Source organism: Curtobacterium sp. Curtsp57, from assembly GCF_047324335.1.
Taxonomy (GTDB): domain Bacteria; phylum Actinomycetota; class Actinomycetes; order Actinomycetales; family Microbacteriaceae; genus Curtobacterium.
This window is the reverse complement of the sequence record NZ_CP168511.1, coordinates 3,678,760-4,034,330: the sequence shown is the minus strand read 5'-3', so window position 1 is coordinate 4,034,330 and position 355,571 is coordinate 3,678,760. Positions and strand designations below refer to the sequence as shown.

The 355,571-nt window shown below is 71.0% G+C and carries 317 protein-coding genes, 8 tRNA genes, 1 other RNA gene, 3 pseudogenes and 1 riboswitch (1 of these 330 running past the window's edge); of the genes and pseudogenes, 119 read left to right on the top strand and 210 right to left on the bottom strand.

From position 1 onward, the window contains the following. Nucleotides 1-131 precede the first annotated feature (131 nt). The 13 genes from ACEN9V_RS19315 to otsA all read right to left on the bottom strand — a co-directional run bounded on the left by ACEN9V_RS19315 (nt 132) and on the right by otsA (nt 14,776). A complete protein-coding gene (locus ACEN9V_RS19315) occupies nt 132-902 on the bottom strand; it encodes a fumarylacetoacetate hydrolase family protein (protein WP_281264919.1) in 771 nt (256 codons plus the stop codon). A 29-nt stretch (nt 903-931) separates the two neighbouring features. Then, entirely contained in the window at nt 932-2,041 is a 1,110-nt protein-coding gene (locus ACEN9V_RS19310) for a branched-chain amino acid aminotransferase (RefSeq protein WP_413601640.1), read from the bottom strand. Nucleotides 2,042-2,056: 15 nt separating this feature from the next. Next, a complete protein-coding gene (locus ACEN9V_RS19305; RefSeq protein ID WP_413601639.1) occupies nt 2,057-3,124 on the bottom strand; it encodes a 3-isopropylmalate dehydrogenase in 1,068 nt (355 codons plus the stop codon). 10 nt (nt 3,125-3,134) lie between these two features. Then, on the bottom strand, nt 3,135-4,724 hold the full coding sequence (gene serA, locus ACEN9V_RS19300; protein WP_281264922.1) for a phosphoglycerate dehydrogenase: 1,590 nt from the start codon (nt 4,722-4,724) through the stop codon (nt 3,135-3,137). Nucleotides 4,725-4,871: 147 nt separating this feature from the next. After that, entirely contained in the window at nt 4,872-5,249 is a 378-nt protein-coding gene (locus tag ACEN9V_RS19295) for a hypothetical protein (RefSeq protein ID WP_281264923.1), read from the bottom strand. Then, the gene (locus ACEN9V_RS19290; RefSeq protein ID WP_281264924.1) at nt 5,246-5,710 is read right to left on the bottom strand and encodes a hypothetical protein; all 465 of its coding nucleotides are present in this window, start codon (nt 5,708-5,710) and stop codon (nt 5,246-5,248) included. Before ACEN9V_RS19290 ends, ACEN9V_RS19295 begins: the two co-directional genes overlap by 4 nt. Before the next feature lie 61 nt (nt 5,711-5,771). Continuing rightward, on the bottom strand, nt 5,772-6,962 hold the full coding sequence (locus tag ACEN9V_RS19285; protein WP_402730056.1) for a mannitol-1-phosphate 5-dehydrogenase: 1,191 nt from the start codon (nt 6,960-6,962) through the stop codon (nt 5,772-5,774). A gap of 213 nt (nt 6,963-7,175) precedes the next feature. Further along, nucleotides 7,176-8,201: a ketol-acid reductoisomerase gene (gene ilvC, locus ACEN9V_RS19280; protein WP_402730055.1), complete on the bottom strand. Its 1,026-nt coding sequence runs from the start codon at nt 8,199-8,201 to the stop codon at nt 7,176-7,178. A gap of 46 nt (nt 8,202-8,247) precedes the next feature. Further along, nucleotides 8,248-8,748: an acetolactate synthase small subunit gene (ilvN, locus tag ACEN9V_RS19275; protein WP_144763790.1), complete on the bottom strand. Its 501-nt coding sequence runs from the start codon at nt 8,746-8,748 to the stop codon at nt 8,248-8,250. Next, complete coding sequence (locus ACEN9V_RS19270; RefSeq protein WP_402730054.1) at nt 8,745-10,568, bottom strand: acetolactate synthase large subunit; 1,824 nt, start codon at nt 10,566-10,568, stop codon at nt 8,745-8,747. Before ACEN9V_RS19270 ends, ilvN begins: the two co-directional genes overlap by 4 nt. A gap of 47 nt (nt 10,569-10,615) precedes the next feature. Further along, a complete protein-coding gene (ilvD, locus tag ACEN9V_RS19265) occupies nt 10,616-12,310 on the bottom strand; it encodes a dihydroxy-acid dehydratase (RefSeq protein ID WP_413601638.1) in 1,695 nt (564 codons plus the stop codon). 92 nt (nt 12,311-12,402) lie between these two features. Beyond that, entirely contained in the window at nt 12,403-13,200 is a 798-nt protein-coding gene (gene otsB / locus ACEN9V_RS19260) for a trehalose-phosphatase (protein ID WP_413601637.1), read from the bottom strand. After that, a complete protein-coding gene (gene otsA / locus ACEN9V_RS19255) occupies nt 13,193-14,776 on the bottom strand; it encodes an alpha,alpha-trehalose-phosphate synthase (UDP-forming) (protein ID WP_413601636.1) in 1,584 nt (527 codons plus the stop codon). Before otsA ends, otsB begins: the two co-directional genes overlap by 8 nt. 136 nt (nt 14,777-14,912) lie before the next feature. Between otsA and ACEN9V_RS19250 the strand changes: the two genes are divergently transcribed. Next, entirely contained in the window at nt 14,913-17,390 is a 2,478-nt protein-coding gene (locus ACEN9V_RS19250; RefSeq protein WP_413601635.1) for a hypothetical protein, read from the top strand. A 78-nt stretch (nt 17,391-17,468) separates the two neighbouring features. Further along, nucleotides 17,469-18,440: a magnesium transporter CorA family protein gene (locus ACEN9V_RS19245; protein WP_413601634.1), complete on the top strand. Its 972-nt coding sequence runs from the start codon at nt 17,469-17,471 to the stop codon at nt 18,438-18,440. Nucleotides 18,441-18,467: 27 nt separating this feature from the next. Here ACEN9V_RS19245 and ACEN9V_RS19240 read toward each other — a convergent pair whose 3' ends face one another. Further along, nucleotides 18,468-19,619, bottom strand: coding sequence for an SLC13 family permease (locus tag ACEN9V_RS19240; RefSeq protein WP_281264933.1), 1,152 nt, complete (start codon nt 19,617-19,619; stop codon nt 18,468-18,470). Between the two features lie 86 nt (nt 19,620-19,705). Between ACEN9V_RS19240 and ACEN9V_RS19235 the strand changes: the two genes are divergently transcribed. Then, the gene (locus ACEN9V_RS19235; protein WP_281264934.1) at nt 19,706-19,897 is read left to right on the top strand and encodes a hypothetical protein; all 192 of its coding nucleotides are present in this window, start codon (nt 19,706-19,708) and stop codon (nt 19,895-19,897) included. A 99-nt stretch (nt 19,898-19,996) separates the two neighbouring features. Here ACEN9V_RS19235 and ACEN9V_RS19230 read toward each other — a convergent pair whose 3' ends face one another. From ACEN9V_RS19230 to ACEN9V_RS19215, 4 genes are all read right to left on the bottom strand, one after another. Next, nucleotides 19,997-21,157 carry a mechanosensitive ion channel family protein gene (locus tag ACEN9V_RS19230; protein ID WP_413601633.1) on the bottom strand — a complete coding sequence of 387 codons (1,161 nt, stop codon included), beginning with the start codon at nt 21,155-21,157 and terminating at the stop codon, nt 19,997-19,999. Between the two features lie 103 nt (nt 21,158-21,260). Further along, nucleotides 21,261-22,175 (bottom strand): glycine betaine ABC transporter substrate-binding protein, encoded by a 915-nt coding sequence (locus ACEN9V_RS19225; protein ID WP_413601632.1) that lies wholly within the window; start codon nt 22,173-22,175, stop codon nt 21,261-21,263. 14 nt (nt 22,176-22,189) lie between these two features. Further along, nucleotides 22,190-23,167 (bottom strand): ABC transporter permease, encoded by a 978-nt coding sequence (locus tag ACEN9V_RS19220; protein ID WP_413601631.1) that lies wholly within the window; start codon nt 23,165-23,167, stop codon nt 22,190-22,192. Then, the gene (locus ACEN9V_RS19215; RefSeq protein WP_413603090.1) at nt 23,164-24,489 is read right to left on the bottom strand and encodes a quaternary amine ABC transporter ATP-binding protein; all 1,326 of its coding nucleotides are present in this window, start codon (nt 24,487-24,489) and stop codon (nt 23,164-23,166) included. The genes ACEN9V_RS19220 and ACEN9V_RS19215 overlap by 4 nt, the downstream gene beginning before the upstream one ends. 429 nt (nt 24,490-24,918) lie before the next feature. Here ACEN9V_RS19215 and ACEN9V_RS19210 point away from each other — a divergent pair, with 429 nt between their 5' ends. Together ACEN9V_RS19210 and ACEN9V_RS19205 are read left to right on the top strand one after the other, a co-directional pair. Further along, nucleotides 24,919-26,466, top strand: coding sequence for an amino acid permease (locus tag ACEN9V_RS19210; RefSeq protein ID WP_413601630.1), 1,548 nt, complete (start codon nt 24,919-24,921; stop codon nt 26,464-26,466). Next, complete coding sequence (locus ACEN9V_RS19205) at nt 26,435-26,842, top strand: hypothetical protein (RefSeq protein WP_413601629.1); 408 nt, start codon at nt 26,435-26,437, stop codon at nt 26,840-26,842. The genes ACEN9V_RS19210 and ACEN9V_RS19205 overlap by 32 nt, the downstream gene beginning before the upstream one ends. 18 nt (nt 26,843-26,860) lie before the next feature. On the opposite strand, the gene ACEN9V_RS19200 is transcribed toward ACEN9V_RS19205, so the two are convergent. Beyond that, nucleotides 26,861-27,772, bottom strand: a complete 912-nt coding sequence (locus ACEN9V_RS19200; RefSeq protein ID WP_413601628.1) for an aldo/keto reductase — start codon at nt 27,770-27,772, stop codon at nt 26,861-26,863. A 78-nt stretch (nt 27,773-27,850) separates the two neighbouring features. Between ACEN9V_RS19200 and ACEN9V_RS19195 the strand changes: the two genes are divergently transcribed. Beyond that, entirely contained in the window at nt 27,851-28,435 is a 585-nt protein-coding gene (locus ACEN9V_RS19195) for a TetR/AcrR family transcriptional regulator (protein WP_413601627.1), read from the top strand. A gap of 45 nt (nt 28,436-28,480) precedes the next feature. Here the strand turns inward: ACEN9V_RS19195 and ACEN9V_RS19190 are convergent, their stop codons facing one another. From ACEN9V_RS19190 to ACEN9V_RS19150, 9 genes are all read right to left on the bottom strand, one after another. Next, entirely contained in the window at nt 28,481-29,098 is a 618-nt protein-coding gene (locus ACEN9V_RS19190) for a PepSY domain-containing protein (protein WP_413601626.1), read from the bottom strand. Nucleotides 29,099-29,146: 48 nt separating this feature from the next. Further along, entirely contained in the window at nt 29,147-30,469 is a 1,323-nt protein-coding gene (locus ACEN9V_RS19185; RefSeq protein ID WP_413601625.1) for a sensor histidine kinase, read from the bottom strand. Then, nucleotides 30,462-31,139 carry a response regulator transcription factor gene (locus ACEN9V_RS19180; RefSeq protein ID WP_413601624.1) on the bottom strand — a complete coding sequence of 226 codons (678 nt, stop codon included), beginning with the start codon at nt 31,137-31,139 and terminating at the stop codon, nt 30,462-30,464. The genes ACEN9V_RS19185 and ACEN9V_RS19180 overlap by 8 nt, the downstream gene beginning before the upstream one ends. Nucleotides 31,140-31,335: 196 nt before the next feature. Next, nucleotides 31,336-31,548 (bottom strand): SCO4848 family membrane protein, encoded by a 213-nt coding sequence (locus tag ACEN9V_RS19175; protein ID WP_281264946.1) that lies wholly within the window; start codon nt 31,546-31,548, stop codon nt 31,336-31,338. 110 nt (nt 31,549-31,658) lie between these two features. Beyond that, nucleotides 31,659-32,504, bottom strand: a complete 846-nt coding sequence (locus ACEN9V_RS19170; protein ID WP_413601623.1) for an alpha/beta hydrolase — start codon at nt 32,502-32,504, stop codon at nt 31,659-31,661. Next, complete coding sequence (locus ACEN9V_RS19165; protein ID WP_281264948.1) at nt 32,494-33,420, bottom strand: hypothetical protein; 927 nt, start codon at nt 33,418-33,420, stop codon at nt 32,494-32,496. The genes ACEN9V_RS19170 and ACEN9V_RS19165 overlap by 11 nt, the downstream gene beginning before the upstream one ends. Next, on the bottom strand, nt 33,417-33,878 hold the full coding sequence (locus ACEN9V_RS19160; RefSeq protein ID WP_413601622.1) for a hypothetical protein: 462 nt from the start codon (nt 33,876-33,878) through the stop codon (nt 33,417-33,419). Before ACEN9V_RS19160 ends, ACEN9V_RS19165 begins: the two co-directional genes overlap by 4 nt. Next, nucleotides 33,875-34,315 carry a hypothetical protein gene (locus ACEN9V_RS19155; protein WP_281264950.1) on the bottom strand — a complete coding sequence of 147 codons (441 nt, stop codon included), beginning with the start codon at nt 34,313-34,315 and terminating at the stop codon, nt 33,875-33,877. Before ACEN9V_RS19155 ends, ACEN9V_RS19160 begins: the two co-directional genes overlap by 4 nt. Nucleotides 34,316-34,373: 58 nt before the next feature. Then, nucleotides 34,374-34,446: transfer RNA gene (locus ACEN9V_RS19150), tRNA-Lys, on the bottom strand. Nucleotides 34,447-34,560: 114 nt separating this feature from the next. Here ACEN9V_RS19150 and bcp point away from each other — a divergent pair. Then, nucleotides 34,561-35,031, top strand: a complete 471-nt coding sequence (gene bcp, locus ACEN9V_RS19145; RefSeq protein ID WP_413601621.1) for a thioredoxin-dependent thiol peroxidase — start codon at nt 34,561-34,563, stop codon at nt 35,029-35,031. A gap of 127 nt (nt 35,032-35,158) precedes the next feature. Here the strand turns inward: bcp and ACEN9V_RS19140 are convergent, their stop codons facing one another. Continuing rightward, nucleotides 35,159-35,581, bottom strand: a complete 423-nt coding sequence (locus ACEN9V_RS19140; protein WP_281264952.1) for a hypothetical protein — start codon at nt 35,579-35,581, stop codon at nt 35,159-35,161. 267 nt (nt 35,582-35,848) lie between these two features. Here ACEN9V_RS19140 and ACEN9V_RS19135 point away from each other — a divergent pair, with 267 nt between their 5' ends. Next, the gene (locus tag ACEN9V_RS19135) at nt 35,849-36,097 is read left to right on the top strand and encodes a WhiB family transcriptional regulator (RefSeq protein WP_017888820.1); all 249 of its coding nucleotides are present in this window, start codon (nt 35,849-35,851) and stop codon (nt 36,095-36,097) included. Nucleotides 36,098-36,830: 733 nt separating this feature from the next. On the opposite strand, the gene ACEN9V_RS19130 is transcribed toward ACEN9V_RS19135, so the two are convergent. Further along, on the bottom strand, nt 36,831-38,330 hold the full coding sequence (locus tag ACEN9V_RS19130; RefSeq protein ID WP_402730029.1) for a sensor histidine kinase: 1,500 nt from the start codon (nt 38,328-38,330) through the stop codon (nt 36,831-36,833). A 118-nt stretch (nt 38,331-38,448) separates the two neighbouring features. Here ACEN9V_RS19130 and ACEN9V_RS19125 point away from each other — a divergent pair, with 118 nt between their 5' ends. Then, nucleotides 38,449-38,889: an Rv3235 family protein gene (locus ACEN9V_RS19125; RefSeq protein ID WP_402730028.1), complete on the top strand. Its 441-nt coding sequence runs from the start codon at nt 38,449-38,451 to the stop codon at nt 38,887-38,889. A 71-nt stretch (nt 38,890-38,960) separates the two neighbouring features. Here the strand turns inward: ACEN9V_RS19125 and secA are convergent, their stop codons facing one another. The 6 genes from secA to mtrA form a co-directional block, all read right to left on the bottom strand. Beyond that, nucleotides 38,961-41,738 carry a preprotein translocase subunit SecA gene (secA, locus tag ACEN9V_RS19120; protein ID WP_413601620.1) on the bottom strand — a complete coding sequence of 926 codons (2,778 nt, stop codon included), beginning with the start codon at nt 41,736-41,738 and terminating at the stop codon, nt 38,961-38,963. 146 nt (nt 41,739-41,884) lie between these two features. Continuing rightward, nucleotides 41,885-42,580 (bottom strand): ribosome hibernation-promoting factor, HPF/YfiA family, encoded by a 696-nt coding sequence (hpf, locus tag ACEN9V_RS19115; RefSeq protein ID WP_413601619.1) that lies wholly within the window; start codon nt 42,578-42,580, stop codon nt 41,885-41,887. A 192-nt stretch (nt 42,581-42,772) separates the two neighbouring features. Further along, the gene (locus ACEN9V_RS19110) at nt 42,773-43,423 is read right to left on the bottom strand and encodes a phosphoribosyltransferase family protein (protein WP_413601618.1); all 651 of its coding nucleotides are present in this window, start codon (nt 43,421-43,423) and stop codon (nt 42,773-42,775) included. Nucleotides 43,424-43,532: 109 nt separating this feature from the next. Beyond that, the gene (locus ACEN9V_RS19105; protein WP_413601617.1) at nt 43,533-45,257 is read right to left on the bottom strand and encodes a GerMN domain-containing protein; all 1,725 of its coding nucleotides are present in this window, start codon (nt 45,255-45,257) and stop codon (nt 43,533-43,535) included. Continuing rightward, nucleotides 45,254-46,918 carry an MtrAB system histidine kinase MtrB gene (gene mtrB, locus ACEN9V_RS19100; protein WP_413601616.1) on the bottom strand — a complete coding sequence of 555 codons (1,665 nt, stop codon included), beginning with the start codon at nt 46,916-46,918 and terminating at the stop codon, nt 45,254-45,256. The genes ACEN9V_RS19105 and mtrB overlap by 4 nt, the downstream gene beginning before the upstream one ends. Nucleotides 46,919-46,923: 5 nt before the next feature. After that, nucleotides 46,924-47,598, bottom strand: a complete 675-nt coding sequence (gene mtrA / locus ACEN9V_RS19095; RefSeq protein WP_281264960.1) for an MtrAB system response regulator MtrA — start codon at nt 47,596-47,598, stop codon at nt 46,924-46,926. Nucleotides 47,599-47,878: 280 nt separating this feature from the next. Here mtrA and ACEN9V_RS19090 point away from each other — a divergent pair, with 280 nt between their 5' ends. The 5 genes from ACEN9V_RS19090 to ACEN9V_RS19070 are packed head-to-tail and all read left to right on the top strand — an operon-like array spanning nt 47,879 to nt 53,250. After that, nucleotides 47,879-49,021, top strand: coding sequence for a glycerophosphoryl diester phosphodiesterase membrane domain-containing protein (locus ACEN9V_RS19090; RefSeq protein WP_413601615.1), 1,143 nt, complete (start codon nt 47,879-47,881; stop codon nt 49,019-49,021). Beyond that, entirely contained in the window at nt 48,991-49,662 is a 672-nt protein-coding gene (locus tag ACEN9V_RS19085; protein WP_413601614.1) for a DUF4129 domain-containing protein, read from the top strand. The genes ACEN9V_RS19090 and ACEN9V_RS19085 overlap by 31 nt, the downstream gene beginning before the upstream one ends. Beyond that, nucleotides 49,659-50,927: a DUF4350 domain-containing protein gene (locus ACEN9V_RS19080; RefSeq protein WP_413601613.1), complete on the top strand. Its 1,269-nt coding sequence runs from the start codon at nt 49,659-49,661 to the stop codon at nt 50,925-50,927. The genes ACEN9V_RS19085 and ACEN9V_RS19080 overlap by 4 nt, the downstream gene beginning before the upstream one ends. Beyond that, nucleotides 50,924-51,919 (top strand): AAA family ATPase, encoded by a 996-nt coding sequence (locus ACEN9V_RS19075; protein WP_402730020.1) that lies wholly within the window; start codon nt 50,924-50,926, stop codon nt 51,917-51,919. The genes ACEN9V_RS19080 and ACEN9V_RS19075 overlap by 4 nt, the downstream gene beginning before the upstream one ends. Continuing rightward, on the top strand, nt 51,919-53,250 hold the full coding sequence (locus tag ACEN9V_RS19070) for a DUF58 domain-containing protein (RefSeq protein WP_413601612.1): 1,332 nt from the start codon (nt 51,919-51,921) through the stop codon (nt 53,248-53,250). Before ACEN9V_RS19075 ends, ACEN9V_RS19070 begins: the two co-directional genes overlap by 1 nt. A gap of 71 nt (nt 53,251-53,321) precedes the next feature. Here ACEN9V_RS19070 and ACEN9V_RS19065 read toward each other — a convergent pair whose 3' ends face one another. Beyond that, nucleotides 53,322-54,317 carry a stage II sporulation protein M gene (locus tag ACEN9V_RS19065; RefSeq protein ID WP_413601611.1) on the bottom strand — a complete coding sequence of 332 codons (996 nt, stop codon included), beginning with the start codon at nt 54,315-54,317 and terminating at the stop codon, nt 53,322-53,324. A gap of 48 nt (nt 54,318-54,365) precedes the next feature. Between ACEN9V_RS19065 and ACEN9V_RS19060 the strand changes: the two genes are divergently transcribed. Next, the gene (locus tag ACEN9V_RS19060) at nt 54,366-55,235 is read left to right on the top strand and encodes an RDD family protein (protein WP_413601610.1); all 870 of its coding nucleotides are present in this window, start codon (nt 54,366-54,368) and stop codon (nt 55,233-55,235) included. A 163-nt stretch (nt 55,236-55,398) separates the two neighbouring features. Here ACEN9V_RS19060 and ahcY read toward each other — a convergent pair whose 3' ends face one another. Beyond that, nucleotides 55,399-56,877, bottom strand: coding sequence for an adenosylhomocysteinase (ahcY, locus tag ACEN9V_RS19055; protein WP_413601609.1), 1,479 nt, complete (start codon nt 56,875-56,877; stop codon nt 55,399-55,401). 76 nt (nt 56,878-56,953) lie between these two features. Further along, nucleotides 56,954-57,175 carry a DUF3499 family protein gene (locus tag ACEN9V_RS19050; RefSeq protein WP_281264968.1) on the bottom strand — a complete coding sequence of 74 codons (222 nt, stop codon included), beginning with the start codon at nt 57,173-57,175 and terminating at the stop codon, nt 56,954-56,956. 57 nt (nt 57,176-57,232) lie between these two features. Between ACEN9V_RS19050 and ACEN9V_RS19045 the strand changes: the two genes are divergently transcribed. Then, a complete protein-coding gene (locus ACEN9V_RS19045) occupies nt 57,233-57,673 on the top strand; it encodes a metallopeptidase family protein (RefSeq protein WP_281264969.1) in 441 nt (146 codons plus the stop codon). A 31-nt stretch (nt 57,674-57,704) separates the two neighbouring features. On the opposite strand, the gene ACEN9V_RS19040 is transcribed toward ACEN9V_RS19045, so the two are convergent. The 5 genes from ACEN9V_RS19040 to manA form a co-directional block, all read right to left on the bottom strand. Further along, nucleotides 57,705-59,102, bottom strand: coding sequence for a DUF5719 family protein (locus ACEN9V_RS19040; protein ID WP_413601608.1), 1,398 nt, complete (start codon nt 59,100-59,102; stop codon nt 57,705-57,707). Then, the gene (locus ACEN9V_RS19035) at nt 59,099-61,948 is read right to left on the bottom strand and encodes a glycosyltransferase (RefSeq protein ID WP_413601607.1); all 2,850 of its coding nucleotides are present in this window, start codon (nt 61,946-61,948) and stop codon (nt 59,099-59,101) included. The genes ACEN9V_RS19040 and ACEN9V_RS19035 overlap by 4 nt, the downstream gene beginning before the upstream one ends. A gap of 127 nt (nt 61,949-62,075) precedes the next feature. After that, entirely contained in the window at nt 62,076-62,408 is a 333-nt protein-coding gene (locus ACEN9V_RS19030; protein WP_413601606.1) for a WhiB family transcriptional regulator, read from the bottom strand. Between the two features lie 272 nt (nt 62,409-62,680). After that, nucleotides 62,681-63,643, bottom strand: coding sequence for a UDP-glucose 4-epimerase GalE (galE, locus tag ACEN9V_RS19025; RefSeq protein WP_413601605.1), 963 nt, complete (start codon nt 63,641-63,643; stop codon nt 62,681-62,683). 83 nt (nt 63,644-63,726) lie between these two features. Continuing rightward, nucleotides 63,727-64,944, bottom strand: a complete 1,218-nt coding sequence (gene manA, locus ACEN9V_RS19020; RefSeq protein WP_413601604.1) for a mannose-6-phosphate isomerase, class I — start codon at nt 64,942-64,944, stop codon at nt 63,727-63,729. A 78-nt stretch (nt 64,945-65,022) separates the two neighbouring features. On the opposite strand from manA, the gene ACEN9V_RS19015 reads away from it, so the two are divergent. Further along, nucleotides 65,023-67,149 (top strand): acyltransferase family protein, encoded by a 2,127-nt coding sequence (locus ACEN9V_RS19015; RefSeq protein WP_413601603.1) that lies wholly within the window; start codon nt 65,023-65,025, stop codon nt 67,147-67,149. 19 nt (nt 67,150-67,168) lie between these two features. Next, nucleotides 67,169-68,548 (top strand): O-antigen ligase family protein, encoded by a 1,380-nt coding sequence (locus tag ACEN9V_RS19010; RefSeq protein WP_413601602.1) that lies wholly within the window; start codon nt 67,169-67,171, stop codon nt 68,546-68,548. Nucleotides 68,549-68,575: 27 nt separating this feature from the next. Here ACEN9V_RS19010 and ACEN9V_RS19005 read toward each other — a convergent pair whose 3' ends face one another. Further along, nucleotides 68,576-69,898, bottom strand: a complete 1,323-nt coding sequence (locus ACEN9V_RS19005; protein WP_413601601.1) for a hypothetical protein — start codon at nt 69,896-69,898, stop codon at nt 68,576-68,578. Between the two features lie 111 nt (nt 69,899-70,009). Here ACEN9V_RS19005 and ACEN9V_RS19000 point away from each other — a divergent pair, with 111 nt between their 5' ends. From ACEN9V_RS19000 to ACEN9V_RS18980, 5 genes are all read left to right on the top strand, one after another. After that, nucleotides 70,010-71,323 (top strand): exopolysaccharide production protein, encoded by a 1,314-nt coding sequence (locus tag ACEN9V_RS19000; RefSeq protein ID WP_413601600.1) that lies wholly within the window; start codon nt 70,010-70,012, stop codon nt 71,321-71,323. Nucleotides 71,324-71,445: 122 nt separating this feature from the next. Then, a complete protein-coding gene (locus tag ACEN9V_RS18995; protein ID WP_413601599.1) occupies nt 71,446-73,446 on the top strand; it encodes a hypothetical protein in 2,001 nt (666 codons plus the stop codon). A gap of 38 nt (nt 73,447-73,484) precedes the next feature. Then, nucleotides 73,485-75,431, top strand: a complete 1,947-nt coding sequence (locus ACEN9V_RS18990) for a hypothetical protein (protein ID WP_413601598.1) — start codon at nt 73,485-73,487, stop codon at nt 75,429-75,431. Between the two features lie 125 nt (nt 75,432-75,556). After that, nucleotides 75,557-76,888, top strand: coding sequence for a hypothetical protein (locus ACEN9V_RS18985; protein WP_413601597.1), 1,332 nt, complete (start codon nt 75,557-75,559; stop codon nt 76,886-76,888). A 72-nt stretch (nt 76,889-76,960) separates the two neighbouring features. Further along, nucleotides 76,961-78,853: a hypothetical protein gene (locus ACEN9V_RS18980; RefSeq protein WP_413601596.1), complete on the top strand. Its 1,893-nt coding sequence runs from the start codon at nt 76,961-76,963 to the stop codon at nt 78,851-78,853. Nucleotides 78,854-78,862: 9 nt separating this feature from the next. On the opposite strand, the gene ACEN9V_RS18975 is transcribed toward ACEN9V_RS18980, so the two are convergent. Together ACEN9V_RS18975 and ACEN9V_RS18970 are read right to left on the bottom strand one after the other, a co-directional pair. Beyond that, nucleotides 78,863-79,597: a polyprenol monophosphomannose synthase gene (locus ACEN9V_RS18975; protein ID WP_413601595.1), complete on the bottom strand. Its 735-nt coding sequence runs from the start codon at nt 79,595-79,597 to the stop codon at nt 78,863-78,865. Continuing rightward, on the bottom strand, nt 79,594-80,637 hold the full coding sequence (locus ACEN9V_RS18970; RefSeq protein ID WP_413601594.1) for a glycosyltransferase family 2 protein: 1,044 nt from the start codon (nt 80,635-80,637) through the stop codon (nt 79,594-79,596). Before ACEN9V_RS18970 ends, ACEN9V_RS18975 begins: the two co-directional genes overlap by 4 nt. A 123-nt stretch (nt 80,638-80,760) precedes the next feature. On the opposite strand from ACEN9V_RS18970, the gene ACEN9V_RS18965 reads away from it, so the two are divergent. After that, nucleotides 80,761-81,237 carry a GtrA family protein gene (locus tag ACEN9V_RS18965; protein ID WP_281264985.1) on the top strand — a complete coding sequence of 159 codons (477 nt, stop codon included), beginning with the start codon at nt 80,761-80,763 and terminating at the stop codon, nt 81,235-81,237. Nucleotides 81,238-81,244: 7 nt separating this feature from the next. Here ACEN9V_RS18965 and ACEN9V_RS18960 read toward each other — a convergent pair whose 3' ends face one another. The 3 genes from ACEN9V_RS18960 to ACEN9V_RS18950 all read right to left on the bottom strand — a co-directional run bounded on the left by ACEN9V_RS18960 (nt 81,245) and on the right by ACEN9V_RS18950 (nt 86,678). Next, nucleotides 81,245-83,311 (bottom strand): hypothetical protein, encoded by a 2,067-nt coding sequence (locus ACEN9V_RS18960; protein WP_413601593.1) that lies wholly within the window; start codon nt 83,309-83,311, stop codon nt 81,245-81,247. 26 nt (nt 83,312-83,337) lie between these two features. Then, nucleotides 83,338-85,431, bottom strand: coding sequence for a hypothetical protein (locus ACEN9V_RS18955; RefSeq protein WP_413601592.1), 2,094 nt, complete (start codon nt 85,429-85,431; stop codon nt 83,338-83,340). A gap of 218 nt (nt 85,432-85,649) precedes the next feature. Continuing rightward, nucleotides 85,650-86,678 carry a glycosyltransferase family 2 protein gene (locus tag ACEN9V_RS18950; protein WP_413601591.1) on the bottom strand — a complete coding sequence of 343 codons (1,029 nt, stop codon included), beginning with the start codon at nt 86,676-86,678 and terminating at the stop codon, nt 85,650-85,652. A 123-nt stretch (nt 86,679-86,801) separates the two neighbouring features. Here ACEN9V_RS18950 and ACEN9V_RS18945 point away from each other — a divergent pair, with 123 nt between their 5' ends. The 6 genes from ACEN9V_RS18945 (at nt 86,802) to ACEN9V_RS18920 (ending at nt 94,754) form a co-directional block, all read left to right on the top strand. After that, on the top strand, nt 86,802-89,369 hold the full coding sequence (locus ACEN9V_RS18945) for a glycosyltransferase (RefSeq protein WP_281264989.1): 2,568 nt from the start codon (nt 86,802-86,804) through the stop codon (nt 89,367-89,369). Nucleotides 89,370-89,438: 69 nt separating this feature from the next. Continuing rightward, nucleotides 89,439-90,335 carry an ABC transporter permease gene (locus ACEN9V_RS18940; protein WP_281264990.1) on the top strand — a complete coding sequence of 299 codons (897 nt, stop codon included), beginning with the start codon at nt 89,439-89,441 and terminating at the stop codon, nt 90,333-90,335. Between the two features lie 4 nt (nt 90,336-90,339). Further along, entirely contained in the window at nt 90,340-91,581 is a 1,242-nt protein-coding gene (locus ACEN9V_RS18935; RefSeq protein ID WP_281264991.1) for an ABC transporter ATP-binding protein, read from the top strand. Nucleotides 91,582-91,597: 16 nt separating this feature from the next. Further along, complete coding sequence (locus ACEN9V_RS18930) at nt 91,598-92,713, top strand: glycosyltransferase family 4 protein (protein ID WP_413601590.1); 1,116 nt, start codon at nt 91,598-91,600, stop codon at nt 92,711-92,713. Next, a complete protein-coding gene (locus tag ACEN9V_RS18925; protein WP_413601589.1) occupies nt 92,710-93,555 on the top strand; it encodes a glycosyltransferase family 2 protein in 846 nt (281 codons plus the stop codon). The genes ACEN9V_RS18930 and ACEN9V_RS18925 overlap by 4 nt, the downstream gene beginning before the upstream one ends. Nucleotides 93,556-93,608: 53 nt before the next feature. Further along, entirely contained in the window at nt 93,609-94,754 is a 1,146-nt protein-coding gene (locus ACEN9V_RS18920; RefSeq protein WP_413601588.1) for a glycosyltransferase family 2 protein, read from the top strand. Here the strand turns inward: ACEN9V_RS18920 and ACEN9V_RS18915 are convergent. Genes ACEN9V_RS18915 through ACEN9V_RS18905 form a run of 3 tightly spaced genes read right to left on the bottom strand, consistent with a single transcriptional unit; the run spans nt 94,751 to nt 98,162 of the window. Beyond that, the gene (locus ACEN9V_RS18915; RefSeq protein WP_413601587.1) at nt 94,751-96,679 is read right to left on the bottom strand and encodes a glycosyltransferase; all 1,929 of its coding nucleotides are present in this window, start codon (nt 96,677-96,679) and stop codon (nt 94,751-94,753) included. The two genes, ACEN9V_RS18920 and ACEN9V_RS18915, sit on opposite strands and share 4 nt — an antisense overlap. A gap of 2 nt (nt 96,680-96,681) precedes the next feature. Next, nucleotides 96,682-97,545: a glucose-1-phosphate thymidylyltransferase RfbA gene (rfbA, locus tag ACEN9V_RS18910; RefSeq protein WP_281264996.1), complete on the bottom strand. Its 864-nt coding sequence runs from the start codon at nt 97,543-97,545 to the stop codon at nt 96,682-96,684. An 8-nt stretch (nt 97,546-97,553) separates the two neighbouring features. Further along, entirely contained in the window at nt 97,554-98,162 is a 609-nt protein-coding gene (locus ACEN9V_RS18905) for a dTDP-4-dehydrorhamnose 3,5-epimerase family protein (RefSeq protein ID WP_413601586.1), read from the bottom strand. A gap of 211 nt (nt 98,163-98,373) precedes the next feature. On the opposite strand from ACEN9V_RS18905, the gene ACEN9V_RS18900 reads away from it, so the two are divergent. Then, on the top strand, nt 98,374-99,837 hold the full coding sequence (locus tag ACEN9V_RS18900; protein WP_413601585.1) for a DUF2142 domain-containing protein: 1,464 nt from the start codon (nt 98,374-98,376) through the stop codon (nt 99,835-99,837). A 27-nt stretch (nt 99,838-99,864) separates the two neighbouring features. Here the strand turns inward: ACEN9V_RS18900 and ACEN9V_RS18895 are convergent, their stop codons facing one another. Next, nucleotides 99,865-100,962: a hypothetical protein gene (locus ACEN9V_RS18895; protein WP_413601584.1), complete on the bottom strand. Its 1,098-nt coding sequence runs from the start codon at nt 100,960-100,962 to the stop codon at nt 99,865-99,867. A gap of 171 nt (nt 100,963-101,133) precedes the next feature. Here ACEN9V_RS18895 and ACEN9V_RS18890 point away from each other — a divergent pair, with 171 nt between their 5' ends. Genes ACEN9V_RS18890 through ACEN9V_RS18860 form a run of 7 tightly spaced genes read left to right on the top strand, consistent with a single transcriptional unit; the run spans nt 101,134 to nt 109,530 of the window. Further along, on the top strand, nt 101,134-102,075 hold the full coding sequence (locus tag ACEN9V_RS18890) for a glycosyltransferase family 2 protein (RefSeq protein ID WP_281265000.1): 942 nt from the start codon (nt 101,134-101,136) through the stop codon (nt 102,073-102,075). Further along, complete coding sequence (locus ACEN9V_RS18885) at nt 102,068-103,624, top strand: glycosyltransferase family 39 protein (protein ID WP_413601583.1); 1,557 nt, start codon at nt 102,068-102,070, stop codon at nt 103,622-103,624. Before ACEN9V_RS18890 ends, ACEN9V_RS18885 begins: the two co-directional genes overlap by 8 nt. Then, a complete protein-coding gene (locus ACEN9V_RS18880) occupies nt 103,621-105,168 on the top strand; it encodes a hypothetical protein (RefSeq protein WP_413601582.1) in 1,548 nt (515 codons plus the stop codon). The genes ACEN9V_RS18885 and ACEN9V_RS18880 overlap by 4 nt, the downstream gene beginning before the upstream one ends. Further along, the gene (gene rfbB, locus ACEN9V_RS18875; protein WP_281265003.1) at nt 105,165-106,151 is read left to right on the top strand and encodes a dTDP-glucose 4,6-dehydratase; all 987 of its coding nucleotides are present in this window, start codon (nt 105,165-105,167) and stop codon (nt 106,149-106,151) included. Before ACEN9V_RS18880 ends, rfbB begins: the two co-directional genes overlap by 4 nt. 27 nt (nt 106,152-106,178) lie before the next feature. Beyond that, on the top strand, nt 106,179-107,030 hold the full coding sequence (gene rfbD / locus ACEN9V_RS18870; RefSeq protein ID WP_413601581.1) for a dTDP-4-dehydrorhamnose reductase: 852 nt from the start codon (nt 106,179-106,181) through the stop codon (nt 107,028-107,030). After that, complete coding sequence (locus tag ACEN9V_RS18865) at nt 107,027-108,034, top strand: NAD-dependent epimerase/dehydratase family protein (RefSeq protein WP_413601580.1); 1,008 nt, start codon at nt 107,027-107,029, stop codon at nt 108,032-108,034. Before rfbD ends, ACEN9V_RS18865 begins: the two co-directional genes overlap by 4 nt. After that, the gene (locus tag ACEN9V_RS18860; protein WP_413601579.1) at nt 108,031-109,530 is read left to right on the top strand and encodes a hypothetical protein; all 1,500 of its coding nucleotides are present in this window, start codon (nt 108,031-108,033) and stop codon (nt 109,528-109,530) included. The genes ACEN9V_RS18865 and ACEN9V_RS18860 overlap by 4 nt, the downstream gene beginning before the upstream one ends. A gap of 35 nt (nt 109,531-109,565) precedes the next feature. Here the strand turns inward: ACEN9V_RS18860 and ACEN9V_RS18855 are convergent, their stop codons facing one another. Continuing rightward, nucleotides 109,566-110,747, bottom strand: coding sequence for a glycosyltransferase (locus tag ACEN9V_RS18855; RefSeq protein WP_413601578.1), 1,182 nt, complete (start codon nt 110,745-110,747; stop codon nt 109,566-109,568). A 29-nt stretch (nt 110,748-110,776) separates the two neighbouring features. On the opposite strand from ACEN9V_RS18855, the gene ACEN9V_RS18850 reads away from it, so the two are divergent. The 4 genes from ACEN9V_RS18850 to ACEN9V_RS18835 all read left to right on the top strand — a co-directional run bounded on the left by ACEN9V_RS18850 (nt 110,777) and on the right by ACEN9V_RS18835 (nt 114,839). Continuing rightward, complete coding sequence (locus ACEN9V_RS18850; RefSeq protein ID WP_413601577.1) at nt 110,777-111,832, top strand: lysylphosphatidylglycerol synthase transmembrane domain-containing protein; 1,056 nt, start codon at nt 110,777-110,779, stop codon at nt 111,830-111,832. An 82-nt stretch (nt 111,833-111,914) separates the two neighbouring features. Next, nucleotides 111,915-113,057: a glycosyltransferase family 4 protein gene (locus tag ACEN9V_RS18845; protein ID WP_413601576.1), complete on the top strand. Its 1,143-nt coding sequence runs from the start codon at nt 111,915-111,917 to the stop codon at nt 113,055-113,057. Between the two features lie 100 nt (nt 113,058-113,157). After that, on the top strand, nt 113,158-113,811 hold the full coding sequence (locus tag ACEN9V_RS18840; RefSeq protein ID WP_413601575.1) for a hypothetical protein: 654 nt from the start codon (nt 113,158-113,160) through the stop codon (nt 113,809-113,811). A 98-nt stretch (nt 113,812-113,909) separates the two neighbouring features. Continuing rightward, the gene (locus ACEN9V_RS18835) at nt 113,910-114,839 is read left to right on the top strand and encodes a GH25 family lysozyme (protein ID WP_413601574.1); all 930 of its coding nucleotides are present in this window, start codon (nt 113,910-113,912) and stop codon (nt 114,837-114,839) included. Nucleotides 114,840-114,863: 24 nt separating this feature from the next. On the opposite strand, the gene purE is transcribed toward ACEN9V_RS18835, so the two are convergent. The 3 genes from purE to ACEN9V_RS18820 form a co-directional block, all read right to left on the bottom strand. Continuing rightward, the gene (gene purE / locus ACEN9V_RS18830) at nt 114,864-115,373 is read right to left on the bottom strand and encodes a 5-(carboxyamino)imidazole ribonucleotide mutase (protein ID WP_413601573.1); all 510 of its coding nucleotides are present in this window, start codon (nt 115,371-115,373) and stop codon (nt 114,864-114,866) included. A 42-nt stretch (nt 115,374-115,415) separates the two neighbouring features. After that, nucleotides 115,416-117,395, bottom strand: a complete 1,980-nt coding sequence (locus tag ACEN9V_RS18825; RefSeq protein WP_413601572.1) for a glycoside hydrolase family 6 protein — start codon at nt 117,393-117,395, stop codon at nt 115,416-115,418. A 120-nt stretch (nt 117,396-117,515) separates the two neighbouring features. Beyond that, nucleotides 117,516-118,679: a 5-(carboxyamino)imidazole ribonucleotide synthase gene (locus tag ACEN9V_RS18820; protein WP_413601571.1), complete on the bottom strand. Its 1,164-nt coding sequence runs from the start codon at nt 118,677-118,679 to the stop codon at nt 117,516-117,518. Nucleotides 118,680-118,782: 103 nt separating this feature from the next. On the opposite strand from ACEN9V_RS18820, the gene ACEN9V_RS18815 reads away from it, so the two are divergent. Continuing rightward, on the top strand, nt 118,783-119,316 hold the full coding sequence (locus ACEN9V_RS18815) for a GtrA family protein (RefSeq protein WP_413601570.1): 534 nt from the start codon (nt 118,783-118,785) through the stop codon (nt 119,314-119,316). Between the two features lie 64 nt (nt 119,317-119,380). Here ACEN9V_RS18815 and ACEN9V_RS18810 read toward each other — a convergent pair whose 3' ends face one another. Genes ACEN9V_RS18810 through ACEN9V_RS18800 form a run of 3 tightly spaced genes read right to left on the bottom strand, consistent with a single transcriptional unit; the run spans nt 119,381 to nt 122,081 of the window. Further along, nucleotides 119,381-120,688, bottom strand: coding sequence for a UDP-glucose dehydrogenase family protein (locus tag ACEN9V_RS18810; RefSeq protein WP_413601569.1), 1,308 nt, complete (start codon nt 120,686-120,688; stop codon nt 119,381-119,383). A 54-nt stretch (nt 120,689-120,742) separates the two neighbouring features. Continuing rightward, entirely contained in the window at nt 120,743-121,270 is a 528-nt protein-coding gene (locus tag ACEN9V_RS18805; protein WP_413601568.1) for a PH domain-containing protein, read from the bottom strand. Between the two features lie 4 nt (nt 121,271-121,274). Further along, on the bottom strand, nt 121,275-122,081 hold the full coding sequence (locus ACEN9V_RS18800) for a biotin--[acetyl-CoA-carboxylase] ligase (RefSeq protein ID WP_413601567.1): 807 nt from the start codon (nt 122,079-122,081) through the stop codon (nt 121,275-121,277). 74 nt (nt 122,082-122,155) lie between these two features. Here ACEN9V_RS18800 and ACEN9V_RS18795 point away from each other — a divergent pair, with 74 nt between their 5' ends. Beyond that, entirely contained in the window at nt 122,156-123,751 is a 1,596-nt protein-coding gene (locus ACEN9V_RS18795; RefSeq protein ID WP_413601566.1) for an acyl-CoA carboxylase subunit beta, read from the top strand. After that, nucleotides 123,748-124,005: an acyl-CoA carboxylase subunit epsilon gene (locus ACEN9V_RS18790; protein ID WP_413601565.1), complete on the top strand. Its 258-nt coding sequence runs from the start codon at nt 123,748-123,750 to the stop codon at nt 124,003-124,005. The genes ACEN9V_RS18795 and ACEN9V_RS18790 overlap by 4 nt, the downstream gene beginning before the upstream one ends. Nucleotides 124,006-124,642: 637 nt before the next feature. Here the strand turns inward: ACEN9V_RS18790 and ACEN9V_RS18785 are convergent. The 4 genes from ACEN9V_RS18785 to ACEN9V_RS18770 are packed head-to-tail and all read right to left on the bottom strand — an operon-like array spanning nt 124,643 to nt 129,009. After that, complete coding sequence (locus ACEN9V_RS18785; protein WP_413601564.1) at nt 124,643-125,695, bottom strand: hypothetical protein; 1,053 nt, start codon at nt 125,693-125,695, stop codon at nt 124,643-124,645. After that, nucleotides 125,692-126,918 carry a sensor histidine kinase gene (locus ACEN9V_RS18780; RefSeq protein WP_413601563.1) on the bottom strand — a complete coding sequence of 409 codons (1,227 nt, stop codon included), beginning with the start codon at nt 126,916-126,918 and terminating at the stop codon, nt 125,692-125,694. Before ACEN9V_RS18780 ends, ACEN9V_RS18785 begins: the two co-directional genes overlap by 4 nt. Nucleotides 126,919-126,925: 7 nt before the next feature. After that, nucleotides 126,926-127,690: a response regulator gene (locus tag ACEN9V_RS18775; protein WP_413601562.1), complete on the bottom strand. Its 765-nt coding sequence runs from the start codon at nt 127,688-127,690 to the stop codon at nt 126,926-126,928. A gap of 59 nt (nt 127,691-127,749) precedes the next feature. Further along, complete coding sequence (locus ACEN9V_RS18770; RefSeq protein WP_413601561.1) at nt 127,750-129,009, bottom strand: class I SAM-dependent RNA methyltransferase; 1,260 nt, start codon at nt 129,007-129,009, stop codon at nt 127,750-127,752. Nucleotides 129,010-129,023: 14 nt separating this feature from the next. Between ACEN9V_RS18770 and ACEN9V_RS18765 the strand changes: the two genes are divergently transcribed. Together ACEN9V_RS18765 and ACEN9V_RS18760 are read left to right on the top strand one after the other, a co-directional pair. After that, a complete protein-coding gene (locus ACEN9V_RS18765) occupies nt 129,024-129,803 on the top strand; it encodes a Maf family protein (protein WP_413601560.1) in 780 nt (259 codons plus the stop codon). A 79-nt stretch (nt 129,804-129,882) separates the two neighbouring features. Continuing rightward, on the top strand, nt 129,883-131,661 hold the full coding sequence (locus tag ACEN9V_RS18760) for an acetyl/propionyl/methylcrotonyl-CoA carboxylase subunit alpha (RefSeq protein ID WP_413601559.1): 1,779 nt from the start codon (nt 129,883-129,885) through the stop codon (nt 131,659-131,661). Nucleotides 131,662-131,722: 61 nt separating this feature from the next. Here ACEN9V_RS18760 and ACEN9V_RS18755 read toward each other — a convergent pair whose 3' ends face one another. The 13 genes from ACEN9V_RS18755 to ACEN9V_RS18695 form a co-directional block, all read right to left on the bottom strand. Next, entirely contained in the window at nt 131,723-132,826 is a 1,104-nt protein-coding gene (locus ACEN9V_RS18755) for a hypothetical protein (protein WP_413601558.1), read from the bottom strand. A 61-nt stretch (nt 132,827-132,887) separates the two neighbouring features. Then, nucleotides 132,888-134,558, bottom strand: a complete 1,671-nt coding sequence (locus ACEN9V_RS18750; protein WP_413603089.1) for a phospho-sugar mutase — start codon at nt 134,556-134,558, stop codon at nt 132,888-132,890. Between the two features lie 29 nt (nt 134,559-134,587). Continuing rightward, the gene (locus ACEN9V_RS18745) at nt 134,588-135,415 is read right to left on the bottom strand and encodes a purine-nucleoside phosphorylase (RefSeq protein WP_413601557.1); all 828 of its coding nucleotides are present in this window, start codon (nt 135,413-135,415) and stop codon (nt 134,588-134,590) included. Nucleotides 135,416-135,490: 75 nt separating this feature from the next. After that, nucleotides 135,491-135,778, bottom strand: coding sequence for a PTS sugar transporter subunit IIB (locus ACEN9V_RS18740; protein WP_413601556.1), 288 nt, complete (start codon nt 135,776-135,778; stop codon nt 135,491-135,493). Then, nucleotides 135,775-136,221, bottom strand: coding sequence for a PTS sugar transporter subunit IIA (locus ACEN9V_RS18735; RefSeq protein WP_402729701.1), 447 nt, complete (start codon nt 136,219-136,221; stop codon nt 135,775-135,777). Before ACEN9V_RS18735 ends, ACEN9V_RS18740 begins: the two co-directional genes overlap by 4 nt. A gap of 4 nt (nt 136,222-136,225) precedes the next feature. Then, nucleotides 136,226-137,341, bottom strand: a complete 1,116-nt coding sequence (locus ACEN9V_RS18730; protein ID WP_413601555.1) for an adenosine deaminase — start codon at nt 137,339-137,341, stop codon at nt 136,226-136,228. Between the two features lie 120 nt (nt 137,342-137,461). After that, a complete protein-coding gene (locus tag ACEN9V_RS18725; protein WP_413601554.1) occupies nt 137,462-138,748 on the bottom strand; it encodes a thymidine phosphorylase in 1,287 nt (428 codons plus the stop codon). A gap of 1 nt (nt 138,749) precedes the next feature. Further along, on the bottom strand, nt 138,750-139,229 hold the full coding sequence (locus ACEN9V_RS18720; protein WP_413601553.1) for a cytidine deaminase: 480 nt from the start codon (nt 139,227-139,229) through the stop codon (nt 138,750-138,752). A gap of 16 nt (nt 139,230-139,245) precedes the next feature. Further along, nucleotides 139,246-140,538, bottom strand: coding sequence for an ABC transporter permease (locus ACEN9V_RS18715; protein WP_413601552.1), 1,293 nt, complete (start codon nt 140,536-140,538; stop codon nt 139,246-139,248). Next, entirely contained in the window at nt 140,535-141,863 is a 1,329-nt protein-coding gene (locus tag ACEN9V_RS18710; protein ID WP_413601551.1) for an ABC transporter permease, read from the bottom strand. Before ACEN9V_RS18710 ends, ACEN9V_RS18715 begins: the two co-directional genes overlap by 4 nt. Next, complete coding sequence (locus tag ACEN9V_RS18705; RefSeq protein WP_281265034.1) at nt 141,860-143,380, bottom strand: ABC transporter ATP-binding protein; 1,521 nt, start codon at nt 143,378-143,380, stop codon at nt 141,860-141,862. Before ACEN9V_RS18705 ends, ACEN9V_RS18710 begins: the two co-directional genes overlap by 4 nt. A gap of 79 nt (nt 143,381-143,459) precedes the next feature. Further along, nucleotides 143,460-144,533 (bottom strand): BMP family lipoprotein, encoded by a 1,074-nt coding sequence (locus tag ACEN9V_RS18700; RefSeq protein ID WP_413601550.1) that lies wholly within the window; start codon nt 144,531-144,533, stop codon nt 143,460-143,462. A 197-nt stretch (nt 144,534-144,730) separates the two neighbouring features. Further along, nucleotides 144,731-145,843, bottom strand: coding sequence for a mannose-1-phosphate guanylyltransferase (locus ACEN9V_RS18695; RefSeq protein WP_281265036.1), 1,113 nt, complete (start codon nt 145,841-145,843; stop codon nt 144,731-144,733). Nucleotides 145,844-145,994: 151 nt separating this feature from the next. Between ACEN9V_RS18695 and ACEN9V_RS18690 the strand changes: the two genes are divergently transcribed. The 6 genes from ACEN9V_RS18690 to ACEN9V_RS18665 all read left to right on the top strand — a co-directional run bounded on the left by ACEN9V_RS18690 (nt 145,995) and on the right by ACEN9V_RS18665 (nt 151,540). Then, complete coding sequence (locus tag ACEN9V_RS18690) at nt 145,995-147,233, top strand: glycosyltransferase family 4 protein (RefSeq protein WP_413601549.1); 1,239 nt, start codon at nt 145,995-145,997, stop codon at nt 147,231-147,233. A 75-nt stretch (nt 147,234-147,308) separates the two neighbouring features. Beyond that, nucleotides 147,309-147,758: a succinate dehydrogenase, cytochrome b556 subunit gene (gene sdhC / locus ACEN9V_RS18685; RefSeq protein WP_281265038.1), complete on the top strand. Its 450-nt coding sequence runs from the start codon at nt 147,309-147,311 to the stop codon at nt 147,756-147,758. Between the two features lie 14 nt (nt 147,759-147,772). Next, the gene (gene sdhD / locus ACEN9V_RS18680; RefSeq protein WP_413601548.1) at nt 147,773-148,219 is read left to right on the top strand and encodes a succinate dehydrogenase, hydrophobic membrane anchor protein; all 447 of its coding nucleotides are present in this window, start codon (nt 147,773-147,775) and stop codon (nt 148,217-148,219) included. A 61-nt stretch (nt 148,220-148,280) separates the two neighbouring features. Further along, the gene (sdhA, locus tag ACEN9V_RS18675; protein ID WP_413601547.1) at nt 148,281-150,074 is read left to right on the top strand and encodes a succinate dehydrogenase flavoprotein subunit; all 1,794 of its coding nucleotides are present in this window, start codon (nt 148,281-148,283) and stop codon (nt 150,072-150,074) included. Then, nucleotides 150,074-150,844 (top strand): succinate dehydrogenase iron-sulfur subunit, encoded by a 771-nt coding sequence (locus tag ACEN9V_RS18670; protein ID WP_402729691.1) that lies wholly within the window; start codon nt 150,074-150,076, stop codon nt 150,842-150,844. Before sdhA ends, ACEN9V_RS18670 begins: the two co-directional genes overlap by 1 nt. 51 nt (nt 150,845-150,895) lie before the next feature. Then, nucleotides 150,896-151,540: a TNT domain-containing protein gene (locus ACEN9V_RS18665; protein WP_413601546.1), complete on the top strand. Its 645-nt coding sequence runs from the start codon at nt 150,896-150,898 to the stop codon at nt 151,538-151,540. A gap of 63 nt (nt 151,541-151,603) precedes the next feature. Here ACEN9V_RS18665 and ACEN9V_RS18660 read toward each other — a convergent pair whose 3' ends face one another. The 7 genes from ACEN9V_RS18660 to ptsP form a co-directional block, all read right to left on the bottom strand. Beyond that, complete coding sequence (locus ACEN9V_RS18660; protein ID WP_413601545.1) at nt 151,604-152,173, bottom strand: DUF805 domain-containing protein; 570 nt, start codon at nt 152,171-152,173, stop codon at nt 151,604-151,606. A 97-nt stretch (nt 152,174-152,270) separates the two neighbouring features. Next, nucleotides 152,271-152,759, bottom strand: coding sequence for a DUF805 domain-containing protein (locus ACEN9V_RS18655; RefSeq protein WP_413601544.1), 489 nt, complete (start codon nt 152,757-152,759; stop codon nt 152,271-152,273). 20 nt (nt 152,760-152,779) lie between these two features. Further along, nucleotides 152,780-153,697: an NADP-dependent oxidoreductase gene (locus tag ACEN9V_RS18650; protein WP_413601543.1), complete on the bottom strand. Its 918-nt coding sequence runs from the start codon at nt 153,695-153,697 to the stop codon at nt 152,780-152,782. Nucleotides 153,698-153,788: 91 nt separating this feature from the next. After that, nucleotides 153,789-154,949, bottom strand: a complete 1,161-nt coding sequence (locus ACEN9V_RS18645; protein WP_413601542.1) for a mannitol-1-phosphate 5-dehydrogenase — start codon at nt 154,947-154,949, stop codon at nt 153,789-153,791. Beyond that, nucleotides 154,946-155,383: a PTS sugar transporter subunit IIA gene (locus tag ACEN9V_RS18640; RefSeq protein ID WP_281265048.1), complete on the bottom strand. Its 438-nt coding sequence runs from the start codon at nt 155,381-155,383 to the stop codon at nt 154,946-154,948. Before ACEN9V_RS18640 ends, ACEN9V_RS18645 begins: the two co-directional genes overlap by 4 nt. Before the next feature lie 73 nt (nt 155,384-155,456). Next, a complete protein-coding gene (locus tag ACEN9V_RS18635) occupies nt 155,457-156,995 on the bottom strand; it encodes a PTS mannitol transporter subunit IICB (RefSeq protein WP_413601541.1) in 1,539 nt (512 codons plus the stop codon). 65 nt (nt 156,996-157,060) lie between these two features. After that, the gene (gene ptsP, locus ACEN9V_RS18630; RefSeq protein WP_413601540.1) at nt 157,061-158,716 is read right to left on the bottom strand and encodes a phosphoenolpyruvate--protein phosphotransferase; all 1,656 of its coding nucleotides are present in this window, start codon (nt 158,714-158,716) and stop codon (nt 157,061-157,063) included. A 299-nt stretch (nt 158,717-159,015) separates the two neighbouring features. Between ptsP and ACEN9V_RS18625 the strand changes: the two genes are divergently transcribed. From ACEN9V_RS18625 to ACEN9V_RS18580, 10 genes and pseudogenes are all read left to right on the top strand, one after another. Further along, the gene (locus ACEN9V_RS18625) at nt 159,016-159,786 is read left to right on the top strand and encodes a DeoR/GlpR family DNA-binding transcription regulator (protein ID WP_281265051.1); all 771 of its coding nucleotides are present in this window, start codon (nt 159,016-159,018) and stop codon (nt 159,784-159,786) included. Nucleotides 159,787-159,857: 71 nt separating this feature from the next. Continuing rightward, the gene (locus tag ACEN9V_RS18620) at nt 159,858-160,130 is read left to right on the top strand and encodes an HPr family phosphocarrier protein (protein ID WP_111106577.1); all 273 of its coding nucleotides are present in this window, start codon (nt 159,858-159,860) and stop codon (nt 160,128-160,130) included. Nucleotides 160,131-160,244: 114 nt separating this feature from the next. Next, nucleotides 160,245-161,087: an exodeoxyribonuclease III gene (locus tag ACEN9V_RS18615; protein WP_413601539.1), complete on the top strand. Its 843-nt coding sequence runs from the start codon at nt 160,245-160,247 to the stop codon at nt 161,085-161,087. A gap of 36 nt (nt 161,088-161,123) precedes the next feature. Further along, complete coding sequence (gene trpS / locus ACEN9V_RS18610; protein ID WP_281265053.1) at nt 161,124-162,134, top strand: tryptophan--tRNA ligase; 1,011 nt, start codon at nt 161,124-161,126, stop codon at nt 162,132-162,134. Between the two features lie 2 nt (nt 162,135-162,136). Continuing rightward, the gene (locus ACEN9V_RS18605) at nt 162,137-162,709 is read left to right on the top strand and encodes a GNAT family N-acetyltransferase (RefSeq protein WP_413601538.1); all 573 of its coding nucleotides are present in this window, start codon (nt 162,137-162,139) and stop codon (nt 162,707-162,709) included. Nucleotides 162,710-162,784: 75 nt separating this feature from the next. Continuing rightward, the gene (gene ribD / locus ACEN9V_RS18600) at nt 162,785-163,843 is read left to right on the top strand and encodes a bifunctional diaminohydroxyphosphoribosylaminopyrimidine deaminase/5-amino-6-(5-phosphoribosylamino)uracil reductase RibD (RefSeq protein ID WP_413603088.1); all 1,059 of its coding nucleotides are present in this window, start codon (nt 162,785-162,787) and stop codon (nt 163,841-163,843) included. A 29-nt stretch (nt 163,844-163,872) separates the two neighbouring features. Then, nucleotides 163,873-164,496, top strand: a pseudogene (gene ribA, locus ACEN9V_RS18595) (GTP cyclohydrolase II); the annotation flags it as partial. Nucleotides 164,497-164,695: 199 nt separating this feature from the next. Then, a complete protein-coding gene (locus ACEN9V_RS18590; protein ID WP_413601537.1) occupies nt 164,696-166,135 on the top strand; it encodes an MFS transporter in 1,440 nt (479 codons plus the stop codon). 490 nt (nt 166,136-166,625) lie between these two features. Beyond that, nucleotides 166,626-166,841, top strand: a complete 216-nt coding sequence (locus ACEN9V_RS18585) for a hypothetical protein (protein WP_123656074.1) — start codon at nt 166,626-166,628, stop codon at nt 166,839-166,841. Nucleotides 166,842-166,847: 6 nt separating this feature from the next. After that, the gene (locus tag ACEN9V_RS18580) at nt 166,848-168,695 is read left to right on the top strand and encodes an ABC transporter ATP-binding protein (RefSeq protein ID WP_413601536.1); all 1,848 of its coding nucleotides are present in this window, start codon (nt 166,848-166,850) and stop codon (nt 168,693-168,695) included. Between the two features lie 10 nt (nt 168,696-168,705). On the opposite strand, the gene ACEN9V_RS18575 is transcribed toward ACEN9V_RS18580, so the two are convergent. The 3 genes from ACEN9V_RS18575 to ACEN9V_RS18565 are packed head-to-tail and all read right to left on the bottom strand — an operon-like array spanning nt 168,706 to nt 171,889. Continuing rightward, nucleotides 168,706-169,326, bottom strand: a complete 621-nt coding sequence (locus ACEN9V_RS18575; protein ID WP_413601535.1) for an isochorismatase family protein — start codon at nt 169,324-169,326, stop codon at nt 168,706-168,708. Between the two features lie 23 nt (nt 169,327-169,349). Beyond that, nucleotides 169,350-170,828 (bottom strand): D-alanyl-D-alanine carboxypeptidase/D-alanyl-D-alanine-endopeptidase, encoded by a 1,479-nt coding sequence (gene dacB / locus ACEN9V_RS18570; protein ID WP_413601534.1) that lies wholly within the window; start codon nt 170,826-170,828, stop codon nt 169,350-169,352. A gap of 11 nt (nt 170,829-170,839) precedes the next feature. Then, nucleotides 170,840-171,889 carry a Gfo/Idh/MocA family protein gene (locus ACEN9V_RS18565; protein WP_413601533.1) on the bottom strand — a complete coding sequence of 350 codons (1,050 nt, stop codon included), beginning with the start codon at nt 171,887-171,889 and terminating at the stop codon, nt 170,840-170,842. A 129-nt stretch (nt 171,890-172,018) separates the two neighbouring features. Here ACEN9V_RS18565 and ACEN9V_RS18560 point away from each other — a divergent pair, with 129 nt between their 5' ends. Together ACEN9V_RS18560 and ACEN9V_RS18555 are read left to right on the top strand one after the other, a co-directional pair. Continuing rightward, on the top strand, nt 172,019-173,698 hold the full coding sequence (locus ACEN9V_RS18560) for an HAD family acid phosphatase (RefSeq protein ID WP_413601532.1): 1,680 nt from the start codon (nt 172,019-172,021) through the stop codon (nt 173,696-173,698). Nucleotides 173,699-173,749: 51 nt separating this feature from the next. After that, the gene (locus ACEN9V_RS18555) at nt 173,750-175,453 is read left to right on the top strand and encodes a glycoside hydrolase family 13 protein (protein ID WP_413601531.1); all 1,704 of its coding nucleotides are present in this window, start codon (nt 173,750-173,752) and stop codon (nt 175,451-175,453) included. 87 nt (nt 175,454-175,540) lie between these two features. Here ACEN9V_RS18555 and ACEN9V_RS18550 read toward each other — a convergent pair whose 3' ends face one another. The 12 genes from ACEN9V_RS18550 to ACEN9V_RS18495 all read right to left on the bottom strand — a co-directional run bounded on the left by ACEN9V_RS18550 (nt 175,541) and on the right by ACEN9V_RS18495 (nt 185,885). Beyond that, a complete protein-coding gene (locus ACEN9V_RS18550; RefSeq protein ID WP_413601530.1) occupies nt 175,541-176,395 on the bottom strand; it encodes an ABC transporter permease in 855 nt (284 codons plus the stop codon). Further along, nucleotides 176,392-177,324 carry an ABC transporter ATP-binding protein gene (locus tag ACEN9V_RS18545; RefSeq protein WP_281265064.1) on the bottom strand — a complete coding sequence of 311 codons (933 nt, stop codon included), beginning with the start codon at nt 177,322-177,324 and terminating at the stop codon, nt 176,392-176,394. Before ACEN9V_RS18545 ends, ACEN9V_RS18550 begins: the two co-directional genes overlap by 4 nt. Nucleotides 177,325-177,467: 143 nt before the next feature. After that, a tRNA-Thr gene (locus ACEN9V_RS18540) sits at nt 177,468-177,540 on the bottom strand. Nucleotides 177,541-177,584: 44 nt separating this feature from the next. Beyond that, nucleotides 177,585-178,220, bottom strand: a complete 636-nt coding sequence (locus ACEN9V_RS18535; RefSeq protein WP_413601529.1) for a TetR/AcrR family transcriptional regulator — start codon at nt 178,218-178,220, stop codon at nt 177,585-177,587. Between the two features lie 78 nt (nt 178,221-178,298). Continuing rightward, nucleotides 178,299-179,441: a DNA polymerase III subunit delta' gene (locus ACEN9V_RS18530; protein WP_281265066.1), complete on the bottom strand. Its 1,143-nt coding sequence runs from the start codon at nt 179,439-179,441 to the stop codon at nt 178,299-178,301. Nucleotides 179,442-179,493: 52 nt separating this feature from the next. Further along, nucleotides 179,494-180,126 carry a dTMP kinase gene (gene tmk / locus ACEN9V_RS18525; RefSeq protein WP_413601528.1) on the bottom strand — a complete coding sequence of 211 codons (633 nt, stop codon included), beginning with the start codon at nt 180,124-180,126 and terminating at the stop codon, nt 179,494-179,496. Then, the gene (gene topA / locus ACEN9V_RS18520) at nt 180,123-182,888 is read right to left on the bottom strand and encodes a type I DNA topoisomerase (protein ID WP_413601527.1); all 2,766 of its coding nucleotides are present in this window, start codon (nt 182,886-182,888) and stop codon (nt 180,123-180,125) included. The genes tmk and topA overlap by 4 nt, the downstream gene beginning before the upstream one ends. Then, nucleotides 182,864-183,367, bottom strand: a complete 504-nt coding sequence (locus tag ACEN9V_RS18515; protein ID WP_413601526.1) for an Rv3654c family TadE-like protein — start codon at nt 183,365-183,367, stop codon at nt 182,864-182,866. The genes topA and ACEN9V_RS18515 overlap by 25 nt, the downstream gene beginning before the upstream one ends. Then, the gene (locus ACEN9V_RS18510; protein ID WP_413601525.1) at nt 183,364-183,714 is read right to left on the bottom strand and encodes a TadE family type IV pilus minor pilin; all 351 of its coding nucleotides are present in this window, start codon (nt 183,712-183,714) and stop codon (nt 183,364-183,366) included. Before ACEN9V_RS18510 ends, ACEN9V_RS18515 begins: the two co-directional genes overlap by 4 nt. Then, on the bottom strand, nt 183,698-183,910 hold the full coding sequence (locus ACEN9V_RS18505) for a DUF4244 domain-containing protein (RefSeq protein WP_413601524.1): 213 nt from the start codon (nt 183,908-183,910) through the stop codon (nt 183,698-183,700). The genes ACEN9V_RS18510 and ACEN9V_RS18505 overlap by 17 nt, the downstream gene beginning before the upstream one ends. 83 nt (nt 183,911-183,993) lie before the next feature. Next, the gene (locus ACEN9V_RS18500) at nt 183,994-184,839 is read right to left on the bottom strand and encodes a hypothetical protein (RefSeq protein WP_413601523.1); all 846 of its coding nucleotides are present in this window, start codon (nt 184,837-184,839) and stop codon (nt 183,994-183,996) included. 20 nt (nt 184,840-184,859) lie between these two features. Continuing rightward, a complete protein-coding gene (locus ACEN9V_RS18495) occupies nt 184,860-185,885 on the bottom strand; it encodes a TadA family conjugal transfer-associated ATPase (protein ID WP_413601522.1) in 1,026 nt (341 codons plus the stop codon). Between the two features lie 626 nt (nt 185,886-186,511). Between ACEN9V_RS18495 and acs the strand changes: the two genes are divergently transcribed. Next, nucleotides 186,512-188,479, top strand: coding sequence for an acetate--CoA ligase (gene acs, locus ACEN9V_RS18490; protein WP_413601521.1), 1,968 nt, complete (start codon nt 186,512-186,514; stop codon nt 188,477-188,479). 77 nt (nt 188,480-188,556) lie between these two features. Here acs and ACEN9V_RS18485 read toward each other — a convergent pair whose 3' ends face one another. Next, a complete protein-coding gene (locus ACEN9V_RS18485) occupies nt 188,557-189,018 on the bottom strand; it encodes a RidA family protein (RefSeq protein WP_413601520.1) in 462 nt (153 codons plus the stop codon). After that, nucleotides 189,015-189,173, bottom strand: a complete 159-nt coding sequence (locus ACEN9V_RS18480; protein WP_022907077.1) for a hypothetical protein — start codon at nt 189,171-189,173, stop codon at nt 189,015-189,017. Before ACEN9V_RS18480 ends, ACEN9V_RS18485 begins: the two co-directional genes overlap by 4 nt. 50 nt (nt 189,174-189,223) lie before the next feature. Here ACEN9V_RS18480 and ACEN9V_RS18475 point away from each other — a divergent pair, with 50 nt between their 5' ends. Together ACEN9V_RS18475 and ACEN9V_RS18470 are read left to right on the top strand one after the other, a co-directional pair. Next, entirely contained in the window at nt 189,224-191,863 is a 2,640-nt protein-coding gene (locus ACEN9V_RS18475; RefSeq protein WP_413601519.1) for a transglycosylase domain-containing protein, read from the top strand. After that, nucleotides 191,860-192,813 (top strand): metallophosphoesterase, encoded by a 954-nt coding sequence (locus tag ACEN9V_RS18470; protein ID WP_413601518.1) that lies wholly within the window; start codon nt 191,860-191,862, stop codon nt 192,811-192,813. Before ACEN9V_RS18475 ends, ACEN9V_RS18470 begins: the two co-directional genes overlap by 4 nt. A gap of 18 nt (nt 192,814-192,831) precedes the next feature. On the opposite strand, the gene ACEN9V_RS18465 is transcribed toward ACEN9V_RS18470, so the two are convergent. Further along, on the bottom strand, nt 192,832-193,221 hold the full coding sequence (locus ACEN9V_RS18465; protein WP_413601517.1) for a peptidoglycan-binding domain-containing protein: 390 nt from the start codon (nt 193,219-193,221) through the stop codon (nt 192,832-192,834). Nucleotides 193,222-193,350: 129 nt separating this feature from the next. On the opposite strand from ACEN9V_RS18465, the gene ACEN9V_RS18460 reads away from it, so the two are divergent. The 3 genes from ACEN9V_RS18460 (at nt 193,351) to ACEN9V_RS18450 (ending at nt 195,182) form a co-directional block, all read left to right on the top strand. Further along, nucleotides 193,351-193,424: transfer RNA gene (locus ACEN9V_RS18460), tRNA-Pro, on the top strand. Nucleotides 193,425-193,536: 112 nt separating this feature from the next. Next, complete coding sequence (locus ACEN9V_RS18455; RefSeq protein ID WP_413601516.1) at nt 193,537-194,562, top strand: sensor histidine kinase; 1,026 nt, start codon at nt 193,537-193,539, stop codon at nt 194,560-194,562. Further along, a complete protein-coding gene (locus tag ACEN9V_RS18450; protein ID WP_413601515.1) occupies nt 194,559-195,182 on the top strand; it encodes a response regulator transcription factor in 624 nt (207 codons plus the stop codon). The genes ACEN9V_RS18455 and ACEN9V_RS18450 overlap by 4 nt, the downstream gene beginning before the upstream one ends. Before the next feature lie 42 nt (nt 195,183-195,224). On the opposite strand, the gene ACEN9V_RS18445 is transcribed toward ACEN9V_RS18450, so the two are convergent. The 13 genes from ACEN9V_RS18445 to ffs form a co-directional block, all read right to left on the bottom strand. After that, the gene (locus ACEN9V_RS18445) at nt 195,225-196,265 is read right to left on the bottom strand and encodes an LLM class flavin-dependent oxidoreductase (RefSeq protein ID WP_413601514.1); all 1,041 of its coding nucleotides are present in this window, start codon (nt 196,263-196,265) and stop codon (nt 195,225-195,227) included. A 258-nt stretch (nt 196,266-196,523) separates the two neighbouring features. Further along, nucleotides 196,524-197,156, bottom strand: a complete 633-nt coding sequence (locus tag ACEN9V_RS18440) for a thymidine kinase (protein WP_413601513.1) — start codon at nt 197,154-197,156, stop codon at nt 196,524-196,526. After that, entirely contained in the window at nt 197,156-197,857 is a 702-nt protein-coding gene (locus ACEN9V_RS18435) for a DNA-binding response regulator (RefSeq protein ID WP_281265086.1), read from the bottom strand. The genes ACEN9V_RS18440 and ACEN9V_RS18435 overlap by 1 nt, the downstream gene beginning before the upstream one ends. Further along, on the bottom strand, nt 197,844-199,004 hold the full coding sequence (locus ACEN9V_RS18430) for a hypothetical protein (protein ID WP_413601512.1): 1,161 nt from the start codon (nt 199,002-199,004) through the stop codon (nt 197,844-197,846). The genes ACEN9V_RS18435 and ACEN9V_RS18430 overlap by 14 nt, the downstream gene beginning before the upstream one ends. 29 nt (nt 199,005-199,033) lie before the next feature. Next, nucleotides 199,034-200,263 carry a sensor histidine kinase gene (locus tag ACEN9V_RS18425; protein WP_413601511.1) on the bottom strand — a complete coding sequence of 410 codons (1,230 nt, stop codon included), beginning with the start codon at nt 200,261-200,263 and terminating at the stop codon, nt 199,034-199,036. A gap of 157 nt (nt 200,264-200,420) precedes the next feature. After that, a complete protein-coding gene (locus ACEN9V_RS18420) occupies nt 200,421-201,557 on the bottom strand; it encodes an Rv2578c family radical SAM protein (protein ID WP_413601510.1) in 1,137 nt (378 codons plus the stop codon). Between the two features lie 37 nt (nt 201,558-201,594). Beyond that, nucleotides 201,595-203,082 (bottom strand): malate:quinone oxidoreductase, encoded by a 1,488-nt coding sequence (locus ACEN9V_RS18415; RefSeq protein WP_413601509.1) that lies wholly within the window; start codon nt 203,080-203,082, stop codon nt 201,595-201,597. Nucleotides 203,083-203,177: 95 nt separating this feature from the next. After that, a complete protein-coding gene (locus tag ACEN9V_RS18410; RefSeq protein WP_413601508.1) occupies nt 203,178-204,233 on the bottom strand; it encodes an aspartate-semialdehyde dehydrogenase in 1,056 nt (351 codons plus the stop codon). 11 nt (nt 204,234-204,244) lie between these two features. Next, complete coding sequence (locus ACEN9V_RS18405; protein ID WP_281265092.1) at nt 204,245-205,507, bottom strand: aspartate kinase; 1,263 nt, start codon at nt 205,505-205,507, stop codon at nt 204,245-204,247. 134 nt (nt 205,508-205,641) lie between these two features. After that, the gene (gene recR, locus ACEN9V_RS18400) at nt 205,642-206,241 is read right to left on the bottom strand and encodes a recombination mediator RecR (RefSeq protein WP_144763514.1); all 600 of its coding nucleotides are present in this window, start codon (nt 206,239-206,241) and stop codon (nt 205,642-205,644) included. Then, a complete protein-coding gene (locus ACEN9V_RS18395) occupies nt 206,241-208,901 on the bottom strand; it encodes a DNA polymerase III subunit gamma and tau (protein ID WP_413601507.1) in 2,661 nt (886 codons plus the stop codon). Before ACEN9V_RS18395 ends, recR begins: the two co-directional genes overlap by 1 nt. 162 nt (nt 208,902-209,063) lie before the next feature. After that, nucleotides 209,064-216,638 (bottom strand): choice-of-anchor G family protein, encoded by a 7,575-nt coding sequence (locus ACEN9V_RS18390; protein ID WP_413601506.1) that lies wholly within the window; start codon nt 216,636-216,638, stop codon nt 209,064-209,066. 174 nt (nt 216,639-216,812) lie between these two features. Then, nucleotides 216,813-216,909: signal recognition particle sRNA small type (ffs, locus tag ACEN9V_RS18385), an RNA gene on the bottom strand. Nucleotides 216,910-216,945: 36 nt separating this feature from the next. Between ffs and ACEN9V_RS18380 the strand changes: the two genes are divergently transcribed. Further along, the gene (locus ACEN9V_RS18380) at nt 216,946-217,620 is read left to right on the top strand and encodes an NAD(P)H-binding protein (protein ID WP_413601505.1); all 675 of its coding nucleotides are present in this window, start codon (nt 216,946-216,948) and stop codon (nt 217,618-217,620) included. Nucleotides 217,621-217,732: 112 nt separating this feature from the next. Here the strand turns inward: ACEN9V_RS18380 and ACEN9V_RS18375 are convergent, their stop codons facing one another. Both ACEN9V_RS18375 and pta read right to left on the bottom strand, forming a co-directional pair. Continuing rightward, nucleotides 217,733-218,929, bottom strand: coding sequence for an acetate/propionate family kinase (locus tag ACEN9V_RS18375; RefSeq protein WP_413601504.1), 1,197 nt, complete (start codon nt 218,927-218,929; stop codon nt 217,733-217,735). 64 nt (nt 218,930-218,993) lie between these two features. Next, nucleotides 218,994-221,120 carry a phosphate acetyltransferase gene (gene pta, locus ACEN9V_RS18370; RefSeq protein WP_413601503.1) on the bottom strand — a complete coding sequence of 709 codons (2,127 nt, stop codon included), beginning with the start codon at nt 221,118-221,120 and terminating at the stop codon, nt 218,994-218,996. A 123-nt stretch (nt 221,121-221,243) separates the two neighbouring features. On the opposite strand from pta, the gene ACEN9V_RS18365 reads away from it, so the two are divergent. Together ACEN9V_RS18365 and ACEN9V_RS18360 are read left to right on the top strand one after the other, a co-directional pair. Further along, a tRNA-Ser gene (locus tag ACEN9V_RS18365) sits at nt 221,244-221,331 on the top strand. Between the two features lie 233 nt (nt 221,332-221,564). Next, a complete protein-coding gene (locus tag ACEN9V_RS18360) occupies nt 221,565-222,119 on the top strand; it encodes a hypothetical protein (protein WP_413601502.1) in 555 nt (184 codons plus the stop codon). Between the two features lie 13 nt (nt 222,120-222,132). Here ACEN9V_RS18360 and ACEN9V_RS18355 read toward each other — a convergent pair whose 3' ends face one another. Then, entirely contained in the window at nt 222,133-224,136 is a 2,004-nt protein-coding gene (locus ACEN9V_RS18355; RefSeq protein ID WP_413601501.1) for a helicase HerA-like domain-containing protein, read from the bottom strand. Between the two features lie 59 nt (nt 224,137-224,195). Further along, nucleotides 224,196-225,452 carry a multidrug effflux MFS transporter gene (locus ACEN9V_RS18350; protein ID WP_281265101.1) on the bottom strand — a complete coding sequence of 419 codons (1,257 nt, stop codon included), beginning with the start codon at nt 225,450-225,452 and terminating at the stop codon, nt 224,196-224,198. A gap of 229 nt (nt 225,453-225,681) precedes the next feature. Between ACEN9V_RS18350 and ACEN9V_RS18345 the strand changes: the two genes are divergently transcribed. Then, nucleotides 225,682-226,263: a TetR/AcrR family transcriptional regulator gene (locus ACEN9V_RS18345; RefSeq protein ID WP_413601500.1), complete on the top strand. Its 582-nt coding sequence runs from the start codon at nt 225,682-225,684 to the stop codon at nt 226,261-226,263. 221 nt (nt 226,264-226,484) lie between these two features. On the opposite strand, the gene ACEN9V_RS18340 is transcribed toward ACEN9V_RS18345, so the two are convergent. The 7 genes from ACEN9V_RS18340 to ACEN9V_RS18310 form a co-directional block, all read right to left on the bottom strand. Beyond that, complete coding sequence (locus ACEN9V_RS18340; protein WP_413601499.1) at nt 226,485-227,048, bottom strand: substrate-binding domain-containing protein; 564 nt, start codon at nt 227,046-227,048, stop codon at nt 226,485-226,487. Nucleotides 227,049-227,076: 28 nt separating this feature from the next. Then, nucleotides 227,077-228,465, bottom strand: a complete 1,389-nt coding sequence (locus ACEN9V_RS18335) for an MFS transporter (RefSeq protein ID WP_413601498.1) — start codon at nt 228,463-228,465, stop codon at nt 227,077-227,079. 57 nt (nt 228,466-228,522) lie between these two features. Further along, nucleotides 228,523-229,668, bottom strand: coding sequence for a cystathionine gamma-synthase (locus ACEN9V_RS18330; RefSeq protein WP_402729590.1), 1,146 nt, complete (start codon nt 229,666-229,668; stop codon nt 228,523-228,525). Nucleotides 229,669-229,742: 74 nt separating this feature from the next. Then, a complete protein-coding gene (locus tag ACEN9V_RS18325; protein ID WP_413601497.1) occupies nt 229,743-231,107 on the bottom strand; it encodes a cystathionine beta-synthase in 1,365 nt (454 codons plus the stop codon). A gap of 187 nt (nt 231,108-231,294) precedes the next feature. After that, nucleotides 231,295-232,722, bottom strand: a complete 1,428-nt coding sequence (locus ACEN9V_RS18320; protein ID WP_413601496.1) for a mechanosensitive ion channel domain-containing protein — start codon at nt 232,720-232,722, stop codon at nt 231,295-231,297. Next, nucleotides 232,719-234,950 (bottom strand): adenylate/guanylate cyclase domain-containing protein, encoded by a 2,232-nt coding sequence (locus tag ACEN9V_RS18315; RefSeq protein WP_413601495.1) that lies wholly within the window; start codon nt 234,948-234,950, stop codon nt 232,719-232,721. The genes ACEN9V_RS18320 and ACEN9V_RS18315 overlap by 4 nt, the downstream gene beginning before the upstream one ends. A gap of 133 nt (nt 234,951-235,083) precedes the next feature. Continuing rightward, nucleotides 235,084-236,970, bottom strand: a complete 1,887-nt coding sequence (locus ACEN9V_RS18310) for an ABC transporter ATP-binding protein (RefSeq protein ID WP_413603087.1) — start codon at nt 236,968-236,970, stop codon at nt 235,084-235,086. A 170-nt stretch (nt 236,971-237,140) separates the two neighbouring features. Here ACEN9V_RS18310 and ACEN9V_RS18305 point away from each other — a divergent pair, with 170 nt between their 5' ends. Next, the gene (locus ACEN9V_RS18305) at nt 237,141-238,568 is read left to right on the top strand and encodes an amino acid permease (RefSeq protein ID WP_413601494.1); all 1,428 of its coding nucleotides are present in this window, start codon (nt 237,141-237,143) and stop codon (nt 238,566-238,568) included. 177 nt (nt 238,569-238,745) lie between these two features. On the opposite strand, the gene ACEN9V_RS18300 is transcribed toward ACEN9V_RS18305, so the two are convergent. The 5 genes from ACEN9V_RS18300 to ACEN9V_RS18280 all read right to left on the bottom strand — a co-directional run bounded on the left by ACEN9V_RS18300 (nt 238,746) and on the right by ACEN9V_RS18280 (nt 243,485). Next, nucleotides 238,746-239,663 carry a hypothetical protein gene (locus tag ACEN9V_RS18300; protein ID WP_413601493.1) on the bottom strand — a complete coding sequence of 306 codons (918 nt, stop codon included), beginning with the start codon at nt 239,661-239,663 and terminating at the stop codon, nt 238,746-238,748. A gap of 311 nt (nt 239,664-239,974) precedes the next feature. Beyond that, nucleotides 239,975-240,358 (bottom strand): 50S ribosomal protein L7/L12, encoded by a 384-nt coding sequence (gene rplL / locus ACEN9V_RS18295; RefSeq protein WP_413601492.1) that lies wholly within the window; start codon nt 240,356-240,358, stop codon nt 239,975-239,977. 54 nt (nt 240,359-240,412) lie between these two features. Then, nucleotides 240,413-240,928, bottom strand: coding sequence for a 50S ribosomal protein L10 (gene rplJ, locus ACEN9V_RS18290; protein WP_123655473.1), 516 nt, complete (start codon nt 240,926-240,928; stop codon nt 240,413-240,415). A gap of 327 nt (nt 240,929-241,255) precedes the next feature. Next, complete coding sequence (locus ACEN9V_RS18285) at nt 241,256-242,737, bottom strand: sensor histidine kinase (RefSeq protein WP_413601491.1); 1,482 nt, start codon at nt 242,735-242,737, stop codon at nt 241,256-241,258. A 7-nt stretch (nt 242,738-242,744) separates the two neighbouring features. Further along, on the bottom strand, nt 242,745-243,485 hold the full coding sequence (locus ACEN9V_RS18280) for a response regulator transcription factor (RefSeq protein WP_413601490.1): 741 nt from the start codon (nt 243,483-243,485) through the stop codon (nt 242,745-242,747). 105 nt (nt 243,486-243,590) lie between these two features. Here ACEN9V_RS18280 and ACEN9V_RS18275 point away from each other — a divergent pair, with 105 nt between their 5' ends. From ACEN9V_RS18275 to ACEN9V_RS18255, 5 genes are all read left to right on the top strand, one after another. Further along, a complete protein-coding gene (locus ACEN9V_RS18275) occupies nt 243,591-244,598 on the top strand; it encodes an acyl-CoA dehydrogenase (RefSeq protein ID WP_413601489.1) in 1,008 nt (335 codons plus the stop codon). Further along, nucleotides 244,592-245,944, top strand: coding sequence for a PIG-L family deacetylase (locus tag ACEN9V_RS18270; protein ID WP_413601488.1), 1,353 nt, complete (start codon nt 244,592-244,594; stop codon nt 245,942-245,944). The genes ACEN9V_RS18275 and ACEN9V_RS18270 overlap by 7 nt, the downstream gene beginning before the upstream one ends. Then, entirely contained in the window at nt 245,941-246,639 is a 699-nt protein-coding gene (locus ACEN9V_RS18265) for a glycosyltransferase (protein WP_413601487.1), read from the top strand. Before ACEN9V_RS18270 ends, ACEN9V_RS18265 begins: the two co-directional genes overlap by 4 nt. A gap of 108 nt (nt 246,640-246,747) precedes the next feature. Then, nucleotides 246,748-248,277 (top strand): ABC transporter permease, encoded by a 1,530-nt coding sequence (locus ACEN9V_RS18260; protein ID WP_413601486.1) that lies wholly within the window; start codon nt 246,748-246,750, stop codon nt 248,275-248,277. 125 nt (nt 248,278-248,402) lie between these two features. After that, nucleotides 248,403-249,077 (top strand): ABC transporter ATP-binding protein, encoded by a 675-nt coding sequence (locus ACEN9V_RS18255; RefSeq protein ID WP_413603086.1) that lies wholly within the window; start codon nt 248,403-248,405, stop codon nt 249,075-249,077. A gap of 96 nt (nt 249,078-249,173) precedes the next feature. Here ACEN9V_RS18255 and ACEN9V_RS18250 read toward each other — a convergent pair whose 3' ends face one another. The 6 genes from ACEN9V_RS18250 to ACEN9V_RS18225 all read right to left on the bottom strand — a co-directional run bounded on the left by ACEN9V_RS18250 (nt 249,174) and on the right by ACEN9V_RS18225 (nt 255,529). Further along, nucleotides 249,174-250,118 (bottom strand): TolB family protein, encoded by a 945-nt coding sequence (locus tag ACEN9V_RS18250; RefSeq protein WP_413601485.1) that lies wholly within the window; start codon nt 250,116-250,118, stop codon nt 249,174-249,176. A gap of 132 nt (nt 250,119-250,250) precedes the next feature. Beyond that, nucleotides 250,251-251,090 (bottom strand): carbohydrate ABC transporter permease, encoded by an 840-nt coding sequence (locus tag ACEN9V_RS18245; protein WP_281265119.1) that lies wholly within the window; start codon nt 251,088-251,090, stop codon nt 250,251-250,253. Next, nucleotides 251,083-252,081 (bottom strand): carbohydrate ABC transporter permease, encoded by a 999-nt coding sequence (locus ACEN9V_RS18240; protein ID WP_413601484.1) that lies wholly within the window; start codon nt 252,079-252,081, stop codon nt 251,083-251,085. Before ACEN9V_RS18240 ends, ACEN9V_RS18245 begins: the two co-directional genes overlap by 8 nt. 121 nt (nt 252,082-252,202) lie before the next feature. Further along, nucleotides 252,203-253,504 (bottom strand): ABC transporter substrate-binding protein, encoded by a 1,302-nt coding sequence (locus tag ACEN9V_RS18235; RefSeq protein WP_281265121.1) that lies wholly within the window; start codon nt 253,502-253,504, stop codon nt 252,203-252,205. Nucleotides 253,505-253,640: 136 nt separating this feature from the next. Further along, entirely contained in the window at nt 253,641-254,786 is a 1,146-nt protein-coding gene (locus ACEN9V_RS18230; RefSeq protein WP_413601483.1) for a Gfo/Idh/MocA family protein, read from the bottom strand. After that, complete coding sequence (locus tag ACEN9V_RS18225; protein ID WP_413601482.1) at nt 254,783-255,529, bottom strand: sugar phosphate isomerase/epimerase family protein; 747 nt, start codon at nt 255,527-255,529, stop codon at nt 254,783-254,785. The genes ACEN9V_RS18230 and ACEN9V_RS18225 overlap by 4 nt, the downstream gene beginning before the upstream one ends. 141 nt (nt 255,530-255,670) lie before the next feature. Between ACEN9V_RS18225 and ACEN9V_RS18220 the strand changes: the two genes are divergently transcribed. Then, nucleotides 255,671-256,882: an ROK family protein gene (locus ACEN9V_RS18220; protein ID WP_413601481.1), complete on the top strand. Its 1,212-nt coding sequence runs from the start codon at nt 255,671-255,673 to the stop codon at nt 256,880-256,882. 144 nt (nt 256,883-257,026) lie between these two features. After that, a complete protein-coding gene (locus ACEN9V_RS18215; RefSeq protein WP_413603085.1) occupies nt 257,027-257,632 on the top strand; it encodes a YqaJ viral recombinase family protein in 606 nt (201 codons plus the stop codon). Between the two features lie 8 nt (nt 257,633-257,640). Here the strand turns inward: ACEN9V_RS18215 and ACEN9V_RS18210 are convergent, their stop codons facing one another. The 6 genes from ACEN9V_RS18210 to ACEN9V_RS18185 all read right to left on the bottom strand — a co-directional run bounded on the left by ACEN9V_RS18210 (nt 257,641) and on the right by ACEN9V_RS18185 (nt 261,225). Beyond that, nucleotides 257,641-258,255 (bottom strand): Pr6Pr family membrane protein, encoded by a 615-nt coding sequence (locus tag ACEN9V_RS18210; RefSeq protein WP_402729573.1) that lies wholly within the window; start codon nt 258,253-258,255, stop codon nt 257,641-257,643. A 78-nt stretch (nt 258,256-258,333) separates the two neighbouring features. Further along, on the bottom strand, nt 258,334-259,023 hold the full coding sequence (gene rplA, locus ACEN9V_RS18205; protein WP_281265126.1) for a 50S ribosomal protein L1: 690 nt from the start codon (nt 259,021-259,023) through the stop codon (nt 258,334-258,336). 89 nt (nt 259,024-259,112) lie between these two features. Further along, on the bottom strand, nt 259,113-259,544 hold the full coding sequence (rplK, locus tag ACEN9V_RS18200) for a 50S ribosomal protein L11 (RefSeq protein ID WP_281265127.1): 432 nt from the start codon (nt 259,542-259,544) through the stop codon (nt 259,113-259,115). Nucleotides 259,545-259,672: 128 nt separating this feature from the next. After that, nucleotides 259,673-260,680: a transcription termination/antitermination protein NusG gene (nusG, locus tag ACEN9V_RS18195; RefSeq protein ID WP_402729572.1), complete on the bottom strand. Its 1,008-nt coding sequence runs from the start codon at nt 260,678-260,680 to the stop codon at nt 259,673-259,675. Between the two features lie 173 nt (nt 260,681-260,853). Further along, nucleotides 260,854-261,117, bottom strand: coding sequence for a preprotein translocase subunit SecE (gene secE, locus ACEN9V_RS18190; protein WP_402729718.1), 264 nt, complete (start codon nt 261,115-261,117; stop codon nt 260,854-260,856). Nucleotides 261,118-261,152: 35 nt separating this feature from the next. Beyond that, nucleotides 261,153-261,225, bottom strand: a tRNA-Trp gene (locus tag ACEN9V_RS18185). A 189-nt stretch (nt 261,226-261,414) separates the two neighbouring features. On the opposite strand from ACEN9V_RS18185, the gene ACEN9V_RS18180 reads away from it, so the two are divergent. Then, entirely contained in the window at nt 261,415-262,596 is a 1,182-nt protein-coding gene (locus tag ACEN9V_RS18180) for a pyridoxal phosphate-dependent aminotransferase (RefSeq protein ID WP_413603084.1), read from the top strand. A 99-nt stretch (nt 262,597-262,695) separates the two neighbouring features. On the opposite strand, the gene ACEN9V_RS18175 is transcribed toward ACEN9V_RS18180, so the two are convergent. From ACEN9V_RS18175 to ACEN9V_RS18165, 3 genes are read right to left on the bottom strand one after another with little or no spacing between them, the layout of a single operon-like run. Beyond that, a complete protein-coding gene (locus ACEN9V_RS18175; RefSeq protein ID WP_413603083.1) occupies nt 262,696-263,730 on the bottom strand; it encodes a UDP-N-acetylmuramate dehydrogenase in 1,035 nt (344 codons plus the stop codon). Beyond that, nucleotides 263,727-264,149 (bottom strand): MaoC/PaaZ C-terminal domain-containing protein, encoded by a 423-nt coding sequence (locus ACEN9V_RS18170; protein ID WP_413601480.1) that lies wholly within the window; start codon nt 264,147-264,149, stop codon nt 263,727-263,729. Before ACEN9V_RS18170 ends, ACEN9V_RS18175 begins: the two co-directional genes overlap by 4 nt. Further along, on the bottom strand, nt 264,146-264,595 hold the full coding sequence (locus ACEN9V_RS18165) for a MaoC family dehydratase N-terminal domain-containing protein (protein WP_413601479.1): 450 nt from the start codon (nt 264,593-264,595) through the stop codon (nt 264,146-264,148). Before ACEN9V_RS18165 ends, ACEN9V_RS18170 begins: the two co-directional genes overlap by 4 nt. A 107-nt stretch (nt 264,596-264,702) precedes the next feature. Here ACEN9V_RS18165 and ACEN9V_RS18160 point away from each other — a divergent pair, with 107 nt between their 5' ends. Then, entirely contained in the window at nt 264,703-265,092 is a 390-nt protein-coding gene (locus ACEN9V_RS18160; RefSeq protein ID WP_413601478.1) for a hypothetical protein, read from the top strand. Nucleotides 265,093-265,273: 181 nt separating this feature from the next. Here the strand turns inward: ACEN9V_RS18160 and ACEN9V_RS18155 are convergent. From ACEN9V_RS18155 to ACEN9V_RS18135, 5 genes are all read right to left on the bottom strand, one after another. Further along, nucleotides 265,274-265,347 (bottom strand) — tRNA-Met (locus ACEN9V_RS18155). A gap of 32 nt (nt 265,348-265,379) precedes the next feature. Next, a tRNA-Thr gene (locus ACEN9V_RS18150) sits at nt 265,380-265,451 on the bottom strand. A gap of 90 nt (nt 265,452-265,541) precedes the next feature. Beyond that, the gene (locus tag ACEN9V_RS18145; protein WP_413601477.1) at nt 265,542-266,621 is read right to left on the bottom strand and encodes a peptidoglycan DD-metalloendopeptidase family protein; all 1,080 of its coding nucleotides are present in this window, start codon (nt 266,619-266,621) and stop codon (nt 265,542-265,544) included. A 226-nt stretch (nt 266,622-266,847) separates the two neighbouring features. Further along, nucleotides 266,848-267,669 (bottom strand): inositol monophosphatase family protein, encoded by an 822-nt coding sequence (locus ACEN9V_RS18140; RefSeq protein ID WP_413601476.1) that lies wholly within the window; start codon nt 267,667-267,669, stop codon nt 266,848-266,850. Between the two features lie 74 nt (nt 267,670-267,743). Beyond that, nucleotides 267,744-267,825: transfer RNA gene (locus ACEN9V_RS18135), tRNA-Tyr, on the bottom strand. 124 nt (nt 267,826-267,949) lie between these two features. Between ACEN9V_RS18135 and ACEN9V_RS18130 the strand changes: the two genes are divergently transcribed. Both ACEN9V_RS18130 and cls read left to right on the top strand, forming a co-directional pair. Then, complete coding sequence (locus ACEN9V_RS18130) at nt 267,950-268,438, top strand: YajQ family cyclic di-GMP-binding protein (protein WP_413601475.1); 489 nt, start codon at nt 267,950-267,952, stop codon at nt 268,436-268,438. A gap of 37 nt (nt 268,439-268,475) precedes the next feature. Continuing rightward, nucleotides 268,476-269,936: a cardiolipin synthase gene (cls, locus tag ACEN9V_RS18125; RefSeq protein ID WP_413601474.1), complete on the top strand. Its 1,461-nt coding sequence runs from the start codon at nt 268,476-268,478 to the stop codon at nt 269,934-269,936. A 55-nt stretch (nt 269,937-269,991) separates the two neighbouring features. Here cls and ACEN9V_RS18120 read toward each other — a convergent pair whose 3' ends face one another. The 4 genes from ACEN9V_RS18120 to ACEN9V_RS18105 are packed head-to-tail and all read right to left on the bottom strand — an operon-like array spanning nt 269,992 to nt 274,446. After that, entirely contained in the window at nt 269,992-271,089 is a 1,098-nt protein-coding gene (locus ACEN9V_RS18120; protein WP_413601473.1) for a heparan-alpha-glucosaminide N-acetyltransferase domain-containing protein, read from the bottom strand. Between the two features lie 4 nt (nt 271,090-271,093). After that, a complete protein-coding gene (locus ACEN9V_RS18115; protein ID WP_413601472.1) occupies nt 271,094-272,476 on the bottom strand; it encodes an FAD-dependent oxidoreductase in 1,383 nt (460 codons plus the stop codon). 57 nt (nt 272,477-272,533) lie between these two features. Beyond that, nucleotides 272,534-273,610 carry a polyprenyl synthetase family protein gene (locus ACEN9V_RS18110; protein ID WP_413601471.1) on the bottom strand — a complete coding sequence of 359 codons (1,077 nt, stop codon included), beginning with the start codon at nt 273,608-273,610 and terminating at the stop codon, nt 272,534-272,536. 44 nt (nt 273,611-273,654) lie between these two features. Beyond that, a complete protein-coding gene (locus tag ACEN9V_RS18105) occupies nt 273,655-274,446 on the bottom strand; it encodes a demethylmenaquinone methyltransferase (RefSeq protein WP_281265142.1) in 792 nt (263 codons plus the stop codon). 86 nt (nt 274,447-274,532) lie between these two features. Between ACEN9V_RS18105 and ACEN9V_RS18100 the strand changes: the two genes are divergently transcribed. After that, nucleotides 274,533-275,792 (top strand): isochorismate synthase, encoded by a 1,260-nt coding sequence (locus ACEN9V_RS18100; RefSeq protein ID WP_413601470.1) that lies wholly within the window; start codon nt 274,533-274,535, stop codon nt 275,790-275,792. A gap of 274 nt (nt 275,793-276,066) precedes the next feature. Here ACEN9V_RS18100 and menD read toward each other — a convergent pair whose 3' ends face one another. Together menD and ACEN9V_RS18090 are read right to left on the bottom strand one after the other, a co-directional pair. Beyond that, a complete protein-coding gene (gene menD, locus ACEN9V_RS18095; protein WP_413601469.1) occupies nt 276,067-277,782 on the bottom strand; it encodes a 2-succinyl-5-enolpyruvyl-6-hydroxy-3-cyclohexene-1-carboxylic-acid synthase in 1,716 nt (571 codons plus the stop codon). Nucleotides 277,783-277,786: 4 nt separating this feature from the next. Next, on the bottom strand, nt 277,787-278,140 hold the full coding sequence (locus ACEN9V_RS18090) for a PLD nuclease N-terminal domain-containing protein (RefSeq protein WP_402729561.1): 354 nt from the start codon (nt 278,138-278,140) through the stop codon (nt 277,787-277,789). Nucleotides 278,141-278,205: 65 nt separating this feature from the next. Between ACEN9V_RS18090 and ACEN9V_RS18085 the strand changes: the two genes are divergently transcribed. Then, nucleotides 278,206-278,523 carry a DUF4229 domain-containing protein gene (locus tag ACEN9V_RS18085; RefSeq protein ID WP_402729560.1) on the top strand — a complete coding sequence of 106 codons (318 nt, stop codon included), beginning with the start codon at nt 278,206-278,208 and terminating at the stop codon, nt 278,521-278,523. A gap of 22 nt (nt 278,524-278,545) precedes the next feature. On the opposite strand, the gene ACEN9V_RS18080 is transcribed toward ACEN9V_RS18085, so the two are convergent. The 4 genes from ACEN9V_RS18080 to ACEN9V_RS18065 are packed head-to-tail and all read right to left on the bottom strand — an operon-like array spanning nt 278,546 to nt 282,112. After that, nucleotides 278,546-279,541, bottom strand: coding sequence for a 1,4-dihydroxy-2-naphthoate polyprenyltransferase (locus ACEN9V_RS18080; protein ID WP_413601468.1), 996 nt, complete (start codon nt 279,539-279,541; stop codon nt 278,546-278,548). Nucleotides 279,542-279,565: 24 nt separating this feature from the next. After that, a complete protein-coding gene (locus ACEN9V_RS18075; protein WP_413601467.1) occupies nt 279,566-280,699 on the bottom strand; it encodes an AMP-binding protein in 1,134 nt (377 codons plus the stop codon). 13 nt (nt 280,700-280,712) lie between these two features. Further along, the gene (locus ACEN9V_RS18070) at nt 280,713-281,642 is read right to left on the bottom strand and encodes a 1,4-dihydroxy-2-naphthoyl-CoA synthase (RefSeq protein WP_281265148.1); all 930 of its coding nucleotides are present in this window, start codon (nt 281,640-281,642) and stop codon (nt 280,713-280,715) included. 50 nt (nt 281,643-281,692) lie between these two features. Next, nucleotides 281,693-282,112: a hypothetical protein gene (locus tag ACEN9V_RS18065; RefSeq protein ID WP_281265149.1), complete on the bottom strand. Its 420-nt coding sequence runs from the start codon at nt 282,110-282,112 to the stop codon at nt 281,693-281,695. A 119-nt stretch (nt 282,113-282,231) separates the two neighbouring features. On the opposite strand from ACEN9V_RS18065, the gene ACEN9V_RS18060 reads away from it, so the two are divergent. Beyond that, nucleotides 282,232-283,224 (top strand): o-succinylbenzoate synthase, encoded by a 993-nt coding sequence (locus ACEN9V_RS18060; RefSeq protein WP_413601466.1) that lies wholly within the window; start codon nt 282,232-282,234, stop codon nt 283,222-283,224. 293 nt (nt 283,225-283,517) lie between these two features. Here ACEN9V_RS18060 and ccsB read toward each other — a convergent pair whose 3' ends face one another. The 6 genes from ccsB to ACEN9V_RS18030 all read right to left on the bottom strand — a co-directional run bounded on the left by ccsB (nt 283,518) and on the right by ACEN9V_RS18030 (nt 289,820). Continuing rightward, a complete protein-coding gene (gene ccsB, locus ACEN9V_RS18055; protein ID WP_281267611.1) occupies nt 283,518-284,516 on the bottom strand; it encodes a c-type cytochrome biogenesis protein CcsB in 999 nt (332 codons plus the stop codon). Nucleotides 284,517-284,518: 2 nt separating this feature from the next. Then, entirely contained in the window at nt 284,519-286,258 is a 1,740-nt protein-coding gene (locus ACEN9V_RS18050) for a cytochrome c biogenesis protein ResB (RefSeq protein ID WP_413601465.1), read from the bottom strand. Next, complete coding sequence (locus ACEN9V_RS18045; protein ID WP_281267612.1) at nt 286,242-286,940, bottom strand: cytochrome c biogenesis CcdA family protein; 699 nt, start codon at nt 286,938-286,940, stop codon at nt 286,242-286,244. Before ACEN9V_RS18045 ends, ACEN9V_RS18050 begins: the two co-directional genes overlap by 17 nt. A gap of 45 nt (nt 286,941-286,985) precedes the next feature. Further along, on the bottom strand, nt 286,986-287,609 hold the full coding sequence (locus tag ACEN9V_RS18040; protein WP_413601464.1) for a TlpA family protein disulfide reductase: 624 nt from the start codon (nt 287,607-287,609) through the stop codon (nt 286,986-286,988). Next, nucleotides 287,606-288,262: a histidine phosphatase family protein gene (locus tag ACEN9V_RS18035; protein WP_413601463.1), complete on the bottom strand. Its 657-nt coding sequence runs from the start codon at nt 288,260-288,262 to the stop codon at nt 287,606-287,608. Before ACEN9V_RS18035 ends, ACEN9V_RS18040 begins: the two co-directional genes overlap by 4 nt. A gap of 67 nt (nt 288,263-288,329) precedes the next feature. Further along, nucleotides 288,330-289,820, bottom strand: coding sequence for a SulP family inorganic anion transporter (locus ACEN9V_RS18030; protein ID WP_413601462.1), 1,491 nt, complete (start codon nt 289,818-289,820; stop codon nt 288,330-288,332). Between the two features lie 42 nt (nt 289,821-289,862). Here ACEN9V_RS18030 and ACEN9V_RS18025 point away from each other — a divergent pair, with 42 nt between their 5' ends. Continuing rightward, nucleotides 289,863-290,273 carry a MerR family transcriptional regulator gene (locus ACEN9V_RS18025; RefSeq protein WP_413601461.1) on the top strand — a complete coding sequence of 137 codons (411 nt, stop codon included), beginning with the start codon at nt 289,863-289,865 and terminating at the stop codon, nt 290,271-290,273. A 68-nt stretch (nt 290,274-290,341) separates the two neighbouring features. Here the strand turns inward: ACEN9V_RS18025 and ACEN9V_RS18020 are convergent, their stop codons facing one another. After that, complete coding sequence (locus tag ACEN9V_RS18020; protein ID WP_413601460.1) at nt 290,342-290,812, bottom strand: hypothetical protein; 471 nt, start codon at nt 290,810-290,812, stop codon at nt 290,342-290,344. Between the two features lie 147 nt (nt 290,813-290,959). On the opposite strand from ACEN9V_RS18020, the gene aspS reads away from it, so the two are divergent. Continuing rightward, on the top strand, nt 290,960-292,300 hold the full coding sequence (gene aspS, locus ACEN9V_RS18015) for an aspartate--tRNA(Asn) ligase (RefSeq protein ID WP_413601459.1): 1,341 nt from the start codon (nt 290,960-290,962) through the stop codon (nt 292,298-292,300). A gap of 146 nt (nt 292,301-292,446) precedes the next feature. Here the strand turns inward: aspS and ACEN9V_RS18010 are convergent, their stop codons facing one another. From ACEN9V_RS18010 to ACEN9V_RS17990, 5 genes are all read right to left on the bottom strand, one after another. After that, nucleotides 292,447-292,740, bottom strand: coding sequence for a Dabb family protein (locus ACEN9V_RS18010; RefSeq protein ID WP_281265158.1), 294 nt, complete (start codon nt 292,738-292,740; stop codon nt 292,447-292,449). Next, nucleotides 292,737-292,991, bottom strand: a complete 255-nt coding sequence (locus ACEN9V_RS18005; protein WP_281265159.1) for a glutaredoxin family protein — start codon at nt 292,989-292,991, stop codon at nt 292,737-292,739. Before ACEN9V_RS18005 ends, ACEN9V_RS18010 begins: the two co-directional genes overlap by 4 nt. A 98-nt stretch (nt 292,992-293,089) precedes the next feature. After that, on the bottom strand, nt 293,090-293,188 hold the full coding sequence (locus ACEN9V_RS18000) for a 30S ribosomal protein bS22 (RefSeq protein ID WP_003792170.1): 99 nt from the start codon (nt 293,186-293,188) through the stop codon (nt 293,090-293,092). Between the two features lie 129 nt (nt 293,189-293,317). Then, entirely contained in the window at nt 293,318-293,512 is a 195-nt protein-coding gene (locus ACEN9V_RS17995; RefSeq protein WP_281265160.1) for a helix-turn-helix domain-containing protein, read from the bottom strand. Nucleotides 293,513-293,692: 180 nt separating this feature from the next. Beyond that, entirely contained in the window at nt 293,693-294,208 is a 516-nt protein-coding gene (locus ACEN9V_RS17990; protein ID WP_402729546.1) for an ArsR/SmtB family transcription factor, read from the bottom strand. 71 nt (nt 294,209-294,279) lie between these two features. Here ACEN9V_RS17990 and ACEN9V_RS17985 point away from each other — a divergent pair, with 71 nt between their 5' ends. After that, nucleotides 294,280-295,713 carry a TrkH family potassium uptake protein gene (locus ACEN9V_RS17985; protein ID WP_413601458.1) on the top strand — a complete coding sequence of 478 codons (1,434 nt, stop codon included), beginning with the start codon at nt 294,280-294,282 and terminating at the stop codon, nt 295,711-295,713. Beyond that, complete coding sequence (locus ACEN9V_RS17980) at nt 295,706-296,401, top strand: potassium channel family protein (RefSeq protein WP_413601457.1); 696 nt, start codon at nt 295,706-295,708, stop codon at nt 296,399-296,401. Before ACEN9V_RS17985 ends, ACEN9V_RS17980 begins: the two co-directional genes overlap by 8 nt. A gap of 66 nt (nt 296,402-296,467) precedes the next feature. Here ACEN9V_RS17980 and proC read toward each other — a convergent pair whose 3' ends face one another. Further along, entirely contained in the window at nt 296,468-297,298 is an 831-nt protein-coding gene (gene proC, locus ACEN9V_RS17975; RefSeq protein WP_413601456.1) for a pyrroline-5-carboxylate reductase, read from the bottom strand. 65 nt (nt 297,299-297,363) lie between these two features. Between proC and ACEN9V_RS17970 the strand changes: the two genes are divergently transcribed. Then, nucleotides 297,364-298,320 carry a cation diffusion facilitator family transporter gene (locus ACEN9V_RS17970; RefSeq protein ID WP_402729543.1) on the top strand — a complete coding sequence of 319 codons (957 nt, stop codon included), beginning with the start codon at nt 297,364-297,366 and terminating at the stop codon, nt 298,318-298,320. A gap of 48 nt (nt 298,321-298,368) precedes the next feature. Next, nucleotides 298,369-298,746, top strand: coding sequence for a hypothetical protein (locus ACEN9V_RS17965; RefSeq protein WP_413601455.1), 378 nt, complete (start codon nt 298,369-298,371; stop codon nt 298,744-298,746). A gap of 4 nt (nt 298,747-298,750) precedes the next feature. On the opposite strand, the gene ACEN9V_RS17960 is transcribed toward ACEN9V_RS17965, so the two are convergent. After that, nucleotides 298,751-299,182 (bottom strand): nucleoside deaminase, encoded by a 432-nt coding sequence (locus tag ACEN9V_RS17960; RefSeq protein WP_402729715.1) that lies wholly within the window; start codon nt 299,180-299,182, stop codon nt 298,751-298,753. A 76-nt stretch (nt 299,183-299,258) separates the two neighbouring features. On the opposite strand from ACEN9V_RS17960, the gene upp reads away from it, so the two are divergent. The 5 genes from upp (at nt 299,259) to ACEN9V_RS17935 (ending at nt 304,698) form a co-directional block, all read left to right on the top strand. After that, nucleotides 299,259-299,894, top strand: coding sequence for a uracil phosphoribosyltransferase (upp, locus tag ACEN9V_RS17955; RefSeq protein ID WP_402729541.1), 636 nt, complete (start codon nt 299,259-299,261; stop codon nt 299,892-299,894). A gap of 417 nt (nt 299,895-300,311) precedes the next feature. Beyond that, nucleotides 300,312-301,079 (top strand): winged helix-turn-helix domain-containing protein, encoded by a 768-nt coding sequence (locus tag ACEN9V_RS17950; protein ID WP_413601454.1) that lies wholly within the window; start codon nt 300,312-300,314, stop codon nt 301,077-301,079. Nucleotides 301,080-301,397: 318 nt separating this feature from the next. After that, nucleotides 301,398-301,913, top strand: a complete 516-nt coding sequence (locus ACEN9V_RS17945) for a MarR family winged helix-turn-helix transcriptional regulator (RefSeq protein ID WP_413601453.1) — start codon at nt 301,398-301,400, stop codon at nt 301,911-301,913. After that, on the top strand, nt 301,910-303,259 hold the full coding sequence (locus tag ACEN9V_RS17940; protein ID WP_413601452.1) for a cryptochrome/photolyase family protein: 1,350 nt from the start codon (nt 301,910-301,912) through the stop codon (nt 303,257-303,259). The genes ACEN9V_RS17945 and ACEN9V_RS17940 overlap by 4 nt, the downstream gene beginning before the upstream one ends. Then, the gene (locus ACEN9V_RS17935; protein ID WP_413601451.1) at nt 303,256-304,698 is read left to right on the top strand and encodes a serine hydrolase domain-containing protein; all 1,443 of its coding nucleotides are present in this window, start codon (nt 303,256-303,258) and stop codon (nt 304,696-304,698) included. Before ACEN9V_RS17940 ends, ACEN9V_RS17935 begins: the two co-directional genes overlap by 4 nt. A gap of 73 nt (nt 304,699-304,771) precedes the next feature. Here ACEN9V_RS17935 and ACEN9V_RS17930 read toward each other — a convergent pair whose 3' ends face one another. Then, on the bottom strand, nt 304,772-305,746 hold the full coding sequence (locus ACEN9V_RS17930) for a carbohydrate kinase family protein (protein ID WP_413601450.1): 975 nt from the start codon (nt 305,744-305,746) through the stop codon (nt 304,772-304,774). A 154-nt stretch (nt 305,747-305,900) separates the two neighbouring features. On the opposite strand from ACEN9V_RS17930, the gene ACEN9V_RS17925 reads away from it, so the two are divergent. Beyond that, a complete protein-coding gene (locus ACEN9V_RS17925; RefSeq protein WP_413601449.1) occupies nt 305,901-306,476 on the top strand; it encodes a hypothetical protein in 576 nt (191 codons plus the stop codon). 93 nt (nt 306,477-306,569) lie between these two features. On the opposite strand, the gene ACEN9V_RS17920 is transcribed toward ACEN9V_RS17925, so the two are convergent. The 5 genes from ACEN9V_RS17920 to ACEN9V_RS17900 all read right to left on the bottom strand — a co-directional run bounded on the left by ACEN9V_RS17920 (nt 306,570) and on the right by ACEN9V_RS17900 (nt 312,665). Beyond that, nucleotides 306,570-307,184, bottom strand: a complete 615-nt coding sequence (locus ACEN9V_RS17920) for a superoxide dismutase (protein WP_281265174.1) — start codon at nt 307,182-307,184, stop codon at nt 306,570-306,572. Between the two features lie 45 nt (nt 307,185-307,229). Beyond that, complete coding sequence (locus ACEN9V_RS17915; RefSeq protein WP_413601448.1) at nt 307,230-307,769, bottom strand: flavin reductase family protein; 540 nt, start codon at nt 307,767-307,769, stop codon at nt 307,230-307,232. 183 nt (nt 307,770-307,952) lie between these two features. Further along, the gene (locus tag ACEN9V_RS17910; protein ID WP_413601447.1) at nt 307,953-309,476 is read right to left on the bottom strand and encodes an MFS transporter; all 1,524 of its coding nucleotides are present in this window, start codon (nt 309,474-309,476) and stop codon (nt 307,953-307,955) included. A gap of 136 nt (nt 309,477-309,612) precedes the next feature. After that, the gene (locus ACEN9V_RS17905) at nt 309,613-310,644 is read right to left on the bottom strand and encodes a LacI family DNA-binding transcriptional regulator (protein ID WP_413601446.1); all 1,032 of its coding nucleotides are present in this window, start codon (nt 310,642-310,644) and stop codon (nt 309,613-309,615) included. Further along, a complete protein-coding gene (locus tag ACEN9V_RS17900) occupies nt 310,623-312,665 on the bottom strand; it encodes an aldo/keto reductase (protein WP_413601445.1) in 2,043 nt (680 codons plus the stop codon). The genes ACEN9V_RS17905 and ACEN9V_RS17900 overlap by 22 nt, the downstream gene beginning before the upstream one ends. A gap of 186 nt (nt 312,666-312,851) precedes the next feature. Here ACEN9V_RS17900 and ACEN9V_RS17895 point away from each other — a divergent pair, with 186 nt between their 5' ends. From ACEN9V_RS17895 to ACEN9V_RS17875, 5 genes are all read left to right on the top strand, one after another. Further along, nucleotides 312,852-314,153: an extracellular solute-binding protein gene (locus ACEN9V_RS17895; RefSeq protein ID WP_413601444.1), complete on the top strand. Its 1,302-nt coding sequence runs from the start codon at nt 312,852-312,854 to the stop codon at nt 314,151-314,153. After that, on the top strand, nt 314,150-315,190 hold the full coding sequence (locus tag ACEN9V_RS17890; RefSeq protein ID WP_413601443.1) for a carbohydrate ABC transporter permease: 1,041 nt from the start codon (nt 314,150-314,152) through the stop codon (nt 315,188-315,190). The genes ACEN9V_RS17895 and ACEN9V_RS17890 overlap by 4 nt, the downstream gene beginning before the upstream one ends. After that, on the top strand, nt 315,187-316,098 hold the full coding sequence (locus ACEN9V_RS17885) for a carbohydrate ABC transporter permease (protein WP_402729529.1): 912 nt from the start codon (nt 315,187-315,189) through the stop codon (nt 316,096-316,098). The genes ACEN9V_RS17890 and ACEN9V_RS17885 overlap by 4 nt, the downstream gene beginning before the upstream one ends. A 58-nt stretch (nt 316,099-316,156) precedes the next feature. After that, the gene (locus ACEN9V_RS17880; RefSeq protein WP_281265182.1) at nt 316,157-316,705 is read left to right on the top strand and encodes a TetR/AcrR family transcriptional regulator; all 549 of its coding nucleotides are present in this window, start codon (nt 316,157-316,159) and stop codon (nt 316,703-316,705) included. A gap of 66 nt (nt 316,706-316,771) precedes the next feature. After that, nucleotides 316,772-316,942 (top strand): hypothetical protein, encoded by a 171-nt coding sequence (locus ACEN9V_RS17875; protein ID WP_281265183.1) that lies wholly within the window; start codon nt 316,772-316,774, stop codon nt 316,940-316,942. A gap of 85 nt (nt 316,943-317,027) precedes the next feature. Here ACEN9V_RS17875 and ribH read toward each other — a convergent pair whose 3' ends face one another. The 7 genes and pseudogenes from ribH to ACEN9V_RS17840 form a co-directional block, all read right to left on the bottom strand. Beyond that, nucleotides 317,028-317,516 (bottom strand): 6,7-dimethyl-8-ribityllumazine synthase, encoded by a 489-nt coding sequence (ribH, locus tag ACEN9V_RS17870; RefSeq protein ID WP_413601442.1) that lies wholly within the window; start codon nt 317,514-317,516, stop codon nt 317,028-317,030. Between the two features lie 17 nt (nt 317,517-317,533). Beyond that, a pseudogene (gene ribB / locus ACEN9V_RS17865) lies at nt 317,534-318,217 on the bottom strand (3,4-dihydroxy-2-butanone-4-phosphate synthase); the annotation flags it as partial. Beyond that, nucleotides 318,217-318,861, bottom strand: a complete 645-nt coding sequence (locus tag ACEN9V_RS17860) for a riboflavin synthase (protein WP_413601441.1) — start codon at nt 318,859-318,861, stop codon at nt 318,217-318,219. The gene ACEN9V_RS17860 and the pseudogene ribB, both read right to left, overlap by 1 nt. 90 nt (nt 318,862-318,951) lie before the next feature. Continuing rightward, a riboswitch (FMN riboswitch) is annotated at nt 318,952-319,086 on the bottom strand. Nucleotides 319,087-319,171: 85 nt separating this feature from the next. Then, entirely contained in the window at nt 319,172-321,640 is a 2,469-nt protein-coding gene (locus tag ACEN9V_RS17855; protein ID WP_413601440.1) for a bifunctional lysylphosphatidylglycerol flippase/synthetase MprF, read from the bottom strand. Continuing rightward, the gene (locus ACEN9V_RS17850) at nt 321,637-322,980 is read right to left on the bottom strand and encodes an alpha/beta hydrolase (protein WP_413601439.1); all 1,344 of its coding nucleotides are present in this window, start codon (nt 322,978-322,980) and stop codon (nt 321,637-321,639) included. The genes ACEN9V_RS17855 and ACEN9V_RS17850 overlap by 4 nt, the downstream gene beginning before the upstream one ends. 175 nt (nt 322,981-323,155) lie before the next feature. Further along, a complete protein-coding gene (locus ACEN9V_RS17845; protein ID WP_413601438.1) occupies nt 323,156-325,078 on the bottom strand; it encodes a hypothetical protein in 1,923 nt (640 codons plus the stop codon). 83 nt (nt 325,079-325,161) lie between these two features. Continuing rightward, a complete protein-coding gene (locus ACEN9V_RS17840) occupies nt 325,162-326,490 on the bottom strand; it encodes a hypothetical protein (protein WP_413601437.1) in 1,329 nt (442 codons plus the stop codon). Between the two features lie 110 nt (nt 326,491-326,600). Between ACEN9V_RS17840 and ACEN9V_RS17835 the strand changes: the two genes are divergently transcribed. Next, complete coding sequence (locus ACEN9V_RS17835; RefSeq protein ID WP_281265190.1) at nt 326,601-327,032, top strand: GNAT family N-acetyltransferase; 432 nt, start codon at nt 326,601-326,603, stop codon at nt 327,030-327,032. A 26-nt stretch (nt 327,033-327,058) separates the two neighbouring features. On the opposite strand, the gene ACEN9V_RS17830 is transcribed toward ACEN9V_RS17835, so the two are convergent. From ACEN9V_RS17830 to ACEN9V_RS17820, 3 genes are all read right to left on the bottom strand, one after another. After that, nucleotides 327,059-327,586: an Lrp/AsnC family transcriptional regulator gene (locus ACEN9V_RS17830; RefSeq protein WP_281265191.1), complete on the bottom strand. Its 528-nt coding sequence runs from the start codon at nt 327,584-327,586 to the stop codon at nt 327,059-327,061. Between the two features lie 75 nt (nt 327,587-327,661). Continuing rightward, nucleotides 327,662-328,168, bottom strand: a complete 507-nt coding sequence (locus ACEN9V_RS17825; RefSeq protein ID WP_413601436.1) for a hypothetical protein — start codon at nt 328,166-328,168, stop codon at nt 327,662-327,664. Nucleotides 328,169-328,187: 19 nt separating this feature from the next. Then, nucleotides 328,188-328,574 carry a DUF5997 family protein gene (locus tag ACEN9V_RS17820; RefSeq protein WP_281265193.1) on the bottom strand — a complete coding sequence of 129 codons (387 nt, stop codon included), beginning with the start codon at nt 328,572-328,574 and terminating at the stop codon, nt 328,188-328,190. Between the two features lie 33 nt (nt 328,575-328,607). On the opposite strand from ACEN9V_RS17820, the gene ACEN9V_RS17815 reads away from it, so the two are divergent. Beyond that, nucleotides 328,608-329,384 carry a LysR family transcriptional regulator substrate-binding protein gene (locus tag ACEN9V_RS17815; RefSeq protein ID WP_413601435.1) on the top strand — a complete coding sequence of 259 codons (777 nt, stop codon included), beginning with the start codon at nt 328,608-328,610 and terminating at the stop codon, nt 329,382-329,384. Next, on the top strand, nt 329,381-329,851 hold the full coding sequence (locus tag ACEN9V_RS17810; RefSeq protein ID WP_413601434.1) for an N-acetyltransferase family protein: 471 nt from the start codon (nt 329,381-329,383) through the stop codon (nt 329,849-329,851). Before ACEN9V_RS17815 ends, ACEN9V_RS17810 begins: the two co-directional genes overlap by 4 nt. Before the next feature lie 16 nt (nt 329,852-329,867). On the opposite strand, the gene ACEN9V_RS17805 is transcribed toward ACEN9V_RS17810, so the two are convergent. The 3 genes from ACEN9V_RS17805 to ACEN9V_RS17795 all read right to left on the bottom strand — a co-directional run bounded on the left by ACEN9V_RS17805 (nt 329,868) and on the right by ACEN9V_RS17795 (nt 333,771). Beyond that, the gene (locus ACEN9V_RS17805) at nt 329,868-330,680 is read right to left on the bottom strand and encodes a DJ-1/PfpI family protein (protein WP_413601433.1); all 813 of its coding nucleotides are present in this window, start codon (nt 330,678-330,680) and stop codon (nt 329,868-329,870) included. Between the two features lie 44 nt (nt 330,681-330,724). Next, entirely contained in the window at nt 330,725-331,315 is a 591-nt protein-coding gene (locus tag ACEN9V_RS17800) for a DNA-3-methyladenine glycosylase I (protein ID WP_413601432.1), read from the bottom strand. 329 nt (nt 331,316-331,644) lie between these two features. Then, entirely contained in the window at nt 331,645-333,771 is a 2,127-nt protein-coding gene (locus ACEN9V_RS17795) for a heavy metal translocating P-type ATPase (RefSeq protein WP_413601431.1), read from the bottom strand. 66 nt (nt 333,772-333,837) lie between these two features. Here ACEN9V_RS17795 and ACEN9V_RS17790 point away from each other — a divergent pair, with 66 nt between their 5' ends. Further along, complete coding sequence (locus ACEN9V_RS17790) at nt 333,838-334,929, top strand: glycoside hydrolase family 5 protein (RefSeq protein WP_413601430.1); 1,092 nt, start codon at nt 333,838-333,840, stop codon at nt 334,927-334,929. Here the strand turns inward: ACEN9V_RS17790 and ACEN9V_RS17785 are convergent, their stop codons facing one another. From ACEN9V_RS17785 to ACEN9V_RS17770, 4 genes are all read right to left on the bottom strand, one after another. Further along, complete coding sequence (locus tag ACEN9V_RS17785) at nt 334,930-335,910, bottom strand: CPBP family intramembrane glutamic endopeptidase (protein ID WP_413601429.1); 981 nt, start codon at nt 335,908-335,910, stop codon at nt 334,930-334,932. A 25-nt stretch (nt 335,911-335,935) separates the two neighbouring features. After that, complete coding sequence (locus ACEN9V_RS17780; RefSeq protein ID WP_413601428.1) at nt 335,936-336,352, bottom strand: VOC family protein; 417 nt, start codon at nt 336,350-336,352, stop codon at nt 335,936-335,938. 259 nt (nt 336,353-336,611) lie between these two features. Beyond that, nucleotides 336,612-336,941, bottom strand: coding sequence for a hypothetical protein (locus tag ACEN9V_RS17775; protein ID WP_281265201.1), 330 nt, complete (start codon nt 336,939-336,941; stop codon nt 336,612-336,614). Nucleotides 336,942-336,961: 20 nt separating this feature from the next. Next, a complete protein-coding gene (locus ACEN9V_RS17770; protein ID WP_281265202.1) occupies nt 336,962-338,632 on the bottom strand; it encodes a sodium:solute symporter family protein in 1,671 nt (556 codons plus the stop codon). A 188-nt stretch (nt 338,633-338,820) separates the two neighbouring features. Here ACEN9V_RS17770 and aroQ point away from each other — a divergent pair, with 188 nt between their 5' ends. Beyond that, nucleotides 338,821-339,264 carry a type II 3-dehydroquinate dehydratase gene (gene aroQ, locus ACEN9V_RS17765; RefSeq protein WP_413601427.1) on the top strand — a complete coding sequence of 148 codons (444 nt, stop codon included), beginning with the start codon at nt 338,821-338,823 and terminating at the stop codon, nt 339,262-339,264. A 31-nt stretch (nt 339,265-339,295) separates the two neighbouring features. Here aroQ and ACEN9V_RS17760 read toward each other — a convergent pair whose 3' ends face one another. Further along, nucleotides 339,296-339,892, bottom strand: coding sequence for an NAD(P)H-dependent oxidoreductase (locus ACEN9V_RS17760; RefSeq protein ID WP_413601426.1), 597 nt, complete (start codon nt 339,890-339,892; stop codon nt 339,296-339,298). Nucleotides 339,893-339,977: 85 nt separating this feature from the next. Between ACEN9V_RS17760 and ACEN9V_RS17755 the strand changes: the two genes are divergently transcribed. Continuing rightward, nucleotides 339,978-340,499, top strand: a complete 522-nt coding sequence (locus ACEN9V_RS17755) for an MSMEG_6728 family protein (RefSeq protein ID WP_413601425.1) — start codon at nt 339,978-339,980, stop codon at nt 340,497-340,499. Here the strand turns inward: ACEN9V_RS17755 and ACEN9V_RS17750 are convergent. The 7 genes and pseudogenes from ACEN9V_RS17750 to ACEN9V_RS17720 all read right to left on the bottom strand — a co-directional run bounded on the left by ACEN9V_RS17750 (nt 340,459) and on the right by ACEN9V_RS17720 (nt 347,096). Next, nucleotides 340,459-340,749, bottom strand: a complete 291-nt coding sequence (locus tag ACEN9V_RS17750; protein WP_413601424.1) for a hypothetical protein — start codon at nt 340,747-340,749, stop codon at nt 340,459-340,461. The genes ACEN9V_RS17755 and ACEN9V_RS17750 overlap by 41 nt on opposite strands. 239 nt (nt 340,750-340,988) lie before the next feature. Beyond that, nucleotides 340,989-341,243 carry a hypothetical protein gene (locus ACEN9V_RS17745; RefSeq protein WP_413601423.1) on the bottom strand — a complete coding sequence of 85 codons (255 nt, stop codon included), beginning with the start codon at nt 341,241-341,243 and terminating at the stop codon, nt 340,989-340,991. 113 nt (nt 341,244-341,356) lie between these two features. Further along, nucleotides 341,357-342,508 (bottom strand): cysteine desulfurase family protein, encoded by a 1,152-nt coding sequence (locus ACEN9V_RS17740; RefSeq protein WP_413601422.1) that lies wholly within the window; start codon nt 342,506-342,508, stop codon nt 341,357-341,359. A 1-nt stretch (nt 342,509) separates the two neighbouring features. Further along, nucleotides 342,510-343,468, bottom strand: a pseudogene (nadC, locus tag ACEN9V_RS17735) (carboxylating nicotinate-nucleotide diphosphorylase). Beyond that, nucleotides 343,465-345,090: an L-aspartate oxidase gene (gene nadB, locus ACEN9V_RS17730; RefSeq protein ID WP_413601421.1), complete on the bottom strand. Its 1,626-nt coding sequence runs from the start codon at nt 345,088-345,090 to the stop codon at nt 343,465-343,467. Before nadB ends, nadC begins: the two are co-directional and overlap by 4 nt. Nucleotides 345,091-345,099: 9 nt before the next feature. Further along, the gene (nadA, locus tag ACEN9V_RS17725) at nt 345,100-346,371 is read right to left on the bottom strand and encodes a quinolinate synthase NadA (protein ID WP_413601420.1); all 1,272 of its coding nucleotides are present in this window, start codon (nt 346,369-346,371) and stop codon (nt 345,100-345,102) included. 8 nt (nt 346,372-346,379) lie between these two features. After that, nucleotides 346,380-347,096, bottom strand: a complete 717-nt coding sequence (locus tag ACEN9V_RS17720; RefSeq protein WP_402729504.1) for an NrtR DNA-binding winged helix domain-containing protein — start codon at nt 347,094-347,096, stop codon at nt 346,380-346,382. A gap of 157 nt (nt 347,097-347,253) precedes the next feature. Here ACEN9V_RS17720 and ACEN9V_RS17715 point away from each other — a divergent pair, with 157 nt between their 5' ends. The 3 genes from ACEN9V_RS17715 (at nt 347,254) to ACEN9V_RS17705 (ending at nt 350,578) form a co-directional block, all read left to right on the top strand. Continuing rightward, nucleotides 347,254-347,535, top strand: a complete 282-nt coding sequence (locus tag ACEN9V_RS17715) for an acylphosphatase (protein ID WP_281265213.1) — start codon at nt 347,254-347,256, stop codon at nt 347,533-347,535. Between the two features lie 135 nt (nt 347,536-347,670). Continuing rightward, complete coding sequence (locus ACEN9V_RS17710; RefSeq protein WP_413601419.1) at nt 347,671-349,155, top strand: MDR family MFS transporter; 1,485 nt, start codon at nt 347,671-347,673, stop codon at nt 349,153-349,155. 184 nt (nt 349,156-349,339) lie between these two features. Further along, nucleotides 349,340-350,578 (top strand): D-arabinono-1,4-lactone oxidase, encoded by a 1,239-nt coding sequence (locus ACEN9V_RS17705; RefSeq protein ID WP_413601418.1) that lies wholly within the window; start codon nt 349,340-349,342, stop codon nt 350,576-350,578. A 52-nt stretch (nt 350,579-350,630) separates the two neighbouring features. Here ACEN9V_RS17705 and ACEN9V_RS17700 read toward each other — a convergent pair whose 3' ends face one another. After that, nucleotides 350,631-351,125 (bottom strand): 2'-5' RNA ligase family protein, encoded by a 495-nt coding sequence (locus ACEN9V_RS17700; protein ID WP_413601417.1) that lies wholly within the window; start codon nt 351,123-351,125, stop codon nt 350,631-350,633. A gap of 154 nt (nt 351,126-351,279) precedes the next feature. Between ACEN9V_RS17700 and ACEN9V_RS17695 the strand changes: the two genes are divergently transcribed. The 3 genes from ACEN9V_RS17695 to ACEN9V_RS17685 are packed head-to-tail and all read left to right on the top strand — an operon-like array spanning nt 351,280 to nt 353,926. Beyond that, nucleotides 351,280-352,227 (top strand): MetQ/NlpA family ABC transporter substrate-binding protein, encoded by a 948-nt coding sequence (locus ACEN9V_RS17695; protein WP_281265217.1) that lies wholly within the window; start codon nt 351,280-351,282, stop codon nt 352,225-352,227. Then, a complete protein-coding gene (locus tag ACEN9V_RS17690) occupies nt 352,227-353,258 on the top strand; it encodes a methionine ABC transporter ATP-binding protein (protein ID WP_413601416.1) in 1,032 nt (343 codons plus the stop codon). The genes ACEN9V_RS17695 and ACEN9V_RS17690 overlap by 1 nt, the downstream gene beginning before the upstream one ends. Then, a complete protein-coding gene (locus ACEN9V_RS17685; protein ID WP_413601415.1) occupies nt 353,255-353,926 on the top strand; it encodes a methionine ABC transporter permease in 672 nt (223 codons plus the stop codon). Before ACEN9V_RS17690 ends, ACEN9V_RS17685 begins: the two co-directional genes overlap by 4 nt. Nucleotides 353,927-354,100: 174 nt before the next feature. On the opposite strand, the gene ACEN9V_RS17680 is transcribed toward ACEN9V_RS17685, so the two are convergent. Continuing rightward, nucleotides 354,101-354,877 carry an endonuclease/exonuclease/phosphatase family protein gene (locus ACEN9V_RS17680; RefSeq protein WP_413601414.1) on the bottom strand — a complete coding sequence of 259 codons (777 nt, stop codon included), beginning with the start codon at nt 354,875-354,877 and terminating at the stop codon, nt 354,101-354,103. 150 nt (nt 354,878-355,027) lie between these two features. Beyond that, nucleotides 355,028-355,571: the final stretch of an MFS transporter gene (locus ACEN9V_RS17675; protein WP_413601413.1), read on the bottom strand. 875 nt of this gene lie beyond the right edge of the window; 544 of the gene's 1,419 nt are visible here — the last part of the coding sequence; its start codon lies off the right edge, out of view; the stop codon is at nt 355,028-355,030.

Here is a 355,571-nt window from a genome sequence, read left to right as displayed (position 1 = left end):
CTACGCACGATCCGCGGATCGGGCAAACCGGGGCTGCACGACGGCGTGTCGCCCGGAACGACGGGGAACAGGTGTCGTCGAACGACGAAGGGCCCCACATCCGGGTGGATGCGGGGCCCTCGGTCTGGTCGTCACTTGCGGGCGATGACCGGGTTCTTCAACGTGCCGATGCCGGAGATCGTCACCTCGACGACCTCGCCGTCGCGGATCTCCCCCACGCCGGCGGGGGTCCCGGTGAGGATGACGTCCCCGGGCAGGAGCGTCCAGATCGACGACACGAACTCGATGAGCGACGGGATGTCGTGCACCATCTCGCTCGTGGACGCCACCTGGCGCAGGTCGCCGTCGACGCGGGTCTCGAGACGGATGTCCGACGGGTCGATCTCGGTCTCGATCACCGGGCCGAGCGGGCAGAACGTGTCGAACCCCTTCGCCCGGGTCCACTGGCCGTCGCGGGCCTGGAGGTCACGGGCGGTCACGTCGTTCGCGATCGTGTACCCGAGGATGACACTCGCGAAGTCCTCGCGCGTGACGTTCTTCGCGAGCGAACCGATCACGATGGCGAGTTCGCCCTCGTGGTCGACGCGGCCGACACCCTCCGGCAGACGGATGGGGTCGTCCGGGCCGATGACCGAGGTGTTCGGCTTGAGGAACACCACGGGGTCGTCACCCGACACGTCGTCCATCTCGTCGGCGTGCTCGGCGTAGTTGAGTCCGACGCCGATGACCTTGGAGCGCGGGATCACCGGTGCGAGGAGCTTCGCTTCCGACAGGGGCACCCGCTCCCCCGTGGTCTCGAAGCCCTGGTACATCGGGTCTCCCGCGAGCACCACCAGAGCGCGCTCGTCGAGGATGCCGTACCGGGGGTCTTCACCCTTGCTGCTGAACCGTGCGATCTTCACCGTTCGACCCTACCGACGCCGAGCCGGGATCAGGACGCGTCGGTCAGCTTGGTCATCCACCCGTGCGGGTCGGGACGACGGCCGGACTGGATGTCGGTGAGCTCTTCTCGGAGGGACATCGTCAGTTCGCCGGCACCGACGGTGGGCGAGCCGATCGTGAAGCCGTCGCCACGGAGTTCGGCGATCGGGGTCACCACGGCGGCGGTGCCGCACGCGAAGGCCTCGGTGATGGAACCGTCCGCGACGCCGTCACGCCACTCGTCGAGGGTCACCCGACGCCGCTCGACCCGCAGGCCGCGGTCTTCCGCGAGCTGCAGGATCGAGTCGCGCGTGATCCCTTCGAGGATGGAGTCCGAGTCGGGCGTCACGAGCGTGCCGTCCGCCTTCACGAGCACGACGTTCATGCCGCCGAGCTCTTCGAGGTACTTGCCCTCTTCGGAGTCGAGGAACATCACCTGCTGGCAGCCGTGCTCGTACGCCTCTTGCTGGGGCAGCAGCGAGGCGGCGTAGTTGCCGCCGGTCTTGGCAGCACCGGTGCCGCCCCGACCCGCACGGGCGTAGTTCGACGACAGCCAGATGGACACCGGCTTCGGCCCGGACGTGAAGTACGCGCCGGCCGGACTCGCGATGCAGTGGTAGGACACCGCCTGCGCCGCACGGACCCCGAGGAACGACTCGGTGGCGATCATGAACGGCCGCAGGTACAGGCTCGTCTCCGGGGCACCCGGTACCCAGTCGACGTCGGTCCGGACCAGCTGCCGGATGGACTCGACGAACACCTCGACCGGCAGCTCCGGCAGCGCGAGCCGGCGGGCGGAGCGCTGGAACCGCTTCGCGTTCGCTTCCGGACGGAACGTCCACACCGAGCCGTCGGCGTGGCGGTACGCCTTCAAGCCCTCGAAGATCTCCTGCGCGTAGTGCAGCACGCTGGCGCTGGGGTCGAGCGAGAGCGGCCCGTACGGGTGGATCGAGGCGTCGTGCCAGCCGGCGTCGAGCGTCCACTCGACGGTGGCCATGTGGTCGGTGAAGTGCTTGCCGAACCCCGGGTCCGCCAGGATCGTCTCGCGCTCCGCCTCGGCACGGCGTTCGGCGGACGGGGTGGTGGAGAACTCGAGTCCGAAGACTGTCTCGGTGCTCATCGGTGTGGCTCCCTTTCAGGCGGTGGTGGTGCGCGCTGTGGCCGCGGCGGCGATGGCGTCGCCGATCTCGGACGTGCGACGCTGCGTGGTGCCCCGGTCAGCCAGGTCCGCTTCCACCGCCCGTGTCACCGCCGTCGCCAGGTCACCCCGACCGATGTGGTCGAGGAGGAGTGCGACGGAGAGGATGGCGGCCGTGGGATCGGCCTTCTGCTGACCCGCGATGTCCGGCGCGGATCCGTGCACCGGCTCGAACATGCTGGGGAAGGTGCCGTCCGGGTTGATGTTGCCCGAGGCCGCCAGACCGATGCCGCCGCTGATCGCGCCGGCCAGGTCGGTGATGATGTCGCCGAAGAGGTTGTCGGTGACGATGACGTCGAACCTAGCAGGCTCCCGCACCATGTGGATGGTGACGGCGTCGACGTGCTGGTAGTCCACGGTGACGTCCGGGTACTCCGCCCCGACCGCGGCCACCGTGCGCTGCCAGAGCGCCCCGGCGTTCACGAGCACGTTGCTCTTGTGCACGAGCGTCAGGTGCTTGCGGGGACGACGGTCCGCCAGGTCGAACGCGTACCGCACGGTGCGCTCGACGCCGTACGCCGTGTTCACCGAGACCTCGGTCGCGATCTCGTGCGGCGTGCCGACGCGGATCGCTCCCCCGTTGCCGACGTAGGGCCCCTCGGTGCCTTCCCGCACGACGACGAAGTCCACGTCCCCCGGGGAGGCCAGCGGTGTGACGACGGAGTCGTAGACCTTCGTCGGACGCAGGTTGACGTAGTGGTCGAAGGCGAACCGCAGCTTCAGCAGCAGCCCACGCTCGATGATGCCGCCGGCCAGGCGGGGATCACGGGGATCCCCGCCGACCGCGCCGAGCAGGATCGCATCGTGCGTCGCGACAGCAGCCATGTCCTCGTCCGTCAGGATGTCGCCGGTCTCGAGGAACCGGGTGGCTCCGAGCGAGAACGGGGTCTCCTCGATGACGAGGTCGTCCGGGGTGACGGCGTGCAGGACCTTGAGGGCCTCGTCCACGACCTCTGGTCCGATGCCGTCACCACGGATGACGGCGAGCTTGAGCGTCTGCGTCATGAGTGCTCCCCTAGAGCGTGATGTCGATCTCGCGGAGCGAGGAGGCGTCGATCGTCGAACGGACGTGCTCGAGGATGTCCGCCGGCACCGGCGAGTCGACGGTCAGGACGCTGAGCGCCTGACCACCGGCCGAGTGCCGCGCGATCTGCATGGCGGCGATGTTGATGCCCGCCTCGCCGAACTCCTTGCCGTAGACCGCGACGATGCCGGGCCGGTCGGTGTAGTCCATGACCACGTGGTGCTTGTCGAGTGCCACCTCGACGTCGTAGCCGTTGATCTCCACGAGCTTCTCGACCTGCTTCGGGCCGGTGAGCGTGCCGGAGACGCTGATCGCCGGGCCTTCGGACTGGGCGCCACGGATCGTCAGCACGTTGCGGTACTCCGGGCTGTCCGAGTCGGTGATGAGCCGCACGCTGACCCCGCGCTGCTCCGCGATGAGCGGGGCGTTGACGTAGGACACCTGGTCGCTCACGACGTCGGTGAAGACGCCCTTGAGCGCCGCCAGCTTGAGGACGCTGACGTCGAACTCCGCGAGCTCGCCGTGGACCTCGACGTCGATGCTGGTCACCGGCGAGGTGGCGAGGGCCGTGAAGACCTGGCCGAGCTTCTCGACGAGCGGGATGCCGGGGCGCACGTACGGGTCGATGACGCCGCCGGCGACGTTCACCGCGTCGGGCACGAGCTCCCCGCCGAGGGCGAGCCGCACCGACTTGGCGACCGAGACGCCCGCTTTCTCCTGTGCTTCGTCAGTGGACGCTCCGAGGTGCGGCGTGACGACGACGTTCGGCAGCGAGACGAGCGGCGAGTCCGTCGGGGGCTCCGACACGAAGACGTCGAGGCCGGCACCGGCGATCTGGTTCGACGTGAGCGCACGGTGCAGCGCGTCTTCGTCGATGAGGCCACCGCGGGCGACGTTCACGACGAAGGCCGTCGGCTTCATGATCGCGAACTGGTCGTCCGAGATCATGCCGAGCGTCTCCGGCGTCTTCGGCATGTGGATCGTGACGAAGTCGGCGCGCCGCAGCAGGTCGTCGAGGGAGACGAGCTCCACCCCGAGCTGCTGCGCACGGGCGGTGGTGACGTAGGGGTCGTACGCGATGACCGAGACGCCGAAGGCCTGCAGGCGCTGGGTGATCAGCGCGCCGATGCGGCCGAGGCCGATGATGCCGACGGTCTTCTCGTAGAGCTCGACGCCGGTGTACGCGGAACGCTTCCACGCGCCGGCCGCGAGCGATGCGTGCGCCGCCGGGATGTGACGCGCGAGCGACAGGATGTGCCCGACCGTCAGCTCGGCCGCCGAGATGATGTTCGACGTCGGGGCGTTGACGACCATCACGCCGGCCGTGGTGGCCGCCTTGATGTCGACGTTGTCGAGGCCGACACCCGCACGGGCGACGACCTTGAGGTTCGGGGCTGCGGCGATCGCTTCGGCGTCGACCTTGGTGGCGGAGCGCACCAGGATGGCGTGCGCGTCGGCGAGGGAGGCCAGGAGTGCGGATCGGTCGGTGCCGTCCACGTTCCGGATCTCGAAGTCGGGCCCGAGGGCGTCGACTGTGGCGGGCGAGAGTTCTTCGGCGATCAGGACGACCGGCTTCGGCACAGCTGCTGTTTCCTCACACGAGACGGGCGGTATCCCACCATCGTATCGACGCGAGCAGGCCGTTACGACCGCGGCAGGAGCCCTGTGGAGAACCGAAAGACGGACTGGAGGCTCGTGGCGGCGTCGCCACGGGCCTCCAGTCCGGTGTCAGGAACCGATGCGGAGCGTCGAGGACACGTACTGCAGGAGCGTGAACCAGAGCGCGGAGACCGCGCAGAGCGCGGCGACGAAGACGACGACCGTGCGGACCAGGTCCATCCGGCGCGACACCAGCCAGGCGGCGACGAAGGCGGCCGGCGCGATCAGCACGTCGAGGACGAGCGCCACCCACGGCGTCGACGTCTCGAGGCCGGTGCCGCCGTTCTTCCGGACGAACTCGTTGAAGTCCGACACGGACTTCGAGACGCCGACGAGGTTGCCGACGGCCTGCCAGGTCACGTACGCCAGGCACACGGCCGCGACACCCCAGACGACCGCCTTGCCGACGGTGACCGTGCGCGGCCGCTCGGAGACGGCGGCGCTCACCCGAAGCTCCTGGTCATGATGAACGGCCACGGGATCAGCACGACCGCCCCGATGAGGAGCCAGACGAACTTGGTGCGGTTCCTGCTCCCCTGCCCGAGCCAGAGCGTGGCCGCGAACCAGAAGGCAGGAGCCATGATCGCGAGGACGCGCATCACCTCGGACACGATGCCAGCGACACCGGAGCCCGTGACGGTGAGGAGGCTCGCGCTGACGAGCCACGCCACCGTGTAGAGCAGGTAGATGCCACCGAACACGCCCATGCCGACGAGTGCGCTCGAACCGAGCGGTTCCTCGGGGTCGTGCTCGCGGCGTGCCTTGACGCGGACCGGGTTGTGCGCGGCGTCGACGTGGGTGGCGTCGTCCGCGTCGCCCCACTGCAGGGCTGCGTCGTCGTCGTGGTCGAGCGCGCCGTCCGGCGGGGACGCCGCGGCGTCGTCGTGTGCGGGAGGTGCCGGGGTCATGCCCACGATTCTACGAGAGACGTGGCGACCTCGGGACCGGACGCCCGGCCGACGACGCCGGTCAGGCGTCGGCAGCCTGGGACTCGAGCACCTCGGCGACGACGTCCCGGACGGACGGGAACAGCGGGTGGCTCTCCATGAGACCGGTGAGGATCTCGGTGAGCGCGTGTGCCGTGGCCCCCGACCGGAGCAACGCGTGCAGCTCGATCGACTCGGGGTCGTTCTCGTCGTCGAACTCGAGCGCGACGCGGACGGCGCCGAGCAGGTGCTCCACGGGGAGGCCGCGCTCGGCGAGTTGCGCTGCCGGCCCGACGAAGCGTTCGCGGCGCCCGAGCTTGCGGAGCGGGTTCCGACCGACGCGGACGGTGGTGTCCGGCAGGTGCGGGTTCGCGATCCGGGAGAGGTTCGCGGCCACGTAGCGCGCGTGTTCCTCGGGGTCGAAGCCGTGCTTCGCGATGAGGAGCGCCGTGGTCTCCGCGAGGACGCCGTCGACCTCGGCCTTCACTGCGGTGTCCTCGAGCGCTTCGCGGATGAGCCGGATCCCGCGGACGTAGCCGTGGTAGGCAGCCGTCGCGTGGGCCGTGTTCACCGTGTAGAGCTTGCGCTCGACGAACGGCTGGAGGTCGTCGACCCAGGTCACGCCCTCGATCTCCGGGGGCTCGGCGTCCGAGCTCGCGAAGGGGGTGCGCTCGATGACCCACTCGTAGAACGGCTCGAGCACGACGTCGAGTCCGCCGGACTGCCCGAGCACGCCGGACTGGTCGGGGACGATGCGGTCGATCGCGCAGTTCGCGAAGACGGCGGCGATGTCGCGGTCTTCGAGGATCGGGGCACGACGGATGCTGGCGTGCAGGGAGTCCGTCGCGTTGAAGGCGTTCTCGCACGCGACGATCGTGACGTCACCGCGCTCGAGCGGCCGCGCCGCGAGCCCTTCGGCGATGACCGGCGCGACGAGCGGCAGCGTGCGGGCACCGACGGCCGTGGTGACGACGTCCGCCTCGGCGATCGCCCGGACGACGGCGTCGCGGTCGGTCTTGCTGCTGAGCGCGCGGAACCCGTAGACGAGGTGCTCGACCGGCATCTCGCCGACCTCGTGCACCACGAAGCGACCGGCTTCGTTGAGGGCCTGGACGACCCGCTCGTCGACGTCGACGAAGGTCAACTCGTAACCGCTGGCCACGAGGAACTGGCCCACGAATCCGCGCCCGATCTTGCCGGCGCCGATGTGGACCGCTCGCTTCGTCACCGCCATCCGTCGATCATCCCATGCCGATCGGTACGGTTCTGCCACCGTGCGGGCGCCATGGACGACGCATGTCGCGCAACGCGCTGCGCGTCGCCTGAGGGACGCCGGTCGACGGCGTCGGAGGTGTTGGAGTGCTGCTGCATAACGTTCGGGTCACATCGAGAGGCGGCGGTGCACGGGTGCACACCGCCGCCTCGTCGTCGAGTGGTCTGGGGAAGACTACCGCGCTGCGGAACCGTCGACGTAGTCGGAGTCCGACTGCTTCCACGCGAACAGCTTGCGCAGCTCGCGACCGGTCGCCTCGATCGGGTGGCCCTCGCCCTTCTCGCGGAGCGCCTTGAACTCCGGGGCGCCGGCGTCCTGGTCGTCGATGAAGCGCTTGGCGAAGGTGCCGTCCTGGATGTCGGCGAGCACCGCCTTCATGTTCTCCTTGACCTCGGGCGAGATCACGCGGGGGCCGGAGACGTAGTCACCGAACTCGGCGGTGTCGGAGATCGACCAGCGCTGCTTGGTGAGGCCGCCCTCCCAGATGAGGTCGACGATGAGCTTGAGCTCGTGGAGCACCTCGAAGTAGGCGATCTGCGGCTGGTAGCCCGCCTCGACGAGGGTCTCGAAGCCGTACTGGATGAGCTGCGACGTGCCACCGCAGAGGACGGCCTGCTCACCGAACAGGTCGGTCTCGGTCTCCTCGGTGAAGGTGGTCTTGATGCCGCCGGAGCGGAGGCCGCCGATCGCCTTGGAGTACGACCACGCGAGGTCCCAGGCGGAGCCGGAGGCGTCGACCTCGACGGCGACGATCACGGGGACGCCTCGGCCGGCCTCGTACTCGCGGCGCACGGTGTGGCCGGGGCCCTTCGGCGCGACGAGCGACACGTCAACGCCCTCCGGTGCCTCGATGTAGCCGTAGCGGATGTTGAAGCCGTGGCCGAAGACGAGGGTCGCGCCCTGCTTGAGGTTCGGCTCGATGTCGTCCTTGTAGACGATGCGCTGGACCTGGTCCGGCGCGAGGATCACGACGACGTCGGCCCACTTGGTGGCCTCGGCAGGAGTGAGGACCTCGAAGCCCGCCTCTTCGGCCTTCTGGCGGCTCTTCGAGCCCTCCTGCAGACCGATCTTCACCTCGACGCCGGAGTCGCGGAGGTTGAGGGCGTGGGCGTGGCCCTGCGATCCGTAGCCGATGACCGCGACCTTCTTGCCCTGGATGAGGGTCAGGTCGGCGTCGGCGTCGTACACGATGTCAGTCACGGTGCGTGATCTCCTTGGTTGTGGTTCGTTCGGGGCCGGATGGCGCTCAGCGCACCCGGTCGGTGATGCTCTTCGGTCCGCGGCCCATGCCGAGGAGGCCCGCTCGGGCGAGCTCCTTGATGCCGTAGGGCTCGAGCACGCGGAGGATCGCCTGGATCTTGCCGGGGTCACCGGTCACCTCGACGATGAGCGAGTCGTTCGCGACGTCGACGACCTGGGCGCGGAACAGGTTCACTGCTTCGAGCACGGCCGAGCGCGTCTGGTTGTCGACACGGACCTTCACGAGCATGTGCTCGCGCTGGACCGACTGCGAGAAGTCGAGTTCGACGATCTTGATGACGTTGACGAGCTTGTTGAGCTGCTTGGTCACCTGTTCGAGCGGCAGGTCCTCGACGTCGACGACGACCGTGATGCGGGACAGGCCAGCGACCTCGGTGTTGCCCACGGCGAGGGACTCGATGTTGAAGCCGCGGCGGGCGAAGAGCCCGGCGACGCGGGTCAGCAGACCCGGCTTGTCCTCGACCAGGAGGGACAGGACGTGGCTCATGCGGTCTCCCCCGTCATGTCGGCGTCTTCCTCGTCCCAGGTGGGAGCGAGGGCCTGGGCGTACTCGATGGACGAGTTGCTGACCCCCTGCGGGACCATCGGCCAGACCATCGAGTCACGGCTCACGACGAAGTCGATCACCACGGGCCGGTCGTTCGTCTCGAGGGCGAGCTTGATCGCCGCGTCGACCTCGTCGGCCTTCTCGACCCGGATGCCGAGCGCACCGTAGGCGTCGGCGAGCTTGACGAAGTCCGGGACACGACGCGTCGAGTGGCCGGTCTCCAGGTCCGTGAAGGAGTGGCGGCCGTCGTAGAACAGCGTCTGCCACTGCCGGACCATGCCGAGCGACGAGTTGTTGATGATCGCGACCTTGATCGGGATGTCGTTGATGACACAGGTCGCGAGTTCCTGGTTCGTCATCTGGAAGCAGCCGTCGCCGTCGATCGCCCAGACCACCCGGTCGGGCTCGGCGACCTTCGCCCCCATGGCGGCGGGGACCGAGTAGCCCATAGTCCCGGCGCCGCCGGAGTTCAGCCACGCGTTCGGGCGCTCGTACTGGATGAACTGCGCCGACCACATCTGGTGCTGGCCGACCCCGGAGGCGTAGATGCCCTCTGGTCCGGTGAGCTCGCCGATGCGCCGGATGATCGCCTGCGGGGCGAGCAGTCCGTCGGTGGGCTCCGCGTACCCGAGCGGGAAGTCGACCTTGAGCTGGCGGAGCTTCGTCCACCAGTCGGCCGTCGACGCGCGGTCCTCGACGGGGATGCCGCCCCACGCGTCGAGCAGGTCGATGAGCACCTCGCGCGCGTCGCCCACGATCGGGACGTCGGCGAAGCGGATCTTCGAGATCTCGGCGGGGTCGATGTCGACGTGCACGACCTTGGCGTCCGGCGCGAACTCGTCGGCCTTTCCGGTCACCCGGTCGTCGAACCGGGCGCCGAGCGCGACGATCAGGTCGCTGTCCTGCAGGCCGAGCACCGCGGGGACGGTGCCGTGCATGCCGGGCATGCCGAGGTGCTGCGGGTGCGAGTCCGGGAAGGCCCCGCGAGCCATCAGCGTCGTGACGACGGGCGCACCAGTGGCCTCGGCGAACGCGAGCAGTTCGGCCGTCGCGCGGGAGCGGACGACACCGCCGCCGACGTAGAGCACCGGACGCTCGGCACCGGCGAGGAGCTGCGCGGCCGCGGTGATCTGCTTGCCGTGCGCCTTGGTGACCGGCCGGTAGCCGGGCAGGTCGATCTTGGGCGGCCAGACGTACGGCGCCGACTTCTGCTGGGCGTCCTTCGTGATGTCCACCAGCACGGGACCCGGGCGGCCGGTCGTCGCGATCTGGTACGCGGCGGCCAAGGTCGCCGGCACGTCGGCCGGGTCGGTCACGAGGAACGAGTGCTTCGTGATGGGCATGGTGATGCCGACGATGTCCGCTTCCTGGAAGGCGTCGGTGCCCATCAGCGTCGAGAACACCTGGCCGGTGATCGCGATGAACGGCACCGAGTCCATGTAGGCGTCGGCGATCGCGGTGACGAGGTTCGTCGCGCCGGGGCCGGACGTCGCGATGGCGACGCCGACCTTGCCGGACGCGGACGCGTAGCCCTCGGCCGCGTGACCGGCGCCCTGCTCGTGGCGGACCAGGATGTGGCGGATCGTCTTCGACGCCATGAGTTCGTCGTAGAACGGGATGATCGCGCCGCCGGGCAGCCCGAAGACGTCGGTGATCCCGAGGTGCTCGAGGGTCCGGAGGACGGCTCCCGAGCCGGTCAGGACCTCGGGAGTGCGACGCGCTCCGGTGGCCGCGGACAGCGGTGTGGCTTCCGTGGGCATGAAGGGTTCCTTGCCTGGAGAGATGGCGGTGGTGCGGGTGTCGAACGCTAGCCCGTGACCGCGCCCTTGGCGGCGGACTGCACGAGCTTGGCGTACTTCGCGAGGACTCCGCGGGTGTAGCGCGGGGGCAGCGGAGCCCAGCCGTCACGGCGGGCTTCCAGCTCGGCAGGCTCGACCAGTAGGTCGAGCGAGCGAGCCGCGATGTCGACACGGATGCGGTCGCCATCGCGCACGAATGCAACTGGACCTGCGTCCACTGCTTCCGGTGCGATGTGGCCGATGCACAGGCCGGTTGTGCCGCCTGAGAATCGTCCGTCGGTCAAGAGTAGTACATCCTTGCCGAGGCCAGCGCCCTTGATGGCAGCGGTGATGGCGAGCATCTCACGCATGCCGGGACCGCCCTTGGGGCCCTCGTACCGGATGACGACGACGTCGCCCTTCTGGATCCTGCCCTCGGTGAGGGCGTCCATCGCGGAGCGCTCGCGGTCGAACACGCGCGCAGGGCCCTCGAACACCGATGCGTCGAAGCCCGCGGTCTTCACCACGGCGCCCTCCGGCGCGAAGGAGCCCTGCAGGATCGTCAGGCCACCGGTCTCGTGGATCGGGTTGTCCAGCTTGCGGAACACCTCGCCGTCGAGCTCCGGCGGGTCGATCTCGGCGAGGTTCTCGGCGACGGTCTTGCCCGTCACGGTCATGCAGTCACCGTGCAGCAGGCCGGCGTCGAGCAGTGCCTTCATGATCACGGGGATACCGCCGTTGCGGTCGACGTCGACCATGACGTACTTGCCGAAGGGCTTCATGTCCGCCAGGTGCGGGACCTTGGAGCCGATGCGGTTGAAGTCGTCGAGGCTGAGTTCGACCTCGGCCTCGTGGGCGATCGCCAGCAGGTGCAGCACGACGTTGGTCGAGCCTCCGAGTGCCATGGCGACGGCGATCGCGTTCTCGAACGCCTCGCGCGTCAGGATCTGACGAGCGGTGATGCCGTGCTTGAGCATGTTCACGACGGCCTCGCCGGAGCGGTGCGCGTAGTAGTCGCGGCGGCGGTCGGCGCTGGGCGGCGCGGCGGAGCCCGGGAGCGACATCCCGAGTGCTTCCGCGACCGACGCCATCGTGTTCGCCGTGTACATGCCGCCACAGGCACCTTCACCGGGGACGATCGCGCACTCGATCTTCTTGAGCTCTTCTTCGCTCATGGTGCCGGCCTTGCAGGCGCCGACACCCTCGAAGGAGTCGATGATCGTGACTTCCTTCATCGAGCCGTCGGCCTGCTTCACGTAGCCGGGCATGACCGACCCCGCGTAGAGGAAGACGCTCGCGAGGTCGAGCCGCGCGGCGGCCATGAGCATCCCCGGGAGCGACTTGTCGCAGCCGGCGAGCAGGACCGTGCCGTCCAGGCGCTCGGCGTTCACGACGGTCTCGACGCTGTCGGCGATGACCTCACGGGAGACGAGGGAGAAGTGCATCCCCTCGTGGCCCATCGAGATGCCGTCCGAGACGGAGATGGTGCCGAACTGCAGGGGGTACCCGCCGCCGCCGTGGACGCCTTCCTTGGCGCCCTGGGCGAGCCGGTCGAGGCTCAGGTTGCACGGGGTGATCTCGTTCCAGGACGAGGCGATGCCGATCTGCGGCTTCTCCCAGTCCTCGTCCCCCATCCCGACGGCACGCAGCATCCCACGCGAGGTGGTTGCTTCGATCCCGTCGGTGACGACCCGGCTCCGCGGCTTGACGTCGATATCAGGCATGGAGTGAGTCTAGGACCGATTGGGATACCAGTGGCGCACTTCGATGCGTTCGCATGGTTGCAACGGCCGGACGGGAGGCTCGGATCACCTCGTCAGCGCACCGCACGCAGCCTCGCGAGCTGCTTCAGGACGTCGGTCAGGGCCGCCGGATCGGCGACCCGGTGGCCGGCGAGCGTGTCGCCCTCCCCCACCTTCACACCGACGTCGCCGTCGCGGAGCACACGGAAGGCGTCCTCGTCGGTGACGTCGTCCCCGGCGAAGAACACCGCGTCGGCGCCGCGGAGCTCGCGGAGCCGGTCGATGGCGTCGCCCTTCGTGACGTGTCGCACCGCGAACTCGAGGATGTCCTTGCCGCCGCGTTCGAGGACGTCGGCGTCGGCCTCGTGCGCCGCCGCACTCGCTGCGGCGTTCGCCTCGGCCGCGACCTCGGCGCTCACCCGGCGCGTGTGCACGCCGTGCCCTGCCGGCTTGTGCTCGATGACGACCCCGGGGAAGCGCTCCCCGACGGCGTCGAGCGCAGCACCGATCCGCGCGACGCGGTCGTGCTCCTCGGCGGTCAGGGCCTCTTGGTCATGGCCGTCGACGCGCCACTCCACGCCGTGCGAGCCGACGAGCGACATGTCCGACGGGGCCCCGGTGACCCGGGCGAGCGAGTCGAGCGGGCGGCCGGAGACGAGCACCACCTCGGTGCCCTTCGCGCGCTGCAGCGTCAGGACCGCCGCCCAGCTCCCCGGCAGGGCACCGACCTGACCGGGGTCGTCGGCGAATGGCGCCAACGTGCCGTCGAAGTCCAGCGCGACCAGCAGCGTGTCGGACGCCGCCAGGTCCGCGAGGGCCGTGTCGAGCTCCGGAGCCGCCGTCTCGTCGACGTTCGTGGACTGGTCACGCATCACGGGCCTCCCGGGTGTCCTCCGCTGCACGCGCGGTCTGCGCGTCCTGGTCGAAGATCGACATGTTGTCGGTCTGGGCCTCGCGGTGCTGTTCCGCACCGGTCGGGTCGATCCGCGCGTTGCGCGGAGCGTGCCGGTCGAGGGCCTCGAGGAACGACCGCGACCAGCGGGCGACGTCGTTGTCGCGGACCCGCTTCCGGAGGGCGCGCATCCGCGTCGAGCGCTCGCGCTTCGGCATCTCGATCGCACGCTGGATCGAGTCCTTCAGAGCGCCGATGTCGTGCGGGTTGATGATCACCGCCTGCTTCAGCTCGTCGGCGGCGCCGGCGAACTCGGAGAGGATCAGCACGCCGTCGTTGTCGAAGCGGGTGGCGACGTACTCCTTCGCGACGAGGTTCATGCCGTCGCGGAGCGCGGTCACGAGCATGATGTCGGCGGCCAGGTAGAGCGCCACCATCTCCTCCCGCGGGTAGCCGTGGTGGAGGTACGAAATGGGCTGGTGCGTGATCGTGCCGAGGTCGCCGTTCAGCCGCCCGACGCTCAGTTCGATCTCGTCGCGGAGCATCCGGTACGTGTCGACACGCTCCCGGCTCGGGCTCGCGACCTGCACGAGCGTGGCGTCCTCGACCTTGACCCTGCCGTCCTGGATGAGCTCGCCGAAGGCCTTGATGCGGTGCCGGATGCCCTTGGTGTAGTCGAGCCGGTCGACGCCGAGCAGCACGGTCTTCGGGTTGCCCAGCCCCTGTCGGATCTCGCGGGCGCGCTCCTGCACCTCGGGGCGCCTGGCGATCTCCTCGAAGCTCTCGGCGTCGATCGAGATCGGGAAGTGTCGTGCCTCGACGTGGCGGACCGTGACGCCCTTGCGGCTCCGCGGGGCGTTCGGGTCGTCGACGGGGACGTCGATCGTCGAGCCCTTCGTCGTGAAGCCCTTGATGTGCCGCACCGCGCGGAGGAAGTCGCTGGCGTCGTCGTGCCGCTGGAATCCGATCACGTCCGCCCCGAGCAGGCCGTCGAGGATCTGCGCACGCCACGGCAGCTGCGCGTAGATGCCGACCGGCGGGAACGGGATGTGGTTGAAGAAGCCGATCGTCAGGTCCGGGCGGAGCTCGCGGAGGAGCGCCGGGACGAGCTGCAGTTGGTAGTCCTGCACCCAGACGATGCCGTCCTGCTCGACGATCTCGGCGATCTGCTCGGCGAAGCGCTTGTTGACGCCCTTGTAGGAGTTCCACCAGTCGCGGTGGTAGCTCGGGTGCTCGATGACGTCGTGGTAGAGCGGCCAGAGCGTGTCGTTGCTGAAGCCCTCGTAGTACTCCTCGACCTCGCTCGTGCTGAGCGGGACCGGGACGATGTGGATGCCCTCGTTGTCGAAGGGGTCCACTTCGACGTCCGGCTGCCCCACCCAGCCGACCCATGCGCCGTCGTTCGCGCGCATCACCGGTTCGAGCGCCGTCACGAGCCCGCCGGGCGAGTGCCGCCAGCCCTCGTTGCCCTCGTCGTCCACGACGCGGTCGACGGGCAGGCGGTTGGAGGCGACGACGAAGGAGTACTTGGCGGAAGAGCTGCGGGGTGCTGACACGGGTTCGAAGTTACCAGCGTGCCGACAGCTGATTCCCGGAGGATCCGCGGCTTCCGATATGCTGCATCCGTGTCGGGGGGACACGGCGTGCCGGAGGGGCTGGTGCGCGGCCGCCCGGCCGGAGAGGACTCCCGCCGTGAGCGACACCCCACCCGTCCCCCCTCGAGAGCCCGACGCACCTCGAGAGCCCGATGCGCTCGGCCGACTCCTCCGCTCGATCGGCGGTCGGGATTGGCTGGCCGCAGCGATCGCCGGCGCCGGCGCCTGGGTCGCGGCCTACGTCGTCGCGGGGATCTCGCTGCTGCTGACCGTGGCGATCGTCGCCGTCGGGTCCGGGTCGTCCGGAGGCGCGTCGATCGACGGCGGGTTCGTGCCCGACTCGGGCGCGGCGACCTCTGCTCCCGACCTGCAGAGCCTGCTGTCCGGCATCAGCGTGCTGCTCGGGGCTCCTGCGCAGCTCGTCGCCCTCGCCGACTTCGGACGACTGCACGTGTCGGGGTCCGTGCCGCTGTTCGGCCTCGCGGGCTCCGCGTCGCTCGGCGTCGCGCCGGCGCTCGTGCTCGCGGCGCAGGTCGTCATCGCCGTCGTGCTCACCCGCCGGATCCGCAGCCGCTCGCTGGGCGTGCCGCAGCTCCTCGTCACCTCGGCGGTGACCGGGCTGGTGCTCACCGCGTTCACGACGCTGGCCGGGCTCGTGCTCGCCATCCGGTTCCCGGCGTCGTCCGGGGTGTCGATCAGCGCCGTGCACGCGATCGGCATCGGCAGCGTCCTCGGCGCGTTCGTCGTCGGCGCGGCGTCCGCGCTCCTGGCCCGCCCGTCCGTGCTCGCACGAGGCCGGGTGCTCGCCGTCCGGACGCTCGGCACCGCTCGCGTCGCCGTCGGGCAGGTCGGGTTCCTGGTGGTGCTCGTCACGGTCGTCCTGGTGGTCGTCGCGCTCGTCGTCCAGCCGTCGTGGGGGTCGGCACTGCCGCTCGTCGTCGGGAACCTGGCGTCGGCGATCGTGTCGCTCGGGTTCCTCGGGGGCGTCGGGGTGTCCGGCTTCGGCAGCGGCGCACAGACCGCCTCCGCGTTCGGCGGCGCGTCCGGCTGGCTCTGGCTGCTCGTGCTGTTCGTCGCCCTCACCGCCGTCGCCGCCGGCCTCGCACTCGCCGTCCGACGGAACGACCGCATCAGGACCACCCTCGACTGGGTCGTGTCACCAGTGGTCTGGCTCGTCGTCGGCGTGGTCGTGTTCGTGCTCGGTACCGGGGTGTTCTCGTACTCGGCGACCGGGTCCAGCGTCGTCGGCGGCTCCGGGTCGATGGGCGTCGCGCCGTGGACCCCGGTCGTGTTCGCCGCGTGGGGTGCGGCGATCGAGGTCGTCGCGCGGTACCTGGCGCCGCTGCTCGTCCCCCGCCTGGGATCGCGCATCGTCCTGTTCACGTCGCGCCTGGTCGGTGCCGACCCGCGCCAGGTGACACCCGCCTGGGCAGCGCCGGCGGCCGGCGCGGCGCCGACGGGCGCGGCGCCGACGGGCGCGGCGCGGACGGGCGCGGCGGGTCCCGCTTCCGCCCAGGCCGCTGGGTGGTCGGGTGTCCCGGCCGCCGGGGACCAGCCGACCGCCGATGCCTCGCAGCCGTTCGTCGGGCCGGATGCGGCGAGCGCCGCTGCGCCCATGTCGCCGCGTGCCAAGAAGGTCCTGGTCCGGTCGCTCGTCGCCGGTGGCGCCGTCGTGGTGGTGGTCGTCGCCGGCGCGGTGACCGCCGGGATCCTCCGCTCGAACGTGTGGGGCCCTGCGCCGACGGTGCGGAGCTACGTCGACGCGATCGCCCGGGGGGACGCCGCGACCGCCGAACGGATGAGCGAGGTCCCCGAGGACGCCGCGATGCTCGACGCCGCCGTGCTGAAGAGCGCGGAGAACCGCCCGAGCGACGTCCGTGTGGGGCGGGTCGCGACGAGCGGCGACCGTGCCGTGGCCACCGTGAGCTACACGCAGGGCGGCAAGAACCGCTCCGGTCAGGTGGAGCTCCGTCGGACCGGCACGAGCTGGCTCGTGAAGGACGAGTGGCGTGTCACCGCTCCTCTGGCGGAGTCCGTGTCGATCACCGCCGCGTCCGCGCTCGAGGGCGCCCCGGTCACGGTCGGCGGGAAGCGGGTCGGGACGATCTCGGACGGGACCTTCCGGTCGCTCGCCTACCCGGGCACCTACCGGGTCCAGGTCGGCGGGACGAAGTACTTCACCGGGGGCACGAAGACGCTGTCGATCGGCGGCTCGTCGAGCCCGTACGTCGACTTCACCCCGAAGCCGACGAAGCAGCTCACGACCGACGCGGAGAAGTTCGTCACGGACGAGATCACGGCGTGCGCCGCGAAGACCGACGTCGACGCACTGAGCGGCTGCCCCTGGTACGGCCCGTACGACGCGGACGGTGCGGTCAAGTACGAGGTGAAGACGATGCCGGAGCTCAAGGTGGAGACCTCGGGTTCTGGCAGCATCCAGGTGACGAGCACCTCGGACGGTGTGATCGGGTACGACTACACGTCGTACTTCGGGGACAGCGGGCACCAGGAGGACACCTTCGACGTCTACGAGTTCCTGAAGGTCGAGGACGGCAAGCTGGTCTCGGCGTACTGAGCCGGACCTGTACGGACTGCGCGCTCTGCGGGGCTTCCCCGCCGGGCGCGCAGTCGTCCCGTCACTAGGCTGGCGCGCATGGTCAGCACTCGCTCGTGGCGGAACGGATCGGCAGCCGAGCGGGACTTCCCCGTCGAACGCGTCTCGGACCTGGTCGCCGAGGACGACACGTTCGTCTGGATCGACTACACGGACCCGACCGCGGCGGACCTCGAACACGTCGAGGTCGAACTCGGCATCCACGCGCTCGCCGTCGAGGACGCGGTCGAACGCGGGCAGCGCCCGAAGCTCGACCGGTACCGCGACAGCCTGTTCCTGGTCGTCTACGACATCGCCGGGCGGAACGCGGACGGCTCGGTCGTCGTGCACGAGGTCAAGGCGTTCGTCACCCCCCGCGCACTCGTCACGATCCACGGTGCCGACTTCGACATCGGCGAGGTCTCGAGTCGCCTCGACGCGAACGCCGACCAGGCGGACCACGGGGTGCCGTGGCTGGTGTGGGGGCTGCTCGACGCGGTGGTGGACCACGCGTCCGCGGTGGTCGAGGACATCGAGCAGGACATCGACGAGCTCGAGGACGACCTGTTCGAACGCGGCAACCCCCGCGAGCAGCAGATCCAGCGCCGGTCGTTCGCGCTCCGGAAGGGACTCGGGGTGATCCGTCGGCTGGTCGTCCCGACGAAGGACAGCGTCGCGTCCCTGCTCCACGGGGACGCCGAGACGATCGCCGACGGCATCCGTCCGTACTTCCGCGACGTCGAGGACCACCTGGTGTCGATCGCCGACTCAGCCGACCAGCTGCGGGACGCGGTGTCGAGCGTGCTGGACACGAACCTCAACCTGGCGTCGAACCGGCAGAACACCGTGATGAAGAAGGTGACGAGCTGGGCGGCGATCATCGCGATCCCGACCGCCATCACGGGGTTCTTCGGGCAGAACGTGACGTTCCCCGGCGAGGGGCAGTGGGGCGGCCTGTTCGTCTCCGTGGCGCTCATCGTCGTGTCGAGCCTGGTGCTCTACCGCGTGTTCAAGCACCGCGACTGGCTGTAGCGCCGGACGCGGACGCCGAGCGGCGCGCTACACCCCCAAGGCGAGCACGCCGGCGACCACCGTCAGTGGCGCGACGACGCAGCCGAGCGCCATGTACTTGCCCCACGACAACCGGATGCCCTCGGCGGACAGCCGGGCGTGCCAGAGGAGCGTGGCGAGGGATGCCCACGGCGTGATGAGGCACCCGGCGTTCACGCCGATGAGCAGCGCCGCGTAGCGGAGGGCCTCGTGGCCGGCGGCCGGCTCGAGCACCAGGTACGCGGGCAGGTTGTCCATCACGTTCGCGGCGACCCCGCCGGCACCGGCGAGGAGCAGCAGCGACCCGGTGTCGGTGCCGCCGGAGAGCGCGCGCACGATCGGGTCGGTCACCCCGGTGGCGTGCAGTGTCTCGACCACGACGAACAGCCCGGCGGCGAACACCAGCGTCGACCACGGCACCCGCGACGGCCGCAGCTCGCCCGGTGCGCGGAACGCGGCCACGACCACGAGCACCACAGCGGCCGCGAGTGCCGCGATCCAGACCGTCACCCCGGCGGTGAGCGCGACGACGAGCGCGACGAGCACCACCGACGCGGCGGTGAAGAAGACCGGGTCGGCCGGACGACGGACGTCGACGGGCGTGTACCGACCGAACAGCCGCCCGCGGAAGACGACCAGCAGCACGGCACACGGCACGACGACCCCGGCGAGCGCCGCCCACACCATGAGCCCGGCGAACGGGATCGGCCCGTCGAGCCCGATGCGGTCGACGGCGAGCAGGTTCGTCAGGTTCGAGACGGGCAGCAGCAGTGACGCGGTGTTCGCGAGCCACACGGTGGTCAGCGCGAAGGGCATCGGCGGGAGCCCGACCCGACGGGCCAGGGCGATCACGATCGGGGTGAGCAGCACCGCGGTGGTGTCGATCGACAGGAACACCGTGCACAGGACGGCGAGGACGACGACCGCTCCCCACAGCCCGATGGTCCGCCCGCCGCCGATGCGTGCGGCGACGTCGGCGAGGCGGTCGAACACGCCGGCGTCGGCGGCGAGCTCGGACACGATCGTGAGCCCGAGCACGAACCCGAGCACGGGCACGACCCGGTCGGCGAGCTCGGCGAGTTCGGGCAACGGGAGCAGCCCGAGTGCGACGCACACGGCGCCGACGACCAACAGACCTGCCCCGATGACGGCTTGACGCACGATGACTCCTCCATGAGCGGCCGCGATCGGCGGCGCTCCAATGTACAGACCAGTAGCGTGGACGCCGACGACGACAGGAGGAATCCGTGCGCAAGTTCTTGTTCAACGGTGCGGTGTGGAGTTCGATCATCAGCGGCTACAGCGTGCTGCAGACCACCAGGCAGGGGCCGCGTGATTGGCGTCTCGCCCTGACGTGGGTTGCCTGGTTGGCCACCACGATCGTGGCGATCGGCACGGTCGTCGAGGACGACCGCGCCGTCCGGGCGCGTCAGCCGTGAGCTGAACGCACCATCAGCCGGACGGCCCGACCGGGCCGTCTGACGGACGGGAGGCCCGGTGCCAGCTGGCACCGGGCCTCCCGTCTGCGCGGAACGCGTCTACTGCTCCGACCGCGGGATGTGCGCGGTCTGGATCGGACCGGTGAAGAGCGCTGCGCGGTCGTCCTGGTCGGGTGTGAAGAGCGCGGAGTCGGACGCCGTCGACGCGGTCCGCCGGCGCGGCGCGACCTCGTCGACCATCTGCACGCGCTGGATGGGGAGCGCGTCCGGGTGGGTGCGCTGGATCCAGTCGACGAGTTCCTCGCGGATGTAGCAGCGCAGGTCGAACAGGGACGGGGCGTCGTGCGACGTCGCGAGCACCCGGACCCGCACGTACCCCTGCACCGCGTCGGTGACCTGCAGCACCTTCACGCGCTGGTCCCAGAGCTCGGTGCGGGACAGGATCCGGTCGAGCTCGACGCGCATCTCCCCCGGTCGCACCCGCCAGTCCAGGTCGAACTCCACGGCGCCGAGCAGTTCGCTGTTCGTCCTGGTCCAGTTCTCGAACGGCGTCGACGTGAAGTAGGTCGAGGGCAGCACGAACCGGCGGTCGTCCCACAGGTGCACGACGACGTACGTCAGGGTGATCTCCTCGATGCGCCCCCACTGCTGCTCGACCACGACGACGTCGTCGACCCGGATCGAGCCGGAGAACGCCAGCTGCATGCCGGCGAACACGTTGCCGAGCGTCGACTGCGCCGCGAGTCCGGCGATCACCGAGATGAGCCCGGCGGAGGCGAGGACGCTGGCTCCGGCGGCCTCGACCCCGGGGAACGTCAGGAGGATCGCGCCGACGCCGATGATCACGAGGACGGCGACGGTGAGGCGGCGGAGGATGAGGACCTGCGTGCGGATCCGCCTGGCGACGCGGTTGTCCGGCACGTCGACGCGGTACTTGTGGAGCCCGAGGCTCTCGAGGAAGATCGCGAGGCCGCAGGCGAACCACGTGCCGACGCCGATCGTGGCGACCAGGAACACGTGGGACACGGTGTCCCGCCAACCGGACGAGGCCGTCGCGGGGATCGACGACGTGAAGGCGGCCCACAGCAGCGTGACGAGCAGCAGTGTCCTCGTCGGGTGCTTCGTCCGTCTGGACAGCGAGGCGGCCCAGCGTTCCCGCCGGCCGAGCGAGCGGAAGACGACACGCAGGACCAGGGCGGCGACCGCGGTCAGGAGCAGGGCGAACCCGATCGAGACGAGGAGTCGGAGGAGGATGTCCATCCCTCCATGCAACCAACTGGACGACGCCCGTCGCCCAGCCGGCCACAAGACGACGGGAGGCACCGTGCCGACCGGCACCGTGCCTCCCGTCAGTGTCGAGCCGTTACTTCGACGACGTGAGCGAGTCCACGTAGTCCTGGTGCTCCGACGCCCACTTCTTCGTGATCGCCGGGTACTCGCTCGCCTTCGCACCGCTGTTGACCAGCGCGTTCTCGAGCGAGTAGAGCGTGTCGGAGTCCATCGTGAAGTCCTGCATCCACTTCGCCGCCTGCGGGAAGTCGCTGGCGAAGTCCTTCTTGGCGATGGTGTGGATCTCCTCGTTCTTGCCGAGCGCGCCCTTCGGGTCCTCCAGGTCCTTGATCGGGAACGCATCGTACGCCCAGTGCGGACGCCACAGCGTCACGACGACGTCCTCCTTCTTGGCGATCGAGGCCTTGAGGTCGGCGAGCATCGCCGGCGTCGAGCTCGTGATGAAGTCCATCGAGCCGAGGCCGTACTGCGGGATGACCTCGTCCTGCACGACGGCGGTCTCACCGGCGGCCGGCTCGATGCCGATGATCTTGTTCCCGAAGTCCGAGGCGTTCGCCTTGAGGTCCTCGATGGAGTCGATCTTCGAGTACTCCGGCACGGCGAGCTCGAGGGACGCCTGCTCGTTCCAGGCACCGAGGTCGGTGAGCTGGTCGCCGTACTTGTCCATGTACTGCTTGTGCGTGTTCGGCAGCCAGGTGTCGAGCACGACGTCGTAGTCACCGGACGACAGCCCCTGGTAGGCGGGTGCGACGTCGGCGTTCGTGAGCTGGACGTCGTAGCCCTTCTGGTCGAGGACGTACTTCCAGAGCTGGCTGGCGGCGGTGTCCTCGTCCCAGCCGTTGAAGACGACGATCGACATGGACTTCTGGTCGCCGTTCGCGACGTTGCCGGTCGCGCCGTAGTACCCGGGGGGCATGCAGGCGCTCAGGCCGACGGCGGTCGCGGCGGCCAGGGCCAGCGTCGCGACGATTCGCTTGGTGCGCTTCATGGTGGGGTCCTTCCTCACACGTCGACGGTCTGACGATCGGAGGCGGTCGCCTCCGAGGTGGCGGTGGTCGGCGCGGCCGCCGCGTCCGGCGTCGCGGTCGCGGCCGTCCTGCGGTCGCGCCGCCACAGCCGGGAGGCTCCACTCGCCCCGCCGCCGAGCGCTGCGGTCAGGCGGTCCAACAGGATCGCCAGGACCACGACCGACAGACCGGCCTCCGCTCCGAGCCCCACGTCGATGCGGTTCAGCGACGCGACGATCTGCTCCCCGAGGCCGCCGGCGCCGACCATGCCGGCGATGACGACCATCGAGAGCGACAGCATGATGACCTGGTTGACGCCGGCCATGATGCTGGCCTTGGCGAGGGGCAGCTGGATCTGGCGGAGGATGCGCCACGGGCTGGAGCCGAACGCGGCGCCGGCCTCGACGATCTCGCTCGGGACGCCACGGATGCCGAGCTCGGTGAGCCGGACCCCCGGAGCCATCGCGAAGACGATCGTCGCGACGATGCCCGGGACGACACCGACGCGGAAGAGCAGCAGCGCCGGGATCAGGTAGACGAACGCCGGGGTCGTCTGCATGAAGTCGAGCACGGGGCGGATCACCCGGCTGGCGGCGTCGGAGCGCGCGGCCCAGACCCCGAGCGGGATGCTGAAGACGACCGCGAGCCCGGCGGCGACGATGACGAGCGCCAGGGTGTCCATGGCGTTCGTCCACTGTCCGACACTGACGATGAACAGCAGGCCGATCGCGGAACCGAGGGCGAGCTTCCAGCCCTTCAGGGCGAAGGCGAGCGCGACCAGGACCAGGGTGACGACCCAGAACGGCGGGGTGGAGAGGAAGTACTCCATCCACGCGTCCATCCAGGTGAAGACGTAGCGGACCACGTCGAAGAACCCGGAGAGGTACGTCGTGATCCAGGTGACGACGGCGGACACCCAGCTGCCGAGGGGCAGGTGGAAGTCTCCGAAGGAGTTCGTACCGGGGGTGATCACGCGTGATCTCCTTCCGTGGTCGCGGCGAGGGTCTCGTCGAGGTCGTCGTTCGAGATCCGGGTGACGGGCTCGAGCGTCTGGATCGGGCTCGTCGTCGTCGGGACGTTGCCGAGGGCGGCGAGGAGCGTCACGCGCGGCACGACGCCGAGCAGCCGCTGCTCGTCGTCGATGACCGCGATGGGCAGCGGCGACTCGACGGCGAGCTCGAACAGGTCGGTGAGGGCCGTGTCCGGTGCGACCTGGGCGAACTCGGTGTTCACGATCGCGTCGAGGTTCGTGTCGCCGGCCTTGACCTGGCGCATCACGTGCCGGTCGCGGACCCAGCCCTCGAGCTTCCGCCCGCGGCCGGTGACGAAGACGGCAGCGGTCTGCAGGTCGCGCATGACGCGGAGCGCGCCACGCGGACCCGCGGTGAGCGGGACGACGGCGCGCGCGGGCTCCATGACGCTCGAGGCGGTGAGCACGCGGGCGCGGTCGACGTCCTGCACGAACTGCGCGACGTAGTCGTTCGCCGGGTCCGTGAGGATGTCCTCCGGGGACCCGATCTGCACGATGCGTCCGTCGCGCATCACGGCGATCCGGTCGCCGAGGAACATCGCCTCGTTGAGGTCGTGCGTGATGAACACGATCGTCTTGCCGAGACGCTGCTGCAGGTCGACGAGCTGTTCCTGCATCTCACGACGGATGAGGGGGTCGAGGGCGCTGAACGCCTCGTCCATCAGCAGCACGTCGGTCTCGGCGGCGAGTGCACGGGCGATGCCGACGCGCTGCTGCATGCCGCCGGAGAGCTCGTCCGGCTTGGCGTCGGCCCAGACGTCGAGCCCGACGAGGTCGATGACCTCGCGGGCCTTGCGGAGTCGCTCGGACTTCTCGACGCCGTTGACCTCGAGGCCGTACGCGACGTTCTCGATCACCGTGCGGTGCGGCAGCAGGGCGAAGTGCTGGAAGACCATCGACACGCTCGACCGGCGGATGTCACGGATCTCCTTCGGCGCGGCCTTGGTGACGGTGCGGCCGCCGATCTCCACGGTGCCGGCGGTCGGCTCGAGCAGCCCGTTCAGCATCCGGATGAGGGTCGACTTGCCGGAGCCGGACAGGCCCATGACGACGAAGATCTCGCCCGGCTGGACGTCGAACGACGCGTCGATGACGGCCGCGGAGCCGAACTCGCGGACGTCGTCGCGGGAGGCGCCTGCAGCGAGACGGCGAACGGCCTCGGTGGGGCGTCGCCCGAAGACCTTGGTGATGTCACGGACCCGGACAGCGGGTGCCGTCGCAGGGGTGTCCGGCGCGGATGCGTGCCGGCTCTCGGATGGGGCGATGGTCAACGGTGCTCCTCGCACGACCGTGGCGCGTGGCGCACGACGGACGTGTTGTGGTTGCGAACGGGTCGTCCGGCACCCTGTTCGTCGCGACCGCTGCAAGCCGTGCGCGACGGGCGCAGGGCGAGCGATCACGCACGCGGGGGTCGTACTCGGGACGACCCCGGTCCGGCCGACCGTACGGCCCCCGCTGTGTTGCCCGGAGGACGCGTCCTGATCGTCGGTGTCCCCTGAGGGGACGTTCAACGCTATCGACCGTTGTCCCCCATCGCGAATCGACGTCCGCCGGAGGACCGGCACCCGTGTACCCCGGACACGGCGTGTCGCGGGCACCCATGCGGGTCGCGATCGTAACCGTCTCGTTATATTTCAGGCTGCTCGGAGATTTGTGTGCCGCCCCTGTTGCACCGCGCATGTAGCGTGGCGCGCATGACAGCGCAGAACGACACCGGGGTGGACCGCGCGCCCGCGAACGACTTCTCGCACGAGCAGGAGGGCTACCAGCACGGTCTGAAGCCCCGCCAGCTGCAGATGATCGCGATCGGCGGTGCGATCGGGACCGGCCTCTTCCTCGGTGCCGGCGGGCGACTCCACACGGCGGGACCGGCACTGGCGGTCGTGTACCTGATCGCGGGGGTGTTCGGGTTCTTCATCCTGCGTGCGCTCGGCGAGCTCGTGCTCCACCGCCCGTCCTCCGGTTCCTTCATCTCGTACGCCCGCGAGTTCTACGGCGAGAAGTTCGCGTACGCCGCCGGCTGGATGTACTTCCTCAACTGGGCGATGACGTCGATCGTCGACACGACCGCCGTCGCCGTCTACCTGAAGTACTGGTCGGCGTTCACCGCCGCTCCGCAGTGGCTCCTCGCGCTCATCGCGCTCATCGTCGTCCTCGCCGCGAACATGGTCGCGGTCAAGGTCTTCGGCGAGCTCGAGTTCTGGTTTGCGATCATCAAGGTCGCCGCGCTCGTCGCCTTCCTCGTGATCGCGCTCATCTGGCTCATCTGGGCGTTCCCGGTCGAGGCCGGTGGCCAGCAGGTGCAGACCGGCTTCTCGATCTGGGCGGACAACGGGGGGCTCCTGCCGAACGGCCTGCTCCCGACCGTGCTCGTCGTGCAGGGCGTCGTCTTCGCGTACGCGGCCATCGAACTCGTCGGCACCGCGTCCGGCGAGACGCAGAACACCGAGAAGGTCATCCCCCGCGCGATCAACTCCGTGGTCTTCCGCATCGCGGTCTTCTACGTCGGCTCGGTCGTGCTGCTGTCGCTCCTCTTGCCGTACACGGCGTACAAGGAGGGCGAGAGCCCGTTCGTCACGTTCTTCTCGTCGATCGGCAACCCGCAGGTCGGTGCGGTCGTCGGGTCGATCATGAACTTCGTCGTGCTCACCGCAGCGCTGTCCTCGCTGAACGCCGGCCTCTACTCGACAGGCCGTGCGCTGCACTCGATGGGCATGAACGGCTCGGCGCCGAAGTGGACCACGAAGATGACCCGCGGCGGTGTGCCGTACGCCGGCATCCTGCTCACCGCGGCGTTCACCGTCGCCGGTGTCGTCCTCAACTACTTCATCCCGAGCCAGGCGTTCGAGATCGCCCTGAACATCGCGAGCCTCGGCATCATCACCGCGTGGGGCACGATCATCCTCTGCCAGATGCGCCTGCGGTCCTGGGCGAAGCAGGGCCTGGCGAAGGAACCGTCGTTCAAGCTCCCCGGCGCTCCGGTGACCTCGTGGTTGACACTCGCGTTCCTGGCGTCCGTCATCGTGCTGATGGCGATCGACTACCCCGTCGGCACGTACACGATCGCGTCGCTCGTGATCGTGATCCCGCTGCTCATCGTCGGGTGGTTCCTGCAGCGCGACCGGATCCTGCGCATCGCGTCCCTCCGCGAGGGCGTCACCGGCCCGTACCCGATCACCGGCCGCGACCCCGCGAACCAGGTGCGTCGCGGTGACGACCGCGACGGGGACGATCGGGCCTGATCGTGTCCGCATCGCGCAACGCGGCGTCTCGGTGATGTCGAGAGGTCCGGCACCCGTCGGTACGATCAGCGGGTGGCGGACCTCTCCTTCTCCCGAACTCGACCTGCAGCTCACGTGGCGGGGCGCCTTCGGACGCGTCCGAGTGTTCCGCGACCGGGTGCACGCCGAGACGAGCTACGAACGCGACGCGCTGACGACGGTCCCCATGGACGCCGTGTACGGATGGCGCATCGAGCCGTGCGACTTCGACGCGGTGTGCGTCGAGTTCCTCACGCCCGACGACACCTACCGCGTGCTGCTCGACACCTCGGACGAGGGGGTCGCTGCCCTGGCACTCCGCCGGACCCTCGGCACGCCGGCACCGGCGGCGAACTGACCCGGTGACCCAGCCGCGTCACGGCCAGCTCGGCGCGTCGGTGCCCGCGGCGACCCGGTCGCCCCAGACGGCGTCGAGTGCGGCTGCCTGACCCGCGTCGAGCACCACACCGCCGACGGCGACGTTCTCCTCGAGGTGCTGGACGCTCGACGTCCCGGGGATGAGCAGCACGTTCGACGCGTGCCCGAGCAGCCAGGACAGCCCCACCTGCGACGGTGTCGCCCCCACCTCGGCCGCGACCCGCACCACGGCGGGCTCCTCCCCCACCTTGGGCAGTCCTGGGAAGGCGCCACCGAGCGGGAAGAACGGCACCCACGCGATGCCCTCGGCGACGCAGAGGTCCAGCAGGTCCTCGAACTCGCGGGCGACGAGCGAGTAGGCGTTCTGCACGCAGACGATGCCAGCAGGCACCGCGCGGCGGACGACGTCGGTCGTCACCGCGCTGAGCCCGATGCCGCCGATGAGCCCCTCGTCCCGCATCGCCACCATCTCCGCGAGCTGATCGTCGAGGTCGACGAGCTGCTCCCCCTCGGCTCGGAGCCCAGGGCCCGCGTCCGCCCGACGCAGGTTGACGACGTCGATGCGTTCGCGTCCGAGCGTGCGGAGGTTCGCCTCGACCTGCGCGCGCAGCTCCGCCGGGCGCTGGGCGAGGGCGAGCGGCACCGGCGCGTCGACTCGCACGGCCCCGACCTTGCTGACGACCGTGATCGCGTCGGAGTCACCGAACGCCCGGCGGATGACGTCGTTCGCGACGCCGTCGCCGTAGAAGTCGGCCGTGTCGACGTGGTCGACCCCGAGCTCCGCGGCGCGGTGGAGCAGCGCGACGCCGGCCGCGCGGTCGTCCTCGAACCGCTCGAGCGCCATCGCGCCGTAGCCGATGCGTGCGACGGTGCGGCCGCCGAGCGAGCCGGTGTCCAGGGGTGCTGTCATGGGGAGCCTCCGGTAGTCTGGTCAGCAAGCGGAGGTTCCTCCGTTTGTGATCCCATAGTAAACGGAGGCACCTCCACTTTGTCCAGTCCCGACGCGCACGTGTCCCGTCGCCCCCGCGCCGACGCCGCGCGCAACCGCGAGAAGCTCGTCGATGCGGCACGATCGGCGTTCACGACCGCCGGCGAGGACGCCTCCCTCGAAGCCGTCGCCCGCTCCGCCGGCGTCGGGATCGGGACGCTCTACCGGAACTTCCCGACGCGCGAGGACCTCGTCGCCGCCGTCTACGCCGTCGAGCTCGATGCCGTCCTCGGCACCGTCGACGGATTCCTCGCCGAGCTCCCCGCCGACCGGGCACTCCGCGCCTTCGCCGACCGGTACGCCGGGTTCGTCCAGACCAAGCGGGGCATGGCGGAGACCGTGCGGGTGGGGGCGATCCGCGGCGCGGCCGAGACCGTGCACACCCGTGAGCGCGTGAACGCCGCCGTGCAGCGGTTCCTGGACGCGGGGGTGGCCGACCGGACCCTCCGCACCGACGTCGTCGCAGATGACGTCACCGCGGCCCTGATCGGCGTGCTGCTGTCCACACGGGACACCATCGATCCGGCGCAGACCGGCCGGCTGCTCGAAATCGTGGTGGACGGACTCCGCCGGCACGACCGGTAGGCGTCCCCACGCGCCTGCGGCCGCTGCACGTCGGGCGCTGCCGGGTCAGTCGTCCGTGTCGACGACGTTCGTGACGACGTCGCCGGAGCCCGCGTCGACGCGGATGCTGTGCTTCGTCCCGGAGTCGTCGCGGACGTCACCTTCCCAGACGACCGTGCCGGCGTGGTCGTCGAGGCCGAGTTCCGTGACCGCCCCTGCCACCTCGTCCGTCAGACGCGCTGCAGCATCCCGGACGTCGATCTTCGCGGCGTCGACGAAGCGCTGGTTCTCGGCACGGTCGTCGGCGTCGGAGTCGTCGATCACCGGGTCGCCCGTGGTCGCGGTGCCGTCGGCGTTCGTGTGGACCTCGTGCTCGGCCTGGTCGGAGGTCACGACGAGGACCTCCCACGCGGAGCCGTTCTGCTCCTGTTCGACCGAGATGACGGTCCCGGAGCCGACGGCGTCGCGAGCGGTCGCGACCGCGGCGAGCAGGGCGTCGTTCGACGCGGCGGCCGTGGTGGCCGGTCCGGACGCCGCCGCGCTGGACGATCCCGACCCGGACGAACCGGATCCGGACGGGTCGCCCGAGCCGCTCGCGCACCCGGTCACGGCGAGGGCGCCGGCGACCAGGACGGTGGCGGACAGGGCGAGTCGGCGGGTGCGGGGCATGTCGGTGAGGTTCATGCGGCGAGCCTGACGGGAGGGTGCTGAAGCAGTCCTGAAGCCCGCTGGTCATCCACCGAGTGCGATGCGCACGACGAAGCGGGCACCGCCGAGCGGCGCGTCCTCGATCACCACGGATCCACCGTGCGCGCGCACCGCGTCCCGCACGATCGCGAGTCCGAGCCCCGATCCCCCGTCGTCGCGGCTGCGGGCCTCGTCGAGGCGCACGAACCGCTCGAACACGCGGTCGCGTTCCGGTCCCGGCACCCCGACGCCGTCGTCGTCCACGATGAGGACCGCCCACGCGCCCTCCGCGCGCACGCCCAGCGCGATCCGTCCCGACGTGTGCCGGACGGCGTTGTCGACGAGGTTCCGCACGACGCGCGACAGCACGCCGGCATCACCGAGCACCCTGGCCGGCCCGACCCCGGATCCGTCGACCGTCACGAGCCCGGCGGAACGCACCCGGGAGGCCTCGGCCAGCACCAGGTCGTCCAGGTCGACCGCGCGGCCGTCGGTGACCCCGCGTTCGTCGAGCTTCGAGAGCACGAGGAGTCCGTCGACCAACCGCGCGAGGCGGTCGTTCTCGGCCGTGACGACCTCGGCGAGCTCGCCGACCCCGATCCGGTCCGGGTGCGCAGCCGCCACCGACGCGTGCTGCCGGACGGATGCGATCGGCGACCGCAGCTCGTGCGACGCATCCGCGACGAACTGCCGTTGCGCCGATGCCGACCGGTCGAGCCGCTCGAGCATCGCGTTCATGGTGTCCGCGAGCCGGGCGACCTCGTCACCGGTGTCCGGTACGGCGATCCGGGCGCCGCGCGCGTCGCCGCGGACCGCGTCGACCTCGCGCCGGATCCGGTCGACGGGGCGGAGCGAACGCCCGACGACGATCCAGGTCCCGACGCCCATCAGCGCGACGAGGACGGGGACGCCGATCGCGAGCAGGGTGGTGACGGCCGTCGTCGCCGTGTCGGCGGACCGCAGCGACGAGCCGAACACGATCGTCGCCTCGGTGCCGTCCGGCAGGTCCACGTCGTCGGACACGAGCAGCCACCGCTCACCGTCGTGCGTCCAGCGGCTCTCGTCGCCGGTCGGGAGCGCGGGCGGGTCGGCGTCGTCACCGTGGGCGAGGACTTCTCCGTCGTCGCTGACGACCTGCACGAGGACGTCGTCGTAACCGTCCACCGCGCCGGCACCGTCCGCCTCGACCCTGGCGGACGCCTGTTCGAGCCCGCTCTCCGCACTCGACCTGACCCCCTCGACGAGCACCAGCCGGAGGACCACCACGAACGCGGCCGATCCGACCACGAGCGCCGCGAGGACCAGCGCGACCGCCGCGAACGTCGTCCGCGCACGGAGACTGCGGAGCCGCCGGCGTCGTTCAGGCACCGTCGGCCGCCAGTCGGTAGCCAGCACCACGCACCGTCTCGATCGAGTTCCGCCCGAAGGGCCGGTCGACCTTCCGCCGCAGGTGTCCGACGTAGACCTCGACGATGTTCGGGTCGCCGTCGAAGTCGACGTCCCAGACGTTCTCGATGACCTCGCGCTTCGAACAGACCTGGCCGGCACGGCGGGCGAGGAACTCGAGCACCGCGAACTCGCGGCTCGTCAGGTCGAGTCGCTGCGCGCCCCGCGCGACGGTCCTGGCCGCCGGATCGACCACCAGGTCCCCCACCGTGAGCACGCTCGGTCGCTCACGCGCGCCCCGGCGGACGAGGGCGCGGATCCGCGCGACGAGGACGGGGTGCGAGAACGGCTTCGTGACGTAGTCGTCCGCGCCGGCATCGAGGGCCTCGACCTGGTCCCACTCGCCGTCCTTCGCGGTGAGCATGAGCACCGGGGTCCAGTTCTCCTCGGCGCGGAGCTGGCCGCAGACCGCCCACCCGCTCATCCCGGGCATCATCAGGTCGAGCACGATCGCGTCGTAGCCGAACTCCCGCGCGTGCCACAGTCCGTCGACACCGTCGTGGGCGACGTCGACCGCCCACCCCTCGGCCTCGAGCCCGCGGCGGACGCCGTCGGCGAGCCGTACCTCGTCGTCGACCACCAGCACACGCATGTCGTGCATTCTGGCGGCCGGCGCTGAAGCGCGCCTGAAGCGGTGGTCCCGACCAGAGCCGGACGGGAGGCTCCCCACCGGCACGGCCGACCCGCCGCTGACGCGTCGGTCCGGAACCGGCGGCGTGGGCCCAGGTGCGGGCCCGCCGCGCGCCTCCCGTCCGACCGACGGTCCGGACACGGCGGCCCGTGAGCCGTCAGACCAGCAGCAGGATGCCCGCGACGATCGACGCTGCGGTGATCGCCAGCGCGACCAGCAGGAGCACGAGGTGGACCGTGTAGAACGTGGTCGGGCGCCCCGATGCGTCGCGCGCCCTGGTGTCCTTCGCCACGCGCTGGAAGAAGCGCGGCCAAGCGATCAGGTTGAACAGGGCACCGACGAACAGGACGACTGCGGCGAAGACGAGCACCCGACGAGTCTACGCAGCAGGTGTCGGAGTTCGGTGGTGCTCGGCCGCCCCCAACGCGGCCGAGTCCCACCGGCTGATCGCCACACGCTGTGTAGCAATTGCTACAGACCTTACACGGTGGGGGTGACCACGTCGAGCCATCCCGTGGGATCGACGTCCCGCTCCGCTCCGTGCCGGGCACCAGGGACGACGTGCAGGCGCGCCGGCGCCGGCCACGCGGCGACGAGTCGTTCGCTCGTCCCGAGCGGCACGGTGGTGTCGGCGTCGCCGTGGACGACGACGAGCGGTGGGGTGACCAGCGGGCGTCGCGCCGGTCGGAGCGACACGGGCGCTGGCTGCCCCGCGAACCGGCAGAGGACGGGCGTGGCGAGGACGGCCCGCGCCGCGGTCGCGAGGATCCTGCCGAACACGCCCCCACCGGCACCGTGTGCGATCGTCTCGGACCAGTCGACGAGCGGGCCGGTGAGCACGACGGCACGGATCGCCACCGGGAGCGGCTCAGCCAGCGCCCTGAGCCACAGGGACGCACCGAACGACCAGCCGAGGAGGGTGACCTCCTCGGCGCCACGATCCGCTGCGAAACGGATCCACGCGAGGGCCTCTGCTGCCTCTCGGGCACCGAACGCGTGCCGCCGTGCCGGTCGCCGAGCGGAGTGCGACGCGAACAGGCAGGCGTAGCCGAGCTCCCGGAACGCCGGGGCCACCTCCTGGTGTCGGAGCGGGTGCGACCCGAGCCCGGGCAGGAACAGCGCCCACCGGCCGCCGTCGTCGGGTCCGGGCGCGACCCACCCGGGCAGGTCGTCGATCGACACGCTCGTCAGTGTCGGGTCCGGGAGGATCTCGGAGGTGTCGTACAGCGCGGCCGCGCGCCTGCCCACGAAGGACGCTGCCGCGACGCCGAGGCCATCGAGCGCCGTGACCGCGACCGCCCCGCGCGTGACCGCCCTAGGCCACATCGAGCGCGGCCTCCGCACGCGCGAGCACCGCGCGCTCCCGGTCGGTCAGGGCTGCCCGGGAGCTCCGGACACCGTCGTTGATCTCGACGATCAGCCGACTGAGTCGCGTGGCGGGGTCGGCCGACACCGGGTACTCGTTGTCCGTGCCCACCCGGGCGTGCAGTGACTCCAGCGCACGGATCGCCGTCGTCACCGCACGGGACCGACGCGCCTGTGCGACACGGTGTCCGATCACCAGGAGCAGCATGCCGGACGCGACGCAGATCACCGCGCCGGGCGTGGTGACGTCGTACGGCGGCGAGAGCGTGCGGGTCAGGGCGACGTCACCGAAGACGTGCGCCAGGTCCATCACCACGACGACGACCATCCGGACCACGCCGAACACACCGCCGACGACGAGCACCCACAGCCCGACGAGGTCGGTGCGGGTCCTGGCCTCGCGCACGTGCAGCACGCAGATGATGCCGGTCGCCCCGAGCGCGACCCCGAGGTAGAGCGTCTGGGCGATCGAGTACACGGCCGCTGCGGGGTGCGTCCCCGCGACGAGCATGAACGTCGTCGTGGTCGCCGGTTTGTCGAGCACGACGAACGCGGTCACGATGACGACGCCGACGACGATGCACGACACGACGATCGCGTTCCGGAGCCACGGCCCCGCGGCGCCGACGGCCTTCGCAACACCCCAGAGCAGCGTGCTGGTACCGGCGATCATCAGGCAGTCACTGACGACCGTGACGACGTTGACCCCGCCGAACAGCGGGTCGAGCCAGAGGTAGAGCGGGTCGACGTTCGTGACGATGGTCGCGCAGAAGAGCAGGAACGTCACCGCGAGCGTGCGGTCCTGGCCGCGCTGCAGCACGAAGAGCGCCACGGCCCCGGCGACGAGCAGGACGGCCTGGACGACCGACAGGATCACCCGAAGACCCCGCGGAAGGCGCTCGGGCGGCTCCGGTGGTCCCGGATCAGCTGTGCGAGCCGGTCCGCGAAGAGCTCGGCCTCTCGCTCGAACTCGTTCTCGAACAGGCCGCGGGCCATGGCACGCTCGACCTTGTACTCGGGCAGGTCCGGGATGACGTCGCGGATGTACGCCGACTGCGCGGAGACCTCGTGGTGCGCGTGCAGGACGTGCCCGAGCTCGTGTCCGATCACGAACGAACGGAAGGTCTGCGACGGCGTCGGCGAGATCATGATGAGGTGCTCGTGCTCGAGCGTCGCGACGAACCCGCAGACCGGCTCGGCCGCGAGGAACGCCTCTTCGCGCACGACGACCGGCTTGCCGACGAGCTCCGACGCGGCGGCGACGGCCTGGTCCACGCCGGACCAGCCCTCGTCGCGCCCGCGCGCCCAGAACGCGTCGATGCGGGACGCGGTCACGGCTCGATCCCGCGTTGCGACTCCTCTTCGATCACCGCAGCGATCCGTCGGAGCGCTTCCGGCGAGAGCTCGCCGGGGAACGTCCGTGCCGCGAAGCCGCTGACGCGCGCCGAACGGAGCGACCGGACGAGGGCGAGCTGGGCACCGATCCGCTCGGGGACCTCGCTGTCCTCGAGCAGGAAGCGTTCGTCCACCTCGAAGAAGCCGGCGAGGAGCTGCAGCAGCTCGGTGTCCCGGTTGCGACGGCCGTCGCCCGAGATCATGTAGGTCCACTTCGCACGGGAGAGCGATCCGCCGCGGGCGTCGACGTAGTCCTCGATCGCGGAGAACGGCACCGGAGCACCGCGCTGCGACTCCTCGAAGTCGAGCAGGAGGTTGAGACGGCGAGCAAGCTCGGCGGCGTCGAGGGCCCCGCCCTTCGGCTCCCTGGTGATCATCGGTCCCGACCCCCTCGGATACACGGAAACCCCCGCCGAAGCGAGGGTCCCAGTCGTGTGCACCCCCTCGGACTTGAACCGAGAACCCACTGATTAAGAGTCAGTTGCTCTGCCAATTGAGCTAGAGGTGCATGTCCAGATCACTCTGGACTCCGTCGCAGCTTGTGTGCCGCAACGGGAATCAACAATAGCATGGGTTTTGCGCGCCCGTGACCACCTCCGGGTGCCGACCGAACAGGAGCACCATGACCGACCGTCTCGCCGCCGGCGACACCGCCCCCGACTTCACCCTGCAGGACCAGGACGGCACCGAGCACACCCTCGGATCCCTGCGTGGACGCAAGGTCATCGTGTACTTCTACCCCGCTGCGTCGACCCCCGGGTGCACGACCGAGGCCTGCGACTTCCGCGACAACATGTCGTCGCTCCAGGCGGCCGGGTACGAGGTCCTCGGCGTGTCGAAGGACGAACTCCCTGCGCTCAAGAAGTTCCAGCACGAGCAGGCGCTCACCTTCCCGCTCCTCAGCGACCCCGACCTCGCCGTGCACAAGGCGTACGGCGCATGGGGCGAGAAGAACAACTACGGCAAGGTCGTCACCGGCACGATCCGCTCGACGATCATCGTCGACGAGGACGGCACCGTGCAGCTCCCGCTCTACAACGTGAAGGCGACCGGGCACGTGGCGAGCCTCCGGAAGAAGCTCGGCCTGGTCTGACACCAGGACGGACGGGCGCGCCCCGCTCAGCGGTGACGCGCCAGCGGCACGCGGGGCGCGCCGACGGAGCCTGCGAGGGAGGGATGCCAGCTGGCACCGCGCCTCCCGTCCGTCCTGCAGTGGCCGTCTACTCGACGCGACGCGCGAGTGCGGACGTCACCGACTTCGACAGCACCAGCGTGATCGCGAGCAGCGCCGGGATGAGCAACGCCCACCCGACGGCCGGCACCCGGAAGACGCCCTGGAACGCGCCGATCGCGAGCGCGCCCTGCATGACCTGCCAGACGATGATCCCGCTGCGGACCCAGGCGCGCCGGTGCCAGAGGCCGACGAGCATCGACCCGAGCCAGAGCGCGGCGATCGCGGTGAGGACGGTCAGCGCGATGCCGGAGGCGAGGCTCGTGGCCGGCGAGACGAGCACCTCGACGAGCAGCACGACAGTGACGACGACGAGTGCGGCGAACTCGAGCGCGAGCACGACGAGGAGCACGATCATCGCCCTGGACCTCGGCTCGTGGACGTCCGGGGTGGTCGGGGTGGTGTCAGACACAGTGTTCCTCCAGCAATGCAACCCTTGATTTGGCCATACCAGTATGGAACGATGTTCGAGGTCGTTTGGACGGCACGATGTGGTGTGCGTCTCCCGTGGTTCGACGCTCTTCTTCCGAGCGTTCTGCGGGCGTCAGACTCTCCCCGCGCGGAATCACCTCCCCACAGGTTCCCCCCGCACGTCACATGACCATGTGCAGAGTTCTCCAGCCCCGAACCACGGCCCCGGCCTGCCGTTCGAGCATCGATTTTCAAGGAGCACCACCACATGGATTGGCGTGACAAGGCTGCCTGCCTCACTGCGGACCCCGAGCTCTTCTTCCCCGTCGGGAACACCGGGCCGGCCGTGGACCAGATCGAGAAGGCCAAGTCGGTGTGCGCCCGTTGCACCGTGACCGAGATGTGCCTGCAGTACGCACTCGAGAACAACCAGGACTCGGGCGTCTGGGGCGGGCTCAGCGAGGACGAGCGTCGCGCGCTCAAGCGCCGCGCCGCCCGCGCCCGTCGCGCTTCCTGACGCGCTGACCTGACGCCCGCCGCACCCCTCGGGGTGCGGCGGGCGTCGTCGTGCCCGCTGGTGCGTTGCGGGCGCCGCGTCCGTTCCGCGGGAGGACCGGTGCCGGTCCGACGGACACGGCCCGGGCCTCCCGACTATCGCGTCGCGCCCCGGTGCGGACACCGCGCCCCGCACGACGGGGCGCGACGTTCACAGCCGGGCGCGACCGCACAAGCGAAAGCAGTCCGCACCACGCGATGACGTGGCGCGGACTGCTTCGCGTTGTGCAGACGGTCGCCCGACCGCCCGGAAGACCGGTGCCGGTTCGACAGACACGGCCCGAGCCTCCCGGCTATCGCTTCGCACCCCGCTGCGTACACCGCGCCCCGTCACGACGGGGCGCGACGTTCGCGGCCGGGCGCGACCGCACAACCGAAAGCAGTCCGCACCACGCGATGACGTGGCGCGGACTGCTTTGCGTTGTGCAGACGGTCGCCCGACCGCCCGGAGGACCGGTGCCGGTCCGACGGACTCGCCCCGAGCCTCCCGGCTATCGCGTCGCGCCCCGCTGCGGACACCGCGCCCCCGCACGACGGGGCGCGACGTTCCCAGCCGGGCGCGACCGCACAAGCGAAAGCAGTCCGCACCACGCGATGACGTGGCGCGGACTGCTTCGCGTTGTGCAGACGGTCGCCCGACCGCCCGGAAGACCGGTGCCGGTCAGGCGGCCCGACCCGAGCCTCCCGCCGCCGCGCTACGCGGCCGCGGTCTCCCAGCGGAACGGGATCGAGATGGTGACCTCGGTGCCGCTGCCGGTCAGCGTGTGCCAGTCGATCGTGCCGCCGAGCTCGCCCTGGATGAGCGTGCGGACGATCTGCGTGCCGAGGCCCGAGCCGACCTTGCCCTCCGGCAGGCCGACGCCGTTGTCGCGCACCTGGATCGACAGGTGGTCGTCGCTGCGGTTCGCCACGATCTCGACCTCGCCGTCGCGGCCGTCCAGCCCGTGCTCCACGGCGTTCGTCACGAGCTCGGTGAGGCCGAGCGCCAGCGGGGTGGCGGCCTCGGACGGCAGGACCCCGAACTCCCCCGTCTTCTTCGGGTGGACCGTCGTGTTGTGGGACGCCGCGACCTCGGTGACGAGCTTCAGCACGGAGTCGAAGACCTCGTCGAAGTCGACGTTCTGGCTGAGGCCGGTCGACAGGGTGTCGTGCACGACGGCGATCGCCGCGACCCGGCGCATCGCGTTCTGCAGCGACGTCCTGGCCTCGTCCGAGTGGGTGCGGCGCGCCTGGATCCGCAGCAGCGACGCCACGGTCTGCAGGTTGTTCTTCACCCGGTGGTGGATCTCCCGGATGGTGGCGTCCTTGGTGATGAGCTCCCGCTCCTGGTGCCGCATCTCGGTGACGTCGCGGCAGAGGACGACCGCGCCGATCCGCTCACCGTGGTCGCGGAGCGGGATCGAGCGGAGCGACACGGTGACGCCCTTCGACTCGATGTCCGCACGCCACGGGGCCCTGCCGGTGACGACGAGCGGCAGGGACTCGTCGACGTCGAGCTGCTGGCCGAGGAGCTCCGTGGTGACCTCGGCGAGGGACTTCCGCTCGAGCTCCCCCTCGAAGCCCATGCGGTTGAACGCGCTGAGGCCGTTCGGGCTCGCGAACGTCACGATCCCGTTGGTGTCGAGGCGGAGCAGCCCGTCGCTGGCGCGAGGAGCACCACGACGGGGTCCGGCAGGGGCGCCGAGGTCCGGGAAGTCGCCGGTGGCGATCATGCCGAACAGGTCGTTCGCGCTGGCGGTGAAGTTGAGCTCCTGCCGGCTCGGCGTGCGCATCTCGTCCTGGTTCGAGTGGCGCGTGACGACCGCGATGGGACGCTCGGTGGTCTGCTTGCTCTTCGGGCTCAGGCGCCGCAGCACCGGGATGGCACGCACGCGGGTCGGGGTGTCCTCGTACCAGTCCGGCTCGGCGGAGTCGACGACCCTCGCGCTCACGAAGCTCTCGGTGACCTGCTCGCGCCACTCCTCGCGGATCTCCTGGCCGACGATGTCGCGGTAGAAGAGCGTCGCGGCTGACGACGGACGGGCGTGCGCGACGGCCACGAAGGAGCCGTCCTCGGCAGTCGGGACCCACAGCACCATGTCCGCGAAGGACAGGTCGGAGAGGAGCTGCCAGTCCCCGACGAGCAGGTGGAGCCACTCCACGTCCGCTTCGGAGGATCGGCCTTGTGCGAGGACGAGATCACTGAGGGTCGACACCGGCCCAGTCTAGGTGCGGCGGCCTGTGGACAGTTTGCCGCCGTCCACAGGTGAAACATGCGTGAATTTCTCATCGCACATGCACAATACGCTCGCCCCACCAACGAAAGGGGCCGGGGTGGCGCGGGAAGCACAGCGGATCGACGACGATGCGCGGAAGGTCGAGGCACAGGCGGTCGTCCCGGTCGCGCCGCCGGATCCGGGGGCCGACGACACCGCACTCGCCGACCCGGCCGACACGGCTCGAGCGCTGGCTCTGTGCGTCGCGGAGATCCTGACCGGAGCGCGGGAGGTCGACAGCATCGCGCGGTGGATCACCGACGACGTGCACCGGCACCTGCAGCAGCGGGCCGCGTACGCCGCACGCGCACGGTCAGCGACCAGGCGGACACACGCACGCGCGACGATCCGGGCCGGCAGCGTCGTCGTGAGCCGGCCTCGGGACGGGGTCGCCGAGGCGAGCGTCGTGGTCCACACCCGGAGCCACGCGCGCGCCGTCGCGATCCGGCTCGAGGAGCGGGCCGGGAGATGGCGGGCGACCGCCGTCGGCATGCTCTGAACCAGCCCGCAGACGGACGGGAGGCCCGGTGCCAGCTGGCACCGGGCCTCCCGTTTCGTCAGTGTGTCGCGTCAGCCCTTCTTGGCAGCCTGACGACGCTCGGCTCGGTTGGTCGACGCCTGGCCGGAGGCCGTCGCCGCGGACCCGAACGCGGAACCCTTCTCCGGGCCGGCTGCGGCCTCTTCCTCCGCCTGCGCACGCTGCGCGAGGGCCGTTGCGGCCTGCTCGAGGCGACCACGCTCGTCACGGACCTCGACCTCGCCGTCGATCGACGGAGCGGAGTACTCGAGGCCGGAGACCTCGTCCTCACTGAGGCCCTTCGCCTCGATCACCGCGTTCTCGCCGTCCGACTGGACCTGCACCTCGAGGTTGAACAGGAAGCCGACCGACTCCTCGCGGATCTGGCCCATCATGCTCTGGAAGAGCGCGTAGCCCTCGCGCTGGTACTCGACCAGCGGGTCGCGCTGGGCCATCGCACGGAGGCCGATGCCGTCCTTGAGGTAGTCCATCTCGTAGAGGTGGTCACGCCAGCGGCGGTCGACGACCGAGAGCACGACGCGACGCTCGAGTTCGCGCATCGCTTCCTCGCCGAGGGTCTCCTCGCGCTTGGCGTAGGCGAGCTTGGCGTCGGAGAGGATCTCGCGACCGAGGAACTCCCGCGTCGCCTTGCCCTTCGAGCCGGCCTCGGTGATGACCTCGTCGATGGTGATCGAGATCGGGTACAGCGTGCCGAGCTCGGTCCACATCGCGTCGAGGTCCCAGTCGTCCGGGCTGCCTTCCCCGGTGTGGGTGTCGATCACGTCGTCGATGACGTCCTTGAGGAACGTCTGCGTGCGCTCGTGGAGGTCGTCGCCCTCGAGGATCTGCCGACGGTCGCCGTAGATCGCCTCGCGCTGGCGGTTCAGGACGTCGTCGTACTTCAGGACGTTCTTGCGGATCTCGGCGTTGCGGCCCTCGACCTGCGACTGCGCCGAACGGATCGCACGGCCGACGAGCTTGTTCTCGATCGCGAGGTCGTCGGGGACGTTCGAGCGGCCCATCAGGCTCTCGGCAGCGCCGGAGTTGAACAGGCGCATCAGATCGTCGGTCAGCGACAGGTAGAACCGGCTCTCACCGGGATCGCCCTGACGGCCGGAACGACCACGCAGCTGGTTGTCGATGCGGCGGGACTCGTGACGCTCGGTACCGAGGACGTACAGGCCGCCGGCTTCGCGGACCTTGTCGGCCTCTTCCTTGATCTCGGCCTTGACACGGTCGAAGACCTCGTCCCATGCGGCCTCGTACTCGTCCGGGGTCTCCGTCGGCGAGAGGCCCTTGGCGTGCATCTCCTGCACGGCGAGGAACTCCGCGTTGCCGCCGAGCATGATGTCGGTCCCACGACCGGCCATGTTCGTCGCGACGGTCACGGCGCCGAGGCGACCGGCCTGGGCGACGATCGCGGCTTCACGCGCGTGGTTCTTCGCGTTGAGGACCTCGTGCTTGACGCCCTTCTTCGCGAGGAGCTTCGAGAGGTACTCCGACTTCTCGACGCTGGTGGTGCCGACGAGGACGGGCTGGCCCTTCTCGTGGCGCTCCGCGATGTCCTCCGCGACCTGCTCGAACTTCGACTTCTCGTTCTTGTAGACGAGGTCGGTCTGGTCGATGCGCTGCATCGGGCGGTTCGTCGGGATCGGGACCACGCCGAGCTTGTAGGTCGACATGAACTCGGCCGCTTCGGTCTCCGCGGTACCGGTCATGCCCGAGAGCTTCTGGTACAGACGGAAGTAGTTCTGCAGCGTCACCGTGGCGAGCGTCTGGTTCTCGGCCTTGACCTCGACGCCCTCCTTCGCCTCGATGGCCTGGTGGATGCCCTCGTTGTAGCGACGGCCCATCAGGATGCGGCCGGTGTGCTCGTCGACGATGAGCACCTCGCCGTTCATCACGACGTAGTCCTTGTCGCGCTTGAACAGCGCGTCCGCCTTGATGGCGTTGTTCAGGAACGAGATCAGCGGGGTGTTCGCCGACTCGTAGAGGTTGTCGATGCCGAGGTAGTCCTCGACCTTCTCGATGCCGGGCTCGAGGACACCGACCGTGCGCTTCTTCTCGTCGACCTCGTAGTCCTCGCCGGGGACGAGGCGCGTGGCGATCGACGCGAACTCGGTGAACCAGCGGTTCGCCTCGCCGGAGGACGGGCCGGAGATGATGAGCGGCGTGCGCGCTTCGTCGATGAGGATCGAGTCGACCTCGTCGACGATCGCGAAGAAGTGGCCGCGCTGGACCATGTCCGATGCCTGCCACGCCATGTTGTCGCGGAGGTAGTCGAAGCCGAACTCGTTGTTCGTGCCGTAGGTGATGTCGGCGGCGTACTGCTCGCGACGCTCGGCCGGGGACTGGTTCGCGACGATGCAGCCCGTGGACATGCCGAGGGCGCGGAACACGCGGCCCATGAGCTCGGACTGGTACGACGCGAGGAAGTCGTTGACGGTGATGACGTGCACGCCGCGGGACGGGATCGCGTTGAGGTACGCGGCCGTCGTGGCGACGAGGGTCTTGCCCTCACCGGTCTTCATCTCGGCGATGTTGCCGAGGTGGAGCGCCGCACCGCCCATGAGCTGGACGTCGAAGTGCCGCATGCCGAGGGTCCGCTTCGACGCTTCCCGCACGGCGGCGAACGCCTCCGGCAGGAGGTCGTCGAGGGTCTCCCCGTTCGCGTAGCGCTCGCGGAGCTCCTTCGTCTCGTCCTGGAGTTCCTCGTCGGTGAGGCTCGCGAAGTCGTCCTCGAGGTCGTTGATGGCCGAGGCGTACGCCTTCAGCCGGCGGAGGGTGCGCCCTTCACCGACGCGGAGGACCTTCTCCAGCACGTTTGCCACGTGAACTCCTTACGAGTGGACGCACCCGGTCGGCGCGTCCGATTCAGCCAGTCATGCTAGCAACCCGCTCGATCCCTCCGCTGGGAGCCGCACACGTGTGCGCGGCCCGCGAACGGACCGCGCACACGTCGAACCGGCGGTGGGGATCAGGCGATCGCCGCTGCCGGCGTCCGTTCGGCGGGGGCGTCTGCGCCGTCGCCGTCGATGCCGATCACGCCGTAGTCCCATCCCTTGCGGCGGTAGACCACGCTCGGGCGGCCGCTCTCCGCGTCCACGAAGAGGTAGAAGTCGTGCCCGACGAGCTCCATGTAGTAGAGCGCGTCGTCGACGCTCATCGGCGCGGCCTGGAAGACCTTCTCGCGGATGACCACGGGGCAGTAGACGTCGTCTTCTTCCTCGTGGTGGTCCTCGTCGACCACCGTGATCGCTCCGGTCGCGACGTCGTCGATGAGCTTGCCGTCCGCCGGCGTGACGCCCATCCCGTCGAAGGCCGCCCCGGAGGCCTCGGCGACGGATGTCGGGCGGTGACGCCCACGGTGCACCTTCCTGCGGTCACGCGCTCGGCGCAACCGCTCCATGATCCGCGCGAATGCCAGATCGAACGCCGCGTACTTGTCCGATGCCGCCGACTCCGCCCGGACGAGCGGACCGGGGCCGATCAACGTCAGCTCGACACGGTCCTCGCCCTGGCTGCCACCACTCTTCTCGTGGTGACGACTGATGCGCACCTCGAAGGCGAGGGCGCGGTCGGCGAGCACGTCGATCTTGTCGGACTTCTGTTCGACGTAGGTGCGGAATCGGTCGGTGATCCCGACGTTCCGGCCCGTGATCGTCACGTCCATGCGCGGCTCCCATCCGTACTTCGGCGCGTCGCCTCCATCCGGCGAACCCGAACGCCTTGTCCCGGAGGCTAGACCCGCCGGGACCCCCGCGTCACCCGTTGCTGGCGAGTCGTGCCGGACACCCACCGGATGCCCAGACACCGACCGGATGCTCGGTGGACACCGGGTGTTCACCGATCCCGCCGACGCGCGTCAGCTGTCCACGCTGGCGGTCGCGACGCATCGCGCGACCCGTCCACCGGCAGCCCGGACGGCGCGGATGGCCTCTGCCATGGTGACGCCGGTGGTCACGACGTCGTCGACCACCACGACGTCGCGTCCGGCGAACCGCGCTGCGGACAGGGTGCCGACGGTGACGGCGACGCGTTCGACGGCGGTGCGTTCCTTCTGCCCGTCCGCATCGCCACGCCCACGTCGGAGCGGCCGTGTCCCGCGGACACCACCGCGCGCCAGCAGGAGCACGACGGTGTCGAACCCGCGCCGACGTCTGCCCCGTGGGGACGGCGGGATCCGGACCACGACGGTCCCCGGCGGGGACGCGGCCAGTGCCCGGCGCACGAGCTCAGCGGTCGGGCGTCCGAGCAGGCCTGCGACGTCGACCCGGCCGCGGAGCTTCAGTTCGAGGAGGAGCGTGCGGACGAGTCCCTCGTACTCGAACGCGGCGTCGAGACGGACGCCTGCGACCAGCCGGACCCGCCGGGGCCGACGTGCGAGGTCGGCTCGACAGGCCGGGCACACGGCACGATCCGGGGCGCCGCACCCCAGGCACGACACGGGCAGGAACAGCCCGACGACGGCGAGGGCCGCATCGCGCCAGATGGCGGGACAAGTTGTGGCGGGCATGCCACGATCCTCACCGCCCCCGCCGCCGGACGGGACGTGGTCCGCCGGACGGTGGACGAGCCTCCAGGACGACCGCCTGTGGAGGACGACCGCCTGTGGAGGAGGCGGGCTAGCGCTGCGTCCCCAGGACGTCCGCGGTGACCCCGGTGCGGTCCCACCCGCCGCCGGTGGACTGCAGCACCTGCCCGCCCATCGTCCGCAGCAGCAGGGATCCCCCGCTGCCCCCGGTGATCGCGGTGGCCGTGCCGTCCGGACGCTGGAGCGTCATGGACTGCCCGCCGATCGTCGAGCGGACCACGGTCTGCCCGGTCGAGGTCTGCCCGAGCGACGCGACGTCCAGGTCGCTGGCCCACGTGGCACCGATCGCGGTCCCCGACGCCGCCTGCAGCCGCACCGGGGCACCGAGCGCCGTCGGCGTCCGGTCCGAGTCGCGGATGATCGCCATCACGTACAGTCCCGGCCCGTCGTCGGTGTCGATGAGCGCGAGGGCCCTGGCCGAGTCGCGGGACACCTGGAACGACACCAGCTTCCCGTCCGGCAGCGTCGACGACACCTGGTGCGGGTCGCCGCCGAGACCGTACGCGGTGATGCTCCTGGTGTCGGACCGTTCACCGACCCAGACGAACCCGGCGTCGTCGATGGACGGCGCGATCGTGGAGCTCCTGGTGTCGATCCGGAGCTCCGGCTTCCCGCTGCGCACCACGAAGATCCCGTCGGCGTTGCCCACGGCGGCCTCCGAACCGGCGGCGCTGAGCGAGATGGAGGTCGGCCGGAGCTTCGCGATCGTGCTCCCCATGCCGCCCCCGAGCGCCGTGACGTCCCCGGTGCCCGGCGCCGCGTACCCGACCGTGTCGCCGTCGTCGACGAGCGGTCGGGGGTCGACGTCGGGGTTCAGCACCGCCGAGGTGCCGCTGGAGTCCGGGACCGAGAAGCTCGCGCCCTCGGCCGTCAGGTCGACGGACGAGATGGTCGCCACGGACGACAGCGACCGAGCGAGCTGCTCGCGCATCCGGACCTTGTCCACCGTCGTCGCCCGCAGGGCGTCACGCGACAGGTCGACCTGGGCGTTGCCGTTGTCGACCGTGACCGCGTTCAGCGAGAGCTGCGTGCCCTCGGGGAACGACGTCACGACGGCGCCCTTCATCCACCCGGCCGGGCCGGCGAGCAACGCGCTCACGATCCGGGTGCTCGTCGACGACCGGGCGAGGAACCAGCGCTCGTCGGGGATCAGGTACCGGTACGTCGGGTCGTAGAAGTACAGCGCGTGCGCCTGGAACACCTGCTCGAAGCTCACCGGCGACAGGATGATGCCGTCGGGCGCGTAGCTGATCCGCCACTCGCCCCCTTCCTTCACGAACTGGAAGGTGAGCGTCGACGAGGTGGGACGGACCGCGGGCGTGTACTCGCCGTCGCCGTCGACGGTCGCACTGGCGGTGAGCGTGTAGGTGAGCTCGCGGGTGCCGACCCGTTCGATGTCGCCGTCGCCCTGGCGGACCGTGACGCTCTGCCGCGGGTTCCACTTCTGCGAGAACGAGTCGCTGAGGAACTCCCTCGCGATCGCGTAGTTGTCCTGCGCGCCGGTCGCGGCGTCGATGAACTTCTCGAGGACGGTGTCCTGGTCCTGCCCGTCCTGCGGACCGCTCGGCCGGAAGTCCACCCCGGAGACGGAGTCGCCCTTGAGGCTCTGGCCGTCGCGGACCGGGCCACCGGTGGGGATCGCGGCGCACGCGGTGAGGGCGACGAGCGCGACCGCGGCGAGCGCGACGCCGACGGTGCGGCGGACACGCGTGCGCGCGCCCGCGCCGGTACGCGTGACGGTGCGGCGCGGCATCATCTGGAGCCTCCTTCTCGGGGACCGTCGTAGGACTCGTCGAGCTCCGGCAGCGGGATCGCCGACGTCGCCGTGACCTCCTGCCCCTTGCGCGGGACCGTGAGCACGAACGCGGACCCCTCGCCCGGCCGGCTCCACACGTCGATGCGGCCACCGTGCAGGTTCGCGTCGCCGAGGCTGATCGCGAGTCCGAGCCCGGTCCCGCCGATGGTGCGCTTGCGGCTCGGATCCGCTCGCCAGAAGCGGTCGAACACACGAGCGGTGTCCTCTGCCGGCATGCCGACCCCGTGGTCGCGGACGGCGATCGCGACGGTCTTCGCGTCACTGTCGACGACGACGTGCACCGGCTTGCCGTCCCCGTGCTCGATGGCGTTGCCGACGAGGTTGCGGAGGATGCGCCGGATCCGCCGGGCGTCGAGCTGCATCGTGGTGTGCCCGCCCGGGGTCGCGAGCCGGAGGTCCACCCCGACGCGCTCGGCGAGCGGACGGAACTCGTCGACGATGTCGGTCGTGAGCGATGCCGGCACGACGGGCTCCGTCTCGAGCTCGACGGCCTGCGCGTCGTACCGGGAGATCTCGAGGAGGTCGGCGAGCAGGAGCTCGAACCGCTCGATCTGGTCGTGGAGGAGCTCGGCCGACCGTCCGACCGCCGGTTCGAACGCGTGCCGGGCGTCGTAGAGCACGTCGCCGGCGAGCCGGATCGTCGTGAGCGGGGTGCGGAGCTCGTGTGAGACGTCGGACACGAAGCGCTGCTGCACGCGGGAGAGTTCGGCCAGCTGGGTGATCTGGCGGCTCACGGCATCGGCCATGCCGTTGAAGCTCCGCGCCAGGACCGCGACGTCGTCCTCGCCCTTCACCGGGATGCGTTCGTCGAGACGGCCGGCGGCGATCTTCCGGCTGGTCTCGGCCGCGCCCCGGATCGGCACGACGACGAGCCGGACGACGAGCGACGTCACCAGGGCGATGAGCACGATGAGCGCGACACCGCCGATGGACAGCGTCTGCGACACGAAGTCGAGGGTCTGCTGCGCGTCGGAGAGGTCGTAGACCAGGTAGAGCTCGTACTGCCCGGCACTCGGGATCTGCAGCGTCGACCCGACCGCCAGCCCGGGTTCGCTCCGGCCGGCGTCGTCGAGCCGGACCGGCTGCAGGCTGAGGTTGCCGGTGTTCTTCCCCACTTCCTTCCGCAGGGCGTCGGTGATGACGGCGTCCGGGAAGTCGGGGCTGGCGAGGTTCTGCAGCGTCTGTGACGTGGACTGCTTCGGCGAGCGCTCGATCGCGATCCTGGTGCCGCCGGGGCTCGTCGTGTTCGACAGGATCGCCTGCTGCGCCTCGTTCTGCAGGGTCTCCAGCTCGGACTGGTTGTTGTCCTCGGCCGCGGTGGCCGCGTCGAAGATGCCCTGCGCGACGTTCGTCGCACGGGCGGACTCCGCCTCGATCTGGTCCCGGCGCTGCGAGTAGACGTTCGTCGAGATGCTCACCATCACGGCGGTGCCGATGATCGCGACCGCGAGACCGGTGGTGGTCACCGTGATCGCGACGGACCGGACCATCAGGGAGCGGCGCCACAGGAACGCGACGCCGCGCCAGAGTCGCCTCGCCCACGACCGCATCCGTCGGCGCGCGCGCCCGAGGGACGTCAGGCCGGCGGAGGACGGCGGCACGGTGGTCAGGCTCCCCCGGCGCGGTAGCCGACGCCACGGACGGTGGACACGATGCGCGGGTTGTCCGGGTCGTGCTCGATCTTCGCGCGGAGGCGCTGGACGTGCACGTTCACCAGGCGGGTGTCCGCCTTGTAGTGGTAGCCCCAGACCTGCTCGAGCAGCATCTCGCGGGTGAAGACCTGGTTCGGCTTCTCGGCGAGCGCGCGGAGCAGGTCGAACTCGAGCGGTGTGAGCGCGATGACGGCGTCGCCGCGACGGACCTCGTGCCCCGGGACGTCGACGGTGAGGTCCCCCACGTGCAGCACGGCGGCGTCGGACGCCGTCGGGCGCAGACGGGTGCGGATGCGGGCGACGAGTTCCTTCGGGTTGAACGGCTTCACGACGTAGTCGTCCGCACCGTTCTCGAGCCCGGCGACGACGTCGGAGGTGTCGCCCTTCGCGGTGAGCATGATGATCGGCGTGCCGCTCTCGGCGCGGATGCGACGGCAGACCTCGATGCCGTCGATACCGGGGAGCATGACGTCGAGGAGGACCAGGTCGGGCTTCGTCGAGTGGAAGGCGTCGACGGCGTCGTTGCCGTCGGCGCTGAACTCTGGCTCGTAGCCCTCCGAGCGGAGGACGATGCCGATCATCTCGGCGAGGGCCTGGTCGTCGTCGACGACGAGGATGCGCGGTGTCATGTGATGTGGACTCCGGGTGCGGTGCGGGGGTGCCCGGGCAGGCACCTCCCGTTCACGATAGCCGAGCCCCCATCAGGCTGCGTTTTCCGACAGGATGGGAGGGACCGCGTGTTGCCTCGCGCGGCCGACGTGAGGGGGCGGTTCGATGGCCGGCGACGAATGGCGCGTTCCGGGGACGGGTGCACAGCCGGGAGGCCCCGGTCCGGTCCCGACGCCACCCCCGTTCCCGGGTGGGTCGGCTCCACTGCCCCCACCGCCACGTCCGGCCGCGTCGCGTCCGGTGATCCCGCTGCGGCCGCTCGGCCTCGGCGACGTCCTGGCCGGTGCGTTCACGGTGTTCCGGCGCAACGCCCGCGTGCTCCTGCTCTGGAGCCTGCTGCTCTCCGGCGTGCTCGGGCTGGTGTCCACGCTCGTGTCGACGCTCGGCCGACAGTCGTTGCAGTCCAGGATGTTCTCCGCGGTGGACGGCTCCGGATCCCGTGACGCCGACACGATCTTCGCCGGGTCCGTGCTGCTGTACCTCGTGCTCTCCGTCGCGGTGCCGTTCCTCGCGTGGCTCGCCCGCGGGTTCCTCGTCGCACCGGTCGCCGTCGACACCGGGCAGCGCGTGCTCGGACGGCGAGGCACCTTCCGCGGGCTCTGGTCGCTGCTCGCCGGGCGTCGGCTGTCGGTCGTCTGGTGGATGCTCCTGCAGCTCGCCGCCGGGCTCGTCGTCGGGGTACTCTTCGGCGTGGTGGTCGTCGGGTTCGTCGGTGCCCTGACCGCGAGCAACAGCGGCGTCGGCGGTTTCGTGCTCGGGATCATCGGGATGGTCCTCGGCTTCATCGTGCTCATCGCGTTCCTCGACACGCGGTTCGCGTTCACCGTCGCGACGATCGCACTGGAGGGCCGCGGGGTGTTCGCCGCGGCGGCGCAGTCGTGGCGGCTCACCCGCGGGGCGTTCTGGCGCACGTTCGGGATCCGGCTGCTCGTGACGGTGGTGTTCTCGTTCGCGGCCGGGATCGCGAGCACGCCGCTGACGATCGGAGCCGCGCTGTTCTCGGGCGTGTTCGACCCGCTCGGGCAGACCGACAGGGGCTCCGGCGTCTCGGCGGGTGCCGTCGTCGCGCTCGTGGTCGGCAGCCTCCTGGTGATCGCCGTGCAGTGCATCACCGACGTGCTGAGCGCATCGGTCACGACGTTCCTCGCGATCGACCGACGGATCCGGACCGAGGCGCTCGACCAGCGGATCGCGTCGCACCTGGAGACCGGGCAGCCCGTCGACCCATTCGCGCCGGCACCGCCCGTTTCCCGGCCGCCGTGGCCAGGGGCCGGCCCGTGGCAGCAGGGCTCGCCAGGGCAACAGGACCCGCGACAGCCGCAGCAGTACGGCTGGCCGCAGGCGCCGCAGCAGTGGGGTCCGCCACGACCCGGCGGGCAGTGATGGCGGCGGTCGACCCCGACGAGGCCCGTCGACTCCTCGAACGCGAACTCGGTCGTGCCGAGTACGACGGCGCGCACGTCACGTGGTGGGACCGGCTCTCGCGGGGGTTCTTCGAGTGGCTCGGCACCCTCCGTCCCGACGGCATCGGCTCACCCGCGTTCGGCCGGACCCTGCTCGTCATCGCGATCGTGGTCATCGTCGCGGTGGTCGTCCTCGTGGTGGTCGCCCGCGGTCTCCCCCGGCGACGGGCCCGTCTGCGCGCCGAGCGCCTCGGTGGGGTGCTCGACGACGACGACCTGCGCTCGGCGGCCTCGATCGCCGAAGCCGCTCGCGCCGCACTGCGGGCGGGTGACTGGTCGACCGCGGTCCTCGAGGGCTACCGTGCCCTGGCCCGCGGACTCGGCGAGCGCGACCTCGTCCCCGACGTCCCCGGTGCGACCGCGCGGGCGATCGCGGTGCGAGCCGCGGTCGTGTTCCCCGCGTCCGAGGCAGCCCTGCACGACGCCGCGAGCACCTTCGACGCCGTCCGGTACCTCGGGGCAGAGGCCGACGAACGCGCGGCCCGGCAGGTCGTCGAGACGGAGCGCACCATCAGGGGCGCCCGACCGGCACGCACGGCGACACCGGCGGTGCCCGCGTGAGCGCGACGACAAACGCGCCCCCGGTCGACACGGCGCCCGCAGCAGCCACCCCTGATCGCCGCGGTCCACGGTTCCTGTTCTGGATCGTGGTCGTGCTCGTCGGGGTGCTGCTCGCGGCACTGACCGCGATGATCGGCACCGACGACGGCCCGTCGAACGCCCCGCTCGACCCGTCCTCGGCGACCGCGAGCGGCTCGAAGGCGCTCGTGCGGGTGCTCGAGCAGCAGGGCACGGACGTGGACGTGGTGCACGACGCCGACCGGCTCGGCAGCGAGACGGTGTTCGTCGACGACTCCGCCGGGGTCCTCGCCCCGTCGGTCGCTCGGCGCATCGCCCGCACCGTTCCCGACGTGGTCCTCGTGACGAGCGACCCGGCCGTGCTCGAGGCCTTCGGGGTCGACGCCGAACCCGCCGCGTCGATCGACACGACCGACACGGTGTCGACCACGTCGTGCGACATCGCCGCCGCCCGCTCCGCCGGGCGGGTGACCACGACGGGCATCGGCTACTCGGTGTCCGCGTCCGCTGGGATCCGCTGCGCCCCGACCGGGACGGGCGCCGACCGCACGTGGGGCCTCGTCGAATCCCGGACCGCCGCCGGGAGCGTCACCCTCGTCGGCACGACCGCCGCGTTCCGGAACGACACGATCACCACGGCCGGCAACGCGGCGCTCGCGCTCGGGCTGCTCGGCAGCGACGACCACCTCGCCTGGTACGTGCCGACCGCCGGGACCGCCGACGCAGCACCCACCCTCGGCGAACTCGCGCCGCCGTGGGTACCGAGTGCGATCGCGATCCTGGCGCTCGTCGCGGTGGCGGCCGGTGTCTGGCGCGGTCGCCGACTCGGCCCGCTCGTCGTGGAGCAGCTCCCCGTCGTCGTCCGCGCCTCCGAGACCACCGAGGGCCGCGCACGCCTGTACGCCAGGACCCGTGACCGCACGCACACCCTGGACACGCTCCGGCTCGCCGCGATCCGCCGCATCGGCCGGACGCTCGGGCTCCCCCGATCGGCGCACGTCGACGACGTCGTCCACCGCGCGGCGACCGCAACGGGCCTGCCCGCGCGGCACGTCGGCGCGGTGCTCGTCGGTGGACCGAAGACCGACGACCGCGCGCTGGTCGACGGAGCCGATGCGCTCGACCAGCTCGAGCGCGCCGTGAGCCGAGCCGTCTCCGGGGACGCACCACCGGCCTCCCGTCCGGCTGCCCCGGCCCCGTCAGCACCCGCACCTGCCACCGATCCCCGACCAGGAGGACGACCGTGACCGACCACCCCACCAGCGCACCCGGCGCACCCACCGTGACGGCGGATCCGCTCCGCGACGCCTTCGGCCGGGTCCGCGCCGAGGTCGGCAAGGCCGTCGTCGGACAGGAGGGCGCGGTCTCCGGCATGATCGTCGGCCTGCTCGCCCAGGGGCACGTCCTGCTCGAGGGCGTCCCCGGCGTCGCGAAGACCCTGCTCGTGCGGAGCCTCGCCGCGGCGATGTCGCTCGACACGAAGCGGATCCAGTTCACCCCGGACCTGATGCCCGGTGACGTCACCGGCTCGCTCGTCTACGACGCCTCGACGGGGACCTTCCCGTTCCGCGAGGGTCCGGTGTTCACGAACGTGCTGCTCGCCGACGAGGTCAACCGCACCCCGCCGAAGACGCAGTCGGCGCTCCTCGAGGCCATGGAGGAACGCCAGGTCAGCGTCGACGGCACGGCCAAGCCCCTCCCGGACCCGTTCTTCGTCGCCGCGACGATGAACCCGATCGAGTTCGAGGGCACCTACACGCTGCCGGAGGCGCAGCTCGACCGCTTCCTGATGAAGCTCACGCTCGACGTGCCACCCCGTGACGTCGAGTGGCAGGTGCTCCGCCGGCACGCCGACGGGTTCGTGCCGCGCGACGTCCGGTCCGCCGGCATCGTCCCCGTGGTGGGCGCTGCCGAGGTCACCGCCGCACAGCGTGCCGTCCGCGGCGTCGGCGCCCGGGACGACGTCCTGGCGTACATCGTCGACCTCGCCCGTGCGACCCGGCAGGCGCCGTCCGTCCGGGTCGGCGTGAGCCCACGTGGAGCCACGGCACTGCTCGCCGCCGCGAAGGCCTGGGCGTGGATCACCGGCTACGACGCGATCACCCCCGACCACGTGCAGGCGATGCTGCTGCCGGTGTGGCGGCACCGGCTCCGGGTGGCCGCCGACGCCGAGCTCGAGGGCGTGGGCGCCGACGGGGTCCTGCAGCAGGTGCTCGAACAGGTGCGGGTGCCGATCTAGTGGCAATCTCCGGCCGGTTCGTCGCGCTCCTCGCCGTCGCGATCGTCCCCACCGTGCTGTTCGGCAGCGGATGGGGCGGTCTGGCGTGGGTGCTCGTCGTCGTGCTCGCGGCCGGGCTCGACCTGCTGCTCGCCGCCGACCTGCGCGCCGTGCGCGTCGATCGGCGGATGCCGCGGCTCGCCAGACGGGACACCACCGCGGACGGCACCCTCGTGCTCGCGAACGACGGCGCGAGGACGCTCCGAGCACTCGTGCGCGACATGTGGGAGCCGTCTGCCGGGCAGGCACCCCGGCGCATCACCATGACGGTGCCCGGCGGTGAGCGTCGGACCGCGCGGATGCGGTTCGCGCCGTTCCGTCGTGGCCGTCGGAGGAGTTCCGGCGTGGCGGTGCGGGCGTTCGGACCCCTCGGGCTCGCCGCCAGGCAGCGTGTGCTCACGGCACCGGCCGAGCTCGTCGTCACGCCGCCGTTCCGCTCCCGCCGACACCTGCCGTCGCGCCTCGCCCGGCTCCGGGAGCTCGACGGCGAGACCACCCTGCAGCTCCGCGGGCACGGCACCGAGTTCGACTCGCTCCGTGACTACGTCCGCGGCGACGACGTCCGGTCGATCGACTGGCGGGCGACGGCCAGGCGGCAGGACCTCGTCGTGCGGACCTGGCGCCCCGAGCGGGACCGGCGGGTGATCGTCGTCGTCGACGCCGGGCGGGCAGGAGCCGGTCGGGTCGGCGACGAACCGCGCCTGGACACCTTCATCGAGGCCGCGCTCCTCGTCGGCGCCCTCGCTGCTGCGGCCGGCGACCGGGTGGACCTCGCCGTCGTCGACGACGGTGTCCGAGGGCGCGTGCACGGCGCGACGCGAGCGGACGTGGTGCAGCGCTTCGGGGAGACGCTCGCGCTCGCGGAGCCGGGCCTGGCCGCGACCGACTGGGCAGCGGTGCCGGCGCTGGTGGCCTCCGTCACGACGCAGCGGTCGCTGGTGGTCCTCGCGACCAGCCTCGACTCCGTCGGTGCATCAGGGGACCTGCTCACGGTGCTGCCGGCGCTGGCACGGCGGCACGCGGTGGTCGTGACGGCCGTCGACGACCCGGCGGTGGCCATGATGGCTCGCGGTCCAGGAGGCGACGAACGGGACGGACGTGCACCGGGCCTCCCGTCCGCCGGTCGGGACGTCTACCGCCGTGCTGCGGCGGAACGCTCGCTGCTCGATGCCGAGGGCGTGGCGGACGTCGCGCGCCGGGCGGGCGTCGAGGTCGTCCGTGGCACGCCGGAACAGGTGCCGCCGCTGGTCGCGGACGCCTACCTGCGCGCCAAGGCGGCCGGGAGGCTCTGAGCACCCCCGCCGTCCGGGTCCCGGCCAGGGGCGGCTGGTCCGGGTCGTGGCCGGGTCTCGGTGCGGACCGGTCAGCCGGCGACGATGGCGGAGGCGCCTCGGTCGAACTCCTCGACGTCGCCCCGTTCGCCCGCCAGAGCCGCGCGCCGACCGATCACCCACTGGTAGGAGAGGACGACCGCCAGTGCCACGGTCCCGATCCCGATCTTCACGGGCCACGGCCAGTCCTGGCGCGTCACCGTCCCCTCGACGATCCCGGACAGCAGCAGGGTCAGCACGAGTCCGATCGCGACGGCGATGAGGGCGCGTCCGTCCTCGGCCAGGGCCTGCGCACGCGTGCGCTGTCCCGGTGCCACCCATGACCAGAAGATCATCAGGCCGGCACCGCCCGCGAGGAAGATCGAGTAGAGCTCGAGCTGCCCGTGCGGGGCGATGTAGAGGAAGAAGTCGCCGAGACGCCCCTGCGAGTGCATGATCGCGCCCGAGACACCGAGGTTCAACGCGTTCTGGCCGATCGAGTACGGCACGAAGAGCCCGGTGATGCCGAACGCCACCATGCTCGCGGCGATGTACGCGTTGTTCGTCCACACCTGCGCCGTGAACGCGCCGAGGCCGTGGTCGGAGTAGTAGTCCACGAAGTCCTGCGTGGCGTACTGCCGCAGGGACTCCTGGGTGCCGAACGTGGCGACCGCGCCCGGCGTCGTCGTGGTCCACACGCCGGAGACGAGCGCGATCACCGCCGTCGCGACGGCCACCCAGATCGTCACCCATCGGATCCGGTACAGCGCCGCCGGGAGCTGCAGGACGAAGAACGACGTGAGCATCGTCAGCGGGTCGGTCGGCGCGCCGGTGAAGCGGAGCCGTGCGCGGAAGAGCGTCAGGGAGAGCCGGTCGCCGGTGGCGGAGCGCGGAGCGACACCACGGATCCGGGCGAGGTCCGTCGCAGCGGACTGGTAGCCGGTCACCAGGCGGTCGACGTCCTCGCCGCTCGACGGCCGACGGCGCGCCAGCCGGTCGAGCTCCTGCCACTGCTGCCGGTGGACGTCGGCGTACGCGTCCAGGTCCATGCGGTGTCCCCCTCGTGCCGCTTGCGGTGTGTCCGACAGAATGTTCCCATGCCGACGCGCGCCACACCCAGGGACCTCGCCGACCGCCGCTTCGTGCGGGCGCTCGACGAGACCACCGACGAGCTGGTCGTGGGCGAGGCCGTCGCGCTCGACGTCGCGCCGGCCGGCATCGTCGCGCGGCTCGCGGCAGCGCTCCTCGACGGGCTCTGCCTCGTCGCGCTGTACGTGATGCTGCTGGTCGGGATCGCCAGGGTGTGGCCGTCTGGAGTCGACGAGGCGTGGCTGGCCGCCGCGCAGATCGCCGTGCTGGTCGTCGTGCTCGTGCTCGTGCCCGCCGCGGTCGAGACGGTCACGCGCGGGAAGAGCGTCGGCCGCTACGCCCTCGGAACCCGTGTGGTGCGCCTCGACGGCGGCGCCGTGACGTTCCGGCACGCGTTCGCCAGGGCGCTCGTCGGGCTGCTCGAACTCTGGTCGACGCTCGGGTCCCTGGCGCTGCTCGTCGCGCTCTTCGGCTCGCGGCCCCGGCGTCTCGGTGACCTGCTCGCCGGCACGGTCGTGCAGCACGAGCGCCTCGCACGGTCCACCGACCCGGTCGTGCTGCTGCCCCCGTCGCTGCAGGCTTGGGCCGCGGTCGCCGACGTCCGGGCGCTCCCCCAGCGGCTCGAGAACCGGCTCGGCGCGTTCTTCCGGGGTGCGGCCTCGGTGCAGCCCTCCCTGCGGCTCGCGACGGCGACGGCGTTGGCGGCCGAGGTCGCCGAGTACGCGCACCCCGTGCCGCCCGTGCCGGCCGAGGAGTTCCTCGCCGGGGTCGTCGCGCTCCGTCGTGCGCGGGACCGGCGGGCGTTCGGGTCCCGCGCGGCGACGCTCGACGCGGCAGCCGCGACCGCTGGTGCGCGCCCGCCGGGATTCCCGCGCTGACGCGGCGCGGTTGCTCGGCGTCTGCCCGCCGTTCGCACAACGAAAAGCCGTCCGCGCCACGACATTCCGTGGTGCGGACGGCTTTTGGTTGTGCGGCCGGCCATCACTGCGGCCGGCCATCACTGCGGCCGGCCATCACTGCGGCCGGGCGACGCCGACCGCGTCAGTAGCGGTAGTGGTCCGGCTTGTAGGGACCCTCGACCGGGACGCCGATGTACGACGCCTGCTCCGGGCGGAGCGTCGTCAGCTGCACGCCGAGCGCGTCGAGGTGCAGGCGTGCCACCTTCTCGTCGAGGTGCTTCGGCAGGACGTACACGCCGGTCGGGTACTCCGAGCGCCGCGTGTGGAGCTCGATCTGGGCGAGCACCTGGTTCGTGAACGAGTTGCTCATCACGAACGACGGGTGTCCGGTGGCGTTGCCGAGGTTCATCAGACGGCCCTCGCTGAGCACCAGGATCGATCGTCCGGTCGGCAGGCGCCACTCGTGCACCTGCGGCTTGATCTCGATCTTCTCGGCGCCGGGCAGTGCCTCGAGGCCGGCCATGTCGATCTCGTTGTCGAAGTGTCCGACGTTCGCGACGATCGCCAGGTGCTTGAGGCCGAGCATGTCGTCGACGCCCACGACGCCGAGGTTGCCCGTGCACGTCACGACGATGTCCACCTGGTCGATGACGTCCGACAGGCGAGCCACCTGGTAGCCGTCCATCGAGGCCTGCAGCGCACAGATCGGGTCGACCTCGGACACGATGACGCGCGCGCCCTGGCCGCGGAGCGCTTCCGCCGCCCCCTTGCCGACGTCGCCGTAGCCCACGACGAACACGACCTTGCCGCCGATCAGCACGTCGGTCGCGCGGTTCAGACCGTCGGGCAGCGAGTGCCGGATGCCGTACTTGTTGTCGAACTTCGACTTGGTGACCGAGTCGTTGACGTTGATCGCCGGGAACTTCAGCTCACCGGTGCGTGCCAGCTCGTACAGCCGGTGGACGCCGGTGGTGGTCTCCTCGGTCACGCCCTGGATGTCCGCGGCGATGCGGGTCCAGCGGTCCGAGGACTCGGCGAGCGAGGCAGCGACCGTGTCGAGCACGATGCGGTACTCGGCGCTGGCGTCGTCGCCCGCTGCGGGAACGGCACCGGCGGCCTCGGCGTCGGCACCGGTGTGCACGAGCATCGTCGCGTCGCCACCGTCGTCGAGGATCAGGTTCGGGCCAGCCCAGTCGGCTCCGGCGGCAGCGGCTTCGGCGCTCCAGTCGAAGATCCGGTTGGTGCACCACCAGTACTCCTCGAGCGTCTCGCCCTTCCACGCGAACACCGGGACGCCGGCTGGTGCGTCCGGTGTGCCGGTCGGGCCGACGGCGATCGCGGCGGCGGCTTCGTCCTGGGTGGAGAAGATGTTGCAGCTCGCCCAGCGGACCTGGGCGCCGAGCGCGGTCAGGGTCTCGATGAGCACGGCGGTCTGCACGGTCATGTGCAGCGACCCGGCGATGCGCGCGCCGGCGAGCGGCTGCGACGCGCCGAACTCCTCGCGGAGCGCCATGAGCCCCGGCATCTCGTTCTCGGCGAGGCGGATCTGGTGACGACCGGCCTCGGCGAGGCCGAGGTCGGCGACGCGGAACGGAGCTGCGGCCTGGGTTTCGGTGGGCATGTGGTCCAGTCTCCCACGCACGGCCTGGAGGCTCGTGGCGGGGCCGCACCGAGCCTCCTGTCCGGTGGTGGCCGGGTCAGTCCGCGGCGCGCTCCTCGCGGAGCGGCTCGCGCCGGATGACGTGCCAGCCCTGCGGCACCCGCAGGCGCGCGGCGTGCCGCGCGCAGAGGTCGTAGCCGTGCGGCTCGACGCGGGTGGACAGCGGGCCGACGACGACCATCGAGTCGCCGTAGTCGTACGTCAGGGTCGACGATGCGCTCGCGCCACAGGCGACCTTGCTGCAGATCCGTACGTCCATACCGTCGACGACCCTACCGAACCAGGCGGTGGACGGCCCGCCGCGTACGATGTGGGGATGCGCCGCAAGCCCCGTCTCGTCACCCCGGTCGACCGTGGCCGAGGGCGCTCACGCCACGGTCGTGGGTACCGGTCGAGCGTCACCGGTCCTGACCTCGCTCCGATCATCACGAGGGCAGAGGCGTTCGACCGCATCGTCGGCGACACCGCGCACTACCTGCTCGGGCTGTGGCCGGACGAGCTGCACGGCGTCGTCTTCCAGGTGGCGGACATGCCGACCGACCCGACGCTCCCCGACAGCATGCCGCGGTGGCGGGTGGACCACGCCGAGCGCCGGGTGACCGTCTTCCGGATCCCCGTCGAACGGGTGACCCGCTCCCCCGAGAAGGACGACGTCGACCGACGGATCATCGTGGAGACCGCGGTCTTCCGTGCGGTCGCCGAACTCATCGACAAGGACCCGTGGGACCTGGCTCCCGACCGCTACCGCCACTGGTGAGGTCGCGCCCGCGCGAGACGCGAGCCGCGCGTCAGGGGTAGACGCGCACCGGGGTCGAGACCTCGGTCTCGGGGCGGATCGGGAAGCCGGCCACACCGTCGTCGCCCTGGTACGTGACCCCGGCGACGAGGCCCTTCGCACCGGTGATCGTCAGTTGCTTGGCGGTGTCCACGCCGACCGTCTCGGTGGAACCGGACGGCACGCGGACGGACTTCCGGTCGTCGCCGGACCGGATGACGACGGTCGCGTCCTCCGTGGTCGGGTTGACGACGTTCAGCCGGGCGCCGTCGCCAGGGGCGACCGACGTGATCGCCTTCGCGCCGAGCGGCTCGGCCGAGGCGAACCAACCGAGGTCCGTCCAGTCGTGGTCGGTCGGGGTCGTCGTCCTGGCACCCGCCACGACGGGCTCCGTCGAGCTCACCGAGAACGAGTACCGGCCGTCCGGGAAGTCGTCGAGCGAGACGTCCGTGACCACGCCGGGTTCCGCGGTGGTGTTCACCGTCGTGCCGCCGCCGTCCGCGGTGGTGATCCCGAGCGTGACGCGAGCGGCCTTGTCCCCTGGGACGAACAGCCGGACGATCGGGGCCGCATCAGCGGTGTCGTCGCCACGCTGGGCTTCCTGGGCTCCGCGGAGGACGACGGCGGGGATGACCTGGCTGCGCGACGGGGCCGCACCGCCGGAGACGATGTCGAACCCACCGGGGGTCAGTGTGCGGACGACGGTCTCCTGCATGTGCGCGACGATCTGCCCGCCGGAGGAGGTGACGTGCACGACGGTCGAGCCCTGGTCCGAGACGAACCCGGACAGCGGCACGACCTTCTGCGAGTTCGGCGCGACGACGATGCCCGTGGTGCCGGGAGCACTGACGGTGCCCGTGCCGTCGTAGATCGACAGGTCGACGGTGGCGTTCACGTCGGTCGGGTTCGACAGGGTGATGAGGCTGGTGCGGCCGGTCTCGGTCGAGCCGCCGACGAGCCACGTCGACTGCGACGGGTCGTCGCACGACGCGGCTGCCACGCCGACGAGGTCGCCGTTCGACACGTTCTGGTAGCTCGAGCCGGCGACCTGCGGGGTGGTGTCGCCCGCCGGCGCGGTGAGCAGGGTCGGGTCGCTGCTGCCGTTCGTGCTCGACGCCAGGTCGGATCGCTCGACGGACTCCCCCGTCGTGGCCGTCGCCACCGTGGCCGTCCCGACCGTGGTCGCCTTCGTCGCGTCGTTCCCGGCGTCGTCGGAGAGCCGGAGGGCGCTGCCGGCGCACACGCGCTCGGCGTCGGCCGGCACCGGGGTCACCGTGCGTCCGGCCGGTCTGCCGGGGGCCTCGGTGGTCCCGAACGCGTGGGCGGCTCCGATCGTGCCGACCGCGACGACCACCGCGATGGCGGTCGCCGTGCCGCGGACGATCCAGCGGCGCGCGGGGGTGGTGCTCATTCGTCGCGCTCCTCGTCGAAGGTGGTGGCGGGTTCCTCGGCCTCGATGACGTTCGAGGTGGCACGGCGCCGGCGCGGAGCGGTCGGGACGGCGAGGAGTGCTGCCGCGCCGAACACCACCCCGAGGACCACGAGGTACAGCACGTGGGTGGTCTTCGCAGCGGCCGACCCGGTCCCGGTGCGGTCGACGTCGCCCTCGTAGTGGAACAGCTGACCGCTCGTGGTCTCACCGATGCTGGTGAAGAGCGCGTTCTGCCCGATCGCACCGGCAGCGCGGTCGTGTACGGCCTTCGCCTGGTCGTCCGCCGGGGCGTCGTCGAGCAGCACGAAGCTCACGCCGAGCTCCTTGAGCGCGGGACGCGGGTCGTAGCCGCTCCGGCTGGCGAGGTTCCCCGCGAGGGTGGCCAGGCGTGAGCCGGCCGGCGACAGCGACAGCGCCGTGGCGTCGAGCGTGGACTGGTCGTCGAGCGTGGAGCCCTGTCCGCGCTCGAGCGAGACCGCGAGCGAGCCGTCGGTCTGCGGGTCGACGACGAGGGTGCCGACGTCGGGGTTCGCCTGCGCCTCGGCGTTCACGTAGGCACTCAACACCCGGCCGGTGGTCGGCTGGATCACCGCGTTGCCGAGGTAGAACGCCGCGAACGCCGGCGCGACGGCGACCCCGGCGAAGACCGTCGCGACGAGCCCGATGACCGGAGCCTGCCGCGGCACGGTGTCGATGCCGATGCAGGCCGCGAGGACGATCGCCAGCCAGTACACGGTCAGCCCGCTGCCCGGCCACACGATGGTGGTGGTCGAGCCGACGCCGGTCACGGTGACGTGGGTGGCGGCGAACGCGGTGGCGAAGCCGAGGAGCGCGGCGATGAGCGCGGCACCCGCCACGGACCAGCGGTGGCCGAGCATCGAGCCGAGCGCGGTCACCGCGATCGGCAGCGCCAGGATCGCCAACGCGATCGGCAGCGCCGCGAGGACGAGGGACAGCGGCTCGCTGACCGGCAGCCACCCGTTCCAGTCCGGCAGCGGCTGCCCGATCGCGAGCTGCAGCGCGGAGGGGGCCCTGGTCGCGGATGGCACGCCGGGGTCGGCGAAGATCCCGAGCACGTTGCCGCGGGCGAGCTGGGTCAGCACGAGCGGCAGGAAGAGCACCGCGGCGGGGACCGCGATGAACACCCGGCGGTGCGCGTGGCGCCAGCCGATGCCGAGCGCCACGAGCCACCCGACGAGCAGCACGGGCAGGAGCGACGGCGCGGACGCGGCGACGCCGGCGAAGAGCAGGGCCGCACCGGACGCCGACGCCCACGAGCGGTGGGCCTCGAGCACGGTGGGGAAGAGCCACGGCAGGAGCACGTGGGCGATCACGGCACCGAGGTGGCCGGTCGTGACGGCCCCGACGAGCGACGGCGCGATCGTGTACAGCGCCGCGCCGATGACGGGCACCCACGTCCGGGTCGTGACCTTGCGGACCACGAACCACGCACCGAGCGCCGACACCGGGAAGGCGAGCAGCATCACGACGACGACCGCGGTGGACGGCGACCAGAAGACGATCGACCCGAGCACGGCGAGCACCGCGGCGAAGGGGTCGCTCGGCCCGGTGAACCCGGTGCCGAGGGTGTGCCAGCCGTAGCCGACGTTCTGCCAGAGCTGTCCGACCGTCGTCGAGAGCGGCAGCAGGCCACCACCGGTCAGCGCCGGGGAGCCGAGCAGCGGGAAGAGCGTGACGACGCTGAGGACGGCAGCGGCGAGGACGACCCAGATGCCGCCGTCGCCGAGGAACGACGCCCGGGCGATCGGTGCGTCCTCCACCCGCGCGAGCTCGACGTCGCGCGAGGTCGTGCGCCGTTCGTGCACGCGGCGCCAACTGACGCGCAGCGGCTCGACCGCCGCCCATCCGAGCTTCTTCGTGCGTGCGAGTGCCGTCCTGGACCGACCGGCGCCGCCGAAGGCCACGGCGAACGCTGCGGCCAGTTCACCGGACACCGCTGCCGGGTGCTTCGCGACGAGGTGCCCGATCGCACGGCCGAGTGCGAACGGCACGAGCGTGAGCCAGTGGATCCAGAGCACCCCGGCCGATGCGTACGTCATGCGGCGGTGCAGCTGCGCCTGCCGGTGCAGGCGCACGCGACGACCTTCGGAGACGCGCTTGCGTCCGAACTCCTCGATCGGGCCGGCGCTCGTCATCCGCGCATCGGGGACGACCGCGACGCGGTGGCCCGCGAGGCGCACGCGCACACAGAAGTCGAGTGCGGCGTCGACGTCGGGCAGCGCCTGGTCGAAGCCGCCGAGCGCGACCCACACGGAGCGGCGCACGAGCATGCCGCCGGCGGCGACCGCCAGGACGTCGGTGTTCCGGTCGTGCTGCCCCTGGTCGAGCTCGTCCTGCACGAGCACCAGCGAGCGGCCGAACCGGGTCATGCTCTCACCGAACGCGCGGATGCGGGAGGGGTCCTCGTCGTCCACGAGCTTCGGGCCGGCGACCGCCACGGATGGGGCGATCTCGACGGCCGCGAGCATCTCGGCCAGTGCCGTCGGCGCCGGCGCGTTGTCGTGACCGACCAGCCAGAGCCACTCGTCGACCGCTTCGTCGGACTCGGGGCGCGGAGCAGCCTGCTCGCCCGCGGCGACCGCGTCACCGAACGAGCGTCCTGCGGGGATCCTGGTGAGCTGGGCGGATCCGCCGAACTCGAGCTCGGCGGTCGACCCGTCGGTGGAACCGACGTCGACGACGACCAGGTTCTCGGGGTGGCGGGTCTGGTTCGCGAGGGCGGCCAGCGTCCGGTCGAGGTGGTCGGCACCGTTCGCGCAGACGAGGATCGCGGTGACACGGGGCTGAGCGGAACTGGGCTGCATGACGGGCGTCACTCTACGGTCTGGAGGCCCGGCCACAGCCCGACGGGACGGCGTGCCGTGAACCTGTGGACAGGATCAAGGCGCGGTGTGCGCCTGGCGCACGCCGCGCCTCCAGGACGGGATCGGGCTACGCGCGCTTGCGCAGCTTGCGACGCTCGCGCTCGGAGAGGCCGCCCCAGATGCCGAAGCGCTCGTCGTTCTCGAGCGCGTACTCGAGGCACTGGGCCCGGACCTCGCACGAGGTGCAGATCTTCTTCGCCTCACGCGTCGAGCCGCCCTTCTCGGGGAAGAACGCCTCCGGGTCGGTCTGCGCGCAGAGGGAGTCGACCTGCCAGGCGAGCGGGTTCTCCTCGTCGTCGCCAGTGGCTCGGCGGACACCCGGGACGCCGAGCGCCACGGGGTCGACGTGCCAGTCCTCTGGAACTCCGGCGTGGAAGTCGGAACCGCTCACCCTGATCACCCCTTGGTTCGTCTCGCTGTCGCCGCCTGTCGCAGCGTGTCGTTGCCTGTAATTACAGCGGTGTGATTCGTCGGAGTCAAGTCGCGGATCATAGAAGGCACTGACCGTTCCGGCGTGTCATGTCCCCCATTCGGGCGTGTCGCGCCGGTTCTGTCGGCGTCTCGGGGGACAGCGGGGTGCGGTAGCTGCCGGCACGGCGCACAACCAAAAGCAGCTCGCACCACGCAAGGACGCGGCGCGAGCTGCTTTCGGTTGTGCGAGCGGCGGGAGCCCTACGCCACGCGGCGGCGGGCCTCCCAGGCGCTCGTGACCATCTCGTCGAGGGTGTGGCGCATCGCCCACTCGAGGTCGCGGGATGCGGCATCGCCGGTCGCGACGATGCGTGCCGGGTCGCCGGGGCGGCGCGGGGCGACCTCCGGCTCGAAGGCGATGCCGGTTCCCCTGGCCATGGCGTCCATGATCTGCCGGACGCTGACGCCGTCGCCGCTGCCGAGGTTGTACGCACGGTCGAGCGGCTCCCCCGCCTCGAGCTTCCGTGCCGCCACGGCGTGCGAGTGCGCCAGGTCGGCGACGTGCACGTAGTCCCGCACACAGGTGCCGTCGGGGGTGGCGTAGTCGTCGCCGTTGATCCGGGGGGTCCTGCCGGCGAGGAGCGCGTCGAACACCAGCGGGAAGAGGTTGTGGGGGCTCGCGTCGTAGAGGTCCGGCTCCCCAGACCCGACGACGTTGAAGTAGCGGAGCGACGTGGTGGTGAACCCGCGGGCGACCTCCATGTCCCGGAGCAGCCACTCGCCGATGAGCTTCGACTCACCGTAGGGCGACTCCGGGTTCTTCGCGGTGGACTCCACGACCGTCTCGACGTCCGGCGTGCCGTACACCGCGGCGCTCGAGGAGAACACGACCTTGTCGACGTCCGCGTCGGCCATCGCCCGCAGGAGGGTCGCCATCCCGGTGACGTTCTGCTCGTAGGTGTGCAGCGGACGCTCGACCGACACGCCCGCGTACTTGAACCCGGCGACGTGCACGACGCCCGTGACGTCGTGCTCCCGGATCGTCCGCGCGAGCAGGTCGGCGTCGAGGATCGTGCCCTCGACGAACGGCACGTCCGACGGCACGAACGCGCGGAAGCCGCTCGAGAGGTCGTCCAGCGCGACGGTGTCGATGCCGTCTGCGCGCAGCGCGCGGACGACGTGGGATCCGATGTACCCGGCACCGCCGGTGACCAGCCAACTCATGCCAGCCACGCTAGCGGACCGCGCGACGCGGACTCCCGCGCACCCGGTGCGCGAACCCGCTCGTCGCTACTCGCTGGTGTCCGTCACTCGCTGGTTCCCGTCGCGATGAAGACGGTGGACGTGAGCCCGGTGGTCGAGTCGGCCTCGACGGTCACGTCGCCTTCGTCGGGCGTGATGAAGCACGACTCCCCCTGCCGCAGCAGGGTCGCGGACCGGGCGCCCACGAGTGTCACGACGCCCTCGGTGCAGATCGCGATCGACGGGCCGGACAGCGGCGCGACGCCACCGGTGCCGAGCCCCACGGGCTTGCCGTCGCCGGTCACCCGGACGAGCGCGAAGCCGACGCCGTCCGGCGCGAACCGGTCGACGCCAGAGGCGAGCGGCTCCGGCACGAGCACCGGCGCCGGGTAGGCGGTGAAGTCGAGCACGTGCAGCAGCTCCTGCACGTCGACGTGCTTCGGCGTGAGTCCCCCGCGCAGGACGTTGTCGGACGGCGCCATGAGCTCGATCCCGAGGCCGTCGAGGTACGCGTGGATGTTGCCGGCCGGCAGGTACATCGCTTCGCCGTGCGCGAGCGTCACGCGGTGCATGAGCAGCGAGACCACGACACCGGGGTCGCCCGGGTAGCGCTCGGCGAGCGCCGCGGCGGTGGCCAGGTTCGGGCTGACGTCCCCCGCTGCGACCGCGTCGGTGGCGAGGTGGCCCACGGCGTCGACGATCGCCAGGGCGGACGGGTCGGCGGTCTCGAGCCAGCGCACGGTGTCCTCGAGCCCCTGCTGCAGGTGTGCGACGAGCGGGCCGAGGCGTCCGCTGTCCGCGTCGAGCACCTCGACGTCGGCGAGCGTCGACTCGATCGGCCGGAACCCGCTCAGGGCCTCGAACCGCTCGCTCAGCGCGACCACGAGCTCCGGCTTCGGGAACGGGTCCTTGTAGTTCCTGGCGGGGTCGTCGAGCGGGACGCCAGCCGCGTTCTCGCGCTCGTACCCCGCTCGTGCCTGCTCCGGGGTGGGGTGCGCCTGCAGGGACAGCGGGGCGGCGGCGGCGAGGAGCTTCAGCAGGAACGGCAGCCCGGTGCGCCCGGCGCCGAGCGCGGTCTCCGGTTCCGCGGCGATCCAGTCGAGCACGGTGTCCGCCCCACCGACCATCGCCGGGTTCACGACGACGCTCGGGCTGCCGGGGTGCGCGCCCAGCCAGAGTTCGGCCTGCGGGGCGCCGGTGACGGTCCGGCCGAGGAGTTCTGGGATCGCGGTGACCGACCCCCACGCGTAGTCGCGCGCCGTGTTGGTGATGCCGAGGAACATGCCCAGAAGCGTATCGGGCACGACCGTCAGGCCGCCTCCTGCGCACTGGCACGATCCGCGATACATAGACTTTCCGCGATGTCCGACCAGCCAGCCGCCACTCGCCGCCGTCCCGACGCCACGCGGCCCGACGCCACGCGGCCCGACACCACTCGGTGGGACATCCAGGGGCTCCGCGCCTTCGCCGTGCTCGCCGTGGTGCTCTACCACCTCTGGCCGAACCGGCTCCCCGGCGGGTTCGTCGGCGTCGACGTGTTCTTCGTCATCTCCGGCTTCCTCATCACCGGGCACCTGCTCCGCGAGCAGACCGCGACCGGGCGGATCGCACTCGGCCGGTTCTGGTCGCGGCGGGCGAAGCGCCTGCTCCCCGGGGCGTTCCTGACCTTGCTCGCGACGGGTGCTGCCGTCCTCGTGCTGGTCCCGAGCACACTCTGGGGGCAGTACGGTCGCGAGCTCATCGCGTCGACGATCTACGTCCAGAACTGGCAGCTCGCGTCCGACTCGGTGGACTACCTGGCGTCGGACAACCAGCCGTCGCCGTTCCAGCACTTCTGGTCCCTGTCGGTCGAGGAGCAGTTCTACATCGCGCTGCCGATCCTGCTCGTGCTGCTCGCTCTGGCGCTGCGGCGCACGAGGTGGCACGCCCCGGTCCGCACCGCACGGGTGCTGCTCGGCGCGGTGGTCGTCGTGTCGCTCGTCTGGTGCGTCGTCGAGACCCGCACGGCCCCCGGCATCGCGTACTTCTCCACGGCGACGCGTGCGTGGGAGTTCGCGCTCGGCGGGCTCGCGTCCACCGTCACGCTCGCGGCTCCCCGCACGCAGGTGGCCAGGCTGGTCCGGACAGGAGGCTCGTGGCTGGGTGTCGCACTGCTGCTCACGTCGCTCGTCGTGATCACCCCGGCGACGGCGTTCCCCGGCATCGCCGCGCTCCTCCCGGTCGCGGGGGCCACGCTGGTCGTCCTGCTCGGCGCCCGCTCGGGACTCGACGTCCTCGGCCGCTTCGCGCCCGTCGCGTTCCTCGGCCGGATCTCCTACGCCGTGTACCTCTGGCACTGGCCGGCCGTCGTCCTGCTGCCGATCGCCACCGGGCACCCGCTCGGCACGCGGAGCAAGGTCGCGATCCTCGTGGCCTCGCTCGTCATCGCCGCCGTGACGACGCTCTTCGTCGAGGAACCGCTCCGGTTCTCGACCTGGGTCCGTGCGCTCCGCCCGCGTCGTGTCGCGCTGTACGGAGCGCTGAGCACCGTGCTCGTCGTCGCGCTCGGCGCCTCGACCCTCGGCGCGCTCCAGGTCCAGCAGGTGCAGGCGGCGGCGTTCCAGAAGTCGCTCGAGACCGGCGACGTGGACTGCTTCGGCGCCGCTGCCCGGATCGGGAGCGCCCACCCCTGCGTGAACCCGAAGCTCGCGGACGTGCGGGTGCCGACTCCCGCCGCTGCCGGCAAGGACGACGTCAACAGCTACGCGTGCTGGTCGAACACCACAGCGGACTTCAACGTCTGCTCGCTCGGGCCGAAGACCGGGTACACGAAGCACATCGCGGCGATCGGCGACTCGCACAACAACGCCCTGCTCAGCGCCTACGCCGCGATCGCGAAGCAGCGGAACTGGCGGATCGACGTCGCCGGGCACGTGGGCTGCTACCTCACCACCGCGGAGCAGCAGGCGCCGTCCCAGGCGTACACGGACTCGTGTGACGGCTGGAAGCGGTCGGCACTCACCTGGATCCGGCAGCACCCCGGGCTCGACGCCCTCGTGGTCACCCACGCGACGACGAAGTCGCCCGTGATCGTCCCGGAGGGCTCCACGAACGAGGACACCGTCGTCCGGGGACTCGTCGGGGCGTGGAGCGCCGCCACCGAGGCCGGTGTGCCGGTCATCGCCATCCGGGACAACCCGGTCGCGCGGGACGACGTGCTGACCTGCCTCGGGAAGATGTCCGGACCGACCACCGACGCGTGCGACTCCCCCAGGGCCGACGCGCTGTCGTCGTTCGACGGATCCGCAGAGGCCGCCGCGACGCTCGGTGACCGCGCACGCACCATCGACCTCACCGACTCGTACTGCACCGCGACCACCTGTCCCGCGGTGATCGGCGGCGTCGTCGTGCACCGCGATCCCACGCACCTGACCGCGACGTTCGCGACGACCCTCGCGCCGTACCTCGGCGCCGACATCGCGAAGGCACTCGGATCGTTCGGGGCGTGACCGGCGCTAGCCTGTCCCGGTGACGAACACCTGGCCCCTGGCACGCGGCACCGTGCCCGAGCGTGAGGCCTTCGCCTTCGCCACCACGATCCTGTTCACGATGTTCGCCGGCGACGCCGTGCCGAACATGCTGACCTGGTACGGCGCAGCCGTCGTCTGGGCGCTCGAGGCAGCGTGGGGCATCACGGTCGTCGTCCGGGCGAAGCCCACCGTCGCGCGGACCCCGAGGGCGCTGTGGCTGTTCCTCGCCTGGTGCCTGGTCTCGGTCGCCTGGTCGCACTGGCGTGCCGCGACGCTCGCGAGCATGGCCGCTCAGCTCCTCTGCGTGCTCGTCGCCTTCGCGATCGCCTCCACGCTGACGTGGCGGCGCATCCTCGACGCCGTCAGCGCCGCGCTGCGCTGGGTCCTCGGCCTGTCGCTCCTCTTCGAGGCCGTGGTCGCCGTCATCGTGCGGCACCCCATCGCGCCGATCTGGACCCACTACGGCGACCGCAAGATCCCCGACGCGTTCTACTTCTCCCGCGCCGAGCTCTTCACGGGCGGACGCATCCAGGGCTTCCCCGGCAACGCCAACCTGCTCGCGATGGTCGCCCTCTTCGCGGCGATCGCCGTCGCCGTGCAGTTCGCCGAGGGTCGGATGGGCAGGAACCGCGCGATCGGGTGGCTCGTGGTCGCCGCAGCGGTGTTCGTCCTCACGCGATCGTCGACCGTGATCGTCGCAGCCGCGGTCGTGGCGGTGGCGTTCGCGCTCGCCGTCCTCGTCCGACGGGTCCCGACCGAGCGCCGGACACCGCGGTACCTGCTCATCGCCGCCGTCGCCGTCGTCGTGGTCGTCGTCGGTGTCCTGGCCAGGGGCGCGATCGCGGGCCTGCTCGGCAAGAGCTCGGACTTCACCGGCCGGAGCGACATCTGGTCGGCCGTGCTCGGCATGATCGACCAGCACCCCGTCGTCGGCTGGGGCTGGATCGGGTACTGGTGGCCGAGCATCCACCAGCTCGCCGACCTGGCACCGCGCAAGGGCGTGACCTACTTGCAGGCGCACGACGCGTTCCTCGACGTGTGGATGCAGACCGGTCTGATCGGGCTGATCCTGTTCGGCATCTACGTCCTCACGACGCTGAACCGCTCGTGGTCCTGCGCGACGCGGATCGGGTACGGCGCCGACCAGCTCGCCCGCCCCTTCGACCCGGTGTCGCTCTTCCCGTTGCTCGTCGTCGTGGCGCTCCTCGTGCAGTCCCTCGCCGAGTCGCGGCTGCTCTACCAGGGCAACTGGGTCCTCTTCGCCCTCATCGCGATCAAGACGCGCATCGTGCTCGTCGGCGAGGAACCGGTGTCGATCGGCGACGGCCCGCGCACCCCGCACGGCAAGCGCGAGTTCCGCTGGGCAGCACGGTCCTGACCGGCCGCCGAGGCCACCCGCCTCGTCTCAGCGGTCCCGCAGCACCAACGAGCACGGAACCTCGGCCGCCCACGGCGCCGTCCTGATCACCAGGATGCGTCCGGGGTCGGCGCGGCAGGCAGCGATCGACTCCGTCACCTGCGGCGCCCACACGGGGCCGGCGCTGCGCTGCGCCGGACCAGGTGCGACGTTCAGGACCGACACCGCGACGACCAGCGCGACCACGCACCAACCGACGGCCGCCCCGATCACGCGCCCCGTGCCTCCCGTCCGCTGCTGCTCGACCAGGACGGCCGCAGTGAGCACGACCGCGGAGAGCAGCAGCATGCCGGCGGCGGCCGCGTAGCGGGTCGCACCGAGCGTCGCGAGGTGCGCGTCGTCGAGCGATCCCCAGCGTCCGTCCGCCGAGCTGTTCGCGACGAGTGCCGCCACCCAGACGGCGACCGACCCGCCCGCGAGGCCGACGAGCAGGAACCTCGCACGCCAGGTGCCGACGACCATCGCGGCGAGGACGAGCAGCACCAGGACGACGACGGGGACGGCCACGACCCACCAGCCGTGCGCGGCGACCGCCCGGCCGACCGCGGCCACGTCCCGGTCCCACGTCGCTGCGACCGGCTGCACCAGGTACCCGGCGACGACGTCGACGACCGACGGGTCGCCGCGGACGGACGACCGGTGCGTCGTCAGCGCGACGACGGCCTGCGCCGCACCGGCACCGAGTGCGACGACGGTGACGGGCAGCGCCCGCAGCCGCGGCGCCGACCTCGGGAACCACGCCAGGAGCAGCAGCGGCAGGAACAGCACCGTCTGCAACTCGGTGAGGACCGCCACCAGCGCGAGCACGGCGACGACCGAGGCGCCCCACCACGTCCTGGCGCGGTACGAGAACAGCCACGGGACCGCGACGAGCATGTACCAGTGCAGGTTCGCCGCCGTGCCGCTGATCTCGTACGGCGCCAGCGGCAACACGACGGGCACGGCGGCGAGCACCAGGCGGAGCGGCCACGCCCTGACGACGTCTCGGGACAGCAGGAACACGGCGGCGCAGACCGCTCCGGCGATCGCGCACGACGCCGCCGAGACGGTCAGTGCGTACTGCTCGATCGGGCGGGCGACGCCGAGGTCGACGACCAGCCGGGGCAGGAGGTGCAGGTACCCGGCGTACGGGTGCAGCAGCGACCCGTCGACGCCGAGCGCCAGACGTTCGCGGAGGAACAGCCCGCCGTCCTCGGCCCACGCCGTCCCGCGGGTGACCGGGCCGAGTCGGTACCACGCGAGCGCTGCCGCCCCGATGCCGATCACCACCGCGGCGAGCGCCGTCAGCAGGGTCCTCCTCGTGCGTTCCATCGACGGCTGACGCTACCGGTTCATCGCGCACAGCGATATCAACCCAGTGCGATGTCGACGCACCGGGCGGACCGGGAGCCGGGACACGGGGCGGTGCGAGAGGATGGTGCGGTGACGGACGGCAGGGTGACCAGGCGAGCGCTCGCACGCCGGTACCTGTCGGCGTGGATCGGGTTCTCGGCCGGTGGCCGCTTCAGCCAGGCCCTCGCGACCGTGATGCTGCTCTTCGCGTTCGGGCAGCCCACCGTGCACGCACTCGTCGGCACCGCGGGGACGTGGGCGGTCCTCGTGACGCTCGTGGTCCTCGCCGGGCTCAGTCTGCTCGGCCAGCGCTACCGGATCGAGTGGCACGGTGTGCTGCCGCTGTCGCTCCTCGCCTTCGTCGGCTACTGCGCGCTCAGCGTCCTGTGGAGCGAGTACTCCTGGGTGGCGCTCCGTGGGTTCGTCGGCACCGTGTGCTTCGTCGGGCTGGGGCTCTACCTGGCGCTCGGCCGCGACCTCGTGCAGGTGATCCGCGCGTCGGGTGACGCCTTCCGCATCCTGCTCGTCGTGGGTCTCGGCCTCGAGGTCCTGTCCGGGCTGGTGCTGGACGTGCCGATCCCGGCGTTCGGGATCCACGGCGACATCGCGTACGGCGGACCGATCCAGGGCATCGGCGGGACCCGCAACTTCATGGGGTTCGTCGCGGCCACGGCACTCGTCACCTTCGTCGTCGAGTTCCTCACCCGCTCCGTGACGATGTGGCGCGCCGTCGGGTCCACCGCGCTCGCCGTGATCGCGCTCATGCTCGTGCAGTCCCCCATCACCGGCCTCGCGATGATCGCGCTCGCGGTGACCGCCCTCGCGCTCTGGTCGCTGCGGCACGCGCAGGCACGGACCCGGCCGGTCGTGAACGGGGTGCTCGCCGCCTTCGTGGTGGGGGTCGGGATCGTCGGGGTGCTCGCGCGGCACCGCATCCTGGCCGAGATCGGTGCGGCGGGCGGCAGCGCCATCCGGATCGACCTCTGGTCGCAGATCCGCGTCTTCATCGGGCAGTTCCCGATCCAGGGCTGGGGGTGGGTCGGCACGTGGCCGAGCGAGCCGGTCGTGCCGTTCGCCGTCTTCGTCGACCCGTCCGGCGCCCGGTTCACGTCAGGGCTCAACGCCTTCGTGGACGCGTGGCTGCAGATCGGGCTCGCCGGCATGCTGATCCTGCTGCTCACGGCGCTGCTCGCGTTCGCCCGAGCCTGGGTCACCGCCACCACGTTCCCCGGTGTCGCCTACGTCTGGCCGGCGGCGATCCTGGTGCTCCTCGGGGTGACGAGCACCGCGGAGAGCTACCTGCTGCACGGCGCGGGCTTGATGGTCTTCACGACGGTGCTCGTGGTCGCGGCCAGGCGGCGGTCGTGGCGGCGGTTGCTGCCGCGGAACGACCACGCGGGCTGACACCAGAAGAGGGGTCGTCGGCCTGTACGGATCGACAGCCGCCTGGCCCCCGCGCGCCCGTACGATCCCAAGGTGCCCGTGCGGGCCACCGTCGCGGGAGCGACGTGTTCCGAGGGGGAACCATGCTGTCGTCTCGTCGACTCGCCGTCGTCGCCGTCGTCCTCGCGGCCATCGTGACGACGGCCATCGCCGGTCCGGCGTTCGCAGCGCCCTCGACGGACGCAGCCGCGCCGTCCGCAGCCGCGACCGCGCCGGCCGCTACGACCGCGTCGGCCGCCGCGTCGTCCGCCTCCGGTGCGCAGCCCCCGGCGCGCTCCCTCCCCGACGGCGGCCGCTACACGCCGCTGGACACCACCCGCGCATGGCACGGGACGGTCAGGGCCCCTGGGACCTCCGTCGAACTCCAGACGCTCGCGCACCTGCCGGCGGACGCGACGGCGGTCGTGGTCAACGTCGAGGTCGAACACCCGACCCAGGACGGGTGGATCCGGGTCGCTCCGTACGAGTCCCCGGCCCAGGGGGCGACGCAGGTGTTCCGCGCGGGCCAGACCGTCTCCGGACTCACGACGGTGGCACTCCGGGTGAACGTCGGTGGCATGGTCGACGTCACCCTCTCCGGCGGGTCGGCGACGGTGTACCTCGACGTCGCCGGTTCGTACGGGCCGACCGGGTCGACCTACGACCCGCTCCCGCCCGCCCGCATCGCGGCGCCGAGCGTCGGCACCGCTCCCGTGCGCGTGCCCGTCGCGGGTCGGGGCGGCGTCCCGACGGACGCGACCGCCGTCGCGCTGAACGTCGAGGTCGGCTCCCCGACCGCCGCCGGCTACGTCCGGGTGACGCCGGCCGGCCGTGACGCGGCCGTCGCGTCGCAGGAGTTCGAACGGGGGCGGACCATCTCGAACCTGGTCATCGTCCGGCTCCGGGACGGCGCCGCGCAGGTGAAGCTCTCCGCGGGACGCGCGACGGTGTACGTCGACGTCGTCGGAGCGTACCGACCGGGCGACGACGGCTCGGTGTTCGTGCCGGAGGATCCCGTCCGCGTCGGGACGACCACGGTCGGACCCACGGCGACCCCGGTCCAGGTGACCGGCATCGGTGACATCCCGGGGGCTGCGAGCGCGGTGGCGGCGACCGTCGAGGTCGAGCGCACCACGGCGGCCGGGTACGTGCGGGTCACGACGCCCGGGACCGACGCGCAGGTCGCGACCCAGGTGTTCTCCGCCGGCGGGGCGCAGTCCAACACCGTCATGCCCGCCGTCACGGGCACGGACACGGCCAGGTCGATCGACGTCCGCGTCTCCGCGGGCACCGCACGGGTCGACGTCGACGTCGTCGGGTACTTCCTCGACGGTTCCGTGGGCATCGGCTTCGGCGAGTCCGTCTCGAGCCTCGGGTGCGTCGGATCGACGCTGCCCGCGAGCGCCGCGACCCGGCACGCCGCGTTCGTCGTCGTGTCCGCCGACCACGGCCCCGGCGAGCCGAACCCCTGCCTCGGCGCCGCCCTCGACGTCGCCTCCACCGCGGTCGGCGCCCTCGGACAGCCGGCCGTGCAGTTCTCCCTGCAGGCCGGACACTGGTTCACGAGCTCGGCGCCGGACCCCGCGCACCCCTGGCCGACCAGCGACACGATCCCGGGCGGTCCGACGGTGACCGGGAGTCCGTACGGATCGTGTCACGCGATCGTCGACCAGGCGTGCTCGTACGTGCTCGGGTACTGGCACGCCGTCATCGCCGCGCGGCAGCCCGGGATCACCGACCCCGGCGCGCACCGCTGGTGGCTGAAGGTCGACACCGACGGCGGGTGGGTCGTCCCGTGGCTCGGGTCCACGCGCGAGCTCGGCAGGAACCGGGCGTACCTCGAGGGCGAGACCGCGTACCTGGAGTCGATCGGCGCGTCCGTCGGCGTGATCGGTCACACCCCGGGGACCGTCGCGCAGCTGATCGGGACCGTTCCCCCCGAGAGCGACCTGGCCCAGCTGCCCACCTCGACGATCTGGCAGAACGCACTCGACCTGGCCGCGGCCCGGCGAGCGTGCACGACGGTCCCCCCGATCCTCGGCGGCCCGGTCGAGATGCTCAGCTTCCAGGGGTACGACCGCTCGGCGCTGGTGAGCTGCCGATGACCCGCGCACACCGGACCCGCGAGAGGAACTCCCCGCCCGTGACCACACTCCGCCGTCTCGCGATCGTCCTCCTGGCGTCCGCCCTCGCCGTCGCGGGCATCGGCACCGCACAGGCCGGAGCAGCCGCGGCGGCACAGGCCGATCCGACCGCGTCCGCCGCGGTGGCCCCGGCCGGCCAGACCGCCAGGACCCTGCCGGCGGGCGGCCGGTTCACACCGGTGGACACGACGAGGATCTGGCGTGGCACGGTCGGCACGAAGCCCGTGCGCGTCGAGGTCCCGCAGCTCGTCGGTCTCCCCGGCCTCGGGAACGCAGCGGTGCTGAACGTCGAGGTGGAGCACCCGACCGCTGCCGGATGGGTGCGGATCACCCCGGACGGCGCGACCGCAGCCGTCGCGGACCAGGTGTTCGCCCGAGACCAGACGATCTCCGCGCTGACCACCGTCGGCGTGGTCGACGGCGCCGTCCTGGTGTCGATCAAGACCGGCACGGCGACGGTCTCCCTCGACCTGTCGGGGTACTACGCGGACACCGTCGGCTCGACGTTCACCCCGGTGAGCGCGGTCCGGACGTTCACCGGCACGGTCGGCACCGCTCCGGTGCGCGTCCCGCTGGCCGGCCGGGCCGGGATCCCGACGGACGCCACCGCCGTCGCCGTGAACACCGGCATCGGCTCCCCCACGACGTCCGGCTACGTCCGTGTCACACCGGCCGGCCGCGACGCGCAGGTCGCCACCCAGGAGTTCACGGCGGGCCGTCCGGTGTCGAACCTGGCGATCGTGCGCCTGGTCGACGGCGCCGCCCAGGTGAAGGTGTCGGCAGGACGCGCCCAGGTCGTCATGGACGTCGCCGGGTACTACACCGCGGACGACCGCGGCTCCGCGTTCGTGTCCGTCGCCCCCACGAGGACCGCGACCGTGCACCCCACCACGACAGCGAGCCTGGTCCCCGTCACCGGGACGGGCCCGGTCCCGGCGACCGCGTCGGCGGTCGTCGCCACGGTCGGGGTCAGCGGACCCAGCGCGGCCGGGTACGTCCGGGTCACCGCTCCCGGTCAGGACGCGCAGGTCGCGGTCCAGTCGTTCCGCGCTGGTGAGGCGGTCTCCAACCTCGTCATGACGCCGGTGAGCGGGACGGACCGGACGAGGAACCTCCAGGTGAAGGTCTCGGCGGGGTCGGCGACGGTGTTCTTCGACGTCGCCGGGTACTTCGTCGACGGGTCCACCGGATCGGCCGTCGGCGTCGACTACGGGCAGGGCGCGTGCTCGAGCCCCGCGAACACGGTCGACACCAGGCGCGCACCGTCCGACGCCGCATTCGGCGTCGTCGACGTCGGGAGCCGCACGAGCGCCGCCTACCGGTCGGGCTGCGTGCCCCCGCTCCTCACGGCCGCGCAGACGGCGGTGGGCATCACCGGCGAGGACCGCGTGCAGTACCTGATGCACGCCGGCAACCACGGCGACCGGTACGCGGCACGGTTCCCCGACGTCCTCCCCTGGCCGACCAGTGACACCGCTCCCACCGGCGGCCCGGTCGTCACGGGCAACCGGTACGGCTCGTGTGCCGGCGCGCTCGACGAGGCGTGCTCCTACGTGCTCGGTGTCTGGGCGGCGTGGGACGCGACCTCCGTCGCCGGTGTCCCCGATCCGGCCGACCAGATGTGGTGGCTCGACGTCCACAACGCCAGGTGGGCGGTGCAGGACGACCCGGCGTTCGGCCAGGCGTACCTGGAGGGCGCGACGACCTACCTGGAGTCCCGCGGTGCCCGCGTGGGCATCAGGGGGACGGCCGACGAGCTGTGGCAGCACCTCGGACCGGTGCCGGCGACCAGCGTCATCGCCGACCTGCCGTCCGCGGCGGTCGTCGCCGGGGACCTCACCGACGCGCACCGGATGTGCGTCACCGGGGCGCCGCTGCTCGGCGGCCCGCTCGAACAGGTGGTGTACTCCGGCGGCGGCGGCAGCCGCGTCGTGTCCTGCCGCTGAACCACGGCTCCGGACGCTGGAAGCACCGGACGGGAGGCACGGTGCGGGACCGCCCCGTGCCTCCAGGACGGCCGTGGCTGGCCGGGCGGCCGTGGTCGCGTGCCGCGACCGGCTACCGTGATCACGTGCCGCTCCGCCTCCCCGAACGCATCGCGATGTGCGTCGTCGCCGCCGCGTTCTCCGTGCTGAACCTGCTCAACAAGCTCCTCTGCACGGTTCCCCAGCCCGCCGACGTGTCCCGCGGCGAGTACGTCAACCGCTACGGCTGCTGGTCGGACGTGGTGTCGCTGTGGAACCAGCGCGACCTCGGCGCGCATGTGTTCCCGTACGTGTTCGGGACCTACCGCGGCGATCCGCCCGTCCTCGGCGGCGGCACGGTCGAGTACCCGACCCTCACCGGCGTCTGGGTGTGGTTCACCGCGCTGTTCGCGCACTCGGCGGCGTCGTTCCTCGTCGTCACGGGTGTGGTCGCTGCGCTCCTCGCCGTCGTCGTCACCCTCGCGCTCGCCCGCATCGCCGGGCGGCGGGCGTGGGTGTTCGCCGCGACGCCCCCGCTCGCGCTGTACGCGGCCTACAACTGGGACCTCCTGCCGGTCGCCTGCACCGTCGCCGGTCTGCTCGTGATGACCGCGGCGCCCCGGTCCTGGCCGCCGCTCGTCCGCTGGGCCGTCACCGGCTTCGCCTTCGGTGTCGGCGGGGCGTTCAAGCTCTACCCGCTGATGTTCCTCGCCGCACTCGTGCTCGCCGCGTTCCTCGACCGTGACCTCGACCTGCCCGGCCGCCTCCGCAGGTCCCTCGTCGCGCTCGGCACGGGTGTCGGTGCGGTGCTCGTCGCGAACGTGCCGTTCATGGTCGTGAACTTCGAGGGCTGGCTCTCCGTCTTCCAGTTCCAGGCGGGGCGACCGATCGGCGCCTCGACGCTGTCGGTCTGGTACTACGGACTGCTCCCGTGGTCGGCGGACCTCGACGGCCCGTTCCAGGACACGATGTCGATGCTCGCGACCGTGTCGACCGGCCTCGGCATCCTGGTCGTCCTCGGCGTCACCGTCGTGATCGGCGTCCGCACGGGACGCACCCCCTGGATCCAGTCCTCGGCCGCGATGCTCTGCGTGTACATGGTCTGCAACAAGGTCGACTCGCCGCAGTACGTGCTCTGGCTGCTGCCGTTCTTCGTGGTGCTCCGCCTCGGGGGGTGGTGGATCGCCGCGTACCTGGTGACGGACGTCGCGCTCACGACGGGCTTCTTCCGGAACGGGTACTACGCGGCGATCGGCCAGACCGGGGACACCTGGGCATCGCAGATGATGACCGCGGGGATATGGGTGCGTGCCGCGCTGCTCGTCGTCTTCGTGGTGGTGTTCCTCCGGACGCCGGTGGTCAGCCGGCCGCTCGCCGACCGGACGACCACCGGGAGGCGTCGCGCCGATGTGTCCGTGGACGCAGCACCCGCGCGGTGACGACGGCCGGACACCTCGTGCCCGTACACTTCCGGTGACCGTCAGGGGGACGGTCCTGATCGAAGGAACGCCATGACGCGCCCGCTCCACCGGTTCGCCCTCGTCGTCACCACCGCACTCGTCGCGATCGGCCTGGTCAGCGCCGGCGTCGTCGCGGTCACACCGTCACCGGCAGCGGCAGCCGCGCCCACCACCGGGCGGTACGTGCCGGTGGACACCGCCCGCGTCTGGTCCGGAACCGTCGGCACCTCCCCCACCGTGGTGACGATCGCCGGCAAGGTCGGCGTCCCGTCGAACGCCACCGCCGTCGTCGTCAACGTCGAGGTGGGCACCCCGACCGCGAACGGGTACGTCCGCGTCACGCCGCGCGGGTCGGACCCGCAGGTGGCGACCCAGGAGTTCTCCGCCGGGCAGACGATCTCGAACCTCTCGACCGTGAAGCTCGCCCGAGGCGGTGTGCAGGTCAAGCTGTCGGCAGGGACCGGCACCGTGTTCATGGACGTCTCCGGGTACTACGTGGACGGCTCCGGTGCGACGTACACCCCCCTCGACGCGACGCGCGTCTTCCAGGGCACGGTCGGCACGACGCCCGTCCGGGTCCCGCTGACCGGAGTCGGCGGGGTCCCGTCGACGGCCACCGCGGTCGCCGTCAACACGCAGGTGCAGGACACGACCGCGAACGGGTACGTGCGCGTCACCCCGTCCGGCCAGGACCCCCAGGTGGCAGCGCAGGTGTTCACCCGCGGGACCGCGATCTCCAACCTCGTCATCGTGAAGCTCGTCGGGGGCGCGGCCCAGGTGAAGGTGTCGAGCGGCACCGCGACGGTGTTCATGGACGTCTCCGGGTACTACGAGAACTCGGACAGCGGTTCGGTGTTCGTGCCCCTCGACACCACGCGCGCCTACGCGGGCCCGGTCACGACCACCGCACGCGTCGTCCGACTCTCCGGCACGGCCGGTGTCCCGGGGACCGCCACCGCCGTCGTCGCGAACGCCGAGACCGAGAAGACCACGGCGGCCGGGTACCTCCGGGTCACCCCGGCCGGCAAGGACGCCCAGGTCGCGACCCAGGTCTTCGGGGCGAACCGCGCGGTGTCGAACCTCGTGATGGCGAAGGTGACCGGCAGCACCGTGAACCGCGGCGTCCAGGCGAAGGTGTCGGCCGGGTCGGCCACGCTCGACCTCGACGTCGCCGGGTACTTCATGGACGGGTCGTCCGGATCGGGCATCGGTGCGGACATCTCGTGGCCGCAGTGCGGCTCGGCGTCGACGTGGCCAGACGACATGGCGTTCGGCCTGATCGGCGTCAACAACGGCCTCGCGAACAACGACAACCCGTGCTTCGGCCAGCAGCTCGTCTGGGCGCTGGGATCGGCCGGTGGGACGACACAGCCGAAGGTCCAGCTCTACGTGAACACCGCGAACCCGGGTGAGTACTTCAAGAACAACCCCGGCGCGAGCCGGGCCTCCTGGCCGACGAGCAACGCGGGGAGCGACTCGACGCGTCCGACGAACCCGTACGGCACGTGCACGAACGACACCGCGGGGCTCACGTCGACCGCGTGCTCGTGGATGTACGGCTGGAACCGCGCGGTCGAGGACGCGAACGACCGCAGCGTCTCGAACCCGGGCAGCTACCGGTGGTGGCTCGACGCCGAGACGAACGGCACGTGGCAGAGCGGGGTCGGTCAGAACCGCGCGACCCTCGAGGGGATGACCGCGTACTTCACGTCGATCGGGGCGTCCGTCGGGCTGTACTCCTCGCCGTCGGAGTGGAGCACGCTGTTCGGCTCGGTCCCGTCGTCGAGCACGCTGTACCGCCTGCCGAGCTGGCGCGCGGTCGGCACCGCCACGCTCGCTACGGCGCAGCAGTCGTGTGCGGCCACCCCGTTCACCGCAGGCGGGCGCATCGAGATGGTCCAGTACGTCGCCGACGGGTTCGACCGGAACGCCACCTGCGTGTAGGGCTGGGACTCAGCGCCGGGCGAACCGGCGCTGCAGTCCCCACTGTGTGACGCGGAGCATGGCCTCGAGCACGATGGCCTGACTCATCTTGGAGACACCACGGAGCCGGTCACGGAACCGGATCGGCACCTCGACGATGGTGCCGCCGAGGTCGTGCACGCGGAGCGTCATGTCGACCTGGAAGCAGTAGCCCTTGGAATCGATCGAATCGAGGTCCATCCGGGCGATCACGTCGGCGCGGTAGACGCGGAACCCCGCGGTGATGTCCCGGACGTCGATGCGCAGCATCCACCGGGCGTAGGCGTTCCCGCCGCGGCTCAGTGCCTCGCGGTACTTCGGCCAGTCGACCACGGAGCCGCCGGGGACCCACCGAGACCCGATCGCCAGTGAGACCCCCTCGTCGCCGACGACGGCCTCGATGAGGGCGGGCAGCCGGTCTGCCGGGTGCGACCCGTCCGCGTCCATCTCGACGAGCAGGTCGTAGCCCCGCTCGAGCCCCCACCGGAACCCGGCGACGTACGCGCTCCCGAGACCGAGCTTGCCGGCCCGCCGCATCAGGTGGACGCGATCGTCGTGGGCCGCGATCCCCGCGACGACGTCGCCGGTGCCGTCCGGGCTGCCGTCGTCGACGACGAGCACGTGCGCGGTCGGCACGGCACCGAGGACGAGCGACAGGATGTCACCGACGTTCTCGGCCTCGTCGTACGTCGGGACGATGACGAGGGGAACCGGACTGGTGGTCATCGGGCGGGGGTGCTCCCCGGCTCGTCACGGCCCATCGTCCTGCTGGCGATCTCGGACGGCGTCGCGGACTCCGGGGCGGAGTGCTCGGTCGGCAGCCGGCGCTGCGCGGCACCCGGCGCCGAGTAGGTCAGGTAGTTGAGCCGGCTCGTCTCGCGTCGGAGCCGCGTCACGCCCTCCAGCACGAAGCCCAGTATCCACGTCAGGAACGCGATCACCATGAGCGATGCGGCGAGGAACGCGGTCGGGAACCGCGGGACGAGTCCGGTGCGTCCGAACTCGATGAAGAGCGGGATCGCGAGGACGATGCCGACGACCGCGAACAGGGCGCCGATGATCCCGTGGAAGAGCACCGGGCGCTCGAACCGGATCAGGTGCGCGATGAGGGAGAGGATCTTGAAGCCGTCGCTGTAGGTGTTGAGCTTCGACTCGGTGCCGGCGGCGCGGTCGCGGAACCCGACCGGGACCTCGGTGTGCGGGACGCGGAGGTTCATCACGTGCACGGTGAGCTCGGTCTCCGTCTCGAACTCGCGGGAGAGCGCGGGAAACGACTTCACGAAGCGACGCGACATGACGCGGTACCCGCTCAGCATGTCCGAGACGGGCGTGCCGAAGAGCCGGCCGACCACGCGGTTGAACATCCGGTTGCCGGCTTCGTGACCGGGACGGTAGGCGGTCGACGTCGGGTCGTCCTGCCGGACGCCGAGGATGTGGTCGTACGGTCCCTCGAGCAGGGTCCTGATCATCTCGGGGGCGGCTGCGGCGTCGTAGGTGTCGTCGCCGTCGATCATCAGGTAGACGTCGGCGTCGATGTCGCCGAACGCGCGACGGATGACGTTGCCCTTGCCCTTGGTGTGTTCGTACCGGACCTCGGCACCGGCACGACGGGCTTCGTCGTCGGTGCCGTCGGTGCTGTTGTTGTCGTAGACGTACACGTGGATGCCCGGGACCGCCTGCTTCAGGTCGGTCACCACCTTGTGGATCGCGGGTGCCTCGTTGTAGCAGGGGACGATCGCGGCGATGACGAGGTCGTCGAGAGTCACGGGTAGGGTCCTTCAGTGTCACGGATCCGTCGAGCGGCGGGGTCGTGGTCACGAAACCCCTGCGAGAGGCTAACAGTTCCCGTGCTCGACGGCGGACGCGCCCCGCGGAACAGGAAGGACACCGTGTCGAGAGCATCCGAGTGGTTCGTCGGGCACCTGCGCCGAGGGGGCTCGTTCCTCGTCGTCGGGGGCATCGGCTTCGTCGTCGACGCAGTCGTCTACAACGTGCTGGTCTTCTGGGGCGGCCACGGCCCCCTCTTCGCGCTCCCCCTGCTCGGCAAGGTCATCGCGATCGCCGTCGCCAGCGTCGCCACCTACTTCGGCAGCCGGCTGTGGACCTACCGGGACCGGAGCGGCGAGCAGACGCTCAAGAGCTTCGGCGTCTTCGCGCTGCTCAACGTCATCGCGATCCTGCTGCAGCTCGGGTGCCTGGGGTTCTCGCGCTACGTGCTGCACCTCGACTCCCCGCTCGCCGACAACGTGTCCGGCACGCTCGTCGGGCAGGCCGTCGCGACCGTCTTCCGCTACTTCGCGTACGGCAAGTGGGTGTTCCCGGACCGCAAGGACGGCGCCGAGGAAGCGGTCCGCCAGGCGGTCTGAGCCACGCTCAGCGCTTGTCGACCTCGTAGATCCAGAGCGTCTCGGCACCCTCGGTGATCTTCCGCACCGGCGAGATGCAGTCGTCGGTGACGGGCTGGTCGGACAGCACGTACTGCACGTTCTCCTGCGCGAAGCGGCTGCACCCGTCGAAGCTCACCTGGATCTGGTCACGGACCGGCAGGAAGAGCTGCGGCGCCCCGACACCGTCGAGCCAGTTGACGTTCGCGAGACGGTTCCAGACGTCCGAGGACTTCCCGGACGGGTCGATCTCGTCCCACATCTCCTCGGGCGGGTAGGTCTGCACACCGTTGTAGGAGTGCGCGCCGCTCTCGAGGAGCATCGCCGTCGGGACGTACCCGCCGATGCCGACCCAGCGCGCGTCCGGGTCGTCCCGGACGATGGCCGAGACCGCACGGCCTGCCGTCGTCTCGGTGCCGAGGTCGTACACGCCGCGGTACAGCGGGTTGACCTGTCCGCCGACCGCGACCGAGACGGCGAGCACGAGGAGCGCGCCGACGGCGATCCACCGACGCGCGATGCAGACGACCGCGACGACGAGCAGGACGGCGGCGTACCGCCAGGCGTGGGAGGCGAGCACGATCGACTGGTTCGCGTGCAGGTGGGTGTACACGACGGCGATCGATCCGGCCACGAGGACGACCGAGTACCCGGCGACGAGCCACGGGGTGCGCGCCGCGCCGGTCCCGGCTTCGACGCGCCGGCGGTCGAGCCGTGCCGCGATGAGGGCGACGGAGGCCAACCCGAGCAGGTCGAACGCGAGCCGGAGCCGCGCGTCCGTGCTGCGGTCGAGCAGGAGCAGGTGTGCCACGGCGTCCCAGTGCGGGACGAAGACGAACGCGAGCAGGACGAGCAGCACGACGACGGTCGCGAGCACCGGCCAGTCCATCCGCCGGCGTCGGAGCGAGGTGACGAGCAGCCAGAGCAGGACCGGCAGCACGAAGACGACGACCATGATCGGCGCGGCGCCCTCCGACTGGTTCACCGCGAGTCCGCCGATGTGTCCGCTCTGGAACGACCGCTGGAACGGGCCGCTGAACAGCGACATCAGCGCGTTGTAGTTCGATGCACCGGCCGCCTCGAGGCGCTGGCCCGGGTACACGGTGCCGAGGACGGCCTTGATGGTGTCGATGCGGGTGAGCGCCCACACGCCGATCACCACGACGGCCCCCACCGCGGCCGACGCGAGCGGGACGAGCCGCAGGAGCGTGCCGCGCCACGGGACGCCGGGGGTGCGGAGCCGTTCGACCAGGAACCCGACCGCGAGCGCCACGAGCACCACGCCGGCCGGGACCATGTACGGCACGTAGATGCTCATCACCATCGTGACGGTGAGGTACCCGGTGATCACGGCGGCCACGATCGACGGCCAGCGCCGGGTGGAGCGGAACGCCCACAGCACGGCGGTGAGGCCGGCGAAGGCCCATGCCACCGGCCAGATCGTCGTCGGCAGGAACCACCACTGGATCATCGGCGACAGGCAGAGCGCGACGGCCAGGAACGCCGCGGTCGCCGGGCGGCGCGGCATCACGGTGACCGCGAACACGTACGCGGCGACCAGGGCGCCGAGGACCGGGATCCACCACCGCACGGCCATGCCCTGGTCGAGCGGCAGGAAGAGGAAGCCCACGACGTGCGGGCGGAAGACGCTCGACCAGTCCCATGACGGCAGGTCGTTCTGGATGGTCGCGTCCATGCCGCCGGGGAACGACTGGTTGACGACCGGGAATCCCTCGCGCACCTGCGACACGATCCAGCTCGACTGCACGAGCCACTCGTCGCTCCTGATGCCCTGGGGGTGGCCGGCGAGGAGGTTCGGGTCGGTTCCCGTGCCGAAGCTCTGCCAGTACACGCCGGTGGAGCTCCCGGAGATGCCGAGCGCCACGAGCACGACCACGATGAGCGCCGCGACGACCGGGAAGCCGAGCAGCACGACGAGGTTCGGGAGTCCGGACGCCTGGGGCTCGACGACCCGTTGCCAGCCGGCCTCGAGGCGGACCCACGCCGTCAGGAGCGGGTTCCGTGTGCGGGCTCGGTCGGTGGTGGGTGCGCTCACGCGGTGATCTTTCGGGTTGGTTCGCCTCACCCGACGGTGACGGCCTGGCAGCCGAGGAGGACGTTCTTCCCGGCCCCGACATTTATCGCATACGAGCAGACGGTGTGCGAACCGGCTCGCGCGGCGAAGGACTGGTTGATGCCGTGCGCGGAGCCCGCCGCCGGGTAGATCCGACCCACGTCGGCGCGCGCCGCGTTCGCCGGCCCGGACGCGACGCCGACCCCGTCGAGGTACGTGTCGACGCGGATGGCCGTCTTCTGCTGGTCGGGGTCGATCGTCCACCCGTTCACCTGCACGCGGCCGGCTGCGGGCGACGCGGCGTCCATGCCGCCGAACGGCGAGGAGTTCGCAGCGATCGTGGCCGTGTCGCAGCCGAGCGCGGTGTCACTGCCGCCACCGACGTTCTTCGCGGTCACGCAGATCGTGTGTGCACCCTGCCGGAGGTCGTAGGACACGTTGATCCCGTGCTTCGCTCCGTACTTCGGGTACACCCGACCGATGTCGCCGCGCGTGGCGTTCGCGGTGGAGGTGCCCATGGCGACACCGTCGACGGTCAGGGCGATCTGCACCGGTGCCGTGGTGTCCGGGTCGATCGTCCAACCGTTCACGGTCGCGGTCGACCCGCTCGTCGTGACGTCCATGCCACCGAAGGGCGACGCGTCGGCGACGGTCACGCTGCGGCAGCCGAGGTTCGTGCTGCCGCCGGGCCCGGTCGCGTTCAGCCCGTAGACGCAGACCTGGTGCGTGCCGGCCGACGCCGAGACGGTCGTGGCGATGCCGTGTGCGTTGCCGTAGTTGGCGTAGACACGCCCCACGTCGGGTCGTGACGCGTTCGCGACCGAGCGGCCGCGGTTGCGCCCGTCGACGTAGACGTCCACGGAGATCGACGCGGCGGTGTCCGGGTCGATCGTCCAGCCGCCGACGGCGATCGTGCCGGCCGACGGGGACGACACGTCCATGCCACCGATCGGGGACCCTGTGGACACCGCGACGGTGACGCACTGGCCGATCTGGGCGTTGGACCCGGAGCCGATGTTCACGCCGACGGCGCAGATCGAGTGCGTGCCGCCGCCGACCGTCAGGGTGTTCAGGATGCCGTGGTTGTTCCCGGCACCCGGGTAGGCGCGGCCGACGTCCGGTCGGGATGCGTTGGCGGGCAGGGTGCCGAGGAGCTTGCCGTCGGAGTACCACTGCACCTGCACGGTGGCTGCCTTGTCGTTCGGGTCGATCGCCCAGCCGCCGACCTGCACGTAGCCGGGGCCGTACTGCTTGGCGTCGATGCCGCCGAAGGGGTTGTCGGCGGTGGAGACGCCGAACCAGTCGTTGTAGAGCCGCCAGAAGTTGCGGTTGCCGTAGGCCGAGCAGCCGTCGCCCGTGCCGTACAGGTTGTTCAGCGCCGCCTGGTTCGGCGTGTACGGCGTGTAGTAGTACAGCGCCGCCGTCGCCTTGTTCTGGATGTAGACGCTCTTCGTGCCGCACGCCGCGTTCGGGTTGTACTGCACGTTGCGGTTCGCGCCGGGACCGAACCAGGTGAAGTAGTTGCTCGTCCCGGCGGGGTTGCCGTAGCGCTTCCACTGCCACGACGCCCAGAAGACCTGGTTGCCGACACCCGAGTACGCCGGGTCACAGCCGCCGTTGGCGCTGTCCGGGCATGCGTACCCCATCGCTCGCGAGAGCACCGCAGCCGAGGGGTTGCGGGCCGTGCCGCCGTTGATCAGCGCCTGCTCCTTCTGGAGCGTGACGAGGATGACCTTGGGGTTGATGCCGCACGCGGCACCGACGCGGGCGATGATCTGCGCCGCGGAGAGCGAGGTCCCGCCGGCGACGGCGTTGCACATCGCGTCGGCACCGTGGCTGTTGAGCGAGTAGCGCCCGACGTTGAGGCACGAGCTCGACGCGCAGGTGCCGATCTGGGCGTTGAGGAAGGTCTGGATGGCCGTCTCGGACATCCCTCCCCCGTTGTAGAACTCGGAGTCCGGGATGATGTTGCCCGGGTCGAACTGCGAGCCGCTCAGTGCGGATGCGGAGTCCTGCGACGCGGTCGGTCCGGTGATCTGGAAGCCGACCAGGACGCTCGCGACGGCGAGCACGCTCGCGGCGACGGCGATGAGCTTTTTCACGTCGGGGGCCTCCCTGGGGCGGCGACGGGGGTGGTTGGCACGCGCTTCGCGGTGGCGGCCGAGGCCGGATCCCTGGAACCGGCCAAGTCACACGTGCCACAGCAGGCTACCCCGATCACAGTGATCACACAGCCCCCAAACCCTCCCCCGAACGGGAGGCGCGGCGCGGCTCCGCGCCGTCAGTGCGTTCCCGAGATGGTCGCCACCTGAGCGCGTGTTCAGTCTGCGGTGTCGACGAGCGTCTCGACGCGCACCCGCGCGGCGCGGTCGAAACCGTCCGCCCGGCGGGCGCGACGCGCGTGGCGGAGCACGGCAGGGGCCTCCAGGACGAGCCGGCGCCACGCGGACGGCGTGAGCTGCGCGCCGGACGGACGCGCCAGGTCGCGCAGCATGCGCACGACGGTGCGCGCACCGACCCGGAGCGCGAAGGCCGGTGAGCCGTTGCGCACCACGACCGCGAGGCGGTTCCGCATGCTCTGGTACCGGACGAGCGGCGAGTCGCTGCCGGAGCTGGCGGCGTGCCGGTGGACGACGACCGCATCGGGGGCGTAGCGGACGTCGAACCCGGCGAGCCGGAGCCGCCACGCGACGTCGAGGTCCTCGTAGTACATGAAGAGGGACTCGTCGAAGCCGCCGACCTGCTCGAGCGGTCCGCGACGCAGGAACACCGCTCCCCCGGAGAACCCGAACAACGGCGCCGACTCCGGCGCGTCGTCGATCGGGCGCAGCCAGTCCCGGTCACGACCGTTGCCGGCGCGGTCGACGACGACGCCGGTGCCGTTGACGAGCGTCTGACCGGTGCCGGACCGACGCCAGCGCGTCCCGTCCCCGGCGACCAGGTCGTCGTCGCCGCGGTCGGCGCCGGTGACCCGGGTGAACGCGCCCTCCAGCACCGCGGTGGCGGCCACAGCGGCGACGACGTCACCGCCGGCGGCCAGCACCGCGAGCCCGCGGTCGAGGAACCCGTGGTCCGCGACCGCGTCGTTGTTGAGGAGCACGACGACGTCACCGGAGGACGCGCGGATCCCGCGGGTGACCCCGCCGGCGAACCCGGAGTTGGTCGGCTCGGCGACGACGACCGCCTCCGGGTGGTCGGCGCGGTAGGCGGCGACGGTCGCGTCGTCGGCCTCGTTCACCACGACCACGAGCTCGATCGTCGCGTCGACGCGCTGCGAGCGCACGGAGTCGATCGCCCGACGGGTGAGTTCGGGCTGGTGCCAATCGACGATGACCACGGAGACGTCCACGCCGCCAGTCTCCCAGGCTCCCGGGCGGTCAGAGCCCCGGGCCACCCGCACCGTGGATACGGCGTCGGTATAGTGGTGCCGCCTTCCGGGGCACCACCGCCAGCCGACGTATGGAGTTCGTCCGTGTCCACTTTCGCGCCTCGCGTGTCCGTCGTCGTCATCAACTTCCGCGGAACCGACGACACGCTCGAGTGCATCGCCCGCCTCAGCGAGGTCGACTGGCCGGCGGACCGTCTCGAGATCGTCGTCGTCGAGAACGGGTCGGGTGACGACAGCGAAGCGCGCCTGCGTGCCGCGCTCGGCGAGCAGAAGAACGTCAGGATCATCGTCTCCGAGGAGAACCTCGGGTTCACCGGCGGCAGCAACCTCGGTGCCCGTGAGGCGAGCGGCGACGTCGTCGCGTTCCTCAACAACGACGCCAAGCCCGACGTCAACTGGGTCAAGGAGGGCATCGCCGGGTTCGCACCGAGCCCCCGCGTCGCCGCCGTGGCCAGCAAGGTCCTCGACTGGGAGGGCAAGACGATCGACTTCGTCGAATCGGGGCTCAGCTGGTTCGGCATGGGCTACAAGAACCACATCGCCGAGCTCGACGACGGCCGCTTCGACGAGCCGCGGGACCTGCTCTTCGGCACCGGCTCGGCACTCTTCGTCCGCCGCGACGTCTTCCTCGAGGTCGGCGGCTTCGATGAGGGCCTGTTCATGTTCTACGACGACGTGGACCTCGGCTGGCGCCTCAACCTGCTCGGCTACCGCGTCCGGTTCGCGCCGCGCTCGGTGGTCTACCACAAGCACCACGGCTCGATGAAGTCGTTCGGCGACCACCGCGAGATGTACCTGCTCGAGCGGAACGCCCTGCACCTGCTCTACAAGAACCTCTCCGACGAGAACCTCGGCACCTTCCTGCCGGCAGCGCTGGCGCTCCTGGCCCGCCGTGCGGTGGCGAAGAGCGGCCGCGACTCCGGCGAGTTCGACATCCGCCGCTTCACCGGCGCACCGGACGAGTTCGACCCGACGACGCCGATGTCCAAGGAAGCCGTCGCCGGCCTCTACGCGCTCGACCAGTTCGTCGCCGACCTGCCGCGTCTGTCCGAGGACCGCCGCCGCATCCAGGGCCAGCGGGTGAAGACCGACAAGGAGGTCTTCCGGCTCTTCGGCGACGCGTTCAAGCCGCTGTTCGAGGACGGCTACTTCCTCGAGGGCTACCAGGCCATCATCGAGGCCTTCGACGTCGAGCAGCCGATGCACCGCAACCGCGTGCTCGTCATCACCGGCGACGCCCTCGGCGAGAAGATGGCCGGCCCCGGGATGCGCGCGTGGAAGATCGCGGAGGCCCTCAGCGAGCACAACGACGTCCGGCTCGTGACCTGGAACGTCGCGAACCGCAAGTCCGACACGTTCGAGGTCTCCCGGGTGCCGCTCCAGCACGAGCGCACCATGAAGGACCACGAAGAGTGGGCCGACGTCATCTTCTTCCAGGGTTACGCGCTCCACCACTTCCAGACGCTGCAGCGCTCGAACAAGATCATGGTCGTCGACCTGTACGACCCGATGCACCTCGAGCAGCTCGAGCAGGCTCGCGACAACGGCGACGTCGGCTGGCGCAACCAGGTGACCTCGACGACCGAGGTCATCAACGCCCAGCTCGAGCGCGGCGACTTCTTCCTGTGCGCCTCGGAGCGCCAGCGCCTGTTCTGGCTCGGCCAGCTCGCCGGCGTCGGTCGTGTCAACCCGGACAACTACCTGGCGGACGACAACCTCAACAAGCTCATCGCCATCGCGCCGTTCGGAATGGACTCCACCCCGCCGAAGCACGAGCGCAAGGCGATCCGCGGCGTGACGCCCGGCATCGGCGAGGACGACAAGGTCGTCATCTGGGGCGGCGGCATCTACAACTGGTTCGACACCCCGTCGCTGGTCCGCGCCGTCGCGAAGGTCGCCGAGACGCACGACGACATCCGGCTGTTCTTCCTCGGCGTCGCGCACCCGAACCCGGACGTGCCCGAGATGGCGATCGTCTCCGAGACCCGCCGCATCAGCGACCAGCTCGGCCTGACGAACAAGCACGTGTTCTTCAACGAGCAGTGGGTCGCACTCGACGACCGACAGAACTACCTGCTCGAGGCCGACGCCGGCGTGTCGACGCACTTCGCGCACATCGAGACGACGTTCTCGTTCCGCACGCGCATCCTCGACTACATGTGGGCGAACCTGCCCATCGTCACGACGGACGGCGACAGCTTCGGCGACCTCGTCGCAGCGGAGGGCATGGGCGTCGCGGTCAAGGAGCGCGACGTCGACGGCCTCGCCGCCGCACTCGAGTCGATGCTCTACGACGAGCAGGCGGCGCAGGCCGCTCGTGACGCCGTCAGCCGCGTCCGCTCGGACTTCACGTGGGACCGCGCCCTCGCGCCGCTCGTCGAGTTCTGCAAGGACCCGCACGTGGCCGCGGACCGCGCCCACGAAGCCGCGGTGCCCGCGGGATCCGTCGCGGCCGGCGGACGTCCGCGCGTCGCCCTCAGCCCGGCTCGCCAGCGCGAGCTGCAGTTCCACCAGATCGCGAACAGCCGCCACGGCATCTCCCGTGACGTCCGTCTGGCGACCTGGTACCTCCGCGAGAACGGCGTGTCCGGGCTCCGCGACAAGGTGCAGAACCGGGTGCGCATCATGCGGGAGAGCAAGAACGGCCGCTGACCTCAGGCGGCCCCCAACGGCCGCCGATGTACAGTTGTCCGTCGCCCGCGTCGAATGTAAGGACCCCTTTTGAGCAACATCGTCACCGAGCGGTTCGATCGCCTCCGGCAGGAACACATGGTTCCCGCCGGTCGACCGGCCACGGCCGTCATCGGGTCGCTGCGCGAGATCTTCGCGCACCGGCAGCTGCTCGACCTGCTGATCCGCCGCGACCTGAAGTCGCGGTACAAGGACAGTGCCCTCGGGTTCGCCTGGACCCTGATCCGTCCGCTCGTCCAGCTGGCGATCTACTACTTCGTGCTCGGCGAGATCCTCGGCGCGTCCCGGAACATCCCCGAGTTCGCGATCTACGTGTTCTCCGGGCTGACCCTGTACGGGCTCTTCAGCGAGATCGTCGCGGCTGGTACCGCGTCGATCGTCGGGAACGCCGGCCTGATCAAGAAGATCTACCTGCCCCGTGAGATCTACCCGCTGGCGAGCGTCGGCGCCGCGCTGTTCAACTTCGGCGTCCAGCTCGTCGTCCTGCTCGCGGCCGCGATCCTGCAGAGCGGCTTCGCCTGGATCCGTCCCGACCTGCTGTACTTCTTCCCGGCGACCCTGGTGATCCTGATCTGGGCCACCGCGTTCGCGCTGCTGCTCGCCGCGGCGAACGTCTACCTCCGTGACATGCAGTACCTCGTCGAGGTCCTCGTGCTCCTGCTCATGTGGGGCTCCCCCATCGTCTACAGCTGGCAGATGGTCGCGACCCGTGCACCAGAGTGGCTGCTGAGCATCTACACGTCCAACCCGATCACCCTCGCCGTCCTCGGCATCCACCGTGCGTTCTGGACCGCCGGTGCCGACTCCGAGTACCCGTCGCACCTGCTGCTCCGCCTGGTCGTCGCCGGCGTCGTCGGCCTCGTCGCGCTGCTGGTCTGCCAGCGGGTGTTCGCCAAGCTGCAGGGCAACTTCGCCCAGGAGATCTGACCCGATGAGCATCGACAACGACATCGCCCAGGAGACCCGGTCCCCGTTCACCGACGCACCGGCCGTCGTCACGGTCAAGAACGTCTCGAAGCGCTTCACGATCCGCAAGGACAACTCCCTCAAGGAGCGCATCGTCACCCTCGGCCGCGCCGGACGTCGGCACAGCGAGGACTTCTGGGCGCTCAAGGACATCAGCCTGGACATCCCCGCCGGCACCACGATCGGGCTGCTCGGCCCGAACGGCTCCGGCAAGTCGACGCTGCTGAAGACCATCGGCGGCATCCTCGAACCGACGACGGGTTCGGTCGAGCGCCGTGGTCGTCTCGCCGCACTCATCGAGCTCGGCGCCGGGTTCCACCCCGACCTGACCGGCCGCGAGAACGTCTACCTCAACGCCGCGATCCTCGGCCAGACGCAGGAGGAGACCGAGGCCCGCTTCGAGGACATCCTGCAGTTCTCCGGCATCGGCGACTTCATCGACACCCAGGTGAAGTTCTACTCGTCCGGCATGTACGTCCGGCTCGCCTTCGCGGTCGCGATCAACACCGACCCGGACGTCCTGCTCGTCGACGAGGTCCTGGCGGTCGGTGACGAGCAGTTCCAGAAGAAGTGCCTCGACAAGATCCGCGAGTTCCAGGAGCAGGGCCGCACGATCATCCTCGTGTCGCACTCCCTCGGACAGGTCCAGGAACTCTGCGACTCCGCCGTCGTCCTGCACCACGGCGAAGTCAAGTTCCAGGGCTCGGCGCGTCTCGCGGTGAAGAACTTCCGCGAGATCCTCGAGGGCCGTCGTGTCGCCGAGGCCGAGGCCGCGAACCCCGAGGCGGACGCGAACCCCGGCAAGGTCGAGCACGTCGAGCTCGAGATCCCCGGCCGCGCCCCCGGGGCCGAACACCGCCACGGCGACGACCTGGTGATCCGTGCGACCTTCTCGCACAAGGACGTCCTGCCCGAGTGGCGTGCCGGCATCAAGATCGAGACGCACCTCGGCCACCCCGCGTTCGGCATCGACAGCCGCCAGACGCAGGTGCGGCACGATCCGCTGCGCGGCACGGCCACCGTCGAGTGGCACCTCACCGACCTGCGGCTCGGTGGCGGCCAGTACTTCGTGCACGTCTTCCTCGCGAAGCCGAACGGCGAACACATCGTCATCGAGCGCGAGGCCGCGCGGTTCGTGGTCGTCGACGAGGACACGCAGTCCGGCATCGCCTGGACGAAGACCACCGAGCGCCAGGTCAAGGGCTGACGTGCAGGAACGGCCGGTGCTGATCGACGCCACGTCGGTCCCGCCGAACCGTGGCGGGGTGGCTCGGTACATCTCCGGGCTCCTCACCGGCCTGGCCGACCTCGACGTCCGCGTCGACGTGATCGCGAAGCCCGGTGACCTCGACTGGCTCCGCGGGCTCGCGCCGGTGCACCGCTACCACGCGGCGCCGAACTGGACCGCCTCGCGGCCGGCGCGGTTCGTCTGGGAGCAGGTGGGCCTGCCCCGGGCGGTGCGCCGTGTCGGGGCGACCATCCTGCACAGCCCGCACTACACGTTCCCGGTGACCCGTGCCTCCAGGACGGTCGTCACCCTGCACGACGCGACCTTCTTCAGCGACCCGGCCGCGCACTCGCGCCTGAAGGTGCTGTTCTTCCGCACCTGGACGCGCCTGGCGCGCCGGTTCGCCCGTGCCACGGTGGCACCGAGTGCCGCAACGGTCAGCGAGCTCGACCGGTTCGCCGGTCCCGCGCGGACGGCGACGGTGGTCGCCCACCTCGGGGTGGACGCCGCCCTGTTCCACGCACCGAGCGCCGACGAGGTCGCGGCCTTCCGCAGCACCCACCGCATCGACGACGGCACGGAGTGGATCGCGTTCCTCGGCACCGTCGAACCGCGGAAGCGCGTGCCGGAGCTCATCGCAGCGCACCGCACCCTCGCCGACCGCACCGGCACCGACGTCCCGACGCTGCTCGTCGCCGGTGGCCTCGGCTGGGACGAGACCGCCCGCGGACAGCTCGAAGCGGCCGGTGACCGACCGGGGGCACCACTGCGCTACCTCGGGTACCTGCCGATCGATGAACTACGCGCCTTCCTCGGAGGCTCCCGCGTGGTCGCCTACCCGAGCATCGCCGAGGGCTTCGGCCTCCCCGTGCTCGAGGCGATGGCGTCGCGTGCCGACGTCCTGACCACCGACCGTCTGGCGATCCCGGAGGTCGGCGGCGACACCGTCACCTACACCGAGCCGGACGCCGACCCCATCGCGGACGCACTCGAGCAGCTGCTCGCGCAGGACCCCGCGGTCAGGGCGGACCGCGTGGAGCGCGCCGGTGCTCGTGCCGACGGCTTCACCTGGGCCGCGTGTGCCCGCGCCCACCTCGGGGTGTTCGCATGAGCGGGCGGGCCGCGATCGTCACGGTGTCCTACAACTCCCTCGACGTGCTGCCGCCGTTCCTCGCGTCCACGGCGGACGCCAGCGCCGACGACGTCGAGGTCGTCGTCGCGGACAACGACTCCACCGACGCCGACGAGCTCCGCCGCATCACCGAGGCGGCCGGCGCACGTTTCCTCGAGCTCGGCGAGAACCGCGGGTACGGGGCTGCGGCGAACAGCGCGGTCGCCACGCTCGACCAGGACGTCCGATGGGTCCTCGTCTCGAACCCCGACGTCGTGCTCGAACCGCTCGCACTCGACCGGATGATCGCCACGGCGTCCGCCGACACCACCATCGGCGCCGTCGGGCCCCGGCTCCTCGAACCCACCGGCGAGGTCTACCCCTCAGCGCGGCTGGTGCCGTCGCTCCGGACCGGACTCGGGCACGCCGCGTTCGCGAACGTCTGGCCGGGGAACCCGTGGACCAAGCGCTACCGCCAGGACGGCGACCACTCCGCCCGGCGCGACGCCGGGTGGCTGTCCGGCGCGTGCGTGCTCGTCCGCCGGGACGTCTTCGACCGGCTCGGCGGCTTCGACGAGGGCTACTTCATGTACTTCGAGGACGTGGACCTCGGCTGGCGGATCGGCAAGGCCGGCTTCCGCAACGTGTTCGACCCGTCGGCCACCGCCGTCCACGTCGGCGGGACCGCCACCAAGGGGTCGTCGGAGCGCATGCGGAAGGCCCACCACGAGAGCGCCTACCGGTTCCTCGCACAGAAGTACTCCGCGTGGTGGCTCTGGCCACTCCGCGTCGCGCTGAAGGTCGCACTGTCCGTGCGTGCCCGCGCCACCCACACCCGCTGACCCACTAGCGTCGTACCGCAGCCCGACCCGTTCCCGAACCGGAGTTCTCCCCGATGATCCTCGCCGTCACCCTGATGGTCCGCGACGAAGCGGACGTCATCCCCGCCTGGCTCGACTACCACGTCGCGCAGGGGTTCGACGTCTTCGTCATCACCGACAACGGATCAGTCGACGGCACGACCGAGCTCCTGACGGCCTTCGCCGAACGCGACGACGTGACCGTGGACCTGCGACACGACCCCGTGCACCGGAAGCAGCAGGGCACCGTCGTCACGGGTATGGCACGTGACGCGGCGACCCTCCACCACGCCGACTGGGTCGTCAACGCCGACGCCGACGAGTTCATCGTCCCGGTGGACCGGTCCCTGACGGTGCGACAGGTCTTCGAACGGCTCGACCCCGCCATCGGCGCGTTCACCGTGCCGGTCGTGAACCTGACCGGTCGTCTCGCGAAGTCCGGCGGGGGCATCGAACGACTGCACTGGCGTGACGAGCGCTCCGTCGACGAGCTCCGTGCAGCCGGTCTCGTCGCGCCGCCGACCACCAACGCGATCCACGTGGGCTCCCCCGACGTCACCGTCGTGCAGGGCAACCACCAGGTGAGCGTCGCCAACGGGGCCCCGGTGCCCGATGCGCTCCGGCTCGAGGTCCTGCACCTGCCGTGGCGCTCCTGGAAGCAGTACGAGCACCGCGTCGACGTGAGCGGCAAGGCCTACGAGGCGAACCCGGACCTCACCCCGAGCCCGCGCCACCACGGTATGCGCGACTACCGGCGGCTGCACGAGGGCGTGCTGCAGTCGACCTTCGCGCTCCGGTTCGTCACCGACGAGGACGCCGTCGACGGCCCGTTCACCCGCGACGACGGCGTGGCCGACGTGCTGCGGCGCGCCGGCTCCCCCGCCGTGGACGCCGGAAGCGACCCGCTCGTCCCCGCGGCAGAGTTCCTCCGCCTGCAGACCCTCGGGCGCGCGATCACCGAGCGGGACCTGCGGATCGAGGAACTCGAGGACCGGGTCCGCGCCGGCGAGGAGACGGCGAACACGCTCCGCTCGGCCGTGCAGTTCGAACGGGAGCGTGCCGAGGCCGCGATCCGCGAGACCGCCGCCCGCGACGCCGAGCTCGCCGCGATGCACGCCAGGCGGGTCGTCCGGCTCGCCGACAAGGCCGGGGACCTCGCACGCCGGGTCCGCCGCCGCTAGCGAGCCGACGCGGCGCGCGCGCTCCTGACGGCGTCGAGCAGCACCGATGCCCGGCGCGCGAACGAGTGCTCCGCGCCGATCCGTTCCCCGCGGACGCGGCGCTGCTCGGCCGTCGCCGCTTCCCCGTCCCCGACGAACCCGACACCGACGAGCGCGCGCAGCGCCTCCACCGAGTCGTACGTCCGGACCGCGCCGTGGAACAGCTCGTCGACGCCGGGTACCGGGTCCGTGACGACGAGCGCGCCTGATGCCGCGGCGTCGAAGAGCCGGTTCGACAGGAACCCGTCCCGCGCCATGTCGTCCCAGTGGTCGTTCAGCACGACGCGAGCGCTGCGGTAGAGCGCCGGCAGCTCGTCGTTCGGCACGAAGACACCGCGGTGCACGCCCTCCGGCAGGAGCCCTTCCCAGCCCTCGCCCCACACCGCCAGGTCGGCACCGGCCGCCACGGCGTCGCGGACCACCGGCCGGAACACCGCCCGGGTCTTGCCGACGAACGCCGTGTCGAGCCCCGTGTACGCCGGGTCCTGGCTGCCCGGGTGGAACCGCGCCGGGTCGGTGGCCTGCAGGAGTGGGGCGACGGGCAACCCGGTCGACGACGCCGTGCGGGACGCCCACGCCGGTCCGGCAGCGAACCGCAGGTCGTAGCGGGCGAGTTCGGCCGGTGTCAGCAGGTCGGGGTGCGAGATCACCCAGAGCACGTTCGTCGCCGAGGGGTGCACCGGGGTGTCGTCGAGCCCGCGCAGCGTCAGCGCGACGTCGTCCAGGTGCTCGGAGAACGGCCGGACGTGGGACTCGCGGTGGTCGACCACGACCTCTTGCCCGAGGGAGCGGAGTGCGGCGGCGAGGTCGCGCGCGAAGAACGTGTCGCCCCAGTCGTCCCCGCGGGGTCCCGGGTGTGCGGCGATCCGGATCGACCAGCGGAGCCGCTCGCCGCGGTCGAGGAGCCTCAGCCGCCCCGGACCGCGTTCGGCCCGGACGATCGGCTCCCGCAGCGCGACCGGCGCGCCCACCTGGTCGGCCGACGGCACGCCCGGCACGAAGCCGAGTCGGCCGAGCGCGGCGGTGGCGGTGTCGTCCGTCCGCCCACCCCAGGCGAGCAGGGCGTCCGCGGCATCGGTGTCGTAGCGACGCTCACGCAGCGCGGTCGTCCGGTAGACCCGGCCGAGCGGCACGACGACGCAGTCGCCGTCAGCACCGTCCGCGGTGTCCCGGGTGAGCCGGGCGACCGCCGTGCGGGTGTCGACGGTGCGGACGGGTACCGCCAGGTCCGCCGTGCGCGTGGCGAAGCACGGCTCGTCGGCGGCGAAGACGGCGACGCCGTCGAGGGCCTCGGCGTCCTCGGCAGGGTGACCTCGGAGCAGCGACGCGACGGGAGCCGTCGCACGCGGCAGCACCGCACCGGCGCTCGCGACCACGTCGTCCCCGGTGCGGACGACGGCCAGGGCGACCCGTGCCTCCTGGCCGAGCGCGCGGAGCAGGCGGCCGTACCCGTCGAGCGGCACCGCGACGGACGCGTCCTGGACGACGACCGATGCGCTCGTGAGGAGCGGGCGTGCCGCGGCGACCGCGCCGCCCCAGGTGGCCGCCACGGTCGCGCGGGCGGCGACGTGGCCGTCGCCGTCGACGACGGCCGGGTAGACGCTCGTCGGGCCGGCGTGCACGTCGTACGCGCTCACGACGACCGACGCCGCGCCGGCCGCGCGCGCGGCCACGACCGCCGCCAGGTGTGCGCCGTCGCGGTACGCGGACTCCGCGACGGTGACGACGACGTCGAAGCCGTCGTCACCGGGTCGCGGCGCGTCCGTCACGAGGGACGTGTCGACCGGGAGGCCCGGCTCGGCCCCGTCGGCCGGGTCCGGTTCCGGCGTGGCCGGCTCGGACGTGCCGGGCCGTCCGAGCAACCGGCGCAGCCCCGCTCGGGCCATCGTCAGCCGCGCAGCAGGTTCTGCAGGTAGACGCCGTAGCCGCCCTTGACGAGCGGTGCGGCGAGGTCGGCGAGCTGTGCGTCGTCGATCCAGCCGTTGCGCCAGGCGATCTCCTCGATGCAGCCGACCTTGAATCCCTGACGGTCCTCGATGACCTTCACGTACTCGGAGGCCTGCATCATCGACTCGAACGTGCCGGTGTCGAGCCAGGCGGTGCCGCGGTCGAGGACCTGCACGCCGAGCTCGCCCGCCTCGAGGTAGCGCTCGTTGACGGTCGAGATCTCGAGCTCCCCACGGGCGCTCGGCTCGATGGTCTTCGCGATCTCGATGACCTTGTTGTCGTAGAAGTACAGGCCGGGAACGGCGTAGTTGGACTTCGGTTCCGCCGGCTTCTCCTCGATGGAGACCGCGGTGAAGTCGTCGTCGAACTCCACGACGCCGTACGCCTTCGGGTCGGCCACGTGGTACGCGAAGATCGTCGCGCCCTGGACCTCGGTGTTCTTCTTCAGGCTGGTGCCGAGACCGGTGCCGTGGAAGATGTTGTCGCCGAGGACGAGCGCGACGCTGTCGTCGCCGATGAAGTCCTCGCCGATGACGAAGGCCTGCGCGAGGCCGTCGGGGGACGGCTGCACGGCGTACTGGATCTCCATGCCGAGGGCTGAGCCGTCGCCGAGGAGCGCCTTGAACTGCTCGTTGTACTCCGGCGTCGTGATCACGAGGACCTCGCGGATGCCGGCCATCATGAGCGTCGACAGCGGGTAGTAGACCATCGGCTTGTCGTAGATCGGCATGAGCTGCTTGCTGATGCCCTTGGTGATCGGCCAGAGGCGCGTGCCGGAACCGCCGGCGAGGATGATGCCCTTCACGGGTCTCCTTAGTTCGTGGTCCGGAGGGACTCGGTGTAGGCGACGCACTCGTCGTACGTCGGCAGCAGACCGAGCTCTGCGGCCTGCTCGAGCGTCGGTGCGCTGGTGTCCTTCTCGGAGAGCACCGGCTCGCCGATGCCGTCCGGCAGCTCGAGCCCGACGGTCGGGTCGAGGATCGTGATGCCCTTCTCGCGCTCCGGGTTGTAGTGCGCGCTGACGAGGTAGTTCACGGTGGAGGAGTCCTCGAGCGCCACGATCGCGTGGCCGAGCCCCTCGGAGAGGTAGACGGCCTTGCGGTCGACGTCGTCGATGCGGACCGAGTCCCACTGCCCGAACGTCGGCGACCCGACGCGGATGTCGACGATGTAGTCGATGAACGCGCCACGGACGGCCGTCACGTACTTGGCCTGGCTCGGCGCGACGAGGGCGTAGTGGATCCCGCGCGCGACACCGCGCGACGAGATCGACATGTTCACCTGGCGGAGGTCGAGCGGGTGCCCGACGGTCTCCTCGAGGACGTCGGCGCGGTAGGCCTCGAGGAATGCTCCTCGTGCGTCGCCGTGCTGGACGGGGGTGAACTCCCACGCGCCGGGGATCTTCAGTTCGCGGATCTGCACCGGAGCAGCCTAGCAAGGACCCCGATCGCCGCCCTGCGAGCACCTTCACCAAACCGAGACGCGCCGTTGCCCGATTGCCAGTCGTTGGTCCGCTACTTTTCCGGATGTCACATCCTTGGGGGAACCAGAGAACATGCTCGCGAACGTCGATGAACCGTCCGGCACCACGGTGCGGGAGCTGCCACCTCGACCGCGGCGTGTCCTCGATACGGTGCTCGCACCGATCGGCCGATTGCTCCGCCGACTCGGTGCCGCACCGGTGCTCTACGCGATCGTCGCGGCCGTCACGGTGGGGTACTTCATCGCGGCGGTGCCGGCCGGTTGGGGGCTCGACGAGCAGTCGCACGTCAACCGGGCGTACCAGGTGCAGCAGGGACAGCTGCTCCCCCAGCTCCGGGACGACGGCCGGACCTTCGGCGGGGAGATCCCGACCGACCTGCAGCGCTTCGACATGCTCGGGTGGGACTGGGCGAACCACGTCGACTACCGGGCGCCGTACTTCCAGCGCCACGACTTCCGCGACCGCGCCCAGTACGACACGCTGGGCTCCGTCGTCCTGGGCCCGGATTCCCCCACCGAGTCCGTCGACTTCACCAACGCGGGCGCGTCGAGCTTCGTGCCGTACCTGCCGAGTGCCGTGGGGATGCGGATCGGCCTCGCACTGCACCAGGACGTCGCGACGGTGATGGTGCTCGGCCGGGTCGTGAACGCCCTCGTCGCGATCGGGTTGACGACACTCGCCATCGGTCTGCTCCGACGCAGCCGGTCCCGCTGGTTGTTCATGGCGGTGGGGCTCCTGCCGAGCGTGCTGTTCCTGGACTCGTACACGACCGCCGACTCCTTCACGACCGCGATCTGCATGCTCTTCGTCGCCGGCATCGTGCGGCTCTGCACGGACCAGCACCCCCGGCTCGCGATCGTCATCGGGACGGCCGCAGCCGGCCTCGGCGTCGTGGCCGCGAAGCCCACGTACGTGCTGCTCCTCGCGCTCGCGCTCCTCGTCCCGCTCGCCAGGTGGACCACCGCTCGTCGGTCGGACGCCGCCGGGCGACCCAGGACGCTCCGCGAGTTCGGTGCGGCCGCAGCGTTCCTGGTCGTCGCCGCGGTGCCGACGCTCGTGCTGCTGTCAGTGACCAGCCCGATCGCGAAGGCCATCCGACTCCAGCGGGTGGGCGTCTGGCAGGGCATCGACTCCGGCCGGCAGGTGCACTTCCTGCTCGAGCACCCGACGGCGCTGGCCGGCATCCTCGGCCGGTCGGTCGCATCGTTCGGCGAGTGGTGGGTGCACGGCCTCGTCGGGGCGTTCGGGTACAACGCCGTCGACCTCATGCAGCCGTTCAGCACGATCGCCGTCATCGGCGTCGTCCTCGCGGCGGTCGTCGCGGACCGGCTGCCGCGGCTCGTCGCGCTCGGGATGGCCGTCGTCGGAGCCGTGACGGCGCTCGCCGTGATCGTCGCGCTCTACCTGACCTTCAACGTGGTGGGGTCCCCCGACGTCGTCGGCGTGCAGGGTCGGTACTTCGCTCCGCTCGTGGCGCTGCTCGGGGTCGGCATCGCCGGACTCGTCCCGATCCGCGCACGGGTGAGCGACCGCGGCGGCGCGGCGTTGTTCACGACGCTCGCGGTCGTGCCGCTGGTCGCGTCCGTGCTGCAGTGGCACGTGACCCTCTACTGACGCGCGGCGCTGACCGCCCAGGGCCCGTCAGACGCCGAGGGCCGCTCGCCACGCCGTCTCGGCTCCGATCGACCGCTCGGCCCTGACGTACTCCTGTGCCAGCGCGACCCGTTCGTCCGACTCGGCGAACGCCGTGAGCAGGGCGCGGCGCCACGGGTCGACGCCGTCCCCGGCGAGGAGACCGCCGTGGGCGTCCACCCCGGCGTAGGAGGGACGATCCGACCCGACGAACGGCAGGCCCAGCATCGCGTACTCCAGGAACTTCAGGTCGCTCTTTGCGTCGTTGAACGGATCGGCGGTGAGCGGCGCGACACCGGCCGACCACCGCGAGGCGTTCGCGCGCAGGAACGACACGAACTCCGGGTAGTGGGTCCCGCCCTCCGGCAGTGGCAGGCGGTCGAACCACTGGTCGTCGGCGTCGGTCACACCGATCACCTCGAGGCGCACCGGCCGGCCCGTGGCGTCGACGAACCCGTCGAACACCGGCCGGAGCAGGTCGAGGTCGCCCCCGTGCGTCGCGGATCCCATGTACAGGACCCGCCGGGGACCGTCCGGGTCGGGACGCACCGGCCCGTCGCCCCACATGCCCGGCTGCACCGCGTTCGGGACGACCACCACGTCGAGCCCCTCGGCACGGAGCACCGCGCCGAGGGGCTCGGTCGAGGTGACCACGACGTCCGCCGCTCGGACGATCCGCTGGACGGACTCGAGCCGATCGGGCGCGTACTCGGCACGGGCGAGCCGCGCCCGGGCGTCGTCGCTGAAGAAGTCGTCGTCGATCTCGGCCACGATCCGGGTGCCCTCCCGGGCTGCCCGCTCGAGCGCGGCGTCCACGGAGGCCAGGGGGAAGGCGTCGCGCTGGACCAGCAGCACGTCGATGTGCGCCGTGTCGGAGCCGTCCGCCCACCGCACCGGGTCGACCTGCGCGACGATCGCGGCACCCGTCGCGGCCAGGGCCGACATCCGACCGGTGACGCGGATGTGCGCGGATGCGGGGTGCACGCCGCCTGCACCGTGCACGACGAACCCGACCAGCGGCGGCGGTGTGGACACGGTGGCATCGGGTGCCGGTGCGGAGCCTGGACGGCGGAGGAGTCGGGCGACGGACGACCGGAAGGGTGCCATCCGACCATCGTGGCACGGCGGCGCCCAGCCAGGCGCGCGCCCACGGCCCGGCTCCGGTCTGCATAGACTGAGTCGTCTGTGCGCCCACGCGATCAGTGCATCCGCATAGAATGTCCGGCGACTTCCGGGCCGGAACCCGCCGGCCGACGACCCCACAGGACCCACTCCCCCGTGAAACTGTTCGTGCAGATCCCCTGCCTCAACGAGGAGCAGACGCTCCCCTCGGTGCTCGAGACCATCCCCACGTCGATCCCCGGGGTCGACGAGATCGAGATCCTCGTCATCGACGACGGCTCGACCGACCGCACCGTCGAGGTCGCGAAGGCGCACGGCGTTCGGCACTTCGTGCGGCACACGACGAACATGGGGCTCGCCCGGTCGTTCCGCGACGGGGTCGACTACGCCCTGCTGCACGGTGCGGACATCGTCGTGAACACCGACGGGGACAACCAGTACCCGCAGTCCCAGATCGCCGACCTCGTGCAGCCGATCCTCCGACGCGAGGCGGAGATCGTGATCGGCGACCGGCAGACGCGCACGATCGAGCACTTCTCCGGCTTCAAGAAGCTCATGCAGCGATTCGGTTCGTGGGTCGCGAGCCGCGCAGCCGGGCTCGACCTCCCCGACGCCGCGAGCGGGTTCCGCGCGTACTCGAAGTACTCGCTCATCCGGCTGAACATCGTCACGCGCTTCAGCTACTGCATGGAGACGATCGTCCAGGCCGGGTACAAGCGCCTGGCGATCGCGAGCATCCCGATCACGACGAACGCCAAGACCCGGGAATCGCGCCTCTTCAAGAACATCTGGCAGCACATGTTCCAATCGGGCTCGGCGATCGCCCGTGTCTACCTGATGTACCGGCCGATGGCGCTGTTCCTCTGGGTCGCGCTCGTCCTCGGCGGACTCGGCGCGTGGCCGCTGGTTCGCTACCTGGTGCTGCTGGCGATGCACACCGGCGGGAACCACCTCCAGTCGATCATCCTCGGTGTGGTGCTGCTCATCACCGCGGTCCTCGCGATCGTGATCGGTGTCGTCGCCGACCTCACCAGGCTGAACCGGACCCTCGCGGAAGAGCAGCTCGACCTGCAGAAGCTCGCACGGTACGGTGACTGACCGCGGCACCGTGGCGGACGAACGCGGGCTCGGCGCGCCCCGTCCGACCCGGTCCGAGGGCATCACCGTCACGGTCGTCACCGCCCTCTTCGTGCTCGTGCTCTGCGCGTTCGCCGTCATCACCCACCCGTACGACGCCGCCGACGAGATGGCACACGTCGACGCGGTGCTGCAGCTCGCGACCGGGCACGCCTGGGCGGCCCCGGGGACGATGCACGTCCTCGACGCCGTGCACGCCTCGGTGTCGTCGGCGTCGGCCGCGACGGCCACGTGGGGTGAGCTGCTCGCCGGGCACCCCGGGTACTACGAGCGCATCACCGACCAGATGACGCAGCACCCGCCGACCTACTACCTGATCGGTGCCGGGTTCCTCCACCTCATCGGCTTCGAGGACCTGCACTGGTCCGACGGCGTGCTGGCGCTGCGCCTGCTCGACGTCGCGTTCGTCGCCCCGCTCCCGGTGATCGCCTGGGCCACCGTCCGACGGCTCACCCGGTCCGGGCGCGCCGGGGTCGTCGGTGCTGCAGCCGTGCTGGCGGTCCCGCAGGTCGCGGTGGTCGGATCGGCCGTGACGAACGACGCCCCCGTCCTCCTGTTCTCCGGACTGGTCACGCTCGTGGCGGTCCGGGCGCTCACGGGTGACCGACGGCTCCTGGTCGCGATCCTCCTCGCGCTGCTCACCGGCGCCCTGGTCTGGTTCAAGGGCACCGGCCTGCCGGCGGTGCCCTTCGTCCTCGTCGCCGTCCTGTTGCCGGCGGTGCGCTGGTGGGGCTGGCCACGCGCCCTCCTGCGGACCGTCGTCGTCGGCGCGGTCACCGCGGCCGTCGGCTCGTGGTGGTGGCTGCACAACCTGCTCGCCTACGGCACCGTGCAGCCGGACGGGTTCGTCGCACGCAAGGCACAGTCGTTCCCGGACGGACAGGGACCTGATCTCGCACAGTTCGTCCAGGTCACCTGGGACACGATCGTCCGGACGTTCTGGGGCAGCTCGGGGGTCGGTGCCTCGAACGCGGTGACCCCGTACCTGTCGGTCGTCGGCACCGTGCTCGGGATCGTCGTCATCGCGGTGTTCGCGTTCCGTCGGGGACGCACGCTCGTGCCGGCCATCACCCTCGCGGTCCTGCCCGTCGTGATCCTGCTGCTGCAGACGCAGACCACCTGGTCGGCGTACCTCCGGTCGACCGAGATCGCCGGAACCCAGGGCCGGTACTACTTCCCCGCCCTGGTCGCACTCATCGCCCTCAGCGCGCTCGCCTGGCGACGGCTCCCCCGCACCGAGGCCGGTCGTCGCCGACTCGCCGCCGGCATCGGCATCGTCGCGATCGCGATCGCCGTCTACGGTGTCTGGCTGCAGTGGCGTGCGGGTTGGGAGGGACGGTCGTTCCTCGTGACCACCGGCGGCATCGACGACTACGCCGCGAACGGCCCGGTGCCGCTCGCCGCACTGGCGGTCGTCGTGGTGGCGCTCCTGGTGGGTGCCGTCGTCGCCGTGGTGCTCGTGGTGCGCGCGACCCGGTCCGTGGTCCCGTCGACGGAAGGCACAGCGTGAGGCGCTTCACCCGTCCGACCGTCCTGCTCCTCGCGCTCACGACCATCGCGTGGATCGCGTTGCTGACGCTCTGGGCCCTCGTCACCCCGGCGTTCGGCACGCACGGCGAGGTCGACGGCGTCGACGCGGTCTTCCGGACCGCACTCGAGGCCGGCTGGCCCGCCCCGGGGCAGATGCACGCGCTGGCCTCGACACGATGGCTGTTCGAGAACCCCGCCGATCGGTCCACGGTCGCCGCCGTGCTCGCGGCGCACCCGGGCGAGACGACGATCGTCAACCCGTTGTCGCAGCATCCCCAGACCTTCTTCCTCGCCGCGGGCGCCGTCCTGCGGATCGCGCACTGGGAGTCGCTCCGCTGGGACCACGCCATCCTGCTGATCCGCCTGGTCGACGTCGTCCTGCTCGCACCGCTCCCGCTGCTCGTCGCCGGGACCGCCCGTCGACTCGTCGGATCGCCGCGTGTCGCCGTCGTCGCACCCCTGCTGCTCTTCGCCGTCCCGAAGGCCGCGCAGTTCGGCGCATCGGTCACGCTCTGGGCACCGCTCGTCCTCATCGCAGCGATCGTGACCTGGCTCGCGGCACGCGTCCTCACCGGCGACCGGTCGTGGTGGACGTCCGTCGGACTCGCCGTGGCGGCGGCGTGCGGCGCGACGATCAACGCGATGGGGCTGCTGCTCGTGGTCTTCGCGCTCACGATCGTGCTCGTCGCCCGCCACGACCTGCGGTGGTCCGAGACCCTCGTCCGCCGCGCGATCGACGTCGTGGTCGTCATCGTCCCGGCGGCGATCGTCGGAGCCGTGTTCTGGCGGAGCCTCCGGACCGGATGGGTCCCGGACGCCGCCCCACAGCCGGACCCGATCCCCCCGGCATCCCCGACCGGGATGAACCCCGGCGACTTCCTCAACGGGCAGTGGAACGGCGGCACGGCCACGTTCTGGGGCGGACTCGGCGACGACGCGTTCGGATTCACGCCACCGCTCGTCGCCGGACTCACCGTGGTCGGCCTCGGCGTGCTCTTCTGGGCGGCCGTCCGCGCCGACCGTGCCCTGCGTCCGACGTGGGGTGTGCTGCTGTGGCCGGCGCTCGTCGTCGCGACCGTGCTCGGCTACGAGTGGCGCAACGCCCTCGCCGACAACCAGATCGCCACGTCGAGCGGCCGCTTCCTGCTCGTCGCCGTCCCCGCCCTGGTCGCGGGGTTCGTCGCCGCCGCCGCGTCGCTCCTCCCGAGCACCCGAGCCCGTCGCACCACGGCGCTCGTCGGCGGGGTCGGAGCGCTCCTCATCGCGGCGTACGGGCTCCTCATCGGCTTCTCCGGCGCGTACCAGGCCGGCCGTGTCGGCCTGACCGGCGCCGGGATCGCCGCCCTCGCCGGGTCGACCCCGCTCGGGTGGCAGGTCCTGGCCGCAGTGGCCGCGCTCCTCGGCGCGGCGTCGGTCGCAGCCGTGGTCGCGCTCGTGGTGGTCGTGGCCGCCAGGAGTACGCCGCCGCCGCTCCCGCTAGACTCTCCGCCGACCGTCGAACCGACACAAAGGAACAATCCGTGAAGATCCTCGTCACCGGAGGAGCCGGCTTCATCGGCTCGAACTTCGTCCGCCGGACCCTCCAGGACGCCTACCCGGGCCTCGAGGGCGCCGAGGTCGTCGTCTACGACGCACTGACCTACTCGGGGAACCTGGCGAACCTCGCTCCCGTCGCCGACTCCCCCCGGTACAGCTTCGTGCAGGGCGACATCCGCGACGCCGCGAAGCTCGACGAGGTCGTGCCGACCGTGGACGCGATCGTGCACTTCGCCGCCGAGTCCCACGTCGACCGCTCGGTCCGCGACTCGGGCATCTTCGTGGAGACCAACGTCGTCGGCACCCAGCGTCTGCTCGACGCCGCGCTCCGCCACGGCACCGAGCGCTTCGTGCACGTCTCCACCGACGAGGTGTACGGGTCGATCAGCGAGGGCTCGTGGGACGAGGAGCGCCCGCTCGAGCCGAACTCGCCGTACTCGGCGTCGAAGGCCGGCAGCGACCTCCTCGCCCGCAGCTACCACCGCACCCACGGACTCAACCTCTCGATCACGCGCTGCTCGAACAACTACGGGCCGTACCACTTCCCCGAGAAGGTCATCCCGCTCTTCGTCACGAACCTCATCGACGACGTGCACGTCCCCCTCTACGGCGAGGGCAACAACATCCGCGACTGGCTGCACGTCGACGACCACACCCGCGGCATCGCGATGGTCCTGACCCGCGGTCGCGCCGGCGAGATCTACAACATCGGTGGTGGCACGGAACTCACGAACAAGGAGCTCACCGAGCTCCTCCTCGAGGCCACCGGCAAGGACTGGTCGTACGTCGACCGTGTCGCCGACCGGCTCGGCCACGACCTCCGCTACTCGGTCGACATCTCGAAGATCCAGGCGGAGCTCGGCTACGAGCCGCAGGTCCCCTTCGCCCAGGGCCTCGCCGACGTCGTCCAGTGGTACCGCGACAACCGTTCGTGGTGGGAGCCCCTCAAGGAGCGCGCCGCGCTCGCCTGAGCACGGCCAGGAACGACGGACGCACGCATGACCCGCTACCTCATCACCGGCGCCGCCGGCATGCTCGGTCAGGACCTCCAGCAGGCCCTGGCCGGGCGTGACGTGACCGCACTGTCCCGAGCCGACCTCGACATCACCGACCAGGCTGCCGTCACCGCAGCGGTGGCCGGGCACGACGTGGTCATCAACGCGGCCGCGTACACGAAGGTCGACGACGCCGAGTCGCACGAGGACGACGCCCACGCCGTGAACGCGCAGGGCCCGGCCGTCCTCGCCACGGCCGCGGTCGCGGCCGGCGCGAAGCTCGTGCAGGTCTCGACGGACTACGTCTTCGACGGCAACGGCACGTCCCCCTACGCCGAGGACGAGCCCACCGACCCGATCGGTGCGTACGGCCGGACGAAGGCCGCTGGTGAGGCAGCCGTGCTCGCGATCGCGCCGGACTCGTCGTACATCGTCCGGGCCGCGTGGCTCTACGGTGCGCACGGTCCGAACTTCGCGAAGACGATGATCCGGCTGTCCGCGTCCCACGACACCGTGAGCGTCGTCACCGACCAGATCGGGCAGCCCACCTGGACCGGCGACCTCGCCCGGCAGATCGTGGCGATGCTCGACGCCGACGCGCCGGCCGGGATCTACCACGGCACCAACGGCGGCCAGGGGTCCTGGTTCGACTTCACCAAGGCGATCTTCACCGAGGCCGGCCTCGACCCTGCACGGGTCCTCCCGACGGACAGCGCCGCGTTCGTCCGCCCGGCCCCACGCCCCGCGTACTCCGTGCTCGGGCACGGCGCATGGTCGCGCGCCGGCATCCCGCCGATGCGCGACTGGCGCGAGGCGCTCCACGCCGCGGCCGTGGACGGGGTCCTCGCCGCGTGACGGTCACCACTTCGCTCGTCGTCGGGGGCGGCGGGTTCCTCGGCCGTGCGGTCGTCGCCGCGCTCGAGGACGCCGGCGACCGGGTGCTCGTGCCCCGCGTGCCGTGGGGCGACCAGGACGCAGCAGCGGCGGTCCTGGTCGACGCCGTCCGTGCGCTCCGTGCAGGCGACGGCCCCTGGCGGCTGGTCTGGTGCGCCGGGACGGGCTTCGTGGCGACCGGGGCGGACGCCTTCGCCACCGAGGCCGCGCTGCTGGCCCGCGTGCTCGACCCCGCTGCGACCGCCCCCGACGGGGCCGCCGTGGCGAACACCCCGGCCGTCGCAGGAGCGGCGGGCACCCCCGGCGTCGTGTTCTTCGCGTCGTCCGCGGGTGCCACGTACGCCGGGTCGACCGGGGTCCCGTTCGACGAGTCCACCGATCCCCGCCCGCTCGCACCGTACGGCTCGAGCCGACTGGCGGCCGAAGCGCAGTTCCGCAACTGGGCGGCGGCGACCGGCACCCGCGCGCTCGTCGGCCGGATCGCGAACCTCTACGGCCCGGGTGCCAACCTGACGAAGCCGCAGGGTCTGGTGTCGCAGCTCGCGCTCGCGCACGTCGAGGGTCGCCCGTCGTCGATCTACGTGCCGTTCGAGACCACGCGGGACTACCTGTACATCGACGACGCCGCCGCGATGATCGTGGACGCGCTGGACGCGGTCGCCGCCGACCCGGTCGGATCGGCGCGGACCAAGATCTTCGCCTCGCAGGAGGGCCGGTCCATCGCCGAGGTGATCACGGCCGTCGAGCAGGCACTCGGCTCGTCGCTCGACGTGATCGCCGGGCAGGACCCGTCGGCGTCCTTCCAGGGCACCGACCTCCGCTTCCGCTCGACGGTGCTCCCGAGCGTCGACGACCGGCAGCTCGTGCCCTTCGCGGACGGGGTGGCGCGCACCGTCGACGCGATCCGATCCGCGGCGAGCTCGACGACACACCCGCAGGACGAACGAGGAGAACGACGAGGATGACCCGCACCGGAACCCGCCGCGAACGGCTCGTCGCGTGGACCGCGGCGCACCCATGGGCCGGGTTCACCGTGCTCTGTGCCCTGGTCTTCGTCCTCGCCGCGTCCACGGCCCGCGCCTTCACGTACCCGCCGCTGAACGGCGGCGACGAGCCAGCGCACCTCGACTACGTCATCACCGTCTGGCACCTGCACCTGCCGGTGTTCGAGAACGGGATCACCTACCACGCCCCGTTCGGCGCCACGACGCCGGTGCAGTGGGTGTCGCAGCACCCGCCGCTGTACTACCTCGTGCTCGCGCCGGTCGTCGGACCGCTGTTCGACGGCGGACACCCCCTGATGGCCCTCATCGCCGGACGGCTGATCAGCGCGCTGATGGCCGGTGCCGTGGTCGTGGCCTCGGCGTGGGCTGCGTGGCGGTGCTTCCCCACCGCGCGTCGGCTCCCCGGCGGCGTCGCGATCGTCACCGCCCTCGCGGGCATGCTCATCCAGCAGGGCGGCTCGATCTACAACGACGTCCTGTTCGTGCTGTTCTGCGTGCTCGCGTGCGGCATCGCCGGTGCCGCGCTGCGCTCCGGCGTCGGTCCTGGCCTGTTCGTCGGCGCCGCCCTGGTCGGCGCGGCCGGGATGACCACCCGGTTGTCGTTCGCGCTCTGGCTCGTCGCGATCGTCGTCGCCGTCGTCCTCGCCCGCCGCGTGCAGTTCTGGGGCCTGTCCGGGATCTGGGCGCGGATCGTCGCCGGTGCCGCACCGGTCGTCGCCGCGGTCGCAGCCTCCGGGTGGTTCTACCTGCACAACAAGCGCACGGCCGGCAACTTCAGCGGCCGGCACGCCGACTGGGGCATCCAGAACATGGGCCGTGTCGAGCGCCCCATCCCGGAGGTCGCGTTCGACGGCAAGTTCTGGACCGACCTGTACGGGATCTACCGAGGCGTGCTGCCCCAGTCCGACCCGATCCAGTGGGTGCTGATGATCCTGCCGATGGCCCTCGCGGTCGTGGTCGGCGTCACCCTCCTGGTCCGACGCCGCCGGAGCACACCCGCCGGCCTCGACGCCCGCGCCGCCGTCACCGCACAGCGCCGCGACCGCCTGTCGACGCTGCTCATCGTCCTGATGTTCGTGGCCGTGTCGGCACTGCTCAGCGTGACCGAGATCGACTACGTGCACGGCGGCGGCGCGCCGAACACGCGGTACGCCCTGACGATCCTGCCGGTCATCACGATCGCGATGGCGGCTGGACTGACGGGGTGGCGTCGCGCCTCCGGGATCCTCGTCACCGTGTGGATCGCCGTGTCGTTCGTGCCGTACCTGTCGCTGGTCGACCTCCACGTCGCCGGCATCGTGCCCCACGCCGCGCGCGTCGTCCAGCTCATGTTCGCGATCTCGGTGGTCGCCGCGGTCGGGTGCGCGGTCGGTGCCTTCCTCGACGCTCGGCGCGCCGGACCTGCCGCCGTGTCGGAGCCCCGCGAGACCGAAGAACCGGTCGACGTCGAACGCTGACCCGCGCGGCGCTCCCGGTCCGGAGCGCCGAGTGGTCAGCCGCGCAGCGCCGAGGCGAGCAGGCCGCGGTACCGGTCCGCGACGGCGTCGACGGTGTGCGCGGCCGCGGTCACCGCTGCCGCGCGTCCGAGGCGCTCTGCGAGGGCCGGATCGGCGAGCAGTCGATCCACAGCGGCGGCGAGTGCGGCGGCGTCCCCTGGTGGGACCAGGAGCCCGTTCTCGCCGTCCCGGATCACGTCGACGATGCCGGGCACCGCCGAGGCGACGATCGCGCAGCCGGCGGACATGGCCTCGAGCAGCGCGACGGGCAGACCGTCGCGGTCGCCGTTCGCCGCGGGGACCGACGGGTAGAGCGCGATCGACGCCCGCGCGTACTCCGAGGCCAGGTCGTCCTTGCCCCTGGCGCCGAGGAACGTGACGCCGTCGCCCGCACGACGCTCGAGCACCCCGCGGAGCGGTCCGTCCCCGACGACGACGACCTCGGCCGGTCGCTCCGCCATGCGATCGAGCGCGTCGAGCAGGACCACGGCACCCTTCTTCTCGACGAGTCGGCCGACGAACAGCACCCGACCGGGCACGCGGGACTCGCGGGCGACCGCCGCGGTGATCGGCGCCAGGTCGACGCCCATCGGGACGACGTGGACCTGGTCGGGTCGTGCGCCGAGCTTGCCGAGTTCGCTCGCCATGTCCGTGCTCATGCAGGTCACGGAGGCGGCGGTCCGGATGACGGCACGCTTGACCGCCTGGAGGACCGGGTTGCGCAGGGCGTAGAGGTCGCCGCCCAGCGTGGTCACCACGCGCGGCAGGTCGCCGAGCACGAGCCGGCCGACGGCCCCCTGGGGGATGATCCAGTGCAGGAGGGCGACGTCGGGTCGCGACCGCCGGCGCTCACGACCGAGCGCGGTCGCCATCGCACCGAAGAAGAACGGCACCTGCACCCAGCGGGAGCGCTTCGCACGCAGGTTGTCGACGATCGCGCCGTCGGCGAGGTCCTGCCAGCGGCTCGGGAAGTAGGTGTACCGCCGGACCTCGACGTCGCCGATCCGCTGGTGCTTCCGTGCGCCCTTCGTCATCGGTGCGACGACCACGATCCGGTACTCGTCGGACAGCGCCGTCGCGAGGTCGAGGACGAACCCAGGCGTCCCGTCGCCCGGTTCGGCCGGGAACGTCGACGCGGCGACGAGCAGTGTCGGTCGGACAGCGGGGTCGGGTTGCATGCAGCGCACTCGCTTAGAGTTGTCGGTCGATGGACGCACGACAGCCTACGGGGTCGACCCCGACCTCCCCGGAACCCCTCGACACGACGGCGGGGCCCGTTCCGGACCCACCCGCCAGGCGGGGCCGTCGAGAGCGCGTCCTGACCGTCGTGAAGTGGGTGGCGGCCGTCGTCGCCGTCGGGCTGCTCGTGCGGGGCGTCGTCGAGCAGTGGGACGACATCGCCCGCGACTTCGCCCGTCTCGACGCCACCACGATCACCCTCGGGCTCCTCCTCACCTTCGCTGCACTCGTCGCGAACATGCTGTCGTGGCGGTCGATGATGGCGTCGACCGGGCACCGGGTGCGCCTCGCCCCGTCCTCGTCGATCTTCTTCGTCGGGCAGCTCGGCAAGTACATCCCAGGTGGCGTGTGGTCGATCGCCGCGCAGGCCGAGCTCGGTCGCGCCCACGGACTCGCGAGGACCGGCAGCGCCGTCGCGTCGCTCGCGTCGATGCTCGTCAGCATGGTCACCGCGGCGCTCGTCGGCATCGTCGCCCTCCTCCTCTCCGCCACGGACGGCCTCGCACACTTCTGGTGGCTCGCCATCGTCGTCGTGATCGGGCTCGTGGCGCTCACCCCGCCGGTGCTCGGACGACTCATCGCGCTCGCGTTCCGGCTGCTCCGGCGCCCGCCGCAGGAGATCTCGCTCACGTGGTCGGGCACCACGATGTCGATGGTGTGGTCCGTCGTGATGTGGATCGCGTACGGCGTCCAGGCCTCCTTCGTGCTCCGCGTGTTCGGAGCCGACGACCCGACGCTGTTCCCGGTGGCGACCGGTGCCTACGCCGTCGCGTGGCTGGTCGGGTTCCTGGTCGTCATCGCACCAGCCGGTGTCGGTCCTCGGGAAGCGGTGCTCGTCCTGCTCCTCGGCTCGATCGCCAGCCCGTCCGCCGCACTCGCGCTCGCGGTGATCAGCCGTGCGTTCATGACCGTCGGGGACGTCGTGCTCGCCGGCTTCGGTGCCGCGCTGGCGGTGCGCCACCGTCGGCGGACAGCCGTTCCCGGTGCCCGGGTGGGCGGCCCGGTTCCTCCCGGCGGCCACTGATAGTGTCTGCCATCGGAGCGGCCGGACCGCTCCGATCGACGGCCGAGCCGTTCCGACCGACGGCCAGCAGGAGGCGCACCAGATGACCACACTCCGCGTGATCGTGGACCAGGTGATCGCACCGGTCCCCGGCGGCATCGGTCGCTACGCGGAGGAACTCACCCGGCAGCTGATCGCCACCGCCCCGAGCGGATGCGACGTCGAGGCCGTGGTCTCCGCGGCATCGCCGGCGGAGATCGAGCACCTCACCACGCTCCTCCCCGGGCTGTCCGGGATGGACCGGCTGGCACTCCCCCGTCGCGAGCTCGCGCTCGCCTGGCAGGGCGGGATGGCGCGCGGGGCCTCGCAGGGCATGGTGCACGCACCGAGTGTCCTCGCGCCCCTCGTGAAGCACGATCGCACGCAGGAGCCCGGTCGTCAGACGGTCGTCACGGTGCACGACACCGTGCCGTGGACGCACCCGGAGACCCTCACGCCGCGCGGCGTGCACTTCCACAAGGCCATGGTGAAGCGCGCGTACAAGTACGCCGACGCCGTGGTGGTCCCCACGCACGCGGTCGCCTCGGCGCTCAACGAGATCCACCGCTTCGACGAACGGCTCCGGGTCATCGGCGGCGCTCCGAGCGGTCGCCTCAGGGTGCCCGTGGACGCGGACCTCCGCGCCGAACGCCTCGGCCTCCCGGAGCGCTACGTGCTCGCGGTCGGCACCCTCGAACCGCGGAAGGGCCTCACCGCCCTGATCGAGGCGATGGCCCACCCGGATGCCCCGCAGGACGTCCCGCTCGTCATCTCCGGCCCCGACGGCTGGGGCGACGTGGACGTCGTCGGCACCGCCGAGCGTGCCGGACTCGCGCCCGACCGGGTGAAGGTGCTCGGCCGTGTGGACGACGCCGACCTCGCCGTGGCCTACGACCGCGCGACGGTGTTCGTGTTCCCGAGCCTCGCCGAGGGGTTCGGCCTCCCCGTCATCGAGGCCATGAGCCTGGGGACGCCCGTCGTGCACTCCGACGACCCGGCCGTCCGCGAAGTCGCCTCGGACGCCGGCGTGTGCGTCGAGCGCTCCCCGAGCGATCGCTACCCGGAGCGTCTGGCGCAGGCCGTGTTCCAGGTCGTGAACGACCCGCTCCTCCGGTCGCAGCTCGCGATCGCGGGGCCGGACCGTGCCCGGATGTTCGACTGGCGCGACTCGGCGCTCGAGACCTGGCAGCTGCACGCCGACCTCTGACGCGACGGGCATCCGGCGCTGAATCACGGCTCCGCATCGATCGCCTCCGGCCACCGTGTCGTCCAGCTCCGTCGGCGCGGGCACCTGCCATCATCGGCTCATGGCACGCCGCAACCGCATCACGGTCCTCACCGCTTCCCTCGTCATCGGCATCGGCATGACCGCCGTGCTCGCGGCCTGCTCGACCGGGGACGACGCGGCGCCCAGCGGATCGGCGTCGCCGTCGGCGTCGCGGAGCGCGTCGACCTCCCCGAGCGCGACCCCGACCGACGACCAGACCGGTTCCGCCGACGACGGCACCGGTCCCGGCACGGGCAACGGCAGCGGCGTCGACAACCCGACCTCGGTCGACTGGGCGACCGTGACGAAGCAGGGGCTCGCGGCAGCCGGTGGTGGCACGGTCGTCTCGCTCACCGGAGCCGGCGACAACTGGACCGTGGTCGTCGCCGACGCCAGCGGTGCCCGGACGCAGTCGGTCGTGTCCGCGACGCTCGCACGGGTGACCTCCGGACCGTTCCCGAAGGAATCGGACAGCCAGACGATGGCCGACGACGTCGCGCGCGCGGCGGCGCTGAAGGTCGACGCCGCCGCGGCCGCCGCCGACGCCGAGAAGTCCACCGCTGGGGCGAAGCTCTCGTCGCTCGTGCTCGGCGGGACCGGGGCCGCACCGGTGTGGACGGCGACGCTGACCGTGTCCGGCGCGACCACGACGGTGACGGTCGACGGCACGACGGGGGCGACCACGGCCTCCTGAGCGACGGCACGCGCCGTCTGCGCACGGCGCGTATGCTCTCCCGAACGTGACCGAGGTGGGTCCGCCACGGTCACCGTCGACAGGGAGGACGAGACCGGATGCGAACGACGAGATGGCGCACGATCGCCGTGGGGACGATCCTCGGGGTGGGGGCGGTGACCGCCGTGGCGAGCGGGCCGGCCGCCGCCGTGACCGGTGTGGATCCCACACCGACCGCGACCAGCAGCACGTCGACGGCCGAGGACCCGTCGATCGCCACGATGGACCAGACCGGCAACCACGCCATGGGTGCGAGCATCGCGGCGCACGCCGCCTCGGCGGGGTCGGCTGCCGGCGCCAGGGCCCAGGCGACCACGCAGGCCGCGACCGGTGGTCCGCCGCCTGGACGGGTGCAGGGCATGGACGTCAGCGCGTGGCAGCACGACGTCGACTTCCGCAGCGCGTACGCGAAGGGTGCCCGCTTCGCGTACATCAAGGTGTCCGAGGGCGTCAGCTACACGAGTCCGTACTACCCACGGCAGTACAACGCCTCGAAGAACGCTGGCGTGATCCGCGGGGGGTACGCGTACGCGCAACCGTCCCAGGCGAGCGGCACCGCGACGGCCGCGTACTTCTTCTCGCACGGCGGCGGGTGGAGCAACGACGGCAAGACCCTGCCGCCGCTCCTCGACATCGAGTACGGCAGCGCCGCGCAGGGCACCTGCTACGGGCTGAGCCAGACGGCGATGGTCAACTGGATCCTGGAGTACTCGACGGCCGTGTACGACAAGGTCCACCGCTGGCCGGCGATCTACACGACGACCGACTGGTGGAAGCGCTGCACCGGCAACTCCGCGAAGTTCCCGGGCAACCCGCTGTTCGTCGCGCTCTACCCGGTCAACGACTTCACCACGCCAGGCACCGTCGGCGCGAGCTGGGGACGGTGGACCTTCTGGCAGTGGGCGTCGACCGGTACGTTCCCGGGTGACCAGGACGTGACCGTGCACTCCGTCGCGTCGCTCCGCGTGTTCGCCAGCCGCACCGACTGACGACGGCTCGACCGGCGGCCGGGCTCAGAGTGCGTCGCGGAGGGCCTGCGCCTTCCGCTCGACGACGTCCTCGAGCCCGGCCGCGTACTCGGCGAGCCTGGCCGCGACGTCCGGGTCGGATGCCCCGATGATCCGGGCGGCGAAGAGTCCGGCGTTGGCGGCTCCGTTGATCGCCATCGTGGCGACCGGGATGCCCGCCGGCATCTGGACGATCGAGAGCAGGGAGTCGATGCCGTCGAGCCGCGCGAGCTGCACGGGGACGCCGATGACCGGCAGCGTCGTCACCGATGCGACCATCCCGGGGAGGTGTGCTGCGCCACCGGCCCCGGCGATCACCGCCCGGATGCCACGTCCTGCCGCCGAGCGGCCGAAGCGCATCATCTTGTCCGGGGTGCGGTGCGCCGAGACGACGTCCGCTTCGAACGGGATGCCCAGCTCGGTCAGGATGTCGGCTGCCGCACGCATCGTGGGCCAGTCCGAGTCGGACCCCATGATGATCGAGACGAGCGGTGCGGGCTGGGCGGTGTCGGTCACACGTCGAGCCTACCGGCGGCCGGTCACCGCGACGGCGGCCCGTCAGCGGACGGCGACGGTCCGGCACCCGAGGTCAGCGTCGCCGCCGCTGCCGAGGCCGATCGCCCGGACGCAGATCCGGTGCGTCCCTGACGGGCTCACCACCCGTCCGCCGTAGCCGTGCGCCGGCCCGGCACCGTAGGTCGTGCCGACGTCGGCGCGTGCCTGGTTCGCCGTGAGGCGTCCGGTGGTGTTGCCGTCGACGGTGACCACGACGCGCACAGCGGTGTTGACGGCATCGCGGTCGAACACCCAGCCGGACACGTCGACGCGCCGCGTGGACGGTGACGAGGCGGATCCGAACGTCCCGAACGGTGCACTCGCCGCGACGGTGACCGTTCGGCACGCCGATGTCGTGTCGGAGCCGACACCGCGGTTCCGCGCGACGACGCACACGCTGTGCTTGCCGGAACCCCCTGGCACGGTGAGGTCCCAGCCGTGCCCCGTCCCGGCCCCGTCCGGCACGGCACCGAGGTCCGCGCGCTGCAGGTTCGCCGTCGCGGCCGCGACACCCCGCCCGTCGACGGTCACCGCGATCCTGACCGGGGACGCCGCCTCGTCGGGGTCGACGGCCCACCCGGTCACCACGATGCCCGCACGAGCGACACCGACCCGTTCGAGCTGCACCACGGGGTCGTGTCCGTACACGGTCACCGCGACGCAGCCGAGCTGTCGATCGGCCCCTGCGCCGACGTTGACCGCCGTCACGCAGACGTTCCTCGTGCCGGGGCCGGCGGCGACGGTCGTGTCGAAGCCGTGGTCCGCCCCGACCCCTGCCGCCCGGTCGACGTCGGGACGGGTCGTGTCGGCGAGTGCGGTGCCGACGACCGTGCCGTCCACGGACACCCGTACCGTGACCGGGGACTCCGGGTCGTCCGCGTCGAACGTCCACCCGCGGACCCGGACGGTGCCCGCCCCACCCGCTGCTGCGTCCACCGTGCCCTGCGGCGACGTCACCGTGGCCGGGACGCCGAGCGAGGCGTTGGCGACCAACTGCTGCGCGTACGCCGAGTACCACTTGCCTGCGGCCGGGCCCCCGTTGCAGGTCCCGTCGCTCGCACCGGGGGTCTTCACCCAGAGCAGCGCGTCGAGGGCCGTCCCGTCCGTCGCCACCCGCGGCGAGGTCCCGAGTCCGGCGCCGGGGCCGTTGCACCACGTCCCCCGCCACCCACGACCGTTCCGGGAGGTGTCGATCACGTAGTGCGAGCCGCCGGTGAGCGCGGAGACCTTCTGCGCGTACGACTGCTCCTGTGCGGTCGGGTAGTAGTTCGCGACGTTGGTGAAGAACCCGCGGGCCTGCCGCACGCCGGCGGCGTCGAGCCGGGCGGCGATCGTCGCGGGCTGCACCCAGTTCGAGTTGCCGGCGTCGAGGTACGCGGGGATGCCGGCCGCGGTGAGGGCGGCGACCTCCCTCGAGAGGATCCGGTACCGCTGCTGGTCGAGCGCCGGCGTGCACCTGCTGTCGCTCAGCATGGCGAGGGAGTCCGGCTCCACGATGACCGCAGCACGCTTCCCGGCGAGCCCGGCGACGATCTGGTCCACCCAGGCGTCGTACCCGGCTTCGTCGAACCCGCCTGCCGAGTAGCCGCCGCAGTCACGCTCCGGGATCGCGTAGGTGACGAAGACCGCCGTGGTGCCGTTCGCCTCGGCCCCCGCAGTCGCGCTCTGGAGCGTCTTCGTCAGGCCGGTGCCGGTCGACCACTCGCCGAGCCACGTGGCGACCGGGTACTTCGCGATCGTCGATGCGGCCGCAGCGCCCGCCGGGTCGCTCGAGGCGAGGGCCGCGGCGTTCTTCGCGGCCTCGCTCGTCGGCGAGTTGTACTGCCCGTTGCCGAACAGCTGCGCCGCCGTCCGCGAGCGCAGGTCCGTCGCCGTCGTCGCGGCGGTCGCGCGGTCGGCCCCGATCGGCGCGACGGGCGCGATCACACCACCGAGCACCCCGGCGAGCGCGATGCAGACGGTGAGGGCGGTACTGGTGCGCATGCGCGATCCCCTGGCTGGTCGGTCGTCCCCTGACCGATCCATGGCACCACGCGTTGCCTCGTGCAACCAGCCGCCAGAACGGGTGCCACCACGACGGGTGGCACCCGCACCGGGCGCTCGTCAGTCGTCGAAGTGCGACGCTGCCGACCGTGCCCGGTACACGACGTCGTCCGGGTCCGCTCCGGTGACCGTGACGTGCCCGATCTTCCGGCCGGGCCGGGGTGCCTTGCCGTAGAAGTGGTACTTCGCCTCGGGGAACGCCCCGAGCGCGGCGGGGTAGCGTCCGGCGAGGTCGCCGTCCGACGGACCACCGAGGACGTTGATCATGACCGCGACGGGGGCGTTCATCCCGGTGGCGCCCAGCGGCAGGTCGAGGACGGCACGCAGGTGTTGTTCGAACTGGCTCGTGGTCGCGCCGTCGATGGTCCAGTGCCCGGTGTTGTGCGGCCGCATCGCGAGCTCGTTGATCAGGATCCGCTCGTCGTCGGTCTGGAACAGCTCGACGGCGAGGACTCCCGTCACCCCGAGTTCCTCCGCGACCCGCACGGCGATCGACTCCGTCAGGTCCGCGATCCGGCCGGCGCTGTCCGGGGCCGGCGCGAGCACCTCGGCGCACACGCCGTCGCGCTGCACCGTCTCGACGAGGGGCCACGCGACGATCTCGCCGGACGGGCGACGTGCCACCGACTGCGCGAGCTCCCGGGTGAACGAGATGAGTTCCTCGACGAGGAGCGCCTGCCCGCCACCGGCCTCGGCGACGGCGATGAACCAGTCCTCGACCTCGGCGGGGTCGGACACGACCCGGACGCCCTTGCCGTCGTAGCCGCCGCGCGGGGTCTTCACGACCGCACGACCGCCGTGCTCGTCGATGAAGGCACGGAGCTCGTCGGGGTCGTGCACCGCTGCCCAGTCGGGCACCGGGAGCCCGAGCTCGGTCAGGCGGGTCCGCATCGTGATCTTGTCCTGCGCGACCGCGAGGGGCTCCGGCCCTGGTCGGACGGCCACACCGGCATCGACGAGTGCCCGGAGGACGCTCTGCGGCACGTGCTCGTGGTCGAAGGTGACCACGTCGACGTCGCGGGCGAAGGCGAGCACCGTCTCGGCGTCGTGGTAGTCGCCCTCGGCGGTCGCGGCGATGGCAGCCGACATCCCGGGCCCCTCCGCGAGCACGCGGATGTCGATGCCGAGTTCGACGGCCGCCGGGACCATCATCCTGGCGAGCTGTCCTCCGCCGATCACACCGACCCGCAACGCCATGCTGTGTGTTCCTTCCGCCGCTCTCACCGCACGGTGAGTGCGCGCTGTCTACAATCGCTGTTCGGCCGGGTGTTCACCGGCCGGGGCCGCCGGAGCGGTCAGCGACAACTCTACGGACACTGGAGAACACGTGCGGCGACTCATTGCGCAGCTGGCCCGGTTCGGCGTCGTCGGGGCCGTGGGCTTCGTCGTCGACACGGTCATCTTCAACGTGCTGCGCGCGACGGTGCTCGCGCCGGAGGACGTCCACGCCGGCCCGTTCATCGCGAAGGTCATCTCGACGGTCGTCGCGATCTTCGTGAACTGGATGGGCAACCGCTACTGGACGTTCCGCGACCAGCGCCGCGCCGTGGCTGCACGAGAGGGCTTCGAGTTCGTGGTCGTCTCGCTCGGCGGCATGGTGATCTCGCTCGGCTGCCTGGGTCTCTCGCACTACGTGTTCGGGTTCACGTCCGCGCTCGCCGACAACATCTCCGGCAACGTCATCGGGCTCCTGCTCGGGACCGCGTTCCGCTTCTGGCTCTACCGCGTCTGGGTGTACCACCCCGACCGCCAGGCCGCCGTCCGCCCGGTCGCGGGCGGCGCCGGCACGACCGGCACCGCCACGAACGGCGCCGGCACCATCGGTACCGACGCCGTCACGGACGAACCGGTCGCACGCTGACGCGAAGCGCGGTCAGCGAGCAGCGAGCAGCGCGCAGCGAGCAGCGCGCAGCGCGCAGCGCTGACTAGCGCCCCATCCCGCGGTAGGTGAAGCCCGCCGCGGTCCAGGCGTCCCGATCCAGGCAGTTCCGTCCGTCGATCACGACGGGGCTCGCCACCTGCGCGACCACCGCTGCCGGGTCGAGCGTGCGGAACTCGTTCCACTCGGTGAGCACGAGAACGAGGTCCGCGTCCTGCAGCGCGGCGGACGCACTGTCGACGTAGGACAGCGACGGGTGGATGCGTGCCGCGGTGTGGTTCGCCTCCGGGTCGTACGCGGACACGGTGGCGCCGAGCTCGAGCAGGCGCGCGGCGATGTCGAGCGCCGGGGAGTCGCGGACGTCGTCGGAGTTCGGTTTGAACGCGAGCCCGAGCACCGCGACCCGCTTGCCGGCGACCGCGCCGCCCAGCAGCTCCGAAGCGAGCGTCACGACGTGGGCGCGGCGACGCAGGTTGATCGCGTCGACGTCGGCCAGGAAGTCGAGCGACTCCCCCACCCCGAGCTCGGTGGCACGGGCCTGGAACGCGCGGATGTCCTTCGGCAGGCAGCCGCCGCCGAACCCGAGTCCGGCGTTCAGGAACTTGCGGCCGATCCGGTCGTCGTGCCCGATCGCGTCGGCGAGCGCCGTCACGTCCGCCCCGGCGACCTCGGCGATCTCGGCCATCGCGTTGATGAAGGAGATCTTCGTCGCCAGGAACGCGTTCGCGCTGACCTTGACGAGCTCGGCCGTCGGCAGGTTCACGACGAGACGCGGGGTCCCCTCGGCCAGCGTCGTCGCGTACACCTCGTCGAGGGCCTCGACCGCCGACGATCCCGCTGGACCGGACGGCACGCCGTAGACCAGCCGGTCGGGCGAGATGGTGTCCTGCACGGCGAAGCCCTCGCGGAGGAACTCCGGGTTCCACACGAGCGTCGCGCCGGGCACCGCGTCCTGCAGGCCGGCGGCGAGCCGCGCCGCGGTCCCGACGGGCACGGTCGACTTGCCGACGACGAACTCCCCGGCGGCGACGTGCGGCGTCAGCGACGCGATCGCGGAGTCGATGTAGGTCATGTCCGCAGCGCCGGTCGGCCCCTGGGGAGTCCCCACGGCGAGGAAGTGCACGCGGGACCCGGCGACCTCGGCGTAGTCCGTGGTGAAGCGGATGCGGCCGGAGGCGATCGCCTCGGCGAGGATCTCGGGGAGTCCTGGTTCGAAGAAGGGGGCGTCGCCAGCGGCGAGCCGCTCGATCTTCACCGGGTCGACGTCGACCGCGACGACCTCGTGTCCGAGTTTGGCCATGGATGCGGCGTGCACGGCACCGAGGTACCCGCAGCCGATGACAGAGATACGCACGGGACGACGGTACCGGACCCCGCGCGAACTTCCGCCGAGAGCGATGACGACGTCTCAGGAGCGGTCAGGGCCCCGCACGATCTCGTCCCAGTCCGGCTCGCGGTGCCGACGGCGGGCCTCGTACGCCTCGACCATGTCGTGCAGCACCGCGACGACGAGGTCGGCGTGCGGCACGTCGGCGAGCACCACGGCGGGGTCGTCGCCGGGGAACACGATGACGTCTCCGGACCGGAACAGCCCCTGCAGCCCACGCCGCCGGACGGTCACGTCGTACCCGCGCGAGTGCAGGAGCTCCTGCCGGGTCCTGGTGCCGAAGCCGTGCACGACGACGAGTCGCCTCGTGGTGACCACGTACCGCTCGGTCATCCAGCGCACCAGCGGCACGACGCCGCCGAACAGCACCAGCACGAGCACGAGTCCGGCGACCACGGCGTTGATCCACGCGAGCTGCGCCTGGAAGACCCCGAACCCGAACCCACCGGCGACCGCGACCAGGACGACGAACACCGCCGGACGCACCAGACGACGCGCGTGGGGCCGGAGCCGGGCCACGACGCGTTCGGGCGGTGGCTCGGCGGTCATGCCGTCATGCATACCGCAGGTGGGTGACGTCACCCACGGCGACGCCCCTCTCCGCGCCGTCTCGATCCCGGATCGTGATCCGGCCGTCGTCGTCGATGCCGGTCGCGTCGGCTTCCTCGGTGCTGCCGTCCGGCAGCTCGAGGCGCACCCGCGCGCCGATCGTGCCACAGCCCGCGCGGACGTGCGACCGCACCGTCTCGGCCGCCGCGCCACCGGCGACCAGGGCGACCACGGCCTCCCGGACGCCCGACCAAAAGGCGGACAGGACCGCGTCCGCCAGGTCGACCGCCTCGCCGGTCGCGCCAGCCACGGCGAGCGAGGTGGACGTCGGGGTCGGGAGCCGGTCGGCCGGGATGGTCAGGTTGACGCCGGCGCCGACGACGACGGAGCCGTCGGCGGCGACCTGGCAGAGGATCCCGCAGAGCTTCCTGCCGTCCACCAGCACGTCGTTCGGCCACTTCACCAGCACCCGTTCCGACGGGGAGGGTCGGCTCGGCTCGAGCGCTCCGCTCACCGCGTCGCGCATCGCAGCGCCCGCCACCAGGGGCAGCCAGCCGCGGTCGCGATCGGACAGCGCGGCACGGACGAGCACGCTCGCCGCGAGGGTCTCCCCGGCCGGTGCCGACCACGAACGGTCGAGGCGTCCGCGGCCGGCGGTCTGGTCCAGCGTCACGATCGCGCTGCCGTCCGGCAGATCGGACGCGGCAGCGAGCAGGTCCGCGTTGGTCGAACCGGTCGTGTCGCGGACGTCGAGGACGGCACCCGCCCGGTCGAGTGCGGCGCGCGAGAGCGGGAGGACCGGTGTGGACATGCACGCAAATCTACGGGCAGGAACCGTGGAGGTCCTCCAACCGACGCCCGCCCCGCCGCCGGTAGGGTGAGCGGGTGACTTCAGGAGACACCCCCGATCTCTCGACGACGGCAGGCCGGCTGGCCGACCTCCGCGAGCGGTACCACGAGGCCGTGACCGCTGCGGGCGAGGCAGCCATCGCGAAGCAGCACGCCAAGGGCAAGATGACGGCGCGCGAGCGCATCGAGCTGCTCCTCGACGAGAACTCGTTCGTCGAGCTCGACGAGTTCGTCCGGCACCGCACGCACGCCTTCGGCATGGAGTCGAAGCGGCCGTACGGCGACGCGGTCGTCACCGGGCTCGGCACGATCCACGGCCGACAGGTCGCGGTCTACGCGCAGGACTTCACCGTCTTCGGCGGCTCCCTCGGCGAGGTCGCCGGCGAGAAGATCGTCAAGGTCATGGAGCACGCGCTGAAGACCGGCGTGCCGATCATCGGCATCCTCGACTCCGGCGGCGCCCGCATCCAGGAAGGCGTCGTCGCGCTCGGCAAGTACGGCGAGATCTTCCGCCTCAACACGCAGGCGTCCGGCGTCATCCCCCAGATCTCGATCGTCATGGGCCCTGCGGCCGGCGGCGCGGTGTACTCCCCCGCACTCACCGACTTCGTGATCATGGTCGACAAGACCAGCCACATGTTCGTCACCGGCCCCGACGTCATCAAGACCGTCACCGGTGAGGACGTCGGCTTCGAGGAGCTCGGCGGCGCACAGACCCACAACGCGGTCTCCGGTGTCGCGCACTACCTCGCCGACGACGAGAACGACGCGCTCGACTACGCGCGCTCGCTCATCGGGTTCCTGCCGGACAACAACCTCTCCGACGCACCCGCCTACGACCTGGCGCCCGAGCTCGAGACGACCGACGCCGACCGCGAACTCGACGTCGTCATCCCGGACTCCGCGAACCAGCCGTACGACGTCACGCAGATCATCGAGCACATCGTCGACGACGCCGACTTCCTCGAGGTGCAGCCGCTCTTCGCACCGAACATCCTCATCGGCTTCGGCCGGGTCGAGGGACGTACCGTCGGCATCATCGCGAACCAGCCGCAGGCCATGGCCGGCACGCTGAACATCGACGCCGGCGAGAAGGCGGCGCGCTTCGTGCGGTTCTGCGACGCGTTCGGGATCCCGATCCTGACGCTCGTCGACGTCCCCGGGTACCTGCCAGGCACCGACCAGGAGTGGACCGGCGTCATCCGACGCGGCGCGAAGCTGCTCTACGCGTACGCCGAGGCCACCGTCCCGCTCGTCACCGTCATCACGCGCAAGGCCTACGGCGGCGCGTACATCGTGATGGGGTCGAAGCAGCTCGGCGCCGACATCAACCTGGCGTGGCCGACCGCCGAGATCGCCGTGATGGGCGGCCAGGGCGCCGTGAACATCCTCTACCGGAGCGAGATCAAGCGCGCGGAGGAGGCGGGCGAGGACGTCGCAGCCGTCCGCTCCCGCCTGGCGAACGAGTACACCTACAACGTGGCGTCGCCGTACCTCGCCGCCGAGCGCGGGGAGCTCGACGGCATCATCCAGCCGCACGCCACGCGCGTCTCGGTCATCAAGGCGCTGCGGGCGCTGCGCGGCAAGCGGGCGACACTGCCGCCGAAGAAGCACGGGAACATCCCGCTGTGACGCCGCGCCACGCAGCAGCCGTCCCCGCGGACGAACCGACCCCGGTCGCGGACGTCCACGTCGTCTCCGGCGAGCCGACGCCCGAGGAGCTCGCGGCGGTCATCGCCGTCCTGCAGCACCAGGCCGACGAAGCGGCGGCCGCTGGCCGTGCGCAGATCGAGGTGTCTCCGCGCGTGGGCTGGGAGACCTCCGCTCGGGGGCTCCGCCGCCCACTGCCCCATGGTCCTGGTGCCTGGGTCCGTTCGCTGCGCTGACGACCGGGCTGGGATGTACCCCTGGGATACCAGGCGGTATGCGCGTTGCAGGGTGCACTTCCCGGTCGGTCTCCCCTCGTGCGGGGGACACGTGTCGCTCGAGGGGGACCGGAAAGGGCGTGTTTGTCCCCCATAATGATGACTGACACGATGCGTACTTCCGGGCATAGTTACTGGTGTTCGGTGTACGAAGTACATCGCCGGACGGTGGCCGACTAGGGTACGACGCCACTGTCCGCTGCGAGCCAGGGCGATATTCGGGTTGTCGCTCTGCCTCGGGTCGTGAACGGGCCGGTCGGGTTTCCTGACCGGCCCGTTCCCCGTTTCCGGCGAGCTGTGTCTCGTGCGCCGCCGCGTCTCGTGCGCCGCCGCGTCTCGGGCACTGCCGACTCGGAACGACAGACTCGCTGTCGTACGACGACGACGCTGTCGTCAGCACGCGCGCGCAACTGTTGCACGCGCGCACCAGCGACAGGACCGCTGTCGTACGACAACGACGCTGTCGCTCGTTGCGGACGCAACGAGCGCTGACACCGCACCACGTGCGGTGGTCGCGACCACCCGTCGGACGGGAGGGCCGTGGCGGCGCCGGCACGGGCCTCCCGTCCGGCGCGGAGCGCGTCCAGGGCCGCGCCGGCTACGCGCGCTCGTGCCGCGGGATCTCGAGCCAGAGCGCGACCGAGTCGTCCTCGTCGCCGTCATCGTCGTCATCGTGGGCGGTGCCCAGCGCCGCCGACTCGCTCGCGGCGACGTCGAGCCGCAGGCCGACCACCGTCACCGCGGCGCCCGACCCCTCCGGCACCGTCCGGACGATCACGTTGTCCGCGTCCCACGCCTGCCGGAGCGCGTCTGCGAGCTGTGCGTGGATGCGCCGGACGTCGTCGGCCTCGAGCTCGTCGAGACCACCGTCGTCGTGCAGCTGGACCACCGCACCACGGCGACGGAGGCGCATGACCTCCGCGCGGACGTCGTCGGAGAGCAGGGACCTGCCGCGGATCTCGTCGCGGATGGCCTGTTCGAGGTGCAGGCACTCGGTGCGCTCGGCGTCGGTGAGGTCCCCGCACGAGTCGATGATGCGCTGCAGCATCGGCAGCGCCATCCGCGTCGTCTGGCTGAGTCGGAACTGCCGCTCGAACACGTGGGCGTCCTGCGCCGCCTGCCAGTCGGCGGTCTCCCGCTCGGCTCGGACGAAGTCCCTGGTGATGCGGGTCGCGCGGTTCGTCGCAGCGGCGAAGGCCGTCGCGACCGCCACCCACGTCACGCTGCCGAGCACCCCGAGGGAGCCGAGCGCTCCGAGGCCGGCCCAGAGCACGGTGTGCACGGCGAGGAACAGCACTCCGGCCCACGCGAACGGGCCCCGTTGCCGCACGACCAGGATCACCATGAGCGTGCCGACGGCGGCGATCCACCACGTCGTGTACCCGGGTGCCACCCCCGGCTCGACGACCGGCGCCGCGACGACGGGCATCATGACCGCGGTGGCGAGGGCGAAACAGGTGGCCCACACCGGCAGCGCAGTGCCCTTGACGAACAGGGCCACCCCGGTCGCGGCTGCGTAGAGGACCATGCAGGCCACGACCGGCCCGACGTCGGACACCCTCGGGAGGGTCGTGGCGGCGAGCACCAGGTGGTAGACCGAGAACAGCGCGGCGAGGCTCGTCGCGATGCCGGCCGGGATCGAGACCCTCACTCGCTGGTCTCCTTCGCAGCCGACCAGGTCAGGACGACCGTGGTGCCTGCGCCCGGTGCGGTCCGGACATCCGCGACACCACCGGCCGCTGCGACGCGCTCGACGATGGAACGGCGGACCCCGAGGCGCTCCGCGGGGATCGACGACATGTCGAATCCGGTTCCGTCGTCTCCGATCTCGACGGTCACGACGTCGCGCTCCTGCCGAACGACCACCCACCTGGAGACGTCGGCGCCCGCGTGCTGGACGCTGTTGACGGCGGCCTGCAACGCGGCGGAGGCCATGGCGTCCGCCACCGCCGCCGGCACGGTCCGCGACCCGAGCGGGCCGCCGTGGACGTCGACGGGCGCCGCGAGTGCGGACACCGCGGCGGTGATGCGCTGCCGGAGCTCCACGAGCGGCACCGGCGGGACCGTGCTCCCCGGTCCGTCGGACGCCGCCGCATCGAGGTGGTCGATCGCGTTCCTGGCCATCCGTGCCGAGAGCGTCTTCGCCTCGATGGTGTCGGCACGGGCAGCGGAGAGCAGCGTCGTCAGGACGCTGTCGTGCACGATCGCGTCCACCTGCACGCGTTCGACCTCGGTGGCGTGCTCCCGGATCGCCCGCGAGTACCGGCGGACGGCGGTCGCCTGCGCGGCATCGACGTCCGCTGCCGCTCGCCGGAGCACGACGATGAGCACGAGCGCCGCACCGCCGAGGATGGCCGTGTAGACGCCGTCGAGGAGGGCACGCGAGATCCCCACCCCACCGCCGGCCGGGGTCAACCGGATCAGCACGTACACCGCCGGCACGAGGGCGTTGTACACGCTCGCACGCCACGTTGCGAACCCCATCGCTGCGGCGATCGTGGCGACGTTGCAGAGCCACCACGGCCACGGCAGCTGTGTCGACGGCAGCACGTCCCTGACCGTGATCGGCCAGGTGACGAGCGCGACGAGGAACAGCAGCGCGCAGATGATCTGCGCCGGCTGGGCGAGGCGCTGCACGAACGCCGACACCCCGACCAGCACGAAGGACGCCCCCACCGCGAGCGCCGAGGCGGGCCCCCACACCGGGTCGAGGTACGGCAGCTGCGTGACCACCGACGGGGCGAAGGCCGCGCCGAAGCCGATCGCGGCCACGGCGAGGAGGATCGCGAACGCCCGCTCGGTGGACGCCTGCGTGATGGTCGCCCGGACGCTCCGCGCCGGGTCCACGCCGAAGGGCGCGGCCTCCGTCGTCATGGTCGGATCAGCGTCCGTCGCTGTCCGGATCGATCCCGGAGTCGAGCCCCGGCAGGATGCCGTCCTCGACCGCACGGCGGAGCAGGTCCACCTTCGTCGGGGCCGGACGGCCGACCTCCACGTACTTCACACGGATCCGGTCGAGGTACTCGCGCGCGGTCGAGTACCCGATGCCGAGCTGCTGCGCCGCGAGCTTGAGGGGCAGGCCGGATGCGTAGAGGTGGAGGATCTCGCGCTCACGACGGCCGAGCTGCGCCTTCGCGAAGTCGCGGTCGGCGTCGATCGCGCTCGCCCACTCGAGGTTGTTGAGGACGTCGCCGCGCGCGACCGTGGCGACGGCCGCCATCACGGTCTTCGTCGCCGACGACTTCGGGATGACCCCGGCGGCCCCTGCCGCCAGTGCCTCACGGACGTTCGCGACGCGGTCGGCGATGCTGTGCACGAGGACGGCCGAACCGGTCCCCTGCACGCCCTTGACGTTCTCCGTCACCGTCGAACCGTCGCCGAGCGACAGGTCGAGGACGACGACGTCCACCTCTCGCCCCTCGAGGTTCGCGATGTACTCGGGCACGCTCGCTGCGGTGAGGACGACCTCGAACCCCTCGTTCTGGCATGCGGCCTGGATGCCGAGCCGGACGGATTCGTGGTCGTCGACGATCGCGACGCGGACCGGCCTCGTGGTGAGTCCGGTCGTCCCTGTGGTGGTGGTCGATTCTGCTGGCACGGTGACCTCTCGTTCCGACGGGCCCGGCCCCTGAAACCGGGTTGCCATCAGCAACCAAGGATACCCAGGTCCGTCTCAGGTTCAGGTCTCGCCACACACAGTGTGCGCTATGCGGTCGGCACCAGGCGTGCGACGGCCTCCATGTGGTGCGTGTGGGGGAACAGGTCGAACGCACGCAGCGCCTCGAGGCGGTACCCGAGGTCGGCGAACGTGGCGACGTCCCGCGCGAGCGCGACCGGGTCGCAGGCGACGTAGACGACCTGCGCGGGCTGCAGCGCGGCGATCTGCACGACGACCTCGCGCCCGGCACCGGCACGCGGCGGGTCGAGCACGACGGTCCCGGCCCGGAAGCGCTGCTTCTCGGCCGCTGACGCCGTCGACGTGGTGCGCGACAGCCAGCGGTCGACCCGACCGGTCTCCGCGCGGGCCCCGATCCACTCGGCGAGGTTCTCCTGCGCGTGCTCGGTCGCGCGCGGTGCGCTCTCGACGCTCGTGATGCGCGCCTTGGGTCCGACGAGGTCGCCGAGTGCCGCGGCGAGCAGGCCGACACCGCCGTAGAGGTCGAGGTGGGTGCCCTCCGGGTCGAGCCGGTCACGGTCGACGAGGTCCTGCACGGCAGCCGTCAGCACCTCGGCGGCTCGGTGGTGCACCTGCCAGAAGCCGTTGTCGTCGACCTGGAACGTCCGCTCCCCCACGACCTCGGTCACGATCGTCGGCTTCTGCTCGTCGATGACGAGGCGCGCACCGTCGGAGCTGCTCGGTGCGAGGACGTCGACGACCGATGCCCCGGGCATCGCCGCCCGGCCGATCGGCGCGCTCTCCTGCACGGCAGCGGTGGCCAGGGGCAGCGAGGACACCTGCACGACGTCGTGCGAACGCGCGGCGAACGGCCCGGCCGTGCCCTCCTCGTCGACGTGCAACCGGACGCGGGTGCGCCACCCGAGACCGTTCGCCTCGTCGTCACCGGGAGCCGGCTCGACGACCACGTCGTGTCCGAGCACCTCGGCCAGGTCCATGTGTGCGAAGCGGGAGAAGGAGTCGACGAGCACGTCGTGCTTCAGGGTGCGCTGGTGGGCGAGGGCGATGTGCCCGAACTCCGCGCCGCCCGGGCGGACGGCGGGGTCGCGGTCGAGGCCGGCTTCGGGCCAGACGTGGTCGACGCGGTGCTCGCTCGGGGTGACGACGCTGACGGTGTCCGCACGCCAGAACGACTTCTTCCGGTCCTCGGTCACCCGCGCGACGACACGCTCGCCCGGGATCGCGTCCGAGACGAACACCACGCGCCCCTCGTGCCGTGCCACCGAGATGCCGCCGTGGGCGATCCCGGTGACGTCGAGTTCGAGCAGCGTTCCGACGGATTCACCCATGGTTCGATGTTCCCATGCGTCTGTACCTCGCGAGTACCTCCCCCGCCCGTCGAGCACTCCTCGCCCAGTCCGGCATCGAGCCGGTGCTCGTCGCCCCCGGGGTCGACGAGGACGCCGCGGCAGCAGCCGCCTCGGCCTCGCTCGGGCGCGACCTCACCGGCCCGGAGCTCGTCGCGCTCCTCGCCGTCGCCAAGGCGTCGGCGGTCGCGGACGCCGAGGTGGCGGGCTCCCCGGTCGACGGGTTCGTCTTCGGTGGCGACTCCGCGTTCGAGGTCGACGGGCACCTGTACGGCAAGCCGCACGACCCGGCCGTCGCGAAGGAACGCTGGCGGCAGATGCTGGCCGCCGGCGGCGGCACGCTGTGGAGCGGCCACTGCGTGGTCGACCGGCGCCGGGACCTGGACGCCACCGCCCACCGGACGGGAGGACCGGGTGCGGCCCGCACCGAGCCTCCCGTCCGCCCCGGTTCCGGTCTCGGGCCGTGGGCCGGTCCGCTCAGCGAGGTCGCGCCCGGCGGCTCCGCACTCGTCGCCGACGGCGACCGCGTCGTCGCGGTCGACAGCGCGGTCCTGACCTTCGCGGACGACGTGTCCGCGGACGAGATCGACGCGTACGTGGCGACCGGTGAACCGCTCGAGGTCGCCGGGGCGTTCACGATCGACGGCCGAGCCGCTGCGTACATCACCCGGATCGACGGCGCGCCGTCCGCCGTGGTCGGGCTGTCGCTGCCCGTGCTCCGGTCGATGCTGCTGCGGGGCTTCGGCGTGGCGTGGCACGACCTCTGGGCACTGTAGACATCCACACTCCAACCCGGTCGTTCTTTGTGGATGCCGGTCAATTCGCACTCCCGCAGCACGAATACGCTGACTTACCATGCCCCGTATCAGCAAGGTCCTCATCGCGAACCGCGGCGAGATCGCCGTCCGCATCATCCGCGCGGCCCGCGATGCTGGAAAGGCCTCGGTCGCGGTCTACGCCGACCAGGACCGTGACGCTCTGCACGCACGCCTCGCCGACGAGGCCTACGCGCTGAACGGCACCACCAGCGCGGACACGTACCTGGTCATCGACAAGATCATGTCCGTCGCCCGCCGTTCCGGCGCCGATGCCGTGCACCCCGGCTACGGCTTCCTCGCCGAGAACGCCGACTTCGCCCGCGCCGTCATCGACGCCGGGCTGATCTGGATCGGCCCGTCGCCCGAGTCCATCGAGCAGCTCGGCGACAAGGTCTCCGCGCGGCACGTCGCCGAGAAGGTCGGCGCGCCGCTCGCCCCGGGCACCATCGAGCCCGTGCAGGACGTGTCCGAGGTCTTCGACTTCGTCGACCAGGTCGGGCTGCCCGTCGCGATCAAGGCGGCGTTCGGCGGCGGTGGCCGAGGGCTGAAGGTCGTTCGCTCGCGCGAGTCGGTCGAGGAGCTCTTCGAATCAGCAACCCGCGAGGCCATCGCCGCGTTCGGTCGTGGCGAGTGCTTCGTCGAGAAGTACCTGGACAAGCCGCGCCACGTCGAGACCCAGTGCCTGGCCGACGAGCACGGCAACGTCGTCATCGTCTCCACCCGCGACTGCTCGCTGCAGCGCCGCCACCAGAAGCTCGTCGAAGAGGCACCGGCGCCGTACATCACGCCCGAGCAGCACGACCGGCTGTACGAGTCGTCCAAGGCGATCCTCCGCGAGGTCGGCTACGTCGGTGCCGGCACGTGCGAGTTCCTCATCGGGGCCGACGGCACCGTGTCCTTCCTCGAGGTGAACACCCGTCTGCAGGTCGAACACTGCGTGTCCGAGGAGGTCACCGGCATCGACCTGGTCCGCGAGCAGTTCCGCATCGCCGAGGGCGGTGTGCTCGACTACGAGGACCCCGCGCCCCGCGGCCACTCCTTCGAGTTCCGCATCAACGGCGAGGACCCCGGTCGCAACTTCTTCCCGGCACCAGGCCCGGTGCACGTGTTCCACGCGCCGTCCGGCCCCGGCGTCCGCGTCGACTCGGGCGTCGTGTCCGGTGACGTCGTCTCCGGCGCGTTCGACTCGATGCTCGCGAAGCTCGTCGTCACCGGTGCCACGCGTGCCGAGGCGCTGGAGCGGGCGCGTCGTGCGCTTGCCGAGTTCGAGGTCGCCGGGCTCCCCACCGTGATCCCGTTCCACCGTGCGGTCGTGTCGGACCCGGCGTTCGCGACGGACGACTCCACCCCGTTCAGCGTCTACACGCAGTGGATCGAGACCGACTTCGTGAACGAGATCCCGGCATGGAGCGGTTCCCCCGAGGAGCTCCCGGCACCGGCCGCACGCGACTCGGTCGTCGTCGAGGTGCAGGGCAAGCGCATCGAGGTCACCATGCCGTCGATCGTCGGTGGTGGTGCCGGTGGCGCCGCCCGTCGCCCTGCTGGTCCGTCCGCTCCCCCGCGTCGTCGTTCGTCGGCGGTGAAGGGTGGCCGTGCCGCATCGGGTTCCACGGTCGCGTCGCCGATGCAGGCCACCGTGGTGAAGCTGGCCGTGGCCGAGGGCGACACCGTCGTCAAGGGCGACCTGCTCGTCGTGCTCGAGGCCATGAAGATGGAACAGCCCGTGCAGGCCCACAAGGACGGCGTCGTCACCGGCTTGAACGCCCCCGTCGGCCAGACGATCTCGTCCGGCCACGTGCTGCTCGAGCTCGCGTAGCGCTTCGCGTTCGCACCCCTGTGCGAACATCGCGCCCGGTCACGCCCGGGCGCGATGTTCGTCAGAGAGTGCGATTCGCAGCTGCTCGCCACGCAGCGCCCCAGTTCGGTGCCAGCGGGACCCGTGCTTCGATCAGGCGCCTGGGTAGCTGACCGGCGGGCATCGCATCCGCCCAGGTCACCCGCGCGAAACCGTTCACCTCGTGTCGCGCTCGGAGTCGGTCTTCACGGCGTTTCTCTGCGACGACTACTTCTTCTGCAGTCCGCCCGTTCCGCATCTCGGGCCTCGTGTACTTGGTTGCGCCGTCGAACTCGACGATCGTGCCGCTCGCGGGGAACCACAAGTCGACCCGCTCGGCACCGCCCCACTCGTTCGGGAACGCGTGTTGGATTTCTGCAGGTGGAGCGCCGAGAACGATCGACCCCCATCGCGTGATGCTCTCGCCGGGTGAGTCGGCAGCGGCATCTGCCGCATCGATCAACCGGAGTGCCCGGACCCGCGATCGTGCTGCGGTGCGATGGGCGAGTTCGTCGCGGATCACCGACTTGGACACCCCGCGACGGAGGACCGCATCCAACACGACGATGGCGCGCCACGGATGCTCTCGCAGGGCGACGTCCACAGCGGTGACGGCGAGCGACGTCACGACGACGCCGTCGACCACCTCGACCGGTGGAATTCGGCCCGCGGAGCCGACACGCTGGATGCGGTGCTTCGTCTGCCCACGGTCGCGAGCTGGATCGGTCACGACCACCCGGTCGCCGAATGAGCCGATCCAGGGAAGGCGGTGCTGCGCAACGGCCGACACGTGCGACACGATCAGCGCTGCGCGACCCGAGGCCACGACGGCCCGGATGAGCGACACGTGTCGCTCGTGCGCCGAGGCAGCCTTCCATTCGCTCGCGTCCGCGTAGGCGCCGCGACGGACACGCACGAGTTCGCCGCGTTCAGCAGCCCGACGTATCGCGACACCGTCGGCTGCATCGACTCCCGCCGCGGTCGACACCAGTTCGATTCCCATCATCCGACGGTCGCATGATCCGGGTGGCGTGCGGGCACGGGGCGGCGCTCGGTGGAGAAACTCCATCGTCCGCCGTCCGTTGAGGCATCCCGTGCTGGATTGCACCCTCTCACGGACATTGCGCCCCGTCGGGACGGGGCGCAATGTTCGTGAGAGGGCGCAACCTCGCGGCGGGCCAGCGGCGGACGGCGCGGCTGGCCCGCCGCTACGAGACCCGGGGGCGGATCGCGTCGGCGAGGGCGTCGACGAGCGACTGGGCCTCGGCGGGGGTCGACGCCACCGTGTCGATGTAGACCTTCACCTTGGGCTCGGTGCCGCTCGGGCGGACGATGACACGCGCGTCGCCCTCGAGGTCGTAGCGCAGGATGTCCGACGGCGGGAAGCCGTCCACGCCCGACGCGTAGTCCGTCGTCGACAGGACCGTCAGCGGACCGAGCGTGGCAGGCGGGGAGGTCCGCAGCGCCGCCATGATGTGGCCGATGCGGGCGAGGTCGTCCACGCGGGTCGCGACCTGCCCGGACGCGAACGCGCCGAACTCCGCGGCGAACGCCTCCAGCTGCCCGGCGATGGACGAGCCGGCCGCAGCGAGCGACGTCGCGAGGTCCAGCAGGACGAGGGCTGCGGAGATGCCGTCCTTGTCACGGACGACCTCGGGGTCGACCAGGTAGCCGAGCGCCTCCTCGTACCCGAAGAGCAGATCGGGCACGCGGGAGACCCACTTGAAGCCGGTGAGGGTGTCGCGGTACCCGAGCCCGTACCGTGCGGCGACGCGGGACAGCGCCGGGGACGACACGATCGAGGCGGCGAGCACGCCCGACGCACCGGCGTCGACGGCGCGGGACGCCGCACGCCAGCCGAGCAGCCACCCGACCTCGTTGCCGGACAGTCGGCGGAACGAACCGGAACCGTCCGGGATCGCCAGCGCGAGTCGGTCGGCGTCCGGGTCGTTCGCGATGACCAGGTCGGCGCCGACCTCCGTGCCCCTGGCCGTGGCGAGGTCCATCGCGCCGGGTTCCTCCGGGTTCGGGAACGACACCGTCGGGAACGCACCGTCCGGCTCGATCTGCTCCGGGACGACCGCAGGCTCGGCGAACCCGGCCGCGGCGAACACGGCCCGCGCGGTCTCCCACCCGACGCCGTGCATGGCCGTGTAGACGACCGAGGGCTGCGCATCGACCGGCAGCGCCGGGGCGGGCACGATCGCGGCCGTGGCGGCCACGTAGGCGTCGACGAGCTCCGAACCGGCGACGGTGTAGTCCGTCGACCGGTCGAGCCCGCTGACGGGGCCGACCGACGCGATGGCGTCAGCGATCGCCCCGTCGACGGGCGGGACGATCTGGGAGCCGTCGTCGTCCCCGCCGAGGTACACCTTGTAGCCGTTGTCCCGTGGCGGGTTGTGGCTCGCGGTCACCATCACCCCCGCGCCGACGCCGAGGTGCCGGACGGCGAACGCCAGCACGGGAGTCGGGAGCGCCGACGGCAGCAGCGTGACGTCGAGGCCGAGGCCCCGCATGACCTCTGCCGAATCACGGGCGAACACGTCCGAGTTGACGCGTCCGTCGTAGCCGATCACCACACTGCGGTCGCGCCCGGTGTCGATGAGGAAGCGGGCGAGCCCGGCGGCCGCTCGGGAGACCACCACGCGGTTCATCCGCAACGGCCCCCAACCGAGCTCGGCTCGGAGACCAGCGGTGCCGAACTGCAGGCGCCCGGCGAACCGCTCGTCGAGCGTCGCGAGCGCGGTCGGATCGCCGGAGGTCGCCGAGGTCAGCACCTCGGACAGCTCGTCCCGCGTCGTGTCGTCCGGGTCCTGCGCGAGCCAGGCCCGCGCGACGTCGAGGACCGACACGTCCTCGCCGAGGTCCCCGTCCCCGATCGCCCCGTCGGACGCCCCCGTGTACGGGCTCACAGCGCCGCCACCACCCGCGCGAGCAGGTCGGCGATCACCGGCTCCGCCGACTTGCCGGCCTCGAGCACCTCGGCGTGCGAGAGCGGCGTCTTCTGGATGCCGGCAGCCAGGTTCGTGATGAGCGAGAACCCGAGGATCTCCATCCCCGCCTGTCGCGCCGCGATCGCCTCGAGCGCCGTGGACATGCCGACGATGTGCCCGCCGATCGTCTTGGCCATCTGGACCTCGGCCGGCGTCTCGTAGTGCGGCCCGCGGAACTGCGTGTACACGCCCTCGTCGAGCGACGGGTCGATCGACCGGGCGACGGCACGCAGCCGCGCCGAGTACAGGTCGGTCAGGTCGACGAACGTCGCGCCCTCGAGCGGGCTGTCGGCGGTCAGGTTGATGTGGTCGCTGATGAGCACCGGGGTGCCGGGCGTCCAGTGCTCCTTGATGCCACCGGCACCGTTCGTGAGCACCATGGTGGCCGCACCGGTCGCCGCCGCGGTCCGGACGCTGTGCACGACACGACGGACCCCGTGCCCCTCGTAGTAGTGCGTCCGCGCACCGATGACGAGCGCGTGCCGTCCGTCAGCCAGCCGGATGGACCGGACGGTGCCGGAGTGTCCGGGGACCGCGGACGCGCTGAAGCCGGGGACGTCGGCGGCGTCGATCGACGACACCGTCTCGCCGATGAGGTCGGCGGCCTTGCCCCATCCGGACCCGAGGGTCAGGGCGATGTCGTGACGCTCGATGCCCGACCGCTCCGCGATGACGGCTGCGGCGTCGCGTGCGACGTCGAACGGGTCGACGGAGGGGTCGTTGAGCGGGTTCGTACTTGCCATGTGGCAATGCTACGGGGCGGGCACCCGACCCAGGGACCGCCCGCCGACCCCAACCCAGAGACCGCCCGCCGACTCCTACGGGGCGGTCGGATCCCCCAGGGACTTCTCGACCGCCGCGGTGATCTCGGTCTGGTCGAAGTGGTTCCGGATGACGATGACCTCGGCGTAGGTGCTGCCGATCGCCTCGACGAACTCCTGCGAGGTGAGGATCACGTTCGCGTCCTCGGAGACTTCTCGCACGGATGCCACGTCGGCCGCCACCACCTCGGCGGAGAGCCCGAGCGCCGCGAGGGCCTTCTCGGCGTTCACCTTGAGGATGCCGCTCGACCCGATGCCTGCGCCGCAGATGGTCACGATCTTCACGCGGACACCCCCATGATCGTCCTGACCTCGGCAGCGGAGGACGCCGCCGCGAGCCGCGACGTCACCGACGCGTCGTTGAACAGGTTCGCGATCTCGCCGATCGACTCCAGGTGCGTGCCGACCTCGGCGACGGCGAGCCCGAGCACGACCGACACGGGGTCGTTGTGCGGGTGGCCGAACGCGACCGGCGATGCCAGGGTCACCACGGACAGTCCGTCCCGCAGCACCGCGGACCCCGGCCGGGCGTGCGCGAACGCCAGCCCTGGTGAGATCACGATGTACGGCCCGTGCTCGTCCACCATGGCGATCATGGCGTCCGTGTAGGCGTCCGTCGCCGCACCCGACGACACGAGCGCACCACCGGCGAGCCGGAGCGCGTCACGCCACGACGGCGCGGACGCGCCGAGCACGACGGCGTCGTCGGAGAGCGGCGGGAGACCCATGCGATCAGGCCTCCGCGTACCCGGTCGTGATGATCGAGATGATCTCCTCGCGGTCTTCGAGCGGCAGGAACGAACCGAGCGCCGCGTTGATCTGGAACGCGGCCAGGTCGTCGAGGTCGTAGCCGAAGGTGCCGGCCAGGAGCGCGAGCTCCTTGCTGAGCGAGGTGTTGCTCATCAGGCGGTTGTCGGTGTTCACCGTGACCCGGAAGCCGAGCTGGTACAGCACGTCGAACGGGTGGTCGGCGAGGTCGTCGCCCCACGCCGCGATCGCACCGGTCTGGAGGTTCGACTGCGGCGAGAGCTCGAGCGGGATCTCCCGGTCGCGGACCCACGAGGCGACCTCGCCGAGGGAGGCGAGCGTCGAACCGTCACCGGCGTCCGAGAGCTGGATGTCCTCGAACAGGCGGACGCCGTGCCCGAGCCGCAGGGCCCGGCCGTCGACGAGCGCCGAACGGATCGAGGCGATGCCGTCCGCCTCTCCGGCGTGCACGGTGACCGGGAAGAGCTCGGAAGCGAGGTGGTCGAACGCCGCGCGGTGGTTCGACGGGGGGAACCCGGCTTCGGCCCCGGCGATGTCGAACCCGACCACGCCGTGGTCACGGTGGCGGACGGCGAGCTCGGCGATCTCGAGCGCACGGTCCGCGTGGCGCATGGCCGTCACGAGCTGCCCGACGCGGATCGCGCCGTCCGCTGTGACGACCGCTTCCTCGATGCCGGCCTGCACGGCTTCCACCGTCTGGTCGAGCGTCAGGCCGCCCTGCAGGTGCTGCTCGGGCGCCCAACGGATCTCGCCGTAGACGACGCCGTCGGCGACGAGGTCCTCCACGAACTCGCGGGCGACGCGGGTCAGGCCGTGCGCGGTCTGCATCACGCTGGTGGTGACGTCGAAGGTCTTGAGGTACTCGACGAGCGAACCGGAGTTCGACTGGTCGGCGAACCACTGGCCGAGTTCTGCCGGGTCGGTGGTCGGCAGCTCGATGCCGCCGTCCGAGGCGAGCTCGACGATCGTCTCGGGGCGGAGTCCGCCGTCGAGGTGGTCGTGCAGCGAGACCTTCGGCAGGTCGTTGATCACGGCACCCGCGTCGGGCAGTCGGTACGTGGGGGCGTCGTGGGCGCTCATGACGACCAGGCTATCGGTGGTCGCGTCCGCCCCGCCCGTGACGTCCCACAGGTTTGTGGAGAACTGACTGGAGGCTCGCTACATGTGAGCCGACCGGCTCACGCCGCGGAACCGAGCAGGTCAGGTCAGACGCTCACGGACGATCGGTCCACGCTCCGGAGCGGACGTCCCGATCGACCATGCCCCCTCGAGCACCTCGAGCGCGCGCGGGATCCGGGACTCCTCGTCCGTGTGCAGCGTCCAGAGCGGCTGCCCCTCGACGACCGCGTCGCCGGGCTTCACGTGCAGCTCGATGCCGGCACCCGCCTGGACCGGGTCCTGCGCACGGGCTCGGCCAGCGCCGAGACGCCAGGCGGAGACGCCGAACGGCAGGGCCTCCTGCGTCACGAGCACGCCGGAGGACGGCGCGGTGACGACGTGCTGCTCGCGGGCCACCGGGAGCGCGGCGGACGGGTCGCCGCCCTGCGCCGAGATCATCCGCCGCCACGTGTCCATCGCGCGGCCGTCGGCGAGCGCCGCGGCCGGGTCCGCGTCCGGCAGACCAGCGAGCCGGAGCATCTCGGAAGCCAGCGAGAGCGTCAGCGACACGACGTCCGCCGGTCCACCGCCCGCCAGCACCTCGATCGACTCCCGCACCTCGAGCGCGTTGCCGATCGTCAGGCCGAGCGGGACCTCCATGTCGGTCAGGAGCGCCGAGGTGGCGACCCCTGCGTCCTTCCCGAGGTCGACCATCGTCTGCGCGAGTTCCCTGGACGCCTCGTACGTCGGCATGAACGCCCCGGATCCGAACTTCACGTCCAGCACGAGCGCACCGGTACCCTCGGCGATCTTCTTCGACATGATGCTCGACGCGATGAGCGGGATGCACTCGACGGTGCCGGTGATGTCCCGGAGCGCGTAGAGCTTCTTGTCGGCGGGGGCGAGGCCCGACCCCGCCGCGCAGATGACCGCTCCGACGTCGGAGAGGATCGACATCATGCGGTCGTTCGACAGCGACGCCTGCCACCCCGGGATCGACTCGAGCTTGTCGAGCGTGCCCCCGGTGTGCCCGAGCCCACGGCCGGACAGCTGCGGCACCGCCACCCCGAACGACGCCACGAGCGGTGCGAGCGGCAGCGTGATCTTGTCGCCGACACCACCGGTGGAGTGCTTGTCCACGGTCGTCTTGCCGAGCGAGGAGAACGACATCCGCTCCCCCGACGCGATCATCGCGAGCGTCAGGTCCTTGATCTCCCGACGCTCCATGCCGTTCAGGAAGATCGCCATCGCGAGCGCCGCCATCTGCGGGTCCTCGACGTAGCCGCGCGTGTAGGCGTCGACGAGCCAGTCGATCTCGGGGGTGCTCAATGCGGAACCCGAACGCTTCGTGCGGATGAGGTCGACGGTGTCGAAGGGCTCGACGGCCATGTCAGTGCTCCTGTTGGTACGTGACGAGGGTGCGCGGCCCGAAGGCGTCCGGGAGCACCTCGTCGATGGTGCGGATCCCGGAGACGGTCTCGAGCAGCATGCCCTCGGCCGAGTGCTCGAACAACAGCTGCCGGCACCGACCGCACGGCATGAGCGTCGCGCCGTCGCCGTCCACGCAGGTGAACGCGACGAGCTTGCCGCCGCCGGTCATGTGCAGCTGCGAGACGAGCGAGCACTCCGCACAGAGGGTCACCCCGTACGAGGCGTTCTCGACGTTGCAGCCGGACACGATCCGGCCGTCGTCGGTGAGCGCAGCGGCACCCACCGGGAACGACGAGTACGGCGCGTAGGCGTGCCGCATCGCGGCCGTGGCCGCGTCACGCAGTGACGCCCAGTCCAGATCGGACGGGAGGCTCCTGGCCGGGTCCGCAGCGGCGGTGTCGGTGACCGCCCGGTCACCTGATGCGTTCGTGTCGGTCATGTGCCGAGCCTCCCGGCTAGCTCTTGATGTACGGCTTGCCGGACGCGGCGGGACCGCGCGACTGCCCGACCAGGCCGGCCACCGCGAAGATCGTCACCACGTAGGGCAGCATGAGCAGGAACTCGCTCGGGACGGGCGAGTTGATCGACCCGAGGACGTTCTGCAGGTTCGACGCGAAGCCGAACAGCAGCGCCGCGAGCGTCGCGCGGATCGGGTCCCAGCGGCCGAAGATGACCGCGGCGAGGGCGATGTAGCCGGCCCCCGCGGTCATGTCCTTGGCGAACGGCCCGACGGAGCCGAGCGTGAAGTACGCGCCACCGAGCCCCGCGATGGCACCGGCGAGCGAGACGTTCCAGAACCGCGTGCTGAGCACGTTGATGCCGACGGTGTCCGCTGCCTGCGGGTGCTCGCCGACCGCGCGGAGCCGGAGGCCCCATCGCGTCTTGAACAGGGCGAACGTGACGACCGCGACCGCGATGTAGGCCAGGTACACGATGACGTTCTGCTCGAAGAACACCGGGCCGATGACCGGGATCTGGTGCAGGACCGGGATCGGCAGGACCGGGAACCGGATGCCGACGTTGAGCGTCTGCTCGGCCGGGGAGAGCACCTGCGAGTAGAGGAAGCCGGTCAGTCCGGAGATGAACGCGTTGATGACGACACCGACGATGACCTGGTCGACGAGGTACTTGATGCTGAACGTCGCGAGGACGAACGACACCAGGACACCGGCGACGAGCGCACCGACGAGACCGACCCACGCGGAACCGGTGAGCGAGCCGATCATCGCGGAGACGAACGCCCCGGCGAGGAACTGGCCCTCGATCGCGATGTTCACGACGCCCACGCGCTCCGAGATCACACCGCCGAGGGCACCGAAGACCAGCGGGACGCTCAGGCCGAGCGCCCCGACGAGCAGCCCGGGCAGCGGGATCGTCGCACCGGCCGCCGCCCAGGTGAGGAACCCGACGACGAACAGGACGGCGAAGACCGAGGTGACCCAGAGCGGGATCCTCCGGTACCCGTTCGCCTGGACGAACGCGTACACGGTCGCCAGGGCGAGCAGGACGGTGACGGTGATGCCGGTCCCCGTGGCGGGGAGCTGCACGTCCGGCAGCTGGACGAAGTCGCCGGCGTTCGCGAGGCGGAACGTCGCAGAACCGTCACGGCCGAGCAGGACGAAGAACACCAACGCGACGACCGTGAAGACGGCGAAGGCGACCGGCGCCTTCCAGCTGCGGGTGGACTCGACGGCGCGGTCGGCCAGCGTCTCCGCTCCGGAGGGCATGGAGGGGCTGATGGTGCTCACGCGGCGACTGCCTTCCGCTGGGACTTCTTGGAGACCTTGCGGCGGGCGCCCGGCTGCGGGATCCGGAAGATCGCGCGGACGAGCGGCGGTGCCGCGATGAACAGGACGATGAGGGCCTGGATGACGCCGACGATGTCGATCGGGATGCCGTTGGCGGCCTGCATCGCGTAGCCACCGTTCTTCAGGACACCGAACAGGATCGCCGCCCAGAACGTGCCCCACGGCTTCGAGCGGCCGAGGAGCGCCACGGTGATGGCGTCGAAGCCGATGCCCGCGTCGATGTTCGACGTGAAGCCACTCGTCACGGCGCCCTGCACCTGGTACGCCCCGGCGATGCCGACGAGGGCTCCGGAGATGACGAGCACCCAGATGGTCAGCGACGGGACGCTCATGCCGGCGACGCGCGCCGCACGCGGGTTCTCACCGATCGTGCGGAACCGGAAGCCGAGCGACGACTTGTTGACGAGCCACCACACGACGACGACGGCGATGATCGCGACGATGAACCCGAGGTCGACGCCGTAGCGCGGGCCGAACAGCGCCGGCAGCACCGCGGAGTCCTTCATCGGGGGCGAGATCGGGTTCGGGCTCCCCGGTGCCTGCAGCAGCCCTGGTGTGCGGAGCAGGTAGCTGACCAGGTACAGCGCGACGTAGTTGAGCATGATCGTCAGGACGACCTCGTTCGCACCGGTCCGCGCCTTCAGCACACCGACGATGCCGCCCCACACCGCGCCGCCGACGATGCCGGCGACGATCGTCAGGGGGATGTGGATGATCGCGGGCATGTCGAACGCAAATCCGACCCACCCGGCGGCCGCAGCGCCCATCAGGATCTGCCCCTGGCCACCGATGTTGAAGAGGCCGGCACGGAACGACAGCGCGATGCCGAGACCCGCGGCGATGAGCGGGACGGCGTAGTCGATCGAGCGGGTGATCGGGGCGATCGCCTGCGCGAACGAGCTCGCGCCGAAGTTGACGACCGAGCCCTGGAACAGCGAGGCGTACGAGCCGCCGACGGCGGTCCAGATCGCCCGGAAGGTGTCGGCGGGACGGGCGAAGAAGTACCCGGCGGCCTGCTGCACGGCGGGGTCGGTGACCGCGATGAGGATGCCGCACGCCACGAGCGCGAGCACGATCGCGAGGACCGTGACGAGGACGGAGCCGTTCAGGATGCTCTGCAGCGCGGTGTTCCAGCGGTCGCCGCCCGAGTCACCGGCGCGACGCTCGGTGTCGTCGGCGGAGTCGGTCATCAGGTGCGGCGTGCCCTCGACGTCCTGGATGCGGTCGTCGGTCTGCGGGGTCTCGTCTGGCGTGGGGGTGCTCACGCTGCCAGCTCCGTTCCTTCGGGGAGCTCCCCGGCCATCATGAGGCCGAGGACGTCACGCGGGGTGTCCGCGGGGACGATGCCGATGATCGCGCCGCGGTACATGACGGCGATGCGGTCGGCGAGCGCCACGACCTCGTCGAGCTCCGTGGAGACGACGATGACCGGGACACCGGTGTCGCGGGTGGCGACGATGCGCTTGTGCACGAACTCGATCGACCCGACGTCGATGCCGCGCGTGGGCTGCGCGGCCACGAAGAGCCGCAGTTCGCGGCTGAGTTCGCGTGCCAGCACGATCTTCTGCTGGTTGCCGCCGGACAGCCGACCGGCGGCGGTGGTGCGCGAGGGCGTGCGGATGTCGAACTCGGCGATCTTCTCGTCGGCGAACGCGTCGCGCTCGGCCGACCGGATGGTGCCGGCGCGGACGAACTCGGCGTGGTCGGCGCGGTCGAGCATCAGGTTCTCGGCGATCGTGAACTCGCCGACGAGCCCGTCCTCCTTCCGGTCCTCGGGGACGAACCCGACGCCGGCGTCGAGGATCTGCTTGACGCTGCGGCCGCTGATCTCGCGGCCGTCGAGGGTGATCCGGCCGGAGCGCATGTGCTCGAGGCCGATGATCGCCTCGGTGAGCTCGGTCTGGCCGTTGCCCTGCACGCCGGCGATCGCGAGGACCTCGCCGCGACGCACGGTGAACGAGACGTCGTCGACGAGCACGATGCCGGACGGGTCGGTGACGGTGACGTGCTCGACGACGAGGGCGTCCTCGCCGCCGGTCGCGGGCTCCTTCTCGACGACGAGCGACACTGCTCGGCCGACCATGAGCGCTGCGAGCTCGTTGTTCGTCGCGGTGGGCGATGCCTCGCCCACGACCTTGCCGAGCCGGATCACGGTGATGCGGTCCGCCACCTCCCGCACCTCACGGAGCTTGTGGGTGATGAAGACGATCGCGGTGCCGGCTTCACGGAGCTGGCGCATGATGCCCATCAGCTCGTCGGTCTCCTGCGGCGTGAGGACGGCCGTCGGCTCGTCGAACACCAGCACGGACGCGTCGCGGGAGAGCGCCTTGATGATCTCGACGCGCTGTTGCACGCCGACGGGCAGGTCCTCGACCTTCGCGTCCGGGTCGACGTCGAAGCCGAACCGCTCGGAGATCTCGCGGACGCGCTTCCGGGCGCCGGCGAGGTCGAGACGGCCACCGAAGGACGTCTCCTCTTGTCCGAGCATGACGTTCTCGGCCACGGTGAAGACCGGGACGAGCATGAAGTGCTGGTGGACCATGCCGATGCCGGCACGCATGGCGTCGCCGGGGCCGTCGAAGTCCTGGACGACGTCGTCCAGGAGGATCTCGCCTTCTTCGGCCTGGTACATGCCGTAGAGCACGTTCATCAGGGTGGACTTGCCGGCACCGTTCTCGCCGAGGAGGCAGTGCACCTCGCCCGGTTCGACGGTGAGGGAGATGTGGTCGTTCGCGACCAGGGGGCCGAACCGCTTGGTGATGCCGCGGAGCTCGAGCTTCATGTCGGATGTACGTTTCTGTCGCTGCGGAGCGCACGGGAATGCGGGCGGAGGACTGCTCCCCCGCCCGCATCACATCGTGCTACTTGACGGTCGCCTTCGTCTCGACCTTGATCGAGCCGTCGATGATGCCGGACTTGATGGTGTCCAGCTCCTTCTGCAGACCCGAGTCGACCTTCGACTCGTAGTCGTGGAACGGCGCGATGCCCACGCCGTCGTTCTTCAGCGTGCCGACGTACGGGGTCTTCGAGAAGTCGCCCTTGGCGGCCTGCTCGACGACGTCCTTGGTCGCCGGGCGCATGCCCTTCTCGACCGAGGTCAGCGCGATGTCCTTGTAGCGGGGGTCGGCCTCGTAGAGGTCGCTGTCCGCACCGATCAGCACGGAACCGTTGTCCGCGTCCTTGATCGCCTCTGCCGCCGACTGGTAGATCGGGCCACCGACGGGCAGGATCACGTCGGCGTTCTGGTCGAGCAGCGTCTGCGCGACCGACTTGGCCTGCGTGCCGGCCTCGAAGCCACCGGTGAAGGAGCCCTTCTGGCTGTCGACGTCCCAGCCGACGACCTTGACGTCCTTCTTCTTCTGCTCGTTGTAGTACTTCACGCCGTCCGCGAAGCCGTCCATGAAGATCGTGACGGTCGGGATCTGCATGCCGCCGAAGGTGCCGACGACGCCGCTCTTCGAGTACGACGCGGCCGCGTAGCCGGCGAGGAACGCCGCCTGGGAGGTGTCGAACGTGATCGGCTTGACGTTCTTGGCGTCGATCGAGTTGTCGTCGATGATCGCGAAGTCCGTGTCGGGGTTCGCCGCCGCCTGCTTCTTCGTGGCGTCGGCGAGGTTGAAGCCGACCGTCACGATGAGCTTGCAGTTCTGGTTGATGAGCTGCTCGATGTTGGAGTCGTAGACCGTGGAGTCCTTCGACTCGGCCTTGTTGTACTTCGCACCGAGTTCCTTCGCGGCGTCCTGCAGGCCCTCGTAGCCGAGCTGGTTGAAGGACTTGTCGTCGAAGCCGCCGGAGTCCGAGACCATGCACGGGCGGAAGTCGGTGGACTTCGCCGACGAGGAGTCGGACGGAGCGGCGGAGCAGCCGGCCAGGACGGCGACGGTGCCGAGGAGCGCGAGGCCGCTGAGTGCGATCTGACGGGTACGAGATGACACGGGATGTTCCTCCGGGAGCAAGGGCCCGGGTCACTGCGCACCGGGCGATCGTGGCGACAGTACACGACCGCCTGGCCGGTACAGAGCCCCTTCCGGCTGCCCGGATGATCGGTTACGGGATCGCGACCGCGCCGTAACAGGCCCGTAACGCGGCGCAACGCCGGCGCCCCCAGTTCGGGGGATTTCGTGGTGGAGCGCTACAGGACGTCGTCCCGGCCGCTGATCTTCAGTGCATCCACCACACCCTTGACCCGCTGGGCGTTCGCGCTCGTCGTGACGAGGAGCGCATCGGGGGTGTCCACGACGACGATGTCCTCGACGCCGATGAGCGAGATCAGCCGCTGGCTGTGCGCGACGACGATCCCGCTCGACGAGTCGGCCAGGATGCGGGCGTTGTCGCCGAGCACCGCGAGGTTGTTCGTCCGTCCACCGGACTGCAGCTTCGCGAGGGACGCGAAGTCGCCGACGTCGTCCCAGTCGAAGTCGCCGGGGACCACGGCGAGCCGACCGGCGGCGGCGGCCGGCTCGGCGACGGAGTAGTCGATCGCGATCTTCTTCAGGCCCGGCCAGATCGCGTCGACGACGGCGCCTCGGGACGAGGTGTCCCACGCGGCGGCGAGTTCCTCGATGCCGGCGAGCAGGTCGGGCTCGTTCCGACCGATCTCGGCCAGGAGCACGTCGGCGCGGGCGATGAACATGCCGGCGTTCCAGAGGTAGCTGCCGTCGGCGAGGTACCCCGTCGCGGTGTCGAGGTCGGGCTTCTCGACGAAATCCAGCACGGCGTGCGCACGCGGTGCGGTGTCGATGCCGAGCGAGTCGCCCGCGTGGATGTACCCGAACCCGATCGCCGGCTCGGACGGCGTGATGCCGATGGTCGTCACGTAGCCGGCGCGGGCCGCGAGCACCGCTTCGCGCACCGACCGTCGGAACCCGCGGGCGTCGCCGATGACGTGGTCGGCGGCGAACGACCCGATGACCACGTCGGGCTCGCGCCGGCGGAGGATCGCTGCGGCCAGACCGATGGCGGCCGTCGAGTCCTTCGGCTCGCTCTCGAGCACGACGTTGTGGTCGTGGATGCCCGGCAGCTGCGACTCGACCGCGACCCGGTGGGCACGTCCGGTCACGACCATGATCCGCTGGTCCCCGGACAGCGGCGCGAGGCGGTCCCACGTCTGCCGGAGGAGCGAGGTGCCCGAGCCGGTCAGGTCGTGGAGGAACTTCGGGGCGTCGGCGCGCGACAGCGGCCAGAGGCGCGAACCGATCCCACCGGCGGGGATGATCGCGTAGAAGTCGTCGAGAGGGTCAGCCACCCGCTCACCGTACCGTCCGGTCGCCGCCGTTCCTGGGTACCGACCGCTCGGATGTGCGGGAAGCCGCACGACCTGTTCACCCCGGCCGAACGCGCCGTTCACCGTGCGGCCCCCGTCCGCGTCACGTGCGCCGCGGAGCATGGCGAGTGCCATGAACGCACGCAGCGTGGAGCGCGGCCAGGTCCAGCGGACCGTCGCCGTCGTGACCGAGAGCTTCCTGCCCACCCTCAACGGCGTGACCACCAGCGTCCTGGCGGTCCTCGACCACCTGGAGCGCCGTGGCCACCGCGCGGTCGTCATCGCGCCGGACGCCCCTGGTCTCGCAGCCTGGCGATCCCGCACCGAGCTCGAGCGGTACCGCGGGTTCGACGTGCACCGTGTACCGGCGGTCGCCTACCGCCAGTTCCCGGTCGCCCTCCCCCACCCGGTCCTCGACACGATCCTCGCCGCCTCCGGCGCCGACGTACTGCACGCAGCCAGTCCGCTCCTGCTGGGTGGGCGCGCGATCACGGCGGCCGGGAGGCTCGGCATCCCGTCCGTCGCCGTGTTCCAGACCGACGTGGCCGGGTTCGCCCGCCGCAACGGCCTGGCAGCGGCCGCCCCGTTGGCGAGACGGGTGCTCGCCAGGATCCACCAGGGCGCGTCGCTGACGCTCGCGCCGTCGTCCGCGACCGCGGCCATGCTGGCCGCGGACGGCGTCCCGCGCGTCACGCGATGGGGTCGCGGCGTGGACACCGACCTGTTCCACCCGTCGCGACGGCAGTCCGCGCACGTCCGCGCGTTCCGGAGGCGACTCGCTCCGCGCGGCGAGACCGTCGTGGGGTACGTGGGTCGGCTCGCACCGGAGAAGGAGGTCGAACGACTCGCCGAACTCGGCGGTATCCCGGGCATCAGGATCGTGGTCGCGGGAGGGGGGCCCTCCAGGCAGGTACTCGAGCGACGGCTCCGCCACCTGGACGTGACCTTCACCGGTCCGCTGCGCGGCGACGCCCTCGCGGATGCCTACGCGGCACTCGACGTGTTCGTGCACACCGGACCGGCGGAGACCTTCGGACAGACACTGCAGGAGGCGCACGCCACCGGCCTGCCGGTGGTGGCGCCGGCATCCGGTGGGCCGCTCGACCTCGTCGCGCCGGGGCTCGACGGCGAGCTCTACGACCCGGAGGTGCCGCAGGCGCTCCGGCAGGCGGTCGTCGGGTTGCACCTCGACCGGGACCGCGCCGCGCGCATGGGGTCGGCCGGGCGGCTGCGGGTGGAGGGCACCACGTGGGAGGCGGTCGGCGACCAGCTGCTGGCGCACCACGACACGGCGAGGAACATCGGCGCGCCGCCCGCCGCCGCACGGGGTGTCCGTGCCGAGTGGAACGAGAAGGTCAGCTCCCGGTCATAGGATGGTCGTGTTCCACACGAACACGACGGCAACGGTGCGCCGATCGGCGCCCCGGTCTCAACGGAGGGCGAGCTCATGGCCGAGCAGACCGCAGGGAGTACGGCGACAGCCGTGCCACAGGTGACCATCGAGGCGCCCCGCGCGTCTCGGACCCCCAAGGGGACGCTGTACCGCGGTAGCACCGGGATGTGGTCGTGGGTCCTGCACCGCATCACCGGCGTCGCGATCTACTTCTTCCTGCTCGTGCACATCCTCGACACCGCGCTCGTGCGCCTGTCGCCAGAGGCATACAACGCGGTCATCGGCACGTACAAGACCCCGATCATGAACCTCGGCGAGATCGCCCTCGTGATGGCGATCGTCTTCCACGCGTTCAACGGGCTGCGCATCATCCTGGTCGACTTCTGGTCCAAGGGGCCGAAGTACCAGCGGGCCATGTTCTGGATCGTCATCGTCCTGTGGGCGATCGCGATCGCGGGCTTCCTGCCGCGCCAGCTCATGAACCTCGTCGCCGACTTCCACTGACCAGGGGGCACCACATGACCACCGACACCATCGCACCCCCTCGCAGCTCCGAGGCCGCCCGCCGCTCCACCAACTGGGAGAAGTGGGGCTGGATCTACATGCGCGGATCCGGCGTCCTGCTCGTCGTCCTGATCTTCGGCCACCTGTTCGTGAACATGGTCGCGGGCGAAGGGGTCAAGCAGATCGACTTCGCCTTCGTCGCCGGCAAGTGGGCCAACCCGTTCTGGCAGGTGTGGGACACCCTCATGCTCTGGCTCGCGCTGATCCACGGCTCGAACGGCATGCGCACGATCGTCAACGACTACGTGTCGAAGCCCGGCATCCGCAAGACGCTGCTCGTCGCCATCCTGGTCGCGTGCGTCCTGCTCATCGTCCTCGGCACGCTGGTCTGCTGGACCTTCGACCCGTGCCCCGCCGGCGCTGCCGCCGCCGACCTGCCGTCGTTCTGCCCGGCGCAGTAGACGGTCCGGTAGCCGCGGCACACCACTTCTTCCTTCTGCACCCCTGACTCGAGAGATTTACGTGACCGACATCACCGTCCATCACCACCAGTTCGACATCGTCATCATCGGCGCGGGCGGCGCGGGCATGCGTGCCGCGATCGAGGCCGGCCCGAAGGCGAACACCGCGGTCATCTCGAAGCTGTACCCGACTCGCTCGCACACCGGTGCGGCGCAGGGCGGCATGGCGGCCGCGCTCGCGAACGTCGAAGAGGACTCGTGGGAGTGGCACACGTTCGACACGATCAAGGGCGGCGACTACCTGGTCGACCAGGACGCCGCCGAGATCCTGGCGAAGGAAGCCATCGACGCGGTCATCGACCTCGAGAACATGGGCCTGCCGTTCAACCGCACGCCAGAGGGCAAGATCGACCAGCGTCGATTCGGCGGCCACACCCGCGACCACGGCAAGTCCCCCGTCCGACGGGCCTGCTACGCCGCGGACCGCACCGGCCACATGATCCTGCAGACGCTGTTCCAGAACTGCGTGAAGCTCGGCGTGAACTTCTTCAACGAGTTCTACGCGCTCGACCTCATCATGGTGGACGTCGTCGGCGAGGACGGCGTCACCCGCAAGCAGCCCGCCGGCGTCGTGGCGTTCGAGCTCGCGACCGGCGAGCTGCACGTCTTCCATGCCAAGGCGATGATCTTCGCCACCGGCGGCTTCGGCAAGATGTACAAGACGACCTCCAACGCGCACACCCTCACCGGTGACGGCGTCGGCATCGTGTGGCGGACGGGCCTGCCGCTCGAGGACATGGAGTTCTTCCAGTTCCACCCGACCGGGCTCGCCGGACTCGGCATCCTGCTGACCGAGGGCGCTCGCGGCGAGGGCGCGATCCTCCGCAACGCCTCTGGTGAGCGCTTCATGGAGCGCTACGCCCCCACCATCAAGGACCTCGCCCCACGCGACATCGTGGCCAGGTGCATGGTGCAGGAAGTGGCGGAGGGCCGGGGCGCCGGCCCGAACAAGGACTACGTGTTGCTCGACTGCACGCACCTCGGTGCCGAGGTCCTCGAGACCAAGCTCCCGGACATCACCGAGTTCGCCCGCACCTACCTCGGCGTCGACCCCGTGACCGAGCCGGTGCCCGTGATGCCGACCGCGCACTACGCGATGGGCGGCATCCCGACGAACACCAACGCCGAGGTCCTGTCCGACAACGACCACGTCGTGCCGGGCATGTACGCCGCCGGCGAGTGCGCCTGCGTCTCCGTGCACGGGTCGAACCGTCTCGGCACCAACTCGCTCCTCGACATCAACGTCTTCGGCAAGCGGTCCGGCAACAACGCCGCCGAGTGGGTCAAGACGGCGGAGTTCCTGCCCCTGCCCGAGGACCCGGCCGCGAACGTCCGCGGCATGCTCGAACAGCTCCGCGCCTCCACCGGCACCGAACGCGTCGCCGCGCTCCGCAAGGAGCTGCAGGAGGAGATGGACAAGAACGCGCAGGTGTTCCGCACCGACGAGTCGCTCGCACGCGTCACCGAGACCATCCACACGCTGCGCAACCGGTACATGAACGTCGCCGTGCAGGACAAGGGCAAGCGGTTCAACACGGACCTGCTCGAGGCCGTCGAACTCGGGTTCCTGCTCGACCTCGCCGAGGTCGTCGTCTACTCGGCACGCAACCGCAAGGAGTCCCGCGGCGGCCACATGCGCGACGACTACCCGAAGCGCGACGACGAGAACTACATGAAGCACACCATGGCGTACCTGACGGGCGACCCGCACTCGTCACTCGCCGACGACCACATCACGCTCGACTGGAAGCCCGTCGTCGTGACGCGGTACGAGCCGATGGAGAGGAAGTACTGATGACCGACACCCTGGTCTCCGACGCCCCCCGCACCGACGCGGCGACAGCACCTCCCGGGTCGTTCCCCGTCACGATCATCGTCCGGCGCTTCGACCCGGACGTCGACGACGAGCCGCGGTGGCAGGACTTCGACGTCATGATGCTGCCGACCGACCGCATCCTCGACGCGCTGCACCAGATCAAGTGGGAGCAGGACGGGTCGCTGACCTTCCGCCGCTCCTGCGCGCACGGCGTGTGCGGCTCCGACGCGATGCGCATCAACGGGCGCAACCGTCTGGCGTGCAAGACCCTCATCAAGGACCTCGACGTGTCGAAGCCGATCTACGTCGAGGCGATCAAGGGCCTGCCGCTCGAGAAGGACCTCGTCGTCGACATGGAGCCGTTCTTCAAGTCCTTCCGAGAGGTCCAGCCGTTCCTGCAGGCGAACTCCACGCCGGAGAAGGGCAAGGAGCGCGTGCAGTCCGTCGCCGACCGCGCCCGCTTCGACGACACCACGAAGTGCATCCTCTGCGCAGCGTGCACGTCGTCCTGCCCGGTGTTCTGGACCGACGGCCAGTACTTCGGTCCCGCCGCGATCGTCAACGCGCACCGCTTCATCTTCGACTCGCGCGACGACGCGGCCGACGTGCGCCTCGACATCCTCAACGACAAGGAAGGCGTGTGGCGCTGCCGCACGACCTTCAACTGCACCGACGCCTGCCCCCGCGGCATCCAGGTCACCAAGGCGATCTCGGAGGTCAAGCAGGCGGTCATGCGTGGTCGGGCGTAGGTCCGTCGCGGCACCAGGATCGGCAGAGGTCAGACCACTAGGCTCCCGCTCATGACGTTCGCGGACACCCGCCCCATCCTCGACCAGCTCGGCTACACGATCCGCTACGTGCAGCTCCCCGGAGAGACACTGCACGAGCCTCCCGTCGAGGGTGCGCTGCGCCTCGTGCCGGCCGACGGCGCGGACACCTTCTCGCTCGAGGTCGTCGACTACGGCACCGCGCGTCGTCTGGCGACAGCTCGTGGCGAGTCGGACGCGGTCGAGATGCTCCGCCGGTTCCTGAACCGTCCCTTCCCCGCGCCGCGCGACATCCAGCGGCACGAGCTCGACGGGCTCCGCGACCGCGCAGCGTCGACGTACCCGCAGCTCGCGCAGCAGGTGTCACAGGCGGGCCCCGACGGCCTCACCATCCAGATCCCGGCCGGTGTCCCGGTCGACCGCATCGGCGGTCCGGACGGGTACCTGCTGCACCCGCTCGACACCCCGATGCCGTCGCGGTCACTCCCCCCGCACGTCGCCGCGGCACCCGAGGTGCACCGCTACGTCGTCGACCGTCCGTTCCTGGTGTCGGTCCGGTTCGTGCAGCCGTGGTTCGAGCAGCCGGGTGGCGCGCTCCGCTTCCAGATCGCCGACCCGACCACGACCATCCGCGACCTCGTCGTCGACGGGTCCCTGGTCCGCGTCCGGGCGGTCTGACTCCTCCCCACGACGAAGCAGGGCCCCGGCGTGTGCGGGGGCCCTGCTTCGTGGTCTGATCGGTCAGCCGCGACCGGGCTGGTCGAACCGCTGCCCCTCGGGCTTCGACGGCAGGATCGCCAGGATGATGAGGATGATCCCGCCGACGAACGGGATGAACCCGAGGAACCAGAACGGCCCGGCGAGGTTCGCGTCGTGCAGGCGGCGCCAGAACAGGGCGATCGACGGGACGATGATCGCGAGCGACCAGATGCCGATGACGATCGCCATGATGATGAAGAGCGCCGAGGGATCGGTGATCATGGTCTGGTAGCTGGCCGACGTCGACGTCGTGGACGTCATCGTCGATCGCCCGGAGGTGGCGACGCCGATGCCGTAGAGGATGCCGAGCACGATGCCGATGATGGTGTTCGCGAGGTACCACCACCAGAACTCGCTGCGGCTCGCACGACCGTCGAACCGGGCGTACTTCTTGAAGAACCGGCGGACGGCTCCCCCGAAGGAGATCCCGTACCACGGTGCCCACAGTGGCGGCTCGCCATCAGGCCCCGTCGGTGCGGGCGCACCGTACTGCGGCGTGTGGCCGGCGGGCTGCTGCCCGTACGGATTGTCGGACGAGTACTGATCGGTCATGGTGGACCCCCTGGGTGTCGGCTGATACTCCTGTCAGAGTCAATCAGAACGGCACCCGTCCGTCCGAAGAAGTCTCGACTCCCGCCGATGCTCGATGTCAGCCGCGGTCCGGCCGGTCGTACTGCTGTCCCTGCGGGTTCGTCCCCAGGCACCCGACGATCAGGGAGAACAGGACACCGATCGGCGGGATGATGAAGAGCAGCGCGAACAGGCCGCTGAGGTTCACGTCGTGCAGGCGACGGACGGTCAACGCGATGAACCCGAGCGCGCATGCCAGTGCCCACAGGCTGCTCAGCCCGTCGTCTGCGTTGTCGATGAACGGCAGCGCATTGAAGATGCCCCCGACGATCCCGGTCGCCACGTTGCCGAGGACGTACCAGAGCGCCCAGAACCAGAACTCGCTGCGGCTGGCGCGTCCGTCGAAACGGACGTACTTCTTCCAGAACCGCAGGAAGGCCTGCGGGAACGGGATCCCGTACCAGGGCGCCCAGAGCGGCGGCTGGCCCGAGGTCGGCTGCTGACCGGAGGGGTTCTGCCCGTACGGGTTGTGGTTCGGCTGGCCGTACGGTGGATACTGATCGCTCACACCGTGATCTTGGCACATCCTCAGGGAACGAGTGCGAGCTTCCCGCCCGGGTGCCCGGACTCCAGCAGTTCGGCGGCTTCGGGCGCCGACGCCAACGGGAACGTCCGCGCGACCAGCACGTCGAGCTGCCCGGCTCCGGCGAGGTCGACCAGCCGCTGCCGGACGGAGTCCCGGAACGCCTTGCTCTCCGGCTGGGCACCGCCGACCGCCGGGAACCCGTCCGCCGCCGCCCTGGCCTGCGCGGCGATCGTGACGATGCGGCTCCGGTCGGCGACGAGGGTCAGTGAGACGTCGACGGCCTCGTCGGTCCCGACACAGTCGATCGCGACGTCGACCCCGTTCGGGGCGGCCTCGCGCACCCGGTCCTCGAGCCCGTCACCGTAGGGCACCCACTCGCCGCCGTACCGCCGCACGGTTGCTGCTCCACGCTCCGACGCGGTGCCGAGCACCCGGGCTCCGAGCGGACGGAGCAGCTGCAGGACACTGAGCCCGACGGCACCCGAGGCGCCGTGCACGAGCACCATGTCGTTGCCGGAGGCCCTGGTGACCCGGATCACGTCGGCCGCCGTGGCCCCGGCGAGCAGCAGGTTCGCAGCCTCCGGGAACCCGAGCGATGCCGGCTTCCGGAAGACGTCGACCGCTGGCACCGTGAGCGATGCCGTCCACCCGCCGGCGATGCGGAAGGCCAGGACCTCGTCGCCGACCACGAACGACACGTCGGGTCCCACGGCGGAGACGACCCCGGCGACCTCGTAGCCGATCGGCATCGGGTACGCGGAGGGTTCGCCTCCGCGGGTGTGCTTCGTGTCGGCGGGGTTCATGCCAGCGGCGCGCACCTCGATCGTGACCTCGCCGGGTCCCGGCGCCGGGACCTCCACGTCGATCGCTTCCAGGACCTCGCTGCCGCCGGGACGCGGCGCCACCCACTGTGTCGTCATGTCCCGGACGGTACCCGCCGCCCTGAACAGGAGTCCGAGACAGACAGGAGGCCCGGTGCCAGCTGGCACCGGGCATCCCGTCCGCGCGTGGCTAGGAGCGCGCGAGGCGCACGCGGTCCGCGAACGCCGCGTGCAGCGGGTGTTCCGCACCCAGACCCGTGATCTCGGTCACGACGTCGGCATCCGACTTGTCGGATCCGAGCAGCGCCTGCAGCTCGACGCTCTGCTCGTCGTCGGGGACGTCGAAGCGGAGCGCAGCGCCCATCGCGTCGAGGAGCGCGACCGGCTCGGTGCCGTCCTCCGCGAGTGCCGCTGCCGGCGAGACGAATCGCTCGTCGCGGGAGAGCTTGCGGAGCGGCTGCCGACCGACGCGGGTGACCGTGTCCGGCAGGTGCGGGTTCTCGAACCGGCCGATGATCGCCTGGACGTAGGCGCGGTGCACCTCCGGGTCGAGCTCGTGGCGACGGACGAGGAGGTCGCTCGTCTCGGCGAGCACCGACTCGAGCTCGGACCGGACCGCGGGGATCGCGATGGCGTCGGAGATCTTGTCCGCTCCCGCGAGGAACCCGTGGTAAGCGACCGTGGCGTGCCCGGTGTTCACCGTGAAGAGCTTGCGCTCGATCGACGCCGCGAGGCCGTCGACGTAGTGCACGCCGGGGATCTCCGGCTCGGAGCCCCCGAACGGCGTGCGGTCGATGGCCCACTCGAAGTACGTCTCGACGGTGACGTCGAGGCCGGCGCCCTCCGGCTGGGCCGGGACGATGCGGTCGACCGCGGTGTTCGCGAAGACGGCCTTCGCGAGCGCCTGGTCGCGGGCGTCCGACGGCAGCGCGTCGACGATGAACTCGCGGAGCCGGTCGGTCGCGTTGATGGCGTTCTCGCACGCCATCACGGCGATCGGTGCGGCGTCGGCCGGTCGTGCCTGCAGGGCCGCGGCGATCACGGGGGCGATGAACTTCAGGACGTTCGGACCGACGGCGCAGGTGACGATGTCGGCCGCCGCGATCTCGGCGACCACGGCGGCTTCGTCCTGGGCGCTGTTGAGTGCACGGAAGTCCGTGACCTCGTGGTCACGGGCACCGGCACCGACCTCGTGCACGGTGTACGAGTCGGCGGCGGCCAGGGCGTCGATCAGCGGCGCGGCGACGTCGGCGAAGACGACCTCGTAGCCCGCCTCGTGCAGGAGCAGCCCGACGAAGCCGCGACCGATGTTCCCCGCGCCGAAGTGGACGGCGGTGCGCTGGTCGGTCACTCGTTGACCTCGCCGAGGATGGCCAGGATCGCGGCGACGTCGGGGGCGTCCGTGAGCGCCTGGACCTGGTCCTCGTCGGAGAACACGATCGCGATCTTGGACAGGATGTCGAGGTGCTCGTTGTTCACCCCGGCGATGCCGACGACGAAGCGGACCTCGTTGCCGTCCCAGTCGATCGGGGCCGCGTAGCGGATGAACGACAGCGCGGACGACTTGATGGCGTCCTTCGCGTCGTTGGTGCCGTGCGGGATGGCGAGGAAGTTGCCCATGTACGTCGAGACGCTCTTCTCGCGCTCGAGCATCGCCGGGTAGTACTCACCGGTGACCGCGCCTGCAGCCTCGAGGATCTCGGCCGCCTCCTTCATCGCTTCCGACTTGGTCGGAGCGGTGTCCTCGGCGTGGATGCGGATCTGGCTCTCCTGCAGGACGGGCATGGGTGTTCTCCTTGCTTCGTGGACGTGGTGGAGGGGGCAGGCCGTGGCCCACCCCCTCCGATACTGCACTGCGTTACTGGTTCTTGAGCTGTTCGACGACCTGGTCGTACTGCGGCGCGTTCATGAAGTTGCCGACCGACACGTGCTGTGCGTTCGGCGTCTTCTGCTTGGCGCGGTCCGTCAGCTCTTCCTGCGTGATGACGAGGTCCTCGTCGCCGGACAGGTTCGCGATGGCCTTGTTGACGACGGTGACGCCCTCGATACCGGCCTTCTTGATCTTGTTGCGGAGGACGCTCGCACCCATGGCACTCGAGCCCATGCCGGCGTCGCAGGCGAACACCACGTTCTCGACCCGGGTCGCGGTCGCGGTGCCGCCGACGGCAGCTGCCTCGTCGGCGTTCGCCGGGGCGTTGCCGCCGAAGAGACCGGCGGTCGCCGCGTTGGCGTCACGGCCCTTGGTGGCCTGCATCTTGTCGAACGCCGCCGCCATGTCGCCGCCGCCGGACGCGAGGTCGCGCTTGCGGGTGGCGATGAGGAAGAACGACGCCACGGCGAAGGACACCGCTGCGGAGAAGAGCACGGACAGGATGACGCCGACGAAGCTGTCCTTCGCGGTCGCACCGAGCACGGCGAAGATCGATCCGGGCGATGCCGGGGCGACGAGGCCGGAGTGGAACGCCACGTTCGTCGCGACACCGGTCGCACCGCCGAGGATCACGGCGATGAAGAGGACCGGCTTCTGCAGCACGTACGGGAAGTAGATCTCGTGGATGCCACCGAGGAACTGGATGATGATCGCGCCGGGAGCGGTCGAGCGGGCGATGCCGACACCGAAGAACGTGAAGGCGAGCAGGATGCCGAGACCGGGGCCGGGGTTCGCCTCGAGGAGGAACAGGATCGACTTGCCCGACTCCTGGACCTGCTGCGCACCGAGCTGGTCGAGCACACCGTGGTTGATCGCGTTGTTGAGGAAGAACACCTTCGCCGGCTCGATGATGACGCTGGCGAGCGGCAGCAGCGAGTGCTGGACGAGGAAGTTCACCACGTCCCCGAGGCCCTCGGCGATGAGCTTGAACAGCGGCGCGAGCCAGAAGAACCCGATCATCGCGAGCACGAAGCCGAGGATGCCGGCGGCGTAGTTGTTCACCAGCATCTCGAAGCCCGGCTTGATCTTGCCGTCCCAGATGCGGTCGATCTGCTTGATGAGGTACGCGCCGAGCGGCCCGCAGATCATCGCGCCGAGGATCATCGTCGTGCCGGAGGCACCGATGATGACACCCATCGTCATGATCGAGCCGACGACGGCGCCGCGGGTCTCGTAGACCATCCGGCCACCCTGGATCGCGATCGCGAGCGGGATGAGGTAGGTCAGGATCGGACCGACGAGGCCGATGTTGGCCACGCCGTTCGTCTCGCCGAACCCGCCGAGGATGCCCACGGGGGTCCAGCCGGTCTCGATGAAGAAGGCCGTGATGATGCCCCACGCGATGAAGATCGCGATGTTGGGCATGACCATGCCGGAGAGGAACGTGCCGAACTTCTGAACGGCGACGCGTGCGCCGCCCCGCGACTTCGCGGGGGCGTCGGGCGCTGCAACGGACGACGTTGTCATGTGCGGTGACTTTCTGTGTGGTGGTGCTGCTGCTGTGTCAGGGAAGGGGGTGGTGCTGGGTGGGCTCAGACGGCGTGCGCGGCCGCGGCGGCGGACTTGGCTGCTGCCGCCGTGGACGCGGCGAGTGCCGCCTGGGCCATCTCGCGGGCCTCGTCGAGGGTGTGCTTGCCGAGTTCGGCACGCACGTCGGCGAGGGCCGCGGGGGTCATGGAGAGGGTGGTGGCGCCGAGTCCGACGAGGACGACGGCGAGGAGCGGGTCGGCGGCGGCCTCGCCGCAGATGCCGACGGGCTTCGACGCGCCGACACCGGCGGTGCCGAGCTGCGCGACGAGACGGAGGACGGCGGGGTGCCAGGGGTCCTGGTAGCTCGCGACGGTGCCGAGCATGCGGTCGGCCGCCATCGTGTACTGGGTCAGGTCGTTCGTGCCGATCGACACGAAGTCGGCCGACTGGAACACCTGCTCGGCCATCAGCGCGAGCGAGGGCACCTCGGCCATCACGCCGGCGGTCCTGATCCCGAGTTCACGGGCCAGGTCGACGAAGTACTCGGTCTCCTCGGCGTCGGCGACCATCGGGGCCATCACCCAGAGGTCGGCCTCGGTCTCGGCGTCGGCCTGCGCGAGCGCGGTGAGCTGGTCGCGGAGCACCTCGGGGTGGTTCCGGAGCGCACGGAGCCCGCGGCGTCCGAGCGCCGGGTTCTCCTCGTCCTTGTCGGTGAGGAACGGCAGCGGCTTGTCGGCGCCGGCGTCGAGCGCGCGGACGACGACCTTCTTGCCGGGGAACGCGGCGAGGAGCTGCTTGTACGACTCCTTCTGCTCGTCGACCGTCGGGGCCTTCGGGGAGTCGAGGAAGAGGAACTCGGTGCGGAAGAGCCCCACGCCCTCCGCACCGAGAGCGACGGCGCCGGCGGCGTCTGCAGGGCTCCCGAGGTTGGCCAGGAGCGGCACGACGTGGCCGTCGGCGAGAGCACCAGCGGTGAGCGGTGCTGCGGCGGCGGCGAGGCGGTCGGCGATGCGCTGCTCGACGTCGGCGACGAGTTCGGCGGACGGCTCGGTGACGACGGTGCCGGCAGCGGCGTCGACGACGACCGTCTGGCCGTCGGCGAGGTCGTCGGCGCCGGTCACGCCGACGATCGCGGTGATGCCCTTGGCGCGGGCGAGGATCGCGGTGTGCGAGGTCGGGCCGCCGTCACGCGTGACGAGGGCGAGGACCTTGTCGAGGTCGAGGAGTGCGGTGTCGGCGGGGGCGAGGTCGCGGGCGACGAGCACGAAGGGGGTGTCCGACTCGGGGACGCCGGGTGCGTGCACGCCGCGGAGCTTGGCGATGATGCGTTGGGCGACGTCGTCGAGGTCCGTCGCGCGCTCCCCCATGTAGCCGCCCATCGAGACGAGCAGGTCGCGGAACTGGCCGAACGCCTCGAACACCGCACGCTCGGCGTTGGTGCCGCCGTCGATGCGGGTGTGCACGTCGTCGAGGAGCGTCGGGTCCTGCGCCATGAGCGCCTGCGCCTCGAGCACGGCCTGGGCGTCGCCACCGGCGAGCTGCCCGCGCTTCGTGAGGTCCTCCGCCACCGCGGCGAGCGCTTCGTGCACCGCCTGCTTCGCGTCGTCCGCCGAGCCCTCGAGCGCGGTGGTCGACGGTTCGCCGAGCGGGTCCGCCATCCGGAGCACGGGGCCGTGGGCAACGCCGCGGCCGACGCCGGTTCCGAGCAGTTCGGACATTCGAGACTCCTTCATCTCACGCGCGCTTGCGGTGGGGGCCGGTGGTTCAGGTCGTTCTGGTGGTTCGGTGCGCAGCGGCACGAACGGACCACGCCCGTGCGGCTTGGCAGCACACTACATCGATCCGCGTTGACAAACAAACACATCCGGGGATAAAAATGCACAAACAGATGCCCGTTTCGGTCTGAGCCGCCCCCAGTTCGGGCGTCGATCCCGACGAACACCGCCGTCCGTGCCCGTTCCGATCCGTTCGGGGCCGGGCCGTTCCACCCGACACCCTCCCGAGACACCGAGGTCCGATGTACGCACCAGAGCGCCACCAGCGCATCGTCGAGCAGGCGCGTGCCAACGGCCGGGTCGACGTCAAGGACCTCGCCGAGCTGCTCGAGGTCACCCCGGAGACGATCCGGCGTGACCTGACGTCGCTCGAGCGTCGCGGCCTCGTCCGCCGCGCCCACGGTGGTGCGATCCCCGTCGAGCGGATCACGCTGCACCCCGGTGTCGGCGATCGCGGCGGCATCAACCAGGCGGAGAAGATGGTCATCGCCGAGGCCGCGCTCGAGGAACTGCCGGAGAACGGCTCGATCATGATCGACGCCGGCACGTCCACGATCTGCCTCGCCGAGATGCTCCCCACCGACCGCGGCCTGACCGTCGTCACACACTCGCTCCCCGTCGCGATGGCCGTCGCCAACCGTCCTGGGATCGACCTGCACCTGCTCGGCGGCAACATCCGCAGCGACTCCCTGGCCGGGGTCGGCACCTGGACACACCAGCTCATCGGCATGGTGAGCGTCGACGTCGCCTTCATCAGCATCAACGGCATCACCCCGGAGCGTGGCCTCACGACGCACAACATGGCGGAGGCCGCCGTGAAGAGCGCCATGATCAAGTCGGCCCGCCGGAGCATCCTGCTCGCCGACCACACGAAGTTCGGCCGGGAGGAGTTCGGTCGCGTCGCCCCACTGGCAGCGATCGACACGATCATCACCGACCCCGCCGTCAACCTGGACCTCGTCCGCGAGGTCGAGGCAGCAGGCACCGAGGTCTTCTGGCCCGGCCGTCCCTGACCGCCCGCCCGGTTCCGTCCACCCCCTGCTCGCTACCATGAGCGCACCACCCATCGACTAGGAGTTCATCGATGTCCGAAGCCACCCGCACCGTCACCGTCGCCAGCGGATCCGGTCTGCACGCCCGTCCCGCGTCGCTCTTCGTCCAGACCGTCACCGCGTCGGGTCACCAGGTCACGATCGCCAAGGGTGACAAGTCCGCGAACGCCGGCAGCATCCTCGGGCTCCTCGGGCTCGGCGTCGAGAACGGCGACGAGGTCACGCTCACCGTGTCCGGCGACGACGCCGAGACGACTGCAGACAGCCTGGTCGAGTTCCTGAAGACGGACCACGACGCGGCCTGATCGCGCGCGTCGCGACCACGTCCTGACGGGAGGCACGGTGCCGGCTGGCACCGTGCCTCCCGTCGTTCCTGGTCGCGTCCAGGGCTGTCGGCGGCCGCCGATAAGGTGTTCTGCATGACACGCCTGCGCCTCGCATCCGTCAACGTGAACGGCGTCCGCGCCGCGTTCCGCAAGGGCATGGGCGACTGGCTCGACGGGCGGGGCGTCGACGTCCTCGCCCTGCAGGAAGTCCGCGCATCGACCGACGACCTCACCGGGCTCCTCGGCGACGGGTGGGACATCGTGCACGACCCCGCCTCGGCGAAGGGCCGCGCGGGCGTCGCGATCGCGTCACGGCACCGAGCGCACATCCACCGCGTCGAGCTCGGACCGTCGGAGTTCGACTCCGCCGGTCGCTGGCTCGAAGCCGACTACGAGATCGACGGCACCCTCGTGACCGTCGTGTCGACGTACGTGCACTCGGGTGAGGTCGGCACCGAGAAGCAGGACGAGAAGTGGAAGTTCCTCGACGCGATGACGGAGCGGCTGCCGGAACTCCGCGAGCACAACCCGCTCGCGGTCGTCGTCGGTGACCTCAACGTCGGTCACGACGAGCGCGACATCAAGAACTGGAAGGGCAACGTCAAGCGAGCCGGCTTCCTGCCCAGGGAGCGCGCGTACTTCAGCCGCTTCTTCGGCGCCGACGGCGAGCAGGTCGAGGGCGCCGACGGGTCGACGGGCACCGGCCTCGGCTGGGTCGACGTGGGTCGTGACCAGGCCGGCGACGTCGACGGGCCGTACACGTGGTGGTCCTGGCGCGGTCAGGCCTTCGACAACGACACCGGGTGGCGCATCGACTACCAGATGGCCACGCCCGACCTCGCCGCGAAGGTGAGCTCCTACACGGTCGACCGCGCCGCGGCGTACGACCAGCGATGGTCCGACCACGCCCCCGTGGTCGTCGACTACGAGCTCTGACTCCCCACCCTCTCCCAGCAGTACAGGAACACCACCATGACCACGACCCGCATCTTCTCGGGCATCCAGCCGTCAGCCGGCTCGCTCCACCTCGGCAACTACATCGGCGCCCTCATGCAGTGGAGGGACCTGCAGGACGACCACGACGCGATCTACTGCGTCGTCGACATGCACGCCATCACGAGCCCGCAGGACCCCGCCGAGCTCCGCGCGAGCACCCGTGCCACCGCTGCGCAGTACATCGCGTCGGGCATCGACCCGTCGAAGTCGACCCTCTTCGTGCAGTCCCACGTGCCCGCGCACGCCGAGCTCGCGTGGGTGCTGAACACCCTGACGGGCTTCGGTGAGGCGAGCCGCATGACCCAGTTCAAGGACAAGTCGGCGCGCCAGGGGACCGAGGCAGCGTCGGTGGGGCTCTTCACCTACCCCGTCCTGATGGCCGCGGACATCCTGCTCTACGACACCGCCGTGGTGCCGGTCGGCGACGACCAGCGGCAGCACGTCGAACTGACCCGCGACCTGGCGAACCGGTTCAACTCGCGGTTCGGCGACACCTTCGTCGTCCCGAAGGCGCAGATCGGCACCGAGTCCGCCCGCATCTACGACCTGCAGGACCCGACGAGCAAGATGAGCAAGTCGGCCGCGTCGGACAACGGGCTCATCCGCCTGCTCGACGACCCGAAGCGCACGGCGAAGAAGATCAAGTCCGCGGTGACCGACACCGAGCGCGAGATCCGGGCCGACCGTGCCGCCAAGCCCGGTGTCACGAACCTGCTCGCGATCCTGTCGGCGTTCACGCGCACCCCGGTCGCCGAACTCGAGTCGTCGTTCGCCGGACGGGGCTACGGCGACCTGAAGGGCGAGGTCGCGGATGCGGTGGTCGCCGAGCTCGAGCCGGTGCGCGCCCGCACGCTCGAGCTCCTCGACGACCCGGCGGAGCTCGACCGCCTGCTCGCCGTCGGCGCCGAGCGTGCCGAGTCCATCGCCGATGCGACCCTGGCGCGCGTGTACGACCGCATCGGGTTCGTCCCGCGCGTCCGGCGCTGACCGTGCTCCCCGTCACGCTGGCGTCCGAGCGGGTCCGGCTCGACCTCCCCACCCGGGCGGACACCGTCGCGATCACCGAGGCGTGCCAGGACCCGGACGTCATCCGCTGGACGACGATCCCCACGCCGTACCGGCCGCAGGACGCGAACGCGTTCGTCGACGCGCTCGTGGGGCCGGGGTGGGCGTCCGACCGTGAGTACACGTGGGCGATCCGGCAGCCTGGCTCCACCTGGCTCGTCGGCGTCATCTCGTACCGCACCCAGCGCCGCGACCTCGGGTTCTGGCTCGCGCCGTCCGCGCGCGGCCACGGACTCGTGCACGAAGCGGTCACACTCGTCGTGGACTGGGCGTTCGACCGAGGCGCCCCCGACGTGTACTGGGAGTGCTACGAGGGCAACGTGGCATCGGCGAGCGTCGCACGACGTGCCGGGTTCTCGTACACGGGTACCGGCGACGCCGTGATCCCGAACCGGGACGGCACGCCCGCCTCGGCCTGGAAGGGGCTCCGTCGCGCGGACGGCACGCCCGCGTCCGACCTCGCCTGGCCCGCCGAGTCGTTCGCGGCCGCCCGGTAGTCTCGGACCGTGGACGGCAGCGCACCGACGACTCCCGACCCGGCCCCGTCGGCATCGCCGTCCGAGGTCCGGGCGATGCGCCGCGGGCTCGAACTGGCAGCGCTCGGCCCCGTGCTCGGCGACCACGCCCGGGTGGGCGCCGTCGTGCTCTCCCCCACCGGCGAGGTGCTCGCGGAGGGCTGGCACAAGGGTGCCGGGACGCCGCACGCCGAGGTCGACGCGATGGCGAAGCTCCGACCCGAGCAGCTCCGCGGGGCGACCGTCGTCGTGACGCTCGAGCCGTGCGACCACACCGGACGGACCGGCCCGTGCTCCGTGGCGCTGATCGAGGCCGGCGTGGGGCGTGTCGTGTACGCGATCGACGATCCAGGTGCGGACGTGCACGGCGGTGCCGACCGACTGCGAGCCGCCGGTGTCGACGTCGTGTCGGGCGTCCTGGCGGACGAGGCCTCCGCGTTCCTCGAACGCTGGCTCGCATCGGTCCGCCGGGGACGCCCGTGGGTGACCGTGAAGTGGGCGTCGAGTCTGGACGGCCGGGCAGCAGCCGCCGACGGCACGAGCAAGTGGATCACGGGAGCGGCCGCCCGCCAGCACGTGCACGAGCAGCGCGCCTCGCACGACGCGATCGTCGTCGGGACGGGCACCGTGCTCGCCGACGACGCGTCGCTGACGGCACGCGGCGACGCCGGCGAACTCCTCGCCGACCAACCCCTCGCGGTCGTCCTCGGCGACCGCCCCGTCCCCGCCGACGCCGCCGTCCGACGCCACCCCCGCGGCTTCGTGCAGTTGCCGGGACACGACCTCGACGCGGCGCTCCGTGCGCTCGGCGACCGTGGTGTCCGCACGGTCTTCGTCGAGGGCGGCCCGACCGTCGCGTCGGCGTTCATCGCCGCCGGACTCGTCGACGAGTACCTCGTCTACGTCGCGCCGGTCCTGCTCGGCGGCCCCCGTGTCGCGCTCGGTGACGTCGGTGTGGGAAGCATGAACGAACGTCTGCGGTTGGACGTACTATCGACAACCAGCCTCGGCCCTGACCTGCTGGTGCGTGCACGTCCGTCCGGTCGCGACCCTGAGCGACGCCGCCACGACGACCACACGAACGACGGGGCCCGTAACGACCGGAGTACCCCATGACCGACGCGCTGACCTCCCCCACCCCCGGGAGTCCGGTCCAGTTCGAGGTGTCCACGAACGTCCCGACCAGCCACGGCACCTTCGAGATGCGCGCGTACCGCGACCTGGTGACCGGTGCCGAGCACGTGGCGATCATCGGTGCGCTGCCCGACGGCTCCGCACCGACCGACGGCGCGCTCGTGCGGGTGCACTCGGAGTGCCTGACCGGAGAGGCATTCGGTTCGCTGAAGTGCGAGTGCGGTCCGCAGCTCGACGCCGCCCTCGACACGATCGCCGCGGAAGGCGGCGTCGTGGTCTACCTGCGCGGCCACGAAGGGCGCGGGATCGGACTCGTCAACAAGCTGAAGGCCTACCGGCTGCAGGAAGACGGCCTCGACACGCTCGACGCCAACCTGGCGCTCGGTCTCCCCGCGGACTCCCGCGAGTACGGCGGTGCCGCAGGCATCCTCACCGACCTCGGCATCGGCCGGGTGCGGCTGCTCTCGAACAACCCGGAGAAGCGTCGTCAGCTCGAAGAGCACGGCATCACGGTCGACACGCTGGTCCCCCTGGTCGTCGGTGTCTCGGCGCAGAACGCCGGGTACCTGGACACCAAGCGCGACCGCATGGGCCACGAACTCCCCGGACACCTGCAGGTCGGCGCGCACAACTGACGCTGGGATACCAGCTCCTCGGCGGATTCGCAGGTTGCCGACATCCGTCGTACACTGAGGTCTCCCGTCACAAGCGGTACACCACCAACCGAACGCACCCGGTCGAACACCAGCGCCATCTGCGCGATCCGATCGGTGTCCGCAGTCCGGTACCGCTGCGTCGCCTGCACGACGCTCTGCTCGGAGTCCACACCGCCCCATGTCCGCCACATCGGCCGCACCAGCACCCGCACCCGCCACGAACCCGCGCTCCCGCGTCGTCGTCGCGAGCCTCATCGGCACGTCCATCGAGTTCTACGACTTCTACGTCTACGCGACCGCCGCGGTCCTCGTCTTCCCGACCCTGTTCTTCCCGAACGAGGACCCCACCGCGTCGCAGCTGTCGTCGTTCGTGACGTTCGCGCTCGCGTTCTTCGCGCGTCCCGTCGGCTCGATCATCTTCGGCCACTTCGGTGACCGCATCGGCCGGAAGACCACCCTCGTCGCATCGCTGCTCGTGATGGGCACGGCGACGTTCCTGATCGGCTGCCTGCCGACGTTCGACTCGATCGGCATCTGGGCCCCGGTCCTCCTCGCCGTGATGCGCTTCGCACAGGGCGTCGGCCTCGGTGGCGAGTGGTCCGGTGCGGCCCTGCTCGCGACCGAGAACGCCCCGAAGGGCAAGCGCGGCGTCTTCGGCTCGATGCCGCAGCTCGGCGCCCCGATCGGCTTCCTGCTCGCGAACGGCCTGTTCATCGCGATCAACGCCGCGATGCCCGCCGGCGCCGACGGCACCCCGAACGCCGACTTCCAGGCATGGGGCTGGCGGCTGCCGTTCCTGCTGTCGGCCGTGCTCGTGCTCGTCGGGCTGTACGTCCGCTTCCGGCTGGTCGAGTCGACGGTGTTCCGCGGCGTGCAGGAGTCCGGCACGGTCGCGAAGGTCCCGCTGGGCCGGGTGTTCCGCACCTCGTGGCGCGCACTCATCGTCGGCACGCTCGGCATGGTCGCCACCTACGTGCTCTTCTACTTCATGACGACCTTCACGCTGTCCTACGGCACCACCGGATCGACCGCCTCGGCACTCGTCCCGAAGGTCGGCCTCGGCTACTCGCGCGGCGAGTTCCTGACCCTGCTGATGATCGGCGTGGTGTTCTTCGGCATCTTCACGCCGATCGCCGGGCTCCTCGCCGACAGGTTCGGCCGTCGGAAGACCCTCATCCCGACCACCATCGGCATCGCGCTCTTCGGCCTGACGTTCCAGTTCTGGTTCGCCGCCTCGACCGGCCCGATCACCGTCGTCACCTTCCTCATCGTCGGCCTGTCGCTGATGGGGCTGACGTTCGGCCCGATGGGCGCACTGCTCCCCGAGCTGTTCCCGACGAACGTCCGCTACACGGGTTCGGCGATCGCGTACAACGTCGCGTCGATCCTCGGGGCGTCGCTCGCACCGACGATCGCGCTCGCGCTGTGGAAGCCCGACGGCAACATCTTCCTCGTCGGGCTGTACCTGACCATCGCCGCGGTCGTCACCCTCGTCGCGCTGCTCTTCATCCGCGAGACGAAGGGCGGGGACTTCGGCGACGGGGACGCACCGCGCGTCCACGCCGACCCGACCGCCTCGGACGGGCACGTGCACACGTCCGGCAGCCTCGCGCCGTAGACGCGACCATCGTCCGAGACGGGAGGCCCGGTACCAGCTGGCACCGGGCCTCCCGTCCGTCTGCGCGCACGTTCCCATCCACAACGCGCGCGATGGGAGGCCGAATCGCGCGTCGGTGCGCGGAACAACGGGCCACCTAAGCGCGATTCCACCTGTTCCGCGCGATTCGACCGCCCCGCCGCGCTCCACTCGCCCCGCTCCGCCGCACCGCTCGCCCCGCTCCGCCCCGACGCGACCCGGCCCGCTCCCGAACGACAGCATCGCTGTCGTACGACAGCGGTGCTGTCGTTCCTTGCGCGCGCGGGATGTTGCAGACGCGTCGCAGCGACAAGATCGATGTCGTACGACAGCGATCGTGTCGTTCCGAGTCGATCCCGTCAGTCCGCCGAAGCCAACAGCGCACCCAGCGCACCCACCCCACCCCCCACCCCACCCCCTGCGCGTCAACTCAGGTTGACAAATGTCGGGGCGTCAATGTAGGTTGACACGCATGGACCGGCCGACGATCACGAACCTCGCGGCGGGGGCAGCGGGAGACGATCCGTTCTCCGCCCTCGCCAGCGTGCGCGAGCTCCGCCGAGAGCTCGACCGCACCGAGGAACTCGCTGCTCGCCGTGCGCGGAACGCCGGAGCCTCGTGGCAGGAGATCGCGACGCTCCTCGGCGTGAGCCGTCAGGCAGTGCACAAGAAGTACGGCAGAAACTAGGAATCGATGAGCTCCCCCTTCGCCCGCCCGAAGCAGACCGACGGACCCCGCGCCACCTTCGGCCGCCTGCTGTCCTACCTGTTCGAGAACAAGCCCGCGATGGTCGTGATCATCGTGCTGAGCATCCTCGGCGCCGGAGCGTCACTCGCCCAGCCGTTGCTCGTGAACCAGGTCGTCACCGCGGTCCAGCACGGCAACACGCTGAGCATGCTCGTGTGGGCGCTCGTCGTGCTCGTGATCGTCGCTGGTGTGCTCAACGGCGTCCAGCACTTCCTGCTGCAGCGCGCGGGTGAAGGCGTCGTCCTCTCCACGCGTCGCAAGCTGATCGCCCGCATCCTCAACCTGCCGATCTCCGAGTTCGACACCCGGCGCACCGGCGACCTCGTGTCCCGCGTCGGCAGCGACACGACCCTGCTCCGAGCCGTCCTCACACAGGGCCTCATCGAGTCCATCGGCGGCATGCTGACCTTCATCGGGGCGATCATCGCGATGGCGATCATCGACCCGCTGCTGCTCGGCATCACCGTCGCGATCGTCATCGTCGCGATCGTCGTGGTCGGTGGGCTCAGCCGCCGCATCCGCATCGCGTCGAAGCGCGCGCAGGAGAAGGTCGGCGACCTCACCGCCGCGGTCGAACGCGGCATCGGCGCCGTCCGGACCATCCGCGCCGCCGGCGCCACCGAGCGCGAGGTCCGCGAGGTCGACGGCCACGCGACCGAGGCGTACAAGCGCGGCCTCGACATCGCGAAGATGTCCGCGTTCGTCGTGCCCGTCGCGAGCATCGTGATGCAGGTCGCGTTCATCGCCGTGCTCGGCGTCGGTGGCGCACAGGTCGCCGCGGGGACGATCACGATCGCCACGCTGATCACGTTCATCCTGCTGCTCTTCATGATGATCATGCCGCTCGGCCAGGCGATGGGTGCGGCGGTCGCCGTCGCGCAGGCACTCGGCGCGCTCGGCCGGATCGAGGAGATCCTGCACCTGCCGACGGAGGACCAGGACGACGCCGCCGTGCACCCCGCCGCCGCCATCGCGACCGACGACGCCATCACGTTCGAGCACGTGTCGTTCCGGTACGCCCGCTCCGCGGACGCGTCCGGTCCCGACGGCGCAGAAGCCGCCAGCAGCCAGCCGGGAGGCCCGGATCGCCGCCGCGACGTCGCCGACGACGAGCAGGCGGTGCTGCACGACGTGTCGTTCCGTGTGCCACGAGGCGCACGTGTCGCCCTCGTGGGCCCGTCCGGCGCCGGGAAGTCGACGACCCTGGCGCTGATCGAGCGCTTCTACGACCCGACCGACGGCGTCATCCGTCTCGGCGGGATCGACGTCCGCGGGCTCGACCGCGACGAACTCCGCGCACAGATCGGGTACGTCGAACAGGACGCTCCCGTGCTCGCCGGCACCATCCGGGCGAACCTGCTGCTCGGGTCGCCGAACGCCAGCGAGGACGACTGCGTCCGTGTCCTCGAGGCCGTCAACCTCGGCGACGTGCTGCACCGCGACCCCCGCGGGCTCGACGCGCAGGTCGGCGAGGACGGCGTGATGCTCTCCGGTGGTGAGCGCCAGCGTCTGGCGATCGCCCGTGCGCTGCTCGCCGCTCCCCCGATCCTGTTGCTCGACGAGTCCACGTCGTCGCTCGACGGCGTGAACGAGCAGAAGATGCGCCTGGCGATCGACGCCGTCGCCGAGGACCGCACGCTGCTCGTCATCGCGCACCGACTGTCCACCGTGGTCGACTCGGACGTCATCGTCGTGCTCGAGCACGGACGGGTCGTCGGCGTCGGGACGCACTCGGAGCTGGTCGAGTCCACGCCGCTGTACCGCGACCTGGCGAAGCACCAGCTCCTGGTCTGACCCGCTCGGCTCAGAGCTGCGCGCCGCCGGGGTTCGCGAGCCCCTCGTCCATGTCGCTGCGTTCGACATGGCCGCCGGCGGCAGCGATCTCGGCCAGCGCCGCCTCGCTGCGCGCCGGGTCCACGCCGACGACGAGGTCGGTGTAGACGCCGACGTCGAGGCCCGCGTGGACACCGTCGAGCGCGGTGGCCCGGACGCAGTGGTCGGTCGCGATGCCGACGATGTCGATGGCGTGCACCTTGCGGTCGAAGAGCAGGTCGGCGAGGTCCTCGCCGGACTCGGTCGTGCCCTCGAACGCCGAGTACGCGGGCGCCCCCTGCCCCTTCACGACGTGGACGTCGATGGGTGCGGTGTCGAGTCCCGAGTGGTAGTCGGCACCGGGGGTCCCGGCGACGCAGTGCACCGGCCAGGTCGTCTCGAAGTCGGGCTCGCCGCCCACCGCGAAGTGGCCGCCGTTGTCGTCGTCGCCGTGGTGCCAGTCGCGCGACCCGACGATGAGGTCGTACTCGTCGGCGTGCCGGCCGAGGAACGCCGTGATGCGTGTGGCGACCTCCGCACCGCCGACGACGCCGAGCGCGCCGCCCTCGGTGAAGTCGTTCTGCACGTCCACCACGAGGAGAGCCCTGGTCATGGGCCCATCCAACACCACGTCGATCAGGAGTTGGTGAGCTTGTTCCCGCAGGAGTAGGCGGCAGCGGTGACCGCGTCGAGGGCGGGCAGCGCGGCCGCGCGGGAGGACCCGATGGCGTAGAACGCGAACGTCAGCTTCGTGCCGTCGGCCGCGTCGATGTACCCGCCGAGCGTGTTCGCGCTGTCGATCCACCCGGTCTTGGCGTGCACCTTGCCGCGCGCGACGGCGTTCGCCCCCGTGAAGCGGCTGGACAACGTGCCCGACTGCCCGGACACCGGCAGCGCCTGGGCGAGCGTCCCGAGGCCCTTCGCCCCGGCCGCGACCTGGACCATCAGGTGCGCCACGAAGTTCGGCGAGACGGCGTTCGAGGCGCTCTCGCCGGAGCCGTCCTTGATGACGATGCCGGCCGGGTCGACACCGTACGACGCGAGGGCCTTCTGGTAGACGCCGGTCAGTGACGCCGCAGACCCGTCTGAACCGGACTCCTTCGACGAGATCCGCGCGAGCATCTCGGCGAGGGTGTTGTCCGAGTTCGGGATCATCTGGCCGATGAGGGTCGACACCGGTTGCGACGACACCTGCGCGATGGTGCTCTGGCTGGTGGTCGCGCGCTTCACGATCTGGGCGTTCGCGGCACCGACGACGCCGGCGTTCGCCAGGGCCGTCCGGAACGCCGCACCTGCACGCCCGACCGGGTCCTCGGAGCGGGGCGAGGTCGCGGCGGCGGGGTTCGCGCGGTCGCCGTCGACCATCAGCGCGGTGACCTCCGGCTGGTACCCGATCGTCCGCTCGCTGACGGGCCACGTCGGGTCCCAGGCGTCGGCGTCGTTCCAGTAGGTGTCGTCGGTGACGATCGTCGAGACCGCGGTGTCGCCGAGCTTCGTCTTCACCTGCTGCGCGAGCTGGGCCAGGGTCGGGGCGCCCGGGTACACCGTCGCGCCGCCCGCCGAGAGCGTCGCGTCGCCGTGTCCGACGAGTGCGATCGTGCCGCTGCCCTCGTCGGTGACCGTCGTCGGGATCGTGTGGTCGCCGCCGAGCACCGCCAGCGCGGTCGCGGTCGTGAGCGTCTTCATGACGCTGCCGGTCTGCGCGGCGGTGTCGCCGTTCTTCGAGAAGAGCATCTCCCCGGTGGAGGCGTTCATCACGTAGCCCTCGAAGTTCCCGAGACCGGCCGCGGACGCCGGGCCGGCGATGGAGCAGGTCCGGAGCGCTGACGGCCCGGGGGCGTCGGACGGCACCGTGCGGGGCGCCACCGTCGGGGTCGGCGTCGTGCTCGCCGTCGGCGTCGCGGAGCTGCTCGTCGTCCCCGCTGCGGACGGCGCCCTGGACGCCGATCCGGTCGGGGCGGTCGCCGCGGCGACCGCGACGGCACCGCCGGAGCCGAGCACCAGGACGGCGGCGAGGCCACCGATCGCCCACGGCAGGGGCTTCTGCGCGATCGACCCGCGGATCGCGGTGAACACGCCGCGGAGGCGGTCGGGGACGGACTCGTGCTCGGACATCGGGACCGATCCTACGGAACTGCGGGTGGAGCCTCCAGGCCTGCTGCCGACTCGGCGTCTGCCGACTCGCCATCTGCCGACCCGCCGTCCGCCGCGTACCGGACCCCGACCTGCCTGCGTGCCTCGTCCATCACCGCCATGATCGCGACCGTCTGCTCCGGGTCCATCGCGCCACCCTCGTGGTCGCCGGAGGCGATCATCGCCTCGAACGCGCGGACCTCGTGCGCGTAGCCGGTGAGTTCCTCACGCGAGTCGTACTCCTCCACGACCGCTCCGTCGCGGTCGCGCACCCGCCAGGTCGTCGGCGTGTACCAGGTGGCGTCGATGTCGATCCGTCCGTCGTCGCCGATGATCGACGCGGTGTTCGGGCTCCTGACGTCCAGCGAGAAGTGCACCATCGACTGCGCTCCCCCGTCGTGGGTCGTCACGATCCCCATCTGTGTGTCCACTCCCTGGGCGCTGAGCGTGCCGGCCGCAACGACGTCGGTCGGGACGCCGAGGACGTCCACGACGAACGAGATCGGGTACACGCCGAGGTCGAGGATCGCGCCACCCCCGAGGTCCGGGTCACGCAGACGGTGGTGCGGATCCGTCGGGAGGGCCTGGTGGTGCGTGGCCTCCACGAACCGCGGGCGACCGATCCGTCCTTCCGCGATGAGCTCTCGGATCATGGTCATCTGCGGCAGGAAGCGCGTCCACATGGCCTCCATGACCGCGACGTCCTCCCGGCGAGCGGCATCGACCACGCGACGCGCCTGCTCGGCGGTGATCGTGAAGGCCTTCTCGACGAGGACGTGCTTGCCCGCCTCGATCGCGAGCAGGGCGTCCTCCGCGTGGCGGGAGTGCGGTGTCGCGACGTACACGGCGTCGACGTCGGGATCGTCCACCAGGTCCGCGTAGCTGCCGTGGGCCCGCGGGATGTCGAACTCCGCCGCGAACGCGTCGGCGCTCGCCCGGGTGCGGCTGCCGACCGCGACGAACTCCACCCCCGCAGCGGTGCAGTCGCCCACGAATGACCGGGCGATGCCGCCCGTGCCGATGACTCCCCAGCGAACCGTCATGTGCCCTGTCTACCAGCGTCGACGAGTTGTCCACATCCAGCGCCCGGGTATGGACTCCACTGCCGATTGCCAGCTAGCGTGCTGGAACGTCCCCCGACCGGGGGCCACTCCCCGACGATCAGGAACGCCATGCGTCGACCCGTGTCTCCTTCCCGGCTCCTCTCCGCCACCGCCGTCGGCGCGGCCATCGTCGTCGCGGCGACCGTCGTCGGCGGCGCGCCCGCATCGGCGCACGGCTGGGGATCCCCGGGGCACGGACACGATCCGGACGCCGGGTTGACGCCGCGGACCTCGTTCACGATGGCGGCGGACGGGTCCTCCGGTGCGACGCAGGGCGGTGAGGGCATCCCGAACATCGACTCCGTGAAGAAGACGATCGCGACGTACTACGGCGACCCCGGCACCGGGATCGCGAACCGCACCGACTCGCCCTACATCCGCGAGATGCGGTCGATCGTCGCGCGGCAGACCGCGCAGCTGCGGCAGATCCACGACCGGGCGGTCCGGAAGGGCGAGAAGCCCGCGATCGTGCTCGACGCGGACGACACCACGCTGTGGACCTACGACATGGAGGTCGCGGACATGCACTTCGTCTTCGACCCCGCCGAGCAGGACGTCTGGGTCCAGGACCAGCGCTTCCCCGCCACCCCGTCGATGGTCGGCCTCGTCAACACCGCATCGGCGATGGGGTTCACGGTCTTCGGGCTGACGGGCCGGAACGACGACCAGAAGGCAGCGACGGTGGCCAACCTGACGAAGGTCGGCTACCAGGGGTTCTCCTCGGACCACTTCTTCACGAAGTGGACCGGCGTCGGCACCAGCCAGCAGCCGTCGTACATCACGTGCGCGACGGCGTCGTGCACCACGGTCGAGTACAAGGCGCAGACCCGCAAGCACATCGAGCAGGACCTCGGGTACGACATCGCGCTGAACATCGGCGACCAGTGGAGCGACCTGCAGGGCGGGTACGCCGACCGGAACCTCAAGCTGCCGAACCCCACGTACTACCTCCCCTCGGCCGACCTCCCCGGGGTCTCCGAGCCGTCGCTGGCGCCTCGCACGCACTTCACGATGGCCGCGGACGGGTCGTCCGGTGCGACGCAGGGCGGTGAGGGCATCCCGAACATCGACTCCGTCAAGAAGACGATCGCGACGTACTACGGCGACCCCGGCACCGGGATCGCGAACCGCACCGACTCGCCCTACATCCGCGAGATGCGGTCGATCGTGGCGCGCCAGGCCCCGGTGATCGCTGCACAGTGCGCCGTCGGCCGGGCGAAGCACAGCAACCCGGCGATCGTGCTCGACGCCGACGACACCACGCTGTGGACCTACGACATGGAGGTCGCGGACATGCACTTCGTCTTCGACCCCACCGAGCAGGACGTCTGGGTCCAGGACCAGCGCTTCCCCGCCACCCCGTCGATGACGTCCCTGGTGTCGATCGCCCAGCGTTCCGGCTGCACCGTGATCGGGCTGACCGGTCGGAACGACGACCAGAAGACGGCGACCATCGCGAACCTGCAGAAGGTCGGGTACCCGCAGTTCCGCGCCGAGCAGCGCGGCACGCAGACCTACTACACGAAGTGGACCGGTGTCGGCTCGTCGCAGCAGCCGTCGTACGTCCAGTGCGCGACGGCGAAGTGCACGACGATCGAGTACAAGTCGCAGACCCGCGCACACATCGAGTCGACGGCCGGCGGACGGTACGACATCGTCGCGAACGTGGGCGACCAGTACAGCGATCTCACGGGCGGCTCGGCCGACCGAGCCGTGAAGTTGCCGAATCCGACGTACTACCTGCCCTGATCAGAAGTACCGTCCGTCGCAGGGGGAAGTGAGCGCGAGGAGGCGTTTGCCGTGACCGGACCGGAGCCGTGGTGGACGGACGCGGTGGTCTACCAGGTCTACCCGCGGAGCTTCGCGGACGGCAACGGCGACGGCGTCGGCGACCTGGCGGGGATCCGCCAGCACCTCGACCACATCGCGGACCTCGGGGTCGACGTCGTCTGGCTCTCCCCCGTGTACCGGTCGCCGCAGGCCGACAACGGGTACGACATCAGCGACTACGAGGACATCGACCCGCTGTTCGGCACGATCGACGAGTTCGACGCGCTGCTCGTCGAGGTGCACCGACGCGGCATGAAGCTCGTCATGGACCTCGTCGTGAACCACTCGAGCGACCAGCACCCGTGGTTCCAGGCCGCGAAGCTGTCCCGGGCCTGCCCGAAGCACGACTGGTACATCTGGCGCGACCCGGTGGACGGCCACGAGCCGAACGAGTGGCGGTCGGCGTTCGGCGGACCCGCGTGGACGTGGGACCCGGGCACGGGCCAGTACTACCTGCACATGTTCACGCCGCAGCAGCCCGACCTGAACTGGGACAACCCGGACATGCGGGCGGCCGTCCACGCCATGATGAACGGCTGGCTGGACCGCGGGGTCGACGGGTTCCGCATGGACGTGATCAACCACATCGCGAAGGACCCGGCAGCGCTGTCGGACGGCAGCGCCGCGTACGTGATGCAGCCGCGTGTCCACGACCACCTGCAGGAGATGCACGAGCGGGTGTTCGCCGGACGCGATGCCATGCTCACCGTCGGCGAGATGCCCGGTGTCACCGTCCAGGACGCCGCGCTCTTCACGGATCCGGACCGCCACGAGCTCGACATGGTCTTCCAGTTCGAGCACGTCGGACTCGACCACGGGCCCACGACCAAGTTCGACAACCGTCCGTTCGACCTGCCGACGCTCAAGGCCTCGCTCGCCCGGTGGCAGACCGCGCTCGCCGAGACCGGTTGGAACTCGCTCTACCTCGCCAACCACGACCAGCCGCGGCCGGTGTCGCGGTTCGGCGCCGCAGCCGTGGCCGCAGCGGCCGGGGCTGCTCCGCCGGGATCCGGGGCCGACCCGTTCGCGTTCCGCTACGAGTCCGCGACGCTCCTGGCGACCGTGCTGCACCTGCACCGCGGGACGCCGTACGTCTACCAGGGCGACGAGATCGGCATGGTGAACGCCGGATTCCGCACGATCGACGAGTACCGCGACATCGAGTCGCTCAACTGGTACCGCGGAGCGGTCGGGCGCGGCATGCCCATGGCCGAGGCGCTCGACGCGTTGGCGTTCCGCAGCCGGGACAACGCCAGGACGCCGATCCCCTGGGACGACAGCGAGCCAGCCGGCGGGTTCTCCTCGACCACGCCGTGGATCGGCATGGGGCAGGGATGGCCTGCCGTGACGGTGGCCGCGGACCGTGCAGCAGGCGACCGCTCCGTGTTCGCGCACACGCGCCGACTCATCGATCTCCGGCACACGTCGCGGACGGTCCGGATCGGTGCGTTCGAGCTGCTCGAAGCCGATCACCCGTCGCTGTGGGCGTTCACGCGGTCCCTGCCGGACGAGTCCGAGCCGTCCCTCGCGGTGGTCGCGAACCTGTCGTCCTCCGCCCTGGAACTCCCGGAGGACGTGGGGTCCCGCCTCGGCGACCTGGTCCTCGGCAACCTCGGTGTGCCGGAGACGGGCGCGCTGCGCCCGTGGGAGGCGCGGGTCCACGAGTTCGGGTGACCACGGATGGACTGGAGGCTCGGTGCCGGTCCGGCACCGAGCCTCCAGTCCGTCGTCAGTCGCGTCAGCGACGCGTCGTCGGTCCGCTCACACGTCGCGTGTGCGCGCCGCGGCGATGGCGGCGCCACCGACCACGACGACCTCTGCGAGGAGGACGCCGAGCCCACCCCAGCCGTTCAACACGACGCCCGGCTGGTCAGGGACCGGCCCGGACGACGAGTAGGCGTAGAGCTGCGCCCCCGCGTCCGACGGCAGGAACCGAGCGACGTCGAGGATCCACTGCGCGTCGATCAGGCTGCCGAGGAGCGACAGGATGATCGGCAGCACCAGCAGGATGCCGAGCGTGATCGCGATGCCGCCGGCGCTCGACCGGACGAGCAGCCCGATGCCGAAGGCGAGCAGCGCGAGGAGCGTCACGGAGACGCTGCTGCCGAGGATCGGCATGAACACCGAGGGATCCCCGAGGTCGGCCTCCACGCCGTTGCCCGCCTGCAGCGGTGTCGAGATCAGGACACCGATCCACGTCGAGACGGCGCTGACCACGAAGGTGCTCACGGCGAGCACGACGGCCTTCGCCAGCAGTACGCCGGTGCGGCCGGGGTCGGCCGTGAAGGTGGAGCGCACCTGCCCGGTGCCGTACTCGCCGGTGATGATGAGCACGCCGAGCACCCCGACGACGAGCGCGGTGAACGAGACGCTCGCCGTGTTGACGCTCACCAGCGTGCCGTTCGCGGCGTCGGTCGGCATCGCCTGCCCACCCTGGTTCACGAGTGTGCCGAGGAGCACCGCCATCGCGACGGTGAGGGCGACGAGGATCGCGAAGCACCAGACGGTGGATCGGATGCTCCGGAGCTTGATCCACTCGCTGCGGACGAGACGAGGGAAGGACAGACGCACGCCGGACATCGTGTCCGGTGTGGCCATCGCGTGCTGGGCGGTCATCGGGTGCCCTCCGATCGGTACTCGACGTCGTCGCGGGTGAGGGCCATGTACGCCTCTTCCAGGCTCGCGCCCTGCGGGGTGAGCTCGTGGAGCACGACCCCGGCACCGGCGGCGATCGCACCGACGGTCGGCGCATCGGGGCCCACGACGAGGAAGGAGCCGTCGTCCCGTGCGGTGACGCCGGCGTTCGGGCCGATCGCCGCGAACAGCTGGTCAGGGGACGGCGTCCGGACGACGACCCGCGAGCCGCCGCCGGCAGCACCACCGGCGTTCCCGGCACCGGCGACGAACTCCGCGATCGGAGCGTCGGCGAGGACCTTGCCACGACCGAGGACGACGACGCGGTCGGCGGTCTGCGCCATCTCGCTCATCAGGTGGCTCGACAGGAAGACCGTGCGACCGTCGGCGGCCATGCGCCGGGCGAGCTGCCGGACCCACAGGACTCCGTCCGGGTCGAGGCCGTTCACCGGCTCGTCGAGGATCAGGGTCTTCGGGTCGCCCAACAGCGCGGCAGCGATTCCCAGACGCTGCCCCATGCCGAGCGAGAACCCGCCGACACGCTTGCGCGCGACGGAGTCGAGCCCTGTCATGTCGATGACCTCGTGCACCCGTGACTTCGGGATGCCGTGGGTCGCCGCGAGGGAGAGCAGGTGGTTGTACGCGCTCCGGCCGGAGTGCACCGCCTTCGCCTCGAGCAGCGCCCCGACCTGGCGGAGGGGGTCACGGAAGGCCTGGTACGGCCGCCCGTTCACGATGGCATGGCCGGCTGTCGGCCGGTCCAGCCCCATGATCATGCGCATCGTCGTGGACTTCCCGGCGCCGTTCGGGCCCAGGAAGCCGGTCACGCTGCCCGGCCGCACGACGAACGAGACGTCGTCGACGGCGAGCTTCGGACCGTAGCGTTTGGTGAGATGGTCGACTTCGATCACGCGGCAACGCTACGGGACCCCCGTTCGGGGCGCGTCATCCCTGCGTACGAGATGCGGCATACCTTTCCTCCACCCTGCGGCGGAGGGGCGGTCGGCGAACGGAAGAACCCCTCGTTTCCGCGGAAACGAGGGGTTCTTGGCGGAGCCGCCTGTCGGAATCGAACCGACGACCTATTCATTACGAGTGAATCGCTCTACCGACTGAGCTAAGGCGGCGGACGCTCCGTTCCCGGAGCGGCACGGGTCACAACTATACAGGTTCAGACGAGCGAGCGCGAAACGAGCGCCCCGAGCTCGTCGAAGGACCGCCGCAGATCGTCCACCAGGTGAGACTCGGCCGGGGACTCCGACCACTCCCACCATGCGTGCCGCAGTGTGGCGAGTGACACCAGCGAGGCGAGCCGGGCGCGGCGACGGAGCGCGACCTCGTCCTCGGCGAAGGTCGGGTCGTCGTTCGCGAGCCGCCGTGCGATCACGGACTCGAGGGTCGACTGGAACTCCTTCATGGACGCCATGCGCTGGCTGAAGAGTTCCGGATTGGCGCGGAGCACCTGCTGCCGTTCCTCGATCAGGCCGCGCTCCTCGATCAGCTCCTGCGTCGAGTGCACGAGCAGGGCGCCGACGTCCGCGAGCAGGTCCCCGGCCGGCCCGCCGGCGACGAAGGCGTCGAGCACCTCGTCCGCCGGCAGCGTCGGGTCGTCCCCGAGGATCGCCTGCTCCTTGCTCGGGAAGTAGTTGAAGAACGTCCGCGGCGAGATGTCGGCGCGGCGTGAGACCTCGTCCACGGTGACCGCGGCGAGGCCGTCCTCGACCGCGATGCGGAGGGCAGCCTGCTGGATCGCGAGTCGGGTGGCGCGTCGCTTCCGTTCACGCAGGCCGGGTTCTGCATCGGGCATGGGCTGATTCTCCCACGCCTGGGTCACGTCCCCACGCCTCGGCCATGCCCCCGCCTGGGTCCGCTCCTCGCGCCTGGGTCAGCGCAGCGCCCGGACCACCGTGACGAGGAGCGCTTCGAGTGCCAACAGTGCCGCCACGTTCGCGGCGATGCGCTGCCTCGCCAATGCGATCGCGTCGAGGATCTCGAGGGCGGCGGCCGGCGGCACCGACTGCTTGACCCGGTCGAGGTCGTCCTGCATGGCGAGGTTCACCGGCTCCCCCGGTGCACCGAGTCCGATGAGCAACAGGTCACGGTACAGCGAGGAGACGTCGACCAGGATCCGGTCGAGGCCGTCACGGAGACTCCGGGTGGCACGACGCTTCTGGTCTTCTTCCATCGCACGGAGCTGCGACCGGAGCGCCGGCGGCACCGTCCCGCCCGGCTCCACCCCGAGCGACCGGAGTGCTGCGTCCCGCTCTTCGGCATCCCGCTGCTGGGTGATCGCCTTCGCGTCTTCGTCGGCGACCGCGAGGAGTTCCGCCGCGGCCGTCACGGCGTCACCGACACTGCGGATCCGGAGCACGGTCTGCAGGGTCCGTCGTCGGCGGTCCCTGGCGTCTTCGCTCGTGGCCAGGCGCTGCGCCATGCCGATGTGGCTCTGCGCCTGCCGGGCGGCGTCCATGGCGAGCGAACGGTCGACACCGGTGCGCGCGACGATGAGGTCGGCGACGGACTCGATGCCGGGGACCCGCAGCCGGACCGACCGGACGCGAGAGCGGATCGTCGGCAGCAGGTCGGCTTCGCTCGGGGCGCAGAGGATCCAGACCGTGCGCTCCGGCGGTTCCTCGAGCGCCTTGAGCAGCAGGTTCGACGTGCGCTCCGTCATCCGGTCGGCATCCTCGATGATGACCACGCGCCAGCGACCGACCGACGGCGAGTAGTACGAGGACGTGACGAGCTGGCGGATCTCGTCGATGGTGATGATGACCCGTTGCGTCGTGAGCACGGAGACGTCGGGGTGCGTGTGGGCGGTGATCTGCCGCAGGGTGTGGTCGTCGTCCGGGCCGGAACCGACGAGGGCCGCAGCGAACGCGGTCGCGACGTTCGACCGTCCTGACCCTGGAGGGCCGGTGATCAGCCACGAGTGGGTCATGCCACCGGTGCCGTCCGGCGCCTCGGCGGCGCTGCGGAGGGCGGCGACCGCTTCTTCCTGACCGGTCAGGCCGTCCCATACGCTCACAGGGGGATCCTCGCAGCGACCACCGACGCCGCGGATCGAGCCACGAGCCCGGTCACGCGTCGATCCCGACGAGCGGGGCGAGTGCGCGACGGATCCGCTGCTGGACGACGTCGGCGGGCTCGGCAGCGTCGACGACCAGGAACCGCTCGGGCTCGACAGCGGCCATGTCGAGGAACGCCGAGCGGACGGATTCGTGGAAGGCAGCGGCTTCGGACTCGAGGCGATCGAAGGTGTCGCCGCGGGCGGCCGCCACACGGGCACGTCCCTCGGTCACGTCGAGGTCGAGGAGCACCGTCCGGTCCGGCACGAGGCCGGCGGCCGCCCAGTCCGACACCGAGCGGATGTGCTCGGCACCGAGGCCGCGTGCGACACCCTGGTACGCCACCGATGAGTCGATGTAGCGGTCCTGCAGCACGACGTCGCCACGGGCGATCGCCGGACGCACGACCGTCTCGACGTGGTGGGCACGGTCCGCCGCGTAGAGCAGCGCCTCGGCCCTGGCGGACACGTGGCCGCGTTCGTGCAGCACGATCTCGCGGATGCGGAGCCCGAGGTCGGTCCCCCCTGGCTCGCGCGTCCGCACGACGGTGCGTCCGTTCGCTTCGAGCCACTCGGTGAGCAACTCGGCCTGGGTGGTCTTCCCCGCGCCGTCGCCGCCCTCGAGGGTGATGAAGCGGCCGGTCACTTCTTCTTGGCGGGAGCGCGCCGGGTCGTCGTCTTCTTCTTGACCGGGCCCTTTGCACGCTTGTCCGCGATGAGCTGGACGGCACGTTCGAAGTCGACCGCTTCCACGTCCTCGCCGCGCGGGATGGTCGCGTTCGTCTCACCGTCGGTGACGTAGGGACCGAACCGGCCGTCCTTCATCTTGATCGGCTTGCCGGACACCGGGTCGGCGTCGAACTCCTTGAGCGCGGCGCTGGCCGCACGCTTCGCGCCGTACTTCGGCTGCGCGAACAGCTCGAGCGCACCGGCGAGGTCGACGTCGAAGATCGCGTCCTCGCTCGGCAGCGTGCGGGTGTCCGTCCCCTTCTTCAGGTACGGGCCGTAGCGACCGTTCTGCGCGGTGATCTCGTCGCCGGACTCGGGGTCGGTGCCGACCGTGCGGGGCAGGTCGAGGAGCTTCAGCGCCGTCTCGAGGTCGACCGACTGCGGGTCCATCGACTTGAACAGGGACGCCGTGCGCTCCTTCGGCGCTGCGGCCTTCTTGGTCGCCTTCTTCGCCTTCGTGGCGGGCTCGGCCTTCGTGGCGGTCGCGGTCGCGGTCGACGCGCTGCTGCTCAGGACCTCTCCCGTGGACGGGTCGACGTCGGGTTCCGGCTCCGGCGTGCGCTCGGTCACGTAGGGGCCGAACCGGCCGTCCTTGGCGAGGACCTCTTTCCCGCTCTCCGGGTTGATGCCGACGACGCGGTCACCGACGACGGGCGCCTCGACCAGCTCACGGGCCTTCTCGGCGGTGAGCTCGTCGGGGGCGAGGTCCTCGGGGACGTTCACCCGACGCGGCTTCTCCGGGTCGTCGCTCGGCGTCTCGATGTACGGGCCGTAGCGGCCGATGCGGAGCGTGAGGCCGGGCGAGAGCTCGACGGAGTTGATCTCTCGCGCGTCGATCTCGCCGAGGTTGTCGATGACCGTCCGGAGACCGCGCTGGTCGCCGCCGCCGAAGTAGAACCCGTTGAGCCAGTCGACGCGGTCTTCCTCGCCGCTGGCGATGCGGTCGAGGTCGTTCTCCATCTCGGCGGTGAAGTCGTACTGCACCAGGTCGCCGAAGTAGTCCTCGAGCAGTCGCACCACGCTGAACGCGATCCAGTTCGGCACGAGCGAGCTGCCACGGGGCGTGACGTACCCACGGTCCACGATCGTCGAGATGATCGCCGCGTAGGTCGAGGGTCGGCCGATGCCGAGCTCTTCCAGGGTCTTGACCAGGCTCGCCTCGGTGTAGCGCGGCGGGGCGGACGTGTCGTGCCCCTTCGCCTCGACCTCGTCCACGCCGAGGTGGTCGCCTTCGGTCATCGACGGCAGCTTGGCGTCCGCGCCGTTCGACGATGCCTCGTGGCGTTCCTCGTCCTTGCCTTCTTCGTACGCGTTGAGGAAGCCGCGGAACGTGATCACGGTGCCGGACGCGGTGAACTCGACGTCCGTGCCGTTCGCGGTGGAGGCGATGCCCTCGACGGACTCCGTCGAGGTGATCCCGAGGACGACCGACGCGGTCGATCCCTTCGCGTCCGCCATCTGCGAGGCGACCGTGCGCTTCCAGATGAGGTCGTAGAGCTTCCAGTCGTTGCCGCGGAGCACCTTCTCCATCTGCGCCGGCGTGCGGAACACGTCTCCGGCCGGACGGATCGCCTCGTGCGCTTCCTGGGCGTTCTTGCTCTTGCCAGCGTAGCTGCGGGGCTTGTCCGGCACCGTCTCGGCGCCGTACAGGTCGGCTGCCTGCTTCCGGGCGGCGGCGATCGCCTGCTGCGAGAGCGACGCGGAGTCGGTTCGCATGTAGGTGATGTGGCCGTTCTCGTACAACGACTGCGCGACGCTCATCGTCTGGCGGGCCGAGAAGCGGAGCTTGCGAGCGGCTTCCTGCTGCAGTGTCGAGGTCGTGAAGGGCGCGGCGGGACGTCGCGTGTAGGGCTTGGAGTCGACGCTGCGGACGACGGCGTCGCCGGCGCGTTCGAGCACGGAGCTCAGGGCGGTGGCCGAGGCCTCGTCGAGGACGACGGCGTCCGAGGTCGTCGTGCCCCGGTCGTCGAAGTCACGGCCGGATGCGACACGGGTGCCGTGGATCCGCGCGATCCTGGCGGTGAACGCACTGTCCCCGGCCTTCTCGAACCGTGCGGTGAGGTCCCAGTAGTTCGCCGAGACGAACGCGAGACGCTCGCGCTCACGATCCACGACGAGGCGGGTGGCAGCGGACTGCACACGACCGGCCGAGAGCCCCGGACCGACCTTGCGCCACAGCACCGGAGAGACCTCGAACCCGTAGAGGCGGTCGAGGATGCGGCGGGTCTCCTGCGCGTCGACGAGGGCCGTGTCGAGTTCGCGCGTCGCTTCCTGGGCGCGCTTGATCGCTTCCTTGGTGATCTCGTGGAACACCATCCGCTTGACGGGGACCTTCGGCTTCAGGACCTGCAGCAGGTGCCACGCGATGGCTTCGCCTTCGCGGTCTTCATCTGTTGCGAGGTAGAGCTCGTCGGCGTCCTTGAGGGCACGCTTGAGTTCCGCGACGGTCTTCTTCTTCGCGTCGGAGACGACGTAGTACGGCTCGAACCCGTTGTCGACGTCGACCGAGAACTTGCCGAGCGAGCCCTTCTTCAGCTCTGCCGGGAGGTTCTTGGGCTCGACGAGGTCACGGATGTGTCCGACTGACGCCTGGACTTCGTATCCGTCACCGAGGTATTGCGCGATCGTCTTCGCCTTCGCGGGGCTCTCGACGATCACGAGCTTCTTCGTGCCTGGCACGTGACTCCTTGATCGATGGTGCTGTCGGCCCTGGGACACGGAAGCGTCCGGGTCGACCGGGACATCGATGACCGGCGGGCCGACAGGCACACCATACACACAGTGGCGGGGATGCCCGCCGGACGATGTCGGTCCGGTCGATCGGCAGGGGTCCGTCGGGGACCGGCGACCGCGGTCGCCCCGAGACGGAGCGGACCGGACCGGAGCTCGACGACGACGCGGACGAACGCGCCGCTCGTCGAGCAACCGGTGAGGTCCGCCCCGCCGCGCCTGGCCACCCGCGACGCTGCGTCGCACGGTGCACCGGACACCAACCGGACGGCGGCCGCGGCACCGGCGAGCGCGGCGGCGTCCGCCGTCGACTGCGCACGGACGGACCCGACCCGAGCGCCGGCGGCGGTGAGCACGGAGCCGACGACGATCGTGACCGCGGCGACGACCGCGACGAGCAGGACCGTCGCCGACCCGTGCTCGTTCACCGGCCGCCCGTCGCCGCGCACGACGCACCACGGAGGGTGATCGCCGCGAGCGGCCCCGGCCCTGACCGACGCTCGAGGACGACGCACACGAGTTCGTCTGACCGCGTCACGGAGCTCGTCGCTCCCGGGGCGATCCCGGCCAGCGCCGCGCGTGCAGCAGCGTCGTCGTCACGGCCGTACGCCCTGGCGGCAGTCGCTGCAGCGGACTGGAGCCGTCCCTGCCCGTCGACGAGCACGACGCCCCCGATGGCCAGCGACACGACGACCGCGAACACGGGGAGCGCGACCGCGAACTCGACGGTGACCGCCCCGCGCTCGTCGGACCCGCGCTCACAGCGACAGGGCACCGCGGACGAGTTCGGTCAGGATCGCCTGGACCTCGCCGGAGCGCATCACCGCGACGAGGACCCCCGCGAACGCCACGGCGGCCAGGATGACGACGGCGTACTCGGCGGTCGCGGAACCACGGTCGTCGCGGAGTCGGGCAGCGAGTCCCGGGGGTCGGCGAGCCGGTGCGGATGGTGGGTTCGGTCGTTCGGTCATGATGGGGTCCCTTCTGATCTGGTGCATCCAGCCTCGCGATCACCCGTCGGGGCCGGGCCACCAGCGGCGAACCCGTGGAGCGATCACCCCGTTCCGTCCACGGTGGAGGAGAGGATCCCGACGACGACGGGCACCACCCCGACGAGGACGAACGCCGGCAGGACGCAGGTCCCGAGCGGCAGCACGAGGCGCACCGCGAGCCGCTCCGCCGCCGCGAGCGACTCCGACGCGACGTCGTCCCGCAGGTCCTCGGCCGCACTGCGCAGGAGTGCTGCCGCCGGCACCCCCGCGCGCCGTGCGAGATCGAGCACCTCGGCGAGCCGTCGCCGTTCCGCAGCGTCCTCGGCGCGGTCCGGCAGGGCCGTGCGAACGGCGTCGCCGGCGCCGGACCAGGACCCGCCGCCGGACAGCGCCACGGCCCAGGCGTCGAGCAGGACACCGGGGATCCGTCCGGTGGGCGTCGCTGCGCGGACGAGTCGGGTCGACCAGACGCGGCCGACCCCGACGAGCAGGGCGGCACCGGTGCAGCACGCCCAGCCGATCGGCGTCCCGGTGAGCACGCCGACCGTGTCGATCCCCCACAGCGATCCCAGCACCAGTCCGAGCACCGGCAGCATGAGGACCACGTTCGCGCTCGTCCGCGGCCCGGCGAGCGCCACCCGGACGGCTCGGTCCCCTGCCGCTGCCCGCCGGAGCGCCGCGGCCAGGGCGCGGAGCGTCGGCGCGATCGGCGCACCGGTCCTGGTGGCGACCGTCGTGACGGCACGCACGTCCTCCCATGCGGGGCCGGCGACCACGGGCGGGCCGGCCGCCGCCGCGAGCGCCCACGCTCGGGACGGCAGTACCCCGGCGGCGACGAGCGTCGCGACACGGTCGAGCAGCCGAGCCGCACCGACAGCGTCCGCCGCGCCCCGGGAAGGACGCAGCACCCTCGGACGACCAGGACGCGTCACCCGCGCCGACCCGACCGGCCGGTGCCCGGGCCCACGGGTTCGACGGTGAGCCGCCCTGCCGGGTCGACCCCGAGCCTCCCGGCCGCTGCGAGCCGACGCACGCCCCGCCGACGCTCCACGTGGAGGACCAGGTCGAACGCACTGACCGCCTGCCGGGACAGCACGGTCGGCCCGAGCCCAGCGAGCGCGCCGAGCGCCTCGAGGCGTGCGGGGACGTCGTCGAGTCCGTTCGCGTGGACCGTGCCGGCTCCACCGTCGTGTCCGGTGTTGAGCGCGGACATGAGCTCGCGGACCTCTGCCCCACGGCACTCCCCCACCACGATCCGGTCCGGGCGCATCCGGAGGGATTCGCGGACGAGCCGGTCGAGACCGATTGCTCCGGCGCCCTCGGCGTTGGCCTGCCGCGATTCGAGCGACACGACGTGCGGGTGGTCGATCCGGAGCTCTGCGACGTCCTCCACCGTCACGATGCGCTCGTCGCGCGGCACGGTGGCCAGCATCGCGGCGAGGAGCGTCGTCTTCCCGCTGCCCGTCGCCCCGGACACGAGCACGTTGCGCCGGCGCCGGACGGCGTCCTCCACGAGACCGCGAGGCACCCGCTCGAAGGTCCCGCTCCGCTCGAGCGCATCGAGCGTCGGCGGTGCACCACGAGGCAGGCGGAGGGACAGCGTCGTCCCCCGCACGGAGACCGGCGCCAGGACGACGTGCACCCGGACCCCGTCACCGTGCCGGACGTCCGCGACCGGGGCGCTCTCGTCGACGTGCCGGCCGCCGAGCGCGACCAGTCGTGTCGCGAGTTCGCGTGTCCGTTCCTCGTCCAGCACGATCCCGGAGTCGACCAGCCCGTCGCCCCGGTCAATCCACACGCCCAGACCGCCGGAGACCAGCACGTCGGTGACGCTGTCGTCCGTCACGAGCGGGGCGAGTTCCTCGAACTCGACCGGGTCGATCCCCCGTCGGGCGCGTCGGGGCACGGCCGCACCCGGGAGGAACGGCGAGGGGACGGCGCGGTGGCGATGCATCTCCGGAACGCTAGGTCTGCGCATCGCTCTGCTCGCCGCTCGCCACGAATCGGGGAGGACACGCTCGTCGTCCACACCAGTGGACAGTTTTGTCCCCCGATCACCATGCACGTACCCCGGAGCACTCGGTCGCCAGCCGGCGCCGCGGTGCGACCCGTGCAGCGCCGACACGCGCCGTCCGCGGCGCCGCGGAGTCGGCCCGTCGCCGACGGAGGTCCATGCGGCAGCATGGACCGGTCTGTCCACCGTTCCGCGGACGGACGCGGATCGTCCCGAACGGAACCGGTCCGTCGTGCGACGTTGCACGGCGGACCGGTCCGGGGAAAAGAAGAGGCGGCACCGGTTGGGGGGAACAGGTGCCGCCAGGACAACGGAGGATTGGGGGGAATCCGATCCGATGCCGCCGGAAACGAGTCCGGCGGGATCTACTGTACCCCACGACGAGGCCCTGCGGGCAACCCCGACGCGCCGAGTCCTCACCGAATCCCTCCGACCGGAACGAAGACCCGTCGACGACACACGGCTTCCACCACCCGGAACGCCCTGGTTGCCCCACGCACGACGGGTCCACACCGAGGGGTAGTCTCCGTTTGCACCCACGGACGCAACGACGCGAAAGGACATCGATGTCCACTCCGACCAACGTCGACGAACGACACGACGACGGCCACCACGACGACAGCGGCACCTTCCCGCCGCCGCCGGAGTTCGTCGCGGACGCCGTCGCGGACCAGGCTCTGCACGACGCGGCCGCCGCCGACCGCGAGGCGTTCTGGGCCGAGCAGTCGAAGAGCCTGCTGGACTGGCGCACGCCGTTCACGCGGACCCTCGACTGGTCGGGGGCGCCGTTCGCGAAGTGGTTCGACGACGGCACGTTGAACGTCGCCGAGAACTGCCTCGACCGGCACGTCCGCGCTGGCAACGGCGACCGGGTGGCGATCCACTTCGAGGGCGCTCCCGGCGACACGCGGCGCATCACCTACTCCGAGCTGACCGCCGACGTGCAGCGCGCCGCGAACATGCTGACCGACCTCGGCGTCGAGCAGGGCGACCGGGTCGTCGTCTACATGCCGCTCATCCCCGAGGCCGTCGTCACGATGCTCGCGGTCGCCCGCATCGGCGCCGTGCACTCCGTGGTGTTCGGCGGGTTCAGCGCCGAGAGCCTCCGCGCCCGCATCGAGGACGCCGGCGCGAAGCTCGTCGTCACCGCTGACGGCGGCTGGCGCCGCGGGGCCGTCGCCCCGCTGAAGCCCGCGGTCGACGAGGCGCTGCAGGGCGAGGGCACCGACAGCGTGGAGCACGTCGTCGTCGTCAAGCGCGGCGGCAACGACATCGCGTGGAACGACCGCGACCGCTGGTGGCACGACGAGTTCGCCAAGGCGGACCCGACCCACGAGCCGCAGGCCTTCCCCGCGGAGAACCCGCTCTTCATCCTCTACACGTCGGGCACGACCGGGAAGCCGAAGGGCATCGTGCACACCTCGGGCGGCTACCTCACGCAGGCCGCGTACACGCACAAGAACGTGTTCGACATGCACCCGGGCAAGGACGTCTACTGGTGCACCGCCGACATCGGCTGGATCACCGGGCACACCTACGTCGTCTACGGCCCGCTCGCGAACGGCGTGACGCAGGTCCTCTACGAGGGCACCCCCGACGAGCCGAAGCCCGGCCGCTGGTGGGACATCGTCGACGCGTACGGCGTGACGGTCCTCTACACGGCGCCGACCGCGGTCCGCGCCGCCATGAAGGGCGGGCGCCAGGTGCCGGACGCGCGGAGCCTGGAGACCCTGCGACTCCTCGGCAGCGTCGGCGAACCGATCAACCCCGAGGCGTGGCACTGGTTCCGCCAGGTGATCGGCCACGACCGCACGCCCATCGTGGACACGTGGTGGCAGACCGAGACCGGCGCGATCATGATCTCCGCGCTACCAGGTGTCACGAAGCTCAAGCCGGGCGCGGCGCAGACCCCGCTGCCCGGCATCGTCGCCGAGATCGTCGACGACGAGGGCCACCGTGCCGACCCCGGCGAGAGCGGCTACCTCACCATCACCGAGCCGTGGCCGTCGATGGCGCGCGGCATCTGGGGCGACCCGGACCGGTTCGTCGAGACGTACTGGGACCGCTTCCCCGGCCGGTACTTCGCCGGAGACGGGGCACGGCTCGACGGGCAGGGCGACATCTGGGTGCAGGGCAGGGTCGACGACGTCATGAACGTCTCCGGACACCGGCTCTCCACCGCGGAGATCGAGTCGGCACTCGTCGGACACGAGGGAGTGGCAGAGGCGGCCGTCGTCGGCGCGGCCGACGAGACAACGGGTCAGGCGATCGTCGCGTTCGTGATCCTGACGTCCGAGGCGGCTGAGGGGGTCGACCGCGACGCCGTCGCCGCCGAGCTCCGCGCCTGGGTCGGCACGCGCATCGGAGCGATCGCGAAGCCGCGGCAGATCACGATCGTCCCGGAGCTGCCGAAGACGCGGTCGGGCAAGATCATGCGCCGGCTGCTCCGCGACGCGGCGGAGGGCCGCCGCATCGGCGACACGACGACGCTGGCCGACCCGACGATCATGGCGACCATCGCGGAACTCATGTAGTCCCGTTCACGCGAGCAGGGCCTCCAGTCCGTACTGACTGGAGGCCCTGCTCACGTTCGCTGTCCCGGTTGCTGCCGTCAGGCGGTCAGCTCCACCACCAGCTCGACCTCGACCGGCGCGTCCAGCGGGAGCACCGCGACGCCCACCGCGCTCCGCGCGTGGACGCCAGCGTCACCGAAGACCTCGCCGACGAGCGTCGACGCGCCGTTGGCGACGCCCGGCTGTCCCGTGAACGACGGGTCGGACGCGACGAACACCGTGACCTTCACGACACGGGCGACGCGCTCGAGCGACCCGGCGACGGACTGCACGGCCGCCAGCGCGTTCAGCGCCGCCTGTCGCGCCTGTGCCGTCGCGGTGTCCGCGTCGACCTCGGAGCCGACCTTGCCGGTCACCGGCAGCGCGCCGTCGACGAAGGGCAGCTGCCCTGCCGTGTAGACGTACTGCCCGGTCACGACCGCCGGGACGTACGCGGCGACGGGGGCCGCGACGGTCGGGATCTCGAGCCCGAGTTCGGCGAGACGTGCCGCGACGGTCATGCGTCGGCCTTCGGGCGCTTCAGGTACGCGACGAGCCCGCCCTCGGGGCCGGTGACGACCTGGACCAGCTCCCACCCCTCGTCACCGAAGTTGTTGAGGATGGCGGTGGTGTTGTGGATGATCAACGGCGTCGTGAGGTATTCCCAGCGAGTCATGCGGTTCCTTGCCAGCCTTCCGGTCGTGGGTGTCGTTTAGGCTGCATCCTATGTCTGCCCAGAAGACGTCTGCCTCGCGGACCAAGCCCGTCTCTGCAGTCGGCGCCTTCATCGGATTCGTCGGCTTCAGTGTGCTCGCCGGACTCCTGGTCACCATCGGTGTCACCCCGGCCATCGCCGTCGCCGGGGTCACCACGACCTCGACGATCGGCGTGTTCGAGTCGCTGCCGGAGTACATCGAGATCGGCGAACTCCCGCAGCGCAACGAGGTCCTCGCGTACCAGAACGGTCAGCCGGTCCACCTGGCGACGGTCTACGACCAGAACCGTCAGGAGCTGAAGTTCGACCAGATCAGCGACCAGCTGAAGAACGCGGCCATCGACGGCGAGGACAAGCGCTTCTACGACCACGGCGGCGTCGACATGACCTCGCTCGTCCGCGCGGGTGTCGGCTCGCTCGCCGGTGGGCTCGGCGAGTCCGGTGGTGGCTCCACCCTGACGATGCAGCTCGTCCGCAACATCAAGATGCAGCAGGCGCTGGAGCTCCCGACGCTGGAGGAGCAGCAGAAGGCGTACAAGGACGCCGTCGAGCAGACCATCCCCCGCAAGCTCGAGGAGATGAAGCTCGCGATCGGGCTCGCGAAGAAGTACTCGAAGAAGGAGATCCTCACCGGGTACCTCAACATCGCGTACTTCGGCGACCAGACCTACGGCGTGCAGGCCGCCGCACAGCACTACTTCAACAAGAACGCGACCGACCTCACCCCGCAGGAAGCCGCGTCGATCCTGGCCATCGTGCAGTCGCCGAACACCAGGAACCTGTCCGACCCGAAGTACTACGACGCCAACGTCGCGCGTCGCGACGTCATCCTCAAGTCGATGTACGCACAGAAGCACCTGACGAAGGAGCAGTTCGACACGGCCATCGCGTCGAAGCCGGCGGACTACGTGCACCTCACCGCGCCGACGCAGGGCTGCAAGGCCTCGGCTGGTTTCGGGTCGCAGTTCTTCTGCGACTACGCGGTGCAGGTCGTCAAGGAACTGCCGCAGCTCGGTTCGACGGACAAGGAGCGCAAGGCTGCTTGGCGCAACGGCGGCTACACCGTGCAGACGACGCTCGACGTCGGTCTGAACAACCAGCAGAAGGACCTCATCGACAGCTACGCGCCGAACACCGAGGCTCGCTTCAAGCTCGGCGGCACCATCGACTCGGTCGAGGCCGACACCGGCCGGGTCATCACCATGGTGCAGAACAAGAACTACAACCAGCTGGTCGGGTGCGACGTGCAGGGGGCCGATCCGAACGCGTGTGCGCCCTCGACGGACTCCGGCATCAACTTCAACGTCGACTCGAAGTACGGCGGGGGTGAGGGCTTCCAGACGGGTTCGACGTTCAAGGTCTTCACACTCCTGAACTGGCTGCAGAACGGGCACGGGCTCAACGAGACCGTGAGTGGGACGACTCGTGCCTTCACGAGCTACGAGGTGTGCGGGAGCCGGAGTGGGATCAGCCCGGTGTACACGCCGAAGAACGACTCCGCCGGTGAGGGCGGCAACATGTCCGTCGAGAGTGCGACCTACCGCTCGGTCAACGTCGCCTTCGTGAACATGGCGCAGAAGCTCGACTACTGCGACATCCGGAAGACCGCAGACAGCCTCGGCATCCACCTCGCCAACCCGCGGCCCAGCGAGCAGGGCTACGGCGACGACATGTCGAAGAAGACGACCACGGACATCATGCTCAACCCGTCGGCCGTCCTCGGCACGAACTACATCGCGCCGCTCACGATGGCCGCCGCCTACGCCGGCATCGCCAACAACGGCACGTTCTGCCGCCCGATCGTGATCGACAACGTCACGAACGCCGAGGGCAAGGCGCTCGGCGGGCAGCAGAAGGAGTGCACGCAGGCGATCGACCCCTCGGTCGCTCAGACCGCCATCTACGCGATGAAGAAGGTCCTGACGGTCGGTACCGCCGGTGGCGGCCGGACGCCGGACGGCTACGACGAGTTCGGCAAGACGGGCACCACCGACGAAGCAGACCAGATCTGGCTCGTCGGCTCCACCTCGAAGATCGCGACCGCCACGTGGCTCGGCAACATCGAGGGCAAGCAGAGTCTGCGCAAGGTCGCCGGCCCGCACGGCCTCTACTCGCTGTCGCGAACGTCGCTGTGGCGTCAGGCGCAGAGCATCGTGAACACCCAGTACGCAGGGGCCCCGTTCCAGGCGCCGAGTTCGTCGTCGATCCGCGGGAACAGCATCACCGTCCCGGACGTGGCGGGCAAGACCACTGACGAAGCCCGCGCCACGCTCAGCGGTGCCGGCTTCACCTACGTCGACGGCGGCACGCAGCCAGGGGCAGGGACTGCCGGGACCGTCCTGTCGACTTCCCCAGCCAGTGGTTCCGCGCTGTCGAAGGGCTCGAGCGTCACGGTCTACACGACGGACGGTTCCCAGTCGACGGTGCCGGAGGTGGCGGGCAAGTCCGTCGGTGACGCCCGCTCGGCGCTGAACGGTGCCGGCTACGGGAACGTGAGCGTCTCCGATCAGTACCAGCCCGGGGACGGCAAGAACCAGTGCAAGGTGGCCGCGGTCGATCCGGGTGCAGGAACCGCTGCGTCGAAGGACACCACGATCAACCTCACCCTGTTCGGCAACAAGGACGGCAAGGCCCCCAAGGACTGCAAGTGACCCGCGGCCGGGCAGCGCTCGGCGTCCTCGCAGCAGGAGCTGCGGCCGGCGCCGGCGCTGCCGCGTGGGGCACGCTCGTCGAACGGCGGCGGTTCGAGATCCGCTGGGAGACGATGCCGATCCTGCCGCCTGGTTCGCGTGACGTCGTCGTCCTGCACCTGTCGGACATCCACATGGCGCCGTGGCAGGCGGACAAGCAGCAGTGGCTGCGCGACCTGAGCCTGGTCGAACCCGACTTCATCGTGAACACCGGTGACAACCTCGGGCACCCGACGGCGAACGCAGCGGTCGAGTACGCGCTCGAGCCGTTCCGTGGTGTCCCCGGGGCGTTCGTGTACGGCTCGAACGACTTCTACGGCCCCTCCCCCCGGAACCCGCTGAAGTACTTCGGCGGCCCGAGCAAGCTGCACGCGTCCGCGAAGCCGGTCGACCTCGACATCGAACGCCAGACAGCGTTCTTCGAGTCGCTCGGCTGGCTCGACCTCAACGACAAGGCACACGCCATCGAGGTCCGTGGCGCACGCTTCGAGCTCTTCGGCACGTCCGACGCACACCGCGACTGGGACCGCCTCGACCTGCTCCCGACGAACGTGGACGAGATGCGCGGCGACGTCCCCTGGTCCGAGGACGAGGACGGTCCGGCACCGGTGTCGATCGGCGTCACGCACGCCCCGTACCGCCGCGTGCTCGACGCGTTCGTCCGACAGGGTGCCGACGCGATCTTCGCCGGGCACACGCACGGCGGGCAGGTCGCCGTCCCCGGTGTGGGTGCCCTCGTCACGAACTGCGACCTCCCCCGCAAGTACGCGAGTGGCCTCCACCGCTGGCAGAACCGGACGCACTGGGCCTGGCTGCAGGTGTCGGCCGGCCTCGGGACGTCGATCTACGCGCCGGTGCGCTTCGCGTGCCGCCCGGAGGCAGTCGTCGTCACCCTGACCGCCCGCGTCTGACCAGCCGCTCCAGCCCGATCAGAGCGTCGCGCATCCCACCGAGACCTGCATCGCGGTGAACCCGGCGGCGTCCGGCACGCAGAGCACGCGCCAGGTCCCCGGGCCGACGATCCCGTCGATCGTGATCCACGACCGGCTCTGCACGACACGGACCCGACCGTCGGTGAGCGGCCCGAACCGTCGGTCGACGACGATCGGCGCTTGCCCGTAGCGGAAGCGGTCGTAGTTGAGGAGCGACTGCAGCCGGGCGACGCAGAACTCGTCGGCGATCCCCGCACGCAGGACCTTCGACACGCACCCGGCCGGTGCCGCGGAGGCCGAGGGCGGGGCGGCGATGAGGGGTGCCGCGGTGGCGATGGCGGTCACCACGACGACGAGGAAGAGCCGTGTGCGTCGGTTCAGGGTCACGGGCTCATCCTGGCCGATGTGGAATGTGACATGCAAGCAGATGCGACAGGATTTGCCGTCGTGGTCGTGAGCACCCCGGATCATCCGCTAGACTTCTGCAGGTCGCTTCACGGAGTGACCAGCACACCTCGGGGTGTGGCGCAGCTTGGTAGCGCGCCTCGTTCGGGACGAGGAGGTCGCAGGTTCAAATCCTGTCACCCCGACAGATGAAGGCCCGGATCTGTACGGATCCGGGCCTTCTCCGTGTACCCAGGGACACACCGGCCGGTGCGCCACGGCTTGGCCCCGCCGGCCGACGCTAGCCTGATCTGCGACATGGAGACCCCCGACCGCCTCGCCCCCGTCGTCGAACGCATCGGCGTGATGTTTCCCGAACTCCGAGACGACCCCGTGATGGCCGCCAGCCTGTTCGAGAACGTGACGTCCATGCTCGAGGACGCACATCGTCGCTACACCGAGGGCGAGGAACGATCGATCACGAGCGACCTCCTCCTCGCCGACGAGCACCTCGCCACCGGCGCACTGCACGCCGAACACATGCAGCACCCGGCAGGAGCGATGCTCGCGGCCGAGGTGCTCTTCGACGAGTACCTGCCGGTCTTCGTCGACGAGGTCGGCGCCAGCACCCCTGCTGAGCTCCTGCGTGCCTCCAGGGCTCTCCACGCGGGCATCTGGAGCCGATTCCCCGCCGGAGCGGTCGCCTACACCGAAGCGCTCCGGCAGCGCGTCACGACGGCGAACCTCGACTCGCGTGCGCACATCGCCCGCGACCTGCACGATCGGGTCGCGCACGGGATCCTCGCCGGGCTGCAGCGCATCGACCTGGCGCTGCTCACCGATCCCCCGGCCCCGGAGCGCACCGCTCAGCTCGAGGCCGCCGCGACGCAGCTGCGCCGCGCGCTCGGCGACGTCCAGAACCTCGCCGTCGCTCTGCACGCCCGCGTCGGGGATGACGTCCTGGACGCCGCGCTCGCCCGGCACGTCAAGGACCTGTTCCCGGACACCGAGCGGGTGACGATCGAGTCGCACGGCACACCGGTGCCGCTCGTGAACTGGCGGGCCGAGGAGTCGCTGACGATCCTCCTCGAAGCACTCACCAACTGGTGGAAGCACGCGCGGGACGCCGCCGTCCACGTCCGGTTCGACTGGGGTGCCGATGCCCTCACCATGACCGTGCGGGACCATGGTCCCGGGTTCGACACCGACGGGAGCGCCGACGGCCGACTGGGTCAGTCCACGATGCGGGAGCGCGCTGCGCTGATCGGCGCACGGATCGACGTCACGAGCGCGCCGGGCACCGGGACGACCGTCACGCTCGTCGTGCCGAAGGGAACGCTGTGAACCCGACCGTCACACACGTCGCGATCGTCGACGACCACCGCCTGTTCCGTGAGGGGCTCGCGACGATCCTGTCGTCGGTCCCGACGATCCGCGTCGTCGCCCATGGAGAGCGCCCGGCCGAGGTCCTGGACGGCGCAGAGGCGGCGGCGATCGACGTGCTCCTCCTCGATGTCGAGCTCGACGCTCCCCCCGCCCGCACGACCATCGCCACCGTTCGCCGGAACCACCCGGGCATCGCCGTCGTCGTGCTGACCATGCACCGGGACGCCGTGTTGCGCCGGGCGCTCCTGGACGCGGGTGCCGTCGACTTCGTGACGAAGGACACCCCGAGCCGCGAGCTCGTCGAACGCATCGTGCGTGCGAGCACCGGAACGGCCGCCCCGGTGACGTTCCCCGTGGACGTCGTCAGCGACGCCCAGGCGGGGTCGCCGCTCAGCGACCGCGAGGTCGAGGTGCTCCGGCTGATCGCCTCGGCGCGCTCCAACGCAGAGATCGCCGCCGACCTCGGCCTCGCGGTCGGGACGGTGAAGCGCCACGTCTACAACGTGTTCCGGAAGCTCGAGGTGACCAGCCGGGTGGGAGCCGTGGCGACGGCCACGCGACTCGGCCTGCTCACCTAGCCAGAGCCTCCCGGATCAGCGCGGACGGACGAGCAGCACCCCTCAGCCGACCGCGACGGACGGCCGCACCAGGCGGCCGGCCTCGTGCAGCGACGCCACGACGTCGAGCGCCTGGTGCCGGTACCGCGCCTGTGCCGCACCAGGCGCGACGATCACGCCGTTCGCCCCGGTGGACTCGAGCAACGAGTTGATCTTCGACGCGACCTGGTCCGCGGACCCGTACGCCTGGCGCTCCGTGCGCGCCGCGATGAACCGGCGCTCGAGGTCACTGAACTCGTAGGCACGGGCCTCCTCCATCGAGACCGGCTCGGGCTTCGCCCCCTGCCGCATCCGGATGAACGAGATCATGCCGGGGGCGCTCTGCTCCTCGATGACGGCGGGGTCCTCGTCCGTGACGACCTGCACGCCGATGAGCGCGTTCGGCTCCGACCGGAAGCGCGACGGACGGAACGAGTCCCGGTAGAGCGCGAGCGCGGCCTCGGTGTTGTCGGACGCGAAGTGGTGCGCGAACGCGAACGAGATGCCGAGCGCGCCGGCGACCTGCGCGCTGTAGCCGGAGGACCCGAGCAGCCAGAACTCGGGCACGTCGCCGTACCCGGGGACGGCGCGGATGCGCGCGAGCGGGTTCGACTCGTCCATGCCGGTGAAGAACCCGATCAGGTCGGCGAGCCGCTCGGGGAAGTCGTCGACGTCGAGCCGGTCGGTCCTGCGGAGCGCCATCGCGGTGGCCCCGTCGGTCCCGGGGGCACGCCCGAGACCGAGGTCGACGCGGTCGCCGTAGAGCGCCCGGAGGGTCCCGAACTGCTCAGCGACGACGAGCGGCGCGTGGTTCGGCAGCATCACCCCGCCGGAGCCGATGCGGATGGTGCTGGTCGCGGCCCCGACGGCGCTGAGGAGCACGGCAGGAGCCGACGAGGTGATCCCGGGCATGCCGTGGTGCTCGGCGACCCAGAACCGCTCGTAGCCGAGCTTCTCGGCGTGCACGGCCATGTCGATGGAGCCCTGCAGCGCCTCGGTGTTGGACTGGCCGTACTCGCGGGTCGCCAGGTCGAGGACGGACAGGTGCACGGATGCGTCGCTCATGTGGGCGGCAACGCCTGCCGCCGCGCGTGCATTCCGCGATGCGCAGGTGCAGCGCTGCCGGAGGGCCGAGCGGTCACGACACACCGCCGCCCGTCCGCCGGGTGGTCACGATTCGTCGCGCGGCGTCGCCGACGACGACGATCTGCGGCCGCTCGCCGGACGCGAGCGGTGTGTCGTGACCGGTGACGACGGCAGACCACGGACGGTCGCGTCGCCCCGGTGCAGGCATCGCCCCGGCGCGTGCCTGGGTGCGAGCGGTCAGGCCGGTTCGCCGTCGAGACGGCCGCCCGACTCCGTCAGGTAGCAGTTCGCGCAGAGGGACTCGTACTCGACGTCGACCCCGTCGATCGCCACCTGCGACCCGTCGAACACGAAGCGGCCGTCGACCTTGCGGGCGTTGAACACCGCCTTGCGGCCGCAGCGGCAGATCGTCTTGAGCTCCTCGAGCGAGTGCGCGACCTCGAGCAGGCGCCGGCTGCCGGGGAAGGCCTCTGTGCGGAAGTCGGTGCGGATGCCGTACGCGATCACCGGGATCTCGTCGAGGACCGCGATGCGCAGCAGGTCGTCGACCTGGATCGGGGTGAGGAACTGCGCCTCGTCGACGAGCACGCAGCTGACCGGACGGACCATGCCGTCGAGCCGGTCGGACTCGGGGTCGGTGGCACCGGCGTCGGTGACCGCACCACGCACGTCGACGTCGGCCGGCAGCACGATGTCGACCTCCCGCGTCACGCCGAGGCGGGAGACGATCTCGCGGTCCCCCTTCGTGTCGACGGACGGCTTCGCGAGGAGCACGCGGTGGCCGCGCTCCTCGTAGTTGTACGCGGCTTGCAGGAGCCCCGTGCTCTTGCCGCTGTTCATCGCCCCGTAGCGGAAGTACAACTTCGCCACTAGGAGAGGAAGCCGTCCTCCGCCGCGCGACGGATCAGGTCGGACTTCTTCGACGCGGGACGGCCGACCTTGGCGTACTTCTCGCGGACGCGGCGCAGGTAGGTCTTCGCGGTCTCGTACTGCACGTTCATCTGCGACGCGACCTCGTTCGTGGAGTAGCCGGACACGTACAGCCGGAGCGCCTCTTCCTCGCCGTGGCTGAGCTTCGGGCGCTGGTGGGCCGTCGCGCCGGTCGGGAGCGGACGCCATTCCCGCTGGGTCGGGGTCTCCCGCTCCACGCCCATCACGTCGCGGGCGACGTCCATCACCTCGCGCATCGGGAGCGACTTCGACAGGAAGGCAGCGGCACCGGCGGCGAGCGCACGGTCGCGGGACTCCCGGGTGTCGACGCTCGACAGGACGATGACCTTCGCGCCCGCGGCGCGGCAGGTGCGGACGCGGGCCTCGATCGAGACGGGTTCCTTGAGTTGGAAGTCCAGGAACACCAGGTCCGTCGGGAAGCTGTCGCTGTGCACCATCTCCAGCCACGTGTGCGCGGTGAGGGCCAGGTCGAAGTCGAAGGCGTTCACGGCGATCCAGCTCGACAGGCTGTCGAGGAGGACTTCGTGGTCGTCGAGGATGGCCAGTCGTACCCGGCGGGATCCGGGGTTCGGCAGGGCTGGCATCCCTTCCGTCAGCCTGTTCGGGTCAGTGCTGGTCATACGAGAACCTTAGTGCGAGGGACGAGGGACGGACCGCGACGTCGAGGTCGGGGAAGGTGACGCGGAGGACGGCGAAGTAGGGGTCGAACGTGCGGTGGATGCCGACGTCCGAGTCGGCGACCGCGACGTCGAGGGCGATCTCGACGCGGTCGTCCGCGACGCGCTGCACGGAGGCGCGGAAGCCCCCGGGATCGACGGTGGAGGCGCGGAGCGCGGCCCGGACGAACGTGCGGACGACCGTGCGTTGGTCGGCGTCGAGCGTGCTGATGAGTCCGTCGGGATCGTCGATCGCCGCTGCCGCGCCGCCCTCGGCACGGACGGCCTGCTCGAACCACGTCCGGTCGGCGTCGGCGACCATCGCGCGGCGGATCCCGTCGGCGATCGACCTGGCACGGGCCCGGTCCGCGTCCGTGATCGTCTCGCGGGTGCGGAGTTCGGCGAAGAACGGTGCGACGTCCCGCGCGAGGATGATCGAGCGGTCCTGCTGCACGCTCGCGGCGATGCCGTCGCGCTCGGCCCGCGCCACCGAGTACGAGCCCGCGCGGATCTGGACACGCTCCGCGAGACCGCCGAACGTCCAGGCGAAGACCCCGGCGGCCGCGGTGAGGACCAGGGTCGGAGCAGCCGCGAGGAAGGCCGCGACGGCCACCGGCACGCCGTTCGGGAACTGCTCCGCCGCGACGCCCCAGGCGACACCGTCGACCACCGCGAGGACCACGCCGCCGACCACGAGGTCACGCCACGGGCGGTACGGGGCCACCATCACGATGCCCGTCGCCGTGAGCAGCGACATGAAGTCGTTCAGTGCACTCTCGTCCGGCCCCCATTGCGCGGCGACGCTCGTGACCGCGGCCAGCGCGAGCAGCCCGACGTGGAGGACGAACGCCCAGCGCGGGAAGGGTGCGCGGAACGGGCTCGACGCCGTGATCACCACCGCTGCGGACGCCGCGAGGAGCAGGACGGTCAGGGCGCTGAGCGTCGGGCTGCCGACGACGTCACGGTCGAACACCGAGACGATGATCGCCCACACCACGCCGACCGCACCGAGCACCACGGCGAGCGGCCTCGAACCCATCGCCCCGAGCGGGTCGTACTGCTGCGCGGTCCTGCCCAGGACTGCGCGACGGATCGTCCTCCGTGTCGTCACGTCCGGCGCCGACCCGCTCCGGCCGCCGCTCACGACGCGGACTCCAGGTGGTCGTCGCCGTCGGTGCGACCGATCGACCGGACGGACCCGGTCAGCGCGCCGTACGGCACCGTCATCATCACGCTCGTGCCGGTCCCGGGTGACGACCACACCTGCACGTCGCCACCGACACGGCCGACGCGCTCCCGGACCGAGTTCCGCAGCCCCATCCGGTCGGCGCCGGTCTGCTGTTCGTCGAAGCCGCGGCCGTCGTCGACCACCATGACCGTGCACGCGACGCCGTCGTCGAACACGCTCACCTCGGCGGTGTCGGTGCCTGCGTGCTTCCGCACGTTCGCCAGGCACTGCCCGACCGCACGGACGAGGGCCGTCACCGCGGCCGGCTCGAGTCGCGCGATGACCGAGGGATCCCCGGTGACGACGACCTCGAGTCCGTGGGCGCGGTGCTCCTCGACGACGTGCTCGAATGCCTCGACCGCCGCTCCCCCGTCGGCGCGCGGCTCCGGATCGAGCCACTCGCGGCCGGTGAGCATCGCCACGTCGGACTCGACGGTGCGTGCGAGGTGTTGGTCCATCGGGCCGTCCGGTGCCAGCGCGATCGCGCCGAGGTGGTTGAGGACGGTGTCGTGCAGGATCGCGGAGGCCTCTGCCTCGACGCCGGAGCGGTACGCCGACACGTGCTCCTCTCGCGCCGAGCGGAGGAGCTCCGGCTGGACGCGCTGCGACCGTGCCGTGCTGCGGCCGGCGACCAGCACGATCGCCACGACGAACACGAGCGTCACCCACGCCAGGACGAGCGGATGGCCGGCACCGCCGACCTGGACGATCGCGATGGTGGTGGCGATGCGGCCGACGACGAGGCCGGCGATGGACCAGAGGACGACCCTGCCCGGCACCGCGCCGGCGCCGCCGACGAGCACGAGCGGGATCACGACGAGCGACAACAGGTACGAGGTCACCCACGGCACGGCGATCTCGCTCTGGACGACGTGCGTGAACCACCAGGCGCACGCCCCGCCGACGACCAGGAAGGCGATCGCCGACCGCCACGTGCTGAACTGCACGTGCACGCCGATCATGCCGAGCATCGGCACCAGCGCGAGCACGGCGCCGAGGACGCGGACATCGGGGTCGCTGGCACGGAACAGCAGCAGGGTGATCGCTGCCGCGACGAGGGAGCCGATGGCCGCCGCGTGGAACGCCCGCACCGTCGACCACGCGTTCACGCGCGGAGCGAGGTGCGTGGGGATGCCGAGCACGGTGCATCGTCCTTCCGGGAGCCAGGGAGCGCCGCCCACGATCCAACCACCGATGGTCCGGCCGTGTACCCCGGATCGGGCACCGGGTGACGACTGGGTCGATGATACCGGGCGTGGCTGCACCCCTGCTGTCCCCCGAACGCGCACCGAGCGATCGTCAGAAGAGCGTCGGCACCCCGTTCGTGATGCCCTGCACCCGTGACCTGGTGGGTGCGAGCGCCTGCTGCCTGAGCCCACGTTCCCAGCCCGGATCAGCGCGCTTGAGCGGCGAGACCCCCGCCGCCCGGTCGCTCCCCGGGCCGTCCACCGAGAACCCCATCGAGCCCGTCGCCGGGTCCACCCGCCCGAGACCGACTCCGTGCGCCCGCATGATGGGGCGGATCCGCTCGCCGAGCCACCGTCGGTAGTCCTTCGGCGGGTAGGTGTTGTCGAGGTACATCGACCGGTACCTGCCGACGAGGTCCGGGTGCGTACGAGCGAGCCAGTCCATGTACCAGGGCTTGACGCCGGGCTTCAGGTGGAGCGCGGAGTACATGACACTGGTGGCACCGGCAGCCGCCGCGCGGCCGATCGCGTCGTCGAGGTGCGCCTTCGTGTCAGTGATGAACGGCAGGACGGGCATCAGGAACACCGAGCACGAGAGCCCGGCGTCCCGGACCGCCCGCACCGTGGCGAGCCGCGCCGTCGTCGTCGGGGTGCCCGGTTCGACGGACTGCTGCAGCTCGTCGTCGTAGACCGCGATGGACATGGCGAGGTCGACCGGGACCCGCTCCGACGCCGCGACGAGCGCCGGGATGTCCCGCCGCAGGAGCGTGCCCTTCGTCAGGATGCTGAACGGCGTCCCCGAGTCAGCGAGGGCGTCGATGATGCCGGGCATGAGCCGGTACTTGCCCTCTGCCCGCTGGTACGGGTCGGTGTTGGTGCCGAGCGCGACGGGGTGGCGGTCCCAGGTGGGCTTCGCGAGCTCACGCCGCAGGACGTCGGCGACGTTGGTCTTCACGACGATCTGCTGGTCGAAGTCCGAGCCGCCGTCGAACTCCAGGTACGTGTGCGTCGGACGCGCGAAACAGTAGACGCACGCGTGCGAGCACCCGCGGTACGGGTTGATGGTCATCCCCCACGTGCCGCCGTCGATCGCGCCGACACGGTTCAGGGCGGACTTCGCGAGGACTTCGTGGAAGGTCACGCCGGCGAACTCGGGCGTGGTGACACTGCGCACGAACCCGCTGTTCGACTCGAGCCCGGGGAGCATGTCGCTGCCCGACGCGTCGATCGCCTGTCCGTTCCACCGCATACAGCCATTCGAACACACGTTCGAACGGATGGCAAGGTCAGTGGTGCAGGCCGAGCACCTTCGCCGTGCGCTCGAGCGTCTCGTCGGCGAGCTGCGCGTCGTCGCCGAGGTCCTTGCCGTAGGTCGGGACCATCACGCGGACCGCGTCCTCCCAGCGGTCCCAGCGGTCCGGGAAGCACTTGCGGAGCAGTCCGAGCATGATCGGCACGGCGGTGGACGCACCCGGTGACGCACCGAGCAGCCCGGCGATCGAGCCGTCGGCGGCCGTGATGACCTCTGTCCCGAACTGCAGCACCCCGCCCTTGTCCTTGTCGGGCTTGATGACCTGCACGCGCTGCCCGGCGATGATCTTGTGCCAGTGCTCCGGCTGCGCCGCCGGCATGAAGTCACGCAGGGCGTCGAACTTCGTCGACTTCGACGCCAGCAGCTGCCCGATCAGGTAGCGCACCAGGTCGAAGTTCGAGAACGCGACGCTGAGCATCGGGCGGAGGTTGTGCGGCCGGATCGACCGGACCAGGTCGAACAGCGACCCCTGCTTCAGGAACTTCGGGCTGAAGCCGGCGTACGGGCCGAACATCAGCGATGCACTGCCGTCGACGATGCGGGTGTCGAGGTGCGGCACGGACATCGGGGGCGCGCCGACGCTCGCCTTGCCGTACACCTTCGCCGAGTGCTTCTGGACGACCTCGGGGTCGTCGGTGCGCAGGAACTCCCCCGACACCGGGAAGCCGCCGTAGCCGCGGATCTCCGGGATGCCGGACTTCTGCAGCAGGTGCAGCGCACCGCCGCCGGCGCCGACGAAGACGAACTTCGCGGCGATCGACTGCTTCGAACGACCGACCTCGTTCAGGACGTCGAGCGCCCAGCCGTCGAACACCTTGCCGCGGCTGATGTTCGTGACCTGGTGGTTCGGCTCGAACTCGACGCCGTCCACCTCGAGCTGGTCGAACAGCTGGCGGGTCAGCGACCCGAAGTCGACGTCGGAACCTGCCGCGGAGTACGTCGCCGCGATCGGCTGGTCCTTCTTGCGACCGGGGATGAGCGCCGGTGCCCACTTCCGGATCTGCTCGGCGTCGTCGCTGAACTCGAGCCCGGCGAAGAGCGGGTGGTCCTTCATGGCCTCGTAGCGGGCCCGCATGTACTCGACGTTGTCGGCACCCCAGACGAAGGAGATGTGCGGCGTCGGGTTGATGAAGTTCTTCGGGTCCGGCAGGGCGCCGGTCTCGACGAGGAACGACCAGAACTGGCGCGAGACCTGGAACTGCTCGTTCACGACGACGGCCTTGGCGATGTCGACCCGGCCGTCCGGCAGCTCCGGCGTGTAGTTCAGCTCACAGAGGGCGGAATGACCGGTCCCGGCGTTGTTCCACGGGTTCGACGATTCTTGCGCGACGTTGCCGAGGCGCTCGTACACGCGGATCTTCCAGCTCGGCTCCAGCCGGTGGATCAGCGCGCCGAGCGTGGCGCTCATGATGCCACCCCCGATGAGGACGACGTCGATCGGTTCCACCTGCTTCACTGCCACCCGACGATCCTACCGGCGTGCGCTGACAAGGCGACCAAGGAAACGGACGGGAGGCTCGTGGCGGATTCGCCACGAGCCTCCCAACCGCAGTGTGGTTACGCGGCGACCGCGCGACGCGCGACCACGACCTCCGCGATCTGCACCGCGTTCAGGGCTGCGCCCTTCCGCAGGTTGTCGTTGCTCACGAAGAGCACGAGGCCGTGACCCGCTGGCGCGGACTGGTCGGCGCGGATGCGGCCGACGAACGTCGGGTCCTGCCCGGCGGCCTGCAGCGGCGTCGGGACGTCGGAGAACTCCACACCAGGAGCGCTCGCGAGGATCTCCGTCGCGCGCTCCGGCGTGAGGGTCCGCTCGAACTCCGCGTTCACCGAGATCGAGTGCCCCGTGAACACGGGCACGCGCACGCAGGTCCCGGCGACGAGCAGGTCGGGCAGCTCGAGGATCTTGCGGCTCTCGTTGCGGAGCTTCTTCTCCTCGTCGGTCTCCCCCATGCCGTCGTCGACGATGCTCCCGGCGAGCGGGACCACGTCGAAGGCGATCGGACGGACGTACTTCACCGGGTCGGGGAAGGTGACGGCGCCGCCGTCGTGGGTGAGACGAGCGGTGTCCTGCTCGAGCGCGGCCTTTGCCTGCCCGAGGAGTTCGTCGACGCCGGCGAGCCCGCTGCCCGACACCGCCTGGTAGGTCGTCGCCACGAGACGACGGAGCCCCGCCTCGGCGTCGAGGACCTTGAGCACCGGCATGATCGCCATGGTGGTGCAGTTCGGGTTCGCGACGATGCCCTTCTGCGCCGTCTCGATCGCGTGCGGGTTGACCTCGCTCACGACGAGCGGCACCTCGGGATCCATCCGCCAGGCGCTCGAGTTGTCGATCACGAGCGCGCCCGCTGCGGCGAACTTCGGCGCGAGGGCGCGGGACGCCGTGGCACCCGCCGAGAAGAGCGCGATGTCGATGCCCGACGGGTCGGCGGTCTCGGAGTCCTCGACGACGACGTCCTGCCCGCGGAACGACAGCGTCGTGCCGGCGGAGCGGGCGCTCGCGAAGAAGCGGACCGAGGTGGCGGGGAAGTCGCGTTCCTCGAGCAGGCGGCGCATCACGGCGCCGACCTGGCCGGTGGCGCCGACGACGGCGACGGTGAGCTCCTGGGACATGACTGCTCCTCTCAGCGGCCGGTGCCGGCGTACACGACGGCTTCGTTGTCGGCATCGAGACCGAACGCCTGGTGGACGACGCGCATGGCGTCGTTCAGGGTGTCGGCGCGGGTGACGACCGAGATGCGGATCTCGGACGTGGAGATCATCTCGATGTTGATCGACGCCTGGTGCAGCGCGCGGAAGAGCTCGGCGGAGACGCCCGCGTTCGTGCGCATCCCGGCGCCGACCAGGGCGAGCTTGCCGATCTGGTCGTCGTACTGGATCCCCTCGAAGCCGATCTCCGACTTCGCGACACCGAGTGCGGTCAGGACGCTCTGACCCTGGTCCTTCGGGAGGGTGAACGAGATGTCGGTACGCCCGTTGGAGGCCGACACGTTCTGCACGATCATGTCGATGTTCGCACCGGCGCGGGCCACGATCGTGAAGATCTCGGCCGCCTTGCCCGGCTGGTCGGGCACGCCGACCACGGTGATCTTGCCCTCGGAGAGGTCTCCGGCGATGCCGGTGATGATCGGTTCTTCCACGGTTTCCCCCTCTGCAGGGTTGTAGACGATGGTTCCCTCGACGTTGCTGAACGACGAGCGGACATGGAGGGTGACGCCGTGCCGACGGGCGTACTCGACGGCACGGATGTACAGGACCTTGGCACCGGAGGCTGCGAGTTCGAGCATCTCCTCGCTGGTGATGCGGTCGATCTTGCGGGCCTTCGGCACGACACGGGGGTCGGCGGAGAAGATGCCGTCGACATCGGTGTAGATCTCGCAGATGTCCGCGTCGAGGGCGGCTGCGAGGGCGACGGCCGTCGTGTCGGAGCCGCCGCGACCGAGGGTGGTGATCTCACCCGTGGTGCGGTTGAAGCCCTGGAAGCCCGCGACGATGGCGACGTGGCCGGCGTCGAGCGCCTCACGCACGCGCTTCGGCGTGACGTCGACGATGCGGGCCTTGCCGTGCTGGGCGTCGGTGAGCATGCCGGCCTGGCTGCCCGTGTACGACGAGGCTTCGACGCCGAGGCTCTTGATCGCCATCGCCAGGAGCGCCATCGAGATGCGCTCCCCCGCGGTGAGGAGCATGTCGAGCTCACGGCCAGCCGGGATCGGGGTGACCTGGTGCGCGAGGTCCACCAGTTCGTCGGTGGTGTCACCCATGGCGGAGACAGCCACGACGACGTCGTTCCCCGCCTTCTTCGTCTCGACGATCCGCTTGGCCACGCGCTTGATGCTCTCGGCGTTCGCGACGGACGATCCACCGAACTTCTGCACGATCAAGGCCACGGGTCGGTACTCCTGGGGACGACGGTTCCGCGACGATGCGCGGCTTCCACAATGGTAGGGGATGTTGCGTGTGAGCGGGTGTCCACGCAACGATCGTGCGTGACGATGCCCGCGCGGCACAGCGGTGACGCGGGTCAGCCCCCGACGAGCCGGCGCCCCTCGAAGGCACGCCCGAGGGTGACCTCGTCGGCGTACTCGAGGTCGCCGCCGACGGGGAGGCCGGACGCGAGCCTGGTCGTGCGGATGCCCATCGGCACGAGCAGGCGGCTGAGGTAGGTGGCGGTCGCTTCGCCCTCGAGGTTCGGGTCGGTCGCGATGATCACCTCTTCCACGGTGCCGTCCGCGAGCCGGGTCATGAGCTGCTGGATCCTGAGGTCGTCGGGGCCGACGCCGTCGATAGGGCTGATCGCGCCGCCGAGGACGTGGTACAGCCCGCGGAACTCGCGGGTGCGTTCGATCGCGGCGACGTCCTTCGCTTCTTCCACGACGCAGATCACGGCGGGCTGGCGTCGCGGATCGCGGCAGATGCTGCAGCGTTCTGACTCGGTCACGTTGCCGCAGATCTCGCAGAAGCGGACCCGCTCCTTGACGTCGGCGAGGAGCTCGGACAGCCGTGATGGGTCGAACGACTCGCTCTGGAGGATGTGGAAGGCGATCCGCTGCGCCGACTTCGGTCCGATGCCGGGCAGACGACCGAACTCGTCGATGAGGTCCTGCACGATGCCGTCGTACATCAGATGCCCTCGCTCAGAGAGGTCTCCTCGATGAACTGCGCGCCGAGGATCTCACGCACGACGGCCTCGCCGTACCGACCGGGGACGGGCGGGCGACGGACCTGCGGAGCCGCCTGCTGTGCGGGCGCGGCGGGTGCCGGTGCCGCGGGTGCCTGGGCCGGTGCGGGTGCCTGTGCCTGTGTGGGTGCCGACGCGGGCGCGGTCCGGGTCTGGGCGCTCCGCGCCGGTGCTCCGCCGGGCCCCGGGTCGGGGAACGGCGCGCCGTCGTCGAACGGTTCGTCGTCCAGCGGGTAGTCGTCGACGGGGACGTCCGGTGCCGCCGGGGCCGGTGCCGCCGCCGGTGCCGGCTGCGCGACGGGCCCACGGCCGCCGGCCTTCAGGGCGTCGAGGGCCGCCTGGGTCTCGGCGACCGGTCCCGACGTGGGCGTCGACGCGGGGGCGACGGTGTCGTCCGGACCGATCGAGCCCATCGGTGCGGCCCAGGTCGGTTCGACGTCGTCCGGGACGGCACCGACGGTCGGGTCCGTCGCCGGGATGGTCGCGACGGCCCACTCGGTGACCGGACCCGACGGCGCCGGTGTCTCGGGGGTCGGTGTCTCGGGGGTCGGCGCTGCGGCGGTCTCCGCGACGGGTGCCGCAGCCGGTGCAGGACTCGGGGCGGGGGCCGGGGTGTCGGCGTTCGTCGGCTGCACGGGCGGCTGCGGTGCCGGGGACGGCGCCGCCGACGCGGGAGCCGGGGCCGCCGCGGCGGGGGCCGGCGGCGCAGGAGCGGACGCTGCGGGCGTGTCCTGGCGCGGGGCCGGACGCTGTGGGGCTCCCCCGGGGCCACCGGCACCTCCGGGACCACGCGCGACGAACTTCACGCGGAACCCGAGCACGTCGATGATCGCGGCTCGGACGAGTTCGCTGACGCTGGTCGCCGGGTCGGACATCTCCTTGAACGAGGCGACGTCCTGCTGACTCGGGAACGTCAGCGTGAGGACGTCGTCCCGCAGGGCGGTGACCTGCGCCGGCTGGACGACGGTCCACGCCGACCGCTTCGCGCGCTGGACGTGCTCGAGCACCTGCGACCAGGCGTCCCGCATCTGCTGCAGCCCGACCGCGGCGATCGGCTGGATCGCGGGCTCGGTGCCGATGACGGAGCCCATGCCCGTCGACGACGCCGATGCGTGCCCATCCGGTTGCGGAGCGCTCGGTGCGGGTGCAGGCGCGGCCTCGGGTGTCCCCGGTGCGACGGCCGCCCAGGACGCAGCCGCGTCCTGCGCGGCGTTGGTCGGAGGGGTGGCCTCGACCGGCGCGGGTTCGGCAGGGCGCGGTGCAGCAGCCGGCGTGGTCGAGGGTTCGGGACGGCGCTGCTCCGGAGCGGCCTGTGCCGCCGGAGCTGCCTGGGCGGACGGTGCGGCCTGGGTGGTCGGAGCGGCCTGGGCCGGGCGGGGAGCCGCCACGGCTGACCCCGACGGCACGGCTTCCGGGCCACCCTGGTGTCCACCGGCGTCGCCGACACCGACCCGGCGCTCGAGCCGCTCGACCCGTGCGAGCGCACCACGCTGCGTGTCGTCGGCTTCGGGGACGAGCATCCGCGCGATCATCAACTCGAGGTGCAGGCGCGGCGAGGTCGCCCCGGTCATCTCGGTGAGGGCGCGGTTCGCGATGTCGGCACCACGGGACAGTCCGTTCGCGCCGAACACGCCCGCTTGACGGGTCATCGTGTCGAGTTCTTCCGGCGAGACGCCGCGGAGCACCGCCCCGGCGCTCTCGTTGGTGGCGGCGACGACGATGAGGTCGCGGAGCCGCTCGAGGAGGTCCTCGACGAACCGTCGGGGGTCCTGCCCGGTCTGGATCACCCGGTCGATCGCCGCGAAGGCGGAACCAGGGTCGGCGACCGAGAGCGCGTCGACCACGTCGTCGAGCAGCGCGCTGTCGGTGTACCCGAGCAGGGCGACCGCACGTTCGTACGCGATCGCGCCGTCTTCGCTGCCGGCGATGAGCTGGTCGAGCAGCGAGAGCGTGTCGCGGACGGAGCCGCCGCCGGCCCTGACGACCAGCGGCAGCACACCGGGCGCCACCGACACGGACTCCTGCGTGCAGAGCTGCTCGACGTACTCGAGCATCGCCGCCGGTGGGACCAGGCGGAACGGGTAGTGGTGCGTGCGGGACCGGATCGTCCCGATCACCTTCTCCGGTTCGGTCGTCGCGAAGATGAACTTGACGTGCTCCGGCGGTTCCTCGACGAGCTTCAGCAGCGCGTTGAAGCCCTGCGGCGTGACCATGTGCGCTTCGTCCAGGATGAAGATCTTGTAGCGGTCGCGAGCCGGCGCGAACACGGCCCGGTCGCGGAGGTCACGGGCGTCGTCGACACCGTTGTGGCTGGCGGCGTCGATCTCGATGACGTCGAGCGATCCGCTGCCGCCGCGCGCCAGCTCGACGCAGCTCGGGCAGACGCCGCACGGGGTGTCGGTGGGGCCTTCCGCGCAGTTGAGGCAGCGCGCCAGGATGCGGGCCGACGTCGTCTTGCCGCAGCCGCGCGGGCCGCTGAACAGGTACGCGTGGTTGACCCGGTTGGTCCGGAGCGCGGTGCGCAGCGGGTCGGTGACCTGCGACTGCCCGATGAGCTCGGCGAAGTTCTCAGGCCGGTAACGGCGATACAGGGCGGTGACCACGCGACAAGGGTAGCCGGGACGACCGACAGCCGGGGCCGGTGTGGAGAGCCGCCGCGCGGGGTGGACCCGGCCACGTCGTGACGCCGGGTGCGTGCGTGGACGGCACCGCGCCTCCCGGCCGTCAGGACGACGACCGGGAGGCGCGCTGCGGGAGGTGCTGACCTACCCCTGGTTGCGGCGGCGGATGCCGCGCGCCAGCCGGGAGAGGCCGAGCAGCAGGAACCCGAGGACCACCAGGCCACCAGCTGCCCCGGCGAGCGGGGCGACGTCGGCACCGGTGAAGGCGAGACCACCTGCGGTGCTGCCGACGCCGTTCCCGGAGCCGCCGTTGCCCGCGCCGGTCCCCGGCAGACCAGGTGTGCCCGGCGTGCCCGGCGTGCCCGGCGTGCCCGGCGTGCCCGGCGCACCGGGGTCGCCCGGCGTCCCAGGCGTACCGGGATCGCCCGGCGTGCCGGGGCCGCCCGGGTCGACCGCTGCGTCGACGATCATCGTCCACACCTGTGGCTCGGACGTCGCGCCGTCGACCGTCTGGGTCGCCGTGATCCGGTGCGTGCCGACCGCGAGGCGCAGCACGACCCGCCAGGTCCCGTCCGTCCCTGCCGTCACCGTCACGGGGTCGCCTCCGTCCGCCGTGACCGTCACCGTCGCGCCCGGTTCGGCGGTGCCCGTCACGGGCCAGTCGACGTAGCCGTCGCTGCCGGCGGTCCGGTGCGACCCGGACGGTGGCGACGTGACCGCGAGCGGGTCGACCGCTCTGACGACGATCGGGACCTCGGGAGCGGTGCTGTTCGTCCCGTTCACCGTCTGCACGGCGCGGATCGTCCAGCGTCCCTCCGGGACGCGGTCGAAGCTGACGCTCCAGTTGCCGTTCGCGTCGGCCGTCGTCGTGCGCACCTGCCCGGTCGACAGCGTGACCGTGATCGTGGCACCCGGTGTGGCGTGGCCCGTGACCGTGAAGGACCCGGTGTCGCCCGCCCCGGTGCCGGGGATCAGCTGGCCGGGGACCGGCGAAGTGATCACCACGTCCTCCGGTTCGGCGACGACGACCGTCACTCCGCTGGTGACCGGGTCGGAGGTCCGGCCGCCGACGGTCTCGGTGACGGACACCGTGTGGTCGCCCGGCGGGACGTCGCCCACCGTGACGGTCCAGGATCCGTCGGTCCCCGCGGTCGTGCTCACCGTGGTGCCGTCGATGTCGACGGTCACGGTGGCCCCGGCCTCGGCGGTGCCGCTCACCGGGATCGACGCGCTGCCGCCGGTGATCGGGACGACCTGACCGTCGGACGGGCTCGTCACCGAGACCGGCGTGGCGGCGACGACCGAGAAGCCGACCTCCGGAGCGGCGACGTCCGTCCCGCCGACGGTCTGCGTCGCGCGGATCGTGTGCTGCCCCTGCCCGATGCCCGGCACGGTCACCGTCCACGCCCCGTCGCCGTTCGCCGTGGTCGTGACCGGCGTGCCGCCGTCGATCGTGACCGACACCGGTGCGTCCGGAGCGGCCGCGCCGGTGACGGTGACGTCCGTCGACCCGCCGAGCACCCGGTACGCCGTACCGGCTGCCGGCGACGTGACGACGATCGCGTCGGCGTCGGCGATCGCGACCGAGAACCCGCGGCCGACCGGATCGGACGTCGTGCCGTTCACGACCTGCGTCACGGACAGGGTGTGGTCTCCCTCGCCGAGTCCGTCGACGGTGGTCGTCCAGCGGCCGTCCTGACCGACGACCGTCTCGACCGGGTCACGCCCGTCGGCGACGACGCGGACCGTGGCGCCCGGTTGGCCGCTGCCGTTCACGACGACGTCCGCTCCCGTGGCGCCCGCCGGCACGGTGATGGTCGACCCCGCTGCCGGAGCGTCGATCGCGAGCGTCGTCGCGCCGGCGACGGTGAAGCGGGAGGCCACCGGTGCCGAGGTCGAGCCACCGGTCGTCTGGGTGGCCCGCACGGTGTGCTGGCCGGTCCCGACGCCGTCGAACTCGACCGACCACGTCCCGGCGTCCGTCGCGGTGACCGTCTGCTGGTCGCCGTCGTCGAGCGTGACCCGGACGGTGGCGCCCGGCTGGGCGGCGCCGGTCGCGGTGACCGTCGTGGTCTGGTCGTCCTCCGCCACCCGGATCGTCGAGTCGGCGACCGGGGTCGCGATCGTGATCGGGTCGGCGACGACGACGTGGACCGGCACGGTGACCGGAGCGGACTCCGTGTCGCCGATGCGCTGCGTGACGCTGACGACCGGGTCGCCGGCGCCGACGTCCGCCACGTCGACGCTCCACGCGCCGCCGGTCCTGGCCGTGGTCGACTCGCTCCGTCCGCCGCCGAGGTCGACGACCACGGTCGCGCCCGGTTCGGCGGTGCCGCTGACCGTGATGGTGGTCGTGGCGTCGTCGTCGGCCACGGTGTACTCCTGGTCGGTCTCCGGCGTGGTCACCTCGACCGGTGCACCGGCCTCGACGGCGAACGTCGACTCGACGGGGGTCGTCGAGGTCGATCCGGCGACCGTCTGCGTGACGCTGACGTCGTGGTCCCCGACACCCAGGCCGTCGACGTCGAGCGCCCACGTGCCGTCCGGTCCGGCGGTGACGTCGACCGGGTCGCGGTCGTCGATCGTCACGGACACCGTTGCACCCGGCTGGGCGTCACCGGCGACCGTCACGGTCGTCGTCTGGTCGGCGTCCGCGACCGTGATCGGCTCGTCGGCTTCCGGCTGGCGGATCGTCAGGTCGGCGGCGGGGACGACGGACACCGGTCGTTCGACCGCGGCGCTCGTCGTGCCGTTCAGCGCCTGGGTCACCGATGCCGTCCAGGACCCGGTCGGGATCCCCTCGACGGTCGTCGCCCAGTCACCGTTCTCATCGACGGTCGCCGTCGCCGATCCGCCGGCACCGAGGTCGACGGTGACCGTCGCACCGGGTGCCCCGGTCCCGGAGAAGTCGACGTCGGTCGTCGCGTCACCGTCGGCCACGGTGACACGGGTGGCGCCGGCCGGGTCGGTGACGGTCAGCGCCGCTCCGGCGACGACGGACACGCCGACGGTCGCAGCCGGCGACGTCTGGCCGTCGAAGCGTTCGGTCGCCGTCACCCGGTAGTCGCCGACCGGCTTGTCCGCGAAGGTCCACTCCCAGTCGCCCCCGTCGCCGGCGGTGACCGTGTGGGTGGAACCGTCGGAGAGCGTGACGGTGACGTCGGCGCCCGCCTGCGCGGTTCCGGCCACACGGACGTCCGCCGTCCCGCTCGGATCCGCCACGGTGAGCTGCTCGCCGTCCGACGGCGCGTCGATGACCACGCCGTCCGCGGCGCGGACGTCGACCGTGCGGTCCGGACTGGAGGCAGTGGTGCCGTTGACGCTCTGGGTGGCGGTCACGGGGACCACACCGACCCCGATGTCGGGGAACGTGACCGTCCAGGCGCCGTCGCCGCTCGCCGTCGTGGTGGCCTCGTCGTCGCCGAGCCGCACCGTGACGGGTGCGTTCGCCGCGGCGGTGCCGCGGACCGTCACGTCACGCGTGCCGTCGTCGCCGATGACGTACAGGACGTCACCCGCCGCCGGGTCGGTGACCGTGACGGGGTCGGCCGCCTCGATGCGCACCGTGCGGTCGACCGGGCTCGACGTGGCGTCCCCGATGGTCTGCGTGACCGAGACGGGGTGCGCTCCCACGCCGAGGCCGGGGAAGGTGACCGACCAGGTGCCGTCAGCCCGGACCGTGGTGGTCTGGTCGTCTGCTCCGTCGGTTCCCGCCGTGATGGTCGCGCCCGGCTGCGCCGTCCCGGAGACCGTGACGTCGGTGGAGACGTCAGGACCCGCGACGACGGTCGTGGCGTCGGCGCCCGGTGCGGTGATCCGGACCGGCGACGCGGTCACGACCTGGAAGGTGGTCGGGAGCGCACTCGTCTCGACGTCCTCGATCGACTGCGTCGCGTTCACGGTGTACGTGCCGGTGGGCGCGAGACCCTCGGCCGTGACCGTCCACGTCCCGCTCGTCGCGTCGGCGGTCGTCGTCAGCGGCGTCCGGCCGCCGACGGACACGGAGACGTCGGCCCCCGGCTCCGCGGTGCCCGTGATCGTCACGTCTGTCCTCGCGTCCGCGTCCACCACGACGAACCGGGAGCCGGTCGGCGGGGTGTCGATGGTGACGGCACGGCCGGGCACCACGGTGAAGTCACGCTCCACGGTGGGACCGTCGGTGCCGTTCACGGTCTGCGTCGCGCTGACGGTGTGGCTGCCGGTGCCGAGCGTGGTGCTGCCCGTCGCCGGCGCCGTCCAGCGCCCGTCGGCCCCGGCCGTCACCGTGATCGGGTCACCGCCGTCGAAGACGACCGTGACGGTCGCCCCGGCCTCTGCGGTGCCGCTCGCGATGACGCCGGCGGTGCCCCCGCCACCTGCTGGGACCTCCTGCGCGTCGGTCGGCGTGTCGGTGGTCAGGGCGTCACCAGCCTCGACCGAGAAGTCCCGGTCCACGGCGGCCGAGGTCCGCCCGCCGACGGTCTGCGTGACGGACACGGTGTGGTCGCCGGTCCCGACGTCGGGCAGCGTGACGCTCCATGCGCCGTCGTCGTCCGCGGTCGTGGAGACCGGTGTCCCGCCGTCGAACACGACGCTGACGTCGGCGCGGGGCTCGGCGGTCCCGGCCACCGGGACGTCGATCGTCGAGGAGTCCTGCGCGACCGTGGTCGTCGAACCCTGCGCCGGCCCGGTCACGGCGAGCGCCGCCGCGGCCCGCACCGTCACCACCTGCCGGAGCACCGGCGAGGTGGTGCCGTTCACGGTCTGCGTGGCCGCGATCGTGTACCGGCCGGCCGGGACGTCGTCGACGGTGACCGACCAGTCGCCGTCGTCGTCAGCGGTCGTGGACGCGGTCCGGCCGCCGCCGAGGTCGACCGCGACGTCGGCGCCGGCCTGGGCGGTCCCGGAGACCGGGAGGTCCGCCGTGGTGCCCGCGAGCACCGTGACCACGGCGCCGTCCGCCGGAGCGGTGATCACGAGCGGGTCGCCGGCGCTGACGGAGAAGGTCGAGGTCACCGCGGCCGAGGTGGTGCCACCGACGGTCTGGGTCGCGGTCACGGTTCGGCTGCCGACCGGGACGCCCTGGAACGTCGTCGTCCAGTCGCCGTCGTCGTCCGCCGCGACGATCGCCGTGAACGCACCGCCGATCCCGACCGAGACGCGGGCGTCCGGCGCCGCTGAACCGCTGACCGTCACGGGCGTGGTGGACGATGCGTCGGCCACCGTGATGACGCTGCCGTCGGTCGGAGCGGTGATCGTGAGTGCCGCTGCCGCGGTCACCGAGAACGCACGCTCGACCGGGTCGCTCGTCGATCCGCCGATCGTCTGGGTGACCGACGCGGTGTGCTCGCCGGCCGGGATGCCCGTGACCGTGGTCGACCAGGTGCCGTCGGCACCGGCCGTGGTGCTGGCGGTGTGGCCGTCACCGGCGTCGACGTCGACCGTCGCGCCGGGCTGGGCGGTGCCGGAGAACGGGACGTCGCGCGTCCCGTCGTCGGCCACCGCGAAGTCCTGCCCGTCGGTCGGGGTCGCGACCGTCAGACCGGCGGCCTGCACGACCCGGAACCCCCGGGTGACCGCGTTCGACGTCGAGCCGCCGACGGTCTGCGTGACGCTCGCGGTGTAGCTCCCAGCCGGGACACCGGGGACGGTGACGCTCCATGCGCCCGAGCCGTTCGTGGTGCCGGTGCCGGTACGACCGCCGCCGAGGTCGACGGCCACCGTGGAGTTCGGGGTCGCGGTGCCGGTGAGGGTCACCGGGGTCGAGGCACCCGCGATGGTGAAGGTCTGCCCGGCGGTGGGTGTCGTGATCGTCAGCGCCTGCTGCGCGACGACCGAGAACGGCTGCGTGGCCGTCCCCGCCGTCGCACCGCCGACGGTCTGCGTCGCCGTCGCGGTGTGGTCACCGGTCGGCACGTCCGCGATCGAGGTCGTCCACGTGCCGTTCGCGGCCACCGTGGCGGTTCCCGTCCGGCCGGTACCGAGGTCGACCGCGATGGTCGCCCCGGGTTCGCCGGTACCGCTGACGGTGATGGACCTGGTCGACGACGCGGACGGGACGCTGAACTGCTGGTTCGCGGTCGGCGTGGCGATCGTCACCGGAGCGACCGCGCTGGCACGCACCGTCGACGTCGCGAGGTCGACGGTGGCGACGTTCGCACCGGGCAGGATCGACAGCCGCAGGGCGTGCACGCTCCTGGCTCCGGCGTCGGAACCGCGCGGGTCACGGAACCCGGTCGTGGTGTCCTGCGCGTTCACGGTCAGGTCGATGACCTGGCGCAGCAGCAGGACCGCCGGTGACAGCAGGTTCGCCACCGCGGTGGTGGTCGTGGTGAGGGTCTGTCCGAGCGTCGTGAGCGCGGCGCCCGTGAGGAGCGGGCCGACGACCCCGCGGACGAGCGGGATGAGGGTGGTGTTCACGACGGGTGTCAGGAGCGGCACGAGCGCGGCGCCGGTGAGCCCGGACGCGGTCACGGTCGTGGTGCCCGTCGCGGTGCCGAGTACCTGCCCGAGGGTGGTGGCGACGTTGAGCGTCAACCCGGTGATCGGCAGTCCGGCGAGCGTGGCGTTCGCGGTGACGCGGATCGAGATCGCGGTCGAGTTGATCGTGTTCACGACGGCGGTCTGCAGTGCCGAGGGCAGCTGGCGTTCGAGGATGTCCGCGATCGCCGTGTTGATCGACGTGACCGCCTGCTGCGTCAGCACCGGGGTGTTCGCCGGCTGGCCGTTCAGGGCGGTGAGCTGGTCGAGGTCGACCGACACCGCGCCGGTGGCCGGCGTGATCGTGACGGCCCCGGAGGTGAGCGGTTGGGCGAGCACCTGGGTGAGCGTGTCGTCCAGGTTCAGGTTCACGGTCGCCTGCGCCGTCGTCCCGCTCAGCGAGATCAGACCGAGTGACGACAGCGCACCCGTGAGCCCGGTGGTCAGCTGCCCGGTGATGCCCGAGAGTGCGCCGCTCGCGCCGATGGTGGAGTTCACCCCCGACGAGAACGTCCTGAGGTCGCTCCGGAGCGACGTGGTCAGCCCCGACACCGCAGGGCTCTGCAGGTTCAGCTTCGCAGCGGCGATCCGGTAGTCGCTCGTCGTCCCGACCGAGGTACCGCGCGTCGCGGAGATCGTCGAGGCGAGCGCACCGACCTCGAGCCGGCCGTCGGCGAGGACGCTGGAGCTCGCGCCGACTCGGGACAGCAGCGGGTCGAGGTTCACCGAAGCACCCGACCCGTTCGCGCCGTTGCCGACACCGATGCCGCCGTTGCCGGTGATGAGCCCGGACGACGCGGTCGCGCCCGACGCCGAGGACGTCGCGTACTGCCCGGCCGCCCCGAGGGTCAGGATGCCGTTCGTCCCGAGGAGGTCGATGTCGTTGCCGAGGTCCAGGTTCACCGCGTTCAGCGCCGTGACGTCCACCGGCTGACTGGTGGTCCCGCTACCGGAGGTCGCGCCACGGGCGGAGTAGGCACCGGCCAACTGCACGACGGCGTCGGCGTCGACCAGCCCGGACCCGCCGAGCAGCACGCCTTCGCTCTCCGCGACGTCGCTCGGCGCGGCGGCGGCCGGCTGGATCGCGACCGTCGCGGCGATGAGCGCGGTCACGGTGGCGACGACGCCGCCGCGGAGCAGCAGCCGATCACCGCCTGGTGCTCGTCGTCGGTGTTCCCGTCGGCCTGGAGTGGTCTGTCGTGTGCCATCGCCGGCTCCGGTGGGTACGCGGATACCACGGAGCGACACGTGCTTGCGCATGTGTGTTCCTCATCCTGGCGGGCATGCCCGCCACCTGATCCTCGGATCCCCGCCGGTGGTGAGCCGGTGAGGGCAGGAACCCTGGTTGGGAGTTCCTGAGGGCGATCTTGACACACGTTCAGGCTGGATGTGCGTCCCGGGACGAAAAAGACTCTTCACGCACCCCAGGCGGACGAAAAAGACTCCTCACGCACCCGCCAGAGCCCGGTTACCCTTGCTGCGTTTCCGCCCTGGGGGAGTTGGCCTGGATGGCGTCACGTGAGGAGCCGCCAAGCAGTCTACCGGACACGAGGAGCACGATCGAACCATGAAGATCGCCATCGCCGGAGGACACGGCCAGATCGCCCTGCTCCTCGCCCGCCTGATCACCGAAGCCGGACACGAGGCCATCGGCATCGTCCGCAACCCCGCCCACGTGTCGGACGTCGAGCAGACGGGAGCAGCCGCGATCGTCGCCGACCTCGAGCAGCTCGACGACGACCAGCTCGCACTCCGACTCCGCGGTGTCGACGCGGTCGTCTTCGCCGCCGGTGCCGGCCCGGGCAGCGGTGCGGAACGGAAGCTCTCCGTCGACCGCGACGCCGCCGCCCTGCTCGCCGACGCCGCCGAACGGGCGGGGATCGACCGGTACGTCATGGTGTCGGCGATGGCCGCGGACACCTACGACCCGGAACTCGCGATCGTCCCGGCGAAGGACGACGCCGCGGTGTTCCAGGTGTACCTCCGAGCGAAGGCCGAGGCGGACGCCGACCTGCGGGCGCGGAACATGCGGTGGACGATCGTCCGACCAGGTGGCCTGCTCGACACCCCGCCGCAGGGCACGATCGCCGTGGGCAGCACGGTCCCCAGGGGGTCGATCCCCCGTGCCGACGTCGCCGCTGTCGTCCTGCACGCGCTCCTCGACGACACCGCGGTCGGCGTGCAGTTCGAGGTCACGAGCGGCAACACCCCGATCCCGGCGGCGCTGGCAGCGATCAGCTGAGGACCCGCCGTCTCTCCCGCCGAAGCGACAGGGTGCCGCGGAAGTTCCCCGGCACCCTGTCGCTTTCGCGGACCACACGCGCCGGCCCCACCCGCGTGACGCAGCACTCCCCCTACAGCGCGACGGCGGCGGACTGCCGGGCGATCTCGAGCTCCTCGTTCGTGGGGATCACGAGCACCGCGACGCGGGAGGAGTCGGTCGAGATCAGTCGCGCCTCCTTCGAGTGCAGTTCGTTGCGGTCGTTGTCGACCTCGATCCCGAGGTGCTCCAGCCCCGCGAGCACACGTCGGCGGAGCAGCGCGTTGTTCTCGCCGACGCCCGCGGTGAACACGACGGCGTCGAGCCCGCCGAGCTGGGCGGTGTAGGCGCCGACGTACCGACGGATCCGGTGCCGGTAGACGGCGAGCGCCGCCTCTGCGGTCTCGTCGCCGTCGATCGCAGCGGCCTGCACGTCACGCATGTCGCCGTTGCCGGTGAGGCCGAGCAACCCGGAGCGCTTGTTGAGCATGTCGTCGAGCTCGTCGAAGGACAGACCGGCCTGGCGGTGCAGCTGGATGAGGACCGCGGGGTCGAGGTCGCCGGAGCGGGTGCCCATCACGAGGCCCTCGAGCGGGGTCAGTCCCATCGACGTCTCGATCGACCGGCCCCCGTCGATCGCGGCGGCAGAGGCCCCGTTGCCGAGGTGCAGCACGATCGTCTTGAGCTCGGACAACGGCCGGTCGAGGAACACCGCCGCCTGCTCGGAGACGTACTTGTGGCTGGTGCCGTGCATGCCGTACCGGCGGATCCCGTACTCGGCCGCGAGGTCGGCCGGGATCGCGTAGGTGTACGCGTGCGGCGGCATCGTCTGGTGAAACGCGGTGTCGAAGACGGCCACGTTCGGCACGTCCGAGAAGACCTGCTTCGCCGCGCGGATCCCCTCGAGGTTCGCCGGGTTGTGCAACGGTGCCAGGCTCGAGAGCTCCTCGATCTGGCGCTCGACGTCGTCCGTGACGACCGTCGCACTGTCGAACGTCGTCCCGCCGTGCACGACTCGGTGTCCGACGACCGACGGCGGGTGCTCGTCGAACGACGGTCCGACCTTCGCGAACGCGTCGATCATCGCCTGGAACCCCGCGGCGTGGTCCGGCACGTGAGCGGCGTCGTTCGAGGAGGACTCCCCCGTCAGCGCGTTGGTGTGCTTCCACGCACCGGTGGACTCGCCGATGCGCTCGACGAGCCCGGACGCGAGCGTGCGCTCGCCGTCGAGCTCGATGAGCTGGTACTTGAACGAACTCGATCCGGAGTTCACGACGAGGGCAGCGGTCACTGGTGGCTCACTTTCATGGGTGGCCGGGTGCGGCCGGACGGGAGGCTGTGGCTGGGTCTGGTGGTCAGGCGGCGGTCGGCGCCGAGTCGGCCTGCGCCGCGGTGCCGGCCTGGATCGCGGTGATCGCGACCGTGTTCACGATGTCGCTGACGAGCGCACCGCGGGAGAGGTCGTTGATCGGCTTCCGCAGCCCCTGCAGGACCGGTCCGATCGCGACGGCGCCGGCCGAGCGCTGCACGGCCTTGTAGGTGTTGTTGCCGGTGTTGAGGTCCGGGAAGATGAACACCGTCGCGCGGCCGGCGACCGGCGAGTCCGGCATCTTCGTGCTCGCGACGGTCGGGTCAGCGGCGGCGTCGTACTGGATCGGCCCCTCGACCAGCAGATCGGGTCGGCGCTCACGCACGAAGGCCGTGCCGGCGCGGACCTTGTCGACGTCCGCGCCCGAGCCGCTGTCGCCCGTGGAGTAGCTGAGCATCGCCACGCGCGGGTCGATGCCGAACTGCGTCGCGGTCTCGGCGGACGAGATCGCGATGTCCGCGAGCTGCTCGCTCGACGGGTCGGGGATCACCGCGCAGTCGCCGTAGACGAGCACCCGGTCCGCGAGCGCCATCAGGAACACGCTCGACACGATCGATGTGTCCGGACGGGTCTTGATGATCTCGAACGACGGTCGGATGGTGTGCGCGGTCGTGTGCTTCGCACCGGAGACCATGCCGTCGGCGAGGCCGAGCTGCACCATCATCGTGCCGAAGTAGGAGACGTCGGTCACGGTGTCGCGGGCGAGTTCGACGCTCATGCCCTTGTGCGCACGGAGCTTCGCGTACTCCTCGGCGAAGCGTTCCCGGAGCTCCGGGTCGAACGGCGACACGAGCTGCGCGGAGTCGAGGTCCAGGCCGAGTTCCGTCGCGCGTGCCCGGATCGCCGTGGGGTCGCCGAGGATCGTCAGCTCGCACACCTGCCGCTGCAGGAGGGTCGAGGCGGCACGGAGGATCCGGTCGTCGTCGCCTTCCGGCAGGACGATGCGCTTGCGGTGCTCCCGGGCGCGGTCGAGCAGCCCGTGCTCGAACATCAGCGGTGTGACCACCCCCGACGGGGTGACCTGCAGCCGGGCGAGCAGTTCGTCGGCCTGCACGTGCCGTTCGAAGAGCGACAGCGCGAGGTCCGCCTTCCGCGGGGAGTCCGCGGCGAGCCGACCGCGCGTCTGGGTGATGCGGAGCGCGGTGTCGTACGTGCCGAGGTCGTTCGTGGCGATCGGCAGCGAGCTCGACAGCCCTTCGAGCAGCCGCGTGATCTGCGGCGCGGTCTCGAACCCGCCGTTGAGGATCACGCCGGCGAGGCTCGGGAAGGTGTCGGACTGGTTCGCCAGGAGCGTGGCGATGAGGACGTCGCTGCGGTCCCCCGGGACGACGACGATGCCGCCCTCGATGAGCCGCGGGAGCACGTTCTCCATGCTCATGCCCGCGACGACGGTGCCGAGTGCTTCACGGTCGAGGAGCGCGTCGTCCCCGCGGACGAGCGTCGCCCCGGTGGCGGCGAGCAGCGCCCGCACGGTCGGTGCGACGAGCACGGCGTCCTCGGGGATGGCCCACACCGGGACGTCCGGGTGGTCGTCGTGCACCGCACCGGCGACGCTGTCGCAGATCGCGGCGAGGGCATCGGGGTCCGCACGGTTCACGACGACGCCGAGCAGCTGCGCGTGCGCCGCGCGGAGTTCGCTCGTGGTCACGTCCGCGACCTGTGCCATGTCCGCCGGGGTGCGGGTCCCGCGTTCGGCGGAGTCCCGGCCGCCGAGCACCAGGAGCACGGGGGCGCCGAGGTTCGTGGCGACCTTCGCGTTGAACGAGAGTTCGGTCGGGCTCCCCACGTCCGTGTAGTCCGAGCCGAGGACCACGACCGCGTCGCACTGGCGCTCGACCTGGGCGAACCGGCTGACGATCGTGCCGAGCGCGGCGTCCGGGTCCGCGTGCACGTCGTCGTACGTCACCCCGACGGCGTCTTCGTAGGACTGGTTCGCCCCGCTGTGCTGGAGCAGGAGCTCGAGCACGTAGTCGGGTTCGTCCACGGAGCGGGCGACCGGCCGGAACACGCCGACGCGTCCGACCGTGCGGGCGAGGGTCTCGAGGACACCGAGCGCCACCGTGCTCTTGCCCGTGTGTCCTTCTGCTGACGTGATGTAGATGCGGGTCGACACGCTTCCCAGGGTAGCCGTCGGACATGTCGCGACATCTGGGAGCGAAGGACCTGTGGAGCGGGGTGGTCATCCACACCCCGCAAGACCTGTACCATGGGGTGTCGTCATCGCGAGATGGCGCCAGGAGAATTCGCCTAGTGGCCTATGGCGCACGCTTGGAAAGCGTGTTGGGTGCAAGCCCTCGGGGGTTCGAATCCCCCATTCTCCGCCAGCACCAGATCGAAGGCGCACGTGTCCCACGGACCGTGCGCCTTCGGCGTTCCTGAGGGGATCCGCCGGGTTGACACGTCACCGGTCCTCCACGTTGGGGACCCCGTTGCACCCCGTTCGCCAAGGACTGCCACCGAAGGGGTGGACAGACCTGTCGCCGATACCCGCGAGTCCTCTAGGCTGACCCCGCGGCACGCCCGGGACGGACGGGCCGCGGGGACGAGGAGAGCAGTGGTGGGGGAACCGACGGCGCCGGCGACGGCGATGACGGACCGGGTGACGTACGACGTCGTGGTCCGGCCGCGGGCTGCACTCGTCCGCTCCACCGCGCTGAGCATCGTCTTCTCGGCGGTGCCCCTGGCCGTCGCTCTGGTGTGGGTGTCGTTCCCGTTGCAGATCTGGGCCGTCGTGGCCAGCGTGGTCGTCGTCCTCGGTGGCCTGGTCGGTCTCCTGTTCATCCGGCTGCGGTCGGCGTTCGTCGGCCTCGGTCCCGACGGCGTCACCGTGCGCGGCGTGCTGACGCCGAGTTGGACCGTCGCCCGTGACACCGTTGCGGGCGTGGTGCTCGCGACGACGTTCGGCAGCTCCGTCGATCGCACCTCGCGGGAGCTCGTCGCGCTCGACGCGGAGGGCACGCGCCTGTTCCGGATGCGGGCCGACGTGTGGGGCGACGCCGGTCTCGAGCAGATCGTCGACGGTCTCGGCGTGCAGGTGACCGAGCTCGGTCGGCCGCTGTCCACGCGCGAGTTCAGCCGACGCCACCCCGCCGTCCGAACCCGCCGTCGCTGACGAGCCGAACACCCTACCGCCGACGACGCAGGGTCGAGAAGATCCCCTGCACCACCTCTTTCGCGATCGAGCCGCCGAGCCCGCCACCGAGCAGCTCGGACAGCGGGTCGTCCGTCTTCCGCGAGGTCGACGTCCGCGACGCCGTGCTCCGTGACCGTCGGGTCTGCGCTGCCCGCTCCGCCTTCTCGAACTCGCGCTGCGTCCGCTCGTACTCCTTCTGTGCCGCCGCCCGATCGCGCGCTTCCTGCTTCGCCTGCGCCGCGGCCTCCTTCGCGGCGGCGGCCGCGGCACGAGCGGCCTCCTTCTCCGCCTCAGCGGCAGCGGCAGCGGCGGCTTCCTGCGCGTCCGCGGCAGCAGCCTGCGCAGCAGCAGCCTCCATCCGACGGGCCAGCATCTCGTGTGCCGAGTCGGGGTCGACGCGGGTGCCGTAGGTGGCGAGGAGCGGGGACGAGGCGACCCGAGCCTCCATCTCGGCCGACGGCATCGGGTCCATCGACCCCTGCGGCGCGCGGAGGCGCGTCCACGCCACCGGGGTCGGTGCGCCCTTCTCGTTCATCACGGTGACGATCGCCTCGCCGGTGGCCAGCGACGTCAGGACCTCCCCCAGGTCGTACTCGCTCGTCGGGTACGTCGACACGGTGGCCCGCAGCGCCTTGGCGTCGTCGGGGGTGTGCGCCCGGAGCTGGTGCTGGATGCGGGAGCCGAGCTGGGCGAGCACGTCGTTCGGGACGTCCTTCGGGGTCTGCGTGACGAAGAAGATGCCGACGCCCTTCGACCGGATCAACCGGACCGTGCGGACGATCTGTTCGGTGAAGTCCTTCGAGGCGCCGCTGAACAGCAGGTGTGCCTCGTCGAAGAAGAACACCAGTTTCGGCTTGTCCTGGTCGCCGACCTCCGGCAGCTCGTTGAACAGGTCGGCGAGGAGCCACATCAGGAACGTCGAGAAGACCTCCGGCTGGTCCTGCACCCCCGGCACCTCGAGCAGGCTCACGATCCCCCGGCCGTCCGCGGCGGTCCGGAGGAAGACCTGCGTGTCGATCTCGGGCTCACCGAAGAACTGGTCGGCCCCCTGGTCCGCGAAGGTGATGAGCTCGCGGAGGATCACGCCTGCCGTCTGCTTCGACAGCCCACCGAGTTCGGCGAGCTCCGGTTTGCCCTCGTCACTCACCAGGAAGGTCAGGACGGCCCGGAGGTCGGACAGGTCGACCAGCGGCAGCCCGGCCCGCTCGGCGTAGTGGAAGACCAGCCCGAGCGACGATTCCTGCGTGTCGTTCAGCCCGAGGACCTTCGACAACAGCAGCGGCCCGAAGCCCGAGACGGTCGCCCGGATCGGCACGCCGGTGCCCTGCCCGCCGAGCGAGTAGAACTCCGCCTGGCTCGCCGCCGGGGTCCACTCCTGGCCGATGCCAGCGGTCCGTGCCAGCAGCTTCTCGTTGCCGGACCCGACCACCGCGAGCCCGGACAGGTCGCCCTTGATGTCGGCGGCGAACACCGGGACGCCGTTCGCGGCGATCTGCTCGGCGAGCACCTGCAGGGTCCTGGTCTTGCCCGTCCCGGTCGCGCCGGCCACCAGGCCGTGGCGGTTGAGCATGCCGAGCGGGATGCGCACCTGCACGTCCGGCAGGGGGTCGCCGTTGACCAGGGCGCCGAGCTCGAGGGCGCTGCCGTCGACGGTGTAGCCGTCGCGGATCGCCGCGACGGACGCTTCGCCGAGTGGCCCGCTCGGGCCGCCACCCGGTTCCGCCTCGGCGGCCGCCCCGAGGGTCGTCCCGGCGGTCGCTCCGACGGGAGGCTCGGTGCCGGTCGCCGGGGCGGCCTGCGGTGTCGCGGCAGCCGGCTCCTGAGCCGGGTCGGCCGCCACCGTCGGCTCCGGATCGGGCGTTCGCTCCGGCTGCTCGAGCGCCTTCGCGAGTTCCTCGGCACGCGCCGCTGCTTCGTCCGCGAGGCGTCGTGCCTCGTCCGCTGCCGCCCGCGCTGCCGCTGCCGCGGCCCGTGCCTGCTCCACCACGTCGCTCATGGACACAGCCTATGGACGCGTGCGCCGCCGCGGTACGGTCCCGGGTCGACCGCGGACGCTCAGTGGGTGAGCGCCGGCACCGTCCGCGGCCGCACGACCGCCCACAGCAGCACGATCGCGACCGCCGAGGTGCACGCCATCACGGCCGCCATCGGCGCGGCCTGCGAGATGCCGAGCCACCCGACGATCGGCGAGATGAGCCCGGCGACCCCGAAGTTCAGGGCGCCGAGCACGGAGGCAGCGGTCCCCGCCTCCTTGCCGTGGGCGGCCAGGCCGATCACCTGCACGAGCGGGAACGAGAACCCGCAGGCCGCGATGAAGAACCACAGCGGGACGAGCACACCGACGAGCCCGGCGCCGAGCAGGTCGAGCACGATGATCGCGACCGCCGCCAGGAAGAGCGTCGCGGTCGAGCACGCCAGGATCCACTGCGGTCCGACGCGCTGCGCGATCCGCGACGAGATCTGCACCCCGACCACGACGCCGACGGAGTTCACCGCGAAGAGCAGCCCGTACTGCTGGGCGTCCAACCCGAAGACGTCCTGGAACAGGAACGGCGACGCACTGAGGTAGGAGAACAGCCCGCTGAAGACCATCGCCCCGATGAGTGCGACCCCGACGAAGATCCGGTCGGAGAACAGGGCGCGGTAGCGCTGCCCCATCGTCGAGTGGCCGGCCTCGTGCCGTCGAGCGGGCGGCAGGGTCTCCACGATGAGCAGGATCGACGCGATCACGACGGCCAGGCCGTAGCAGGCGAGGAACACGAAGATCCCACGCCAGCTGACGAACCGCAGCATCTGGGAACCGATGAGCGGCGCGAGGATCGGCGCGAGGCCGTTCACCATCGCCAGCCTGGACAGCATCCGGACCAGGGGCTTGCCGCCGAACAGGTCCCGGACGGTGGCCATCGCGACGACACCACCGGCAGCGGCACCCATGCCCTGCAGCACTCGGAAGACGGCGAGCACCTCGATGTTCGGCGCCATCGCCGCGCAGATCGACGCCGCGATGTGCACGGTCGTGGCGATGATGAGCGGCAGTCGGCGACCGACCTTGTCGCTCCACGGGCCGACGAGCAGTTGGCCGAACGCGAAGCCGATCGTCGTCGCGGTCAAGGTGAGCTGCACGGCGCCGTCGGTGACCCCGAACTGGTCCTTCAGGGACGGGAACGCCGGCAGGTACAGGTCGATCGTGAACGGCCCGAGCGCGGTCAGCGCACCGAGCACGAACACGTACACGAGGCGCTGTGCGCGGGAGAGCGAGTCCCCCGGGTGGAGGATGACGGTGAGCGAACCAGTGGTCGCGGGCGCGGTCACGGCAGAGTCCTTCGACGATGAGGGGCGGTGGGGAGAGGTGATCGCGGGATCGATCGAATCGATTCGTCCGCGGAACCATCCTAGGGGCGGGTCCGCACGCGCCGCATCCGTCGCCGTTCGTTGCCGCGTGTCGTCGTGATCGACGCGGTGCCCCTCCCCGGACCTGCGGTACCGTCGGAGGGCTCGGGAGCCTCCGGGCGGACTCGTACCGGAAGAGGGGGTGGGCGTCATGGTGGACGCTCGGATCCTGCACACCACGGCCGCGCTGCGCGAGGCGATCCTCCGGCTCGCCGCCGACCGCCCCGTCTCCGAGATCACGGTGGCCGACGTCACGCGCGCCGCCGGGATCAACCGTGCCACGTTCTACTCGCACGCCGTCTCCCCCGGCTCGCTGCTCGCCGACGTGCTCACCCCGGAGCTCGACCGCATCCGCGACGACGACGCCGAGGCGCGCCGGGTCGCCTCCGACCGGGGTGCGAGCCGCGAGGAACTGGCCGCGATCACCCGCAAGGGCATCAACGCCGTCGTCGAGCACGTCGTCACGCACCGGGACATCTACGGCAAGGCACTCCCCGACCCGAACGACGGCTCGCTGCACCGGCTGCTCGTCGAGCACTTCACGGTGTCGAGTGCGCTGCACATCCGGGAGCTCGACCAGGCCGCGCGCCCGGAACTCCTCGACGACGTCGCGGCGGGCTTCGTCGCCCAGGGGTTCGTCGGCGCGATCGAGGCCTGGCTCGCCGGACCCCGACGCGCCCGCAAGGCCCTCGTCGACACCATCACCGCGTCCTTCCCGACGTGGTGGAGCTGACCGCAGCCGTTCCGCGCGGTGTCGCGTCGGTGGCCCCTTCGCGCGTAGCGGGTTGATTCGCGCGGAGGAGGCCCGTTGTTCCGACCGCCGACGCTCGATCCCACATCCCATCCCGCGCGTGATGGGTCGGAACGTGCACGCGCCCGGACGGGAGGCCCGTGGCGGGGCCGCCACGAGCCTCCCGTCCGGCCCGCGGTCGCGACCAGAGCGGCCGACCTGCGTCAGTCGGTGGCCGGTTTCTCGCCCCGCTGGAGCGACGTCACGGCGGCGACCGACTGCTCGACGAGGTCGGCGTCGGACTCCGTCCCGGTGATGCGGTAGTCGGACGACACCCCGTCGCCACCGGTGCCGCTGGCGGGGACCGCGCCGTCGAGACCGACCACGACGACCCCGGCGTCGTGCGCGGTCTGCAGGACGCCGGTCAACGCCGAGGGGTCGTCGGCCTGCACGAGCAGCGCCTTGGCTCCCGTGCGCACGAGGTCCCGCACCGCGGTCCGCTGCGATCCCGCCGGGTCGTCCGCGTCGGCGACCCGCACGTCGGGCCGGAAGCCCGCCTCGGTCAGCGAGGTGCGGAACCGGTCGGGCAGCGATGCACCGCCACCGGCCGGGGTGGCTCCTTCCGGGAGCAGCACGACCCCGACGACGGCGTGCTGGTCGAACCCGCCGTCCGAGCTGGTGAGGTCCGTGCTCGTGACCGGCGTCGGCGCGACCGACGTCGTCCCGCTGCACCCGGCGAGGACGAACACCGCGCTCGCCAGGGCGGCGGCGGCCAGGATGCGACGCACGGTTCCTCCTCGACGTGGGTCTGCCACGCTACCCGGTCCCGGCGGACGACGGAGGCGGCACCGGACCGAGTCGGCGGACGGCGAACCACCCGACGAGCGCGATGACGGTCATCGCGGCGAACACGAGGGAGAACGCCGCGGCGTCGTGCCGTCCGCCCGAGGCGGTGAACAGCAACCCGGCGACGGCGAGCCCCACCACGCTGCCGGCAGCGTCCGCGATCGTCAGGGCGGAGCTCGCGAACCCGTCGTCCCCCTCGCTCGAGAACCGGAGCGTCAGCATCGAGGTGCGCGGGTACGCGACGCCCATCCCGGCACCACCGACGAACCAACCGGCCACGAGCACCCAGACCGGCAGGTTCCCCGCCGCCACCGCGAACGCCGCGACCAGACTGACGACGACGAGGCCGAGCCCGACGCCGAACGCCCACGTCGCGGTGAACCGACGCTCCCCCAACCGCCCGTGCACCCAGCTCGCGCCGGCCCAGCTGAGCGCCGCGACGGTCAACGCCAGCCCGGCCGCGGACGGCGAGAGCCCGTGCTGCGCCTGCAGGAGGAACGGCACGTACGCCTCGGCGCCGAAGAACCCTGCAGCGAGGACGCCGCGGAGCAGCACCACCGACGGCAGACCGGGAGCGGCGGTCAGGGTGCGGCGCGGCAGCAGCGGACGCAGGGCGACCCAGGCGCCGACGAGCCCGACGACCACCGCGGCGATGCGTGGCACGACCGGCAGGTCCGGAGCGACGTTGAGCAGGAGGACGGCGACGGCGGCCGCGACGGACCACGCGATCCGTCCGCGCTGCCACGGTGGGCGGAGTGCAGCCGCCGGCGGGTGGAGCCGTCCGAGGGTCGGCACGAGGAGGCTGAACGCGACGACGGCGATCACGAGCGCCCCGGCGAACACCCAGTGCCAGCTGGAGAGCTCCGTGACGAACCCGGCGAGCGCTGGTCCGACGAGTGCCGGGACCACCCACGCCGCGGCGAACCCGGCGAACACGGGACCGTGCAGCTCCGCGGGGAAGATCCGGGCGACCAGGACGTAGAGCACCACGTCGATGGCGCCGGCGCCGAAGCCCTCGACCAGGCGACCGGCGAGGAACACCGGCATCGTCGGCGCGAGCATGACGATCGCGGTCCCGACGGCGAAGAGCGCCGCGGACACCCACGCCACCACGCGGCCGCCCGCCCGGTCCGTCCAGTTGCCGGCGAGCACCATCCCCGGGACGCCGGCGGCGAGCGGTGCCGCGAAGCTCAGCGAGTACAGCGTCTCCCCGTGCAGGTCCCGGCTGATCTCCGGCATGATCGTCGTCATCGCCAGGTTCTGGAACGCGGCGACGGCCACGATCGCGACCATCCCGATCGTCGGGAGGGCGTACCCCCTGCTGAACAGGGTCGTCCTCGTCGGCGTCGTGGCGGTCACCCGCCCAGGCTAGCGGCGACCGGACGGACCGCGGGTCCGCGGCGGGTCAGCGCCGGGTCAGCGGCGGAGCGCCTGCTGGACGTCCGCGACCAGGTCACCGGCGTCCTCGATGCCGACCGACAGGCGCACGATGTTCTCCGGGACCTCGAGCTCGGTGCCCTTCACGGACGCGTGGGTCATCTCGCTCGGGTACCCGATGAGCGACTCCACCCCGCCGAGCGACTCGGCGAGCGCGAACACCTCCGTCGACTCGGCGAACCGCTTCGCCGCCTCCGGACCACCCGCGAGCGCGACCGAGAGCATCCCGCCGAACCCGCGCATCTGCCGGGCGGCGACGTCGTGCCCGGGGTGGTCGGTGAGCCCCGGGTAGTAGACGTGCTCCACCGCGGGGTCGCCGACGAGTGCCTCGGCGACCGCCTGCGCGTTCTGCGAGTGCCGCTCCATCCGGACCGCGAGGGTCTTGATGCCGCGGATCGTCAGCCATGCGTCGAACGGCGACGAGATCGCACCCGCGCCGAACTGCAGGAACTGGACCTTGTCGGCGAGCTCCTGGTCCCGCAGCACGATCGCCCCGCCGACGACGTCGGAGTGCCCGCCGAGGTACTTCGTGGTGGAGTACGCGACGACGTCCGCGCCGAGGGCGAGCGGCTGCTGGAGGTACGGCGACGCGAAGGTGTTGTCGACGACCACGAGCGCCCCGGCGTCGTGTCCGACGGCGGCGAGTGCCTCGATGTCGGCGATCTTCATGAGCGGGTTGGTCGGGGTCTCGACCCACAGCACGGTCGATGCCGGCGCGTCCTGTAGTGCGGCACGGACCCGGTCGAGATCGCTCATGTCGACGACGACGAGTTCGACGCCCCACGGCACGTGCAGCCGGTTCACGAGCCGGTGCGTGCCGCCGTAGACGTCGTTGCCCATGACGACGCGCGAACCCGGCGTCAGCGTGGCGCGGAGCAGGGCGTCCTCGGCGGCCAGGCCGGACGAGAACGAGTAGGCGGCGACGCCACCGTCGAGGTCGGCGAGCAGGGTCTGCAGGGAGTCACGCGTCGGGTTGCCCGATCGGGAGTACTCGTAGCCGTTCCGCATCTGCCCGATGCCGTCCTGCACGTAGGTCGACGTCAGGTGGAGCGGCGGGATGACGGCGCCGGTGGGGCCGTCGGGCTCCTGGCCGGCGTGGATGGCGCGGGTGCTGAACTCGGTCATGTGCTTTCTCCAGGTCGCAACGGGAGGCTCGGATCGCGTCGGTCGCGCAGCGCACGGTGGGTGCGCTGCCGCGCTCACTCGGACAGGTAGGTGAGCAGGTCGTGCCGGGTGAGCACGGTGACGGGCTTGCCGTCCTCGACGACGAGGAGCGCGTCGACGGACTCCAGCGCCCGCCGGGCCGCCGACACGGACTCGCCGACGCCGATGAGCGGCAGCGGGTCCCCGACGAAAGCGGTGAGCGCGTCGGCCATCTTCGCGGCACCGGTGAAGACCTGCGCGAGGAGTGCCTTCTCCTCCACCGCGCCGACGACCTCGCCGATGACGACGGGCGGCTCGGCGCTCAGCACGGGCATCTGCGAGACGCCGTACTTGGTCATGATGTCGACGACCTCGCGGACGGTGTCCGACGGGTGTGCGTGGACGAGGTCGGGCAGACGGCCGTCCTTGCCAGCGATGAGCGACCCGACGGTCCGGGCGTCGTCGGTCTCCGCGAACCCGTAGGAGCGCATCCAGCGGTCGTTGAAGATCTTGCCGAGGTAGCCCCGCCCGCCGTCCGGCAGGAGCACCACGACGACGTCGTCCTCGGTCAGGTCCTGCGCCGCACGGAGCGCCGCGACGACGGCCATGCCGCTCGAGCCGCCGACGAGCAGGCCCTCTTCACGCGCCAGGCGACGGGTCATCGCGAACGACTCGGCGTCCGACACCGCGATGATCTCGTCGGGGACCTCGGGGTCGTACGCCGACGGCCAGAAGTCCTCGCCGACGCCCTCGACCAGGTACGGACGGCCGGTGCCGCCGGAGTACACGGAGCCCTCGGGATCGGCGCCGACGATCCGCACGCGGCCGTCCGACGCCTCCTTCAGGAAGCGTCCGGTGCCCGTGATGGTGCCGCCGGTGCCGACGCCGGCGACGAAGTGGGTGATGCGCTGGTCGGTGTCGCGCCAGATCTCCGGACCGGTGGTCTCGTAGTGGCTGCGCGGCCCGTTCGGGTTCGCGTACTGGTTCGGCTTGTAGGCACCGGGGATCTCCTGCACCAGCCGGTCGGACACCGAGTAGTACGACTCCGGGTGTTCAGGCGGGACGGCCGTCGGCGTGACGACGATCTCGGCGCCGTAGGCGGTGAGCACGTTGCGCTTGTCCTCGCCGACCTTGTCCGGCAGCACGAACACACACCGGTACCCGCGCTGCTGGGCGACGAGGGCCAGCCCGACGCCGGTGTTGCCCGACGTGGGCTCGACGATGGTGCCGCCCGGCTGCAGGTCACCTGAGGCTTCGGCGGCGTCGAGGATCCGCGTGGCGATGCGGTCCTTCGACGACCCGCCGGGGTTCAGGTACTCCACCTTCACCAGCACCGTGGCGCGGATGCCCTCGGTGACGCGGTTCAGCCGGACCAGGGGGGTGTCGCCGACGAGGTCGACGACGGAGTTCGCATAACGCACGCATCGAGTCTACGGACTGCCTCCCTGTGCGAGTCAGCATGTGTCGGACTGGGCCCACGCCGCCGGTGCCGGCGCGACGCGCCAGCGGCGTGCCGGCCGTGCCGGTGGGGGGAGGCACGGTGCCAGCTGGCACCGAGCCTCCAGTCCGGAACGGAACGCGACCGAGCCGCTGCCGCAGCTCGCCGGGTCAGCTCGCCACGGCGCGGAGCTGCGCGATCCGCGCCTCGAGCGCGTCGGCGACGTCCTGGTGCCGTCGGTCGATGACCGCACCGATGTCCTTCGCGAGCTGCGGCGACGACCGCACGATGGTGTCGATCGCCTCGACCGGGACCACGAGCACCGTCACCTCGGTCAGGGCGACCTGGTTGGTCTGCACGACCTCCCGCGTCAGCGCGGTCTGCCCGACGTAGTCGCCTGCTTCGACCCTGGACGCCGGGAGCTGCTCGTCCTCGAACGGGACGCGGAGCTCGACGCTGCCGGACAGGACGAACCGCAGTGCCCGCGGAACGACTCCGGGGCGCATGATCGTCTCCCCCGCCGCGTACCGCTCGAGCCGGACGACGGGGCGCAGCGCGATCGCGTCGTCTGCGCCCAGGTAGAGCGTCGGCGCGATCGTGTCCACGGCGGCGTCACGGCGCTCGTCGGTGACGAAGTCGTCCGTGGTGTCACCGTCGAGCCCGAGCCCGGCACGACGTGCGGCGTACCAGAGCCACAGCCGGAACACGGCGAGCGCGTCGCCCTCCTGCGACGGCCCGCGCACCTCGAACGACACCGAGTAGGCCGCTCCGCCGATCGGCACCGCTGACGGCGTCGTACCCGGGTACTTCTGCGGGAGTTCCGCCGCGATGCGCTGGAGCAACGCCACGACGGCCGCCGGCGGGTCGTCGGTCGTGAAGGTGACCTCGGTCGACACCGGGAACGTGCCGCCCGTCCTGGACAGGTTCGTGAACGACGCCCCAGCGAGCGACGAGTTCGGCATGATCAGGATGCCGTTGCCGGTGTCGATGTGCACCGACCGCCAGTTCACCTCGACGACCCGGCCCCGCGCGCCGCCGGTGTCGAGCCAGTCACCGAGGCGGAACGGCTGCTCGAACAGCAGGAACAGGCCGGCGATGACCGGGCCGACCGCTGACTGCAGCGCGAGGCCGATGACGAGCGACCCGACGCCGAGCGCCGTGAAGATGCCGCCGACGTCCGCGTTCCAGACGAGCTTGAAGACCAGCGCAAGCCCGAGGGCGATGAGCACGATCCTGGCGATGTCCACGAAGATCGACGGGATCTTCTCGCGCCAGGTGCCCTTCCTGGCGTTCGTGAACAGCATGATGTTCAGGCCGTTGAGCACGAAGATGATCACGAGGAACCCGAGGACGGTCCCGATGATCCGGTTCGCCGTCACCTCCTTCGGGTCGACCGCCTCGGTGACCTGTGTCGACAGGATGAAGATCGCGATGAGCGGGACGACCGCGTTCCGGAGCAGGCCGATGATCTTGTGCAGGTCGTTGCCGCGCCGCTGCAGGTTCGACTGCCACTCGGTGAGGACGAGCAGCACGACCGGCAGCCCGATGATCACGACGATCGCCGGCCAGAACCAGTCCTGCTGCCAGAACGGGGTCATCGCGCACTCCTGACGAACTTCCACACCCGCTGCGGGCCGCCCTGCGTCTCGACGAGGCCGGCCTCTTCCAGGTCGTTCCGGTCGCCGAGCTTGTCGACCACCCGCTGCGTCGCGAAGACCCCTGGTGTCGGCGCGATGCCCTGCACCCGGAAGGCCAGGCTGACGGCGTCGCCCCACATGTCGTAGATCAGGCTCGACTTGCCGACCAGGCCGCTCGTCACCTCACCGGTGTCGATGCCGGCCCTGAGGCCGATCGATGCGCCGTTCTGCGCGTTGAACCGGTCGATGACGGCCTGCGCGTCCGCGGTGAAGTCGACGACCCTGCGGACGTTGTCCACCCGGGGCACCGACAGGCCGCAGCTCGCCAGGTACCCGCTCCTCGTCGACCGCACGCGTTCGACGCCGTGGCGCTGTGCGGCGTCGTCGAAGGACCGCCAGACGTCGTTCACGAGCGCGAGGGACTCCTCCGCCGACAGGTCCCTCGCGAAGTCGTCGAACCCGATGATGTCGGCGTAGACCACCGCGACGTCCTGGTGGTCAGCTGCGATCGTCTGGTCGCCCTGCTTGTACCGCTTGGCGACCTCGTCCGGCATCATCGTCCGCAGCAGCGCGTCGTTCTGCCGTCGCTGGTCGTCGAGCAGGTCCTGCTTGACCTTGAGGCTCCGGCTCATGTCGTTGAACGCGAGCCCGAGGTCGCCGATCTCGTCGCCCTGCTTCGCGCGGACCTCGACGCCGATCTCGCCCGCGCTCACGCGGTTGACCGCGGTCTGCAGCCGTCGGATCGGCCGGACGAACACCTGCGCGAGCAGCAGCGACAGCAGGGACACCAGCACGATGATCCCGACCAGGGCGAGCCCGATGTTCCTGGTGAGCTCGTTGATCGGCGCGAACGCCTCTGACGTGTCCATCTGCGCGACCACCACCCAGCGCAGGCCGTCCACCTCGAGCGGGGCGTAGGCCGCGAGGGTCTCCTTGCCGCGGTAGTCGTCCGCGACCACCGTGCCGGTCTTGCCCTGCAGGGCACGGGTCACCGGCGTGGTGTTCACCTGCTGGAGCAGGACCGACCCCTTGACCTGCAGCTCGCGCTTCGCCGTCGCCGGAGCGGTGCCGGCCGAGACCACGTCCCGCTCGTACTGCTTCGGGTGCTCGAGCAGCTGACGCGGGTACGACCGCATCAGGTCGTCGTCGCCGACGAGGTACGACTCACCGGTGTCCCCGAGGCCGTCCTTCGCCCAGTGCTGGTCGCCCGTCATGACCTGGTTGATCAGGTCGACGGGCACCTGGACGGCCATGACGCCGATGATCTTGCCGTCCTCGCCGACCGGCGACATCACCCAGAGGGTCGGGACGTTCAGGCTCGGGACGTACCGCGCGAAGTCCGTCACCACGATGTCGTCCGAACTCGTGAGCTGCAGCGCCTCCTTGTACCCGGTCGCCAGGTTCGAGTCTCGGTAGGGCCCGTCCTCGACGTTCGTGCCGAGGTCGGCACCCGCGTAGGCGGAGTAGACCACGTTGCCGTCCGTGTCCATCAGGGCGAGGTCCTCGTAGCCCTGTGCCTCGACGATCTGCCGGAAGTACGGCTGGTACTCGGCGTGCGCGGCGGACCAGGAGCTGCCATCGCCTGCGTCGTCCTGCCTGATGGCCTTGTCGTAGTCGTCGAACGGCGCCGTGTACCTCGCCTGCAGGTACGCCTGCGGGTCCTGGGTCGGTGCGAACTGCTCCGGGTTCGCCGTGCCGCCGCTGCGGGCATCGAGCTGCGGGACGAAGGTGTCCTGGTACCAGCCGTCGACCTTGCTCCGGTCGCTCGCCGACACCGGGGTGTCCTGCAGGTCGTCCCATCCCGACGTGAACGCCTTCGTGGCGCCGATGACGCTCGCGTTGCGGCTCTGCGACACCACCGTCTGGGTGAACTGGTTGAACGATCGCTTCAGTTCCGTGATGCGCGACTCCCGCAGCGACGTCACCTGGTTGAGCGCCGCGGTCTGGAGGGCGTTCCGGCCGTTCACGTACCCGACGGCCCCGATCACCAGGGCCGCCAGCACGCTCACACCGAGGAGCATCACGAGCAGCTTCGACTGGATGTCGAGCGAGCCGGTGGTGACGAACCGACGCCAGCGCCCCTTGCGGCGTGCCGGCTGGTCGATCACCCGGATCGACCCGGTTCCGGTCCCGGGCTCTGCCGGCGGGATCGGGTCCGCGTCGGGGGCTGCTGGAGGGACTGCTGTCACGGGAACTCCGATCAGGAGGCACGGCGATCGCGTGCACAGGGAACCGGTGGTGCAGCGCCGCGAGATCGGCGTTCAATCACAAGTACCACGTGTGCAACACGCGTGTCAGCAGTTGCTCTGGGTTGCTCGCGCGTCACGAGTCGATGGCGCCGGTTGCTGCCTCGATCGGGGTGTTCTGCTGGAGGTGCAGCATCGCGTAGATGCCGTCGAGCGCCAGCAGTTCGTCGTGCGTGCCCTGCTCCACGATCCGACCGTGATCGAGCACGAAGATCACGTCGGCGTCACGCACGGTGGAGAGCCGGTGCGCGATCGAGATCGTGGTGCGCCCCTGTGCAGCGGCGTCGAGGGCCGTCTGCACGACGCGTTCGGAGATGGAGTCGAGCGCACTCGTCGCTTCGTCGAGCACCAGGACCGGCGGGTCCTTGAGCATGACCCGCGCGATCGCGATGCGCTGCTTCTCGCCGCCGGACAGTCGGTAGCCGCGCTCCCCGACCACGGTGTCGTACCCGTCGGGGAACGAGGCGATCGTCTCGTGGATGTTCGCCGCGCGAGCAGCACGCTCGAGTTCGTCGTCCGTGGCGCCGGGTTTGGCGTAGCGGAGGTTGTCGCCGATCGTGGCGTGGAACAGGTAGGTCTCCTGGCTGACGATCCCGACGTGCCGCATCAGGTCCTCGTGCTCGAGGTCACGGACGTCGGCGCCGGCGAACCGCACCGAGCCCTTCGTCGCCTCGTAGAGCCGCGGGACGAGGTACGAGACGGTGGTCTTGCCGGCGCCGGACGGCCCGACGAACGCGGCGAACTGCCCGGGTTCGAGCTCGAACGAGACCCCGCGGAGCGTCGGCTTGTCGGGTTCGCCGTCCGGGTAGGTGAACGTCACGTCGTCGAAGGCGACGTGGCCCACGCGGGTCTCGTCGACCTTGCCGGCCGTCGGCGAGTCCGTGATCGCCGGCTTCAGGTCGAGGTACTCGAAGATGCGGGCGAACAGCGCGCCGGAGGTCTGCAGGTCGAGGACGACGCGCAGCAGCCCCACGGTCGGGAACAGCAGCCGAGACTGCACCGTCGTGAACGCGACGATCGTGCCGGCCGTGATCGGGACGCCGCCGAGGACCAGGTAGGCGGCGACGAGGTAGATGATCGCCGGGATGATCGACAGGAAGATCTGCACGATCGCGAAGAACCACTGGCCGGACATCTGCTGCCGGACCTGCAACGCGATCTGGTTGCGGTTCTCGTCGCCGTAGCGGTGGGTCTCGCTGCGCTGCTGGTTGAAGCTCTTGGCGAGCAGGATGCCCGAGACGCTCAGGGCTTCCTGCGTGATGGCGGTCATGTCGGAGAGCGACTCCTGCGTCTGCCCGGCGATCTTCGCCCGGACCTGACCGACCTTGCGCTGGGCGATGACCAGGAAGGGCAGCAGGACGACCGCCACCAGGGTCATCTGCCAGCTCAGCAGGAGCATCGCGACCACCGCCGCGATCACCGTGACCGTGTTGCCGAGCACCGACGAGATCGTGTTGTTCAGCACGCTCGCGACGCCGCCGACGTCGTTCTGCAGGCGCGACTGGATGACCCCGGTCTTCGTGCGGGTGAAGAAGGCGAGCTCCATCCGCTGCAGGTGGGCGAACAGACGCATGCGCATCGCGCCCATCACCTTGTTGCCCACCGTCGCCGTGAGGTACGTCTGCCATACCCCGACGCCGGCGCTGGCGATCCACAGGACGACCATCGCGGTCACCAGCCAGAACAGCACCGGCAGGTCGGGTGTCCCCGACTTCGGGAACAGCCCGAGGTCGAACGCCTTCTGCGTCAGGAGCGGCGGGATCACCGAGAGGGCCGCCCCGATGAGCACGAGCACGACCGTGAAGACGATCGACCGACGGTGCGGGACGAAGAGGCCGGCGATGCGTCGCAGCAGGTGCGGGATCCGTGGCGCCTCGGCGTTGGCGGCCTTCTGTGCGTCGTAGTCGCCGCTCGAGATCCGGCCGCCGCGACCGCCGCCACCACCACCGCGCATCCCCGGCATGCTCATCGCGAGGGTCCTTCCGCCCGGTGCCCACCGGACGGTGCGCTCACTCGAGCAAATGTATCCCCGGGCCCCGACGTCGGGACGCCACCTGCACGGATCTGTGGAATTGACCCCCATCCGGGGCCGTGCGAGCATGATCCGTCCCGTTCCCCGCACCACGAGGTCCCATGTCGTCCGCGCCGCCCCGCCCCGCAACGTCCCTGCGTCACCAGCTCGCGCGACGGAAGCCGATCGACCAACTGCAGTCCGAGTCCGCGACGGGCGTGAACGGTGAGCCGCTGCGCCGGACGCTCGGGGTCTGGCACCTGACGATGATCAGCGTCGGGGCGACGCTCGGCACCGGCATCCTCGTCGTCCTCGGCACCGCGGTGCCGCTCGCCGGCCCCGCGGTGTGGATCTCCTTCGTACTCGCCGGCGTCGCAGCGCTGCTGTCGGCGCTGTCCTACGCGGAGATGGCCGGCGCCGTCCCGACCTCCGGCTCGAGCTACTCGTACACCTACGCCACCATGGGCGAGGGGATCGCCTGGGTCTGCGGCTGGTGTCTGGTGCTCGAGTACGCCGTCTCGGTCGCGGCCGTCGCGGTCGGTGCGAGCGAGTACGTCGACGAGACCCTCAAGGTGTTCGGGCTGCACCTGCCGACCGCGCTGGCCGCGCCTCCCGGCGAGGGCGGACTGGTCAACCTCCCGGCGGCGGCGCTCGTGCTCATCGCGACCGCGATCCTGATCCCCGGTGCCCGCGAGAGCGCCTGGGTGAACACGCTGATGGTCGTCGTGAAGATCGCGCTGCTGGTGTTCTTCGTCGCCGTGGCCTTCACGGCGTTCCGGACCCAGAACTTCGAGCCGCTCGCCCCGATGGGAGCCGCGGGTGTGACCGCTGCGGCGTCACGGCTGTTCTTCTCCTACATCGGGTTCGACGCCGCGTCCACCGCGGGCGACGAGGCGAAGAACCCCCGCCGTGACCTCCCCCGCGCCATCATCGGGTCCATCGCGCTCATCACCGCGCTCTACATCCTCGTGGCCATCGCCGCGATCGGTGCCCGGCCCTGGACGTCGTTCTCGTCCACCGAGGCGTCCCTCGTCCGCATCGTCGTCGACGTGACCGGCCAGCCGCTCGTCGCCCTCGTCTTCTCGATCGGTGCCGTCATCGCGATCGCGAGCGTCGTGCTGACGGTGCTCTACGGACAGACCCGCATCCTGCTGACCATGGCGCGCGACGGACTGGTCCCGCGGGTGTTCGGGCGGGTCTCGCGGCGCACGGGCACCCCGATCGCGAACACCCTGATCATCGGTGTCGTCGTGACGATCGTCGCCGCCCTGGTACCGCTCGGCGAACTCGCCGACGCGACGAGCATCGGCACGCTCGTGGCGTTCGCGCTCGTGAACGTCTCGGTGATCATCCTGCGCCGGTCGCAGCCGGAGCTCGAGCGGTCCTACCGGGTCCCCCTGTTCCCGGTCGTCCCGATCCTCGGTGCGCTGTGCTGCGTCCTGCTCGCCGTGTTCCTCGGCATCGGCACGTGGATCGCATTCGGCATCTGGATGGTCGCCGGCGCCGCGCTCTACCTGCTCTACGGCCGCCGCCACAGCACCCTGTCCTGACCACGGCGCTGGCCGCGCGCGGCCCTTGCCGCGGGGCCCTGGCCGCTCGGCCCTGGCCGCTCGGCCCTTCCGCGAAAGCGACAGGTTCCCGCCCGCATTCGGCGGCACCCTGTCGCTCGTGCGCACCGGACAATTCCACGATGTCATAATGTGTCGCTTCGGCGCCACACGGAGACGTCACCGACATGGCACCCCCTGCTGCCGGAACAGCGCCCGGAGCCGCTCCGGCGCGACGAGGTGCGACCAAGTGACCCGAACGAACCGACGCACCTCGGCCCTCGCACGGAGGCGGTCCTCGCGACGCTTCTCGTCCCAGAGGACATCACGCGGGGCTCTCCCCGCGAGCATTGCGGGATCGTCGTACTTCTGACGGCCGTCGAACTCGACGACGATGCCCAGTCGTGGCAACCAGAAGTCGACGCGATCGACCGTTCCGTCAGGCGCGACGAACTCGTGCTGGGGCTCGAGGTCGGGGCAGCCGAGTTCCGCTGCGCGGGCCGCGAGGTAGGACTCACCGACGGACTCGTGTCGAGCGTCCGCGATCTCGAGGGCATGCTCGAGCCGCACCGATCCCCACGGACCCGTCTCCGCGGCGATCTGCTCGAGTTCCGCGGCCGACACGCCCCGTCGGAGTGCGTCGTCGATGACCACGACGGCCGCCGACAACGAACTCCGACGAGCGAGTTCCACCACCGTCCATGCGCGTGACGAGAACGGCACGCCCCAGAACAGGCGCCCGTCCGCCCCGACGTGTCCGGCGTGCAGCGTCAGACCGACACGGTGGACGTCGTGGTCGAGTGACGGCACGGCCGCACGGACCCGGTCCGGCCACGGATCGAGTCTGGGGAAGCCGAGGATCGCAGCCGCCGAGTCGAGCGCGAACAGGGCGCCTGGCCTCAGGAGCGGGATCACCGCCCGCATCCGGACGAGGTGCCGAGAACGACCGTCGAGCGCCTCCCACGGGTTGCGCTCGACGTACACACCGTGCCGTATCCGGACGAGTTCGTCGGCCGCACGTCGCCGCTGGAGATGTCGCGCTGCGGCACGGTCGAGCGAGGTGGTTCGGAAGAGGTCGATGTCACGAGCTGTGCACATACCCGCACGCTGTCGCCCTGGCGGACCGAGTTGGCGCGCTGTCCAGCGATCTGTGGACTGATCGTCCGCTCCGGTCGATGTGGAGTCTGACGTCAACCCGACGCTGTGCCTCGTGGTCCCATTGTCACTGCCGCCGAAGCGACTTCCACCCGCAAGACTTCGGCGGCAGACTGTCGCTTTCGCGGAAGGACGCCGCCGGCAGCCGCCCGCGCCCGGCCGCCCGCCCGCCGAGCCGCCCGAGCCGCCGCGCCCGCACACGACGAAGGCCGCCACCCCGAGGGGCAGCGGCCTTCGTGACCGGATGGTCGAACTTACGCGAGCTCGACCGTGGCGCCGGCGGCCTCGAGGGCCTCCTTCGCCTTGTCGGCCGTCTCCTTGTTCGCACCCTCGAGGATCTTCGCGTCGGCGGTCTCGACGAGCGCCTTGGCCTCGCCCAGGCCGAGCGACGTGAGGCCACGGACCTCCTTGATGACCTGGATCTTCTTGTCACCGGCGGACTTGAGGATGACGTCGAACTCGGTCTTCTCCTCAGCGGCCTCGGCCGGAGCGGCAGCGCCGGCCGGAGCGGCAGCGGCGACCGGGGCGGCCGCGGTGACCTCGAAGACCTCTTCGAACTTCTTCACGAAGTCCGAGAGCTCGATGAGCGTGAGCTCCTTGAAGGCCTCGATGAGCTCGTCCTGCGAAAGCTTCGCCATGATTTTCTCCTACTACTTACTGATGCGTGGTGTGGTTGTGGAACGCGAGCCTGATCAGGCCGCGGACTCCTGCTTCTCGCGGAGGGCGTCCACCGTGCGGACGGCCTGCGAGAGGGGTGCGTTGAACAGGTACGCAGCACCGAACAGCGAGGCCTTGAAGGCGCCGGCGAGCTTGCCGAGCAGAACTTCACGGGACTCGAGGTCGGCGAGCTTGTCCACCTCGGTCGCGGTGAGCGGGTTACCGTCGAAGTAACCGCCCTTCACCACGAGCTCGGGGTTCGCCTTGGCGAATGCACGCAGCGACTTCGCGACGGCGACGGTGTCACCGTGGACGAAGGCGAGAGCGGACGGACCGGCGAGCTCGTCGTCGAACGACGAGATGCCGGCGTTGTTCGCCGCGATCTTGGTCAGCGTGTTCTTCACCACGGCGTACGTGGCGTGCTCACGGATCGAGTTGCGGAGCTCCTTGAGCTGCGCGACCGTGAGACCGCGGTACTCGGTGAGCAGAACGGCGTTCGAGCTACGGAAGGACTCCGTGAGCTCGGCGACCGCAGCTTCCTTGTTCGCCATGGTTCTCCTTGGGGTTCTTGCCGGTAGCCCCGGGTCCCGAACTGTGACGAACACAGCAACTGTGACGAACACAGCCACCACATGAAAAAAGCTCCGGCGCAGAGGCTCGGAGCTGCTCCCCCGCGAACGGATGGAGAGGTTCTGAACACCTGCGCGGGTTGCCTCATGGATGAGGACCTTCGCTTGCTGCGCGAGCGCAGCAAGAACCGGCGGTCTTTGGCTTCGAGAACTGTACCAGATGCAGTGGTCGCCACCAAACACCGGACGGGAGGCTCGGTGCGGCCTGGCACCGGTCCTCCCGTCCGCCAGCTGGCGCGATTCGACCACCTACGCGCGATTCGGCACGTCGGACCAGGCGCCAGCAGCACCAGCCGCGTCGGGCACCGGCTCCGCGGGCAGGTGCACTGTGAACACGGTGTTCCCCGGCTCACTGGCCACGTCCACGGATCCACCGTGGGCCTGCACGACCGCGTCCACGATCGCGAGGCCGAGGCCCGTCGACCCGGCGGTGCGGGACCGTGAACTGTCCGCACGGGCGAAGCGCTCGAACAGCTTCGGCAGGAACTCGGGGTCGATCCCCTGGCCGGTGTCCCGCACGGTCAGGTCGACGCCGCCCTGGACCGGAGCGATCCCCACGGTGATGCGGGTGCCGTCCGGCGTGTGGGTCCTGGCGTTCGTGACGAGGTTCACGATGACCTGGTGGAGCCTCGCGGCGTCGCCGAGCACCACGACGGGCGACGACGGCACGTCCACGTCGATCGGGTGCTCAGGGGACGCGGCGTGGGCGTCGTTCACGGCGTCGAGGACCAGCCCGGTCAGGTCGACGTCGTCGAACTGGATCTCGCGCCCTTCGTCCAGCCGGGCGAGGAGCAGCAGGTCCTCGACCATCGAGGTCATCCGCACCGACTCGGACTCGATCCGGCTCATCGCGTAGACGACGTCCGGCGGCAGGTCCCCACCCATCCGACGGGTGAGTTCGGCGTACCCCCGGACCGACGCCAGCGGGGTGCGCAGCTCGTGCGAGGCGTCCGCGACGAACTGCCGCACCTTCTGCTCCGAGCGCTCGCGGGCCTGCATGGCGCCGCCGATGTGCCCGAGCATGCGGTTGAACGCACTGCCGACGCGGCCGACCTCGGTGCGGGGATCGGTGTCCGGTACGCGGACGCCGTCGAGGGCGTCGCTCCGCTCCAGGGGCATCCTGGCGACGGCCGAGGCGGTCTCGGCGACCCGTTCGAGCGGACGCAGCGATCGCCGGACGACCACCGCAGCCACGATCGACGCGGCGATCAGCGCGCCACCGACGACGACGATCACGACCCAGAGCAGTGACCACACGCTCTGGTAGACGGGCGACATCGGCAGACCGACCACGAGCACGGCGTCGTCGAGGTAGCCGTTGTCGACGCGGACGGCGGCGACCCGGTAGCTGCCGGTACTCCCGAGGCCGATCGTCGCGGGTGCCACACCGACCTTCACCTGACCGAGTCGCTGCAACTGGTCCGTCGACAGGGACGTGGGCGACCCGTCGTCCTGGATGACGATGCCGCCGGCACGACCACTGGTGAAGTAGTAGGCGGTCAGGGTCCCCGCCGCCTGGCCGGCCGGGCGCAGGACGTCGTCCCCGGGCGGCTGGTCGGTCTGGCCCTGCCCGAACTTGTTCGTGGCACGCTTCGTCGCGGTCTGCAGCTGCTGGTCGATGGCGCCGGTCTGGATCGAGGCGAGCGCGATGATGCTCCCGGCGCCGATCACCGCGCTGACCGCGACGACCAGGGCGACGATGCTCAGGACGAGTCGACGGCGGAGGGTCACGGGAGTCTCAGGAGACGGGCTTGATGACGTAGCCCACGCCGCGCACCGTGTGGATCATCGGCTGCTCGCCGGCGTCGATCTTCTTGCGCAGGTACGAGATGTAGATCTCGACGACGGAGGACTTGCCGCCGAAGTCGTACGACCACACGCGGTCGAGGATCTGCGCCTTCGAGAGCACACGACGCGGGTTGCGCATGAGGAAGCGGAGGAGCTCGAACTCGGTGGCGGTCAGCTCGATCGAACGGCCGGCGCGGGAGACCTCGTACGACTCCTCGTCGAGGACCAGGTCACCGACGACGATCCGCGAGTCGCCGGCCTCGGAGACGGAGATCTGGGAGCGGCGGATGAGCCCCCGGAGCCTGGCGACGACCTCCTCCAGCGAGAACGGCTTCGTGACGTAGTCGTCGCCGCCCGCGGTCAGGCCGGTGACCCGGTCCTCGACGGAGTCCTTCGCGGTGAGGAACAGCACCGGGGTGTCGTCGTTGTTCTGCCGGAGTCGGCTCAGCACCTGCAGCCCGTCGAGGTCCGGCATCATCACGTCGAGCACCATCGCGTCGGGCTTGAACTCGCGCGCCTTGGCGAGGGCGTCCTGGCCGCCGTTCGCGCTCGTGACGTCCCAGCCCTCGTAGCGGAGGGCCATCGACAGGAGGTCGGTGAGGCTGGCCTCGTCGTCGACGACGAGGATGCGCAACGGCGAACCGTCGGCACGCGTGAGGCGCGGGGCTGCGGAGGTCTGGGAGATGGTCACGTCTTCGAGTATCGAGAGTTTCCTATGAACCGTCTGAGACGGACCGAAGTGCCGTCTGTGGATGATCCGGCAGGGTTCCACGGGTGCCGCCCGTAACGTCGAGGCATGATCCGTTCCACGGCATGGCCCATCGCGTCCGGCGTCGACACCGCGCGTCTCGAGGAGGCGGCCGGGAGGCTCGGCTCGTCCCCGGCGGACCGGCTCACGTTCACCAGGTGGGTCGCCACCACCACCGCACCCCTGACCGCGGGCACGGCCGGTCCGGTGTTCGCCACGCTCGCCGCCGTCGCGGCCGTCGACGTCGCACTCGCCCGCACGGTCGAGCCGCACCTCGATGCGCTCGGGATCCTCGCGCAGGCCGGGGTCGACGTCCCCGAGGGGTCCACGTGGGGCGTGTTCGCCGCCGAGGCACCGGGGCTGCGGCTCGAGGTCGACGACGCCGGTGTCCTGACCGGGACGAAACCATGGTGCTCGCTGGCCTCGGTGCTCTCGCACGCGCTGGTCACGGCACACCGCGGCGACGAGCGGCAGTTGTTCGCCGTCGACCTGCGACACGAGGGCGTCACCACGCACGACGAGGCCTGGGTCGCCCGCGGGCTGCCCGACGTGCCGAGCGGGCCCGTCGACTTCGACGGGGTTCCGGCCGAGGCGGTCGGTGACCCCGGCTGGTACCTCGACCGGCCGGGGTTCGCCTGGGGTGGGATCGGCGTCGCGGCCTGCTGGTGGGGTGGTGCCGTGGGGCTCGCCCGGGTGCTCCGCGCACACGTCGCATCGCGCCCGGACGCCGAGCTGCTGCGGGTCGCGCTCGGCGCCGTCGTGGCGGACCTCGCCGACGCGGAGGACGCCATCGCCGGTGCCGCCGCAGCGATCGACGCCGAGCGGGACGAGGACTGGGCGCTCGTGGCGCAGACCGTCCGGTCGCGTGTCCGTCGTGCCGTGGACGACGTGCGCACACGGGTCGTCGGGGCGCTCGGTCCCGCGCCGCTGACGTCCGACCCGGCGATCGCCGCCCGCGTGGCCGACCTCGAACTCTACGTCCTGCAGGACCACGGCGACCGGGACCTCGCGCGCATCGGCCGGATGGTCGTCGAGCGTGGCGGTGTCGCATGGTGAGCTTCGACCACCGGCAGCCCGGCACCGACCCAGCAGCCTGGTCGGCGTTCCTCGCCTCCGTCCCCGCCGGTGCGGTCGACGTCGCAGCGTACGCGTCCGTCGTGGTCGTCGCGCCGCACCCCGACGACGAGACGCTCGGCGCCGGCGGGCTCATCGCGACCGCAGCGGACGCCGGTGTCCCCGTGCACGTCGTCCTGGTGTCGCTCGGCGAGGGGTCGCACCCGGACTCCCCCACCACGACGGCCGCCGAACTCGCCGACACCCGTGCGTCGGAGTTCCGGGCGGCGCTCGGGACCCTCCACCCGTCCGTCACGTCGGAGTTCCTCGGGGTGCCGGACGTCGGCCTCCGCGAGCAGCCCGACACGCTGCGCGACGCACTCGTCGCCCGACTCGACGCCGCACCGGCACGGACGCTCCTCGTCGCACCGTGGCGCGGGGACGGGCATCGTGACCACCGGGTCGCCGGCGAGGTCGCCGAAGCCGTCGTGCACGATCGGGACGACGTCGACCTGCTGTCCTACCCGATCTGGGCGTGGCACTGGGACGACCCGACCGCGTCGGCGGCGCCGTGGGGCGAGGCCCGGGCCCTGGCGTTGTCCGCGGCCGTGCTCGACCGGAAGCGCCGTGCCCTCGCCGCGTACCGGTCGCAGGTGGAGCCGCTCTCGCCGGCGCCCGGCGACGAGGCGATCGTGGACGACCGGCACGCGGAGCACCACCTGACCCCGACGGAGTGGTCCTTCGGGGTGGCGCGGTCGCGGTCGCGCGAGTCGTTCGACGCCCACTACGAACGGAAGCCGGAGGGCTGGGACTTCGACGGCTCCTGGTACGAGCGACGCAAGCGCGCCGTGACCCTGGCGGCGTTGCCCCGGGAGCGCTACCGGTCCGCGCTCGAGATCGGCTGCGCGACCGGTGTGCTCACCGCGGCGCTGACCGAGCGGGCCGACGACGTCCTCGGCACCGACATCGCCGCAGCACCCCTCGAACGAGCACGAGCACGGGCCCCTCGCGCACGGTTCTTGCAGGCGGCGCTGCCGGACGAGTGGCCGGCGGGGACGTGGGACCTCGTGGTCATGTCCGAGGTCGGCTACTACCTCTCCCCGGCTGACCTCGACCGGACGATCGACCTCGTGCTGGACTCCCTCGCCGACGACGGTGTCCTCGTCGCCTGCCACTGGCGACACCCGGACGACGAAGCGGTCTCGAGCGGCGACCTCGTGGACGAACGACTCCGCGCACGCTGGCCACGTCCCGCGCTCGTCCGGCACGTCGAGGACGACTTCGTGCTGACGGTCATGCCGGGTGCCGACGTCCGCTCGGTCGCGCGCGACGAAGGACTCGTCCGGTGACCGGCCGCATCGACGTCGTCGTGCCCGCCCACGACGAGGAGGACCGGCTCGCCGCCTGTCTCGACGCGCTCCGCACCGCGACGAGCCGGCTCGCAGCGGAGCGCCCGGACGTCTCGGTCGGTGTGACCGTCGTGCTGGACGGGTGCACGGACGGCAGCGCGGCGATCGCACGATCGTACGGCGTCGCGGTCATCGAGACGCCGCACGTCGGTGTCGGGCGAGCCAGGTCCCTCGGCGTCGCGCACGCCGTGCGGGCTGCCGGGGACCCGGACGCCGTCACGCACTGGCTCGCCCACACCGATGCCGACTCCCGGGTCGACCCCACGTGGCTCGTCCAGCAGGCCGACGCGCTCGCCCGCGGGTCGCACGTGCTCGTCGGTGCCGTCGTCCCGGACCCGGACGACCTGGACCCCGTCGTCCTCGACCGCTGGACATCGGCACACCCGCCCGGTGCCGCGCTCGGTCACGTGCACGGCGCCAACCTCGGGGTGCTCGCCGCCGCGTACCGCGTGCTCGGCGGCTTCGACCCGGTCCCCGAGCACGAGGACGTCCGCCTGGTCGAGCGTGCCCGCGCCCTCGGACTCCGTGTCGACGCGACGATCGAGGCGCCGGTCGTGACGAGTGGACGGTTCGCCGGTCGGACGCCTGGCGGGTACGCCGAGCACCTCCGCCAGACCTACGGCGACGCGTCCTGAGCAGTACTTAGACACCTCTTAGGGACGCGATGGCCCGGCCACAACCAGCGTTCGTACGTTCTCCTCATTCCCGCACCGGCCCCACCGGTCACACCCCCGAGGAGAACCATGTTCCTGACCTACCTCAGGCGCGAGCTCACGAACCGCAAGAAACAGACCGTCATCATCGCGATCGGCATGGCGCTCGCCATCGCACTCGTGGTCATCGTCTCCTCGATCTCGAGCGGCGTGAAGACCGCGCAGTCGAGCGTCCTGCAGTCGGTGTACGGCGTCGGCACCGACATCACCGTGTCGAAGACCGCGACGCCGTCGTCGAGCGGCGGACGGCCGAGCTTCGACTTCGGCGGACAGGACTCGTCCGACTCCAGCGGCAGCACGAACCTCTCGCAGTCGCGGCTCGCCGTCTCCCCCGGCACGAGCACGCTGTCCGCGGCGAACCTGAAGACCGTGACCGCGACCGACGGCGTCAAGGCGGCGACCGGTGTCCTCACGCTGCAGAACAGCACCTTCTCCGGAACCGTCCAGCAGCAGGACTCGAGCAGCGACAGCAGCGACAGCAGCAGCAGTGGGACCAGCACCCAGCAGGGACCCCCGAGCGGTGGCGGTGGTGGTGGCTTCGGCGGCGGCTCGTTCGACGTCGACTCCTTCAGCGTGACCGGCATCCCCGTGTCCGGCGACGCGGTCGGCCCGCTCACCAGCACCGAGATCACGAAGGGTCGCACCTTCGCCGCGAAGGACGCCGGCAAGGACGTCGTGGTGCTCGACGCGAGCTACGCGAAGAGCGAGTCGAAGGCGGTGGGCGACACCGTCTCCATCGGCGGGACCGACTTCACCGTGATCGGCATCGTCTCCTCCACGGGCTCCTCGAGCACGACCGGGTCGAACACCTACATCCCGCTCGACACCGCGCAGGCCCTCGCCGACCTCGACGGCAAGGTCACCTCGATCTACGTCTCCGCGGAGTCGTCCTCCGACGTCAGCACCATCAAGGCGGCGCTGCAGAAGCAGCTCACGAGCGCCACGGTGTCCACGGAGTCCGACCTCGCGTCGAGTGTCTCCGGTTCGCTCGCCACCGCGTCGAGCCTCGTCTCGAACCTCGGCACGTGGCTGTCGATCCTGGTGCTCGCGGCGGCGTTCCTCATCGCCATCCTCTTCACGATCTCCGGCGTCACCCGACGCACCCGTGAGTTCGGCACCCTGAAGGCCATCGGCTGGTCGAACGGACGCATCACCCGGCAGGTCGCCGGCGAGTCCCTCGTGCAGGGCCTCATCGGCGGCGTCATCGGTGCGGCGGCCGGTCTGATCGGGATCCTCGTGGTCAACGTCATCGCGCCGACGATCTCGGCGAGCGCCTCGACGAGCACCCGCGGTGCAGGCGGAGGCGGCGGGATGCCCGGCGGCGCGGCGACCGCGGCAGCGGGCAGCGGCACCACCGGCGGAGCCCCTGCCGGCGGGTTCGGCGGCGGTGGAGCGAGCACCGCCTCGACGACCGACGTCGTCCTGCACGCCCCCGTGACGGTCGAGGTGATCCTGCTCGCGATCGGCCTGGCGATCCTCGGTGGCCTCATCGCCGGTGCCCTCGGTGGCTGGCGTGCGAGCCGGCTCCGTCCGGCCGAGGCCCTGCGGAGCGTGGCCTGATGACCGACGACACCGCCGCGACCGAGACCGACACGACCGACACGACCGACACGACGACAGGAGCAACCGTGACCACCACCGAGACCGCAGCGCCCACGGCGGACGCGACCCGTGCCTCCAGTCCGATGTACCGGCTCACCAACGTGAGCAAGACGTACAAGCAGAAGAACCGCACCGTCACCGCCCTGACGAACGTAAACCTGACCATCCCGCAGGGGCAGCTCGTCGCGATCCAGGGGCCGACGGGCGGCGGCAAGTCGACGCTGCTGCAGATGCTCGGCGCGCTCGACCGGCCGAGTGCCGGATCGGTGCTCCTCGGCGAGCGCGACGTCGCGAAGCTCGGGGACGGCGCACTGACGAACGTCCGTGCGACGGAGATCGGGTTCGTGTTCCAGAGCTTCAACCTCATCCCGACGCTGACGGCGCTCGAGAACGTGGAGACCGCGTTCGCGGGGTCGCTCGCGAACCGGGCACGATCGGAGATCCGGACGCGTGCGACGGCCGCGCTCCGGGAGGTCGGTCTCGGTGAGCGCCTCGACCATCTTCCGGCCGAGCTGTCCGGCGGGCAGCAGCAGCGCGTGGCGATCGCCCGCGCGCTGGTGAAGAACCCGAGCGTCCTGCTCGCCGACGAACCGACGGGCGCGCTCGACGAGGGCACGCGGGACGAGATCATGGGGCTCATCGAGCGGCAGTGGAAGGACCGCGGCCTGACGGTCGTGATCGTCACGCACGACTCGTGGGTCGCCAAGCGAGCGGAGCGCCGCCTGCACATCAAGCAGGGTCAGGTCCGCGAGGCGTAGCGCCCGGGCGCTGACGGCTCGCCGCACGACCGAGAGCACGCAGCACCGCGGGATCCCGTGGTGCTGCGTGCTCTCGGTCGTGCGCGGCGCGTCCGGCTACTCGCTGCCGGGGTGGTCCACGGGGTAGTCGCAGTACGCGAACCAGGTCGAGTCCGGCGACCACGGCGGCACGTTGACCGTTCCCTGCCCGCCGTCGAGCGTCACCAGGGTCTCGGGTACCGGCATCATGCGGGCCCCACGCACGAGGGCACCTGGCAGGAGCCGGAGCTCCACGCGGTGGTCGGCCGGGTGTCCCTGCACGCCGGGTTCGTACGACAGGTACAGCAGGTGCGCGCCGTCCGGTGACACGTGCGGGAACCAGTTCACCCGGTCGTCGTTCGTGATCCGCACGGGCTCGGTCGCGCCGGGCCACAGGGCGACGAGCTGGGCCGTCCCCGGGCTGAAGCGCTCCGAGTTCCAGACGAGCATCTCCCCCGCGTAGGAGACGCCGTCGTCCGGGTGCTCGTCCCGGGTCAGGAACGTCGGCTCTCCCGACGCGACGTCCACGAGCGCGACATCGGTCGTCCAGACGCCGTCCTCGCTGCGCTCCCCCACGATCGCCGCGAGCGCCCCACCATCGGGTGCGATGCCGTGCAGGTAGTACTTCCGGACGACGGGCAGGGCGTCGGCCGCGTGGGTGAGCGGCGCCGAGGCTCCCCCGGCCGGCAGCGGGATGCGGTAGAGGTCCCCGTCGCGACTGCTCACCACGACGGACTTCCCCGAGGGGTCGAGGACGTGGTCGTTGTTGATCTCGGGGACGCCGGGCATCGGGACCCGTTCGAGGGCGCTCTCGTCGAGGACGGTGTCGGCGTCCGGGATCCGCAGCAGCCAGAGGTCCCCGTCGCCGTTCAGCACCAGGGTCCGGTCGTCGAGGACGTTCGGTGCCTCGACGAGGACGGTGGAGCTCTCGAACACGAGTCTCGGTTCGCGCCGGTCGACGTCGTACACGTGCACCCGGCTGGTCTGTCCGGGCAGCAGCTGCCGCCCGCGTGCGTCTGTCATGCGTCCATCCTGCCGCGCTGCGCGCCGCTCGTCCCGAGCCGTCCCGTGCCGTGCCTCACGCGAAAGCGACAGATCCCGGGCAACTCCTGCCCGGGATCTGTCGCTTTCGCGGAAGGGAGCGTGCTGGTCCGCCTACTTCACCGCACCCGCGGTCAGGCCGGCGACGAACTGGCGCTGGACGATGAGGAACGCGATGACGACCGGGATGCTCACGACGAGGCTCGCCGCCATGATCTGGTTCCAGTACACGTTGGTCTGCGTCGAGTACTGCTGCAGACCGACCGCGAGCGTCTGCCCGTTGCCGTTCGTCATGACGGAGGCGAAGAGGACCTCGCCCCATGCCGTCATGAACGAGTAGATGCCGACCGCGACGAGACCCGGGCGGGCCGACGGCAGGATGATCCGGAACAGCGCACCCATCGGGCCGGAACCGTCGACCATCGCGGCCTCGTCGAGTTCACGCGGGATGGTCTCGAAGTACCCGGCGAGCATCCAGATCGAGAACGGGAGCGTGAACGTCAGGTAGGTGATGATCAGACCGGTCCAGCTGCCGACGAGCTGGATCCCGAGCGAGTTCCCGAGGTTCGTGAAGATGAGGAACAGCGGCAGCAGGAACAGCACACCGGGGAACATCTGGGTGGAGAGCACCGCGGTCGTGAAGGTGCTCTTGCCCTTGAAGTTCCACCGCGACACCGCGTAGGCGGCGAACGTGGCGATGATGAGCGAGAACACCGTCGCGACCGTGCAGACCACGAGCGAGTTGATGAAGTACTGCCCCAGCGGCACCGTCGACCACATGTCGATGAACGGCTGGAAGGTGATGTTGGTCGGGATCCACGTGAAGTCGTTCTGCACGTCACCGAGCGGCTTGATGGCCGTGGTGATCATCACGTAGAGCGGCACGACCGTGAAGACGGTCAGGAGTGCCAGGACGATGATCTTGAAGGACTTTGCGCCCACTGTTTCACGCACGGACGGACCTCCGGTTGGTCACGGCGAGGTAGATGCCGGTGACGACGAGCAGGAAGAGGAGGAGCAGGACGCTCATCGCAGCACCGGAACCGAAGTTCCAGGTGATGAACGAGGCGTTGTAGATGTGGAAGCTGAGCAGGTCGGCCGCCGGCGGCTGTGCCGTCGAGCCGAAGAGCACGTACGGCGTGTTGAAGTCGTTGAAGGTCCAGAGGAACATCACGAGCACGAGCGTCACGTTGACCGGGCGGACCATCGGGAGCGTGATCGAGCGCCACTGCCGGAAGGGCTTCGCACCGTCGACCGAGGCTGCTTCGTACACGTCGGCGGGGACGGACTGCAGACCGGCCATCAGCATCAGGAACGCGAACGGCCAGGTCTTCCAGATCGCCACGACCACGACGGCCACGAAGGCGTTGTTGCCGATGAGCCAGAACGGCCCGCTTCCGCTGACCAGGTGCAGCTGGTCGACCAGGATGTGGTTGATCGCACCCGAGTCGCGCTGGAACATGAACTTCCACGTGATCACGCCGGCGTACATCGGCAGCGCGTACGGCACGAGGAACAGGGTGCGGAACAGCCCGCGACCCTTGAACGGCTTCTGCAGCGCGACCGCCGCCATCATGCCGAAGCCCCACGAGAGGCCGACGACGAGGATCGTGAACGCCACGGTGATCAGGAACGAGTTGAGCAGTCCCTTGCCGATCGCCTGGTTGAAGTCGACGGCCACCTGGTAGTTGTGCAGGCCGGCCCACGGCGCGGCGCCCCAGTTCGCGATGAAGTACTTGGTGAGCTGGACGAAGCTGATCCAGATGCCGGTGAGCATCGGCACGATGTGGATCAGGAGCTCGAAGAGGATCGCGGGACCGACGAGTGCGTAGGGCAGCCACTGGAGGCGGCTCTTCTTCCCCTTGTGCGGAGGACGCGACAGGGTCGGCGCCTTCGTGTGCGTCAGGTCGATGGCCTCGGAGTCGGGCAGGACCGTCGTGGACATGGGCAGGGCCTTTCGGCTGAGGAGGGTTCGGGTGCTGCGCCGGCCGTGGCAGCGGCCGGTGGAGGTGAGGGGTGGAGGCCCGGGGCGGCCTTGCGGACGCGCCCCGAGCCTCCAGGGTGGATCAGCCGTTCGCCTGGGACACCTGGTCCTGGGCGGTCTGCAGCGCGGACTTGATGTCACTGTCGGACACCGTGCCGCCGGTCGCGATCTTGGCGAACATGTCGTTCATCGCCTTGCCGACCGTGGACTCGAACTGGTCCTCGGCGGGCACCAGCGGGAGCGGCTTCGCCTTGTTGTTGTAGATGTCGAGGAACGTCTTCGTCTGCTCGTCGGTGACCGAGTCGGCAGCGGAGGCGAGCACCGGCAGGGCCGAGTACGGCTTGTCGAGCGTGGTCTGCGTGGCCTCGCTCGTCATGTACTTGACGAACTTGAGCGCGCCGTCCTTGTTCTTCGTGTTCTTGAAGATCGACAGGTTGATGCCGGCCGGGAAGCTCGCGATGTCCTTGCCGCCCTCGGGGGCCGGGAAGGGGACCACGCCGAAGTCGTCGGCGGACATGCCGTTCGACGTGATCGTCGCGTTCGCGTTGTTCTGCGTCAGCATCATCGCGGCCTTCTTGTTCGCGAAGTCCGAGACCGCCTGGGTGCCGTTGTCGTACTGCGCGTTCGAGGTGTTGACCACCTTGTCGCTCTGCATCAGGTCGAGGTAGCGCTTGATGCCGTCGACGTTGGCGCTCGACGTGAAGGTCGGCTTGCCGCTCTTGTCGAACCACTCGCCGCCGTTCTGCGCCGAGTTGATGAACGCGAAGTGCGCGTTCTCGGTGTACGAACCACCCGCGATGGTGAAGCCGTACTTGCCGTCGGTGGTGAGCTTCTTGGCGTCGGCGGTCAGGTCCTCCCAGGTGGTGGGGGCTTCGATGCCGGCGTCCTTGAACATCTGCTTGTTGTAGTACAGGCCGTAGGCGAGGCCGTAGAGCGGGACGCTCGTGACGGTCTTGCCGGGGGCGCCACCGGTCGAGAGCGCGACCTTGCCGAACTTGTCGGCACCGCCGATCGCCTTCATCTCGGAGGAACCGAACTCCTGGAACGCACCGGTGGCCTGGAGCGACGTCGCCCAGGTGTTGCCGATGTTGACCACGTCAGGGCCCTGCCCAGAGGTGACGGCGGTCTGGATCTTCGTCTGCAGGTCGTTCCAGCCGATGACCTGGAGGTTGACCTTGATCCCGGTCTCCTTCGTGAACTTCTCGAGGACGGGGGTCAGCACCTCCTTGTCGTTCTGCAGGGACGTGCCCTGGTTCGACGCCCAGTAGGTGAGCGTCTTGGAGTCGCCGGACGAACCGGAGCCTCCGGAGGAGCAGGCTGCGAGGCCGGTCACGGTGAGTGCCGCGGCCGCGGTGATGGCCAGTGCGCGGATGGCAGTGCGCATGACTCTCTACTTTCTCGTCGTTGAGATGGTGCAGTGGGATCTGCGGGGTGCTCCGGGTGGAGCGGTTTCGGGTGCTGCTGTGTGGTGTCGGCGGGCTGCGTCGTCCGACGACGTGGTGCGGGGCGGACCCCGGCCGTCAGGCCAGGGTCTGCTCCGCGGGGTCCCAGCCCTCGGGGAGGGTCGGGGAGGGTGCGACGGTGCTCTCCACGAGTACCGCCTCACCACGTTCGGCACTCTCGGCGATGGAGACCATCACGTCGAGGACGTGGAACGCGAGGGCGCCGGGGACCCGGTTCTCCTCGCCTGCACGGAGGGAGCGGGCCAGGTCGACCACGCCGGTGCCGCGCGAGTAGGTGGAGCCGACGGCCGGGATGGTCTCCGGCTCCTCGGAACCGAGCGCGTACAGCTCGGTGTCGCCGTCGAAGTTGTTCGGGTCCGGGAAGACGACCGTCCCGGTCTCCCCCGCGATCTCCACGAAGCCGGTGCGGCCGCGGTCCGACTCGAACGAGAACACGCTCTGCGCGCTCCCGCCGTTCTCGAACTCGATGAGCGCCGAGTGGTTCGTCGGCACCTCGACCGGGAACTCGGTGCCGGCCTTCGGACCGGAGCCGATCGTGCGCGTCGCGCGGGACTTCGACGACGTCGCCGTCACCTTCGCGACCGGGCCGAACGCCTGCACGAGCGTCGTGATGTAGTACGGGCCGATGTCGAACAGCGGACCCGCGCCGTAGGCGAAGAGGAACTCGGGGCTCGGGTGCCACGACTCCGGGCCGGGGCTCTGGAACAGCGTCAGGCCGTTCAGCGGCGTCCCGATCCGACCGTCGCGGATGGTGCGGAGCGCGGTCTGCAGGCCGGCACCGAGGAAGGTGTCCGGCGCGACGCTGACCGTCTTGCCCGCAGCAGCCGCGGCGTCGCGCAGCTGTGCGGCACTCGATCGGTCGAGCGCGTAGGGCTTCTCGCCCCACACGTGCTTGCCAGCGGCGAGGACCTGCAGTGCGACCTCGACGTGGGCGGCGGGGATCGTCAGGTTGACGACGATCTCGATGTCCTCGATCGCCAGGAGCTCCTCGACGGTGCCGGAGCCCGCGACGCCCCACTTCTCCGCCTGCGCAGCCGCGCGGGGCAGGTCGATGTCGGCGATGAAGTGGACCTTCACGTCGGGGAAGACGGTGAGGTTCGAGAGGTACTGGTCCGAGATGACCCCGGCGCCGATGACGCCGACGCCGACCGGGCCGGTCTTCGTGGTGGTCTGGGTCTGTTCGCCCGTCGCGGTGTCGGTCATGCGTCCACTCCCTGCAGGAACGTGTACGAGTCGGCGACGGCCTGGAAGACGTCGCCGTCGTGGTCGTCGAGCTCGATGACGTGCAGGGCGTTCGGCGCAGCCGCGACGATCTCGCGGATGGGCATGACGCCGTTGCCGACCGCGACCTGCTGCTTGTCGTCGTGCGACCCGTCGCCGTCCTTGACGTGCAGGAACTGCACCTTGTCGCCGAGCTTCTCGATGACGGCCACCGGGTCGTCGCCACCGACCTTCGCCCAGTAGGTGTCGAGCTCGAGCACGACGTCGTCGGAGAGGGCACCGGCGAAGACCTCGTAGGCGCTGACGCCGTCGATGCGGTTCGAGAACTCGAACGCGTGGTTGTGGTACCCGAGGGTCAGGCCGTGGTCAGCGGCACGCGGGGCCAGTGCGCTGAGTTCGCGGGCGATGGCCTCGACGTCCTCGCGGGTGGTCCAGCGGGCCTCGTCGATGTGCGGGTCGATCAGCGTCTCGGTGCCGATCGTCGCCGTGGCGTGGAAGATGCGCTCGAGGTCCTGCTCACCCGCGTCCAGCAGACGTGCGTGGCCGCTCGGGGCCTCGAGTCCTGCTTCCTTCAACGCGGCCGCGTACTCGTCGGCGCGGTCCACGTAGCCGAAGAGCTCGACCTTCGTGAAGCCGATGCCGGCGATGCGCTGCAGGGTGCCGGGAAGATCGGCTCCGAGTGCGTCGCGGACCGTGTAGAGCTGAACCGAAAGCGGTTGTGTCACCAGTGTTCTCCTCATCGAGACGGTGGTCGTCACTGACCGAGCGTCACACTACGAGCACTTCTGTCGGCGGTCAAGCAGAAGTCCGCAAATCTTCGGCGGACTTCATTGCGTGCCCTGTTCGATGTGTGGTTCACTCCCCCCATGGTCGACTTGACACGGACGGCATCGTCGCCTCCGGTCGGGACGAGCGAGCTCTTCCAGATCCTCCGCGACGGTGTGCCGCGGACCCGGGCCGAGCTCGCCGCACTGACGGGGGCAGCACGCTCCACCATCGGCGTGCGCCTGGACGCGCTCGCGGACATCGGGCTCATCGGGCCCGTCGAGACCGCGGCATCCACCGGTGGCCGCCCGCCGGCGCAGATCGCGCTCCGCTCCACGTCGCGCCTCGTGGTCGCCGCCGACCTCGGGGCGTCGCACGGCCGCGTCGCCGTCACCGATCTCGTCGCAGCACCCCTCGCCACACGCGAGGCCCGCATCGACATCGCCGCCGGCCCGGTCCCGACGCTGACCTGGTTGGTCGAGGCGATCGACGAACTCCTGTCCGAGATCGGTCGCGCCCGCGACGACGTCATCGCCATCGGCATCGGCGTCCCCGGGCCCGTCGAGTTCTCCACCGGTCGGCCGGCGAACCCGCCGATCATGCCGGGGTGGGACGGCTTCGACGTCCCCGGCTGGCTCCGGCAGCACGTCTCCGCGCACGTGCTGCTCGACAACGACGTCAACATCGCGGCGCTCGGCGAGCGGGAGCACGGCTGGCCGAACGTGGACCACCTGCTGTTCGTCAAGGTCGCCACCGGTATCGGTTCCGGCATCGTGTCCGAGGGGCGGCTCCAGCGAGGCGCGCAGGGCACCGCCGGTGACATCGGGCACGTGCGCGTCTCCCGCGCCGGCGACGTGCCGTGCCACTGCGGGAACACCGGCTGTCTCGAGGCCGTCGCCTCCGGGCCCGCGATCGCCCGGTCGCTCCGGGCGAAGGGCCACGACGTGCACACCAGCGCGGACGTGATCGACCTCGTCACCCGCTCGGACCTGGACGCCATCGGAGCGGTCCGGCAGGCCGGTCGGGACATCGGCGAGGTCCTGGCGACGTGCGTGTCCCTCATGAACCCCTCGGTCATCGTGCTCGGCGGATCGATCACGCAGGCGGGCGAGCACCTCCTGGCCGGCGTCCGGGAGGTCGTGTACTCCCGCTCGATGCCGCTCGCCACCGAGCACCTCGTCATCGCGCCCTCCCGTGCCGGGGGCATCGCGGCGCTCCAGGGAGCAGCCGCGCTCGCGATCGGCTACGCCCTCTCCCCCGCAGGCGTCGACGAGTTGGTCGCGTACGCAGAGGGGCGCGAGCTGGTCTCCTGACCGCGCGTTCCGGTCGGCGCGGTGCGCCGGTTTCCGTCCGTCGGTGCTCGGGGAGAGAATCGTCGGGTGACGATCGTGCAGCCCACCCTGTGGGACAGCCTGGAGGCTGAGCCCGGCCCCGGCGCGTCCGTCACCGGTGCGTCCATCACCCGTGCGCACGACGCGTTCACGAGCCTCCGGGGCCACACCGAGCGGATCGTCGCGCACTCCTCGGACCGCGTCGCGTGGCTCCGCGCCCGCGCCGCGGGCATCACCGCCACGGACGTCGCGCGGCTCGCCTCGCTGCGCGCGGTCGAGGCCGTCGTCGCGGACAAGCGCTACGGTTCCCGGTTCTCCGGCAACGCCTACACCGAGCACGGCAAGGAACGGGAGCCCGTGATCGCCGCGTGGGTGGCCGCCACGCACGGCATCCAGCCGTCGGCGCACCTGTTCCACGCGAGCGCCAACCGTGCCCACCTCGCGACCCCGGACGGCGTCGGGCAGGACCGGGACGGCCGGCTGCTCCTCGCCGAGATCAAGACGACGTCGTCCGGCTGGAAGCGTGTCCCGCGGCACTACCTGCGGCAGGTCTGGTGGCAGCAGTACGTGCTCGGCGCCGAGCGCACGTTGTTCGTGTGGGAGAAGCACGACGGGTTCGTGCCGATCGCGGACGAGCCCGAGTGCCGGTGGATCGATCGCGACGACGACCAGATCCGCGGACTCGTACAGCTGGCGGACATGGTGCTCGATCGGCTGCGCGACGCCCGCTGACGTCCCGGCTACACCCGGATCAGGCGCAGTCGGCTCATGCCGATCACGAGCAACCCCATCAGGGCGATGAACACCGCCACCCCGAGGCAGTACAGCGCCACGACCCCGTACCCGAGGCTCGGGTTCAGGAACGGGTACGGCACCCAGCCGTCGGTCGCCCCGCGGACCAGCACCACGACGAGCCAGACCGCCGGGTAGAGCAGGAACCACCACACGTGGCGGGTGCGCAGTCGGGCACGGTCGGAGAACAGCAGCCAGTCGAGCACGGCGTACACGGGGATGACCTTGTGCAGCAGGTCGTTCGACCACGGCACGGTGAACGAGTTGCCGAGCGCCGCCTCGACGAGCAGCGTGTTGTAGACGATGCCGGTCGTGGCGATGTAGACGGTCGCGGCGCCGCGGAACACCGACGCACCGACCCCCTCGCGCTGCCGGCGGGCCGCGGCGACCAGGGCGACGGCGAACGCGACGGCGATGATGATGTTCGACTGGATCGTGAAGTAGCCGAAGAAGTTCCAGAACACGACACCGGGACCCTGGGACGTCCGGATGAACTGGGCGACGATCGCGGCGACCACCGCGATCACGGCGATGAGCCGGAGGGAGTTGACGAGCGTGCGCACAGGGCCACGCTATCGGCTCGCATGCAGAAGGCCCCGCACCGATCCGGTGCGGGGCCTTCTGGCGTCAGATCAGTTCGATCAGATGCTGTTGACGTCCAGCGGGATGCCGGGGCCGAAGGTCGTCGAGACGGCGCCCTTCATGACGTAGCGGCCCTTCGAGGCGCTCGGCTTGAGGCGGTTGATCTCCTCGAGCGCGGTCGAGATGTTCTCGTCGAGCTGCTCGGCGGTGAACGAGGCCTTGCCGACGACGAAGTGCACGTTGGCGTGCTTGTCGACGCGGAACTCGATCTTGCCGCCCTTGATGTCGTTGACGGCCTGCGCGACGTTCGGGGTCACGGTGCCGGTCTTCGGGTTCGGCATGAGGCCACGCGGGCCGAGCACCTTACCGAGACGACCGACCTTGCCCATGAGCTCCGGGGTCGAGACGGCCGAGTCGAAGGCGGTGTAGCCCTCGGCGACCTTCGCGATGAGCTCGTCGCCACCGACCTCGTCGGCGCCGGCGGCGATGGCGGCCTCAGCAGCGGCACCCGTCGCGAAGACGATGACGCGGGAGGTCTTGCCGGTGCCGTGCGGCAGGATGACGGTGCCACGCACCATCTGGTCCGCCTTGCGGGGGTCGACGCCGAGCTTCAGCGCGACCTCGACCGTGGAGTCGGTCTTCGCAGAGCCGGTCTCCTTGGCCAGGGCGACGGCCTCGGTCGGGGTGTAGAACTTGTCGGCCTCGATCTTCGCGGCCGCGGCCTGGTAGGCCTTGGACTTCTTCGCCATGGTGGTCTCCTTGCGAGATACGTGGTTGACGAGCCGGCGAGGCTCTCCCACGGAAGGGTTTGGGGGTGTGGACCTGAGTGGGGTGAGGCCTACGCCTCGACCGTGATGCCCATCGAACGAGCAGTGCCGGCGATGATCTTCGCGGCCTGGTCGATGTCGTTGGCGTTCAGGTCGGCCTGCTTGGTCTCGGCGATCTGACGGACCTGGTCCATCGAGATCTTCGCGACCTTGACCGTGTGCGGGGTCGCGGACCCCTTCTGCACACCCGCAGCCTTCTTGATGAGCTCAGCGGCCGGCGGGGTCTTGAGGATGAACGTGAACGAACGGTCCTCGTAGACGGTGATCTCGACCGGCACGACGTTGCCACGCTGCGACTCGGTCGCGGCGTTGTACGCCTTGCAGAACTCCATGATGTTCACGCCGTGCTGACCGAGCGCCGGACCGATCGGCGGGGCCGGGTTGGCGGCCCCCGCGTTGATCTGCAGCTTGATCAGGCCCGTGACCTTCTTCTTCGGTGCCATGTTGTGCTTCCTCCTGGAATCGAACGCACGGGGATCCGTGCACTCTCCCGCGTGGCCGGCGGTTCCGGCTCGCGGTCACGAGCCCGACGCACGAGGCGTCCGGGCCCAAACTCGATAAGTGTACTCGACTAGAGCTTGGTGACCTGGTCGAAGCTGAGCTCGACCGGGGTCTCGCGCTCGAACAGCGAAACGAGGACGGTCAGCTTGCCGCTCTCCGGCTTGATCTCGGAGATCGATCCGGGGAGCCCCGCGAACGAACCTTCCTTGATCGTGATCGTCTCGCCGACCTCGAAGTCGACCTCTGCGGCCGGGGAGGCCTGCGTCTGGCCGCTGCCCTTGCCGCCCTTGGTCGGTGCCGGCTCGGCGACCTGGACCAGGGACTTCAGCATGCCGAACGCCTCGTCGAAGCGGAGCGGCGTGGGGTTGTGCGCGTTGCCGACAAAGCCGGTGACACCGGGGGTGTGCCGGACGACGGACCACGAGTCCTCGTTGAGGTCGAGACGCACGAGCACGTAGCCGGGGATCCGGACGCGCGTGACGAGCTTGCGCTGACCGTTCTTGATCTCGACGACGTCCTCCATCGGGACCTCGACCTGGTAGATGTAGTCCTCCATTGACATCGAGACCATGCGGTTCTCGATGTTCGACTTCACGCGGCGCTCGAAGCCCGCGTAGGAGTGGATGACGTACCACTTGCCCGGCTTCATCCGCAGCTCGGCCTTGAACGCCTCGTACGGGTCGACCTCGGCGGGCTCCTCGTCCTCGAGCGCGTCGGCGGCTTCGTCCGCGGCGATCGTGGCGTTCGCCTCGGCGGCGGACTCTTCCTCGATCTCGGACTCTTCCTCGTCCTCGACGGCCTCGACGGCGGCTTCCGCCTCGTCGGCGGTGTCGATCTCGAGCGCGTCGTCGACGATCGCGTCGGCCTCGGGGTCCTGCGACTCCGCGAGGGCGGTCAGGCTCTCGTCGATGCCGAGCGACTCGTCGTCCTCGTCCTCGACCGAGATCGCGCGCTCCTCGGCGGACTCCGCCGAGCGCTCCTCACCGGTCTCGACGTCGCCTTCCTGGTTCTCCTCCACCTCGGAGGACTGCTCTGCAGCGGTCGCGAGGTCGATGTCGTCGCGGGAGTTGTCAGACACTGTCGGTTCTTTCCGTTCGGTGGTGCGGATCGGGTTGGCGTTCGGTCTCTGGGTGTGCCTGGTTTCGGCTCCGCCCGCGCGATGTTCGATCAGCACCGTGTTGATCTGCGCGGGCGGGGAACCGGGTGACCCGGGCGTCGGCCCGTGTGGACGAGCCTACGTGGACGGCCTGATCAGGCGGTCGGACCGTTGCCGAAGACGTAGCCGACACCGAGTCCGAACACGAAGTCGAGGACCGACACGAGGATCATCATCACGACGACGAAGACCAGGACGACACCGGTGTAGCTGAAGAGCTCCTTGCGGGTCGGCGTGACGACCTTGCGGAGTTCGCCGATGACCTGGCGGATGAACAGGGCGATCGCGGCGAACGGCCCGCGGCGCCCGGCCCGGTCCTGCTTCGCCTTGGCGACGACGTCGTCCGCCGTCGCTTCCACGTCTTTGCTCGCCAACTTCTACCCTTCCAGAGTTGCAGGGCGGACAGGACTCGAACCTGCAACCTGCGGTTTTGGAGACCGCTGCTCTACCAATTGAGCCACCGCCCTTCAGGGGCCGATCCGGCTCCTGGGTGAACACGTCCGCCATCAGGCAGGCCGTGACCACCGCAGATGAGTGTACGGGAGTGCGTCACACGGTGTCCACTTGAGGGCCGCTCCGGCGTGCCGCGCCGATAGGCTGGACCGGTGAGCACCGCAGCCAACGGCCCCGAGTCCACCGCCAACCAGCGCCCGCGCATCGCGTCCCGCATCGCCGCGATCGCCGAGTCCGCCACGCTGAAGGTCGATGCCAAGGCCAAGGCGCTGAAGGCCGCCGGTCGCCCGGTGATCTCCTTCGCGGCCGGCGAGCCCGACTTCGCGACGCCGGCGCACGTCGTCGACGCCGCGGTCGCCGCAGCGCAGGACCCGAAGAACCACCGCTACACGCCAGCGACGGGCCTCCCGGAGCTCAAGCAGGCCATCGCCGAGAAGACCGCCCGCGTCTCCGGCGCGGCCGTCGACGCCTCGCAGGTCATCGTCACGAACGGTGGCAAGCAGGCGGTCTACGAGGCGTTCGCCACGATCGTCGACGACGGTGACGAGGTCCTGCTCCCCGCTCCGTACTGGACCACCTACCCCGAGGCGATCCGTCTCGCCGGCGGTGCGCCCGTCGAGGTCTTCGCCGGCAGCGACCAGGATTACCTCGTCACGGTCGAGCAGCTCGAGGCAGCGCGCACCCCGAAGACGAAGGCGCTGCTGTTCTGCTCCCCCTCGAACCCCACGGGCGCCGTGTACTCGGCCGGGCAGACCCGCGCGATCGGCGAGTGGGCGCTCGAGCACGGCATCTGGGTGATCAGCGACGAGATCTACCAGGACCTCGTCTACGACGGCACCGAGTTCGCCGGCATCCTGCAGCAGGTCCCCGCCCTCGCCGACACCACGATCCTGGTGAACGGCGTCGCGAAGACCTACGCGATGACCGGCTGGCGCGTCGGGTGGTTCATCGGCCCGGCCGACGCGGTGAAGGCCGCCTCGAACCTGCAGTCGCACCTGTCGTCCAACGTGTCGAACGTGTCGCAGCGCGCCGCGATCGCCGCCCTGAGCGGCCCGCAGGAGCCCGTCGCCGAGATGCGCGAGGCGTTCGACCGCCGCCGCAAGGCCATCGTCGCCGGGCTCAACGCGATCCCCGGGTTCGTCACGCCGACCCCGAAGGGCGCCTTCTACGTCTACCCCGACGTCACGGCACTCCTCGGTCGCGAGTGGGCAGGCAGCACCCCGACGACGTCGCTCGAGCTCGCCGACCTGATCCTCGAGCACGCCGAGGTCGCGGTCGTCCCCGGCGAGGCGTTCGGTCCCTCCGGCTACCTCCGGCTGTCGTACGCCCTCGGCGACGACGACATCGCCGAGGGCGTCGCCCGCCTGGCCGAGCTCTTCGGCTGACCGTCCTCTCGCCAAAGCGACAGTGTCCGCCCGGATTCCGGGCGGACACTGTCGCTTTCGCGGTGCGGGTTGGTGCAGAGACGGGAGGCTCGTGGTGCGTCAGGCGAGCAGGTCGCCGACCACGACGGGTTCCGGTACGAGCGACACACCGAACCGGTTGAGCACCGTCAGCTGGACGTAGCGCGCCAGCTCCGCGACCTGCGCGGCCGTCGCGTCGCCGCGGTTCGTCAGCGCGAGGGTGTGCTTCGACGAGATCGCCGCGTGCGAACCGGCGAGCGCGTACCCGCGGTGCACCCCGGCATGCTCGATGAGCCAGGCGGCGCTGAGCTTGACGTCGTCGCCGGCCGGCCAGCGCGGTGCGTCGGCGGGCAGCGACTCCGCGAACCCGGCCGAGACGATCGGGTTCGTGAAGAACGAGCCGGCGCTCCAGGTGTCCGGGTCCTCGGCATCCAGGACCATGCCCTTCGCGGCACGCAGATCGAGGACGGTCGAGCGCACCACGGCGGGGTCGACCCGGTCGCCGAGGGTCACCCCGAGCGACCCGGCGAGCTGCGCGTACCGGACGGGCACGCCACCCTCGGTGTCGGTGCCGAGGGCGAACTCCACGGTGAGGACGACACCGGGACGACCGTGCTTCAGCGTGGAGGTGCGGTACCCGAGCGCCAGCTCGGCGGCAGGCACCCACGTGCGCTCCCCCGTTGCCGCATCGAGGAACTCGACCCGGGTGAGCACGTCGGAGAGCTCGACCCCGTACGCCCCGATGTTCTGCACGGGGGACGCACCGACGGTGCCCGGGATGCCGCTCAGGGCCTCCAGTCCGGTCCAGCCGTTGTCGACGGTCGACGCGACGAACGCGTCCCACGGCTCACCGGCCGCGACGCGGACGGTGACGCCGTCCGCGGTGGCCTCGTGCTCGACGCCGCGCGTGCGGACGAGCACGACGGTGCCGTCGAACCCGGTGTCGGCGACGAGCAGGTTGCTGCCCCCGCCGACCACGAGCCACTCCTCGTCCGCCCAGGCGTCCCGGGTGTGCGCGACCAGCTCGTCGGTCGTCTCCGCGACCAGGAGCCGCCCGGCGGGGCCACCGACACGGAGGGTGGTCAGCTCCGCGAACGCCTGCTGCGACACGGTCAGCGGAACGCCACCGTGACCTGCGCCTTGCCGAGCACGGTCTGCTCGGCGGCGGTCACGGTGAGGTCGATGCGCTGCGGACGGCCCTCGTCGTCGACGGTGCCGACCTTGGCGACGATGCCGATGTCCGCACCGGTCTCCGGGTCGACCACGACGGGCCGGGTGAAGCGGACCCCGTACGACACGACCCAGCCGCGGTCGCCGAGCCACTCGGAGACGGGCTGGACGGCGATGCCCATCGTGAGCATGCCGTGCGCGAGCACGCCGGGGAGCCCGACGGACGCGGCGACGTCGTCGCGGTAGTGGATCGGGTTGAAGTCACCGGAGGCGCCGGCGTACCGGACGAGGGAGTCACGCGTGATGTGCACCTGTCGTTCGGCGACGACGGTGCCCACGGCGGTCTCGGTTGCTGCGTCGGTCATGCGTCGTCTCCCCGGACCACGAGGGTGGAGGTCGCCGTGACGACGTGCTTCCCCGCGGCGTCGTTCATCGTGCTCTCGGCCGTGACCATCGCGTTGCCGCCGAGCGTCTTCACGCTCGTGACCGTCAGGGTCGCGGTGAGTTCGTCGCCGGCGACGATCGGTCGGTCGTGGGTGAACTTCTGCTCGCCGTGCACCACGCGCGAGAAGTCGATGCCGGCGTCGGGCTCGGCAAGGAGCTGCGCGAGTGTGGCTTCCTGCACGACGACCGCGAAGGTCGCCGGGGCGACGACGTCGTCGTAGCCGGCTGCACGTGCGGCGTCCGGGTCGTGGTGGATCGGGTTCGTCGCGAACGTGGCACGGGCGAACTCGCGCACCTTCTCTCGACCGACCAGGTACTTCGGGGCTGGCGGGAACGTCCTGCCGACGAGCTCGGGGTTCACTGACACGACGGGGAGTCTACCGAGGCCGGTCGGGGCTTGCGATTCATGAGTATGCATCGGCTATGCTGGTCCTCGCGGCGCCGGGGGGCGTCGGTTCGTTCGAGGGGATGCACGTGGAGTCGACGATCGAGTTCGCCGTGCACACCGGCGATCGGCGCACGGCGATGGAGCTCGCGGCCGCGGCGCTGCGATCCGAGGGCCACGACGTCGTGGCCGCACCCGGGTCGATCACCGCGACGTCCGGCAACCGGTTCCTGACGGTGCTGCTCGGGGCGCTCGTGCATCCGGCGAAGCAGTACCGCCGGTACGAGGTCATCGTGTCCACGGCGGGAGGCAGGTCGCTGCTGACGCTCCGGCACGCCGGACACGGGCCGGCCGTCGCTGGCGGGTCGATCGGGGCCGCTCGACGCCGGGAGCGCTGGCACGACGTCGTCCGGGTCCTCGAGCGGACGCTCCGGTCCGCCGGACTGCTCGTCGCCGACCACGATCGCGCCGGCCGGTAGCGACGCTCCGCTGTCGCGCCCGCCGAGCCGTTCGGGCGTCGTTCGCACAAGCGAAAGCGAAGCGCGCCGCGCATCGCCGTGGTTCGGATGGCATTTGGTTGTGCGAAGGCGATCGGCACCGTCCCGGGCCCGGCACGGGCCCGGGAACGACGAAAGCCCGGCGCGGACGCCGGGCTTGCGGTAGCGAGGGCGGGACTTGAACCCGCGACCCCACGATTATGAGTCGTGTGCTCTAACCAACTGAGCTACCCCGCCACAGATCCGGCGCTGGTTTCTCGCCGGGTCGGAGCCCCGAGTCAGGATTGAACTGACGACCCCTTCCTTACCATGGAAGTGCTCTACCACTGAGCTATCGGGGCGTGTACCGCGAGCGGCACCACACGAGGATAGCAGAACCCGGACGGTGGTCTGGAACCGGCCGTGACGCCCGGGCGCGCCGCCTCGTGGAGCTAGTTCGCGTTGGCCTGGAGCCACGCCAGCGGGTCCACCGGGACGCCGTCGACGTGCACCTCGAGGTGCAGGTGCGGGCCGGTCGAGTTGCCCGTCGAGCCCACGAGCCCGAGCTCGTCCCCGACCGCGACCTGCTGGCCCTTCACGACCTTGAACGAGTTGTCCATCATGTGGCCGTAGACACTCGTGAACTGCTTGCCGTCGACGTCGTGCTCGACCCACACGTCGTTGCCGAAGCCGCCGTCGTTCGGCTGCACCTTGATGACGGTCCCGGCAGCGATGACCCGGATGGGGGTTCCCGCCCCGGGGGCGAAGTCGACGCCCTGGTGGTTGGTCGAGCAGAACGAGCAGCCCTCGACCTGGCGCCCGCCGAATCCGGAGGTGATCGGCACGCCGGTCAGGAACGGCCACTGGATCGTGCCGTTCGGGTCGTTCGTGAAGCTCGACGAGTCGACGTTCTTGTACTGCGTGGCGTCGGACACGGTGTAGGCATCGCGGTTCGTCGAGCCCTCGGTCGCGTCACCGACGCGGAGCGACTGCGTGTCGCCGTCGGCGGCGGCCCGCACGGTCGTCGAGCCGGGCTCCGGCGTGTAGAGGGCCTGCGCGGGCAGCGAGGTCGACACGACCAGCCCGGCGACGAACAGCAGCGCGCCGACTGCGGTCGCGCGCGAGGCGTTCTTGCGGAACGACGCACCCGTGCGCTTCGTCGGCGCCGACGCGGCAGCCACGGACGGGCGCCCGGCACCGAGGTGGCGCGTGGCCCGGTCGACGCGGGGAGCCGGAGCGGTGGTCCGGCGACGAGCGGGAGGCACCTGGCCACTCACCCGGCGGGTCGCTGCGGGTGCGACGACCGGTGACGACGGCGCGGGCGGGGTCGCCGGCTCGATCACGGACGCCGGCAGGACGGGCGAGGAGGGTGCCGGCGGCGTGACGGGCTCGGCCTGGTCGGACGGCGACACCGGGGCGGCGTCGTCGATCGACGCGGCGTCGACCGGCCCGGCCAATGCGATGTCCTGGGAGTGCTGGACCCCGTGCTTCGCTGCTGCGCGCTCCGCTTCGATGCGGGCCCGGCGGGTCATGTGGACCACGGGCGAGGCGCCGTCAGTGGTCCTTCCGTCGGGGGTGGTTCGTCCGGAGACGGCGGGCTGCAGCGTGGCTTCGAGCATGCGTTTCGGTGGGGATCCTGATCAGGGCTGTCGGCGCTCGTTGATAACGAGCAGATAACGGGACTGCAGCGACGGTACCAGGGGTCGTAGCGTGCCGCCAGTCGTGGTCATGACCACACAGGGGCCCCAGAGGTGGGGGTCATGACCCGAGGACCCCGGCTTCGACCCGACGCACGAGGGTCTCGAGCTCGGCGGCGATCGACGGTGCGGCGAAGAGGAACGAGCGCGTTCCACCGGCTTCCCACGACGTGACGACGGCGCCGGCGGAGGCGGCGACGATCGATCCGCCGGCCATGTCCCACGGGTTGATCCCGCGCTCGTAGTACGCGTCGACGACCCCGGCGGCGACCGAGCAGCAGTCGAGGGCGGCCGACCCGCCACGACGGATGTCGCGGACCTCGCCGAGCAGTCCGGTGAGCACGGCGACCTGCTCCCGACGGCGGTCGGCGGTGTACCCGAAGCCGGTCGCGACGAGCGTCTCGCCGAGGGAGGCGGGCTCCCCCACGGTGAGCACGGTGCCGTTGCGGGTGGCGGGCTCGCCGGCGACCGCACGGAACACGTCACCCGTGGCCGGGGCGATGACCACGCCGGCGATCGGTTCCCAGACCGCGGGGTCCGGGTCGCCGCGGACGACACCGATGCTGACGGCGTACTGCGGGCTGCCGTAGAGGTAGTTGACGGTGCCGTCGATCGGATCCACCACCCACGTGATGCCGGAGGTGCCGTCGGCCCCGCCGGTCTCCTCGCCGAAGAACCCGTCGTCCGGGCGGGCGGCACGGATGCGGTCGTGCACCAGGGCCTCGACCTCTCGGTCGGCGGCCGTGACGACGTCGACGATGCTCGACTTCCGGTCGGCGACCTCGACTCCTTCTGCACGACGGCGAGCGGCGAGCTCGGCGGCTTCGGTCGCGATGGACTCGGCCAGGTCGGCGAGCTCGGTCGGGGTCGGGTCTGCGCTCATGCACTCGATCCTTGCAGCAACACGGTCGCCGAGACGACGAAAGCCCCGTCCTGTGGACGGGGCTCTTGGTCGTGTGGCGAGTGAGGGATTCGAACCCCCGAAGGCTACGCCGGCTGATTTACAGTCAGATCCCTTTGGCCGCTTGGGTAACTCGCCATGTGCGCACCCAGCCCGTGTAGTCACCAACCGGAGGCGCCAGAACAGCATACCGGATGGCCGACGATGGTCGTGACCACCGTGGCGCGGACCGAGGTCGGCGCTCCCCGTTAGGCTGTCGGGCATGGCAGACAGCTCCTTCGACGTGGTCAGCAAGGTCGACAAGATGGAGGCGGACAACGCCCTCAACCAGGCCGCCAAGGAGATCGAACAGCGCTACGACTTCAAGGGCGTCGGCGCATCGATCGCGTTCAGCGGTGAGGACGTCCTCATCAAGGCGAACACCTCCGAGCGGGCGACCGCGGTCCTCGACGTGTTCGAGTCCAAGGCGATCAAGCGCGGCATCAGCCTCAAGAGCCTCGACGCCGGCGAGCCGTACCCGTCGGGCAAGGAGTTCCGCATCGAGGTGAAGTTCAAGAACGGCATCGAGCAGGACGTCGCGAAGAAGATCGGCGCGTTCCTCCGGGCGAACGCCCCGAAGAGCGTGAAGAGCCAGATCCAGGGCGACGAGCTCCGGGTCTCCTCGAAGAGCCGCGACGACCTGCAGAACACGATCCAGCTCCTCAAGGGTGAAGAGTTCGACGTGCCGCTGCAGTTCATCAACTTCCGCTGACGCCCCGCGCGCCCGCGAAAGACGACTCGACGCCCCCGTGGAGCACTGGCTCTCCGTCACCCTGACCGTTCTCCTGGTCCTGCTGGACCTGGCGATCCGTGCGTTCTCGCTCATCTACGTCCCGATCAACCGGAAGCCGCAGACGGCGACCGGGTGGTTGCTCGCGATCTTCCTCATCCCCTACATCGGCTTCATCGTCTTCCTGGTCATCGGGTCGACGAAGCTGCCGAAGGCCAGGCGTGAGAAGCAGACCGAGATCAACGCCTACATCCTCGAGCAGACCGAGGGCATCGAACGCGTCCGTCGGGACCACCCGTGGCCGCCGTGGTTCGAGAGCATCACCGAGCTGAACCGCAAGCTCGGCGCGATGCCACTGGTTGGCGGCAACTCGGCGGAGCTCTACCCGGACTACGACGAGTCGATCGCCGAGATGGCCCGCGCCATCGACGACGCACGGCGGTTCGTGCACGTCGAGTTCTACATCGCGACGCTCGACGACACCACGCGCGGCTTCTTCGAGGCACTCGCCCGGGCGCAGGCGCGCGGCGTGACCGTCCGCTTCCTCATGGACCACTGGGCGAGCCGCGGCTACCCCGGGTACAAGGACACGCTGGCCTTCCTGGACCGCGCGGGCATCGAGTGGCACCTGATGCTCCCCCTGCAGCCGTTCAAGGGGAAGTTCCAGCGCCCTGACCTCAGGAACCACCGGAAGATCATGGTCATCGACGGGTCGGTGGCGTTCACGGGGTCGCAGAACCTCATCGACAAGTCCTACGACCTCAAGGCGCACGTCGAGAAGGGGCTCGCGTACAAGGACCTGTTCGCCCGCTTCGAGGGTCCGGTCGTCGCCGGCATCAACGCCCTGTTCGTGACGGACTGGTACAGCGAGACCGACGAACTCCTGCTCCGCGAGAGCGACCCGGTGCAGCGAGCCGACCGCGGTGACGCGCTCGACTGCCAGGTCGTGCCGTCCGGCCCCGGGTTCGACGGCGAGAACAACCTGCGCCTCTTCAACGCGCTGCTGTACTCGGCGCAGAAGAAGGTGTCGATCACCTCGCCGTACTTCGTCCCCGACGACTCGATGCTCTACGCCATCACGACGACGGCGCAGCGCGGGGTCGAGGTCGAGCTGTTCGTCGGGGAGATCGGCGACCACGCGATGACCTGGCACGCGCAGCGCTCCTACTACGAGGGGCTCCTCCGTGCCGGCGTGAAGATCTGGCTGTACCGCTCGCCGACGATCCTGCACGCGAAGCACTTCACGATCGACGACGACGTCGCCGTGATCGGGTCGAGCAACATGGACATGCGGTCGTTCAGCCTGAACCTCGAGATCTCGGTGATGGTCCGCGGGGAACGGTTCGTCGACGCGCTCCGCGGCGTGCAGGACGCCTACCGGCAGGACAGCATCCCGCTCGAGCTCGATGCGTGGCTCGGCCGCACGCGTCCTTCGCAGGTGCTCGACAACATCGCGCGGCTCACGGCAGCCCTGCAGTAGCGGCCGGGAGGCCCGGTGCGCGTCCGGCGCGCCGGCCCGGACAGCGCGGGCTCGGTCAGCGCGGGACCACCGACGCGATCCGCGCCACCAGACGCTCGGCCGGCCCACGTCCCAGGAACCGGCTCCACAGCGCGGCGAACAGGGCGGCGCCGACGGCGAACCACCACCATGTGGCCGGCTCCTGCGGGAGCGGCGGCAGCACCGCGATGACGACGAGGTGCAGCGCGTAGATCGTCAGCGGCATCGACCCGATCGCGGCGAGCGGGAAGGCGATCCGGCGCGCGACGACGCCGCGCCCGTCGAACAGCAGCGTGCAGAGCCCGATCACGGCGACGGCGACGCCGGCCGTCCCGACGACGTCGACGATCGACGACGAGTGGTCCCGCGGCGACAGGAACACCTGCGCGAACGCCTGCCCCGCGGACGCGCCCTGCGGCACGAACGGGACCCCGGGGAACGCGTCACCCGCGTCCCACGGCACCGGCGCCGTCACTGCCCCGGTGATGGAGGCGGTGGTGGCGACCACTGCGCCGGACGCGAGGAGCGCGACCTGCGTGCTCCGAGCCTCCAGATCGGATCTGGCGACCGCGAGCCCGACCAGCACGTACGTCAGGAACGTGACCACGGGGTAGACGAGGCCGAGCTGCAGAGTGAAGGCACTCGCGCCCGCGTAGGCCGGGACGATCGCGATCGCGGCGGGCGCAGACAGCAGCGCACAGACGCCGGCGGCGGTGAGGAGCGCCCACCGGGGCCAGCGCAGTGCCGGGAGCACCAGCAGGAACAGCGCCCCGTAGGTCGGCAGGATGACGTAGACGGGCGTGTTCAGCGCCATCAGCAACAGGCCGATCACGACGATGACGACGGCCCGGATCGCCAGCCGTGCACGCACCCGCCCGATCTCGGGAGGGCCCGGCGGGTCGGTCCGGCCGCTCACCAGGCCCACCGAGACGCCGGCGAGCACGGCGAACAGCGTCGACGACCGCCCGTTCACCACGGCGGACCAGGTGGAGGGGTCCGACCAGTCGAGCTGCTCGGCGACACCCCCGACGTGCGCCGCCACCATGCCGAGGAGTGCGACGGCACGGGCGACGTCCACGCCGTACAGGCGTGCGCCCCGCGCCTCGGTGACGAGGGCGGGGCGCACGGCGGTCATCGGATCAGCTCCGGTCGGCGGTCTGCCCGGCTGCCGTGCGACCGAGCGACGCGTCGATCATCTCGTCACGCGGGACGACCTTGACGCGCGCGCGGCCGTGCGGCTCGCCGAGCGCGATCTCGTGCGCGTCCAGCCGGTGCCACCCCTCGAGGTCCGTGAACTCCACGCCACGCTCGCGCAGCAGCGCCGGGATCGCCTCCGGGGACGGGTCCTCCGGGGTCCACCAGCTCGCCTGGTCCCCCACGATGTGCTGCACGGTCTCCATCGCGTCCGACTTGGTGTGGCCGATGAGCCCGACGGGTCCACGCTTGATCCATCCGGTCGCGTAGACGCCGGGGATCTGGCGGTTGTCGTCGTCGAGGACCTTGCCCTCGTGGTTCGGGATGACGCCGTGCCGCTCGTCGAACGGCACACCGGGGAGCTCGGAACCGAAGTACCCGACCGCGCGGTAGGCCGCCTGGATCGGGATCTCCCGGATCTCGCCGGTGCCCTCGACGCCGCCCTGCCCGTTCGGCCGGGTGCGCTCGTACCGGATCGCGGTCAGCTTGCCGTCCTCGCCGACGAACTCGAGCGGCTTCGCGTAGAAGTGCAGGTGCAGCCGACGGCTGGCGGTGCCGGGCTCGCGCTTCCGCCACTGCTCGAGGACACGGTTGATGACCATGACCTGCTTGTTCGTCTGGATCGCCGTGAGCGATGCCTCGTCGTGGTCGAAGTCCTCGTCGTAGACGACCATGTCGACGTCCGGGACCTCGCCGAGCTCGCGGAGTTCGAGCGGGGTGAACTTCACCTGCGCGGGGCCGCGGCGGCCGAAGACGTGCACGTCGGTGACCGGCGATGCCTTGAGTCCCTCGTAGACGTTGTCCGGGATCTCGGTCGGCAGCAGGTCGTCGGCGTGCTTGGCGAGGATGCGCGACACGTCGAGGGCGACGTTGCCGTTGCCGATGACCGCGACGCTCTCCGCGGTGAGCGGCCAGGTGCGCGGCACGTCGGGGTGCCCGTCGAACCAGCTGACGAAGTCGGCGGCACCGTACGAGCCCTCGAGGTCGACGCCGGGGATGTCGAGGTCGGCGTCCTTGATGGCACCGGTCGAGAACACGACCGCGTTGTAGTGCTTCTTGAGGTCGTCGAGGGTGAAGTCCTCGCCGAAGCGGACGTTGCCGAAGATGCGGATGTCACCGCGGTCGAGCACGTCGCGCAGTGCGTTCACGATCCCCTTGATGCGAGGGTGGTCCGGTGCGACGCCGTAGCGGACCAGGCCGTACGGCGCCGGCAGCTGCTCGAAGAGGTCGATCGACACGTCGTACGCGTGCGCTTCCCGCAGGAGGATGTCCGCGGCGTAGATGCCGGCGGGGCCGGCGCCGACGATGGCGAGGCGGAGGGTTGGCACTGATCGTCTCCAGTTTCGTTCGGGTGGGGTGCTCCCGTGGGCGTGTGGTCGGCTCGGCTAGTGCGTGCGGTCCACGACCGACTCGGCGAACCGGGTGAGGGCGCGCTTCACGACGCCGTCCGGCAGCGGTGCGAGGGCCACCACGGCTTCGTCCGCCCACTGGCCGGCGAGCGCGCGGGTCGCCGCGGTCGCCTCGTGGTCGCGGAGTGCCGCGACGGCCGACAGGTACGCGTCGGTGGTGACCGCGTCGTCCGGAGCACCGGTGACGTCGCGCTCGATCCGCTCGACCAGCTCGGCAGCGCCCCGATCGGTCGCGGCACGGCGGCGGAGCTGCAGCAACGGCAGGGTGTCGACGCCCGCGCGGAGGTCGTTGCCGGCGATCTTGCCGGTCTTGTCCTTCGCCGGGGCGAGGTCGATGACGTCGTCCACGAGCTGGAACGCGACGCCGACCTTCTCGCCGAACGTCCCGACGGCGTCGAGGTAGGCGCGGTCCGCGCCGGAGAACAGCACGCCGGCGCGGGCGGCGGTCGCGATGAGGGAGCCGGTCTTGTCGCTGAGGACCTGGATGTAGTGCTCGAGCGGGTCGTCGTCCGGCTCGGGGCCGGTGGTCTCGTGGAGCTGGCCCATGCACAGGCGCTGGAACGTCTCCGCCTGCATCCGGATGCCCTCCGGCCCGAGGTCCGCCGTGATGAGGCTGGCCCGGGCGAAGAGCAGGTCACCGGTGAGGATCGCGACGTTGTTGCCGTAGGTGACGTGGGCTGCCGGGACCCCCCGGCGCACCGGGGCCTCGTCCATGACGTCGTCGTGGTACAGCGAGGCGAGGTGGGTCGTCTCGACGCTCACCGCCGCCTTCACGACGTGGTCGGTCACCCCGTTGCCGAGCTGCGCGATGAGCAGCGTCAGCGTCGGCCGGATCCGCTTGCCCCCGGCCGAGAGCAGGTAGCGGCTGGTCGTGTCCGCCAGGGTGTCGGCGGAGCGCATCGCGTCCTCGAGCCCCTGCTCGACGAGCTCGAGCCCGTCGTCGACCGCGGTGATGAACCGACGCTCCGCCGGACTGGCGAACATCCGCTCGCCGATGCCGAGCGACGCTCGGAGACTCGGTGCTCGGCGTGCGACCGGGACGCTCGGGTTCAAGTGCTGCTCCGTGTTTCGGGGAAGTCCGTCTGGGTGGGGGCCGGTCAGCTGTCGGTCGGCTCGACGCTCGGCTGCTCGCCGGTCGCCTGGTGCTCACGACGGGCCTTCGCGCGCCGCGCGACGGATTCTCGGACCGTCCCCGCGACGGGCTTGCGTCCGCGGTGCAGTGCGACGATACCGGCCGTGAGGTTGCGGTAGGCCACCATCGTGAAGCCGACACCACGGAGCCACTGGCTGAGGACCTGCTGGTCCGGCCACGCCTCGATCGACTCGGCGAGGTACTTGTACGCCGCCGGGTTGCTGCTCGAGAGCTTCGCGATACCGGGCAGGACACGCTTGAGGTAGGTGCCGTACCCGAAGCGCAGCGCGGCGAGCGGCGGCGTGGAGAACTCGCAGATGACGACACGGCCACCGGGCTTCAGGACCCGGAGCATCTCGGTGAGCGCCTGCATCGGGTCGTTGACGTTGCGCAGGCCGAACGAGATCGTGACGGCGTCGAACGTGTCGTCCTCGAAGGGCAGGTGCTCCGCGTCGCCCTCGACGAAGGTGATCTCGGGGTGGCGCTCACGACCGACGGCGATCATGCCGGCGGAGAGGTCGAGCGCCGTGACGTCTGCACCCTTCTTGGCGAACGCCGCAGCGCTCGTGCCCGTTCCCGCGGCGATGTCGAGCACGCGCTCACCTGGCTGGGGGTCGACGGCGCGCACGGTCGCCACCCGCCAGAGCGGGGCGTTGCCGGCGGAGAGGATGTCGTTGGTGAGGTCGTACTTCTCCGCGACGTCGTCGAACATGGCCGCCACCTCGTCCGGCCGCTTGTGCATGTCCGCTCTACTCACCCGACCAATCCTAGAGGTCCGTCCCGTGCGTTCCCGGGACACGCGGCGCGGCGTTCTCCTTGATGCGGCGCGCGTACGATCGTCCCGTGACCCGAACCGCCACGGCGGCCCTGCCGCTCACGGTCTCGACCCGGATCCTCGACGACCCGGGCGCCGTGCTCCGCCACACGCTCCCCGACACCCCGCTCGCCTTCGTGCGCAACGGTGACGGCATCGTCGGCATCGGCGAGGCGCTCCGGTTCGAGTTCACCGGGCCGTCCAGGATGCGGGACGCGGCGGAGGTATGGAAGACCATCGCCGAGCGCGCGGTGGTCGACGACCCGGTGCAGCTCCGCGGGTCCGGTCTCGTCGCGTTCGGCGCGTTCGCGTTCGCCGACGACTCGGCCGCGACCAGCGTGCTGATCGTGCCGCGCGTCGTCGTCGGACGCCGCCGGGGCAAGGCCTGGCTGACCGCGATCGACACCACGGCAGACCCCGCTCCGCTGGCGTTCACCCGGACCTCGGTGCCCGTCCCGCACGTGGGACCGCACCTGTCCGTCACCTTCTCCCCCGGACGCATCGACGAGGACGCCTACGCCGCATCGGTCGCCGAGGCCGTCCGTCGGATCACCGCCGGCGATGCGCAGAAGGTCGTCCTCGCTCGGGACCTCGTCGGCTCGCTGCCCCCCGGTGCCGACCGCCGTGCCCTCCTCCTCGACCTCGCCGACACCTACCCGCAGTGCGTCACGTTCGCCGTGGACGGACTCGTGGGGGCCACGCCGGAGACCCTCGCCCGCACCGACGGCACGCGGCTCACCGCCCGGGTGCTCGCCGGCAGCGCGGCACGCGGCACCGACGCCGTGTCGGACCGCGCCGCCGCCGAGGCCCTGGCATCGAGCGCGAAGGACGTCTCCGAGCACGCGTTCGCGATCAGGAGCCTCGTCGACGCGCTCCGCCCGCTCGCCACGGACCTGCGGGTCGACCCGGAGCCGTTCCGTCTGCAGCTGCCGAACCTGTGGCACCTCGCGAGCGACGTCCAGGCGACGCTGCCCGTCGGGACGACGTCGCTCGACATCGCCGACGCACTGCACCCGACCGCCGCTGTCGCCGGGACCCCGACCGATGTGGCCGTCCGGCTCGTGGCCGAGCTCGAAGGGGTCGACCGGGGCCGCTACGCCGGGCCCGTCGGCTGGCTCGGCGCGTCGGGCGACGGCGAGTGGATGCTGGCGCTCCGGAGCGCGGAGATCGACCACGACGGCGCCGTGCGGGCATGGGCCGGCGCGGGCATCGTCGGTGAGTCGGACCCGGCGCGCGAGGTCGCCGAGACCGCGCTGAAGTTCCGCCCGATCCGCGACGCGCTGGCGTAGGCCTCGCTCTCCCGACTCGGAACGACAGGATCGCTGTCGTACGACTACGGCGTTGTCGCTCCTCCGCGCACGCAACAGTTGCGCGCGCTTGGTTGCGACAGCGTTGCTGTCGTACGACAGCGACTTCGTCGCTCGTTGTGGACGCAACGAACGCGCGGTGCGGCCGCCGGCCCTGGTCGCGACCAGCGCCGGACTGGAGGCTCGGTGCCGGACGCGCGCCGAGCCTCCAGTCCGGTGGTCGGGACGCGCCCGCCGGCGGGGAGCGATTCGAGGCTCAGTCGGCCAGGGGCACCTCGATGACCACCCGCTCGGCGGGGTCCGTGAGCACCTGCTCGAGGTCCCCCCACGTCGCGGCACGGCGGTACTCCCACCCGAGCCCCCTGACGACCTGCTCGACGTCGACGTGCTGCGGGGTCGTCATCATCCGGCGCATGTCCGCCGCCGGGGTGGTCTCGGCGACCTCGAGCCCGCGGAAGATCGCCCCGCCGGAGTCGTTGCCGACGACGACCTGCACGCGGCTGGTGCGTTCCTCGGTCCCGGTGACGAACGCCCCGAGGTCGTGCAGGAACGTCAGGTCCCCGAGGAGCACGCGAGTCGTCCCGCCGGCTGCCTGCGTCTGCTCGAGCGCAGCGGCGATCCCGAGCGCGGTGGACACCGTGCCGTCGATGCCGGCGAGCCCGCGGTTGGCGTGCACGCGGATCTTCTTGCCGGGGACACGACCGTCGGCCACGCGGATGATCTGGGACGCGCCGAGGACCAGTCGGTCGTGCGGCCAGGTCACGCCCCACACGGCGTCGGCGAGCATCGCCCGGTCGACCGGGCGGCGGCGCAGCGCGACCTCGTCGCGGAGGAACCGGTTGCGTTCTGCACGGTCCTCCGACCGCTTCGCGTCCAGGTCCGGCCCGGCATCGCCGTCGCCGAGCGCTGCACGGCTCGCGGCCACCCAGCGGCCCACCCACGCGCGGTGTTCCGGACGGGTCCGGCCCGTGACGGTGACGTCGGAGACCAGCCGGGAGGCTCGGCTCGGGTCGTACGCGTCGGCTCCGGCCCCGCGGACGGTCACCACCTCGACGTCGTCGCGCTGCAGGAGCACCGGGACCTCGCGGCTGAGCGTCGGGTGGCCGAGCACGACGGCACGGCGGACCCGGCCGCCGAACTGCGGGTCGCGCAGCAGCTCGCGGTAGGTCACGGCGAGGTTCCGCCCGAAGCGCGCTCCGCTCGACACCTCGGCCAGCAACGGCGCTCCGAGCTCCCATGCCACGCGTTCGGCATCCTCGCCGGCGTCGTGCCCGGCGATCACGACGGTCGCGGGCTCGTCGTCCGGCGTGAGCTCCACGGCGCCGAGCCCGGTGTGGACGCGGCGGGTGGCGAACCCGAGGTCGATCTCGTCCTCCGGGACGCCCTCGACGTCGGTGAGCGTCGCGGAGAGCGGTTCGCGGAAGGCGACGTCCAGCTGCACGGGCCCCGGCTGTCCGGTGTGTCCCGACGCCGCGGCGACGGTCTCGCGGACGGTGCTCCGGATGGTGTCGCGGGTGCTGTCGTCGACGCCGTGCTGCGTCGGGGCCTCGACCTCGCGGACGAACGAGACCGCCTGCGCGAAGATGCCGGGCTGGACGGTGGTCTGGTTGCTGCCGATCCCCCGGAGTTCGGCCGGGCGGTCGGCGGACACGACGATCATCGGCACGCCGGAGTGGTGCGCTTCGAGCACGGCGGGGTGCAGGTTGGCGACGGCGGTGCCGGACGTGGTGACCACGAGCGCGGGACGCCCGGTCTCGACGGCGAGCCCCAGCGCGACGAATCCGGCAGTCCGCTCGTCGAGTCGCACGTGCACGGTGATGCCACCGGCACGTTCGAGGGCGACCGCCGCGAGGGCGAGCGCCTGGGATCGGGATCCGGGGCTCACGACGACGTCGGTGACGCCGGCGCGGGCGAACTCCTGCAGGAGGGCGAGGGCGAAGTCGGACGCCGGACTGCCGGAGCCCTGCGGCACGCCGTCAGCGATCGGTGCGGCCGTCGTCGTCGGTGTCGTGGAACTGCTCTTCGAGGTTGCGGAGGGTCGCGTCGTCCTGGTCCTTGTCCGTGCGGGGCCGCTCGGGAGTCTGCTCACCGAGGAAGTCCGGGTCGTCTTCGGGACCACGGTACCGGGCGACACGCTCCGGAGCCGCCGGGGCCCTGCCGAGCAGGAACCAGAGGACGCCGCCGAGGACCGGCAGGATGACGATCAGCAGGATCCAGAGTCCGCGCCCGAGGGACCGGATGCGGTGCTTCGGCATCGTGGCGCAGTCGATGAGCGTGTAGACCGTGAACGCCACGGCGGCGACGACGACGACGAGCCACAAGCGGACCATGCCGAGGAGTGTAGGTGCCCAGGCTGTGACCGACCTCACGGTTCGCGAGTCCGTAGACTTGCCGGGTGAAAGCGTGGCTCGTCTACACCCTCGCCCGTCTCGGGATCTTCGCGGCGGCGCTCGTCGTCCTGTTCGTGATCGGTCTCCCGTGGTACTGGGCGACGATCGGTGCGGCGCTCATCGGCCTGCTCGTCTCGTACATCGCGCTGCCGAAGCTCCGCTCGGAGGTCACCACCAGCATGGCGAACCGACGCGGCCGTCCGGAGCGGGACGCCGACTCGGACTTCGAGGACGACTTCGTCTCGGCGTCCGACACCGACGTGGACGCCCCGGTGTCGGACGCCGACCGTCACGCGGAGCGCCGCGCGCACCCCACCGACTGACCCGTTCCGCCCCGGCCTGCGGCTACGGCTGCAGCGCGAGCGTGACGCCGAGCACGACGCCGTAGGCCAACGATCCGAACGACGACAGCTGCAGCGCGGTGATGAGCTCGCGCGGCTTGCGGGACGACACCCCGATCGCGAGTGCCGGCAGCACCAGCAGCAGCGAGAAGTACGTGAAGCCGGTCCGGAAGTACAGCAGCACGAACCAGATGAGCAGCACGTACGGCAGCAGCAGGAACAGGCCGTAGAGCACGCGGGCGATCGGCAGTCCGACGGTGACCGCCAGGGTCCGCTTGCCGGCGAGCCGGTCCTCGTCGATGTCACGGATGTTGTTGACCATCAGGACGGCGCAGGCGAAGAACCCGGCGGCGACGGCCGCTGCCCAGCCACTCGCGGTGACCCGGCCGATGAGCACGTACTCGGTCCCGAGCACGGCGACGAGACCGAAGAAGACGAAGACGAAGACCTCGCCGAGCGCGTTGTACCCGTACGGCTTCTTGCCGCCGGTGTAGAACCACGCGGCGACGATCGCTGCGGCGCCGACGATCAGCAGCCACCAGAGCTGGGTGAGGATCACGATGACGATGCCGGCGACGGCGGCGAGCCCGAAGAACGTCAGGGCGACCGTGAGCACCGTGCGGGGCTTGGCGAGGCCGGCGCCCGTGAGCCGGGCGGGGCCCACGCGGAACTCGTCGGTCCCGCGGACGCCGTCCGAGTAGTCGTTGCTGTAGTTCACGCCGATCTGCAGGAACAGGGCGACGAGGAGCGCGAGCACGGCGATGGTGAGGTGGCCGTCCTTCGCGAGGAAGGCGCCGAAGTCACCGGCGATGCCGCTGTCGACGAAGCCCACCGTGGTGCCGAGCACGACCGGGACGACACCGAGCGTCAGGGTGCGGAGCCGTGCCCCGCCGATCCAGTCACGTGCGGTCGCGCGACCGCGGGTCCGCGCCGGGGATGCCGCCTTGGCCGGGTTGCCCGACCTGCCCTGCTTGTGCGTCTCGTTCTTCGCTCGTGCCACGACCGTCAATCCTATTCGTGGGAGCTATCGATCGGCGACGAGTGCTCTGATCGCCCGCCGGTCGGGCTTGCCGGACGCGAGCATCGGCACGCGGTCGACGACCACGACCTCGGCGGGCCTCGCCGCGCGTCCGAGTGCCGCACCGACGTGGGCACGGACCGTGTCGAGGTCGAGCGGTGTCGCCGTCACGACGACGGGGACCTCGCCCCACTCCCCCGAGTCCCGACGGGTGACCACCGCGGCGTCCTGCCCGGGGAGCTCCCGGACGTGACGCTCGACCAGTCCGAGCGGGACCTTCTCGCCGCCCGAGATGATCACGTCGTCGAGCCGGCCGAGCACCCGGACCCGGCCGTCGTCGAGCGTCGCCGCGTCGCCCGTGCGGTACCACCGGAGCCCGTCACGCTGGACGAACGTCGCCGCGGTCCGGTCCGCGTCGCCGAGGTAGCCCTCCGCGAGCATGGGGCCGTGCAGCAGGAGCTCACCGTCGACGAGTTCCGTGCGGACGGTGCCGAACGGCCGTCCGTCGTAGACGCAGCCGCCACTCGTCTCGCTCGCGCCGTACGTCGTGACGACGTGCACACCGGCCGCCACCGCGCGTTCCCGCAGCGGTCCCGGGGTCGACTGACCGCCGACGAGGACCGCGTCGAACCCCGCCAGCGCTGCCGTCGCACGAGGGTCGTCGAGCACGCGGGCGAGCTGGACCGGGACGAGCGACGTGTACCGACGCGGTGCAGCCGGACCGGTCGCGAGCCGATCGGCGGCGTCCGCGAACGCTCCGGCCTCGAAGTGCCCGGGAGCGACGACCGACGGGGTCGTGCCCGCCGCGATCGACCGCGTGAGCACGTTGAGGCCGGCGATGTAGTGGGTCGGCAGCGCGAGCACCCACCCGCCGGGTCCGCCGAGGGCGGCGTCGGCTGCGGCCGCGCCGGCGAGGAGCGCCTCGGAGGACAGCGCCACACGTTTGCCGGTGCCGGTGGAACCGCTCGTCTCGACGACGAGGGCGACCCGCTGCTCGACGTCAGCCGGAGCCGGGGTCGGCAGGGCGGGAACGCCCTCGGCGACGGGGAGCAGTGCGGGACCGCCGGCGAGGGCAGCCTCCAGGCCGCGCAGCACGGTCAGCGGGTCCGACGCGCCGAGCCGGACCAGGGGGCGGGGCATCAGGGACGCCGCATCAGTAGTGCCAGGGGAAGGACGTCCACTCGGGCGCGCGCTTCTCGAGGAACGAGTCGCGGCCCTCGACGGCCTCGTCGGTGCCGTAGGCGAGGCGGGTGGCCTCGCCGGCGAAGACCTGCTGGCCGACCATGCCGTCGTCGACCGCGTTGAAGGCGTACTTGAGCATCCGGATCGCCGTCGGGGACTTGCCGAGGATGATCTCGCCCCAGCGGATCGCCTCGCGTTCGAGGTCCTCGTGCGGCACGACGGCGTTCACGGCGCCCATCTCGTACGCGCGCTGCGCCGAGTACTCCTGCGCCAGGAAGAACACCTCGCGCGCGAACTTCTGGCCGATCTGCTTGGCGTAGTAGGCGCTGCCGTACCCGCCGTCGAACGACCCGACGTCGGCATCGGTCTGCTTGAACTTCCCGTGCTCGGCGCTCGCGATCGTGAGGTCGCAGATGGCGTGCAACGAGTGACCGCCGCCGGCCGCCCACCCGGGGACCACGGCGATGACGACCTTCGGCATCATGCGGATCAGTCGCTGGACCTCGAGGATGTGCAGCCGACCCATCGACGCCTGGGCTGCTGCCGGGTCCACGCCCTCCGGCGGGGCGCCCTCGTCACCGACGTACTGGTAGCCGCTGCGACCGCGGATGCGCTGGTCACCGCCGGAGCAGAACGCCCAGCCGCCGTCCTTCGGGCTCGGGCCGTTGCCGGTGAGCAGGACGACGCCGACGCGGGGGTCCTGGCGGGCGTCGTCGAGGGCGCGGTAGAGCTCGTCCACCGTGCGGGGGCGGAAGGCGTTCCGGACCTCTGGACGGTCGAACGCGATGCGGACGATCCCGTGCGAGACGTGCTTGTGGTACGTGATGTCGGTGAACGACGCCGCTGCGGGGGCGGTCGTCCAGACGTCGGGGTCGAACAGGTCGGACACGGTGTCGGGCATGCACCCAACCTATCGCCGGAGCCCTCCGCCTCGCCCCGTCGCCGAGGCGCTCACGCTCCCATGTCGGTGAGGAGCTCAGGGGCGACCATGACGACGAGCACGATGAGGATCACCGGGTTCGCGAAGAACGCGACGACGACGCCGATGGAGCCGTACCACCGGCCGAACCCGCCGACCGCGGCGATGAACCCGAGGACGGCGGCGACGAGCGTCAGGAACACGACGACGAAGCAGATGCCGAACGCGAAGGTCGTGTCACCGCCCATGAACACCGCGAAGGCGCTGGCGTCGACGGCCGCCGAGACGATGGCGAGGCCGAAGGCGATCTTACCGACGAGGGGGTTCTTGCGGCGCCGGGTGGCGGTCTTCGCCCGGACGTCGACGGTGTTGCTGCGCATGAGGCGGGCGAACTCGTCGCTGCCCCCGCCGGGCGTGCTGCGTGACGACCGCTGGTGCGGGTTGGACGTCACGGAGCCTCCCTCTGGTCGCGGCGGATCGGAGCCGACCGAGGCCGACCGATGCATGCTAATGCTCTGCCCTGGCGGTCCCCTCCGAGGAACTGTGAGGTCCGCTGGACGAAGATGTCCGTGTGCTCCCCGCCCTTTCCGAACTCCTCGCCGACGCCCACGTCGTCGCCCTCCCGATGCGGGTCCGCTTCCGCGGGATCACCACGCGCGAGGCGATGGTCCTCCGCGGTCCGGCCGGGTGGACCGAGTTCTCCCCGTTCGTGGAGTACGACGACGCCGAAGCGGCCGCCTGGCTGCGCGGAGCGATCGACTTCGGCTGGACGGAGCACGTCCCCGCCGCGGCGTCCGTCCCCGTCAACGCCACCGTTCCCGCGATCGAGCCGGGTGCCGTCGCCGGGCTCCTGGCGCGCTACCCCGGGTGCACGACCGCGAAGGTCAAGGTGGCCGAGCCCGGGACGACGATCGACGACGACGTGGCGCGGGTCGCCGAGGTCCGTCGGGTGATGGGCCGGGCCGCGTCCGTGCGGGTCGACGCGAACGGCCTGTGGACCGTGGACCAGGCAGCGGAGGCGCTCGAGCGGCTCGCCCCGTACGACCTGCAGTACGCCGAGCAGCCCTGCCGCACGGTCCCGGAACTCGCAGCGCTGCGATCGCGGATCGCCGGCCTCGGCGTGCCGATCGCTGCGGACGAGAGCGTCCGCAAGGCCTCTGACCCGCTGGCCGTCGCGCGGGCAGGGGCCGCAGACGTGCTCGTCGTGAAGGCGCAGCCGCTCGGCGGGATCACCGCGGCGCTGTCGGTGATCGAGTCGGCCGGGCTCCCCTGCGTCGTGTCCAGCGCACTCGACACGTCGGTCGGGCTCGGGATGGGGGCGTTCCTCGCCGCGGCCGCGATGTCACCCGGCTACGCCGCGGGGCTCGGGACCGCGGCGATGTTCGAGGGGGACGTCACGCCCGATCCGCTCCTGCCGGCGGACGGGAGGATCGGGGTGCGTCGCGTGGACGCCGCACCTTCCCTGGTGGCCCGGTTCGCCGCGTCGCCCGCGCGCACCGCGTGGTGGCGGTCCCGGCTCGAGCGGGTGCACGCCCTGCTCGCTGCCGCTCCGTCCCGCTCCTGACGTCCCGCCCCTGACGTCCCGACACCCCGCTCACATCCCCTGGGCGGTCACCATCTGTCGGTCGCTGGTCCGCAGAACGACGGGCCCTGACCACTCGGCGACGAACCGACGGGGTGTTGCGACCACTCGGCGACGAACCGACGGGGTGTTGCGACCACTCGGCGACAAACCGACGGGGTGTTGCGACCACTCGGGCAGGCCCGAACGACCACTCGGGCAGGCCCGAGCCGGGCCCGGAGGCGGACCTGCACCGAGCCTCCAGGCCGGCGTGCCGCGTCAGCGGCGGACGACGCTCACAGACCGGAGTAGCTGTGCAGGCCCTTGAAGAACACGTTCACGACGGAGAAGTTGAACATGACGGCCGCGAACCCGATGAGCGCCAGCCACGACGACCGAGCGCCGCGCCACCCACGGGTCGCACGAGCGTGGATGTACCCGGCGTAGACGACCCAGATGATGAACGTCCAGACTTCCTTCGTGTCCCAGCCCCAGTAGCGTCCCCAGGCACGCTCGGCCCAGATCGCACCGGCGATGAGTGTGAAGGTCCAGAGGACGAAGCCGACGAGGAGCACGCGGTAGGTCAGGACCTCGAGCCGGTCGGCGTCCGGCAGCGTCTCCATGAAACGGATCTTCTTGGACACCGCCGGGTGCCCGAGCCGGTAGGTCTGCACGAGCTGCGCCACCGCGAGCCCGGCGCCGAGCGCGAAGAACCCGGTGCCGGCGATCGCCACGAACACGTGGATGACGAGCCAGTACGACTGCAGCGCCGGCTGGAGCGGCACGACGGGCACGTAGTAGTTGACCGTCGCGATGCCGAGCAGGATGAGTGTGAGGCCCGTGATGAAGACGCCGAGGAACTTCAGGTTCTGCCAGAGCTGCACCAGCAGGAAGATCAGCACGATCAGCCCGGTGCCGGTCAGGGAGAACTCGAACATGTTGCCCCACGGCACACGGTCGGCCGCGATGCCACGGAGCACGATCGACCCGACGTGCAGGATGAGCGCGAGGATCGTCATCGCCATGCCGACCCGTTCGAACCGGGTGCCACGACGGCCGGAGCCGGTCTTCGCCGGTGCCTCCACCCGCTCGAGCACGACGGTACCGCCCTGGACGGTGGCGACCGTCTTCGCGGCGCCCTGCTGCTGCGCCGTCACGGACTGCGTGTCGGTCGCGACGGACACCTCGCCCGCACGCTTGGCCATGTCCAGCGCGAACGAGATGAACGCGATCACGTAGACGGCCATCGCCGAGTACGTGAGCACGACCGAGTAGGTCGCGAGGTTCTCCGTCATGTTCACTGGGGCATCCTAACTCCGAGGTCCGACGTGTGCCGCGTGGCGATCTCGCCGACGGCACGCTCGAGATTGGGGTCCTCGCCGCGGGCGAGGCCCGCGTACTCGAGGTCGTACTCGCCGTTCGCCGCGCCCGTCCTGGGCACGACCTTCACCCAGACGCGACGACGCGGGACGAAGAGCGAGGTGAGGAGGCCGAGCACGGCGAGCACCGCGAAGCCACCGACGAAGAGCTGCGACGGGTCGTGGTGCACGTCGAGCGACACGTACCGCTTGACGCCGTCGAACGTGATCGACCCGGCGTCCCCCGGCAGCTTCTTCGTCTGCCCGGGCTTCAGCTGGATGCTCGCGGTGTCCGCCTTGGTGCCGGCGATCTGCGTCAGCCCCTTGGTGTCGAGCTGGTAGACGCTCCGCGGCACACCGTCGTCGAGCCCGAGGTCGCCCGTGTAGACCTGCAGCGAGAGCAGCGGGTTCTCGATGTCCGGGTACGTCGAGGCGTACGCGCCGGTCGCCTGCTTCACCGCTGTCGGGTAGAAGAACCCGACCATGCCGAGCTGGTCCGGCGACGCGTCCGGGACCTTGATGACGCCGGTGGAGGTGTAGTTCGCGTCAGCGGGGAGGAACGGCACGACGTCCTGGAACGCCACGTTCCCGTCGCCGTCGCGCACGGTCACGTTCATCGCGTACCCGTTGCCGAGCAGGTAGACGTTCGTGCCGCCGATGGAGAGCGGTTCGTTGACGCCGAGGCGGCTGGTCTTCGACTCACCGCCCTTCTCCTTGCTCGTCACCGTCGCGGAGTAGTCCGTCGCCTGGCCGAGGGCGTTGAGGTTCCGCTCCTCGTACTTCGTGACGAACTTGTCGAGGGTCAGGTTGTAGCCCTTGAGCTGCTCCTGGTTGAACCAGCGACCAGGGTTGAACGAGTCGTACGAGCCGAGCACGTTCGAGAACGTCTGACCTTCCACGAGGAGCCGCTGGCCGGTGTACCCGAAGCCGCCGCCGATGCCGACGGCGATCAGCACGCCGACGAGCGCCGCGTGGAAGACGAGGTTGCCCGTCTCGCGCAGGTAGCCGCGCTCCGCGCTCACCGAGTCGCCGAAGCGCTCGACGCGGTACCCGGAGCGCTTCAGGAGCGCCATGGCGCGCGTGACCGCGCGGTCGACGGACGGGAGGCCCGTGGCCGCGTCCGTCCCGGTCGCGCCGTCCGCCATCGTGTCCGGTTCGACCGCCACGGTGCGGAACCCCGCGAGTCGCGTCAGGCGGACCGGCGTCTTCGGCGGGCGGGTGCGGAGCGCCTGCCAGTGGTGCCGGGTGCGGGGCACGATGCAGCCGATGAGCGACACGAAGAGCAGCAGGTAGATCGCGGAGAACCACACCGAGGTGTAGGTGTCGAAGACCTGGAGCTTGTCGAGGATCGGGTAGAGCGTCGCGTGGTCGGCCTTGTACTGCACGACACCGTTCGGGTCCGCCGTGCGCTGCGGCACGAGGGACCCAGGGATCGCCGCGAGGGCGAGCATCATCAGCAGGAACAGCGCGGTCCGCATGCTGGTCAGCTGGCGCCAGAAGAACCGCACGTACCCGACGAAGCCGAGCTTCGGCTGGTTCACGCCGGCGTCGGTCGTCGCCGCCGCGGTGCCGTCGACGTGGTCGGACGGCCGCTGCGGGTCGGATGCGGTGTCGGCGCCCTCGTTCGTCGCCTGGTCGGTGCCGGTGAGGTCGTTCTCGGACTCAGACTGCCGGGACATAGCTCTGGATCACCGCCCCCACACTCGACATGACGGCCGACCAGATACCGGTGACCATGAGCAGACCGATGACGATCAGGATCGCTCCTCCGATGATGTTGACGATGCGCATGTGGCGCTTGACGACGCGGATCGCTCCGGAGGCCCAGCCGGCGCCGAGCGCGACGAGCAGGAACGGGATGCCGAGGCCCAGGCAGTACGCGACGCCGAGCCACATCCCTTGCCAGGCACTGCCGGACTGCACGCTGAGCAGGTTGATCGCGGCGAGCGTCGGGCCGAGACACGGGGTCCAGCCGAGACCGAACACGATGCCGAGCAGCGGCGCGCCGACGAGCCCGGTCGCCGGGGTCCACGACGGCTTCAGGGTGCGCTGGAGGAACGTGAAGCGGCCGACGAACACCAGGCCCATCACGATCACCACGACACCGAGGACCTGCGTGATGAGGTCGCGCCAGCGGACGAGCCAGAACCCGAGCGCACCGAACACCGTCGTGTAGGCGACGAACACCGCCGTGAAGCCAAGGACGAAGAGCAGCACCCCGAGCACGACGCGGCCGCGTCCCCGTCCACCCTCGGCGACACCGCCGACGTACCCGAGGTACCCGGGGACGAGGGGCAGCACGCACGGCGACAGGAACGAGACGAGCCCGGCGAGCAGCGCCACCGGGAGGGCGACGAGCATCTGCCCGCTGAGGATCGCGTCGGCGAAGGGATTGCTGCCCACAGCTCAGGAGGCCTTGCCGCTGAGCTCGTCCGACACCAGGGTGTCGAGGATGCTCGTACTGTCCACGGCACCGAGCACGCGGGCCGCGACCCGGCCCTGCTTGTCGAGGACGATCGTCGCCGGGACCGCGTTCGGGGCGATCTGCCCGGAGAGCGCGAGCTGCATCTCGCCCTTGTCGGCGTCGAGCACGGTCGGGTAGTCGACCTTGAAGGTGCGCTCGAACGCGGCGGCGGTGGCCTTCTGGTCGCGCACGTTCACGCCGATGAACTGGACCTGGTCGTCGGTGTACTTCTCGTGCACCTCGTTCAGGTACTTCGCCTCGGCACGGCACGGCGGGCAGCCGGCGTACCAGAAGTTCAGGACGACGACCTTGCCGCGGAGCGCCTTCGCCGTCAGCTCGTCGCCGTCGGTGGTCGTCGCGTCGAAGTCGACCGCATCCGTGCGCTTGTCCTGGGCGACCTCGGTCACCGCTCCGTCGCCGGAGATGTAGTTCTGCGTCGTCCCGCTGCCGTACTGCTGCGAGAGCTTGTCGCTGCTGCCGGAGGAGCAGCCGGTGAGGGCGATCGCGGCGACCAGCATGGTCGCTCCGACGGCGAGGAGCCGCCCCTTCGTGCTGCGCTCGGTCACACTGCTCCTTCGTCGATCGCCGTCCCGCGGAGTTCCTCGGCCGGGTCGGCGTACCCGACCTCGGTGAACCGACCGCTCGGCGTGCCGGGGACACGCTCGAGGGTGGTGATGCTCGAGAGGTCGCAGCGACGCTTGCGCGGGTCGTGCCACAGGGGCTCCCCCGCGAGACGCCGGTGCACCATCCAGATCGGCAGCTGGTGACTGACCAGGACGACGTCGCCCTCGTCGGTGCTCTCCCACGCGGTGGCGACGGCGGCGAGCATGCGGTTCGCGATCGACTCGTACGCCTCCCCCCAGCTCGGGCGGAGCGGGTTCGCGATCCACGGCCACTCGGCCGGGCGACGGAGCGAGCGCTTCGTGAACCCGGGGGGCTGTCCCTCGTAGCGGTTCGTCGGCTCGATCAGGCGTTCGTCGAGCGTGATGTCGAGGCCGTACGCCTCGGCCCACGGTGCGGCGGACTCCTGCGTGCGCTGCAGCGGCGAGGCGATGATCCGGCGCACGTCGACGCCGGACTCCTTCCACGCGGCGGCGGACGCGGCGGCCATGGCCGTGCCGAGCTCGCTCAGTCCGAAGCCCGGGAGTCGGCCGTAGAGCACACGGTCCGGGTTGTGTACCTCGCCGTGCCGCACGAGGTGGATTCGGGTCGCGGGCATGGGTTCCAGTCTAGGTCGCTCAGCTGTTCCCACCGCCCGCACAGACGATCCACGGCTTCGGGAGCACTCAGTCGAGGTGACCGGAGAGCCTGCCGTGCAGCGCGACCGACCCGGTGTTCAGGTTCACGACCTCGACGGTCGAGCCGTGCTTGGCGAACCGCTGCTCCACGCCGTCGAGTGCCGCGACGGTGCTCGCGTCGAACACGTGCGCCTCGGACATGTCGATGACGACGTGCTCGGGGTCCTCGGCGTAGGAGAACCGGGTGACGAGGTCGTTCGAGGACGCGAAGAACAGCGCGCCGCGGACCCGGTAGCGGACGGTGTGCTCGTCGACGGGCTCCCGCACCACGGTGACGACGTGCGCCACGCGCCGCGCGAACACCAGCGCCGCGACGACGACACCCACGATCACCCCGGTGGCGAGGTTGTTCGTCAGCACGACGACGACCACGGTGATCACCATGACGGCCGTCTCGCCGAGGGGCATCCGACCGAGGGTCCTCGGGCGGATGCTGTGCCAGTCGAAGGTGGCGACGCAGACCATCAGCATCACGGCCGTCAGCGCCGCCATCGGGATCTCGGCCACCACGTCGTGCAGCACGATCGTGAGCACGAGGACGGACGCCCCCGCGACGAACGTCGAGATCCTGGTCCGGGCGCCTGCCGTCTTCACGTTGATGACGGTCTGCCCGATCATCGCGCAGCCACCCGTGCCGCCGAAGAACGCCGACACGACGTTCGCGATGCCCTGACCCCAGGACTCGCGCCACTTGCTCGAGCCGGTCTCGGTGATGGCGTCGACGAGCTGCGCCGTGAGCAGCGTCTCGATGAGGCCGACGATCGCCATGCCGCAGGCGTACGGCGCGATGATCGAGAGGGTCTCGAACGAGAACGGCACCGTGATCCCGCTGAACCCGGGCAGCGCGGTCGGCAGTGCGCCCTCGTCCCCGACCGTCGGGACGGCGACGCTGAAGACGATGGTGATCGCGGTGATGACGACCACCGCGACGAGCGGCGCGGGGACCGCCTTCGTCAGGAACGGGAACGCGACGATGATCGCGACGCCGAGCGCCGTCAACGGCCAGACCACGAGCGGCACGTCGTGGCCGAACAGGTTCGGCAGCTGCGCCGTGAAGATGAGGATCGCGAGGGCGTTCACGAACGCCACGTTGACGCTGCGCGGGATGAACCGCATCAGCCGTGCGACGCCGAGGAACCCGAGCACGAGCTGGATCACGCCGCCGAGCACGATCGTCGGGACGAGGTAGTCGATCCCGTGCTCGCGCACCAGCGGGGCGATCACGAGCGCGACGGAGCCGGCTGCTGCGGACACCATCGCCGGGCGGCCGCCGACGATCGCGATCACCACGGCGATGACCACGCTCGAGAAGAGCCCGACCGCCGGGTCGACGCCCGCGACGACCGAGAACGAGATCGCTTCGGGGATGAGGGCGAGCGCGGTGACGATCCCGGCGAGCACCTCGCGCGTCAAGAGCCTCGGCGAACGGAGTGCAGACAGGACGCTCGGGGCCGCCGGCGCTGAGGTGAGGGTCGTCATCGCCGACGACTCTACCGTTACGTGAGGGTAGAGTCGTCCGCGATGAGCGACCAAGACGACGCGCACGAGGCCGGCACGATGCACATCGGCGAACTCGCCGACCGCGCAGGGATGTCGCTCCGGACGATCCGGCACTACGACGAGGTCGGTCTGCTCGTCCCGAGCGGCAGGACCACCGGCGGCTTCCGCGTCTACACCCCGCGCGACCTGGAGCGTCTGCTCGTCATCCGCCGGATGAAGCCGCTCGGGTTCTCACTCGAGGAGATGGGCGACCTGCTCGGCATCGTCGACGGGCTCCCCGGCGGTGATGCGGAGGACACGGCCGCACGCGCAGCGCGCCTCGATGCCTTCCTGGAGGACGCGAGGGCCCGCCACGCGAAGCTCGTCGAGCGGGCGGGGATGGCCGAGGAGTTCATCGGCACCCTCGGCACCCTCCGCGCCGCGCTCCCCTGACCTGGCCGAATCCTCGAGTTCCGCTCGTTCCGCGAGCTCCCTGCGCTCGCGGATCATCGCGCGGATCATCAGTTGGAGCCGTTCCTGCTCGGCGAGGACCTTCTCGACCTTCCACGGGCGGAACCGATGCCGCTTTCGGATCGCCTTCCGCCGTTGTTCCGCCCGGTACGCGTTCCACTCGTCCATTGCAATGCCCATGTGGCGTCCCCTTTCTCGAAGCCGGTGATCTCGGACACGATGCTCACGAACTCGACGTCCTCATCGCGAGCAATCTGCATGTCGTACACCGCTCGGAACGCGTCGCGACCGATCTCGTTCCGCCCGACGTCATCGGCGCACAGGAGGTCCACGGCCCACACGATCCGCGTCCACGCCCGGTCGCGCTCTTCACGGTGGACGTCGCGGCGCCACCGGAGGACGGCCCAGCACCCGCCGACCACCGCACCGAGGAGCGTCAGCGCAGCAGCGCTCAGCGCCGCCACCACCGTCGCGACCGCCGCAGGTGGCCAGGCCGCGAGTGCTTCGATCCCCTCCGTCATGAGGACCTCCTCCCCGCTCGCGACCCGGCCACATCGAGAACGCTACGAACGCGGCGGAGGCGATCCGAGCCTCCAGGCCGCATCTGTGGACGACCACCGGACGCAACCGGGCTGTGGAGAACCGGCGGCCCGGTAGACTCGACGACCGTGATCGAACGCACCCGCATCAGCGACCTCGCCGCCCTCCCCGACGGTCCCGTCTCCGTGGCCGGATGGGTCGAGACCGTCCGCGATCAGAAGAAGGTGCAGTTCGTCGTGCTGCGCGACGAGACCGGCGCCGTCCAGCTCGTCAACCCCGCGACGCGCGAGGCGACCGAGGGCGACGACGCGTCGGCGGCGGCACTCGCCACGACCGAGGCGATCTCGGGTCTGGCGCACGGCTCCTTCATTCACGTCACCGGCACCCTGAAGCACGACGAGCGCGTCAAGCTCGGCGGCCTCGAGGTCAAGGTCGGCGAACTGACCCTCGTCAGCGCGGCGATCCCGGAGACCCCGATCGCCGACGACTCCTCGCTCGACAAGCGACTCGACTGGCGCTTCCTCGACCTGCGCAACCGCAAGCAGAACCTCATCTTCCGCATCCAGACGACGATGGAACACGCGTTCCGCTCGTACTGGGTCGAGCGCGACTACATCGAGATCCACACCCCGAAGCTGATGGCCTCGGCGTCGGAGTCCCGCGCCGAGCTCTTCCAGCTCGAGTACTTCGAGACGACGGCGTACCTCGCGCAGTCGCCGCAGAACTTCAAGCAGATGGCGCAGCCGGCCGGCTTCGGCGCCGTGTTCGAGATCGCCGACGCGTTCCGCGCCGACCCCTCGTTCACCAGCCGTCACGCCACCGAGTTCACCTCCGTCGACGCCGAGTTCTCGTGGATCGACTCGCACGAGGACGTCATGGCGATGCACGAGGAGGTCCTCGTCGCCGGCATCAGCGCCGTCAAGGAGAAGTACGGCAAGGACATCGAGGAGGTCTTCGGCTTCGAGCTGCAGGTCCCGACCACGCCGTTCCCCCGCGTCACCCTCGCCGAGGCCCGCAAGATCGTGGCCGACAGCGGCCACGACGTCGTCCGCGCCGACGGCGACCTCGACCCGGAGGGCGAGCGCCGCGTGTCCGCATGGGCCAAGGAGCACCACGGCTCCGAGTTCGTGTTCGTCACCGACTACGACGCCTCGATCCGGCCGTACTACCACATGCGCCACGCCGACGACCCGACGCTCACGAACAGCTACGACCTGCTGTTCAACGGCGCCGAGATCTCCACGGGCGCGCAGCGCGAGCACCGCGTCGACGTCCTCACGGCACAGGCCGAGGAGAAGGGGCTCGACGCCACCGAGCTCGGCTGGTACCTCGACTTCTTCCGCTACGGCGTCCCGCCGCACGGTGGCTTCGGCATGGGCCTCGCGCGCGTGCTGATGCTCATGCTGGGTGAGCCGTCCATCCGCGAGGTCACGTACCTGTTCCGCGGCCCGACGCGCCTGACCCCGTAGGTACACCCGCGGGTCGGCTCCGTCGGCCCCGTGTCCGTCCGCACAACCGAAAGCGGCTCGCACCACGGATTCCCGTGGCGCGAGCCGCTTTCGGTTGTGCGAGGGCGGTTCGCACCGGCACGCGCGCGGCGGACGGGAGGCTCGGCTCAGCTCTGCCAGTCGATGGCGGCCCGCCCCGTGACGAGTCCACGGATCTCGGCCGCGGCCGCCTGGTGGTCCGGGTGCACCTGGTACTCGTCGAGCCCGGCGAGGTCGTCGAACGTCGCGACCACGGCGACGTCCTGGTTCTTCCCGGGGTAGGCGACGTTCTCGACGACCTGCAGCGTGCGGATCGACGGCACGACGCCGATCAGTCCGTGCAGGAGCGTCCGGATCCGGTCGATGGAGGACGCCCGGTCGAGGTCCTCCCGGAGTGTCCACGAGACGACGTGCTGGATCATGCGGAGGCTCCTGCCTGCTCGAGTGCGCGGACGAGGCGGTCCTCGTCGACGCGCCAGTTGCTGTGGACGCGACCGTCGATGAGCACGACGGGGATGTCCTCCGCGTACTCGAGTCGGAGCGCGTCGTCGTCGAGGATCGACGTCTCGGTGAGCGTCACCCCCGGATGCGCTGCGACGACCCGTTCGACGACGGGTCGGGCGTCGTCGCAGAGATGGCATCCGGGCTTGGTGAGGAGCGTCACGGCTGGCATGGGATCAGCGTAGCGCCGCTCGGAGCGTCGTCTCGGCAGTGGCCCCCGGGAACACGAAAGCCCCGGCGAACCGGGGCTTCTGCGGCAAGTCTCGCGACTTACTTCTTGTTGCGACGCTGGTGACGCGTCTTGCGAAGGAGCTTGCGGTGCTTCTTCTTCGCCATGCGCTTGCGACGCTTCTTGATGACAGAACCCATGTGGACCTCGCTCGGACTGATGCTGATGTACGGACACCGGGCCGATGAAGCCGCGGAAAATCAACCTGCCCGATCCTACCGGAGGGCCGCTGTGATGTCGAACGGACGAGTTCGGCTGACCCGATCGGGTCAGCCGACGTCCGCGATCCCGCCGCGCAGCACCGCTGCGACCGCGGACTCCGGCACCCGGAACGACCGGCCGAACCGGATGGCGGGGAGCTCGCCTGCGTGCACCATGCGGTAGACGGTCATCTTCGACACGCGCATCATCTCGGCGACCTCAGCGACGGTGAGGAAGCGCACGTCGTCGAAACTGCCGGTCATGGTCCGCCTTCGGGTGGGCTCGCGCTCGGTCCCGAGCGCGGGAGTTCATGTGTGACCTGAGTGGTCACTGGTAACTGTAGGGGCGCGTGAGCCCCCGTGTCCAGCATCGTCGAGGTCGCTGGACGGACGGTGCGGAACACCGCACAGCACGCCGTGCCAGACCACCCGGAACGGGTGAGGTCAGTCGTCCTCGCCGCGCTTCGTGAACCGCCGCCGGGAGCTCTCGACGACCCGCTCCCAGCCCTGCTGGGCGCCCGAGAACGCCGCGGTGGCGCGGTACGACGCCTCGGCCATGACGCGCCCGAGCTCGGTGCCGACCTCGACCGTCGCCTTGCCGGCCGCGCCGTTCCGGCGGACCGAGACGGGCTGCCCGTCGAGGGTCCACGCCGTCGTCGCCGGGGTGCCGTCGGCGTCGACCGCTCCGGTGAACGGCACGACCCACTCCTCGATGTGCAGGAGCGGTTCCGGGTCGAGCCGGTAGTACCGGTGCTGCCCTTCTTCACGACTCGTGACGAGCCCGATGTCGCGGAGGACACGCAGGTGCTTCGAGACGGTGGGCTGGCTGACCCCGAGCTTCTCGACGAGCTGACCGACGCTGAGCTCTCCGCCGGTCGCGTCGGCGCCGTAGGCCGAGAGGAGGGCCCCGAGGAGTTCCCGCCGCGTCGGGTCCGCGACCACGCTGAAGATGTCGGCCATGGGGAAAGGCTAACCGGCCCGGCGCGGATGTACCATGCGATGCGTCCCGCCCATGTCCCCGGAGGCATACGATGCTCGACCGCACGGAGCCGCCGACCGTCTCAGCGAGCCCTGCCCGGCGACGGGCCTCCCGGATCGGGACCGTGCTCCGTTCCTCGCCGTCGCGCCTCGCGATCATGGTGTTCGTCGCGCTCATCCTCGTGTTCACGTTCCTGTTCATGACGCCGATCGCCACCGCCGATCGCCAGTCGACGCACTTCGCGGACGCGCTCTTCACCGCGGCGTCGGTCGTCTGCGTGACCGGGCTGTCCACCGTCGACATGGCCACGCACTGGTCGGTGTTCGGCAAGACGCTCGTGGTGATCGGGACGCAGATCGGTGCGGTCGGGGTGCTGACGTTCGCGTCGATCCTCGGGCTCTTCGTGACCAGGAAGCTCGGGCTCCGCGCGAAGCTCATGGCGGCAGGCGACTCGAACCCGCTGCGCACGCACCACGGTGCCGTCCCGGAGGGGCAGGCCGTCCGGCTCGGTGAGGTCGGCACGCTGCTCGCGACGGTCGCGGTGAGCACCCTGTCGATCGAGATCGTGCTGGGACTCCTGCTCCTGCCGTCGGTGCTCATCGCCGGCATCCCCTTCTGGACGGCCGTCGGCGACTCCTTCTACTACGCGGCCATGGCGTTCACGAACACCGGGTTCTCGCCGAACGCCAGCGGCCTCGACCCGTTCGCGCACGACTACTGGTTCCTCTCGCTGCTGATGGTCGGCGTCGTCGCCGGCTCGATCGGCTTCCCCGTGATCCGCGCACTCACGAAGCAGCTCCGCACGCCGCGGAGGTGGCCGATCCACGTCAAGCTCACGCTGGCCACCAGCGCCGTGCTGCTCGTCGGCGGGGCGATCGTCTACATCGCGCTGGAGGCCTCGAACCCGACCACGTTCGGTGAGGAGGGTGCCGGCCGCACCGCGTTCCAGGCACTCTTCCTGTCGACGATGACCCGGTCAGGCGGCTTCTCGCTCGTCGACTTCGACCAGCTCAACGGTTCGAGCCTGCTCGTCACCGACATGCTCATGTTCATCGGCGGCGGCTCGGCATCGACCGCGGGTGGCATCAAGGTCACGACGCTCGCGGTCCTGTTCCTCGCGGCGGTCGCCGAGGCGCGCGGCCGGCAGAGCATGGAGGCGTTCGGCCGACGGATCCCGAGCGACGTGCTCCGCGTCGCCGTGGCCGTCGTGCTGTGGGGCGCCACGATCGTCGCCGTCGCCACGGTCGTGCTGCTGCAGATCACGCACGAGTCCCTGGACCGGGTGCTGTTCGAGGTGATCTCGGCCTTCGCCACGTGCGGCCTGTCATCAGGGGTCTCCGCCGACCTGCCGGAGTCCGGCAAGTACGTCCTCGCGGCCACGATGTTCCTCGGTCGTGTCGGTACAGTGACCATCGCCGCAGCACTGGCCGCCAGCCAGAGCCGGCAACTGTTCCGCCGCCCAGAGGAGAGGCCGATCGTTGGCTGACCGAACCCACCAGCAGCACCCGCTCGGTGCCGTCAGCCACGACGCCCCGGTGCTCGTCATCGGTCTCGGCCGCTTCGGCGCCGCCACCGCCGGGCAGCTCGAACGGCAGGACCGCGAGGTCCTCGTCGTGGACACGGACGCCGGGCTCGTCCAGAAGTGGTCGGACCGCGTCACGCACGCGGTCCAGGCCGACGCGACGGACATCGACGCGCTCCGGCAGATCGGCGCGCAGGACTTCCCGATCGCGGTCGTCGGGACCGGCAGCGACCTGGAGTCGAGCGTCCTCATCACCGCGAACCTCGTGGACCTCGGCATCCCCCAGATCTGGGCGAAGGCGATCAGCCGCTCGCACGGCACGATCCTGTCCCGCATCGGCGCGAACCACGTCGTCTACCCGGAACGCGAGGCCGGCGAGCGCACGGCGCACCTCGTCTCCGGTCGGATGCTCGACTTCATCGAGTTCGACGACGACTTCGCGGTCGTCAAGATGTTCCCGCCGCGCGCGGTCCGGGGGAAGGACCTCGGCACCACCGCGATCCGCACGCGGTTCGGACTGACGGTGCTCGGCATCAAGCCGCCCGGTGAGGCCTTCGTGCCGGCGACGCCGGACAGCGTCATCGGCGAGCACGACGTGATCATCGTGTCCGGTTCGACGACGGCCTTGGAACGCTTCGCGGCCCTGGAATAGGGCGGAGACGGACGGGAGGCTCGTGGCGGCGCCGCCACGACCCTCCCGTCCGTCTCCTGGTTCCGTCTAGAGCTTCGACAGCTCCTCGGCGCGCGCGATCGCCGCGTCCGCGGCACGGCGGAGCGTGTCCGCCAGATCCGCCTCCTGCAGCACCGCGACCGCGCGCTCGGTGGTGCCCTTCGGGCTCGTCACCGCGCGCCGGAGCTCCGACGGCGCCTTGCCGGACCGCTCGAGCAGCTCGACCGCGCCGCGGACGGTCCCCTGCACCATCGTCGCCGCCTGCTCGGGCGTGAAGCCGAGCGACTCGGCGGCGCGCTGCCACTCCTCGACGAACAGGAACACGTACGCGGGACCGGAGCCGGACACCGCCGACAGGGCGTCGAGCTCGTCCTCCGGCACCTCGATGACCGAGCCGGACACGTCGAAGAGGCTCGAGGCGAGCGCGACGGCCTCCGCGTCGGCCGACGCACCAGCGCTGATCCCGGTGACGCCGTGACCGACGCCGATGGGGGTGTTCGGGAGGGCACGGACGACCCGCACGGTGTCGGGGACCCTCGCCTCCATCGCGCTCGTCGTCACACCGACGGCGACGCTCACGACCACGGCACCCGGCTCGAGGTCGCCGGCGATCTCGTCGAGGACGTCGCCGATCGCGAACGGCTTCACGCCGAGCACGACGAGTGCCGCGCCGCGGACGGCCGCGCGGTTCGCGTCGGCGTCGGTGTCGGTCGCGTGGGCGTCGAGTCCGCGCTCCCGGTGGGCGGCGGCGGACGACTCGGACTTCGTCGTCACGACCACGGTGTCCGGGGACAGTCCGGCGGCGAGGAGCCCGTCGAGGACCGCGCCGGACATGGATCCGACGCCGACGAGGGCGGTGCGAGGGAGTTCGATCGTCATGCCCAGACCCTACCGATCGACCGGCTGCGTAGGATCGTGCAGCAGATCAGGAGACAGGGGTCACAGTGAGCGCTTCCGGAGGCAACCGGGCCATCTTCGCCGCACTCGGCGCGAACGTCGGCATCGCGATCGTGAAGTTCGTCGCCGCGGCGATCAGCGGGTCGGCATCGATGCTCGCGGAGGGCGTGCACTCGCTCGCCGACTCGGCGAACCAGCTCCTGCTGCTCCTCGGCGGACGACGCGCCCGGCGTGCTGCGGACGAGGAACACCCCTTCGGGTACGGACGCGAGCGCTACGTGTACGCGTTCGTCGTCTCCATCGTGCTGTTCTCCGTCGGTGGTGTGTTCTCCCTGTACGAGGGCATCGAGAAGCTGCAGCACCCGCACCCGCTCGAGAACTGGTGGCTGCCGCTGGTGGTGCTCGTCATCGCGATCGGGCTCGAGGGCTTCTCGCTCCGGACCGCGCTCAAGGAGGCGAAGCCGCACAAGGGCGCGCTGTCGTGGGTCCAGTACGTCCGCCGGGCCAAGGCTCCCGAGCTGCCCGTCGTCATGCTGGAGGACACCGCGGCGCTCTGCGGCCTCGTGTTCGCGTTCTTCGGCGTCGGGCTGACGGTGCTCACCGGCAACGGCGTGTTCGACGCGATCGGCACGATCCTCATCGCGGTGCTGCTCATCGCGGTCGCGCTCGTGCTCGGCGTGGAGACGAAGAGCCTGCTCGTCGGCGAGGGTGCGACGGCCGCCGACGTCCAGCGCATCAAGGCCGCGGTGCTCGACGGCCCCGAGGTCGAGTCGATCATCCACATCAAGACCCTGTACCTCGGTCCGGACGAGCTGATGGTCGGCGTGAAGGTCGCCGTCGACGGGGACCGCCGGCTCGGTGACGTCGCCGCCGGGATCGACACGGTCGAACAGCGGGTCCGCGCGGCCGTGCCGATCGCACGGGTCATCTACGTCGAGCCGGACGTGCTCCGCACGGGTCCGCGTCCGCCCACCGAGGCGATCGTCATCAGGGCAGCCGACTGAGGTTCCCCTTCGTGGCGGACCCGTCTGGCGATCCGCCACGATGGAGCCATGTCGGTGCTCTTCAACGTCCTGCTCGTCCTGCACTTCATCGGCCTCGCGGCCGTGATCGGCGCGTTCCTGGTGCAGATGCGCCGCAAGGGCGGCTTCCAGACGTTCTGGGTGATCACCGGTCTCGTCACGCAGCTCGTGACCGGCCTCGGGATGATGGGCATCATCGACGCGACGAGTGACGGCGGGGCGAACCACGCCAAGCTCGGCGTCAAGCTCGTCATCGCCGCCGTGGCGCTCGTCCTTGCGTTCGTCGCTCGTGCACGCCAGAAGCGGGCGGACGCCGGGACCGCGAAGGCGAAGGCGGCGCTGCCGTTCTTCCACTCGGCCGGTGCGCTCGCGATCGTCAACGTGCTCATCGCGGTGCTCTGGAAGTAGCGCGTCAGCGGCGCTGCTGGAAGAAGTCGTCGAGCAGCGCCGCGCACTCCGCCTCGAGGACACCGGCGACGACCTCGGACCGGTGCGGCAGACGACGGTCCCTGGCGATGTCGTAGACGCTGCCGGACGCTCCCGCCTTCGGGTCCCACGCGCCGAAGACGATCCGCGGCACGCGCGCGGCGAGGATCGCACCGGCACACATCGGACACGGCTCGAGCGTCACGACGAGGGTGTGCCGTTCCAGGTGCCAGTCCCCCGTCGCCCGTGCGGCTGCCCGCAGCGCGAGCACCTCGGCGTGCGCCGTCGGGTCCTGCGTGGCCTCGCGCTCGTTGCGCCCGGTCGCGACCACCGCGCCGTGCTCGTCGAGCACCACGGCGCCGACGGGGACGTCCGCCGTGGCCAGACACGCCCTGGCCTCCTCGAGCGCGCGTTCCATCGCGGCGAGGTACGGGCGGGCTGCCGGCTCTTCCACGGGACCTCCTGGCGGTTGGCGGCACGGTAGGCTCGACCCTATGCGAGTCCACGTCGCCGACCACCCGCTCATCACCCACAAGCTCTCGGTGCTCCGCGACCGGACCACACCCTCCCCGACCTTCCGGGCGCTGACCGAGGAGCTCGTCACGCTCCTCGCGTACGAAGCCACGCGCAACGTCCGGGTCACGGCGACCCCGATCTCGACCCCGGTGGCACAGACGATGGGCGTCTCCATCGCCAAGCCCCGCCCGCTGGTCGTCCCGATCCTGCGTGCCGGGCTCGGCATGCTCGAGGGCATGGTCAAGCTCGTCCCCACGGCAGAGGTCGGCTTCCTCGGCATGGCGCGCAACGAGGAGACCCTCGAGCCGCAGACCTACGCCGAGCGCCTGCCCGACGACCTCACGGGGCGGCAGTGCTTCGTGCTCGACCCGATGCTCGCGACCGGTGGCACCCTCGCCGCGGCGATCGACTTCCTCTTCGCCCGCGGGGCCGAATCCGTCACCTGCGTGTGCATCCTCGGCGCCCCGGAGGGTCTGAAGGCCGTCGAGGACGCCGTCGCCGACCGCGACGTCACGATCGTCCTGGGCGCGCTCGACGAGCGGCTCGACGAGAACGGCTACATCATCCCGGGACTCGGCGACGCCGGCGACCGTCTCTACGGCCTGGCCGAGTAGCGCGAGGCGCGGCGGACCGTCCGCTCGGACGGTTGACAGCGGGTTGGTATACCGCCGATACTCATGGACATGACTGCAACCGTGTCCACCCGCGTCTTCTCCAAGGCGTGCTCCTCCGCAGGGGCAGTGGGGACCGCCGGCACGATGATGCCGGCGATGGCCGTCATGCGTTGTCGAATGTGTGCCTGATCGGTACCCGTTCCAGCCGGATCCCCCGCGACACCACCCCGGTCGCGAGCGAGTGATCCCCCGGTGACGACCACCGACGACGCGCACGTTCGTCGCGAGGTCGATCACCACTCCCCCCGGGTCCGCCCCGGTCCGCAGCAGGACCGCAGGGCGCATCGACGCTCCGTCGATCGGCACAGCCGTACCCGGGCCGACGCATTCGACACCTTCATCGCCCGGAGAACCACCATGTCGCTCACCATCGCCCAGCCTCGCACCTCGCTCCGCACCGCCGCCCCGGCGCCGGTCGACCTCGGCACGATCACGCCGATCCGTCCCCGCCGTGGCGCCGTCCAGCCGGAGGCCACAACCATCCCGACCAGCCCCGTGGTTGCCCCGCAGCGCAACCGCGCCCTCCCGGAGGGCACCGAGGCCCGCGGCTTCGCGCTCTACGTCGGCATCGACGAGGAGAAGGCCGCAGCCGCCGGGACCACGCTCGCTGCGGTCGTGGAACAGCTCAAGGCGCTGACCGCGCAGCTGGTCCCCACCGCCGAGACCTACGCGGCAGTCGCCGTCGCCGCCGAGAACTCCGGCGGACGCGACGTCGACGTCGTCCGCCTGGCGCTGCAGGACCGTTCGGCCGTCGCCGCCCGCAAGCAGGCCGAGAAGCCCGAGCCCGAGGAGACCGGCGTCGTCATCGACATCTCCCGGAAGCGCGTCGTGCTCGACGGTGAAGCCGCTCCCCTGACGTACAAGGAGTTCGAGCTGCTGCAGTTCCTCGTCCTCCGCGAGGGACGCACCGTCGACCGCTCGGCGATCATCGAGGGGCTCTGGTCGGACGGCGAGGACGAGACCCCGAACGAGCGCACGATCGACGTGCACGTGCGGCGCCTCCGGTCGAAGCTCGGCGCGTTCGAGGAGATCGTCCGCACGGTCCGTGGCGTCGGCTACCGGTTCGACCGCCACGCGGACGTCGCCGTGCGCTACGCGTCGACCCCGTCGCCCGACCTCTTCTGAGCCATCGGGGCGCGCACACCCGACACTTGTGCCCCTCTTGGTGAACTCGCAGCGAACGACGGCACTTCCGGCTGGCGCCCGTTACCGCTTCGTTATACAGTCGTTCGTGCAGACGGTGTTTGCTGTGGCAGCGTCTGCGGAATGTGATTGCAGGACACTCTTGGTGCAAGGGAGAGGGCCGGTCGCTCGATGAGCGACCGGCCCTCGTGCATCTGTCAGAAGCGCACGTCGGGAGCGCATGTCGGAAGCGCATGTCCGGCTCCCGGTGTCGGATGCCGTCGGTAGGCTGGAGGACCACCGGACAGAGGGAGTGACAGCGTGAACGACAAGGCGCGCGTCAGCGACAAGGCGACCGCCGTGGCCGCATGGGAAGCGCTGTTCCGCGCCCAGGTCACGGTGATGCGGAACCTCAACTCCGAGTTCCCCGGCGGGGAGATCTCCTTCAACGAGTACGACGTCTGCTTCAACCTCTCCACGCAGCCCGGACGCCGCTGCCGGATGCGCGACCTCACCGGGCACCTGCTCCTGACGCAGCCGAGCGTCAGCCGTCTCGTCGACCGGCTCACCGCGCGCGGCATCGTCGAGAAGCAGCCGGACCCGACCGATGCACGCGGTGTCATCGTGGCCCTCACACCGCTCGGGTTCGACGTCTACCGTGCCGTCGCCGTCCAGCACGCGGCGAGCATCGCCGCCCAGGTCGGCGCCGGGCTCACGGAGTCGGAGCAGCGGACGCTGACAGACCTCTGCACCAAGTTGCGCATCGCCTCGGCGGACGCCCCACCTGCCCGACGCATCGACCGGGCCCTGCCCCAGACCGATCCGGCCACGGTGTGACGGGCGCGATCGTCTGGCTCCGCGACGACCTGCGTCTCGCGGACAACCCCGCCCTGCGCGCCGGGATCGACCACGGCGGACACGTCACGGTGGTCTACGTCCTCGACGACGAGAGCCCCGGCGTCCGCGCGATCGGTGCCGCCGCTCGGTGGTGGCTGCACCACTCGCTCGCCGCGCTCGACGCCGAGTTGCACGACCGCGGCTCACGGCTGGTGCTCCGCCGAGGAGCGGCCGCTGACACGATCGACCAGCTCGTCGCGGACACCGGAGCAGAGGCGGTCTACTGGAACCGCCGCTACGGGGCTGCCGAGCGAGAGATCGACGCCGGCATCAAGTCGTCGCTGACCGACCGCGGGATCGAGGCGCACAGCTTCGCGGCGAACCTGCTCTGGGAACCGTGGACCGTGCTCACCGGGCAGGGCGAGCCGTTCAAGGTCTTCACGCCGTTCTGGAACGCAGCGCAGGCGATGCCGGAGCCGCGGCACCCGCTGCCGAAGCCACGGGACCTCCCGTCGCCGGCACGTGCGACGGGCGACTCCCTCGGCGACTGGGACCTCCTGCCGACCACGCCCGACTGGGCAGGCGGGCTCCGCGACACGTGGGAGCCCGGCGAGCAGGGTGCCGCACGCCGGCTGGAGCACTTCGTCGACCACGCGCTCGAGGACTACGACCAGCGCGACGAGCCCTCGATGGACGCCACGAGCGGACTGTCCCCGCACCTGCGCTGGGGCGAGATCAGCCCGTACCAGGTGTGGCACCGACTGCACGAGCGACTCGAGCCAGACCAGCGCAAGCAGGCACCCGGGTTCCTGCGGCAGCTCGCGTGGCGCGAGTTCAACTGGAACGAGTACTTCCACTGCGACGACATCGCGACGGTCAACGTCCGTCGCGAGTTCGACGCGTTCCCGTGGCGACGTGCATCCGCTTCGGAACTCGAACGCTGGCAGCAGGGCAGGACCGGGATCGACCTCGTCGACGCCGGGATGCGCGAGCTCTGGCACACCGGTGCGATGCACAACCGGATGCGCCTGGTGACCGCGAGCTTCCTCGTGAAGAACCTCCTGGTCGACTGGCGTGTCGGCGAGCAGTGGTTCTGGGACACCCTGGTGGACGCCGACGCCGCGAACAACCCCGGCAACTGGCAGTGGGTCGCCGGCTCCGGGTTCGACGCCGCACCGTACTTCCGCGTCTTCAACCCCGAGCGCCAGCTCGAACGGTTCGACCCGCACCGGGAGTACGTGCGGCGGTGGGTCCCGTCGGACGAAGACCGTCCCGAGCCGATGGTCGACCTCAAGGAGACCAGGAAGCGGGCGCTCGACGCCTACGACAGGATGCGGCACGCATGACGATCGACTCCGCCACGATCGAGCAGATCGACGCGCTGTTCCGCGACCGGGTCGAGCGCGGCGTCGCGCCGAGCTCCGTGTGGGGCGTGTTCGACGCGGACGGACTCGTGGCCTCCGGTGGGCACGGGGACCGCGGGGACGGTGCTGCGCCGGACGCCGACACGGTCTACCGGATCGCGTCCTGCACGAAGAGCGTCACGGCCGCCACGCTCCTCGGCCTGGTCGCTGACGGCCTGGTCTCCCTCGACGCACCGATCACCGACTTCGTCCCGGCGTTCGCCGACGTGCAGCTCCCGACACCGGACTCCCCCGTCCCCACGCTCCGGATGCTGCTGACCATGTCGGCCGGGTTCCCCACCGACGATCCGTGGGGCGACCGGCAAGAGCCGATCTCCGACGACGCGCTCGACGCGGTGCTCCACACGGGCCTGTTGTTCGACTCCGTCCCCGGCACCTGCTTCGCGTACTCGAACCTCGGCTACGCCCTGCTCGGCCGCGCGATCGCCGTCGTGGCCGGTCGCCCGTTCACCCAGGTCGCCTCGGACGCCGTCCTCCGCCCGCTCGGTCTGGACGACACCGTCTTCGCCGCTGCCGACGCCCGCCGGTTCGTCGTGGTCGGGGCCCGGCCACACGACGGGTCGTGGGAACCCCTCCCCATCTCGGGCCCCGGTGCCTTCTCACCGATCGGTGGGCTCTTCTCGACCGTCACCGACCTGTCGCGGTGGGCGCGGCACCTGTCGTCGGCGTTCACCCCGATCCGCACCGGTGACGCCGCCGAGGCCGGGCCGGTCTCCCCCGCCGATCGCCGGCTCATGCAGCAGGCGATGCGGCAGATCCCCCGAAGCGCGTTCCCGGGTGCGAAGCGTCCGATCGGCTACGGCTTCGGACTGTTCGTGGAGCACGACGACGACCACGGCTCGATCGTCTCCCACTCCGGCGGCTACCCGGGCTTCTCGGCGCACATGCGGTGGTCCGTGCAGACCGGCCTCGGTGTCGTCGCCTTCGAGAACGCGACCCAGGCGAAGGTCTCCGTCCCGACCGAGACCGCGCACGACCTGCTGCTCGCGGCGGGAGCCGCCACGGCGGGTACCACCCACCGGTCACCCGTGACGGTGCTCCCGGAGACGCGAGCCGCGCAGGGTGCCGTGTCGCGCCTCCTGTCCGCCTGGAGCGAGGACGTGGCAGACGCGATCTGCACCCCGAACGTCGCGCTGGACGTCCCGTACGATCGCCGGCGCTCGGCGATCGCCGAGGCGGTCCGCACCGTCGGCGCCGACCTGTCGGCCGCGCCGGTGGCGGAGCAGTCGTCCACGCCGACACACCTCCGCTGGTGGTTGCCGGGGACGAACGGCCGACTCCGTGTGGAGATCCGGCTGGCGCCGCTCGCCGCAGGACTCGTCCAGACCCTGATCTGCACGGCTGAGCCCGCCGAACGCTGACGGGCAGCAACCGCCGAACGCCGGCCAGCCGCGCCCGAACCGCCCGGCGGGCCGCGGCCGACGGGCCACTCGGTCACACCGGCGGGCGGCCCCCGACGAACCCGACGGCGCGAGCGGCCACGCGGGTGCCCTCCCGTGCGGCCGCCCCGACGCGGACCGGATCGGTCGCCCATGCGCGGATGAACCCGGCCGCGAACGCGTCACCGGCGCCGATCCCGTCGACCACCGTGGCCGGGGTCGCCGGGACCCGCTGCGGGGTGCGCCCCGGACGCCCGACCAGCACGCCGTCGACTCCGAGCGTCACGACGACCAGCGGGACGTGGCGGGTGAGCACCCGAACGGCGTCTTCCGGCTCGTCCGCCCCGGTGAGTTCGAGCGCCTCGGCTCGATTCGGGACGATGAGGTCCACGCCGCGCACCGCCGCGAGGAACGCGGGACCGCCGACCAGGCGCACGGCCGCGACCGAGGACGGGTCGAGCGAGACCCGCGCGGCGCCGGTCCGCGCCCGGGCGACGAGGTCCACGAGGCGGTCGGTCCCGCCGGACCCGAGCATCGCCTCTCCGGTCAGGTGGACGATGTCGGCACGTGCGACGAGTTCGATCGGCACGTCGGCCGCGGAGAGCAGCGCGCTCGCGGCTCCGTCCGTCATCGACGTCCGGCCGCGCTGTCCCCGCACCGAGACGAGCGCACCGGTCGACGTCCGCGCGTCGTACCGGATGTGCGGTCGGACGCCGGCGTCCTCGAGCGCGCGCTCGTGTCGGTAGACGTCGTCGACGCCGACCCGACCCACCATGTCGACCTCGGCACCGAGCCACCCGAGCCACGTCGCGGTCGTGCCGGCAGCTCCCGCGGGGCGGTGTCGGATCACCGCAGCGGGGTCGTGGTCGCCGCTCGCCGCTGCCCGGGTCTGGACGAGCACGCCGTCGAGCAGGTCCCCCACCACCAGGAACCGCTTCCCGACGCCACGACGGCGCCCGCCGACCCGGCCTCCACCGCTGGCCCTGGAGGCGCTCGGAGCGGCCGCGGAGGGCTCGGGCAGTGATGACATCGTCCTCATTGTACGTGAAGGCGAGCAAATCTCCACTTTGAGGGCGTTCACCTGGCGGGTGATATCACATCTCTCAGCCCAATGTCGGACTCTGCCGCTAATATACTCGTGAGTCGCATTCCAGCGGCACGCCGAGACCATCGCCGGAGACGACATGCCGCGCAAGCCAGACCCGACCCTGAAGCCCGCCATCGTGCGCAAGGTCGCGCAGCACCTGCAGGACACCAAGATCGAAGACGTGTCCGTGCGCAGCCTCGGGCGCGTGCTCGGCACCAGCGCGTACCCGATCGTCTACCACTTCGGGACGCGCGAGGCCCTGATCGGCGCGGTCGTGGAGCACCTCGCGGCGGCGACGGCCGACATCGCGCTCGACCCGGACGCCGACGATCTCGCACTCACGTCCTACCTGGTGCAGGTGTTCGGCGGGCTCGACGACCCGGAGCGGTCCCTGGCCGCACGGCTCACCTTCGAGCTCGGCGCCGTCGAGTCACTCGACGGCCGCGACCACGAGCGAACGGTGCACCGGGCGCAGATCGCGTCGATCGCCGACTGGTGCCGTGCGCACGGCTACGGGGAACACGATGCCGACCGTGCCGCACAGGCGGCGGTGTTCCTCGCGCGCGGCATCCAGTGGGGTGCGATCATGGACCGCGAACACGCCGATCCCGACACCGCTCTCCGCGACCTCGCGCACAAGCTCGTCGCCGGCGCGACCCTCACCTCGGCCTGACGCGACCCATGACGGACGGGAGGCACGGTGCCAGCTGGCACCGTGCCTCCCGTCCGTTCTGCCGTCAGATCAGAGCGTGACTCTGCCGTCAGATCAGAGCGTGACGAAGCGCTGCGACTTCGCGTTCGCGAAGCGAGCCGCGACGTTCTCCCAGTCGACGATGTTCCACACGGCCTTGACGTAGTCGGCCTTGACGTTGAGGTAGTCGAGGTAGAAGGCGTGCTCCCACATGTCGAGCATGAAGATCGGGACGAGACCGAGGGGCACGTTCGCCTGCTGGTCGAACAGCTGGAACGTCGTCAGCTTCTGGCCGACGGTGTCCCAGGCCAGCACGGACCAGCCGGAGCCCTGGATGCCGGTCGCGACGGCGGTGAACTGGGCCTGGAACTTCTCGAAGGAGCCGAAGAACTCGTCGATGGCCGCGGCGAGCTCGCCCTCCGGGACCTTCGTGTCCGGGCCGAGGTTGGTCCAGAAGATCGAGTGGTTGACGTGACCGCCGAGGTTGAAGGCGAGGTCCTTCTCGAGCTTGTTGATCGCCCCGAGGTTGCCCGACTCGCGCGCTTCCGCGATCTGCTCGAGCGCGGTGTTCGCACCCGTGACGTAGGTCTGGTGGTGCTTGTCGTGGTGCAGCTGCATGATCTTGCCGCTGATGTGCGGCTCGAGTGCGGCGTAGTCGTACGGCAGCTCCGGCAGGGTGTACTCAGCCATGTGAGTTCCTTTCGATCAGTGGATGGGCGGATGGTGCTCCGCGGCTCACGAGAGCCGGGAACGATCGGTGAGGGAGTGGAATTCCCGGTTGTGGTAGACGAGCGGCTCGCCACGTTCGTCCCCGATGACGATGTCGAGCACCTCGGCGACGACGACGGTCGAACTGCCGATCGGCGTCGTGGACAGCGGTCGGCACCGGAGCGCGGAGGCGGCGGAGGGCAGGTACCGGTCACCCGACGGGAGCGTTCCCCAGATCGGGTCGTCGGCCGCGGGGCTACCGGTGGACGCGAAGCGCCTCGCGAGGGCGACGCCGTGCGAGTCCATGAGGTGGACCACGAACACCGGAGCCCCGAGGACGGCGCCGGCCGAGCCCGAGTTCGTCGAGAGCGAGAACACCAGGACGGGCGGGTCGATCGCCACGCTCGCGACGCTGGACGCGGTGAGGCCGGTCGGTCCGTCCGGCCCCTCGGCGGTGATGACGGCGACACCGGCAGGATGACCACGGAAGGCCGACTTGTAGGCGTCCGCGATGTTCGACGGCACGGCGTTCGACGGCACGGCGTTCGCCGGTGTTGCTTCGGGCATGGGAGTCGTTGGTTCGTTCCTCGTTCGGATCGGCGTGGCTCACCCCTCGGCGGCCATGTCCCAACGTATGACCTCAACCAAGGTTGAGGTCAACGATTCCCAGGTTCCACGTATCCCGGGCGCGCCGTCCCGCCGTCGTCCACGCGCGAAGCCGAATCGAGGGGGCGACGCAGGGCGACGCCGTCAGCGGCGGCGGAGCATCACGACGGCACCGGCAGCGGCGACGACCATCAGCACCGCGGCGACGCCGGCCGTGATCGTGACGCCGGAGTCGAACGCCGCCCGCGCCGACTCGAGGAGCACCTGCCCCGCCGACCCGCCGAGGTCCGCAGCCGCCGACACCGCTCCGCCGAGGGTCTCCTGCGCCGCGACGTGCGCCGACGAGGACAGCCCGTCGGGGACGACGACGTGTGCCCGGTAGGTCGTCGCGAGGATCGTCCCGAGCACCGCCGTCCCGAGCACCGCACCGATCTCGTACGCGGTCTCGGAGAGCGCCGACGCGGCACCGGCCTTGTCCGCGGGCGCCGTGGAGATGATGAGGTCGTTCGTGACCGTCTCCGATGCGCCGATCCCGATGCCCAGCAGCACGAACGCGAAGGCCAGCGCGACGATCGACGCGTGGTGCCCGAGCACGGCGACCATCGCGTACGCGGCCGCCGAGAACAGCAGCGCGACGGCGACGACCCACCGCGGGGCCACCCGTCCGACGATCGGCACGACGACGAGCCCTGCGACGATCGTGAGCACGGAGCCCGGGATGAGCACGACACCGGACGTGAAGGGGTCGAGCCCGGCGACGAGCTGCAGGTGCTGGGCGATGAAGAACAGGAACCCGGTCAGCGAGAACATCGCGGCCATGTTCATCAGCACGCTGCCGGTGAACGCCGTGCTGCGGAACAGCCGGAGGTCGAGCATCGGCGTCCGGGAACGCAGCTGCCGGCGGACGAACGCGATGCCGCACAGTACCCCGACACCGAGCATCGCGATCGCGAGCCCGCGTTCCTCGACGTGCACGACGGACTTGATCGCCCAGGCGATCGGCGCGAGCGTGCCGAGCGACAGCAGCATGCTGAGGACGTCGACGGGACCGGGGTTGCGGTCCTTCGACTCCGGCACCCAGAACGCCACGCCGACGAGCATCAGCACGAGGATCGGCACCGCGACGAGGAACACGCTCCCCCAGTGGAAGTGCGCAAGGAGTGCCCCACCGACGAGCGGACCGAGCGCGTTGCCCGCGGCGAACATCGTCGACCACACGGCGAGGGCCATCCGTCGCTCGGTCCCGTCGGTGAACACGTTGCGGATGATCGACAGCGTGGCCGGCATGAGCATGGCACCGAACACGCCCATCGCGACGCGCGCGGCGACGAGCATCCAGGCATCGGTGGCGAACGCGGCAGCGACGGACATCGCCGCGAACCCGGAGGCGCCGATGACCAGGATGCGTCGGCGGCCGATGCGGTCGCCGACACTGCCCATCACGACGAGGAGGCCGGCGAGGACGAGCGGGTACGCGTCGACGATCCAGAGCTGCGTGGTGGCGTCCGGGTCCAGCGCGCGCGAGATCGACGGCAGGGCGAAGCTCAGGATGGTGTTGTCGACCGAGATCAGCAGGACCGGCAGCATGAGCACGGCGAGCGCCAGGAACCGTCGCGGGCGGCTGGTGGTGACCCGCGTGGCGATGGGACTGGTGAGGAGTGCGGACATGGTGGTGCTCCACGGACTTCGAGGGTGGTGCCCCGGGCGCGGAAGTCGTCACGCAGCCCGGCAAGACCCCTCTACTGTACCGTCTGGACGGGTATGTTGCAAATACAACCAAAGGCGGACTGGAGGTCCCCCGGACCTACGCCGACTCGCGGAGCAGCAACCGGTGGCGCACGCTGCGCTGCACCGCGGCACCGGAGCGCGGCAGCTCACCCGCCAGCATGCCGAGGGCGAGGTCGAGCGCCTCGCGCGCGACCGCGTCGAGGTCGACGGCGAGCGTCGTGAGCGTCGGTGACACGAGCCCGCCGAGCGGGAGCCCGTCCACACCGACCACGCGGACGTCACCGGGGACATCGACGCCCGCACGGCGGCACGCCTGCAGCACGCCGAGGGCCATCACGTCATTGAAGGCGATGATCGCGTCGAGCCGGCGCTTCCGACCGAGGATCCGCACGGTCTCCTCCGCCCCGCACTCGGCCGTGCCGTGCCGCGCGTGGACCACCTCCGGCAGGTAGCCGCGTCGACGCAGGGCGTCCAGCATGAGCACGCCGCGCACGCTCGTGTCGTCCGGCGAGGAGTTGTCGAGCACCACGGGATGCCGCACCCCGGTGGCGACGAGGTGGTCGGCGAGCACCTCGATCCCGTCCGCGGGGTCGATCCACACCGCGGCGGTCGGCGGGTCGGACGAGGGGTCCAGCTCGACCATCGGGACCGATCCGAGCAGGTCGTTCCAGCGCTCGCGACGGGAGCCGAAGTACCCGATGACCACGTCCGTCTGCGCGCCGAGCGCCGTCACCATGCGGTCGGGGTCGCTCGCCAGGTCGACGTCGGCGAGCATGACGTTCCACCCCTGCTCGGCGGCGAGCTGGAACACCGACGCGGCGAGCTGCGGCGTGTACGGGTTCCTGAGGTCGTTCACCACGAGGCCGAGCTGGTGGTCCCCACCCGTGACGAGCCCGCGGCCGAAGCGGGACGGCCGGTAGTGGAGCTGCTCGGCGACGGCGAGCACCCGCTCTTTGGTCGCCGCGCTGATCCCGGACATGCCGTTCATCGCCCGCGTGACCGTCTGCCGGGACACCCCGGCGGCTGCGGCGACGTCGATGATCGTCGCGCGGCCGCCGGGTGCTGGGACCGGTTCGGTGGCGTCGGTCAGTCGCGGAGGTCCAGCCATGCCACCTGTTCGGGAGTGAGGTCGACGGAGAGGCCGGTCATGGACGACCGGGCTTCCGCGATCGTACGCGGTCCGAAGAGCGGGAACGTCGGGAACGGCTGGTTCAGGACGTACGCGAGCGCGATCGCGGTCGCCGGGACCCCGAACTGCTCGCCGAGCTCGCGGGCGCGGCGCAGTCGCTCGAAGTTCTCGTCCGAGTAGTAGCAGCGCACGAGCTCGGCATCACTGGTGTCCTCGGGCGTCGCGCGTCCGGTGAAGAACCCACGGGCCTGGGACGACCACGGCAGCAGGGGCACCTGGCGCTCCGCCAGCCACTCCTTCGACGCGGCATCGGTCGCGTGGCGGCAGCCGGCCCACGGCACGTCGTACGCCTCGGCGAGCCCGAAGTGGTTGCTGAGCACCTCGAACTCGTGCTTGCCGTTCGCGCGGGCGTAGGCGTTCGCCTCGTCGAAGCGGGCGAGGCTCCAGTTCGAGCCGCCGTACACGCGGATGCGGCCGGCGCGACGGTGCTCGTCGAGGACGTCCACGAACTCCCCGACGGGGATGTCCTCGTTGTCGCGGTGCATCATGTAGATGTCGGCGTAGTCGGTGCCCTGGCGCTCGAGGCTCTCGAGCAGCTGTCGGCTGAGGGACTCGGGGTCGCAGTACGGCGTGTGCGCGCCCTTCGTGATGACGACCACGTCCTCGCGGATCCCCCGGTTCTGGATCCACTTGCCGAGTCGGCCCTCGAGCACGCCCCCGCCGTAGATGTACCCGGTGTCGAAGACGTTGCCGCCCTGCTCGACGAAGAGGTCGAAGATCGCGCTGGCGTGTGCCAGGTCCGGCTGGTTGTCGACGCCCATCACCAGGCGCGACAGGCGCTTGCCGACGCCGGGGATCTCGCCGTACTGCATCGGGTTGTCCGCCTGCACGGTCAGCGGGCTCCCGCTCACGGTGGGGATGTCGGCGGTCTCGGCCTCGAACGGGTAGCGCAGGCCGATCGCCGCGCGCCACTTGTCCAGGGTCCTGGCGGTGGCGAGCGACTCGTCGAGCGTGTACTCGGGAGCATCGACGCGTCCGGCGGCCAGGGCAGCGGTGGTCGCGTCGGCCTCGAGCGCGTACGGCTTCGCGCCGCCGAACGACAGGGTCCTGGGGTCCTCGTCGACGGTGCGGATCTCGATCGTCGGGTCCTCGCCGAGGGTCCACGGGTCGGTCAGCGTGATCTTCCCGCTCGTGCCGTGGATCGTCACCGCGTTGTCATCCTGCACGCGGACGCCGGTGCGGACGTCGGCGGTGATGCCGCCGCGGTAGGTGAGCTGCGCGGTGGTCCACTCGTCGACCCCGGTCGGGCCGAGCGTCCCCGTCGCGGTCAGCTCGGTCGGCTCGGCGACGGCCACACCGGTCGCGGCCTGCACGATCGCGGCGGCCATCGTCACCGGGTAGCCGCCGACGTCGAGGATGCCGCCACCGGCGGTGTCAACGTCGAACAGCCGGCCGCTGCGGGACCCCGCGCGGAACGCGAACGACGCGTCGATGTGCGTGACGTCACCGATCGCCTTCTGGCGAACCAGCTCGAGGAGTGCGGCGGTCTGCGGGTGGAAGCGGTACATGTACGCCTCCACCAGCGGCAGCCCGGCCTGACGGGCGGCGTCGGCGAGTGCCATCGCGGTGCCGTGGTTCGGCGCGAGGGGCTTCTCGCAGAGGACGGCCTTGCCCGCGGCGAGCGCCGCGAGGACGAGCCTGGCGTGCCCGGTGTGCACGGTGGAGACGTAGACGGCGTCCACGCGCGGGTCGGCGAGGACCTCGTCGTACGTCGCCGCGGTGACGTCCGCGAAGCCGTGCTCGACGGCCTCGTCCGCGAACGCCTGCGCGCGCTCGACAGCGGAGCTGCCGGCCGCGACGAGTGTGCCGCCCGCTGCGCTCGCCGACAGCTGGGAGAGGAACCGGCGGGCGATGCCACCAGGGCCGAGGACCGCCCAGCCGGGGGTGTCGTTCGTCGCTGCGGTCGGGGTGCCGGTGGTGGTCGCGGTCTGCGCTGACATGCGGATCCTGTTCGTCTCGTGAACCTTCACGGTCGCGTCGACGCTAACGCGCTCAGCCCGTCGCCGCAATGCAGATGATGCTTGACACGGCGTGTCGGGCAGAGCATGCTCTGAGCCAATTCGTGAGCGTTCACGGTCGATCGCTCACGGACTCCCCGATCTCAACGACGAGAGCAGGCATCCCCCGTGACAGCAGCACCATCGATCAGTCTCAGCCGGCGGGGATTCCTCGCCGGCGCCGGCGCGCTCGGCGCCGCAGCGCTCCTTGCCGGGTGCTCCACCGGCACCTCCATCTCGAAGGACCCCGACGAGCTCGTCCTCTGGTACTGGAACCGGTCGCTCGACCCGAAGTTCCTGAAGCAGGCGGCCGCTGGTATCGACGGGCACCGCCCGATGCGCCTCCGCCCCGACCTCATCGGCGGTGCGTCCTACGACACGAAGTTCCGGACGGCGCTGGCGGGCAACGCGTTCATCCCTGACGTCCTCATGGTGAACTCGAACTGCTGGTTGTACTTCCCCGACGAGGACCTCTTCACGGACTTCGACGACCACGGCGGCGAGGCGAAGAAGTCCGAGTACTACGACTGGAAGCGCGCACTCGGCACCACCCCGAGTGGACGGCAGTGCTTCTGGCCCGTCGACACCGGACCGACCGCGTTCTTCTACCGGCAGGACGTCCTCGCGAGGGCCGGGCTGCCGACCGACCCGGACGAGGTGTCGGCGTCGATCAGCACCTGGGACGACTTCCGGACGTTCGGGTCGACCCTCCGGAAGAAGGCCGATGCCGCGACGGTCATCACCGCGAACCAGCTCTTCAACCAGTACATCTCCGCCAGCCCCACGCGGTACTTCGACCGTGACGACCGGCCCGTCTTCGAGCAGGACGACAGCAGCATCCGGAAGGCGTGGGAGAACGCCGTCGCGTGCGCGAAGTCCGGCGTGACCGGGAACCTGCAGTCCGGCACCGACCAGAACGCCGGATGGGTGTCCGGCCGCGTGGCGGGGCAGATCGAGGGCGCGTGGTGGACCCAGGTGATCCACGACACCGCACCGGACTCCTCCGGGCAGTGGCGGATGGCCCGGCAGCCCGAACGTCCCGGCAACAGCGGCGGCTCGTTCCTCGCCGTCCCGAAGACGTCGAAGGACCCGGCGGCCGCGGTGGCATTCGCGCAGTGGATCACCTCCCCCGAGGTGCAGTCGCACACCTACAACGACATCCAGCTCTTCCCGTCCACGCCCGGTTCGTTCGACAACGGGTTGATGCGGAAACCGGGTGACTTCTTCGGCGACCAGGACCCGCTGTCGTTCTTCAGTGACACCGCGATGGACGTCCCGGTCACCTACATCTCGAACAACGAGCGCTTCATCGGCGCCTTCGCGACCGAGATCACCAACGTCGAGGCAGCGGGCAAGGACCCGGACCGGGCCTGGCAGGACGCCGTCGACCAGACGAACCGGGTCCTCGAGAAGCGCGGGGTCACGGCATGAGCACCAAGCAGGCACCGCCCACGACGAGCATCCCCGCCGTCGTCGGGACGCCAACCGCGTCGATCACGACCGCGGCCACCGGCAAGCGCTTCGGCCTCCGTCGGTTCTGGCCGCAGTACGTCGCGATCGCGCCCTTCTACGTCCTGTTCCTGGTGTTCGGGCTGTTCCCGATCGTGTTCTCGATCGTGCTGTCCTTCACCGACTGGGACGGCATCGGCAGCCCGACGTGGGTCGGCTTCGCGCAGTACCAGTACCTGATCGGCGACCCGCGGTTCTGGAACGCCGTCGGGAACACGTTCCTCATCTGGATCATGTCGACGCTCCCGATGCTCTTCCTCGCGCTCGTGCTCGCGTTCCTGCTGCACGGCAACATCCGGGCCAAGGGCTTTTACCGGGTGGCGTTCTTCATCCCGAACGTCACGAGCATGGTCGCGATGGCGATCGTGTTCGGATCCGTCTTCTCGGACGGGTTCGGACTCGTGAACGCCGCGATGCGTGCACTCGGCGCCGACCCGGTCGGATGGCTGTCGTCGTACTGGGGAATCAAGGTCACGATCTCCGTCATGGTGATCTGGCGCTGGACCGGGTACAACGCGATCATCTACCTCGCCGGGTTGCAGTCGATCCCCACCGAGCTGTACGACGCCGCCAAGGTCGACGGTGCGAACACGTGGCAGATCTTCTCGAGGATCACGGTCCCGATGCTCCGGCCGGTCATCCTCTTCACCTTGATCACGTCGACCATCGGCGGGCTCGGGCTCTTCACGGAGCCGCAGATCCTGTTCAACGGCGGCGCGGTCGGTGGTCCGGACGAGGCAGGCATGACGATCGTGCTCTACCAGTACGAGCAGGCGTTCAACCAGTTCGACTTCGGGTACGGCTCGGCGATCGCCTGGGTGCTGTTCATCTTCTCCGTGGTGTTCGCGATCATCAACTGGCGCCTGCTCAGTGAACGCGACGGCCTCAAGACACCCAGGCGGCTGCGCACGGCGCGCACCGTCACCGTCCGCACCGCGAAGAAGGGCGTCGACGCATGACCGCCACCGAGACCACGACCACGAACACCGCCGCTGCGCTCGGTCGTCCCGGTGCCGCCGAGTCCGACCACCGCCACGGGTTCCGCCGAGGCTGGATCGGGACGCTCGTCACGCACGTGTGCCTGGTCGTCGGGGTCCTGCTGTCGATCTTCCCGTTCTACTGGCTGCTCGTGATGTCGACGTCGACGAACGCGGAGATCTTCGGGTACCCGCCGTCGCTGTGGTTCGGCGACAACGCGTTCGCGAACATCGCGAGCGTGTTCGGCAGCGTCGACATGCTCCGGGCACTGCTCAACACGGTGATCGTGGCCGGCGGCACGGCGGTCCTCGTCATGCTGTTCGACTCGCTGGCGGCGTTCGCGTTCGCGAAGTACGAGTTCCCGTTCAAGCGCGCGCTGTTCACGGTGATGCTCGCCACCTTCCTGGTGCCCGGGAGCCTGTCCCTCGTCCCGAGCTTCGTGCTCATGGCGAAGCTCGGGTGGATCGGTGGACTGCAGGCGCTCATCATCCCGGGCGCCGCGAACGCGTTCGGCATCTTCCTGCTGCGGCAGTTCGCGACGACGTCGATCCCGAACGAGCTCATCGACTCGGCCCGCGTCGACGGTGCCGGGTTCTTCCGGACGTGGTGGTCGGTCGGTGTGCCGATGCTCCGCGGCGGGCTGGCGTTCCTCGGGATCTTCACGTTCATCACCGCCTGGAACGACTACGTCTGGCCGCTCATCGTGCTGATCGACCCGAAGGGGCAGACCCTGCAGGTCGCCCTCGCCGGCCTGAGCTCGGTGAACGCGACCGACCTCGGCGCCGTGATGGCCGGCGCGGTGATCAGCGTGTTCCCGCTGATCGGGGTGTTCATCATCGGGTCGCGGCACTTCATCGCGAACATCGCGGCCGGTGCGTTGAAGGGCTGAGACACGGACGGCGGCGCGGGTTCCGCGTCGCCGTCCTGGCACTCCTAGACTCACCCCTATGGCAAGTGCTCGCGATCGTGTCCTCGACAGCTTTGTCGCCATCGTGTGCGAGGAAGGCGAGCGCACTGCGACCCTCGACGCCGTCGCCGCCCGCGCCGGCGTCTCGAAGGGCGGACTGCTGTACCACTTCGGCTCGAAGGCCGCGCTGGTGGAGGGCCTCTGCGACCGGCTCGCCGACCTCTCCGCCGTCGACGTCGACCGCATGCGCGAGGCCGAGGACGGGCCCGCGCGCTACTTCGTCCGCAACTGCCAGTACGTCGGCAGCGAGCTCGACCTCGCCCTGCTCGCCGCGAGCCGACTGCAGCAGGCCGGCTACGAAGAGGCCGGCCGCACCCTCGACGAGACCGAGAACGCTTGGCTCGCGACGCTCGTGGACGCGCTCGGGGACGTCCCGACCGCGCAGGCGATCAAGCTCATGGGCGACGGGCTGTACCACGCTGCGTCCCTCGGTGCCGCGAGCGACGGTCGCCCCGACCGTGCCTCGGTCGAGATGGAGCCATTGCTCGTCGTCGTCGACCGTCTGGTGTCCACGAAGCCCGTGGCGTGAACCAGCAGACCCCGACCTGGGGATAGACTGGGGTCGATCCACCCGCCTGATTCCGGAGGTACCACTGTGGGCCGCGTCATCGCCGCTGTTTTCTCGATCCTGCTCCTGCTGGTGTCGATGTACCTGTTCGGCGTCGCGTTCCAGGTGAGCTCGGGTCAGGCATTCGTGTTCATGGGCGGCATCCTGCTCATGTGCATCTCCTTCTTCCTGCCGATCCACGTGTTCGGCAAGCGGTAGTCACACACCGCACGGCAACGGGCCCCGCACCACATCGGTGCGGGGCCCGTTTCGCGTCCGGTCCGGACTGGAGGATCGGTGCGGGTCAGGCGGAGACGGTCGCGGCGCGCAGGCTCCGCAGCACCACGGCAGTCGCGATCGCGGCGTGCGCCGCCTCGGCACCCTTGTCCTCCTTCGAGCCGGGCAGCCCGGCTCGGTCGATGCCCTGCTGCTCGTCGTCGAGGGTGAGCACGCCGAAGCCGACGGGCTTGCCGGTCTCGATCGCGACCCGGGTGAGGCCGCTCGTCGCCGCGTCGGACACGTACTCGAAGTGCGGCGTGCCCCCGCGGATGATCACGCCGAGGGCGACCGCCGCGTCGAACCCGTTCTCGAGTGCCGCCTTCGCGACGACGGGCAGCTCGAAGCTCCCGGGGACGGGCAGCACGGTGGCGTCGGCGCCGAGGCGCTCGACCTCGCGCTGGGCCCCGGCGAGGAGTCCCGCCGCGATCGTGTCGTGCCACTGCCCGGCGACGATCGCCACCCGGATGCCGCTGCCGTCGACCTGGTCGCGGTCCGCCGCGCCTGCTCCGCTCATCGTGTCGTTCCTTCCGTGGGCGCGGCGTCCGCCGCTGCCCGGTCTGCCGCGTCCAGCCACTCGGCGAGTGCGGCGATGGTGATGACGGGCACGCCCTCGCGCGCCCCCAGTTCGACGAGGCGCGGCAGCCGCATCATGCTGCCGTCCTCGTCGACGATCTCGCAGATCGCCGCCGCGGGCCGCAAGCCCGCCGCGGTGACCAGGTCGATCGCTGCCTCGGTGTGCCCGGCGCGCTCCCGCACCCCGCCGGGTCGCGCACGCAACGGCACGACGTGCCCTGGACGGTGCAGGTCGCCGCGGACCGATGCCGGGTCGGCGAGCACCCGGAGTGTCCGGGCACGGTCGTGGGCGCTGATCCCGGTCGTGACCCCGACGGCAGCGTCGACCGTCACGGTGTAGGCGGTCCCGCGGACGTCCTCGTTGTGGGCCACCATCGGCGGCAGGTCGAGCGTGTCCGCGATCGCGGCGCTGACCGGCGCGCAGATGAACCCGGACGAGTGCGCCACGGTCCAGGCGATCCACTCCGGCGACGCGAGCTCGGCGGACAGGATGACGTCGCCCTCGTTCTCGCGGGACTCGTCGTCCGCGACGATCACCGGCCGGCCGGCCGCGATGGCGGCGACGGCGTCCTCGATCGTCGACAACCCGGTCACGTGCCCTGGTGCTGCCACGTCGACGACGTGCGGGGCGTCGGCGACCATCACTGCGCCTCCAGTTCGAGGACCTGCGCGGCGGCGTCGAGCCGCAGCATGCGCCGGACGTGCCGGGCGAGGACGTCGGTCTCGACGTTGACCCGGTCGCCGGGGACCCGGTCACCGAGCGTCGTGGCGGTGAGGGTCTCGGGGATCAGGCTGACCTCGAACCAGGCATCAGCCGGGTCGGTCGTCTCCGGGGAGACGGCACTGACGGTGAGTGAGACGCCGTCGAGCGCGATCGAGCCCTTGTCGACGACGAGCGGGCTGAGCTCCGGCGTCAGGGCGAACCGGACGCGGCGCCATCCGTCGCCGTCCGCGGTCTCGAGCACCGTCGCGGTGCCGTCGACGTGACCCTGCACGATGTGGCCGCCGAGCCGGTCGCCGACGGAGGCCGCGCGCTCGAGGTTCACCGGGTCACCCACCCGCAGCGACCCGTGTGCGCTCATGTCGAGCGTCTGCTTCATGACGAAGGCGGTGAACGTCTCCGGGGTCTGCTCGACGACGGTCAGGCAGACGCCGCTCGTCGCGATGGAGTCGCCGTGCTTCGCGTCCGTGACCACGAGCGGGCCACGGATCGTGAGCGCGACGGAGTCGCCCTGGGGGTCGACGGCGGTGACGGTGCCGAGTTCCTCGATGATGCCGGTGAACACTGGTGTCCTCTCAACGGGACTCCGGGGGCGTTCGACGATCGTCGGCAACGACGGACCCGTGCGCCCACGCAGGTGGTCGCGTCGTGTCCGCCAGCGCGCCTCCCATCCGGACTCTCACCGTCGGTCCCGGAGTTTCACCGAGTCAACATCAGGCGGGTTCACACCCGTCGTCAGTTCGTGGACTGTCACCACCGGTTCGGAATTACACCGACCCCGGAGCGCTTGCGTACCCCGAACGATACCCCAGCCGTGTGGGCGTCGCATCGACACCGGTCACACGCCGTCACGTCGTCATGGGGTTCGTGGCTCGTCAGCCGCGGCCGCGCGCGAGTGCGACGGCCTGTCGGAGCGAGAGGTCGGGCAGGTACGCGCGGACCACGGCGACCCCGATGGCCGGCAGTGCCACCGGGTCCGGGTACGCGAGCGCGAGCGGGTGCAGGTCCGGGCCGAACTTCTGCTTGAACCGCAGGAGCGACCGGAAGCCGTAGACGGGTTCCAGGACACCGCCGACGAGTTCGAGGAGGTTCTGTCCACCCTCGGGGGCAGGGCCGCCGGCGCTGGCGAGCGGCGCGGCGGAGAGGCTGAGCCGTTCGGCGCCGTCCTCGCGCATCCGTTCAGCCGCGCTCGCGACCAGGAACTCCATCACGCCGTTCGGGGCGGCTGCGGTGCGGCGCATGACGTCGAGGGTCCATCCCACGACGCGCCCTTCGCGGAACGACGGCAGCCAGCTCGTCACGGCGAGGACCGTCCCCTCGGCGTCCTGCGCGACGAGCGTGCGGACGGCGGGGTCGCGCATCTCGTCGATCCCGCCGAGCGTGAAGCCCATCTCGGGGAGCTCGCGCTCCGCGACCCACTCTTCCGAGATCGCCTCGATCTGGCGGGTCGTGGTCGCGGGGAGCTCGTCCCAGCTCGCCCACGTGGCCGTCACGCCCTCGCGGGCGGCCTTGTTCACCGAGGTCCTGACGTCCTGCTTCCGCTTGCCGCTCGTCGTCCAGGTCCGCGGGTCGAAGTCGGCGTCCTCGGCGACGGGCAGCGTCGCCCAGCCGACGGCGGTCAGCGTCCCGGCGACCTCCGCGTCCACGCCGTAGAACACCGGCGTCCACCCGTTGTCGTCGCAGTACCGGGCGAAGTCGGTCAGCGCAGCCGGCCGGGCGTCCGGGTACCCGAACGGTCCGCCGACGGTGACCGCGACGCCGCCGTTGCGCCGGAACGCGACACCGGCCCGGCCGTCCGCCGCGAACCAGTACGCGTTGCCGCGCCAGGTCGTCATCCACCCGAACGTGTCGCCGCCGCCCGCGACGAGCAGCGCGCGGGCGCGCTCCCGGTCGCGGTGGACCTCGTCGGAGTCCGCGTCGGGTCGTGCGGCACCGGTCGGGCCGATCGCCGCGATGGCGACGACGAGCCAGAGCGCCGGTCCGGCGAGGCCGAGCGACAGGCGGAGCGCCGGGTCGAGGGCCGGCAGGTGGTCCCAGAACGTGGTCGGGGCGATCGGACCGAGCGCCGCCACGACCACGCGCAGGGGGTCGGGGACCCGGTTCGGCGACGCGTCGGTGACGACCAGCAGCACCGTGACGATCACCGCCGCGGCGACGAGCACGGCCGCGGCGAACCCGACGGTGCGGCGACGAGACGGCAGCACGGTGAACGACCGGCGGAGCACGACGAGCACGACCGCTGTCGCCAGCGGGACCGCGATGGAGGCGAGGATCGAGAGCGTCACGACGAACTGGTCCTCCGTGCCGTGCAGGCGCTCCACCCGACCGGGGACCGCGCCGTACGTGACGGCCGCAGCGAGCGCGGTCACCACGTCGACCGCCACCACGAGCCACACCGCGAAGCGGCTGCCGCGGAACAGCCCGAGGCCGCCGACGACCAGGACGAGGAGCGGCGGCACCGCGAGCAGCACCGTCCACGGATCAGCCGCGTGGTACGCCAGGAGCCGCCGGAGGCACTCCCCCGCGACGCCGTCCGTTCGGCACCCGGACACCGGTGTGACCGGGCCGGCCCCGACGACGGCGGCGATCGGCGCGAGGATCCCGACCCGGGCGCGCGAGACGAGCGCGATGACCGGCCCCACCGCGGACACGAGGACGACGGTCCCGAGCAGGACGCGCGTCTCCCGGTGCGAACTCCGCACCCACCCGGTGCGCTTCGGCGTGTTCCGGAGCAGCTCGCCGAGCATCCAGCCGGCTGCAGCTGCCAGCACCGCGTACAGGTCGGAGGCATGCCCGGCGTAGAGGAACAGGGCCGCGACGACCGCGAGGGCGTTGACGCGGATCCGTCGGCGCCACAGCGGACCGGCGAACGCGCTCGCGGTGACGATCGTGCCGACGACGGCGGTCCACGGGTCGAACGCGGTCGCGCGCCCGAGGAGGAGCGGACCGGCCCCACGGCCGTCGAGGTCGACGAAGGCGCTGAGTGCGCCGACCCCGGTTCCGACCACCGTCGTCACGACGAACGCGACGGCGGTCCGCCACGAGCCCATCAGCCGTTCCGAGGCGCCGACGAGGACGACCACGCCGGCGATGGTCAGGACCAGGGCGACGAACCCGGTCGACGCGGCGAACACGCGGAGCGGCCCGAGCGCAGCGGCGCCGGACGCTGCGTGGTGGACGCGCATCGCGACGCCGATGGCGGAGGTCAGCACGACGAGCAGCACGACGACACTCGTGACCGGGTACCGCCGGACACGGCCGACGACGGCGCGCCCCGCGCGGGTCAGCCGGGCGCGCACGGGCGCGACACGCTCCTCGTCGAGGACGCGCCCCCCGCCGGTCACAGCGCCCCTCGCATCGACGGCAGCCCGAGGTGGGCGACCACTGCCGGCAGCCCGTTGGCGAGGACGTACCGCACGGTGTTCCAGTCGTGCGCCGATCCGGGCGAGACGATGACCGACGTCTGCATGCCCGCCTGCACCGCGGCCTCGCGGAGCGCGGTGGTCGACGCACGGTACGGAGCGTCGTCCTGCCCGAACCCGAAGACGGTGAGGTGGTCGTGGTACGGAGCATCCCGACGCATGGTCGCGATCGGCGCTGCCGCCTCGTAGGCCGCCCGTGAACCCCCGAAGCCGACGCGGACCGTGTTCGCGAGCGACCCGTTCTTCACGGTGAGCTCGCTCGAGATGGCCAGCGCCGTGCCGAACACCCCGGGGTGTTCGGTGGAGAACTGCATCGCGCAGGTCGCGCCCTGGGAGAAACCGGTGATGCCCCACGCGTCGGGTGTCGACGCCACGTCCAGGTGGTCCGTGATCCAGCGGACCGTGTCGGTCATCACGTACGTCGCGCTCCGCCCCAGGCGGCGAGAGTCGACGCACATCGGGTTCCGGTTCGGCGCCCCGAGCTGGTCGGGCGACACGACGATCGGTGCCAGACCGTGGTGCGCCGCCGCGTAGCGGTCGAGGTACCCACCGAGGTTCCCGGTCTGGAACATGTCGGACGGCTGACCCGGCTGCCCGGACAGCGCGATCAGGACCGGCAGGGTCGGCGGGTCCGCCGTCTGGGCGGCTGGCGGGAGCCAGACGACCGCCTTCCGTGCCCGGAAGTGCGAGACCGTCGCGGGGATCCGCACCGACAGTGTCCGTCCGGACTTCGGCATGTTCGTGGGGGCGGTCCACCGTGCTGCGTCGACGACCGGGGTCCCGGCAGCCACCGCGTGCTGGTGGCCGAGCGATCCCGACGGGTAGGGGTTGGTGGTGATCGCCTGCTGGATCGTCCGGTAGGCGCCGAAGTCGACGTTCACGCCGAGCCCGGACGCCAGGAGGACGGCGGCAGCTGCGGCGACCGCGACGCTGCGACGCCCCCAGCCGCCCTGCACCAGGACGACGAGGCACATCGCGACGGCAGCGCACGCGAACGCGATCCACATCCGGGTGACCGGCGTGAACGCGACGCCGAACTCGTCCTGCACGTCGCCGAACCACCACACGAGGGCGAGCCCGACCGCAGCACCCACCACGAGCGCCGCGGCACGGACGAGCAGCCGACGTCCTCGACTGCCCGCGCGCGAGCTGCGACGGAACGGACCGAGCAGCGCCCAGATCGTCAGCAGCGCTGCCACGACGTCGACCGGGATGAGGACGTCGGGCCGGACGATCGGCACGCGGAGCAGTTCGTTGAACACGCGTTCATCGTCCCGCTCGGTGACTCACCCGATGCTGCCGAACCGCTTCCGCTCCTCACAGCATCGGCATCATGCGCTTGCAGGAAGCACCCGGCTCGTTCCCAGGACACCTCCTTGCCGTGGGCGTGGTGCTGCGGGGTACCGGCGTACCGGTACCCCGCTGCGCGGATGGTGATCAGTGGCGGCGTCGGAGGACGAGTGTCCCGGCGCCCCCGAGGAGCAGCATCAGCGCGATCCCCGCTGGTACGAGCTGCGAGGACGCTCCCGTGTACGCGAGCCCGGACTGGGTCGCCCAGGAGGTCGCTGCGCGGGCTGCCGTGGTGGCGACCGTCGCGACACCGGCGGTGGAGACCGCGGCGCCCGAACCGGTCGGCGACACGGTGGTCACGGCATCGGCCGTGGTGCCAGAACCGTCATCGCCGATCGGGGTCGTGACGCCGCCGGGCGTCGAGCCGCCGTCACCGGGGTCCGTGCCGTCACCGGGCGTCGTGCCGCCGCCGGGCGTGGTGCCGTCACCCGGGTCCGTGCCGTCACCCGGGTCCGTGCCGTCACCGGGGTCGGTGCCGTCACCGGGTGTCGTGCCGCCGTCACCGGGGACCGTCGTGGTCCCGGTGCTGGTGCCGTCGCCGACGAGACCGATGCCGTTCCCGCCGATGGTGACCGGCAGCGAGACCACCGGTGCGATCTGCGTCCCGGACAGGACGCCGTCCGAACCCGACGTGGATCCGGCTGTGCCACCGGTCGTGCCGGTCGCGGTGCCGCCAGCCGGCACGGTCGTCGTGGCTCCGGTGCTGGTGCCGTCGCCGACGAGACCGATGCCGTTCCCGCCGATGGTGATCGGGAGCGAGACCACCGGGGTGACCTGCGTACCCGAGGCGGTGCCGTCCGTGCCGTCGGTGACCGGACCGGCCGTGGCGCTGCCCTCAGCCGTGCCCGTTCCGCCGGTCGACGCGGTGCCGGTCGTGGTGCCGGCCGTGCTGGTGCCGTCACCGAGGAGACCGATGCCGTTGCCCGCGATGGTCACCGGCAGGAAAACGGCCGGTGTCACCTGCGTCCCCGAGGCGATGCCGTCGGACCCGGAGGTCGTCGGGGCGCCCGTCGTGCCGGTCGAGCCGGTCGAGCCGGAAGCCGGAGTACCGGCAGCCGGAGTTCCCGAGGCCGGGGTGGTCGCCGATCCGGTGGAGGTTCCGTCTCCCACGACGGCGATCCCGTTGCCGGAGACCGTCACCGGGATCGAGATCAACGGTGCCACCTGGGTCCCGGAGACGGTCCCGTCGGCGCCCGAGGTCGAGCCCCCGGTCGATCCGCCGGAGGTCGCGCCGGCCGGGGCCGCCGTGCCCGTCGTCGAGCCGGTGGAGGTCCCGTCACCGAGCAGACCGATGCCGTTCCCGGACGCCGTGATCGGCAGCTCCACCGCGGGGGCGACCTGCGTCCCCGAGCCGATGCCGTCCGAGCCCGACGTGGTCGCCGCAACCGGAGCGGGGGCCGGAGTCGCGGGTGTCGCCGTCGCCGAGGTCGACGCGGCGTCGCCACCGACCGCGATCGCGTTGCCGGTCACGTCGACCGGCGCGGTCACGTCACCCGCGACCTGCGTCCCCGACGCGATCCCGTCCGACCCGGAGGTCGACGGTGCCGCGGGAGTCGCCGGCGCGGGTGCCGCTGCAGCGGGGGCAGGGGCGGTCGGCACGGCGGTCGACGCTGCGTCGCCGCCGACCGAGATCGCGTTGCCCGTCACGTCGACGGGCGCGCTGACGTCCGGTACGACCTGCGTCCCCGAGCCGACGCCGTCCGACCCGGAGGTCGACGGCGCCGCGGGAGCCGGGTCCGGCACCGCCGCCGACGCAGGGTCGACGGCCGGTGCGGCGGGAGCAGCCGGAGCGGCCGGAGCCGGGACGGCCGAGGACACCGCGTCGCCGAGCACCCCGAGTGCGTTGCCGACGGCGGAGACGGGTGCGTCGATCGACGGCGCCACCTGTGTTCCTGAGACGGTGCCGTCCGTGCCGGAGGTCGTCGCCGCGTTCGCCGCGGTGGCCCCTCCGACCGTCAGCCCGCCGACGAAGAGGGCGAACCACAGCCCTCTCGAGACGTACTTGTTCATGGTCATCACTCCTGATCGAGATGTGTTCCCGACCGCGGTCGCGGTCGGTGGCGCGTCCTGCCTGACGGGCAGGTGCGCCGATCTCAATCAGGGGCGACGTCGTGGTCGCCGGTGAGCGACGCGGGAACGGCGTCGTCGGCGATGGTGCCGCGTGTCCCCGCGGCGAGGGGGTCCTGGTCGGCGTCGGCGCCGACCGTGCCGACGACACCGCCGCCGGCCGAGCCGACGGTCGTGGTGCTGCCGGCGAGTCCTGATCCGGAACCGCCGAGCGGCGAGTCCTGGTGGCCGTGTCCGTCGGGGACGAACAGCGCGCCACCGCCGATCGACGCGGACGCGGGAGCGTCCTGCGCGCCGGCAGACGCGGAGGTGGCGGCGGGCGCGAGCACGGTGACCTCGTCCACCGCCGGGGTGGCCTGCGCGGCGACGACCTCGGGTGCCGCAGCGGCCCGAGCAGGTGCCTCCTCCGACGTTTCGGCCACCGACGTCGAGGAGCCGCCCACGGCGGGGACACCGTCACCTGCCGGAGGCGAGGGGATCTGGGGTTGGGGCACCGAGCCTCCAGGCAGGGTGCCCCCACCGGTCCCGGGCGTGCCCGGAAGCACGTCCGGGACCGTTCCCACGGCGGTCCCGACGCCGCCGAGGGTGTCATCGACCAGCCCGCTGACCGGTGCGGTCACCGTGCCGAGCGTGTCGTCGCCGAGCACCGTGCCGAGGATCGGGACGGCGCCGACGACGTGGTCGAGGGTGCTGACCACCGTCGTGACCGGGCGTGCGTCGGTGAGCGTCTGCACGGTCCCGGTGACGGGACGGAGCACGGTGGCGACGGTGCCGGTGATCGGACGGGAGGCGCTGGTCGCCTCCGCAGGGTCGGCCGGCGTGGTCGACGTGGCCGGTGCCGTCGTGGTGGCCGGCTCGGCCTGCTGCGGTGCGGTCGGCTGGACCGGAGTCGCCGGTCCGGGAGCCGTCGGTGTGGCGGCTGGCTGCGGCACGGACGGCTGCGCGGGGGTGCTCGACGGCGGCGCTGCCGGAGCGGGTGCTGCGGCCGGTGCTGGCGCAGCGGCCGGTGCTGGCGCGGGTGCCGGTGCCGCGGGGGCTGGCGCGGCCGGGACCGGGGCTGCGGGGGCCGGCGCGGCCGGGGCTGCGGGGGCGAAGGCCTGGTGCACGGGGTCCACGACGTCACCGAGGACCTGCCCGACGCCACCGGCGACGCCGTGCACGGTGTCGCCGAGGCCCTGCACGAGGCCGCCGACGAGACCCGACTGCGACTGCGTCTGGGCGGGCGGCGCCGTGGTGGCGGACGCGGAGTGCGCGCCGAACGTCAGCGAGAGCAGCACGGCGGCGGCGCTCACGCCGGTGCCCACGAGGGCGTACCGGATCGCAGCGTGCCAGGGTGCACGCAACGGCTTGTCCATGCGCTCACCTCCTGGTCTGGCTGCGCACGTAGAGTGGTTGACCGGCACGGTACGCCTGATCGGGCGATCGCGCACCCCCCTTCCCAAGGAACCGTCAGGAACAGCTCGGCATGACCTCGATCTTCAGCGCCCCCACCCGTAACCTCGACATCGTCACGCTGCACGAGATCCTCCGGCTGCGCCAGGACGTCTTCGTCGTCGAGCAGGCAGCTGCCTACCCGGACATCGACGGCCGCGACCTCGAGCCGGGCACGATCCAGTTCTGGGCGGGCGAGGGCTCGGTCGACGCCACGCTGCGCCTGCTGCGCGAGCCCGACGGAACCGAGCGCATCGGTCGTGTGGCGACCGCGGCGGCCGCTCGGGGCAAGGGCCTCGGCGCGGAGCTCATGGAGGCGGCGATCGCCGAGACACGCTCCCCCGTCGTGTCGATCGACGCGCAGGAGCACCTCGAACAGTGGTACGGCCGGTTCGGGTTCGTCCGCTCCGGGGACCGGTTCCACGAGGACGGCATCCCGCACATCCCGATGACCCGCACGCGGTAGCGCGCCCGTCGTTCGCGCTCCCCGGCTCAGGCGTGCCAGCGACGGAGCTCGTCGTACGAACGCCCCTGGCGCTCCCGGTCCGCGACCAGACGCTCGAACACGATGTTCGTCTGCGTCGTCGCGACGGACGGGTCCCCGCTCAGCTCGTCCGCGACGAAGTCCCGCAGCTGTTCGGTCGACGTGCACGCGATGTGCACGAGGAAGTCCTTGTCCCCGGCGAGGAACGACACGTCGAGCACGACGGGCACCCGGAGCAGGCGCTTCGCAAAATCCCGGAGCTCGTGCCGTGCAGCCGCGTGCACCCGGACCGAGACCATCGCCTCGATCGAGAACCCGAGCCGCGCCACGTCGACGTCCGCCCGGTAGCCGCGGATGACCCCGGCGTCCTCGAGGGCGCGGACCCGCGCGAGACACGTCGACGGCGCGATGCCCACCGCGGCGGCGAGCCGGTTGTTCGGGATCCGCGCATCGGCGGCGAGGGTCCAGAGGATGCGCTCGTCGACCTCGTCGAGGCGCGGGGCCGGGTCGGGTCGGCGGACTGGGCGATCGGACACGGGACCACCGTAACGCGGGCTCGCAGCGATCGAGGGAAGGGGGCGCGGGGGCCGCGGCGCGCGGCGCGCGGCGCGCTACATCGCCAGGGTCATGCCGATCACGGCGACCGTCATCGCGAACACCTCGCCGCTGCGCACCGCCCGACGGTCGTCGCGCGCCCACTCGTACCGCAGGAGCCAGCCGCTGAACGCGCAGTACCCGATCACGCCGCCGCCGAGGACCGCCGACAGCGCGATCCCGTGTCCGGCGTGCGCGTCCGCGATCCCGGTCGCGTGACCCATCAGGAGCATCCCCGCCATCACGACCGACGACAGTGCCCGGTGCACGTCCATCGGCTCCGCCCGGCGCCCGTCCGCCCGGCGACGACGCATCACGGGCAGCGGCGCGAGGAGCAGCAGCAGCGTCGCCGCGAGCAGCGTCCACACCGCACCGGCGCGCACGACGGGCATCACCATCGCGACGAGCATGACCGCGGCGGGCACGATCACGCCGGGGCGCGGACGGTACCGGTCCCCGACGATGCAGCACACCGAGGCGAACTGCGGCACGACGAGCATGGCGTCGGCGACGGTCTCGTGCACTGGTGGTCCCTGCTGGAGGTCAGTCCTGCTTCGCGGCTGCGCGCGCGGCGCGGTCCTGCTTCACCCGGGCGTTCTCGGCGTGCACGGCGGCCTGCGTCGCACGCTCCTGCACGAGCCACTCGGGCTTCTCGACGAGGAGGTCCTTGATCTGCGCGGTCGTCAGCGGCTCGTCGATGCCGGAGCGGCCGAGACCGGAGATCGACACGCCGAGCTTCTGCGCGACGACGGGACGCGGGTGCGGGCCGTCGCGACGAAGTTCCTCGAGCCACGTCGGCGGCTCGGTCCGGAGTTCCTCGAAGGCGGTCCGCGTGACGGGCGCGTCGCGGAAGGACTCCGGAGCGGCCGACAGCAGGATGCCGAGCTTCTTCGCAGCCGTCTCGGGCTTCATCGTCTGTTCCTGCGCCATGGTGTCAAGGGTACGGCCCCTATGCTCGGTTGCATGACCGCGGCACTCACCATCGCCTTCGTGCCAGGGGTGTCCCCGGCCAAGTGGGCACGCGTGTGGCGTGATCGCTTCCCGTCCGTGGAGCTCCGGCTCCGTCCGATCGGCTCGTCCGACGTCGACGCGGCACTGGCCGACGACGCCGACATGGTCTTCGCCAGGATGCCCGTCTCGGACGTCCACAACGCGATCCCGCTCTGGACCGAGACCGCGGTCGTCGCGACACCGAAAGACTCCACGCTCGCGCACTCGTCCGAGATCACCCATGCCGACCTCGACGCCGTGCACGTCATCGACGCCGGTCCGGTACCGGCCGACGTCGACGGCGCGCTCGACCTCGTCGAGGCGAACGTCGGCGTCGTCGTCCTCCCGCAGTCCCTCTTCCGCAAGGCAAGCCGCAAGGACCTCGTCGCGCGCGCGCTCGTCGACTCCCCCGGCACGCGGATCGCGCTCGTGTGGCGCGACGAGGACGCCTCGGAGCTCACCGAGGAGTTCATCGGCGTGGTCCGCGGGCGGACCGCCAACAGTTCCCGGAGCCAGCCGGACCAGCCGGGAGGCCCGGATCGCGCCGGCGACGCCGACGCACGTCCGTCCCGTGGCGGCTCCAGGGCCACCGCGGGTGGCAAGGACGCCGCCGGCGGCAAGGCCAAGGCGAAGTCGCCAGGCGGCGCCAAGTCCGGCAGCGGCAAGGGCTCGAACAGCGGCAAGGCCCCGAAGCCCGGTCGCGGACGGATGCGGGGCAAACCCAGCCGTGGCTCGAAGGGCAACCGATGACGGACACGCGCCTGCAGACGATGCCGGCCACGAGCCTCCCGGCCTGGCTGGACGCGACGATGGCGGAGTACGTCGAATCGCGCATGCAGGCCGGCGAGACCCGCGAGCAGGCCGAGGCCAACAAGCAGCAGTCGCTCGACCAGTGGTTCCCCGGTGGCGAGCCGCTCGCCGGGCACCACGTGTGGGACGTGCTCGACGGCGACGACACCGTCGTCGGGTACCTGTGGATCGGGCCGTTCGAGCCGGGCAGTGCCGACTGGTGGGTGTTCAACGTGGAGATCGACGAGGCACACCGACGGAAGGGCCATGCCCGCCGGGCGCTCGAACTCGGGCACGTCGTCGCGAAGGACGAGGGTGCGACGAGCATCGGGCTGAACGTGTTCGGCTACAACGCGGGCGCCAAGGAGCTGTACGAGCGGCTCGGGTACGGCGTCACCGCGATGCAGATGAAGCTGCCGCTCACCTGATCACGGCCGCTGCCGCTCACCTGATCACGGCCGCTGCCGCCCGTGCGACGCGTTCGCCGCGGGACTCCTCGGCGGCTGCGCGCGCCTCGGCGACGACGCGCGCGTCCGCCCGATCCGCCGACCCGGCGTCGAAGGGCGGCTGCGGGTCGTACTCGATCTGCAACTGGATGCGCTCGGCGACCGGCTGACCGGCGAGCTCGGAAGCGAACCACAGCGCCATGTCGATGCCGGCGCTCACCCCGGCAGCGGTGACGACCGACCCGTCGTCGACCACCCGTTCGTCCACCGGCGTCGCACCGAACGCGGCGAGCATCGGCTTCGAGGCCCAGTGCGTCGTCGCCCGCTTGCCGGCGAGCAGCCCGGCGGCACCGAGGACGAACGCGCCGGTGCACACCGAGGTGACCCACGTGGCGCGTTCGGCCTCCCGCCGGACGAACCCGACGATCTCGGGGTCGAGCATCGCGTCGAACGCACCGTCGCCACCGGGGACCACGAGGACGTCCGCCGGAGCGGCGTCGGCGATCGTCACGGTGGGGACGAGGGACAGCCCGCAGTCACTCGGCACCGGGTCGAGCGTGGCGGCGACGTACTCGATCCGGGCGCCGGGCACGCGACTGAGGACCTGCGCCGGTCCGGTGAGGTCGAGCTGCGTGAGGTCCGGGAACAGCAGGAACGCGATCCGGATCTCCGACGGGTCGTGCTCCGGGGTGGTCACGTCGTCCTCGACGGGATCGGAGGCGGGGACCTCGACGTCGACCGGCACGTCGACGTGCACCGCATCGACGGGGGTGATCGGCGTGACCCGGGGGTTCGGGTGCTCGTGCGTCATGCCCGCGACCCTAGCCCCGCGGGGTCGCGTCCGCCTTCGACCGCTCAGGCCCAGACGCCCGAGGTGCCCCGTCGGTGGCTGCCGACCAGGTGCGTGTCGACGATGCCGAGCGCCTCCATCAGCGCGTACATCGTCGTCGGACCGACGAAGGCGAACCCGCGCTTCCGCAGCGCCTTCGACAGAGCGAGCGACTCGTCGCTCTTCGTGGGGACGTCGGCGGACGTGATCGGCTCCGGCGTCCGGTCGGGGCGGAAGGACCACACGAAGTCCGCCAGTCCGCCGTCCTCCCGCAGCGCCACCGTGGCGTTCGCATTGGTGATCGTGGCGAGGATCTTCGCCCGGTTCCGGACGATGCCGGCGTCCGCCATCAGTCGGGCGACGTCCGCTTCACCGAAGCCCGCGACCACGTCGGCGTCGAAGTCCGCGAAGGCGGCGCGGAACGCCGGTCGCTTCGCGAGGATCGTGCGCCACGAGAGGCCGGACTGGAACGCCTCGAGCGAGAGCCGCTCGAACACGCCGCGCTCGTCCCGCACGGGCATGCCCCACTCGGTGTCGTAGTAGTCCCGCAGCATCGGGTCCGTCGAGGCCCACACCGGGCGGGCGAGTCCGTCGTCCCCGGTCACCAGATCAGTCACGCCCCCATCCTGCCGGTCCGCACCGACGTCACCGTCGCCCCCACTCGTCGTGCGGGAGCTGACCTGCGGAACCCGACCCGAGCCTCCCGTCCGCGCATCCGCCCGTCGCCCGGTCGTCGACCGGTCACGACACCCCGCTCAGTGCTGCCGAGCGGCCTCGAACGGTCGCTTGAGCGCGCTGGATCCGACAGACGGTGACCCCTCGGCGGACCCCCGCCGGGGTGTTGTGACCACTCGACCACCTGGCCGGGCGGGAGACGCGGCCGGGCGACGAGGAGCGGGCGCCACGGGCGAGCGCCGCCGGCCGGCGGCACGCGTGGCCCCGCGCGTCAGGCGCGGAAGCGACGGAGGAGCTGGGCGTTCAGGCTGACGATCACGGTCGACAGGCTCATCAGCACCGCGCCGACCGCCGGGGACAGCACGAACCCGACCCCCGCGAGCACCCCGGCCGCGAGCGGCACCGAGAGCACGTTGTACCCGGTGGCCCACACGAGGTTCTGCACCATCTTCCGGTAGGTCGCACGCGACAGGTCGATCACGGTGAGCACCCGACGCGGGTCGTTCGACGCGAGCACGACGCCGGCACTCTGCACCGCGACGTCGGTCCCCGCGCCGATCGCGATCCCGACGTCGGCACGGGCCAGCGCCGGGGCGTCGTTCACACCGTCACCGACCATCGCGACGACGGCCCCGGACTCCTGCAGCCGTGCGACCTCGCCGTCCTTGTCCTCTGGCAGCACCTCGGCGCGGACCTCGTCGATGCCGAGCTCCCGCGCGACCGCATCGGCTACCTGCTGGGCATCGCCGGTGACCATCGCCACCCGGATCCCGCGGTCGTGCAGGGCACGGACGGCCTCGGCGGACTCGTGACGGACGGCGTCGCGTACGGCGAAGGCGGCCTGCACCGTCCCGTCGACCACCGCGACGATGACCGCCGCTCCGTCGGCACGCCACCCGTCGACGGCGGACTCGAACGCGGACGGCATGCTCGCACCGCGCTCACGGAGCATCGCCGGTCCGCCGACCTCGACACGTCGACCCTCGACGACCGCGCTGACCCCGCGGCCGGGGACGGACCCGGTGTCGGTCACCTGGTCGGGCACGGGCACGCCACGGTCTTCGGCGGCGCTGACGATCGCGCGCGCCACCGGGTGTTCACTGTCCCGCTCGGCCGCTGCGGCGAGTCCCAGGACGGCGTCGTCCCCGACGGTGTCGACGACCTCCGGAGCCCCGGTCGTCAACGTGCCGGTCTTGTCGAAGACGACGGTGTCGACGTTCCGCATCGCCTCGAGCGCGAGCCGGTCCTTCACGAGGATCCCGGCCTTCGCGGCGCGCTCGGTGGAGATCGCGACGACGAGCGGGATCGCGAGACCGAGGGCGTGCGGGCAGGCGATGATCAGCACGGTGACGGTGCGGGTGATCGCCTCCGTGGGGCTGCCGAGGACCAGCCACACCACGAAGGTGATGATCGCCGCCCCGGTGGCGAAGTAGAAGAGGAGCGCCGCAGCACGGTCGGCCAGGACCTGCGTCCGCGAGGACGACGACTGCGCCTCGGCGACCATCCGCTGGATGCCGGACAGGGCGGTGTCGTCGCCGGTGGCGGTGATCCGGACGCGGATCGAGCTGTCCGTCGCCACGGTGCCCGCGACGACGCGGTCGCCGGCGGCCCGTTCGACGGCCGCGGACTCCCCCGTGATCATCGACTCGTCGACCTGCGCGCGTCCGTCGACGACCTCGCCGTCCGCCGGGACGCGGCCGCCTGGCCGGACCACGACCGTCTGGCCGACCTGGAGGCTCGACACCGGCACCTGGGACACGTCGCCCTGGTCGTCGATCACGTCTGCCTCGTCGGGCAGCAGTGCCGCGAGCGCGTCCAGCGCGCTCGACGCGACGCCCATGGCGCGCATCTCGATCCAGTGCCCGAGCAGCATGATCACGATGAGGAGCGCGAGCTCCCACCAGAAGTCGAGGTCGAGCCCGAACATGCCGAGGCTGGTGATCCACGACGCGACGAAGGCCACGACGATGGCCATGCCGATCAGGAGCATCATGCCCGGCCGCTTCGTCCTGGCCTCCGACCACCCGCCGGTCAGGAACGGCCAGCCGCCGTACACGAACAGCACCGTGCCGAGCACCGGTGAGACCCAGCTCGCCCAGGCCGCGTCGGGAAGCGGATAGTGCAAGATGTCGGCGAACATCGTGCTGAACGCCACGACCGGGACCGCGAGGACGAGGCTCCACCAGAAGCGGTCGCGGAACATCGCGGCGTGGTCGCCGTGCCCGCCGTGCCCGTGGTGCATGTGGTCGTGCCCGCCGTGCCCAGCGGTTCCGCCGTGGTCCGCGTGGTGGTCGTGGCCGGCGTGCTCGTCGTGCTCGTGGTGGGCGTGGTCGTCGTGCACGTGTCCCTGGTGGTCAGCGTGCTCGTCGACGGTGGTTCCGTGGCGGTGCTCGTCCATGCCGTCCACAATACCCCCTAGGGGTACCCGGTGGCGGTGACGCCGGAGAGAGCGCACCATTGCCGCATGAGACGACCCGAACTCGTCCGGCGCGCCCTGGCTGCCGGATGCACGATCATCGCCGTCCTCGCGGGCTCCCTGATCCCCGCGGCGACCGCCGGCGCAGCGACGACCCCGGCGACCCCGGTCACCGCACTGCGCGTCACGAAGAACGTCATGGTCGACCCCGCCGGCAAGGCGGTCAAGCTCCGCGGCGTGAACCGATCAGGCACCGAGTACAACTGCCAGCAGGGCGGCGGGATCTTCTCCGGCCCGACCGACCAGGCGTCGATCGACCTGCTCCGCTCGTGGAACGTCAACACCGTGCGGATCCCGCTCAACGAGCACTGCTGGCTCGGCATCGACTGGGCACCGCAGTCGACCGGCGAGCCCTACCGCGCGGCGGTGCAGGACTACGTGGACCGGCTGGCCGCGAACGGGATCCGTTCGATCCTCGACCTGCACTTCACCGGCCCGGTCGCGATCTGGGGCGAGCAGGAGAAGGAGATGGCGAACACGACGTTCTCGTTGCCGTTCTGGACCTCGGTCGCGAGCCGGTTCGCCTCGAGCCCCGCCGTCCTCTACGAGCCGTTCAACGAACCCCACGACATCTCCGAGGCGTGCTGGCTGAACGGGTGCACGATGCCGGAGGGGTGGCAGGCGGCCGGGTACCAGCAGCTGGTGAACACGATCCGGGCCACCGGCGCGAAGCAACCGATCATCATCAACGGTCTCGACTGGGGCCACGACATGTCGCCGATGCTGCGCTCGCTGCCGAAGGACCCGGCGAAGGCCCTCGTCGCCGGGCAGCACCTCTACAACTTCAAGGGCTGCGTGACGGCGGCGTGCTGGTCGGCGGACTTCGCCCCGGTCGCCGCGCGGATGCCGATGGTCGCCGAGGAGATCGGCGTGAACGACTGCTCGACGACCATGCCGCTGGCGTTCATGCGCTGGATGGACGCGAACGGCGGTGACGGGTACGTGTTCTGGAACTTCGGCACCACCGGCTGCCCCGACGGCGGACAGTACGGCGGTTCGGCGCTCATCAGCGACTGGAACGGCACCGCGACCCCGTACGGTGACGCGATCCGGCGGTACTTCCTCAGCCGCCCGGTGTGATCAGTCGGCCGGGCGGATCGGCTCGGCGGCCGCGACGGTCGCCGCCGGGGTGGGCGCGAGTGCACCCCGGCGACGGATCGCACCGGTCACGACGAGCACGATGACGACGAGCGCGAGGACGATCCACCCGCCGTACCCGAGCGGACTGCGCGCCACGTCGGACACGTCGACACCCGAGGCGACGAGCACCGCCCCCACACCGGCGGCACCGTTCACCCCCGCGTGTGCGAAGACGGCAGGCCAGACCGATCCCGTGCGGAGCCGGAGCCACCCGAGGACCATGCCGAGCAGCACGCAGGCGACGACCATGAACACGACGCCGAGCCAGTCCGTGCGACCGAAGTTGTAGCCGAGCAGGATGATCGGCGCGTGCCAGACACCCCAGACGACACCGGACCCGACCAGCGCGAACCAGGTGCCGTACCGCTCGAGCGCCGGGACGAGGAAGCCCCGCCACCCGATCTCCTCGCCCACCGTGGCGAACGCGTTGAACACCGAGACGAAGGGCACCTGCGCCAGCTGCAGGGCGACGAGCAGCCCGATCGGCATCGGCAGCTCGCGGAGCCCCGCAGCGGCGAGGACGTCCCGGTAGCCGGAGAAGCCGGCGAGGTCGATCGGGAACCAGCCGGCGAGCACCGCCACGACGAGCGCCGCGACCGGGAAGAGCACGCCGCCGAGGTACGCGAACACGGTCACCCAGATCGTGCGGCGCACCGGGCGGAGCGGCCACACCCCGAGGAACCGCAGCACCGGCCGCGGCCGCCGTCGCCCGAGCAGCGCGAGGACGACGACCGCCGACAGCAGCGGCGTGAACATCATGCCGACGATGAACAGCGTGGCGAACGGCGTCCCGAGCCCGCGTCCGGACAGCCAGAGCGGGAGTGTCACCGCCCACGCTCCCCCGAGTGCGAGCACGACGAAGAGCGCGGTCGCCCACCCCGGGACGCTGCGGTCGACGGCGGGCTCCCCCTGGTGGATCATGCCGGAATGCTACCGGCCACGACCGTCACGCCGCGGGCGGGCCGTCCTGGGCGGCCTGCGGATCCATCCACACGTACTCCCAGCGGTGGCCGTCCGGGTCGGTGAAGCTCCGCTGGTACACGAACCCGAGGTCCATCTCCGGCCGGTCCTCGGTGCCACCCGCTGCGACGGCCGCGTCGACGATGCGGTGCACGTCGTCCTTCGAGTCAGCGCTGAGGGAGTTGATCACCTCGATCGTCGAGGGGTCGGCGATCGTCTTGTCGGTGAACTCGGCGAACTTCGCCGTGGTCAGGACCATGACGGAGATCGTGTCGCTGACGACGACGCACGCGGCGGTCTCGTCGCTGAACATCGGGTTGATGGAGTACCCGAGCGCCTCGTAGAAGGCCTTGGAGCGGTCGAGGTCGGCGACGGGCAGGTTGATGAAGACCATGGTCGGCATGGGCCCAACCTGGCCCGACCACGCGCGCGCCGCAACCGTTTCGTGTCGCAACCATCGCCGCCGGACCCGACCCGAGCCTCCCGGCCGCTCCGAAGCGACAACGTCGCTGTCGTCCGACGACCGCTCTGTCGCCCCTTGCGGACGCACGCTGTTGCGCCCGTGCAGAAACGACGAAGTCGCTGTCGTACGACAGCGACTTCGTCGTTCCGAGTCGAGCCGGATCAGCGGCCGACCGATCGCTCAGCGGCCGACAGATCGATCAGGCGAGCTCGCGGCCCTCGCCTGCTGCCTTCTGGTGCGCCTCCGCCTCGGCCTGGCCGATGATGTCCTCCGCCGGGACGGGCGCGAGCCGGTCCCAGAGGAAGAAGAGGAGCCCGCCGGCGAGCATCGAGAGCCCGACCCAGAGGTTGATGTGGATGCCGCCGGTCTTCTCCGGGTCGGTGTCCCAGTGCACGATCCCGACGATCGTCGTGATGATGCCGTAGAGGACGAAGAGGCCGCCGAGGATGCGGCGCAGGTCGAGGCGGCGGGTGGAGCGGACGAGCGCGGCCTTCTGCTCGTCCGTCATCGAGGTGGTGGTGTCACTCATGAGCGGTGATCTCCTTCGGATCAGAGGAACGGCAGGTAGAGGACGACGCAGAGCACGAGGGCGATCGTGCCGAGGAGCGCCGGCGAGCGGTACCAGGCGGTGTCGGTCGCGACGGCGTCACCGTGCATGTCGATCTTGCCGACGCCGTAGACCAGGCCGCCGAGGTCCTTCTCGGCCTTGGGCTTGGTGAACATCGACACGACGAACCCGACGACGAGCACCGTGACGAACGAGATGATCGCGCCGTACAGCGTCTCGGCGGTCCCGGTGGCGAACAGCTTCGGGTTCACCAGGTACGCGATCCAGGTGACCGTCGGGGTGACGATGCCGAGGATGTAGCCCCACAGCGCGCCCTGGGTGGTCATCCGCTTCCAGAGCAGACCGAGGATGAACACGGCGAACAGCGGCGCGTTGAAGAACGAGAACAGCGTCTGCATGTAGGTCATGATGTTCCCCGCCTGGGCGGCGATGAACGCGGTGGCGATGCCGACGAGGACACCGACGACGGTGACCCAGCGACCGGTCTTCAGGTAGTGCACGTCCGGCATGTTCGGCTTGATGTAGCGCTGCCAGATGTCGTAGGTGAAGACCGTGTTGAACGACGACACGTTCGCGGCCATACCGGCCATGAAGCTCGCGAGGAGCCCCGTCACCGCGACGCCGAGGACGCCGGTCGGCAGGTACATCTGGATGAGCTTCGGGATCGCGTCGTTGTACGTCAGCGTGCCGTCGGCGAACTGGTTGCCGACGACCGCCGCGGCGATGAGGCCGGGGATGACGACGATGAAGGGGATGAAGAGCTTCGGGATCGCGGCGATGAGCGGGGTGCGGCGGGCCGCGGACATGTTCTTCGCCGAGAACGCGCGCTGCACCTCGGTGAAGTTCGTCGTCCAGTAGCCGAAGCCGAGCACGAAGCCGAGACCCAGGACGATGGCGAGCCAGTTGGCGCCGATCGGGTTGGTCACGTCACCGAAGCCGGTGCCGGCCCACGCCTGCAGGTGCTGCACGCCCTGTGTCTCGATGATCGCGGACTTAAGGCCGCTCCAGCCGCCGACGCGGTGCAGGCCGACGATCGTCAGCGGGACGAGCCCGGCGATGATCACGAAGAACTGCATGACCTCGTTGTAGATCGCGCTCGAGAGCCCACCGAGCGTGATGTACGCCAGCACGAAGCCGGCGGAGACGATGATGGCGAGCCACTCGGGCCAGCCGAGCATCGCCTCGATGACGATCGCCATCGCGTAGAGGTTGATGCCCGCGATCAGGACGTTCGACACCGCGAACGCGATCGAGTTCACCAGGTGCGGTGCCTTGCCGAAGCGACGGAGCATGAACTCCGGCACCGACCGGACCTTGGAGCCGTAGTAGAACGGCATCATCACGAGCCCGAGGAACACCATCGCCGGCACGGCACCGACGAGGTAGTAGTGCAGGGTCGCCATGCCGATCTGGGCACCGTTGGCGGCCATGCCGAGGATCTCGGTCGCGCCGAGGTTGGCGGACACGAACGCCAGACCGGTGATCCAGGCGGGCATCGAGCGGCCGGACAGGAAGAAGTCCATGCTCGTCCTGACCTGTTTCCGGGCGGTGAACCCGATCCCGATGACGACCGCGAAGTACACGATGATCATCAGGTAGTCGACCCAGCCCAGGTTGAGCTGGATCCCGTTGTTCGCTGCAGCGAGAACCATGTATTGACTCCACGTCGATGTGCTGTGATCCGCGTCTGCGCAGATCCATCGGGGGACATTACCCGGGTAGTACCGTTTTGTAACTTTTGCGCCGATCCGCGCGGTGGCCTATTGTGACCGTTCACATAGCCATGACATGTGTCAGGCGAACCGGGGGACGACGGAATCGCCCTCGGTAGGCTTCGGACATGACCGAGCAGTCGCGCATCCTCGTCCTCAACGGCCCGAACCTCGACATCCTCGGCCGGCGCGACCCGGAGCAGTACGGCGCCGTGACACTCGCCGAGATCGAGGCGATCGTGCACACCGAGGCAGCGGTCCACGATCTCGAGGCGGACTTCCGTCAGACCAACCGCGAGGGCGAGCTCGTCGAGTGGCTGCACGAGGCGCTCGACGACTTCGTCGGCGTCGTCATCAACCCCGCGGCGTACGCGCACACCTCGATCGCGCTGCACGACGCCGTCGAGGCGCTCTCGGTCCCGGTCGTCGAGGTGCACATCTCGAACACCTGGAAGCGGGAGTCGTTCCGGCACGTCGACCACGTCGCCACGGCGGCCACAGCGGTGATCGCCGGCGCGGGCGCCGACGGCTACCGCCTGGCGGTCGCGCACGTCGCGTCACTCCTGAACTGACCCTCGGTCGGGTCGGTGCGCGGGTGCGAGGCTAGAAGTCGGCGGGGCGGGGGACGTCCGTCGTGGCTGCCGTGACGAAGCCGCCGCGGATGATCGGCAGCGCCCGGCGGACGGCCTGGTCGATGCGGAGCTCGAGGTCGATGTTCGAGATGTCGTAACCGCCCTCGCGCTTGGTGAAGTCCCGCTCGTTGCCGAACACCCCGATCGGGAGCGTCGTGGACTGGAAGAAGCCGAACAGCGGACGCATCTGGTGCTCGACGAGCAGTGCGTGCCGGTCGCTCCCGCCCGTCGCGGTGAGGAGGACCGGGGTGTCGACGAGGTCGTACTGCCCGATCCAGTCGAAGAAGAGCTTGAAGGCGCCGGAGTACGCGGCGCGGAACGCCGGACTGCCGACGACGAGCACGTCGGCCGCTTCCACGGCTTCGAGTGCGGCGACCGTGGTCGGGGACATCGCCGAACGGTCGGACGCTGCCCCGAGGTCGGCGAGCAGCGGCCCGATCTCCACGGTCAGGGTGCGCGCGTCCTCGATCTCCTCACCGAGTCGCGCGACCGTGGCGGCGACCAGGGTCGATGTGCGCGACGGGTCAGATGGGCTGCCGCTGACGCCGACGACGAGTTCTCCGCTCATGCGTTCGATGCTCACACGCACCCGGAGAGCCCGCACGGTTGTGACGACATGTGTCGCCCCAGGCAGCCCGCGTACCGTTCGCCGCATGCAGACGTTCCTGCCGTTCGCGGACTTCCACGCATCGGCCGAGTCCCTCGACGACCGGCGGCTCGGGAAGCAGCGCGTCGAGACGCTGCAGGTGATGCGGGCCCTGACCCTGCCGGACTACGGGTGGCAGCACCACCCCGTCGTGGCGATGTGGCGCGGGTACCGGCCGGCGCTGATGGCGTACCAGGACGCCGTCTGCGCCGTCTGGCTCGACCGCGGGCACGTCGACACGTGTCTCGCGAAGACCCTGGCCGACCTCGGCCGCTCCCCCGACGACCTCGACGCGTACGAACGCGGCGACTACCGGGTGCCGCCGTGGAACGACGACGAGGCCGTGCACCGATCGCACCGGTCGAAGCTCGTGCAGAAGGACCGGGAACACTACCTGCCGCTCTTCCCCGACGTCCCCGACGACCTCGACTACGTCTGGCCGGTCCCGTCCGCGGGGGCGACGCGAGCGGGGAGCGTTGCGGGGAGTCCTACGCGATCGGGGTCCACGTCCCGCCGTCACGGCGCGTGACCCGGTCGGAGCGGATCTCCACCGTGTCCCGCAGGCCGGCGACCGCGAGCCGGGCGACCGCGATCGCGACCTCGTCGTCAGCCGCCTCGTAGCGGACGACCGCGCACGGGACGCCCCGGATCAGGCGGACGTCCTGCGCCTCGACGACGACCTGCTCGGCGACGAGGCGAGCGGCAGCCCGGAGCACGGCGTAGGGGGCGACACCGGGCGCCAGGGCACCGACGGCGAGGGTCACACGGTACGAGGGCACAGGCCAACGCTAGCGATCATCCCCGCCAGGGACGCACCCGGTCCCGCCACGGACGGAGGGGATCCGGGGACGTCGTACAGGGATGACGTCCCGCGATCCGTGGCGGGGTTCCGGGTGCTGCGGGGCACGACGACAGGGGATGTCGTGGCCCGCTCCGGACGCTTCCTTCACAGGGCGCGTCCGGCTGATCGCGCCGATCGGATCCCGAGGGGGGAACCGGATCCGGGCGGCGCGGGTCTTCAGCGGTGCTCGGTGTCCTCTCGGTACCGCTCCGACTCGGTCGGAGCGGGCATCGATCGACACGCCGCAGCGGGACGGATCATCGGGAGCACCGCGCTCCCGATGGTCGCGAGCGCCCCGACGACGGCGATGAGCCCGAGCGGGGCCGAGCCGAGATCGTGCCCTGCGGCCACGGCGAGCGCGAGGACGGTCGCGGGCGCCGGCAGGAGTTGCACCACCCGGAAGCGGTCCTCCCGGGGGACTCGAGTCGTCATCGCATTTGCCATGTGAACACTCTGGCGGAGTTCGCTTGTCCGCAAAAGGGGGGACAGGTCCCCAGTGATGGAGTAGAACGTCTAGTACACCCCAGGCGACGGCAAGCGAGGGCTCAGCCCAGCGCACGGACCGCGGCGACCGCGGCGGCGACCGAACCGACCACGACGGGCACGTCCGCCTCGGACAACGACGCATCGAACGTCAGCCGCACGGCGCTCCGTGCCACCTCGTCGGACAGCCCGAGGGCCGTGAGCACGTGCGACGCCTCGGTGCTGCCGGCTGCGCAGGCACTCCCCGACGACGAGACGACGTCACGCTGTTCGAGCTCGAGGAGGACCGTCTCGCCGTTCACCCCGGGAAAGCAGAAGGACGCATGCCCGGGCAGCCGGTGCTCGCGCGACCCGGTGACGAACGCCCCGGGAACCCGCGCCACGACCCCGTCCAACACAGCGTCACGCACCGAGGAAGCGTGCACCGAGGAGGCCCGCGCCGCGTCCGACGCGGACGCACCCCCGACCGACAGCGCCGTCGCCATCGCCACCGCGCCGGCGACGTCCTCGGTCCCGGACCGACGCCCGCGCTCCTGTCCCCCGCCGTGCACGAGCGGCTCCATCGGCACCCCGGCACGGATCGCGAGGACACCGGTGCCCTTCGGGGCGCCGAGCTTGTGACCGGAGAACGAGAGCGCGTCGACCCCGAGGACGTCGAGCCCGATCGGCAGCCACGGCGCGGACTGCACCGCGTCGGTGTGGAAGCGCGCGCCGACAGCGTGCGCGAGTGCGGCGAGTGCCGGGATGTCCTGGACGGTGCCGATCTCGTTGTCCGCGTGGGCGATCGACACGAGGGTGGTGTCCGGTCGGAGCGCGGCGGCCAGCACGGCAGGGTCGACCCGACCGGACGCGTCGACCGGCAGCACGGTCACCGTGAAGTCGTGGAAGCGTTCGAGGTACTCGCAGCTCGCCAGGACCGCCTCGTGCTCGATCGCACTCGTCACGACGTGGCGCCCGCGCGGTGTCGCGAGCGCGATGCCCTTCACCGCGGTGTTCGCCCCCTCGGTGCCACCGGCCGTGAAGACGACCTCGGCCGGGCGGCATCCGAGCAGGTCGGCGACGGACGCCCGCGCCGCCGCGAGCCCGCGCGCCGCCTGGTCCCCGATGCCGTGGGTCGACGACGGGTTCCCGAAGCCGCCGGTCAGCCACGGCCACATCGCCTCGAGCACCTCGCGGCGCACGGGCGTCGTCGCGGCTCGGTCGAGGTAGAACACGTCAGTCCGCAGAATCGGAACCGGAACCAGAACCGGAACCGGAACCGCCACCGGCACCGGCACCGGCCCCGGAACCGGAGCCGGCCGCCGGACCGGTCACGGACACGTCGAGCCCGAGGTCGAGTGCGCGCGCGGAGTGCGTCAGGGCCCCGACGGAGATGATGTCGACCCCGGTGGCCGCGATCGCCGCGACGGTGTCGAGGGCCACCCCGCCGGACGCCTCGACGAGCGCGCGTCCGGCCACCAGATCGACACCCGTCACCAGGTCGTCGATCGAGAAGTTGTCGAGCATGATCGTGTCCACACCGGCGGCGACGACGGGTTCGATCTGGTCGATGCGGTCCACCTCGACCTCGAGGTGGACGGTGTGCCCGAGTCGCTCCCGGGCGTCGCGGATCGCCTGCCCGACGCCGATCCCGCTCGCGAGCAGCACGGCGAGGTGGTTGTCCTTCGCGAGCACCGCGTCGGACAGCGACGTCCGGTGGTTGTGGCCGCCGCCGCACCGGACCGCGTACCGCTCGAGCGCGCGGAGCCCCGGCGTGGTCTTCCTGGTGTCCACGATCCGTGCCCGGGTCCCGGCGACGGCCGCGACGTAGCGCGCCGTCGACGTCGCGATGCCCGACATCCGCTGCACGAGGTTCAGCGCGACCCGCTCGGCCCGCAGCACCGCTCGCGCCGGCCCGGTCACGGTCGCGAGGACGTCACCCGGCTCGAACGGGTCGCCGTCCGCGACGAGGACGGTCGCCGAGATGAGCGGGTCGACCGCGTGCATCACGGCCACGAACACCCCCCCCCGCTCAGCACGCCGGGTTCCCGCGCGCCGAGGGTCGCCGTCGCGATCGCGTCGACGGGGATGAGCGTCTCACTCGTGACGTCGCCCCATGGTGCGTCCTCCTCGAGCGCGGTCTCGATGACGCGACGAAGCGCGTGCGGCGGGATGGTTCCTGGATCGGTGGTCATGCGAGTGCTTCCTCGGGGACGGGATCGGAGACGGACGAGCGGACGGCGACCCAACCGGTCGATGCCGGAGCATCGGGGTCGGTGTCCGGGTGGTCGGTACGGGCGTGCGCGCCGCGGGACTCGGTGCGGGCCTCGGCGGCACGGGCCACCAGGCGGGCGAGGTCGAGCAGCGCTCGGTCCTCGTGCTCCCGCACCGTCCGGGGTGCGTCCACGGCGAGCGCCGCGAGCTCGCGGCGCGCGGCCGCCAGCCCAGCGGCGTCACGGAGCAGGCCGACGCGGTCGGTCATGACGGTCTGGACCGTCTGACGGACGTGCGCCTGCGGGTCCTGGTGATCCGGGCCTCCAGGACGGCACTGCCGGGAGGCCCGGATCGCCGCCGCCTCGTCGCCCACCGTGGTGACGGGGAACGTCGCATCGCCGCGCAGGCGGAGCAGGCCGGGTCGCGCCGCGCCGACCGCGTCCGCTGCGCGGACGGCGAAGACCAGTCCTTCGAGCAGCGAGTTCGACGCGAGTCGGTTCGCGCCGTGCACGCCGGTGCAGGCGGCCTCGCCGATCGCGAGGAGTCCGGGGAGGCTGGTGCGTCCCTCCGCGTCGGTCGCGATGCCGCCCATGAAGTAGTGCGCTGCCGGGGCGACGGGGACGCCCTCCCGGGTCCAGTCGAAGCCGGCTGCACGGGTCGCACGGGTGAGGCCGGGGAACCGTGCGACGAGGAAGTCCTGGTCGAGCCCGCTCGCATCGAGGAACACGTCGCCGCCGTCGCGCATCGCGGCCGCGATCCCCCGTGCCACGACGTCACGCGGCGCGAGTTCGGCATCCGGGTGGACGTCGGGCATGAAGCGGCGACCGCGTGCGTCGCGGAGGACGGCGCCCTCGCCGCGGACGGCCTCGGAGACGAGCCCGCCGCCGGGGACCGCGAGCCGGGTCGGGTGGAACTGCATGAACTCGAGGTCCGCGAGGACGGCTCCGGCGCGCCAGGCGGCCGCTGCGCCGTCGCCGGTCGCGACGAGCGGGTTCGTCGTCTCGCGGTACAGGTGTCCGGCTCCCCCGGAGGCGAGCACGACGGCGTCGGCGTCGATGCGGCGCGGCTCGCCCAGCAGGTCGAGCACGTCGATCCCGACCACCGTGCCGTCCCGTAGGACGAGGCCGGTGAGGCAGGTGCGCTCGAGGATCGTCACGTGCTGGCGGTGCAGCGCGCGGATGAGCGTCTGCTCGATCGCGGCACCGGTCGCGTCCCCGGCGGCGTGCACGACCCGCCAGCGCCCGTGTGCGGCTTCCCGTCCGCGGGCGAGGTCGTCGCCGTACCGGTCGAGGCTCGCCGGGTCGTCGGTGCGGTCGAACGGGACGCCGAGCGCGAGCAGGTCGCGGACGCGTGCCGGCCCGTCGGAGCAGAGGACCTCGACGGCACGGGCGTCGGCGCTGCCCGCCGCAGCGACGTGCGTGTCCGCGGCGTGCAGCGCCACGGTGTCGTCGGCGCCGAGCGCGACGGCGATGCCACCCTGCGCGTGGCTCGTCGCGGCGTCCGCGAGGGCGCCCTTCGTCACGAGGGTGACGTCGTGGCGGGCGCTCGCACGGATCGCGGCGGTGAGGCCGGCGATGCCGGAACCGACGATGACGACGTGCACGGCGTCGTCCTAGACCCGCGGCTTCGCGGCGAGCATGCGTTCGAGGGCGACCTTGGCGTCGGCCTTGACCTCGTCCGGGACGACGATCTCGTTGAGGACCTCGCCGCGCACGAGCGCCTCGAGCACCCACGCCAGGTACCCGGGGTGGATCCGGTACATCGTCGAGCACGGGCAGACGACCGGGTCGAGGCAGAAGATCGTGTGCTGCGGGTACTCGGCCGCGAGCCGGTTCACCATGTTGATCTCGGTGCCGATCGCGAACGTGGTCGGTTCGGTCGCGGCCGCGACGGTCTTCCTGATGAGGTCGGTGCTGCCGGCGGCATCAGCGGCGTCGACGACGGCCATCGGGCACTCCGGGTGCACGATCACCTGGACGCCGGGGTGGTCGCGGCGAGCCTGGTCGATCTGGTCGACGGTGAAGCGGCGGTGCACGGAGCAGAACCCGTGCCAGAGGACGACCCTGGCATCCTGCAGGTCCTCGGCGGTGTTGCCACCGAGGGGCTTCCTCGGGTTCCACATCGGCATCAGGTCCGTGCTGATGCCCATCGCCTTCGCGGTGTTGCGCCCGAGGTGCTGGTCGGGGAAGAACAGCACGCGCTGCCCGCGTTCGAACGCCCACTCGAGCACGGTCGCCGCGTTGGAGCTGGTGCAGACGATGCCGCCGTGGCGACCGCAGAACGCCTTGAGGTCGGCGGCGGAGTTCATGTAGGTCACGGGGATGACCGGCACGCGGCCGTCGGCGTCGGGTTCGGTGCCGTAGACGGACTCGAGCTCGGCCCATGCCGCCTCGACGCTGTCGATGTCGGCCATGTCGGCCATCGAGCAGCCCGCCGCGAGGTTCGGCAGGATGACGCGCTGGTCGTCACGGGCCAGGACGTCTGCGGTCTCCGCCATGAAGTGCACGCCGCAGAAGACGATCGACTCGGCATCGGGCTTCGTCAGGGCGGCGTTGGCGAGCTGGAACGAGTCGCCGAGGAAGTCCGCGTGCCGGACGACCTCGTCGCGCTGGTAGAAGTGGCCGAGCACCACGACCCGGTCCCCCAGCGTCGCCTTCGCCCGCTCGATGCGCTCGTGCAGTTCCTCCACCGGTGCGTGCTTGTACTCGTCCGGGATCACGCCCTGCCGCGGTGCGGAGGTCGGGATGACGTCGGACATCGACGAACCGGGGCCGTAGCCGGGCCTGGCGTCGAAGTCCCACGTCGGCATCGCGAGGTCCGGCGTGCAGGTGCTGCCGTCGGCCTTGCCGTTGGAGATGAGCTCGATGGTCGTTGCGATGGACACGGTGGTTCCTATCGGTTCTGCGGTCGTGTCTGGTTCTCGGTCGTGGTGCCCTGTCGCAGCGGGCCGTTGTCCGCGTACGCGAGGTCGGGGTTCGAGCGGTACAGCCGGGCCGGACGGTGCCGGTCCCCGCTCGTGGTCTCGTCGGTGGCGATGACGGCGTCGGACTGCGCGACCTGCCGCCGGAAGTTCGCGGGGTCGAGCGGACGCCCGAGCACGGCCTCGTACACGGCGCGGAGCTCGGCGAGGGTGAACCGGTCGCCGAGGAACGCCTGCGCGATGCGGGAGTACGACATCTTGTTCCGCAGCCGCCAGAGGGCGTACTCGGCGATGTGGTCGTGGTCGAACGCGAGCGGCGGGTGCTCGTCGGCGAGGAACCACCGCACGTTCCAGTCGTCCGGCACGACGCTCGCCTCGTCCGGGCGGACCAGCGCCCAGTACACGATCGACACGACGCGGGTCGGGGACCGGTCGACGTCGCCGAACGCGTAGAGCTGCTCGAGGTACCGCGGCTGGACGTTGGTCGTCTCGCGCAGACGGGCGGCTGCGGAGTCCTCGAGCCCCTCGTCCGGACGGACCCAGCCACCGGGGAGCGCCCACGATCCCTCGTACGGCTCGGCGGTGCGGCGGACGAGCGGCATCCACAGCGCCGGCGCCCCCGTGTCGGGGTGCGGGCGCAGCGCGACGATCACGGTCGAGACCGCGACGCGGATTGCTGCTTCGTCCAAGGTGCCTGCGTTCAGGTATGATTGACCTTAAGTGTTCTGGTTCCAGTGACTCTATCACTGCCTCCACATGCCGTCGACACGTTGCCGAAACAATCGGTCACGGCCTCGAAAAACCCTGGTGATGCTGGGGAAACCCGGCCCGCATACATTGGGCGACATGACAACGGTGACCAGGGTGCACGCCATCGTCTCGGGGACGGTCCAGGGGGTCGGGTTCCGCTACTGGACGGCACGCAAGGCGGACGGGCTCGAGCTGACGGGCTACGCACGGAACCTCTTCGACGGCACGGTCGAGGTCGAGGCGGAGGGGCCGTCGCCCGCCGTGGACGCCCTCGTGGAGATGTTGCACACCGGACCGCCGTCGGCGAGCGTGACCGAGGTCTCGACGCGCCCGGTCGTCCCGCACGGCGACGCGGCGTCGTTCGACATCCTGCACTGACCGTTCACCACGGGTGTCGGTGGATCGCGGAATAATCGAGTCCGTTCAGGTGCTGCACACCCAGTGCCCGGCGTGACGCCCGGTCACGCGTCCGCTCGTGCGGACTCCCCACAATCCACCGTTCGGAGCCGCCACATGACCGACCACGCCATCGACACCGCACCACGGACCGGCAGCGTTCCGGCGCGCACGGCTGCCGACGACCGCCTGGTCATCGGGCTGCTGCTCGTGTCCGCGTTCGTCGTGATCCTCAACGAGACGATCATGGGTGTCGCGCTGCCGCGGCTCATGGACGACCTCGACATCAGTGCGGCGACCGGGCAGTGGCTGACGACCGGGTTCCTCCTGACGATGGCCGTCGTCATCCCGATCACCGGGTTCCTGCTGCAGCGCTTCAACACGCGCCCGGTCTTCATGTGGGCGATGAGCCTGTTCTCCGCCGGCACGCTCATCGCGCTCCTGGCCCCCGGGTTCGCCACCCTGCTCGTCGGGCGCATCGTCCAGGCGAGCGGCACGGCGATCATGATGCCGCTGCTCATGACGACCGTCCTGACGCTCGTCGATCCGGCACACCGCGGTCGGATCATGGGCAACATCTCGATCGTCATCTCGGTCGCCCCTGCCGTCGGACCGACCATCTCCGGGCTCATCCTCAACGCGTTCTCGTGGCGCTGGCTGTTCGGGTTCGTGCTGCCGATCGCGATCGCCGCGCTGGTCCTCGGCATGGTGAAGGTCCGGAACGTGGGGACCCCTCGGCCTGCCCCGCTCGACGTGCTCTCGGTCGTGCTCTCCGCCTTCGCGTTCGGCGGCGTCGTGTACGGCCTGTCGAGCATCGCGGAGATCGCCACCAGCGGACCGGTCGTCCCGATCGCGGCGCTCGTGGTCGGTGTCGTCGGGCTCGTGCTGTTCGTCCTCCGGCAGACCCGGCTCCAGCGCAGCGACCGCGCCCTGCTCGACCTCCGCACGTTCCAGAGCCGGGGCTTCACCGTCCCGATCGTCGGCATGGGGCTGAGCTTCCTGGTCATGCTCGGCACGCTGATCCTGCTGCCGATCTACCTCGAACGCGTCCTCGGGCTCGAGGTCCTGAACGTCGGTCTCCTCCTGCTCCCCGGCGGCCTGCTCATGGGGCTGCTCTCCCCGATCGTCGGGCGCATCTACGACCGGCGCGGGCCGCGGGTCCTCCTCATCCCGGGCACGATCATCATCAGCGTCGTGATGTGGGGGCTGTCCACGGTCGGCACGGACACGAGTGTGTGGTTCGTCCTCGGCGCCCACGTCGTGCTGAGCATCGGGCTCGCCCTGACCTTCACGCCCCTCTTCACCGCGGCACTCGGCGTGCTGCCGCCGAAGCTCTACTCGCACGGCAGCGCGGTCCTCGGCACGACGCAGCAGCTCGCGGGTGCCGCCGGCACGGCGCTGTTCGTGACGTTCCTGACGATCGGCGCGGCGACGGCGACGGCGGGCTCCGGGGCAGAGGACGTGGCGCTCGCGACGGCCTCCGGCGTGAAGACGGCGTTCCTCGTCGGTGGCGTCATCTCGCTCTTCGGGATCCTCACCGCCTTCTTCGTGCGGAAGCCCGAACTGCCGGAGGGCGCGCCGACGCCCCCGCCGGCGCACTAGCCCGCCGCGGGAGCCCACGCGCCCGGCGCCGCTCACGGGGTCGCCGCAGCGCGATTCGATTCCGCACAACCGAAAGCCGTCCGCACCGCGCAACGTCGCGGCGCGGACGGCTTTCGGTTGTGCAGACGGCACAGCGGGCACCCCGGCCACCGCGGCGCACACCCGCGCGTGGCATCGTGGGCGCATGCGGTCGACGACGAGCGAGCTCAACTGGTCCGGCACGGTCACGTACACCTCGGAGCGCGTCGAACGCCCGAGCACGCTGGACGAAGCCGCCGCGATCGTCGCCAGGGAGCCCCGCGTCCACGGCCTCGGCACCCGGCACTCGTTCAACGACGTCGCGGACGCTCCCGGGGTGCTGCTCGACCTGACGGCGATCCCGACCGACCTGGTGATCGACCGCACGCCCGACGGCCGCGCGACCGCCACGCTCGGCGCGGGCACCCGGTACGGCGACGTCGCCCCCGCGATCGACGAGGCCGGCTTCGCGCTGCACAACATGGGGTCGCTCCCGCACATCTCGATCGGCGGCGCGATCGCCACCGGCACGCACGGCTCGGGCACCGCCCTCGGGTCGCTCTCGACGGCCGTCAGGAGCCTCGAGCTGCTGGGTCCGGACGGCGAGACGCGCACCATCGGCAGCGACGACGTCGACGGAGCCGGTAGCGTCCTGCACCTCGGGCTCCTCGGCATCGTGACCCGGGTGACGCTCGACCTCGAGCCGACCTACGCCATGCGCCAGGACGCGTACGGCCCGTTCCCGTGGCGGACGTTCCTCGACCACGCCGCCGAGATCCACGCCGCCGGCACCTCGGTCTGCTCGTACACGCGCTTCGGCGACGAGATCAGCGAGGTCCTCGTGAAGGCCCGCAGCGCGCACGTGCCCGACGAGCTCGTCGGCGCACCGCGGCTGCCAGGGACGCCGGGCGACGAGCACCGCACCGCCCGCGACGGGTCGATGGGCCCGTGGTGGGACCGACTCCCGCACTTCCCGATCGGCACCGTCCCGTCTCACGGGTCAGAGGTACAGAGCGAGCACTTCGTCCCGATCCGGCACGCAGCAGCCGCCCTCGACGCCCTCCGCGGGCTGGCCGACCGCATCCAGCCACACCTGCACGTCGCCGAGCTCCGCACGGTGGCGGCCGACGACCTCTGGCTCTCCCCCACGCAGGGCGATGACGTGTTCTGCATCGCGTTCACCTGGAAGAAGCACCCCGTCGAGGTCGCGGCACTCCTCCCCGACCTCGAGGCGCGGCTCGCCCCCTTCGACGCCCGACCGCACTGGGGGAAGATGAGCTCGCTCGACGCGGACGCGGTGGCAGCGCTGTACCCGCGGCTGCCCGCGTTCCGTGACCTGGTCCGCAGGGCCGACCCGGATCGGACGTTCGCGTCCGCCTTCGGCGAGCGCGTCCTGCGGACCTGACCCGAGCCTCCAGTCCGGCAGTCCCTGACTCGGCACCGGCCCGCCGCCCCGCTCACGACAGTGGGGTGACCACCTTCGCGTCGCCGTCCCAGTGGCGGAGACCGCCGACGGCCAGCGTCTGCGGGAGTGGCCCGATCGCCGCGAGCGCGCGGAGCGCCGCGGGGAGGTCGACGTCGCGGATGCGCCGGGCGAGTGTGACGTGCGGCGCCCACCGTCCGGGTGCCGATGGGTCGAGCGACCCGGGCGAGACGTGGTGCACCGCCTGGTGGAACCGTGCGAGGGGCTCGTCGACGACCACGCCGAGGCCGAGCACGTGCCGGCCGGGTCCTGCGGGGAAGAGCAGGATCCCCGCGATGCGGAGCGCTGCCGGCAGGGACACGCCGAAGCGCTCCGGGACGGGCAGGGACTCGCCCGCCGCCAGCGTGACGTGCGGGTCGTTCGTGCCGGAGCGCCCGAGGCTCGGCAGGTCGGCCTCGGTCAGCGCGTTCCACACCGCCCGGACCTCGCGATCCGAATCGTCGTCCAGGACCAGCTCGATGCTCCGCACGGGTCGAGTCTGCCCACGGACGCCTGCGCAACGGATGTAACACGGCGGAACGCAAGTCGCCGCCGCTCGGTCTGCGCGTCACACTCGTGGTCAGTCACGACCGTGTGACCCACGCAGCACGGCCCGCGAGGCCCCCGCCCCACGAGGAGCACCCATGACCGCCCCCGCACTGCCCCAGAAGCCGAAGCGCAAGCGCCCGATCGGCTGGATCGTCGCCGCGGCGATCGTCGTCGTCGCGATCATCGTCGCCGTCGTCGCCGTCGCGGTCCGCTCCGGCGGTGACGGCGACGGTGCCGCATCGGGTGCCGCTCCGAAGACCGTGACGATCGGTGTCTCCGACAAGTCGCTGCCGTACTGGAACACGTACGTCAAGCTCGCGAAGGACAAGCTCAACGTCACCGTGAAGCTCCAGAACTTCTCGGACTACTCGCTGCCGAACCCTGCGCTCAAGGACAAGCAGATCGACATCAACCAGTTCCAGCACATCCAGTACCTGGCGAACTACAACGTCACCTCGGACGACGACCTGCAGCCGATCGGCGCGACCGCCGTGTACCCGCTCCCGCTGTACTCGACGAAGGTCTCGAAGGTCTCCGAGTTCGAGGACGGCGCCAAGATCGCGATCCCGAACGACGCCATCAACGAGGCGCGTGCACTGCTGGTGCTGCAGTCGGCCGGCCTGCTGGAGCTCAAGGACGGCGGCAGCGCCTTCTCCACGACCGCGGACATCACCTCGCACAAGGTCGACGTGCAGACGCTCGACGCCTCGCAGACCGCCAACGCGCTGCAGCAGGGGTCCGTCGAGGGCTCGATCGTCAACGTGAACTACGCCACCTCGGCCGGGCTCGACACCAAGGACGCGATCTTCCAGGACGACCCGAAGAGCGCCTCCGCCAAGCCGTACGTGAACGTCTTCGCGGTGCGGGACGCCGACAAGGACAACAAGACGTACCTCGACCTGGCGAAGCTGTTCCAGGACGACGCCGTGCAGAAGGTCTTCGCGAAGGACTACCCGGACGCCGTGTCGAGCGACGAGAGCGCTGCGTCCCTGCAGCAGGAACTCGTGTCGGTCGAGAAGGACGCGAAGGCGGCAACGAAGTAGTGGCTGCCCTCGTCGAACTCCGCGGCGTCTCGAAGCACTACCGCCGCGCCGACACCGGCGAGACCGTGGTCGCCGTCGAGGACGTGTCGCTCGACGTCGAACAGGGCGAGGTCCTCGGCGTCATCGGGTACTCCGGTGCCGGCAAGTCCACCCTCGTCCGCCTGGTCAACGCCCTCGAGCTGCCCTCCTCGGGCACCGTGACGGTCGCCGGCCAGGAGCTGACGGCGATCCCCGAGCGGGATCGCCGTCTGGCGCGTCGTCGCATCGGGATGATCTTCCAGCAGTTCAACCTGTTCCGGTCGCGCACCATCGCCGGCAACGTGGCGTACCCGCTCAAGGTCGCCGGTGTCGCGAAGGAGGAGCGCGACCGCCGTGTCGCGGAACTCCTCGACTTCGTCGGACTGCTCGACCGGGCGTACGCCTACCCCGAGCAGCTGTCCGGTGGCCAGAAGCAACGCGTCGGCATCGCCCGTGCGCTCGCCGGGAACCCCGACCTGCTGCTCGCCGACGAGGCCACGAGCGCCCTCGACCCCGAGACCACCTCGGAGGTGCTGGCGCTCCTCCGTCGTGTGAACCGGGAACTCGGCGTCACGATCATCGTCATCACGCACGAGATGGACGCCGTCCGGCAGATCGCGGACCGGGTGGCCGTGATGGAACAGGGACGGGTGGTCGAGGTCGGCGGCGTGTACGACGTCTTCTCCACGCCGACCAACCCGGCGACCAAGCGGTTCGTCCGGACGGCCCTGCACGACCGGCCGTCGGCCGAGACGCTGACGCGGTTGCGGGAACGCCATCCAGGCCGGCTCGTGACCGTGCAGATCACCGACGAGGTCGGCCTGCAGAACCGGATCGACCAGGTGTTCCGGTCCGCGGGGGTCACCGCGGAGCTCGTCTACGGCGGGGTCGGTGAGATCCGGGAGCGCCGGATCGGTTCCCTGACGTACGAGCTGTCCGGACCCGGCATCGACGACGTCGTCTCGGCGCTCCGCGTGGCCGGGGTCACCACCGACGAGGAGGACCGAGCGTGAACAACTCCTTCCAGAGCGTGATCGACACGTTCGACGTCTTCCTGTCCTCGGTGCGCGACACCATCGTGATGTCGCTCGTCTCGCTCGTGATCGCCGGGCTCATCGGTCTGGCGCTCGGCCTGGCGCTGTACGCCACCCGACCGGGCAGCCTGCTCGGCAGTCGGACGGCGTACACGGTCATCAACCTGGTCGTGAACATCGTCCGTCCGATCCCGTTCGTGATCTTCCTCGCGGCGATCGCACCACTGTCCCGCGTGGTCGTGCAGACGACGATCGGCGTCCCAGCCGTGACGTTCGCGATCTCACTGGCGGCGGCGTTCGCGGTCGCCCGCATCGTCGAGCAGAACCTGCTGTCGGTGGACCCGGGTGTCGTCGAGGCAGCGCGGGCATCGGGTGCGCACCCGATCTCGATCCTGCTGACGGTGCTCATCCCCGAGGGCCTCGGGCCGCTCATCCTCGGCTACACGTTCATCTTCATCGGCATCGTCGACATGACGGCGCAGGGTGCCCTGATCGGCGGCGGTGGCCTCGGCGAGTACGCGATCACGTACGGGTCGCAGCGGTACGACTGGTGGATCGTCTACGTGTCGGTGGCCGCGATCGTGGTGATCGTGCAGCTCGGGCAGTTCATCGGCAACCGCTTGGCGCGGGCGACGCTCCGCCGGTAGCGGTCGTCCGGCCGGTCACAACACCCCGCTCACGTCCGCCGACAGGTCGCAGATCGTCGCTCGGAGTGTCCCCGAGCGACGGTTCGTGACCGCTCGGGGGTCCGCCGGCGGAGTGTCGTGACCGGTCGGCGGACGCTCGGCGTCGGCGCGAGGCGGGGCCGCGCCCCGCTCCGGTCAGGCGGCGGAATCGGCCTCGACGGAACGGGACGACGACGCTGCCGGGGCCTCGTAGTGCGCCCGCACCAGGATCGGGCGGTGGTCCGAGATGCCGGCGGGCAGCGTCTCCACGCCCGCGATGTGCAGCCCGACGCTCGTGGCGAAGTCGAAGTGCCCCGTGAACTTCCGGTACCGCAGGTACGTCGGCTGGTCGGAGAGCGAGAGCGCGAAGCCGTGCGACTCGATCTTGCGGCGGAGGTTCGTCTGGAACCAGGGGTAGTTGAAGTCGCCGACCATGATCGCGGGGGCCTCGCTCGACAGGTCGCGGACGAACTGGTGCGCTGCCTCGATCTGCTTGCGGCGCAGGGAGTTCGTCGCGGTCAGGGGCGAGGCGTGGAACGACGCGACGATCACGTCGGTCGACGCCTCGCGGTCGCGGAGGTGCATCGCGATGAGCCGTTCGTGCGCCGGAGCGAGCACGCGGTCGTGGAGCGACTTCTGCAGGGAGTGGATGCTGAAGTCCTGCACGTCGAAGCGGTCGTCGCGCTTGTAGATCGCGAGTCCGAGCCGGTTCGCCTTGGTCGACGCCGCGAGCGTGAGGCCGCCGACGGACGGCGCGAGGTCGTTGCTGTCGCACTCCTGCACGCAGATGACGTCGGCGTCCGACGCCTCGGCCAGTGCGGCGAGTTCGCCGTTCGCGGTGTGCTCGCGCAGGTTGTAGCTGACGACGCGGATGGTGGTGGGTCGGACGTCGGTGTCCGTCGGGATCGTCCCCTGCTGGTCTGGCACGGTCATGCTGCCTTCCTTCCGGAGTGGGGTCCCTGCGTCCCGCTCAGTCTGCCGCGGCAACGGTACTCGTCGACCTCAAGCAGTTTCTGAGACTGTAGCGCCTGCCGGGTTTCGTGCGCGTGACGGCGACACGAACGGTCGTGTCGCCACGACGGCTCATGCGCGGACCCGTCGTGCCGGTCGGACGGTCTCCCCCGCCGTCCGACTCATCACGAACCCCTCGACGCAGGCCACCACGAGCAGGGCTGCGATCACCCAGAACGTCAGGACGTACGCGCCGTCGCCGGCGAGCCCGGCGCCGGCCCGGATGACGACGGCCGCGACGGCGACACCGAACCCGGCGGCCGTCTGCTGCAGCGTCGAGGACAGCGTGTTCGCCGGGGTCATGTCGGCCTGCTCGACGTCGGCGAAGGCGATCGTGTTGTACGCGGTGAACCCGACCGAGCGTGCTGCACCGCTCACGACGAGCAGGACGGCGAGCAGCCAGAACGGGGTGTCCGGCGTCAGGAAGGTCATCGCGACGACCGTCAGCGCCGCGATGGCGGACGACACGATGATCACCGGCCGGTAGCCGAACCAGCGGAGGAACGGCGTGGTCGCCGGCTTGATGCCGAGGTTGCCGACGAAGACGAACAGCACGGCGCTGCCCGCCTCGACGGCCGTCCAGCCCCAGGCGTCTTGGAAGAGCAGGGGCAGCACG

Excerpts from the sequence above, each read along its gene's own strand:
- ACEN9V_RS19310 (WP_413601640.1), bottom strand. The coding sequence starts at position 2,041 with ATGAGCACCGAGACAGTCTTCGGACTCGAGTTCTCCACCACCCCGTCC.
- ACEN9V_RS19305 (WP_413601639.1), bottom strand. The coding sequence starts at position 3,124 with ATGACGCAGACGCTCAAGCTCGCCGTCATCCGTGGTGACGGCATCGGA.
- ACEN9V_RS19290 (WP_281264924.1), bottom strand. The coding sequence starts at position 5,710 with ATGACCCCGGCACCTCCCGCACACGACGACGCCGCGGCGTCCCCGCCG.
- ACEN9V_RS19285 (WP_402730056.1), bottom strand. The coding sequence starts at position 6,962 with ATGGCGGTGACGAAGCGAGCGGTCCACATCGGCGCCGGCAAGATCGGG.
- ilvN (WP_144763790.1), bottom strand. The coding sequence starts at position 8,748 with ATGAGCCACGTCCTGTCCCTCCTGGTCGAGGACAAGCCGGGTCTGCTG.
- ACEN9V_RS19270 (WP_402730054.1), bottom strand. The coding sequence starts at position 10,568 with ATGCCCACGGAAGCCACACCGCTGTCCGCGGCCACCGGAGCGCGTCGC.
- ilvD (WP_413601638.1), bottom strand. The coding sequence starts at position 12,310 with ATGCCTGATATCGACGTCAAGCCGCGGAGCCGGGTCGTCACCGACGGG.
- otsB (WP_413601637.1), bottom strand. The coding sequence starts at position 13,200 with ATGCGTGACCAGTCCACGAACGTCGACGAGACGGCGGCTCCGGAGCTC.
- ACEN9V_RS19245 (WP_413601634.1), top strand. The coding sequence starts at position 17,469 with ATGGTCAGCACTCGCTCGTGGCGGAACGGATCGGCAGCCGAGCGGGAC.
- ACEN9V_RS19230 (WP_413601633.1), bottom strand. The coding sequence starts at position 21,157 with ATGGACATCCTCCTCCGACTCCTCGTCTCGATCGGGTTCGCCCTGCTC.
- ACEN9V_RS19225 (WP_413601632.1), bottom strand. The coding sequence starts at position 22,175 with ATGAAGCGCACCAAGCGAATCGTCGCGACGCTGGCCCTGGCCGCCGCG.
- ACEN9V_RS19210 (WP_413601630.1), top strand. The coding sequence starts at position 24,919 with ATGACAGCGCAGAACGACACCGGGGTGGACCGCGCGCCCGCGAACGAC.
- ACEN9V_RS19200 (WP_413601628.1), bottom strand. The coding sequence starts at position 27,772 with ATGACAGCACCCCTGGACACCGGCTCGCTCGGCGGCCGCACCGTCGCA.
- ACEN9V_RS19190 (WP_413601626.1), bottom strand. The coding sequence starts at position 29,098 with ATGAACCTCACCGACATGCCCCGCACCCGCCGACTCGCCCTGTCCGCC.
- ACEN9V_RS19180 (WP_413601624.1), bottom strand. The coding sequence starts at position 31,139 with ATGCGTGTGCTGGTGGTCGACGACGAGGTACGGCTCGCCGACGGCGTC.
- ACEN9V_RS19170 (WP_413601623.1), bottom strand. The coding sequence starts at position 32,504 with ATGTGGCCTAGGGCGGTCACGCGCGGGGCGGTCGCGGTCACGGCGCTC.
- ACEN9V_RS19155 (WP_281264950.1), bottom strand. The coding sequence starts at position 34,315 with ATGATCACCAGGGAGCCGAAGGGCGGGGCCCTCGACGCCGCCGAGCTT.
- bcp (WP_413601621.1), top strand. The coding sequence starts at position 34,561 with ATGACCGACCGTCTCGCCGCCGGCGACACCGCCCCCGACTTCACCCTG.
- ACEN9V_RS19135 (WP_017888820.1), top strand. The coding sequence starts at position 35,849 with ATGGATTGGCGTGACAAGGCTGCCTGCCTCACTGCGGACCCCGAGCTC.
- hpf (WP_413601619.1), bottom strand. The coding sequence starts at position 42,580 with ATGGACGTGACGATCACGGGCCGGAACGTCGGGATCACCGACCGATTC.
- ACEN9V_RS19110 (WP_413601618.1), bottom strand. The coding sequence starts at position 43,423 with ATGCCCGCCACAACTTGTCCCGCCATCTGGCGCGATGCGGCCCTCGCC.
- ACEN9V_RS19105 (WP_413601617.1), bottom strand. The coding sequence starts at position 45,257 with ATGATGCCGCGCCGCACCGTCACGCGTACCGGCGCGGGCGCGCGCACG.
- mtrA (WP_281264960.1), bottom strand. The coding sequence starts at position 47,598 with ATGACACCGCGCATCCTCGTCGTCGACGACGACCAGGCCCTCGCCGAG.
- ACEN9V_RS19065 (WP_413601611.1), bottom strand. The coding sequence starts at position 54,317 with ATGGACCTGGACGCGTACGCCGACGTCCACCGGCAGCAGTGGCAGGAG.
- ACEN9V_RS19060 (WP_413601610.1), top strand. The coding sequence starts at position 54,366 with ATGCCGACGCGCGCCACACCCAGGGACCTCGCCGACCGCCGCTTCGTG.
- ahcY (WP_413601609.1), bottom strand. The coding sequence starts at position 56,877 with ATGCCCACCGAAACCCAGGCCGCAGCTCCGTTCCGCGTCGCCGACCTC.
- ACEN9V_RS19050 (WP_281264968.1), bottom strand. The coding sequence starts at position 57,175 with ATGGACGTACGGATCTGCAGCAAGGTCGCCTGTGGCGCGAGCGCATCG.
- ACEN9V_RS19045 (WP_281264969.1), top strand. The coding sequence starts at position 57,233 with ATGCGCCGCAAGCCCCGTCTCGTCACCCCGGTCGACCGTGGCCGAGGG.
- ACEN9V_RS19040 (WP_413601608.1), bottom strand. The coding sequence starts at position 59,102 with ATGAGCACCACCCCCGCGCGCCGCTGGATCGTCCGCGGCACGGCGACC.
- ACEN9V_RS19035 (WP_413601607.1), bottom strand. The coding sequence starts at position 61,948 with ATGCAGCCCAGTTCCGCTCAGCCCCGTGTCACCGCGATCCTCGTCTGC.
- galE (WP_413601605.1), bottom strand. The coding sequence starts at position 63,643 with ATGAGTTGGCTGGTCACCGGCGGTGCCGGGTACATCGGATCCCACGTC.
- manA (WP_413601604.1), bottom strand. The coding sequence starts at position 64,944 with ATGTTCCTCGGCATCACCAACACGGCGCGCGACTACGCGTGGGGGTCG.
- ACEN9V_RS19015 (WP_413601603.1), top strand. The coding sequence starts at position 65,023 with ATGTCCGACCAGCCAGCCGCCACTCGCCGCCGTCCCGACGCCACGCGG.
- ACEN9V_RS19005 (WP_413601601.1), bottom strand. The coding sequence starts at position 69,898 with ATGGAACGCACGAGGAGGACCCTGCTGACGGCGCTCGCCGCGGTGGTG.
- ACEN9V_RS18995 (WP_413601599.1), top strand. The coding sequence starts at position 71,446 with ATGCTGTCGTCTCGTCGACTCGCCGTCGTCGCCGTCGTCCTCGCGGCC.
- ACEN9V_RS18980 (WP_413601596.1), top strand. The coding sequence starts at position 76,961 with ATGACGCGCCCGCTCCACCGGTTCGCCCTCGTCGTCACCACCGCACTC.
- ACEN9V_RS18975 (WP_413601595.1), bottom strand. The coding sequence starts at position 79,597 with ATGACCACCAGTCCGGTTCCCCTCGTCATCGTCCCGACGTACGACGAG.
- ACEN9V_RS18935 (WP_281264991.1), top strand. The coding sequence starts at position 90,340 with ATGAGCATCGACAACGACATCGCCCAGGAGACCCGGTCCCCGTTCACC.
- ACEN9V_RS18925 (WP_413601589.1), top strand. The coding sequence starts at position 92,710 with ATGAGCGGGCGGGCCGCGATCGTCACGGTGTCCTACAACTCCCTCGAC.
- ACEN9V_RS18920 (WP_413601588.1), top strand. The coding sequence starts at position 93,609 with ATGATCCTCGCCGTCACCCTGATGGTCCGCGACGAAGCGGACGTCATC.
- ACEN9V_RS18915 (WP_413601587.1), bottom strand. The coding sequence starts at position 96,679 with ATGGCCCGAGCGGGGCTGCGCCGGTTGCTCGGACGGCCCGGCACGTCC.
- ACEN9V_RS18895 (WP_413601584.1), bottom strand. The coding sequence starts at position 100,962 with ATGGCACCCTTCCGGTCGTCCGTCGCCCGACTCCTCCGCCGTCCAGGC.
- rfbD (WP_413601581.1), top strand. The coding sequence starts at position 106,179 with ATGACCCGCTACCTCATCACCGGCGCCGCCGGCATGCTCGGTCAGGAC.
- ACEN9V_RS18860 (WP_413601579.1), top strand. The coding sequence starts at position 108,031 with ATGACCCGCACCGGAACCCGCCGCGAACGGCTCGTCGCGTGGACCGCG.
- ACEN9V_RS18855 (WP_413601578.1), bottom strand. The coding sequence starts at position 110,747 with ATGCAACCCGACCCCGCTGTCCGACCGACACTGCTCGTCGCCGCGTCG.
- ACEN9V_RS18850 (WP_413601577.1), top strand. The coding sequence starts at position 110,777 with ATGGACGCACGACAGCCTACGGGGTCGACCCCGACCTCCCCGGAACCC.
- ACEN9V_RS18845 (WP_413601576.1), top strand. The coding sequence starts at position 111,915 with ATGACCACACTCCGCGTGATCGTGGACCAGGTGATCGCACCGGTCCCC.
- ACEN9V_RS18840 (WP_413601575.1), top strand. The coding sequence starts at position 113,158 with ATGGCACGCCGCAACCGCATCACGGTCCTCACCGCTTCCCTCGTCATC.
- ACEN9V_RS18835 (WP_413601574.1), top strand. The coding sequence starts at position 113,910 with ATGCGAACGACGAGATGGCGCACGATCGCCGTGGGGACGATCCTCGGG.
- ACEN9V_RS18825 (WP_413601572.1), bottom strand. The coding sequence starts at position 117,395 with ATGCGCACCAGTACCGCCCTCACCGTCTGCATCGCGCTCGCCGGGGTG.
- ACEN9V_RS18805 (WP_413601568.1), bottom strand. The coding sequence starts at position 121,270 with ATGACCGCCGAGCCACCGCCCGAACGCGTCGTGGCCCGGCTCCGGCCC.
- ACEN9V_RS18800 (WP_413601567.1), bottom strand. The coding sequence starts at position 122,081 with ATGTCCACACCGGTCCTCCCGCTCTCGCGCGCCGCACTCGACCGGGCG.
- ACEN9V_RS18780 (WP_413601563.1), bottom strand. The coding sequence starts at position 126,918 with ATGACGACGGAGGCCGCGCCCTTCGGCGTGGACCCGGCGCGGAGCGTC.
- ACEN9V_RS18775 (WP_413601562.1), bottom strand. The coding sequence starts at position 127,690 with ATGGCAACCCGGTTTCAGGGGCCGGGCCCGTCGGAACGAGAGGTCACC.
- ACEN9V_RS18770 (WP_413601561.1), bottom strand. The coding sequence starts at position 129,009 with ATGGGTGAATCCGTCGGAACGCTGCTCGAACTCGACGTCACCGGGATC.
- ACEN9V_RS18765 (WP_413601560.1), top strand. The coding sequence starts at position 129,024 with ATGCGTCTGTACCTCGCGAGTACCTCCCCCGCCCGTCGAGCACTCCTC.
- ACEN9V_RS18760 (WP_413601559.1), top strand. The coding sequence starts at position 129,883 with ATGCCCCGTATCAGCAAGGTCCTCATCGCGAACCGCGGCGAGATCGCC.
- ACEN9V_RS18745 (WP_413601557.1), bottom strand. The coding sequence starts at position 135,415 with ATGGCAAGTACGAACCCGCTCAACGACCCCTCCGTCGACCCGTTCGAC.
- ACEN9V_RS18735 (WP_402729701.1), bottom strand. The coding sequence starts at position 136,221 with ATGGGTCTCCCGCCGCTCTCCGACGACGCCGTCGTGCTCGGCGCGTCC.
- ACEN9V_RS18730 (WP_413601555.1), bottom strand. The coding sequence starts at position 137,341 with ATGAGCGCCCACGACGCCCCCACGTACCGACTGCCCGACGCGGGTGCC.
- ACEN9V_RS18725 (WP_413601554.1), bottom strand. The coding sequence starts at position 138,748 with ATGGCCGTCGAGCCCTTCGACACCGTCGACCTCATCCGCACGAAGCGT.
- ACEN9V_RS18720 (WP_413601553.1), bottom strand. The coding sequence starts at position 139,229 with ATGACCGACACGAACGCATCAGGTGACCGGGCGGTCACCGACACCGCC.
- ACEN9V_RS18705 (WP_281265034.1), bottom strand. The coding sequence starts at position 143,380 with ATGAAGCTCGAGCTCCGCGGCATCACCAAGCGGTTCGGCCCCCTGGTC.
- ACEN9V_RS18690 (WP_413601549.1), top strand. The coding sequence starts at position 145,995 with ATGAACGCACGCAGCGTGGAGCGCGGCCAGGTCCAGCGGACCGTCGCC.
- sdhC (WP_281265038.1), top strand. The coding sequence starts at position 147,309 with ATGGCCGAGCAGACCGCAGGGAGTACGGCGACAGCCGTGCCACAGGTG.
- sdhD (WP_413601548.1), top strand. The coding sequence starts at position 147,773 with ATGACCACCGACACCATCGCACCCCCTCGCAGCTCCGAGGCCGCCCGC.
- ACEN9V_RS18670 (WP_402729691.1), top strand. The coding sequence starts at position 150,074 with ATGACCGACACCCTGGTCTCCGACGCCCCCCGCACCGACGCGGCGACA.
- ACEN9V_RS18665 (WP_413601546.1), top strand. The coding sequence starts at position 150,896 with ATGACGTTCGCGGACACCCGCCCCATCCTCGACCAGCTCGGCTACACG.
- ACEN9V_RS18660 (WP_413601545.1), bottom strand. The coding sequence starts at position 152,173 with ATGACCGATCAGTACTCGTCCGACAATCCGTACGGGCAGCAGCCCGCC.
- ACEN9V_RS18650 (WP_413601543.1), bottom strand. The coding sequence starts at position 153,697 with ATGACGACACAGTGGGTGGCGCCGCGTCCCGGCGGCAGCGAGGTCCTG.
- ACEN9V_RS18640 (WP_281265048.1), bottom strand. The coding sequence starts at position 155,383 with ATGCCCGTCCTGCAGGAGAGCCAGATCCGCATCCACGCCGAGGACACC.
- ACEN9V_RS18635 (WP_413601541.1), bottom strand. The coding sequence starts at position 156,995 with ATGACAACGTCGTCCGTTGCAGCGCCCGACGCCCCCGCGAAGTCGCGG.
- ptsP (WP_413601540.1), bottom strand. The coding sequence starts at position 158,716 with ATGTCCGAACTGCTCGGAACCGGCGTCGGCCGCGGCGTTGCCCACGGC.
- ACEN9V_RS18625 (WP_281265051.1), top strand. The coding sequence starts at position 159,016 with ATGTACGCACCAGAGCGCCACCAGCGCATCGTCGAGCAGGCGCGTGCC.
- ACEN9V_RS18620 (WP_111106577.1), top strand. The coding sequence starts at position 159,858 with ATGTCCGAAGCCACCCGCACCGTCACCGTCGCCAGCGGATCCGGTCTG.
- ACEN9V_RS18615 (WP_413601539.1), top strand. The coding sequence starts at position 160,245 with ATGACACGCCTGCGCCTCGCATCCGTCAACGTGAACGGCGTCCGCGCC.
- trpS (WP_281265053.1), top strand. The coding sequence starts at position 161,124 with ATGACCACGACCCGCATCTTCTCGGGCATCCAGCCGTCAGCCGGCTCG.
- ribD (WP_413603088.1), top strand. The coding sequence starts at position 162,785 with ATGCGCCGCGGGCTCGAACTGGCAGCGCTCGGCCCCGTGCTCGGCGAC.
- ACEN9V_RS18590 (WP_413601537.1), top strand. The coding sequence starts at position 164,696 with ATGTCCGCCACATCGGCCGCACCAGCACCCGCACCCGCCACGAACCCG.
- ACEN9V_RS18585 (WP_123656074.1), top strand. The coding sequence starts at position 166,626 with ATGGACCGGCCGACGATCACGAACCTCGCGGCGGGGGCAGCGGGAGAC.
- ACEN9V_RS18580 (WP_413601536.1), top strand. The coding sequence starts at position 166,848 with ATGAGCTCCCCCTTCGCCCGCCCGAAGCAGACCGACGGACCCCGCGCC.
- ACEN9V_RS18575 (WP_413601535.1), bottom strand. The coding sequence starts at position 169,326 with ATGACCAGGGCTCTCCTCGTGGTGGACGTGCAGAACGACTTCACCGAG.
- dacB (WP_413601534.1), bottom strand. The coding sequence starts at position 170,828 with ATGTCCGAGCACGAGTCCGTCCCCGACCGCCTCCGCGGCGTGTTCACC.
- ACEN9V_RS18565 (WP_413601533.1), bottom strand. The coding sequence starts at position 171,889 with ATGACGGTTCGCTGGGGAGTCATCGGCACGGGCGGCATCGCCCGGTCA.
- ACEN9V_RS18560 (WP_413601532.1), top strand. The coding sequence starts at position 172,019 with ATGCGTCGACCCGTGTCTCCTTCCCGGCTCCTCTCCGCCACCGCCGTC.
- ACEN9V_RS18550 (WP_413601530.1), bottom strand. The coding sequence starts at position 176,395 with ATGACCGCCCAGCACGCGATGGCCACACCGGACACGATGTCCGGCGTG.
- ACEN9V_RS18535 (WP_413601529.1), bottom strand. The coding sequence starts at position 178,220 with ATGCCCGATGCAGAACCCGGCCTGCGTGAACGGAAGCGACGCGCCACC.
- ACEN9V_RS18505 (WP_413601524.1), bottom strand. The coding sequence starts at position 183,910 with ATGACCGAACGACCGAACCCACCATCCGCACCGGCTCGCCGACCCCCG.
- ACEN9V_RS18495 (WP_413601522.1), bottom strand. The coding sequence starts at position 185,885 with ATGCATCGCCACCGCGCCGTCCCCTCGCCGTTCCTCCCGGGTGCGGCC.
- acs (WP_413601521.1), top strand. The coding sequence starts at position 186,512 with ATGTCCACTCCGACCAACGTCGACGAACGACACGACGACGGCCACCAC.
- ACEN9V_RS18485 (WP_413601520.1), bottom strand. The coding sequence starts at position 189,018 with ATGACCGTCGCGGCACGTCTCGCCGAACTCGGGCTCGAGATCCCGACC.
- ACEN9V_RS18480 (WP_022907077.1), bottom strand. The coding sequence starts at position 189,173 with ATGACTCGCTGGGAATACCTCACGACGCCGTTGATCATCCACAACACC.
- ACEN9V_RS18475 (WP_413601519.1), top strand. The coding sequence starts at position 189,224 with ATGTCTGCCCAGAAGACGTCTGCCTCGCGGACCAAGCCCGTCTCTGCA.
- ACEN9V_RS18455 (WP_413601516.1), top strand. The coding sequence starts at position 193,537 with ATGGAGACCCCCGACCGCCTCGCCCCCGTCGTCGAACGCATCGGCGTG.
- ACEN9V_RS18445 (WP_413601514.1), bottom strand. The coding sequence starts at position 196,265 with ATGAGCGACGCATCCGTGCACCTGTCCGTCCTCGACCTGGCGACCCGC.
- ACEN9V_RS18435 (WP_281265086.1), bottom strand. The coding sequence starts at position 197,857 with ATGACCAGCACTGACCCGAACAGGCTGACGGAAGGGATGCCAGCCCTG.
- ACEN9V_RS18420 (WP_413601510.1), bottom strand. The coding sequence starts at position 201,557 with ATGCGGTGGAACGGACAGGCGATCGACGCGTCGGGCAGCGACATGCTC.
- ACEN9V_RS18410 (WP_413601508.1), bottom strand. The coding sequence starts at position 204,233 with ATGTCCCAGGAGCTCACCGTCGCCGTCGTCGGCGCCACCGGCCAGGTC.
- recR (WP_144763514.1), bottom strand. The coding sequence starts at position 206,241 with ATGTACGACGGCATCGTGCAGGACCTCATCGACGAGTTCGGTCGTCTG.
- ACEN9V_RS18390 (WP_413601506.1), bottom strand. The coding sequence starts at position 216,638 with ATGCGCAAGCACGTGTCGCTCCGTGGTATCCGCGTACCCACCGGAGCC.
- ACEN9V_RS18380 (WP_413601505.1), top strand. The coding sequence starts at position 216,946 with ATGAAGATCGCCATCGCCGGAGGACACGGCCAGATCGCCCTGCTCCTC.
- ACEN9V_RS18355 (WP_413601501.1), bottom strand. The coding sequence starts at position 224,136 with ATGAGCGACGTGGTGGAGCAGGCACGGGCCGCGGCAGCGGCAGCGCGG.
- ACEN9V_RS18345 (WP_413601500.1), top strand. The coding sequence starts at position 225,682 with ATGGTGGACGCTCGGATCCTGCACACCACGGCCGCGCTGCGCGAGGCG.
- ACEN9V_RS18330 (WP_402729590.1), bottom strand. The coding sequence starts at position 229,668 with ATGACCGAGTTCAGCACCCGCGCCATCCACGCCGGCCAGGAGCCCGAC.
- ACEN9V_RS18320 (WP_413601496.1), bottom strand. The coding sequence starts at position 232,722 with ATGACCCCGTTCTGGCAGCAGGACTGGTTCTGGCCGGCGATCGTCGTG.
- ACEN9V_RS18310 (WP_413603087.1), bottom strand. The coding sequence starts at position 236,970 with ATGCCGGGGATGCGCGGTGGTGGTGGCGGCGGTCGCGGCGGCCGGATC.
- ACEN9V_RS18305 (WP_413601494.1), top strand. The coding sequence starts at position 237,141 with ATGTCGTCCGCGCCGCCCCGCCCCGCAACGTCCCTGCGTCACCAGCTC.
- ACEN9V_RS18300 (WP_413601493.1), bottom strand. The coding sequence starts at position 239,663 with ATGTGCACAGCTCGTGACATCGACCTCTTCCGAACCACCTCGCTCGAC.
- rplL (WP_413601492.1), bottom strand. The coding sequence starts at position 240,358 with ATGGCGAAGCTTTCGCAGGACGAGCTCATCGAGGCCTTCAAGGAGCTC.
- rplJ (WP_123655473.1), bottom strand. The coding sequence starts at position 240,928 with ATGGCGAACAAGGAAGCTGCGGTCGCCGAGCTCACGGAGTCCTTCCGT.
- ACEN9V_RS18275 (WP_413601489.1), top strand. The coding sequence starts at position 243,591 with ATGATCCGTTCCACGGCATGGCCCATCGCGTCCGGCGTCGACACCGCG.
- ACEN9V_RS18270 (WP_413601488.1), top strand. The coding sequence starts at position 244,592 with ATGGTGAGCTTCGACCACCGGCAGCCCGGCACCGACCCAGCAGCCTGG.
- ACEN9V_RS18260 (WP_413601486.1), top strand. The coding sequence starts at position 246,748 with ATGTTCCTGACCTACCTCAGGCGCGAGCTCACGAACCGCAAGAAACAG.
- ACEN9V_RS18255 (WP_413603086.1), top strand. The coding sequence starts at position 248,403 with ATGTACCGGCTCACCAACGTGAGCAAGACGTACAAGCAGAAGAACCGC.
- ACEN9V_RS18250 (WP_413601485.1), bottom strand. The coding sequence starts at position 250,118 with ATGACAGACGCACGCGGGCGGCAGCTGCTGCCCGGACAGACCAGCCGG.
- ACEN9V_RS18240 (WP_413601484.1), bottom strand. The coding sequence starts at position 252,081 with ATGTCCACGACGGTCCTGCCCGACTCCGAGGCCATCGACCTGACGCAC.
- ACEN9V_RS18235 (WP_281265121.1), bottom strand. The coding sequence starts at position 253,504 with ATGCGCACTGCCATCCGCGCACTGGCCATCACCGCGGCCGCGGCACTC.
- ACEN9V_RS18230 (WP_413601483.1), bottom strand. The coding sequence starts at position 254,786 with ATGACCGACACCGCGACGGGCGAACAGACCCAGACCACCACGAAGACC.
- ACEN9V_RS18220 (WP_413601481.1), top strand. The coding sequence starts at position 255,671 with ATGGTCGACTTGACACGGACGGCATCGTCGCCTCCGGTCGGGACGAGC.
- rplA (WP_281265126.1), bottom strand. The coding sequence starts at position 259,023 with ATGGCGAAGAAGTCCAAGGCCTACCAGGCCGCGGCCGCGAAGATCGAG.
- rplK (WP_281265127.1), bottom strand. The coding sequence starts at position 259,544 with ATGGCACCGAAGAAGAAGGTCACGGGCCTGATCAAGCTGCAGATCAAC.
- ACEN9V_RS18170 (WP_413601480.1), bottom strand. The coding sequence starts at position 264,149 with ATGACCGACGCAGCAACCGAGACCGCCGTGGGCACCGTCGTCGCCGAA.
- ACEN9V_RS18145 (WP_413601477.1), bottom strand. The coding sequence starts at position 266,621 with ATGACCCGCCGGGCCCGCATCGAAGCGGAGCGCGCAGCAGCGAAGCAC.
- ACEN9V_RS18140 (WP_413601476.1), bottom strand. The coding sequence starts at position 267,669 with ATGAGCGCAGACCCGACCCCGACCGAGCTCGCCGACCTGGCCGAGTCC.
- ACEN9V_RS18130 (WP_413601475.1), top strand. The coding sequence starts at position 267,950 with ATGGCAGACAGCTCCTTCGACGTGGTCAGCAAGGTCGACAAGATGGAG.
- ACEN9V_RS18120 (WP_413601473.1), bottom strand. The coding sequence starts at position 271,089 with ATGACCGCCGTGCGCCCCGCCCTCGTCACCGAGGCGCGGGGCGCACGC.
- ACEN9V_RS18090 (WP_402729561.1), bottom strand. The coding sequence starts at position 278,140 with ATGGTCCGCTTGTGGCTCGTCGTCGTCGTCGCCGCCGTGGCGTTCACG.
- ACEN9V_RS18075 (WP_413601467.1), bottom strand. The coding sequence starts at position 280,699 with ATGCCCCGCCCCCTGGTCCGGCTCGGCGCGTCGGACCCGCTGACCGTG.
- ACEN9V_RS18070 (WP_281265148.1), bottom strand. The coding sequence starts at position 281,642 with ATGCCCGACACCGTGTCCGACCTGTTCGACCCCGACGTCTGGACGACC.
- ccsB (WP_281267611.1), bottom strand. The coding sequence starts at position 284,516 with ATGACGGAGAACCTCGCGACCTACTCGGTCGTGCTCACGTACTCGGCG.
- ACEN9V_RS18050 (WP_413601465.1), bottom strand. The coding sequence starts at position 286,258 with ATGTCCCGGCAGTCTGAGTCCGAGAACGACCTCACCGGCACCGACCAG.
- ACEN9V_RS18045 (WP_281267612.1), bottom strand. The coding sequence starts at position 286,940 with ATGCTCGTCGCCCTCCCGGTGGCGCTGCTCGCCGGGCTCGTCTCGTTC.
- ACEN9V_RS18035 (WP_413601463.1), bottom strand. The coding sequence starts at position 288,262 with ATGCCCGCGACCCGAATCCACCTCGTGCGGCACGGCGAGGTACACAAC.
- ACEN9V_RS18030 (WP_413601462.1), bottom strand. The coding sequence starts at position 289,820 with ATGACGACCCTCACCTCAGCGCCGGCGGCCCCGAGCGTCCTGTCTGCA.
- ACEN9V_RS18025 (WP_413601461.1), top strand. The coding sequence starts at position 289,863 with ATGAGCGACCAAGACGACGCGCACGAGGCCGGCACGATGCACATCGGC.
- ACEN9V_RS18020 (WP_413601460.1), bottom strand. The coding sequence starts at position 290,812 with ATGACGGAGGGGATCGAAGCACTCGCGGCCTGGCCACCTGCGGCGGTC.
- ACEN9V_RS18010 (WP_281265158.1), bottom strand. The coding sequence starts at position 292,740 with ATGATCCAGCACGTCGTCTCGTGGACACTCCGGGAGGACCTCGACCGG.
- ACEN9V_RS18005 (WP_281265159.1), bottom strand. The coding sequence starts at position 292,991 with ATGCCAGCCGTGACGCTCCTCACCAAGCCCGGATGCCATCTCTGCGAC.
- ACEN9V_RS18000 (WP_003792170.1), bottom strand. The coding sequence starts at position 293,188 with ATGGGTTCTGTCATCAAGAAGCGTCGCAAGCGCATGGCGAAGAAGAAG.
- ACEN9V_RS17995 (WP_281265160.1), bottom strand. The coding sequence starts at position 293,512 with ATGACCGGCAGTTTCGACGACGTGCGCTTCCTCACCGTCGCTGAGGTC.
- ACEN9V_RS17990 (WP_402729546.1), bottom strand. The coding sequence starts at position 294,208 with ATGGCCGACATCTTCAGCGTGGTCGCGGACCCGACGCGGCGGGAACTC.
- ACEN9V_RS17985 (WP_413601458.1), top strand. The coding sequence starts at position 294,280 with ATGCTCGACCGCACGGAGCCGCCGACCGTCTCAGCGAGCCCTGCCCGG.
- proC (WP_413601456.1), bottom strand. The coding sequence starts at position 297,298 with ATGACGATCGAACTCCCTCGCACCGCCCTCGTCGGCGTCGGATCCATG.
- ACEN9V_RS17965 (WP_413601455.1), top strand. The coding sequence starts at position 298,369 with ATGTCGGTGCTCTTCAACGTCCTGCTCGTCCTGCACTTCATCGGCCTC.
- ACEN9V_RS17960 (WP_402729715.1), bottom strand. The coding sequence starts at position 299,182 with ATGGAACGCGCGCTCGAGGAGGCCAGGGCGTGTCTGGCCACGGCGGAC.
- upp (WP_402729541.1), top strand. The coding sequence starts at position 299,259 with ATGCGAGTCCACGTCGCCGACCACCCGCTCATCACCCACAAGCTCTCG.
- ACEN9V_RS17950 (WP_413601454.1), top strand. The coding sequence starts at position 300,312 with ATGTCGCTCACCATCGCCCAGCCTCGCACCTCGCTCCGCACCGCCGCC.
- ACEN9V_RS17935 (WP_413601451.1), top strand. The coding sequence starts at position 303,256 with ATGACGATCGACTCCGCCACGATCGAGCAGATCGACGCGCTGTTCCGC.
- ACEN9V_RS17930 (WP_413601450.1), bottom strand. The coding sequence starts at position 305,746 with ATGTCATCACTGCCCGAGCCCTCCGCGGCCGCTCCGAGCGCCTCCAGG.
- ACEN9V_RS17925 (WP_413601449.1), top strand. The coding sequence starts at position 305,901 with ATGCCGCGCAAGCCAGACCCGACCCTGAAGCCCGCCATCGTGCGCAAG.
- ACEN9V_RS17920 (WP_281265174.1), bottom strand. The coding sequence starts at position 307,184 with ATGGCTGAGTACACCCTGCCGGAGCTGCCGTACGACTACGCCGCACTC.
- ACEN9V_RS17915 (WP_413601448.1), bottom strand. The coding sequence starts at position 307,769 with ATGCCCGAAGCAACACCGGCGAACGCCGTGCCGTCGAACGCCGTGCCG.
- ACEN9V_RS17910 (WP_413601447.1), bottom strand. The coding sequence starts at position 309,476 with ATGTCCGCACTCCTCACCAGTCCCATCGCCACGCGGGTCACCACCAGC.
- ACEN9V_RS17905 (WP_413601446.1), bottom strand. The coding sequence starts at position 310,644 with ATGGCTGGACCTCCGCGACTGACCGACGCCACCGAACCGGTCCCAGCA.
- ACEN9V_RS17900 (WP_413601445.1), bottom strand. The coding sequence starts at position 312,665 with ATGTCAGCGCAGACCGCGACCACCACCGGCACCCCGACCGCAGCGACG.
- ACEN9V_RS17890 (WP_413601443.1), top strand. The coding sequence starts at position 314,150 with ATGAGCACCAAGCAGGCACCGCCCACGACGAGCATCCCCGCCGTCGTC.
- ACEN9V_RS17885 (WP_402729529.1), top strand. The coding sequence starts at position 315,187 with ATGACCGCCACCGAGACCACGACCACGAACACCGCCGCTGCGCTCGGT.
- ACEN9V_RS17880 (WP_281265182.1), top strand. The coding sequence starts at position 316,157 with ATGGCAAGTGCTCGCGATCGTGTCCTCGACAGCTTTGTCGCCATCGTG.
- ribH (WP_413601442.1), bottom strand. The coding sequence starts at position 317,516 with ATGAGCGGAGCAGGCGCGGCGGACCGCGACCAGGTCGACGGCAGCGGC.
- ACEN9V_RS17845 (WP_413601438.1), bottom strand. The coding sequence starts at position 325,078 with ATGAACAAGTACGTCTCGAGAGGGCTGTGGTTCGCCCTCTTCGTCGGC.
- ACEN9V_RS17840 (WP_413601437.1), bottom strand. The coding sequence starts at position 326,490 with ATGGACAAGCCGTTGCGTGCACCCTGGCACGCTGCGATCCGGTACGCC.
- ACEN9V_RS17835 (WP_281265190.1), top strand. The coding sequence starts at position 326,601 with ATGACCTCGATCTTCAGCGCCCCCACCCGTAACCTCGACATCGTCACG.
- ACEN9V_RS17820 (WP_281265193.1), bottom strand. The coding sequence starts at position 328,574 with ATGGCGCAGGAACAGACGATGAAGCCCGAGACGGCTGCGAAGAAGCTC.
- ACEN9V_RS17815 (WP_413601435.1), top strand. The coding sequence starts at position 328,608 with ATGACCGCGGCACTCACCATCGCCTTCGTGCCAGGGGTGTCCCCGGCC.
- ACEN9V_RS17810 (WP_413601434.1), top strand. The coding sequence starts at position 329,381 with ATGACGGACACGCGCCTGCAGACGATGCCGGCCACGAGCCTCCCGGCC.
- ACEN9V_RS17805 (WP_413601433.1), bottom strand. The coding sequence starts at position 330,680 with ATGACGCACGAGCACCCGAACCCCCGGGTCACGCCGATCACCCCCGTC.
- ACEN9V_RS17795 (WP_413601431.1), bottom strand. The coding sequence starts at position 333,771 with ATGGACGAGCACCGCCACGGAACCACCGTCGACGAGCACGCTGACCAC.
- ACEN9V_RS17790 (WP_413601430.1), top strand. The coding sequence starts at position 333,838 with ATGAGACGACCCGAACTCGTCCGGCGCGCCCTGGCTGCCGGATGCACG.
- ACEN9V_RS17785 (WP_413601429.1), bottom strand. The coding sequence starts at position 335,910 with ATGATCCACCAGGGGGAGCCCGCCGTCGACCGCAGCGTCCCGGGGTGG.
- ACEN9V_RS17780 (WP_413601428.1), bottom strand. The coding sequence starts at position 336,352 with ATGCCGACCATGGTCTTCATCAACCTGCCCGTCGCCGACCTCGACCGC.
- ACEN9V_RS17775 (WP_281265201.1), bottom strand. The coding sequence starts at position 336,941 with ATGAGTGACACCACCACCTCGATGACGGACGAGCAGAAGGCCGCGCTC.
- ACEN9V_RS17770 (WP_281265202.1), bottom strand. The coding sequence starts at position 338,632 with ATGGTTCTCGCTGCAGCGAACAACGGGATCCAGCTCAACCTGGGCTGG.
- aroQ (WP_413601427.1), top strand. The coding sequence starts at position 338,821 with ATGACCGAGCAGTCGCGCATCCTCGTCCTCAACGGCCCGAACCTCGAC.
- ACEN9V_RS17760 (WP_413601426.1), bottom strand. The coding sequence starts at position 339,892 with ATGAGCGGAGAACTCGTCGTCGGCGTCAGCGGCAGCCCATCTGACCCG.
- ACEN9V_RS17755 (WP_413601425.1), top strand. The coding sequence starts at position 339,978 with ATGCAGACGTTCCTGCCGTTCGCGGACTTCCACGCATCGGCCGAGTCC.
- ACEN9V_RS17745 (WP_413601423.1), bottom strand. The coding sequence starts at position 341,243 with ATGACGACTCGAGTCCCCCGGGAGGACCGCTTCCGGGTGGTGCAACTC.
- ACEN9V_RS17715 (WP_281265213.1), top strand. The coding sequence starts at position 347,254 with ATGACAACGGTGACCAGGGTGCACGCCATCGTCTCGGGGACGGTCCAG.
- ACEN9V_RS17710 (WP_413601419.1), top strand. The coding sequence starts at position 347,671 with ATGACCGACCACGCCATCGACACCGCACCACGGACCGGCAGCGTTCCG.
- ACEN9V_RS17705 (WP_413601418.1), top strand. The coding sequence starts at position 349,340 with ATGCGGTCGACGACGAGCGAGCTCAACTGGTCCGGCACGGTCACGTAC.
- ACEN9V_RS17695 (WP_281265217.1), top strand. The coding sequence starts at position 351,280 with ATGACCGCCCCCGCACTGCCCCAGAAGCCGAAGCGCAAGCGCCCGATC.
- ACEN9V_RS17680 (WP_413601414.1), bottom strand. The coding sequence starts at position 354,877 with ATGACCGTGCCAGACCAGCAGGGGACGATCCCGACGGACACCGACGTC.